Here is a 461,373-nt window from a genome sequence, read left to right on the forward strand (position 1 = left end):
AAGGATAACCCCGAACGGAGTATTTCCGCCAATCAATGCTACCGCGATTCCATCGAATCCATAGCCCGTATGCTGCGTCATAATCGCTTGATAGTGGAAAACGCCCAAAATCTCAGTAGCTCCACCAATTCCTGCAAACATACCACCAATGAACATGGCCTTTACAACATTACGATTCACGTTCATACCAGCATACTCAGAAGCATGCGGGTTCAAACCAACGGAACGCAATTCAAAACCAGACTTTGTTTTCCAAAGGATGATATAGAAGAAAATAGCTGCAAGTACAGCAATCAGTGTACCCCAGTGCAAACGAGCATTGTCAAACATTTCAGCGAGCCATCCAATGGTAATGATCGCAGAATCCTTTACCTCTTCAGATGTTTGCTTGCCCGCTGGAATAAAGAAAGCATTCATGATCCAGTTTGCAAAGTACAGTGCTACCCAGTTCAACATGATGCTGGTAATAACCTCATTGACACCACGTGCTGCTTTCAAATAACCAGCAATGGCACCCCACAAACCGCCTGCTAAAGCACCTGCAAGGATAGCAAGTGGAGCATGAATGATAGCTGGAAGGTCAAAAGAAACACCTACGACAGTAGAAGCAATCATCCCTACGATAAATTGACCCTCTGCCCCGATGTTAAAAAGACCAGTACGGAAAGCAAAAGCTACAGCCAAGCCTGTAAAGATCAAAGGGGTAATTTGGCGAATCGTTTCACCAAAGTTATACGCGCTTCCAAATACTTTTTTAATCAAAGCCGTATAGGCAGCGATTGGATCAAATCCACCTGCCAGCATTGCAATTGCTCCGGTCAAAAGACCAAGAATGATCGCAACGGCAGGAACGAGAAACGATTCTTTCGTGAAGACCGCAATAACTTTATTCATCGTTTCCCCCTCCTTGCATTACTTTTCCGCCGGACATCATCAAGCCGAGCTCTTGCTCCGTTGTTGATTTTGCATCGACAATCCCCACAATAGCTCCCTCATATATAACTGCAATCCGGTCGGACACATTGATAACCTCATCCAGCTCCAAGGAAAGCAAGAGAACCGCTTTTCCTTGATCGCGTTGATCAATTAACCTGCGATGAATAAATTCGATAGCCCCTACATCCAAGCCACGAGTAGGTTGAGCCGCAATCAGCAAATCCGGGTTCTTGTCCACTTCGCGGGCAATAATCGCCTTCTGTTGGTTTCCTCCGGAAAGCGCTCGTGCTGGCGTGTAAATACTCGGAGTCCGAACGTCGAATTCTTCGATAAGCTTAGCCGCATGCTTGTCAATAGCGCCATAATCAAGAAAACCGTTTTTGCAAAACGTTGGATGGAAGTACGTTTCCAATACCATATTTTCACTCATGGTGAAATCAAGAACCAATCCTCGTTTATGTCGGTCTTCAGGAATGTGCGACAATCCTGATTCTGAGATGTTGCGCGGATTTTGATTCGTAATTTCTTTGCCATTAAGAAGGACACGCCCACTTGTTGCCTTACGCAAGCCAGTTAATACTTCAATCAGTTCACTTTGGCCATTGCCGTCGACTCCAGCAATTCCGAGGATTTCTCCAGCGCGAACCTCTAGGCTGAGATTGTTCAGCGCATTCACACCACGGTTACCCATTGCAGTCACATTCTCTACGGCCAAGATGGTTTCTTTTGGTTTTGCTTCCGTTTTATCGACGCGGAAGTTCACTTCACGACCAACCATTTTCGCAGCCAAATCGTCTGGATTCGTATTTTTTACCAATACGGAGTCAATGACCTTTCCTCGACGAATAATCGTAACCGCGTCACATACAGCCATAATTTCTTTCAGCTTGTGTGTGATCAGAATAATCGTCTTACCTTCTTTTACCAAGTTATGCATGATCTCGATAAGTTCATGGATTTCCTGCGGCGTCAATACAGCCGTAGGCTCATCAAAAATCAAGATGTCGGCACCGCGATAAAGCGTTTTCAAAATCTCTACACGCTGCTGCATCCCAACTGAGATATCCTGAATTTTTGCTCTCGGATCAACTTTGAGCCCGTATTGATTCGACAGTTTTTCTACCGCTTTCTCAGCGCTTTGAATATCTATCTTCAACCCGTTTTTCGGTTCATTTCCTAGCACAATGTTTTCCGTGACTGTAAATGTTTCTACGAGCATAAAATGTTGGTGAACCATTCCGATACCAAGTTCGTTTGCAATCCTTGGACTTGTGATCTGTACAACTTTCTCGTTAATCAGAATTTCGCCTTCATCCGGCTGATATAGACCAAACAAGATATTCATGAGTGTGGACTTGCCCGCGCCATTCTCTCCGAGCAGCGCATGAATTTCACCTTTACCTACAGACAGCGTGATACTGTCATTCGCAACAATGCCTGGGAACCGTTTTGTGATCCCCCTCATTTCAACCACTTTTTTTACCGAGTTCATGCATGCTCACCCCATTTTTCGGGTCTAGTGTGAAGGTAAAGGACAAGGCCAGTAGCTCAAACCAGCCTTGTCCATTTGCAGCTTCCTTGGTTTTTACTTATCAGGAACTGTGATTTCGCCTTTAACGATTTTTTGCTTGTATTCTTCAACCAGCTTCAGTACGTCTTCAGGAACATTCTTCGTAGAAGTGTCAGCCAGACCTACACCGTTTTCAGCCAGTCCGAGCCATTGTACTCCGCCTTTGAATTTACCCTCAGAAAGCTCTTTCGATACACGAATAACTGCTTCGTCAACACGTTTTACCATGGAAGTCAATGTAACTTCGTCGCCGAAAGTCAGGGATTGGTCTTTGTCAACACCGATTACCCATACGTTCTCGCCTTTAGCTTTACGGTCTTTTGCTTCGTTGAACACACCGTCGCCTGTACCGCCGGAAGCGTGGAAGATGATGTCCACACCTTGACCGTACATGGAGGAAGCAGTAGATTTACCCATGTCTGGTTTGTCAAAAGCACCCGTGTAAACTTTCACTACTTGAATGCTTGGATCTACAGCTTTTACGCCCGCTTCGAAACCAAGGTCAAAACGTTTGATTACCGGGATGTCAACGCCACCCACGAATCCAACCTTTTTCGTTTTGGTCATCTTCGCTGCAACTACCCCAGCAAGGAAGGAGCCTTCATGCTCTTTAAAGAGTACAGATGCTACGTTAGGAGCATCTACTTCAGCGTCGATAATCGCCAATTTTGCGTTTTTGTTTTCATTTGCTACTTTTTTCAGGTGGTCACCCATCAAGAAGCCGATACCCCAAGTCAGATCCCAACCGTCTTTTACGAATTGAGTCAGGTTTGGTACATAGTCAGCATCTGATTTTGATTGCAGATAGTTTACGTTTTCTTTCGGGAGATTCATTTCGGTTTGGAGTTTTTGCAGCCCTTCCCAAGCACTCTGGTTAAAGGAGTTGTCGTTTACACCGCCAACGTCTGTAACCATACCTACTTTGATAGCACTAGCGGCTGGAGCGCCTCCATTGCTACCAGTTTGGCCTTGAGGCTGTGCTTCTTGTTTGCTTCCGCAGCCAGCGAGAACAAGCGACAGGCTGAGTGTTGCCACAGAAAGCACGGATAGAACTTTCTTCATCTGAGATTACCCCCTGTTTTTAGTTGATGAAATTGTTGAGTGAGGTTGCCCCCACAGTTACAACCGTCTCCGTACGACATGAAAGTGAATTTTGTCAGCTCTGAAGTAATTATGGGAGTATAGCACTGGCTTTTCACTTTCGTCGTAATGAATCTGTTTGAGCAAGAGCATGGGAGCAGATTTATCGCAATGCAGCAGGTTGGAAACCTTTTCATTGTAGCCCACGGGTTCAATATCAGCTACTGCGTATGCGATCCTTACCCCTGTTACGCTCTCCAGCCATTTGAAGATAGACTCTCCACTTGCCGCATAGCCCTCGGGCACCAGATGTGCAGGAATGCGGTCCACACAATAAACCACAGGCTCACCGTCAGCCGTTCGAATTCGTTCTACTATGAGAACGCCTTCACCCGGATTTAAGGCCAGCCGCTTCCTCTCTTCTTCAGCAGATTCGCCAAAGGATGTTTTCAGGATCAAGGTTCCTGCCGTATATCCTTGACGCTCGATTGCATCCGTCACACTAAAGAGTTCCCCAATCCCACCTGAAAAAACAGGCTTTGAATTAATAAAGGTACCTACACCGTGTCTACGAATGACAATCTTCTCTTCCTCAAGAAGTCGGAGTGCCTCGCGAAGCGTCGCCCTGCTTACACCAAGCTGTTTGGATAGTTCGGCTTCAGAAGGGAGGCGTTCACCAGGACGAAGAAGTCCGGTTTCGATATCACTCTTGATCTTGTCCATTACCAAGAGAAACAGTGATCGAACATTCCCTTTGATGCTCATCATCATTCACTCCTGCTGTCCTTCAGCCATCCCAACAGGTAGGACGTCAGACCTCTGATTCGTATGAGACTTAATAACAACAATTTCCGTCAATCTCTTAGAAATTTTACATGAGGGGCGAGTATCATGCAAGCCAAATATTTATGAATAATAATGCAAAATGATTAATTTAGACAGGGATTTTTCTACTAAAATAGGAAAAAAGACCCTGCCAGTACAAATGTTGGCAAGGTCTCTCTTTATGAAATATTACTTTCAATGGACGGGCGTGGAAGACGAACCTCACGAGGCTTGCTTCCCTCATAAGGACCGACTACTCCTTGGGCTTCCATCATATCAATCAATCGTGCCGCCCGCGTATAACCGACACGGAGACGACGCTGCAACAAGGATGCCGATGCCGTTTGGGCTTCTGAAACGATTTGGACGGCTTGATCGTACAGTTCATCATCCACAACTGGCTGTTGCTCCTCCTGCACGTCACCCGGGATCATCTCTTCATTGTAGCGAACCTCTTGCTGTTCTTTTACAAAACGAACGACCTCTTCTACTTCCTTGTCAGATACAAAAGCTCCTTGAACACGGGTCGGCTTGGATGCCCCCATCGGCAGTGATAGCATGTCCCCTCTACCGAGAAGCTTTTCTGCTCCACCCATATCGAGAATCGTTCTAGAGTCAGCCATGGAAGATACGCCAAAGGCAATGCGGGATGGGATATTTGCCTTGATCACACCCGTAATGACATCTACGGAAGGACGCTGGGTCGCGATGATGAGATGAATTCCGGAAGCACGAGCCATTTGCGCGAGTCGACAAATCGCATCCTCCACTTCTCCCGGAGCTACCATCATCAAGTCCGCAAGCTCATCGACGATGACGACGATATAGGGAAGTGGGGTGCCTTCCACTTGTGCATTGTACATTTCAATATTGCGGCTACCTGTTTTGGCAAACAAATTATAGCGCCGTTCCATCTCTGCCACGACTTTTTTCAATGCAACAGAAGCCCTTCTCGGGTCAGTCACAACTGGAGCCAACAAATGCGGAATTCCGTTGTACACATTCAGTTCCACCATTTTCGGGTCAACCATCATCAGCTTGACTTCTTCTGGTTTGGCCTTGAACAAAATACTCATGATTAATCCGTTAATACAGACTGATTTACCGCTTCCAGTCGCACCCGCTACGAGCAAATGGGGCATTTTGGTCAAATCGGCTACAATCGGCTCTCCGGAAATATCCCGGCCAAGAGCAACGGTAAGCTTTCCTGCTGCATCTTGATACTCGGGAGCTTCCAACACTTCTCGTAGTGATACGACCGCTACCTCCGAGTTCGGAACCTCGATACCGATAGCTGATTTCCCTGGGATTGGTGCCTCAATACGGATATCTTTTGCTGCCAGTGCCAATGCAAGATCATCCGTCAAGCTGACAATCCTGCTTACTTTTACCCCTGTAGCAGGCTGAACTTCGTAACGTGTAACAGCCGGTCCTCGATGTACCTCGGAAACAGTTGCATTGACGCCAAAGCTCTTCAGTGTCTGCACTAATTTTGCCGCATTTGAGGTATGATCAACGTCTTTACCTGTTGCACTCGCTTTGGGCCTTGCGAGCATTTGCAGACTTGGCAGCTCATACGGTATGGTATTCTTTTCTTCTCCGGTATCTATTGTACCGAAGATTTCTGCTTCTCCTTCAAGTGCAAACGTAATCTCCTGATTCGGTTTCGGTTGTGCAGCTCTCGCTTGATGACCAGGATTACTCGGTTCTTCATCCTCTTCCAGCGCAATGCGATCCGTAAAATCACGAATTAATGGGGCATTCAGTTGCTGGACTGCTTCCTCCTGATTAGCAGGTTGTGAATGAGGTTTTTGCTCTTTCAACGCCGTGACAGCAATGGCCTCGTTCTCTTCCGCCGATTGCTTTTGCTTGCGAGCCTCTTCGGCTTCCTTTGCTTCTTTCTTTCTCTTCTCGCTCTCTTCCTGCAAAAGCTGTACAGAGTCCTTCACTGTATGCTTGGCCTTTCCGTAAAACAAAGCGAGCTTGTCCTTGGCAAACATCAAAATGTTTACATAAGAAAGATTGAACAGAAACATCAGTCCCACGAGGAAAAGAAACACAATCACCAGACCAGTACCAATTGTTCCAACAAGACCGTTTGTCACCGCAAAAAACAGAGCACCGATCATTCCTCCACCTACCCCGGTGGTGGACACTTTCTGACCATGATCGAGCCAAATCCTGTCCCATGTAACCTTAATAATGCTTTGCTCTGCAAATTTTCCATCTGCGGTAATTTGTTTGTACAAAATCATGTGATCCCAGGTCAAAATCGCCACACCAATGAGCGCTATCCCTAAGACGCGGTAAGTAAGCTTCGGTGACTTTCTCGTAAACATCATATGTATGGCCATACCGATTAGCAGAACAGGAATGATAAAATCCCATGAGCCCGCAATAAACCGAAATAGAAGTGCCAGTACATTTTTGCCCAGCCATCCACTCTCCAATAGCCCGATCAAGGACAGCACAATGATGAGAAGTCCCAGCAGCTCTATTTTGACAACTGAGGCCAATGCCGCTTGTGAACGCTCTTTTTTTCTCCTACTCAATGGCATGCCTCCTCCTCGTTATGTACCTAATGGAAAAAAGGCAGCCGTCGCGTGTTCGGCTGCTGTTCGTACTTCTCTAGTATAACACAGGAAATTCATAGAAATACAGGACTTCTTAGGCGAGCCACTCAGGTTGAAACTGAATTTTTTGTCCGGGTGCGTATTGCTCCTTCAGGTAGTCTTGCGGATCTGGACTAATCAGCCTGACGATTTTTCCTTCAAACGGTCCGGTTAGCTCAATGAGCATCGTGGCATGACCCATCGTTATCTCTTTCAGCTCTTGCTTCTCCACTTGCTCCATGTTCTCAAAAACCGTTTCCATCGGAATGATGGAGTATAAGATCATTGGAGTACACTCTCCTCACCTTTTTGCGCTTTGATCAGTTCGTTCAGTTTTTTCAGCGCGCTACCAAGACCGCCAACTTCATCTATCAATCCATATTTCACCGCATCTACGCCAATCACATTGGTTCCAATATCTCGTGTCAATTCACCTGTTCGGGTCATTAGCTCACGGAACTTTTCTTCTGAAACTTTGGAGTGACGGGCAATAAAGCTTACTACACGATCCTGCATTTTGTCCAAGTACTCAAACGTTTGGGGCACACCAATTACAAGACCAGTCAAACGGATCGGGTGAATCGTCATCGTTGCTGTTTCTGCAATAAACGAGTACGAACCAGCAACGGCAATTGGCACACCAATGCTATGGCCACCGCCGAGTACAAGTGTGACTACCGGTTTGGACAAGGACGCTACCATCTCCGCAATTGCCAAGCCCGCTTCTACGTCCCCGCCAACTGTGTTCAAAATAACGAGAACGCCCTCTATTTTATTGTTTTGTTCTGCCGCAACCAATTGAGGAATGAGGTGCTCGTATTTTGTCGTCTTATTTTGTGGGGGCAACTGAATATGCCCTTCTACTTGTCCGATGATGGTCATACAATAAATATTGCTTTCGAGTTGTGGGACGTTTGTCTGACCCAGTTGCGTAATCGAATCGAGCAGTTTTTTCTTCGGATCTTCTTGCCCAGGTGCTTCTGATGGCGGCGAGGCAGCAGGCTCCTGATCATCAGTTGGTGATTGTGGCTGGGATTCCTTACTCGTTACCGCTGTGCTCGCAAACGGCGGCTTATTTAAAAAATCGCTAAAATGTTGATTCGACATGGATGATCCTCCCTCACTTTCCTCTGTAGTATGGATAAGGGGAGGAAAAATCATGCGCCCACAAAGGCAAAAAAAGCCAGAAACCCTTTTTCCAAAGGATTTCCAGCTCTTTATCGTGATCCTACACTTCCATGATAATCGGCAAGATCATCGGACGTCTGCGCGTTTGCTCGTACAGATAACGGCCTAATGACTCTTTTACGTTATTTTTCAGTGAAGACCATTCATTCACATTTTCTTCCATGCATTTGACAAGTGTTTGGGTCACTATGCGATTTGCCTCATCCAGCAGCTCTTCGGATTCACGCACGTAGACGAAACCGCGAGAAATGATGTCTGGACCTGACAAAATCGTGCCATTTTGTTTGCTGAGTGTAACGACAACTACCAGTATGCCATCTTGTGACAGTAATTTGCGATCTCTAAGGACGATATTTCCTACATCACCAACACCCAAGCCGTCAATCAAAACGTTGCCAGCATGGACTTTTCCACCGTAACGGGCCTTGCCCCCTGAGAATTCAACTGTATCGCCGTTATCCAGCAAGAACGTGTTTTCTTCAGGAATGCCAACCTGGTCAGCAAGTAAGGCATGTGTTTTCAGCATGCGATATTCACCGTGAACGGGAATAAAGTACTTCGGCTTCATTAGGTTAAGCATCAGGCGCAATTCCTCTTGGCTACCATGACCGGAGACGTGGACGGTTCCGTTAGGTCCATGGCCGCCATAGATGACATCTGCACCAATCCGCGATAATTGATCGATCGTACGAGCCACATATTTTTCATTCCCTGGAATGGGAGTGGCTGCAATGATAACGGTATCCCCTGGAAGGATGTCAATTTTCCGATGGGCGGATCGGGCCATCCGAGTGAGCGCGGACATAGGCTCTCCTTGGCTTCCAGTTGATAAAATAACGACTTGTTCAGCAGGCAATTTGTTGATTTCATCGATCTCAACAATCAAACCCTCTGGGACCAATAAGTACCCTAAGTCTCTGCTGATATTAATAACATTTTGCATGCTCCGGCCGACAACCGTCAATTTACGGTTGAACTGTGCTGCAGCGTCCACCACTTGTTGAATGCGGTGAACATTTGATGCAAACGTAGAAACAACAATACGTCCAGATGCTTTGCTGAACACATCCATGAGTGCTTTTCCCACTGAGCGTTCCGATCCGGTAAATCCAGGCCGTTCTGCATTCGTACTGTCAGAGAGCAAGCACAAAACGCCTCTGTCACCGATCATCGCCATTTTTGCCAGATCAGCTACCTGATTGTTAACAGGTGTTTGATCGAACTTGAAGTCTCCTGTATGAACGATGTAACCTTCCGGCGTATCCAAGCATACCCCTACACAATCCGGGATGCTGTGGTTTACACGGAAAAAGGTCGCCTTCATCTTTCCGAGAATGACTTCCGAGTCGCTGTTGATCAATACGCGTTTTGTTTCGTTTAGGATGCCCGCTTCTTTTAACTTTGCATCAATTAAACCAAGGGTAAGTTTTGTCGCATAAACCGGGACTTTCAAATGCTTCAGCACATAGCTGAGGCCGCCGATGTGGTCTTCATGTCCATGCGTAATAATAATACCCCGAACCTTGTCGCGATGTTCCTCCAAGTAGGTGATATCCGGAATAACCATATCAATCCCCAGCATTTCTTCTTCTGGGAACTTCAATCCGGCATCAATCACCACGATGTCGTCACCGCTTTGTACCACGTACATATTCTTCCCAATTTCGCCGACTCCGCCCAGGGCGAAAACGAGAACAGAGTGATTCGACTTTGCCAAAACGTGTAACCTCCTATATTTAGTTGTCATGTCCACTCAAAAAAACCGCCCCAAATCACTTGTTCTTATTATACCCGAAGTGAAATCATGAACACAAGGAAAAAGAGCCATCCCCGGAAGGAATGGCTCTTGAACTTCTATGGAGTTAAACAAGCAGAGAATGCACAAAATCTTTTTCCTGTTCGTTCAGCTCGACTAAAGGCAGCCGAACACCTCCAACTTGAACGCCGAGCTTTTCTAAAGCGACCTTGGTCGGTCCAGGGCTCGGGTACGCAAAGAGGCCTTCAAAAATCGGCAACAGCTTGCGATGGAGTCTTCCTGCCTCTGTATAGTTACCGGCAAAATAAGCGTCCATCATATCTGTCATTGGGCGGCCGACTACGTGACTCGCCACACTGACAATGCCCACTCCTCCGATTGACAAGATCGGCAAAGTTAAGCCATCATCGCCACTGTACAGCTCAAAGCCTTCCGGGGCATGCTCAATAATTTGCGCCATTTGTGACAAATTCCCGGAGGCTTCCTTGATGCATACCACATTAGGCAGCTCTGCCAAACGAAGTGTCGTTTCGGCAGTCATATTGACCACGGATCTTCCTGGCACATTATATAGCATCACGGGCAACTCCGTCGCTTCCGATAATGCCTTGAAATGTGCGTAAAGCCCCTCCTGCGATGGCTTGCTGTAATAAGGAGCAACGACCATGACAGCGTCTACGCCAATCGATTGTACAGCTTGGGTGAACTCAATACTTGAGGCTGTATCATTGCTGCCTGTTCCTGCAATGATGTGGCATCTTCCTTTTGCGTAGGAAACAACATGGCGGAAAAGATCGAGTTTCTCCGTACGGGATAAAGTCGGTGATTCACCCGTGGTACCACTCAATACGATTCCAGTTGTTCCATTTGCAATCAAATGGTCAATCAGTCGCTCTGTTTTATCGTAATCGACCTGTAGCTGCTCATTAAAAGGCGTTACCATTGCGGTAACCAGTCGACCAAAACGTGCCACTACCTCTCCAACTCCTCTTTATCGTGATCAGTAGGTATTTAAAGTCAGAATATGCTCTTACTTATGTTGAACATGCAGGTTGAACTGCTGATGAAGTGCGCGAACCGCCTTCACCATATCCATTTCATGCACGAGTACCCAGATGGTTGTATGAGAGTCTGCCGATTGAAGAATTTGAATATCTTCTTGTGTAAGTGCCTCCACGATTCTTGCCATCACGCCGGGCACTCCCGTCATCCCTGCACCAATCACGGACACTTTCGCGCAATGCGGCAAAAGCTGCGGCTCGTATCCCATTTCTGTTAACAAACGAGCAGCTTTTTCTCCCATTTCATCATGGACCGTGTAAGCGACACCCATTGGGTTCACATTGATGAAATCTACACTGATGTTATTGGTTGCCATCGTTTTGAAGACTTGCAGCTGTGTATCGTAAGACCCTTCTTTGTTCGCGACCTTAATTTGAGTAATGTTCGGTACATGAGCAATTCCCATAACGACTCTGTCGTTTACTGTGTAGCCCATTTTCCCAATCTCCAGCATAGTCGTAACAAGTGTACCGGGGTCGTCCGAAAACGTAGAGCGAACACGAATCGGCACGTTTGCGTGCATCGCGATCTCCACCGCTCTAGGATGAATAACTTTTGCACCCAGGTGAGCCATGTTGCAAATTTCCGTGTAGGTCACCATACCGAGCCGCTGCGCTTCCTCAACGATCCGCGGGTCTGCGGTCATGATGCCTTCCACGTCGGTGAAAATATCCACCGTTTCAGCCTTCAAGGCGACACCGAGAGCGGTTGCAGTCGTATCGCTTCCGCCCCGTCCCAGTGTCGTAATTTCCCACTCGGCTGTACGTCCCTGAAATCCTGGGACGATCACAACTTGACTTTCCTGCAAGTCCTGCAAAATGCGAGCTGGATCGATCGACATAATTTGTGCATTCGTAAAGTCGTCGCTCGTCACTATATTTGCCTGACCGCCTGTCAAAATTGTTGCTTTTATTCCCCGTGCATTTAGCATGCTGCACATGACTGTAGCAGAGATGATTTCTCCGGTATGCATCAGCATATCCATTTCTCTACTCGGCAGTTGGTTCCCATTCGCACGAACCAACTGCAAAAGTGTATCGGTCGCATATGGATCGCCCTTGCGCCCCATCGCCGATACGACAACGACGAGGGCATAACCCTCATCAATTGCTTTTTCCATATGGTAGATTGCCCGCATCCGGCAATCCTCCGTCGTCAAGGAAGAACCACCGAACTTCTGGACGAGAATCTTCACTAACCTCTCCCCTATACTCTTGCTTTTATGAGTTCTTCAGCGATTTGTACTGTATTCCATGCTGCACCCTTGAGAAGATTGTCAGAAACGATCCACATATGCAGTCCACGAGGATGATGGAGATCACGACGCACCCGGCCCACGAATACTTCCAGTTTGCCTGTTGCATCAGTAGCGAGTGGATACTGCTGTTCCTCCGGCGCATCTACTAACGCGATACCCGGAGCGTCTTTCAGCAGGGCCTTTACTTCTGCCAGATCGTAATCCTGTTTCAGCTCTACATATACCGACTCGCTGTGGCCGTAGACCACTGGAATACGTACGCAAGTAGCTGAAACAAGTACAGTGTCATCACCGAAGATTTTTTTGGTTTCATTAACCATTTTCATTTCTTCATAAGTAAAACCATTGTCGGTGAACACATCAATCTGCGGAATCGCGTTGTACGCAATCTGATGATGTACAGGCAATTTGCCTACGGGAAGTACGTTACACTGCGGTTCTTTACCATCCAAAATGTCTCGACTCTGGTCGAGCAATTCATTGATCGCAGATTGACCTGCACCAGATACTGCCTGGTAAGTAGAAACGATAATTCTGTCTATACCAAAACGATCATACAGGGGTTTTAGAGCGGCAACCATCTGAATCGTAGAGCAATTCGGATTCGCAATGATTCCATTATGAGCGAGCGCAGCATCCATGTTTACTTCTGGCACAACGAGAGGAACATCTGGGTCCATCCGGAATGCGCTGGTATTGTCAATGACAACTGCACCATGACGCACTGCGTGATGAGCCAGTTCCTTGCTGACCGATCCACCAGCACTAAACAGGGCAAAATCAACCCCTGCAAAACTGTCTGGAGTCGCCTCTTCCAGTACAATTTCTTGCCCCTTGAAGGTGACTGTTTTTCCTGCAGAACGTCCAGAAGCAAGCAGCTTAAGCTGTTTGATTGGGAAGTTGCGCTTTTCTAATAGTTGAATCATCTGCTGTCCGACTGCACCAGTCGCACCGACTACAGCAACATTGAAAGTCAGTTGGTTTGCCATCTCTTACTCTCCTCCTAATCGCGAAAAAGCAGGTTTATTGGTTTTTCTGTAGTCTTATTAGTAGTTAAATCTCTCGATGAGCAAGGGTTGCAATTGTCGACCTTCCAAAGCTGCTTCGCATGTTTCCAATAGGAGATCCATACGAGCTACAAGCGAATTCGGTTTTTTATCCGGGGCATCCTGCCCGAATGGCACGAAATACATATTCTTCGCAGCCAACAGCTTGGCAATATTGGCTGCATTTAATCCCAGACCATCATTGGTGGATATGGCAATCACAATGGGTCGCAAATTACGCATGGTCGCTTTAGCTGCCATCAGTACGGCACTATCTGTAATGGCATTCGCCAGTCGACTCGTCGTACTGCCTGTGCAAGGCGCAATCAGCATGACATCCAACAACTTGGAAGGTCCCAACGGCTCAGCCTGAGGAATCGTCGAAATAAGTTCCTCCCCTGTCAGTTCCTTGATTTGTTGCTGCCAGCTTTGCGAAGTACCGAAGCGTGTATCCGTGGTCATAATCGTATTCGATACAATCGGAACCACCCTTGCTCCAGCATCCACAAATCGCTTAATTTGCGGCATCGTTTCCTCAAAGGTACAATGCGATCCAGACAAACCAAATCCAATGGTCTTTCCCTGAAGCTTACTCATGTTGCATCCCCTCCTGGCGCTTTCCTTTGATCCGCAATCAGACGAGACAATGTTTGGGCCAAAATTTGTCCAGCGGTTTTAGGTGCAACGATTCCAGGTAAGCCGGGAGCAAGAAGAGCTTTGATCCCTCGTCTTTCAGCGTAACGAAAATCTGTTCCTCCTGGTTTGGAGGCAAGATCAAGAATAAACGCCGATTGAGGCATTTGAGCAATCACTTCTGCCGTGAGTAATAATTGCGGGATGGTATTAAAAATGAAATCAGCATTCGTAACCTGTTGCCTTACTTCGCTTATATGGAAGGGAGTCAATCCCATCTCATAAATGCGTGCCAAGTGTTCTTGACGTCTGGCCCCAACTCTTACGCGGGCCCCTAACGCATGCAATGCTCGAGCCATGGACAAACCTGTTCGGCCCAATCCCAAAACAATTGACTGTGATCCATGAATCGTAATATCCGTATGCTGAATCGCCATCATTAACGCTCCCTCTACAGTAGGGATAGAGTTATAGATAGCTACGTCATCACGATCCAAGAGCTCCACGAGAGGAAGCCGTGTGGAAGCCAATAGTTTTTTCAAATAAGGCTTTGCCATTCCCGTGTAAACCACGCAATGACTCGGCAGACTTGCCACATGTTCATCTAGCAACTGCAGTTGTTTGGAGCAGAAAATACTTTCCACGTATCCTTGATCATCGGTCCCTACGATGGGTAGGATGAGGGCGTCCACGTCTTTCAACACATCGCATGTTAATGGTTTCTTCGTTGCCCCTGTAAAATTACTTTCCAGGTTGTCGAAGCCAACTAACGTGACGCTAGCATCCAGTTGTATGCATCGCTTAATGACTTCCAACTGGCGAGCGTCTCCGCCGATGAAGGCAACATGTATGCCCGTTAGCATGCTGCGTTCCCCTTTCCACACATTTTACTGCATTAAATGATCGGAACGCAAAGGTTTTCCTTTTGGAAAAGTTGACGGAAATCCATGCGGTCTACCCCCATCCTATTCCGCTCCTGCTACTTCGGTGACAGTAGCGCCTACTTTTGAGAGGCTTGTGCCTCAGGCGCTTTAAGCTGGATGATGACCATATCTGGCCCAATTTTTACGATGGAGCTCCACGGGATCACGAGGTCCTCTCGTTTCTTTCCGAACCCAAAGAAACTACCTCCTGGCAAGATGATGGATTGAATCGTACCGTTTTCGGGATGGATGACTAAATCGGAATCACTGATAACCCCCATTTTCTCTCCGTTGTCCAGTCCGATAATCTCCTTCCCACCCAACTCGCTCAAGCGCATGGAGAAGCCCCCTTTGTCCTTTCATTTACTGTTGATATACGCAAAAAAATCCGGGCTATGCCGGATTTTTCCCTACAACAGAATATCGTTCTTCACATTTTCAGGGAAGCCATCGAGTGGACTCACCATCGCCATAGACATCTTGGAACGAAACAGCTGCTGCGCCACAGCCAGAACAGATTCATGGGAAACGCGGTCAATTTTGGCGATGATCTCATCTAGACTAAGGTGACGGCCCAGTAAGAGTTCATTTTTGCCAAGGCGACTCATACGGCTATTCGTGCTTTCCAAGCTGAGCATCAGGCTGCCTTTCAGCTGCTCTTTTCCTTTGTTCAGCTCTTTGTCCGTAATTCCATGATCAGCGACATCGCGCAGGACGCGCGAGACAATGTCAAATACCTGTCCTACTTGCTCTGGTGCCGTTCCTGTATACACGTGGAACGTACCCGCTTCTTTATAGGAAGAGTGATAAGAATAAACAGAGTATGCCAAGCCGCGTTCTTCTCGAATTTCTTGGAATAGACGCGAGCTCATGCTACCACCCAGCACGTTGTTCAGCAAAATCAAGGAGTATACTTCAGGATGTCCTACCTTAAACCCAGGTAAAGACAGGCACAAATGCGCTTGCTCTGTTGCCTTATGATGCGCGATCACATTTCCAGCAAAATCTGGGGTAGACAAGGTCGGCATAATGCCTGAACGCGAGAAAGCTTGAAAACGCTTTTGGATATCTTCAATCAAACTGTCTTCAAAATTACCCGCTACCGTAATCACCGTATTCGTCGGCAGATAGTGCTGATCAATATAAGCGAGCAAATCGTCACGCTTCAAGCTGCGCAGGACATCTTCCGTACCTAAAATCGAATAGCCTAGCGGGTGTGTGCTGTATGAAGCGCGTGCAATCAAATCATGCACCAAATCATCTGGCGTGTCTTCATACATGCTAATCTCTTCAATGACGACGTTCTTTTCCTTTTCCAACTCATCTGCATCAAATACCGAGTTGAAATACATATCGGAAAGAACATCGAGAGCAATAGGAGCATGTTGGTCGAGCACCCTTGCGTAATAGCAGGTATACTCCTTCGAAGTAAAGGCGTTCACGTTCCCGCCAATCTCATCAAAGGTTTCCGCAATTTCCTTTGCAGAACGAGTTTTTGTACCTTTAAAAAACATATGCTCGAGAAAATGGGAGATCCCGTTGTTTTTCTCATTTTCATATTTCGAACCAGTCCCTACCCAGATGCCTAAGGCAACGGAGCGAACGGACGGAATCCGTTCCGTCACGATTCGAAGACCGTTATCACACGTATGACGTTGTATCACGTAAATCCTCCTCGGTTGTTCATCTGTCTCTACCCGAAACCTCGGGGAATTTCTTGTAAACACGTCTAACTATAGCAAACTTCCTTTGTCTCCACAATAAATGAACATGTAATTACGGTGACGGGAGTCTACGACTCGATATAACCTCCGAAACAGTCGTCGGCTGTAGCCCCTTCTTTTTGGCGATCGTCAGAAGTTGATCTAAACTCGCCTCGGAGGTAGACGTAGGGTGCATGAGCACGAGGACACCGTTCTCCATTTTCCGGCTTATTTTATTGATCACATAAGCAGGTGATGGTTTCTGCCAGTCAATTGTATCTGCCGTCCATAGAATCGTCTTCATTTGAAAAGACGAGTCCGCGATTTGTACAACGCGTTGGTTAAAAGCACCAGATGGCGGAGCAAAAAGGGTAGGCTTCACTTCCAGCGTTTTAAAAATAACATCTTGCGTACGACTTATCTCTTGATGAATCCTCTGTGTTCCCAGTGTGTTCATATCGGGATGGGAATACGCATGATTACCAATCTCATGGCCACGTGCCATGATCTTTTTTGCTTCTTCGGGGTAACGTTTTACCCAAGAGCCATCCAGAAAGAACGTCGTCTTTACCTTATGTTTATCGAGTGTATTGAGCATCGAGTCGAGATACTCATTTCCCCAAGCCACGTTGATCATGAAAGAAATCGCTGGTTTATTTGGATTTCCTCGATAGATGGGTTGTGCTCCCAATTGCTCAAGCGAAATCGCTGGGGGTACTTCCTTGTATACGAGCAAATCCGGGCTGGATACACCCGCAGCCAGCATTTTATTGAGCGATTCTTCTACATCGACTACACGTCCATTATAACCGGGAATCGCCTTCCACGTCTGATCAACGACGGCATCGATCGGCTCTTCCTCTCGGCCCTCTCGCCACTTTTCAATCTGCGCCCGTAAACGCGCTTTTTCATTTTCGTTTCGATCCCCAGTCACTACGTGGACATTTTTGATCGTGCTAATGTAATGATGAATAGGCTGATAATTCAAGAGAACAATCAGCGCTGCTCCATATATAAATATGAACAAAAGTCTCCTGGTCCTATTCGTCATTAGGGCGTCGCCCTCCTCTATCGATCGTACGAGTCTCTCTTGTCCAATGTATGAGAGGATGGGACGACTTAGACATACGAAACGGGAGCATTCTGGCATAGAAAAGAAAAAAGCTTCCGTACACGAATTTCTTCGAGTGACGAAGCCTTTTGTTTTTCTTTATTCTGCTTTTGTTGGTGTTTCAGCAGCTTGTTCCGCAGCAGCTTGTTCTTTCAAAACTGCTTTGCGAGAGAGATTCACACGACCTTGGTCGTCGATCTCGGTCACTTTCACTTGTACTTTATCACCAACTGCGACAACATCTTCTGTTTTGGCTACACGCTCTTCAGCCAGTTGAGAGATGTGGCACAAGCCCTCTTTACCTGCGAACAACTCGATGAACGCACCGTACTTCTCTACGCGTTTTACTGTTCCCAGGTACACCTGACCAACAGCTACTTCACGAACCAGATCTTCAATGATTTGTTTCGCGCGCAGATTTGCTTCGTGGTTGATGGATGCGATGAAGACACGTCCATCTTGTTCGATGTCGATTTTTACGCCGGTTTCTTCGATAATCTTATTAATGACACGACCTTGTGGACCGATTACATCGCGAATTTTCTCCGGATTGATCGTCATGGTCATGATTTTTGGTGCATAAGGAGACAGTTCTTTACGCGGTTCGGAAATCGTGCTCATCATATGGTTCAGAATGTGCAAACGACCTACACGCGCTTGTTCCAAGGCCAACTCTAAAATCTCACGGTTGATACCGGAAATTTTGATGTCCATTTGGATAGCTGTTACACCAGCCTCTGTACCCGCTACTTTGAAATCCATATCTCCCAAATGATCTTCCATACCTTGAATATCAGTCAGGATCGAGAAAGATTTCTCATCTTTGCTCATGATCAAGCCCATCGCAATACCTGCTACCGGTGCTTTGATCGGTACACCTGCATCCATCAAGGCAAGTACGCTCGCGCAAATCGACGCTTGGGATGTGGAACCGTTGGATTCAATTACTTCTGAAACGAGACGAATGGTGTATGGGAACTCAACCTCAGATGGAATGATCGGCTCGATTGCACGCTCACCCAACGCACCGTGTCCGATTTCACGACGACCCGGAGGACGCAACGGACGTGCTTCACCCACGCTATACGGCGGGAAGTTGTAGTGGTGCATAAAGCGCTTCGATTCTTCCAGACCGAGTCCATCGAGAATTTGAACATCTCCCAGCGCGCCCAATGTACAAACGCTCAGTGCTTGCGTCTGACCGCGGGTAAACATAGCAGAACCATGTGTACGGGAAAGAATGGTTGTCTCACTGGACAGCGGACGGATTTCGTTCAGAGCTCGTCCATCAGGGCGAACTTTCTCGTCAGTAATCAGACGGCGAACCTCGTCCTTGACAATATTGCCAAGTACTTCGCTAATCATCTTTTCCTGCTCTGGATATGCCTCAGCATCCTTGGCTGCAAAATGCTCTTTGGTTTCTGCCTTGATATCGTCAATGGCATCGTAGCGTGCTTGTTTTTCTTCGATGCGAACAGCTTCTTTCAAGCGAGCTTCCGCATATGCACGTACAGCTTGATCGATTTCAGGATCAACCTCATGCAAGATGACTTCCATCTTTTGCTTGCCAATTTCGGACACGATCATGTTCTGGAATTCTACCAGTTGCTTAATCACGTCATGACCAGCCATGATCGCTTCGAGCATGATTGCTTCCGGTACTTGGTTCGCAGCTGCTTCCACCATGTTAATCGCTTTATGCGTACCTGCGACAGTCAGGTGAATATCGCTTTTCTCTGCTTGAGCTACTGTAGGGTTAATGACGAACTCTCCGTCAATTCGTCCTACGATTACTCCTGCAATCGGGCCTTCAAAAGGAATCTCCGAGACGCATAGCGCTGCGGAAGTACCGATCATCGCAGCGATTTCAGGTGAGCAGTCTTGATCCACAGACAGAACAGTATTTACGATTTGTACATCGTTACGGAATCCTTCTGCAAAAAGAGGGCGGACAGGGCGGTCAATCAAGCGGCTGGCCAAAATCGCCTTCTCGCTTGGGCGTCCTTCTCTTTTAATAAAGCCGCCAGGAATTTTCCCAACCGCGTAGAGACGCTCCTCATAGTTGACAGTCAATGGAAAGAAATCAAGTGGTTTTGGTTCCTTCGAGACTGTAACTGCGGACAGGATTGCTGTATCGCCGTAACGAACCAAGACCGAACCATGCGCCTGTTTAGCCATTTTGCCAAATTCCAGGGTCAGTTTTCGGCCTGCCAGTTCGAAGTCATATGTACGGTATTGTTGCTCCATGATGCTAGCAGTCCTCCTTCACAACAATGTGCGTTTACACACTTTGTTTTCTACCTATATGTATTATTTCCTGCCAAGATAAAAATTAAATGGCTACCTTTGGCAGTCTTTCTAGATAATAAAAAAAGCTTCTTTTGAAGCTAATTGAAACTAACAGATACGGCACAAGCCTTTTACTCGTTTCGGATGGGCTTAGCGTATTTCTACGCTAAGCCCTCCTACACGATAGAAAAAGCGGGTAGAACCCGCTTTTTACAAGACGCTGATTAACGGCGCAGACCCAGGCGGTCTACAACCGAACGATAGCGTTGAACATCTGCTTCACGCAGGTATGTCAACAGGTTACGACGTTGACCAACCATTTTCAAGAGACCACGACGGCTGTGGTGATCTTTCTTGTGCGTACGCAAGTGTCCGTTCAGATTGTTAATGTTTTCGGTCAAGATAGCGATTTGCACTTCCGGTGAACCGGTGTCGTTCTCATGAGTACGGAACTCTTGAATCAGTTGAGTTTTACGTTCTTGAGTCAATGCCATCATGACTCACCTCCTCATTTTTTATACCGTTCGCCGAGTCTGCCGTCGGTGAGAATCGGACAGCCAAGCTACGGTTATCTGTACAACGTTATGAATTATAGCATACCATTTTGTGAAAAGCAAAGAGAATCCTTTACGAGATTCCCTCCGCGAATTTTTGCTTCGCCGTTTGAACATCGCGTCCTATTTGCGCGATGAGTGCATCGACTCCAGCAAATTTCTGTTCTTCCCGGATGTAGAACAAGAACTCTACCTCTACTTCTTTGTCATAGATTTCACCAGAGAACTCAAAAATGTGCACTTCTAGTGACTTTTCTTTTTTCTCCAGTTCGAATGTTGGCTTGATCCCAACGTTCATCACGCCATAGTAGCTTTGTTCATCCACGGTAAAGCGAACGCCGTAGACCCCATTCTTTCCGATCAAGTACGGCTGATTCACTTGGACGTTCGCTGTAGGAAAGCCAATGGTTCGACCGCGTTTGTCACCATGCACGACTGTTCCGCGCACTTTGTAGGAGCGACCTAGCAAATGGCGAACCTGCTCGACATCCCCATGATGGAGGTATTCACGGATGATTGTACTGCTCACTTTTTCACCCAAGCGATTTACCGGACCCACGATGTCGAGCCCATAGCGACCTTTGCTCATTTCTTGCAAGGTATGGGCAGTCCCCATCCCACGATAACCAAAGGTGTAGTCGAAACCAACGACAATATGGCGGCATTCCAATGGAAGAAGGCACTCTGTGATGAAATCTTCTGGATAAATAGCCGCAAAGCTAATGTCGAACTTCATCACATATGTAGTGTCTACGCCCATCTTTTCGAACTGCTCGAGCTTGTCTGCAAGTGGTGTCAAATAGCGGGTATAACCGCTTTGCCCCAATACTTCTCGTGGATGCGGATCAAAGGTCACTACCGTACTTTGCCATCCGTTTGCTTTCGCTGTATCAATCGCCTTTTGGATTACACGGCGATGCCCAATATGTACACCATCAAAGTACCCCAGTGCAATCGCACAAGGATTCGCTTGCAGGTCAGACGGAAACGGGTATGTTAGGTAGATCGTTTTCACGGATTACACCTCGGCTGGAAAGACTTTTTCTGGTTTGGCGAAAAGTCCTTTGTCTCCGCGGCATACACGATGAATGCCAAGTAAATCTTCCCCCGCAAACAAACAAATCAAACTTCCTTCCTCCGCAGTGACGCCCGGAAGTGCAGTCGCAAGTCCATTACGTACTGCTTTGATCCGTTCTGGCTTGACCTGAAACGATGGTAAGAATGAGATTGCCTGGGGGATGGAGACCAAGTGACGGGAAATATCTTCCCCGCTTGCTGCCTGTTCCTCGATTTGCTGGAGGGGGATTGCCTCTTGCTCCTGGAACGGGCCACTTTTAATTCGCCGCAACAGCTTCATATGGGCAGGATAACCCAGAGCGCGTCCGAGGTCAACACATAAGGTGCGCATGTATGTGCCTTTGGAACACGTGCACGTAAATGCCACATCGACAGTGTCCCCATCCACGCTAATCTTATGAAGCGTCAGCTCATAGAGCGTCACTTTCCGTGCCTGCCGTTCGATTACCGTGCCTTCACGAGCTAGGTCATACAGCCGCTTGCCGTTTACCTTTACCGCAGAGAACATCGGAGGTACCTGCTCCATTTCACCCAAAAAGGATTCGAACAGCGCTTGAATACGCTCCGTCGTAATCCATGCTGCATCTACTCCAGCTTGCTCCACCACTTCTCCAGAAGCATCTTCCGTTGTGGTCGTAGAGCCTAGGCGCATGACTACATCATAACGCTTAGGCAGCTCTTGCAAATATTCAACCAGCCTGGTTGCGTGTCCCACACAAATGGGGAGTACACCTGTCACATCTGGATCAAGTGTACCCGTATGCCCCACTTTTTTCGTTCCATACAATCGACGAATACGTGCTACACAATCATGGGAAGTCATTCCAGCTGGTTTGTCGATAACCAGCACGCCGTTCACGTTACTCATCGAATTTCACTCCTACTGCATCGTCCAGCACAGTCCATACTTTTTTCTGTACTTCTGAAAGTAGTCCTTTGATCGTGCATCCTGCTGCTTTTGCGTGTCCACCGCCACCGAGTTGCTTCGCAATGACAGCTACGTCAACCCGATCGCGAGCGCGCATGCTCACCTTGACCACTCCTGGTTCCGCTTCCACAAAAGAAACGCCTACCTCGACTCCCTCAATGTTGCGGCAGTAATTCACCAATCCACCGGCATCTTCCCGCTCTGCACCCACTTCGGCAAAATCTGCGGCTGAAACAGTGATAGAGGCGACCAGATTTTGATGGGACAGTTGCAAGGTTTGCAGAGCGCGTCGCAGTACTTTCACATGGGCAAAAGTAATTTCCTCCAGACACCGTTCTGCTACGTCTCCTGGCTTCACACCGTAACCAAGTAATTGGGCAGCGATTTCCATGACGCGCGGTGATGTATTGGAATAGCGGAAACCACCTGTATCTGTCAGAAGGCCGGTATAGATGCACAGCGCAAGCTCTTCGTCGAAAGAAACCCCTGCTGCTTCTGCAACATCAAACAAAATTTCTGCTGTTGCGGCTGCATCCGGACGAATCAGATTGACCGTTCCAAAATGATCGTTGGTCGGGTGGTGATCGATATTTAGCAAAGCAGCGCCAGACGCAAATAAAGACCGTACATCGCCCATCCGCGACTCATCCGCGCAGTCTACAGCGATTACGGCCCCGAACGTCTCGTTCAGTGGTTGTTTGCGCAGGTTATAAAGACGGTCAAACCGCGGCAAGAAGTTAAACTTGATCGGTGTTTCCCCTTCGTTTACAACCACATACTCTTTTCCCAATTGCTCCAGCATGAGCACGACTCCCAAAGCAGATCCAGTAGCATCTCCATCAGGACTTACATGAGAAAGAACCAGGAAGCGGTCGTGCTCCTGCATAAACCGCGCCGCTTCCTGTACTGCTACTTGATTAGGATTCATCCTGTTTCTCTCCCTCTGTGGAGATTTCCCGCAGGATTGATTCAATTTTGCTGCCGTAGTCAATGGACTCGTCCAGCTTGAATACAAAATCAGGAATGTGACGCAGCTTTACGCGTTTCCCGATCTCCGTACGCAAATAACCTTTTGCTTTTGTCAAACCAGCAAGAGAAGCTTTACGCTCTTCCTCACTGCCAAAAATGCTGACAAAAACCTTCGCCAATTGCAGGTCACTGCTTACCTCTACATCCGTTACTGTTACAAAACCGACACGAGGATCTTTGAGTCCACGCTGCAATACGAGGCTCAGCTCTTTTTTGATTTCTTCGCCTACGCGGCTAATCCGTGTTTTATTCATCGATTTTTCACCTCCGCTGACTGTTCATTAATCGTAGTATTCCGTATCCACACGAATCAACTCTACATCTGGATGGTTCTCTACAAATCGAACGACAGTCTGCATTTCTTGTTGTAAAAAAGAGATCTCATTAGCAACGGCAGCGATACCCAACACGGTACGCTGCCATTGCTCGAGATAAGCCACCTCTGCTGCGGAGACGTTAAATCGGCTCCGCAGCTTGCCGATCAGACTTTTGACGATGGCTCGTTTTTCTTTCAGGTTTTGGCTAGCGGGCAGAAACAGTTCAATCTGCACACCTGCTATCATTATTGTTTCACTTCAACCATGACGAATGCTTCGATTACGTCGCCGATTTTGAGGTCATTGAAGCGTTCCAAAGTCAGACCACACTCATAGCCTGCTGCAACGTCTTTCGCATCATCTTTGAAGCGCTTGAGGGTATCGAGCTTACCTTCATAAATCACAATACCTTCACGGATCAAACGCGCACCAGCATCGCGGCTCAATTTACCTTCAGTCACATAGCAACCAGCAATGTTTCCGACTTTGGATACTTTGAACACTTCACGAATCTCAGCTTGGCCGATAATGTTTTCTTTGAAGACTGGATCAAGCATCCCTTTGAGAGCAGACTCGATCTCTTCGATTACAGTGTAGATGACACGGTGCAGGCGAATGTCGATCTTCTCTTGTTCAGCCATGCTGCGTGCATTCGGTTCAGGACGTACGTTGAAGCCAATGATGATCGCATTCGATGCATTTGCCAACGTAACATCAGATTCCGTAATCGCACCAGCACCTGTATGAATGATTTTCACACGTGTACCGTTGACATCGATTTTTTCCAAAGAACCGCGCAGAGCTTCTACAGAACCTTGTACGTCACCTTTTACAATCAGGTTCAGCTCTTTGATGTCGCCTTCTTGGATGTGCTGGAACAAGTCATCCAAAGAAACGCGGGAGCTTTCACGACGCTCGGATTCACGCTGCTTGGATGCACGTGCTTCCCCAATTGCGCGCGCCTTTTTCTCGTCTTCAAAGACACGGAATTGGTCACCAGCTTGTGGTACATCATTCAGACCAGTGATTTCTACTGGCGTAGATGGACCCGCTTCCTTCAGCCGACGTCCTTTGTCGTTCACCATTGCACGTACACGTCCGAATGCGGAACCTACTACAATCGGGTCACCAACGCGCAGGGTACCTTGTTGAACCAGAATGGTTGCAACCGGACCGCGTCCCTTGTCAAGCTCAGCCTCTACAACAGTACCGCGAGCGCGCTTGTCTGGGTTTGCTTTCAGTTCTTGAACCTCGGATACGAGCAAGATGTACTCGAGCAGTTCTTCGATACCTGTACGCTGTTTAGCGGACAATGGGGAGAAAATCGTCTCGCCGCCCCACTCTTCGGCAACCAGTTCGTACTCGGTCAGTTCTTGCTTGATACGATCCATATTGGCTTCTGGTTTATCAATCTTGTTTACCGCTACGATGATAGGAACATTTGCTGCTTTTGCATGGCTGATTGCCTCTACGGTTTGCGGCATAACACCATCATCTGCTGCAACTACCAGAATGGTAATGTCTGTAATTTGAGCACCACGAGCACGCATAGTTGTGAAGGCCGCGTGACCTGGAGTATCCAGGAAAGTAATTTTCTTTCCTTTGATCTCGACTTGGTAGGCACCAATGTGCTGGGTAATTCCACCTGCTTCTCCTGCTACCACGTTAGTAGAGCGGATCGCATCGAGCAATGTTGTTTTCCCGTGGTCAACGTGACCCATGATCGTAACAACTGGCGGGCGCTCCATCAGGCTTTCTGGTGCATCTACTTCTTCCAATGTTTCGAAGTTGGTTTCATCAATGATGATTTTTTCTTCGACTTCAATGCCATAATCTGCGCAAATGAGTTCGATGGCTTCACGGTCAAGGTACTGGTTAATCGTTGCCATGATTCCCAAATTAAACAGCTTTTTGATGACTTCTGCTGGTTCTTTGCGTAGTTTTACAGCCAATTCGTTTACGGTCAAAGACTCCGTAAAGGTAATTTTTGTAGGTGGGTCAAAAACTGGACGTGGAGCTTTTTGACCACCACGATTGTTATTGCCACGGCGATTATTTTGGTTATAGCGGTTATTACCACCGCCACGGAAAGGCTGACTCTTCTTGTTATCTTCAAAAGTCTTTTGAGTCTGTGGACCTTTTTTGATTTTCTCACGTTTTTCTGTACCAACATTGGATGGAAGAGTTACTTTATCTTCAAATTCTTGTCCCTCTGTTTGATTAGCAACAGGTTGTTGTGCAGGACGCTGTTGGTTTTGTGGTCGTTGCTGATTGTTCTGTGGTCTTTGTTGTCCTTGACCCTGTGGTCTTTGTTGTCCTTGACCCTGTGGTCTTTGTTGTCCTTGGCCTTGTGGTCTTTGTTGTCCTTGGCCTTGTGGTCGTTGCTGGTTACCTTGTGGCTTGCGGTCATTCGGCTTTGCGGGTTGACTTCTCATATTGTTTGGTTTTCTCTCCTGATTCTTCCCCTGATTTTTTCCATGCTGAGGACTTTGCTGATCGGAATTGGCACTCGCACTGTTGGTAGCTGGACGATTGATGTTTGATGTGCTTCCTCCACGATCGCTGTTTGGTCTGTCATTTCTAACCGTTTGAGTTTGCCCCGCTTGTTGCTGGGGCTTGTTCAGTTGTCCTCTGGAGTCGTTGGGGCGTTGTTGATCTTCCGTTTGCTTGGGTCTTGCATCACTTGGCGTATTATGCTGCTCCGGTTTGGCACCAGAACGCAATTTGGCCATGTGATCCTCGATCCGCTTGATCGTCCCTTCTTCCATGATACTCATATGATTTGCTACTTCTATATTCAATCGTTTTAGCAAATTGAGGATTTCCTTACTGCTCATGTTGTGCTGTTTGGCATACTCATACACACGTGTCTTCAAATATACTTCACCCTTTCTAAGTTAGGTGAGCAGACGCTGAATGCTTTCGGCCAATTTCCCATCGGTTACCGCCACGGTAACGCGCCCATCTTTTCCGATTGCGTGTCCCAATGAATGTCGGTCGCCAGTGGTTACACATGAGACACCGTAATAGGAACATTTATCCTTTACTTTCTTGGCGGTATTGTCTGATGCATCTGATGCGAGCAATACCAGGCGAGCCTGCCCATTACGAACAGCAGTAATGACCAGCCCCTCCCCACTAACGATCTTTCTCGCACGCATCGCTAATCCGAGTAATTGTGCTGCTTTTGGGGTCATTTTCCCACCATCTCCAGCCATTTCTCACGGAAAGCATCATACTTTTCTTGGGAGATGGACATATTGAGGGCACGTTCCAGCACTTTTTTCCATTTTCCCGATGCGAACGCATCCGGCTTCAGACAGCTTTCCTGCCGACACACATAGGTACCGCGTCCCGCCGCCCTTCCAGTAAGATCAATGACGATCTCTTCTTCTGGCGTCCGGACAACGCGGATTAATTCCTTTTTCGGAAACATTCCTTGGCAAACAATGCACTTACGCAACGGGATCTTTTTTTGCTTCATGATTATTCGTTGTCCGTCCCTTCATCGCTCTCTACTTCTTTTGGATAAGCGATGCCTTCTTGGTCGGCTTGGGACTCGCTCTTGATATCGATCTTCCAGCCAGTCAGCTTGGCTGCCAGGCGTGCGTTTTGACCGCGCTTACCAATCGCCAGAGACAATTGATAATCAGGAACGATCACACGTGTAACCTTCTCCGCTACGTTAACCTCTACATGCAGCACTTTTGCTGGGCTGAGTGCATTGGCTACGTACTCGGCCGGATCTTCAGACCAACGAACAATGTCGATCTTTTCGCCTTTCAGCTCTGTAACGATCGTTTGGACGCGCATGCCCTTTGGACCGACACAAGCCCCTACTGGATCAACATCTGCGTTGATGGAATGCACAGCGATCTTTGAGCGATCACCCGCTTCACGTGCAACAGATTTGATTTCAACCACACCGTCATATATTTCTGGCACTTCTAATTCAAAGAGGCGCTTCAAAAGCCCCGGGTGAGTACGGGAAACAACGATTTGCGGTCCTTTAGTGGTTTTCTCTACTTTGATGATGTATGCCTTCACGCGATCTTGTGATTTAAAATCTTCGGATGGCATTTTTTCGGTGATCGGCATAACGGCTTCCGCCTTACCCAGATCAATGTAATAATTGCGAGCGTCCATACGCTGAACGACACCTGTTACGATATCGTCTTCACGCTCGATAAACTCGCTGTAGATCAAACCGCGCTCCGCTTCGCGAATGCGCTGTGTAACCACTTGCTTCGCTGTCTGAGCAGCAATACGACCGAAATCACGAGGCGTTACCTCGATTTCGACGATGTCCTCCAGACGGAAGTTAGGATCGATTTCTTGTGCTGCTTCTTGAGAGATCTCTAGGCGCGGATCTAAAACCTCTTCGACTACGCTCTTCCGCGCATATACACGCACCATACCTGAATGACGATTTACATCCACCCGCACATTTTGGGCCGAGTTGAAGTTACGTTTGTATCCAGAGATAAGAGCCGCTTCGATGGCCTCAATCAGTACGTCTTTGGTGATGCCTTTCTCTCTCTCAATGGCTTCTAAAGCCTCGATAAAATCGCCGTTCATGACTTTCGTTGCCTCCTCCTTTACTAACCACGGGCTAACACAGACCGCAACAACTAAAAAATAATTGCCATTCTAGCCGTGTCAATTTGCTCTTGGGAAATTACATACGTTTTCTTTGCTTCTTTTACTGTCAGCTTGCCATCCTCATAGGATACCAGTTCGCCTTCGAACGTGGTTGCACCTTCTATTGGCTCTTTTGTTGTGATATGCACATTTCTGCCGACAGCTTTCGTGAAATCCTTATCCTTGCGTAATGGGCGCTCAGCACCCGGCGAAGATACTTCTAAAAAGTATGCCGTAGGGATGGGATCTACTTCGTCAAGTTTTTCGCTCAGCTTCTCGCTGACAAGGCGGCAGTCATCAATGTCGATGTTGCCAGTTTCATTGTCGATAAACACGCGCAGAAACCAGTTGCTGCCTTCCTTTTTGTACTCGATGTCAACTAGCTCCAGGCCCACTTCTTCAACAATGGGCGTGATGAGTTCAGTGACGATGCCTGTTACCTTGCTCAAGCAAGTACCTCCTTCTCATTTGAACCATGAGGTGTAGCCAGAAAGAAAGAGTGGGTTTCCCCACTCTCGATCAGCCATGCGTATAAAACCAGTATTTCCAAAAAAATTATAGCATAACAGCCCTTCGCTGACAACCTTTGGATGACTGTAAGCCTTGACTGCACGCCTTAGAACAAGGATAGCTGGTTGGATTCTGGCAATCCTTGCAACGCACCTTGCTCGTCCAAGAACTCCAAAATAGTCTTGGAGATGCGGGATCGGGATAGGAGGTCCTCCTTGGACAAAAACTCCCCTTGCTCTCTCGCTTGCACGATACTGATCGCTGCGTTCGTCCCTAAACCAGGCAGGGCGTTGAATGGAGCGATGAGGGAATCACCTTCGATCAAGAAGCGAGTAGCGTCCGATTTGTACAAATCAACATTGACAAAGCGGAAGCCCCGCTCTATCATTTCCAACGCCATCTCCAAAACAGTTAGCAATGCCTTTTCTTTTGGCTGTGCATCATGTCCCTTGCCCTCGATCTCTTCAATCTTTTGCTTGATCGCCGCTGAGCCTTTGACCATCAGTGGGATGTCAAAGTCATCCGCACGAACGGTGAAGTACGTCGCGTAAAACTCCAGTGGTCGATGAACCTTGAAATAGGCGATCCGTACAGCCATCATGACGTAGGCAGTCGCATGCGCCTTCGGGAACATGTACTTGATCCGCTGGCATGACTGTATATACCATTCCGGCACATTGTTATTACGCATTTCTTCCTGATCGTCCTCAGGAACCCCTTTACCTTTACGCACGGACTCCATGATCTTAAAGGCACGAGATGGCTCTAGCCCTTTATAGATCAAATACACCATGATATCGTCACGACAACCAATTACGTCTGGCAGCTTGCAAGTACCATTGCGGATCAAGTCCTGCGCATTGTTCAACCAAACGTCCGTACCGTGAGAGAGTCCAGAAATCTGAACGAGCTCGGCAAACGTAGTCGGTTTAGTGTCCTCTAGCATCTGTCGTACGAATTTGGTTCCGAACTCTGGAATTCCCAATGTTCCCATGTTCGTACCGATTTGCTCCGGTGAGACCCCCAAGGCTTCCGTCGAACTGAAGATGGACATTGTCTTTTTATCATCCAGTGGAATCGTCTTCGGGTCCATTCCTGTCAAGTCTTGCAGCATACGAATGACGGTTGGATCGTCGTGTCCCAGAATATCGAGTTTTAGCAAGTTGTCATGGATGGAGTGGAAGTCAAAATGGGTTGTGCGCCATTCAGACTCATTATCATCAGCCGGGAACTGAATCGGACAAAAGTCTTCGATTTCCATGTAGTCAGGAACTACGATAATACCGCCTGGATGCTGCCCTGTCGTCCTTTTTACACCTGTGCAGCCGTTTACGATTCGGGATATCTCCGCATTGCGCAACGTCATGCCTCGTTCGTCGGCATACTTGCGCACGTAGCCATACGCTGTTTTTTCCGCAACCGTACCAATCGTTCCTGCACGATATACGTAGTCTGCTCCGAACAGCTCTTGTGTGTACTTGTGTGCACGCGGCTGATAATCACCAGAGAAGTTCAAGTCAATATCTGGTACCTTGTCTCCTTTAAAGCCGAGGAACGTCTCGAACGGGATGTCCTGTCCATCCTTGGCATACATGGTTCCACATTGTGTACATGCTTTATCCTCCAAGTCAAAGCCAGAGGCGATTGAACCATCTGTAATAAACTCGCTGTGCTTGCAATTTGGGCAGCGGTAATGAGGAGGCAATGGGTTTACCTCTGTAATCTCAGACATCGTTGCAACAAAAGACGAGCCTACAGATCCACGTGAACCTACCAGATAACCATCATTCAACGATTTCGTTACCAAACGCTGTGAAATCAAATAAATCACACCGAAACCGTGCTTGATGATACTGTTCAATTCTTTTTCCAAGCGATGCTCGACCAGTTCGGGCAAGGGGTCACCATACAACAACCTTGCTTTGTCATAACACATTTGACGCAGCTCATCGTCTGCCCCTTCAATGATCGGCGTGTACAGCTTGTCTGGAATCGGACTGATATCCTCAATCATATCCGCGATGGCATTTGTGTTTGTCACGACAATTTCTTTTGCGATCTCTTCTCCCAAAAAGGAGAACGCCTCCAGCATCTCATCCGTTGTATGAAAGTACAGCGGCGGCTGATTGCCAGCGGTTGGATCCCCTTTTGATAGTAAGAAAACATCGCGGAAGATCTCATCCTGGGGATTCAGGAAGTGCACATCCCCTGTAGCTACGACCAGCTTACCGAGCTCTTTCCCCATTTGGACGATCTTTTCATGGTAGCCTTTCATCGTCTCCAGCGAAGGAATTTCTTCATTACGCAACAGTGGTGAGTAATGGGAGATCGGCTGTACTTCTATAAAGTCGTAAAAAGCCGCAACTTCCTTCAATTCTTCAGGTGACTTACCACGGAGAATCGATTGCATGAGTTCTCCGTCTTTGCACGCCGTACCAATTAACAAGCCTTCGCGGTATTTGGACAGCTGGCTTCGCTGAATTCGTGGCCAACGGAAGAATGTCTCCACATGGGAGCGACTTACGAGCTTGTACAGGTTTTTGAGACCTTCTTTATTTTGCACGAGAATGGTCGCATGGAATGGGCGTCCGCTTTTATAGTCGGCCTCTTCGTTACTTTTTTCATTCAGCTCTGCTAGCGATTTGATTTCCGCTTCTTTTATGTCCTTCAACATTTGCTGAAACACGTGAGCCAAGGCTACGGTATCGTCCAACGCACGGTGGGCATTGATGAGCTCGACGTTGAACTTTTTCGCTAATGATCCCAATCGATAATTGCGCATCCCTTTGTACATCAAGCGCGCCAAAGGTAGCGTATCTAAAAATGGATTGGTCCATGGCTCCATGCCAATCCGTTTGGCGCAGGCGTTAATAAACGCTTTGTCAAACTCTGCATTATGTGCAACCAGAATGGCGTCACCAGTAAAATCCTTGAACTTGCGAAGTACCACATCAAGTGTCTCTTGCCCGCGGAGCATTTCGTTGGTAATCCCCGTAATCTCGGTTGTCTTTGGCCCAATTTGCAATTGCGGGTCAATCAGCTCCGTCCATTGGTCGATAATTTCTGCGCCTTTCATTTTGACAGCAGCGATCTCGATGATGGTATGCTCTGACGCGTTTAAACCCGTCGTCTCCGTATCAAACACGACGTATTCCGTATTTTCATCAATGGAAATATTATTGTCTGCTTGCAGGTTGTAAACGATGTCGATACCATCCTCGACTACGTACGCTTCCATACCGAGAATGCATTTGATGTTGTTCTTTTTGGCGATGGAATACGCCTCTGGAAAAGCCTGTACGACACCATGGTCTGTGACAGCAATGGCTTTATGACCCCACTTGGCTGCCGTCGAGATCAATGATTTTACAGATGCAACAGCATCTAGCGCACTCATCGGCGTATGGCAATGAAGCTCGACACGTTTTTCTTCCGCTTGATCTTTCCGAATAACCTGCTCAATCTGATTCAAATCATTGGCATTCAGAACGAGATCGCGTACAAATGTGTCATGCTGTACACTTCCCCGCACTTTCACCCACATGCCGTCTTTCAGCAATTCGAGCATTTTCACATCTTCTTTATCGCGAGAGAACATCTTCACCGTGAGAGAATCCGTATAGTCAGAAATGTTGAACGTGAGCAAATGACGCCCACTACGGAGCTCTTTTACCTCTACGTTAAACACGGTTCCTTGGATGACAATACGGCGTTCCTCATCTTGAATCTCGCAAATCGGGATCGGCGCATCTTTGATTTCATAACCCATCATGAGCGTAGTGACAGCCTCAGCTTTATCAGACGATTTGCTCTCTTGTTGGGCAGCCGTCATCACAACTTCGACGAGAGCACGTTCTTCTTCTTTACGTTGCTCCTCGAAGGCTTTATACGCGTCATCGCTTTCTTCCCCATGGAAAGAAAAACGCATCGAACAATCGGTAGCTTTCTGGAAAGCAGCCAAAAGCTCATTATCCGCTCGTTTTCGCTTGGCAACCTCAACGGACATCTCCGTTGGCAAGTACACCTTGACTTCCTGTTGGTCGACTTGTTTACGCGCTTGACGCATCGTAACTGCCAAGGAGTTCAGCGTAGGCTCCAGCCCAGCCAGCAAGACATCCCAATACTCTTCAACTACGTGATCGAGAGAGGGCTTTTGGTGATAGCGAAATCGAGTATCTACTTTGGCCAGATGTGAAAATGTATGCGTTAATCGCTTGGTAAAAACAGCATAAACATCCGCTGGTATCATTCTCGGGAGGGCAAAGTGAAAAACCCATTCTTTGTTTTGCTTATACAGCTCTAGCTTTTCAATCTGAGCATCAAGAAAAAATCGCTCCACCCATTCGTCAGGAACTTCCATTTGCTTGACCAATAGGGAGAAGCGATGTTTTTGCTCTTGTAAACGGTCCACGGTTTTCCCACCTTCCCCATAAGTGAGCGTTCAAACAAGAAAAAGAGGCACTCCCCTTTAATCTAGGGGAGTACCCCGTAAAAATTCGACAAAATCCTTCTTATTCCTGCATGCAACTAGTTCCCGAACAACGCAGCTCCGGTTTGGTCAACACGAGATAGGATACCTTTCACTTCATCGACCAATTGATCCAGCTTCACATCATGTGTTTCACCGTTTTTGCGGATACGCACTTCCACTGTTCCTTCTTGTGCCGCTTTATCGGAAACCGTAATACGCAGAGGCAATCCGATCAAATCGGCGTCTTTAAACTTCACACCAGCGCGCTCAGGACGATCGTCAAACAATACTTCGATGCCAGCCTTACGCAGTGCTTCTGTAATTTGTTCACTAGCTTGACGTTGCTCTTCTACTTTAACATTGACCGGGATCACATGCACATGGAAAGGTGCAACAGACACTGGCCAAATGATACCATTTTCATCATTGTTCTGCTCGATCACTGCCGCAATTGTACGAGATACACCGATTCCGTAGCAACCCATGATCATCGGTTGACTGCGTCCGTTTTCATCCAAGTACGTAGCACCCATCGCTGTAGAGTATTTCGTACCCAGCTTGAATACGTGACCGACTTCAACACCACGTGCAAACTTGATAACACCACCTGTACGAGGGCACTCGTCACCTTCAGTAATGTTGCGCAAGTCAGCGTACTTCGAAACCGTGAAATCACGGCCAGCAACTACGTGAGTCAGATGATAGTCTGTTTCATTGGCACCGACAACACCATCATAAACATCTTGAACAAAATTGTCCGCGATGATATCCACTTTTTCAGGATCAATACCAACTGGGCCAACAAATCCTGCAGGCGCTCCTGTTACTGAAACGATATCCGCTTCAGAAGCCAGTCCAACGATCGTCGCATCATACAAGTTTTTCAGCTTCACTTCATTGATCTCATGATCACCGCGCACCAGTACCATAACCAGCTTGTCGTCTACGCGATAAATGAGACTCTTGATGATTTGCTTTGCTTCGATTTGCAGTGCTTGTACCAATTGATCGATCGTTTTAATGCCAGGTGTATGCAATTTTTCTCGAGCTGGCGCTTCTGTTGCTGGCTTCGCAGATGGCTTGTACACGACTTCTGCCTTTTCCAAGTTGGCCGCAAAATCGCCTTCTTCAGAATAAGCAATCGTGTCTTCCCCAATGTCGCACAACGCCATGAATTCGTAAGTGCCTTTTCCGCCGATTGCACCTGCATCCGCTTCTACTGCACGGAAGTTCAAGCCTACTCGGGTAAAGATGTTTGTGTACGCATCGTACATCGCCTGGAAGTTGCGATCCAGACCATCTTGTGACGTATCAAAAGAGTAAGCATCCTTCATAATAAACTCGCGGCAACGAATCAAACCGAAGCGTGGACGCACTTCATCACGGAACTTGGTTTGAATTTGATAAAGGTTGATCGGGAGTTTTTTGTAAGAGTTAATCTCATCGCGCACGAGACTCGTAATGACTTCTTCATGGGTTGGACCCAAGGCAAAAGGACGATCATGACGATCACGCAGGCGAACGAGCTCGGGACCGTATACATCCCAGCGACCAGTTTGATGCCACAGCTCAGCTGGTTGCATCGCTGGCATCAACAGCTCTTGTCCCCCAGCATTATTCATTTCTTCACGCACAATTGCTTGGATTTTGTGCAGGGAACGGAGCGCCAGGGGCAGGTACGTATAAATACCGGAAGCCAGTTGGCGGGCCATACCTGCGCGAAGCAGCAGCTTGTGGCTGGCAATCTCCGCGTCGGATGGCACTTCCCGCAGGGTAGGGATCAACATTTGACTTTGCTTCAACACGTGCGTGTCCTCCTTATGCCTTATCAGCAATCAACGTGCATTATCCTACAGTCGTAGGTTTTTGCTCGTTTACAATTTCGTTAATTTCTTTCATCAGTTCTTCAAACAACTCGGTTTCTTTTACTTTCCGAACAATTTCACCATTACGGAAAATCAAGCCCTCGCCATTTCCGCCGGCAACGCCGACATCTGCTTCACGCGCTTCACCAGGGCCATTTACCGCGCAGCCCATTACCGCCACTTTTAACGGTACTTTCAGCGTGGAAACGGCATCCTCGACTTTGGTTGCCAAGCCGATCAGGTCAATTGCGCATCGACCGCAAGATGGGCATGCAATCACCACTGGATCGTTGTTCACGATATCCAAGCTGCGAAGGATTTGTTTCGCTACTTTAATTTCTTCAACAGGATCAGCTGTCAAGGATACGCGAATCGTGTCACCGATGCCCATCGACAATACCGTTCCGATTCCAACTGAAGATTTAATGCTACCAGAGAACTGTGTACCTGCTTCTGTTACACCAACGTGCAGCGGATAGTTGCGTTTCTGTGCCATCAACGAATAAGTTTGAATCATCGTTGGAACATCGGAAGACTTCAAGGAAATGACAATGTTGTCGTAGTTCAGGTCTTCCAAAATTTGCACGTGGTCCATCGCGCTTTCTACGATTGCTTCCGGAGAAGGATAACCGTATTTATCCAAAAGCCTTTTCTCGACAGAACCGGAGTTGACCCCGATACGAATCGGAACATTGCGCTCACGGCACGCTTCCACTACGCGTTGCGTTTTTTCTTTCGAACCGATGTTTCCTGGGTTGATCCGAATTTTATCAATCCCGCTCTCCAGTGCAATCAATGCCAGCTTGTGGTCGAAATGAATGTCGGCAACAAGCGGCAATGGGGAGCGTTCTTTAATTTTTTTGATGGCACGTGCTGCATCTTCATTGATGACGGCCAAGCGAACAATTTGGCAACCGACATCGTGCAGTCTCTGAATCTCGGCCAGAGTTTTTTCTACATCACGCGTGTCTGCTGTCGTCATCGACTGGATGACTACGCTTTTTTGGCCCCCGATTTGCACTCCACCTACAAAAACCGGTTTCGTCTCCTCGCGCTTGAACATTTTGCACCATCCTTTAACGTATGTCTGTTTTTCTTTCTATCGTGTTAGTACGTGATTAGGAGAACAATCGTTGCAGATCATTCCAAGTCACTACCAAAATCAGCAACATCAAAAAGGCAAAGCCCAAGAAATGAACCATTCCTTCTTTATGCGGGTCAACAGGTCGACCGCGCAGCGCCTCTACTCCCAAGAATGCGAGACGACCGCCATCCAAGGCTGGCAGTGGCAACAGATTGAACAACCCAAGGTTAATGCTCAATACAGCAGCCCATTTCAACAGAATCGCCATACCTTGTTGCGCAACCTCTCCAGTCATCTTGAAAATACCGACTGGACCACTCAAGTCCTTCAATCCGTATTCCCCAGTTACGAGCATTCCCAAGCTTTTCAGGATCATCACCGTAAAATCGTACGTGGAGGTTGCACCGTATTTGAGAACTTCTCCTGGGGCAAACGTGGTTGCATTAGTTACCATGATCTTACCCACGTTGTTCTCGTCTTTCCCTACTTTAACTGGCACAGTCATACGCTGGCCATTGCGCTCGTACTCAAATGTTAATTGTTGGTCCGGCGCTTTGCTAATCTTCTCTACAACGTCTTTCCATGAGGATACAGGCTGACCTTGAATCGCGATCACCTTATCACCTGGCAATAATCCAGCTTGAGCAGCAGGTCCATCCGGGATCACATTCCCCAGATAGCTGCCATTCGGCACGCCGTACAAGAAGCCGATCACGATAAACAAGACAAATGCCAGCAAAAAGTTGGCTGCAGGTCCTGCAAAAATCGCCCAAAAACGTTGTGAAACTGTCTTGCCTTTGAACTGTCTGTTTAGAGGGGCAATCTGTACTTCTTGTCCATCCTTGACCAGCTGAGCCTGTGGATGAACAGCAAACGTCTTCTGCTCTCCGTCCAGTTCCAGTACGATATTTAAATTTTGCTCCAAATCGAATTGTACCACCGTACCAGTAATCGCACGAGCAGAACCAGAACTTGGCCCATCGAGCAAAATATGTGTGACCTTTCCTAACGCATCCCGCTCCACGGTAACTTCCATGTGCGGTTTTAACATATCCATCTCCGGGTCTTCTCCCGCCATACGAACGAGACCACCGATGGGTAACAGGCGTAAGGTGTATTCCGTTTCTCCCCGCTTCACGCGAAAAATTTTTGGCCCCATTCCCAGTGCAAATTCACGACATAAGATTCCTGCCTTCTTGGCCAGAAGGAAGTGTCCTAGTTCGTGCACAAAGACAAGTACCCCAAATACAACGACAATCGCGAGAATTGATTCAACGGAATCCAGGTTGGGCAAAGGCAAGTGAACAGCCACCTTTCTGTCAAGTATCTAACACTCATATTCCTTAGATGGAGACGAGCGCATAAGAGCGTGCCCATTCATCAGCTGCAAAAATATCTGCAAGCTCCGGACTCGCTACACCAGAATGAGCTTCGCATGTTTTTCGGACTACCTTTTCGATGTCTAAAAAACGGATCGCTCCCTTCAAGAACATATCAACTGCGACCTCATTGGCTGCATTCAGTACTGCAGTATGCGTACCTCCTGCCATGCCGCACTCATACGCTAATTTTAACAGAGGATAACGCTCATAATCCATGGCTGCAAAATGAAGCGTGGCGATCTTGACCAAATCAAGTGGTTCCGTCGGCAGTTTTTTTCTGATGGGATAGCTCATGGCGTACTGAATCGGAACCTTCATATCCGGTGTACCCAGTTGGGCCATGACCGCTCTGTCTTTGTATTCTACCATAGAGTGTATGATACTTTCATAATGCAATACGCATTCGATTTGCTCATAAGGTAGATCAAACAGCCAATGAGCCTCGATCACTTCGAAACCTTTGTTCATCATGGTCGCAGAATCGATGGTAATTTTTGCACCCATGCTCCAATTCGGATGAGCCAATGCCTGCTCTACCGTCACTTGCTCTAGATCCTCGCGTGAGAGGTGACGGAAGGAACCGCCTGATGCGGTCAAAATAATCTTTGCCACATCTTCCATACGTTCGCCTTGCAGACATTGGTAGACAGCTGAATGCTCGCTGTCTACTGGAATAATGGATACGCCTTTTTCTTTCGCTCGTTTCATGACGACAGGGCCAGCGCTCACCAGTGTCTCTTTGTTGGCCAGTCCAATTGTTTTTCCCGCCTCAATCGCGGCGAGTGTAGGTGCGACCCCTACACTGCCGACAACAGCGGTCATAACGAAATTGGCAGCTTCATGACGGGCAACCAGTTCCAATCCTTCCGCCCCGTAAACGATTTCTGGTTGAGACTTGCCCGCCAATCTATCGCGCAGTTCAACGGCAGCCTTCTCATTTCCTACAGAAACGAGCTCGGGCTTGAATGTTTCCACCTGGAGTGTCAATAGATCGATGTTTGTTCCAGCAGCCATAGCCACCACTGAAAAATCCTCAGGATGCTGGCCTACGACTTCAAGTGTGCTCGTTCCAACTGACCCCGTTGAACCTAAGAGCGCTATTTTTTTCACGGATTTCACCCTCTATATCTCTTTCTATATGCAAAAGGTTTTAGACAATACCTAATAGATGTAGAACCGGAAAGACGAGCAAAAAACTATCAAAGCGATCCAAAACGCCCCCATGACCTGGGATCAGCTGCCCTGAATCTTTTACATGGAAATGTCTCTTGAAAGCCGACTCAACCAAATCACCCAATTGCCCGATGATCCCCGCAACAAGTGCGATGGTCAAAGCCTGATCAATTGCAAAATGTCCAAAGCTTGCATTGATGGAAAGAACAATCAAGACAGAAGCGGCGAGACCGCCTAAGGCCCCTTCCACCGTCTTGTTTGGACTTATTTCTGGCCACAGTTTACGTTTACCTATTGCTTTTCCGACAAAATAGGCGCCCGAATCAGTCGACCAGATTCCCATAATGACCATGACCGTAAGCATGAATCCCTCAGGTAGGTTTCGGGTAGCGGCCATATAAGTAAAACCGTAGCCTATGTATAACGCCCCCACCAACGTAAGGGCGACGTGTTCAATGTGAAACTGATTTTTCCGTAAAACGGAGTAAATCAACAAGAGCAGGATGACGGGCAGCATCAGATCCGGCATGCTGATACTGAGCCAATCCGAAAATAATAGAGACGGCCACAAAATGCTTAACATCAATACATATCCGAGCAATCCTGCCAAATAAAATGACTGAATCCCAGCCATTCTCATAAATTCAAAATAGCCAATGACAGCCAGTAAAAACACCAATAGTGAGTACCAAACTCCACCAGCATACATTAATAATAGAAATGCAGCCCCACCAATCAGGCCTGTAATTATACGTTGCTTCAACTGATTCCACCTCTCGGCTATACCGCCCCGTAGCGACGAGCTCGGCCTTGGTATTCCACGATTGCTTGATAAAAATGTTCACGGGTAAAATCAGGCCATAGCACGTCCGTAAACCATAATTCTGTATATGCTAATTGCCACAGCATAAAGTTACTCAAGCGAATCTCTCCACTTGTACGAATCAAGAGGTCTGGATCGGGAATTTCGCTTGTGTACAGGTAACTCGATATCAATTCCTCAGTCAGTTGTTCTGGTTGAAGCTCGCCTGCTTTTACTTGTTCTGCCATCACTGAAAATGCTTTTGCAAGTTCATCTCGCCCGCCGTAATTCAGGGCAAAATTCAATTGCAAACCACTATTGTCCTTCGTTCTCTCTTCTGCTTCCAGTAGCGCTTTCAACGTATGAGAAGGCAGCTCGTTTTTACTGCCCAGCATGCGTATGCGGACACCTCGTTCAATTAATTCATCCAATTCTGTCGACAAAAATTCCTGCGGAAGTTTCATGAGAAAATCCACTTCATCGCGTGGACGCTTCCAGTTTTCGGTAGAGAATGCGTACATCGTCATATAACGCACGCCAATCTCGTCAGCAGCCTTGACGACCTCTTTTACTGCTTTCATTCCTGCACGGTGCCCGGCAACCCGGGGTAAACTGCGCTTATTGGCCCAACGACCGTTACCATCCATAATAATCGCCACATGTTCCGGAATCTTACCGGAACGATCCAACTCGGCTGGCTCCGATTGCTTTTCTTTGCGGCCCCATTTGCGCGCCAGATGTTCTAACATAAGTGTTCCCCCGTAATGAGAGATATAGACGTACATCCCCCTCAAACGAGGGGGATTACCATTACCTATACTTCCAAAATGTCTTTCTCTTTGTCCTTAACGATCTTGTCAACTTCGGCGATGAATTTATCCGTCGTTTTTTGAATGGTTTCTTGATGACGACGGGAATCGTCCTCAGAAATGGTAGCAGCTTTTTCCAGCTTTTTGATTTCATCGTTTGCATCACGACGGATGTTTCGAATCGCTACTTTTGCTTCTTCTCCACCTTTTCCTGCCAGCTTCACGAGCTCTTTCCGACGCTCTTCTGTGAGGGGAGGAATGATCAGGCGGATAATCACACCATCGTTGGATGGAGAAATTCCCAAATCCGATTGTTGCAGCGCACGGTCAATTTCTTTAAGCGCCGTTTTATCCCAAGGCTGGATTGTCAGCATACGTGGTTCTGGTACACTGATGTTTGCCAATTGGCTAATCGGCGTTGGAGTGCCGTAGTAGTCTACTGTAACACGATCCAGCATCGCTGGGTTCGCACGACCTGCACGCAGGCTGGACAGATCTCTTTTCAAAGCATTGATCGCTTTATTCATGCGATCTTCCATGTCATTTAGCACAGTTTGTGGCATAATTATTCCCCTTTCACTAGAGTACCGATTTTGTCGCCCATTACTGCCCGACGAATATTGCCTTCTTCAGAAATGTTAAAGACGATCAACGGAATACTGTTATCCATGCACAAGCTGGACGCTGTTGAATCCATGACACCTAAACCTTTATTCAGCACTTCCAGGAATGTCAGCTGGTCGTACTTCTTAGCGTTCGGGTCAAGGCTTGGGTCTGCAGAGTATACACCGTCTACCTTGTTTTTCGCCATCAGGATCACTTCAGCTTCAATCTCAGCTGCACGCAGAGCAGCAGTCGTATCCGTTGAAAAGTAAGGGTTACCAGTACCGGCAGCGAAGATGACCACACGCATTTTTTCCAAATGACGAATGGCACGGCGGCGTATGTATGGTTCTGCTACCTGTCTCATCTCAATCGAGGTTTGAACACGAGTCGGGACGTTCACTTTTTCTAACCCATCCTGCAAGGCGAGTGAGTTCATAATTGTGGCCAGCATCCCCATGTAATCGGCTGTTGCCCGATCCATTCCTTTTGAGCTGCCGGAAAGTCCGCGCCAGATGTTACCTCCTCCGACGACTACTGCGACTTGTACACCCAATTCTACGATTTCCTTGATCTGGTTAGCGACGGAGAAGATTACCTTTGGGTCAATTCCATACCCTAAGTCCCCCGCCAAAGCTTCCCCACTCAACTTTAACACAACCCGTTTATAGGCAGGAAGTGGCATGTGAAACGGCCTCCATTCATGAATCATTCTCTGTGCCCAGTCTTCATTCCTTCTAATTGGGAACAGGTACACACTTGCTATTTACATGCAGAAAGTTTCACACAAAGTGAAACTTTCGCTTTGAAAATAGGGAACACGAAGGTGTTCCCTATAACCTTTATTATTGCTTATTAACTTGAGCCATTACTTCAGCTGCGAAGTCTTCTTGTTTCTTCTCGATACCTTCGCCAACTTGGAAGCGAGCGAATCCTTTCAAGGTAGCACCTGCTTCTTTCAGAAGTACAGCTACTTTCTTGTCAGTATCTTTTACGAATGGTTGTTCAACCAGTACGTATTCTTCGAAGAATTTGGAGAGGCGGCCTTCTACCATTTTCTCAACGATGTTAGCAGGTTTACCTTCAGCCAGTGCTTGGTTTTTCAGAACCTCACGCTCACGCTCGATCTCATCAGCGGAAACTTCTTCACGGTTAGCAAAACGAGGGTTAGACGCTGCTGCGTGCATGCCCAGGTCGCGAGCGAGTGTTTCGTCTTGTGTACCTTCCAAAGTAACCAGAACGCCGATGCGGCCACCCATGTGCAGGTAAGCACCGAAAACGCCGTTGTCTGTTTTCTCGGAGAGTGCAAAACGACGGAAGGAGATGTTTTCTCCGATAGTCGCGATTTTCTCGTTGATTACATGACCCAAAGTCTCGCCAGCACCTTTGAAAGGTTGCTCCAGAGCTTCTTCAACAGATGCAGGACGTTGGGATACAACGTGCTCAGCGATGTCTTTCACGAGTGTTTGGAACTCAGGGTTTTTACCAACGAAGTCAGTTTCGCAGTTTACTTCTACAACTGCTGCTACGTTTCCAGCTACCGCTGTCGCAGTCAAACCTTCAGCTGCAATACGTCCGGATTTTTTCGCTGCTTTCGCTACACCGCGCTCACGGAGCAAGTCAATTGCTTTTTCCATGTCGCCTGCTGTTTCTTCCAGCGCGCGTTTGCAATCCATCATACCTGCGCCTGTACGCTCGCGCAGTTCTTTAACCGCTTGTGCACTAATTGCCATTGAGTGAAACCTCCTCGAAAAGTTACGATCCTATTATAATCGAAAAGCCAGTCACCTGTTAACCTCGGCGACGCTATTCAGCAAAAAAGGATGGACGGGGGTTCTGACACCCTCAGTCCACCCTTTAACACACATGCTTACGCAGTTGTTGTTGCTTGTTGCTCTGTACCTTGGTTTCCTTCCAGGAGAGCGTCTGCCATTTTAGCAGTGAGCAATTTCACAGCGCGAATTGCGTCATCGTTACCTGGGATCACATAATCGATTTCATCTGGATCGCAGTTAGTATCTACGATCGCTACGATTGGGATACCCAATTTACGAGCTTCTGCTACAGCGATGCGCTCTTTACGAGGATCGATGACAAACAGAGCGTCAGGCAGTTTATCCATGTGAGCGATACCGCCCAAGAATTTTTCCAGACGATCCATTTCTTTGCGCAGTACGATAACTTCTTTCTTAGGCAATACTGCGAAAGTACCATCGTTTTCCATACGCTTCAGCTCAGCCAAGCGAGCAGTACGTTTTTTGATGGTTGTGAAGTTTGTCAGAGTACCACCCAACCAACGTTGGTTGATGAAGTAGTGACCTGTGCGTTCTGCTTCTTCTTTAACGGATTCTTGTGCTTGTTTCTTCGTACCAACGAAGAGAATTTTTCCGCCGTCTTGAGCGAGTTCACGTACGAAGTTGTACGCTTCCTCTACTTTTTTAACGGTTTTTTGCAGGTCGATAATGTAGATTCCGTTACGTTCGGTGAAGATATAGCGAGCCATTTTCGGGTTCCAACGACGAGTTTGGTGACCGAAGTGTACACCAGCCTCGAGCAATTGTTTCATCGAAATTACTGCCATATTTCACACCTCCTTCAAAGATGGTTTTTGTGATGCGTACCTCCGCCTCACCGCATGTTCCAAGCAATTCTGCCATTGGCAGCACCGTTGCTGGAATTGGTGGACGTGCGATTTCAACACCGTAAATGAATATATCATATGGGAGTTTCAATTGCAACAAACGAATTCCATTTATTTCGTAAAAAAAGTTTTGTTCCTTCTTGGCTGACGACAAATGGACACATTTGGTTACATTGAAAAAAACCGCCTATTTTTTAGGCGGCGTTGTTATCAACTTGACGATATCTGCTTCCTTAGCTGCGGTCGACACTTCATAGGTACCAACACGAATACGATTTAGCTTGTCGCTCGCTCGTAGCTGGGACACAAATTGATTTTCGGCAGGAAGGATTCCTTCCTTTACGAGAATCTGCGCTACATCCTCTGCAGTTGCTTTGTAAGGAACGGTGAAAGATACCTTTTTATCTGCTACAGGTGCTTCCACTGTCGGAGGTTTAGGTGCCACCGTATTGGGAGACGTTGGTGTCTGCGTATTCGGTACGGTTGGAATAGCCTGGCCGTCCTTACTCACTGGATTTGTTGGCGGATTCACCTTTTGTTCCGATGTAGCTCCAGGAGTCGTTGGCTGTACAGTTGGCGTTTGTGGCTGCTTTGTCACGGGCGTCACTGTTTGGCCTACCTTTGGCGTAACTGGCGCCTTAGGCACTCCAGGAGCTGGCTGTACGTTTACTTTCTTTTCTTCCTGCCACTGTTTGTATTCTTCTGCTGTAAGTACGACCATTTTCAACTCTTGTGCAGCTACCTTCATTTGATCTACAGACATGGCTGGGGCTTGCGCAGTCTGCTTAGGCGCTATCAGTCCGATAATGGAGGTAGCCACAATTAGTCCTGCTCCAAATCCAAATAATAGCTCTTGTTTACGCATCGGCAAGACCTCGCTCATGCCTGTCAGCCAAGGAAAAGATCAAATCGATTTCCCCTCTGCCGGCACCGAGTCGTTTTGCGATCTCATCCCGAGACAAACCTTCCTTACTCAGTTCAAAGGCACGGCGATAACGTTCTCGCAAGGCCAGCATATCCACCTCTTGAACTTGAGGTGCTGGTTCTATCCTATTCGTATCCTTTGGAGCTTCTGGTTTGTGACTCGAACTCTTTTGCCATTGTTCTTCCATATTGTCTAAGCGTGTGCGCAAACCAGCGATATCCTCAAGAAGATCCGCTCTCATTTCCTGCCATTCTGCCGCAAGAAGATTGGTTTCTTGCTTTACCTGTTTTTGAAGACGCTGCACGCTTTTTTCGAGCTCGTCCTTGTCCGTCGTGCGTTGTGTCGGTAATGAGGAAAAGGAGTCAACAGGCTGCTTCTTATTAATAACAAAAGCAAGAAGCATGCTGATCATTCCTGCTCCAATCAGGATGGGATACACTACGTCCATGTTGTCCACCTTTATTTCTGGCTTGACTTCATTTATAAAGAAATATCTATAATCCGTCCACGCAACGGATCTCTCATGAGGTCAGCATTCGTAGATACACCTTCGCTCGATTCGGACAATTGGCTCCCAGTGGATTCTTTTTTGTCCTGATGTTCTTGCTGCCCCTGTTTTTTTTCTCGTTCGCGTATCTGGTTTTTTTGTGATTGCTCAAGATCGCTCGGACGCTGGCGCATATGTTCATCCAGGTCTCTTCGCTGATCAATCATTGATTGTTGTTCATGCATGGTTCGTTGTTGCTGATGCTCCTGAATTCGGCTGACTTCTAACGTGCGTGGTATTGCCACCTGCAATTCAACCGCTTTCAAACTCATATGGCCACAACTCCCTTGTTGTCACACTAAGTATGTACGCATCCTGGATTAGATAAGAGTTGCTGTGCTAATTTCACCGTCCAGCACGATAAATCGGGTTCTCGCATACTCGTGCTTGATAAAGTGCACCAGCTTTCCGAACGTCATTTTAATTCCTGGATACATCACATGATATGCCTCAATAGCTGCTGGGCCTTCCCCTTTTAGCTCGAGTTCAATATCATTTCTGCGCGCTTCCAATTCCTTGCTTTCTTTTTCCAGGACCAAACGAGTGTTGGTTAGCTTAATTTGCATGAGACGTTTGTCTGCTGGAAGCTCTTTGCTGACTTGAAGGATCTGATTCATAACACCAAGGCCTTGATCTGTTTTGCGTAAATTTTCATACACATTTTGTAGTTCTTTTTGAATGCTCGCCAGTTCTTGTCTTAATTCCGGTTTTACTCCTACTTCGAGTATCGTAGGAGTGGCGCTGCTGTTCCCGAATACTCTTGCCACAATCTTTTCCCCAGCCTGTAGCACGCCGCCAATAATAAAGCCTTTTGACCCTTTGCAAATGATTTGCTTTCCGGCTCGTACAGTTGAGAACATGATGCTTTGTGAAACAATCACTTGATTGCCAGCTGTTACATTGGCGTTTTGGATAAACGATGTCCGGACATCTTTCCCTGCAACAATGCAGCCTTTGTCCTGGGCAACAATTCCGCTTTTGATCTCGATGGAGCCTTCCGCGTACAACTCGGCGCCTTCTACACTGCCAAGTACGCGAATATCTCCTGATGACTTTACGCGAAAGCCATTCAATACGTTCCCGCGAATGACCACCGTTCCCACAAAATCAATATTGCCAACACCAAAATCAACATCGCCGTTTACTTCAAATACGGGAAACACGTTCATTTTTGACTGTTCCGTAAAGGAGACTTGTCCGTCAATAGCAGCGTATAGCATCGTCCGCTCTTGATTGAGCACAACATTTTTCCCAGGCTTCATGTTTATTTCCTTGCCGGCTTTGGGAGCGATGGGCTCTCCGGTAACTGCTGTGCCTGGTTCACCCTGGCTTGCTGGTATTTTACGTGCCAAGAGTTGTCCTTTTGCTACATTAGGGATTGTCGTCACATTATAAAAATCAACTCGGCCATCCTCTAGCTCTTTAGGACCTTCCCCTTCATTAATAGATGCTAAATAAGGGTACTCGATAGTCCCATCGGTTCCGGCCACAGGCGCAACCCCTTGAGCAACCTTTACTCTCGCGTTGGCATACTTCGCGGGTAAGGTGCATATGTCCCGAACTACATCATCAAGAATTCCATACTTCACATTGCTTGCTTGCAATGCTTTATATACATCTGTTTCCAAGATGACGATTTCATCGATATCTTGTTCGTCTACACGTAGAAGTACTTCAGCCTCCAATTTATCAGCGGAAACTTTTACGTCTATTTTATATTTCCCGATCCCTTCCATCATTCTACCCCTCTCAAGCTTGGGTAATGGCCCCTCACATCAATTGCGATTTCCATCTGGACAACGCAGAGCGAAGTCGGAAAAGAGCTTTGGAGTGCAACTGGGATATTCTTGAAGGTGACAAGCTCATGATTTCCGCAATTTCTGATAAGGTCATTTCTTCAAAATAAAACAAGGAGATAACCAGTCGTTCCTTTTCAGGCAACTTATCGATGACCGTTACAAGAACCTCTTTTAAGCTGGATACTTCCGCCACGTTATCAGGGCGAGGTGTGAGCTCGTCGATGATATACGAATGTCTTGCTGTTTTTTGTTCATCTTCATCCCCTACTGCCTCATCGATAGAAACCATGCTGGCAAGAGAGGTTTCCAAGAAAACCTGTTGAAGCTCCTTTTTGCTTATTCCCAGATAATCAGACACTTCTTGATCGGTTGGCATTCGCAGCATTTGCTGTTCCAAGGTGGTGTATGCTTCTTCGATTTTTTTGGCCTTGTCCCGAACAGTACGAGGGATCCAGTCGTTCTCGCGTAGTCCATCGATCATTGCACCACGAATCCTCCACATGGCGTACGTCTCAAATTGGAGACCCCGGGTATGATCGAATTTAGCCAAAGCGTCCAATAGCCCAAAGCGCCCATAACTAATCAAGTCATCCTTGTCCACATTGGCTGGCAGATTAATTGCCAACCGATTTGCCACCTTATCTACCAGTGGCAAAAAACGCGTGATCAAGTCAACCTCGGCCTCCCGACTTCCCTCTTGCTTCCACATGACCCATTTATCGAACTCTTTTGCTTTTTCTTGACTGGTTAGCCGTGCCACGAATAGTCACCAACCTTTACTCATCTGATAAGCGCCTAACGACCTCTGCAACGGTGGCTGGATCCTCAGTAGGATGAATCCTTTCCATCTTGTCGATTGAGGTTGGTGCAAATGTTTCATCTTCCTGTTCCAATTGTTGTCCAATTTCCAGAACAACCCCACCTTCTGCTAGAGGAGAGCTTGTCCCCTCTAGCGAATCCGTAACCATTGGTGGAGTAGATGCCTGTATGAACGTTGCGAGCAGCCAACGAATTGGAAATGCAGCGAGGAAAAATAGGACAAATGCAATACCTGCCCTCTCCAGAGATACGAGCCAGACATTACTAGCCACAGCCGTACCCAGCGTTACAAGAAATGCGAGCATCCCTAATCCAAAATTAATCCAAATGGTTCCTAACATTTGTTATACTTCCTTCACACCTTGATTTACGGTCCTGATTTGAAGAATGCCGTTTGTGGCATCTAACTCTATTGTCCGACCGCAGTTTCCCCCTGTATCTTCTGCCACGATCTTTATATGAGCATCCTTCAATGCAAGTTTGCACGCCTCTACATTCCGAGGCCCAATCCGCATGGTGTCATTATTCCCTAAAAATGCGAACATTTGTGCGCCACCAGCCAATTTCGCAACTGTGTGTCTGGTCTCCGCACCAGCCTTCACCATCAACTGAATCAGATGAGGGATTGCTGTATCCGCATATTTGCCTATCGTTAACTCCCCGCCTTTAGCCAAAGACGATTCAGGGAGCATAACATGTGCCATCCCTGCAATTTTATGGATATGATCGTAGAGCACTACCCCTACGCAAGAACCTAAACCGGTAGTACGTAGCTTGCTCGGCGGCTTTGCCACACCGAGATCAGCCATCCCTATCTTAATAATCTCCATCGAACGGAACCCCTAATGAACGAAATAGTATTGGGAGCGATTCAGGATCAGGAATTAAGAAAAAGTTCCCTTTTACTTGATCATTGCCTTCGAAAAAAGCGGTGTCAATCGTGAGGGCAAAGTCACCCGCTTGACCCAACGCTATTAATCCGTAACTTAGAATAGCTCCAGCCATATCCACAGCGAGTGCAGGTACGGACGGCTGTAAATTTAAGCGTGTAAAATCAGCTAACGATGATAAATAAGAACCTGTTAAGATGTTGCCAATCTCATGCAGCGCCGAGATCTCCAACTCTTCCCACTCGTACACATCTTTATTAATTCCTGTAATTTGTTCGAGCAGGTGCTTGGCAGACTCCAGATCAAGGATAAAAAACATGTTACCTGGACAATCGCCTTCAACCCGGAGGAAGACGGTCACTACTACAGTTTCCGCTCCTCCTACAAAATCTGCCACTTCGTCGAAGGAGATAATCTTGACTTGTGGAACTTTCATATCGATTTCTTTTTGTATGAGCTTGGAGAGAGCAGTGGCAGCGTGACCAGCACCGATGTTCCCGATTTCCCGTAAAACGTCAAATTGGAAATCCCCAAACTTCGTAAAATCGCCCATTTTACTTACCCCTCAATTGCGTCCAACTGCTTGATTTCCTCAGTACTCAATACTTTATCGAGGTTTAAGAGGATTAACAGTCGTTTATCCAGCTTAGCGACGCCTCGCAAATAAGCAGCTTCCACACCACCAACAACCTCTGGAGGCGGTTCAATCGCATCAACTGGTATATCGATAACATCGTTTGCAGCATCTACAATGAGACCCACTTCCAATTCACCTACAGCCACGATAATGATTCGCGTGGTTTCGGAATAGACGCTTTCTTCGAGACTAAAACGATTGCGCAGGTCAATAATCGGTGTCACAACGCCACGCAGATTAATAACCCCTTTGACGAAACTAGGCGTTCGAGGAACTCTTGTAATGTGCTCCAGCTTTTCAATAGATTTGACTTGATGAACCTCTACGCCATACTCTTCGTCCTTCAACCGAAAGACAATCACTTTGACTTCGCTAATGACTTCTTTTTGATCGAGCATGTGGCTGCCCCTCCTTCTACTTAATCAGCGAGTTACAATCTATGATGAGCGCGACCTGACCGTCTCCCAGAATCGTTGCACCTGAAATGGCAAATACATTAACCAGATATTTGCCGAGAGATTTTAGAACAATCTCTTGTTGACCGATGAACGAATCGACGACAAGGCCTGCCATTTTCTCACCTTTACGTACGATGACGACTGCCACTTCATCTTCCGTCGTTTCCCCATTATCAGGCACTTGGAAAATGTCCTGCAGCGAAACGAGCGGAACTACACGTCCCCGGAAGTCGATCACTTTTTGGCGGTGAGCCATCATGATTTGATCTTTTTTAAATACAGCCGTCTCAATGATGGAGCTGAGTGGGACAGCGTACTTCTCATCTTTCACTTGTACCAGCATCGCGGAAATGATAGAGAGAGTAAGTGGCAATTGAATGAGGAAAGTCGTGCCCTGACCGCGCACAGAATCTACGCCGACACTACCGCCCAACGATTCAATTTTGGACTTCACGACATCCAGTCCAACACCACGACCGGAAATATCAGAGACAACTTCCGCTGTACTAAAGCCTGCTGCAAAAAGCAATTCGTGGATTTGCTTGTCGCTCATGCTATCTGCAATAGCAGGATTGACAATGCCTCTCTCAAGCGCTTTTTTGAGGACTTTATCTTTATTGATTCCAGCACCGTCATCTTTAACTTCAATAAATACGTGGTTCCCACTGTGGAAAGCGCGAAGCTCGATTTTTCCTTCTTCTGGCTTACCCGCCTTTTTCCGATCTGCTGGAGACTCAATTCCGTGGTCAAGCGAGTTACGCAGCAAGTGATTGAGTGGGTCCCCGATTTCGTCGATGACGGTACGGTCCAATTCTGTCTCCGCACCGATGATCTCCAGATTCACTTTTTTATTCAGATCTTTTTGCAGATCACGAATCATACGTGGGAAACGATTGAATACTTGCTCCACCGGTACCATGCGCATGGTCAGAATGATGTTTTGCAAATCGCCACTAATCCGGCTCATGTGCTCCACGGTTTCCTGTAGTTCGTTCTTTCCGATCTCCCGCGCCAACTGCTCCAGACGACCGCGGTCAATAACTAATTCGCTAAACAGATTCATCAAGATATCCAAGCGTTCGATATCCACACGAATGGTTTTACCACCAGCCGTCGCCTTCTTCACGGGTGCTTGAGGAGCATCTGCTGCTCCTTTTTCAGCTGGTGCTGGTGTCTGTTGTACTACAGGAGCAGGTGGAGCTTCACTCTTCATTTGAATCGTTTCGATTGTCACATCTTGGATTTCCGAAATGTTAAGAATCGTAGTGCGAACTTTTTCAATCGATTGCTCCGTCACATAGGCGATTTCAAACGATTGTTCAAATCTCTCATTCTCGATATCTTCAACAGCTGGCTTCGTTTTGATCACTTCACCCATGGATTCCAATTGATCAAAAACCATGTAAGAGCGAGCGGCTTTAAGCAAGCAGTTTTCATTCAATGTCACTTTGATCCACAAAACATTGTTACCGAGCTCCTGAGACTGCTTCAAGACCATCATGGCATAGTCATCCAGCTCATGATCTTCAGCTGGTGTACTTTCCTCTTGCGGTGCTTCCACAGCCATCGTAGCAGCTGCTACTTCCTGCTCGGCTGAAAAGTCTCCCGCTACAATCGCTCGCAGCTTCTTTACAATAGCGGTTACATCCGCGGAACCGTCTCCGCCTTCTGTGATATCGATGACCATGCCTTCAATCAAATCTACACTCTGGAAAATAGCGTCCATAATGTCGCTGGTAATCGTTAACTTCTGATTGCGAATCAGGTCCAACACATTTTCCGCTTCGTGAGTCAAACTCGCCATGTCTTCATAGCCCATAGTTGCCGACATACCTTTCAATGTATGTGCGGAACGAAAAATCTCTTTGACGTGGCCAATGTTACCCGGATCACTTTCCAAGAGTAACAAGTTGGCGTTGATCGCCTGTAGGTGTTCCTTTGACTCCTCAATAAACATGTCCAAATACTGATTCATATCCATAGGTGATCCACCTCCCAAAAATCAGTGCAAGAGCTTGCACAACAGCTCTGGAATCTTTTCCAATGGGGCCACGTTGTCTGCCAAGCCTGCTTGAATGGCAGCTCGTGGCATTCCGTATACGACACAGCTCGACTCTTCTTCGATAATACTTGTGACATGGCCAAGCTCCTTCATGAGCTTTAGCCCTTTAGTCCCATCATTTCCCATACCTGTCATGATGATTGCCCATTTGTCTACATTTGTCAATTGACTGACTGATTCAAACAGGATATCGACAGATGGTCTGTGTCCGCCTCGTGGCTCCTCTTGATGCAAATAGGCCTGTAGTCTCCCATTCACTTGACGAACTTCGAAATGGAAGCCTCCTGGAGCGATGTACGCTGTCCCATTTTCCAAATACTCGCCATCGACAACTTCGGTTACTCGAATTTGGCATAACGAGTCTAGTCGATTTGCTAACGATTTTGTGAAACCTGCCGGCATATGCTGAACGATGGCAATTGGTGCCGGAAAATTCGCCGGAATTGCAGTTAGTACACTTTGCAATGCTTTAGGACCACCTGTTGAAGTACCTAATACCACCAGTCTTGCCTTTCCACCCACTTGTGACCGCATCACAGCAGGCGGGCTCGGTATTTTCGTACGTATTACTGGAGTTACCGGTGTAACAGGTGCTGCTTTTGATTCAGAAGATACCGGTTTGGCTACCCGAGTCATCTGCTGTTTCAAACGTACTTTCGATGCCGCCGCCGCCTTCACGCGCTCGATGAGACGATCGCCCACTTTGTGGATGTCGAGAGAAATTGGTCCAGAGGGCTTCGTTACAAAGTCAAACGCACCTAGTTCCAACGCATGAATCGTAGCTTCTGCCCCTTCTTTCGTCAGGCTGCTCAACATGACGATCGGAACTGGGCACTCATTCATCAGCTTTTCCAGAGCGTCCAAACCGTTCATGACTGGCATTTCAATGTCGAGTGTGAGAACATCCGGCGCCAGTTGCTTACATTTTTCTATACATTCGAGTCCATTTTTGGCTCGATCGATCACTTCAATCTCAGGATCCGTAGATAAAATGTCCGAAATCACTTTACGCATGAATGCAGAATCGTCCGTTACGAGAACGCGGATTTTGCTCATTCGAATGTCGCTCCCTTCCTACTTTTGTGTCTCATCGTATGAAGTGCCTCAACCTCGCAAGAAAACCTTTGAGACCACTGATAGAATCATCTGTAGTAACCGGACGATCCAAGTACCGCTCTACCAGATTTCGTATGCTTCTCGCAGCTTGCGATTGTGGATATGTAAGTAGAAAAGGACGCTGCAGTTTAACAGCTTTAGAAACATAAGGATCATCCGAAACATATCCAAGCGACTGAATATCCATATTCAAAAAACGTTTGGAAACCATCGCAAGCTTGTCTGCCGTCATTTTCCCTTCTCTCTCCGACGACGCCCTGTTTATCACCAATCGAATGGAAACAGCGGGGTTACGTGAGTGAAGCATCTTGATGACTGCATATGCATCCGTTATCGCTGGTGGTTCGGGAGTGGTAACAAGGATGACCTCGTCTGAGGAGAGCATGAATCTCATGGATTCTTTTGAAAAACCTGCTCCCGTATCAAAAATGATAGTGTCAGCATAGCCCTGCAATGGGTCTAGATGTGAGAATAAGCGATCAAGCTTCTCATCATCTAACTGCATGATCTGCGTAAAGCCAGAACCACCCGCGATGAATTCTAAGCCTCCAGGCCCGTGCTCGATAATGTCCCAAACAGTCGTATCTGGCTCTAACAAATGAAATAGATGCTTTTTTGGGGTAATTCCCATTAATACATCCAGATTTGCCAGACCCAGGTCCAAGTCAAACAAAACCGCCTTATGACCCTTCTCAATCAAACCAAGTCCAAAATTCAGGCTGAAATTGGACTTGCCGACACCACCTTTTCCACTCGTCACTGTCACCAGTCTAGTCGGCCGTGTCTTCTTGTTTTGTAGCATCCTCTCACGGAGTTGCTCTGCTTGGTCACGCATCTGTTTACTCTCCCATAATCATCGTTGAAACCAGCTCGGGTGTAGCTACAACGATATCATCTGGTACATTTTGACCTGTCGTTACATAGGAGAGCTGTAGATTCATCTCCTGACAAACATTCAACATCGTGCCAAAGCTGTTCGTTTCATCTGCTTTTGTAAAAATGACTTGCTTCACTTGAACTTCCGCAAAATTTTGGACGATTGCTTTCATATCGTTGAATTTGGAGCTCAAGCTAAGTACTAGGTAGTTCACGCTGTCTTTTCCATGCTCGAGCAATTCACGAATGCCTTCGACGTACTCATCGTTGCGAAAATTTCGTCCAGCCGTATCTACAAAAATGAGGTCACAATCACTTAAGCGCTCCATCGCCGCCGCCATTTCTCTCGGAGAAAAGACAACCTCCAGCGGGACATTCAGGATGTTTGCATACGTCTTCAGCTGTTCTACAGCCGCCATTCGATACGTATCCGCCGTGATAAAGCCGATTTTTCGCTTTTCCTTCAACATGCTGTTCGCCGCAAGCTTGGCAATCGTCGTTGTTTTTCCTACCCCTGTCGGACCGAAAAAGAAAGCATACCGTACGTTCTTACCCAGCCTTGGCGAAGATGCTGTATACGGCTCGATCATGGAAGTGATGATTGTTCGGCATACCGTAAACGCTTCTTCCTCCGTCCACTTTTCACCCGGTTGCGACTTTTCCATTATTTGGCGAATGATTTCCGCTGTCAGCTCTTCAGTCACTTCCTGCTTCAATAACTGTGCACGAATAGACTGTACCGCTGGAGGAAGTTGTTCACTTAAGTCATGCACCAGCAGCTTTTGAAACATTTGACGCATATCTCGCATTTCCGTAGCAATCGCGTCATGATTGCTTGCGGGTAAAGCTCTTTCTTGGGAGGTCGTGACAGGAGCATGCTGCTCAGTTGGCTCGCCTTGCTTTGGCATAGCTCTCGTATCTGTGATCTCTTCCTTTGGAAGCGTCGCAACCGCGGTTTGTGTCATCGCGGCTACGACCTGCTCCCTACCTGTTGATTCAGTTTGTTGATTCTCTGATGTTTTGGTCACAGTCGGTCTTCGATACGCTTGAGCAGCCGTGTACGTACCCGTCTGCGATTTGGGCAAAACGTTGTTGGTTCGATGTTCAGCTGCTACTGTGGAATTTTCTCGATCGGATGCCTTTTCATCGACAGCAGCGATTACTTCGATTCGTTGTTTGCCAAACATCCCGAACAATCCACCTGTTTTGATCGGCTTAGAATTCAGAATCACTGCATCCATTCCTAAGTCCGTCCTGATTTTTTCCATTGCTTCTGGCATCGAATCGACAATGTAACGTTTTACCCTCACGAAATGTTCACCATCCCTACGCTTTGCACTTCAACATGTGGTTCGAGCTCGCTGTACGACAAAACGGGAACGTCTGGCATCATGCGATCTACTAATTGACGCAAGTACATTCGAACTGCTGGTGATGATAGAATGATCGGCTGTTGACCCGAGTTGATCATTTTGCTCACTTCAGTCGACATGATTTGGAAAATTCGCTGAGACGTTTCCGGATCCATCGCCAGATAGCTTCCTTGCTCAGACTGTTCCACACGTTCGGAGATTGCTTTTTCCAATCCTGCTCCAGCTGTAAGCACGCGAAGTGGTTGTCCTGGCTCCGTAAATTGGAGTGTGATCTGTCTCGCCATCGCTTGTCTCACATATTCTGTCAGTACATCCGGATCTTTTGTATACAAGGCATGATCCGCAAGTGCCTCGAGAATGACGTGGAGATTTCGAACAGAGACTTTTTCACGCAACAGCTTTTGCAATACTTTTTGTACGTCCCCTATGGCGAGCATACTTGGAATCAGCTCGTCTACGAGAACTGGTGCTGTCTCCCGAACATTGTCGATCAGGGCCCTTGTCTCTTGGCGACCTAACAATTCGTGGGCATGTCGCTTGATGACCTCTGTCAGATGTGTAGCCACAACAGATGGCGGATCGACAACTGTATAGCCAGACAGCTCAGCAATCTCCTTATTCTCTTCTGTTACCCATAATGCGGGCAATCCAAACGCAGGTTCTACGGTTTCTATCCCAACAATGGAATCATCTTCAATCCCCGGGCTCATCGCTAGATAGTGATCCAGCATGATTTCCCCTTTAGCGACCTGGTTGCCTTTTATTTTGATCATGTATTCATTCGGTCGAAGCTGGATGTTGTCACGTATACGAATAACCGGTACAACGATCCCCATCTCGAGAGCGATTTGTCTTCGAATCATAATGACTCGATCTAGCAAATCTCCACCCTGCTTCACATCAGCAAGCGGGATTAAGCCATAACCGAATTCGAATTCGATCGGATCGACCTGCAGCAGGTTCACGACGCTTTCGGGACTGCGTACTTCTTCCATTTGCTGCTCTTCCACCTTGTCGGCGGATTCCTGTATTTGCATCTTTTGGTTCTTCTCCATTTTCCAAGCAGCAAATGCCATGATCCCGGAAACCGGAAGCACAGGCAGAATTCCAATCGGTGTAAAGAGTCCCAGTAATAGCATACATCCGGATACGATATAGAGAAGACGCGGAAAGCTGAACATTTGCTTGACAATGTCTTCTCCCAAACCTTCACCAGAAGTGGAACGCGTTACAATAATACCCGCAGCAGTCGAGATTAAGAGCGCTGGAATCTGACTCACCAATGCGTCACCGACAGACATGGTAGTGAAACGAGAGGCAGACTCAGCAAAGCTCATATCGTGAATGAGCATCCCGATGATAAAACCACCAATAATATTTACGATAAAAATGATAATACCCGCGATGGCGTCCCCTTTTACGAATTTGCTGGCACCATCCATTGCTCCATAAAAGTCTGCTTCGTTTTCAATCTTTTTTCTTCGGACACGTGCTTCAGCTTCTGTGATCATTCCTGCATTCAGATCCGCATCGATACTCATCTGCTTACCAGGCATCGCATCGAGCGTAAAGCGTGCTGCTACCTCAGCGACGCGCTCAGAACCTTTGGTGATTACGATAAATTGAATGATGATCAAGATCAGAAACACGACGAAACCGACGACTTGATTACCACCGACTACAAAGCTACCGAACGTTTCAATAACTTTACCGCCTTCACCGTGCGAGAGAATATTTCTAGTCGTCGACACGTTTAGGGCTAGTCGAAAAAGTGTTGTAATAAGCAAAACCGTCGGAAAGATCGAGAATTCCAAAGTCTCTTTTGTATACATCGACACAAGCAAGATGGTCAATGCAAGGGAGATATTCAAAATCAACAGCAAATCAAGAAGCGCTGAAGGAAGTGGGATTACCATCATGACAACAATGCTTATGACAAAAAGGATCGTACCAACTTCTTTAAATTTGAATCCCACTGGTTATCCTCCTTCCATTTATTTCACTTTCCCTTGCAGCTTGTAGACGTACGCGAGAACTTCCGCGACCGCTTTAAACATCTCTTCGGGAATTTGTTGCCCAACTTCAACTTGACTATAGAGAGCCCGGGCCAAGGGCTTGTTTTCCATGGTAACGATACGATGCTTTTTCGCTACTTCCCTTATTTTTAATGCCAGATAGTCTTGCCCTTTGGCGATTACCGTTGGTGCACTCATCGCACTTGCGTCATAGCGAACGGCAACGGCAAAGTGGGTCGGGTTCGTAATAATGACATCCGCTTTGGGAAGCTCCTGCATCATACGGCGAATGGCCATACTTCTTTGCCGTTCACGAATCTTCCCTTTGATGAGCGGATCACCTTCCGCTTGCTTATGCTCGTCCTTGAGATCCTGTTTGGACATCCGCAGATTCTTTTCATGCTCATAACGTTGATAGGCATAGTCCAGAACCGCGAGAATGAAAAGCAATAACCCGAGATAGATTCCCAGCTTTGTCACCTCTTCGGCAGTAAACGATAGGACTGCTCCGAGAGACAATAAGGAAAGTTGTACAACTTGTTCCTTTGCATTCCACAAAATGACGTACGCGACGTATATGCCTGCGCTTATTTTTAATAAAGACTTCAGTAGCTCTACGAGTGAGCGTAAGGAAAAAATTCTTTTTGCCCCTTTAATCGGATCAATCTTTTCCAACTTCATTTGAAGGGGCTCTGTACTAAAATGCCAGCCTACTTGCATGTAGTTCACCGCAAACGCGACAAGAAAACTCAAGCCTAAGATAGGTCCTACAATTTTTATCGCTTCAAATACGAGTTGCATCACCATGACTTTTAAATTTTCTTCATTTAATTGCCACGTGGTGTATGTAATCAATGACTCCCGCATCAAATCTTGAAAGGTGCCTAGCATGGTAGAGCCAAGCATCATTAACAGAAAGAAAAATGCTGTCAAAGATAGGGCTGGGGAAAGATCCTGACTTTTTGCAACTTGCCCTTTTTTTCGTGCGTCTTGTTTTTTCTTGGGCGTAGCTTTTTCCGTCTTTTCCCCATTAAAAAATTGAAGATCTACTTGATAAGAAAGCCTCAATTGATTCATGGTGATCCTCCGAGCGATTTCATCATTTCTGCAAGTGCCCGGAACATATTCCCAAACAATCCGTTCAGGGTCAGCAAGAACGCAGGCATCACTACGATAAGTAGTAAAAAGCCGGCAAGCAGTTTAATGGGCAAACCCACCACAAAGATATTAAACTGCGGGACAGATTTGGCGATAATACCAAGAGAGAGATCAACCAGAAACAATGCAACGACGATCGGTGCCGCAATCATAAACGCACTCGTAAACATCGTTAGAAATGTCTTTACTGCTGTCATCATGACGTTTTCGCTTCCGAAAGCCGCCCACATGATGTCCACCGGTATAACCTGGTAACTGCTTATCACACCTCGTATCAGCATGTGATGCCCGTCGATACTGAAAAAGTACAAGACAGCGAGAATGTTTTTGAAGTTACCTGTCACTGGGATATACGCACCCGTTTTCGGGTCAATCACGTTTGCCATGGCAAGACCCATCTGCATGTCCATCAGTCCGCCGGCAACCTGAATGGCAATAAACATCATTTCACATATGTAACCAAGAATGACACCAACAAGCGCTTCTTTTATGACATACATAACAAATGTCAAATCCATTGGAATCTCGCCTTGTACGGGCAAGGATTGAAAGCTGATGACGGCAATGATAAACGCGAGCGCGATTTTAAACTGATTCGGTACTCCACGAATGGAAAAGAACGGAGCCGTTACAAAAAAAGCACTCATTCGGACAAAAACAAGCATGAATATGGGTAAATACATCAGAAAAAGATTCATATGCTACCCAACAAAACGATGAAGGTTACCGAAGATCCCCATCGTAAAATCAAGCAGTACCCGAAGCATCCATGGACCAGCAGCCAAGATCACAACAAATACGGCCACGATCTTCGGAATGAAAGCGAGTGTCTGCTCCTGAATTTGTGTCGTTGCCTGAAAGACACTGACCATCAAACCGACCAGCAAGGCGACCCCAAGTGCGGGTGCCGAAATCAGCAGGATGGTATAAACAGAGCTTTGGGCAATCTGCATAAGTAATTCTTGTGTCATGCTCTACCTCCTGAGGCATTCGGAATGTCGCTAAAAACTGGTCAAAAGTGATTTCACAATGAGATACCAGCCGTCCACCATGATGAACAATAAAATCTTAAACGGCAATGAAATCATCACCGGCGGTAACATCATCATCCCCATCCCCATCAAAATACTGGAGATGATCATATCAATTACGAGAAAAGGAATGAATATCATAAAGCCGATCTGAAAAGCCGTCTTCAATTCGCTGATGGCATAAGCAGGTACCAGCGCATTCAAAGGAATATCTTGGATCGTTTTTGGTCGTTCGGCTTTTGTGTATTCCAGAAAAAGTGCTAAATCTTTTTCACGCGTCTGTTTTGCCATAAATTGCTTAAAGGGTATGACCGCCGCGTCAAATGCCTGCTGTTGCGTTAGCTTTCCTTGCATAAATGGCTGCACGGCTGTTTCGTTTACTTGTCCGAGTGTTGGGGCCATTATGAAAAATGTCATAAATAACGCAAGAGCAATCAATACCTGATTCGGTGGCATTTGCTGAGTTGCCAACGCATTTCTTACAAAAGACAAGACAATGATAATTCGCGCAAAACTAGTCATTAAAAGCAAAATCGCTGGAGCTACAGATAATACTGTCAAAATCAGTAACAGCTGAATGGCCGTTGATGTCTCCTGCGGTGTTCCTGTTCCGCCGCCTATCTTCAAATCAATGCTTGGAACAAGCGGTGTCCCCACTGGCGCCGCCATGGCCATATCAGGTACGGATAGCAACACTGCGACAAGCATCAGCACCTGCAAAAAATATTTCATTTTTGGTCCCCTCTGTCCTGAGCTTGCTCGTTCTTCCAATGTTCTGTTTGGTTTGGACGATTCTTCAAGTCGTTCCATTGACCTTGCAACAGATCTTGAAAGCTTTTCCCGTCCATTTCAGAAGAAAACAAGATTTCTTCTTCTGCCTGCTTTTTCTTACCGAACGGAAGCCATTCTAGCGAGAATGGGCTTTTCATCGGTTTGATCTCAGCGTCAGCCAAAATCAAATCTACCTCTTCACCCGGTTCGATTCTACGAAGCAATTGAACGTTTTCTCCTACTCCCACGATGTACAATGACTCACCGATCATAACAACCTGCAGTGTTTTGCCATTACCTAGCGCAGTTGCGCTAATCACTTTAATCGGTCCATGACTTTGAGCCCCTTGACGTCGACCAAGAAAACGGAGCAATAAAAAGATCAATACAGCAATAAAGCCAAGCGAAAAGATGACTTGAACCAGATACCCGATCATACTTCCTGTTCCGCTGCCCGGAATGGCCGCCGGCTGTTCACTGCCGGCGGGCGCATTGCTAGTTGGCACTTTTCCCTTGTTGTACGCATCCGCTACTGAACCTTCCGCAAAAGCGGTACTCGGCAGGGAGGAGACGAAAAGCAACAGGATCAGACTGAAGACTAAAATGAGTCTTGCCCCTGCATTCCGGATCATCATCATTAGCTCATTGTCTTTTTGATCGCTTCCAAAACGCGATCCGCTTGGAATGGTTTTACGATGAAGTCTTTTGCGCCCGCCTGGATCGCATCGATTACCATCGCTTGTTGTCCCATCGCAGAGCACATGATAACGCGCGCGTTAGGATCCAACTTTTTAATTTCTTTCAGTGCAGAAATTCCATCCATCTCTGGCATGGTAATATCCATGGTTACGAGATCAGGTCCCAATTCTTTGTATTTTTCAACTGCTTGTGCACCGTCACTTGCTTCCCCTACGACGCTGTACCCGTTTTTCGAAAGAATTTCCTTGATCATCATACGCATGAACGCTGCATCGTCGACGATTAAAACTTTGTTAGACATGAATAGCTCCTCCCTAATGCTTCCCACTTGATTGGTTTATTGTAATTTTTGAACACGATCTATCTGACTGATGATGTCTGTAACACGAACCCCAAAGTTCTCATCAATGACGACAACCTCGCCCTTGGCAATTAATTTGTTGTTCACCAATATGTCTACATGCTCACCTGCCAGCTTGTCCAACTGTATAATCGATCCAGCGGACAAGTCAAGGATTTCTCTAATGAGCTTTTTCGTACGTCCTAACTCAACTGTTACCTGTAATGGAATATCGTGAAGCAAGTTCAAATTCTGTATGTCTCCTGTATACATAGGAGCACCTCCAAGTGGAGCAAATTGTGCTGGTACTACATTCGCCTGATTAGCGGCAGGACCTCCGAAATGCTGTGGTGTTGGCGGAGCCATTGGAGGCTGCTGATACATTCCTGGGTACGGAGCGTAGCCAGGTGGCATCATTTGTTGTCCATACGCGTCAGGATACATCGGCGGCTGTCCTGGGTAGCCCATTGGCGGTGCGTAACCCGGCGGTTGCTGATACATTGGCTGTTGCTGTGCCTGTGACGGCTGCGCTACAGGCGGTACGTGGCTCTGTGGCTGCTCTTGCATACTTTGCTGGACAGAAGGAGCCGACAGACCCATAGCTGGCAGAGAAGGCATCTCTATCTCATCTATGAGGGCCGCTGCTGCTTCTTCATCCCCTGCACCTCCAACTAGTCGATCAATCATCTTTTTCGCAAAGGAAAGAGGGAGAAGCTGCATAATATTTGAATCGATAAGTTCACCATGTTCTCCTACCTTTAAGCGGAAAGATACCTTCACCAGAGGACTGTCATCATCAGAGAAGCTGTCTCCACCCTTGCCTTGCGCCAGATCCATTACATCGATGCCTGGTGGCGTAATATTAATGAACTGGTTGAAAATCGTCGACATGGACGTAGCAGCTGAGCCCATCATCTGATTCATTGCTTCCTGAACCGCGCTGATATGAAGCTCAGACATTTCAGTGCTCGCTGGTCTACCATCTCCGCCCATCATCAGATCCGCAATAACAGCAGCATCTTCCATGCGAATGACGAGCAGGTTTATTCCTTTGAATCCATCTGTATATTCCACATGGACAGCCACGTGAGGAATCGGAAATTCGCTTTCCAATTCATCAACATTGACTACGGAAACAGTAGGGGTTGTAATATCTACCTTTTGACTTAACAAAGTAGATAACGCAGTAGCTGCGCTCCCAAAGGAGATATTACCAATTTCTCCGAGTGCATCCTGTTCAAACGGGGACAGAAATTCGGCAACATCCTGGGTTACTGCCGATACAGCTTCCTCTTCGTCCTCAACCAAGTTGTTCGCACGTAACAGCGCGTCAATCTCGTCTTGAGAAAGCATATCTCTACTCATTTTGTTCCTCCCCCTCCTCTATGACTTCATCAATCTGTACGGCGACTCTTCCTTTATGCGTTCCTGGCTGACCCAAAAACTTTAAGTGGTTGCCAACTTTAATTTTCAACTTGTTGTCGATCGATTGATCTAATTGAATGACGTCGCCTTTTTGTAGCTGCAAGAAATCTCCTACTGTAATCGTAGCTGTTCCCATCTCAGCAACAATCGGTAATTTTGCAACTTTTACTCGCTCTTCTACACGCAGGCGCTCTTCTTCATCCCGCGTTTTCTTCTGTTTGGAGAACCAGTATTGTCCAGACAGCTTTGTCATGATTGGCTCCAGTACCACGTGAGGCAAACAGAGATTGATCATTCCTGTTGTATCGCCGATTTTGGTACTAAAAGAGATTACCACGACAATCTCATTAGGTGAGACGATCTGCATGAACTGTGGATTCATTTCCAAGCCTTCCTGATACGGGTCCAGTTCAATGATTTGCTTCCATGCCTCGTGGAAAGTATCCAGCGCTTTGCCGAATACGCGTTCCATCACCGTTGTTTCAATTTCCGTAAGGGCGCCCATTTTTTCCGGAATCGCCCCCTGTCCTCCCAGAAGTCGATCCAACATGGTATAGGCGATGTTTGGATTTACTTCCAAAACCATTCGTCCTTCCAGCGGAGGAGCTTCAAAGATGTTCAAGATGGTCATCTTGGGAATAGAACGTATAAATTCGTCATACGGCAATTGATCGACGGAGGCAACCGTAATTTGCACGAAGGTACGGAGCTGAGCTGAAAAATACGTAGTCAACAGCCTCGCGTAGTTTTCATGGATTCGCGTTAAACCACGGATCTGATCTTTCGAGAATCGCAGGGCGCGTTTGAAATCATATACTTTGACTTTACGCTCAGTTTCTTCCTTTTTCAGCTCGTTGGCATCCATTTCGCCCGAAGATAGGGCGGCCAACAGCGCATCAATCTCACTCTGTGAGAGAACCTCGGCCATATGTCGTCACCTCCTTGCTATGTATACCATAATCGCTTCCTATGACAAGACGCGTTTGGTTGTCACTACTTGAACAATCTTACCCTCTTGCATCAGGGAGCTGATTTCATTCATGATTTTTGCTTCCAGCTTGTTCACACCTTCAGTTCCTTTTATGTCTTCTGGTGTCAACCCCGCCAATGTTTTAATAATCACCTGATTGACTTGCGGCAAACGCTGTTCCAACTCTGTTTTGGCAGCAGAACTGTCAGCCGTAATGCTAAAGCGTACAATCATGTAATTATTCGTTAGCAAGTTCGTAGTAATTTCGCCAGTGTCAACGGAGAACTCTTTTATTTCCCCTGCCGTGAGCGGCTTCACTTCTTGCTCTTCCGTCGAAGCTGTTTGCGCAGCTGGAGAGAGATAGGTTTGCCAGAGAACAAACGAGATCACTCCCAGTAGCGATATCGCGATGATAATAATTAGAGCCATGTTAAACAATCGATTTTGAAACATCGCTAATGCCTCCCGCTATTCATTTGAATCACCCGGCATTTTCGGTACAGAAGTTGCCGGAGGAACATTATGATAAAAAGCCTGAACACGTTCAGCGATGGATTCCACCGAATCCTTCACGATGTACTTTCTGTCGTTGAACAGCGTAATTACGCTATCCGGAGTTCCTTCAACAGTTTCAATGTGAGTGATGTTCAGATAAAAAGTAGAACCGTTAAACCGCGTTAACTTAATCATTGGCTGCTCCTTTCCGGATCAAGCTGGGGAAGGCTTAGAACACTTCCCCGGCTTTTCCGTTAAACGAAATTATCGTTTCAGGTTCACCAGTTCTTCCAATACTGTGTCAGATGTCGTGATGATCCGTGAGTTTGCTTGGAAACCGCGTTGTGCCACGATCATTTCTGTAAATTCTTCAGAAAGGTCAACGTTGGACATTTCCAGTTGGCCTGCGATGATGCTTACTTTTGCATCAGCTGGCGTCACTGGTGTCATCGGGTCACCATCATTCGCACCAGCGTTTACTGTATTTTCGTAAAGATTGTTCCCAATTTTCTTCAAACCACCTGGGTTATTGAAAGTCATTACCCCAATGGTATTCGTAGAGTCTAGGGCACCAGTTTCATCCACTGTTGTGATAACCCCATCTTTTCCGATGGAGTAAGAAACAACCCCATCATTTTGGCTGATCTGAATCGCAGCTGGATCGGTGTTCATGAGCTTCATCCCTTGGGAGTTCACCAGGTATCCCTCTGCATCACGTGTAAAGTTACCTGCACGCGTATAATAGATCGTTGCCCCTTCATCCGGGCTTACCATAAAGAATCCGTCGCCCTCGATAGAAAGGTCTGTTGGCAGGTTGGTTGTCATCGGACTACCAGCAGAGAAGACGGTATCAATGGATGCGATTGAAGCTCCTAGTCCAATCTGAGTTGGGTTAGTTCCGCCCTTCCCACCTGCTGTAGGTGCCCCAGCCCCTTGAACGTTTTGGCTCAAAATATCTTGGAACATCACGCGTCCCTTTTTGAAACCAACGGTGTTTACGTTTGCGATATTATTACCAATAACGTCCAACTTAGTTTGAAATCCACGCAAGCCTGAAATACCTGAATACATAGATCGAAGCATACTAACTTCCTCCTTTACCTTCTCGTTTACAGCGGCTACCTCTGTCAGTCGGTAGCCGAATGGGCTTCCTCAAGAGGAGGTCCAGCCCAGTGAACAGCCACCTACACGAAAATGGCACTGTCAATGTTAGTAAATACGTTGTCCTTCATGCTGCCATCGTCTACGGCGGTAATAATTTTCCGATTTACGATGCTCACGACGTAGGCCACATTATCCATCATAACGAGAGACTCTCTGGCGCCTTTGGCGGCTGCTTTTTGCACAGCGGATTCCAAACGCTCCATCTGTTGTCGCTCTAGCGTAATGCCCCGCTCCTGCAAGCGATTGACGGCATGCTGGCTAAAACTGAGTGGTTCTGTCTTGGTTGCAGCGCCAATCGATTCCGTCAAATACTGCTGAAATAACGCGTTGTTTCCCGGAGCGGTTTGGGTAGTAGCTTTTGCGGCGTGATTCGTTTTCGGAGGAAAATAGGGTTGCCCCACACGAAAATGATTCATGGCGCTTCCTCCTTATAGCCAATCCTAGACGATGTCGTCAATGCCGCGAGCCGTGTCCCGCAATCGATTCCATAGCACTTCTGTTGATTCATTGCTGTCTACCAGGGCATCGAGAGCAAATTCTTGCTCGTCTTTATCTTGCTGTTGTCGATTCTCTTGTTGCTGTCGTGCTTGTTCACGCTGCTGTTGGAAGTTAAAAGCGGTATCCTGCTGCTGGTTTACCTCCAAACGATCAACCTGTAAGCCTTGTTGTGTCAAAGCAGCTCGAAGCTGTGGAAGCTGATTATCCAGCATATCCTTTCCAGCCTGTGTTTCAGCATGGAACTGTGCTGTAATCACGCCATTTTGGGAAGTAATCGTTACGTCTACTTGGCCCAAAGATTGTGGATTCAGAATCAGCTTTGCCTCATGTACGCCATTATGTTGGGTCAACTGCATCTTGGACACGAAAAGCTGTGTGACTTGCTGTGTCAGTTGATTGGCGTTTACATGGTGTGTTGGAACAGACTGTTGTTGAAAGGTCTGTACAGATTGTGTCTGTGTATTAGATGAAGCAATAATTGGTGTCTGACCATTTCCATTCAACATGCCGTCTTCTTGATTGCCCTCTTGATTCAAAAGGCCGCTTTGAAGGGTTGACTGTACTGTCTGGGACTGAATCCCTGCTTCTAGCTTGTAAGCCGAGAGACCTTGATTCAACCGCAATGGAGAAATTGTCTTAAACGTATCCTGTTGGGTTGTGTTCATGTTTGTCATCACATCGGATCGCAAGTTCAGTCCACTTCGTTTTGACTCCTCAGCATTTCCTTTTTGATTCTTCAGGGATTCGAGAAGAGCTGCCAGCTTGTCCAGTTCGTTTGGAGTTGCTTCCCCTTTTTTCAGGTTAGCTAGAATCTGCTTTAAATCCTCACTCACTTGACCAGCATTTCCTTGTGCTTTGCCCAAGAGTTGTTCCATTGCAGTTGCAAATTTTTCTTGGGAGTCAGACGGTAATTCGTCTTGCGTCGTTTGACCAGTGCCAAGCAGTTGGGCAAATAATGCCATGAGATCAGCTAATGCTAGCATATCCTCTTCGCTTAAATCCTCTGGAGCCACTGTTGTCTCTTCTGGGTTCTGATCCAACACCTGCATCAATTGCATAGAAAACATTTGACCTAAACCAGTTCCTTCTGCATTCGCTACAGGTGTCGCTGTAACAGATCCTGCTGATCCTACGGCAGGAGTCAAATTGGCTACATTCATCTCGTTCACCTCCTCTTTTTGATTTGTTGCTTATAGGAACGAAAACAGATGATTATTTCCATCTATTTTCGAAGCAACTCTGTCGTGATGCGAGCCGCCAGATTATCTGGTTCTTTCTGTTTCTTATCATCATTGGCTATCGCTGAGAGAGTTTGTGCCCGTTTATCCGCAGGCAAATCTTTCATTAAGGCAATGGCTTGACCACTGTTGGTAACCATGAGTGAGCGAATGATAGCTGCAGCATCCGCAGGAGGCAATTGAGTAAATGTTTTCATTAGATCCTCTGCAGATTCTGAACCTTCACGCGTATCGCTTAACGCCTTTGTCAGAACGTCAACACGTTGTTGCAGAGCAGCAATGTCATCATCTTTGTTCACTACTGAATCTTTTAACAAGATGGAAATATCAGCAGCTTTCTTTGGTTCCATCTTGGCCAAAATATCTGCCTGTTGTGCAGGCTTCATTTTTGTCATGACGGCAACTGACTCTTGCAGTTTTAGATTTTCAATGATGGCCGCCGCATTCTTTGGAGACATGGTTGTATACACTTTCGCCAAATCTGCAAACTGCTTCTGACGCTCTTCCTCAGTCGCACGTTTGTCCTCCATTGCCTTGTTTACATCATCGATTTGCTTTTCCAGTGCCGCAATGGTGGCATCTTTCTTTGCTGACTCTTCTTTTAAAGCGGTAATCTGCTGCTGGTTTTTTGCTTGATCTTGCTGTAGGGTTGCCACTTGTTTGTCCATGTCAGGTTTTTCTTCTGAGCCGGGAGTTGCTGCATAGTCGTCCGGGACTAATTTTTCCACGTACGGTATGGAGTTAGCCCAGTGGAGAACAGTCCCTAACACGTTTACTCCGAGCAAGCTCAGGAGCACACCGCCAAGGAGGCTGGCAAACAGTGCAGGAATGACAATCATATAAAAGAACCATTCCCACCTGCCGTATTCCCGTTCTTCTTGGATTTCTTCCATTTGGAACCTCCCTCAGTAGCTTCGGCGAAGATAGAGCTGCGTACCGATCTCATCCAACTCTTTTTGCTCTCTTTGCTTCTGGTCGTCCAGAAATTGGTGGAGCGACTTTTCCCGAAGGCGTTGCCATAGTTGGGACTCTTTCATACGTTCCGTCAATCGTGACTGACAGCGTTCCACATCCTGTTCGCAACCATGCAAGGTACGTTGCTGATTCTGAATGGATCTCGCAACAGATTGCTGATATTGCGTGATGGAAATGAGCTGCGAAGCACTGCATGTCTGCATCTGTACTTCCTGGAGCCTCATCGTCATCTCGTCATGATGCTCGGTTAGTTGAGAAAGCTTCCACTCTTCTTCGTTTTTACGCTGGATCGACTTTCCGAAAGCCCACTCTGCTTGTTCTTTTTCTTTTTCCTTTAAATCAAGAACCTTTTGGAGATGAAACTGAAACACACGCACATTAGTTCACTCCTCCGAAATGAGCTGTCAATGCTTGGATAGCGCCCTGCAAAGTAGACGGTTCATGCGTTCCTTGTGCCGTAAAACCAGAAATGATATCACGATAGCGGATGGCTGCATCGATTTCCCGATTGCTGCCTGGCTTATACGCCCCAATATTTATGAGGTCCTCCGCTTCACGAAACGTAGCCAAATGTTTTTTCAACTGACGAGCAGCATCCAAATGGTTACTATCGACGATTTCATTCATGACACGACTCACACTCGCCATCACATCAATGGCAGGAAAGTGACCTTTGTGAGCAATTTTCCGGTCAAGAACAATGTGACCATCCAAAATCCCCCGCACTGCATCCGCAATCGGATCGTTCATGTCATCAGAATCAACTAATACGGTATAAAAGGCCGTAATACTTCCCTTATCCGCTGTTCCTGCGCGCTCCATCAGCTTTGGTAGCATCGCAAACACCGATGGCGTATAACCACGCGTAGCCGGCGGTTCACCGATCGCCAAACCTACCTCACGTTGTGCCATGGCAAAGCGCGTGACAGAATCCATCATGAGCATGACATTCATTCCTCGGTCGCGGAAATATTCCGCTATGGAAGTCGCAATCATCGCGCCCTTGATTCGAATCATGGCAGGTTGATCGGAAGTAGCTACGACAACAACAGACCGCTTTAGTCCTTCTTCCCCAAGATCCCGCTCGATAAACTCCATGACTTCACGGCCGCGTTCTCCAATGAGACCAATCACATTGATATCTGCCGTAGTATTTCGGGCAATCATTCCCATCAATGTACTTTTTCCTACCCCTGATCCAGCGAAAATGCCGACCCGCTGACCTTTCCCGATGGTAAGAAGACCGTCTATCGCCCTCACTCCCACACTCAATGGTTCTTGAATGCGCGGTCGGAGGATAGGATTTGGTGGCATATTGTTGGTAGGATAGGACGTCAGCCCAAATGGCAGTGAGCCTTGATAGGGCCGCCCCAATCCATCGAGGATCGAACCCAATATTTCAGGTCCAACTTTTACATCTAGCGAACGTCCTGTCGCGACCACGTCACAACCTGGACCGATTTCGGTCAATTCGCCTAATGGCATTAGCAGCACTTTGTTTTCGCGAAAGCCAACCACTTCTGCGATGATCGGTTCCTTTGTGTTAGCCGGATATAGATGGCATATCTCGCCTAATTTCACTTCTGGGCCTTGCGACTCGATAGTGAGCCCAACAACCTGTGTCACTTTGCCATTCACGCGCATCGGATCTAATCCATGCAGCATGTGCTTGTACTTCGAGAGATCTAGGATGCTCATGGAGCCTCACTTCCTCTGGCAATCGTAAGCAGCGCCTGCTTAATCTCCTCCATTTGTGTATCGATGCGGGCATCTACACTCCCCAAAGCAGTACGGATGACACATCCACCATCTTGTACGGTATAGTCAGGATAAATGGATAGCTCTGCTTGTCCATCTAACAATTCCAGAAAACCAGCCCGATGCTCAAGCACATAATCGAAGTACTTATGGTTGACGCACACCGTAATCTCACCATGAACACGTGAGCGGCGAAGTGCTTTTTTCGTCATTTCCAGGACCTGCTCGGGATGCTGTTGCACTTCCTGTCCAATGATTTTTTTCGCAATTTCTATGCTGAGTTCCACTACAAAAGGCTCCGCCTCAGCGATAATTTGTTTTTTCTCTGCAAATGCTTGTTCCAAAATGGTTTTTGCTTGGACGAGTGAAGCTGTTTGCTCCTCGTATGCCTCACGTTTACCCGTTTCGAAACCTGCCTCTTGCCCTTCCGTCATAGCCTGCTCTTGCACTTGCTGAAACAGTTGCGCAGCTTCCTGACGTTTTTGTTCCCACCATTCTTCCATCTGAGCAAGCGTCTCTTGTCTTAGTTGCTCTGCTTGCTCCGCAGCTTGCTGCAAGATGTTTTGCGCGGTTTCTTCTGCATCTGAGATGATCGCTTTCGCCTCAATCTCAGCTTGATTAAAAATTTCTTGATTTTCTTGCAACCTTTCGGCAACTTCTTCCGTCTTAAGTGGTACAGGCGTTACCGAGAGGAGAAAAGATTCCTCAGAAGGCCGATAATTGGCGCTTTTGATGATCCTAGACAATGATATCATCTCCTCCACCGCGGGCGATGATGATCTCACCAGCCTCCTCTAAGCGACGGATAATTGCAACGATGCGAGATTGTGCCTCTTCGACGTCGCGAAGGCGAACTGGGCCCATAAACTCCATTTCTTCTTTGAAGGTATCCGCCATCCGTTTTGACATGTTCCGGAAAATAACTTCCCGAACTTCTTCGCTGGATACTTTGAGAGAAAGTTGCAGATCGGCATTTTCCACATCGCGGATAACACGCTGAATCGAACGGTTGTCGAGTGTAGCAATATCTTCGAAGACGAACATACGCTTCTTGATTTCTTCTGCCAGCTCTGGATCTTGAATTTCGAGGGAATCCAGAATCGTGCGTTCGGTTCCACGATCGACCCCGTTGAGTACAGCCACGATCGCTTCGATCCCGCCTGCCTGTGTGTAATCCTGGGTAACAGTGGCAGAGAGCTTTTGCTCCAATACTTGTTCTACTTGAGCGATTACTTCCGGTGAAGTACTATCCATAGTCGCAATTCGTTTCGCAACCTCTGCTTGACGTTCTTGCGGAAGAGCCGACAGGATCATGGCTGCTTGTTGAGCCTCCAGATAAGAAAGCACCAAGGCAATCGTTTGCGGATGCTCATTTTGGATAAAGTTCAGGATTTGACCTGGGTCAGCTTTTCTAGCAAAGTCAAACGGTCGAACTTGAAGGTTTGCCGTCAAGCGATTGATAATATCCATCGCTTTGGTCTCACCCAAAGCTTTTTGCAAGATTTCTTTGGCGTAAGTAATCCCGCCTTGTGCAATTACCTCTTTGGCAACCGCAATCTGGTGAAATTCAGATAAAATTTTATCTTTTTCATCCGTATCCACTTTTCGCACATTGGCGATTTCTAATGTCAGTTGCTCGATCTCATCCTCACGCAAATGCTTGAACACCTGGGCAGAAACTTCCGGCCCGAGTGAGATGAGGAGGATAGCTGCTTTTTGTCGTCCTGACAACTCTTTAGCGCCGCGAGCCATACCATTCACTCCTTAATCTTCTGCTAACCATGTACGAAGCAGAACAACAAACTCATCTGGTTTGCTTCGCGCCAATTTTTCAAGTTGCTTTCTGACCACTACCTGATCTCCATCTTCTTGGTAAATCAAGTCTGGTATTTCGCCCGCGTTTAACGGTGGCAGCAAATCTGGCAATTCCTCTTCTTCTTGTTGCTGCTTCGCTTGACTGCGTCTGCGATAAACGAGGAAGGCAACAGCAGCAAGTGCCAAGACTGCTATACCACCAACTGTCCAAAGAACAGCAGGACTTAGCGCACTGGAATCCTCAATCTCAGCTTTACCTGAGAACTGACGAGGGAGCACAGAAATATGCTTGTCCAACTCAGTATCCGATAAATCAGTAACCTGATCACTTAAAGTGACACGAACAACATTGCGCAACACTTGTTTAATGCTCTCGAGCGTAGCAGCATCCAACGTTCCACCAGCTGGCGGTTCTACGCCAACGTTGATTGTGATGTCTTCGATCTTGTAAGGACTTGATGTAACATTTCGTGTGATGCGATTTACTTCACGGTTAATTGTATCATTCAACTCTTCGTACTGACTGTTACTTCCTTGTGGGGTAGCTCCCGGGTAGTTCGTAACTGCATTGTTATTGGTTCCTGCAATTCCCCCTGGAGGTTGACCTTGTCCAGAGAAGGCTTTTGATAATTTTTGAGAAGAAATGATAAGTCCTTCGTTATTCTCTTTGTCAGGGGCCTCAACGATGTTCTCTACGCGATTTTCTTTGTCAAAGTTCATTTTGAGGAACGTATGGACGATGACTTTATCGCGTCCCATGATTGTACCCAACAAGTTGTACAGGTTTTGTTGAATTTTCTTTTCAACATCTGCTTTGATTGTTTCCTGTTGTTTAAAGCTACTCAATGTTCCTTCGCTTTCATTACCTTCGGAACGTTAGAGTGGATTGGAATACTGGTCTGTAATCGCGATCGCTTCCATTGGCAATTTCGGAACGCTTCGGGAGACAAGCAGATAAAGCGAGTTAATTTGCTTTTGATCAAGCGTTGTTCCAGGTTCAACATCCACGATAACAGAAGCTGTTGCTGTATCTGGAGTCTCCGTTACCCAAACGCTTTCCTGCGGCAAGGTAATCATCACTTGTGCTGATCGTACACCTTTTACGCGTTCCAGCATCTTGCGTAGCTCTTGTTGCAATGCCTCTTTCTTCATGACATCAAATTGGCGATCCGTCACTCCAAGGGTACTGGAGAAAATTTCTGCATTAATTCCTGCTTGACTCGGAATACCTTGTGCAGCCAAATCGACAATGACATCCTGTGCCATTTTTTCTGGAACCTCGATACTTGTACCATTCCCTGTGATCTGGTATGGGATTTGTGAAGCTTCCAGCTCTTGCTTGATCGTCCCGATTTCTTGTTCACTCAATTTTTGATTGTAAAGTGGTTTGTACACCGGCTGAGAAGCGATGTATATGTATAGGCCTAGAGAGATCAAGAGGAAAAGCGAAATACCGAGAATCATCCATTTTTGTTTCTTGGAGAATTGGTTCCATTTTGACGTAAACCGGTCTTTGTATACTGCTAAACGTTCGTTCATGTTTCACCTCTCAAAGGATACCAACAACGATCAAATCGACATGCGCATGATTTCTTGATAAGACTCAATCATCTTGTTCCTGACCTGCATAGTCATTTGTAACATCACGGAAGCTTTTTGACCTGCAACAGTCAATTGGTGCACGTCGGTAATTTCTCCCGCTGCAAACTTGTCGGCAAGATTCGACGATTCTACTTGCGCCTGATTCACCTTATCCATGGCATCCGATAGAAACGATGAGAATTCTTGGGAAACTTCAGCTGGGGTTGGCTTGTTCACGCTCGGTGTACGAATTGGCGTTAGTTGGGAGATTGCACTCATTTCCATTCCTTACTGTCACCCGCTTTACTTAATTTCCAATGCTTTTAGCATCATCGCTTTGGAAGCGTTCAGTGCTGTCACATTGGCTTCGTATGATCTTGATGCGGAGATCATGTCCACCATCTCTTTCATCGGGTCGACATTCGGCATCAAGAGATATCCGTCTTGATCTGCATCTGGATGAGATGGATCATATACTCGCTTAAACGGAGTATTGTCTTCTTGAATCGCTGTGACCTTCACACCTTGTCCACCCTGACTTCCTGAGACCGTCCCTACGGCTGCTTGCAGGAAGTTATCAAATGTTCCATTTGTTTGAGGTGACAACTCCACCATTTTCCTGCGATATGGCTGCCAGGCGCCATCTACGAAGTTTGCTCGAGTGACTTCCGCATTCGCAATATTGGAAGAAATCGTATCCAATCGCAAGCGGTTAGCTGTTAAGGCAGAAGCACTTGTGTTAATTCCCTGAAACAAGCTCATCTTTATTTACCTCCACCCTCAATTACACTGCGCAGTTTTTGAAAATGTCCTGCTGTTAATTGCGTTAAACCACTGTACCAAATTTGGTTTTTGGCCAATTCTGTTGTTTCTGCTTCCAAGTCAACATCATTGCCACTGTTCTGAATGAAGTTATTCGGATTGGACACTACCTGTGGTACTGCAACGCCTGCATTACCAAACGGAAGGTGTCTTTGATTGGTCCGATACGCTTCTAACTTGCCATTTCCCGCTCTTGCGTTCAACTCATCTTGCAAAAAGCTCTCGAAGATGACTTGCTGACTTTTGAATTGAGGGGTGTCTATGTTGGCAAGATTGTTTGCGATTGTTCTATGTCGCAATGTTGCAGCGTCGAGTGATCTCTCCAGGACCTGCAGATGGTAACTATCCAGCATTTTTCCTTCTCCCCCAATATGAGTCAATTCTTTTCCCTAAAACCACCTATATTTCCTGTATTTTCGACACCCTAATACGATTCAATCATAGCAAAATCAATTTGGACAAAAAAGCCCCTTTTCATGACGTTTTTCAAAATGATTCAATGGGACTAAATCCCTTATCCTTCCTGTTTTTTTACTGCATTTTACAAGGAAACCATATTCAAACCATTGCAGTTGTCGAAGCATGCATTAAAAATCAATATATATTTTATGGTAATAATGTGTCGTTTTTTACTTTTGTTAGGACTATAGTCCCATGAGAAAAGGTGCAGCAACCTGAGTTGCTACACCTTTTGTTTACTTTCTTGTAACTTTTCGCAAGGTATATTACGAGGTTTTGAGCTTCTCAAGCTCAGGCAACAGCTTTTCATTCAGCACCTTAATGAAGGTACCTTTCATTCCCAAAGAACGGGATTCGATAACACCCGCACTCTCCAGCTTGCGCAGTGCGTTTACAATGACGGAGCGGGTAATTCCTACGCGATCCGCGATTTTGGAGGCAACAAGCAAGCCTTCTTTGCCTTCGAGCTCTTCAAAAATATGTTCAACTGCTTCCAACTCACTATAAGAGAGGGAACCAATCGCCATTTGTACAACTGCTTTGCTACGCGCTTCTTCTTCGATTGCTTCAGAACGCTCACGCAAGATTTCCATGCCTACTACCGTTGCCCCTACTTCTGCAAGAATCAGGTCGTCATCGACAAATTGATCGTTAATACGACCCAAAATCAGCGTACCAAGACGATCTCCTCCACCCATGATTGGAACAAGCGTGGTCCAACCTGTGCGGAATACTTCTTTCATTTCAACAGGGAAAATCGTGTATGGGCTATCTACATCCAGATTCGCAGATGTTTCATCTACTTTCAGTAACCCCATGCTGTACTCTTCTGGAAAACGGCGATCTTCCAGCATTTTGCGCATACGGCTGTTATCCATCTCTTGGTGAATCGCAAAGCCGAGAAGTTTTCCTTTGCGGCTTACAACATAAGTATTTGCTTCAATAACGTCACTCAAAACTTGAGACATTTCATTGAAGTTCACGGCATGACCCGCGGATTTTTGCAACATGCGGTTAATTCTTCTTGTTTTTGACAGTAGATCCATCTGTATTTCCTCCTAATTATATGTGCTGCCTATCCAATTTTATAAAATATATTGACTCAAGTCTTTGTTCCCCACGATTGTTCCTAATTTCTGTTTAACATAATCGGGGGTAATCTGTACAACTTCCAGGTGGATTTCTGGGGCTTCAAAAGAGAGATCCTCCAGCAGCTTCTCCAATATAGTGTGCAATCGTCTAGCACCAATGTTATCTGTGCTTTGATTGACCTCAGCAGCGAGACGAGCGAGTTCCTGAATGGCTTCCGGTGTAAATTCAACTTGCACACCTTCCGTTTCCAAGAGGGCTACGTACTGCTTAAGCAACGCGTTTTTAGGCTCTGTCAAAATTCGGACAAAATCTTCAACGCGCAAGCTAGTCAGCTCCACCCGAATCGGAAAGCGACCTTGCAATTCCGGAATCAAATCTGATGGTTTTGCCATGTGAAAAGCACCAGCTGCAATAAACAGAACATAATCTGTTTTGACTGGACCATACTTGGTCATGACAGTTGAGCCTTCCACAATGGGTAAAATATCACGCTGGACTCCTTCACGGGATACATCCGGGCCACGCCCATCCTTACCCGCAATCTTGTCAATTTCGTCAATGAAGATAATCCCGTGTTGTTCAGCTCGACGAATTGACTCCTGCGTAACTTCGTCCATATCCACCAGTTTTTGCGCTTCCTGCTGAATTAATACCTTTCGCGCATCTTTTATTCGCAATTTTCGTTTCTTCATCCGCTTAGGCATCAGGCTACCGAGCATATCTTGCATTTGCATCCCCATTTGTTCTGTACCCGGAACCTGGAACATGTCAAACATCGAAGGTGATTGATCTTCGACTTCAATCTCAATCATTTGCTCTTCTAACTGGCCATTCGTCAATTGCCACATGACTTGTCTGCGTTGCTGCTCAATCGATACTTCTTCTTGATCAGTGGTATCCTGTTGCTGTTGCTGCTGTCCACCGAAGAACATCTCCAACGGATTTTTGAATGAGTTCGACTGCTTGCGAGATGGAACAAGTACGTTCACAATCGCTTCATTCGCAAGCTTTTCGGCTTTCTCTTTCACCGACTCTACTTTTTCCTGTTTGACCGTACGGATAGAAGCTTCCACCAGATCACGGACCATCGATTCCACATCTCGTCCTACATAACCGACTTCCGTAAACTTCGTTGCTTCTACCTTAATAAAAGGAGCACCTGTCAGTTTTGCAATCCGACGTGCAATTTCCGTTTTTCCAACACCAGTAGGTCCGATCATCAAGATGTTTTTTGGAACAACCTCGTCAATCATTTGCTCTGGCAAGCGACTGCGGCGGTAGCGGTTGCGAAGCGCAACAGCAATGGCTTTCTTGGCTTGTGCCTGCCCGACAATGTATTTATCCAAATGCTCTACGATCGTACGCGGGGTTAATTGCTCAAGATTCAGCACAGTAGGTTCCTCCCTTTCGCTCAATTCAACTCATCCACAACAAGATTGTTATTTGTGAACACGCAAATTTCAGCAGCGGTACGAAGCGATGCTTCCGCAATTTCACGTGCGCCGAGATGAGGCGCATATGTTTTCAGTGCACGACCTGCTGCAAGGGCAAAGCTACCGCCAGAACCAATTGCAAGAATCCCATCATCAGGCTCAATGATTTCGCCATTTCCGGAAATAAGCAGCAAATGCTCCTTATTGGCAACAATCATCATAGCTTCCAAACGACGCAAAATTTTATCCATGCGCCACTCTTTCGCCAGCTCTACAGCAGCTCGCTGCAGATTGCCGTGATACTCCTCCAGCTTTCCTTCAAACTTCTCAAAAAGCGTAATGGCATCAGCAACAGAGCCGGCGAATCCTGCTAAAACTTCGCCGCGGTATAGACGTCTTACTTTTTTGGCACCGTGCTTCATTACCATGCTGTTGCCAAAAGTAACCTGACCATCTCCGGCCATCGCTACAGACCCATTGTGCTGTACAGCAAATATGGTTGTTGCGTGAAACTGTTCCATCACTGATTCCTCCCGTTATGTCGTCCGATTGGCGGAACCTGTATTGCCCGGGTTTGCTCGTGGGTGAGCTGTGTCATATACATGCCGAAGTCGCTCTTTGGTCACATGCGTGTACACCTGTGTCGTCGAAACATTAACGTGCCCCAGTAATTCTTGCACGGTACGCAGATCCGCGCCACCATTCAACATATGGGTTGCAAACGTATGACGAAAGGTATGTGGTGAAACCCGCAATTGAAGAGCGTACGTATCTACGTATTTGTCTACAATCCGTCGAACACTACGGTCGGATAACGGTTCTCCCCGATAGTTAACCAGCAAATTGCCGTGTTCTACTTTTCCTGCCAACAGTTTTTCTCTTCCATGTTCTAGGTATTGCCGAAGAACGTCGCAGGCATAACTTCCAACCGGCACATATCGTTCTTTCGCTCCTTTTCCATAAACCAAGGCGACTCCCATGCTTGGATTCACATCACTCACAGATAAAGTGGTGAGCTCCGTAACACGCATGCCGCTTGCATACAACAGTTCAAAAATCAGCCGATCACGAATTCCTAATGGAGTGGTTGTATCAGGCAGATCGAAAAAAGCTTGAACTTCTTGCGGATATAAAAAGGAAGGAAGTTTCTTCTCCATTTTGGGAGTGGAGACTAGTTGAAATGGGTTCTGTTCCAGTTGACCTTCACGCAACAGAAATCGGTACAAGCTACGCAAACTAGATAGCTTGCGGGCAATACTTCGCCGGGAAAGCCCCCTACCAGCCAATTGCGCAAGAAAGGAGCGACCATGCAAATAAGAAACAGCAGCAAATACGGTGATTTGGTGCTGTTCCATAAAGGAGACAAATTCGCTGATATCTGCCACATACTGCTTCACCGTATGAGGAGAGGCGTTTTTTTCAACTCGCAAATAGCGGGTAAACATCTCAATATCCGCAGAATTTTGTTGCGAAAAGTCCATACGGGATGCACCCTCCTCGAAGCACCTATATAGTAACACAGACGAAAATCGGATATCAATGTTAATTGTGTCGTTCTTGTGTAAAATTCTGAATTGTATCTAGCGCCCGCTCAGCGAGCTTTTCATTTTTCAAACGCTTGTCTCGGATTCTTTCTGGCCATTCCGGTACAAGCCCGAAGTTTGCGTTCATCGGTTGAAAATGCTTTGGATCTGCCGTTGTAATATAACGAGCCATACTGCCCATAATTGTTTCTGGCGGAAGCTCGATCAATTCTTCCCCTTTTGCGAGTCGTGCTGCATTTATCCCCGCAAGCAAGCCAGATGCTGCTGACTCTACATATCCTTCTACACCAGTCATTTGACCAGCAAAGAAAAGTGTTTCCCGATCTTTATACTGATACGTAGGCTTCAAAAGCTTTGGCGAATTGATAAAGGTATTTCGGTGCATGACACCATAACGAACGATTTCACAGTTTTCCAACCCAGGAATGAGTGAAAAAACTCTTTTTTGATCCGGCCATTTCAGATGGGTCTGGAAGCCTACAATGTTATACAATGTCGCAGCACTGTTGTCCTGGCGAAGTTGAACAACCGCATAAGACTTTTTACCTGTCCGTGGATCAACCAGACCCACAGGCTTCATGGGACCAAATGTCATGGTTTTGTGCCCACGCTTTGCCAATACTTCAATCGGCATGCAGCCTTCGAAGAAGATCTCCTTTTCAAACTCCTTCAATGGAACAGTTTCCGCAGAGATCAACGCATCATAGAAGCGATTGAACTCCTCTTCTGTCATCGGGCAGTTCAGGTAGGCTGCTTCACCTTTATCATATCTGGAAGCAACGAATACCTTGTTCATATCGATCGAGTCTTTCTCGATAATGGGTGCTGCTGCATCATAGAAGTACAGATATTCTTCACCCGTCAGCTCTTTTAACTTTGTAGACAAAGCTGGAGAAGTAAGTGGCCCGGTGGCAATTACGACAATCCCATCAGGAATTTCGGTAATCTCTTCCGAAACGACCTCAACTAAGGGATGATTACGAACAGCATCTGTAACATGAGCAGCGAATTCGTGTCTGTCTACGGCAAGCGCGCCTCCAGCTGGAACCGCGCAACGATCTGCCGAATCGATAATGACAGAGTTCAGCCGACGCATTTCTTCCTTTAATACACCCACTGCATTCGTCAACGTGTTAGCACGCAATGAATTACTGCATACCAACTCTGCAAATTTATCGGTATGATGTGCAGGCGTTTGTGTCTTCGGTCTCATTTCATACAGCTTAACTTTTACACCCGCCTGCGCGATTTGCCATGCTGCCTCACTACCAGCGAGACCAGCGCCCACTACTGTAATTGTTGGTTGTGACATGCTGTTAATCCTCCAAACTACAAAATCGAATCAGGCTGCTTAGGAGTCTGCCTCTTCTTGATAATCACACTTGGTGCAAATTATGCTAACTCCTTGCTTCTTGCGCTTTTTCTCCACGAGCATGCTGGAGCATTTTGGACAAGGTCTGGCAATCGGTTTGTCCCACGATACAAAATCGCATTCCGGATATTGATTGCAACCGTAAAAAATACGGCTCTTTTTAGATTTACGTTCGATTATCTCTCCGGTTTCACACTGCGGACATTTTACGCCGATTTCTTTTACAATCGGCTTCGTATTACGGCAATCCGGGAATCCGGAACAAGCTAAAAACTTGCCAAATCGACCAAGCTTATAAACCATCACACTGCCACAAAGCTCACATGTTTCATCCGATTCTTCGACTTTCAGCTCTACTTCCTTCATTTCTTCTTCGGCAACAACTACGCGCTTCGCAAAGTCTTGATAAAAATCGTCCAGCACCTGCACCCAATTGGTGTTTCCTGCTTCGATGTTATCCAAGCCCGATTCCATATGAGCAGTGAATTCTACATTGAGAATCTCCGGGAAGAACTCCTCAACAAGTGTGATCACAATCTCGCCCAACTCGGTTGGGACGAATCGCTTCTCTTCTAATGCCACGTAGCCCCGCTTTTGAATGGTTTCTAATGTAGGCGCATAGGTAGATGGACGTCCAATCCCCATCTCTTCCATCGATTTGAGCATGCGCGCTTCGGAGAATCGTGGTGGTGGCTGTGTAAAGTGCTGACTCGGCTCGATTTCTTTCTGATCGAGGATTTGTCCTTCTTCAATGGGCGGAAGGAAGCTTTCTTCCTCTGTGCCATCATCGTTTCCTTCAATATATACCTTCATAAATCCAGGGAACTTCACTTTTGATCCCGTTGCTCTAAAGGTAACTCCACCTGCGTCAATATCTACGCTCATCGTATCAAGAACAGCAGATGACATTTGACTGGCAAGGAAACGCTCCCAGATTAATCGATACAAACGCAACTGATCTCTTGACAAGTATTCCTTTATTTCATCGGGTGTACGCATCACACCAGTTGGACGGATTGCTTCGTGAGCATCTTGAGCATTTTCGTTTTTCGCCTGATTGCGTGGCTCAGATAACACATAGTCTGGACCGTATTTCTCGAGTATGTATTCCTTTGCTTCGTTCTGTGCAGTTACAGACAGGCGAGTAGAGTCCGTACGCATATAGGTAATCAAACCAACTGCGCCTTCTTTATTGCCAACGTCGATCCCCTCATAGAGCTCTTGAGCAATTCGCATGGTCTTAGAAGTGCGGAAGTTCAGCTTACGCGCTGCCTCTTGCTGTAAAGAACTCGTGATAAAAGGAGGTGCAGGATTGCGCTTGCGCTCACGCTTGGTTACCTTTTGTACCACATATGGTTTGTTCTTCATTCGTTTCAATACCGCTGCTACATCATCTTCCGAATGAAGCTCCACCTTTTCATCGCCATAACCATAGAACTTCGCGTTAATTTCTTTTCCGTCGCTAATTAATGTACTTGCAATTGTCCAATACTCTTCAGGGATAAACTCTTGGATCTCCCGCTCACGATCCATGATAAGCTTTACCGCAACTGATTGAACACGTCCAGCACTCAAGCCTTTTCGAACCTTTTTCCATAGAATTGGACTAATATTGTAGCCAACGAGTCTGTCGAGAATACGACGTGCCTGTTGAGCATTTACCAAGTCCATGTTTATGTGTCGTGGATGCTTGAACGCTTCTTTGATGGCATCTTTGGTAATCTCATTAAATACCACACGAAGCGGCTGATTCATATCGAGACCCAAGTATTGCGCCAAATGCCAAGCAATTGCCTCCCCTTCGCGATCCGGGTCGGCTGCGAGATACACTTTTTTTACTTTTTTAGCGGCATCTTTTAAGCCCTTCAATACATCGCCTTTGCCGCGAATGGTTATGTATTTGGGTTCAAAATTATGTGTAACGTCTACACCCATTTGACTTTTCGGCAAATCGCGTACATGTCCGATAGACGCTTTCACGATATATTTACTACCCAGGTATTTTCCAATGGTTTTGGCCTTCGTAGGGGATTCTACGATTACTAGCGTATCAGCCATTTTTTTCCTCCCCTTTTAGTAAGGAATCTTCCCTATTATTAAATACCCTCATCCGGTTTGTCAAACACTTGTGCCTCTTGGCATTGCCAAAAAGCTAGCGGATATGCTATCTCCGCGCAAAATAACCACCAGGAAGTGCCAAAATGGCTCCTTTTGCTTCCAAACGAATGACCAGCTGATGTAGCATCTTGCGTTGGTCTTTTTCCAAGCAGCTCATTAACTCATCCAAATGAATCCCATCATAGGTTACAGCTTCCACAATCGCTTTTTCTTCATTAGATAAGGGAATAACATCGGTTGCATTGCTCTTTTTGACCTGCTGCATTTGCTTGGCTTCTGGAAGATGATGTTTGATTTCATCCCATATATCGTTACTGCACGTTACTAGCTTTGCACCTTGTTTGATCAAGTTATGCGGCCCGGCACTCATCAATGAAAAAATAGGACCAGGAATCGCAAAAACTTCTTTGCCCTGCTCAAGTGCACAGTCTGCCGTAATCAAGGATCCGCTTTTTTCTGCTGCTTCCACCACTAATACACCGATAGAAAGACCACTTATGATACGATTTCGCTCTGGAAACAATCCAGAAATAGGTGGAATATGAGGAGGATACTCGCTGAGGAGTAGGCCAAAAGATTCAATTTGGCGATAAAGTTCTCGATGTCGAGAAGGATAAACGTGTTTCATTCCGCAACCGAGCACGCCTATAGTCTTACCACCTACTTTCAAGGTAGCTTGGTGAGCCTCCGCATCAATTCCATACGCTACCCCTGAGACAATGACAAGACCTGCTTGTACCAGTTCTCGGACAAAAAAGCTACAGCTCGCTCTTCCATATGGTGTCGGTTTGCGCGAACCAACGACGCCAATCGACAATTTATCCAATAATGTGTGGTCGCCACGATAAAACAACGTCCATGGAAAATCGGGAATATTGCGGAGCGAAGCAGGATAAGCATCGTCAAAAGGACATAAGAAGCGTGTTCCCTCTTCTTCACGCTTTTCCAATAGTGCCATAGCAGGAGCTTCATTGCTTTGCTGGTCAACCTGCCCAGTGATCAAGGAAGTCAATCCGAGCTCACGTGCCAGTTCATGCCAGTTTTCGATGGCAATCTGAAAAGAACCTGTGATTTCAAATATCTCTCGGATTTTCTTTCTTCCCAAACCTGAGATCATCGTTAACACATACACCCAGTCTCTCTCGTCGAGTTTCGCCTTTTCCACTCCAAACTCCTCCTTCATCCCGATCACAATTGCTTCTGAAAGTTATTCTATCGAAAGAAAGAGGCTGCTTCAAAAATAAAAAAGTGGACAAGCCTAAAGCCTGTCCACTTCTGTCTTATCTGCTTACTTGCCCATTACTTTCTCGAGCATACCGCGCTCTTTCAGCAATTCAACAAGTGTTTCACCGATAACTGCAGGTGTTTTCGCTACGCGAATACCACATTCTTCGAGCTTCGCGATTTTTTCAGCAGCTGTACCTTTACCGCCAGAGATGATCGCACCAGCGTGGCCCATACGTTTTCCTTCAGGAGCAGTTTGTCCCCCGATGAAGCCTACAACTGGTTTTTTCATGTTAGCAGCGATCCACTCTGCTGCTTCTTCTTCCGCAGTACCACCGATTTCACCCAACATGATAACTGCTTCTGTGTCTGGATCTTCGTTGAACATTTTCAGTACGTCGATGAACTCCATACCTTTTACTGGGTCTCCACCGATACCTACAGCTGTGGATTGACCAAGACCGCGAGTAGAAGTTTGGTGAACTGCTTCATAAGTTAAGGTACCGGAGCGAGATACGATACCCACTTTACCTGGAACGTGGATGTAACCAGGCATGATACCGATTTTGCACTCACCTGGAGTGATTACGCCAGGGCAGTTAGGACCTACGAGAAGGGTTTTCTTGCCTTCCATGTAGCGCTTAACTTTCACCATGTCCAGAACTGGGATACCTTCAGTAATGCAGATTACCAGATCCAGCTCAGCGTCAACTGCTTCCATGATCGCATCAGCAGCGAAAGGAGGAGCAACGTAGATAACAGATGCAGTTGCACCAGTTGCTTCAACTGCTTCTTTTACTGTGTTGAAAATTGGAATACCGTCAACTTCGGTTCCACCTTTACCAGGTGTTACACCGCCCACCATTTGTGTACCGTATTCAACGGCTCCGCGAGTGTGGAACAGACCAGTTGCACCCGTAATCCCTTGCGTAATTACTTTTGTATTTTTATTAACGAGAATACTCATCGCGTAATTTTCCCACCTTTTTTAACGTATCTACTCGAAATAGCTTACTTCACCAAGGATACGATTTTCTCAGCGCCATCCGCCATAGATTCTGCAGCTACAATGTTCAAACCGGACTCATTAAGGATTTTCTTACCCAAATCTACGTTTGTACCTTCGAGACGTACAACGAGAGGTTTGTCCAATTTGATTTGTTTTGCTGCATTCACTACGCCGTTTGCGATAACGTCGCATTTCATGATGCCGCCAAAGATGTTGACGAAAATACCTTTTACTTTTTCGTCACGGAGAATAATTTTAAACGCTTCCGTTACTTTCTCTTCAGTAGCTCCGCCACCAACGTCAAGGAAGTTAGCTGGGTCTCCACCGTAGAATTTCACGATGTCCATTGTTGCCATCGCCAGACCTGCACCGTTTACCATGCAACCGATGTTACCATCAAGTGCGATGTAGGACAGATCGAACTTGGAAGCTTCGATTTCTTTCTCATCTTCTTCATCCAAATCGCGCAGAGCTACGATGTCAGGGTGACGATAGAGAGCGTTGCTGTCGAAGTTCAGTTTTGCATCCAGTGCCATTACTTCACCGTCGCCAGTTACAACCAGTGGGTTGATTTCAGCGATAGAAGCATCTTTATCAACGAAAGCTTGGTACAAGCTCATCATGAACTTGGCAGCTTTGTTAATCAATTCTTTTGGAATGTTGATTGCGTAAGCCAGGCGACGAGCTTGGAAGCCATTCAGACCTGTTACTGGATCAACTACTTCTTTGAAGATTTTTTCTGGATTGTTTGCTGCTACTTCCTCGATGTCCATGCCGCCTTCTTCGGAAGCCATCATTACAACACTTCCAGTAGCACGGTCAACAACTACACCAACGTAGTATTCTTTCTTGATGTCGCAGCCTTGCTCGATCAGAAGGCGCTTAACTTCTTTACCTTCTGGTCCTGTTTGATGAGTAACGAGTACTTTGCCAAGAATCTCGCTGGCATATGTACGAACTTCATCAAGATTTTTTGCAACCTTTACACCGCCAGCCTTACCACGGCCACCAGCGTGAATTTGCGCTTTTACTACGTTTACTTGGGTGCCCAGTTCTTTTGCTGCTTCAACAGCTTCTTCCACTGTGAAAGCTACGCGTCCTTCAGGAACTTTTACACCGTACTGCTTAAGTATCTCTTTACCTTGATACTCATGAATGTTCATTCTCCATCCTCCTATGGCAGATAAAGATCGGCAGGCTTTTAGACCGGTTCAAAGACGTCTGTCTTCTTCCGGTCATAACCTCCACTATCAGTGCAACGTAACTATTCTACGACAAAAACTGCAAAAGTGGTAGTAATATGTTCGTTTTATCGTGACCAGAAATGCGAAACTTCATGAGGAAATTCCTCATTTTCGTAGAGATTGAAACAATTTCCACACGTTTTCAGCGAGTTCATCGTGAATGTACCAAGTTTGTTCATACTTAAAATAACGTGGATATAGTTCAATTCTCTGCTCTTTATCATTCACCAAAAAATGAAGTTCATATTGTTTTTTGCCCGGTTCTTTTGGTGGAACAATGAGTGGATCTGCATTTTTTAAAAATCGGACAGATTGATGGGCAATTCCTTGCTCGATCGTTGTTTGGGTGACATCCAACTTTGTATCCTTGACGTTCATTTCGCCATTTGCAGTGATGCGAATCCGTGTAGATTTAAATAACGGGTCAATCCTGTCATCCTTACGATTGCTTGGCGGCATCCATTCCGTTAACCGCGAAAAGAGGATACCATCTACGTGAAAGAAAAACGTTTCTCTCCCAAAGGGAACTGCAATCAGCGTCGGCGTTAAAATGGCCACTTCGACCGGCTTATCAGCAAAATTCATTCTCATCCGATAGTTCGGGTAGAGTGGATACTGCTTGTTGCGACTGTCCACTTCTGGGACTGCCGATCCCATTACTTTCCTGATGTATTCTGCTTCTGATTCGTTCAACACGCGCGCCTGCCCAAGGTCCTCTGCAGCTAAACGCACGCTTTGAATTTTTTGTGAGAGCACTCCTTTGCCAGTTAACTTGTTTACCCACTGATAAAAATAGCTGGCACCCGCTCCACGATACGTGTGTCCCCCAAACTCACTTGCCGACTCACCCACCGTCACGACAAGTGGAGCCTGCTGTGTCCGATAAAGGACGAGCGTAAAACGTACATCTTCTTGCTTTAAAGGCTCGGATGATATTTGTAAATCTTGTCCCTGTCCGGACAGTTCTTGCAAAAACAAGCGCAAGTCCAATAATACTTCCTGACCATCCGTTGACATCACTGTTACTTTTTCAACCGTACCAAGCTCTGTCTCGATATGATCTTTCATGTCATCAGAAACCTTGCCAGACTGAGCACAGCCAGTGATGAACAAGCTGCTCACTATCATAACCAGTAGACACGTACGTAAAGACGATATCACGCAGTAACCCTCCTCGTGTATTCCTGTAAGATAACGCTACAGAAGTCCCAATCGACGGCTGATCTCACTGCCTAGCTTTCGTTTCACGTAAATTTCACCAATTTGGTGCGGATCTTTCACGATAACGGAGCGATTATTCGTACGAATTACCACATACTTTTCATTGTTTTTGTCCAAACCACAGATCAAATCAGATGAGGCTTCTACAAAGATAGCTACCACTGTTTTCCCATCTATTTTTTTCAATGAAATTTTTGGAAATGGGGTCACAAACGGTGACGTCTTATCTTGGATGTACTGGGTAATAGCTAGAATGTATTTGTCCGGGTCTCCGTACTGCTCGATCTCATGATCAATCCCGCACACTGTCCCTTCATCTGTAATGCCTAAAAATAAATTCCCATTGTTTGAATTCGCAAACGCCACAATAGACTTAATAATTCCCGTCTTCGAATAAAGAAAGTCGCGTTTGAATTCAATCATGTCGTTCTCACCAAGCTTTGTTGCTGTTACAGGATCATCAATTCGGCCTAAATAGCGAAAACGACTGATGGCGCCTAAGCGATAGACATACTCTTCAAATATATCAGCAGGTAGAGAAAGGTCTTCTATGCTTGCATCTGTGTTTTGCCACAATTTATATGTTTGCGGAGCAAAGCACATGTCAAACAATACGTTTCCACCGAGCGAGCGTATGTTCATACCAATGGAAGCAGGCATGGTCTTCCCCGGCTGATATGGGGCATCTGTTTCCACTTCCAATACTCCTGAATGAATTAAATAATCGAAATAATGACGCGGTAATCGTACATCATGCTTTAATATCTGACGTTCTGGCTTGCGTCGTCTGATTTCTTGGTAAAAATCAAAACGCACAGATTGTTCTTCCAGTTGGCTTACCATCGCAATCAATGAACAAATATGGCGCATGTTTCCCCTCGTTTTGTGTTAGAGTAGGTGTCATTGTTTGGTCATATTTTAACGCAACTTTTTAAGAATTGACTAGTTTTTTTGTTATTTCTGCAATTGATAGTGATGCAATATTGTTTGTAATTTAAACGAAAGTCCCATTTCTCCACTAATTTTTAGCTTGCCCATTACCAAAGCAACTGTGGGATTCAAGCGTCCCTCTACGAGCTTAATAAAATCTTTATCAGATAACTCCAGCGTGCAGCCCGCTTCCCTTGTCACCCCCATCGTATAGTCCGCTTGATTATCGGCAAATACCACCTCGTAGGTGCCCCCCTCTTCACCACTTAGGACAAAATGGTAAACCGCATGCAATCCAGCGATCCCTTGTGGCTGGGCGTTTATTCTATATGATAAATCCTGAAGAGTTTTTTGTACCTGCATGCTCATTTCTCCTTGCTTGCTATGTATAAGAATTCCTTTCGGTAAAAAAAGAAAGCCGGGTGTTTACCGGCTTACTTTACACGGACTGCTGTGCCTGTGGCAATAACCATCATCATACCTTCCCGCAATGTTTCGAAGTCGAGATCAACCCCAATCACTGCGTTTGCACCCAATGCTCGTGCTTTTTCTTTCATTTCACGCAAGGCCAGTTCACGACCTTCTGCGAGCTTACTCTCATACGAGCCACTTCTGCCTCCGATGATGTCCGTAATTCCTGCGAGAAAGTCACGGACTACGTTTGCACCCATGATTACCTCTCCGCTGACGATATCCAAATACTCTACCACTTCTTTTCCTTGGATCATGCTGGTAGTAGTTACGATCATGTCATTGCCTCCTCATGTTGCTCTATTCACCTATATATTACGTACCATAAAATAATCGGTTGCAAAGAAAGATCTAAACCTGTCCAAAAGTGTATGCGCATTACTTGCAAACTATACTTTTCCTATCCCATTGTGGAAGTAAGTGTTTTGGATAATTTGGCAGCTGAGGAGCCTAAACTTGCTTCAGCGATTAATTCCCGCCAGGACCTAGCGAAGAAGTCTGGTGTTTGGTACCCATTCACATGGCCAACAGCTGCAGATACAAAGACATCGAGAACGTTTGTTGGACGTGTAATAAGCGAAATGTATTCCTGAATCTGTTCATCCGAAATCGTAGAGATCAAAACAAACTCGTCCCCTGCATAACGACATAAGTAATCCCCCTGTTCTTCAGCCAAAGAAGAGAGAACCGATGAATAGGTGCGGATGACATCATCCCCGAATGGATGACCATGCAGCTTATTAATTCGGCCAAAGTCGTTCAAATCGATGAAAAGCAAATGGAAAGGTTTACGCTCCTTTAAAAAATTTTCCCCAATAAACTCGATGTAGGGAGCGCGATACAAACCCGATAATGGGTCTCGATACTCTGCTATTTTCATCTCTACGATTTCTTTTGTGATGAATCCGATCAGTTGATCCTCTTGCATGACCAAAGCCAGACCACCTTGTTCTTGATGAAGCGCGTGATAGGCCTCCCAAACATTGTGATTGGCAGACAGGTAGAACGGTTGACTGCTCATGGCATCGGCAACGATTCGGTTAGGATGAGCGGACAACACGTCTCTTGTCGTAACCATTCCCAGCACCTCTCCGTGATCCATGACAACTAACGAATCAACTTGAGATTCGTTCATTCGCTCCGCCGCATAAGAGACACTTTTGTCAGAGGTGATGGTACAAATCGTCGTCGTCATGATGTCGGAGATGTTCATAATAGATCCACCTCTCGTTGAACAGACAATGCTATTTTTAATTCAGATCGTAGAACCATTGAGTCGCTAATCATGCGCTCTGCCTCTTCCAAAATGATTTTCATTAATAATTTTTCATCGATCATTTGCAAAAGGGTATTTCTTAACAAGACTGCCTCAATCTTCGGATGATTCATCTTTATTAAAGTAAACTGCTCTGGGGAAAGCGCATCCGCCATTCTCCTTACAGCCTCAGGACCAATTGGTGCTTTCCGTCCGATGATCAACAGATCCTGCATCGGAGGGACTTCAAACTCGGATATTTTTAAGGAAAGCGTTGCTTTCCGGGAATATACGTTGTTATCACTAGCCATAAAAATTCCTCCAATTCTGCATTGCCCTCTTATTCGTTCGGCAAACTACCTGGTCTACCAAACAAGTATCCCTGGCCGATTGCAACGCCCAATAAAGAAGCACAAGCAAAATCCTCTTCTTCTTCAACTCCTTCGAGAATGAGTTGAGGTGCATCTTTGCAAAAATCGACAAACAATTTTACAGTCTTTTGCTTTTCTAATGAACTCGAGAGTTCTTGCGAAAAAAAGCGGTCAATCTTAATGTAATCAGGCGAGATATCTTCAATTTTACCGAATATGTTTGCGCCATCTCCTACATCATCCAACGCAATTAGGAACCCCAACTTTTTCAGTTCAGCTATACGTCGTGTAAAAATGGGTTCGCTCCAGCATTCTCCTTCCATAATCGATTCGTTGATCTCCAAAACGATTTGGGTTAAAAAGGGACGGAAGGAACGGGCAATCTTTTGAATGAAGCCAGGAAATGTGTCTTCTATTATGGTAGAAGGAAAAATATTCACGAATAAAAGCTCGTTTTTGTGTTCAATCGACGAATGAAAAAAAGTCAAGAGCGCATAATGCAGGGAATGGGCGTCGAGTTCTGGCAGCATTTTGTTTTCCTTCGCCGAAGTAAACAATGCCTCTGGATGGATCCCCGCTTTATTGCGAAGTAATACTTCATACCCTATCCTACTTTTCTCAGGAAGTTGACATATTGGCTGAAATGCGTGGTAGTACTCTTTTTTCTTAAATAATTCTGCAATGCTCTCCATCAATTTTCCTTTCCCTTTCCTAGCAAGTATGAATACAAAGAAAAAGCTTCTTCCATGCCAAGGTATTCTACGCCATGGAAGTGCTGGGAAATGTACCTACATGCACGAGCAAAAGAAATTCTACTCTCTGTGGATATTTCTAGTCATCACACCAACTAGGTAATAAAGATTACAAATATCAACAGACATTTCGACAATATATGTCTTTGTCCCTACTTATTCGCCAGCATCATGCATATTCCTTTCCAGATCATACTAATTGTTTCAAATTAATTAGGAACATTGTACGTATAATGGCTATTTTTTATCGTTATATTTTCGCAAAATGATAGATGTATCAAGTAATTCCACAACTTGTAAACGAACGGAATCACTTGAAATACATGCAAATAAATTTTTTCTGCTTGTTCCGTCGTGAGCAGCTATCGAGTCTTTTTCATATGGTATGGAAAATGGGTATCGTCTTCATTTAAAGGGAGGAAAGAAGGCCAGTGGTCAAGACCTCAACGTATACACTGCAAGTGCAGGAAGGCCACTTGTTCACGATTACGCTAGTGGCAAATCCCTCTACAGGCTACCAGTGGGACTTGTCTAATCCAGTGGATGCTCGCTTTTTATCGTTGCATGCCAATCATTTTGTTCCTCCATCATCGCCAGCTCGTATTGGGCAAGAGGGGCATCAAGTGATGTCCTTTCAGGCTTTGCGGCGAGGAATGACGTCGATTTCAGTGAAGTATTGTCGGCCTTGGGATAATGGGGAATGTGGGGAGTTTGTGTTTTATGTTGTTACGATTGTGTAGGATTAGGTTTCAAAAGTATTTACTGTTACTTTATTGGTAGTGAAGTGGTTAGTCTGTATGTGGTGTGTTCATTTACAGGCGCATGCAGACTAACCAATTTTTTACCTCGAAAACTTGACTATTTGACAATTTGGACTGGTGTTGACATCTTTGCAGATGTGACTATGCAGCTAAGAAAACAAACTTTGCATCGAAGCAGCAATAGTTGAGGAACCAAAATTGAGGGAACCAAGACTTTGTTGCTTAGGAAATGAGCAATTTTCTACTGAATGCCAATCGAATCACATCCGAATCATATCCGGATTCTACATATGGGAGCAATCGAACAGAAAGCCTATCACAAAGAAGTATTGAATCAAGATTCTTAGATGACGGAATACCTTCATTAACAACCCTCCAGGTAATTTATCAAAGACATTTCAGCAACATTTTGTCTCAAAAATGTTGTACTAGTAAATTTTATTACCACCTTGAATCTACTTTTATTCGTTTACTCTACTTGATTATTGAATACTGTCTCGCTTTATTATGTTATTAACTTTAGTTCCCTCTTTAAAGAATGGTTTACTTAACCCCCTACTTGTTTTATCCCTTTATCAGATACTGTGCTCTGCTTTGATCATGTCCCCGCTCCATTAAAAAAGTAGCCCTCGGTCCAAGGCTCTGTAACGAATTGCTTCTGCTACATGTGCAGCATCTACACGGGAAGCCCCATCTAGATCTGCAATTGTCCTCGCCACTTTCACAATTCTATCGTATGCTCTTGCACTTAAACCTAATGTCTCGAAGGCAAGCTGCAGCATCTCCTGCCCTTCTTTATCTAGTTGCGCAAATTGGCGTAGTTCTTCTCCATTCATCACACTGTTAAAAGGACATCCGGGACGATATTGGTATCTTTCGCATTGAACAGCTCTCGCTTGTTCTACTCGATGCTGAATGTCTTTTGAGGACTCCTCTGCTTTTCTGTTGTGAAGAAGTTGAACTGGTACTCTCGGCACCTCGATGTGCAGATCGATACGGTCTAACAAGGGACCTGAGAGCTTTGAGCGGTATTTGTAGATTTGTTGAGGGGAGCAAGAGCAGGTTTGCTTCTCTCGAGTACCAAAGAATCCACAAGGGCAAGGTTGAAGATAATACCCTTGGAATATCATTTAAAAAGGAAACACCCTTTTCCCCATTTATAGACATGATAGATGATAGTCCTGGTGGCCGTCTTAGAGCAGCACGTACAGCAAAGCAGATGTACTTGGTCGATCTTGCCGCTGCCACAGGTTTGTGTACAAGAACAATTGGATTAGCAGAAGCTAATAAATTGAAAGTTTCTCCTCCTAGCCTAAGACGACTTTCCAAAGTGCTTGGCGTCTCAGTTGCTTTTCTAGGTTGTTTTGAGAAACTGCCGGAATCAAGTTTAGGGGAACGTATTATTAAAGCTCGATTGTACTATGGGTACACAAAGAGAGAATTTGCTGCGCTTTTAGGAATAAGTGAACGCACTCTATACGAATGGGAACATGATCGCAAGATTCCACCCCCGACGCCCTTAAATGACCTATCGAAGTATTTGGCTATATTAATGAAGGAATAGAATAAAGCGGCCCTTCTGAAATTTTATTTTTGCCAGTAAATCTTTTTACCTTTCTGAACTAGAAAGGTACTAAACGAATAACCGGCTTAGTAATATCAACACGAGTTTCAGTAAACAATATTGCTCGAATGCGTAAACAATTTAGGAAAAATATATAGTACACTCCTACTTGGTACCCTTCGGTAATGACTTACCTAAGTTTCCATGGTAGAAATTAATTAATTGGTTATTCCTGTGCAAACGTTGGATTAAAAGTAGGAGGTTTAATTTTTGTCGGATGATTATACTAGATATCTATGCGAGTTGTACTTTAATGAATTTCCAAATCACAATGACATAAAAAAAGCAGTCATTGATGTATTGGGCGACAGCATGCCTATGTACGATGAAATAGATATGATGAAACTGAACGGGGAAAAGATTGGTTTTAAGTTGTATATAAGACTACCCCAAACTTCTTCCACTCTATTACGAGAAAAATTGAACAGTATTAACGTGATATTTGATGATATTTTTCATCGAGATTTACGACATTACCATCTGGAAATCGATCACAACGGAAAAGAGCATGTGGGAATCGCCATTGAATTGAAAGATAATTCATGGGATCTTTACTATGAGGAAGGTTCATTAGAAGAGAAGCTAAGGCAATCAGATGACTACCCTGATGTAGAGGGCTACGGATTCCTGCTTGGAAAAATTGAAGCATCCGAAATTAAGCAAGCCCCTGAAATTTTCAAAAAGATTGTACTTATGATTTCTGAATAATAAAGGTTACTTCAATAACCCGTCCCCTCAAAATAGGGACGGGTTATTTATTAGCCAGAAATAAAATAATATTGGTGATGGCATCATGCCACTCTTTGTCTAGTTCCGTATTTTGACGTTTGCTTTAATCTGTCTCTGAATGTAAACATACTCGCGACCCTCACTGGTGACAATTGATTATGATACGCCATAGAATGTCTCTCCAATGAGAAGGTTTAAATCTTACTTTTCACAAGCAACTCCGTCTTTGTCACGATCTAACTTCTCTCTGTACCCAGGCTCCCCTCTATAAAGAGGAGCTGCACCTGCTGCTTTTGCCTCACTACAGTTAGCATAATACACTTCCTGTACTGGTTGCTGAGGAGTTGGCTGGGGTTGGGGATTAGGCTGCGGCTTCGGTGAAGTTTGGGTAGCCACGGTGTTTTTACTGGGATCCGGTTCGTTCTTTTTTACAACATCCGAATGGTACCCATCCTCTTGGGCGTAGTTCTCAATTGACCAAATTCCAACTCCGGCTTTTTGTGCTTGTTCTTGAATTTTACGGTACTGTTCAACATATTTCACGTTAGGTACGTACACATACGCGACGCGTGCCAACCCCTTTTCCAGTAATTGCTCTTGAACCGATTTACCATCTACATAAATGTAATAGAGAAGTCGTCCATATTTGTCAGGACCATTATTTACATCCTGTTCAAGCTCCACAGTCTTTTCAGTAAGGAGTTGCTTCGTGAAGTCACTCGCTTCTTTACCGAATGGTTGTACCCCGTATTTAGGGTGCTTCGTTTCAGGAGTATCGACTAGAAGAAAACGTACAGTCTCTTCTTTGTCGTTTATTTTTACTTTGATAGTATCTCCATCCACCACTTCCAAGACCTTTGCTTGAATCCGTTGTGTATTCTGAGTAGTATTTACATCGGTAGCCGCCGAAACTCCCTGCTGATCTGTGGTTACAGTTCGAGAGGAACTAACGGCCTCTGTTTTCGGTGAATTTACTGCTGCAGATATTACATTGGCCGATTCAGTTGTATTACTTGGATTTGGTTTATTATTGGTATCTCTGCCAGCTATCCCAATGATTAATGCTAATATGGCCCATGTTGCCCCTACACGCTTACCAATTTTCCCCAGCCGTTTCCAATCAACAAATACCATTATGTAAGGTACAAAAATCCATCCTAATATCTTTATAAGTTTCAAAATAAGTCCCCCTAATATCCCGACGTATTAGATTTTACCGAGCTGCTTTAATATTTCTGCATTTCGGATATCCTTTACAGCCATAGAATTCACCTTTTGCCCCTTTTCTCAAGACCATCTGGCTACGACACTTGTCGCAGATATGTGTTTTCGATTGGAATTGTGCGATCACCTTTTTAGGGTCTGGTTTTGCTGTAGGGTTCATCAGGAGAATCATTTCAATGAGTGCTTCGCGATTGATCAATTTTACCCCGTTAGAGGCAGCCAGCTTATAAGCAGCATCTGTGAAGTCTCTATTAGTTACTACCCACGAACCCAATGCACCATAATGTTTCATTGCCCCAACGACTTGCTGAATTGCTTCGATCCCAACGTTTTTAGAGTAGCGCTTAGCTTGGACAACTGTTTTAGTGCCATTCTTTTGCAATATCAAATCAGCTCCGAAGTCTCCTGAAGCACGTGTTACTTCTACTTTATACCCTTGCGAACGAAAAAGCAGTCCAAGGTATTGTTCGAATTGTAGGCCATCCATTTTGTCTATTTCGCGTATTCCTGATTTCCTTAATCGCTCTTCTCTTTTTGCGCTCTGAGCAATAGAAATCCAAAGAGCAGCACCCATTACAGCAGCAAAAGCAATTCCACCGATGATAAATGAATTTGTATAGTAATACGCCCCGCCAAATGCAAATAAAGAAAGCAGTCCGACCAACTGGCTTATCGGGTCATCTCCCTTTTTCCTTCTTCGTGCCAAAAGTACAGTCCCCTTTCAAAAATAGTTCTTTCAGCATACTTAATTCCCTATTTTCTAACAAACGAAACAATTATACACAAATATACAAAATAACAAAAACCCACCCTTATTTTTGAATGGGTGGGGAGGTTCGCTGTTGTAATCCTTCGCTATTTACTATGCACGCCCATTCGCTTGCTGCTTGGCGTCGTATAAATAATTGTTAAGGCGAACTTGGCATTCAGCTTTTAAATGCGACACGTTATAGAGACATTCTTCTTGTCGGCCACGGACAGTCACAACTACAGAGTATAGAAAACTATCAGTTGTCCTTTGGATATGAATTTTCCCACCCATCCTCCCAAACTGACTTCGATATTCGTGGTGTTTCCTCTCCGCCCACATTGATATGGTATCCAACATGGGACGATATGACATTTTGAACTGGTCTTGATTAAAGCTTTCGGCATCGAGTGCGATAGCCTTAAACAGCATGCCATACAAGATCGTTTCATGAAGTATATCTCGCCATTGGTCAGGGTGAATCATTGTCTAATACACCCGCTCAACCTGCAGCATTTTTTCAATGGGCACCCACCATACACCATCAACGCGAACGAGCTTGATTTTGTTCTCAATTCGGTCGATGTCTTTAACCACGCCCCATTCCCTACGGATACAGTCCTCGTGCCAACTGACGTTGACCGCATAGTCTTTACGTACGGAGTCGTAAATAATGACATTCATTTCAGCCAAGGCTTCTGAATCAACCGGTGTTAAATGAGTCATAACTTCCTCATAGTGATGTTCATACAGTAGGGTCATTCGAAGTCTCCTCCACCAATCCAGCATCTATCAAATCTCGGAGAATGTCAGGGGCGCATCCAGGACTTGCCCCAGTACGGATTTTGCGTATTGCTTTTAGGTGTTTTTGGGTTAAAACGGGTATTGCTTGGAGTTGGCCATCAATCACTGCTTGGATTGTCTCCATGTTAATCACCCTTTTCACGAACATTTGTTCTTGCATTATATGAGGGCTTACGTTCTGTAATCAAGATAAAAATGTTCCAGCGCTCCATATTATTTACATTTCGTTAGTATTCGTTCCCGAAGTGAAACGAAGCGTGGAGGGAAAGACAAAACGGGTATTTAGTAGTTGGAAAGGTTGGACGTTTAGTGCGCTGGGAAGTCCCTGACGAATAAAAACACCCCTTCCTCTTTGAATACAAAAAAGCTCCCCCGAGTCGAGGAGCTTTTTTTGTATTTGTTTTTATACTTTATAACGGAGACCTATATCAACGGGTTTGCGTGCGTAAAATTCCCACTCTTGACTACCGGTGATTGAAACCTCAAAACCTGCTGCAGTTAGTGCTGATACGCTGAAAGCCCCCGTTGCACTTGCGGCGCTAGTGCTCTTATACGTAATTGTTGCACTTCCGCTGATTTCAACTTCTTGAGTTGGAAATTTATCAGAAGTTGAAATTGCCACTATATCTTTATCCTCTAACGTAGCAGAGTTAGAATTAGTAATCTTCATAGTTTTACTTTCAATAGAATTGATTTGTCTAAAAGAACTATTAGTGTAGATTTTCAACTTCGCGGCCAGTTCTGTAGTTACTGGGCCATCTTTTTTATTATTTTTCACAGTCACTGTAGTGTAATTTCCACTGGCAGCATTAATACCTTTCCCTTGCACAGATTTAACAGATTCGATTGTCTCCGAATATGTCTCCGTTGTTTCACCAGTTTTTCTGTCAATTAATTTAACTGTTGCGGTATCTCCGGTTTCAGTACGAACCATTTCTAGATTAGGCTTCAGTTGAATCTCAACAGAAGTTAACTTCAATTGTACTTCTTGTACACTTTTTGCTGCATGAGCAGTATTAGATAGTCCAGAAGCAGATAAAACTAACGCTCCGCAAAGCAAACTTGCAAAAAGCGACTTAAAATTAAAAAGTTTCACAAGTAACACCCTCCCATTATTTTACATTTTACATTCGTATGGTATAATATGGAAGAAGGTTACGTCAATACGAAGTATTTAAAATTTACTATAAAAGCAAAAAAAGGATGATGATTTCATTATGCAAAAGCCTGATTTTACAGAACTACACCAATATTTCAATGATTTTTCGGCAAGTATTCGAGAGGCAGGCAACAAAACAAGTAGTTCTTTACTCGAAGTTAAAGGAGAAATTGCTTCTCTTAATGCAAATCTAGCTACAACAAATTACCTGCTCATGGGATTATTAATTTTAAATGTTGTTTTACTTTTTGTTGTCTTCTTTAAAAAAAGTAAACAATAGAATTGATGGATAACACCCCCAAAGGAGGGATTACCTTTCAAACTCCAAAGAAAAGTCTCTCTCATTCCAACGTTTAATATGACCGAATGGTAAAATATAGAATGTCTAAACAAGTAATCATGAAAGGAGGAATGTCCGTGAGTACAGTCCCATGCGCAGGATGCGGTCGCCAGTTTGAATACTTGGTTGACTTGGGCTTTTGTGAAGAATGTTTCAAAGAACAACTCAACAAAGAGGAATAAAAATTAAAAAGCCCTCCCCGGATATTTCGAAGGAGGGCTGCACTCGTTAAAATAAGCTTTCAATGGCTTTCAGTATCTGCTGCTGTGCTTCTTCGCCGATCCCTGCATATGTTCCCGCGATCGCCAGCGTCCCAGCCAGAATAAGCAACATAGATTTCTTGTGCTTTTTCAGAAAGTCTTTCATGATTCTACACTCCTCCTCTCAGTCCCACCGTATTATTACTTCCATCCCACTCAACCTGTAGACAAAAGGCGGCAGCCAACTCACGAGCAGGAGCATAAGCTGATCCATCAATCACCCTTTCATTCAGATCCATCCCGTTCACGCGAACGTCCTTCGTCTGTTCAATCCACTCCACTTTTCCACCAGCGGCATTGGCAACCGCACGGACTGGTAGCATAGAAACGCCTTCCTGCAAAAAGCCCGTTGCTGCGAGTAAAGTACCATTCAGATTGATAGCAACCGGAATCTGCTTAGGCTTATCCACTTTCCCCACAGCTTTTTGCAAAAATTGTGAGTAATTTGTGCGGAACGTTCCCATCGGAAATGCAGGACAGTTTTTCCAAGCGTAGCCGGGGTACTCCTGGTGACCAAGCACCTGCTTCATTGTTGGAATCTGTACCTGCAAGTGCTGGATTAGGCGATTGGCGGCATCAAGTTGCTCAGGCGTCGGTTTCTGTGTCCGGAAGTCTCCGACAAGGCAAATGCCTAGCGCATGACGGTTACTGTTGCCAACATGGTAGGAAATTGCCTCTGGATCGTTGCACCAATAAATCACCCCATCCTTTTGAATCACAAAATGATAGGCAATGCCCGGCCAGCCGTTTGTGTTGACGTGATAGCGTGCGAACGCCTCTGGCGATCCGCTTTTTGTAGCTGAATGATGCATAGCTGCCGATCGGATGTCAGTCAGCTTACGTAGTCCATACCTTAATGTTTTGTGGCGTGGCAAAGAGGCGCGAACGTCAATCACACGCGCGCCTGGTATTGTCATATTCATTTTTATATTTGCTCCTTTCGTGCAGCACGCTCTGTCTTGGCTTTGATCTCCGAACCGACCAAATTTACGACCGACTTCGGTACAGGCCAACCTGCTCGGTGTGCATTCGCTGTGAGGCTATTCCATGTGTGATAGAGTAGACCGAATGTGACTCCATAAAACAGAAATCCGGGCGTGCCCATCACCCGATCCAGCAAATTTGCTACGGCAGGCAGTGCAAAAAGAAATAGCGACCGTGGGATTCGGGATAGGCCATAATCAGACGAGTAGGTATGGTCCTTTTTCGCCGCGGAAATACCGGTTATCCAATCGAGTGAAATCATAAGAAAAAGCACGATTAAAATATCGAACCGACCCGTTCCATAGAGGTACTGAAATATCGGGGTAAGAAACACTCCCACGGTTGCTGCTATCCCGTTTGCTGGCGTCACTACATTCTCTAAACTCTGTAAAAACTTCATTAGCTCATCTTCCTCCTCACCCCCTTGGGGCAATAAAAATAGCACCCAAACGCTGGGTGCCTTCTTCCTATTCCACTTTTCTGCTATACCATCATCTTTCTGTCGTAACGTTTGACCGATTATGCTTCTTTGCTACCTTCCGTAACCATTAAAATTTCGTTCCGTTCCTCTCGTGTGAGGATGCCTTTTTGATAGGCCGCTTCTATATCCGAAGCAGGCCGAAGCTTCCGGTCAAAAAGGTATTTCCATATATAGTGATTGAAACTCATTCTGGAGCACCCCCTATTTGAATTTGGGATATGGCAAGTGCCAACTGATCGGTCAGTGCTTGTTGTTCAGCAAGCCTCATTTGTGTATCTGTTAGAGCCAGCAATAGTAGTTCTTCTTGAGTAAGAGTTGGTGGTGTGCTGGCATTTTGGTCCAGCTCGGCAATCTCTTCTTTTGTCATGTCTAATTCTACTGTTTCACCAGTATCGCAGTCGAATGTGACCTTTTTCATGCAGACTCCCTCCTATTTAATACCATATAGTACAACTCGCGAATCCGCAGTAAATCCTCCACTTGTAGAAAACGTAATGGCCGTGACAGCATCAGTCTTATCGAAGGTTCCTCCAGTAAAGGATGAGCTTCCGGCTACAGCCTTTTGACGTTTCGAAATCTGAGACACTTGGACACTCTTTGCTATGTTTGTATTTGCGTAATCAAATACGAGTAATTCTCCTGTCGAGTAAAATCCAGCATCTGCGTTGGCAGCCGGGATCCTCGCAAAGGCAAACGAATTTTGAGGAGTCGTCGTGTTATACGCCCAATAATCACGGGATGTAACTCCATTAAATTGGATAGTAAAATACGAATCAACTTCGTTGGCCACACTTCGCGCAACGATATAAGCCTTCAGATGACAGTACGTTTGTGGGATGTTCGCAATAGTCGTTTGACCTAACATTTGGACATCAGCGATTTTTACTATGTCGGCCGATCCTTCTATAAGTTCAATTACCTCAGGCGACAGCTTCTCTTTTGTTACAGAGCCGTCTGGGTGGTCTAATGTATCTGCGAAACGATGTTTGTTCAACCCTGTATTAATGCTATCAAAAGCAGAATCTATCGCATCAAAGCTCCTATTAATTTTAGCAGCTCCCGATGACAAGCTATCTGGGAGATTCGGATCCGTCGATATTCGTGCATTTGTTACTGACATCTGAATCACCGTCCTTATGAGGTATGCACCATTAGAGCCCGCGACTTCGGCGTCAATGTTGCTACGGTTGTACTCTGTTTAATCCTGATACGTAGCTTTGTAGAAGTAGCTACCGTCCGCTCGAACTTCAATCGGGTAAACTCTTCATCGATTGGTGTTTGTTCGGTTGCTGATCCCATAGTTGCCCACGATTTACCACCATCGAGGGAATATTCAACAGTTTGTGATGTACCACTTGGTGTGCTCAGCTCTACATAAACAGTGACTTTCGTAAATGGCGCTGTTACTGAAATTTCACGACTCAAATAGATACCATTCTTTTTATACGCCATCGGAATAAGACTCACACTTGACTGGACCACTGGTGACGACCCGGTTGTCTTAAATAGAGCCCGGACATGTACTTTGTTTGTCGGCTGCGTTAACCAGGTCACATCTAGATCATCTAGTGCATACCAATTTCGCTCATCTATGGAATACTGCCATAACAATGCAGCATTTCGTGGTATAAGTTGGCTTGCAGAAAGGACAAGTTGAGTGACTTGATTGGCAGAAACAGGATTGAATTGGAGTTTTGCGTCACTCGTAAATTTGGCTCCGTAAAGCTTAAACTTCAAATCGGAGTCCTGGTGTGCTGTCCATGCCGACCCGTTGGAGCTCGAAAACAGGACACCAACGTCGTAAGGCTGGCGTGAAACGACTTTCTTAGACATCAGGTCCTTCTCACTCATTCGGGCTACATACGCTCTATACTGGCTTGAAGGTGTTAGAAGTACGATTGCATACTCAGTGTTGGCTTGGATCAGTACGGGTTCCGGGAATCTTACCCTCGTTGCTTTGCTGCCGTCGTTTGAAATATTCACTTGGGACTGGTTGATTGCCACAGAGGATAAGATTGTCATGGACGGATAGCCGTTTGCTACTGTACGGAGCTGTACCGTTAAGTCCGCTACCGGGTCTTTTGTTCCGAAGTAAAGCTCAACTGAAGTGACAAACCGTTCTTCCGTGAGCATAAAAGTTTGGGCAAGTGGGTCAGTTAGCCTCCAGGATGGGATCTGCCAGAACGTCTGCTCCACCACCTGCTTCCGACCAATCGCTGTATAAGAGGCTTTCGCTTCATTTTGTTTCGTGGCCATCATTACACCTCATTCCAGAAATAGACCTCGCGGGTTCCTGTGCGGACACCAGCTGGAATTGTAAACTTGCAGGTAAAGCGTCCTTGGGCGTTTGCCTTGATTGTGTTTGGTTGTGTACCTGAAGACGATCCGTTCAAGGGCGTAAGATCAACGGGCACTCCGTCAAATGTAGCTTTGATATTATCACTGTTCGGTTCAAAACCTTCACCGACTACTGTTACCTCCCGTTGCCGTATGAATGGAACTTGTTCATCCATTATGACCTTTGTTTCTGTCCGGGTTGTCCCCGTTGACCTCCAATCAGACCACCATCCCCAAACCGATTGTGTAACTGTAGACGTCTCCACCCAGGTATCATGAGAAGGGGTCAAACGAATTGTGGCAAGATTCCCGAATACTTGGTATGGATTCACGTTCATGGTCTCGGTTGCAAAAGGCTGATCGATCAGCACCTCTTCGGTGTAAGGCAACGTAATCAAACGCTCATGAAACCGAACAGTAGAAGCAGCTTGATTCACTTGCATTTCAATAAAACTATTCTCAACTGGCAATTGCACCGTCTTCTCACGAGGGTTAATCATTGCATTAAAGTCAGGATGGGTAACGTCGGAGCGTTCAAAATTGGTGAAGTTGTCCGTGAAAACACCTTTTTTCACTAGTGACGGATCAGAGTTTTGGGCCTGCCGGTCGAGGTCTGCCACCGCTTGGTTGTACTCTGCTCGTTCCAAACGATCCAGGAGAGAACGCAGCTCGAGCATCGTCAAACGTTTTGGCTTGCGATTGGTTACGACCACAGCATCACTGTTCGGTGGGAGATACAATTCTCCCAATTCCAATACATCCGGTGGAGATGACGGCGGGTAAGGATTCACGTCCGATTGACCGTGGATGATATGGACTTCACCTTGATAAGTGAGATAGTAGACATCTTTCCGTCCTAGATAAAACTCATAGGTCGTCTGGAAAGTTGAATTCGGCACGGGCTTATCACCACTTAGCCACTTTACTGCGTTGTTTTCCAATATCAGGTCTGTGCCAATTACCATTAGTTTTGTATAGCGGTACGTGACTGTATACGACACCCCGCCGGCAGGTTCTGCACCCGCCAATGACCAATCTACGGCATCGCCTGAGAGTTGGAAGTCTGTACCTTTGATATAAGTTGTGCCACCAGCCTGAATTGAAACAATATCGACAACAGGCGTCTTTGGTAAAAGGTCTGAGGTTCCTGCCACATTTCCACGGGTAATTGTCTCTGTCTTCTCAACTGTCGCTGTTACTGTCTGTAAAGCTTTCACAGGCTTTGAATTTAGCGGATAAAAGAATACATTAGACAGATATGTCTTCGTTTCGTTAACCACTACACGGCTATCTAATGCCTTGGGTATGGAAATTCGTAAGGGAACCAACTTATCAATTTGGTACCCAAGAACATAGGCTCTGCCAGCATCGATTACGAGTGTTACGTTTGCAGCATCCCTCGGCTCGATATAACCATCCATGCCTGAGACAAGAAATGAACCATTCGTATCATACGAACGTCTTGCGAGAATGGGCGTGAAACCTTCTAATTCAGGTGGTAGCTTGGATGTTATCAACTCGCCGTTTACCAGCCGATACATATGAGTCGCTTCAGGATCATCAACGACCCATATGGCATTCAATACTGTTCGCTGGGCGCCAGGCATGCCAAAATTAGAAAACCCAACCGCTGGATCAAACAGGGTTGGGTCGTCTTCGTATGTGATTGTTTGTGGATTGACCCGCAACCCAATACTTTCCTCTCCCGTTCCCCTTATCGTCAGTGTTGTTTCCGGTACATCGTGGATGATTCCCCCTAGATATACCCGTGCTGCTGATACGATGACGAGCGTTTTCTCCTTATTAATCAATAACTGCCCGCCCTCTAAGATGTGACCTGAGCCGAAAATTACGTCCCCTATTTGCTTATCCCGATAGAGTGACATCGCCTGCATTTCGTTTAGCTCAGCAGTTTGAACCCGGCGACCGCCGACAAAATCAACAGACTTCCATCTCTTCGATGGATCAAATCGATTGTATACTTCCTTTGCCATCGTTACCCTCCTTACAGCTCCAAGATATACTCAATGCTTTCGCGATGGGTGACTTCCCTTTGCAGAGGCGACTGATTTGTCACAGCTAACAGGAAACCCATATCCTTTACTTCATCCGGTTTGACTACCTGTTTATTAATTGGTAATCCATCTGCCAATGTCGTACCCGCATATACACCAGTTTGTCGGTACGTGCAAATGGGAAACTCATCGTATCTTAGCCAAGCTTGTACATATACCCATCTGCAATCGGCTACCCGCGCTTCGTCCTCATCAATGATACGCCACTTATGACCTTGCTGTTCGATCGTTCCATTTGTATCATCTGGCGTTACAAACCTTACTTGGTCAGCTCGCTTCAACGCCACAATCTCTGTAATCGTCTGCCCATAAGAGACATCTGGAACCTTTTCAGGGTTCTCGGTATTCCACGGAGACGTTTTCCCAACGGCAATAAAAACATTCCTGTCCTTGGCCAGATGAAATGTTTGATACGTTTTCATCCCTTTTACATCGCTTGTTTTTGAAGGCAATTCCTACACCCCCTATATTGTTTTTGTAACCTTTGATTGCTGAACATAAAATACTCCGTCAGCAAATGTTAAATCATCCGAAAAAAATACGTTTGGAGACCACCAACTCTTGCGTTCATGTTTTATGTTTTGCAATGAATGCTGTGTTATCGAAAGAGTTGTATCCTTTTCCTTTCCGCTCAGTTCATCGTCCCAATGGTCAACCGTAAGAATGGCTCCATACCTGTCCACACTAACACCTGCTGATCCTCGTTCATACTCGATCTTGTAAGATAAAGCAATTGAAAACAAGTATCGAAAGCCAGCAAGTCCCATTAACCTGACGATACCCTGTGCGATTCCAAGCGTTTCCGGCGTTGTATAGATGACGGAGGTTAATGGCGCGTATTCCCAGCCGTCAGCCATGCATCCAGATTCGGAAGCAATTAGCCCGTCTTCTGGCATCAGTCGATATGATTCTTGCAGCCCAAATCCTTGTGCAAGAATAGATTCAACCGTCAACCTGCCATTAGCTGCTCTCAGCTTTGCAAGTAGGTCCTCATCATCGGCAGCGTCTAGTTCACGCCTCCAAAGGTCTAATGATTCCTTGTGCATGAGATGAAGAAAAAACGCTTTCCATATGTCGCTATCTGCTGGCAAATAACCGGAAGCCGCACTCATAATCGCACGCATATGCCGGCTTTTTTTATAGTCACTAGATAGCTCCGCCATCAGTGCATTAACCTGATCTTCGTTCATGTAATCGTCACCACCGGATCGATTTGTGCATCTGGCCTTAGTGTAATACTGGATGTCGGCAAAAGGATTTCAGCATCTGTTGCCCCAGCTCCGACCAGCGCCGCAAAGATCTGTGCAAGAAATAAGGTACCTCCAACCCCAATCGAACTGGTATAAGCAAGTATTGCTTGACGTGCTTTTTCTTTGTCTAATCCCCTAACAGCAAACTCAATTTTCACTACTTGTTTACTAACAAGTCGAACAATTACATCCAGACCTGGTGGCTTGCGGCGGTCAATTATCTCTTGAACCTTCTCGAGTAAATCAGGGATTGTGCCACCAACAACTACGTCTACGGTGCCGATCCCTCTTATCAAGTTTAGTGCTGACGCATAGTTTACCCCTGGTATTGATCTAGCCCAGCGCTCATAGTCGGGTAACGCTCCACCGCGCTCAGGATTCCGTTTATGGCGTAATATACGATTGCGCAAATCCTCTGTTGGCTCGTCTTTATCCAGAGGCAATCCATAATCGATTGCCATCAGTTCAAGATATTTTCTCGTCGCAGTTACAGCAAAAGCTTGTTCAATGATCATGCCGCGTTCTTTATGATGTCTGAATAAGGCTAGTGCAATTGGCGCAAGTGCATCGTAAATAATTGAACCTTCACTTCTGTCCAGATCTTCTGGGACGGTAAGAAGCATTTCATATAAAATTTGCTGGAAGGTTGAGCTTTCCAGAAAGCTAAGATCAGTTTCAGACATTGATACTCATCTCCAAAACCCCTTCCTCAGTAATCATCAAAAAGGATATTTTCATGGTGTTACTTACCCACTCAAAAGAGAAACTCTCGCAACGTTCTATCCCATGCAAATATTCTAATGCCTCGCGGACTAATCGCTTAGCCTCTGCCTGCTTCCACGCTCTCGTTCCATCACTCCTAATCACTTCTTTCAGTTCATTCCCATAATCTGAGGAATAAATAGAAAACATATAGCGATCAGTTCGTAATGCTTTTGTGGCTTTTTGGAGTAGTGCCTCTTCTCCATCAATCATGATTGACTTGCCGTCAGGTCGCACGGGAAACTGTCCTGTTTCGAAATCAAACTTATAGGTTCTAAGTACATTTTTAATGGGGCGTAGTTCTTGTGCTGGACTATCATCTGTCACTGGGAAAACCGGAAAAATACTCATGGGCGTTTCACCCTATCTAGGATGTAATAGGCAGAGTCCACAGATAACACGTGTACTTTATCGTTCAATTTCAAAACGTCCTCAAATTGCAGTAACAAATAGTTATGTTTGAACGAAGTAAACGGCGCAGCCAAGTCATCCGTGTCTAAAAAATCTTCCTTTTTCATGTCACCCAGATCACGCTCTGCTTTTTCTTGATGCGTAATCGTGACAATTCGTGTATGTCTAGTCAGATGTTCTAAGACAGTAATAAACTCCTTCCCAATTGGTTCTGTCATACCATCTATCAAGATTTTCAAATCTGGTGGGGGCTTAATGACAGTTGCCAACTCTATCCGTACATCCTTTGGGGGTGGATTTGCCCCGCCAGCTCCTTGTGTTTGATTTGCACCTGAAAGAACTTGAGCAAGCTTTTGAAAGCCATTCACTTTCCATTCACCTCCATCTGCAAATCGAGTTTCATTTCATGGTAACCAGGTCGTATCGTATGGCTGTCGCCGAAAACAGTAAACACCCCTTGCAGTTTCGTGATTTCCTCGTAGACTTCTATTTTTGTCCCGGCAATGACATCATCAATTCCCAAGGATGTGACCAAAGCCTGCTCCTTGACCCGGTTTAGATTCTGTAATTCTTGCTTAGCCACCATGATTTTGTTTCCCCGGTCTTCATCTTGAATTTCTATAACCTTAACAAGATGTCCATACCGTTTAGCGTTGATAGAATCAACTTCATCATGCAGGACAGAAATATATTCACTGTCGCTCCCGACCACTCTTACAACTGTTCTCATGTCTGCAATTGATCGTTTACGTTCAGCGTTTAATAGATTGCTTCCCTGCTGGACTTTCCACTGAATCGTTTGCCCTCGCTGTGTTCCGACATAAATCTTTCCTTGGTCAACCCAGCACCAATACCGAACACCAGTAGAGCGAAATACTTGATTGAGGACGTCTACAACTGCATCCCATACACTCTTTCCACGAATGACTTGTTTTTCCACGGCAGGCATTGCTCCGATACCCCCAACGGGAATGCCATGTTGCGCGAAAATGCGCTTTAGAAGCTGATCGGCAGCTTCACCTGTTGAAACCATAACTACATCGTTATTTAGTAAATAAAAGCCGAAATCATATGCTACTGCATTGATATCTCCTTTTGCTGTCCTCCCTAAGTCAACAATCATCCCTGTGAAAAGTGAGCGAGGAGTGCCAGACAAAAAGGAAATCAACTGTATCAGGTCCCCTTCATCTACATTCACATCAGGCCAAAAGCGGTCCCGTCCATTATTGGTTTTAACAGCCAGAGTACGCTTTGCTTCCTGACGACTCCCAGACCATGTTGCTTCTGAGAAGGGAAGGCGAAGCGCTTGCTTACCCGGCTTTTGGAATCGAACCTCGTAATGAAATTTTGGCAGCATCAGTCTCCCACCTTTCCGCCCAAGATTTCATTGTGAATTATACTTGTCAACCAATGATTCTTTTTCTTCTTTTTTCTTGGTGGCTGACACCTTCGCTTTTCTTGTATCCGGCCGCTTCCCTTTACCTGTTGTTTGGAAAGGAATACTCACCTCAGTACTCTCAATGGTCACGAAACGATACTCTTTCAGTGCCAACTTGAAATCTATGTCAAACCCGTCCCATTCGTAGCTAAAATCACGTATGGTCACTGGAACATTGATAATATCTCGTTCACTTTCTGTTACTGTAAAGCGAATCGGGTAACCCGAATTTTTCCACCGTTTCAAAGTCTCCACAAATTCTTCTGGAGACGGAAAACCATCGTATTCACACAACCCCGGATCATATGTCTCAGGCCAAAACGTAGAAAAAGAATACTCTTCCAAGGTTGATTCCCCGATGATAGTAGATTCCCCAATGGCAACCAGTTCAATATCGATGTAACTATGCCCGATCTTTACTGCTATTTTAGGCGGGATGACAGGAAGACGAAGCTTTTCAACGTTATTGCTCCAGGTTAACCAGAACTCAAGATGTTTGTATTTCACTTATTTCTATATCTCTCCTCTCAACATAAAAAGCACACCCGTTTGAGTGTGCTTCTACTTTATAAATTTAGTAGCCTATTTAAGTGGAAACGTCCAATTTTGATTGACAATTGCTGTAATGGAAAAAATCCAGTAATATAAGTTATATAACTGGATTACACTAAAAATGACCGCAGGTGTTCCAGCACCTACGGCCTATACAACAGACGTTCCCTACATGGGGGCGGCTCAAGGATTAACTAGAGATAGACCTCTCCGGATTTGGACCCAAGGGAGGTCTATTTCTTTTTTGGGAAAGACAGGATCGCTACCACGAGCATTGCGAATGAAATCATCAACGTCAATGCTTGGAACACTGTCACAGGCGTCACCTCCCCCGTTTCCGACATGGGAGATGAGCCGACCACCCTTGAGGAGCCGATTCTGTTGTATATGGAAGATTATAACACGTGGAAGCTTCCGTATGAGAATACATTTCCTCTTATTCAAGTACGATAGAACCTGTACCTGCTAATACGTGTCCTATTTTTTGTGCAAGCAAATCTGCCATCTTCTCACATAGCCTCTCTAATTCTTCCTCAGAATTCTCCAGCGTTGATTGCACAGTCATTTGAAAAGTGGGACGGAAGTCAATATAAAAAGAAGTTGGCTGCTTATTTGGGCTTGTATACTGTGCCTGAGCTCCGCTTGTTATTGAAGGTGTATAACTTGGAACTTGACTAAAAGTGCTATCTAACGCTGCAGCTAATGAATCACCTGAAGCTTCAACACCGATTGCCATAGTTTCAGGAATAGCCATCCCACTAGCTGTTAAGCGAGAAAAAGGACCTAGCTCAGCATCCGAATGCGGTAGGAATTGATCAGCCCACTCAAAAACGCTTGAAAGAGCCTCAGCTACCTTGTCCTTTGCAGACAAAATACCGTCTACGATTGTGGTAATAATCTTTTGTCCACTCTCAAAAAGCCCGCTAATCCATCCGCCAAACCAACCGTCTATCGTAGTAAAAGCATTAAAGAATGTTTCTTTGATGGTATCCCATGCCCCTGACCAATCGCCAGTTAAAAACTGAATAAATGCAGTGAAAAGCCCTTTCCAAAAATCAATCACCATTCCAAAGTAAGCAGAGAGTCCTTCCCAGATTGCAATACCCGCTGATTTTACGCATTCCCACCCTGCTACCAAATAGGCGCTGACCATGTCCCAGTTTTCATAGAGCCACCAGCCAACAGCAATCAATGCAATGACTGCCGCGATTATCAGGAGAATGGGCCATAATGCAGTAATTGACGAGATACCAAAGACACTCATTGCTGCACTTGCCGCTTGTAATCCAACTGTAATTGGTGTCCAAAGTCCGGCCAGCAGTACGATTGGGCCAATTATCATGGCAAGAGCTGCAACCACCATCAAAAATGAAACAGCTACCTTCGTGATAAAAGGATGCTCTTGTGTAAAAGTCCCTATCCCTTTTGCAATCTTTGCAAGCAAGCTAACGATTGGTTTTGCGACATCTAATACGGAGCCTCCTATCGGATAAAGTGCCAACTTCATTTCATTTGCCATCGCTTGCCAGTCATTCGAAACTTGGCCAGCTATTTCTGATGTTTTTCCTGCGAAATCTTCGAGTGGCCCAGCGTTAAACATAGATTTGATAGCATCCCGTCCCGCATCTTCAAACTGTGTTCCAAAAACATTTCCTAAGACTTCGTCTTGCAACTTCTGATCTTTAATAGAAGCTATCCCAGCAGTAATAGCAAAAATTGCTTGCTCAGCCTCTTTGCCACCTGCCTTGATTTGGTCGAGCATTTTGAATAGCTTTTTCTCACCGAAAATTTCCTCAAGAGACCCCAGTGCGTTTTCATCCAGAGCCTTGTTCAATCGAATACCGAACGACTCTTTGAATGCATCACCTAGCTTATCAAAATTCAGAGCACCAGCCTCAGCTCCAGCTACAAACATGCCCATCATTTGCTCTGCACTTAACCCTGCTTCTTTAAATTGCGGCGAATATTCCCAAATGGTATCAAGCAGATCTTCAGCCTTGTCCCCTACCCGTTGATATGCTGCTGTAATCATATCCAACCCTTTAATCGGATCTGTTGCCCATTGTTCTTCCATCATATCCAGAGCTCTAGCAGTGCTTACTTGATCGAGACTACCAAAAGACGCCTTTTCAAGAGAGAGAGCTCCTTCAGCCACTTTCTCAATCTGTTCGTCCGTCCCTTCTAGTAACTGACGCAACCGTCCATAAGCCTCTGCTGCTTCCATTGGCGTCTCTACTAAACCAGTCGCGAAAAGTCCTTTTGCTGACTCGGATATGCTTATCATTTCGTCGTCAGTAGCACCTACATTCGCCTGAAGAATACCAAGAGCTTGATCCATGTCTTGTGCGGCAATAGCAGCGGCCGACAATCCCGCTGTAATTACTGCGCCGCCCGCTGTTGCCAGTCCGCCAATTTCCTCCAAATGTCCTGCCGCAGCTTCGACATGATCCAAAGACTCTGATGCCTGGTCCCCAGCTCTAGCAGCGTCACGTAAGGCGCGCTCTAATCGTGAAATGTCCTGGGTGTCAATATCATCTTCAGCTCGTTGAATACGCTCCAATTCCCGCCTGAGTCGTTCTGCCTCACGTTCAGCATCACTGATCGCATCGTCCAAATCTTCGATTGGTCCAGGGTCAAAATCGTCAAGCAGATCATCCAAGATATCTTCTACATCTTCAGCAGCATCTTCAATATCATCTAAGCCATTCAGAAGTGCTCGGATACTTCGGAGGAGATTGGCTAGCTGTCGAGTCATTTTATCTTGAAATTCTAAAGTGGTCGTCACTGCCATTCGCTATCTCCCCCTTCTCTTGCCGCGCCGTTTTGCTTCTTCCATTTTTCTCGCTTGTTCTGCCTTTTTCTCTATCTCCAAAGCTGTTGAAACAAGTACAAACTGTTTCTCTCGTTCCGGCAAGTTCAGGATTACAGATGGCACCATGCCTTTTTCCTGCCAAATATAAGAATAGAGAGCCAGATCAGGGCTCTCTTTTATGAGTTTTTTACTGCTTCCTCCGCCTCCTCATCTTCAGCGAAATCACTGATTTCAGCGATCGCCTCGAACAACGAGTCGATTTCGTTTGGACGGAAAATGCAAGGGACGACATCGATGGCGGCTATTTTTCCGAACTTCGCGAGCACCTGTTGCGAGTCGATACGGAAGTTGGTACGTTCCGTGTCAATTCCGGCAATTATGATTTCAGCCTTATAGCGAAGGTCATCAAAATCGACTTTACGTTCGGCCTTGCTCTTTTTTCCAGTAACTGATACTTTGATGGCATTCTTGCGAGTTTTGTAATACACATCGCCGGGTACAGAGCGAATCGGCAGCTTCACTTTATTGCGTTTCCAATCCCATTCCCCTTTTTCTTCGGCTTGAGTATTCATCGTCAAAAATTCTTCCATGGTCAAAAATTCACTCATTACACTGCCTCCTCTTTGGCGGTCGCCCCGCATATATTAGATGAATTCGTAATCGTCAACTGTTCCTTCGAGGGATGTATCTTCATCAAGTTCACCGTGGCTCCATTTTGCTAATGACAGTGAGTCAGGACAAAAACCAGTCACTGCAACTCGATACTTACCAGCAACTTTGTCGTCGAGTTCCCCAATGAAATTCACTTTCTTTTCGGGGTTTGCCGCGATTTCCATGATGAGTTGCTGGATATCCGATGTACGTTCAAACGTAGCTGTCATGCTAACGGATGATGCAAGCACACGATGTCTTTTACGTAGCTGCCCAGCCCTCTTACTTTCTCCCTTCTCAAATTCCTCAGAGAGCTCGAAGCCAATGCACTCGGGAAGTTCCCTTCCATTTTGGTCGTAAAAATGCCCATGGGTACCAGAATACGTTTCTTTCATGCTGTATCACCTCACTTCGCTTTGTTGTAGATATAAATTTTTTCGAGTGCATCTTGATGGCGGAAGCCAGCAATGAAATGACCAGCATTACGCGCAGGTGTGTAAATCGGGTCCTCCCCGTGATACTCCGGGTCTTCGATAAACTCATAATCATTCGCGATCACTTCCAGCGTGGCAAGGGGTCTGAAAACCTCTTGCTTCATCATCTGGCAAAAGGCAGCGCGGCGGGCAGGACTGTTGCTGTTTGGCTGCTGACGAATCCACTCCTTTCCTGCTTCCTCTTCTGCATGGAGAATCGTGTGAAAGGTGTCAGCCACCCTAATCTTGCCGTAGTCTTTTGACTGATCAGGCCCCGGAATAGTCAAGGTATTTACAGGCTCCTGGATGATAACCCGCCTATTGTCCATGTTTAGCATGAGTACACCCGCTTGCACCATTTCGATTAAGTCCGTATCCGGGTCCCACTCATGCGTTAAAGATTCGAATGGCGTAATGTACAATGCCATCGTGTAATTAAGGGGCAGCGAAGCCATCAGGGATGCAATGTAAATTGCCATTTTTGAACTCGCATAGGTGTTCCCTTTCCAACGTGCTCCACTTCCTACATTGACAACAGCCATGTGGTTCACATCGGTAGATGCCTTCATGATCGTTTGCTTGTTTTTATCCCTTGTTTCATCGCCACCGAAAACAAACTTGATGTAATTACCCACCACGTTTTGTTGTTTAGTCCAGTCTTCTGCTGCCGCATTTAGGGCAGGATCAGCAATCCCAAGAGTAAATACACTATACTTGCCTTTTTGAGTAGCCAGCGCGCTTTGATAAGCGGTGTATTTTGTCGCCTCTATGCTTGTTCCGCTGTTACCCCCAGTCAGGCTTACACCTGCCGTTGCTTCGGGAAGCGTATCAGCTATCTTTTTCAAGACCACGAACTCACTGTCTTTGAAAGCTAACACCAATTCATCCACCGTTTTCGCTGCCCGACTGTCCACCAGCTCCGCTCCCCGATAGATCAGCAACTCTGTTTTGGTAGCATCCAACAAGTTTGGCTGCACTACGACTTTCAAATTGTTGCCTGCCTCGCCTTTGTACTTGGCTTCCACAAGTAGTACGTCAGTTGCATTACTCTTCAAAGTAACACTTGCAACGGCCGCATTATCCCCTGCCACGCGGTACAGCAGTACCTCCGTTGGATAAGGGTTAGCTGCCCAAATCAAATTAAACGCTTCTGTGACTCCGAAGATTTTCTCAGCGGAGGCCTTGGTTCGGACTGTTACAAATTCCCCGATTGGGCCCCAATCCGCGACGATTGGTAATGCAAGCTTTCCGCGATTGCCGATTGTTGTTTGCTCTTTGATGAATGACTTCAAAAAGGAGTAGACACCGGATAAGACTTTGTTTTCCCCTAGTTGATATTGTCCTGCCATTTACTTCACCGTCCTTTCCTTGAATTTCTTCACGAATTCCTCTGCCTGATCAACTGTCATCTCGTCTGGGGCATCAAAAAAGGTAGCAATTGCTTCGGTTCGGTTTAACCCGAACTTTTGCTCTGCTACCTTCAAGATTTGCTCTTTTTTATAAGTTGGTTTTTCTTGCTCCTGTTTGCGAGACATGAGGTTTGCCTCCTTTCCTCAATGATTCATCGTAACGTCTATGAATCACTTCTAACGGGTCGTAAACCACCGGGGTATAAGGGATATAAACGGTGTATTTCAGCTCAAATGATCGATCTAGGTTATCGGGCTTGCTCATGGTCAAACGACATTCTCGTAAATACTCTACCTGTTGCCTGTTAGGGCCGTAGAGTGGAAGAGTCCATCGACGATCTGCAAGGTCTTGCCTGACAGCCAAAGATAACCTCGTAAGTTGCTCTATATCCTTTGCAATCAGAACAAAGTTCATCGTCCCTTTTTCTCGGTAGGCATCAGCACGCCGTGGCTCCGAAATACGAAATGGCTCTTCTACAAACCACATGGGCCGTTTAAAGTCCTTGGGTACAGACAGGTTCTCTGTTTGGATACCTGTCAGAGAAAATAGCCAGTGTCGTACAGACAGCATATCATCACCCATCAGGAAACAGCCTCCTTGCTAAATCATCTAGCTCTTCTTTTACCAACTCGTCCATGATTGACTCGACCTCTGCTACCGATCTTGCAAAATAGTGAACACCGGGAACGCGCTTCCCTTTCAATACCATGCCGTCTGGATGATCAGGGACATAGATAAATTTTTCTCGATCCCAGTATCCCGGCACAAATTGCCCTTCCCTCTGAGTAAACCCTTCTTCCACGTAGCGTGCATACGATAGGTTGGTACCTACAGTGATTTCAGCTCGTAATCCACCCAGCACCAAGTCAAAGATATTTTTCCTGTTACCAATAATCAGTGAGGCGCGAAGAATCCCGTCCCGTACAGGAACCCTATCTTGAGCTCCCCGCAACACCTGCATACCTGCCATTCGGGCAACCCGATCCATAGAAACCTGTACTTCGCGTTTGTGATGCTTTTTCAAGCGTTTATACATACGCTCCAGGTCTCTCTTATCTACCTTTGCCATCAGATTTCCGGTTCCTCTCCCGTGACAGGATCGATCATTGTAATCACTACTTCGTAATGATGCAAGCTTTCAGCGCCATAGACCGGATATGATAATCCCGTTTTATACAGGTTGCCAGCATATTCAGGCTGTTCTATTTGGATTCGCATACCCGCTTTTAAATTTGCGTACAAGGTGTGCATGAGAAAGTCCTGAGGCGTAGTCTGTCGCCCCGTAAGCTTCTGAATGCGACCGGGGGAACCGGACACCCTGCAAGGCACTTTCTGAACAACAGGAAGCCATTCTGTGCGGTCTTTTCCCCCAGTGAAAGGGTCAGGTTCCCCCCCGACATCCAGAAGGGTAAAAGAGTGGCACAGAAGCCGCTTATATTCGGTTAGATCATCCACAGCTTCTGCCCCCTGTTCTTCCGATATTTGTTGAGGATACCTTCGACTTTAGGGTCATTGCTCACATAGGAAAACGTCTCCTGATAATCCCCTTGCTTGGTACTGCTCAATCGTCGATCTTGGGCCATGTCTTTGACCACCATTGCAACGGCCAGTTTCAATTCGAGAGGAACAGGATCAGGTACCGTCACCTGTCCCTCTACATAAACATTCGCCCGTAGAATGACTGGACCAAGACGACTCGGTTCCCACGATGCAAATTCAGCATAAAAACCGATCAGCTCATTACTTGTCAGAATTGCCATCGGTATTCACCGGCGTCTCATCATCTGCAACAGGGTCATCTTCCAGCTTGTATCCCAATGGTTCGTACACTACTTCAAATGCTTTCCGCGTCACTTTAATTTTTTTCTTCTCCTTGCCACCAGTGATTGTCAGCATATCATTTGGTTTTTTCATGAACGATTGCTCCTTTCAATAATTAAGGTGTAGGTACAAATCCGGTAGGACGCAGGACAGCAAATGCCCCTTCTTTGATTACAAGGAACGCAACTTGGAACGTAGCTTTCAATGCAACCATGTCTTGCTCAGCAAGAGAAAGAGGCTTCCCATCTGCTCCAGTAATGGAGTGAAGAGTCGCCTCACGTAAGATTTCATACTCGATATTTTTCAGAATGCCTGTCTTGGCCTTTTTGAAGTCACCAGCAATCAGGTCAGCTTTTGTTTTGTCCCAAGCACCGTTTCTGCAGTACTCAATCGGCAGCGAATACAGTGAATCCTCAGCTACTCCTTCACGTACAGAAGAAAGGTAAAGAGGATCACCTTGGCTATTTTTCAATCCGCGCAAGGATGTCTTCAATCCGGTATGCCCAGTAAACGCTCGTGGCTCTTGGTCATCAGCTTCAATCAGTGCCATGACATTGTTTACATCATCGGCCAGATTTTGACCCGCGACAGAACCGCGAGTAAAGCTGTTCCCTACATTGATAGCTGCCCCCAAGATGTTAGAGGTAAACGGTGACTCCGTCCCCATGATCGTAGCTGCATCCAATTTAGTATGGAATGCTTCAACAATATACGGCTTTAGTTCTTCAAACACATCGATTCGTGAGCGATCCAGCGCTTCCTTTGTCATTGGAATGATGACAGCCAGCTTCTTAGCGGTCAATGTAACCTGTGTCCAGGAAGCTGTCGAGGTTTTGATACGTTCTCCCTCCCCTACCCAGTAAGCTCCAGGCTTATCCAGAAATACTGGAATCTTTTTTGTTGCTGTTGTCATTGGTTCCAGTTCAGAAAGCTTCAAAATAGCCGAACCGCGGACTACATCCTTGATGATCTCTTGTGATGTCTCTTCCGGAATCAATCCGCTAAGACTGCTGCTGAACGTTACTCCCTCATTGAATCTTTGCAAATCGAAATGAAGTGGTGCTTGCTTTACCAGTACCATGCTCTTCATGAATGATTGCCCCCTTTTAGATGCGCTGTAATTTGCGTAGGTCTGAGATATTTGGAATGGTAGACTTTTGATTGGCTGGTGGCTTTGCTCCAGGAGTAGTTCCCCGCGGTGTTTCATCTGCCTTCAACCATGGTTTAGAAGTGATTAACTCAGTAACATGTTTGTCGAGGTTTTTAACCTTGCCTGCATCCGTCACCTCGACCTTAGAAAGATCAGCCAGACGAATGGCATCGGTCAGTTTATCCGGGTCGACCCCTTGTTTGATTGCCTCCAAGGTGAAGGCATTTTCAATGCGGAGAGATTGGATGGTGCCATTGGCGTTTTTCAGGTCGGTTTCCCGCTCAGCCAGCTTTTGTTCCGCAGTTTTTTCAGCCTCTTGCTTTTGCTTATGGGAATCAACAATCCCTTTCAGATCGTCAGCTTTCTCAATGCCCAAGCCTTTGAGGAAATCACTGACTGCTCCTTGTATGGCGGAATCGTATTCCTCTTTTGAGGAGAAAGCTACTGCAGGTTTACTTTCCCCGCCCTTATCGCCTCCTGCAGGTGCTTGACCACCTCCCCCATTTGCACCTGAAGCTGCTCCGGTACCACCACCGTTATCCCCTGCCTGTCCACCTTGGCCACCTCCATTCCCTCCATCACCAGCAACACCGCCTCCGTCGTTAAATCGTTGCATCCTAAAGGTCCAGTTTGATTGGAGCTTTTTCATTTGGTTCCTTCCCCTTCCTCGTTTTGAATTTTAAGTGAAACATGTTCAGGATATTGCTGTGCTATTGCTTGAATCCCCAGCAACGCGGTTTGCATGATGGTAGAAACCCCGGCGCAAACAATGTCCTTTCCATGCTCGGCATAATTCGCATGACCAACGGCATGGATTTTCATTTCACCGTTGTCCAGAAATGCTTGAATCTTGATCACATCGATCTCGCCTCCTTTCAGGCAATAAAAAAACAACACGGTTTATCGTGCTGTTACGCTGCCAATCCTTTTTTGTCAGCCCACTCTTTAAAAGTGCGCGCAGAGGTGTATCCTCTCTCCTGATCAATACGATAAGCACGCTGTCGTTCCAATTTCTCCAAGACCTTAGATTTGAGTACAGGCCGCCAATACGATCGGCAATTTGGATGATTAGGTATGCGTTCACCCTCACGCCCTGGATTGTCGGCTGTATCATAATCAAGCGGATATCTTTTGCCGTCCAGCTTGCGGCACTCAGAAGAAGTCCGCTTGTCCAGCGTGGCACAAAATTCCTTTTCACTTACAATATCTGAATTGGCTTGATAAGCCATCGTTTGCCCTTGAGCAGCAGCCCGGTTTAGTTCTGTACGAGCAAGGCGTTGGGCGCTTGACCAACTCTCTGATGTCCTTTTCGTAATCTCCTTAGCTGTTCGGGTCACACCCCATCCCTGAGTTGCACCCTGAGTAATTACATCTTCCATGGCTGCCGCCAACAGGTCAGTACGCATGCGAATCCGTTTGGAAAAATGCCTGCCTTTCCATGGTCGCTCCAATGCAGCAATTACCATCCCGGTATTGATCTGTGGAAGTCGAACCTCGACTTGTGCATCCTGTTCAAGAAAATAGAGATGATGGAACAGGCTGAGCTTGTACTCTTCCGCCCATGTAATTCTTAGCTGCTGCTCTTCTTCCATGCGGAGAGTGTGCAAGATGGTCTTTATGCTTGTCATGATAAGGTCGAGGCGTGCAGCATTATAAATCAAGGACACTAGCTCTTCTCCGCTTTCAGCAAATCGGGCGTAGAGGTCAGTGATTTCTTGTACAATGCTTTTATTAGCTTTGGAGAACAGCTTTTTTAATTTAACTCCATGCTTTTCGATTCTCGTTTCAAGTTCCTCGTGGTAACGTTCCTCTCTGCTCATGCAGCGTCACCTTCTGAATTCTTTTCATCGCCTGGGGGCGTGTCATCATCTACCGGCTCCTTATCTTCCAATGCATCCGGGTCAAGTATCTTCATTCTGTGTTCGGCCTCTTCGTCTTGTTCTTTCAGCAGTTTTTCACGAGATGCCCGCGGATCATCCACAAACGGTAGCAGCGCCAGCCTTTCCTCATGGGACAACTGACCAACCAGTTTCGTCACGATCTCCACCATTTCCACCACATTCACTGGCATGTTCTTACTGAATTTCACATCGACAGCTTGGTAATCCCACTGCTTTCTATATTTCTGATTCAGCATCCCAGTAAGAATACGAATTCGATTACGAAACCCTTTTCCGTACTGGCGCATCTTTATACCCGCCTTAATGTCGGCATGATAAAATATGATCTTCAATGCAATTCCGGACGGAGCTGTCCCCACTTGGTCAGGTCGCAGGTGAGGTGTTCCGGTTTGATCAAGCAGCGTTTCAATCAACCGATTTATGGTATTTTCCTCATGAGTGTCCTGAAGATCCCAAGTAACTGGAACAGCTTTTTTCCCTACAAGAATTTGAGAAGTAGACCACATCTTAGCGAGATACTGTTTTTTCTTCTCTACATCTGTGATGAGTTCTCCCTCTGCGTCATACAGGAGTAGATCATCAAGGTCCAAATCTTCAAAAATGACTTTTGGATTCTTGAAATATTCCTGCACATCTACTTTACCAGTGACAGCCTTGTTAATCGCGTCCATAAGCTGCTTCAGGTCTGAAAGATCGCCCATCCCCTCAACCATCCCATCATCGCGGTTTTGCTGATGTTTTCGACGCCGATTGACGTAGTGCGTCCAAGGGACAACGGGCTTCTGCTGAAACTTACCATCTTGGTCCTTTACACGGACAGTGATGTTATGCGAGACGGGATTCTGTTCCCTGCTCATATCCAGAACAAAGTTAGTCCCTTCTTGTCGGAGGTAAGTAATCTCGCTTTCATCGTATACTTCAACCAACATAGTCTTGGTGTTTCTGCTAACATCCGTCATCGTATAGTACCGAATAACCGCAATCAGCTTGGCTTTAACTGTCGTGTCATATACAGCGATACACTCATCTGCTTTGAACTCAGTAATGCAAATCTGTCCATCCTCGTCAAAGTAGTAGTATTCGAATACCTCACCATCGATCGAACCGTCCTCGATAATATCGTAAGACAAGCTCTCTTCATCGTTATCCATCAGGACAGCCTGCAGCTTTTTAACGTAATCTTCCACGTCTGCTCCTGCCTCATTGGAAGAATAGCGAATTGGGTTACTAGCAATGTATGAAGTACCGAAGTCGATAATTTTCCGAGCAAAATTTAAGACGATTTTGTTATTCGGCTTGCCCTTTTCCTCTTGTTTGTGGAGAATGTCCTGGTCTCCATCGACATACCTTCGTATGAGCGAGTAGTCCTTCGTCTGATGCTTTTTTATCAGGTCTGATACCCACCGCCACGAATTGTTTGCTTTGTTCTCTTCATAAAACTGCTCCAAGAGCATTGTTTGCATGATTTTTCACCCCCTTCATTTTTCTCATGAGTCTTTTTCAGGTATTTTCCAAGGGATAACTTTGAAACGACTGATAAGAAACTGGCGGAACACTTTGCTGTTCCAAACCAGATATCGCAATGAATCCATTGCATGGTCATTTTCTTTTAATGGCACCTCAGCACTATCACCAGTAGTACCCTCTGGATAACGATAGTTGGTCAACTCTTGGATGACTTCCTTCAAGTGATCAGAAATGAAAATGTTTGGCCTGCCGTTGTCACTCTTCACTTTGAACAGAATGGAGACAGCCCGTATCCCTTCTTTCAAGTGCTTCTGTGCTGCCCTGGCTGGCAAACCATTGGTCAGGTACGTCTTTATGTTGCTGGCGTTCTCTGAGTCGCACCAAAACAACTTGATCTTCCATTTCTTCATGAGTTCCTTGTCTTGAGCCACCCAGCAATCTGAGCTGCCGGGAACAAGAATCTCCATCTGAGCCTTGTAGATGGCATCAACAATCCATAGCTCTCCGTTGGCTGTCATTGCCCCGACGAGAGTAACACCAGGGTTCGTAAAGCCCCAATCCTTGCCCGCCTCAATGTGAACAAAATGTCCGTCTTTGAACTTCTGCTCGCAAAGCGCGCGCGGTACAACATGTATCGAACGGTCAAATTCCTCATAGACCTGCCCAAAAAACACATCGAACCGGGCGAATATCTCCCGGTCAACATATCGTTTGGGCATGGTTTCAATCATACGCTGAATATTCTTTTGCAACTCTGGTAATGGATTGTCCTTACTCGTCCAGTAAAAATTGCACCATTCAGGGTCATTACGATATTCGTCCAGTTGACCGCCTGCCTGCGTGTGCTGCCCGTTCAATACGATGTCATGATAAAACCAGTTCATTCCCTCTGGCGTAGTCGTCCAAACGCTCCAGCCGCCTTTATCAGCGAGAGCATAAGAGAGATATCCGCTCCAAGTCTGCTCCTTCATCTTGGAAGCCTCATCAAGCCACACGCCGTCCAGTCCTTTACCGACTAACGTCTTCGGGTTGTCGGCAGATTTAAACTGAATGAGAATGTACCCTTTCAGCCACACCCGATTCTTGGATAAATCCCAACTCTCGATCATTTCCTCTGGAATGACCGCTCCCAGCTCTTCCTGCTGAATCTCTGACATGGAATAGGTCGGAGACACACACCAGTATTCAAGCCTTGGCTTAGGCTTCTTCATCACTTTCAGATTGCGAGGGGGCTTGTATGGCAAACCTTTGTCTGCCTCAATATCTGATAGGATTTTATCGAAAAACTTCCGCGCTCCCACGTTCGTTTTCCCACCGCGACGCCCGCAGTTCATGACTACGTTTCGGGCATCACATTCCATAACTTCAATTTGTTTTTCATGAGGTGTCCAATCCTCGAATGGATCGAGGTCAAGTTCCAGACTTGTCACGGGACCACCTCCGGACGGTGATCTGTTTCTCAGGACCGCCGCCATTGCTCAACAACTGAGCTTTGAGCTGTATTGCCTTCAATTTTTTGTCTTGGACTCTTGTCAGTGCTTCTTCAACCGCAAGGATATCTTCAATCGCTCGATACTCTGTCTCTTCAATTTCCGTTGTGACCAATTCGTTTCGAGAAAGCACTACCGTCTTCGATTGTCCAGATTTATCGTCATGAACCTGCACTGGTTCTTTTGTGGCGACTCTTTGTTGAAGGACACGCCGCTGCTTTTCTGTTAGCCCATCCTTCAGGTTACGAATGCTTAGCATCATTTCTCGCTCACGCCATGTAAACAAACGGATTTCTTCATCCGCCTGCTGCACTGGATCAAGGTTGATCCTATCAAGCACCTCTGCTTGCTCTGGAGTCAAGGCATCCATCCAAATCGACTGGAATTCGCCTGTCTTGACTGCATTGGTATTACGCTTGGGTGCGCCGCCTCCAGCACCGTGGAAACGGCACACATCCCAGCCGGGCTTTGCCCAGTTATTGCACTGTTGGTCCCTTTGCTTGCTCTTTGCCTTGCATCTTTGCTTTGCGGGATTTCTCGCCATCTACATGACCACCACCTCACCGCTTCATGGGGTTGTTTTTAAGGATAGAAAAAAGCACTCTTTATGAGTGCCCATTGTTTATCAGTCTGTAATATTTAACATTTCACTTACTACTCTTAAAAAATGACTACTTAAAAAAATAAAAGTCCAAATTGAAGCTAAAAATGGGATTATATTTACCCATGACAATACATATGAAAACGACCCCATATAAAGCCACAGACTCATTACAATAAAGTAGATGAACGCTGTTATCATGCCAAAAAGGTCCTTCTTATGTTGAGCAAACTTTCCGGCATGTTTAAGGGTTGCCGCTATTGCTGCAACAAAAGCAGCATACCCCAAGGCAATTGTGACATATATCTGAGACAGGCTTTTAGTTAGATCACTCCATTTACTTAATGTATATACGTCTTCACTTATAGCGTAAATCATGCCAGTTATCATTACTACGACCAATATAATCATTATAGATGTTGATAAGAACCTGTTCATTAATGTCCCCCTCCTGATATTCAGAAATTCTACATCAGAAGATTAACTCCTTTTGATTCTGCCTCAAAAGCAATCATGCTATCTACCTAACGAGTTTTTTCAAAAAGGAAAAGACACCCTATTCAGCGTCCCCTGAATTAACCACTACTCCTTCAGCTCTTAGCGCTGTGGAGCCTCTTAATTCAGCACTACCTTCTACAGTCATACTGAGGTGCTTTTGAATACCGGATAACTTATCTGGAAGATTGTAGACGTAGTCAAGAATAACATGTGTAAATTTGATCATCGAGCTGATTAAGTCGTCCGAGAATTCTCTTTCATCCCCGTGGGCCGCCTCATTTCCTAGTTCTCTAAGAACAGACGCCATTTCATTTACAATAGGTGGAAGAACCCCTTTATCTGACAAATCCTTTAATTTATGATAAAGGTCCTTACCACTTGCCTGTTTTTCTTTACACATCATTTCAAGGGTCCGACGAATACCAATTGCACATAATGTTGCCTCAACATTCTTAATTCGTAAAGCAGCTTCGAATGACTTCCTTACTTTTTCAGGTATTCCACTGTCATCAATAGACACGTTAGGATAAAGTATTGATTCTCTTGGAATTACACTATAATCTTGTGGATCCCGTTCTTCAGTATTTTTTGAAGTTTTAAGGAGCGTTACATTGTCACATACTGGACAGAGATATAAGTCCCAATCCGTATAAAATGTAATAGAATATAGCTCTTCAAACCCCAAAAAGTTTTCTGTCTCGTGTCTATCAAAATGGGCAATCTGCCTCATTTGTGTTTTGTTGCCACAATGGTAACAGACAAGAACATGGTAAACTTCTTCTTCGTTCACGTTCAACACATCCTCTCTGTTACATTTTTCGCTATTTATTTCATTTTTCCTACCTCTACCATTGTTATAATTCATCTTTCTGCAATTCGATATCAAGCTCTATCAGCTTCTTCAAATCATCAACCGTTTTAATTTCTATATCACCTGACTGAAAGTCTTTCACCCACTTTCCGATTGCTGCTTTTACGACTTTTCTATATTGGACTTTTGTATCCAGAATTCCCTCCATCACTTCGATCTCGTGCTGAAGAAGTAGGTTTTCCGAATCGGAATCAGAACATTTGTTTCTGTTTTTCATTGTGACACCCTCGGCTTTCCTGTAAAATGGAAGACGAGATAGCGAGTGATGATGACTACTGCGGCCGCAGGTATCGCTATCTCAGCCGGGGTGACTCGGGTGCTTAGGGGGACGTTGACGCGTCTCCCTTTTGCTATTTTAAGCAGCTTCTCCAAGTCTTCTTATGAGTACAGGTTCAATGCCTGTTGCTTCTAAGAACCTCCTCTTGATGACATCACAGAATTTTGGATCAAGTTCCATGGTTCTACAGATACGCCCCATTTGTTCGCAAGTCATGAGTGTTGAGCCGCTACCGCCGAAGAGATCTACAACGATGTCATTCTTCTGACTACTGTTACTTATCGGTATTGCCAACAATTCGAGTGGCTTTTGGGTAGGATGAACGTACTTGCTGACGTCACCACGTGAGACCTCCCAGACTGAATTTGGCTCTTGTTGCTCACCTAGTAGACCACCAGACCGCCACACAGTAGTCTGCTTGCGATCGCCGTACCATGCCGGAGCTTGTCCTTTCAAATGCGCATAGAATACTGGTTCATGTTTGAACTTGTACTGAGCAAATCCAAAGGTAGCTGCGTTCTTTACCCATACACATTGCGTACGTACCACAATGCCTGCTTCGTTCATTTTCGTTTCAAACTCACGTTGATAGCTGGACGGATGGAATACGTAAATAGCCGCTTTGTCATCCATTAGGTCCGAATAGTTTTGAAATGTGTACCCTAGAAACTCCTCAAATTGCTCCATTGGCATATCATCGTTCATGATGCTCGCCCTACCATCTGCAGCAAGCTCTGAAGAATCACTCTTGAATGCAACGTTATAGGGCGGGTCAGTTACAACGAGGGCTGCCTTTACTCCATCCATGAGAACTTGGACATCATGTCGACTGGTAGAATCTCCACACATCAGTAGATGCCTTCCTAGTCGCCATATATCTCCCTGCTTTGTCTCGGGCTCCTGGATCTCATCTAAAGCCTGCTGAACGTCGAAATCATCGTCAACGACCGGTTCCTCTACATGGATATCTAGGTATTCACTAAGTAGTTCCGTGACTTCTTCATTTTCAAAACCAGACAGTGAGATATCCAAATCACTTTCCTGTAGCTCAGCAAGTACATAGGCCAGTTTTTCCTCATCCCAGTCCCCCCTGATTTTGTTCAGCGCCAGATTGAGTGCTTTTTCCCGAGTATGATCCAGATCAACGACTGAGACCTCAACCTCTTTGGCCTGCTGTTCGTTTATAAGAATTTTAAAACGCTGATGGCCACCAACGAGGTTTCCTGTTCGTTCATTCCAGACAAGCGGCTCAACATAGCCAAATTCCTCGATGGACCGTTTCAGCTTTTCGTACTCAGGTTCACCCGGCTTCAGGTCGATCCGTGGATTATACTCTGCAGCTCTTATCATAGAGACTGGAATTTTCCGTATGTCCATGCTATTCAGTCCTTTCCTAAGACACAGTAAGAATGAAAAAACCAGCCTTAGCGAGTGACAGCTTTCTGAGCCGTCGCTTTGCCTTTTGGCTGGATTTGATCTTCACGAATTTTGAGCTGCAACCTATTGGACGAAATACTTTTTCAATCTCGTCCGACCGGCGAAGCACTTCCTCCGTGTAGTATATTTCTCCTGTCGCTGAGTCAACAAACTGGCGCACTACATTTCACCCACCTCCAAGAAAAAACCGCTTAGATCGTATTGATTTTGAACTTTTTTGATTTTGCAATTACTTCAGTAATAACAGTCTCTGGGGGAATAGTGCCAAAGGCTTCAAGACAATGTTTTCTTAGTATTTCTCTAAGTTCTTTAGTATTAATGAGTGGATCTTCTGAAAAATAAAGCTTAGCTATATTTAACAATTCACTCCTAATTAAATACATCCTACTTTCTTCGGCCCACTGAATAATAGGCGTATCGGTAATGATCTCTTGAATTTTTTCTTTTGATATAGGCCCATCTTGTTTTGATATCTGATTAATAACTTCTTCTCGCCACTTTTCATTTTTATCTATCATTTCCCTTAGACTTACTGACATCTCCGTTATATTTTTTATTTCAGTTTGATATTGCTGTATTACCGACTTTACTTCAGCAACAGAACTTTGAAGATCGTCAGCAGTTTCATTTAATTCAACTATATTTTTTCTTTGTCCAGCAACGTCAATTAAAGTAATAACAATTGCAACCACTGCTAAAACGATCGACACCATTGTAGAAGCGAAGCTTAAATTCTCTCCTGCTCTTTGTGAATCTCCTAATACCAAAGTAATGATAAAAACAACAAGCGCGATAAACATCGCGATTATCCAAAGCAAATTTGTTTTCACGAGACTCTTGAAGTATTTTAATTCTTTTTGACTGTCGTTCGATTCCATCGTATCTCCTCCTATTTCTACAGATTTCGTCAAAATGAAGTTTTTTCCTGTTACTTTTTAACTAAAAACCCACTTTCTCCGGCAGGGATCTCCGCCGCGAGTCAATCCTTACGCCTATTGCGGTCACAGACTTTCGGAGGCGGTGCAGAACAATCAGTAAGCATTTGCCCCTGCTTACCGGAAAAAAGCCTCTACAACTCTTGGGGCAGGATCGGCGTATTCGAATATGAGACATACTGGACAAGGTACTAGGCACTAAACCGTCGCTAATTGAGTTTGTTTTGCAAAAGAAAAAGCTACCCAGCCGAAGCCAAGTAGCTCATTCACAATTTTTCATGCTCTCATAATAACAGGGATTAAGCCTAGTTTTGGTATAAGAAAGGTTCAGATTTTGTACGAAAAATGCCCAATAGAATCTTACTTCGATAATTCTATACTTCCATTTCTCTTGTTAATGTGTTATAAGTATTTTCTCTTTCTTGATCTATTATCTCAAATTCAATTACATCGTAAAGACTAATCACAGGGTGGGTTTCAAAAAACTTTTTAATTTTTGCAAAACTCGTTTTTATTGGTCTCGAAAATACGACTAATATTGCTATCCACTCTTGTCGTTCACTTATTTTATGAACCTCAATAAACTGATTTGGATAAACATCACTTAAGTTATCTTTAAAGTCCTTCAAAGCAATATTGGTAAAAGTCTTGGATTTTAATTTAATTACTGCCCCATATTCCTTGGAATATTCAACTAATGAGGTTTGTTTTATTTCTCTCGGTTTAAAAGACCGTGAGTATTTATTTCTAATTTTCTCTACACTATCTTCTTCTAAAGCAATTATTTTCGATTTCTTAATGTCTTCAACTACTTGTTCAATATTTGTTTCACTCTTATCAATTTCAAGGTACTGATTAGCGAATTTTACGAATTGCTCACTGTTATACATGTAGAATTTCAATCCATTAGTTTTTCTTTTGAACTCATGGATTAATTCAGGTTGTGGACCAATAGTCTCTCCTTTGTGTTCTTGCCACCAGTCAATTTTATTGTCATCAGTTATTAAAATTACTGGTTTATTTATCTCTTTTGCCTTATCGATAATTTGATACCAAAATACTAAATCACCATATTGATCCTGATATAGAATTCCATCATGATATTTTGTATGATCCTTTTTCTTTTTAGCATCTTCATATCCAGGAGGAACCTTTAGATCGTACCTTTTTTCCCCATCCTTATAAATTTCCTCCAACTTTTCGCTATCGTATGCCTCACCAATTTTCCCTTCAAAAAGTGTTAATAATGCATTACTTAATTCTACTAAGTCAGGATGAGTTTCTTTTTGTTCTACCAAATCTTGGGATACCTCGTTGATACCCTTCTTTAATTTGTCTACCAATACTTCAACTTTTAAATTTGTATGTCTTGAATATTGATTCAATTTGTTTTCTATTTCACCCAATTTACTTCTTAATGATACTTGTAAATCTTCATATGCTCTATTTTGTTTTGAAATTTCCTCGTTAAGTCTGAAATGATATTCGAGCCCAATCTGGTGAGGAATCCAAGTCCGATCACTAACATGTTTAAAAATATTCATAAGGGCTTCTCTAGCTTGTTGTGGGTATCGATATACGTGCAACAGAACGTTTGTATCAAATACGAAGATACACTCTTTCCAAAGTTGATTAAACTCTTCATTAGTCGGTCGATAGAAACCAGAAAATCTACTTCTCATAATATCCACCTTTTTCAATTATCTTACTTGTATAATATACCAGTTGATAACAAAATTAAAGACGGCTCAGATAATTGCAGCCGCCTTTAGGATGAATGTCACTCTATCAATTGCTCTGTTCTTGTGAAAGTCATAGGTGCTCTTCGGCAAGCGTAACTCGAACTCATAGATATGCTTGTCCCGTTTTTGTTCGAAGAAGCATTTCTGGATGATCTCCCGTCCCTCTACCTGGAGTGCTCCAACTGCTCTTTCAATAGCCATACACTTTTGCTCATAGTTGCGGATCATCAACGGACGTTCTTCCCTGAGAATGATTGTGTTGCCAACAATATCACGTCGAGTACCACGCCCTTCAATATCCCCTCTCGTACCGTTCCCTTCGATATTTGCCATTTCTATTTCCGTGAAGTCATACTGCTCAGAGAAATACTTTTCAACAGTGAATATCTCCACGGCGGCTTTCATCGATGGGTAGGCTTTTAATAGCTCACGTGCTTTCTCTTTGTCTTCAGCATTAACGAACAAATCCAATTGTGCGCTCATCTTTCCAATTCCCCCTCGTGGCAGCCCGTGCTATAATGTTTTTGTCGAACATATATTCTGGCTCCCTATTGGGGGCTTTTCTTTTGGAAATCACTTGGATAAAATTAGAAAAAAACTAAAAGGTGATACGAATGAAAACGCTCTTCCTCTTGTTATCTTTAATTTTCACAAGTCTTTCTTCAGTCCAGCCCGACCAATCCACGAGTGTCTTTGTATCTGAGGGTGAGAGTATGGCCCCTACTTTGAACAGCAACGATCGATTTCTTGCTGATAAAACCTACTATGACTCCCATCCTATCCAACGTGGAGATATCGTTATTTTCCAAGCCGAGAAAGATCGACAATACGTTAAAAGGGTTATTGCGTTGCCGGGAGAAACGCTTGAATATAAAAGTGATATTCTCTACATCAATAACAAAGTGGTCGACGAACCATACTTGGCTTCAGCTAAAAATGTAGCCCAAAAAGAAAATCACTATCTGACTGAGGACTTCGGGCCTATAACTATCCCCGAAGATACAATATTTGTTTTAGGAGATAATCGTTTAAATAGTCTAGATAGCAGAGTGATCGGTCCAGTTCATGTCAGTAAAATATTAGGCAAGATGACAAACAAGTTACCCCCAAATTAATTATTCTTTATTTTCCACGCTCCTTAAACGGAGCGTGGATTTTTTTACTCCTGAAATATTATGTTAAATAATTCTTTAATGCGTTTAAATACATCTCCCGACATCTAGCAATGTTTTTCTGATTATCATCGTCATATACGCTTCTCAAACTTTCAGAAACGAATTGTTTACCATTTAACCAAGCGTTTTTTTCTGCTTTAACCATTAGGTCTAAGTAGTCATTAACGCTCTTTTCGGATTGATCGCAAATAGCTTTTTGTGCTACTGCCTGCAACTGCTCATTATTAGGTCTTAATGGATCGAAAGCATGTCCCAATTCATGACAAAAAACAAGCTCAGTTACCTCTTCCAATTCTAGATCTGGATATTCATTCATTTTATGATTTAGTACATTCATAGGATTGATAAATATTTTGTTACTAATAGGATCATACTTAGCGTTTTCTGATTGATTATCAATTACATCTACAACAATATTTACATTATGTGATAGCTTAATTAAATTTACTTTCTTTAAAACTCGTTCATGAATTACGAGTCTTGTTCCCACAATTAATCACTCTTTCTCTTATGTTAAATGAACCCCATTCGCTTTCAGAAATGCCCGTGTTACCGCATAAGGCGCTTCCTTCTCTGTAGCACTATCAACCACAAAGCCTGTATTAATCTTAGCTTCGCATGTATATCCATTTTCTTGCGGTATTAGATCAAGATACATAAACTGCTGTCGAGCTTCCTCAATCATTTCACCCATTCCGTTCCATGAGGTGGAGTAATGCGGCATTGTCTCTAAATATCCATCTTTATCAAAGTGGAATGGCCCGTACAATGCGCGGTTGTATCTTGGATCATTTTCTGGTGGAAGTAAAGCCTCAAAACCTCGGCCAGTATCTCCCCACTGCCACCCTAACTCCACAGCTACTTTCCCATCCAGTTTACGCCCTGCTTGCATCAGATTCACCGTCCCCAGCGTTATGACTTGCAATCATCCCTGTAATAGTTCCGTCCGTTCCTTCTGCTACCCATTCATCGCAGGAATCGTTTGGTCCGGTATCTCGCCAACCTGCTTCACTCATCTGACCGTTCTTCCAGCAGCCGCCTCCGATTAACCAATGCCCGCAACTCCAGCAGTTCTCGCCCTGGGCATTATCTTCTTCTGACCGAAATCCCCGGCGCGTTTCTTCGGTCACTTCAAGTCCTGCTTGCATCCCGTTCCCCTCCTCAGTCATCTTCTCCAAAAAATGTTTCCAATTTGGTGTTCATCACCATTTGAACCTTTCGTCTGTTTGTGAATTCCATCTTTTCGTAATTTACGTCAAACGAGTAACCACTATAGACAACTTGGTTTGCGACAGGCAGAATAGTTACCTTGTCCACGATGATCACCGCAACGCTGTCAGGGTCTTCAATCAAGAACCGTTGTTCTTTATTCAGGATTACCTCTACTTCAGTCATCGTCCCGTTCCCCTCCCCAATTCCAAAGTCCCTGCTGCCCTTTTGCTGGCACCGCATCAATTGGCTTGACGCTCAGAAGCTCCCAAGCATACCTACCACTCTCATAATTCCCGAAATGGTATTCCTGTGTGCCAATGTAGAATCGGTCTTTTGCAATCAGCGCATAGTTTCCAAAGTCCGCCATAACCTCGTGACACTCTCCAAGTTGGCAAATCGCTACAACTGCTCCTGTTGGCAGGTTGTCTTCCGTGTATCCGTGTTCAGCCAACACGCTACGAAAAGGCTCTTCCATGCAAATCTCCTTGTCCAATTTCTTTGCAGCGTGGATCGCTAACGGCCCACAATATTTTGTCGCCCAGCTGCGCGTTTCGAACTGCTTCTCCCCGAGGGCAATCAGCGACGCCCACGGCTGGTGAATAGTGATGGCTTTCAACGGTTATTCCTCCTTGGGGAAAACGTAGTGAAAAAAATGTTAATTATCCCATTCGATTTGATAATAATTTTATAAATTAAAAAGGAGGTAAAATTTTAATGTTACCAAAATGTTTTAATTGTAATAAACAAATTCCTTACATTATCGCTTCAGTCATCTTTGAACATCCTTGTTGTTCAGATTGCATACTGAAAGTAGATAGTGAGGATTTGGAAAAATTCACAGACAAACTAATGGGTATTAAAAACGATTGAGATTGAGGGTTTTTTACCCTCTTTCTCTTTTGTCTTAATCAAACGTAATGTTTTAATAAATTACAGAGCCGCCGATCTGAGACTGAGTTCTTTTTTCCACATTTCCATGGAGTGTTCACGCACCATCGTGTCAATCTGTTTGAGTACAGGAACTACTTCGTTTGACCAATCTCGGCCTTGTCCAAGCAAGGTATCAGCAAATTCAGATGTATCGAGTGTTTCAACTGAATTATCTTCGTGAATGGATACTTCGCCATTCTCAAATTTAGCTGTCGCGCGATACTGATATGGTCTTACGTTATACGTCATTCAGTTTCCCTCCTTATCACATCGATTGTTGTGTTAAAACGTGTACCGTGAACAAAGCTCGTCCCATTCTGCTCTGCACTCCTCGTCGCTCAATGCCGTGACTTCTTCAGCAGTATATCCGCTGCCCATCAGCATTTCTCTAATCTCATTCATGGGGGAGATCCCCTCCTGTTTTATAAATCGTGTGTTGTGATACCTTGTTCATATTCCCCTGAACTATCCCGTGTTGTATAATTTTGTAACACATTGATTTTTAAGGGGTATACTGCATGTTTCTGCCGATTATGAGTATTTTGATGAGTATCTGGTTGTTTAGAGAAGCAAAACTACGTAATGAAAACAAGTTCTTATGGGCAATTCTCGGGTTTTTATTCTCATTTTTAGCTATAGGATTTTTTCATTTAAAACATCGGAACCGAATTCAAGGCATTGTTGCCTTGATCTTTGGAGTGCTTATCTACTCGATTACTTTGAAAAATTACTTTTCTTAATTACCGTTGTGTTAAATACTAGATCGGATATAAGAATTTTGGAAATAACTTGAAACTAACGAGATGATGCAATACAATCTTGAAGATAACATTTAAGCTGAACCAATATCTTTTAAAAACTACCAATGAACAAAATGGTGAAATAATCCTGGAGGCTTTCCATGAATAAAATCCAACAAATAGCCTTAGTAATTGGTTTAATAATGTATCTTCTTACCCCGGTTTTTTCCTATATGAAAGATGCTTCATCTATGACCGCCTATGAAAGATTCAAACCCCAAAAATCTCAATCTAACGCTCAAGAGTTTCTCACCCACATTCTAGAGAATATCCATGAAGGAAATTTAGGCGGTGATATCGCTTTCCATATAACAAAAGAAGAACTGCAATCAAAATTCGGTATAAGAGAGGATGATTATGTTTCACCAAAATTGCATACCAGATATTTTGACCGAAACGGGTATAGATACATGTTTAATAAAATCAAAGGCGAGGAACGTCTAACTGTCATACAAACAAGATTTGAATCATTAACTAAAGAACAGATTTTTAAAATTTTCGGTGAAGAAACATACGGGAATCATAAATATAGATATGAGATTTGGTATAAAGTTGGGGATTTTATGGTAATGTTTTCGAATACTGACCCTGATAATCGGATTGACTACAATATCATCACGATTTCACCACGTACTTTCAAACAGTGATTGTACGTAATCAGCTTGAAGCATTTACTTCATGAGTAAATTTGTACACTGCATTACATCGTTCATACCTCTTTTCTTCACTAGCTAATTAGTAAAATCCTATGAACCTCAATCTAAGCTTTCCTTCACCCGATCCCTTGGATTGGGTTTTTATTTTCCCGTTCCATCTTATCTGTCTACACATTTTGTAAAACGATTCAGTTCGTTTTCTTTCCTCCTAATGTTTTGAATGGTAATATTTGGTCTATAAAGGAGGATTGATACGATGCATAAGAATTGGTTCTCCATTGGAGGTTTATTGATTGGCCTTAGTGGATCATTGATGTCACTAATTGTTTGCTATGACTATATTTTTGGTGAGTCCTTTAAAGGTCTCGACTTCTTGCTAATTTTGCTGATCATGCTTCCTGCCATTTGCGCTTTAGTTACGTCCTTTGTAGCCGCACCGATAATCTTGGTACCTTTTATTTGGTCGTTACCGTTCAGTACTTATCTGTGTATTGCATCAGATGTAAAATGGTTTGCTATTTCCTGCGTTACGTACCTTATTTCCGCATTTTTAAAATTTCAGGGAACCAAAAACCGTATCCATTTATCAAATTGAGCAAAGTATTAAATGCCTGGCAACGAGAAGATTGTCTGCTGCCCCACTTGATCAGCTGCCACTGGATTTATCCAAAGTACTTCTGTCCGCGCTTGCCCCGTTTCTATAATCTGCTGGCGTTCTTCCCGTTGCCAATCGCTCAGCAAATCGTCATAGAGTTCATTTGCATACCCAGATAGCAAAACTGGTCCGGGATGATCTTTCAATGTCTGCAACAGATCGGAATGATCTCTATCCGTCATTTCGCTCTCGTAAATCTCCCCGTTCCTAGTGCCCAAAATGTAAGGTGGATCAGCATAAATCAGGACATCTTCTCGTCGATACCTTCCAATGATCTGGAGTGCTGGCCTATTCTCAATTTGGATCTCCTTCAGGCGTTCAGCCACTACGCTAATTTTGTTCGGCAATTCATTCCACTGTTTTACTCGATAAGAATCATCTGCAGTACCACGGCATTTCCACCCAGATATTGATCCCGTCTTTACCCGGATCGCCTGCCAACACTTAACCAAGAAACGTCTAGCCCGATCGACGTCATCGTTTGGTAGGTCGTAAGCTGCCTTAAATTCTTCACGGGAGTAAGGTGTCCAGTGAACCACCTCAGCCAATTCATCTGGCCGTTCCCGAATCATTTTGAACAGATTAACCACATCTCCATCAATATCGTTTACTGTCTCGAGCCTTGCTGGACGTTTATTGAATAGCACTGCTCCAGATCCAAAGAACGGTTCAAGATAAATTGTGTGCTCCGGCATATGTTCTATTATCCAGTCAGCCAGGCTCCACTTGCTCCCCGGGTAATGTAGGATCCTCGGATATTTCAATTATGTTTCCTCCCTACCGCCTATCTCTCTAAGTAAGTTGTAAAAGACTTCCTTATCCTCCAATTAAAATTTATAATTATCGTTAACATTTCAATCAGTTTTGGAGGCATAAAATGAGACAGCAATTTATTGAGATTCTTAATTCATACAACAATCTTAGAACCACACCATATCAACCTACTGCGAGTGATGAAGCTAAATTATTGACAAATGTAGCTCCAACAACAATTAGAGCTGCACTCAACTTAGACAAAAGAAAATACAAAGTACAGGGTTCAGTTGGTGCTGGTAAATGGACTGACACTCCCTGGATAAGTGTTTTCGATAAGGAAATTACTGAAAGCGCACAACAAGGATTCTATATCGTTTACTTGTTTCGAAAAGATATGAGAGGGGTTTATCTGTCTCTAAATCAAGGTACCACTTATGTTGCTAGCAAATTCAAAGGTCTCAATCCTAAGAAAAAGATGAAACAAATTGCCGAAAATATCAGGCAGAGCCTAGATATTGATAGAACTATTTTCCCCAATGAAAGCATTGATTTGAAGGCAAGCACGACAAATGCAAAGAATTATACAGCTGCTCATATTTGTGGCAAGTATTATGATGCTTTAGCTCTTCCTGATGATGAGCAATTGAAAGTGGACCTGAAGAATCTGCTTAAAATCTATGAACAACTAAAAATACAAATGGCTGGTAGAGGTACGGAAGAAATGTTGGACTATTACCTTCAGAAAGAAGAGATTGAAGATACCCAATTTCAGTCCGATGTTCAAGTTGCTGAGCCTTCTAACACACCACTTGTTCCTCAACCGGTCCCCCCCCAAGTGGAAAGCAACGGAAAACAGCAATGGAAAAGGAACGCTAGCATTGCTAAAGAAGCATTACGCAATGAGGACTATCTATGTGAAGTTAACAATGGGCATTTGAGTTTCACTTCTGCCATTACCAATAAGAACTTTGTAGAAGCTCATCATTTAATTCCAATGAAGTTGCAAGCACTATTTTCGTGGAGTTTAGATGTGCCTGGTAATATCGTGTCACTGTGTCCAAACTGCCACAGAAAGATTCACCATGCATCTAAATCTGAAAGAAAGGAACTTATTGAAGTTTTGTACAGTAAGAAAATTAACAGGTTAAAGTCTTTTGGAATTGACATTCAGCTTAAGGATCTACTTAAAGCATACGCATGTTAATTTTGATACCAGTCAACTTCTGGTGGGGAATTAACTTTCTATTTCCCCACTCTCTTCTGCTATTTAACACTATTGAGTTCCCATCTTTTTTGTTCCAGTCTCCTCGTGGCATAATGATGACGAAGGAGTTGGTCACGTGGAAAAGTCGTTTTACTATTCAGTGTCTTGGTCCGAAGTGGGTTACTTGAAAGAAACATTACAATCTATGGAGATACCGTTTGCTATCGAGCAGCCGTCAGATAAGCTGAAGCTTACACCTGGAGACGTTGCTTTTGTTTTCCCTGATATGCATGTTAGGGTTTATCGCCATATTCATGAGCTATTTGGTAGCCATGGGCGAGCTTACCCCAGATAATTCATGCGGTGAAACGCCCAGTCTGTCGAAACATTCAGTGGTCTAGCTACCTGTTGTCCTTGACCGTCTCATGCGGTCTAGCATTCCCATTAGTTCCGGGTCATCACGTAATAAGCGCGGTGATTCCCGGGATTGGAACGCCCCTGCCCTTTCTTGCTCCATTTGCCACTGAACAGATGCTGGGAGATGGTCTACCCTTAGTTTGCTATCTCTGATGGGTACAACCTTATGCGATTGCTGTTGTTGGAACTCCAGGTTAGCTTTCTCCGCTTGTTCAGCAGTCCGCACCCCCTGAACGAACATCTTCTCAAGGGTTCCTTTTGCGTAATCCCACGCCTTACCTTTTTCGGCTGCATATCGCATTACCCAAGCTAACATGTCCATCTGTAACCCATCATCCAAATAGCTATGTAGTAACTGCATGATAGTTGGATTTGGGTCGAAGTTGAAATAATGCTTGTATTGATCAATTACGCTATTGAAAACCTGCAGGTCCCTTCCACCGACCACCACCACGCTTTTATGCTGTTCCTTGGAATCAGTAGTAGTGGTATCAGGAATCAGTTTAAGGGAATCAGGAATCAGAGAATCAGCACGGCTTTTAGTAGGCTCGTCACTACCTAGGCACGGAATTTCCGAGGAAAGCCCTAGGCTGTCCTGAGGCTGTGCCATACCTTGGTCGGTCACAGCCCTCGGCTTGTCCTTACCTATTTCGGGCTTTGGTATTTTGCTCGCTGCTTCTCTATGATGAGGATTTTGATGGTCCTTAAATTTTGGAATACTAATGAAACGCTCTCCATCCACTTCGTATCTGATGATAAAGCCAGCGTGATGTAATTCCTGCAAGCACTTGTCTACCTCGACATTCTCATATGGGAAAAGCTCACCCTTTATTCGTTTTGGTCTATCCTCTAAAAACCCCTCACGATCAGCTAAGCACCACAACCCGATGAACAATAATCTTGTGTGGGGACTGAGATCAGACAGGTCCTCGTTTTTAAAAAATCCTGGCTTGATGTTCCTTGCTCTAGCCACTTCCTTCAACTCCTCCCGGCTATGATGCTCCTCCCTGATAGAAAGGAAGGAGAGTCTTTTGTTGGTATTCAATAAACGCTAAGCGACCCGCTCGCGTGTTATGAGCCTTCCAGTGGCACGTACCTGACTGAGTAACTGGACCGCATGCCAGTGCAACGTTCCATGGTTCACCAGTTCCTCCTTGGCTTCGGAAGATGATGTGGTGCCCTTCTAATGTCCATACTTGCTTACTACTTTTCTTGCAAAGCACGCAGCAGCCCTTATCCCGTTCCCACACCTCAGCGAGAACTTTGGAAGTAATCTTCCCGCGATCCTTTTGTTTCTTAACTCTTCGCTTAAATGTAGGTTTAGGAACGGCTCGAACCTCATTGAACATGCTCATTTTTATTGCCTTCCTTTTGTGCAAGTACTCTGTACTGCTTTATCTTGATTGGAGTCCATTCCGGATAGTACCTCCTCATGAATGCCGCTGCGAATCGTTTTAGCGTCTCGGTATCTTCAAACACTCGATACATGTCGGGGAGTAGAAACCAACGCTCTATCATTACTCAGCTGCCTCTTCATCGGGTTCAGCTTGACCTTCTTCAACGATCTTATAATCCACATCGAAAATGTTGTCTGACTCAATTCCGTTATCTTTCCGAAGCTTCAGAACGGCTTCATCAGTCGAAAGCTTCTCCTGCACTTCGATGCTAATCGGCATGTATTTCGCCATTTCCTTGATGCAGGTTTTCTTGCACATACTCTCAAAGTGGTCTTTCCATGGACCTACCAACTTCCCGTCTTTCTTGGCAGCAGAATGCGTCATGGCATGCTTTTGGCATTGCTCGGCCGTCATGGTTACAAAATCAAAAGCTCCATCTTTTAGTCGATAAGCTGAATAGTAACGAACTGGCTTCCCTTGATCATTTGCTCCCCTAGATTTAATGGCCCCGATAGCTTGGGCCATCATAATGTCCATGAAATCATCCTTACTCGGAGTGAAGTTCTCTAGGTGGTGCAGCATATCGAAAGGAACATGGACTAGACGCTTGTCCTCACCTTTGATGTAAATGAACAAGTCGTTTTCGTAGACCGTCTCAGCGTAAATCTTAGATACATCACCAGTACGTCGAATCAAATCAATCTGTCCTTTATATCCAATCTGAAACTGGCATTCCATTTGCTTAGTACGGTTGTTTTTGAACGGAACTAAATAGGCGTGTCCAATTAAATTAGGCTCCAGTCCCAACGTCGCGCAGTTCATTACAGCTCCCACAATTGAAGCAGGTGTGCAATCAATAAGTGCTGGTGTCCTACTGATAGCTGTTAACGTGATTCGAGCTAAACGCTCAGGCGTCATGTGCTTTGGAACCAACGATTTAATAGCTTGAAAGTTGTCGGCAAGCTCTTTCTTGATCACTGCGTTAAAGTTTTCAGCCTTAGTCATCGTGCGCTGAGCTAACTGCCCGGCTAAGGCAGACTGATTTACCGTCTTGGCTTCAGACATTATTCATCGCCTCCAATTACCCGAAAAGTTCGGCCGCGCTTCCCGGTCTTCCAAGTAAAGCGAAGATCGCCTTGGAAATACGCTTTTTCACTTGTCTGCATGTAACCCTTAATTTGGTTCTTCGCTGCTTCCTCGCGCTGTTCTGCTTGGGCTTTATCTGCTCGTGCTCGGTGTAACTCTTGTATGATTCGATATGCTTCTTCGGGCAGCTCTATCGAAGAATCCGAAACAGATTCAGGAAATGCATCCTTGAAATACTCAGTATCTTGATGAGAAAAGACTGGCGGAACTTTTGCCATCACATGCTCTTCCCAGAATCCTTTTTCAATAGTGATTAGGTTCTTGATCAGCTCTTCATCCCGTTCGATCACGCGCCATTGAAAATCCCAGCCTCCAATCAGAACGGCGATAAACCATCTATCTGCCCCAGTAGCAGCCATGTAATGGTTGCATTGAAGAATGTATTCCGTTGGAGCCTGCGCACCAGACCAGTCATCCTTGCAATATTCCGATGTGTTCTTGCATTCCAAGCCTGCATTCTGTCCAGGCAACCAGCGATCAATATTAGCTAGCATGAAGGGATGCTCCAGATGTTGAAATATCGCATTTTGCCTCCATACTTTGTATCCGGTATCCTCTGCAAACCAATCAGCAATAACAGGTTCCAGCAGTCGTCCTGCCTTCATTTTTGGATTGTCTTCTACCGGAGGTAGCTCTCCCAGTTTCTCTAGATAAACTGCCATCGGTGATTTATAGCGACTTAACCCACAAATCGCAGCTGCATCGGAACCACCAATTCCAAGACGTCGATGTTCCAGCCAGTCTTGATGCTGCATGTTTAGTGTGTTCACTAAACGAATGGCTTTCATGCTTTGTCCCTCCCTCTTGTTTTTTAGAGGCGAACACGCTACGCTAGTAATATCGATTATTAGTAGCGTGCTTCACCTAAAGCCCCCGTTGCCGCGGGGGTCTTTTTCTTTGTCCTGGCTACGCGATGATGACCAAACGACCAGCATCAACTTCCTTATCCAAAGCTACATGTAGGTAGTCTTTGATGCTCTGCATCGCTTTCAACTTCCAAGCACCACCATCCGCTTCAAACAGCGCGCACTTCGGACCACTCTGCATGCGGAAGATAAATTCACTTGCTGGTTGTTCTACTTCTACAAAGGTACGATAAGGTGCCAGAACAACTGGATTAGGCACAACCACCTGTTCCATCGTTGCCACACCTGTTTTAGCGGTTACAGTCTGTGATACTCCGTCATCACCATAGGTCTTAACCGCATCTTCTTTTATGTTTCCGACTACTTTCAGCATGACTTCACGATCAAAGTTGGGTACGAAGCACGATTGGAGCTTGATGTTGAAACTTTCAGGATCAAGCCAACGTTCGAAAGAGAATTCCGGAAGCATGGCCTGCGCCTTGATCAACCTGTTCCTAGCGAAGTCTCGGTTGAAATTGCTGAAGCATTCCACTTCTGTAGGGGAATTTACATGGACCATCAAGCTATCTGGTCCATCAAACTCAGATTGGAGATACTCAACCAAACCAGACAAACTGTGTACAAGAATCGTTGCCGGTGTAGCCATTTTCACAGGATGTAAGGGCTGAGTTGCGAACTTCTGGTCCCCTATCGTTTCGATACGCGTATTGCCAAGACCAACTAAGTATTCAAATGCACTTTTAATCATGGATAAATCACCCTTTCGATTGGTTTCGGAAATCAACTACTTTGTTACCGCGATCGTCTGCAACATCGCCTTCATCCGTGATGTATGTTTGGCCAACTGCGCCAGATTTTAGTTCAGCAGCTTCAACCTTCCCTTGTCTGTCACGACCCATGATGATCTTCGTTTGCACCCCTTTCGCTGGGGCAAGTGATGACTTCGTATTGATGTCGACCATAGCTAGCTCACGGTCCTCATCGGCCTTGAGTGTCACCGTCATGGTGATGGTTCGTGCTTTCTTTGGATCTGTGTTTGGATCTGCGATGTTTTCCAATACGCGCTTCGCTTCGATGTTGAATTTTTCTGTTAGTGCCCCATTTGCAAAATCGTCCAATTTGAACATGTGTTTTTCCTCCCTTCTCGTTTTTCGCGAGGCTGCCGCGTCCCAACCTCTACGCGGCCGTTGCAGCTCCCTTGACTGCGCCACGCTCTTTCTCCCTCGCTATGTAACCTGTCTCATCAGTGCCGGTAGGTTATTCCCGGCAGACTGAGGCAATGTTGCCCCAGTTTCGACTATTTGAGTAAGCGCCTTGCCTGTTCTCTGATTCCATCTACGAAATCCTCAAAGTCCATTGTTGCTTTCCCATCAACTAATAGCTCTAGCTCCTCGATAACATCCCGTACTGTCCATTCAATTCCACTGTTATCAATATCAAATGCCAAAGTTTCTATCGAACGCTGCCTGCTCGGTTCCGTTTTCTCTACATATTCTTGAAAATCAAGCACTGGTGCGCTCATACTTAATCTCCTCCTCTAATGCTGCGATCTCGCGTACACGCCACTCTATTTCATGGGCTAAATCACGTTTATGAACATCTAGTTCCTCACGAAGACGTTTCATTTGAACGTATTGCACATCTACCGCTCGCCAATCATCATCAGCTTGTCGATATGCTTGTTCTGCGTTTTCAAGCTCACGCTGCAGTTCTGCTATTTGAGAAGCCACTGACTTTTTCAAAGGCTTGTCCTCCCTAACCAGGTATGGTACTCTTCGATTAGATGTGTTTTCTAAGCCGTCCGTTCGCCGCGGGCGGTTTTTTCATATTGTAGGTATGCAGCGACTTCTCTCGCTTTCAAAAGGACCGCTTTCCGCTTACCCTTCACCATTACATACGGTGCTTTAAGAAATCGCCTCTCCCGCTCTGCCTTTACCTCCCGTAAACGAGCAGCTAGCCATAGAGCCTGTGACGCCTTGTTTTGTACCACACCTCTACCGTTCTCAACCGCTCTTTCTAACGCTCCAGCAGCCTGTTCTAACTGTTCCTCATCCAAGTAACCGGGATTTCCACCATACATTTCGATAAGAGTATTTGCCGTGATGATAAGCCGTTTTGCTTGCCAGGCATTACCCGCTTGCTGAACCCTGACCTTCTCTTCCACTAATGCCCCGATCATAATCATGAGCTGGTCTTGATCAAACACCATGTACTGATTATTCATGTAGCCCTACCCCTTTCATCATTTTCATGAGTCCATTTTTCATCCACTTTGATTTGTGGATAGCCCATTGTTTAATCCATGACACCTTGTACTCCCTGCAAAGGATTGCTGCGAGGTTGGTACTTGCTGTGACGACATCCAATGTCTCTTGGATCAAGGTTTCGATTGCTTGCCTTTCCTGTGTTGTTAAGGATCGTGGCGGCGCACTGATAAGGCTTTCCTCTGCCTCTCGAATCACTTTCAATAGCTCGTTCATTTCGTGTTCCGTGCGATCCAGTACGGTGTGACGATTCACTTCGATTCGATCACCGCCTATGATTCCGGGACTTGTCCCAGCAGTTGACTCTTGAGCCGCCTCCATCGATAGGTATGGGTTATCGGTTAATAGCACCGATTTCGACTTAATATCTGGAGGCGTAATAGTCCTACCCGTTGTGTAGGAGGAGATCGCCTCTCTGCTGACGTTCGTTTCGAAGCTGAATGCCATTTGAGTCATCCCAGCCTCATGGAGTGACTGGCTCAATTGCCTGCCAAAGTCGCTCATGTGTTCGCACCATCCTTACCTTCGTTATTCGATTTTCGATGTACAATGAATCCAAGCTCACTTTCCAGACTCTCCCTCGGCATCCATATGAGCCGAGGGCTTTCTTTTTCTGATTAGCTCATACAGTCTTTCCTTGTAAGCCAGAAGTCTTGGGAGCCGACGTTGCCGTTTCTCTCGTGGCCATTTTGCTGATTGTTTGACTTTCTTGGTGTACCAGCCAATTCGTTTAACTAAATGATCGAGTTCATCCAAATTGATCACCTCACTTTCATCACACAACTGCATGCAGCGTCGAGTCTTGGCAGTGACCCCACCTTGACCTTGTTATCACCCTTACCTGGTGAAATGGTGGAATGTATTAAGGTGCGGCTCATATCTTCGCTCGCTCCCGCTCTTCGGCGCTCTATGCAGTTGTGTGAGTGTCGTCCAGTACTCCTTTAGGCTGTTTCCTCTTTCTTTACTGGTTGATCCGTCACAGTTGCTTCCTTTGGTTCTGCTGGCTTTGACTTAAGTAAAACCTCCAAAGCATGGACCATTCGTTTCATATCAGGTGCGAACTCACGATGGAATTCGATACCTTTAGGTGGTTTGATCATGATTAGTCTCCTTTCAAGCTGAAATCTCTTTGTCACACACGTGAGACACCTTGTCCAAAAAAAAGATATCTTCAAATGTACGATTTGGAAAAGCTGCTAGCACTTTGGCGATGAAATCCTTTCCTAGCGAAAAGCGTTTGTCAACAGCAGGAAGTTTCGCCCTCCATAGTTGGCTCCTTGATACTCCAATGAACTCGGAAAACTCTTGGTCATTCATCTTCATATCGTTCCGGAGATTATCAAGAACCCCCGGCTTTAGAATCACTGTCACTTCTTTACCCCCTTCCTTGTCTCACGCATGTTACAACTATAAATTACCATACGCGTAACATGTGTGCAACAACAAATTTCACGAATGATACAACTTTGTTTCATACATGATACATAGATTTGATATGATAAAGACGGTGATGTGACGATGAATCTAAAAGAATTCGGCGTGTTTTTTGCTCGTATTAGAGAAAAAAGTGGATACAGAAGCCAGCGGGAACTCGCGGATGTTTCAGGCGTGAGCCATTCGACAATTAATAGAATTGAAGCTGGTACCCATAAAACTAAACACGAGACCTTGAAAGTGCTTGCTACCTATCTAAAGGACGTTACATATGAGGAGCTTTTGGAGAAAGCCGGAATTTTAGAGGATACAGCTTCCCCTTCCTCCAAGAAAGACAAACCACTTTCCGAATATGAAAGCTTATTCTTCTACGAGTTAGAAAAGCTAAGCGAGGAAGATAAACAGAAGGCTTTAGAACATGTGAGGTACTTGAGATATCTTGCAGAGCAACAGAAATGACAACGAGACGAGCTACTTAATAGCCGTCTCGTTTTTATTAGAGATCAGGAGGCTTGATTTATGGGTAAATACGGTGAAACTGCACTACAGGCAGTTAAATTGATTGAATCAAATCAAGCTGCTACTCCCCAAGAAGCCTGGGAGAAGGCGTCAACCAAGCTATTTGGCGCAGGTACACATGGACAAAGAAAAGGATGTCCTAAAGGTGCATTCTTGGGGCTTTGTGAGGAAGGCTTTGTGAGGAAGGCTTTGTACGCGGAATAGAGGCTGGCAATTATACAAAGTCACTGGATAATAAAGCTTATGCTCTTAAAGGTGTTGAATTACTAATAAAAGACCCTGTCCTATCACAAAGTCCTTCAACCTTGTGGAAGGCAATCAATATACAAAAGAGTCATAACAGTCAGATGGATGTTTTGATATCCCTTTGGAACAATGACCTGATCGTGAGGTAGTCCACGATACTTACTAACATTCTAGTTATATAAGGCACTTGGCGGAGATTGAAAAAAGAAATGAATTAAGACACGTTGATAACCGAAGGTTGTTATTGCAAAATAATGTTCTGATTTTCCTTGTTTCTTGTAATTGGCGTCGTTGTTTACTCCTGGCAATGCGAGAGTTCGTAGAACATATAAATGGTTCTCGCCTTTAATATTATGACCTTAATTGTTGTAAGAACAAAGTCTGCCAGTGTAGCTCCGCTATCATTTAAAATTAAAAGCTGATAGTTATACCGTGTATTTTCAAGCCAGTTATCTGAATAATAATTGATGTTGGGAGGGTCATCACATGTATAAAAAGATTTTTCGGTTAGCATATAAGACTTATGGTTTCAGTAAGTCGATTAATGAGATTTTTTCAACACATATATCAAAATTTCATGATCGGATTGAGTATGCAATATGGATGCAACATTTAAAATCAATGAAGGCACCAAATGGGAAAGAACTCGACTATATCGAGTTTTACCTAAAGAATTTCTCGTTTACGCAAGAACACATGCAGACCCTAGAATTGGACCTTCCAGACCACGTTACCATTGAATTGTTGGACAGTATACTTACCTCTAAAATGGAACAATTCCTTTTGACTTCTCAAAGTTTCGAGGAGTTTGATAGAGAAGAGCAAAATACATCTACTGTTCCATCCATTTCGTTTGCGACATACCTAAAAGGTCCAAAAATCAAGAACGACTTGCCAGAATACTTGAAACAACTACAAGAATATCGAAACTTATCTCTGGAGAACGATAGGAAGCCGCTTTATTTTTATTTGTATCGTCTCCGAAACAATCTTCTTCACGGGATTAACTCTCGGTTTTATTCGATCAAGTATGTTCATAAATCATTGGAAATCTTGAAGGAATATTTCGAGAATCTCTTGATTGATCAATTACTATACAGTATTCCTTCCAATTTAACTTCTCAGTCCATCACTCAATTATCCAAACAGATTGAAGCGATGACTATCAGAGATTTTGCATCCGATTATAGACTTGGCAGGAATTTAGAAGAAGGCGATCAGTTGTATGGTAAGATCACTAGCAAAATAAGTAGTTCCTTACAGATTGAACAGTTGACAAACTTGCATAATAAAAATCTTGAGAACATACTCCGGCAAAATTTGAATGAAGAAACTTTGCACGAATGGTTCATTACTTATCAAGGTGATCTCTTTAAAACAGCCACAACAATATTAGATGATCTGCCTCAACCAGTCGAATCAATTAGATCCTCAAATCGCTCATTTGGCACACTACGCAAAATAATTGTTAGAAGGGTCTTAGATGAAGGGAACCCAGAAAAGCTTATCGAAGACGCTTATAATGGAGTCCGTCCTGAAGTGATTAAGCAGGTGTTTGAGCAGATGTATGAAGAACGCCTTACAGAGGCAATCTATACGGTAGCATTTCATGTAAAAGATATTAAAGCAGAAAATAGCTTTACGAGGCTGGAAATTGAGAATATCGAATTTTTATCCGGACCACTCTTTGAAGGTTGGCAACTAGGGCTTGCTCACCAAGAAAAGCGGGAACAACCACTCCTATTTGAGAGCCTACCGGAACAAAAAGACAATCACATATGGGTTCTGGTTCGACAGATTACTGCAGCCAAATTTGATTCTGAAATGGCAGCTCAACGAGCCAAGGATAAGCTTTTAGGTTGTCTTGGACTAATGTATTACTTTGTGGCTCGTGAGGATCAACATAACTTTACGATCGAACCTTCTTGCTATGCTTATAATCATGATAAAGAGATTTTTACGGTGTTGAACCAATTGAAAGAAAAGAGAGAGGAATTAAAAAGTGTCGACGAACTAGATCCTTCTCTGATTGAGCTTTTAGCTCGATTTTATCCAATTAATCACAATTGGAAGGCTTCCGTCCTGGCAGCTGCCAATCATTATCACGTATTTTGTAGTTCATTTGAATTATCGGAACAGATTAGAAGATTGAAGTTAATGCTTTCATGCATATTCCGAGAAATTCATAAACCAGAATTACTAGCAGCCGCATCTGCAGTGTTTATTGCCGGTATAAATTACGATGGACCGGGTGTAACATACAAAGACATGAGAAGATGGTTGTTTGAGGATTTTCGAGAGTTTCTTGAAATCGCGGACGCCCCCGGTAAGGAGGCGTTAAAAGAGCGAATTATTGAACGCTTTAAAGTTTTTTGCAAGAATATTTTTGTAACTACCCTCTTAAATTTTGATTCACTTCAAGATGACGTAGAAGATGCAACTGTTACGGATATCGTGGAGTGGTTGTTCTTTATATATCCCGACAGTCACTTGATCAGGGAGGAAAACTGATGGAGACTGTCCCTAAATATTCACTATCTAATACCATGGAGCAGTTGAATGGAGAGCGGTGCTACATTTTTGATCAAGTCGGTTCTAAGTTGTTGGCCCATGCAACATTTGCCGTGTCAGACGTATCTTATTTTACCAGTCAAATGCACGAGGCTAGATTACCCGTAAGGAGCGACTCGCCAACTTACAGATTGACTTTGAAACAGGTCACCTCTTCACTGCATAAGGGAAGTTATCAAGTGAAGGTGCTTGCTAAATTAGAAGGATTACATCACGTTGTGCTAAAGATTGATGATGTAAGTTGGGATGTATTTGGTGGGCATTTAACTGCTCAAGTGCCAAAGGACACTCTTTCCGTGGTGCCAATCACTGAAGAGGATTTCGAAGCACTTTCCAGAGCCGTTTTTGATTTTGACTGGTCAAAGTTAATCGTACCGGCAGAATGCTCAGGAACAAAGCAGTCAGATGCTTTTGAGGATCTGGTCTCTGAGTTACTACAAACAATGGCAATTGATAACTTTACTCGTATCGGCACTGGTGTTGACCGTGGGCGTGACGGGCAATTTCAAATAAACATGGCATCATGGATACACAGTGTTAATGTATCGACGAACTGGGTATTACAGTGTAAATATTCTATGAACAGAAGCAACCTATCCATAGATGAAATATACTCAGAGATGATTAAAGTGCTTATGCACAAGCCAGATTATTATTTGCTTGTTACGAACCGGAAGTTAACTAGCGATTTTGTTGACTGGTTTCAAAGTGATTTGATGCAGGATACTAATTACTATATTCCATTCAAAAAAGTTTTGATTCAACGAGAGGAATTGGAAGGAATGCTTTCTTTGCCTCAGTATCTATGGTTGAAAAAAAAGTACTTTGGGTAGTATACGGGGGGTTAACTATACCAATCTCACTACCTAGTCGTTTTTTAATTTACGGATACGATATTGGTTTTTCCCTCAAAAAAGACGAGCTTTAGTCAGAATGGTCTTTGTTCAATACTTGATGTTACTTAAAGTACTGGAGAACGTTATTAAACTATCCCGTTTAATTGTTCAAGGAAATCCCCTTTAAGCAAAAAGGCTTGAACATGTAAAGTCTTTAAGGTATCTTACGGAGCAACAGAAATGACAACGAGATTCGTAATAATTAACACGAGTCTTTTGTTATTGATAATTTTTTTGGAGGGTTTAAATGAAATCTTAACCTCTCTTATTTATGGCAAACGGCTTTTTAAAGCCAAGTATACGATATTGTAAGACTTCAATTTCATGACAGGATAATTCAAACTTCTATCCAAAAGTAACCTTAAGACTTGGCCAGGAAGCATAAAATGGATAAGGAAAAGAATATCTGCAGGCAATTTGAGGTATTTTACGGAAACTAGAGAATGAGTATAAAACAACAATAAGACACGCTGAAGTGTCTTATTGTTGTTTTATACTCAATAAACTTTCTTAAATCTATTAGATAAACGGTTTAAAAATTTCTCTTGATCAATACCTAACTTTTTTAATAATAGTTCATATGCTAAGATGTACTCTTGAATTACATGGTCTTCTAGTCCAATAATATTAACTCGTATACTTATTGCTTCTTCAAACTGCTTGTTCGCAACTTTTATGTTTCTCATGTTAAGATTACACAGAGAAGCGTTGAAAAGAGCATTGGAAGCAAAAATATTATTAACTCCAATTTTTTTTTCAAATATATTAATTGATTCATTCAAACATGATAAAGCTTCATCGATACTACCTTGTAGTATCAATAATTCTCCCATTTTCCCTAAATCTTTTGCTACTTCTAAGTGTTCTTCATCGTACAAATATTTATCAATTTTTAATACTTCTTTTAGCATCTCAATTGCTTTATCTACTTGACCTGAAGCACTTAAAATAGCTCCTAGGTTAAATAAGCACTGTGCTTTTGCAGGATGCAATGGATTATTAAACATTTCTAAATAACCCAATGCAGTTTCATAATAACCCTTTGCAACTTCTAAATCTTTTTGTGCTTCACTTACCATCCCTAAATTATTTGTTACTGATACTAAGTCTACATTTATCTCATTTTCATAAATGTTTTTATATATCCTATAGGCTCTTTTAAAATATTTTTTTGCAAGATCATATTTGTGTGAATAAAGATAAGCTAAACCCAAGTTATTATAATCCCTCGCTAAATCAGGATGTTCTTTATTCGGGTAGAACATTTCATTAATTGCTATAGCCTGTTGTGAATACCCAATAGCCTTCTCAGTTTCTTCTAGATCAATATACATTAAACATAGACTACTATATACACTTGCAATTGTCGTTTTCGCTTGAGGCACGTGATGTTCTGCGAATCGGCAAAAATCAATGATTTGATAATAATACTTTTCTGCAGATTTATAATCTCCATTCAATTTGAATTGCTTAGCGATGTTATTTACTACATCAAGAATATTAATTCCTTTCAAATCTTCAAGATCATTACTACTCTCTAATAGTTGCAATGTTTCAGTTAGATAGTAATTTGCAGCATCTAAACTACCTAACGCAACTAAATTAGTACATAACATACAATTTATTTGAGCCTTTAATCCAGTATTTAAATCTTTACACTCTAAAGCTTTACTTAAATAATCATGACTTAAATTGTACTTTCCAATTTCAGATAGTACTTGAGCATATGAGATATACTCTTTAACTAATCTGTTATCCTCTCCATCGTATATCCCTAAGCCAATTTTTAAAGCTCTTTCAAAAATTGTATGGGCTTCTCGAACAGCCCCCTTTTTATACTGGTGATGTCCAACAATATTAAGCGTTTCTAATATAACAGGTATAAAATTTAAATCAGATTCAAAATTGTCAACTAAGGTTAGAGAGTTATTTAATAAATCGGAATCTAATTGTTCATAGTCAGGATACAGAGACAGGTTGTAACTAATAACATCCCAACAAACTTCCGCGGTTACTCTTTTTTCTTCTTTCGATAAACCGTCTTGTATAACACCTTGGACTAAGCGATGCATTGTTATACGCTTTCCGTTAATTTCAATTATCGAATACCTTTTTAAAAGTGAAAGTATTTCATCAAGTATAAATTCATCTTTGATATAGAATGAGATTTTATTTGAAGATGAATCTAGACAATTATAAAAAAGTTTCTTTGGAATATTATCAGCTGAGAAAAAAGCACAAAAATTAATAAAGTTTATTGCGACAGGAAGCAAAGATCCTACTTTGTTTAGAGAAATTTCCCATGTAGTCGCAATAGTATATTCATAATCTAGAGGAATCCCTTTACTAGTAAGAATTGAACGGTGTTTAATAAAGCGATCTTGATACTCTTTAATGGTAAGTCCCGTTTGTTGAATGTATGCTCCTGCCTGATCTAATGCCAGTGGAATATCATTTAGTATATTTGCAAGTTCATCAAGGTGAACACATTCATTACTACTTACTTTTGTTTTCCTAATAAGAAAATCCATTGAATGCTCTCTGTTAAGTTTATCTATAGTTAAGGGATAATTGTACCCAGGCCAATTAGAATCCCTCGAAGTTATTAAAACGTGCCCGTTAAAAAGATTAGGTAAATAGTTGTCTATTTCCTCTTCAGAATTCGCATTATCAAATACTAACAACCAATTATTATTTTGTTCCATCCATCTTTTTAGTTGTTTTAATACAATTGAGTCGTTTTTTTCGTCTTTAATTGGAATCTTAAGTTCAATTAACAAACTTTCAATGTCAGCTAAAATTGAGTTTTGATTTTCGGCATGAATCCACCAAACAACTCGATAATTATCAATATTTCTATATGAGTACTCAACCGCGATCTGTGTTTTTCCCATTCCCCCTAAACCTGATACTATAAATGATTTGTGACCTATATCAGGCTCAATAAAATAATCTCTTATTTTCTTTAACTCTACTTCCCTACCTATAAAATTTATATTTCTCTTAAATGGTAAGTTGTTTATTAAAGGTAACTGTTTCGTTTGTTTCACTACAGTGGGTGTGTTAAAAAAAAAATCGGTTCCCCCTTTAGCTTCTAATCCTTGCAATAATTTTCTGATCTCTTTAACACGAGTTGAATCTTTAACGTTAATCGGAATAACTTCTAATCCACACTCCTCTTTCAATTCAAGAACTCTATCGGGAGATGGATTTGTCAAGATAATGTAATGCGTGTTATTAAAATGTGATTTGTAATCTTTAATCAATTGCTTAATGTATTGGTCCTCAAAAGAAAAACCGAGGAACAAAAATGTATTATTACCTAAAAGAGTCGAGAATAGATTTCTATACTTTTCTTGAGAGTAAACCTGCTCATATCCTTCCCTTGATAATACTATTGATCCAGTATTAGATAGGCTCCCGTGCAAGTGCCATATTCTTTTTTTTCTTTCAGTATTATGAAGTTCAGTTGACTTAACAGTTGCAATACTTAAATCTATTGGATGATATTTTTCCCCCTGAAGGTATTGATATAATAAGTCATCATAATTTGTGGTTAAAAATGTATTAAACTTCATTTCGCCAAGATCACTATAGTTATGATCTTCATAAGGTACCTCTGTTTTAACCATGTTTTCTATTATGTCTTTTACTTTTTCTTGAATTTCAAATTCCGAAAAATTCGTATACTTTTTAATGTTATCCACTGCACTCCAATAATCATGCATATCTAAGTCAAACTCGATAGAAGGTTGATATTTATCAGGTACCAAGCATAGTAACTTTTTTATTATGCCTTCCCAAGTTGGAATGTTGAATGGATATGATAAACCTGCACCAATGAACGGAATTAATTTACCTTCATTATAAAGTTTTTTCAGTTGTGCAATTTTATGATCTGACTGTGTTATTGTCATTTAAATGATCCCCTCTAATGAAATTTATGATATGAAATTCCAAAGATTTAGGTAGGTGAATATCTATATACATTCGATAAATAGCGCCAATTACCTACAATATTCCATCGTGCATATCCGACATAAAACGACAAAACCTCATATTTAAGTCGTAATCAATACATAGATTTGTCACTAGTAGGAAAAAAGTAGTAATGGTAAGATTATACACAGAACAAACGTTCCTACTAGAGGTGAATCAATGAAGCTATCTTACACTCCTACCCCTCTTGAAACTTGGATAAGCCACTTTTACAAACAACTTGGCATAAAAACACCTGAAGAACTAGATGAACATCGTATAGCAAGATCACTAGGCATCCATCTCTTTTACAAAGAGATTCCATCAATGGCATATGAATTCGGCCGCTTCAAAAGTATAACGATAGACAAACGACTCCCTTCTCTTGTGCAAAGGGAGCATTTTTATCATGAGCTTTGTCATATCCTTCGTCATTCAGGACGCCAGTTAATGATGCCTGCTGCCTTCCGTGAGTTACAGGAATGGGATGCAAGGAATTTCACAAGATACGCTGCCTTACCACTACATATGCTGAAGAACTATGATTATAAGCAGCCTGAAATATTAGATATCCTATCAGAGCAGTTTAAGGTTACACCGGAACTTTGTTCAGATAGATTGCTGAGAATCAAATCAAAATTGTCTTGCAACCCAATCCGATTCATCTCGTAACAAATCAAAAGGACAAATTAATATAGGAGGGAACCATGTTGCGGTTAGGAATTTATGCACGTGTTAGTTCAGACGATCAAGCAGAACGTGGTACGATCGAAAACCAGCTCGAGTTTGCTCGTAAGTATGCGGATCTCCATCAGTTAGAAATCGTTAAGTGGTACAAAGACGACGGCGTTACTGGAACAATACCACTAGAAGCTCGTCCAGCTGGTCGCGAACTGTTACAAGATGCTAAGAACGGAATTATCGATCTCCTTCTTATTTACCGGTTAGACCGACTTGGGCGATCCGCTAGAATTATCCTGAACTCTGTACACGAACTTGAAAGTGACGGTGTTAAAATTCGTTCTATGACGGAGCCGTTTGATACCGGAGATCCGTCTGGCCGTTTCCTTTTAACCATTCTAGCAGGGGTAGCTGACTTAGAGCGTGAGACCATCATAGAACGTTTGTGGTACGGTGCAAACCGCGCTGCACGGGCTGGTAAATGGCTTGGAGGTATTGTCCCCTATGGATACCGCGTAGACAGTGATGGCTATCTGCAGATTTGTGAAGACCTACTCCCTAACTCCGATATGACAGAGGCAGGTGTTGTCCGACTCATCTTTCACATGTTAGCTAACCAAGGTCATTCATGCATAAAAGTCTCTGACTATTTAAATGCATTAGGCGTCCCTACCGCTTACGCGAAGGATGAACGGAAGATTACTCGAGGGAAACGAAAAGAGAATACTGCGGGTATCTGGCGCCCCTCAAGAATACGTGGGATCATTACGAATACCTCGTACAAGGGAGTACATTTCTATGGTAAACGGAGCACACGAAAACGCGATGTAATTGAACGTGAAGTTCCAGCCATCGTTGATGTAGAAACGTGGGAAAAAGCGCAGAAAGTCCTTCGAGGTAACCAAATAGAAGCTATGCGTAACATCAAGAATCAGTATTTACTCCGTAGTTTACTAAAGTGTCAGTGCTGCGGATTAACTTACGTGGGGATTCATTATCCAGGAAGTAAACGAGCTCTAAAAGGGTACTACACTTGCACAGGTAAACAAGCATATAAGGGCCCAATGCAAGGTAAATGTACTTCGAAAAATTTACCCCAGGATTGGATTGAGGATCTTGTGTGGAGGGATTGCTTAGCCTTTATAAATCAGCCAGGGGAAGCCCTTCAGGAGATTGCTGCAGCTAGGGAAGTAAAGCAGACTGAGAAGGTCGATTTGGAGTCTGAAATAGCACTTATTCAAAAGAGCATTGATGATAAAGATGTAGAACGCCAGAGTATCCTGGACCTCTTTCGTAAAAGCATCATCACTTTTACCGATTTAGAGAAACAGATTCAAAAAATTAATCAAGAGAAAGAGATCCTCGAGCAACGTATAAAAGAAATACGGACCTCGCTGCAAGTTGACCGCGATTACTCTACTAAGGTAAAGAATGCTTTTCAATTACTCACATCACTCCGAAACAAACTAGATGACAATCCATCCTTTGAAACGAGACGTGAAATTGTGAAGACTCTGGTACACCGCATACAGGTGCATACAGCCCCTAGTGAAGGTTCAAAACGCCCTCGTGCTTCAGTCACCGTTCAATATTGTTTTTCCAAGGATATTATCTACACGGACAAGGATTGCACGAACCAATTAACAGAAACCGAGCGGGAAAAGTAAAAACCTGCTTAGATCGTCCAATTGTGACAACCCCTGATTCCAGAGGCTGACGCAGTACCTCTAATACATGACGAGAAAACTCGGGCATCTCATCTAGGAAGAGGATACCACCGTGAGACAAGCTACACTCTCCCGGACGTGGGATTTGGGCACCTCCGCCAATCAGTGCAGTAGCGGTAATCGTATGGTGCGGGGCACGAAACGGTCTTTCTTCGACAAGCCCACTCTCCCGCTTCAATTGACCAGCAATACTGTATATTTTCGTCACTTCGTACGACTCATGAATGGTCATATGGGGCATGATACCAGGCAGGCAAGTAGCTAAAAGGGTTTTCCCTGAACCTGGGGGCCCCACCAATATCACATTGTGAAATCCAGCTGCTGCTATCTCCAAGCCACGTTTTACAAATTGCTGTCCGTAAACATTGGCAAAGTCAGGAGGCAACTGGTTGGCATTTGTCTTGCCTACCTCCGATTCGGAAAGAATCAAGTCTATGTTCTTACTATGAAGTCCTTCTTTCCAATAGTTTACGGCCTCTTCCAGATTGCTTGCAGGCAATACAATAATGTCGACAAGCCGTGCTTCCGCTGCATTTTGTTCAGGGAGAATCACGTGGGTAAATCCTGCATTTTTAGCTTCTAGCAAAATAGGAAGCACACCTGTTACAGGGCGAAGAGAACCGTCTAATGCCAACTCTCCTAAAACGAGGATTCTCTCTGGTCTAGGGAGCATTTGCTTCGAGGCTAGTAAAATACCAAAGGCAATCGCAAGGTCGAAACCTGAGCCTTCCTTCCGTTGATCTGCAGGTGCCAGATTGACGGTGATCCGCTGCATTGGGTAATCGTAGCCTGCGTTACGCAAGGCAGCACGGACGCGATCTCTTGCTTCTTTTACTGCGGAACCGCCTAGTCCGACCAAATCGAATTGAGGCAAGCCATTAGCTATGTCTGTTTCTACAGTGACGACCATTCCGTCAATGCCAAGCACCGTGCCTGAATAGCTGCATGCGTACATATCCTCTCCCCCTCTGGTTATAGGGTAGGAAAAGATAGAGGGGGTGGGCAAGTATATTAGAGCTTATTCCAAAACGTTTATTTGTCTAAAGTCTTTTACTCTGGACTTCATAGAAGAGTAAAATTTGAGAGTTGAACATCGATTCAACTGTAACTTCTATGTTTTCGTGGCGAAATGGCTCTTTTCGTTTTTGTCAAAACAATAGACCTTATATGTTTGCCATTTACTGTCTTGGCTGTTTTCCAAAGAAATCATTTTGGCAGTGACCTCATCTTGACCTTGTTATCACGCTTATCTGATAAAATAGTGGAATGTATTAAGGAGCGCCCCCTATCTTCACTGGCTCCCGCATTCGGTGCCCTATGCAGTTGTATGTGTGCAGGCAGTGCTCCTTTAAGCTGTTTCCTCTTTCTTTACTGGTTGATTCGTCTCAGTGACTTCCTTTGGTTCTGCTGGCTTTGACTTAAGCAAAACCTCTAAAGCATGGACCATTCGTTTCATATCAGGTGCGAACTCGATCCCTTTAGGTGGTTTGATCATTGTGGGCCTCCTTTTAGGCTGGCTTTGGTTTATACAATTCTGAAATAACGTATTTCGTTAGTTTCTCATCAAAAAAATTGCTACATCAGACGTACATTGCCAAGTTCAATATGGCCGTACCCTTGTAACGAAATCCCTAGCATACTCGCCATGTTCGTTACTCCCTTTGCCTTCCTTAATTGGTAAACGTTTGTATGAACCACTTAATCACCTCCCTACTAACGATATCCGTTACCTGCATATTACTAACGAATTTCGTTAGTGTCAACCATTCTTTTAATCAAACTCTCAAATACCGTTAACTAACTACCTAAATCCGTTAGTTGTTGATAATATCGAATTAGGAGGTGATTTTGTTGGAAACGGTTGGGCAGAGAATAAGAAAACTCAGAAAAGCTAATAACTGGACCCAAGAACAATTTGCTAATCGTGTTAATGTTTCTCCGCAAAAAGTCTCTAATTGGGAGCGCGATTACACTTCTCCTAGTGTTGAAGATATAGCTAGAATTGCTCAAATCTGCAACACTGAATCAGACTATATATTAACTGGGCGGACTTCCCCCCTTACCTCTTCAGCTAAATCAGACAAGCACCTGTCAGAATTTGAAAACCTCTTCTTTTTCGAACTGGATAAGCTCAGCGAGGAAGATAAAAAGAAAGCTTTAGAGCATGTGAGATACTTGAGATATATTGCGGAGCAACAGAAATGACAACGAGACGAGCTACTTAATAGCCGTCTCGTTTTTTAGAGACTCGAAGAGCGATCTGTGGATAATTCCGGAAAATTTAATTAACTACACTTGGATTACTTTCTTGATTTTAGCAGAGTAATTAATATGTCATAATTTTTTTATGAAAGGAAGATTTAGAATCATGCTACCTAAAATTAAAAAATTTCGGATAAATAAACTTTTCGGCTACAAAAACGTAAATATTGATTTTGATTCAGGTGTAATGATTTTAGTGGGCGAAAATGGTGTAGGTAAAACAACAATTCTTAATGTCTTGTACTATACTCTATCTACAAAATTCGAGAAATTAATCGACATTGATTTCCATTCTATTGAATTGTTTTTTAACAGTGGAAACCATATTGTCATTAGTAAAGAAGATCTTGTTTCAGTAGAACCATTTAATAAATTAAACCCTAATGAGATTACTATTAATAATAACAAAATTGTATTTAGTGCAAATGAATATTCAAAGAATTATCTCACAGAGGTAAAAAATACTAAGAAAAGTACTCAGATCAGCTTTAATTTGGATAAACTCTTTGAGGATATAAACGAAAGAAATCAAAGAATAGAAAAACAAAAAAGTATGATATTATCAGAATTTAATATGAATATTATTTTCCTTCCTACATATCGACGAGTAGAAGAAGACCTTCATAAGCTTGGAATTGAGAATTATAAAAGTGAATTTATTCAATTTGGTATGGCTGATGTAGAAAAAGCCATCCTTACCATCACACAGCAAATTAAAGACTCAGCTATACAGTGGTACTCCAAAATTAATGGAGAAATGCTAGCAGAGTTAGTAACAGGCATTAAAGTAACTCCAGAAATGAGAAACAGCATTCAAACAGATACTCTTAAAATTGTCCTAGATAGAGTCGGAGATAATATAAGCGATGAGTTAAAACAAAGTATTGATATACTTTTAGAAAACGAGCGACTCTTTAACGGGGAATATGATCCTCTGATATATTTCCTATCAAATTTAATAAAAGTTTATCAAAAACAAAGAAAATACGACGAAAGAATTCAACAGTTTGTTAAGGTGTGCAATAATTATCTCCGAAATAAATTGACATATGATGAGAGCAAAGTAGAAATTTTATTTAAGCAACACGGGAAAGATATCAAATTAACGAATTTGTCTTCTGGTGAAAAACAGATAGTCTCTCTCTTCTCTAAAATTTATTTAGATTCAAACAAAGATTTCATTATTTTGTTTGATGAACCGGAGTTGTCGCTGTCAATTGACTGGCAGCAAAAGTTACTCCCAGATATCATCGGTTCAAGTAGATGTAAGTTCATGTTCGTAGTTACACATTCACCTTTTATTTTCGATAATGAACTCGATAATGACGCTAGATCGTTAAGTTCATACATCTCGGAGGAGTAAGATGGATCACCTTGAAAAATTGAGAGCTAGTCGTGATAAAGAATCAGTTTCCTATAAACGTTTTATGGAATTGCTTGAAAGAAATAAAGATGCAGTTTTTTGTTTTGTTGAGGGTGAAGACAGTAAATATTACGCAGCAAAGATTGAATCAATTGAACCATCATATAAATATCACTTCATTAATTCCAAGGGAAAAGAGGGAGTTTTAAAACTATTCCGCTTGATTACTGGAATTAGTGAATATGATCTAATTAAGACTCTGTATTTTGTAGATAGAGACTTTGATGAACTAATTGACAATCCCCATATTTATGAGACCCCTTGCTATTCAATAGAAAATCTTTATACTACTAAAAACACTATCTGTAGAGTATTACAGAGAGAGTTCCAACTTGATGAGACAGATGATGATTACTATACAGCATTACATGCATTTTCAACTCATCAATCAGAGTTTCATGATGCAATGGACCAGATAAATGCATGGATAGCTTGTCACAGAGATCTTTCGAAGCAAGGGATTACCACAAGGCTTAATTTGAGTGATTTAAACCCTTCTAATTTAGTCACTGTTAGTCTGACAGGAGTTACTCAAAAATATAGTTTCGACTCATTGATAGAAATGTTTCCTCATGCAGCTGAAATAGATCAAGAAACCTTAGAAAATAAACTGAGATCTTTTAGGTCCATTGATCGACAAAAGTGGTATAGAGGAAAGTTCGAACTTTTTTTCTTCAAAAAATTTATAGAAATTCTATCAGAAGATAGTAACAGAAGACACCCGTTTCTTTTCTCCACCAAAAGAAAAAACCAATTACAATTATCTGCTAATGTACTCTCAGAGCTTTCACAGTATGCCGAATTTCCTGAATGTCTTCGAACGTATGTGAAACGGATCATCTCACAAGATCAACTACAAGAAGCAATTATGTAATAAAGCCGTCTTTAATCAGAGATTTGGAATATACAGTTTATATTAGAAAAAACAAGACACGCAATAGCGTGTCTTGTTTCTTTATAGATTGGGTAAATAACTTCATGCCAAACCTATTTTTCCAGTACCAAATTAAGTCCTTTATAATATTTCTTCTGACAGCTTTTAAAAACAGTATCAAAATCATGAGAAATATCTTCTTCTAATTCAAGACGCCAGTCAAATTCAATATCATACTTCGTTAATAGCTTGGTAACTGATTCTGTCATCAGTTCATATAATTCACTTTTTATCATTTTCATTTTTTCATCAGACATTTTTCTTGAAACTGCAATAATTAAATAACCAAACCCAAGCCTCACACTTGTTAAATAGCTTTCTTCAAATAAATCGTCTATCAAGGCACACAGCATTAATTCTTCACTATAGTATTTTATCAAGTCGTCCTCACAATTTCTTCTAGCATAAACTTTATTGGTAATAGCTCGACTTTCCTGCGAAGAAAAACGCTGCATTCGTGTAATAAGCTTGAATGGGCTAAAACACCACGTATAAAATCTTTCTTCGAAATATTCTTCGTCAAGTGAAACTACGGCATGATAAATAATTCTCAAAAAAATCAAATCAGTTTCTCCTGTCGAAATAAATTTATCAACTTCATCAAATATGTAATCAACAAATTCAATATAACGGTCGTAATTATTTTTTCTGAGGATAGAAAAGCAATTCTCGAAAATTTCACTATCCTCTCCATAATGTGTAAATTCATCTAACAATTGCTCATTAGTCATTTCTTTTACTATTAAATTCGCATAAAAATATTCAAAAAATGATCTATGAAAAAATTTATAATGACTCTCATCACTTCCTTGGACATATAAGTCTGTTCGTTCAGCACAAAAATCTAGGAACTCTTCTATAGCATCCAACAATTTATTCTCGTCTAAATACCTTTTCTTGTATACTTCCGTTAATAACTCGACAATTTGAGTACGTCTGACCTCCTTATTATTTCGTTTTGAAAGTTCGGATAACTTCTCAAAAGTAGCATCATTATCAATGATGGTTCTAAACAAACTATAATTAAATCTAACTTTCTTATCCTTTAGTTCCCTTCTCCTAGCTATATACTCAGTACACTTTTCATATAATTGAATTTTGGTGTCTGGCAATTCTCTTTCTGCTTTATAAATACTCACCATTAATGCTACCATTAAAAAATTTGTTAAAAATTCACTTTTTATTAACCCCTCACATTGACTTGTAAATATAGGAACATCTTCTTTATGGAATTTACCAAGTGAGACCATTTTATTCAAATATGAATTTACTTGTCTTATAGTAACTGGACAAACACTAAACACAATTGGGGTATCAGGAATTAACCCCCTATCTCTCGTTGTTAGACAGACTTTGTTATGTTTATTTGAATACTTAAAAAAAGTTACAATTACATTTGATATTCTTTCTCTCTCCACTGTTTCTACTTCATCAAGAGCATCAAATAGGATCAAACATTTACCAGAAGCGAGATAATTTTTCAAAAAGTTTTTCGTTATTTTACTACAATCTATTCCAGTATTGCTTACCATACTATCAATTAAAAAATCTTCTATCGAATATGATCTCTCAACTAAAGATTTTTGGCTAAAGTCTTTCAAGTTACAATAAATAGGTAATAATGCTTCTGATCCATAAATGTTTAGCTTTGTATAATTTTGCGTGAGGTACTTTAAAAATAGAGTTTTGCCATATCCAGGTCCACCGATGACAGAAACCAAATTTGAAAAAGCAAACAAATTAGTCCAATTTACATTCTTTGCAATAGCTCTTAATGACGTTTTTTCTACTTCAACACGCAGTTCAGGAAGAATATAGAATTTTGCTAGATCTATTCTATCTATCCCATAAACGTGATTTTTTTTATGAACCTCCTTCAACATTTCTACATATTCTTTTAGCGTCTCTTCGTCCTCTTCTTTTATATCAATTGGTTTATTTTTTAAAGTATCAATTATTCTATCTTCAATATTTAATAATAGTTTATTTATTTGATGATGTAAGACCATTAGCTCAAATGGGAGATCATTAATGAGTTTTTTTTCTAGAATTTCAAGTATTGTTTTAAAGTATTTTTTAACATCAATTTTATTCAGTTTCTTGTCACTTATATCTTCAACATATTGAAGTGATGCATTCGAAATTTTGTCTAAAAATTTTTCTTTAGTTATCTTTTTATCTATAGACGCTACAGAGCTTTTAGTAAATGCATTATATTTTATATAATCTACGAATATTACTCTTGTTGAATATAAATTAAGAAATGTTGAGAAGGCCCCAGAATCAAGATTAAACAATTCCAGCTCTAGCCCTTCAAAGGAATGAGAAACCGTTTGCTCTATCGATTTTTTGTTTACTTTCTTAAAACTTTTAGCTAAATCATAAATAAAGTTCGAAGTAATACTCAATAGAATAGAACTTACTATTTCCATTTATATTCACCCTTAATGATAATTTTGTATTTTCGTTAACTTCGACAGATAATTCTATTTACCTACAACTTTTAATCGTATTATTCCGACATGAAACGACAAAACCTCCTGACCAATGATCAAGAGGCATTGTTAGAAGCTTGTAAATACTTCATCGATTACTGCGCACTATCTTTCCAAACATAGTTGGTCTATTGGTTTCAAACTGATGAATAAGTTCTTCTCCAAAAATGCTAATTGATTGTTCCCAGGGATGCCCTAAATATCCCCACTTAAACTCTTTATTCAAAAAGAAGTAATAGTCACCATCTGGGTAAAACCCTATCCTTCCACTTGTATTCTCTAGATACGGATTGTAGAGATAGCACTCGTGGTGCCAATCCAGTGCGTAGATATATTCGTCAGACCCAGTTACCGCTCTAAGGTTGGTAATACACTTCTCCTCCAGATCATCGATATCCTCATCTATATATTCAGTAATATCAAATGTAACAAAAGAAACTGGTATATGAAACGAAGGCCAATCACTGCTATGAATGCTTGGTTTGAAATCGAAATCCTTATAAAATTTATCCCAAATCAGGCGATATTGCTCATCCGACAATGGAATCCAATTATCCATTTTACATCTCCCCTAGATTAAGTCTTGATCCATTTCTTTGTTACTGAAAGTCCAAATAATTGCAAGAGTAGCTGATCTTCAAAATTACTACCTATTTTTCCTGAATCTTTTCTTCCAGTTTCCGCAGCATAAGTTCCACATTTGTTAGTTCGATTCGATATTCACTGTCTCTGAAGTCGTCGTACTCAAACATTCCAGTAATTCTGATCTTATCTACTTCTATAAACCTCAATAATCTCTTGGCTTCTTCCCTTAGTAATTCACGTACACCTTCATTGATAATCAACGTTCCATTAGAACCACCTAATAATGCAAAAGACAGACCCAAGAATCGCAAGAAACTATATCCATCACAATAGTTCTCGTAAATGTTATCTAATACTTTATCTATATCATTTGTATCACTAGCTACTAGTTCTAGTTCCTCTTTGATTATGCGGTACTCAAGCTCTCCAAAAGGCATTACCGGCGTTAACAATTGCTCTAGGTCTAGATCAATATATTTCCCCTTGAAATCTAAGCTGATAAGCTCCAGGTAAAGGGCGTGCCCATAATGCTCTGCAATCTCTGGAGTCACATAGACCCATTGCTCGAATTCCTCAATTGTTAGTTTCTTTTTTAAAACCTCATTGAATTTAATCTGTAAATCAAGAAGATTTATTAGCTGATCCCCCTCATGCTCCTTCTTTCCCGTGAGCTTCAGAATCTGGATATACTTCCAAAGATTATACACCGAATTGTCACTAGTAGGAATAAAGTAGGAATTGTAAGATTATATACAGAACAAACGTTCCTACTAGAGGTGAATCAATGAAGCTATCTTACACTCCTACCCCTCTTGAAACTTGGATAAGCCACTTTTACAAACAACTTGGCATAAAAACACCTGGCGAATTAGACGAACAGCGTATTGCAAAATTACTAGACATCCATCTCTTTTACAAAGAGATCCCATTCAATGGCATATGAATTCGGTCGTTTTAAGAGCATCACCATAGACAAAAGGCTCACCACATTAGTTCAAAGGGAGCGCTTCTATCATGAGCTATGCCATATCCTCCGTCATTCCGGACGTCAGCTAATGATGCCGGCTGCTTTTCGTGAGCTCCAAGAATGGGATGCAAGGAATTTCACAAGATACGCTGCCTTACCACTACATATGCTGAAGAACTATGATTACAAGCAGCCTGAAATATTAGATACCCTATCAGAGCAGTTTAAGGTTACACCCGAACTATATGCAGATAGATTGCAGAGAATCAAATTAAAATTGTCATGCAACCCAATTCGATTCATCTCGTAACAAATCAAAAGGACAATTTAATATAGGAGGGAGACCATGTTGCGGTTAGCTGTTTATGCACGTGTCAATTCAGACGATCAAGCAGAACGTGGTACGATCGAAAACCAACTTGAATTTGCTTGTAAGTATGCGGATCTTCATCAATTAGAAATCGTTAAGTGGTACAAGGATGACGGCGTTACTGGAACAATCCTACTAGAAGCTCGTCCAGCCGGCCGTGAGTTATTACAAGATGCTAAGAATGGAACGATTGATCTCCTTCTCATCTATCGCTTAGACCGACTTGGACGATCCGCCAGAATCATCCTGAATTCCGTTCACGATCTAGAAAGTGACGGTGTTAAAATTCGCTCTATGACGGAGCCGTTTGATACTGGTGACCCATCCGGACGCTTCCTCCTAACCATTCTGGCTGGAGTTGCTGACTTGGAACGGGAGACCATCCTGGAACGTCTATGGTACGGCGCAAACCGCGCTGCACGGTCCGGTAAATGGCTTGGAGGTATTGTCCCCGTATGGTTACCGCGTAGACAGTGATGGCTATCTGGAGATTTGTGAAGACCTACTCCCTAACTCCGATATGACAGAGGCAGGTGTTGTTCGACTGATCTTTCACATGTTAGCTAACCAAGGCCATTCATGTATAAAAGTCTCCAACTACTTAAATGCATTAGGTATCCCTACGTCATACGCAAAGGATGATCGAAAAATTACTCGTGGGAAACGTAAAGAGAATACGGCGGGTATCTGGCGCCCCTCAAGAATACGTGGGATCATTACGAATACCTCTTACAAGGGAGTACATTTCTACGGAAAACGCAGTACACGAAAACGCGATGTAATTGAACGTGAAGTCCCAGCCATCGTTGATGTAGAAACGTGGGAAAAAGCACAGAAAGTCCTTCGAAGTAACCAAATAGAAGCTATGCGTAACATCAAGAATCAGTATTTACTACGTAGCTTACTAAAGTGTCAGTGCTGCGGATTAACTTATGTGGGGATTCATTATCCAGGAAGCAAACGAGCTCTAAAAGGGTACTACACTTGCACAGGTAAACAAGCATATAATGGCCCAATGCAAGGTAAATGTACTTCGAAAAATTTGCCCCAGGATTGGATTGAGGATCTTGTGTGGAGGGATTGCTTAGCCTTTATAAATCAGCCAGGGGAAACCCTTCAGGAGATTGCTGCAGCTAGGGAAGTAATACAGACTGAGAAGGTCGATTTGGAATCAGAGATAGCACTTATTCAAAAGAGCATAGATGATAAAGACATAGAACGTCAGAGCATCCTGGACCTCTTTCGTAAAAGCATCATCACTTTTACCGATTTAGAGAAACAGATTCAAAAAATTAATCAAGAGAAAGAGATCCTCGAGCAACGAATAAAAGAAATACGGACCTCGCTGCAAGTTGACCGCGATTACTCTACTAAGGTAATGAATGCTTTTCAATTACTCACATCACTCCGAAACAAACTAGATGACAATCCCTCATTCGAAACTCGACGTGAAATTGTGAAGGCTTTAGTCCAACGCATACAGGTATATACAACACCTAGCGTAGGTTCAAAGCGCCCTCGCTCTTCAGTCACCGTCCAGTATTGTTTTGCCAAGGATATTATCTACACGGATAAGGATTGCACGAATCAATTAACATAAACCAAGCAGGAAGGTAAAAACCCGCTTAGATCGTCCAATCGTAACAACCCCTGATTCCAGCGGATGGAGCAGTACTATAACACATGCCAAGAAAACTCAGGCAACTCATCAAGGAAAGGTATGTTACCATGAGACAAGCTACACTCTCCGGGACACGGAATTTGCGCACCATCGCCAATCAGTACAGTAGCTGTAATCGTATGATGCGGGGCACGAAAAGTTCTCTCCTCTACAAGCTCACTCTCACTTCAATTGACCAGCATTGATAGTAGACCACATTGTTAAAGAAATCTCTTTATTACTTTTAAATTCTAGCGACTCTAAATCTAACTCTTTCCCAAAATTGCCGTTACTTTCTCCCCAACCACCCGCCACTCCCCCATACCATTCTGGAAAACTTCCACTCCAACAGGTATACTGCAAATAAACAGATAAGGAGTTGTTTCTATATTGATTTTTACTATTGATCCTCATCAAATTTCCATCCACTACGAGCATGCTGAACCTGTTCAGATCGACTGGGACGACGTTTACAGTGTCTCTTACTATAAAATCGATTGCATTGAGTACGAAATGGGTTACCTTGTTTTTGACTTTGTTTATGGCGAGTTCATCGAGATAAATGATAGTGATCACAATTGGGAAAAAATCGTAAATGATCTCGAAAAATACTTACCCTCGCAAACAAGCGATTGGAGGCACTCATTGCATAGTTGGTCGATCGACGACGGCATACTATATCTTTATGAAAAAGTGTGAAACGAAGGTGAACTGGATTGACCTGGAATTCATCACTTTATCCAACGATTTAGAACGTGTCTTATTGCTGAAACCATTTGAATACGATGGCGAAAACGATAATCGCTGGTCCTCAACATATGATCAAGGCCACATTCAGATTAATATATCTTGGCCCTATCTTTCTGAAAATCTTCAAGAATGGGACGTCACCGTGCCAGAAATATGTAGTCGTCTTACGAAACGTCGTTGGAGAAGTTTACTACCATTTTGGTAATCATCATGCGGCATTCGTAAAAAACAGCTCACCCTCCCTGCTTTTTCTTCAACTCATCCAGGAGTTCAATGATTCGTTGGTTTTGATCGACTTGCTTTACAATGTCTGGTTCATCTTCCGAATCGCGTCCTAGATTGCAAAAAGTCCTGCCAACAGTAGAAAAGCAAACATCCATTCCATGCGCTTTTTCCTCCTTATGATTATCATTGATACAAGAAAGACCCGCATTGCGAATGCGAGTCTTTTCTCATGCTGTGTTGTTTCTTCTTGAGCAAATCGAGCTACTTCTGATAGACAGAGATGTATTCTTTTTGCACGTGATCTGCCAACCAAACGAGCTCATTTCCATGGTAAAACTTCACACCATCTTGCCAAGCTTGCCTCGCATCGATTCGCAAAAGGACGGGATGATCGTCTCGTCTTTTCCCAACCTGCTGTGCTGTTTGGACGTCTTCAGACAGATGCACGTACTGTCTTCCTTTTGGAACAAGCCCGCTAGCCAAAATAGAATCGAGGAATCTTTGCGGCGTGCCATGAAAAAGATACGCAGGCGGTTCTTTTTCTTCCTTGTGAATCTTTTGCGGCACTGAATGTCCATACAGGGCGCGAATTTTGCCTTGATTGATCTCATGACGCTTTTTTTCTGATAACGCAATCATCTTATGTAAATCTTCTTCGGTAACCGCTCGCCACTTTCGCTGTTCATGAAGTGACAAAAGCAATTGCTTGATAGGTACCCATCCTTGTTCGTCTAACTCAAGCTCATATTCATGGGGGGCATGACGAAGCGCATAGGACAATTCTTTACTCAATTTTTGATAATCCATCCACTCATCTCCCCTTACAGGTCATGGCCACTTCTTTACGTAAAAAAGTAACCGAGACTCACGATTGTAGCAATAAATAGGTGTACGATGAAATTTCCTGTCAGTCGAACCCAGAGCTGTTGGCTTTTCATCGTCCAAAATCCATAAAGGAAAGCAACGATGAGATAAACCAGTACATAAACGAAAAACACAAGGCTGTTCTCCTTTTTAGGACATTTCTTTCTTTATGTTGGCAATTAGCTTGTCAGCATTGTTTTCATCGTTATCAAACATAACCAGGTCTTGCAAGGCAATCCCATCAACAGATTGAATGGCTGTGGACATAGAATCGGCCAGTTGCTGCATATCAGCTTTGTCTGCTACTTCAACATCTAGAACCAGTACAAGTTTTTTCTTCATGGTGAAAATCCTCGCTTTACGATAAGTATGGATAGTGCGATTGAGTCATATCATCCCCATTATACAATAATAATCCGGTATACTTCGACCATGTCCAATAACAGCTTAATGAGATCAGCCCAGCCGATAAGACCGTCAGTCACTTTGATTCGGGCCCCAGTTTCAGTACCTGCTGATCTTACATCATAGTCATTGATCCCATGAAAAATCTTTTCTGCCGTCAAGCTCCTCCATTTATTTCTGCTGCAAACGAATAGTAGCTTCATTCGTCCTCCTCATCCAAATCTTCAAACTGCCATTCCTCTGGTACCGGAAAATAAGCGTCATACTCTTTCCGGGCATCCACACTCATTTCCTCTAGCCATGGCCAGTAATGCATGAGATAGTCCTCACCAAATCCCATCCGCCAACACAAACTATACGGATGCTCTTCTGGAAACACAATCCATGGCGGCAAGTAGAAATGCGGTTGGTACCCATCTAGGCTTCCACGCACGCACTTCCATCCATAATTTTCCTAGCATGTCTGAATCGTTGCTCGTACAATCGATTAAGGTGGCATCCCCAGTAGAGAGCAGTATTTCACGAATGACAGGGTACTGTTCTACTTTTGCTTGTAATGCCTTGTGCATGATCTCTTTTTCTTGGGTAGTCCCTAAAAATTTCTTGGCTTGCAGATAGTGTTCCAAAGTTGTCCAAAGTTCCCCTTCCAACTCTATTGGGTGAGTAGAGAAATTGGAGAAGCAGCCGTAAGGTTTATCTGGTTGATCAAAGTGAATTTCGAGAGGTTGCTGTATACGTTTTCGAATATGATCCTTCATGAATATGTCCTCCCCCTCTATCATAACGAGCCCATCATGACTAACTGATTATCCACGCCTTCTGCAAATACTTCCGAAATATCTCATCCAGCTTTTCTGTTGGGTCCCCCAGATCATTTGTATATTGGCTAGCCAGTGCAGTCAGACGCTCAATTTGTTCCTCAATAAAATGGTGAAGCTCTCCGATTCTTGGCTCCAAGTTCAACTTATCCCCAGCTATTTTTCTTTGGAGCAGCTCAGAAATTTTACTTTTTAATGTAGAATCGGTTATCAGCTCTGCAACCAGCTGATCAAATCCAATGGGGGGATTCGTATGATACGTTTCGATCCAGATGCACGCGAGGATCGGGCGTAACACATAGAAATATTTTTTGATTTTGACTTGCTCACCTTGCAGATAGTCTCGAAAATTCCCTTTGGCCATACTGAGGTAATGATGCAAGGAAGCCTTTGGCGAAAATACTTCTTCTTGCAACCTTGCCAGCTCATCTCGAAAGCCTAGTGTATCGAGATAAACGATGTCCGACACAAGCCATTCTTGTAGGGGTGGATTCGACTTTCGAAATAGCTTGAGCGCTTTTCGAATATCCCAGCCGTTTATATCTAAGAGGTCATTGATTGGTTCTTCCACAACATCCCGTTTATCATCAATGGACAAATACCATTCCGGTTTCTTCACATAGACAAAACGCACATCATAATCGCTATCTTTGGACGGGAATCCCCATGCCCGGCTTCCCGATTCAACAGCGAACAGTACTTTTAATTCATGCGCTTGCTCGATGTCTTTTAACTTTTCCAAGATGATCTCTCTCAAGATTCATTCCTCCTCCACAACAAATGAAATGATTTCCTTCCACTTGGAAAAAAACTCGCTGAACCAGTTACGATTCAGCGAGTTTCTTATCAACCATTATTTTACCGTTACTTCGATTTCCACTTCATAGCCTTTGTATTCAGCTGTAATAGTGGCCTTACCTTTCTTTTTAGCTTTTACCACACCGCTGCTGGATACGGAAGCTACGGAAGTTTTATCGGACTTCCATTTAGCTTTCGTGCTGCTGATGTCATCGCCATCATAGGTGAGCGTAATCTTTTCGGAGTCACCCTTTTTCATGGAAATGCTTGTGTCATCTGCTTCCAGCTTGCCTGAGCTCTTGGAGCCAACTTTTACTTCAATTTCTACTTTTTCACCTTTATACGTAGCTGTAATCGTTGCCGTACCGTTACCTTTTGCTGTAATTGTACCACTGCTGCTAACAGTTGCTACGGAAGATTTAGAAGTTTTCCAGGTTGCTTTTGAATTGCTAATGGTGTCGCCATCATATCTCAGTTTTACAGTTTCTTTCTCGCCTTTTTTCAAGGTGATTTTCGTTTCGTCTGCTTCCAGATCTCCTGAGGAGGAGCCATCGACAGTCACTTCAATTTCTACTTTTTCGCCTTTGTATTGAGCAGTAATGGTAGCTTTACCTTTACCTGTTGCTGTAATCGTACCAGAGCTGCTTACTGTTGCAACTGAGGATTTGGATGTGGACCAAGATGCATTCGAGTTGCTAATGGTGGAACCATCATATTTCAATGTTAATGTTTCTCTTTCCCCTTTTTTCAAAGAGATCGAGCTGTCGTTTACTTCCAGTTTACCGGAGTTGTTGTAATCGACCTTTACACGAATTTCGACCTTATCGCCCTTGTATGATGCTGTAATGGTAGCTGTTCCTTGGCCTTTTGCCGTAACGACACCATCATCAACTGTTGCCACGCTGGAGTTGGATGTTTTCCAAGTTGCTTTTGATCCAGACAATTTATCATCATCATATCTTAGCTGAATCGTGTCTCTGTCGCCTTTTTTCAGGGAGATGCTGGTTTCATCTGCTTCCAGTTTACCAGAACTGTCTGTATCTACGTAAACCTCAATTTCTACTTCGTAGCCTTTGTATTTTGCAGTGATCGTTGCTGTACCTTTGCTTTTAGCAGTAACGACACCATCATCGTTTACGGTTGCTACAGAGGACTTTGAAGTTTTCCAGGTTGCTTTTGAACCAGAAAGTTTATCGTCGTCATATGTCAACTTAATGGTTTCTTTATCGCCTTTTTCCAATTTCAGTTTGGTAACATCTGCTTCCAGTTTACCGTCTGAATTTCCGCCGCCTTCAACATCAACGTGGATTTCTACCTCTTGGTCTTTGTAGCTCGCAGTAATAACTGTGCTTCCTTCGCCTACACCTTTAATGTCACCATCGTCAACAGTTGCTACAGTTTTATCCGCGGTTTTCCAAGTTGCTTTTGATCCAGGGATACTGCTGCCCGCAAATTTCAAACTAACGTTTGTCTTTTTACCTTTTTTAACAGAAACCTCTGTTTTCGTCGCTTCGAGAGTCTGCGCTCTGTCAACAGTCACTCTAACTGTAGCGCGATAACCGTTGTATTTAGCAGTAACAACAGTCGTTCCTACTTTCTTACCGTACACAATCCCATTGCTAACAGAAGCGATGCTGGAGCTGCCAATTTCCCAATCAACCAATGCGTTATCGATAGGGCTGCCATTATAAGTAAGGCGAATGGTTTCTGTGTCTCCAATCGTGACGTTCAAAGAGCCTACGCTTGCTTTCAACCCATTAGTACTTGCTACCATGCTATAAGCTTGAATAGATTGTGGTGTCGCAACTTGTGCAGAAGCAATGCCAGTAACTGAAAACTGAACAGTACAAATAGCTGCTACTGCTAAGGAGACGTTTTTCATTAGATTGTTCTTAATCTTTTTCATGTTTTTTACCTCCAAATTATTTCCTATACTTCTATTGACGAATGAGATGGAAAAATGTCACACCAAATCAGCTTTTTTTTTGAAAAATATTTGTTTTTCTTTTAAACAACTGTTTATATCCCGGATTCATAAGCAAAATTGACACGAGTTATGGGCTTGTCTGTACGAATCGATCCTTTTCATCAAAAAAAATGCTTCCCAGCTTTTGAGCCGGAAAGCGGATATTGATGCTTGGAGGAGTTTCATCGCGTCGAGTACAGTACATAGTACGCTGGCTCTGCGACTGATGCTGTAGACGTATCCCCAATATATCCGTGGTCAAGAGCCCGTTTTTCCTAGAAAGCACTCTCATAATGCTCAATGACAGGCTTCATGAAGTCTTCACCTTGCGTTGATGCACCGGTGTAAATTGCGATGACATCAAAACGAAAGGACGGGATTGGCTGTGCGCTTTTTTGCAAGTATTCGAGGGCAAGCTCACGCAGCTTCTGTTTCTTCTTCCAAGTAATGGACTCGCCTGCCGTTCCAAAAGATTGGCTTCTCCTCGTTCGAACCTCAATGAAAACCAAGCATTTTCCGTCTAGAGCAATCAAATCCATTTCCCCACGTTTTGTTCGAACATTTCGCTCGACAATGCGGAAACCCTTGTTCACTAAATATCCTTCTGCAAGCTGTTCTCCTCTTTGACCAAGAAGACGACGGCGATCACTCATTATTTGGTTCCTCCGCCTTTATCGATCCGATAGACAAAAGCAAGGATTTCTGCCACAACTTGATACAGCTCCGGCGGTATTTGTTGATCCAAATCCAGCTTGCCCAAAACCTCTACAAGTGATGGATCCTCCTGTACCGGTATATCATGCTCCTTCGCTGTCTTCAGTATATTGTCAGCTACGTATCCTTTTCCTTTTGCCACGACCTTTGGCGCTTCCATGGTACCCGCCTGATATTTTAGTGCAACTGCCTGTTTGCGTTTTTGCTCTGAAGGGGATGGCGGCATCATACGCGGAGGTCAACCCCTTTATAGTCAGCCAGGATGGGGCCTTTGGTTTGAATCGGACTTGTCGACTTCCCGCGCTCGGCCGGGACTGGCTGGACTCGCATAGCCGATAGATGGTAGCCAACGTCCTGTAATTGGTCAGCAAAACGATCCTTGGCCCCTTGAATGAGTGCTTCCACCCATGGCGTATCGTTAAAAATTTGCAGGTTAACGATTCGATTCACGATGCTTACATCAATCATCGTTGTCCCCATACCTTGGAGTTCCAAATGAAAGAAAAGACGACAGTTCTCCGGATCAAGCTGTCCAGAGCCTTTCTTTTTCGATTCGATTTGGACAAAAGCCGTCTCATCCCCTTCACCTTGGCGAATCGGAATTTGCATGACGATTTGAGACAAAGCTTGGTTAGAGGGCTGTACCATCATCAATTGTTGTCCGGTCACTTGTTGCAGCAGTTGATCTGCTGCTTCACGCAAGCCGGATGGCATTGCCTGAGCTGGCGCTTGACTGATTTGAAGCAAGAGGGATTTAACTGTATCCATCTGCTTTAATGAATGCGAATCGATCGCTCCCTGTGAAAATGCCTGGCCCATCAATTCTCTCTCGTGGGTTACGCCTAAATGACGAAACAATTCTGCAATCGGATTAGCAGCTGTGGCTCCATTCGCTGCACCAGCTGCTTGAGACATCATTTGTGGTACGACTTTTTGCCCCGCGTCGTTCACTACAGCCCTTTGCTCCGCCATCTGCTTGTTTTGGACGCGGTCCTGATTCATCTGTAATGACTGAGGAGTAGACAAGGACTCGTTTCGAGCAATCTTTGAATCGATGCTTGGACCACTGGTCTGGTTAGGCAGCAACTGATTACTCTTTCCGGTCATGGCGTTTTGTTGCGAGTCTACCTGTTTAGCGGCAGTGTTTGGTGTAGACACTGTCTCAGTAGGAACAGTTGATGAACCAAGTTGTGATGGCGTTGGTATGTTACTTGGAGCCACCATTGATGGTTGAGGCGATGTTTGAACTTGCGATGAAGGCTGACCGCTCTGCGTAGGCAGCGGCTGTGTCTGGTTTCCTCCAGTCGCATTCTGCGAAGCACCTTGATTGGGCTGATTTCCTTGTTGCATTTGTTTGACTGCCATTCCCTCATCTGCACCATCGTTGCCCGCGATAAGTATAGAGAGTCCCGTCAACTTTTCTTTTAACTGACTAACAAGCTGTTTGACATCTCCCGTTGCTGCATTAGCTTGTCCGGGGACCTGCTGTGATTGGCTTTGAGGCACCTGCCCTGTCATCTGTGAAGGTTGGCCCTCCCCTTCTAAAAAGAGCGAGGCTTGCTGAAGCAGGTTTTGTATGAGCTGCCCCATTGGCTTGTCCGATAAAAAAGCTTTGAGTCCTGCGATTGTATCAGGGGTCAGTGGCAAATTTCGTTTCATGGCAGTCATGAATGCCTCAATCGTGGCATTGTCTACGCCTAATCGCCCAGCAACGGCTGAAAAAGCTTGTATGGTCTCCTTATTCACAGGAAGATTGGCACCAAGCAGCGCTTGCATGATCGCTTTGTTCTCTTTTGTATCGGCAATCCCTAGTGATCGCATTAGCCCGTCTAGAGATGCGTCTTTGCCAGCTCCTTCACCGGCACTATCCAAAACCTTCAACGTGACGACACCTGTTGATGGCTGGACTTGCAGCCAAGCTTTTTGGCCCGGTTCCAGACTTGCCTCCATTTTAGCCTGAACCTGCATTCCCCCGACTTGTACGAGCGCCATATTGTCCGGGTAATTCTTGATTACCGTGCCTTTAAACACTTGTCCGGGAGTAAGCTCAACCGGCTTCGGAGCGGATATGGGTGCTTTTTGCACGAATGATTGAATAAGTTGCGACGGGGAAAACATGCAGATCCTCCTCCTGTAGCTTGTATGTAACTAGCACTTGTTAGGCGTGTTCTTTTACACCAGTAAAAGTCTTGCGATGAATCGGTGTAGGTCCAAATCGAGAGATTGCTGCCAGATGCTCTGGGGTGCCGTAGCCTGCGTGTTTGTCAAAGCCATAGGCTGGATACTCTTCGGCATACTGGGCCATCAATCGATCACGGGTGACCTTCGCTACAATCGATGCGGCTGCAATTGAAACGCTTTTGGCATCTCCCCCGATAATCGGAACCTGCTCGCAATTCATTCCGGTTAGCTGTACGGCGTCAATCAGTAATACGTCTGGAGCGATACTTGCCTGTTGGATCGCCAGCTTCATCGCCTCTTTTGTAGCAGCTAGTATATTGATCGCATCGATTCTTGCAGCATCGACAATGCCGATTCCCACAGCAAGTGCATCTCTTTGAATGATTTCGCAAAAAGCCTCCCGAGTAGATACGGGTATCTTCTTCGAGTCATTCAGGCCAGGCAAGTAAAAATCTTTTGGCAGACACACGGCACATGCAACAACTGGACCAGCCAATGGCCCCCTCCCAACCTCATCAATCCCGAATATGTATTGATGTCCCTTATCAAACATGGCTTTCTCATAGACGGTCATGTCAGTCCACATCTGTGCGAGCTTTTGTTGACGTGCAATCGCTGCCTCCGTCTGCTTCGCCAAAGCCTGTACACCTGCTCTTTTATCTTCTTTCAGCAATTGTAAAAAATCTTTGGGTACCTCGTCCAACTTTTCCATCGTCACTCGTATTTCTTTTATCGACATATCCGCTAGATTCATTGACTCATTTCTCCTTACCGATCCTCATAGTAAAAAACCTGCCTACCGTATAGGTCGATAGACAGGTTTTTGATGGCTGGAAAGTTTTATTCTGGAAAAGATACTGGCTTACCAATCGGTTCGTCCATTTCCCAGTCAATCGGGCGCTCGACAGAGACCGTTCCCAGCTTGCCGGAACGCAGCTCACGCAGGAAAATTTCCGCTGCCTTGTCGTAGTCGATATTTCCGCCAGAAACGAGGCATCCGCGCTTCTTCCCGATTTCTTCGAGCATTTCTACTCGATCCTCAGGCAATTCTTTTAGCTTGAAGCGTTCGATCAGGCGTTCCGGATAGTAGTGCATCATGTAGCTGATAACAAATAATGCTACCTCCGTAAAATCGATGAGCTCGTCTTTAATTGCCCCACTTGCCGCCAATCGCAGACCTACCATCTGATCTTCAAATTTCGGCCAAAGAATACCAGGCGTATCGAGAAGCTCCAGTGTATCGCCCATTTTCACCCATTGTTGCGCCTTGGTTACCGCCGGACGATCACCTGTTGCCGCTACTGAGCGCTTGGACAGGCGGTTAATGAGGGAAGACTTGCCGACATTGGGAATCCCCAAGATCATAATGCGAATGGCACGACCTTGCATCCCCCGCTCACTGCGCTTTGCCAGCATGTCAGCAGCTAGCTCCTTACACATTTCTGGCAGCTTGCTGACACCTTTTCCACTCAGGGCATCAATCGGCAATGTGCGAATGCCTTGCTTGCGAAAATAAGCGATCCACTCATCTGTTGCCCGTTCATCCGCCAAATCTGCTTTATTAAGTAATATCAAACGTGGTTTATCACTGACAATCTCGTCAATCATCGGATTGCGGCTGGAAAGCGGCAGACGTGCATCGAGAAGCTCGATGACTACATCAATTAATTTCAGCTTTTCCGTTACTTGACGACGTGCTTTAGCCATATGGCCAGGAAACCATTGGATCGTCATGATGTCTCACCTACCTTGAAGCTTTACGTTATCTTGTCAAGCGAATTCCCGCAACCGGCCAAAATGTAAATTCAGCTCTACCAACAACCGTACTGACGGCAACAGGACCGATGGCTCTGCTGTCATGACTGTTCAACCTGTTGTCGCCCATCACAAAGATATGGTCTGCTGGTATTTGGACCGGGGGAAAATCGTGGGTAAAGAACGGCTCTCCCTGCTGCTTCGCTTGTTCTTTTGATTGTGCAAGATACGGTTCCTCTACCACTTTGCCATTGACCAGCAGCTGGTCGTTTTTGACCTCTACTGTATCACCCTCAACAGCAATGACTCTTTTGATGTAATCTCGCTCCTTTTCCGCATGGAACACGATGATTTCACCAGGTGTCGGATCTTGCAAAAAATAAATAGCCTTGTTCACAACTAACTTTTCGCTGTTATGTAATGTACTTTCCATGGATTCGCCTTCTACAATAAACGGGGCGAACAAAAAGGTACGAATGAAAAACGCCAAGATTAAAGCGATCCCAAGTGCCTTTATCCATTCCCATAGTTCATTTTTCTTCTTATGACTGGAGGTAATTTCTTCGCTCATGACTTACGATCCTCCCATGAAAGCTCGTCCAACCTTAGCTGTAACATATGTCAAGATGAACTATTTTATTTCAAGATCGTTAAATGGAAAAAAGAGGCCTGGCAAGCAGGCCAGTCCTCTTTCTAAGCGTTACGCTTATCGACGAATTTCTTTAATACGAGCTGCTTTACCTACGCGATCGCGCAGATAGTACAGTTTCGCACGACGTACTTTACCATGACGCACGATTTCGATCTTGTCGATCTTAGGCGTGTGTACTGGGAATGTACGCTCAACACCTACGCCGTAAGAAATCTTACGAGCTGTAAATGTTTCGCTGATACCTGTACCGCGACGGCGAATGCATACGCCTTCGAACAGCTGGATACGCTCACGCTGACCCTCGATAACCTTAACGTGTACACGAACAGTGTCACCAGGTCGGAACGCAGGAATGTCCTGTTTCAATTGCGCTTTTTCCAGTTCACGGATAATTTGGTTCATTTGAATTTCCTCCTTCCGATAGACGTTCTTACTCGTCTAACCCGTAGGTCCAGCCGCTTTGGCTGCGTTACGAGTAGCGGACCGCCTTAGTCAGCGGGCAAAATTGCCACAAGAAATATATTAACACAGCGGGCACAAAACTACAAGACTCTTCTCCTATTGTTCCCTACTTTTTTTCCTGTTCCAATTCAGCCAATAGCTTTTTCATTTCATCTGTCAGCGCCAGCTTTTCTAACAAATCTGGACGCCGTGCTTTTGTTCGACGCAGTGATTCTTTTAACCGCCAGCTTTCAATATTGGCGTGATGCCCTGACAACAGTACATCTGGCACTTTCCAGCCGCGAAATTCTGCCGGTCTTGTGTAATGAGGGTACTCGAGCAGTCCTGTTGAAAAGGAATCCTCAACGGCTGATGTCTGGTTTCCCAACGCTCCTGGTTGCAAACGAACGACACTGTCAATGACGACCATCGCCGCAAGTTCTCCCCCAGTCAGAACGTAGTCACCAATCGAGATCTCATCCGTGACGAGATGCTCACGAATTCGCTCGTCGTACCCTTCATAATGACCGCAAATGAAGACAAGATGCTCCTCTTGCGCTAACTCTTCTGCCAACTTCTGATGATAAGGCACACCCTGTGGACACATCAAAATCACTCGCGGTTTTTTCTCTCCCGTCAAGCCTTCTACGGCCCGGAACAACGGCTCAGGCTTCAAGACCATTCCCCCGCCACCGCCATAAGGGGTGTCATCTACCGTACCGTGCTTGCTCTCGGAGAAATCACGAAAATTGGTGACATGAAAATCAACCAGTTCTTTTTCGCTTGCCTTTCCCAAAATGCTGCTGGACAAAACACCTGTAAACATTTCGGGAAAGAGCGTAAAAATATCGATCCGCATCTGAAGTTCCTCCTACAGCAAGCCTTCCATCAGATGGCAGACCACACGTTTGTTCGTGATGTCCACTTCCTTGATGCATTCATCGATATACGGCAACAAGATTTCTCCGCGTTTCCCCTTCACTACCCACACATCGTTTGCTCCTGGCTGCATGACATCCACGATTTTCCCCAGTTCTTCGCCCTCGTCGGTTACGACGACGCAGCCGACGAGCTGATGAATGTAGAACTCGTCCTCTTCTAATTCCATCAGCGCTTCCGCTGGAATCTTCAACTCTCCGCCCTTGTACTTTTCGATATCGTTAATATGCTCAAAGCCATGAAAGCTCACGATCTCAAAGTTTTTATGCGGGCGACGGGAAGCGATTTTCAATTTTAGCGGCTCACTGAGTGTCGGATGGAACAAGTACAGCTCATTTCCTTTGCGAAAGCGCTGATCTGGAAAGTCAGTCGTTGGTGTTACACGTACTTCACCACGCAGGCCATGCGTATTAACCAGTTTGCCTACCCCGTAAAAGCTATTTTGGCTCAACGTGTTCATTCCCCTTTTCTTTGATCCCATTTTTCGTTTGTAGCCGAATTTCATGTACCAGGCCATCTTTTATCATGATTTCCGTTCCGGACATCATTTCATCCCAGACATCGCCCTCTTGGATCGTGACAGGGCTTTGAACAGTCTGATAATCGATCTCGCTTCCCTCCGGGAGATTTTCTACCTGCTGGAGGGTATATGTCAGGTGATCTATCTTTTCCTTGCGTCGACGCTCTTCCTGCGCGATTTTTTCCTGCGCCAACGCATATGTATCCGCAGACTTTTTCTTCGCCTCGGTTAATAGCTTTTTCGATTGAAACTGCCACTGCTCCCACTCTTTACGCTGCAAACGAAGTCGTTGGCTATACTGATCAATGAGAGCAGCCCGTGATGCTTCCGTAATGATCAGTTTAACCTGTACCGTCCGAAATATAGTAAGCACCTTCGCCACTCCTTTCGGAAAAACCATCATGGTTTATGAGCATCTTGGATACTAGAAAAAAGACTGGGAAAGCTCCCAGCCTTTTCTCATACAATTTCAACCGTGACACGCTTGTCCGTTTCCACGGATGCGGCGATCACGACCGTGCGCAGGGCTTTCGCGATTCGACCTTGCTTGCCAATAATCTTCCCCATATCATCAGGGTGTACCGACAATTCAAAGACGAGAGTTCGCTCTTTGTCCACTGCGTTAACACGAACCTCATTCGGATGATCGACGAGAGCTTTAGCGATCGTTTCGACCAGCGCTTTCATCATCAAACCTCCAGATGACCGACTTACTTGCCGTATTTGGTTTCGTGCACTTTAGCCATAACGCCTTCTTTGGAGAGAAGGTTACGAACGGTATCAGTTGGAGCTGCACCATTCAGGATCCATTGTACCGCTTTGTCGGTATCAATTTTCACCACTGCCGGTTGAGCAACCGGATTGTAGTAACCGATTTCTTCAATGAAACGGCCATCGCGTGGGGAACGGGAGTCAGCTACTACTACACGGTAGAAAGGAGCTTTCTTGGAACCCATACGCTTCAGACGGATTTTTACTGCCATGTTGTGTCACCTCCTGTATTAATCAACGCGAGAAGAACATCTGCGTTGGTGCTACTATATCTGAACCATCGCGTCCAGCTGACAAGTCAGTGTCGCGAGAGATCATGCCTACTTACTTGAACGGTGGCTTGAAGTTAAAGGGTAAGTTCATCCCGCCCTGGTTGTTGCCTCCGCCTTTTCCCATGAAAGGTAATCCGAAGCCTTTTTTCTTCGACTTCTTGACCATCTTATCAGCAGCGCCTGAGAATTGCTTCATCATCTTTTTCATTTCCTCGAACTGCTTGAGGAATCGATTGACTTCTTGAATACTCGTTCCGCTTCCGCTTGCGATACGCTTGCGACGGCTGGCATTCAATAAATCAGGATTCGCGCGCTCTTGTTTGGTCATGGATTTGGCGATCGCTTCAACGCGGGCAATCTGCTTTTCATCCACGTTCATTTTGCCCTTCATCTTGTTCATTCCTGGCAGCATGCCGAGAATGTCTTCAAAAGGACCCAGGTTGCGAAGCTGCTGCATGGAATCCAAGAACATGTCGAAGGTAAACTCACCTTGACGCATTTGGCGTTCCATATCGCGTGCTTTGTCTTCATCCACGGATGCCTGTGCTTTTTCAATCAGGCTGAGTACGTCCCCCATACCCAAAATACGGGAAGCCATACGATCCGGATGGAACGGTTCGAGCGCATCTAGCTTTTCACCCATGGCCGCGAATTTAATCGGCTTGCCAGTGACAGCTTTGACGGATAGTGCCGCACCGCCTCGGGTATCACCGTCGAGCTTTGTGAGAACCACACCAGTCAGTTCGAGCTGGCTATTAAAGCTCTCTGCTACATTGACGGCATCTTGACCTGTCATCGCGTCCACGACGAGCAAAATCTCATCGGGCTTGGTTACCTCGCGAATCTGTTTCAACTCGTCCATCAGCGCTTCGTCAATATGCAGGCGACCTGCGGTATCGATGAGGACTACGTCGAGATGATTCGTCTTCGCGTGTTCAATCGCTTGGCGAGCGATTTCGACAGGACTGACTTGATCACCGAGAGTGAAGACGGGAACATTGAGTTGCTCCCCTAAAACCTGAAGCTGCTTGATCGCAGCAGGACGGTAAATGTCTCCCGCTACCAGAAGCGGCTTGCGGTTTTGCTTTTGCAAATACTTGGCCAGCTTACCGGTTGTGGTTGTTTTACCTGCCCCTTGCAGACCTGCCATCATGATGACGGTCGGCGGGCGGTGCGCCATCGTGAGCTGAGCGACGTTGCCACCCATCAGAGCGACCAGCTCTTCGTTCACGATCTTGATCACCATTTGACCAGGCGTCAGGCTTTTCATGACTTCCTGACCGACTGCGCGCTCCTTGACACGAGCAACGAAGTCTTTTACTACTTTAAAGTTAACGTCTGCTTCCAGCAGGGCCAGACGAACTTCACGCATCGCTTCATTCACGATGGTCTCGTCTATTTTCCCTCTGCCGCGCAGTTTGTCAAACGCGTTTTGCAGCCGATTGGCTAAGCTCTCAAACGCCATGCGAGCCCTCCTAATCCATCTCTGACAGTTGGTGGAGCAAAGTGTTCAGCTCGTCTCTTGTCTCGCTCTCCGAAAGCTCATTTACAAGTTCGTTCATGCGATTCAACACGTCCATGCGGTTTTCATGACGTTCAGCGAGGCGAAGCTTCTGATCATATTCAAACAGTTGCTTCTCTGCCCGCTTGATATGATCATAAACAGCTTGGCGGCTGACCTCATGCATCTCGGCAATTTCTCCGAGCGATAAATCGTCCAGATAATACAGCTCAAGATATTCTCGCTGCTTGCCCTTGAGTAGCGGCGCGTAAAAGTCAAACAAGAGATTGACTTGATTGGTCTTTTCTAACATGAAACCAATCCTTTGCTATGAGGTACTCGTTTCAAACTGTAAAGACTTTTTCTTTACAGCACGTAGATTATAGTACCTAATTCCACACCTAGTGTCAAGGTTTTTTATTGACATCATTTTTTTATCTTTGAAACACTATGTTTTTACGCATTTTCCTGCTCTTCTGTTTCATCTTTTTGAATCAATCCAGCGAATAACGCATGAACAAATTGCTCAGGATCAAACTGCTGCAAGTCATCCATTCTTTCACCCAACCCTACGTATTTCACCGGAATGTTCAGCTCGTTGCGAATCGCAATGACGATACCGCCCTTTGCTGTACCATCCAGCTTGGTCAGGACTAAACCTGTTACTCCAGCAGACTGACCAAACGTTTTCGCCTGCGAAAGCGCATTTTGCCCTGTGGTAGCGTCCAAAACTAGCAAAACCTCGTGCGGAGCTCCTGGCAATTCGCGTTGCAATACGCGATGTACCTTCGCCAGCTCTTCCATGAGATTGACTTTGTTTTGCAAGCGACCTGCGGTATCGCACAACAGCACATCGACCTGTCGGGATTTCGCTGCCTGAATCGCATCGTAGATCACGGCAGCCGGATCAGAGCCTTGTTGCTGCTTGATTACGTCAACTCCTACACGCTCTCCCCAAACCTCTAGCTGTTCAATCGCTGCTGCACGGAATGTGTCACCTGCTGCCAGCAGCACTTTTTTATCTTGCTGCTTGAACATATGCGCCATTTTACCGATTGTGGTTGTTTTCCCTACTCCATTGACCCCTACGAACAAAATGACGTTCAGACGACCGTCCTCTACGTTCAGAGCCGTATCCGCAGCATCATCATTTTTCAAAAGGGCAACCAGTTTTTCTGAGAGAATCGGCTGCAGGTCGATCGCATTCTCGATTTTTTGCTTGCGCACCTCTATCCGCAGGTCGTCTATGAGCTCCATTACGGTATTGACGCCCACATCGGATGTAATCAAAATTTCTTCTAATTCATCGAAAAAGTCATCGTCGATCTTTTTGTAGCGACGTACCAGATCCTCTACTTTTTCTACTAGCAGGTCTCTCGTTTTCGCCAAACCATCCGTAAACTTCTGGGTGACCTCTTCGGATTTTTGGACAATAGCATCACGAAGGCGCTTGAAAAAACTCATGTTCATCTTCCTTTGCGGGTAGTATCAATTGAATGGCAAATCCGTTTAAGAGGCTGATTCGATAAATTTGTCACTGTCCTCCAGTTTCACGGAGACGAGTTTGGACACGCCGCCCTCCTGCATCGTGATACCGTATAGCACGTCTGCGCTCTCCATTGTGCCTTTTCTGTGTGTGACGCAAATAAACTGCGTCTGGTTGCTGAAATGGTGCATATACTCGGCGAAACGATTAACGTTTGCCTCATCCAAAGCGGCTTCTACCTCATCCAATACACAGAATGGCACTGGCTTCACACGCAGGATGGCAAATAGCAAGGCCATCGCAGTCAAAGCACGTTCGCCCCCGGATAAGAGCGCAAGATTTTGCAGCTTCTTGCCAGGTGGCTGCGCCACGATATCGATGCCTGTCTCTAGCAGATTATCTGGATTGGAGAGCACAAGATCTGCGCGCCCTCCGCCAAACAGTTGGACAAACACGTCGCGGAACTGCTCCGAGATCGCATCAAATGTTTCTTTGAAGCGGCGGGACATCTCTGCGTCCATTTCTTGGATCACTTGATAGAGCATGTCTTTTGCTTCATTCAAATCAGCTTCCTGCGAGCTTAAGAACTGCTGACGCTCTGACAAGCGCTCATATTCCTCAATCGCACCAAGATTCACAGTGCCAAGTGCCCCAATCTGCTTTTTCAGACGATTGACCACTTGTGTCTCTTCCTGAATCTCGCCACGTGCCGGATATTTTTGCTTCGCCAGGTCGTAGCTCATTTCGTATTCTTCGGAGAGTTTATTCAACAGATGATCGAGCTCTACCTCGTTACGATTGACTTTTACTTCTTCCTGATGAAGCTTTTCCTCGAGCGATTTGACCTCGCGGCGGATTTCCTTGACCTGCTGTTCCACTTGCTCCTGTTTGTAAAAGAGAGTGGCCCGCTCACTTCGCCGCTCTTGAATCAAGCCAGCTACACGGTCTTTATCCTGACGCAATTCGCTAATGCGCTGATCCAGCTCAAGCCCGGACGATTCGTTCGTACGCTCCAGTTCATCAAGAGATGCCAAGTTCGCGTTTTGTTCTTCCCATTCGTGCTGCAATTGGGTTTTTTGCTCCAGCAAGCGTTCTGTTTGCTCCAAGCGTGATTGATACTCTTGCTTGACCTGCGCATTTAGCACTTTGAGACTTGTTATTTTTTGATTCATTTCTTCTTTGGATTCGAGCTGCTCTTGGCGTTTCGCCTCAGCTTCTGCGATCTGCTCACTGAGCTCTTTTTCCTCTTGCTCCATGGCAGTCAAAGAAGTTTGCAGCTGCTCTTGCTTTCGTTTAGCTTCTTCCATCTCGCGGCGATAGCTTTCAATATCTTGCTCAACTAGCTTTGCTCGCTCGCCCAAGGATCTGCCTTCCGATTCTTTTTGCTGCAAGAGCCCTTTTACTTCCTGTTCTTTCAGTCGCAAACTTTCGCCCTCTGTCCGCAGAGCTTCTTGCTCTTGCTGCATTTGCGCCAGTTCTTTCGTTAGCTGCTCCATAAGGGTAGTATGCCCAGAAATTGCCTGGTCGATTTCTACCAGCTGCGCTTCCAGCTCTTCTGATTGACGGTTGCGTCCAAGCAGGTTTGTGCTGTTCTTTTTCAAGGCACCCCCTGTCATGGAACCGCCAGCATTCACGATATCGCCTTCCAGCGTCACGACGCGGTAGCGGTAGCCAAGCGTACGGGCCACACGGTTTGCCTGCTCCAGCTTTTCCGTAATGATGACATTGCCCAATAAACTTTCGAGGATGGGTCGATACGCTTCCTCAAAGGTCACGAGCTCACTCGCGATTCCGACGACTCCACTCTCTTCCTCCAGCTGGCGCTTATCGCTTGCCTGCAAGGTGCGCGGACGGATGACATCGAGCGGTAGAAAGGTTGCCCTACCTGCATTATGCTGCTTCAAGTGAGCAATGGCTGCACGCCCAGATGCTTCGTTGTCCACGACGACGTTTTGCAGTGCGCCACCCAATGCGACTTCCATCGCTGTCTCGTATTGCTGTGGCACGACAACGAGCTCAGCGACTGCTCCATGGATCCCTTTGAAGCCCCGCTCGCGTGCTTTCAAAATTTCTTTTACCCCTTGCTGAAACCCTGCGAACTCCGACTGCATTTCTTTTAACAGGTCAAAACGGGACTTCGCTGCTTCCCGCTTTTGTTCCCAGTGGCGCAGCTCTCGACGGGCTGTTTCAAGGCGGGCTTGTCCTTCGCGCATGCCCTCGACTAGCTCTTTGTATCTAACGCCGGTTTCTTGAATGGTAGAAACGATCTTCTCCAGCTGATCCTGGAGTTGGCTCAACTGAGCTAGACGCTGCTCTTCTTCATCATCGAGCTGTTTTTTTCCAGACAATTGACGTTCGACTCTGGCCTCGCTTGTCTTGAGAAGCTGCTCTTGATGACGATTTTCGTTGCGCAGATTCGCCATTTCGTTGAGCTTTTCGAAGTAATCACTCTTCAAACGCTCCACGTCATCTGTCAGTGATTGCACCATGGAAAAAAATTGACCTTCTGCTTCTTGCAGTGAAGCGTGGGCTTCGGTCATGCGACGATCCGCTTCCTTGGCCCGCTCTTGTTCTTCTGCCAGTTCGGCCTCAAGACCGTGCTGCTTCTCAGTAATCCGATGCATCTGCTCCATCGTCTGCTGGCGATTGGCATTGAGATTACGCATACGCTCCCGCAATACCTCACGTTGTCCTTCGACTTTCTCGGTCTCTTCACTAACTGTCAAAAGCACTTGTTGCAGTTCTTCGATCGATTGGTCGATTTGGGTGACATGAAAACGCGCCTGCTCCAAATCAGCTTCTTGCTTGGATGCTTCGGTCGTTTGTCCGATTAACAGATGCTTGAGTTCCTCTACGCGTCCAGTGGCTGCTTCCCACTTCGTATGAGCTACTTCAATTTGCTGCACGTAAAGAGCTACTTCATGCTCAACCAGCTTGCGATGAAGCTCCTTGTACGTCTTGGCTGTTTCAGCTTGCTCTTGCAAAGGTCCGATTTGCTCCGTAATTTCACTGACGATATCGTGAATACGCACGAGATTTTGCTCGGTGTCATCGAGCTTTTTCTCCGCCTCGCGCTTGCGTGTTTTGTATTTGACGATTCCGGCTGCTTCTTCAAATATTCCGCGGCGATCCTCGGACTTGGTACTGAGAATTTCCTCAATTTTACCTTGGCCGATAATCGAATACGCTTCTTTCCCCAGCCCGGTATCCATGAACATCTCCATAATGTCTTTTAGACGGCAGGATCTGTTGTTTATGTAGTACTCACTATCACCAGAACGATACACTCTGCGGGTAACGGATACCTCCGAATATTCCACATCGAGCGAACGATCTGTATTGTCTAAGGTGAGTGTCACTTCTGCAAAATTCACTGGCTTGCGCTTGTCACTACCCGCGAAAATAATGTCTTCCATTTTCGCTCCACGCAACGACTTCGCGCTCTGTTCTCCCAGCACCCAGCGGATCGAATCAGAAACGTTACTTTTCCCACTTCCATTCGGTCCCACTACGGCTGTTACCCCTGGTACAAATTCCAATTCCGTGCGATCGGCAAAGGATTTGAATCCAGCCAGCTCCAGGCGTTTCAAATACATACGTACGGTCCTCCTTAAGAAACCATCCAAGACTGCCTGCCAAATGGACAGACTTACAAACATGCAAGGATCGGATGGTACCCGAAAAGAAGCCCCTGCATCGAACAGGAGCTACCTACTACGAGCCTACATGGTCATCTGTAGGTAAGTGTATCATAGATAGCGGTCATCTCGCAGTATTTTCCCTCTGTTTCCCACCGGAAAGAAAAAAGCTGCACCATCTTGTAGCAGATGATGCAGCCCTTCTCGCTGACGAGTGATTATTTATCCCCCAGCTTGACCAATGCTCGTGCAGCAGCTTGCTGTTCCGCTTCTTTTTTGGAGCGGCCAGAGCCGATGCCAAGCGAACGATTGTTCAATAGCACCTCAGATACGAACTCTCGATTATGAGCTGGTCCTTTTTCTTCTACAATTCGGTAATGGATGTCTCCCAGATTGTCTTGTTGAACAAATTCCTGCAACTGGCTCTTGAAGTCGGTTACCTGGGCAAACTCTCCTTTGTCAATGCGCGGGTAGACGTATTTTTCCATAAAGGAAAAGACTGCTTCCAACCCCTGATCCAAGTAAAGCGCACCTACAAACGCCTCAAAAACGTCCGCTAGCAAGGCTGGTCGCTGACGTCCACCTGTCAGCTCTTCCCCTTTTCCCAGCAATACGAGATCGCCAAAATTCAACAGTTCAGCAAACTTGACGAGAGAAGGCTCACAGACAATGGCTGCACGCAGCTTTGTCATTTCCCCTTCGCTCATCTTCGGAAAAGTTTTATACAAAAACTGGGAGACGGTCAACTCCAACACAGCATCCCCCAAAAACTCTAGCCGCTCATTGTCTGATATTCGTTTGCCGCGTTGCTCGTTCACGTAGGAAGAATGGGTGAATGCCTGCCGCAAAACACTTTCATCGCGAAAGCGAAAGCCTATCGTTTCTTGCAGCTGTGCAAAATTCATCACCCTCACCACCATTCCAGGAGACTGCCTACTTTTTCTATCAGTAGGGCTCATTTATGCTTCGTATCGCTTCAGGATTACCGTTGCGTTGTGACCGCCGAATCCAAATGTATTGGAAACAGCCACATTGACGGTCGCCTTACGCGCATGGTTCGGAACATAGTCCAGATCACATTCTGGATCCGGGTTTTCCAAGTTGATTGTTGGAGGCAGTATTTGATCACGTAGCGCATATGCCGTCGCGATTGCCTCGACGCCACCAGTAGCACCCAGCAAATGGCCTGTCATCGATTTGGTCGAGCTGACAGCCAATTTGTATGCGTGCTCGCCAAATACAGTCTTGATCGCTTGTGTTTCTGCGATATCTCCTTGGCCAGTAGAAGTACCATGTGCATTAATATATTGAACTTCTGTTGGGTCAACGCCAGCGTCTTTCAGTGCGCTTGCCATGCAACGCGCAGCTCCTTCGCCACCAGGAGATGGAGAAGTAATATGATGCGCATCTGCACTCATCCCGTAGCCAATGAGTTCCGCGATGATCGTTGCTCCACGTTTTTTCGCATGCTCGAGCTCTTCCAGAATCAGAACACCAGCACCTTCGCCCATTACAAAGCCATCGCGATCCTTATCAAACGGACGGCTTGCTTTTTGTGGCTCATCGTTTCTGGTGGACATCGCTTTCGCTGAGCAAAAGCCTGCAAATCCCATTGGACGCACGGTTGCTTCTGCTCCACCTGCGATCATGACATCTGCGTGATCGAACTGGATCAAACGCAGTGCTTCACCGATTGCGTTTGTACCTGTCGCACAAGCGGTAATCGCACTGGAGGTTGGTCCTTTTGCACCGTATTGAATGGATACTGCACCAGACGCCATGTTCGCAATTAGCATCGGAATAAAGAATGGACTCACACGACGTGGTCCTTTTTCCAACAAGACGGAATGCTGTTCTTCCCATGTAGTCAGACCACCGATTCCGGACCCGATGTATACACCCACTCGTTCCGCATTTTCTGGCGTGATCTCCAGTTTTGCATCTTCTACAGCCATTTTGGCAGCAGCTAATCCAAACTGAACGAATCGGTCTGTACGTCGGATTTCTTTCTTGTCCATATACTGCTCAGGATCGAAGTTTTTCACTTCGCCTGCAATTTGTGTTGGATAATCAGAAGCGTCAAAGGCAGCCACACGGTCAATGCCTGATTTTCCTTCCAGCAAGCTGTTCCAAAAAGTCTGTGCGTCATTCCCTACTGGAGAAACGACACCAACGCCAGTAATCACCACTCTGCGTTTCATTGCAATCACCTCTATATGAAAGTCAGCAGTCAGCTTCTAACATTCACTGCATGCAAAACGTGTATTTATTTGGATTATGTACAGGTGACTATTGAAGGAGAAGTCCCGTATGGTACGGGACTTCCAACAGATCAACCTACTTGTGAGATTCTATGTATTTAACAACCTCACCAACAGAAGTGATCTTTTCAGCATCTTCGTCGGAAATCTCTAAATCAAACTCATCTTCGAGTTCCATTACGAGTTCAACCACATCCAGGGAGTCAGCGCCCAGGTCTTCTTTGAAAGAAGCTTCCAAAGTAATTTTGGACTCATCTACACCCAGACGATCGACGATGATTTTCTTTACACGCTCCAAAGTATCTGCCATCTTGCTTCACCCCCTCTCCCGTATTATAGTGGATGAGCTTTCAAAAAACCAGTTCTCGTAAAAACGCTCGTTTGAGGTTTTCTTCCTACATGTACATTCCGCCGTCTACGTGCAGGGTCTGCCCTGTCATGTAGTTGGCTGCGTCGGATGCCAGGAACAGCACGACAGATGCGATATCATCTGTTTGTCCCAAACGGGCAAGCGGAATTTGGCTTGTGAGCCCTGCTTTGACATCTTCCGGCAATACAGCAGTCATTTCTGTATCGATAAATCCTGGCGCAACAGCATTCACCGTAATATTACGGCTAGCCAGCTCACGAGCAGCCGTCTTCGTCAAGCCGATAACCCCAGCTTTTGCCGCCACGTAGTTTGCTTGTCCTGCGTTCCCCAAAACACCTACCACAGAAGTGATGTTGATGATTTTGCCTGAACGCTGCTTCATCATCGGGCGAGTCGCTGCTTTTACGCAGTTGAATACACCCTTCAGATTCGTCGCAATCACATCATCCCACTCGTCTTCTTTCATACGCATGATCAGGTTGTCGCGAGTAATTCCCGCATTGTTCACGAGAATATCGATCACACCAAAATGTTCCAAAGCTGCTTTGAACATCTCGTTGACATCTTCTGTAGAAGAAACGTTCGCGCGAATCATAATGGCATCGCGGCCCATTTCTTTAATAAGGGCAACAGTTTCACTCGCTGCCGCTTCACTACCTGCGTAATTGACAACTACATTCGCGCCAGCTTCTGCCAGCTTCAATGCAATCGCACGCCCGATACCACGGGAAGCCCCTGTGACCAGTGCTGTTTTTCCAGTTAACATAGTACCCCTCCGTTCAAAAGCTCAGTAAGTGAATCCATGTCCTGCACAGAGATAATCGTCGTATCCGCTGGTGCGATTTTCTTGATTAAACCGGCCAAAACTTTTCCTGGACCGATTTCTACAAAAGTGGTCACACCTGCTTCGACCATCCATTGTACAGAATCCTCCCACAAAACTGGAGCGGAAACTTGTTGAACCAATTGATCTACAATGATTGTAGCCTCAGATACTGGCCTAGCTGTTACGTTTGCCACGACAGGCACTGCCGCTTCTTGTACCGTAACGCCAGCCAAAACAGCTTGCAGTTTATCTGCTGCCGGCTGCATCAAGCTCGAGTGGAACGGCCCGCTTACATTCAATGGAAGGACACGCTTTGCGCCAGCTTCCTTCGCTTTTTCACCGGCCAGCTTCACACCTTCAGCTGAACCAGAGATGACAATTTGGCCTGGGCAGTTCATGTTCGCTAATTGAACAGGATGTCCAGATGCCGTTACTTCTTCGCAAACCGCATGCAGTGCTGCGCGATCCATGTTCAAGACAGCAGCCATCGCACCTTGTCCCGCTGGCACTGCCTCTTCCATGAACTGACCACGAGCTCGCACAGTTTTGACTGCATCTGCAAAGGACAAGGCCCCAGCTGCAACCAAAGCGGAATACTCACCCAAGCTGTGACCTGCGACGAACGCAGGTTTATAGTCAGGCAACTTTTCGTTCAATGCTGCCATAACAGCGATGCTTGCTGTCAAAATAGCTGGCTGTGTGTTTGCGGTCAGCTTCAATTCCTCTTCTGGTCCTGCAAAACACAGTCCCGACAAGGAAAAGCCGAGCGCTTCATCAGCCTGCTCAAATATGTGACGGGCCGCTTCCGATTGTTCGGAGAGCGCTTGCCCCATTCCTACAAATTGTGAACCTTGCCCTGGAAAAACAAAGGCTACCTTTCCCATTCCTACTTGCTCCCTTCTGCCGGGGTTGTGCACCACTTCAAGAGCGTCGCTCCCCAAGTCAAGCCGCCACCAAACCCAACCAGAATCAGGTTATCGCCTTCTTTTACGCGACCAGCCTTTACTGCTTCATCCAGTGCTACAGGAATAGAAGCAGAGGACATGTTTCCATAGCGATCTAGATTGATCGCAACTTTATCCTCAGACAGACCAAAACGCTGTACAGCAGAGTCGATAATGCGTTTGTTTGCCTGATGCGGCACTAACAGGTCGATCTCATCCTTCGATACGCCCGCTTTGGACAAGACAGCCTCTGTTGCAGAATTCATCACGCGAACGGCGAATTTGAAAACTTCTCCGCCTGCCATGTAGAGATAATGCAGTCCTTGCTCCACAGACTCAACAGATGCAGGCGTTCTGGAGCCACCTGCCGGCATGCACAAGAGTGAACCGCCTGATCCATCTGCGCCGAGCTCAAAGGACTGGAAGCCGTAGCCCTCGGTAACTTCACCGATAACAGCCGCACCCGCGCCGTCTCCAAACAACACACATGTATTTCGATCTTTGTAATTCGTAATTTTGGACAAGGTCTCAACGCCTACGACCAACACTTTTTTATACAAACCGTTTTGGATGAACTGAGTCGCTGTCGTAATTCCGTACAAAAAGCCTGTGCAAGCCGCGGAAAGATCCATTGCAGCGGCGCGTGTAGCACCCAGTTTTTCTTGCAACAAGCAAGCAGTAGACGGGAACGACATGTCAGGTGTTACGGTAGCGACAATGATCATATCCAGCTGTTCCGCACTGATGTTTGCTTTTTCGAGAGCAGCTTTGGCAGCCTCGTAAGCCAAGTCGGAAGAAGCTTGCTCCGGTGAGCTAATGCGGCGTTCTCTGATTCCAGTACGGGAAACAATCCACTCATCAGAGGTTTCCACCATTTTCTCCAGATCAAAGTTCGTCAATACCCGCTCCGGTGTATAAGAGCCTGTAGACAAAATCCCTACTGAACGCTTTGCACTCATCTGCTTCACTCGCTTTCTCCCAAAGTATTTTTCTGTAATGATTGCTGGATAACCTCGTTCACGTCCTGCTGAACAAACCGCGTAGCACTGACGATCGCGTTTTTCATTGCACGCTCATTCGAGGAACCGTGAGCCTTGATCACAGGGGATTTCAATCCCAACAAGGGAGCTCCACCGTATTCCGCATAATCCATTTTCTTTTTAAAACGAACCAATCCAGGTTTCAGAATGGCCGCTCCTAGCTTATTAATCAGGCTGGAAGTAAACTCCTGCTTCAACTGCGAAAAGATTGTGGAGGCTGCACCCTCTACGGCTTTTAACAAAACATTTCCTACAAAGCCGTCGCATACGAGCACATCACAGGCTCCTTGCATAACATCGCGTGCTTCCACATTTCCTACAAAATTCAAGTCAGCTTCTTGAAGGAGAGGAAAAACAGCTTTCGTCAATTCGTTTCCTTTTCCTTCTTCCGTCCCGACATTGAGCAAGCCTACTGTCGGACGCTCAAAGCCCAACACTTTCTCAGCATACAAGCTCCCCATCACCGCGTATTGTACGAGCTGATGTGGCTTGGCATCCATATTGGCTCCGACGTCTAGCGTCAGTGTTACGCGGCCTTTTGAATTCGGGATATAGGCACAAAGCGCCGGGCGCTCGATTCCATCCATGCGTCCTGCGTAGAGCAAGCCCGCTGTCATTAAAGCGCCCGTATTTCCTGCCGAAATCATCGCGTCGACTTTTTTCTCGCGCGCCATCTCAACTGCTACGACCAGCGAAGAATTCTTCTTACGCCGAACAGCTCGAACCGGTTCATCATCTGGCAAAATCACTTCCGCTGCAGGAACGATTTCAATGTTTGCCGGAATATCCTGCGGCAAATGGTTCCGAATAGCCTGTTCATCTCCCACCAATACAACTGTAATGGCCGGGTTTTCCTTGATGGCAGCAAGCGCCCCTAATACGGTACTCTTCGGTGCGTGATCGCCGCCCATCGCATCCACTGCAATTCGCAACCGTGATTCCTCCTTACTCGTCATCCATGCTGTTATGGTAGCTCGACATTTCAACTACCCGGAAGGTTGCGGTAAAGACCAGTTCACCTTGGACCTTCGTCTCTACGCGCACCTTGCATTCGTCGCCGTTACGGCTTCTCACCACTGCTTTGGCAACCAGCTTTTCCCCTGTTCGTACAGGACGGACAAAGCGGATCCTCGCCGTAGCTGTCAACGCTACGTCTGCGTTAATTACTGCTACTGCCAACGAGTTGGCCTGAGCAAATATATAATGCCCTCTGGCAATTTGTGTTTTGGAGAAAACGTGTTCTTCTTTTATTTCCAATACGGAAATAGCCTGTGAATCAAGCTGCAAATCAACCATTTCACCTATGATTTCATCGATGCCCAATGATTTTACAGGATCAAGACTTTTCTCTGCGACTGTCTTGATACGTTCACGCAGCTCCGGTATCCCTAATTCCAGTCGGTCTAAACGTATGGTTTGAATACTGACATGAAATAACTCAGCCAGATCTTCGTCCGTCGCAAATGGGTTATCCGCCAGATACTGCACCAAGCGAGACTGGCGATCTTTTTTTGGCAAGCGGGCGATGCCGAACACCCCCTTAAGCAGGATTCAGTTGTACTATGTATGATTGCGATCTGTTTTTAATACCTGGTACCAAAACACAGTATAAGGGAGAAGATGTGGAATTACAAGTATGGATCGCGAAATTAGGTAGCCGTCCCTACCGATAAATGAGACGAATGATCTCCTCAATCCCCGGTTCTTTCATCTGGATGTCCAAAGGTTCACCCCACCCCGCCACTTCGGCAAGGATTCGCGGCGAAGAAATTTTTCCTTTGTCGAAGTAAATCGAAAGTACGTTCTCTGAAAGCTCCATCCGCTGGATTCCCTCTAGGTCGTAAAGCTTTTTGGGCGGTTGTCGAAATTCAATTCGTATGAGGCTTGGCAGCCCTATCTGTTGCCGCAATTCAGTCAAGCTCGTATCCATCATCTTTTTGCCATGATTAATCACGATAATCCGGTTGCAGAGTTGTTCAATATCGTCCATATCATGAGTCGTCAATAGAATGGTCTTCTTCTGGGTCTGATTCACTTCCTTCAAAAAAGCTCTGATGCGCGTCTTCGCAACCACATCCAACCCAATCGTAGGCTCGTCTAAAAACAGGACAGGAGGATCATGCAGCAGTGCCGCCGCTAAATCAGCTCTCATCCTTTGACCTAACGACAACTTGCGCACAGGCGTATCAAGGAATTCATGGAGGTCCAGCAGTTCCTGATACACCTCCATCGATCGCTGATATAATTTGTCGTCAATCTTGTACATCGCTTGCAAAATTTCGAAGGAATCTCTGACTGGCAAATCCCACCACAGCTGTGTTCGCTGCCCGAACACTACTCCGATCTGTGAGGCTACCTGAATTCTTTCCCGCTGTGGACTATATCCGCCTATTCGTATTTCCCCCTGACTGGGATGAAGAATTCCTGCCAGCATTTTGATTGTCGTCGATTTTCCTGCGCCATTCGGCCCGATATATCCTACGAACTCGCCTCTGTCAATGGAAAAGGAGATATCATGGACGGCTTTGACTTCCCTTCGTTCACGAGAAAAGAGTGTTCGTAGAGAAGCAAAGCGCCCCTCTTTGGCTTGATTCAGGAAAAATGATTTTTCGATGTGCTTTGCTTCAATCATGTTACCCCTCCTTAGCTCCCTGTACTATGGTAGTGTCGAATCCCGACATTCCACAGCATACGAGCGGAATAAAAAGCAAACGCTGCGGCTACCGGGGTGAGTATTGGATAAAACCATTCGCCCCCTTTGCCCAAAAGCGTCAACATTGGCAAATAATTCATGTACGCGATCGGTATCGCTGAGAAAAACAGCCATTTGAGCCAGTTTGGATAGAGCCCGATCGGATAATTGGAAGCATTGGCCGGCGCATAAATGGTAAAGGTCAGCATGTCTTTCATCTGATGCGTCCAAAAAGCGACCCCAGCCGTAGCAAGTCCAATCGAGAAATAAATCACGCCGCCAGACAAAATAGCAACCGGTGAGAATAGCACCAACCCTATAATCGATTTTCCGTCCGCCGCAAGACCCGACAAGGAGATGACCAAAACAGACACCCCTTGTACCAACCCTCCCACTCTCGACAAATCAAGATTGCGTGTCAATAGCAGAAGCAAAGGCGAAACAGGACGGATGAGCAATTGATCGAGCTCCCCTTGTACGATGTACTTCTCAAAGTCGTTAATTTCCGGGGCAAACAGCCGATACAAGGAGACAGATGCCGAGGAAATCCCGTAAAGCATCCCAACCTCGTAAATATTCCAGCCGACCACATCGTGAAATCGATACAAAATCGCAGAGAGAATAATAAAATCAAGCACCATAATCATTCCGGTCGTGGCAGCGCTCGTGACAAAATTTATCTTGTATTGCATTTGCGAGCGAATGCTGGCCGCAATCAGTTTGCGATAGAGGGCAAACATGTGGTTATCCTCCTTGAATTTCTAGCTTTCTTCTTGCCATATTCGTCACCAATAAAGCAACTGCCGTTAAAACGAGTGCCCAGCCGGCTTGTACAAGCATGCCATAAGGAGGTGCAAGCTCTAGCAAAGTCATGACCGGATAATAAATCATTGCCGAAAAGGGCAAATAAGGCGCTACCTTTCCAATGACCCCGGGCATCAAGTCTATCGGAATCATTTGTCCGCCTAACCCAAAGATCAATGACAAAAGGATGAGGTGTACCCAGCGAATTTCTGTCGTCCAGAAGGAAGAAATGCCCGCGAGATAAAAGAGCAGCATGCCTATGTACGTTCCTAGTAGAAGCGAGAGGATAAACCAGAAGTAAGTAAACGGCTGGGAGGGAAAAAAGAAGCCCACCGCTAATCCTAGCAGCAAGCCAATCGGAACACTTCGGTAACAAGCGTTGTACAGAAGTCGCCCAAACTCCTGGCTGAGCATGTACCAGAGATAGTGAACAGGCTTGATCATATCCAGACTGACAGCCCCGCTTCTAACCGCGATTTGCACATTCAGACCTGGGGACAAAAATGTTGTCATCCAGAGAACACTTTGGCAAATCGCGATGTAAAACCCCATTGTTTTGACATCATAGGGGCCGTAAACTTGTTTTCCAGAAAGGACCCCTGTCCAAATGGCAATAAAAACAAGCCCAAAAATCGAGCTTGCGACATTGTTGACGACATGTGATAAACGATACTGAAGATTTCGACGATAACTCTTGTGAATAATCCGCCAATAGACCATAAAACCCTCCTCTTGGAAAAGTCAGGATTACCAGAATAGCAGGGGCCGTACTCAAATGCAAGAAAAAAGAAAGAGCCCTTCCCTTTTGAAGGACTCTCCCTGATAAATCCATTTGCTGTCACGCTGGTCACCCATTCACGCCAGCCAAATGGAACTTATCCTCTTCTTTATGGATCAATAGCTTCATGTGGAAGCTACAATCACCTCTACATCGTTGGCGTGCAAGGCCTCAGCTATTTCCTTTTCAGGCAGCTTATCGGTCACGATAATATCGATCTGGTCAAAACCTGCAACGCGATACAGCATGCTTTTTCCAAACTTGGTATGGTCGGTGAGTATGATCACCTGATCGGCCCGCTTGATCATTTCTTTAATCAGAAAGCCGTGATCCTCCTGCGTGGACATGAGCCCTTCCTTTGTAAGACCGCATGCACCAACCAGTACTTTATCGACATGAAAATCAGCGAGGTTTTGAATCACACGTGTACCGAGCACACATTGATCTTCTGCATGTACGTCTCCGCCCAATAGCTTGACAAGAACGCCTACTTTTCGGGACATACTGGCGGCAGTCGCTAATGAATTCGTAATGATGACATGGTCGCGGGTCTGTAACGATTCCACTGCGAGCTGAACAGTTGTGGAAGCATCGAGTAGCATGTAATCGCCGTCTTTGATCAGACGAGCAGCCGCTGTCGCAATACTGCGCTTTCCTGTCAAATCAAGCTGCATTCGTTCCTGATGGGAGTAGTTCTTTTTGTTGAGGCTGGGCAGTACCGCTCCTCCCCTGGTCCGCAGGATTTGCCCCTGCTCCTCCAGCTTGACGATATCACGCCTCGCTGTGTCACGGGAAACACCAAACTGCTCAACTACCTCCTGCACACTGATACGCTGGTGCTCCTGCAAATATGCAAGAATTGCAGCGAGCCTCTCCTCTTGAAACACGAAGCCTCAACCCCATCCTTATCTTGCCTTCATTATAAGTCATTTAAGCAAAAGTTACAAGCGATAATAAGCATTTATAAGTAATCATAAGTAATAAGAAGGAACAAAAAAAGCAAGGCGATTTCTCACCTTGCTTTCTTAGCAGCGAATATTACTTCGCTACTTTCACGCCTTTGTAGTGACCGCAGCTTGGGCAAACACGATGCGCAAGCTTGTATTCGCTGCAATTATCGCATTTGATCATGCCTGGAATCTCTAATTTGAAGTGCGTACGACGCATTCTTTTACGGGTTTTGGAAGTTCTCCGTTGAGGTACTGCCATCTTCCTTACACCTCCTTCAACTGACAAATGCTAAGAAGCTCTATTGGGTGGACAGTATAGGCAAAATGCTTATGCCATCCTTCAAAAATGAGACGCTGCCACGAATGGTCGGCGAATCATCTTGAATACGGTAAGAATACTTATTTGCTGTCTTTGAAAAAGTCAGCCAACCCAGCCAATCGCGGGTCAACACGCTCATTCTTGCAGCTGCATGCCACTTCATTACGGTTTACACCGCAAGTCGGGCACAGACCTTTACAATCCTCCTCGCAAAGCGGGAAGGTCGGCATAGCCAGTAAGAAATCCTCTTGAAGCAGTGAGTCCAACTCGATTTCATCGCCTTCCAGAGGAAGGATATCGCTGTCCTCATCATCTTGCAGGATCGGATCATCCGAAAGCGCAAATGTCTCAGAGAAATCTACTGTTGCCTGATCGACAAAAGGATTCAAGCATCTCGCGCAGACAAAATTCACATCTGCCTTCATGCTTCCTTTTACGTAATAGAGATTGCCCAGCTGTACGGCTTCACCACTCGCAGTCACAGGAGTAATCCCACGAATCTCATGATGGCGCTTCTTCAGCTCATCTGCATCCAGAGTTACCTGGAATGGCAACGGCTCTCCTTTTCGGTGCTCTAACTCTGCTAACTTAATGTTCATAGCATTTCACCTCATGCACAACAAAGATGATTATAGACCCTGCCCAAAGCTTTGTCAACCATTTTTGCTTGACAGCTAGTTTGCTCAGGTAGATTTCGGTTTTTGAGCATTCAAGTAGGTAATCGCTTCTTCTACCGTCTTGATCGGAACCACTTTCATTGACGTTCCAATCCGCTTGGCAGTTGCTAACGCCTCCTCGTAATTGGAGCTCGTATCTGGCGTATCCTGTGGAGCAAAGAAGATCTCTGCACCCGCTTTGTCCGCTGCGATTACCTTTAAATTAATGCCACCGATCCTGCCTACTTTTCCGTCTAACGAAATCGTGCCTGTTCCTGCAATTTTATAGCCTTTTGTCAAATCCGTCTCCGTATTTAACTGGTCATAAATCTCCAGCGTCATCATCAACCCCGCAGAAGGACCACCAATCCCTTGAGAGGCAATGGTTACTTCTTTTGGAATGATGATTTCCTGTTTGTTGTCAGGGCGTACACCAATTCCAACTGACTTGGATTCAGGTAGTGGTTCCAAGGTTAACATCGTTTTGGCCTCTTGTCCATCTCTTGTGTACGTAATTTCGACTTGATCGCCTGCTTTTTTTGCAGAGAGGGCTGTCAGCAAATCTTTTGCCTCAGATGTGCGAACCCCGTCTACATACGTAATGACATCACCGATTCGCAATGTTTTATGGGCAGGGAAGCCTTCCAAGGTACCCATCACCCACACGCCCTGCTTTTCGATTTTCACTTCGAAACCAGCAAGACGGAATGCGACTGCCTCCGCAATTTTTTGTGAATTGTCCATGACTGCTTGTTCTCGACGGATAAAATCTTCGCTGTCCTCGCCCTTGCTGACAACCAGTTCCTTGGGCAACAGCTCAACATCCTGCGCCATTTTTGCATACCAATACCACGGCAAATTCGCTTCGCCCATTCGAACTGTCGTTAGCATGAAGGAGCCGGTCTCGTCCTTCTTCCCGCCCTCCACTTGGATCATCGGCCCCAACTCAATCGCTGAACCCGGACGACTCACGTAATAATTCGTCGGTACAAAAAAAGAAATACCCAACAAGACAAAAACCAAGGCAAGTATCCAGCTAAAGCCTCTGGTTCCTGAAGATCTTCGTCTGTTGGCATAAAGCTGTTCCTCACTCATTCTTGTGCCTCCCAATTTGCAATTCGTTCCTGAATGCGTTCGATATGTTCAGTACCCGCACGTTCGCCTAGCTCGATTATTTCTTCGACACCCGTGTATGCGATACTGCTATAGTGTCCAACATCCGGCCTGATTACGATGTCTGCCGCAATGATTCGATGTCGCAGAATTTCCCTTTCCATGACATCAATGGTTTGGGCGATAACATCAAAAATACTTTTGACCTCCACCCGCGTATCGAATTGGGCGACATCTACCGCAATCACGATATCGGCACCCATTTCACGCAGCACTGTCACCGGTACACGATCAATGACTCCTCCGTCGACTAAAAGCCGCCCCCCTACTTTTTCAGGGACGAAGATGCCTGGAATGGATATGCTCGCTCTCACTGCTTGATCAATTGGGCCTTCCCGAAATACCACTCGCTCCCCTGTTTCAATATCCGTCGCCACAATGGCAAGCGGCTTGTTCAGCTCTTCCAAGCGCTTCCCGTGCGTTAACAGGCGAATCAATTGCTTGATCTTTTCCCCCGTAACAAAGCCCATGCTGGGTACAGTTAAATCGAGCCAATGCTTACGTTTTAAATTCATGGCAAGCTTTCCCATCATGCTCGGTTCAATCCCGTTGGCATAGACGGCCCCAATCAGACTGCCCATACTGGAGCCAGCCAGCATGTCAATCTGGATACCATGTGCTTCTAACGCATTCAATACACCAATATGTGCAAAACCGCGAGCACCCCCAGAACCCAGGGCTACACCCACGATTGGTTTACGCTTTGTCTGCATGGAAAAACCCCTCCCTGTAACCAGCCTATGTGGTAAATCGCTGAACCTTTCACACTTAGGAGAGATTCGTCGACCAAGCTTACGCATAGTTCTCCCGCCTGCCACGTAGACATGTACTACTACTTTTCTTCGATTCAGGAGGAATCCATGTCACGCCACTCACCCGTCCTTACCTTGTTGCTCGCCATCTCGACCGTTTTCATTGTTATTGCGTTGATTGCTTACTCGCAGATATCTTTTGAAGCTGCCGTACGCGGTCTAAAGATATGGTGGGAGGTAGTTTTTCCCTCTACCCTTCCCTTTATTGTGCTATCTGAGGTGTTGATGGGTCTGGGCGTCGTCCATTTCGTCGGCGTGTTACTGGAGCCATTGATGCGCCCACTGTTTAACGTTCCGGGCACTGGCGGATTCGTACTGGCTATGGGCTTCTCGTCCGGCTATCCGGTAGCCGCAAAGCTGACTACACGCCTGCGTCTGCAAGGCAATGTGACGAAGGCTGAGGGTGAACGTCTCGTCTCTTTTACAACAACAGGAGACCCCTTATTCGTCATGGGAGCAGTGGCAATCGGCTTTTTCCACAGCGAGCAAATGGGCGTCATTTTAGCCCTGACTCATTACTTGTCAGCTGTACTCATGGGCGTAATCTATCGTTTTCATGCGCCTTTTGCGATTACTTCAGCCCCATTGGAGAAAAATTCACTTCCTCTTCCTTTACGGGCCTTGCAAGCGATGCATCGGGCACGTATCCGCGATCGTCGTCCGTTCGGAAAATTAATGGGAGAAGCCGTGCAATCCGCTCTGAATACACTGCTTATGATCGGTGGCTTCATCATTGTTTTCTCGGTATTAATCCAACTTTTCTCCACAATTCATCTGACGCAAATCATCAGTACGCTTCTCTCGATTTTTCTCGGTCCCTTTGGTTTTCCACCAGCCTTCTCCCAAGCAATCGTGGCTGGATTGTTCGAAGTAACCCTTGGCGCACAGGCAGCGAGCATTGTGCCTAATGATGTTTCCTTGGTCTGGAAAGCAGCCATTGCCAGTGCGATATTGTCCTGGGGCGGTCTGAGTGTTCACGCACAGGTCGCAAGTATCTTGAGTGAAACGGATATTCGTGTCGCCCCTTACTTGATTGCCAGATCCCTGCATGCTTTGCTAGCTGCGATTTTGACCTTTGTCCTTTGGGGGCCACTTGCCACAGTCAGTTCCTGGTTCGCCGAGAAAGCCGTCCCTGTATTTGTGCATGCGAAAGCTGAGATTCCTGCGACGAGTTGGTGGGAGACCTTCCTATTATCAGGGGGACTCGCCATCGGCGTCGGTGCGATTCTGTTGTGTACCAGCCTGACCCTTTCGCACATGAACCGCAGCAAGACGCGATAATCTACTCAGCCATTTTTCGCTTCAGTGCCTCTTCTACGATCGGCGGCACTAAATCGGCGACACTCGCCTTGTACTTCGCAACTTCCTTTACAATACTTGAGCTCAAGTATGAATATTGATTGTTCGTCATCATGAAAAACGTTTCAATATGTTCGTCGAGCTTTTTATTAATCGAGGCGACTTGCATCTCATATTCAAAATCAGAAACAGCACGAAGGCCACGAATGATCACCTGTGCGCCCTTTTTGTTCATATAGTCAATTAACAAGCCGTCAAAAGAGTCCACTTCAACATTTTTCATGTCAGCCGTTGCCTGACGAAGTAATTCGACACGCTCTTCTACGCTGAATAATGAATTTTTCTTTGAATTGATCAAGACGGCGACAATGACCTTATCAAAAACGTTGGCACCCCGCGCAATAATGTCGAGATGCCCATAAGTAACAGGGTCAAAGCTTCCTGAACATACGGCAATTGCCATAGCGGGTTATCCTCCCTTCGTGCTCTTTTCGCACCTTGATGTAAAAGTTAGGCGTGTGGCTCCAAATCGTAATAATACACGGTAACGGCCGTATCCCCATACTTTGCCGCTCGATCCTTCACACAATGACCAATCGCATCCGGAAAGGAGTCTGCGATATCATGCTCAGCCACGATCCACGCTCCGTCTGCCAACATTCCCAGCTCCTGCAACATCTCGATTTCTTCTACGATCTTTTGCTGGGCGTATGGCGGGTCCAAAAAGACGAGGTCAAATTTTTGATTGCGGGTACTCAGTGTGCGAATAGCTCGCTCCGCATCCATTCGATATAGCTCGGCATAATCGTCTAGCCTGCAAGTGCTGACGTTTTCCTTTACCACGGCAAATGCTTTTTGATCTCGCTCCACGAAAACAGCTCGATCCGCGCCCCTACTCAATGCCTCGATCCCGAGACCACCTGTTCCTGCGTATAGGTCCAATGCCCATCCGCCATCGAAATACGGGCCAATCATATTAAAAATCGATTCTTTGACTTTATCGGTTGTCGGTCTCGTTCCTTTTCCCGGAACAGCTGCCAACCGTCTTCCTCTGTGTTCTCCAGCGATGACTCGCATACTCATTTCACCTGTCTGCTTTCCTAATATGTATGTTTTAAGACGCGATTTTCTAAGACTGAGAATGATATCATACTATCACAACTGCATACACCCGTAAAATTAGCAACTGGAAAAATTTATCGCAAGAAAGGTATATAACCCCATTCAATTGGAAAAGATGTTGAATAGCGACGCAACGGTGTCGCTGACAACCGCGGAGAAGACTTACGTTTCCCCATAAGCTCTTCCTCCGGTTTCTCCTCTCCCATAATTGAAAGGCTGTTCACTTAGGCGCACGACGTGTCTGATAGGAGCATTTCGTGCCATCGCTCCCTTCACCGGGAGGAGTTGAACGGTCGCCCCTCGTCATTTGGCGATGGGGTATTTTTTTGTGTCCAGCACATACTACATATACCTGCAACACCTTCTTCATGTAGCTTGCCTGAAAGGAGTGAGTCATTCATGGCAGAAAAGCGACCGTCCGCACAAAAGCTGAAGGCGTCCAAAGCCCAGTCCATTGCAGACCGCACAGGCAAAGACGTCGAGCTGGCGCGTGACATGCAATCGCGTGCAGATCAATCGGACATCGTCAAACATGGACAGTAGCTGCATACAATAGCCAGCCGCATCGAATCGGCTGGCTTTTTACTTTTCCACCTTCAATTCCCTCGGCACTTCTTTTAAGCGGATACAGATACTAAACAAAATAACTGTGAAGGAGGTATCCGCATGCATACGGTGTGGAAGGGCTCAATCAGCTTCGGCCTCGTCAATATACCTGTTCGTATGTTTACTGCAACGGAAGAGCGCGATATTCGCTTTCGTCAACTGCATAAAGAGTGCAATACCCCGATCAAGTACACGAAAATGTGCCCGCACTGTCAACGCGAGGTCGATACGAGCGAAATCGTCCGTGGCTTCGAATACGAAAAAGGACATTTTGTCATGATCGACGATGACGATCTGGAAGCCATTACGCCAGAAACACGCAGAGCCATTGAAATTATCGACTTCGTAGACTTGTCGGAGGTCGATCCCGTTTATTTTCATAAGAGCTATTTCCTATCTCCACAGGACACTGGCGAAAAAGCATACGCCTTGCTGCGATCGGCTATGGAACAGACAGGAAAAATCGGCGTTGCACAGGTGACGATGCGCAATCGGCAAAGCCTGGCCGTTATCCGACTGTATGAACATTGCATCATGCTGGAGACGATCTTCTATCCAGATGAGGTACGTCCCGTCAGTCAAGTACCTGCCTTGCCTGAAGCCACTGTACAGTTGGCCGAAAACGAACTGAAGATGGCAACTGAGCTCATTAGCAATATGACGATCCCTTTTGATCCGGCAAAATATACGGATGAATATCGATCCGATCTGCAAAAACTGATTGAGAAAAAATTGGAGGGTCAGGAGATCGCCACTGCACCTACCGTGGCAAGAACCAATGTTATCGATCTCATGCAGGCCCTAAAAGAAAGCTTGGAATCTACAGCTGGTCAAGCCGCTATGCCCATCAAAATCGAGCCCGAACCAACTCCGTCAAAGCCTGCGCGAAAACGTACCACCGCTGCCTCCTCGTCCGAAAAAGAGCAGGCATCGAAAAAGGCGGCACCAGCCAGTCTGAAAAAGACTACGACTACTTCTACAACCAAAACACTCCGCAAAAAGAAGGCTACTTCTGGTTAGCTGCACACACAAAAAAACCTGCCCACACTGGACAGGTTTTTTTGTATTCCCATGACGAAATCTAGCTAGGCGCCATTTTTCTACACGGTTCAATATGGATATGAACGGCGTTAATGCGGTGAATCTTGCGCATCTGTTCTTCAATTTTTTCGGTGATGGTGTGACTCTCCACCACATTCAGACCGGGATCTACATGGATCACAACATCAACCAGCACGCTGCTCCCATGGTAGCGAGCTTTGATGTCACTGATATCCCTTACCCCTGAAATCGAGGAAATCGTAGCCCGCAGGTCCGCAAGGTCGCTCTCGTCAAACCCATCTGTCAAACGGTGGGTTGCTTCCCTGAAAATGTCCCACGCAGTCTTCAAAATGATGAGACCAACAACAAAAGCAGCTAACGGATCGAGCCAATGCAATTGAAACTGTGCGCCAGCCACCCCGATAAACGTCCCGATACTGACGAATGCGTCTGAACGGTTGTCAGCCGCTGCTGCATCTAGTGCTTGGCTGTTTGTTTTGATAGCGAGCTTTTTATTGTAGCGATAGACAAAAAGCATAATGACCGCAGTCGCAAGTGCTGTCCACCCTGCCAACAGGTCAGGAGCCGAATTTTTCGGGTCAAACAAGGATGGTACAGCATTCGTAATAACCTGAACTCCGACAAATAGCATAATAAATGATGCGACAAGTGCTGAAATCGTCTCCGCCCGGAAATGGCCATACGGGTGATCATTATCAGGTGGTTTCCTTGCAATACGCAGCCCGATCAAAACAGCAATCGATGCGACAACATCTGTTGAGTTGTTAAGACCGTCGGCCATTAAAGCTTCTGACGCAGTGACATACGCAACTCCTATTTTTAATACAGAGCAGAAAATGTAGGCGAAAATACTCACCCACGCTCCACGTTCTCCTTGTTTTAGATCCGAATAAACATCCATACCTCATCACCTCAAAATACTTCTCCATCCTGCTTCGACAGCGATGAATATCAAAGCGCTGGAAGCAGTTGCTTTTTTTCGAACTTCATCGTAACAGATCGGAATCATGTGGGTCTACAGAAACAGTTTTAGTCCGATTCACGAGAATAGGGGGGAGGAAAATGTGTTGCACACCTGCAATTTCCTGCTGGAAAATTTCCCTTGAATTTAAATGGACTTCCCGTTATCCTATTCTTGCAATCCAAAATAAAAAAGCACGGGAGCTTGGGATTCACCAGGCTGAGAGGATGGTACTGTGCCATCGACCGTTGAACCTGAACTGGGTAATGCCAGCGGAGGAATGTCATATACGACACGAAAAGACGCGCGTATCTTTAGGATACCCGTTTCTTCTCTACTCTCGCGTTGGCGTCGCATATTGTTTATGCGGCGCTTTTTCGCGGAAGTTTCTTTCGCCTCCCTAAACGGTTCTCACTTTCGTGCAGCCAAAACAAGGAGGTTTTTTTATGTCATTGGTGTCATCTTTTCCAGGCAGTCGCAAAGTATACGAAACAGGTAGTCGTGCGGACATCCGTGTCCCGATGCGCGAGATTTCCCTTCATCCTACCGAAGGATTGTCTGGCTCCACACCCAATCCTCCTCTTCGCGTGTACGATACGAGTGGCGAGTATACCGCAGCGGGTTACGTTCCTGACATTCAAGCCGGACTGCCCTCCATTCGCCATCAGTGGATCGATGAGCGAAATGATGCGGAAACGTATGTCGGTCGCGAACCACAACTAGTCGACGACGGAATCCGAAACGAAGAAAAGGCTGCCACCCTCCCCACTTTCCCTCGAGAGGACTACAAACCAAAACGGGCAAAGCCAGGCAAAAATGTTACCCAGCTTCATTATGCCCGAAAAAATATCATCACACCGGAAATGGAATACGTTGCCATTCGCGAGGGTGTCTCCCCTGAATTTGTACGGGCAGAAATCGCCGCTGGACGTGCGATCCTTCCTTCTAACGTCAATCATCCGGAAAGCGAGCCGATGATCATTGGCCGCAACTTTCATGTGAAAATCAATGCCAACATCGGAACGTCTGCCGTCAGCTCTTCGATGGAAGAAGAGGTCGAAAAAATGATTTGGTCTGTTCGTTGGGGTGCCGACACCATTATGGACCTCTCGACGGGAAAACATATACATACCACGCGGGAGTGGATTATCCGCAACAGCCCCGTTCCAGTCGGAACTGTCCCGATTTATCAAGCACTTGAAAAAGTAAATGGGAAAGCCGAGGATTTGACATGGGAGGTTTACCGAGACACCTTGATTGAGCAGGCGGAACAAGGCGTCGATTACTTCACGATTCATGCTGGCGTTCTTTTGCGCTACATCCCCATGACGGCTAAGCGTGTTACCGGTATCGTCTCTCGCGGCGGGTCCATTTTGGCCGCATGGTGCCTGGCCCATCATGAGGAAAACTTTTTGTATACGCATTTCGCTGAAATTTGTGAAATTCTGAAGGCCTATGACATTTGTGTATCCCTCGGGGATGGACTGCGTCCTGGCTCTATCGCGGATGCGAATGACGAGGCACAGTTCGCGGAGCTTGAAACATTGGGAGAACTCACAAAAATTGCGTGGGAACACGACGTACAGGTCATGATTGAAGGCCCCGGTCACGTCCCTATGCATCTTATTCGCGAAAATATGGATAAACAGTTATCTATTTGCCATGAAGCCCCTTTTTACACACTTGGACCACTCACGACAGACATTGCACCTGGCTATGACCACATTACTTCAGCGATTGGCGCTGCCATGATTGGATGGTTCGGAACAGCGATGCTCTGCTACGTAACGCCCAAGGAGCATCTCGGCCTTCCTAATAAAGAGGATGTTCGCAACGGTTTAATCGCATACAAAATCGCAGCGCATGCCGCTGATCTCGCAAAAGGACATCCGCGGGCAAAACAGCGAGACGACGCTTTATCCAAAGCTCGTTTTGATTTTCGCTGGAACGATCAATTCAATTTGTCCCTGGACCCAGAGCGCGCCCGCGAATATCACGATGAAACGTTGCCAGCAGAAGCCGCCAAATCCGCCCATTTTTGTTCCATGTGCGGGCCTAAATTTTGTAGCATTAAAATATCCCACGACATTCGTCACATTGCTAATGAACAAGGATCTGCCCAAGATCCCGCCATTCTTGCAGGGATGCAGGAAAAATCGCGTGAGTTCCGCGAACAAGGAAGCCGTTTGTACCAGTCGTAATCAAGGGGGATGCATATGGAGGAAGCCAGTCGTTTACGCGAAAAGATCATTCGACTAGAGGCTGAGCTAGAGCAATTTAAACAACAATTGCGACTCATTCAACAAGACTGCAGCCACGTCTATATCGAAACTCCACTTACGCGAACATGCTCCAAGTGCCTGCAATCCGAAAGCCTCTATTATTAATAGAAAAAGGTCGAAATCCTTTCCGGAGGATCTCGACCTTTTTTCTTGCTTATTTCGCTGTACCGACCTGCAACGGAAGTCCTTCCTTATAATAGAGAGTAGGCGATAGCAGGATGAAGAAAATATGGACATGCAAAAAGCCTTGCTTCTTCAAAATGCCGTGTACGGCGCTTGCAATCGCATCATGTTGCCTTTGTTCACGGGGAAACATCATGATCTCTACAGACAAAGGACTGTTTGTCAATTGCTCTACCTGAAGCAGCTCCAATTTCACCTTTTCCTGAGCTACTTCAGCATTTTTGGAAAACTCTTCTATAAGAATCTGGGAAATGGGCTCTATGTCTTGCTTCGCAAAGCCTTTAAACCGAAGAAACGGCAAGTCAATTCCTTCTTTCGTAAATAAGTTCGCACAGTCATTATAAACAAGTCTCTAATTGTATATCAATGAAAAAAGGATTAAAGAAAGTGAACAACAAACATTCGCAACTGGAGCAAGAGACGCTAAGAGGGCCATATCAGAGAGCAGCTCCCTTCCCATGAGGTGTGGTGGACGTACCACGGAAGGAGGAAGCAGCTCAACCAGATACAGCCCAAATCCGCTTAACCGATCAGTTCTTTATACAGAGTAGTATAGCTTGAATTCAATACTTAATCAATAAAAAAGTTTCGTAAAATTCCAACAAGAATCCATCCACTCACACCGAATGATCGCCCGGTGAATTTTCAACTTTCGGAATCAAAGGATGATTTCGTGGAAAAACATCCCACTATTTAAGATGAGGGATGTTTTTTATGTTCTATTTGTTGCACCATGAGAATCTACTCCAAGACACAGTAATCAACAGGTATATCAACAACTGCTTGAATACTCGGTTGCCGTAACGTATAGCCTTCTGTCCACTCCGCAAATTGTACCTTAACCGTGACACTTGGTCTCAGCCACACAGCACCCTTGAACCTTGCTGGGGTATTTGCAAAGGGCCTATCATTTTGTATCAAAGGTACAATCTTTTCCGTCAGAGTCACCCAGTCATTTCGAGTTAATTTACCTGTTCCTGCGTGGCCTATATAAAATAAGCGCCCTTGGGGATCATACAGCCCTAACAAGAGAGAATTCACAACGTTATCACGCAGCGTAACTCCCCCGACTACAGCTATGGTGTCACGATAGTATTTTTTCTTTTGCCACTGTTTCTCTTTCCCACCAATGACGTATTTACTGTTTAGATTCTTCATAACAATGCCTTCCATACCATGCTGTTTGATGACCTCATACATAGCGTTTCCATCATCATGACCTTCAACTAATTGTACATGGTCGTTGGGAATAATGATTTCTGATAATAAGTTGAGACGCTCTCTCAATGTAAGATCGATTACCCACTCATTATTTGTAAATAGGACATCAAATATCATGTAGGTAATGGGGACAGCCTTCTGTGCCTGGCTGACTTTCTCCAATCGTCTAATCCCATCCCGACGCATCACTTCATGAAAGGACGGTTTTCCGTCAGCTCCTAGTGCAATCACTTCTCCATCTAAGATCACCGAGCGAGCCTTACAATATGTCTGTATGTCAGCTAACTCTGGGTATTGGTGAGTCCGCTCATTTATTCTCCGATTGTATAAATGAGTCCTTTGACCATCAAAGTAAGTTAGGATTCGAACTCCATCCCATTTAACTTGGGCGATCCAGTCGTCCCCCTGGGGTATTACCTCACAGCTAATTGGCTCCATAGGTATAATTGGATTCATTTTTCACCTCAGAAAAGGGAAATGTAGTATTATCTTATACTCTTCTTTATGGGAGTTTTTGTTGTTATTCATACCATCCTGTCACCCACTATTTATTTGCTCTTTTCACATCATAAAAAAAATCTCCCACCCTTTCGAAAGGTGAGAGTTTACATTGAATATAATAGATACGTGTGGTGATACCCCTTTTAATAATTATCGTTAGCTGTATGCATCTCTATCCCATAGTTTCTAAAACCGCTCGCTAGATATCCCCCTTGAACCAGAAAGGTAGATGTGTAACTATAAAAACGATAACAAAATTTATCAGTTTTCCTTTTTGCCTACTTACTAAATTCAGCAAGTAAAATATTTTTAAAAGGATCAGGATTGTCAGCTTTTCCTAAGCTGTTCAAATTGACGGCTATCGTATGCTTACCTCCAAGTGTACCTCCAGCAAAAGTGCTAAACCCTGGAATGCCACCTGAGTGTCCCCATATCGAGACACCGTTTGGAAGCTTCGTTTCATAGATTCCAAGGCCATATCCGATGATTTCAGCACTTCCTGTAGGAACTGTCGTAAACATTTGTTTTAGTTGCTGTTCCTTCAGTAATTTGCCACTAAGTAAGGAAGAGAAGAATTTGTTTAAGTCGTCAGCAGTAGAAATCATATCTCCAGCCGAGCTACCTATACTTGGGTTATAATAAGTAACGTCTATTAGCTCAATTGCTCCGTTTGGTTGGAAATATCCACGGGCATGGTTGGTGCCTGGAATAACGCTTGAATTGCCAGGTAGAAATGTATTCGACAATTCAAGGGGTTCAATAATCCGATTTTCAATCTCTTCCGCATAGCTGTTTCCGGTTACTTTTTCAATAAGGATACCCAGTAATACGTATCCTGTGTTTGAATAAGACCAGCCCTTTCCTGGGGCAAAGTCTGGGGGCAGCGAAAGTCCCAACTTCACTAGTTCTTCAGCAGTAAACGATTTTTTTGTATTTTTAAAGAAATCAGCTTCTTCTGACCTTGAGTATTCGGCGATACCACTTGTATGATTCAATAACTGCCGGATAGTAATCTGTTTAGCATCATATCCGTTTCCTTGAATGACACCAGGCAACCAATTTTCGATGGAGTCGTCTAGATTCAGGCGGTTTTCTGCAGCTAATTGAAGTACAACCGTTGCGGTGAACGTCTTCGTCACGCTGGCAATACGAAAGCGAAAATCTGTTTTCATTGGTTTCTTGGTGCTCAGATTCGCTACCCCAGCAGCATAACCCCACGTTTTTCCACCCTCAGAAGCTTTAGCAAGTATCCCCGGGAATCCAAAATGCAATGTATCCCGCATTGCTTGTTTGACGGAATTACGATCTCGTTGAATACTTTTGTCTGCCGAACTAGATACATTTTCCGTGGACTCTGCTTTTACAATTGCGGTTGGTGTTGTGTATAACAGGGAACTTCCAGCTATTAAAAGGGCAAGACTTGCAAATGTAATTTGACTACGTGTTTTCATAAGGCATTCCTCTCCTCTATTCATATTGTATGAGTGGGTGGTTGCATGCTTGTTGTTTCGAACTAACTACACAGCTATCATCTTCACCAAAGACAAAAGGGCAACATGGAATTCGCAATTTGTTTTTCACATAAATATATCTTATCTAGCCCCCCTTTCACTCTTCTTTATATTTTTATCCTATACAATGAAAATTTCTTTTTTCTTATCCATACCTTACAAAATTCTTACGTTCAAAATAGGATAGTAGAATGGATACCGATAAAATTCGTTGAGGGGTTAAACTGATAATAAAAAAGACGCGTTTCTCGCGTCCGGTGCTTACTCTTCGTATGTGGGAATCCAGAATTCCTTCCCCTCATTTTCAATGATAATACACAAATCCCCGTTTAGTGTTTCTCTAATTTCCTTGATCTTTTCTAAAAAGCGGTCAATAGAATTACTCACTCTGCGCTCACACAGGATGTACTGTTCCTTACTCCCACCAATGTTGCATTCCACGGATTCCAACATCCCACAGCTTAGCGTTTCCGGAAACGATAATGGTAATTTCGTTTACCTCGTTAAAAGGCATCTCCCTTAAAGCTTCTGCCCCTTGATAGGATTGTTCGTTTAACTGAGCTATTTCTTGTCCATCTACGATGATTTTGGCTTCACCCTTTGAGCCCCCATTGTCGGGAATGCCGAAATAGAAAGAAAGCCAGACATTTTTTTGGTTCCCCAGAATATAGTGGTACGTTTTGGTTGATTCCCCTTCACTGCTATACACGTTCATTTTCGGCTCTATTTGCTCACCTGCTACCGAAAAGCTTGGGAGATTCTCAGTCATCGGTGTAGTTCCTGTCATTTCTTTGACAACCGTTAATGATTGAACGGGGCCTTCTCTTTTTTTGAGGATTTCAGAGACAACCATGACTCCAAATACAAGTACAACAATAGTTAGAGCCGAAGCCATGAGCTTTTTATAAGAAAGGTTTGAAGAAAATCCAACTCGATAGGCAACATAACCAATCGCTGCACCTATTGTATTGGATATCACATCATTTACATCAAAGCTACCTAGATAGGTTAGGGCCTGAACTGTTTCTAGAACAAAAATCGTTAAGACAAACAAGGATATGAACTTCCCAAATCTTACACGATACAACAGGGGAAATAATATTCCAAAAGGGATGAAAGCAGCAACGTTTCCGAAATCAACAATCCATGAATAAGTTAGTTCTGGAAATGTAAGTGGTACTCCCTCTGGAACAAGTATAAAGGTGTATCCATCTACACTAGTTGCACCGTCGAGCCTGTTAAACGCAAAGAACATAAAAAATAAAATTAAAATTGTATAGCATATGGTCCCAACTAAGATGATTTTCCGTGATTTCGTTTCCATCATTTCAATCTCCTTAAAGCTATTTTTTTCTGAATGATTTTACTTTGAATTGATACGTTTAACACAAAAAAGCGTTAGGTTTCTGTTGTAAATTGATCTATTTTTCGTTAAAAAAGAATAACACAGGATTTGCACTATTCTTCATCAACCTCAATCTCGTCTAATTCATCTAAGATTCCGGCAAGCATTTATTCTTCCGCTTCAAAAGGCTCCCCATTAATATCTAAAGTTTTTTCCTTATACTGTTCATTCCATGGGACACCACAGGCTGCTGCGTATCTTTTGGGATCGTAGGGGATACCAACTTTTAGGACACTGTGGATAATTTTTGCAACCTTACCACACATATGTCCAATGGCTTTCCTCTTGGGCATTTGGTCTTCTACAGTCTCTCGTAGTATGCCGTAAAGACATTATATGCAAAGAGAGTAGCTGAAGTTATGGTTCCTGTCAAAAAGCATACTTGTGTGTGTCACTAGATGTTAAATGACACAAATGCGTAACCTTCATGAAAGCATTCTAAACAAAGAGCATTCCTTTGACCGTATGTTTTCGATATTCAACTATAGCAGAGAGATTCCAGGTATGTCAGAGTCCAAATTACACCAATGTCTGTTGACATAAACTTTGTTTCTGTCCGTTGAACTAAAAATGATTGCTAACAATACCAGGCCTGATCATGATTATGGCAAACCTGGTACGATAATGACATTTAATTTTTGAACAGAATTTCGCCCGTCAGTGTGGAAATGTTGAGCGTTGCACTCTCGGATTGAGCCTCACCCACATATCCATGGAGTTCTTTGGAAACAACCGTTGTGGTATTTGTTGCTTTTTCAAGAGGAACCTGATTATCGATTTTTCCTAGTTTTGTTGATAGATTTACATATAGATGTGCCGATTGATCAGGTAGAGCGAATTCGACGTTACCAACGCTAGTAGATATGTTACTGCTTTCCATACCAATTACATCCGTTACAGTAACGTCACCGGCACTGCTGCTCACATTTAAGTGTTGGACCGACAATTCTGACTCAACGGATATGTTGCCTAATTTATTATCTATCTCAAGGGATTTGAATTCTTTATACGGAAGACGAATCGTTAAAGATGGCAATGGCCCCGTATTTATGATCTTTAGTTTATTTTTAAGTATAATCTGTAATGTTCCATCTTGGATCGACTTAGTCACGTTGGTATCCATTCCATGTGAATTGCCCTTGGATAATTCACATTCCGCTTGATTGATTTGTTTGTCTCCTATGACTGTAACTATAGCAGCGTCACTCTGAATTTTTAGGGAATGAATGTTAGTTACATCTATTTGAGAAATATCCCCTTTTGCTTCATTCGAGACATTTCTAATGTCTGAATTTACAGCGAGTCCGATACTGGCAGCGGCCAGGAGAATCATAGCTAACTTCATCTTGTTGTTCAAACGTTTATCTTCCTTTCTTCTGCATTAGTTGTGCTACCTATTCCCTAGCAACTCTTACCTTATTAGCTCTACGGCTTCAAATTTTTATCCAAAAACTTGATCATTGTATTGAAGAAATCGATCAAGTTCTCTTCGTTGGTGAAGCCATGTCCTTCATCATCCTTGACCATATACTCCACTTGCACGCCGCGTTTTTTGAGTGCTTCGACAATTTGGTCGGATTCTGCTTTGTTCACCCGCGGATCATTCGCCCCTTGAGCCACGAATAATGGAGTTACAATTTTATCGACGTGGAACACCGGCGAAACTTGCTTCAGCATTTCTTTGTCCTTTTCGACATCGCCGACACGTTCGTTTAAGAGATTTCTCATGTTCTCCCAATACGGTGGGATCGTTCCCAAGAACGAGAACATATTCGATATACCTACATAATCAACAGCAGCAGCATACAATTCCGGCGTTTTCGTAATGCCCGTCAAGGTTGCGTATCCGCCAAACGATCCGCCATAAATACCAACTCGCTTCGGATCAGCAATCCCTTGCTGAATCGCCCACTTCACACCGTCAGTAATATCATCTTGAATTTTCAATCCCCATTGTTTATTCCCTGCATCCCTAAAGGACTTCCCATACCCCATTGATGCACGGAAATTCATTTGAAGTACGGCATACCCGCGGTTTGCGAGCAATTGCGCTTCCGGGTTGAAGCCCCACATATCACGTGTCCACGGCCCACCATGCGGATTAACGATCATCGGCAGGTTTTGAGGCTTTTTATTTTTCGGTAATGTTAAGTAACCGTGAATCGTTAATCCGTCGCTGCTCTTGTAAGAGATCGGATACATATCAGCCATCTGATCTGGTTTAAGCCACGGACTCAGATTACTTAAGGTTTTTAACTCTCCGGATACGCTATCGTAAAAATAATACATCCCGTAAGTCTTGTCATTCGAAACACTAACGATCAGCTTCGTCATATCCTCGTTATAATCGTTTAGCCCGATTTCACTTTCACTGACGCCAAGTTTCTGCTGCAGCTTGCGGTACATAGCCTCGAATTTATCATCGAAAAACGCCAAATGCGTTTTATCTGTCACATAGACAGCCGCCAGCATTTTATCTTGATTTTTGTCGTAATATGCTCCTGTTACGTCAACTTCCGGATGCTGATACAGAACTTCTTCCTCACCCTTTAAATTCAACTTGACGAGCGCCGTCTTGTCCCGACCGTTATTGGAGACCGCATAGATCGATTTGCCGTCTGCCGAGAAACCAAGCGGATTCATTGCATCCCCGTAATTTAACGTAACCAGCGGTTTGAACGCCTCTTCCTCCGTATCGCGGTACAACATTGTACTTCCGATACCGTCGCTTTCAGAAGCGAGCCGAATTTTACCTTGGCGATCAGCTACCCATGACAAAATGTTCCCTGGGTTTTTGGCGATCAGCTTCGTTTCCCCTGTCTTTACATTCAATTTATATACATCGAAGATGGTAGCATCTTCTTTATTCATCGAAATCAAAATTTCGTCTTTCACACCAGATAAATCGCTCACGAGTTGAACACTGACCTTATCGTAAGGCGTCAAATCCACTTCCTTATTGCCATTAAAAGTGGACGAATACACATGGAAATTCTCGTCTCCGCCCTTATCTTTGCGATATAGAATGTTATCGCCTTTCCAGAAGAAGCCAGCGATATCGCGATCTCTCGAGCTCGTCACGCGAATAGGCTCGCTTTTCTCACCGATTTTCTCTACAAACACATTGGAACGGTTCTCCCAAGTACCCGCATAAGAAAGATACTTGCCATCTGGAGAAAGCTCATACCCAAAGCTGCCCGGACTCCGCATGAAATCCTCCACGGAAATTTGTGACACACCTCTCTCGTCCATCGTTAATAGCATTTTATTGCTGTAATTTTTAAGCACAACAGCCGCTTGAGCTACAGTCACTGGCTGATCTTCGTGCAAGCTTCCATCTGCATCCCCTTGAATGAGCCCAAGTGCCTTGGCGCTTGCCGCATATTCGGCTAAGCTCGTTTCTCCCTGTTCCTTGCCGAGTGCCCTCACCATCATGCGTGCCATCTCGCCGCGTTTGATCGGAGCGTCAACGGAAGTGAATTCTCCTTCCTTCAACCACCCCTTCTCGGAAGCAACCTTCATCGGATCGATGCCATGTTGATATGTAAGCGACATTACCGCATAGCGGATAAAGTCTTTAACAGAAATCTCTTGATTTTGTTTTACACCTTTGTCAACTATTCCCTTCGTTACGAGTGCCTGTACTCCATCTTGATACAATGGTGCTGCTTTTTTCGCTCCATCTTGTGCCATGACTGACACGGGAACGGATACGGCCATAATAGCCGCAATCGCTGCGGAGACTAGTCGTTTTCTTGCATTCATGCTTTAAGTTTCCCCTCTCTGCTGGAAGCGTTACCCTGAATTTTTGGGAATGAATGTTATTTACATCTATTTGAGAAATATCCCCTTTTACTGCATTCGAGACATTTCTAATCTCCGATGTTTCTGAATTTACATTTGTGTTCGTCGGTATAGAAAAGTTTTGCTGGAACGAACTTGGTGTACTAGTGACAGAGGATTCTTTCGTACATCCGGCGAGTACGATACTGGAAGCGAATAGGAGAATCATGGCTAGCTTCATGTTGTTATTCCAATGTTTATCTTCCTTTCTTTTGCATTAGATGCGCTGGTTAACTAGTTATTGGGAATAATCATTGGTATCGCGTAAAAATATCAAATATACTCTACCAAGTTAACGAATATCGATTTGATCAATTTTGCGAATCGCCATGTATCCGACCGCTATGCCAATCGCGGCTAGCAGAATTGGAACGATAATAACGTCATTCAAGCTGAATCCGCCACTGTCCGAGCAGGTCAGCAATACGATGATGATGGAGGATACAATCGTCGTCGGAACAGAATATTTGCGCATCCCGAAGTAGAGCGGAATCAGCGCAATGAAGCTTGCCGCCAGCGCATGAAAACCTAATTTCGCAGCGTGCTGCAACACGAGCGTCTGCGTCACTTCACCCGGTACGAAATGTGTGAATGAGTTGATGAAAAAATACAACGTACTCAATATAATCGTGGAAGCCACGATACATAGAAAGGTGAACGCGATCACGACCAGAAGCTTAGCCGCAATGATTTTATGACGTTTGATCGGGTACATGAACAAGACGGTAATCGTCTTATGATTGAACTCATCGATGACGAATCGCCCCAGTAAGACGGCCGCGAAAATAATAAATGTCCCTCTCACAAATACATCTATCATAGAAAGCACCCTGCTATAATTTTCAAATACGTTTATGCCGTGCAGCTCTGGCGAATAGCTCATTAACATCATGAATCCGAAAATGATCAGAGTAGCGATCGCAGCACTGCGAATATACCCCATGATCTTAAATTTTCTTAGCTCCAGCTTCATCAAATTAAGCATGTACTCCGCCTCCATTCAACACTTGCAAAAAATAATCCTCTAACGAGCCGCTTCGTTTATGAATCGAATCAATTACCACTTCATTCATGATCAAGGTTTTAGTAATTTCGCTTTGCGCCACATGCTGGTCATAGATTCGTATGAATTGATTGTCGATGACTCGGATATTACTCAATTGAAGTTTATCCGTTAAGACATAAGCAGCTCGACTGCAATCCGTCGTCATAATCTCGATGTAATTCGTCGTCTCGCCGCGAATTTCGTCCATCGCAATCTCTCGGAGTAACCGCCCGCCTTGAATGACGCCAATTGTATCCGCAATTTGCTCGATCTCGCCTAGAATGTGGCTGGAGATCAATAGCGTCGTGCCATATTCCTTGCACAATATGCGGAATACGTCTCTTAACTCTTTGATCCCTAGCGGATCGAGTCCGTTTGTCGGTTCGTCGAAAATAAGCAGCTCCGGTTTGGTCGTAATAGCGCGGGCGATCCCCAGGCGCTGTTTCATCCCGAGCGAGAAGGTCTTTACTTTCTTTTTGCCCGTATCGACCAGACTCACAAGTTCCAGCGCTTCATCAATCGCCTTCTTGTTGTAGTACCCCATATATTCGCAATGCAGTTCCAGATTCTCGCGGGCTGTCAGCTTATCATAGAACACCGGGTATTCAATAATGGTTCCCATGCGTCCCAGAAGATGATAGGAATTCGGCATGAGCTTCTCTCCAAATATCTCGATCTCCCCACTCGTGGGCTTGACGAGATTCGTAATCATCTTCATCACTGTCGTTTTTCCTGCGCCGTTGGGACCCAAGAATCCGTAGATTTCGCCTTTCTTCATATTCATATTTACATTCGAGACGACTTCCTGCCCTTGAAAAGCCTTGGTCAATCGATTCGTTCGTACTATATGCTCCATACTCTTTTCTCCTCTCGCTCTCTCATAACTGCATCTTACAGGACGTAATCTTCTTTTTTCTTACTTCACTCTTACGAAATTCTTAAGCTGACTCCAGATGCGATGATACTCATGAAAAAACTCATGAAATGAATTAACCTTCTTCCATTCATGAGCTAGTATTGTACTTTTTTCAATTGAACGGTAAACACCGTTAACTCATAAGGCTTGCTACGGAGGTGGATAGACCCGCCCATACTCTCCACCAACCGCTTCGTAATGGTAAGACCCAGTCCGCTGCCTTGGTAGAACTTATTCCGCGAATCTTCCAGCGTATACATCCGTTCAAACACATGATCGATATGCATCGCATCAATGCCCTTTCCCCGGTCCCATATATCCACATAGACAGAAGATTCATCTTCCCGGAGCGTCAAACCGAGTTGCTTGCCGTGATTGCCATATTGAATGCTGTTCGAGATCAGATTGTTCAGCACGCGGTGCAGCCCCTCATCATTACCGAAGCCATAAATCGGATGATCCGGGATCTCGATATGGACGAGGTAGTCTTGCTCCGCAAGAATGTCGTAATAAGCCAGAATCGTCGTGCCGCAACGTTCATTCATGAGAATTCGGGTCATCGGCATATCTTGATCCCCGGACTCCAGCTTAGCCAAATCGAAGAAATCATGAATGAACACCAACGTCTCTTGGGTTTTGACATACACTTTGCCTAGCATACGTTCGCGCTCCTCTGCATGCATCGCCGGATCGAGATGGAGCATCTCAATATAACCCAGTACGACGGTCAAGGGGGTCTTCAGATCGTGCGAAATATTCGATACCATCTTTTTTATCGATATTTCCATTTTGGCATAGTCTGAGTACACCTGATGTTGCGCCTCCAAGAGCCGATTAATCTCTATCAGTAGCGCTTTGAACTCCCGGTCGTTCGTCATGAGCAATAACTTCTCATGGGTAGCGAGGGATGATATGCGTTCGATCTCTGATCGCACCCGGCGCAATTGCTTGCGGTGGCCCACGCGATTAACAGCCTGATACATGACTAAACAGATAAGAATCGCGATTATCATCAATAGAATGAACGTCATCTTAGCCTTCCCACTTGTAGCCAATGCCCCATAGCGTCTTAATATACCGCGGCTCTGACGGGTTATCTTCTATCTTGTCCCGCAGCCTGCTCATATGAACATTAATGACGTTCTCGTCGCCGTAATAGTCATCGTTCCATACCTTCGCGTAAATTTGTGCTTTCGTAAAGACGCGATTGGGATGCGCTGCGAATAGTCGCAGAATCTCGAACTCTTTGGATGTCAATTTTATCGGCTCCTCTTGCTTGAAGACAGCAAAACTATCGAAATCGATCCGTAAATCGCCCATGTTCAGGGTGTTATGCTTCGTCTCAACGCTCGCGTATTGCGTCGCCCGCCGGATGATCGCCTTCAGTCTCGCAGACAATTCGATCATCGAGAAAGGTTTCTCAATGTAGTCGTCTGCACCGAACCCGAGGCCTAACGCCTTGTCGATGTCGCTGTCCTTCGCGGACATAATCAAGATCGGCACATGGCTGTAAGCCCGAATGCGGCGGATAACTTCCATTCCATCTATCTTGGGCATCATAAGATCGACGAGTAACAGATCAAATCGCCCCTGCGCCTGCTCGAATTTCCGAAGTCCCTCGTCGCCATCCCCGGCAACGGTCACCGCATATCCTTCTTTCGTTAAATAAGTCTCAACCATTTCTACAATGGCTTGATCATCTTCTATAATGAATATCGAATGATTAATAACAATCAATCCTCTCCACGCTTACTATGACTTTTCATTTCATTAGTATAACAAAAAAGAACCGTAAGATTATTATAATCCGATCATCCCAAATCGAGATAAGACACGCTATTAACAACCTAGGTAGAAATTACTTATGGAAAGAGTGATCGACAGGGCGAGAACAAAGACAATTGGATTTGAAGATAAAGAGAAGCGATTAGAAGAAGCTAGGATGCAATGAAAGCTATTGACGCAATCAGGTTATACGTGCGTTATCCGTGCATTTATTTATTTCTATCCGGGGTAGTACCAGCGTCGCTTTTAGCTCTTGTAGGTAAATATTAATGAATTGCTTATTTTAAACGAGATAGCTGCATAAATGCATCACGCTATTGGCCTCTAAGCTTTCGACCTTATTGTCGAAACGTTCCTGCCTGCTTTGCTCTCCCCAGCCTTTGCTTGCCATGATTAAGAGCCTGCATTTCCCCGTAGCTCGTCAACAGCGCTATCAGTAAGAAGGCAATGTACAAAACAGCTGTGGCAACCCCACCTACCGCTGATTTATCCTTAAAAAAGTCCCCAATCAATATCACGATCACACAACCGCTTAAACAGACTGTCGTGGTCCACACCATCGACCGGTAAAATCGATAAAGCTTCGTTCCTTCGGGAATGAGGCTTTGCTCTCTTCCTTTATTCTTTCTCCTCACATGAATAAGCAAAAAGAGCGCCAGCGGCAATTGAAACGCGAGCACGATCAACGGCAAGCTATAACTAATAAATTGATCGATATCTGCTATATTTGGAAACGCGAATATGGAGGATACAACGATAAACCATCCACACGGTGCATTGAGTGTATTGTAATGCCGCTGTCCCCCAAACGATCCAACCCCCACTAAAAATGCCAAGTAAGCGACAATGACTTTAATTGTGAAAGCGGGGAACCAAACACTAAAGAGGATCATTTCAACCCTGTCCAAAAAATCTGTGACGTGGATTTGCTGGACGAGAATATAGATGGGGAAATTCAGTCGACCGGCGATAATGAAGCCCATCACCCCGAGCAAGACGAGCAGCATAATCGTCGTTCCAAAGCCAACGATGATGATCCCGTGCTTCATCGCAGCATAAAATAGCCGCGGCTCCACAACAGCATGCAAGAATGCCCCAATGAGAAAAACATCACCATATACTCCCACTGGTAGAAAGTTGCTGACCACGATCCGATCCAATCTACTGGTTAAGATTGGTTCCAATCGCTCTACGTTGTATTCATTCATCAGCAGGAAATATAACGAAATGCACATGATGAAATAAACAGGAAAATAAAACTCATTTACCCGTGCTGCCACCTCAAGACTCGTTTTACCATAGTACATCATCAACAGGACGAAGACGAGTAAGATGATCTCCAATGGCGTGGTAGGCAATAAAGAGATATGCAAAAAATCAGCAGCCCCTTTAATATCGATCGCCAGGATGATCCAAATGTAGAACAAAATGAGTAGATTGACAGCACCACCAATCCACTTCCCACCGATAATAAACAAGATTTCAAAGATATTCTTCCCTGGGTAAGCCTCAACGAGCTCACTCAAAACGTACGCGATAAAAATCGCATAAAAAATGGGGAAAATTTGAGAGAACCAAGCATCCATCCTTGCTACTTGAACAACAGACCTCAAGAAACTGATCATCATTCCTGTCATCAAGACACTGCCGACGAGCCAGGCAATTTGTCGATGATTGACAACCTGCTTGTGAATCATACTTGGGCCTCCTTATACGAACTGATCCAGCCACCTCTTCACATGGGGAGAGAAAATGTTCATAATGCTACTCGTTGGAAGCATTTGATAATACTGGAATTGCAAGGCGATTAAACAAACAATAGTTAGGGTGTAGAAAATAACAATAACTCCCCGCTGTCTTCCATCCATGCCTTTTCGCTTCAGGATAAATTCCCCAATGGAAAGTATCAGCATGAAGATAAAAAAGACCAGAAATATTCTATTCATGATCATCTTCACCTTTGGTTATATTCTTCGTTGTCTGTCCGAAATTGGATATGCTCACTTTGGATCGGATTTCATATGTGATTTTCGGAAGTTCCTCATTCCACTTGTTCCGATATCGGTCTCGCCACTCTCGCGGATAATTCCTTGACAATGCAATTCCTAACCCAATGAAGTCTGATTGTTTCTTTTGGATCGTTTGCATCATATGGTTCACGCCGTTATTGATTTGCTCGACGAGCTTCGCTTGCAGCATTCTAATATTTTTCTCTTCCTCGAGATCGAGGTTTGACAGATTCTCCACCACAACGGCAGAAGCGTATAGGTCAATTTTGAAATGGATGTGGCCTTTCCTAATCACGGGCTTGATTTTCGCCCTTCCTTTCGACAGAGTTATCGTAAGCCGTTCGTGCTTGGTAAGGGGCAGCACAACAGAAAACGGTGTAAAATCGCGTTGGAACAATCGCAAGCCGAGCAGTTCTTTGGGCTTCACGATGGTTACGAGCTTGTCGTGTCGAAATAAACCTACCCCCGTTGCCTCTATTTCTTTTGACTTTCCTTTCGGATGGGACTCCACTGCTGCCAGAACGGGTAAGATGGCATCAACCCCTGGTGTTCCGAGCATCTGGGCCACATCCTTCAACGTTACCTTAATGCCCCCCATTTTAACCAACTCACGCATCGCTTCTCCTGAAAAACGTTCAAATTGCGGCTGTGCGGTTAGTAATTCGATTGCTTTGCCTTTTGTCATGACAATGTAAGCCGTCAGTCTGTTTTCCGGAAAGCGCGCGACAATATCAAGAACATCCGACATTCCGTCCTTCCCCAGTTCTTCGCCAATGACGATCATCCGGTGATGGGAGTAATAAATTTCTCGAGACATTCTTGACTGGATCAATCCATTCGCTTCCCGGATTGTCCTGCCTACTGCGGAATCAACGTAATAACTCTTATCACCACTCGTCCCCCCACCACCTCCAGACTGTGCACCCAGACTGCTGACGAGGGGAACCTGAATGGATAACCGATACCTACCGTCTGGTTCCTTATCCATCGCCATTGCTATGACAATAGCCATATCATTTACTTCACGCCGATCCCAACAACCAGAAACCAGGAACATACAGACCGCCACAATCAACAAGCGGGTCACAGTCTTCACGATTCGCCCTCCTCGTTTGGATGACGGTTGCCAGTCACCCCTGATTGCCCTCCCCTTTGCTGAATAGAATTCGCATAACCATCATTCATACGCCTTGCATTTTGTACACCCAAAAAGCTCGGGCGTTTTTCCATCATCGACCATGGAGCTCTTATCAGTACGTCTTTGAGATCGCCGATCGACATCGGTCCTAGCGGCGATAAATAAGGGACACCAAAAGAGCGCAGGTTGGCCATATGCCCGAGGATTAGCAATAACAATACCAGCATTCCATAGATGCCGAGGATTGAAGCGGCTATCATGATCGGAAAGCGCAGCATTCTGAGTGAAATCGATGCATTAAAATGCGGAACGGTAAATGAGGCTATCCCTGTGAGCGATACGACGATAACCATGGGGGCAGAAACAATCCCTGCCTGCACAGCTGCCTGACCAACGACCAACGCACCTAAAATACTGACGGCTTGCCCAACCGTTTTCGGGAGGCGAATCCCCGCTTCTCGCAAAGCCTCAAAAGAAACTTCCATGATTAAAGCCTCTACAATAGCCGGAAAAGGAATAGACTCGCGTGCCGCCGCAATACTTAAAAGGAGCGTGGTCGGTAGCATCTGTTGGTGATAGGTCGTAATGGCCACGTATAAAGCAGGGGTAATGAGCGAAATGATGAGAAAAACATAACGCAGCAGTCGAACAAGGGTAGCCATTTGAAATCGCTCGTAGTAATCCTCGCTGGCCTGCATCATCATCCAAAACGTAACGGGCACGATTAAAACCATCGGTGTCCCATCCACAAATATCGCGACACGTCCCTCCAGCAATGCCGCAGCAACCGTGTCTGGGCGCTCCGTATACATAACCTGAGGGAAAGGCGAGTATGTGTTATCCTGGATCATCTCTTCGATATATCCGCTTTCCAGCACAGCATCTAAATTGATCTTACTGATTCGAACAGTAACCTCCTGTACGATCTCTGGATCAGCTATCCCATCCAGAAAGGCAACCACCAGATTGGTGTTTGTCTCACGTCCAACTACCAAAGACTTCATTTTCAATCGAGGTGTTCGCAATTTGCGCCGCAGCATCGACGTGTTCGTGCGAATATTTTCGATAAAACCCTCACGCGGCCCCCGTACGACGGCTTCTCCTTCTGGTTCATTAACCGAGCGCTTTTCTGCTCCACGAATGCCGAGCGTAAGCGCTTCTGTATTTCCCTCTACAAGAATACCTGTATCACCTGAAAGCACAGCCTGTAGCAGCTTTTTATAATCGTCTACTCTTCCCATCTGGGAAACAGGCAAAAGTGACTCTTCTATCACTTTTATATCTTCATCGCCGTCTTCAAGCACCATTAACGATTTCAGTGCAGAATTGACTTCTTTGGTATCAATCAGCCCATCGACGAAGACAGCAATCGCACGGACACTGTTTTTTTGGCGGAAATCTCGTATGACAAAGTCGGAGCAATCAGCGAACATTTTTTTCAACAGTTCAATGTTCTCTCCCAATTGAGGAGAAATCGGTATACCCTCCAGCTCAATCAAGCTGCAGGCATTCATTGTCTCAATCAGTTCCTTCATTTTATCTTTCTTCTTGAATTTCATTTTCATCACCAACCGTTGGAAAGCTACCCGTATTATGGTTGATTGGCAGGAAATATATGCAAAGAGCTATTCTCATCACATAGAGAATCGTGGATGGGAGATAGTAGGAACACCTATACCGTTTCAAAAGAAGGTGAACATGTCATTGTGTCCTGCAACAAAAGAGTACGAGCTGACGATCGACAATCACACATTGTCCATCACAAACCCTGACAAGCCTCTTTGGCCAGAGGCCGAGGTAACCAAGCTAGATTACTTGCGCTATTTGCTGATTGTTGCAGCCCCACTACTCCGGTATAGCAAGGATCGGCTCTTAACCGTCATTCGCTACCCTCACGGAATCGGTGACAAGCACTTCTATCAAAAGAACGCCCCGGACTATGCACCCGACTGGATACAAACGCATATGTGGGAAAACGTACGTTACGTACTGTGCAATGATCGAGCGACACTCGTATGGATGGCGAATCAAGCTGCATTGGAATGGCACGTCTCCTTTCACCTCGCCAAGGATGAGACTCCGACAGAGCTCGTGTTTGACCTCGATCCTTCCACAGATGACTTTGCTGTTGTGATAGAGTCTGCCCTCTTATTGAAACAGCTGCTCAATGAATTACAGCTGCCTTCATGGGTCAAGACATCCGGTTCCAGTGGCTTGCAAATCTATGTTCCGATCGAGCTCCGCTATACGTTTGAACAGACGCGCCAAGTCGGACATTTCATCGCATCCTATTTAGTCAGCAAGCATCCCTCCCTTTTAACCATCGAGCGCTTAGTGAAGAATCGAGGTGATAAGCTGTACATTGACTATTTGCAGCACTGGCGCGGAAAGACATTACCAGCCCCTTATTCAACCCGTGCAAAAGAACAGGCAACCGTCTCAACGCCACTCCTGTGGGAAGAAGTTCCCCATTCTCATCCCACAGATTTCACCGTTTATACGGTACCCAAACGTCTGGAAACATTCGGAGATTTATTTTCCTCCATATCTGCCCCGACAAAACGGGCCTCTCTTGATGCCATCCTCGGCTTTTTGCAGTGTCAGTAAGCCGTTAGTTGGAATCATGCTGCCTATTTGTGCTATACTTGGCACAGATGTTTTGAGGCAAGGAGGCACATTCATGATTGATCCGATCGCAATTGCAATCGGCCCCTTAAAGATTCACTGGTATGGCATTATAATGGGGCTGGCGTTTTTCTTGGGTACTTATCTCGCTCGCTACAATTCCAAACGTTCTGGCATTGATCCCGATCACGTCTTGAACATGGTGGTTCTGATCATTCCAGCAGCCATCGTTTGTGCAAGATTGTATTATGTTACGTTTGAATGGCAGCAGTACAAAGACAACCCACTGGACATCTTCGCAGTTTGGCAAGGCGGCTTGGCTATTCACGGTGGTTTAATCGGTGGTGTTCTGGCAGGAGCCTGGTATATTCGAAAACATAAACTGCCGTTCCTTCGTTTGGCTGACATTTTTATGCCGAGTGTTATTTTGGGTCAAGCCATCGGACGTTGGGGAAACTTTATCAACCAGGAAGCTCATGGTGGTCCCGTCTCTGCTGAGTTTATGGAAAAGTTCCCTGCGTTCATCCGCGAACAAATGTTTATCGGTGGACAATATTACCACCCTACATTCTTGTATGAATCGATGTGGAACCTTGTTGTTTTCGCCATTCTCATGCTCATGCTGTACCGATTCAAAAAATTCGATGGACAGGTCTTGTTTAGCTACATGATCCTGTATTCGATTGGACGCTTCTTCATTGAGGGCATGCGTACAGACAGTTTGTTGATAGCCGATACCCTGCGTGTCGCTCAATTAGTCAGCCTGTGCTTAATTGCTGCCGGTGTCATCTTGTTGCTCGTGTTTGCACGGAAAAGCAAGCAGGCCGGACATTCCCAAAACTCGATCGAATAACGTCAATATGCCATATCTATTGCCACTCAGGTCAATCCGACCGGGTGGTTTTTTCTTTGCCTTGTCTGAATTGTCGCAATGCAGGCAATAACTAGGAGAAAGAATGAAAAAGGAGGGGAATAGGATGGATGACGGAATTTTGGAAGAGTATCTTGATCGCTACGTACGTATTCATTTTGCTCCTGATAGGATCGGCCAAGGATTATCCGCGTATGCAGAAGGCAAATTGTATGATTACAGCCCAAATGGCATATTAATTGAAGAACGGGATGGCTCGCTTGACTATATCCCATTCTCTGCCGTACGCCTCGTGCAAATTAAACCCAAGCCGGGCTTATGGGAGCGTTTAACGGGATCAAGTTAATGAAAAAGACACCTTCCCGCGTACTTTACAACGGAAAGGTGTCTGTTGTCTGTTGGATAAAGATGTAGCTCTACAGGAATACGTCAAACACGACGTAACATGCAGCAGCCAAAAGTCCGGTAATCGGAAGGGTAATGACCCATGTGACCAATATTCGGCCAGCCAGGCCCCATTTTACAGCGTTCAGCTTTTGCGATGCCCCAACCCCCAAGATGGCGGATGTGATCACATGCGTTGTGCTCACTGGCAGTTTCAAAGCTGTAAAGATTGTGATAATCAAGGCAGAAGACAGGTCTGCTGAAAAACCGGAAATTGGCTTGATTTTCATAATCTTACCACCCAAGGTCTTGATGATCCGCCATCCACCAAATGCCGTTCCTAATGCCATTGCAAGAGCAGCTGAAAGTTTTACCCATAGTGGAATAACGAATTCGCCCGGTGCTTGTACCAAGAATCCTCCAGAAATCAGAGCAAGGGTGATTACGCCCATTGTTTTTTGCGCATCGTTGGCTCCATGGCTGAAAGCCTGCCAAGAAGCTGACAATACTTGCATCGAACGGAAACCTTTATTGGTTTTGTGATACGCTGAGTTACGAACAAACCAAGACACAAGCTTGATCACCACAAAACCAATAGCAAAGGCAACAAGCGGTGATATGATCAACGCCTGAATAATGCTAATGAAACCTGACCAGTTAATGGCGCCACTTCCTGCGGCACCAAAAGCGGCACCTGCAACGCCTCCGATAATCGCGTGCGAGGACGAGCTAGGAATTCCGAACCACCAGGTGATTAGGTTCCACAAAATCGCAGATGTCAACGCCGCCAAAACGACGACCAATCCATTTTCCAGTTTGAATGGATCGGTAATGCTTCCCCCGATTGTCTTCGCTACCCCCGTATACGAGAGTGCACCAATCAAATTACACAGGGATGCAATAATAATCGCGGTTTTCGGACTTAATGCGCGTGTCGAAACAGAAGTAGCAATCGCGTTCGCCGTATCATGAAAACCATTGATAAAGTCAAATGCTAGCGCCATGATGACGACGAGTACGAGAATAATCACCTCTGGCGAAAGATCAGGCATTCTTTAACACGATCCCTTCTACCAGGTTGGAGACGTCCTCAGCGAAGTCAGCACAGTCTTCGAGCTTATCGTAAATCTCTTTGAGTTTGATCGCTTCCATTGGGTTGGTATCAGGAGAATTCAACAAATCAGATACCATTTTGCGGTAGTTGGAGTCAGATTCATGCTCCAAATCTTTGATTTCCCCAGCGATTTGTGTAACGACTTTATGATCCAGCTTGCGCAGTGTGCGAATCAGCTCGATCAGCTTAGCCGAGCATTTCACCAAAATGTTGGCTTGTGCCAATACACGTGGATCTGGTTGAGTCACTTGGTACAGATACATACGATCAGCGACACCGTCAATGTAGTCGATCATCGAGTCCATCGTATGAGCGAGCTGGTGAATGTCTTCACGCTCAAGCGGAGTGATAAAAGTAGAGTTCAACTCGTTCATGATGCGACGAACGATTTCGTCTCCTTCTTTCTCGACAGCCTTGATTGCCTTAACCTTTGTTTCTAGATCTTGATAGTTTCCTATCATTTCATAGAAAAGATGAGTTCCTTTGTGTACCGTGGCAATCTGCTGTTCGAACAGATCAAAGAAGATATACTTGTTTGATTTTAACATACGGGACTTCTTCACTCCTTTGAATAAATGGCACCTACAAGATTATATCGAATGTTATTGTTTCCGTAAATTTAAAATCAAGGTCAAATGTGTATATTTTTCTTTAAGGAATTATTAAGTTTTTGTAAATGCTCTTTACAATAAAAAAAAACACTCGTGTCAAGAGAGAGGACGAGTGTTAGCCTTGCCAATATTTATCATTTCATTCGAAGCGACCATCATGCAATCTTTCCTTTTTTTCGCTTCATACATAAGCATATCTGCTTTTTTCGCTAACTCTTCCGCTGTTGCGGCATGCTGTGGATACGAGGCTACTCCGATGCTGACAGTGACCCCTGAAAGTGCGTCTCGCACTTGATTTTGAATTCGTTCTCCGATTCCCAGTGCTCTTCTTGTGTCTGTCTGCGTTAACAAAACGACGAATTCTTCCCCGCCCCACCTTCCAACAATGTCTTGTTTCCGTACACTTGCTTGCAAGATTCTTGCAAATTGGCAAAGGAGTCTGTCGCCTTCCATATGGCCAAATGAATCGTTGAATATTTTGAAATTATCCAAATCAATAAACAATAACGTAACAGATTGATGATTGCTTTTTGCCAACTCTACTTCTGCGACCAACTTGTCCAGAAATCTGCGATTGACGAGAACGCCTGTGAGTGAATCGTGATAAGCCATCTGCCGCAGCTGATCTATATATTTCCCTATACGATAGGCAGCAAGCGTCTGAATGACAGCCACAAGAAAAAGAAAGACAACCATACTCTCATCCGATGGCAATCCGTATCCGATCAGCCAAACCGAAATGATTCCACAGGACACACCCAAGCTAATCCAGCGTGAGCCCAAAGTACACTACCCCCGATCTATCCGATGTTCCCCTCTTTTCATTCATACATTAGACCTATCTATCAAAATCTACAGTAGGTCTTTTTTCATATAATCAGGAATATTTTACCTATCTTTTTTTATAAGTTCAAGCAAATCCACGAAACTGCCACTTATTCATTCAAACGAATCATGGAAAAATCCTGACAATCAACCTGCGGCCTTCGCACATGGTGCTGCATGAATTGGAACCAATTGGAAGGGATAAGCTAAGGGCTAATCAAAATAGACGGGAGTGAATGAATGGGTGCCCCGTATAGAAGCAGTAGCTACAGCAGTACCTTCCCACGAGATTACACAAGAGGATTCCATGAAACTGGCACGCCTATTTTTTCAAGATGCTTTTCCCGATATAGACCGTTTGTTACACGTGTTTGCACATAGTCACATTCAGAAGCGATATTTTAGTATGCCAATGGATTGGTTTTTGGAAGACCGACCGTTTGCGGAGAAAAATCAATTGTATATCGAGCATGCGGAAGCCTTGGCAGAGGAAGCAGCTCGAAAGTGTTTGACAAAAGCTGGGGTCGAGCCGTCATCCATCGATTGTCTGATGTTTGTATCAAGCACTGGCATTGCGACCCCAAGCCTTGATTCCCGCTTGCTCCATCGTTTAGGACTCCGTTCCCAAGCAACCCGTGTCCCGTTGTGGGGCCTCGGCTGTGCTGGTGGAGCGATGGGATTGTCGCGTGCATGCGAGTACACCCAGGCTTATCCCTCCCGGCGAGTATTGCTTGTGAGCGTAGAGCTGTGTGGCTTGACCTTCATCCGACAGGATTTGTCCAAAAGCAATTTGGTCGCAACCTGCCTCTTTGGGGATGGAGCTGCAGCCGTTTTAATAGAAGGAGATCAAGTGTCGTCCTCTTCGGACACACCTAAGGTTCAATTCTGTGATGCGCGAACGACAACATGGCCGGACACGGTAGATGTCATGGGATGGGAATTAACCGATCCAGGATTAAAAGTCATTTTCTCTCGTGACATCCCTACTCTCATTCGTTCTTCCATGCGAGAAAACGTGGAGAGCTTTTTGTCACCGCATGGGATGTCTATTGACCATCTACGTCATTTCATTTTCCATCCAGGTGGCGCCAAGGTACTAACGGCTTATCAGCGGTCCTTGGGCATTGGCACAGAAGCCACTCGGTTTTCTGAAGATGTCCTAACCAATTTTGGAAACATGTCCTCCCCTACGGTTCTGTTCGTCCTGGAAAAAAGCATGGAGAAGGCGTGGGAGCCAGGAGATCGCGGATTGGTCGCTGCGCTTGGACCTGGATTTAGCTCCGAGCTCTTACTTCTGGAGGCGAGATAGTCATGTTGCTCTTTTTTGGATTTGTCATGGCTGGAGTCGTGTTACAACGGCTGGTCGAGCTTCTCATTGCCATGAGGAATGCTCACTATATCCGCTCAAAAGGGGGCTACGAAGTTGGGGCGAGTCATTACAAATACATCGTCCTTCTTCATTTTCTCTTTTTTCTCTCACTCCTTTTCGAAGTGGTGGGAAAAGGTAGCGCAATGGTTCTGCCCTCTTGGTGGGCCATTCCGTTCAGCCTGTTTTTAATCGCGCAAGGACTTCGTTATTGGTGTATTCGCAGCTTGGGCAAACGGTGGAATACCCGCATCTTCATCCTCCCGGGCGAGGCTCCAATCAAGCGAGGTCCTTATCGGTTCATTCGTCACCCCAACTACTTGGTCGTATCGCTTGAGCTGCTGCTACTCCCGCTGACATTTTCCGCTGTGGCAACTGCCCTGGCGTTTTCTCTCTTAAATGCCTGGTTGCTCCTGCGCATACGGATACCCATGGAAGAAGCAAGCATCTACGATGGTCATCGTGAGTCATAAAAACGAAAAGTCTTTGGCACACGCACATGCCAAAGACTTTTTATCAGACAAAAGGTTTATCACTTATCATTCAACGGGTAAAGAAAAGAAGCTGTTACTCTTTCCCGTGAGGTGGATCAAGTGAATCGTACAACCATAGTGGAGCCTCAGGAGACGAAGCGGATCATCATCCGAGACTTTTTCGCTTTGATTGAAGCGGTCCCCAACAAGGATGACCAGGCTAGTATTCAAACATTTCTCCGCTATTTGCAAAGCCTGCTAAGAATCAAGCAAGTCATTCCACCGGTTGTGGAAATCATGACGGTCGTCAAACAAAACAAGCCACTTCTCTACCACGCGGCACGCAGAATTACTCTTCCTTCAAGCAATCTGCACATGCTATTTCAGCTAGAAATGGATATTATGCTTGCGCACGAAAGGCTCCGACAGTACGACAAATGATGGGGTAGGCTATACCTTACCCTTTCAAGTTTTCTGGATTCAGACATTCAAGCTCTGCAATGACAAAACGACCATCTTTGCGAATCAGGACGTCATCAAACCAGATTTCCCCTCCGCCCCAGTCCGGACGCTGGATGGAAACCATGTCCCAGTGCACAGACGATTTGTTGCCATTGTAAGCTTCGTCATAGCATTGACCAGGCGTGAAGTGGAAGCTTCCGTCTATTTTTTCGTCAAACAAGATATCTTTCATCGGGTTGCGAATGTAAGGATTCACACCGATGGCGAATTCTCCAATGAAGCGCGCTCCCTCGTCTGTATCCAAAATTTGATTCAAGCGTTCGGTATCGTTCGCTGTTGCTTCCACAATTTTGCCGTCCTTGAAGGTCAGGCGAACATTTTCGAATGTGAAGCCGTGGTATGGTGTTGGCGCATTATGAGTGATCACACCATTTACGGAATTCTTCACAGGTGCTGTATACACTTCACCATCTGGAATATTGCGCAGGCCAGCACATTTCACAGCAGGGATGTCCTTGATTGAGAAGGTGAGATCTGTTTCAGGTCCTACCAAGCGTACCTTGTCTGTGCGATTCATCAAGTCAACCAGACTGTCCATTGCTTTGTCCATTTTCGCGTAATCCAGGTTACATACTTGGAAGTAAAAATCTTCAAAAGCTGCTGTAGACATGTTCGCAAGCTGCGCCATGGAAGGATTCGGATAACGAAGAACAACCCACTTCGTTTTTGGCACGCGCACGTTCATCACTGGCAGCTCATACAAGCGAGAATAGATACTCAGCTTGTCACTTGGAACATCAGCCATCTCATTGATGTTGCTCGCTGCACGAATCCCGATATAACCTTGCATTTTCTCCATGAGTTCAACTTCATGTTGAGCCATGGTCTTCAACTGCTCTTCATTGCAATTCATTGCGATTTCTCGGCTTACGGCAGGATCAATCAATTGAACATAAGGACTGCCGCCTGCTTTGTAAATCTCACGCACGAGGGCTTGCACCAAATCCGGTGTATCCCCTTTCGCGTTGATCAAAATGTTTTCCCCTGGCTGTACTCGTACAGAATAGTTAACCAGATTGTACGCTAATTGATCTAATCGTGAGTCTCTCATTCGTGGCACACCCTTTTTAAATTTTCTGATTCCTCTTGTATTCTTACCGATACAATCTACTAAGTCAATAAAAAATTTTTTATCAATGGAATAAAAAGCGGCCAGCCTCCTTGTATCCGGGCTGGCCTTGCTCTTTTCCTATGCTTTTACATCGTCTGTTCTCTGTCCTCAATGGTTCCCATCTTGTAGATGTCACTGACCTGCTCCTGCGTCGTAGCCAGACCAGCCGTATGTTCGTCTGCCTCTTGATAATAGACGGCTGTGCCATCATCTTCAGCCCCTAACTCTCTCGCCCTGGACTGAGCCTGATCCTTATCATAACCTGCCATTTTCGTTCCTCCTTCCTTTTGATTTCTATCCGCTTTAGTTTGTACGGGAATCTCCAGATTTAGCAAAAAAAGACGCCTTGCCCAATCAAGGGACAAAGCGCCTTTATATTCAGCTAGCTTATTTTTCGTTATCAGATTCTGGAGCGATCATTGCCCAACCAGCTGCTGGAGCACTCACAGGAGTTACGCCACCAGTGATAACATATTGATCTGCTCCTGGCATCATTGCCCAGCCAGCTACGTTAGAGATGACTGGAACATATTGACCACTCACCCATACATACTCATCTTTACCTGGCATGATGACCCAGCCACCTTGTTGAGTCAAACCTTGAATTGGAGTAACGGTTTGTGGAGTCGCAGGTTTTACTTCAGGTTTAGTTGCTGGTGCAGTTGTTGTAGCATCAGTTGCCGGCTTTTCTTCAGTAGCTGGCTTTTCATCTGTTGCAGCTTTGTCTTCTGTTGCCGTTGTTGTTGCTTCTTTTGCAGGAGTCGTTTCAGTAGCTTTTACTGCCTCTTCAGCAAATGCAGCTTGTGTGAAGAGAGCTGCTCCTAAGATACAAGAACTCATGATCAGTGTGCTTTTCTTTTTCATATGTGTACACTCCCATTCCGCGGTACACACTTTTGTCTTACACGAATGTCCCCAAACCCGAACTTGAAGGCATGCTATATGCACTGCTGCATTTTCCTGAGAAAATACGTAAACTGCTCTAACTCGTCGTCAGTCAGATTCTCCAGCAGCTTTCCTACTAGTGCTCTCCTGTGGCACAAAAGTCCTTCCAGAGTTGGAACGGCTTGTTGTGACAAAGTGACCCACACGACACGTCGATCCTGTTCATCTCGAACCCGGTCAATAAAACCGGCCTTGACCAACCGATTGAGTGCGATCGTGGTGGCACTATTGGATAACTTCAAAATAGTCGCCAGCTCAGAAACTGTGCTTCGTCCTTTTTGATGTAGCACACGTAGCAAGATAAACTGCTTCGGACTGATTGACTCTTCCTCTAGCCAATTGTTAATAAAGAAACGAGCAATCTCGACAAAAACTCGATCCAGTTCCTCAAGTTTACTGGCACGGGACATATTGCTCACGACATCACCTATTTTCGGAAAATTAATAATATAAGTACTTTTACTATAAAACTATATAGCCTAAGTACCGGAAGATCAATAGGACTCCCGAAATTATTTCTTTTCACGAAAGATATGTATGAGCCAGACAAAGTGTTTACCACTTAATATTTTTATTGTAAAACTTATTTCAAGAACATCTTAACTCAAACAGGAAAAACTGACAATAGGTAAGCTAGCAAAATAATATTTCGACTTTTTCCAGCTTCATCCACGAACCAATTATTTCCTTGAATCATCTTTCGTATCTATTCGTATAGCATGTATAATGGGAAGACAGCCTTACACACACGAGGCAATTGACTCAGGCATATTTGCCACAGAAATCACATACATAGGAGAATTTCAATGGAACAAACCAACCCTACACCAAAATGGAAAGTGGAATTGCTTGATTGGTTAAAATCGTTTGTCTTGATTGGTGGATTGACAGCCTTCATCTACGTATTTGTCATGGCTCCCTACGTCGTCCAAGGGCGCTCCATGGAAAGTACGTTGCATGACCGCGAGCGTGTCATCGTAAACAAAGCGATTTACTACCTCAAAGAACCGCAGCCAGGTGATATCGTCATCATTCATCCAGATGCAACTGGCGACAACTGGATCAAGCGCGTGGTCGCTGTTGCTGGTGACACCGTTGAAGCCAAAAATGATCAAGTGTACGTCAATGGCAAACCGCTCAGCGAAGAGTATTTGGTCGAAAACAAGCTAAAAACCTCTGCGGCAGGTGTGACGTTAACCGAAGATTTTGATCCTGTGAAGATTCCTGAGGGCAGTGTGTTTGTCATGGGGGATAATCGCAACAACAGTATGGACAGCCGCGTCATTGGCCCTGTTCAACTGGATCATGTAGTAGGACGTGCAGAAGCTGTATACTGGCCGCTGTCCCAGATTCGCCTTCCACGTTAACATGGATCCAGGCAGCAAAAAGCCGCTCCTTATCGGGGCGGCTCTTTTCGTTTTGATGATGTTATTTGCGGGCAATTGCCGCTTCAGAAAAATAATCCTCCAAAGTAAGGCCACCTGCCATAATTTCTTTTGCCATTTCCTTTCCTACATAACGCAAATGCCAAGGCTCATACGCATATCCAGTCGTATCTTCCTTACCCTTCAAATAACGAATGACGAACCCAGAGTCTGCACAGTTGGCTGCCAGCCATAACCCTTCAGGTGTCTCACCAAACGATTCTTCCAGGCGTGTACTAGCATCATGTCCGGATACATCCATAGCCAAGCCAGTCTGATGCTCGCTCTTTCCAGGCACGGCACTGTAGGCAGCGGCATGTTCTGCACCTTGCGTCCTTACATACGTTTCGTACAGCGATTTTTGAGTCTTATATGAGCGATAGCCAGAAACGGCATACAGTTCAATACCTTCTGTCTTTGCTTTGGCAAACAGTTCTTCTAATGCTTGTGCGGCTTCTGCTCGCAGCAATCGCTTCTCCACTTTTTCATCAAAAGGAAACGGAACATTCGGCTCTACCAAATCCGGTGGAATATAATCGCCTGGCAATGCCCGCTGTTTATTTACGACAACCGAGAGATCTGTTGCATTCGTAACGGTTGGCACTCCATCCACATCTTTTATCGTCTCTGCAAGCGTTGCCCGTTGGGGACGTGTCGTCTCCTCTTTATTCGGCTCAACTGTCGTTGCTTGCGTGCCCTCACCTGCGGGCTGTCCATTCGACTCGCTGGAAAGCAATCCACTTAATGAGGGAGGTTCACATCCACTGAGTAGTGCTACTGATAGCGCTGCGATGATCGCAAGGCTGCTGGTGCGATTTTTGTTCATGATCGATCCTCCTGGTTCCTTACAGACACATACGTTCTGCTCTACCTTACCACGGAGTAGTACGAAAAAAAAGGTAGATAGGTCACGCTTTTTCAGCGGTATATTTCTCGTTTAGCTGTTTGACAAGCGCTGGTAACCATTCATTTAGCACCCAAAATGGGAAGCCCGCAGCCTTAGCCTTTCCGTTATCCATGTACAAGGATGCTAAAAATCCAAAGGGAGACGCGTCAGAAGCATCTGTCGTTTGTTCGATCCGGGCAGGTTTTCCGACTGTTTGCGCAATGGTCTCCATTAGCTTAGCAAGCGAAACAGTCCCATCCGAGCACGCATTCACTGGCCCTGTGATGGACGTTGTCGTCAGCCATGCCAAAAATTGAGCTGCTTCCTGTGCATGTATGAAGCCCATCTGTGCAGCGGGATTCGTGATACCAATCGGCCGCTCCTCTTGGACATGCTCAATATGAAACCATAGCCGCTGTGTGTAATCGTCTTCCGCCAGAACGATTGGAAAACGAACGGCTACGACAGGAAAGGCCTTTTCTTGAAAAAAGACGGCTTCTGCTTGACGCTTTCCCTCTTGATAGGTTGTCTCGTCTCTTGTTTTCAGGTTGATTGCATACGTGTATGGATCAAAGGCTTCTTCCTGTAGTGGTTCCTCGGCATAATCGTAGACGGACAAGGTAGAGGTCAAAACGTACTTTCCCACTTTCCCCCGAAAAACCTTACACGCATCCAGTGCATTTTGAGAGGAATAACAGATGTTATCGTACACCACGTCCCACTGCTCTTCCCCTGCTGCCGCTAGCGAGTGGACGTTATCTCGGTCAAGCGTCATTCTTTTGACAGCGGCAGGCAACTCCAATTGGGTAAGCCCCCTCGTTGCCACGGTAACGTCTGCCCCCGCTTCAACGAGAAGCTGGACCAATCGCTTTCCAAAAAATCGCGTTCCGCCGAGTACAAGTACTTTCTTCATTTTTGCTACATCCTTTCCTTATCAGCCTACTTTTTGCTATTCAACTCGATGGATCGCTCTCCTTCCTTCCACATAACCGTATAGCCCAACTTCTCGCCAACTTTTTTGACAGGCAAGTAAGGAATTCCCTTCAACATGACCACATCAGACTGGAAGGACGTCACTTTTTGTCCCAGCCCTAACAGCAACTTGTTGGCGTGAACATACGCTACTCCATCTATCATCGCTTTTTGATCTGCCCTGTATGGATAGACATTGCCGTTTACTCGTAAATGAAAGGGCCCATCTTTTTCTTTTGGGGACTGGATTGGCTGAGCAGCCGTATACGCAATGGCATCGACCCCGAGTACAGTACCCTCGCGTGTGTTATCTGCTCCGCCGTACATTTTTCCCGTTTCAAAATCGTACACAATCGCTTGGACGTTGCCAATGTTTGTCGGTTCCTCAACAAAGACGTGACCTTTTGCCATCAATTGCAGGATGACATCTTGGTCAATGCCCGCTTCCCACGTTACATTCGGATAGCTGCTAGAAAAAATGCGTGGTGCACGGATGGCATCCTCAATTTCCATTCCATGATCGATCACATTGAGAATCGTCTGCGATACAGAGGCGATAATGGTTGAGCCACCAGGTGAGCCAATTGCTAAAAAGGGCTTCCCGTCTTTTAGCACCATGGTTGGCGTCATGCTCGAACGTGGACGCTTGCCGGGCTCGACCTGATTGACTCCGCCAGGAATCGCGTCAAAATCTGTCAGCTCATTATTGAGCATGAAGCCATAACCAGGCACCATCACACCGCTGCCAAAAATATCTTCGATCGTGGTCGTATACGCAACGATATTCCCCCATTTGTCCATCACAGAGAAATGCGTGGTCTGCTTGACCGGAGATTGATCTCTCAGTTTCATGGACACCACTGGCTTTTTGCCAGGATCGTACTTCCAAGGATCTCCTGCCCCTACATTGGCATTCGCTGTCTCTTCACGAATGAGCTGGCGCCGCTCCTTGATGTATTCGTCAGCAATCAGCCCCTTTTTCGGTACTGGATAAACATCCGCGTCCGCCATAAACGCCGCCCGATCTGCGTAGGCAAGGTGATTGGCTTCGATCAGATGATGCAAATAGGCTACCGACCCAATGCCGTCCTTTTGGTTATCGTAGCCTTCCATCAGCTTCAAAATCTGAATGAGTGTCAAGCCGCCAGAACTGGGGGGTGCCATCGAAATCACTTCATACCCGCGATACATGCCGTGGACCGGTTCACGCTCTTTTACTTGATACGCCTGCAAATCATCGAGAGTCATAGAGCCTCCCGTCCTTTGTACTTCTTCGACAAGTGCCTTGCCAATTTCCCCTTCATACAAGGCATCAGAGCCTTTGTCTCGAATGATCTTCAACGTTTTCGCCAATTGGGGCTGAACCAGCATCTCGCCTTCTTTGAGTGGAACGCCGTTTGGCGCAAACACCTGTGCAGCAGCCCCGTGCTTTTTCAGCTTTTCCATGGAATTGGCAATAAATTGAGCGGACACCCAGTTGACGCGAACTCCTTTTTCCGCCAATTCAATCGACGGTTCTATCACTTTTCCCAAATCCCATGTCCCATACGATTTCAACGCCTGCTCTACTCCCAGCAATGTGCCTGGGACACCTACGGCCTGACCACTCGTATGTCTCTCCTCAAATGGGATCGGGTTACCATCCGCCTGTAAAAACATATCGGGAGTCACCTTGGAAGGAGCCACCTCTCGACTATCTAGCACCGTCACTTTGTTTTGATCCTTCACATAAATCATCATAAAGCCACCGCCGCCGATACCGGACATATACGGTTCTGCTACATTTAGCGCAAATTGGATCCCAGCCGCAGCGTCAATCGCATTGCCGCCTTTTGCCAAGATATCTCTACCGACCTGTGCCGCTGCTGGATGAGAGACCGCGACAATTCCTTTTGTAGCTCCTTGCACGCCTGCTGGCACACCTGGGACTTTCCCCACAGCCAAATGAGGAAACGAAAGCACGGTAACAATCGAGAGGGTAACCAACATCCCTTTTTTCATGCGATCCCTCCTATTCCATTTCATTAACTCCTCCTATTATTATAATTTTCAGCATTTTTCAAGGTCAACCCACATTCACAGTTGCCTAGGCAAACTTTTCTCTACAGAAAAAAACACTCTTCTGTAACAAGACTTGTCGTCTTCGCAGAAGAGTGTTGCGATTTTTGCTTAAGGCATGACGACCAAATTGCTCACCACGCGTCGTTCTTTGCCGCCAGAAGGCTTGTTCAACAGCTTGCCGTTGTAATAAAACGCACTGGAGCCGCCGCCGTCGAGGTTATACGCATCCACGACATGCCACTCTTGCAGCTTTCTTTGCGCTTCCTCCAGCGTAACACCATTACTCCAGCCATCTCGTCTTCCATCAATGACAATCAGCAGCAAATCGCCGTTGTCGAAATGCCCGATCAGTGTTCGCGGTTGACGCGCATTCGCCCATTCACGCGGGATAGGCAATCGTTTTCCACCCTGCAAAAGACGCGGCAAGAAGCTCGCTCCCTGCAATATCCCTTGTTGCGTAATTTGCGCCTGCGTCTTGATGCTTGTTCCGACCAGATGACCTTTGTTATTGAAACCGACAAAGCTCAGCTTCGCATTATTGGAAAAGGTTCGAATCTTGCCGTCAACAACCGTAATGCCTAGCGGAGTCAGATTGCCCTGCTTGTCCGACATAAAGCCGCCTGCATTGATCGCAAGAATGGAGCCTGTACGCTTACCAGCTTGACTTGTTGTTTCTCCCTTACTTTTCACAGAGTTGTTGGCCAGCACCATTTTCAGCGCGTTTGGATCATTGAGGCGAACTTTGGCCATATAGCCGCGGTATCCGCCTTCTTGCAGGGAATATACTTTCACTGTCGAGTTTTTCCCGAAGTGTTGACCGATCGGCTTGCCAAGCATGTTGGACAAAATCGTGTCCAATACATCCGCAGATTTTTGTGTCTGGGATTTGCTCGCTTCCAATGCGCTGCTGATCTTCTTGTGTTGTTGCTCGTATTCTTTCTGTTCCTTTTTCGAGCGATCCTGAATGTCTTCGATGACGGTTTCTACGTTTCGAAGCTGCACCTTGGTATCGTTGAGCCGTTCCCCCAGCTCATCTGCTTGGCTCTTCGCTACGGCAGAAGAAAGCTTCAGTCCTTCTGTCTGGAGCTTGTCCACTGGATTGTCCAGCGCAAAAGCGACCAAAAAACCGAGCGCTGGCGCCAACAGAAAGAGAAAGAAACGGTTTATCTTACCAAGCACGGGCAGCATCCTCCAATTTTTTCAGAGATGCTTTCAAATCAACCAGCTGTTTGTTGAGTTGGTCAACCCGATCCTGCAGGGCTTCTTTGGTCTTGTTGGTGCCACCAATGGTTTCACCCGTCAAAGCCAAATCTTCTTCCAGATTTCCTAGACCCTTCTGGACATTTTGCATTTCTTCCTGCACGAGAGTCAATTGATCTCCCAATGCCTTCATCTGCTTTTGATTATTTTCCTGAATTTGATCAATTCGTTGGTTTACAAATTGTTGCTGCTTGTCCAACGTATAAACAGCAAAGGCATATCCAGCATAGGCAAGTCCTACCCAGACCAGAACGGCCAAAACGATCGGTAGTAAAGGGCGCTTACCTTCTGTCTGGGAGGGAATCAATGCCTGAAAAAGACTGCCTCTTCTGCGTCTTCCTTTCTGCTTCCCGTTTGCCGGGAGTGGCAGTGTGGGTGACGAAGTCGATGACGCTCCCATGTATTTGTCGTCCATCGGCTCCCTCCTCCTTTCTGTGGCATAGAGTGAGGTTTTATTATAACATAGAAAGTTTTTGAAGCAGCATTTTGCTGAATAATGGGAAAATACGTCGAGAAAAGAAAATACCGCCACTATTTTTTGGCGGTACTTCGCTTTATTTTCGGAGTTGAAATTCGTTTTGTAGCTGATTGTGCAGCCTTTGCAAAAACAGGATCGGGTCTTCCTTGTTGGTCTGTTCGTCAACAAGCTCTAATTTTTTGCGTAGGATGCTGGCTATTAGATTCCCAAGTTCATATTTTTTCGCTTGAGATAAAGAAGATAATCTGCTAATGAAGGAGGAAAGCAGCTGCCAATCCTCTCGGGTAATCGCCTGTTTTTGGCGCTCATCAAGCACGAGTAGCGCATGATTCAAATCAAAGCCGTTTGGCTGTTTGTCTTTCTTTTTCTGAAAAAGAGTCGATCGCTGTCCTGACTCCACTACGACAATTGTGCCCGCTACCATATCACCAATTCGCTTATCACGGGGGTGAAAAAAGCAGACGAGCGCCCCGAGAAAATAACCAGTCGGCATTGCGTCAATGATGCGAAACAGATTCCGGATCGTCGAGGAAACAAACGTCGCAGGCTGTCCGTTATCACGGATGACCCGGATTCCCACCAGCCTTTTGCCAACGGTCTGTCCACCCCAGAATGCTTCCTGTAACCAATAGTAGCCAAAATTTATTACGAAAGTCACCAGGAGAACGATGGCCAACGTGTAGTTGCCAGAATCCGGGGAAAAATCATCTTCATTTCCAAATAAAACTATACCAAACAATATAAATACAGTAAGATTAACCAGGAACAAAATTCCTGTATCAATCAGCATCGCAGTGGCGCGACTGCCTAAACCTGCCGTCTGAAATCGCAGCATAACATGCTCGGGTGTCACGACAGACGCTTCTCGATTTGACCCACTGACGTATGTCGGTTCATTCATGATGTTTTTCTTCCCCCCTCGAAACTATGAGTTTTTTACGAGTGATTACACACACGCTAATGAAGGAGGCATTATACATGGATATTACCTCGTTTTGGCACAAGCATAAGGCCTCTTGGGCCGAACTGGAACAATTAGTGGAGCGTTTTACCCGACAACCTCGGCACATCAGTGCTACCGATATTGATCGACTGACACAGCTATACAAGAAGACGTCTGCTCATTTGGCCTATGTACGCTCCTACCATCCTGCGGACGAGATCACCCTCTACTTAAACCAACTTGTCTTACGTGCACACAATTTGGCTTACAAGCAGCGAATAGGCAGCTGGCAGCAGCTCAAGCATTTCTTTGGCAGCTACTTGATGGGTCTCGTACATAAGCGAATGAGCTTCATTGGTGTGGCAGCGCTTCTTTTCATCATCGGTGGCATTTCTGGTTTTGCCGCCGTCATGGTCGATCCACTCAACCTGTATTATGTATTGCCACAAGGGATGGCGGAGCAGATCGATCCATCCAGGCTGGGAGAAGGGCACGAATCACTCGACAGTCCGGTCATCTCCACGATGATTATGACCAACAACATCAAAGTCGCGATGCTGGCCTTTGTCAGTGGAATTACGTTTGGAATCGTTCCCATCTACCTTCTCTTATTCAATGGCCTTCTGGTTGGAGCTTTGGCAGCCGTCTACTATCAGGCAGATAGCAGCTACGCGTTTTGGGCCTACATTTTGCCGCACGGCGTGATTGAGCTGACTGCCATCTTTATTGCGGGCGGAGCAGGTCTTCACATGGGATACCGCCTGCTTGTGCCCGGTCGTTACGCACGAAGACATCAATTTTTGGAGGCGGCAAAAGAGTCTGCACATCTGCTGTTGGCTACCATCCCGCTTTTGTTCATCGCGGGAATCATCGAGGGCTATATTACACCCTCGAGTCTCTCTCTCGAAGCCAAGTACATCGTAGCTGTTGGCACATTGCTTTTGCTGATTGCCTGGTACCTCCTCGGATACAAGTCCGATTCTCACAAAGCTTCTCTTGATTTGATGTCCAAATAGGTATTGATAACCGTTAGCGTCAATTGATCGGCCGGAACGTCCAGTACCTGGATACCCGCGCCGATCATTTTTTGTTGAAACGCCCTGCGATCGAGCTGGAACCGTTGAGCTACCGCCTTCGTAAACGCCAAGCTGCTGTTGCTCGTGTCTATATGACTCCATTCATGCAGCAGCGGATCTGCCAAAGACAGCAACAGGAGCAAATGCGAACGGCGCATCCGCCACAAATAATTGCTCAACTGATCTTCGACGAGGTAGTTTTCCATATCTGAAAAAAGAACGACCAAGCTCCTTCTCTTTTGCTGGCGATTCAAAAATTCAAGCGCCTTCGCTGGATCAGCCTCAACAAAATCACTCGTCAGGTTGTAGGTCGCCTCCAAAAGGGTGTGCAAGTGGCGCAGTCCTCTGCCTGGAGGTATGTACGTCTTGATTTCATGCGAATAGGCTAGTAGCGCTACCTGATCTCCTTGACGCAATGCCACTGCCGCTAACGTGAGAGCAGACTCCAGTGATCGATCCAGCCTCGTCTGATTATCCAGCTCGACGCCCATCAACCTGCCGCAATCGATCAGAATGGTAATCACCTTGCCATGCTCTGGTCGATATTGGTTCGTCATCAAACGTCGGGAGCGTGCAGAAGCGGACCAGTTAATCATCCGAGGATCATCGTCCGGCACGTAATCGCGGATCGCATGGAATTCCGTACCCGCTTTCTCCCTGCGCATGATTTTTTTCCCGTCGACGATCAAGCTCTCCTGCAATGAAGCCAAATAGCCACGAACGGCTGAAAGGTCGGGGTATACCTTGATCGTTTGTTCACACGCAAAGCGGCTTTGGCGATACCACAAACCGAGCTTGCCATGCCAGCGCATATACAGCCAGCGGAACACGTACTCTCCGCGTTCTTTTCCTCTTGTTTCAAAACGGATGTTGGTTAAGGGTTGCTCCATCACGCCTGTGATTGATCCGGTTTCTTCAAAAGTCAGCGGAAGATCTTCCACGATGGAGTACGAAACGGATTGCCCGCTATTATTGGCAAGCTCAAGCTCGATAGAAACCGATTGTCCAATATCCGTCTGCTCAGGCAAGATACGCCGGATCGACAAGTCTCGGCGTTTGGGGATGGTAACCCAATCCAAGATGCTAGCGATCAGGAGTAAACCGTTGTACAAAAAGAATGTCGAATAGCCAATCTCCAGCAAAAAACCGATGATCGCGATGGGCGTCCCTAGCAAAACTGCCACGAGTAGTCGCTTGGATGGCAAGACAAAACGGTCTGCCAAAAAATCAGCGAGGAACTGGAATAGCCGCCAGCGTCTCTTCGATGATGTGGTCACTGGTACCCCCCTCCAATTCTACCTGCGGTGACAGAATGAGTCGGTGCCGCAAAGCAGGGCGGGCTACCATCTTCACGTCATCAGGCGTCACGAACTTGCGATTGTCCAAAAGGGCCCAGGCCTTGCTCGCCATCAACACGGCGATTCCAGCACGAGAGCTTGCACCTAAGAGCAATCGTTTCGTTTCACGTGTATTGCGAATCAGTGTCGTAATGTACTCCAGAATCGAATCATCCACAACCACTTCTTCTAATTGGCGTCGCTTCTCCAAAATCGCCTCCCATGTAAAGAGCGGCTCTTGATTACACTCGTGGCTGCGCTTGTTGGGAATATGTTTTGCGAGGATTTGCTTTTCATTTTCATGGGAAGGATACGACATCGTTAGCTTGAACAAAAAGCGATCGAGCTGTGCCTCCGGCAACACATACGTTCCTTCATACTCCACCGGGTTTTGCGTAGCGACGACAAAAAACGGATCAGGCAAAGGATAGGTGACACCATGAATCGTCACTTGTCCCTCCTCCATTGCTTCTAAAAGGGCCGCCTGGGTTTTCGGAGGAGTCCGGTTAATCTCATCCGCCAGCAATAAGTTAGCGAAAACAGGACCTTTGATTGTCTCAAACTGGTTTTGCTGCATATTGAACACCACATGACCAATAATGTCCGATGGCATCATGTCAGGCGTAAACTGGACGCGCTTACTCTCGCCCCCCATCAACTCCGATAAGGTCTTTACCATTTTTGTCTTTCCGATACCGGGTACACCTTCTAGCAAAACGTGTCCGCCAGCAACCAAAGCGGTTAGCAGCAGCCGAATATTTTGTCGTTGACCAACCAGCTCTTTTTCCATTTGTTGCAACAATTGCTCCACCGTAGTTGTCACTCCTTCTCCAGACGCTTCGTAATCTCATCCAACAAGAGACTGTCTGCAAGCAAGCCCTTGGGCGAGTATCGCCCTTCGTTTTTTGCCTGCTCCAATCGTTCCAGTAGATGAGCGAATTTCTCTACCTCTTGATTTGTCCATCTTGTTTTGGCATATCGCACGATTTCTACACGATCAGCTCGTTGGTGCACTCCCCACCGATCGTACAACAGCTGCCGCATGTATGCTTCTCGATGTCGTAACGCATCCTTTGCCAGCCCTCTTCGCTCATACCAACTAGATACGGCGAGCAACGTCTCATCACCACGTCGTACTGTCCATTCCCTAAGCGTATAGACTGGTCCGAAACGTTTTCCTCTCCACCACACATACAGCAAAAGCAGGATACCGAGTTGCATGCAAGCGGCTATGAGCCATCCTGGATAGATCGCCAAAAAACCTGGTTTTTCTTGCAAGCCATGATGGTACTCGTCTACCCAAAGAACGGACCAATCTCCTTGTACATACGGCCAGATCGCTTCAAAGTGAGACAGTCGATCAATTTTTTGATTGGTTAGCCATTCCGGTACAAGAAAAAACGTGACACTGCCATCTCCTACCTCTGTTCTTCCCCCGAGTATCCCCTGGTCGTCATAGAGAAGTGGCTCCATGTCGTCATCTTCTAAAAATCGCAATGGGGTCTCTGCTTTGCCCATGAACCTGCCTAAAATGAGAGGTCCCTGAATGTTTCGCTCCTGATTTTCTTTACCCCGGATGTACTCCGTCTGAAAGGGAAGGTCTTCCCACTCTGGTCTCGATTGAAAGAGAATCAAGTCATTGCCTTCACTGACCCAATCCAGAATGTCTATCTGTTCCTCTGGAAGCAGTCTTTCTGGCTCTACTACAAGCATGGCCTGCCCTGTTGCTGTTGGTAAAAAACGCATAGGCTGGCGCCATTCCTTTACCTGCTTGCCTTTTTCCTCCAGTAGTACGAGCACAGCCTTGATTCCGCTCGACTGTGCAGACGAAGCCAAGTACGGCGGGAGAGGTTCAGCTGTAGGCTTGACGATCAGCCAGCCCACGATGACGAGCAACAAGCTAGTCACAATGATTCCGACACGATAGGTGCGCAAACTATCCATGCTGTCCCTCCTCGCGCCAGATGCCTTCCAGTTCGTTCACACGCTGCCAGAACGACCCTTCATCAACAAGCGCCTGCCCGTACCAAACAGCGTCGAATTCTCGTGCGAAGCTGCCAAACACATCGCGTAAGCTCGGCTGATTTGCCTCAATTTCTTCTGCGTATTCCCAATTCGTTTTCCATTTCTCTACACGAACCCATGACTTCATTTGCAAATAAACCAACAACGCCAAAAACAACGAGCGTTCTCCTTCCCGCCATTCTCCTCGCGCTGCTTTTTCTTTCGCATCACGCAAATAGTCTACATGAGAACGTATTTTTTCACCGTCCATAAACAGCGGTCGATGCTTCTTCTGTTCCCAAATCATTCTGCGGAACAACCAGTAAATGATGCCGACCAGTCCCAATACTGCCAGAATGAGCACGAGTGTAGATACGGTATTAGCCGCACCCGATGGAATGTGGGTCCACTGAAATAGCTCGGCGATCAACTCGATCACATACTCCACCGCTCTTTGAATCCAGTTCTCTCCACTTCCTTGGGGCAAATTGAACTCGTCTCTGGCTAGAATCTCTTGTAAATGCTCCTTGTCATCTACCCAAGGACTCGTGCTAATCATGTGTAACTCCCGTCTCTTGTGCAGGGGTAGGATTTGCTGGTTCTACTGGTGCGGATGTAGCAAGCTGACGGCTTACTAGCTCTTGTAAATCTGTCCCTTCTTTTCTCACACGCAGATCAAAGTAAGCCAAAGCGTAAACAATGGCCATCCAAGGGGTCAAGAGGCAGGTAAGTACAACTAGAATCAATTGCGTGAGGATCGATGTACCCAAGACGCCAGTGAGTACTAATTGGATGCCGCTAGAGAACATCGAGTAGATCACACTCAGAACAACAAAAATACCGAATAAGCGCCAAAAGTTTCCTTTTGTCATATTCCAGCTCTGACCAATTCCGACACCATCGCGTTCGAACAGAACGAGCGGCATATAAAAACCCCAACGAATTAAGAAAAAGCCTGGTACGAGCATCATCCCAGCAATTAAAAATAAATAGCCAAATAAAACCAGAATGATCATAAGCACAATGCTGCCTTCCTCTGACGGATTAAACATGGTTTCCAATGTCATTCCACCAGCGAAGGCGATCAGAAAGAAAATCAATCCATATACGATGACAAATGCTGTCGATACTGCAAATGCGATGACTCCATATAGGAAAGTACTACCTGCGAGCGGCCAAAATCGGCGAAGTGCCCCCTTCAACGCATCTTTTAAGCTCAAGATCTCTCCCTCGAGGGCAGCCTTCGTCAGTAAAATCGAACCGGAAATCATTTGCGGATAGGCGATAATCCAAAGGATCGGTGCGACAAGGAAGAAGAATATGAGCAACATAGGCAGGCTTTGTGTCATAAATTCTTCTTGTCCGGCAAATTTTGCGCCTAACGATTCTGCAAAGTCCAGACCTTCTGTATCTTGTGCAAGCAAAGGCACCCTGGTAAAGTCAACCAGAAGCAGTTGCTGCAGGAGTAATAATGGACCGAACCAAATTAAAGCCAACAAAAAGAATGCTCCAAAATGCTGGCGATACACTGAAAAGCTCTTGTCCAACAGCTTCCCCACTCCCATGGGGGCAATCGGCGTACGATTCATGAGAAACCTCCATCTTTCTTTTTGAGATTACCTGATAAGTATACACGATTTTCCTGTTTTTTTAAAAAAATCATCTAATTTTGCTAATGTTTCCCTGCCTGATTTTGTCAAATCAGGTGTTAGTCCAATGCGGTCATCCCCCTGTTGAATATGATATTGCATGCATAGTTAGGAGGGTGTTGCCTTTGAAAGCATTGAGAAAGAAGAAGCTAAAAGCAAAGCAAGCCCGTTGCCGCTGCAAGAAGCGATCTACCAAACGCAAAAACAATAGTCTGCTCAGGAAACTACGACGTTTTGTGCGTATCCACGTTCGCGCACCTCAAGTGAATGTGACCACCCCCACACCTCAAGTAGAAGCGCCTGTCGTGCAAGTAGAAGCACCTGTTGTACAGGTAGAATCGCCTGTTGTACAAGTAGAGGCACCTTATGTACAAGTAGAAGCTCCGAAGCCAATCGTCATCCCGGCACCATTCGTGAAGGTTGATGTCGAAAAGGAAGAATCAGCGGATCAAGCATCTATAGAGGGGCTTCGCCAAGAGCTCAGCAAATGCATGAGAAACGATCAACGTGTGGAGGTCTTACTGACGACAGAATGGGGACCCGAGAGTCGTTCTTACCGAGTCGGCAAGCTTCTTAGAGTGGAAGAAGGAATCATTGAATTACAGACATCTTCACGATCGATCGTTATTCCTATCACCCATATCGTCGCGATTATTCCAAATGCATAAATCCAATTGAACAAGCTGATATTCTGCGAGGCTTTAGGATGGCCTAAAGATGCGGGGAGTCTGTGCGTAATAGATTCCCCGCATCCCCCCATTTCGTTCAAACACATGCGGGACTAGCCCTTTTGTTCAGACAGGCCAGTCCACTCTGGCGGGACATTGCATGACTCTTCGTCCTTAAAGTATAAATAAACGCCCACTTCTCCGTTCTCTCTTTAGGGAAGTGGGCTGTAGCATTCACTTTTTGGTTTTACCTATCCCTGTTATTCCATACGTCAAGCACATCTCTTGCGACTCGATCCCATGTAAATCTCTGTTCGGCGAGCTGGCGTCCACTTCTCCCCATTTGACGTTGGAGGTCGCGGCTAGACAATAGTTGTTTCAGCTGTGCAGCAAACGCTAGAGGATCCTCCGGCTGCTCGACCAACAGTCCATTTCCTCCGATGATCACCTCAGCATTTCCACCCCGCTTTGTCGTGACAAAGGGCAGTCCGGCAGCCATCGCTTCATAATGAACACGTGCCAGTGGTTCCTCCCATTGCGATGGACAGACAAAAACGTCCCCCGCCCAGAACCAGTGGTGAATCTGATCTGCTGGAACAAATCCCGTTGTAATAACCGGAACAGGCGAACGATTCGCTAAAGAGCGTACATATGCTGCATAGTCACTGATTTTATTTTCTCCGTACCAGGACCCTCCAACCAAGACGAGGGCGATGTTGGAATGATAGGAGCGGAGTTCATTCATCGCACGAACCAGAATGTCTGCCCCTTTTTTCGGTGTCAGTCTTCCTACAAACAAGATCACTTGCTTGTTGCCAAGATTGTGTGTCGCCCGCAGTTCCTGCCGAATCTTTTGCGCCGTCTTGGACCCATCCACCGGAACGAACGTTTCCAAGTTCACACCTGAATAAATCGTGCGAAGTTTATTTGCGGCTTCTGGATACAACGAGGCAATGACCCGACCGACATAATCACTAATGGTGATGATCCGTTCTGTTTCAGCAACGGCTCTAGCAGCTTCTGCCTGCCCTATTTTTACTGGATCAAACATATCATTGTGCATACTTAGAATGATGCGTGCGTTCGGGCATACCTCACGAATGATGGGCACCATCCGCGGTCGGTTAAAAACATGGATGACATCATAGTTGTTCGCACTCAGAAAAGCGGCTACCTCGCGCGCATAGATCTCGAACACCCCTTGACCATCTACCCGGACATAACGCGCATTGCGAACCATTTCATCCTTCGGTAGCGTGGGATCCGACGTTCCCAGGATAGTCAGCTCATGATGCCTCCCTAGAATATCTGCAATCCCCGCAATATATGTCTGAATCGCTCCCCCTCGTATAGGAGGGACTGGCAATTTTTCTGTACAGACCATGATAACTTTCATCTGTATTCTCCTTTCCCGTACCGACCTCTTACATTAGTTGCCTTTCGATTTCTTTGATTTTTGACGCTGCTTCTTTATCTGCGTATTTCGGATTAGTTTCGCTGTCTTGGCAACCTTCTTGCTTTTATTGGAAGTGACGGTCCGGGACTGCTGTTTAGATGTCCACACAGTTTCTTTTTTGTTTTTTCCAGCTTGACTAGCGGGTTTTACTTTTGGTGATTTGCTCTTTACTCCAATAGAGACCCGAACTTTGCTTAGAGACTTGCTTGACTTTTTGCTGCTTTTTGAGACAGCAGAGCTCATTACCCGCTTCTTGCTTTGACGGCCGAGTTTTCGTACGTTACTTGGAGCAAATGGTGCTGATGGTGTGAACGGAGCACTTCCCGAAAATGAGATCGGACCTCTGCGGGTTGTGCTGCTATTTTCCGCACTTGCCCTTTCCTGCTGGCTTTCTTGCGGTTTATTTAGCGCTTTCTCGGAACGGGAACTGGCTACCTTGTCACTTACAGGCTTTTTGTCTTTGGACTCTTTGAGTTTGTACTCTTTGTCTTTGGATCCCTTGACCTTTGACTCTTTATCCTTAGACACTTTGATCTTCGTAGACTTTTTGTCTTTCGGCTCTTCTACTAAAGCCTCTGTTGTTGGTGGTGTGGACAACCCAACAGGTAACAATTCCTTGATACCGGATGCCAACCTTTGCGGTTCAACCACTTCTGTTATTTGATCATAGTTGCCCGGTTCGTACTTACTAATGTCTTTCGCGAGCTCTGCCAATGCCGCATCTTTTGTTTGATCCCCCGTCAGTACTCGTTGCAGGATGCCTTCCGCCTCAGTCGACAAGAAGGTGGCTGGATCATAAAACATCTCTTTGAGATGCTTATAAAATTCGTTTGGCACTGCCATGTCATTCAAGAGCACTTCGAACGATTCGCGATCTAGTGGATTTGCCTTATGGTAGGCTTCGATCATGCCTCGCATCCAGGTAACATCCCAGACGCCCATATCATCCATCGTACTGGTGATGAGCTTGCGCAAATCCCGAAATGGCAAATCGTACGACACGCCATCCAGGTCGATGACCCAAAGCCCTCCAGGTCCATTTTGACCATTTGACCAGCCGTAATCTTGGTGAACCAACCCCCAGTGCGCCTCTCCCATTTTGATCATTTTCGGATAGGCAGACGCTTTTAATTTCTCTAAGGCTGCCCATGCTCGCTGTTCATAGTGATCGACGACGGCCAAAATGGATTTACTTGTTGGGGTTTCACTGTAGGCTTTTGCTATTTCCCGCATCCACCCGATTTTTTTGGCAATCTTTTGATAATGATTGGGCCAACGATATAAACGGGAGGAGTTTTTGGCTCCTGCGGGCGGAACATAGCCTTTCGAATGGCGATGGAATTCACCAAGACCGTAGCAAAGCTCTTGCGCGCCTACCAAATCTACTTTTGTCGCAGGCTGCAAGGCAATCCAATCGGTAACAATCCATAGTTTCCCGCCTTTTTCCACATAAAGACTTCCATTTCGGGCTGGAATCAGTGCTGGGACCCTTGCCCCCTGTTTGACAACGTATTCTTGGAAAGCCACACTATAGAGACTCCGTTCAGGCGTACGGTGCAGTACCTTTAGGCTACGCGGACCTTTATCTGTCTCGATGCGCCAAATAGCCCCGCCTTTATCTGGCTTGGAAGTAATGAGCGTACGACTTTTTACCGACATGTCATACTCTTTGATCACTTGTTCTGCGATCGCATCTACTTCTGGTGGCACTGTCAAATCCCAGTTAGCCGGCGTTTCCACATTCCCTTCTCGGGTATCCCATGGCTTAATCACATATTGTTCCATTCCATTCCCCCCACACTTCTGTGGTGATGCCTTCGTCCTTCTCCATAAGCTATTCGCTATGTCCTTATCTCGAACCGGACAAATATCATTGGGAATCTGCCAATTCGTTATTCGCACAGGGATAAAGTCTCACAAAAAAACAGCTTGACCCCTCGCGTGGTAGCGACAGTCAAGCTGTTTGTTAAATCATCAGCAATTCGCGTATTTCTTGTTCGGTTAAAGAAGAGATTGCCTCTTGTCCCGGTGTAATGATTTCTTCGATCAAGTTTTTCTTTTTTTGTTGCAGCTCGTACATCTTTTCTTCGACCGTCCCCTCTGCAACAAGCCTAATCACTTGGACGACGTTCTTTTGTCCGATGCGATGGGCACGATCAGCTGCCTGTTGTTCGACGGCGGGATTCCACCACAGATCATACAGGATTACGGTGTCCGCACCCGTCACATTCAATCCTGTTCCCCCCGCTTTCAACGACATGAGGAACAAATCACGCTCCCCCTCGTTAAACCGGTTACACAAATCTAGCCTCTCTGCCACTGGTGTTTGTCCATCCAAATAGAAAAACGGGACACCATGATAGCCCAGCTCACGTCCGATCATCCCCAACATCTCTGTGAATTGAGAAAAGAGTAAAACGCGCTTTCCAGCGTTTTTGCATTCACCGAGGATCTCGAATAGCTGTTCGAGCTTGGCTGACCCTCCGTCATACTCTTTAACGAACAGCGCTGGGTGACAACATATCTGGCGCAGTCTGGTCAAGCCTGCGAGAATTTTGATCCGATTTTTTTGAAAGCCTTTATTGTACAGATGCTTCACTGTTTCCTGTTGGAGCTGTGCCAAATAGGCAACATACAGCTTTTTCTGCTCGGGCAACAGCTTTGCGCTTTGCAGTGTTTCAATTTTTGGTGGCAATTCCTTTAAAACTTCCGACTTGAGCCTACGCAATAAAAATGGACGCGTTCGCTTCGCAATCGTTTCTCTCGGCAAGTCGAGGAATTCCTTTCGTGCCGGAAAAAGCTCTGGGAAAACAGCATCGTAGATAGACCACAGCTCCTCTATCCTGTTTTCCACAGGTGTTCCCGTAAGCGCAAAGCGATGCTTGGCTTTTATCCGTTTGACTGTCTGAGCGGTTTGCGTGACATAGTTTTTGAAGGTCTGTGCTTCATCCAAGATCAAGGTGTGGAAGGAATGCTCCTCGAACTGGGCATGATCACGGCGCAAGAGTGGATACGAAGTAATAAGCACATCGATTTCTGACTGCTCGTTTACGATTTGAGTCCGCTCTTCCTTCGTGCCATCCACAATAACGCTACGGATCATTGGCGCGAACTTTTTGATTTCGTTGTGCCAATTGTATAAAAGAGAGGCAGGAGCCACAATAATCGCTGGTAGCTTTTGTTCTCGGATTTCGGGCAGAACAGAGAGGAGGAAGGTCACGCTTTGCAATGTCTTCCCTAGACCCATATCATCTGCGAGAATTCCCCCAAAGCCGTAGTGTGCCAGTGTTTTCATCCACTGATAGCCGTACTTCTGGTAATCGCGAAGTGTCCCCTGCAAAGATTCGGGTACAGGAAAGTCCAGATTATCAGGGTTTCGCATATTCTCCAAAAACTGACGCAACGATTTTCCTAACTGAACAGACTGTCCCTGCATGGGTATATCCATCAAACGCAATCCGTAAATAGCAGGCAGTTGAAAGCCACTTCCCATTTGATCTGCGTATTGCATGCCCATCTCGTCCAAGAAACGATTGATTTGCTCAAATTCTTTTGTTTCAAGCGGCAGAAGCGCTCCATTCGACAGCCGATGATATCTGCGCTTTTCTTCTACCGATTGGATGACGCCTCGAATCTCAGACTCGGGTATGCCATCCATATCAAAGCGAAAATCCAACCAATTTGTTCGCTCATTCACATCCACTTTGACTTTAGGGGGGATGTGGAGAGGCTGAATCCTGATTTTTACGGAGGTCGTCGCGTATACCTTTAACAGCTTTTCCAGCTTAGGAACGACATGATAAAGGAAGTCATACTCAGCCTCCTCATCATCTAGAAAATACCCCTCTTCCGTGCGGGTAAAGGCACTTTCCTCCATCAGCTCTAAAATCTGCCGCTCCTTCTCCCCGTCACGCATCAAAATCAGCTCACTGCCACGTTGCCCTCCCCCTTCATGGCCTTCGAGCGGATTGATGACGATATCACCGTATTGAAACTCCAGTCCCGCCAGCAGTCTGTCTCTTACTCGATCCAGATACAGCTTGGCTTTTAACTGGAATTGCACGACCCGTTCGGAGACAGCTTTTGCAATATGCACGTTCCCCAGTTTCATCAAGGCCGGGACAATCTGCACCATGAATGGTTCGATTTTTTCAGCGGGAATGTGAATCCTCTCACTGCTATGGGATTCCAACAAGTGCTTGAGCTCCGCCAAACTGTGGCATTGTTCCTTGGGCAGTCTGTGCCATTTTCCATCTACGAGCAGCAGGCCGTAAGCTTCCAAGACAGTAATGTGCTTGAAGCCCTGCACTTCCAGTTGATATTGATCTGTTTTTGTCTGATCAAATTCGAAGTGGAGTGGCGGTCGATCATCTAGACATACGAACGTTGGATATATTTGCTCATGATCCTGAATGTGAACAGACGGAGCACTGAGTAGCAAGGCAAAGAATCGCTCCCAGGTAAACGGCGGAACGAGAAGAATCCGTTCCCCACCCACATGCTTCTGTTCCTGATAACGATCGCTCGCTGTCTCCCGATACAGTTTCTCCGTTCGGTAAATTTGCAGGAGTTCGCGAAGGATAGCTTCGTGCTCTGGCAAAAAACGATGCAAATTCGGATCATAGGTAAATTGGCTGGAGAATTGATACACCTGCTGCTTATCCACCCGTTCTAAAAATGCGCGAATGTCCTTTACGATGTACAACCTCTTTGGCCCTAGCTTCAGCTCTATTCCGATCATGCTTTTGCGAAAGCCATACCGAACGATTTTACATATGATTTCCAAGGCAAGCGTTGTTCGTGAATCCAGCAACACACGATGATGGCTCGTCCGAAGCGGGCGGTCCACAAACAAACCGAATAATCCCTCTGTTAGCTGGGAATCAGGCTGATCTGTCATGCCTGCTTGTTTCGTTGTCATGGAAGTGGAAAAGCTGTCAGGATGCTCGTCTACTAGTAGATCGCGCATGGTTAACAACGAGGCTGCGATATGTTGGCAGTACTGATCGTACGACGCCAAAGTCGGGCAGCTGCACACTGCTGCCATACCAGACTCGTCCAGTTCAATAGTGACCTGATAATTATTTTTTCCGGCGTTCACTGTCGTTCTGATCCACGCAGGTTCCGGTTGAAAATGCTCCACAAGCACGTTCCCAGAACGGTAAAAAGTCTTTCCTCTCTCATATGAAAGGCGACCACACCATTCTTTTATCATTTGATGGCTCACTTGAAAGCTCATTTTCTGTTCCATCCTCATTTTGAAATATGTTTAATATTACAGAATGCAACTGAAAAAAGATACGCATGAAAGCGTATCTTTTTCCCCTTATAAAAATCAATTAGGCGTCATCGGAATCTTCGTCGTCAGAATCTTCTTCATCGGAATCCTCTGCATCAGAATCTTCTCCGGCATTGTCTTCTTCATCTTCTTCATCGTCATCGTCATCGTCGTCATTATTGCCGAAGTATAATTTTTTCGTAGTGCCATCTTCGTATTCGATTTTTACTTCCATTTCTTCTGCACCTTCACCAAGTGCCTCACGTAATTGCTCTAACCATTCGTTCATGTTAACTACACCTCCTGGTTATAGATGATCTCTTGGCAGCATTTGCCAACAGCTTTACTGTCGACATTGATACTATATGAAGAGTTCCTTTTTCATGTATGGACAGTTGTCCCCGTCCTCACAGTAGACTTTTACACAGCTTGCCTTTGCAAGTAACGCATGTACTTAACAAGCTTGTTGCATACGTACCGGTTACATATTTGGAAGTAGACTGGACAAACTTTTGATGGAATCGACTTCAATACATCACGACTTTACAACAGAAGGGAGAGCTTATTCTTGAGCAGACGATGGATCAAAAGCTTGTTGGTCGGGATTAGCTTGTTGCTTACAAGTGCCTTGCCAGTTGACTCGATTATGGCCTCACCAGATCACCCGTACCATTTTGGATTTAAAAAGAGCAAGAATGGTCAGTTACCCTCTATCAACGAGGAGGGCTTTAAAAGTATTGTGGATCGTCACGGTGCGGTTTTTTTAGGGGATACCACGAAAAAAGAGCTTTATTTGACTTTTGATAACGGTTATGAGAATGGCTTTACACCAAAGATTTTAGATACTCTTCTCGCCAAAAAAGTTCCTGCCATTTTCTTTGTGACAGGGCACTTTGTGAAGGAACAGCCCGAGTTGTTAAAGCGAATGGCAAAAGAAGGACATCTGATTGGTAATCATTCCTGGAGCCACCCCGATATGACAACCGTACCGAATCAGAAAATCAAAGACGAACTAACGAAAGTAAGTGATGCCGTCCAGCAAGTGATCGGGCAAGCGAACATGCGTTACTTGCGACCTCCCAGAGGAATTTTCAGCGATCGCACACTTGCTGTAACCAAAGATTTGGGCTATACCAATGTTTTTTGGTCGGTTGCCTATAGGGATTGGGATACCAAAGTCCAACGTGGGGCAAAATACGCTTATGATAATGTGATGGCCCAATTGCATCCCGGCGCTGTTATTCTGCTCCATTCTGTCTCCAAAGACAATGCAGAGGCTCTCGGGACGATAATCGATGAAGCACGCAAGCAAGGCTATGAATTCAAGAGCTTGGATCAGCTTCCGAAAAAGTAGGGCAAGCCTCCCTTTTGCAAGCAAAAACTCCCGCTGCTTCGCATGTGCAAAGCGCGGGAGTTTTTGGGTTTAGTCGCGATCCAGCAAGGATGCTCCAGCAATACCTGGATGCGTCATTTCAAATGGATCGAGAATCAGATCCAGTTCTTCTTCTGTCAGTACATTGTGTTGCAAGCACAGCTCACGTACAGACTTTCCTGTCAAAATAGCTTCGCGGGCAATGCGTGCAGCAGTCTCATAACCAAGATGAGGATTTACCGCTGTGATGACGCCTACGCTTTTTTCCACGTATTCTTTCATGCGCTCGCGGTTTGCCTCGATTCCTTCCAAGCAGTGACGCGTAAAGACATCGAATGCATTGTCCATAATGCTGATCGATTGCAGCAAGTTGAAGACAAGCACAGGCTCCATCACGTTCAGTTCTAGCTGACCTGCTTCAGATGCCAAACAAATCGTATGGTCATTTCCGATGACCTGAAACGCTACTTGGTTGATGAGTTCTGCCATGACCGGATTGACTTTTCCTGGCATGATCGAGGAGCCTGGCTGACGTGCTGGCAAGGAGATTTCCCCCAGTCCAGCTCGAGGTCCGGATGCCATCAAACGCAAGTCATTCGCGATTTTAGACATATTCATCATGCAAACTTTCAGTGCTGCTGATACTTCTGTATACGCATCCGTGTTTTGTGTAGCATCCACGAGATGCTCTGCACCTGTCAGTGGGAAGCCTGTGATATCGGCAAGATGCTTGACTACTGTTGTAATGTAACGAGGGTCAGCATTCAAACCCGTTCCTACCGCAGTCGCTCCCATATTTACTTCGTATAAATGCTGACGAGATTGCTTAATACGCTTGATGTCGCGTTCAAGCACTCGACGGTATGCTTCAAATTCTTGGCCCAAGCGAATCGGAACCGCATCCTGCAAATGCGTTCTGCCCATTTTAATGACATCATCGAATTCTTTTGCTTTTTGGCCAAATGCATCATGCATCTTATCCATCGTTACGAGCAACTTTTCCAACAGGGTGAGTGTTGCAATATGAATCGCTGTTGGGAACGCATCGTTGGTAGACTGAGACATGTTGACATGTGTATTTGGGCTTAAGTGGAAATAATCTCCTTTTTTCTCACCAAGCATCTCAAGACCACGGTTCGCGATCACTTCGTTGGCATTCATATTAATCGAAGTACCTGCTCCACCCTGGATCGGATCGACGATAAATTGATCATGCCATTTTCCTTGCATGATTTCTTCCGCCGCAGCAACAATCGCATTTCCTAACCGCGGATTCAATCTGGAAACTTCCATATTTGCCATTGCAGCTGCTTTTTTTACCATTGCCATTGCATTGATGAGGGAAAAATGAAGACGGTACCCGGTGATTGGGAAGTTTTCCGTTGCTCGCATCGTTTGCACGCCATAATAAGCATCTACTGGAATTTGCTTCTCGCCAAGAAAGTCTTTTTCCACTCGAAACGTCTGTTGTTCCATTGTTATCAGACCAGCCTTCTAGGAATAATGGTTGCTACTTCCCCTCCATTCTACCACAGTTTCATGCAGGAAGACTCATCCACCTGAAACTCTATTATTCGTTTTTACGTCTTACTATTTGTAGGTACCATTTCATACCAGACAGAATCGAGGGATACCATGAAAAAAATGCTTTTGCTGCTGTTGACGATCGGCTTGCTGCAAGGATGCTCGAGTGGCACAGATAGCCCTTCCACTCCAACAGAACAACAGAAGCCACCTGTTGCAACGAAGCCCGAGACACCTACTTCTGAGCCACCCGCAACCACCCAACCTACAACGCCTGAAAAGCCACCAACGAATCAAACAGGTCAACAGGAGACTGTCTATGGCAATGATATTTTCCGCAATGTCACTGTGAAGAAAACCGCCCAAGACACGTATGAAATCAAAGGACAGGCGAGCGTGTTCGAAGCTGTACTCAATTATGTCGTAGAAGATGGACACAACGAGCTGACGCAAGGTTCCGTGCAGGCTTCTACTGCTGCTCCTGACTGGGGAGATTTTACCCATACACTGAAAGTGAAAAAAGCGGAACCGAACAGCACACTGACACTCATCTTGTTTGAAACAAGCATGAAAGACGGCAGCCGAAGAATGGAACTGATCATTCCTCTCCCGGAATAAGGCCTGCAAAAAAATCAGACCCTCTCTATGAAAAGAGAGGGTCTGATTGAAAGGGTCTATTATTAGATAGCAGTAGACAGTCAGTTGCCGTATGCCTTGCTGTTACTTTTACTCGCCTTGTTCTTCCTTGAAGCATTCCATGCAGAGTGCACCATTGTTATCGATTTCATACTCGGTCAAGCGAGCTTGACAAGACTTGCATGTTTTTTCCGTGAGCACTAAGTTCAAGACTATATCTCCTCTCAATGATGTAAACTAGTCTATTTATATTATAACCAATGATTTATATCAGAAAAACTTCTATCTGTTAAAATTTCGTGAATTTTCAAATATAAAAAATAATAAACAAAGAGGAGCCCATCATGACCTCACCCTATTTTTCACTTTTCCTGACAGGAGAGCCGTTTCGGCTGTTTTCCTCTTCTCACGTTATTACCTTGATTCTTGTGCTCTGTCTGGTCATGCTCACCTATTTATTTCGGCAAAAGCTCAAAGCCCCGACACATCGACTCACTACCCGTTACGTACTTGCAGGTGTCTTGCTTTTATCAGAGGTTTGTTATCAGCTTTGGCATGTTTATACCGAGAGCTGGACGGCTGCTTACACATTACCCTTGCAGCTATGTAGCGTGACTCTCCTGCTTTCTGCCGTGATGCTGATGATGCGAAGCTACCGACTGTATGAGATTACGTTTTTTGCCGGGATTGGCGGCGCGATGCAGGCATTGCTTACCCCCGAGTTGTTTTATCCATTTCCGCATTTTCGCTTTGTGCATTTTTTTGTAGCCCACGCGGGAATCGTCCTTGCTTGCTTGTACATGACATGGGTAGAAGGCTACCGCCCGACTGTCCGTTCGATCTGGAAAACGATGGGCTTTTTAAACCTGCTTTTGCTCGTCGCACTTTTCGTCAACCAATGGACCGGTGGAAATTACTTATTTGTCTCTCGCAAACCGGACAATCCCAGTCTGATTGACTTTTTGGGCCCGTATCCGTGGTACATCGTTTCGTTGGAAGGAGTAGCCCTCGCGTTGTTTTTCTTGTTGTACCTGCCCTTTGTCCGAAAGCAGCCGCTGGCGAAGGAAGTCAAGAGCGATTTGTCTGTCTGAATCACGCTTGCTGCTCGTTCACCCAATCGGTTACACACTGCAAGAAGCGTTTGGCAGCCGGTGACTGCTTGGCAAAAGAGGTTGCTGCCACCCCCAGCGAGCGGTAATGCTCCCCTTCCAGCGGGATCATCCGAATATTGGCTGGCAAGCGAAACAAAATCATTTCCGGGAGAATGCTGATCCCAAGCCCATTTTGCACCATGGCAATAATTGCGTGATCATCCCCTACTTCATATTTGATTCGCGGCTCAATCTGATACTGCGCCAACAAACGCTGTATATCATTGTCACAGCCCGTCTTCGGCATGATAAATGTCTCTTCGGCCAGTCGGCTCACATGCACCCGCTCCTCTTTGTAGAGCGGGTGTTCCTCTGTCACCAGCAAATACATCTGATCCTTTTTTAAAGGAATCCATTCCAAATCCTCTGTTGTTGGTAAGGAGACGAAGCCAAAATCAATCTCTCCGGTTTGAATCCAACTTTCAATTCCATCGTAATACCCTTCCATCAGCTTAATCTCGATCGCCGGATACTGGTCTTGGAACCGCTTGAGGATTCCTGGAAGCCATTGTGTGGATACACTCGTGAAGGTTCCAATTCTCACCGTTCCGACCTCCAACCCATTGATCGCAAACACCTCTTGTTTCATCCGCTCATGACAGCGCAAGGTCTCACGCATGTACGGAAGCAGTCGCTCCCCATTACTCGTGAGGCTGATACCTGACCGTCCTCTGGTCAAAAGCGAAAACCCAAATTCCCGTTCCAGACTCGCAATCGCATGGCTGATCGCTGATTGTGTTAGACCTAGTATTTCTCCAGCTTTGGTTAAGCTCCCTGACTCAATAACGGTGATCACTACCTCAAACTTGTTTAAACTCACCCTTCTTCGTCCCCTTTACATGAATCGGATTCATGAAAATCATCACAAACATTCATTTTTCTTATTCAAACGATACTCGTATACTGTTTATGGCGCAACACTGATTAGGACCCGCTTTTTCCCGGGCAAGGAGGCTTATTTCATCATGAAACCGCAAGTGAAAGCCGATTTGGCAATGATTTTGGTCACCCTGTTTTGGGGAACCTCGTATGTGTTTATGCAAATGGGATTAAAGGATTTGGAGACTTTCAATCTGATTGGTATCCGCTTTGGCATTGCTTTTCTACTTGCAGCCGCCTTGTTTCATAAACGATTACGTGGCACGAATCGAAAAACAATGCTTCATGCATTCATACTCGGCGCGCTCCTTTTCGGGGTTTTTGCCACCATCACGAACGGAGTGAAATCAACGACAGCTTCCCAAGCAGGTTTTCTCGTTAGCTTGACCGTTATCTTTGTTCCGCTCTTATCTATTCTTTTGCGAAACCGTCCGGAAAAAAGAGTCTTTGTCGGCGCTGGACTGGCCATGATCGGTATTGGCCTGCTCACACTAAGCGCTGAATTTCGCATCAGCCAAGGAGACCTTTTGTGCATCGCTGGTGCCCTCTTTTACGCTACACATATTACCGTAACAGGCCGATGGGCCAATCAATCGGATACGATCCAGTTGGGAATTTACCAGCTTGGCTTTACGGCGCTGCTGGGCATTGTTTTTTCATTTACACTGGAGACCCCGACATTACCGCAGACTACAGAGGCTTGGATCGCCGTGCTCGCCCTTAGCGTACTGTGCAGCGCAATTGGCTTTGTCGTTCAAACGGTGGCCCAAAAATATACGACCGCTACGCACACGGGTGTTATTTTTTCCTTGGAGCCAGTCTTCGCTGCCTTGTTTGCCTTCCTGGTCACAGGCGAAACACTGTCTCTACGCGGGTACATAGGCGCAGGTCTCGTTTTGATCAGTGTGCTGATTGCAGAAATCGATGTGAAGAGCTTACTGCGCCCAAAGCAGCTGACAAAAAACCCGACTCACTTATCCTGAGTCGGGTTTTGCGTATGGGTCATGCAAGAGAGCAATCTGAAAGAAATCCATGCCAGATTTATTTGCTATGATGGAAAAAATGAGTGTATCCATGACGACACTACTTAGTATGGAGGGATGGACATGAATCAAAACAATGAAGCAAATAAAATCGCAACGCAAGTAGGCGAATGCGAGATTGTGATCACCCGCGTATTTGATACTCCACGCGATCTTGTGTTTGATGCTTGGACGAAAGAGGAGAACCTGTCGAAGTGGTGGGGGCCTCTGGGTTTTACGATGACTTCTGAGAAGTTTGATCTAAAACCGGGCGGTACATGGCAGTTTATCATGCACGGTCCTGATGGCGTTGATTTTCCCAACACCAACGTCTTTGTCGAGGTCGTTCAACTTGAGCGAATCGTTTTCAAGCATACTGTATTTCCTCATTTTCTAGCGACAGCCATCTTTGAGGATCTGGATGGCAAGACCAAACTTACTTATCGCACCGTTTTTGAAGAAACGACGGCTGTATTCGATAAGGTGAAAACATACGCCGTCCCAGGTGCCGAACAGACCATGGATCGTCTTGAGGAGCATCTAGCAAGTATGTCTTCACAGTAGATCGTTCCATAAAACAGCGACAGTCCAGGACTTTCCTTTCTTGTCCAGGGCTGCCGCTGCTCTGATTTTTCGGGTTATTTTTTCAAGACGTGTAGCACACTTTTCCACCAATGATGGTCATCATGACCTTTGTCGAAAGCAGCTCGTCTGGATCGATGGTAAACAGGTCTTTGGAATAGACGGTCAGATCCGCATATTTTCCTCGAGACAGCGTGCCTTTGATATGATCCTCGTTGGTCACCTGTGCACTGCCCAATGTAAACAGATGAATGGCTTCCTCCATCGTCAGTTTTTCTTGCGGGAAATATCCATCGTGCGTGTCTCCCGGTGCTTTGCGGGTGACGGCTGCGTGTATCCCCAACAGCGGATCGATTGGTTCTACCGGGGTATCCGAGCCCGCCGCGCAAATGATTCCGTACTCCATCATCGTTTTCCAGATGTACGAGTGTTGAATCCGTTCCTGTCCTACCCGATCCATTACCCACGGGAAGTCTCCTGCGAGAAAACGCGGTTGGATATCTGCGATCCGATGAGGATGCTTCAAGCGTTCCAGCAGGTCCGGCCGCAAGATTTGTGTGTGTATGAGGCGATCCCGATAGGCGACTGCCGGAAACTGATCCAAGCTGTCCAGCACCATTTCCAGTGCTTTGTCGCCAATGGTGTGTACAGCGATAGGCATCCCGAGTTCACGTGCTTGCCGAACCAGCTCTGTCAGCTCGCCTTGCTCATGCACAGGATAACCGCTGGTACTCGGATCATCAGCGTATGGGGCTGACAGGTAAGCCGTCCTACGTCCTAATGCTCCATCTGCAAAAATTTTCACCGCACCGATTTGCACATGAGCGTTGCCGTAACCTGCCGTCATTTTTAAGTCGCGCAGCTCATGCATATGCGGATAGTAGACAAGCAGGTTACTGCGCAGCGCAAGCTCTTCACCATTAATGAGCTCATCATAGAGCCGATACGTTTGCTCAAGTCCGCCCAATTCACGCAAATCCTCCGTATGTGCCCCTGTCAATCCATGCGCCATTGCATAGCGAATCGAGCTGCGCAGGCTTTGCTTCAACTGATCGTAGTCAGGTCTTGGAATATGCTTCGTAATCAGGTTGGAGGCCGTTTCCAACAACATGCCCGTTGGCTTTCCATTCACAGGATCATGTACTATGACTCCTCCCGCTGGCACCTCCATATCACGATGATAGCCACATAGCTCCAATGCCTTGCTGTTGACCAAATTCGCATGTCCACATATTCGTGCCAGAAGAATTGGGCAATGTGGAGCAACTTGATCAAGCTCGTCGATAGTAGGAATGCCACCACCATCCGCGAATAAATTCTCATCCCAGCCGTAGCCTTGTATCCACGCATTTTCTGGTGTGGCTTGTGCTTTTTCTTTCAAGAGAAGCAGCATCTCGTCCTTGGAACGAGCTTTACTTAAATCCAGCTGCAAAAAGGTGAGACCGAGCCATCCCAAGTGCAGATGGCTGTCAATCAATCCCGGAGTAGCAGTATATCCTTGCAGATCTATGACGGTTGCATCACTACCTCCGTATTGAAGAAGCATGTCCGCATCGCTGCCCAAGTCATGCACAATTCCATCTCGAACAACTAATGCTTGTACGAACAAATGCCGGGAATCTCCTGTGTAAATGCGTCCATTTCTGAAAATGGTTGTCGTCATCTCGTGACCTCTTTTCTGTTCGCTTCTGTTATTTTTCGTATGCCTATCCCCTCTTAATTTGTTTGCTGCTAGTCTTTTTCCTCCTTGAAATGAAATAACGTTCAAAAAATTGCGACCTTCGCTTTTCCATTTGGGAAAACATGGTGTTTCCTCACTTCCCTGTTGAAAGCAGCAATGGTAGGGCACGTTATGTTCATGTCCTATTTTTACGCGGAGGGAACGTATGCAACAAAAAACAAAAAAACGCCTTCCATCCTTCCTTCAAATGCAGGAGTCCCTTGGTCTAAAAATGTCGCGCCATAAGCCTTCTGTGCAAAAGCCATCCGGTCGGCTGGACACTCAAGCTAAGCTGCTGCTCCTGGTCAACGCCGTATTTATTGCCGCTGGCTCCCTTTCTGGCACGTTTGTAAACGTCTATTTGTGGAAGGTAAAAAGTCAATTTGCGCCGATCGCTTGGTTTACTTTTGCCGCTCATCTTGCGGGTGCTCTGACCTTCTGGCTTGCGGGCTGGTACGTGAAGCGTCTGAACAAAATGAATGTCCTGCGTGCCGGAATGGCCGTTTCTGCCCTTTTTTATTTGCTTGTTCTTCTGGCAGGTCCCAAAGCTGTCTCTTATGCCGTACCGCTTGGGCTCGTTCAGGGTATAGCGAGTGGGTTTTTCTGGCTTTCGTTTAATGTGGTGTACTTCGAAATCACGAATGCCGATAACCGCGACCTTTTCAACGGTTGGGCAGGGTTGCTTGCTTCCATTGGCGGCATGCTCGCTCCATGGATATCGGGCTTGCTCATTACGCGGCTTCCGGGCAACAGCGGCTACTCCCTTATTTTCGGGATCTCTCTTGCCCTATTTGTCGTCGGTGTGTTCATCAGCTTTTTTCTTAAAAAACGTCAATCGGAAGGGACGTATTCCTGGAGCTTTTCCTTACGTTGTTTGCGAGAGGAGCCCGAGTGGCGCTGGGCGGCAGGGGCTTTGGCTGGTCAAGGACTGCGTGAAGGTGTATTCGGCTTTGTGATCGGTCTACTCGTCTACATTTCCACGAGAAGCGAGATGACACTCGGCAACTACTGGTTGACTACATCTGCCGTCGGACTTGTGAGCTACTTTCTGATCGCCAAATGGTTCTCTCCTCGCTTTCGCAAGTGGGGAATGCTCACTGGCTCTGTCATCATGTGGGGGATTCTCTTCGTATTTTTTTGGCAGGTGAGCTTTACGACTCTGCTTATTTTCGGGATTGCCGTGTCCATCGCTTATCCGCTGTTTTCTGTGCCCATGCTCTCCACGATTTTTGATCTGATTGGCACGAACGAAGAGAGCGCACGCAACCGGGTCGAGTATGTCGTGCTCCGAGAGTTTGCTCTGGACGTTGGTCGGCTGGTGGGGATTTTGATCTTTCTGCTAGTAACGTCCTTGAGCGTCTCTCCTCTTACACTGAACTGGTTGATTCTGTGTATCGGAATTGGCCCACTCATCGCGTGGGTGTGCATGACTAAGCTATTCCGTCACGTCCCTGCGACTAAAAAAGCAGACAACTGAACGAAGTTTGCGCCCATACCTAAACAAAACCCGCTTCGGCTGACTTTCCTAGCGGGTTTTGTCACTGATACTGATGTCCACCTTTATGAAAAACGTCGAGGCGTTTTTCACACAAAAAAACCTTTCCGACTTGGAAGCTTGCTCCTACAGGAAAGGTTACGTTGTTTTTTTCGATTATGGTTGGACTACTTTTTCTTTCGCTTTCGTTACGATGTGGTGACCGAGCGGCAAGCCACGCTGCTCCAGCTCATTAGCTGTCACAATATGGAGCGTCTCACTTTTACACGGCATGGGCATCAATCCGCCCAATGGACTCATCACTCTTCCGATCGTGTCTGTCTCAATGAGCACGTACAGGCCTTTTTCCTCCAATTGTTGCATGAATTCTCCCCAACGCTTGGAAGTAATCTGATCGGCGTGCTTGGTGAATATGACACCCATTTCTTGTGCTAGCATGTTAAATCTCCTTTGTTCTATCCGTCAAATATATGCTTCAAAAGATAATCTAACAATACAGGGAAACCTCCCTTCTGGCAAAATCCGTGTAAGCCAAAAAAACACGAAAAACGGCTGTTTTTGACCGCTTTTCGTTTCAGGAATCTCACATCTTCCTCGCACACACCGTTTCAACGCGGCACGCTGTTTTTTGCCGCTTGCTTTTGAAAAAGGGGCCTATTTTTGCCGATTTCTTGAGTAATTCTCATGCCTTGCCCATCATGTACCTGTATTTCCTCGATTTAGAAGCTCGCTGCCAGCTCCACATGCAGCAGTCGGGCAAAAGGAACCCAGTGAATATCGGAGCCAGCCCGAAGCTTGAGGCGTCTCGCCGCTTGATCAATATGGATAATGTGGGCAGACAGGCGGCGCGGCTCTCGCCCGTCATAATAGGTCAACGTCAGGATGCTCTCTGTCTGGAACGCCTGCCATACCAGTTCGCTCAAGGCGCTGAGCTGCTCCTGATCCAGCTCGGGTGGTACATAGCGGCGCTCTTCTTCCTTGATGCGCAAATACATTTCCCGATGCTCCGGCAGCACAAACCGACTGGCCACGAATACATTTTCCTTTTTGGACACGCGTTTTTCCCTCATTGCTTGCTCTCTCCTCGCTGTTCATATCGGGTCCACAAATGGACGAGCTCCTGACACTCTGCCCGCAATACCTCAATCGTATAGATCGCTTCTCGCGCATACCCGCGTTGTCGATAGTGGACGACATACATATGTCCCTGACGTCGTGAACTGACGACCGTGCACCCTCTCTGCCGCAAGATGCGACGTAGCTGGTGATGCTGCCGCTCCGCCCACCGCGAGAGCTCATCGAACATCATCTGATAAGAAAACTTCAACGGCACAATCCGCATCTGCCCCAGATCGGCCATGACTGCCCGAAACAAAATGCCAAATAAAATATACTGGCGTATCAATTCCTGCTCGTCAGACACCATCGGCTCCGTCACTTGTAGTGTCCTCCGATCTTACGCGCGCGCTCTTTCGCCTGTCCCGCTTCCAACACAGAGGCGGCGCGCAGGATGGCGTCCTGACCGTATCGGCTCCGGATATCATCCATGGCTTGTGCCAACGAACGCCGCTTGTGATTGTCCGTAAACAGATTGAGTTGCACCACGTTGTCAGGGACAAGCTGCCCCAGATTGACCCCGATACTGCGGACGGGCGTTTCCTGCCAATGACGGTCAAACAGAAAGCAAGCCGCTTCGTACAAAGTCATGGCATCATTCGTCTGTTCCGTGAGCTTCATCTGCCGTCCAAAGCCCGTTCCAGCAGCCAAATCGGCCCCACGACAGCCCACAGACAGTACGGAGCCCATCAGCTCCTTTTTCCGCGCCCGACGACACACTTCTTCGCACAGCTCTAAAAGCACCACTTTGATTTCCGATGCTGTATGGTAATCCCGCGGCAACGTCATGTGATGACCGATCCCTTTTTGCGAATCATAGGAATCCAAAGCCACGGGTGAATCGTCGATTCCGTGAGCCGTGCGCCACAGCACTTCCCCGTTCACTCCCCAATGTCGGGTGAGGATGGCTGGCCTCATATCTGCAAGCTGTCCGATCTGATAGACGCCCATTCGATGAAAATGCCGCTTCATGCGTGAGCCTACTCCGAACAGCTTTTCAATCGGAAGCTTCCAGAGCGTATCCGCTAACGTTTCCCGCTTGAGCCAAAAAACGCCTTCTTCCCGTTTCTTGGCGAAATTATCGCAGGCCATCTTGGCCAGTACCTTGTTCTCTCCGATGCCTACCCGACAGTTGATTCCCGTCTCCATCCAAACGCGCTGCCGAATCTGTGCAGCCATCTGCAACGGATCACCAAACAGGTGGACGCTGCCTGTTACGTCGAGAAACTGCTCATCGATCGAGTACGGCTCCACCTTGTCAGTAAATGCCTCGAATATGCGAGTGATTTGCATGGAGATGCGAATGTACATCTCCATGCGCGGACGAACAACGACGAGCTGGCGACACTTCTGCTGCGCCTGCCACAGCGCTTCGGCAGCGACCACTCCGTATGACTTGGCAATCGGGCACGCTGCCAGCACGACTCCGCTACGCCGCTCTGGATCGCCCGCGACGACAATTGGTTTGTTTCGCAGCTCTGGATTGGCCCCTTTCTCGATACTGGCATAAAAGCTCTGCATGTCGATCAAAAACACGATCCGCTTGTTCGCATTGGACACACGATCATCCCCTAAATAAGAACTTATGTTCTCTTGTTGCTTTGTTCTTATTATAGCAAACAAACGTTCGCTTTTATGCCTGTCTCGCGCAAAAAAAAGTTGGTAATTATTTCTTTTCAGACAAGCACACGTCGGTAGGGGTTCCGCAAACAAGAGCGAATCCAATAAGGGATTACTTTTTCACGACAGGAATCCAAATTTCGCTTCGAAATGTTGGTGATGAAGTGTCTTTGCTTTCGTTCCACAAAATCTCAGGACCCTCAGCCTGCTCATAACCGGAGGATAAAAACCATTCCGAATAAATCCGGGCCCAGATATCTTGCAGCGTATCAGGAAAAGGACCCACTGCTTCGAAAACCGCCCAGGTGGACGCAGGAACTTCAAGTACTGCCCAATTGTCTGGATAACCTTTTGTAGTAGCTACGCCGATATAGTGATCGAGCTCGTCATATTCCAGCCGACCTTCTGAAAAGTTCGTGGACGCACTGATCAGTCCAAGTGGTTCGACATCGGATAGCGATTTTAGTTGCTGAATCATCTCCATATCTAATGAAGCCCACATGGCCGCAATCTCTGGATTGACTCCACGATAAATCAACGGAACTCTTTTTTTCAGACCCACAATGCGAAATGCCTCTTTTTCTTCCATACGGTAGTTCATGGCACTGCCTCCTTTAATGGATAGATGAAAGGTCATTCGCGGATAAGCCTTCAAGGAATGGCCGATGTGTCTGGCTTCTGTCGGAGTGACTCCATGCACATTCTGAAAAGCTCTGGCAAAGGAATCAGCCGATCCGTATCCGTATTTGATCGCAATGTCAATGACACGCTCGTTGCTGTCCGCAAGCTCAAAAGCTGCAAGCGTAATGCGTCGGCGCCGGATGTACTCGGATAGCGGAACACCAGCGAGAAAAGAAAACAGCCTTTTGAAGTGATACTCGGAGCAGCAAGCCACCTGGGCGATTTCTTTATAGTCAATCTCGCTTGTCAAATGGTCTTCGATATAGTCCAGAGCCTCATTCAGCTTCACAAGCAAATCCATGGTAATGACCTCCCTTTCTCCCTTAGAATAGCAGATGCAAAATCGGGCGATCCGACATTTCGTGCACGATTATGACGGGTCGATCTTGTAAAAACGACTATGGAAAGGAGCTTTATCCCAATGACAACAACTTCCCCTCTACTCCCCCAAATCGGAGCTATTTTTGTAGCCGTCAGCGACATCGAGCGCGCACGCGACTGGTACTGCCGTCTCTTGGGCATTCCCGCAGACGGTGAAATTATGTTCGGGCATATATACTGCATTCCTTTACAAAGCGGACTGACGCTCGTTCTAGATAGCAAAAACTTTCCGAATCGCATCACAGATGATACCCTCTTGTTTCATTTCAACACACAGGATATCGAAGCCTCTTATTCATTTCTCAAAGAGAGCGAAGTTGAAGTCGTCACTCCTATCCAGCATGGCCACTGGTTCAACTTCCGCGATCCCGACGGCAATCTGATCATGGTAAGCCAATGTTAAAGAAAAAGGAGATACACGCATGACCATCCACTTGCGCCGCACGACACCGGCAGACATTCCATTCGTATGCGAAGTAGAAAATGCACCAGAGAATACCCCGTTCATTATTCCGTGGAGCGAAGATCGGCACCACAACGCTCTTGGCGACCCGGACATCCTCCATATGATCGCCGAAAAAAAAGAAACAGGCCACCCCGTCGGCTACGTTATCATCGCCGGGCTGACCAATCCTCATCAAAGTATTGAGCTCATTCGTATTACAATCGCAGTGAAGGGAGAGGGCTACGGACGCAACATCCTGCGTCAGATCAAACATTGGGCATTCATCGGACAAAAAGCCCATCGACTCTGGCTCGATGTAAAAGAAACGAACGACCGCGCCCGCAGCCTTTACCTATCGGAAGGGTTTCACATAGAGGGAACCTTGCGCGATTGCCTGAAATCGGGCGATACTTACGAATCCCTGATCATTTTATCAATGCTGGCAACGGAATATGACGCGCCTAAGGGGCAAATGCGTCCGGAGTCGTGACATACAACCATTTGCCGTCGTTGCTCGCTCCCAAAATCGATACACTTGCTGGAAGTCCCTTCACCAGCACAGCTTGTTGCTTACGATCGGCATCGAACAGGAAGAGCGACGACACAGACTCTGTTCCTTGCTCAGCTTTTTCCCAATCGATATAAACCAAATGGTGAGTACCTGGAATCCATATCGCTTCTGGCTTCATTTCCATCAGTTTGACGTCGCCCTTAAACACCCCTGCATTCCAATACATTTGATAGGCGCCATCTGTCGACTGGATATAGCCAGACCAAGCTTCTTTGGGAACGGGTGGATTCCAGCTGATCACTTTGCCTGACTGCCAATCGTAGCGTTGACGAAGCTCTTCAAAGCTATCTTCCTCTGTTCTCATTTCAAACGTCGCGTAACGTCCATCATCCATAAAACGGACGGGCTGGACTTGCCCATTCATCTCATCTGTTGGAACCCATCCTTTGATAACCCCTGGGAGGCGCCGTTCTTTCCCAGTCGCCAAATCGTACACGACCAGATCGAGATCTTTTTTCTGTTCAGTCTTGCCTACTGCCATCAATACATGCTTGCGATCATGGCTAAAGCTGGCTCCATGTACGTATCCATCTACCTTGACACGAATGGCAAACTCACTTTTCGGTACGTCTGTCCCTTTCGGTGGATGAGCGAAAAAGAAGCCGCGACGATCTGCCATGAAGTCGCCTGCACCGCTATAATTGTCAGTGAGCTCCACTGGATAAGCCGTCAGTACTTTTGTCTGTGTGTCATAAATCGAGTACAGCATGGGGAAACGGGCATCGCACTCACAATATTCTGTAAATCGCTCCAGCAACACATACCGTTCCTCAGAGTCGATAAACTCCATGGGAGTCCTGACGGCAAAGTCCGTCATTTTTTCTTTCACCTTGCCATCGACTGAGACTCGCCATATCTGAGCCGGAGCAAACACCACCGCCGAGAAATTGTTCGTATCGTCAAACACGGTTCCCTTTACCGTCTTCGCTCCTGCTACGTTTACAACATACTCCGTCCAGCTTCTGTCTTTGGCAAGCGTATCAGAAAGGGTAGCCAGCAATTGCAGTTGGCGATCGTGCACCCAGTGAAACGTAAAAATCGGCTCCACGAATCCCAAGTTCTCTTTTTTGGTCTCTTCCTGAGCATTTTTGCGGATAGCTGCTTCGACCGTTCCACGGTTCACGGCTTCTTTAAAAAAGAGAGTGTACGCCTGTGGTGCAGGTCCCACGACCGTTCTTCGAGGAGAGCGGAGCTGTGGAGCATCGTTTAGCTGAATGACCACGTCTTCTTTCATCGCGGCGTAGTCGTAAGGCAGTTCCTTTTGCTTCCATTCCTTTGTCGTTTGGCTGGTCGTATGGGATGGGCCAGTCTGAGCAATCCGACTGTCCGTGGAAGTTGCTTGCGCGAAGTCGGATCCTGTCAAAATAATCAATGCGAACACAATGGACATACTCATTCCCCGAATTTTTCGCAAAGACAAAAAACTCGCCTCGCTTCCTAGAAAAATTTACCTTACAGAGGATAGACGTCGAATGCCAGCTTAAGGTTTCACCCCACAATAGAAAAAGCCTCCCCACACCTTGAAGTGGGAAGGCCTGTCTTTCTTAATCAAAGACGACACCGTCCAGTACGCCCTCATTCTTCAAATAGTCACGCAGCCAGTGATACTTTTCGTCCCGCCAGAAAGAATCCTCTGCTACCAGCTTGACAGTCTCCTGTCTCGCTACCTCCAGCGCTTTGTAATCACTTAATAAATCAGCGACTTTAAACTCTGGCAAGCCGCTCTGCTTGGTTCCAAAAAAATCACCCGGTCCGCGCAATTCCAAATCGCGCTGCGACAGCTCAAATCCATCCGTCGTCTCGCACATGACACGCATCCGCTCTTTTCCGATCTCGGATTTCGGGTCGGCGATCAACACGCAATACGACTGTTCGGAGCCACGTCCTACGCGCCCACGCAATTGGTGAAGCTGAGCAAGACCAAACCGCTCTGCATCATAAATCACCATATAGGTGGCATTCGGAACATTCACACCGACCTCTACGACCGTTGTACTGACCAGGACAGCGTGCTCTGCGGCAAGGAAGGCTTGCATGACGGCATCCTTTTCCTTCGCTGGCAGTCGTCCATGCATCAAGCCTACGCCGAATTCAGGGAAAATGTGTGTGAGCTGAGCATGTACATCAATTGCATTTTGCACGTCGAGCTTTTCAGATTCCTCAATAAGCGGACAAATAACGTAGGCCTGTCGTCCTTTGCGCAGCTCATCCCGCATTTGCTCCAGCACAGCCGGAAACTGATCATGCTTTTTCCATGTCGTCTCAATCGGTTTGCGCCCCGCAGGCATTTGATCAATCGTCGAGACGTCCATGTCGCCAAATGCCGTAATGGCCAGTGTTCTCGGAATTGGCGTTGCAGTCATAAACAAGACATCAGGCGACAAGCCTTTATTCCGTAAAATTCGCCGTTGCTCCACACCAAATCGGTGCTGCTCGTCCGTAATCACGAGGCCAAGACGGGAGAAAAACACATCCTCCTGAATGAGCGCATGGGTACCAACTACGACATCGATTAACCCCATTTGCAGAGAGCCGATGACTTCGCGTCTACGTTTCGCCGTCAGTGAGCCTGACAAGAGCGCGACCTGAATGCCGTAATCGGACAAGAGCTTCGTCAACGACTGAACATGCTGCTCGGCGAGAATCTCCGTCGGTACCATCAGCGCTCCCTGATAACCTGCTTTCACCGCAGCAATCAGCGCAATGGCAGCTACGACGGTTTTCCCCGAGCCTACGTCCCCTTGCAGCAAACGATTCATCGCATGAGGTGCCCGCATGTCATCCAATATTTCTTTTACGACTCGTTTCTGGGCATCTGTCAACGGAAACGGCAACCCTTTGACAAATTCCCGTACCTCTTCCATTGGAATCGCCAGTGCAACGCCTTCCGTTTGCTGCCGATTAATCTTGCGCAATGTTTGCATTTTCAATTGGAATAAGAAAAGTTCCTCGAACATAATCCGCCGCCGCGCTTGACGACCATCTTCCGCATTTTCAGGAAAATGAATCGAATGAAAGGCATGAATCCGCGGCATCAATCGGTAGCGCTCCACGATATCCGCAGGAAGGATTTCAGGAATTTCCTTTCCGTACTGGCGCAACGCCAGTTGAATGGTTTTGCGCAGCAGTGTATGCGTCACATCGCCGCCAAGTGGATAGACAGGGGCGAGCTCGCCTCGTTTTGTCGCACGTTCGGAGTCTACCTCTGTCATTTCGCTCACAGTTATCTGCAGCTTGTGCTTGTCCCATTTTCCTGTAACGAGTATTTCCTTGCCTGGCGACAGCCTGCTTTTGACAAACGTCTGATTGAACCAGACAGCCGTCACCACGACACGGTCCATGACAACCTTGACGGACAATCGTGATTTTCTTTTTCCATAAAAACGAACAGAGGGTTCGCCGTACACCGTACCTGCCAGCGTGACCCTCTCTCCGTCTTTTACTTCTGTCAAATCGCGCACACGGTAATCTTCATAGCGAGACGGGAAATACTCCAGCAAATCACCAATGCTGTTGATTCCCAGTCCTGCAAATGCCTTCGCCCGCTCTTCCCCTACCCCGTGCAAAAGGGAGACGGGCGATTGATATGCACCAGCCATCTTACTTCTCCATCCGTACGCCGAACACTTTGGCTTCGATCATGCGGCCCGTTTGCGTAGCAGCAAGACCACCCTGTGCGGTTTCCTTCAGCGTAGTCGGCATGGCGCAGCCGATTCGGTACATGGCCTCGATGACTTCATCTGTCGGGATCACGCTCTTTATGCCTGCCATTGCCATATCTGCGGCTACCGTCGCAATCGCTGCTCCCATCGCATTTCGTTTCACACATGGTACTTCAACCAGTCCGGCTACGGGGTCACAGACCAGACCGAGCATATTTTTCAATGCGATCGCCACTGCTTGAGCAGATTCCTCAGGCGTACCACCAGCCATTTCTACAATCGCCGCAGCAGCCATGGCTGTTGCAGAGCCTACCTCCGCCTGGCAACCACCCGCAGCACCCGAAATGAAAGCGTTATTGGCAATGCAATACCCAATAGCGCCTGCCGTGAACAAATAGTTGACCATTTCCTCACGGGTCGGCTGAAGCTTGTCAGATACGGCAAACAACGTCCCTGGTACAATGCCGCATGCTCCTGCTGTAGGTGTTGCGACAATCGTGCCCATTGCTGCGTTTACTTCGTTCACCGCCACGGACATCGAGACAGCATTCAAAAGTGTAGGACCGGACAAAAATGTCTTGGTCTCCATATATGTTTGCAGCTTCTTCGCATCGCCGCCCGTCAATCCGCTATGCGAGCGAATATCTTCGGTAAGCCCGCGACGCACTGCTTTTTCCATCACATCGAGGTTGGCGTACATATCTTGCATAATGGCATCCCGACTGCGCTGGGACACTTCCATTTCTGCTTCAATCATCACCTCGGAGATCTTCTTCCCCTGGGATTCGGCCAACTCAACTAGTTCAGCCACATTACGAAACATCTGGTTGTTCACTCCTCTTATCCTGCTCGTCCTTTTGCTTAGTTCAATGCGAGCAGGGATACGTCAAAGATATGGGGGATTTGACGAATTTCCTCCAGAACTTCCGGGGAGATCGTCGAATCTGTTTCGATTGCCATCAAAGCACGCGAACCTCGTGTGTGTCGAGACACTTCCATGAATCCCACATTAATGTTGTGCTGCGTCAGTACCTTTGCCACAGCCGCAATCATCCCAAAGCGATCTTCATGTAAAACCAAGAGCGTCGGTGTATCGAAGCCCAACTGAAAGGAAAACCCGTTCACTTCCAACACTTCGATCTTCCCGCCACCAATGGAAACACCCACGATTTCGATCTGATGCTCATCATCAGACAGCTTGATCCGCGCCGTGTTCGGGTGCTCTGTCAAAACATCAGAAGTGGACAACTCCACTTGCATGCCAGCTTTTTCTGCAATCACCAGCGAATTTTTCAGACGCAAATCCGACGTGTCAAAGTCAAGAATTCCTGCCACTGTCGCCACATCAGAACCATGTCCTTGATACGTTTTTGCAAATGAGCCGTAAAAAACAATTTCTGCTCGCAAAGGCATTCTGCCAAACAGCTTGCGAGCTACACGACCGATACGAGCTGCACCAGCCGTATGGGAGCTAGATGGCCCAACCATGATTGGACCGATAATATCAAATACGCTTTTGTACTTCAACCGGTTCTCCTCCTGAATCACAAGGGGTTCAACAAGATTCACTTTCATTGTATCCTACAGCCTTTGAAAGCGCTACAGAGGAAACTGTACGTAAGGCAATCAAAATCGATTTACGCAGACAACATGCGGACAAATCAGGATAAATGAAAAAACTCCCAGTGAAAAAAGGAAGCCCACGACCAGCATGTTTTATTTCTTTGGAAGTGAAGTTAGGAATACCTTTACTGGCTCTGGTTCTCGGACGAAATCTGCTTGAACATCATTTCCTTCGTTTGCAGCTTCTCCTATTGGAATTCCATCATGATAAGGGAAGTGAATAAACTCGTTAATGATTGGTTCAAGCTCATCAAGGATTTCAATTTTTCCGCTAAAAGGGAGTCTTTCATGAATCTGAGAGATAAGATTAAATCTTAGTTGTGAAGCCTGCCAATCGAACCAAACATATAACAGCATTCCATGATCACTATTTGATTTTAAAATTTGCTGTTGTCTATTCTCTATTACTTTACGAAAAAAGTTCATGAAATCAAAAACTGTGAACTGACTAGCTAACTGCATACTTAAAGAAATAGACCACCTATTAGCAGAAATTTCTTTATTCAAATCATCTTTATGGCCCCCAATAAATAGAGAGTCATACACAATATCCTCCAACTCAATAAGGAATTCATCCTTATTCACCAAAACCTCTCCCTTATTTTTCATGACTATGAAAAAAAGAAGCCCCCTGCCTCAGGGAAGCTCCTCTCCATATCATATATGCCTTACTGATTTTTTACCATGACGATCCCGAGTAGACCTGGACCTGTATGCGTACCGATCACGGGACCAATCTCTTCCAACCAAGAGTCCGTTACCGAAAACTCTTGCTTGAGTCGTTCCAAGAGCTCAGCCGCTTGATCTGGAACACTGCTGTGCAGTACAGCGATTTTCACAGGCTCGCCTTGCGCGTATTCCTGCAACGCTTCAAATACGCGATTCAGAGCTTTCTTCGTCCCTCGTACCTTGTCAAAAGCAGACACGTATCCGGCAGGATCCAGCGTCAAAATCGGCTTGATATTCAAGAGCGAACCGATGACGGCAGATGCTTTGCCGATCCGACCGCCTTTTTGCAGGAACTCCAGCGTATCCACAATAAAGTATACCTGCACCTCATCCAAATAACGATCAATCTGATCCAGAATTTGTTCCTTGTTTTTGCCTGCTTGAGCGGCTTTGGCAGCCTCCACACAGATCATTCCATGAACAAACGAAGCTTTGCGAGAATCGATCACCGTAATGTCGATATTTTCGTCCAACATCGACTTGGCGATCATCGCTGATTGATAGGTCCCCGATAAGGAACCAGATAAAAGTATGGCAATGATTTGCACGTCCTTGCCATATTTCTCATGGATCGCTTTGTACGCTTCGGCAAATTCAAGCGGAGACGGCTGCGAGGTCGTCGGCATCACGCTCGATTGCTTCAGCTTATCGAAAAACTCCGAAGACGAGATAGTGACTGCGTCCACATACGTTTCCGCCCCAAACATGATTTTCAACGGGACGGCCACGATCCCCAATGACTGCCTGACAGCTGCATCGATATCAGACGCACTGTCGGTAAGAATCACAATTGGCATTCTCGATCGCTCCTCTCCCTATTCATTCGTGTTCAAAAAATTGGCTTTTACTCGACAGAAAAAATGAATGGATACAACGGTTGACCGCCTGCCTGGATCTCAACTTCCACATCCGGGAATGGATCGGACAATGCTTTTTCCAAAGCATGAGCCTGATCTTCTGTCGCATCTTCTCCTAAGAATATCGTAATGATTTCGGAGTCTTCATCCACCATTCCCAAGAGCAGCGTCGTGGCGCAAGCTAACAAGTCAGGACCTGCTGTGACAATTTCTTTCTCAGCCATGCCGATAAAATCGCCTTCTTTGATTTGTACCTCACCCATTTGTGTGTCGCGAACCGCGTGGGTCACCATCCCTGTTTTCACCTGAGCAATCGCCTTCGTCATCGCTTGCACGTTCGCTTCTGGTTCAACATCCACGCGGAAGCTGATCAGTGCTGCCAATCCCTGCGGAATGCTCTTCGTCGGTATGACAGAAACAGGAACTTCAGCGAGCTCGGATGCCTGCTGTGCTGCCATGATGATATTGCTGTTGTTTGGCAGGATGATGATGTGCTGGGCATTTAGACCCGCGACGGCCTTCATGAAGTCCTCTGTGCTCGGGTTCATCGTTTGGCCGCCCTCTACTACCACATGCACACCCATGCTGCGCAGAATCGTAGCGATCCCCTCACCAGCAGCTACCGCGACCAATCCGTAAGGAAGCAGGTCTGCAACAGGTTGAGCAGCTGTTTCTGGCTTCGCCTGTCCTTTGCTCTCTTCCGCTTTGAGAATGTTCGCATGCTGCTCGCGCATGTTTTCTATCTTCAATCGATGCAGGCTACCGAATTGCTGAGCGTATTGCAGTACGCTTCCCGGATGCTCTGCATGAATATGTACCTTGACCACTTCATCATCAGAGACGACGAGCAGTGAATCGCCCATCGTATCCAGATGGTTGCGGAACAGCGCTTCTGAGAACGTTTTTTTGTTCGGCTCGGTGCTATGCGCGACATGAACCATAAACTCCGTACAGTACCCGTACGTGATGTCTTCCGTTTTCATGTGGATTTGCGCATTATGCTGCTCCGAAATGAGCTTGTCCAGCTCTTGCTGACCCATTTTAGGTACCGAACGCTCACGATCAGCAGATAGCTCCTCCCCGCGCAATGCTCGCAAAAACCCTTCATAAATAAACAAGAGACCTTGTCCACCTGAGTCGACTACGCCCACTTCTTTTAGAACAGGCAGCATTTCCGGCGTACGCAATAGCGTAGTTAGTGCCTGCTCGTATGTTTTTTCCATGACAGAGATAATATCATCTGACGTGCGCGCTGCACGCACAGCCATCTCCGCCGCTTCACGGGCAACAGTCAAAATCGTGCCTTCTACCGGCTTCATCACTGCTTGATACGCAGAGTCAACACCAGCTTTCAAGGCATCGGCAAACTGACGGGCGTTAACCTCATCTTTTCCATTGACTGATTTGCTGAAGCCACGGAATAACTGGGACAAAATCACGCCGGAGTTACCGCGCGCGCCCATTAACAGACCTTTTGCCAAAGCAGCTGCCGATTCAGTGATTCGGGGGGATTCTTTTCGAGTTAGCTCCTCCACACCGGAAGAGAAAGTCAAATTCATGTTTGTCCCCGTATCGCCATCCGGCACAGGAAAGACGTTTAATCCATCCACTACTCTGACGTTGTCGGATAAAAGGTTCGCCCCCAGGTAAACCATCCGGCTAAACAGCACGCCATCTAGACGCGTATGTACCAACTGATGTTCCTCCTTACATATCCCTGTCTGTACGAACTCCCTGCACAAAAATATTAACAGCAGTCACATCAATGCCTACCGTTTGCTCCAAGGTATATCGAACACGGCGTTGAACGTTGCCTGCCACCTCGGAAATTTTCACGCCATAGCTGACGATAATGTGCATGTCCAAAACTACTTCGCCATTTGTGTTATGAACGACGACACCTTTGCTCAGGTTGTCTCTTCCTAACAACTCAGCGATTCCATCTTTCAACGCTTTGCGAGAAGCCATGCCCACAAGTCCAAAAACTTCCATGGCCGCGCCTCCAGCAATCCGTGCGATCACGTCTTCGGTAACATCGATCTTTCCTAGCGATGTATTCATTTCCACTGTCATGCAAGGACTCCTCCTCTGTTAAAACAGCTTGACCGTCATAGGTAAGCGTAACCATGCTTCCTTACAATTCTACACTAACACTTAATAGAAATGAAGCGTTTTGTCGATCCTATCAACCCTACGAGAAAGACGGGGGAAATCATCTTGTCAAGTATTGCAATTGACAGCAATGGTGTGCTAATATAGTCGAGTATTTGTATTTCCCACAAAGGAAATCCCGTTTAGATGTAACAAGGGAGGTGGATCTTAATGGCACGTCGTTGCTTTGTAACAGGTAAATCTGCTAAAGCTGGAAACGCTCGCTCCCACTCCATGCGCGCAACTCGCCGCACCTGGGGTGTCAACGTACAAAAAGTGCGCATTCTCGTAAATGGAAAACCGAAGCGCGTTTATGTAAGTACTCGAGCACTGAAATCCGGTCTCGTAACTCGCGTATAGTTGATTTCAGCTATGCGAAAAAAAGCACCCTCGAGGTGCTTTTTTGCATTTCTCCCGTTTCTCCACTCTTCTCCCAAAGGGAGGCTCGGGGCCGAAGCTTCACTTTTTCTTGTTGAACGCCTCGATGATGCCCCGAATCATGCCACCCAGGAACTTCGGCAACTTGATGGTGTAAAACCGCATGCTACCCCTCCTCACCGAAATTACTACACACGATACAAATACACGCCGGCCCCTATGAGTGCTAATGCCAATAGGCTATACCAAACCCACGGAGGTGCCCAATACAGGAAGATGGTGATTCCCCCGACAGCCAACGCAACCCCGAGAACACGTCGCAAGGCGCCCCCCTGTCGCAGGCGATAGGAGCGCAATCCCATTTCGCTTAAGCACCTCCTTTAGGTGTTCTCAAAAACGTGCATATTACATCATATTCTGCTGTCGGATAAACATGTATCCTGCCACATGAAAAAAGTAGATGCCTAAGAAGTAAAAAATCAGGCAACGGTAACTCGCTGCCTGATTACATTATGTGGATAGTTTGTACATGATACCGATTTTTTCCTTTTTTATACAACTCGATCGCGTGCGGGGAGCAGCAGCTGTGATGCACTACTAAGCACAACTGTCAGAACGACTCCCGCGATAATCATTTCTGGCAGCAGATACGTGATGTTATAAATGAGGGAATATTGCCAGACTGGTACACCTTCTGGCGCATAGCTGCCAAACCAGATAATCCCCGATAGAAAATGGCAGACAAATCGCGCAATCACGCCGATGAACAAGCCGCTCCACAGTACCATGATTCGTTGCTTCGTTCCTTCGTAGCCAGACAGACGAAAAAGCCCAGCGAGACCCAGCGCACCAAAAGCAAGCGGATAATCCAGCAAAAGCTGAACCGGATGAACAACTGTACTGCCCAAGAGCAATTGAAGAAATCCGACAACAAGCCCTGTCACGACACCAGCAGCGAGTCCACGGCGAACAGCAATCAATGCGATTGGCACCATCACAAGGGACACAGAGCCACCCTGTGGCATTTCGAAAACCTTGATCTGACTAAACACAATTGCAAGAGCCGCCATCATCGCCATTTCCAACAAAATGACCAACCGTTGACGATCCAATATAGTCACTCCTCAAAATAGAATAAATAAAATTTCTTTTACACCGATAATGTTTCTGATTCTAGCCCAAGTCTATGCTCGTGTCAAAGAAAAAAGCCGCTGCCTCATCGGCACTGCGGCTAGTTGTATTACCGAACTTTCTCCAAAAACTGCTGGGCACGTTCACTTCTTGGCTTTTGGAAAAACTCTTCTGGTGGCGTATCCTCCAAGAGACGACCATCATCGAGGAATAAAATACGGTCTGACACCTCTTCGGCAAAGCGCATTTCATGCGTGACGATTGCCATAGTCATTCCGCTATCAGCCAGCCCCTTCATAACCTCCAAAACCTCCTTGACCATCTCAGGGTCAAGAGCAGAGGTCGGCTCGTCAAAGAGCATGATTTGCGGCTCCATCACAAGCGAACGGGCAATGGCTACACGCTGCTTTTGACCGCCTGACAAGCGCGAAGGAAAGGCATCCGCTTTATCTGCCAGCCCTACACGTGCCAATAGCTCGCGCGCCTTCTGTTCCGCTTCAGCCGCAGACATGCCTTTTACTTTCATCGGAGCATAGGTCAAGTTTTTCAACACCGTCATATGCGGAAACAGGTGAAAATGCTGGAAAACCATCCCGATTTGTTGGCGAATGCCCATCACGTCCGCTTTTGGCGCGGTGATTTCCTGGCCGTTGATCGTAATAGTACCTGTCGTTGGTGTCTCCATCAGGTTAATGCAGCGCAATAGCGTTGACTTCCCCGATCCAGATGGACCAATGATGGCGACAACCTCCCCTTTACCGATATTCGTCGTGATGCCCTTCAAAACATTCAGTTGTCCAAAAGACTTCGTAATGTTATCAATTTTAATCACTGAGTCTCATCCTCCGTTCCAGTACACGAGCTACCCAAGTCAGGATCATAACCATGACATAGTACAGGATACCGGCCATCATGTATGGCTCAAAATAGCGGAAGATGGTGCCTTTGACCACATTCGCGTTCTGCATGATGTCTGCAAGACCAATCGTGGAAACGAGTGCGGATTCCTTCAAGAGTGCAATCGTTTCATTGACAAGAGCAGGCAAGATATTTTTGACAGCCTGCGGCAAAATAATGTCGAGCATCATCCGGTGATAAGGTACTCCAAGCGCTTTGGCCGCTTCCCACTGCCCTTTATCCACCGCCAAAATTCCACCACGAATGGTCTCGGAAATGTATGCACCTGAGTTTAATGTAAACGTCAATACAGCTGCTTCCAGTTGTGAAATATTGTAACCAGTAAGCTGTGGCGTTGCAAAATATACAAAGGTCAGTTGCAAAATCAAAGGTGTCCCGCGGAAAACAGACGTGTAGGCAACCGCGAGCCAGTTTAGCAATTTCACATTCGAAATTTTAATGAGTGCGAGGATGGAGCCCCAGAAAAATCCTAATACGACCGAAATCAAAGTAACAAGTAACGTGCCCTTTATCCCTTCCAATATGAAAGGAATATAGGGCACGATTTGTGCAAAATCCAAATTCATGCCCATTCTCCCCTCTTGCTGCTTATACAGTTATTCGTCGTTGTCTGGAGAGATTATTGACCGAACCATTTTTGAATCAGCTTGTCCATTTCTCCGTTTTCTTGCATCTTTTTAATCACTTCATTAAATTTTTGTACGTGCGGCGATCCTTTTGGGAACGCAACAGCGGAGCCATTCTTTTCATTTTCTTCCATTGTAGTGAATTGCAGAGAATCATTGTTTGCCACGAAGCCTTTCGCTACGGTGTCCTCAATAATGGCAGCATCTACACGGCCTGCTTTTACTTCTTCAACAATCTCAGGCAACTTGTTCAGCGAAGTGATCTGCAAGCCGGAAACGGTCTTTGCAAGCTCCCTTGCTGCCCCTTCTTGAATAGAACCGAGCTGTACCGCCACTTTTTTGCCAGCCAATTGCTCAGGCTTGGTCAGATTGCTGTCTTTCTTTGCTACGATCGTATTTTTCGCATCGTAATAGATGGTGGAGAAATCAGCGTTCTTCTCGCGCTCAGGTGTTGCCGTCATGCCAGCCATAACGAAGTCCGCGCGATTCGTTTGCAGTGCGGGAATAAGTCCGTCAAAGTTCATATCGTTGATTTGCAGTTCGTAGCCAAGCTCTTTTGCAATGTATTTCGCGATATCAATGTCAAAGCCGACAATCTCGTCTTTTCCGCTGCTCAGATCGTGATATTCATACGGCTTATAGTCAGCAGAAGTAACCATGACCAATGTTTTCTTGTCGCCAGCGGAAGGTGCAGGTGCTTGTCCTGTTGCGGTTTGATTGCCTGTACCGCATCCAGCGATCACAACTGCCGCAAGCATAGAAGTAAGTGCCAGAGAAATAAATGATTTTGTGTTCTTCATGATGAACCCCCGTTGTTATGATTTTTACGCATAAAGCAGTCTATTCGTAGCATTAATTTGCATGAAAACTTATATTTATGCATCACAATGATTATTTTACTCATAATCTGAACAATTTCAATCATTTTTTACTTGTATTTTAAATACAGAATATACTGAATTTTATGCACAAACCTTTATTTTTGTGGCAGAAAAGCACACAAGGCCTTATAGTGCTAGTAAAAGGAATTACAGGAGGCTGACATGGAGAAAAACTGGACGTCCTATTTTCAGCAGCAGCTCCCAGAAATTATCGAGGAACTGCGTACATATGTAGAGATGGAAACACCCACCCATAACAAGCAAGCTGTCGATCGATTAGGCAGCCTGATTGCAGAACGCTTTCGCCAATTGGGGTGTCGGGTGGAAAGCTTGCCACAAGAGCAATACGGAAATCAGCTGCGAATGGAGTATGGAGACGGCGACGAACAAATCCTCATTCTCGGTCACTTCGATACCGTAAAAGAGGTTGGAACACTAGCAGTAGAGCCTTGTCGCGAGGAAAATGGCCGACTCTATGGACCTGGTACATACGACATGAAAGCGGGAATTGTGTTTAGCTATTTTGCCCTGCGCGCCATGATGGAACATAATCTTTCGCCCAAAAATAAGCTCGTCTTTTTTTGGAATACCGACGAAGAGATTGGCAGTGTTTCCTCCGAAATGCTCATTAGAGAGGAAGCAAAAAGGAGTAAATATGCATTGGTACTGGAGCCCGCCGCTGGAGATGGCTCTTTGAAAACAAGCCGTAAAGGCGGAGGAGACTTCATTTTAAAAGTAACGGGCCGCGCTGCTCATGCGGGCAATGATCACGCCAAGGGGGTCAATGCAATTGCTGAGCTGGCTCACCACGTCCTCGCTATTCAATCATTTACGAATTATGAAGCGGGCACAACCTTATCTGTCGGTACCATTACAGGCGGAAGTGCATCGAACGTCGTGCCTGACTTTGCCATGACGGAAATTGATGTGCGTATCCAAAGTCGCGAGGAAAGCGAGCGTATTACCCGATTGATGAGTCAGCTGACCCCTGTCCATCCGGAAGCCAAGCTGTTCGTGGAAGGCGGAATCACCAAGCCTCCTATGGAACGAACTGCTGGTACTGAGAAACTATTCTTGCATGCGCAGGAGCAAGCACGTCTGGAAAGTTTTGAATTGACGGAGCAAGGTGTCGGTGGAACTAGCGACGGAAACTTCGCCGCAGATGCAGGAACACCAACTCTTGACGGTTTGGGACCTGTTGGTGATGGAGCCCACGCTTCCCATGAGCATATCGTCATTGACGCCATACCTGGCAGGATTGCCGTCATGCTTCGGATGTTTTTAACCTTGTCATAATAAATTTACAGGTGTATAATTTTATGGAAATTTAAGGCTCCGTCTACTTAACGACGGAGCCTTATCTGCACTATTTTCGAATGGGCAGACATATATATACCTATTCGAATAACAAGGAGAGGGAACCATGGAATCAAACTTCACATCGCCAAGCAATCCTGTTGGATTTTGGCGCCGGCTCGGTGCCGGTCTGCTAGATGCAATCATTATTGGATTACCGCTACTACTGATCACCTATATCATTACAGGCAATACAGAAGACAATCTTGTTACCAATATCATTACTTCACTTTACAACCTTCTTGTACCTGTATTTTGGCACGGCTATACAGTGGGCAAACGAATTGCCGGTATTCGCATCGCCCGAATCGATGGAGATCCTGTAGGAATCGGAACCATGCTGCTACGCAATTTGGTCGGAGGGATCGTGTACGTCATTACACTCGGTATTGGTATAATCGTCAGTGCCATCATGGTTGCTGTTCGTCAGGATAAACGCTCGCTCCATGATTTGATCGCCGGTACGTATGTAACATCGGATCAGCCTTAAATTACTACTCATCTTACACAGAAAATAGCTGCTCTACGATGAGCCCCCTTAGATTTATTGGAAAAACCACCCGTTTTCCGACGAATCTAAGGGGGTATTTTTATCAGATTGGCGCCTACAACAGCATGTTCCGACTAAAGAAGACCGGATATAATCATCCGGTCTTCTTTACTTTATCCATTTAGCAGTTTATTGGAACAGCACTTTATCTGTTTTTGCATCCATAAACACCATTGTTGTGTATGGCGGCAGGCTTGCACGCACAATGATATAAGGTGTGTGCACCGCTGGCATTGTAATATCTTCTGGAGAAGGATTTGTCAGCTCTACATAAACCTTGAGCATTTCCCATCCTTGCTCTGTTCCAACAACCTTCAGACTATAACCAGAGGTAGGCATTTCACCACGAGAGACTACATACAAGTCGCCTTGACGGTGTACACCCTTCTTATCTTTTACTTTTCCTACGAATGTTCGTTCAGCCGCTGATAATGTACCTTCTTTTTCGATAGACAATTTTTTCGTTTGCACGTCTACCTGAGAAGCCGAGATCGACTCCGAATGTTTTTGTTCAGCCTGCACGGCAGTTTGTGAAAATGGGAGGATGGAGAGAATGGTGAGAACCGCTACACTGTTTTTCAATAACGATTTCATACTTTATCAACTCCTGATTTTTTTTAGAGGGCAACAACATTACTTGATACTGGCCAGTATCTCTCAGATAGGATTTTTACCACTATCTGGATAATTTGATTTAATCATTATATTTATTAAAAAGCAATATTTTCCAAAATGTTTTATTTTTGTTAATTAACTTTTACTCATATATCACCAAAAATCCTTATTAGAGTGGGAATAATTTGATTTCATCCTATTTGTAGCTTGAACGATAATTATACTTACATTTTTATTATTAATTGATTTATCACATAATTAGTTATAATATTCAGATGATTACGAATGGACTATTCACAGAAGAAAGCACAAAAAAGCTGACGCCGATTATATCGTCGTCAGCTTACAGCTTCTAAGCATTATTTTTACTGTCCACGAATCGCAGCAATCGCTTGACCGCGATTTTCCTGATTGAATACCGCGCTTCCTGCAACGAGGACTGTCGCTCCTGCTTCCTCGCACAAACGTGCTGTTTGTGCGTTGACACCACCATCGATTTCGATTTCCACATGCCCCAAGCCACGCTCGTTCAGCATTTGACGCAACTGGGCAACCTTTGGCACAACGCTGTGAATGAATTTTTGTCCACCAAAACCAGGGTTCACTGTCATGAGGAGAACCATATCCAAATCAGCAAGGACTGGCTCGATCGTGGAAATCGGTGTAGCCGGGTTCAATACCACTCCCGCTTTCACACCTTGCTCCTTGATCAAGTACAGCGTGCGATGCAGATGACGACATGCTTCCTGATGAACAGTAATCCAGTCTGCTCCACTTTTCGCGAATTGCGGAATGTAGCGATCTGGCTCCTCAATCATCAAGTGCACATCGAGTGGCAGCTTGGTCACTGGACGAATCGCTTCCACAATCAGAGGACCGATCGTAATGTTTGGAACGAAGTGTCCATCCATCACATCCACGTGAATCCAGTCTGCTCCTCCCTTCTCGACATCGAGAATTTCTTCACCCAGACGGGCAAAATCAGCAGATAGGATAGAAGGTGCGATTTTTACCATGGTTTGTTCCTCCGTTGGTATTCTTTTAGCTCTTCGCGGAATTGCTTGTAGTGCTCGTAGCGCTGTTCACTGATTTCTCCAGCCTCCAGCGCGGCCTGCACGGCACAAGCTGGCTCGCTTACGTGAAGACAGCCACGGAACTTGCATTCCGAGCTGCGATCGGCAAAGTCCAGGAAGGATTCCGCCAGGTCAAGCTCGGAGAAATCGATAAATTCCAATGAACTGAAGCCCGGTGTGTCTGCCACATAGCCGCCGCCCGCAAGCGGAATCAGCTCGACATGACGCGTTGTATGCTTTCCGCGTCCGAGCTTTTGGCTGACATCTCCTGTCTGCAAGCTGACACCCGGAAACAGCATGTTGATCAGGGAGGATTTACCCACACCTGACTGACCGGCGAAAACCGAAATACGGTCGCGCAAAATCTCACGCACGTCCTCTACACCGCGTTCATCCACCGTTGAGGTCGGAATCACGCGGTACCCGATCGCTTCATACTTCTTCACGATTTCGGTGACCTCTTCTTCCGACACTTGATCGGCTTTGGATAAGACAATCACGGAATCAATCCCTGCATGCTCCGTGTGCGTCAGGAACTTGTCCAGCAGCAACGGGCTAAACATCGGCTTGTACATCGAAAAGACGAGTACCGCCTGATCCACATTGGAAATGGGCGGACGAACCAACTCATTCGTCCGTTCGCCCACCTCCATGATATAGCCTTCTTCCTCATTGATCACATCGTAGACGACCCAATCCCCAACCAGTGGGTTTACTTTTGCATCTTTTTTCTTGAAGAGCCCTCGTGCACGGCAACTGTAGATTCGCCCTTCGTCGGCTACATAATAGAAACCGCTGAGCGCTTTCACAATCCGTCCTTCTGGCATTCATGTCCCTCCACTACACTATGGCAAGCTGTTATAGGAAACTGGAATCGTCTGGTATTCATTGAAGCCTTGATCAGTTGATCGTTTCACAAAGACCTTGACTACCGAGTCCTTCTGTGGCGCCAAGACGATTGGTACATCGTACTCTTTATTTTCGGTGATCGTCTCCGTCTGGAAAACTTTTGCCTCTCCACGAGCATCTGTCACTTCAATTTTCACTTCCAGTGGTTCACCAGGTACAACCTCTACATAAACCGGAACGTTTGCCAGCTTGGCGTCCTGCGGATATTGGCCATTGCTGACCTCAAGCGGAATCGCTACATCCTTTTGCACTTCCATTCCCGGATCGTAAGGGTGAGTGCTGAGAACAATACCTGGTTTGTCAGTCGTATAAGAAGGTACCTCGGTGATTTTCCCGACAGCCAGCCCTTTTTTGAACAATTCTACTTGCGCAACCTCTACGGATTTATTCCGGACATCCGGCATTTTCACGAAGGTTTTCCCTTTACTGATCGTGACCGTCACATTCGTTTTGGTCGGGAAGACCTTTTCATTTGCGGCTGGAGACTGCTTGATAACCGTCCCTACCTCAGCCTTGTCGTCCTCTTCCTCTACGAAAGTGACATTCTCCAGTTTAAAGCCATTGCTTTTCAATGCTTCCTCTGCTGTTGCTCGCGGCAACGTAACCAGATTTGGCATGTTGATCTCTTGTTGTCCTTTGCTTACAAACAAGGTCACAACGGAATTTTCCTTTAACCGCATGGGAGGTGCAGGGTCCTGGCGTATCACCATTCCCTTTTCTATCGTATCATTGGCTTCTTCGACGATACGGGCAACAAGTTTGGCATCCTGAATCTTTTTCTCAGCAAGCGTCACTTCGATCCCTTCCACATGAGGCACCTGTGCCTCTGGAACAGACGGGAACAGATTCAACAGTAAGTTAAATCCGAAGAATGCCAGTACGAAAAACAGTCCGATACCGCCTACCCAGAACAGGGCTTTGACCCACCATTGTTTCTTGGCTGGTTTGGCATCCTCTTCTTCTGCACGCTGCTCATAGCGGCTACGCCCCGCTCCTCCGGTTTTGCCATTGGTATGGCCTTCGAGCATGTCAGGTGTGATGATCGGCACCACACGCGTCATTTCTTCATCCACCGGGAACGTCAGCTTTTCTTCGTTTAATCGTTCTGGGAACAGGCAGGTCTCCAAATCTTCTAGCATTTCACTCGCGGATGCGTATCTGAGAAATGGATCCTTTACCAGCGCCTTCAAAATGACATTTTCCACACTCTGCGGGATAGCCGGATTGACTTGGCGCGGCTCTGGAAGCGGCTCCTGCAAATGCTTGAGCGCCACTGATATAGGCGAGTCCCCGGAAAACGGCAGTTCACCCGTCACCATTTCGTACAAGACGATCCCCAGCGAGTAAATATCGGATTTTTCCCCAGTAATCCCACCGCGCGCCTGCTCTGGCGAAAAATAATGGACAGAGCCAAGCATCGCATTCGTATGCGTAATCGTTGCTGAAGTAACGGCTCGCGCAATCCCGAAATCCGTAACCTTCACCCGACCATTTTTTCCAATCATAATGTTATGCGGCTTAATATCTCGATGAATGATCTGGTTTTGATGCGCATGATCGAGTGCATCGCAAATTTGCTCGGCGATCCGCACTGCCTCTTCTACCGGCAGCGCACCACGTTGAATGATGACCTCTTTCAACGTATAGCCTTCTATGTACTCCATCACCATGTAATGGGTATCGCCATCCTGACCGACATCATACACCCCAACCACATTGGGGTGAGATAAGCTCGCCACCGCCTGCGCTTCACGTCGAAAACGATTTACGAAATCTTCGTCCGTACCAAACTGTGAACGCAGTACTTTAACTGCCACTGGACGATTCAAAATTAAATCTTTGGCCTTATATACAATGGCCATACCGCCCCCACCGACGCGGGATTCTATTTGGTATCGTCCTCCCAGTCGTTGACCTTCCATCTCTCTCACCCCTCTTTCTGACCGGCATCAAGCGTATTTCGTACGGCAACCAGCGTTATGTTATCTTCCCCACCAGCATCCAGTGCTTCCTGCACCAAACCGTCCACCTTCGCTTGTAACGATATCTGTTTCTGCAACTTTTCTTCCAAGGAAGGATGACTGACCTTGTTGCTCAATCCATCTGAGCAAATCAAGACGATATCACCCTCTGACCATTCAAACTGCCCAAGATCAATGAGTACATCCGGTTCTGTCCCGAGTGAACGCATAATAACATTGCGGTGAGGGTGGACAGACGCCTCCTCGGCTGTAATCTGTCCACTTTTCATCAGCTCATTGACAAGGGAATGGTCTTCTGTTTTCATGACCAGTCCGTCTTGGTTGTAAAAATACAGACGGCTGTCACCGATATGCGCGGTAATCACGGAGGATTGGTCGAACAAGGCAGCAACTACGGTTGTGCCCATGCCACTGCACTCCGGATGTTCAAGCGCATATTCATAGACTTCTTTATTCGCAAGCAGAACGGCGTTCATCAATTGCTCACGCACATCCTCTGCTTCGAGGTCCCCATCTAGGTGACGCAGTTCTTTCACTATTCGCTCAACAGCTAGGCGACTGGCAATATCACCAGCCTGATGGCCACCCATACCATCTGCTACAATGGCGAGCACGCGTCCGTTTAAATCGGTCACACAGGCATAATAGTCCTCGTTAACCTGACGAACCCGACCAACATGGGATTTCATCGCGATTTCCATGGCATCACCCCACGGTTTCTTTAGCGTGTTGTGCCCTCAATTGTCCACAAGCAGCAGCAATGTCACTGCCTTGCTCGCGTCTGATGGTCACATTGATTCCTTTTTCCTCTAAAATGCGTTTGAACTGAAAAATCTCATTACGTGGCGTGCGTACATAATCACGCTCTGGCACGTAGTTTACCGGGATCAGATTCACGTGGCAAAGCATGTCGCCAATGAGTTCGGCCAGCTCCTCTGCATGCTCGGGCTGATCGTTTTTCCCGCCGAATAGACCGTACTCAAAGCTGATGCGACGCCCTGTCTTGTTAATGTAATGGTGACATGCCTCCATCAGCTTAGCAAGCGGAAAGCCACGGTTGATCGGCATCAGCTGGCTTCTCAGCTCTGTGTTTGGAGCGTGCAGGGAAATCGCCAGGTTCACTTGTCCGCCTCGTTCAGCAAACTCGTAAATCTTCGGTACAATTCCACTGGTGGAAACCGTAATGTGACGAGCACCGATATTCAATCCACGGTTATCGTTGATGACGGACAAGAACGCCATCAAGCTCTCGAAGTTCTCGAACGGCTCCCCGATCCCCATGACGACAACGTGACTGACACGCTCACCTTCCGCATCCAGTCTGCGTTGTGCCGTCAATACTTGAGAGACGATTTCACCTGCATCCAGGTTACGCTTCAGTCCACCTAATGTAGATGCACAAAACGTACAACCAATACGGCACCCCACCTGTGTCGTAACACAAATGCTGTTTCCGTAGTTATGACGCATAATCACTGTCTCAATCGCATGTCCATCGACAAGCTGGAACAAAAACTTGATCGTCCCATCCTGCGATTCCTGATGCGTGATTTCCTTGAGTGGCTCCATACGGAATGTATCAGCCAGCTTTTCGCGCAGCTCCTTGGACAAATTGCTCATCTCTTCAAAAGAAGAGACGCGTTTTACATATAGCCAGTCAAAAATTTGTTGCGCACGAAATGCTTTGTCGCCTGCACTAACCAGCCATTCTTTCATTTCATCTTGCGTTAAACTGTAAATAAGCGGCTTTGCGCCAGTAAATGTCGTTAACGGCATTCTATCTCCACATCCTCAAAATCATTGCTTGCCTAAATCCATTCTATCATTGTACCTCGTGGGGCGTCTCGCTTCAAACGGTTTTGACATCCAGATTCACAAATGCGTCGCTTTTCCTAGTGTAAACCAATCTAAGCGCGCGCAAACAAAGGCAAAGGAGTGGCATTTTCCACCTGTTGGTGCGCCACCCCTTGTTTGTACATCCGTTACCTTATCCTCTTCGTTTCAATCGCGCGATAAAGAATCCATCACTCTCGAAATGGTGAGGCAAAATTTGCACGCAGGCTCCGGTTTCATCGACATGCCCTCTGACAGCCTCAGGCAGGTCTTGTGCCAGTGTATCATCAAATACGAAATCAGGGTGTTCTTCAACAAAGCGGCGAACAATCTCCTGGTTTTCTGCTGGCTCAATCGTACATGTGCTGTAAACCATGACACCACCCTCTGCGAGTAGCGGCGCCAATGTTTTGAGCAGTTCGTACTGTAGCTGAGCAATCGCACGGACATCTTCCGGCGTTTTGTTCCACTTCAGATCAGGCTTGCGACGAATCACGCCAAATCCGGTGCATGGCGCATCCAGCAGGATTCGATCGAAAGTTCCCAGCGCTTTTTCGGGCAGGTCTAGTGCATCACTTACGATTGGCTGGATGATCGTAATCCCGAGTCTTTTCGCTGCATTTGCAATCAGATCGCGTTTGTGCGGATGCACGTCACTCGCTATGATTTCCCCGCGGTTTTCCATCATTTCGGCTATGTGCGTTGTTTTTCCACCAGGTGCCGCGCAAGCATCCAGTACACGCATACCTGGTTGGGCAGCAAGAGCTGGTGCTACGAGCATGGAACTCTCATCCTGGATCGTGAAGTAGCCTTCCTTGAACAAGCGAGAGCCTGCTACATGTCCGCCTTCCATCAGAATAGCATGAGGACTGACAGACGACGCTTGTCCTTCAAGCCCTTCTTCCGCCAGCTTGTCCAGCACTTGATCCTTCGTCGTTTTCCATGCATTGACCCGGATAGCGCTATGCGGGGTTCTGTTGTTGGCTTCGCAAATGGCAATCGTCGTCTCTTCGCCATATACGTTAAGCCACTGACGCACAAGCCATTCCGGATGCGAATAGGCTACGGCGATTTGCAAGGCACGGCTGCCTTTTGGCTGACGCTCCCACACATCCGGCTGGCGCAACACATTGCGCAAGACACCGTTGACCATCGAAGCAATCCCTTGGTGACCGCGTTTCTTGGCGATTTCAACCGCCTGGTGTACGGCAGCGCGCTCAGGAATACGGTCCAAAAAGTGAATTTGATACAAGCTGAGACGCAACAAATTACGGACCCAGGTCTGGACCTTTTTATTCCCGACAAAATGGGACAGGACATGATCCAGCGTCATCTTGCGCTGTATGGTACCGTACACAAGCTCTGTCACCAGCCCTGCATCTGCTGCACTTAGATTTTCCCGATCCAAGACATTGCGCAGTTCAAGATTGCTGTAGGACTTATGTTCTTCTACCCTGTTCAAAACATCGAGGGCGATATCGCGAGCTCCCTTTTTTGCCACGGACTATTCTCCTACCTTTGTGCCGATTTCAATGCTGCTGCCCGCTCCGCGCAAAAAGTCGAGTGCACTCATACGTTTTTTGCCTTCTGGCTGCAATTCGGTTATTTTCACAGCACCGCTACCGCAAGCGACAACGATACCGTCTTCCTCACAGGCGATGATGGTTCCCGGCTCTTTGCCTTCACCGGACGCAGGCATTTTTTCTACCCACCACAGCTTCCAAATCTTTCCTTCGCATGTGGTAAATGCGACAGGCCATGGATTCAAGCCGCGGACTTGGTTGTAAATCTGTTCCGCAGAACGGCTCCAGTCAATTTTTTCGTCTGTACGCTTGATATTCGGGGCAAAAGTCGCTTCCGAATGATCCTGTTGCTCTGCTACAAGCTCACCAGCCAACAGGGGCGGAACAGTAGCAATCAACAGCTCAGAGCCTGCCGCAGCCAATTTGTCATGTAAGGTCCCCACTGTATCGCGCTCTTCAATCGGCACGACTACCTTGGACAGCATATCCCCTGCATCGAGAGCTTCCACCATGTACATGATCGTTACGCCTGTTTCCGCTTCTCCCTCAACAATCGATTTATGAATCGGGGCACCCCCGCGATATTTCGGCAAAAGAGAGGCGTGCACATTAATGCAGCCATATTTCGGGGCATCGAGCAGTTTTTTAGGCAAAATCTGCCCATATGCCGCGGTAATGATCAGATCAGGCTTGAGGGCCAGCACTTCTTCAAGCGCTTCCTCTGCCTTGATTTTTTCCGGTTGCAATACCAAAAGTCCATGACGCAAAGCCGCCTCCTTCACGGGGGGCGGCGTCAATACTTGCTTGCGTCCAACGGGACGATCGGGTTGTGTTACGACTCCAATCACGTTGTAGCCTGCTTCGAGTACTGCCGTAAGACTCGATACAGCAAAGTCAGGCGTACCCATAAACAGGATGCGAGCATCTTTCAAATGGTTATTCCCCTTCCTGGTTCGGGTTTACTTTGTACACCTTGTCAGCTACATCGATAAAGAGGACACCGTTCAAATGATCGATTTCATGTTGAGCACAACGGGACAACAGGTCGTCTGCCTCGAGCTCAACCACATTCCCGTTACGGTCATGACCGCGCAGCTTGATCCACTTGTGGCGACGAACGTCTCCTTGCAGGCCAGGAATGCTCAAGCAACCTTCTGGATAATCGTATTGCTCCCCTTCATGCTCAATGATTTCCGGATTGATCATTTCAATCAGTCCATCACCGCAATCCATCACGATGACACGCTTGGAGATGCCCACTTGTGGAGCAGCCAAGCCTACACCGTCTGCATCGTACATCGTGTCTGCCATATCATCAAGCAGCTTGTGCAAGTTGGAATTAAATTTGGTTACGACCATTGCCTTTTCACGCAAAATCGGATCTGGATGTTTTACAATTGTGCGAATCGCCATGTGTTTCATATCCTCCCTAAAGCAGTACGTAAGGGTCGACGTCAATCGTCATCAATACTTTCTGCTGTTTGTTCCATTCTTCAAACGCAGCCGTCGCCTGAGCGAGCAGCTCTGACAGTTGCGGTTCATCACGATATTTTAGCATGATCTGAAAACGAAATCTATCCTTCACCCTTGCAATGGGCGAAGCCACAGGGCCCAAGAGGATCGTCGTCTGTGCCAAACGCTGCCGCAAATAGTCAGCCATCGTATGCGCACCACGGATCACAACAGGTACCTCCTCGTGGCTAAACGTAATTAATACGAGACGGAAATATGGCGGGTAGCCTGTTCGTCTGCGCTGCATCATTTCATCCTGATAAAATGCGGGATAATCATGTTTAGTCGCATGAACAATGCTATAGTGCTCCGGCGTATACGTCTGAATCACAACATCGCCGTCCAGCTCATGCCGTCCTGCCCGTCCACCTACCTGCGTCAAAAGCTGAAATGTCTTCTCCGCTGCACGGAAGTCGGGCAGATGCAAGGACGTATCCGCTGCAATGATGCCCGCCAGCGTCACTCGTGGAAAATCAAGTCCCTTGGCAATCATCTGCGTACCGAGCAGAACGTCGCCTTGACCTGAGCGGAATTTATTTAGCAGCTCTTCGTGAGAGCCTTTTCGCGAGGTCGTGTCCACATCCATTCGGATGACCCGAATTCCAGGGAAAAGTTTTGCCAGCTCGGCTTCCACCTTTTGCGTTCCCGTACCAAAAAAGCGGATATGCTCACTTTGACACTCCGGACAATGCTTAGGCTGTGCAATGGTGTATCCACAGTAATGGCAGCGCGCCGTATGATTCGATTTATGATAAGTAAGCGAGATGTCGCAATGAATGCAACGCATCGTATATCCGCAGGAGCGGCACATGACAAAGGTAGAAAAGCCTCTTCGATTAAGGAAAATGACCATCTGTTCTTCTTTTGCCAATCGATCCGCAATCATCTCATGCAGCTTCCGGCTGAACATCGAGCGATTCTGGGCCTGAAGCTCCTCGCGCATATCCACGACATGTACCTCTGGCATCGGGCGATTCCCGACACGCTCCGGCATACGCAACAGCTCGTATCGGCCTCGCGTAGCCAATGCATACGTCTCCAAGGCAGGAGTCGCGCTTCCCATGACAAGGACACCCTGATTCTCTTTCGCTCGCCACAGAGCTACTTCTCGTGCATGATATCGCGGGGTCTCTTCTTGCTTATACGAACTCTCATGCTCTTCATCGATCACAATCAAGCCAACATTCCGAAACGGAGCAAAGATGGCAGATCGGGCACCCACCACCACTTTCACTTGCTTGCGAATGATCTTGCGCCACTCGTCAAAACGCTCTCCTTGCGACAACGCACTGTGCAAGACAGCTACATCTGCGCCAAAACGAGCTTTGAAGCGCTCAACCATTTGCGGAGTCAGTGCGATTTCAGGAACGAGAAAGATCGCCTCGCGCCCTTTTTCCAACGTGCGTTCGATCGCTTCAAGATATACTTCTGTCTTACCGCTTCCGGTAACCCCGTGGAGCAAGTAAGAAGCATAGGTTCCCGATTCAATCGATTGCAAGATAGGTGTCAGTACCTCTTCCTGTAACGGGGTAAAGACAGGCTTCTGCTTATCCTGGAATCGTCGATTAGCGTACGGGTCCCGGTAAACCTCCACTTGCTCGATCGCGATCCAGCCTTTTGCTTCCAGGCTTTTCAGTGGAGAGCGCGTAATTCCGTATTCATCCCGCAGCATTTGTACAGATAAGGACTGCTCGTTGTGCATGAGCATCAGTTGAAGGACACGGCGCATCTGCTCTGCCCGTGCTGGCAACGAACCAATCGCTTCCTCCAGCTTCCCCTCATCCAATAAGCTTCGGACAAATGATTGCTGCTTGCGAGTTATTTTGTCTCTTACTTGATACTCCGTAGCAAGCAGACCGCTTTGTATCCAGCCCGGAACGAGTAAATACTCCTCTGCAAATTGTTTCTCCACTTCTGTCAGCAGTAGTTGCCGTTTGCGAAACAATTCCCACAGAAGCCCCGATCTCCCGCATGCCTCTTCATCCAATGCGTCTGTCGCTGTCAACCACTTCTCCGACTTCCCTTTGAGCACAGCCGGAAGCATCGCCTGTACAGCTGTTACCCACGGACACAAGTATTGCTTGGACATCCATTCGCTCATCTTTAGCAGCTCTGGCGTGAGAGGAGGAGTGTCGTCTTGTACCTGCACGACATCTTTTAGTCGCGAACGATCTGGTATGGCTTGGTCGTCCTCTACGATCCCGATAACATAGCCTTGCAATTGACGAGGGCCAAACGGGACAACCACGCGGCTACCAATGCGAATCAGTGGACGCAACCAAGGCGGAACATGGTAATCAAAAGGTCGATTCGTTCGATTGACCGGAACGTCCACGATAATTTGGGCAATCATGACAGGTCTTGGAGCGGCCTATGCTCTTGCACCGCAAGGACAGCATCAAACAGCTTGTCTGCCACAGCCCGCTTACTCAATTTATCCAATGCCAGTTGCTCTCCGCCACGGGTTAGCAAGGTCACGATATTCGTATCGCTCCCCATACCTGCTCCCTCAAGCAACACATTATTGGCTACGATCATATCGAGATTTTTTCGCTCCAGCTTGGACTGGGCATGCTGTAACACATTTTGGGTCTCTGCTGCAAAGCCTACGACGAATTGCTTCGTTTTGCGCTCACCGATCGTCTTTAAAATATCGGGTGCTTTTTCTAGCACGAGGTCGAGTGGACCATCACCCTTTTTCAGCTTATGTTCAGCTACATGCTTCGGTCGATAATCGGAAACGGCTGCTGATTTGACGACAATGTCACAGTGTGGCAACTGCTCCATGACGGCATCGAACATTTCTTGTACCGATTCCACCGCGATGAATTCTACTCCATCAGGACGTGCCAAGGTTGTCGGCCCACTGACCAACGTGACCTTTGCCCCTCTGTCTCGTGCCGCTTCCGCGATGGCGTAGCCCATTTTTCCTGAAGCATGATTGGTTATGTAACGAACGGGATCAATTTTTTCACGAGTCGGTCCCGCTGTGATCAGTACGTGCTTGTCCTGCAAATCTTTTTCTCGGATCGTTTGTCTGGTCTCATCGGAGGCAAACCACTGACGCACAGCTTCGACGATCTCCTCTGGCTCCGCCAAACGCCCTTTGCCAATCCAGCCACATGCCAAAAGCCCGACACCCGGTTCCACAAACCGATAACCATAAGCCGTAAGCTTATCCATATTGGCGATAACCGCGGGGTGATTGTACATATTGACGTTCATGGCAGGCGCGACCATGACAGGCGCTTTCGTAGCCAATACAGTCGTCGTCAGCATATCATCCGCAATGCCATTCGCCATTTTGCCAATCACGTTTGCCGTTGCTGGCGCAATCAAAATGAGATCAGCTCGATCAGCCAGTTCAATATGGCTAATCACATGTGGATCTGGCTCCGTAAATGTATCTGTATAAACAGGCAGGTGAGACAAGGCTTGAAACGTCAAAGGCTGAACAAACTGCAAGGCGCTCTCTGTCAAAATGACATGCACCAATGCACCTACTTGTGTCAACTTGCTGGTCAGTGCAGCAGCCTTATAAGCAGCAATGCCGCCAGATACTCCAAGAACAATTCGTTTTCCTGCAAGCGAATGCATCTGCACTCTCTCCTTTCTCCCCTATCCGAAATCCGAAAAAAACAACCTCGTGAGGTTGTTTTTAAAGGTGACTGCTTATTTGCGACCGTCCAAAAACTCGTGAACGAGCTCGTCGGAGATGAACTCCTCCAGTGCCAAACCTACAAACTTTTTGGATTTTGGTCTCACGACTTGAACTTCGCTGTTTTCGCGAAGCTGACGCGCACGCTTGGATGCGACTGTCACCAGGATGTACTTGCTCTCTGCCTTTTCGGTCAATTCGTCAATAGATGGATACAACATAATTCTATTCAACCTCCTGTAACCATTTGCGATATTTGTGAACCTGACGATCTTTTTTCAGATGCTCCGCTGTAATAATCGCTTGGATACGATCGCACGCCGATTCGATGACGTCATTGACGACTACATAATCGTAGTGGTCCATGAGCTCGATTTCAGCACGCGCCACTTCCATGCGTTTGCGAATGATCTCTTGTGATTCTGTCCCGCGTCCCACGATCCGGTTTTCCAGTTCGTTTAAATCAGGCGGAGCCAGGAACAGGAATGTACCTTGCGGGAAGCTCTCTTTTACTTGAAGAGCACCCTGAACTTCAATCTCAAGAATGACATCGCGCCCTTCATTGAGCATATCGTCCACGAACTGACGAGGGGTTCCGTAGTAATTCCCCACGTATTCTGCCCATTCCAGGAGAGCATCTTCTTCAATCATCCGCTTGAACTCTTCCTGGCTTTTAAAAAAGTAATTAACTCCTTCTACCTCTCCAGGACGCGGCTGGCGTGTGGTAGCGGAAACAGAATACACCAGACCAGGCATCACTTCACGAAGTGCCTTGCATACTGTTCCTTTTCCCACACCAGCTGGTCCGGAAAGAACCAAAAGGAGACCACGATCAACCATGCTCATTGTTTACACTCCTACTTTATTCGTCCGATTCGTCATCCTTCGTAGTCAAGCGTTGTGCCACTGTTTCTGGCTGTACCGCTGACAAAATCACGTGATCGCTGTCTGTAATAATGACCGCACGTGTACGTCTCCCATAGGTAGCGTCCACTAGCATGTTGCGATCGCGCGCTTCCTGGATGATCCGTTTGATAGGAGCGGACTCCGGACTTACAATTGAAATAATGCGGTTGGCATTGACGATGTTGCCAAAACCGATATTGATTAGCTTGATTGCCATGACGGCCCAGCCCATCCTTTCATGCTACTCGACATTCTGTATTTGCTCCCGCATCTTCTCCAGTTCTGTCTTGATCTCGACAGCTAAATGCTGAATGCGCAAATGATTCGCTTTGGAAGCAATCGTATTGGCTTCCCGATTCATTTCCTGGAGCAGAAAATCCAGTTTTCGACCAATTGCTTCTTCTTTGCCTAATTGATTGGCAAACTGTTGGCAATGACTATCTAAACGGGTCAACTCTTCACTAATATCACTTTTATCAGCGAAAAAGGCAACCTCTTGCGCTACACGAGCAGGGTCCAATTCAAAAGGCGTCAAACCGGCCCACTCACTTACGCGTTGCTCGAGTCGGCCCTTATAATCTTCCTTACAAAGTGGGGCCAACTGGGAGATCTCCCGCGTCCATGTGTTGACGGCAGTCAGGCGACTGGCTAGATCAGCGTGCAACAGTTTACCCTCGGTCTCTTTCATCGAAACGAGATCCAAGGCGGCGCCCCTGACTAGGTCTTGGAGCCACTCTGCCAGCTCCTCCACATTGTCGTCCTCTGACTCTTTGGTATGTATCACGCCAGGAAAGTGTAGCAGATCCTTGACGGTTAAAGGCGTCTCTAGCGCAAAACGCTGAGTCATCTCGCGGGAAATGGAGACTAGCTGTTCAGCTACATCCCAGTCAATGTCCATAACCGTAGCAGAAGAACTTTTCCCTTCCACTGAGACATTGACATCGACACGCCCTCTTTTGACATACTGTGCAACCAGCTTACGAATCGAATCCTCAAGCATATTCCACGCTTTGGGCAGGCGCACGACAATCTCAGAAAAGCGGTGATTCACTGCACGTATCTCGACTGTTGCTCGAATGGAGCCTTTGCTATCTTCTTTTCTACCGTAACCAGTCATGCTTCGAATCACAAGTTTTCACTTCCATAGACGCAAAATCGTTAATTTATTATAGGAGACAACTCTTGGCAGTGTCAACCGAAGCACCCCCACCACGATGAGATTCCTCCTTGCTCTGACTTATGCTACACTGTGACTGGCAGCTCTCTATCTATTATTCTAGCCATTTTTTTGATCTGAGGTGACTTTTGTGGCATTTGATGGCGTAGTAACCCGCTCTGTTGCGCGGGAATTACATAAACTGGTAGGAGGACGCATCTCAAAAATCCACCAGCCCCACCATAGCGATATTATTATGCAAGTACGGACACAAGGAGAAACGGTAAAATTCCTCCTGTCTGCAAACCCGACCTATCCCCGCTTACACATCACGACAGAAGAATTCACGAATCCGCTGGAAGCTCCGATGTTTTGCATGCTATTGCGCAAGCATTGTGAGGGCGGCGTAATTGAATCCGTCCGGCAAATCGGGATGGAGCGAATCATTCACATCGACGTACGCACCCGGGATGAGCTGGGTGACACGGCTGTCCGCCGCATTATTGTAGAGATCATGGGCAAGCACAGCAACATCATCCTCATCGATCCTGCAACCGGAATAATTTTGGATAGCGCCATGCACGTGACGCTCGCCATCAGCCAGTACAGACAAGTTACGCCCGGCAGACCTTACGTCACTCCTCCGAGCCAAGATAAACGCGACCCTCTCACTGTAACGGAGCAAGCGTTTATTTCTTCCCTCGATTGGAACGGCGGTCGTTTGGACAAGCAAATCGTAGATGGCTATACCGGGATCAGTCCCTTATTGGCAAAAGAAATTTTGCACAGAGCCGGCCTCGCGAATCGTGAATCACTGTGGGCTGCCTTTTCACAGGTGATGAAAGCAATCAGCGATCATGCGTATGTGCCATCCATTGTAGAGGCAAACGGCAAAGCGTATTTTCACGTCGTCGAGCTGACACATCTCTCAAATGGAGTTACAACCCCCTATCCTTCCGTCCAAGAATGCTTGCAGGCATTTTACGAAGGAAAGGCGCTCCGTGACACCGTCAAACAACGTGCGCACGATTTGATTCGCTTTGTCACTGTTGAGCGCAATAAAAATGTAAAGAAAATCGAGAAGCTCCAGCAAACGCTGAAAGATGCGCATGAAGCAGATCTGTTTCGTCTGTACGGTGAATTGATCACCGCCAATATGCACCAAATGAAGCGAGGGGATCGCGAGCTCGTCACAGTCAACTGGTATGACGAAGCGGGAGGTACCATCACCATTCCGCTCGACCCATTAAAGACCCCGTCGGAAAATTTGCAGTCGTATTACAAACGGTATAACAAGGCCAAAAACAGCCTTTCCATCGTGAGTGAGCAGATTGAGCAAGCGCAGGCTGAACTCTTGTATTTGGACGGCGTATTGGTCCAACTGGAACATGCCACCCTAAAAGATGCCGAAGAAATTCGCGAGGAGCTCGTTGAGCAAGGCTACATGCGAGATCGTAAAAAACGTGGCCCGCGCAAGAAAAAAGATACCCGACCAGAGCTGGATACGTACCTTTCTTCGGATGGCATTGAAATTTTGGTCGGCAAAAACAATAAACAAAATGAATACCTGACCAACAAGCTCGCATCGTCGCAAGAAACATGGCTGCACACCAAGGATATTCCTGGATCCCATGTGGTCATTCGCGCTCGGGAATTTTCGGATGAGACGTTGCTTGAAGCAGCCAATCTGGCGGCTTTCTTCAGTCGCGCCAAAGAAGGAAGTCAGATTCCCGTAGATTATACGCTCGTGAAGCATGTAAAAAAACCGAGCGGGGCCAAGCCTGGCTATGTGATCTACGAACAGCAACGAACGCTGTATGTGACACCGGATGAAGCACTGATCCGCCGTTTAAAATCAAACACCTCTTCTACGAATAGTGCGACTACCTAAGTTCATACTAAGGGCATGAAAGGTGGTGTTCGCTCTTTGAACATCGTTCTCAAGCTCTTGTTTAACGGAATCATTGCCATTCCAGGGCTTTGGTGGTCAGGGACGTCCCTTATGTTTGCCGTGCTCGCAAGCGTGATTGTTAGTTTACTGGGTTATGTATTGGATTTGACAATCCTCCCTCGTACAAACAATACGTTTGCAAGCACCGCTGATTTCTTGTTCGTGTATGCCTCCTTGTGGCTTGGCTGTTACTTGTTTGGTCAGACCATATCCTTATCAGGTTTGCTGTTGACGACATTTGCCATTACGGTGGTGGAATACTTTTTCCATGGTTACCTGCAACGGCACGGCGTCCACCATTCCAAACATCCGGGCTGAAGCATCATTTCTATTTTGGAAGGAGGATCAGGATGAACGTTATTGGCATCATCCAGACCGATCTGAACGAATTCAACGTGCTGTTTGAGCAGCAAGGTGGAAACGGACAAGGACAGCAATCACACGACGGCGGACAAAACCATCAACAAGACCAAGACAGCGACTCGATGTTTCTCAGCTTTCTCGATGAACAACCGAGTTCAAATGAACACAGCGGGCAAGGGAACAGTCAAGGCGGAGGCCAAGGCGGACAACAGCAAAATGGCCCGCAAGAGCTGACCGTCCGCATTAAAGGAATTCCTGAGGGACAAAAAGCGAATTTCCTGCAAATGTATCAAATTCTTCAAGATGCCCAAGACTCCCAAACCCTTGAAAAGGACCTGACCATTGTCGATCACGGGGATCAAGACCAGGGCGCCCAAAAACAAGGGCAGGGCCACGGCTCGGGCAAGCAAAACAAAACCACTCATTAGTTTGAAGACAAAAAACAAAAACCACCTGGAAGCAGATTCCAAGTGGTTTTTGTTTTTGCTATCGGTCATTCATTGCGTTCATAAACGGCCAAGTCCCCGCTCTGCCGTTGACCTCATGTTTCTATAACCTGCGCTCACACAGGTGGGCGACCCTTCTGTACTTCAACCTTCCCATGCATCCAAAAAGGAGGTGGGCCTGACATCCATCACAGTTTCCGTCTCCCGAAAAACACGTATAAGGTTAGAAACATTTACGGCCTATCGTACATCGCAGGATCTTGATATCCCTACTTTAACACAGAATGGTCCTTTGCTCAACGGATAAAGTTCCCTTTGGACTTTTCAATCTTATCAATCCCATGAGCTAAGCATTTCCCTGCCAAAAAATCGCTACGTCCGCTTTACCTTCGCTTGTACAAGCGTCTGAAATTCAGGACGTGCGATCAGGGATGGCTGCTGTTGCTTTTCCCAGTCTAGGGCATATTCTAGGCCCTCTATCTGGCAGCGTCCCAACCCTTCTTTGGTTACGGCATACGCTTGTTTCGGCAGGCGACGTACCGCAGTAACCAATTTTTCCAGCTCACTTTCGACTTGACTGGCTTCAACGGCTCGATAGATCAAGCCGATTTCCTCCGCCTTTTTCCCTGTAATCCTTTCTCCCAGCAATGCGAGCCGCTTCGCCCACGCCGTACCAACAAGCCTCGGCAAAAGGTATGTCCCGCCAAAATCCGTTGTCAGACCGATCTGGACAAAGGGCTCCTGCAACAGAGCATCTTCCGTCGCAATGACAAAATCAGCATGCAACGCAAGATTGAGTCCCGCTCCGACCGCTACTCCTTCGATGACTGCAATCACAGGCTTTGGCATTTGATGCAAATTAGCGATGAAATCATTAATGATCGTCAATGATTGATCAGCATCACTCTGATCCGTCAGCGCAGTCAACACGCCCAAATCCGCACCGGAGCAAAAGTTCCCTCCTGCTCCCCGCAAAAGAAGCACATCGACTTCCTCATCTGTTGAAGCTTTTGCAATCGCGTCCTGCAAAAGGGAAAACATTTCAACCGTCATCGCATTGAGGACGTGTGGCCTGTTTAGCGTCATCGTGCAGATTCCATCCGCTTTTGTTACGATCAATTGTGTTTGATGATCCTGTTCCATCCTTTTTCTCACCCTTTCCTATGAAGAAGCGGCAGGAATAACCCCCTGCCTTTGCAGCCGGCTCAAATCCTCTTCTGTGAGGTTCAGCTTGCGTTTTAGCAGCTCGTGCGTGTAATCGGTGTGCCATGGGGGTGACAACCTCTCCGCCCTATTGCGATGCGCGAAACTCCGCTCTTGATTGGGCGACTTCTTTTCCAAATAAGGAAGCGTATACGCTATCTCCCTGTTCGCAACGTACGGATTGTCTGCCCAGTTTTCCCAATCTTCAACGGCGGTCAGACAGCAATCCACCTCACTACCCAGCTCACTCCACTCGGCTTGGGTTCTGGACAGAAACAGTGCTTTCATATCGTCAAACATCTCTGGATGCAGAGCAACGCTAGCCCGGTGGCATAGCTCCCAGTCTGCTCTTCCTACCGCGCGGCAAAAATTGAGCCAGAACTTCTCTTCCAACGCAGCAAGTGCGACATACTGACCGTCTGCTGTCTCATAGACCTGATACGCCAGCAAACTCCCTCTCCCGGTCTCTCGTCCAATGGAGGAGCTGTATGACATAAACAGTGCGTGCAGCCCTGTCCAAGAGCTAAACAAGTCAGCCGATGAAACATCCAAATAAGCTCCCCGGCCTGTCCGCGTACGTTGCACAAGCGCCGCACATATTTGTTCACTGGCATACAGCCCGAGAGCGTAATCAGAAAGCGGAATATCTGCAACGACAGGCTTGCCTTCCAGATCGCGAACCAGTGAGAGAAATCCACTTACTGCCTGGACATTCAAGTCATGCCCCCCTATTTGGTATAGCTCGCCGCTTTGGCCATAGCCCGTCACAGAGCAATAAATGACCGCAGGGTGCATCTCCCACAGGTGATCGTAATCAAGTCCCAAATGTCGCATCACACCTGGTCGATAGCTTTCCACCACAACATCAGCCTGTCTGGCCAGAGCAAACGCGAGCGCTTTTCCCTCATTCGTCCGCAAATTTAAGGAAATACTTTTATGATTGCGATGTGAACGCAGGTAAAACGCTCCCGTCTCTCTAGCTTCCGAATGAGAAGGTCTGGTTAACGGTGAGTGAGCTTTGTCGTGAAACGGTTCCACCTCAATGACCTCTGCCCCCAAATCAGCCAGGCGCATCGTACAAAGCGGACCTGGAAGATGGCGAGAAAAATCAACTATTGTCACTCCCGTCAACATGATTTGACTCCCCCTTCACCGACTACACTCACTTGTAATTCGAGATGAACGACTGTTCACCCTCTTTTTTAATGGAAAATTCAAACAAATACAAAAAGCCGTCCCACAAGGAACGACTTTCCCAAGATCGGTTATTTGATAAACCGGAGAGTGAGCGGGTAACGGAATTCTTTTCCCTCATTCGCTTTCACCGCAGCGATGATAACGAAGATCGCCCAAAAAATAAAAAGGGCTCCCAATAATAGTGCGCCGATAAAAATGATAATCAATAAACTTGAAATGGCGGCATAAATCATTACCGAGATGCTAAAATTCAGGGCCTCTTTTCCATGCTGATAAAAAAAGGCTCCCTCTTCACGCTTGATCAACCATACGATTAAAGGTCCTAATACATTGCCGAACGGAACGACAAAACCAAGGAAGGCAGATAGATGTACGATCATCGCCCACATTCGCTCCTCTTTCCCATTCAGGAATTGCATACCCATACCTCCCTTAACCCTTTTCCACTATTGTACGACAAATTGCACGAAACTTGCGAAAAAACGAAAAAAGCGCCACCCCGGCGCCTTTCTCTATTAATACTTGCTCTCGTTACTTCCGCCGTGACTTCCACCGTAACCGCCGCCGTATCCGCCACCATAAGAGGAGCCGTAACCATCGAAGCCGCCATCGTAACCGCCGTAACCGCCGCCAAAGTGTTCAAAACCACCAAAGTGACCGTGACCGTGTCCACAACTACGACCGTATGGCTTACAATGGGTTCTGTAGTGTGGCTTGTAGAAGCAATGCTTTCTGTACACTTTCTTTTCGCAGCATTTAAAGCATCTGCGACGAGATCTTCTGCATCCGCAACTCATTAACCTCACTCCTTCCTTTTCGTTACATCTACAAGGTATGTAGGTGATGACATATCGGCATGGACAGAAGTCTAGATTCTAGTCAAAATCAGCGGATGTCTCGTAGGCTATTTTGCAGTAGGAGTGGTCAAATGCTGATTGGATCGCTGTTTTTCCGAGCAAGACAGCGGACCAGACGAAGCGAATTCAAAACTTATCGCCAATAAAAGGGAGGGCATTAAGCCTGTATACCGGGTCATACTAATGCAGATGACAAATCCTTAGGAAGAAGGTGCCTTCGTGGGAGAACACAGCCGTTTTCGTGAAGGAGAAAAGTCTCCGAAAAATGCCGTATACATGGAGATTGGTGAGTCCGGTGCAAGCGTGCAGGACCCGATGATCATCGAGCTTTCCAGAGGGGAAAAGTTCCCCGCTACACGAAATAAAAATCGCGTATGGACGCAAAAGTAAGGAATGCAAAAAACCAACCTGGCAGCATGCACAAGGTTGGTTTCTCTTTTTTACGAATGGTCGTCGTCTTCGTCGTCGTTTTCTTCCTCTTCGTCTTCTTCATCGCCGCTTACGTAAATAATGGTGACACCCAAGCTCTCCAATAACGAAAGGACTTCTTTGTTCAACTCCTGATCCATGAGCAATCCCAGGCTTTCCACAAGCTCGAGCTCTTCCAGCTCGCCCTGTTCAGCATCCTCGATCAGTTCTATAATTTCGGTCATTCGCTTTTTTTCCAATACGGCTACGAGTTCATCTCTTGTCATAAATCGTTTTACACCTCATTTTCTACTCTCTATGCTTTATAATAGTACATAAACGATCCATTGAAAACCAAGCAGTGAGGTGAAGATCACCATGTATCCGCAACCGTATCTGGATTATTTGATCCAGTTTCATGTAGAACGCGATTATTTTGAGTGTCATGAGATTCTCGAGGAGTATTGGAAAAGCGCTCCTCCCCATGAGCGACAGCCTGTGTGGGTTGGTTTGATTCAAATCTCCGTCGCTCTTTATCATCAGAGACGCGGGAATCAGGCAGGTGCAATCAAGATGCTCACGAGCGCCATTTCCCTTGTCAAAAAGCATCATCTAGACATCCAAAAGCTTGGGTTGGATAGTGATAGTCTGGCGAGCCTGCTTGAAGAGCGTCTGACAGAAATGCAAAATGGTCAGCCCTATCGAAGCATGTCTCTGCCCATGTCCGATGCTTTGAAACAGGCATATCAAGAGGCTTGTACGATGCAAAATCACCCTGAGCATAGGGATAGCGATATGCAAGACGCCTACTTGCTGAATAAGCATACCTTGAGGGATCGCAGCGAAGTTATGGCAGAACGCCAGCACCAGCTACAAAAGCGCGAAGCACGTCGGAACAACGAGTCAAACTAATCTGCGCACAGCTGTAAATAACTGGATGGGACAGCGTCGCTCAAGCAATAGTGCTCACCCACTCGGTAAAAGCAAATGCCGGCTTCATGGGCTTCCTTTGCATTCACAGTGACGAGGCGCAATGTGTCTGTCGGCTCTCCTATATGCTCCGGTCTATCCGCAAGCTGCACATACTCACTGGCGATCGGTAACAGGCCGCCAGTGAGTACTTGTTTCAATAACTTTCGATGTGTCCCGTAATAGAGAACATCAGGTGGCACGATCTCCATGAGCCTGCTTTTTGCAATCGAGGGCAAAAAGCCGTAGGTAACTCGAATGAGTGATCCTCCGTCCCATTCGATACTCCGCTCCGGATCGAATTCCACGACTTGATGAAGATCTTGCCTGGTTATGTATGCGCACCCTTTCAGTGTATGAAGATATTCCAGCAACGGCTCAACCGGGGTATACCCATACGTGTCATAGTAGAGTTGAAATGCTTCACTGTTTTGCCGAAGTATGCTAAGCAATCGCTTGCGAAGTCTCGTTTCCTTATGTATCGCCAGCATCATTTTCTCCCTCCTATCCGGTCAATAAATCCAAAGAACCACAGCTAGTGCGAGACCCAAATCCGCGAGTAAATGACTAATCCAGTTTGGATAAATCGAAGGAAACATTTCTTTCAGCCATCCCCATATCAGCCCTACACCAAAAACCAACGACGTTATGAACAAGCCGTTTCGCAAACCAAATAGGAGCGTAGAGATAATCAGGTGATACAAAGAATAAAAAAAGCCAGAAAGAAAAATGGATAGGAAGCGGGATAAGGATGCACGAAACCGCTGCAATACGAAGCCTCGCCAGAACAATTCTTCCAGCAGCGAGTTAATGAAAATAAGATAGACGGAAAAAACCCAAATCCAGCGGCGCTTAATCCCCCATGCTTCCATGCCTGCTCGAACAGCTTCAGGTCTTCCCGGTTCCTGCAAGAGCAACCAAAGTCCAGCAAGCACTCCTGTCAACATCAGAACGCCAAGTGCCAGTCCGTATAAAGTACCCTGCCATTCAAAACTTCCCCACGCGGACTGCCATTGCTTGCGCAAATCTCCTTCCCACCATCCGTGAATGACGGGAATACAGATGCATACGAGCACATGAAAAGAAAAAAACGTGATAATGACACTATGCTTTTCCACCAGTCCGTAAAAGATCGTGAGTGTCGCAGCAAACCCATACACAATCAACAGTAGCAACGTTCGTTTTCGCGCCATTTACGAATATCTCCTTTGGGCGTAATGGCCGCAGCATTGCGTTAGTTTGTCCGTTATGAATACGAAGAATACCCACAAAGACAATAAATATACAAGCGTTTGCATGAATGCTATACTAGAGAAATCGCTTTTTCTCAAATGAAAGGATCGGTTTAAATTTTTACCTATCTAACGAATGTTTGGAGTGGCTCTCATGTTATGGCGTAATCGTACCTTTCTGCTTTTAATGAGCGGAGAGATCGTCGCGGGAGCGGGCATGTGGATTTCGATTATTGCCAATCTTTCGTTCATGCAGAAACTTGTTCCTTCTGATACGGTGAAGGGCTTGATTCTGATGTGTGGATTGGTGGTCAGCATTCTCCTCGCCCCAAAAGCGGGTGTGGTGATTGACATGTACGACAAAGGCAAGATCATGCTGTTTGCCAGCCTGATCCGGACACTTAGCCCAGTCTTCATGTTCCCAGCTCTTGCAAATGATTCTCTTCTGTGGATGATCGTATCTTTGATCGTGATGCAATGCTCTGCTGCTTTTTATTTTCCGACCGTGCAGGCTTCCTTGCCAGCCATCCTTTCTCAGGACGAGTTACTCAAGGCGAACAGCGCATATTTGAATATCTCTACGCTCTCGCGCATTGGCGGAACAGCAATCGGCGGTATACTCGTTGCGTCCATGGACCTGTCCATGCTGTATGTATTCTCTATCATCGCGTATGCAGTACTCGCTGTGGTCACGCTCTTTCTCCGCATTCCTCCAGTCACTTCTCGGAAAATTCAGGAAAAAGTGGAGTTTCGCGAAGTACTGACGATCTCGCGACAAGACCCGGCTTTGTTTGTCGGACTGATTAATAATGGGTTGATCACCTTGTTCCTTGGTGGTGTGAACCTGATGATCTTGAACTTTAGTGAGCTGCAACAGGAACCTCAGCTCATGGGATGGATCTATGCGGCAGAAGGAATCAGCATTTTGATTGGGGGACTCTTGGCAAAACGTTGGATAGGTCACAGAAATCTCGTGGCAGCTTCCACCATCATGCTCTTTTTCTTCGCGCTGTCCCAGTTTGGCATGTCATTCGCCGATAACAAATTCATGGTCCTTGCTTCCTTCTCCGTGTTCGGCTTTGTCGTTGCTTTCTTCTTCCCGGTCACCGCAACGATTTTCCAGAAGCGCCTGCCACCACACCAGCAAGGGCGATTCTTTTCTTTCAAGAGCATGCTAGATCGTGGATTTTTCTTGTTGGCTCTTGCGATTACAGGAGTTGGGCTGGACCTTCTCGGCATTAGCGGCTACCTCCTTTTCATAGGCTCGCTAACACTGCTCTTTGGCTTGTTAACTTTTATTTACAGTAAAAAGCATAAGCTGGATGTTCGCTCTCATGATGAAGCTGCTGCCTAATATCGGAATGGAACGTACCAAGACAACCGCTTTCCTATCGACCATGCTTTGGTGTACACTAGTGAATGTACGTTGAACACGAATGGAGGCGTTTTTCCATGCAGATCCTTTCCTCTCCCGTTTTGGGAATCCTGCTGCCTCTCGTGATGGCTATTGCAGTGATCTTTTTGAGAATGCGTCGGCAAAAAAAGCCAGCTTCTGCAAAAAGCATTATTTTGCCACCATTCTTTATGGCGACAGGGTTTGCGATGTTCTTGTTCCCGGAGGCGCAATTACCGCCCAAGTTTGATATTGCAGCCTTTGTGGTTGGGGTAATCTTTTCGATTCCGTTGATTATGACGTCACGTTTCGAAATCATTGGGCAAGATGTGTATTTGAAACGGTCCCGTGCGTTTTTCTTCATTTTGTCCGGTCTGTTGGTCATCCGGCTGATTATTAAACTGTTGATCAATGATAGCTTTACACCGATTCAAACAGGTGGACTGTTCTTCTTGCTCGCATTTGGTATGCTCGTGCCTTGGCGTATCGCGATGCTGGTGATGTACCGGAATTTAACTAAAAAAACGTTTGGTACCTAGTAAAAAAACCACCTCCATTGCGAGGTGGTTTCTTTCAGTGCGCCCAGCATGGGCGATAACTCTAGGGTGTAAGTCCCGAACGGGGGTTGGCTGTACCAACCGTTAGCTCAAGGCAAGGGTGTCTACCGTGAGGTGGAATCTGGAGGAAGCCGGCGGCAAAGTCCCGACCTGAGGTACACGAATCCAATTTGAGGCTGTTGTATTCGGGCGAGTCTGCTGAACAAGACGAAGCCCTATACAGCCAAGGAATACAGCAGTAAACTTGGGCAGGTACATGGGATGAAAGTTATCGCTCTTACCTGGGGAGGTCTGCATGAAGTGCCTTCAAATGTTGGTAACCGTCTCCGTAAGGAGTCGCTGAACATGCAGAAGTCAGCAGAAGCCATAGTACCCAAATAAAGGACGCTTGAACGGGGAAGGGCTGAACATTAAGTCAACACATCCGCTAATCACTTTCGTGATCATACTGTGAAGCAGAATTCCGTAAGGAACTACTCTTGGAGAATAAGGGTGAAGCCCTGAGGGTACAAGAGAGGGCTGAGTATTGACCGACAAGACTAGAAGGATGCGTGCGAAGGAAAGGGTATCGTCATGGAGTTGTTGGAGAAAGTCCTATCACGGGAAAATCTATTAGTGGCGCTCGAAAGAGTGGAGAGAAACAAAGGATCGGCGGGAATCGACAGTGTTTCAACCGAACAACTGCGCGATTATATCCGTGAACACTGGTTAACCATTAAAGAACAGATTATGAAAGGAACCTATAAACCTTCCCCTGTCCGCAGAGTCGAAATCCCGAAAACTGACGGAGGGGTAAGGTTATTAGGTATTCCTACCGTGATAGATCGCTTAATCCAACAAGCCATTCTCCAAGTTCTTACTCCCATATTCGATCCCCACTTTTCAGAATCGAGTTTCGGATTCCGACCGAATCGCAGTGCGCATGACGCTATGAGACAGGCACAATCTTATATTTCCGAAGGATATCGCTTTGTCGTAGATATGGACTTAGAGAAATTCTTCGACCGGGTAAATCACGATATTTTAATGAGTCGGGTTGCCCGAAAAGTAAAAGACAAAGCTTTGTTGAAACTTATTCGCGCATACTTACAAGCAGGCATCATGATCAATGGAGTCTGCCTCTCGGCAGTAGAAGGCACACCACAAGGTGGCCCGCTTAGTCCGTTATTGGCGAACATCCTGCTTGACGACTTGGATAAAGAGCTGGAAAAGAGAGGACATCGCTTTTGTAGATATGCAGACGATAGCAACATCTACGTGAAAACAAAGCGGGCGGGAGAACGGGTAAAAGAGAGTATCCAAAACTACTTGGAGAAGGTACTTAAGCTAAAAGTAAATGAGCAGAAAAGTGCAGTGGATCGACCTTGGAAACGTAAGTTCCTCGGTTTCAGTTTCACTAACGCAAAGCAAGCAAGGATTCGGCTTCATCCAAAATCACTTCTGAAGTTGAAAGAGAAAATCCGCTTCATCACAAATCCGGTATGGAGCATCTCTATGGATGAAAGGATTGGGAAGCTAAACCAGTATCTCATGGGATGGGTTGGATATTTCGCCCTTGCAGATGCAAAGAAAATTCTACAATCCATCGAAGAATGGATACGGCGCAGACTCCGACTTTGCTTGTGGTCTCAGTGGAAGCGAATAAAAACCCGATATCGAGAACTTCGTTCTCTGGGTTTATCACACGTCCAAGCAATAGAAATTGCAAACACCCGAAAGGGTGCGTGGCGTTCCACAAAGACTCCTCAAATACACAAAGCCCTCGGAGTTGCATACTGGCAACAACAAGGGCTGAAAAGTTTAGTACAACGATATTCTGTTCTTCGTCAAGCTTGATGAACCGCCGTATACCGGACGGTACGTACGGTGGTGTGAGAGGACGGGAGTTAGTCACTCCCTCCTACTCGATTTTATTCAATCATCAAAAAAGAAATCTGCATTCGCTTCACATCTATTTGATAATCCAGAACCAGTCGGTAATTCGTAAGGCTCCCCTTTCCCGCAAACAGTGATGGGGTACCCTTCCGTCGGAAGTTGATCATTGGTAATGGTTTTGATTTCTTTCCCCTGGATCACATATTTTTGCTGATACTCGTCAGCATTCTTTATCCGTTCTCCATCGAATCTGAGGGTATACCCTACAAATGGCTGTTCCAGAGAAAGGTTTCGAACCTGGACCTCATCCAACACTTCAAAAAATCTCGAAGCCTCTACAAATTCCCCATATTCGACCCCTTTAGCACCGATTTTCTCAGCGCGGATTGTATATCGATTTGTGTCAGCAGAAAAATGGATATCATAATAAATGGAGTCCTTTTCTGAAACGCTGACTACATAATAGTACAAGCGATCAATCAGACCATTTTTTTGATAATGCGACTTGAAATATACCAGCCGTGCATGCTCGTCGATTTTGAGTTGATCTCGAATCGTCCTCCAATCATTCGTGAATTTGATTTGAAACATATTGTTGCTGGCAGCTACTACATCTCGTGGACGTTCAAACAGTTCCCTCTCCACTGCTGGCGAAATCAAATACAGGATGAGGAAACATGCTAAACCGAGATAAGCGGAACGTTTTTTTGTTTTCACATTCGTCATTGGACGGAAAATCAAAAGAAATAGCAAAAAGCCCAAAGGTAACGGCATCTCGTTTACCTTAAAAGCAAATGCCCCTAACCAAAAATATCCGACAATTTTCCATCCTAGGTTTGACTCGGTTTCTTCACGTTTTTTGTAAATAAAGACTAACAGAACAATTAGGATGATGGCTAACAAGATACTCATTATGGGCATCTCGATCACCTCTACTTTCTTCTGTTATATTATATCTTTACTTTTATGCTTTTTCACCCAAATTTAACTATTTTTACAAATTCGAATTTTTCGTTCCGTTCCTCTGCCGGTGTCTCTTCGTTGCTTGCCACTCTATCTTCCCCTTCCGTAACGAGATATAATGGTTAAATTATAACTGAACTTAGTATTGGGCAACGCCGCTATGACGAACGACTTCTTGGAGGACTGAGCTGTAAATATCTTACATGGTCAGAATCCTTGGAGAAGATTGAAAATACAAGGTCGTGTTAGGAAGGGGAAGTGCAAGAGGTGATTTCAAGAGAAGAATTGGAAAAGAATCAAGTATGGCTCTATGCTTTCGTACTACTTATTGCCGCTGGAGTAGGCTTGTTATGGCCAGAATCCAGTGAGAGCTTAGATAGCATGATTTCATTGATACTTGCCATCTTACTGTATGGGATGTTTGCCCAAATACCGTTTTTTCGTTTGAAAGAGGCACTATCGAATCGAAAGTTCATTTATGCACTACTTGTTACGAATTACATAGCTGTACCTATCCTTGTTTGGGGGTTGACTTATTTTCTTCCAAACGATCCAGCAATACGATTAGGTGTACTTCTTGTTTTGCTTACTCCCTGCATTGATTATGTTATCGTCTTTACACAACTTGGGAGAGGGAACGAAAAGCTTGTTTTGGTTTCAACCCCTATACTCTTTGTCACCCAAATGCTTTTATTACCTATTTATTTAGGGCTTTTTATGGGCAAGACATCGGCAGAAATTGTGAGTGTCGGACCGTTTTTCGAAGCATTTTTTGGTCTTATTGTCGCTCCACTGGTACTTGCTCTCCTTACTCAATGGTGGTCTAGACGCCAACCATACGGAGAACGTTTTCTTGATGCTACAGCATGGCTTCCTGTGCCTTTTATGGCACTAACCCTTTTTATTGTTGTTGCCTCTCAAATCTCTAAACTATATACCTCTTTTCATTTTATTAGCCTAGTGATTCCCGTTTATGTAGCCTATATGGCCATAGCACCGATTCTTGCACGTATCGTTTCTCGAATATTCCGTTTAGATACTAGAGCAGGGCGGGCTCTTATCTTTAGTGCAGGAACCCGAAACTCTCTTGTCGTTCTTCCTTTTGCACTGGCGCTACCTGAACCTCTAAACGGGGTAGTGTCTGCTGTCATCGTAACGCAAACCATTGTAGAGCTGATTGGGGAACTAGTATATATTCGTCTTGTTCCACATGTACTTTTACGAGAGACGAAGGGAAATGCTGGTTAAACTATCTACCAGGGGTGGTGTCAACTTCATTGGTACCACCCCTTGTTCTAAATAACTATTCCAGCTCTGCTAGAAAGTAATATCCTCCACCAATCTTATACTCACTATTCGTCCCTCCTCCTGCCAACCTCGCAAAAAACGGTCTTTGCCCGCGTTTTTTCCATGCAGTCTGCGCCATTCCCTCCTCAGTCGGTTGGCAAAGTACTACATTTCCACCCGGAAGTTCAAATGCTTGGCAGATGGCCCCCAATTCTTTATCGTGGAATACTTCGCTCTTCTCCCACCCAAACCAGCTTTGCCAACGTGCTGTTGCTTCTTCCAAATCCGTCACGGCATACCCTACAGACTTGAGATCGGCAGCACCGTTCGGATGTGCGTTAATGATGCCGCGATTAGTCAAATCTTCTCTTCTCTCTGCATCCGTTTGCGACCATTCAATGAGAAAGGGCGGGAGAAGAGTACTATCTGCATCTTCGAGGAACAACATCCGCCATCGAAGCGTCGTGCCATCATCACGCGTACGACTTCCCGCAACAGGTCCAGTAACTTGCAAGCCTTGGCTTCGCAAGCGCTCTGCCCACGCATCCATCTCGTTGGTCCGAAGGGCAATCTGGTCAAATCCTTCTCCCTTTGCCTCATCCTCAATGCATTGACGTATTAGTGGATTCTCTGATTGTCGAGCAAGCTCCTGATGTTCAACCGCCAAAAACTCAACATAGGAAAGCCCGAAATAACTAAGGCTATTCCATGTCCCCCAAGACGCATGACGCCCTCCAGCAACCGCATGAAAACCCGCTTGGCAAAATTGCTCCGCTGCTTCCTGAGGAGTCCGATGTACAAAATGAACCAAATGATCAAAAGTTAATCGCACCTTTTTTCTCCCCTTTTTCGTATTACTTATAGGATATCAAAATTCATTTATGTAAGGATAGAAAGACAAGGGGGAAAAATGAACGAGAACAGATCAAGCCGGATACATGCTCGGCGCAAACGCTCACGCAGAAAATGGGCACGTGTGGGAAAGAGCACGCTCCTCTTTAGCCTGTTGGCCATCTTCGTCGTCGGAACCTACTACTTATTTCAAACTGCCATGGATGGAGAACATGCCAACCCGAACACCCAGCCTGCTCCTGATGATACCGCGAACCAAAAGTCTTCCGTGCAGCTCACCTTTGTCGGTGACATCATGATGTCAGGAAACGTTGAGAAAACCTTACTTGCAAACAGCTATGACTACCCATACAAACATGTAAGCTCGCTCTTTTTGCAAGATGATATCACCATTGCCAATTTGGAGACGCCGATCACCGACACAGGTGTTGCTGCTCAAAACAAGGAGTATGTTTACAAGTCATCGCCACTTGCTGTTCCTGCCATGAAAAACGCTGGGATTGATGTGGTGAATCTGGCCAATAACCACTCCATGGACCAAGGCGTTCCGGGATTGCTGGATACCTTTGAAGCTTTGGACGAAAACCGTATAGAATACGTCGGTGCCGGTAAGGATGCAAGCCGTGCCTATTCACCTGTTTTCCTAGAAAAGAACGGCATCAAGATCGCGATTCTCGGCTTCAGCAGGGTCATTCCCGAAACGAGCTGGTTTGCAGGGAATTCCCAGCCAGGTATGGCCGCTTCCTATGATCCTACACTGGCAGTGAAAGCGATCCAGGATGCGAACAGCCAAGCGGATCTCGTGGTGGTGATTGCACACTGGGGCAAAGAACGCTCCGATTATCCTGTCGATCATCAAAAGGAGCTGTCTCGTGCCTACATCGATGCTGGTGCAGATTTGATTGTCGGCGGTCATCCCCACGTACTGCAAGGCTTTGAACGTTACAACGACAAATGGATTGCGTACAGTCTTGGCAATTTCATTTTCACACGTGCAAACGAACCCAAGACTTGGGAAACGATGGTCCTACAAGCAAACTGCTCCAAAAGTGGTGATTGTGAGCTAACGATGCTTCCATTTCATGCAGAATTAGGACAAGCTGTACCCATGAATGAAAGCAACGGCGCTGCCCTGTTAAAACGCATTGAATCCATTTCTGAGCAAGTCGACATACAAAGTGACGGACGTGTGCAGCCACATGCAAAGGCGGTGGAGACTGCCCCCTGATAAAAGAAGCCGTATTTCCAGATTCCTAGAAATACGGCTTTTCTTCTTATGATTCCTCTTACTTACGCAGATTCAAGAATAGGGAAGCAGCGCACTTCTAAGCCAAAATCATTTTTCAATAAGGACACTTGCTGTTCACTGATTCCCGTCACGATCAACCCTGCGCGCAAGACGCCTCCCAAATCGAATTGGACTTTTAGTTTATGCACGTTCACCCCGGCCTGCTGAAGGAAATACAAGACCCGATCTGGCGTCGCAGTATGACATGAGCCCTCCAGATAACATAGGACGTGTTCTGTCGAGTCCAACGTGCCTCCAGCTTTGTCAGCCGTTTTTTCTTTCCAGGTAGGATGCGGTGTGAATGGCTGTGTCAATAAATAGGCCAAATCTTCCACGACTGCACTTGCTGTAGGGAGCTCTCCTGCCCCTCTTCCTGTAAACAACAAGTCTCCCACGATGTTGCCGGATAGCTGGACAGCATTAAACGCATCGTGGATTTGCGCCAACGGATGGCTCAGCGGAAGCATGGTTGGTTCAACAGATAGGCGAATGCCTTTTTCGGCTTGATAAGCCTGCGCGATCAGCTTGATCCGGTACCCTAAGTCGCTTGCAATCCGAATGTGGCCTGCTGACAAATCTGCAATTCCTTTGCGAACAACATCCGCTAAAGGCAGCGATTCTCCATAAACAAGCTGTGCCAGGATATACAATTTATACATAGCATCAAAGCCTTCTACATCCGAACGAGGGTCTGCTTCCGCATAGCCCAGCTCCTGTGCTTGCTTGAGCACCTCCTGGTAGGAGAGCTGCTCTGCTTCCATTTTCGTCAAAATGAAGTTCGTTGTTCCGTTGAGAATACCACGAACGCCTTGGATATCGTTCGTACGTAGGAACTGCCGGAGCACACTCAAGATCGGGATACCCCCAGCCACACTCGCTTCATAGGCAAGATGCACTTGATGCTGATTTGCCAAATCGACTAGCTCTGTTCCTTTTTTCGCCAGGAGCTCTTTGTTGGCGGTTACCACATGGCAGCCCTTTTCGATCAAAGCACGTACGTAGTCATAGGTAGGTTCTACACCGCCCATGACCTCCACCACGATATCCACATCGCTTCTCAATACATCCTCAAAATCTGTCGTCAGTAAAGCCGGGTCGACATGAACCGCCCGCTCTTTTTCCGAGTCACGCACCAATGCCTTGACGATCTCAATTCGTTTTCCCAGACGAGAAGCCAGCTTCTCCTGTTGTGAACGGATCGTTTTGATTACGCCCCCACCCACTGTCCCCAATCCCAATAATCCCACGCGTACCACTTCTGCACTCATCCTGACCACCCCATACCCCGAATTTTAGATAAAAAGAAAAGCCATCTTCGATAAGAAGAAGGCTTGATAGCAGCTAATGCTCCCCCTCCTTATCTCCCAGGACACGTAAATGTCCTGCAGGAATTGGCACCTTGTCACAAAATATACGTGACGGTTGCCGGGCTTCATCGGGCCAGTCCCTCCACCTCTCTGGATAAAGAAAATATGAAATTAAAAAAACCTTCTTCGCTAAGAAGAAGGTTCATCTACTAATAGAGTAACCCGCTTCTTATCTTTCGAGACGAAACGTCTCGCAGGAATTGGCACCTTGTTGCAATATGCAACGGTTGCCGGGCTTCATCGGGCCAGACCCTCCACCTCTCTGGATAAGAACCATTTATGCTGTTAGGCTTTATTCTAAGAAATTCCAAGGCAAGCGTCAACAAAATTCTTTCTTTTCTGATTGCAAGCTGATTTGGCAAGGATTTCAGTTGTGGGTGAACAGGCTTTCTACCTCTTCCATACTGCAGCAAGCACAATGAAACACGCCCTCCTGGCATTCCTCAGGCTGCTCTTTTTCCTCAACATATCCGCACCATTGGCAAATAAAAAGTTGTATCATTGCTCGCCCTCCTCTTCTATTATTCTGCCCAAAATAAAAAGAGCATTTTCCGTTCGACCGTGACGATCGTTAGAAAATGCCAGAAAAGGAGGGGCATACTTGTCCACTCGCTGTTTTTTTCGCAAGCCATCTCTAACACCTCCCTATCTCCCGTAGGTCTATCAGTGTTGTCGAAACAGGCAGGTCTCCTGACTATGGGTTCATCGCCTAGCGTCGCCTTCCCCGTCTATTTTGATAGACCAGTGGCTTTTTGGACGCTGACTCCCCTCTTACAGTGGCGGGACCGTGTCGGATTTGCACCGAGCTTCCCTATTATCCTTGTGGCGAGTTGGTTACGCTCTAAGGAACCTGTTTCCACCTATGAAATTGTCTATTTTCACTGCTACCTTCAGATTTTACCTTACCCCAAATACCGCTCTTTCAAAATGCGAGTGTGATGAGCTTCATGTCCAACAATCACATAGGCCAATGTCCTTGCAGATAGCTTGTTTCCGTTGGCAAGTCCTGTACGCAACCACGCTTCTGGAGAGATTCCTCGCACCAAAGCGATGGTGGAAGCACGGACAGCCTTATACTCTTCCAGTAAATCAGACAGGTCTCTTAGCTGAAAACACCCGTGTTCAACAAAAGCATTCTCATCAAAACCGACGAGGGGTGTCTGATCTCCTCTCGCGATTCTCAGCAAGCGATAGCTCATGATGCGTTCTGCATCGATGAGATGACCCAACACCTCTTTAACCGTCCATTTGCCTGGCGCATACCGATAATCAATTTGCTCGGGGGCAAGGGACGAAAATAATGCGACGATCCTCTCTCCTTGCTGCGTGAGGATCGTTTGGAGCTCCCCCTCCGGTACAAGACCCATGTAATAGTCAAAATAAGCAGCGTATTCATCGCGCTCTGGTCGTCTGAGCATATGTTTCCCACTCCTCGTCATTCAGTTTCAATAGACAAGTTACTATGTAAACCTTCAAACAATAGGACCCTTGCCGGGGCTGCATCCGTGCCGACCAGCTTGAGTGGTGCAGCTACCAGAAAATACTCGCCTGGCGGGACCTCTGCTAGCCGCAAGCCTTCCACGACAATGACTCCCGCTGCAAACAATTTTTTATGGGTGGGGTGACCTTCCTGGCTGCGTTCGATTCCAAGTGCATCGGTACCAATGCCACGCACCCCTAGCTCACTTACATATTCCGCACCCTCTTCAGACAGAAAGATAAATTCAAAGGAGAACGCCTCTTCAAAAGAGTTTTTCGTTTTAAACAGGACAAAATCTCCTCGCTCAAGATCGAAGCTCTCCAAGTCAGCGCGAGTGATCCTGTCCTCGACCGCTGTGAGATCAAGAACTTTACACTTGCCCACTAGCTTCTCCAAGGAAATACTCTCAAATGTATCACCAGCATTCACCATATGCAGGGGAGCATCCACATGGGTACCTGTGTGGAGGTCCATGTCGATTCTCGATTCTGTTACATAACCGTTGGTAGCGGTACGTATTTTCGGCTGCTTTTCCGGCTTGTTTTTATACACCGTCATTCCTTCGTACACGATGGCGGTTACATCATACATTTTCATCCCAAACGCCCTCCCTTTTGCCTACTGGTTTTTTCGATCCGCTGGAAAAACAATCCCCATCTGCCTTCTCGCTTCATCCATGACCTGCATGGCCATTTTGGAAACTTCATGCGAATTCGTTGCAGATTGTCTGGCCCCGATCTTCGCCAAGTGTAGAAATTCTCTTATTTCATAATGCATGGTCTTCGGGGTCTGCGGCCTTGCTACTTGCTCGATTCGTCCGTCCCTGTAGCGAATGTCCACTTCTTTGAGATGGTTGATTCGATCGATCACCATCGTAGCGTCCTCCCCTTGAATTTCTGCTGGCTGATAGGAGGTCGTAATTTTCGAGAAGCTAATGATGGCATCCATCTCTCGATACTTCAACAACATACTGCCTTCTCCGTCCACTCCAGAATCAAGCACGATTCCTTCTGCTTTGATCACGTCTGGTCTGCCAAAAAGGATGAGTAACGGATAAAGACAATAAATACCGATGTCCATCAAGGCTCCGTTTGAAAAAGCAGGATCAAAAGCACGTAAAACCTTCCCTTCGCGGTAGGCGTCATAGCGGGAAGAATATTGGCAATTGCTAGCAATAAAACGTCGTACTTTTCCCAGCTTGTGCAGGTTGTCTTGTATCGCAAAAAAATTCGGCAACAGTGTAGATTTGACAGCCTCCATGAGCAGCACGTCATTTCTTTTCGCTGCCTGGATCATTTCTTCTACCTCAATCGCATTAGAAGCCAGTGGCTTTTCACACAATACGTGCAGCCCCGCTTCCATGCACTGGATCGCTTGTTCCGCGTGGCAGGAGTTGGGGCTCGCAATATAGACCGCGTCCAAATTTTTGCTTGTAACCATTTCTTCTAGGCTGCTATAGGCGAATGGAGCATGGTACTTGTCAGCGATTTCCTTGGCGCGTTCGATCGTACGTGAATAAACAGCCTGAAGAGAAAATCCTTCTACTTCTTGACCAGCCTGGATAAATTCCTCGGTGATCCAGTTCGTTCCGATTACGCCAAATCGCATCTCATCCGCTCCCTTTTCTTTTTCTATCTGGTTGCAGTAACTGGCAGTCGTTCTTCGGCCTTATCCAGCCACCACACGAATCCGTCTGCTGCAAGCAATTGCTCTGCGGCCTTCGGTCCGAATGAGCCTGCTTCGTACGTAAAGAGCGGCACCAAATTTTCAGCGAAGGCTTCCAAAATCGGTGTCACCCACTCCCACGACAGCCGGACCTCATCCCAATGCGCAAAGTAAGTGGAATCCCCCCGGAGTGCATCGAACAAGAGCAGCTCGTACGCTTCTGGCACGTCTTTTGTCCCTGAACTGAAATCTACCGTCACCGGCTCAATCTTACCGCTATTTGTCGGATTCTTACTATTTACCTGCAAAGCAATACCTTCATTTGGATTCACACTGATGATCAACAAATTAGGCGATGGCGTTTCATTTTGCTCCTGATATAGCTTTTCGTGCGGATTTTTGAACTCAATGACGATCCTGGTTGATTTCTCTTGCAGTCTTTTTCCCGTGCGAATATAAAAAGGTACCCCTTCCCAAAACGGGTCATCAATCCAGACACGCGTGGCAATATACGTTTCTGTCAGGGAAACGGGATCGACACCAGGCTCGTCCCTGTAGCCAGCTACAGGCGTTCCTTGAATATGACCTGCGCTATACTGACCGCGAATCACGTGGGTCCCGACTTCTTCTTTCTTCATCGGGCGCACGGCTGCCATCACCTTGCGTTTTTCTTCGCGGATATGAGCAGATGTGATTCGCTTCGGAAGCTGCATGGCGATAATCATCAGCATTTGCAGCATGTGATTTTGGAGCATGTCCCGCAGTGCTCCGGCTGGCTCGTAATATCCAGCCCGGTCCTCGACGCCGACCGTTTCATTCGCCGTAATTTGTACGTTGGCGATGTATTGATTGTTCCAGAGAGCCTGGAAAACCGGGTTCGCGAATTCGAGAGCTTCGAGGTTTTGCACCATCGGTTTCCCCAAGTAATGATCAATGCGATATATCTCTTCTTCTGAAAATGCTTTTCCCAGCTTTTCATTCAATTCTTTCGCGGATTGCAAATCATGCCCAAACGGTTTTTCGATGATCAGACGCTTCCAGCCTGTCGTTGAACCCAGTCCGCTGTCTTTGACATTGGTTGCAATTCCCTCGAAAAATTGAGGGGCCACTGACAAGTAAAACATCCGGTTTTGCGGAATCTGCAACTCTTGCTCTCTTTGCAGGACCAAATCATGTAACGTTACATAAGCACGCGGTTCCATGACATCTACTTCCGCATAGCGACAAGCAGACAAGAAAACATCTAGCTCGCGGGAATCAATCTGGGCGCGACGGGAAAATTCATGGACAGACTGGCGAACAGATTCCTGAAATTCGTCATCAGACCAGGCCCTTCTCCCCACACCAATAATCGAAAAGGCAGCAGGCAACTTTTGATCTACAAATAAGGTAAAGAGCGCAGGGAAAATTTTGCGTTTGGCTAAATCTCCTGTCGCACCAAAAAGGACAAAGGTCATCGCTTCCATCTACTTTTTCATTCCCTTCATACGTACGCCGTGATGATGGTTTTTGTGGTTACCCTGTTATTATTCGAGAAAATCACTGCTTTATCAATATGCAGCGTTACGAACGTCGCAAGATTGCACGTACCGGACTTCCATCTGCTTCTACTAAAGGAAGCGGCAGTGCGATCAATTCATAATCACCCGGTTCCACATGATCGAGGAGAAGCCCCTCCAAAATATGAATATCATGCTGGTGAAGTCCATGATGAGCAGCCAGTTCCTTGCTGTCCAACGGATCGACAGATGGGACATCTACTCCGATCAGCCGAATGCCCTTTTTGGCAAAGAACGCTGGCAAGTCCGCTCGCAGATGACAGATCGTTGACGGAAACTGATTGGGGTCGCTCCATGATAATGTTTTGAGCAGCAAGCGTTCCACCCCCTCCAGATCAATCTGGGCAAAATCTTCTGGACCAATGCTGGAGTGTCCAGTAAGCTCTACCACTCTCGCCTCTCCGATGTACAAGTCTAGAGGTAATTCAGCTATTTTGCGGCCATCATCATCGAAGTGAAATGGAGCATCCACATGAGTACCTGTGTGAATACTCATGGTTACTTTGCCGACATTGACTGAGCCACTCTCCGCTTTGGGCCAGTTTACGACATAGTGAAAGGGAGTGTCCCCTGGCCAGGTCGGCATACCTGCCATGAACGGACGGGATATATCTATTATTTTCATCGCGTAACCTCCACCTTCCAGCAACTGTTCAAGCCTATACTCAGCGTACAAAAAAGACTGTATTGAGTCAATATTCTAACATTTGTACCAAAAAAAGACTGCAGCTTGATAGCGTGCCGACAGTCTTTTCGTTGATTTCAGATTCTACTGTGGAGAGACAGGTAATCCCACACTTCATCATAAATTCCGTTATCATCCACTTGTTTCAAATGTTCTTTCAAAGTCCTCAACCACTCAATGGTTGTTGGATACGTAGCTGCAATGGCCTCCCGTAGATCGCTCATTTGAATGGGGCGGTCGACCCCTTTTGTTACGACATCATGCCATACCTGCTCCGTCGCGAGCTCCACTACATACTCGATGTCTGCCCCCGAATAAAACTCCGTCCATCCTGCTAACTGCTCATAATTTAGTATCTCAGTGGGACGGCCCTCCAGTTTTAGGCGAAAAATATCCTCCCGTGCTTGCCGATCTGGCGGTCCGACAAAAATCCAGTGATCAAAGCCGGCCGCTCGGAGCATGGATGGCTCCAATTCCCACGGGACGTTGGTTGCACCCATCAGGACGAATCGTTCGTTGTACTCGCCTACCTCCGCTATCTGCTGAAGCCATTTGGAATCGATCCCCTGTCTAGGATAGGAGTTCGCATGCTCTTCGTAATGGCTGGAAGCCTCCAGTTCATCTAAAAAAAACAGAAAAGGTTTATTGGCAGGGGCTGTTGCCAGTAAGTCATGGATGTTGAACTGCCTGTTCGACGGCGTATACATACTTCGACCGCCTGTGTTCGCCATGGAGAAAAAATGAGCCTGGCATTCTTCTGAGGTTGCTTTTGCCAGCAAAGATTTTCCACACCCCGATGGGCCGTAAAGTAAGATGGTACTTTTCTTTTGAGGCAACCGTTGCGAAATAGGCTGTAGGAGTCTTTGAAAGATTGCCTCTTTTACTCGTCCAAGCCCGCCGACCATTCCAAAGCCCGCCGTTTTCTCAACGAGTTGTACCGATTTCGTGGTGGTCTTCCCTTTTCCCCCTTCAATGACGCGTATCTTAGGTGAAAACATCGTAGTGTATGTAGAGGAATCCTTCTGATTGATCCCTTTTAACGTCCGCGAATAGGGGGATTCTTTTTGTAGCTTGTTGAGCTCGATCACAATTTTTTCCTTCATCGCTTCATTACCATAGGCAAGGGCCTGCGTAAATGCCTGTAAAGCCTCCGTACGATCCCCCTGCTCAGCATGCTCTAACCCTAACAACAGCCATACTGGTGCATTGCGTTGATCGCTCGTCAACATGCTTTTCAGTATTTCTATCTTCGTCATCTGCTTCATCCTCTGCGATCGTTTAAGCTTCAAGCGATCGTTTAGTATCACGGACATATCCATTATAATGCATACGTCTCGCAAGAAGAATACGAAAAATAGGAAAAGATGGAAGAAGGGCTGTGACCGTCACACGAAAAAGACGCCTCCAGCTGCACAGCATTGGGCGTCCAAAATTCAGTCTCTATCCTTTCGCCGGATAAACTCCGCCTTCCACACAAATGATGAACGAGAGTCCGAGATAAGGTTGCATATTATTATGAGGCTGAGTCCCGCCTGTGGTTCCAATTGCTTGCGGGCTAAGCTGTGTCCCATCACTCGTGTTGGAGTAAGGAATGATACCTCCCCGGCCACCAGTGGATGACCATTTTGCCCCTGTTGGCGTATCCCCTGTAGGAGTTGAGCACGCATTGGGAACATGCGTATGCGCCGGAATTTCGTTTTGTAGCAGTGTTATCTTGGCTGCGCCATCTGTCTGACCTGCCGTACGCGGTGTCAATCCAGGTCCTTCCCCCTGGTTCATCGGGGCTGTGCCTCTTAAATTGGGAAGCGCAAATGTGGTCTTGCCATCTCCGCCATACTTTGTTCCCAATATCGAATACAAAGCAGGATTGGAAGAGACTGCAATCAATTGTCCATCACAAAAAGCCCAGTCCTTCGGCGGGAAGCTGCCAGCGAAGATACGAATTTCTCCAATATACGGATCCATATGATAGTGCCTCCTCTAGTTTCTTGGCGGGTAAATCCCTTGAATCGCGATGCAAAAATTCCCGACCAAATACGGCTGCATATTCGTATGAGGTGCACTGTTTCCTACTGTTTGCAACGCACTCTCACTCATCGTCGTATCAGGGGTTGTCCCATAGGTTGTGGTGGATGCTTGTGCCCAGTAGTTCCCAGCGCTAATTTTTTCACTGGCAGTTGCATTCGAGCCGGTCGCCGAATGGGTATGGGCGGGTATCTCGCTTGTCGTAAGTATATGACTTTCTTCACCGGCTGACAGACCACGCGTAACGATGGGGCGATCCTGTTGATTGTTTACATGAACGGGGACACGCCCTCTTAAATCTGGCAAAACAAACGTGGTTTTCCCATCCCCACCATAAGCAGTTCCTAACAAGGAATACAGTGCCTGATTTGTATTGATAGGCAACACCGCTCCATTACACAAAGCCCAACCCTTTGGCGCAAATGGAAAGGGAAAAAATCGAATTTCTCCAAGAAATGGTTCCACGTAAAATCCTCCTGTTCGATTGGAATGTTAATTTTGTTGAGGATAGATCCCATACAGGGCAATGATGAAATTAATAACCGTAAACGGCATCAGGTTACTGTGTGGTTGATTTCCACCTACAGTACTCAAGCTGGACGCGTTCATCAATCCATCAGGTGCATTTGTTGAATATAGCTGCGAATTCTTTGCCCATACAGCATTGGTGGGGCTATTCTGCGTTCCTGGCTGCGATGATGCATGGACCGTATGTGTATGCGCGGGCAATTGTGGGGCGTTTAAGGTGACTGATTCTACACCATTTTTTTCACCTATCACGAAGGTAGTTCCTGTGCTCGGATTTTTCCCTTGATGGAGCGGGATACGCCCTCGTAAATCAGGCAACGCAAAAGTCGTTTGTCCATCCCCGCCATATGTGAATCCAATCAAACTAAACAGCGTGTCGTTTTCAGAAATAGATAAGATCTGTCCATTGCATAATGCCCATCCTTGTGGTGCATAATCTCCTCCAAACATCCTAATTTCTCCAAGAAATGGCTCTGCCATGTTGCTTCCTCCTTATGTAAAGTGGTTATTTCCTTTGTCAAACGAACTGTTTGGTCATTTTTGCAGAAGTGGCTGCCATTCCATTTGGATATACAGCCCCCTTGAATCTGTCACGATGAAATGAAGTCGTTCATATAATCGAAAGGCAGGATTCCCCTGTAAAACATGTAAACGGATCGGTAATTGGACAGCTTCAGCCTCTTTTTGCAAATCGCCAATAATGCCAGAACCAACACCCTGTCCCCGATAAGCAGGTAGCAAAGAAATATCAACAAGATGCAGTGCTTCCCCGCTCGCATCCGTGATCAAACGACCGATAGGCTGCCCGGATCGCAGAATGATTTGATGATTTTGAGCGGGAAATTGCATTTGGTAAGATTTCTGCTGCATGATAAACTGCGACTGTAAAAAAGCAAGCTTGTCCGACTCACTCCAACCCCAAAGTGCCATTTCTTCGGTTCTCGTAGAACAGTACAATTCCCAAATAAATGATTCGTCTTGCTCATATTCAAAAGGTCTGGTATGTACCATAATCCTCCTTGTAGTAATCGTTGTACTTTTCTGAAATCCTTCCTGATTAAATAGCAATCATCAATCATGATATCATTATCCAAATTCTTTCTAACACTAACTAAAGTTAGCTCTTTTACATGAAAAACGCTTCGTCCCGAAAAAGAGAAGAAGCGTTTTTATCGCTTGCAAAAATAAGGAAGAACTCATATACTTTGGTTTAAATGATTAAGTTTATTAACGGAGTGTGCAATGACGAATCCAACCTGCAATGAAAAAGCGACGCAAATATTTATGGAGTTAAGTCCATACTTCCAAGGCTTGGGTGATCCGATTCGGCAGCAAATCGTAGCTCTTCTCATCGACAAGGAAAGCATGAACGTAACACAAATTGCCGAACATATTCCCATGTCTAGACCTACGGTGTCTCATCACTTGAAAATATTAAAACAAGCGGGCCTAGTAAACGTTCAAAAGAAGGGAACGGAGATGTTTTATCGGCTTGAATTTACAGAGGCGATCCGTCTTTTTAAGCAATTGGTGACTTTCGTCGAAGAAGAGTGCAACTGAATAGGACGTCACGAGAAGGGACAGTGTGTCCCTGTTTTTCACAGCTATCCGTTAATAAACTTAAACGAATAAACATTTAATCAAAGGAGAAATCGTCATGAATCCCACCAAAGTTTTAATTGTCGGCGGCTACGGAACGGTTGGGAGCCAAATTGCCAAGATCCTGCACGATCGCCACCCTACTCTCGAATTATTGCTGGGAGGAAGGTCTGCCGGAAAACCTTTGCCTTTTGCGTCCACGAGGCTAAAGCCTTTTCTCTTGGACATCTCCAAATCTGATCCTCTCGCCCATGCTCCAGATGATTTGGCCTTGATTATCAGTGCAGTAAATGATCCAGATGACAAACTGTTGCTTGCTGCGGTTCGCCGACAGATCCCTTTGATTGACGTCACGCGTTGGACAGAGCGATTTACACGGTCAATCGACCGATTGAAGAAGGAGAACATGGGCTCTCCAGTTATACTCGCCTCAGGATGGATGGGGGGAACTGTAGCCCTTCTTGCAAGCATACATACCTCTTCCCTGCAAGATGTCCGGATTCATCTTCACGCACTTTATTCTCTTCAAGACAAAGCAGGTCCAGATTCCACCGACTATATGGATCGTATGACGATCCCTTTTACTGTCACCACCCCCACTGGCGTAAAAGAAGTGACACCCATGTCAGATCCGGTACCCGTGACCTTTCCGAATGGGTTTCATACGAAATGCTATCGTCTTGACACACCGGATCACATGACGCTCGTGAAAGCCCCAAACGTAACTGCCGCTGATTTTCGGATCGCCTTTGACAATAAACTGTCTACTTTTGCCCTCGTTTTATTGGTAAAAAGCCGGATATGGGACATGCTTGGCAAAAGCACACGTCAAAAAATACTGTACAATCCGGGTGCAGGGTCACCTCACCATGTTGTCATCCAAATAAATGGGCGCAATGAGCATGGCATGAACGTGAAACGCCAAGTCGAGATCACTGATCCGAAAGGGCAGACTCACCTGACCGCTTTGGGAGCTGCCATTTTTGCACAACCAGTCCTTCGGCAAAGCGAAAACGAAACGGTTACGCCCGGTGTTCTTTTTCCAGAGGATTTGAGGCATCTCGAAATGTCTGCCGAGGATATCCTCCAGTTCTATCGATCCGAAGGGGTCCAGATTACGATCCATGACGAAACAAAAAAGAGTAGGACGGTTTGACCCCGCCCTACTCTTCATCATGTCTCCCTTATTCAAAAAAAGTACGCGGGGATTTCAGCCATTCGCCCAATACTTTTTCCTGTTCGCTAGTAATAACCCCTTGCTCTGAAGCTACTTCCAAAAGCGCTATATAATTCGAAATGGTGGAGCAAGGAATGCCTGCTTCCTCAAACAAGGCTTGGGCATCCGGGAATTGATAGCTGAAAATGGCTACGACCCCCAGTACCTCTCCACCCTCTGCCTGTACCGCTTGCGCCGCTTTCAAGGAGCTGCCTCCTGTGGAAATCAGGTCTTCAATCACGACGACCTTTTGACCAGCCGCCAATGCGCCCTCAATCTGATTTTGGCGACCGTGGCCTTTTGCCTTGTCCCGTACGTAGATCATAGGCAGATCAAGCAGCTCTGCTACCCATGCAGCATGTGGAATACCAGCAGTCGCTGTCCCCGCCACGACTTGCGCATCTGGGTACTGCTCCTTGATCAAATCGGCAAATGCTTTCGCAACGGCACGACGCACATGCGGATAAGACATCGTGATCCGATTGTCGCAGTAGATTGGGGATTTAATCCCGGACGTCCATGTAAAAGGTTGCTCCGGACGCAGATGAACTGCCCCGATTTCGAGAAGATTCGCTGCAATTTGTTTAGCGGTTGTCATTGTCGTCATTTCACTTATTCCCTCCAGCTGGCTACTTTACGAACGATCTTTTTCCACTGCTGCGACGATACTTTGCCATACCCCTACCGGATCTTTAGCACCCGTAATGGCGCGTCCGATCACGAGGTAATCACTACCCAAGCGGAATGCCTGTTCTGGCGTCGTGATACGCGTCTGATCACCTTGATCTGCTCCCAGTGGGCGAATTCCTGGCGTTACGGTTACAAAGGCGTCTCCGGCAGCTTTTTTGATCATCGGTACTTCTAGTGGAGAAGCAACGACCCCATCCAAACCTGCTTGCTTGGTCATCCGTGCATAGTGCACGACAACATCTTCTACCGCACCTGGTATTGCCAATTCTTGATTCATCGTTTGCAAACCAGTGGATGTCAGCATCGTTACACCGATCAGGAGGGGACGAGCAGCACCTGCCGCTGTCCCTTGCTCCAAGCCTTCTCTCGCTGCCGCCATCATAGCTACGCCGCCTGCCGCATGAACGTTTACCATGTCTGCTCCCAGTCGCGCTAGGCTTCTCATCGCGCCTTTTGCTGTATTGGGAATATCATGAACCTTCAAGTCGAGGAACACGTTGAGTCCTTTTTCCTTCAAGAAGGAAACGATCGCTGGCCCTTCTGCGTAAGCGAGCTCCATCCCTACTTTTACATAACGGATATGCCCCTGTAGCGGCTCGATGCACTTCTTGACTTCATCCAGTGTGGAAAAGTCGAGCGCAACAATCATGCGTTCGCGAATATCGGTTAGTTGTTGTTGCACGCTGCTCTCCCCTTTTTATACGGTTACTGCCACTTTGGCACCAGCACGCTGGGCTGGCATTGCTTCTGTAGAGAATGTGATCGTCTCCAGTACGTGCAGGAGAGCGGAAGCTGTATCGAGTGAAGTCAAGCATACGGCGCCGTTCTCGACCGCTTCCCGACGAATGCGGAAGCCGTCGCGTTGTGGCGTTTTGCCTTTTGTCAGTGTATTGAGTACGATGTTCGCTTCGCCTGTATGGATGACATCCAACAGATTTGGCGTGCCTTCTGACAATTTGCTTACGCGTGTGACTTGCAGTCCCGCTTGCTCCAAATAATCGGCTGTGCCTGCGGTTGCCATCAGCTTGAAGCCGAGGTGGCGGAAGCGTTTCACGATGTCCAGCGCTTCTTCCTTGTCTTTGTCAGCAACAGTCACGAGCAAGGTGCCTTGTGTCGGGATATTCATGCCTGCTGCGACCAAGCCTTTGTACAACGCTTTTGCCAAAGTGCTCTCGCGTCCCATGACTTCTCCGGTCGATTTCATTTCAGGGCCGAGCGTAATATCAACGCGGCGCAGCTTTGCGAAGGAGAAGACTGGTACTTTGACAGAAACCATCGACTCCTCTGGATGGTAGCCCGGTGTAAAGCCTTGTTCCATGATAGAGTGACCAAGGATCGCTTTCGTCGCGATGTTCGCCATTGGAATCCCCGTTACTTTGGAAAGGAATGGCACTGTACGGGACGAACGCGGATTGACCTCGATTACGTATGGGCGATCTTTATAGATGACGAACTGGATGTTGAGCAAGCCTTTGATTTGCAGGGCACGCGCCAGCTTCGTCGTCATGTCGATCAGCTCATCCTTAATCGCTTGGGACAAGGATTGCGGAGGATATACGGCGATAGAGTCGCCGGAGTGCACCCCTGCTCGTTCGATATGCTCCATGATGCCTGGGATCAGAACGTTTTCGCCGTCGCAGATCGCATCGACTTCCGCTTCTATTCCGACCATGTAACGGTCTACCAGTACAGGGTGATCAGGGTTTACCTTCACCGCTTTTTCCATGTACTCCAACAGTTCGGGCTGGTTGTAGACGATTTCCATCGCACGTCCGCCAAGTACGTAGGATGGGCGAACCAGGACCGGGAAGCCAAGACCCTCTGCCGCCACTACTGCCTGATCGACTGACGTAACCGTTTTGCCCGGTGGTTGGGCGATTTCCAGCTCGCGCAGCAGCGCTTCGAACTTCTCACGGTTTTCCGCCGCGTCGATGTTTTCCAGACTCGTACCCAAGATTTTGATTCCGCGTGCAGTCAGCTTGTCAGCCAGGTTGATCGCGGTTTGTCCGCCGAATTGTACGATGACACCCTCTGGTTTTTCTACATCGAGAATGTTCATGACGTCTTCGATGTACAGCGGCTCGAAGTACAGGCGATCAGAGGTGTTGAAGTCTGTGGAAACTGTCTCCGGGTTGTTATTGATGATCACTGCCTCATAGCCCGCTTCTCTCAATGCCCAGACGGCGTGAACCGTTGCGTAGTCAAACTCGATTCCTTGACCGATGCGGATTGGTCCGGAGCCCAGTACCACCACGCGTTTTTTGCCTGTCTCGATGCGCTCGTCTTCTACTTCATAAGCGGAGTAGTAGTACGGTGTTTGCGCCTCGAATTCTGCCGCGCAAGTATCTACCATTTTATATACAGGTACAAAGCCTTTTTCTTTGCGCATGGCGTGTACCGCTTCTTCTGTCTCACCGCACAGCTCAGCAATTTTGCGGTCAGTGAAGCCCATGCGTTTTGCTTCGTATAGCTTCTCGCTCGTCAAGCCTTTTGCCAGTTGTGCTTCAAAGGCAATCATTTTATGGATCTTGTGCAGGAAGAACAGATCGATCTTGGTCAGGCTGTGCAGTTGTTCGATCGTCCAGCCACGGCGCAGTGCTTCTGCCAGCAGGAAGAGGCGTTCGTCATCTGCGTGCACCAGACGTGCTTTCAGGTCGTCCTCGCTGATTTCGCCTGCTCCCTTAATCTCAATGTGATAGCTGCCGATTTCCAAGGAGCGGATGGCCTTCATGATCGATTCTTCAAAAGTCCGACCGATTGCCATTACTTCTCCAGTCGCTTTCATTTGCGTACCCAGCTTGCGATTGGCGGATTGGAACTTGTCAAACGGCCAACGTGGGATTTTGCTGACGATGTAGTCCAGTGTTGGCTCGAAGCATGCATATGTTTGCCCTGTCACCGGGTTTTTCAGTTCGTCCAACGTGTAGCCGATTGCGATTTTGGCTGCCATCTTTGCAATTGGGTAGCCTGTTGCCTTGGAAGCCAGTGCAGAAGAGCGGCTCACACGCGGGTTCACTTCGATCACGTAGTACTGGAAGCTGTGCGGGTCGAGTGCGTATTGTACGTTGCAGCCACCCTCGATACCGAGCGCCCGGATGATGTTTAGTGCCGATGTGCGCAGCATTTGATACTCGCGGTCAGCCAGTGTTTGGCTAGGCGCTACTACGATGGAGTCACCAGTATGCACACCGACTGGGTCGATGTTTTCCATGTTGCACACGACGATGCAGTTGTCGTTGGCATCGCGCATCACTTCGTACTCGATTTCTTTCATGCCGGCAATGCTTTTCTCGATCAAGCATTGTGTAATCGGGGAGTATTTCAATCCGCTTGCGACGATCTCGCGGAGGGTTTCTTCATCATCACAAATTCCGCCGCCTGTACCACCCAAGGTGTAGGCAGGACGAACGATGATGGGATAACCGATTTCGTTTGCAAAATCAACCGCTTCTTCTATCGTGCTCACGATGACTGATTCAGGTACTGGCTCGCCCAGTTCATTCATGAGGGAGCGGAACAGGTCGCGGTCTTCTGCTTGCTTGATCGATTCCAGCTTGGTTCCGAGCAGCTTTACATTTTCTTGCTCGAGAACGCCTGCTTCGGAGAGGGCAACAGCCATGTTCAAGCCTGTTTGACCGCCAAGTGTAGGAAGCAGTCCATCCGGCTTCTCTTGACGAATGACGCGCGCTACGAATTCAGGTGTGATTGGCTCGATATATACTTTGTCCGCCATGTTTGTATCAGTCATGATGGTCGCCGGGTTGGAGTTAATCAGAACTACCTCCATACCCTCTTCTTTTAACGCTTCGCATGCTTGCGTGCCTGCATAGTCAAATTCTGCAGCCTGCCCGATGACGATTGGTCCAGAGCCTATTACGAGGATTTTTTTCAGATTATCTTGTTTTGGCATGAGTTTTTTCCTCCTTAGCTGTTTCCATCATCGCAAGAAACTGGTCGAACAGGTAGCCGGAATCATACGGTCCTGGAGCTGCTTCTGGATGGTACTGTACTGAGAATGCATTCTTCGCGGCATGACGTACACCTTCGATGGTGCCATCATTCAGGGCGATATGTGTAACTTCCAGCTCCGTGCCTGCGAGCGAGTCTTCTTTTACTGCATAGCTGTGGTTCTGGGATGTGATATAGGTGCGTCCGGTTGGCAGCTCTTTTACTGGATGGTTGCCGCCACGGTGTCCGAATTTCATTTTCGTCGTGTCAGCGCCAGATGCCAGCGCGAACAGTTGGTGACCGAGGCAAATTCCGAACAGAGGATATTCACCCAAGATTTCGCGAATCATCTCTACAGCTTGCGGTACGTCCTTCGGGTCCCCAGGGCCATTGGATAAAAGTATCCCGTCCGGTTGAATGAGGCGAATCTCTTCTGCTGTTACATTGTAAGGTACAACGACTACGTCACAGTTGCGCTTGGTCAGCTCGCGCAAAATCCCGTGCTTGGCCCCGAAGTCTACCAGTACTACCCGATGCCCTGTACCTGGGCAGCTGAAGACGCTTTTCGTAGAAACGCGTGGTACTTGGTCTGTCATCAATGTCGTGCCGTTCAGGGCAGCAACCAATTCAGCCAACGGGGCTTCACTGGTGGTAATCATGCCCTTCATCGTGCCGTGGTAACGAATTTTTCTCGTCAGCATCCGGGTGTCGATTCCAGCAATGCCCGGAATTTCGTATGTTTTCAGCAGTTCATCGAGTGTGTTCGTATTGCGCCAGTTGCTCGGTGCCTCACAATGCTCGCGAACAACGAAGCCGTGAATGTATGGACGAACAGCTTCAAAGTCGTCTCGATTGATCCCGTAATTTCCGATTAGCGGGTATGTCATGGTGACGATCTGTCCGCAGTAGGATGGGTCGGACAAAACCTCCTGATAGCCAGTCAGCCCTGTATTGAAAACCACTTCCCCGTAAGACTCCTTTGTCGCTCCAAATGCCGTCCCGATAAATTCTGTTCCATCTTCCAAGATCAATCTTGCACGCATTTATGCTCCTCCTCCATTGTCGTGTAAAAACTTTTGTCTCGTCTGTCAGTCGTTTTTACACGTTTTGATATACGATCTTTCCATCTACCAGCGTCAGCGTCGGCCAGCCTTTGCATACCCAACCAGCAAATGGTGTGTTGATTCCTTTACTTGCGAATGTGCTTGGGTCAATTGTTTTTTCCGTTTCCAGATCCATCACAGTCAGGTCTGCTGGTGCGCCTACTTCCAGACGTCCATATGGCAGTTTGAATGCTTCTGCTGGCTTCACGGTCAACAGCTCAACCAGCTTCTTCAAGGTCAGCTCTCCCGTTTGTACGAGATTTGTGTACAACAGTGGGAAAGCTGTCTCCAGTCCGACGATTCCGAATGGTGCGCGGTTGATCCCGTTGGCTTTTTCCTCTTGGGTGTGTGGTGCATGGTCGGTTGCGATCATATCAATGGTGCCGTCTTTCAATCCCGCAATCAGTGCAGCGCGATCTTCACGAGAGCGCAGGGGCGGGTTCATTTTCCAATTTGTATCCAGATTGTCCGGGATATCCTCGTCGCACAGCAAGAGATGATGTGGACTGACTTCACACGTTACATTCACGCCAGCGCGTTTTCCGTCGCGTACCAGACGAACCGATTCTTTTGCACTGATGTGACATACGTGGTAGTGCACACCTGTCTGTTCTGCCAGCAAAATATCGCGGCCAACGTGGATGGACTCTGACTCAGAAGGAATTCCTGGGAGTCCGTGTCGAGCTGCAACCACCCCGTCATGCAAAGCTGCTCCCGGGATCAACAGGTCTTCGTCCTCACAGTGAGCGACGATTGCGATACCGAGCTCTGCTGCTTTTTGCATAGCTTTTTTCATCATGGCGGTTGATTGGACACCCACACCGTCATCTGTCAGCGCGAAGATCCCTGCTTCTTTTAACCCAGCGAAATCCGTCAGCTCTTTTCCCAATTGGCGAACAGTAATTGCACCATACGGGATGACGCGCGCCATACCTGCCTCGCTCGCTTTGTCCAAAATGTAGGTCACAGTCTCGACACTATCGATGGATGGTCGTGTGTTTGGCATGCATGCTACCGTTGTAAATCCGCCTTGTACGGCTGCTTTTGCCCCTGTTTCGATCGTTTCTTTATGTTCAAAGCCTGGTTCACGCAGATGTACGTGGGCATCGATGAGACCCGCGCTAATCATACCCCCGTGGCAATCGATCCAATCATGCCCACAGCGATCGAGTGTTTCTCCCATCGCTGTGATTCTTCCCTTTTCCACCAATATTTCCATCGGGGTGAGTTCCCCCGCCTGATTTAGTACGTTGCCGTTGCCAAGGATGATTCCCATGTCATTTCGCTCCCTTTCAAAAGAGTTTCTAGAACTGCCATTCTTGCTGCGACTCCGTTGGTCACTTGGGTTTGGATCAAGGACGTTTCACATTCTACCAAATCGGTATGAATCTCAACCCCGCGATTGACGGGTGCCGGATGCATGATAACTGCGCCGGACTTCATCATTTTGGCTCTATCCAGTGTGAGCCCATGTGCCTTGTGATACTCTTCCTTCGATAGATAGAGGGATTCCGCATGGCGCTCCAGCTGCACGCGTAGCATCATGACCACATCTGCGGTTTGAACCGCTTCTTCCATTTCCACGATTTTCACACCTTGCGGGATATGCGCTGGCATCATCGTAGCGGGACCTGAGAGCAGCAGATTTACACCGAGCTTCGGCAGCGCATGCAGGTGAGAACCGAGCACGCGGCTGTGGCGCAGGTCTCCAATGATCGCAACCGTGAGACCAGAAAGCTTGCCAAACTGCCTTTTCATGGTCAGAAGATCGAGCAGGCATTGGGTCGGGTGCTCATTCGTTCCATCTCCTGCGTTGATCAGCTTCAGGTCTACGCTTTCAGCCAGCTCTTGCAGCAGGCCTTCCTTCTTGGTGCGGATCACGGCTGCTTCCACACCCATTGCTTCCAAGGTGCGGATTGTGTCATAGACCGTCTCGCCCTTTACAGTAGAGGAGGTTTCCGGAATGAAGTTCAAAACATGTGCGCCCAGTCGCTTTTGTGCTACTTCAAAAGAAAAGCGGGTTCTGGTGCTGGCCTCGAAGAACAGATTCGCGACAAACCGTCCGCGCAGGATATCCGCTTGCTCAGTTGGTCTGGCAGCCCAATACTCTGCTCGCTCGAGGAGCTGGATGATCTGTTCTTTCGATAAGTCTTTGAGGCCGATCAAATGCGCTACATTTTTCATCATGAATCCCTCCGATTCTTTAATGTTCAAAAGGAACGGTCAAGCCCGTTCTTTTGCAGACCGCAAGCGGTCAAATCCTGTTTTATGAAAAACGTCGAGACGTTTTTCACAAAGAAAAAACTTCTTGGCATCGCTTTGCATCTGGAGGCAAGCGAGACAAGAAGCTGGTTGAGTGCCTTTTTGGGCAGCCGAAACAGCGTTCTTTGCCTTGCCAGCCTCTCTGGACTGGATTTAAAGGATTGGGAACGTATAGGCTATTTATTTTTGTTCTTCAAGATGCGCTTCTCCCATCGCGGACGCTTTTCCTGGAAGGATCAGGTGCAGAATAATTCCCAGGAAGGTAGAGAGTGCGATATTATCGATGGTCAGGTCGCTCAGGAAAGCGATACCTGTACTTGCAAAACTGATTTTGTATCCGCCGATTCCCGTGACGAGGATGACGGCTGCGAGAATCATGTTGCGCTTGTCTGCAAAATTCACTTTGTGCTCGACGTACATCCGCAAGCCTTGTGCCGCGATGATACCGAACAGGATGATGGAGACACCGCCAAGTACCGGCGTTGGGATTGTCATTAAAATGGCGCTAACCTTACCAGCGAAGGCGAACATGATTGCCAGTACAGCCGCCAGACCGATGACCACTCGACTGTATACCTTAGTCATTGCAAGGACACCGATGTTTTCTCCATATGTCGTTGCTGGCGGACCTCCCAAGATAGCTGCCAGTGAGGTTGCCACCCCGTCTCCGAGCAAGCTGCGGTGCAGACCCGGATTTTTCATCAGATCGCGATCCATGACCTTGCTCGTTACCAGCAAGTGACCCAAATGCTCTGCCAGCGTGACGAAAGCGACTGGTGCGATGACCAGTGCTGCGATCCATGCAGAGCCGTCACCGATCACACTCATCACTTCGGTAAATTTGAAGTGCTCCGCAAACATTTTTTGTGGCGTGATAAACCAGTCTGCTTCTACTACTTTTTGAAAGTTAATCAGTTCAGGGTGACGCAGCAGTGTGTATACATAACCTGTAACCATACCGATCAAGATGGGGATAAGACCAAGGAAACCGCGCAGCATAACTGCTGCAAGCACTGTTATGACCACTGTTACCAGCGAGATTTCAATCGATGTCAATGACATTTGCGATTGACCATCTACAGTGACTTTCGTTGCCATGTCTACTGCTACGCCAGCCAGGCTCAGACCGATCACGACGATGACAGAGGCGATGACAACTGGTGGCAGTACCCGATCAAGCCATTTGACCCCTGCCTTCTTGACGATTCCGGCGACGATGATGTACACAATCCCGGAGAGGAAGCAGCCTAAGAGTGCGGTCCCTACTCCATGTGATTGACTCACGACGATAATCGGACCGATGAAAGCGAACGAAGAACCGAGGTAGTTCGGCAGCTTTCCTTTGGTGATCCACAGGAACAACAGGGTTCCAATCCCACTTGCCATGAGCGCCGTTGCAACATCCAGCCCCGTTAAGATCGGCACCAATACAGTCGAGCCGAACATCGCGAACAAGTGTTGAATACTAAGTGGCAACAATCGCGAAATATGTGGTGTTTCGTCTACATCGATGTAATTTTTCTGGCTCATGCCTGTATGCCCCCTGTGTTGTTTCATTCAAAACTTCTTTTATACAAAAAGCTTCTTTTTATACAAAAAACCTCTTTGTGCGGGCACAAAGAGGCTAGCTTCGCCATAGTCATGGGAAGTATCTTGCCTCTTGCCGACCTCACAGGATCGTTTTTAAAGAGGAATCCTATTCTTTTTACAGTAGCTGTCGGATGGAGACAATGTCCATAACGTCCACTTCTGCCAATTGTACATCGACAATTTCCGTTCTAGCAGTTGGGAGGTTCTTTCCGACGAAATCAGGGCGGATTGGCAGCTCGCGATGACCGCGATCAACCAGCACAGCCAGTTGAATCATCCGTGGGCGACCGTTATCAATCAGTGCATCCAATGCGGCACGCACCGTTCTTCCCGTGTAGAGAACATCATCGACCAGAATCACCGTCTTGCCTGTGATTTGATCCGGTAGCTTGGAGCCTTGCAAAATGGCATCTTCGGACTTGTGCTGAAGATCGTCGCGATAAAACGTAATGTCCAGCTCACCGACTGGGACTTTCACATTTTCAATCATTTCGATTCTTTCCACAAGGCGCTGCGCGAGGTAGATCCCTCTGGTCTTAATCCCCACGATAATGAGATCCTCGACGCCTTTATTTCGCTCAATAATTTCATGTGCGATTCGCGTGAGCGCGCGGCGGATCGCCGCTTCATCCATAATAACGCTTTTGTTGATCATCTCAATATCCCCCTTTTCGACGGGAACAGTGGACCTTACGAAAAAAGGCTCCTTGTCAGGAGACAAGAAGCCTTCGGACAAACTGACCGGACTTTTAAGCGTCCCGCCTGTTTGTCATTCCGTGCCCTTGCCAGCCTCACTGGACTGGATTAAAAGGTTCCATTCGTCATGTAGAATTATGTCACGATTCTGGACGGGTGTCAATGCAGCCCGGAAAAGTCTAACTATTCCCAATAGACGCTGACCCACGGTGGCAAATAGTTCGCATAATACCCAATGTCCCCTGTCATGTTTTTGATCAGCTCGACTTGTTTGTCCGCATTCTCACCAATTCCTTGGATAAACAAGGAGCCGTGCTCCGCTCGATCCAGCCGCAAGAAAAGAAGCTGTTTTCCATCTGGAGACGGCGCAGGATAGTAGTCCGCTGTATTCGCTTCCCCTTTTGTCACCTGCTGCTCCGCTCCATCTGCAGATCGCCGCCAGATGCCTTGTTCCGGTACCATGACCTTCTTCGGATCATACGAATACTCTGTAGCCAAGCCTCTGGTGAAAAGCAGCGTGTACGGAGCTTTTGGAATCCATACCGGATAAGTGTCTACCACCACTGGACCAGGGCTGACTGTTTTGACCTTTCCTGCTCGATCCGCTAGCTTTAACTGCTTGTTAGTCGTGGCGGTCCGGTCAGTACCATCGACAAAAGCCAGCTGTTCGCCATTTGGTGTCCAGGCAAGCCAATCAGGATAAGCCAATCCTGTTCCGAGGTCTATTGGCTTTTTGGCAGGCTGTGTCAAATCAAACCATTGAATCGGTACGCCATCAGCAGACAAGGAGCCTGAGTTATACCTGACAAAGTAGGCCACAGCCTTCCCATCCGGCGATACTTTTAAGCCTGTCGCTGCCCATGGGTAGATGCCTTCCTCCACTCTTGGCGGTTCTGCAATCGGGTAGGCAGCCAACGGTTTACCTGCAAGTGTGCGCAAGGCCAGCGTCATCGGCTTATTTTTTTCGGCTGGTAGTGAAACAAGCATGTTTTCCCCATCCGGCATCCAGGCAAAATCTTCGAAGTCAGCCCTCGTCGTACTTTGCAAAGCTAATTCTCCATGCTCTTGAACGTCTTTTACGATCAGCAATAGTCTCGGGGCTTCATTACGGCCTACATTCACGGTGTAAGCGAGCTTGTTCGCTTTCGGAGACCATTTTGGTGTTTCAAAAACCGCTCGCTCGTCTACCTGCACAGTTTTGCTGCCGTCAGCTCTGACGATCCACACATAGCCTGGTGTCGAGTAATTATCGTTGCCTTTGTATTTCACGAACAGGAGCCACTTGCCATCTGGCGACCAGCCCACGATCTGTGCATAGCCATCCTTGGTGATTTGCTTGATCTTTCCCGTCGCATCCCGTCCATCTACCAAAAACAAATGCTGGTTGCTCGTAAATGCCATTTTTGCCGGAACGCTTACTTCCTTGTTCACACGCTCCGGCCCTTGGCTTTGGGCTACCACCTTTGCTTCACCGTTTGCTGTGACAAGTACAACCAAAAGGACAAAAAGACCGAACAGCTTCCCCCATTTTCCGATCACAGGCATTCACTCCTTACACTCTCTATTGAATGATGAAAAAAACGCCAGAAGAAAGTAATAAGCTCTCTACTAGCGTTTTCCAATCCAACTGCCATTATGTAAGGGTCATAGGAAGACTTGCTGCAACAACAAGAAACGATTGCCATACAGATCCTTGAAAATAACCTCTATGCCATACATTACTTCGTTTGGTTCACTCACAAACTCCACGCCGCGTTGACGCAGTGTTTCGTATGTGGACCAAAAATCATCCGTATGCCAAACCCACATTGGATTTTTGCCGACCTGACGAAGCATTTCCTGCGCAACTTCTTCCCGATGCCAATGGGTAGGGTCATGCAATACAATCTCTAGCTCCTGCCCTGGAAGACCGACGGTGAGCCAACGAGAACCATCATCCATCCGAGAATCCATGCGTTTTTCGAAACCGAGTTTTTCCGTGTAAAACCGCAATGCATCTTCACAGTCGTGAACGTACAGTGTCACATGCGCTAATCTTTTTAGCACGGCTATTCCCCCTGTTCTCTACGCTTGTCTGAGAACTTCGATGACGTCAAGCATTTCCTTCGGCATTGGCGCTTCGAACTCGAGCTGCTCTCCTGTACGGGGATGGATGAATCCCAGCGTTTTCGCATGCAAAGCTTGTCCATCGAGCTCCAATGTATTTTTCGGACCGTATTTCGGGTCGCCCGCCAGTGGATAGTCAATGTACTTCATGTGTACGCGAATTTGATGGGTACGCCCTGTTTCGAGTTTCAATTCCACCATCGTGTACTCTTTGAAGCGCTCCAGCACGATAAAATGCGTAACAGCCGGCTTGCTGTTTTCAAAAACGACCGCCATTTGCTGGCGATTTTTCGGATCGCGCCCGATCGGTGCTTCAATCGTTCCCATTTCATGCGGGATGACCCCATGAACAAGCGCGACATACTTCCGATTGACCGTATGTGCTTTCAACTGTTCAGCCAACCCCATGTGTGCCTTGTCGTTTTTGGCTACCATCAACAGGCCGGACGTATCCTTGTCAATGCGATGGACAATTCCCGGACGCAAAACGCCATTAATTCCGGACAAATCCTTGCAATGTGCCAAAAGCCCATTGACGAGTGTCCCACTGTAATGACCAGGAGCAGGATGCACGACGAGACCACGTGGTTTATTCACGACCACGACATCGCTATCCTCGTATACAATATCAAGCGACATCTCTTCTGGCTGGATCGCCATTTCCTTTGGCGGCGGAACACGGAGGGTCACTTCGTCCTCTGCCTGTAGCTTGTAGTTGTTTTTGATCGGTTCACCATTTACAGTAACACGACCTTCCTTCACCCAAGCCTGTACCTGTGAACGGGACCAATCTTCATTTTGCAGCGTGATAAACTTGTCAATGCGCTCGTTCTTATCTGCTGGGTCTACTGTCCAATCGTAACGTTCAAACAATTGCGTGTCATTCATGTATGTTCTCCACCTATCCGAGCTTTCCCACTATTATTCTCATGACTATCTGTTTTTCTTCCCATCCAGAAAAACATCGAGAAGCAAAATCCCCACACCAATCGTGATGGCCATATCCGCCACATTAAAGATCGGGAAGTGAATCAACGTAAAATCGAGAAAATCTACGACTTGACCGGACATCGCGCGATCAATGAAATTCCCGACGGCTCCACCCAAGACAAATGACAGCGCCAACGATGCACGAGGTTGTTTTTTTCCCAAGCGAATCAAGGAAATGACAATCCCAATCACAACGACAGCGGTAATGGCGATAAAAAACCAACGTCGATTTTGCAGGATACCAAACGCCGCTCCCATGTTTCGATGGGAAGTTAGATGAAAGACGTCCGCGATCAAAGGAATGGATTCTCCCAGTTCCATATACTTCACGATTAAATACTTTGTAAACTGATCAAGCGCAATAATTACTGCCGCAATGAGATAGTACCACAATGGAATGTCCTCCTTATTCTGCTTCGACCAGCAACTGTACAAACACAATGTCAAATGATCATTTTACCAGAGACCGCCTACGTGAACAAGCGCTTTCCTTTTTTGAACAGTCGATAGCCTTTGCGTACGACTTCCAGCATCCACAATGGAATTTTCCATCCGCGATCCTTGATAAATGGCAGATACACCTTGTAATACGCCTTGCGTAAATCTCGCCATTTCGTGTCTGTATCATTGACATAGTAATCCGATACGTCAATCAGATAACCTCGTCCCTGATCCATTAATACATTTTTTCCATGGACATCATGCGGAAACAAGCCCTTCCTGCGGGCCTCTTCTAACGCTTCCTCCACGTCTTCAATCACCTGCGGAGGAATCGGAATACCAAAGCGGACACAGTCAAACAAGGGGATACCGTTCATCCGCGAAATGACCAAGTATCCTTCCCCATAATCATAACAGATGGGGAAGGAACGAGTCTCCCCTAGCTTGCGATAGACTTCGATTTCCTGTTCGGCTCCTGGTCGTCCAGGTGCGTATAGCTTGATTACTACCTTTGGATAGTCCGGGTGGGCAAATACGGCAGCATAATTGCCAGTACCGACCAGTTCCCACGGGTATGGCGTGTGGTGTACAACGACTGGATCATCTGGCGACAGACTCTCCACTTGAACTTCCTGTAAAAAAGCTTGTAATATATGCTGATCGATCCGCATCGTTTCTCATCATCTCTCATCAGTTACCGACTTCGAACTACGTTTAAAACAAAATTAATGAAGGTTCATCTACTACGATCATTCAGACATTTCCTATAAGGGGCAAAAAATCCTTTGCACTGGTTGGGGCCAGGAAGTCCTGTCCGATTCCAATGAAAGGATTGCATATGGACAAGAATACCTCATTTTTTTGATTTGGTAAATGGGAGTCTTGTACGTTGCTGTTGTGGTGGGGAGGAAACAGGAGAAAACGCTCAGATTCTAGGGCCACCTCCTGTGGGATTGACTGCACGACTCCATGCAAAAAGCGAAACCGCGTCCAAAGTGGTCTCTTCAGGATGTGTTTCAGAGGTGGACGCTAAATGCGTGTTTCGCTTTTTGCATTGCGTCTCGGTCGGTGTCCCTAAGATCTTCGCTTTTTTCTCCTGTTTCCTCTACGAGCTTTCTATTTAATCCCGATTTTTTAATACCTGAAAAGAATTGAAGAACCTCATCTGTTTCGGCAGAGAAGAATCCTTAAGTAACTGTCGTGGTGGGGAGGAAACAGGAGAAAACGCTCAGATTCTAGGGCCACCCCCTGTGGGATTGACTGCACGACTCCATGCAAAAAGCGAAACCGCGTCCAAAGTGGTTCTTTCAGGATGTGTTTCAGAGGTGGACGCTTAACGGCGTGTTTCGCTTTTTGCATGGAGTCTCGGTCGGTGTCCCTAAGATCTTCGCTTTTTTCTCCTGTTTCCTCTACGAGCTTTACGAGTTTCCCCCGCTTTTTAAAGCTTTGAAAGAATGAAGAACCTCATCAGTTACGCCAGAGAAGAATATTTCCAGACGTAGCGACTTGTGGAGTCCTACCCAGCGGAGAAGGGATTTGCGGGCAAAAGAAACGCAACCGTGCCCATACGACGAAGCGGCTACCACTTTTGCGTTTCCCCGCGAATCCCTTCGGAGCGGACAGTCCCAACCCAAACCAGGACGGAGCCTGGAGCCTAGACTGGAAATATTCTTCTCTTCTCCGCAGCCGCATAGAAGGACCCCACGCAAAAAGAAGAACCTGGCACATTCATGCAGGCTCTCCCTTCTGAATCTACACATTAATCTCCAAAAACCATTCGTGAATCGCATCTTGCAGCTTCTGCAAGGCTGTCGCATTCGTTGCTTCACAATAGATGCGTACCAACGGCTCTGTTCCAGACGGACGGATTAAGACCCAATGTCCTTCCTCGAGCAACAGCTTGACCCCATCCACTCGTTGAATCTCCAAAACCTGATAAGGACCAATGAGTGCAGGTGGCTTGGCGATCATTTGCTGTACCCATTGATCTTTTTCCGGCAATTTCATATCAAGCCGCGTGTGGAACAGCTCGCCGAATTGCTCGTAGACGTCTCGCAGTATTTGATCGATTCCTTTGTTTTCATACGCGCACATCTCGGCGAGCAGCAAATTGATGAGTACGCCATCCTTTTCCGGGATGTGACCGAGAATACTCGCCCCGCCACTTTCTTCTCCACCAATGAGCACGTCGCCTTTGCGCATTTCCTCACCGATGTACTTGAAACCAACCGGCGTCTCTACGAGCTCCAGACCATAATGCGTAGCCATCCGATCCAGTAGATGCGTGGTTGCTACTGTCCTGACAATCCGTCCGGTCAAGCCTCGATTTTTTCGCAAATGATAGGTGAGCAGGACCAGTGCTTCATTTGGCGTGATATACTGTCCGAAGCGGTCGACGACTCCGAAGCGATCTGCATCCCCGTCATTGGCAAGACCAAGAGATGCCTGGCGTTCTACGACTTCTTTTTTTAATAACTGCAAATGCTTATCGTTTGGCTCTGGCAAATCCCCTCCAAAAGCCGCGTCCGGGACTTCTCTGATTCCGACGTTTTTTACCCCCGCTTCTGACAAAAAACTGCTCACATAGCCCATACCCGCACCATGCATGGCATCGACAACAACGGACAAGGAAGAGTTTTGCAAAACGTCCATGTTTATCATCCGTCTCAGATGCGCCTCGTAATGAGGACGCAGCACAATGACTTGCAGAAGCTTGCGGGCCTTTGCTTCCGCGAGGGAAATCGCACGCACCGATTTGGTCTCGCAGGTTTCGGTGATCCATTCTTCCAATCTTTGCGTGATCGCAGGCGTTGCAGGTCCAGCGTACTCCGGAATGTATTTAATGCCGTTGTATTCGGGTGGATTGTGGCTGGCCGTGATCATGATTGCACCACTCGCTGCAAAATGCTTCACTCCAAAGGCTACGGCAGGCGTTGGCGCTGCTTCGTTCACCAAATAGGTTCGAATGTCATTGGCGGTCAGGACAGCTGCAACCTCCTTTGCAAAGCGTCTCCCCAGAAATCGCGTGTCATGCCCGACCAAAACAGGCTGCTCCTGTTGTCCGATTTCTTTGGTATAGCTGGCGATGGCTTGTGCGACAATACGGACATTCTCGACGGTAAAGCCATCTGCGATTATGTCGCGCCAACCGTCCGTACCGAAACGGATCGTTGTCATCTCCTCATTCTCCCTTCGTTACCGCAACTCATTCACCTTCTCCAAATAACGCAAAACAGTGGCGACATAAGTAGCATGCGACCACGTCAGGGGTGCAACGGATACGGGAGCACCTGTATACGGATCGAGCTGTTCGGATAACACGCCGCTTTGTAGGCCATGCCGTACGACCCAGACCAGTCTGTTCTTTGGCTCTTGGAGTTCATCGAGTGATTTTGCCTTGGCAATTTCCCAATCAGCCACCCATAAGGTGCAAATGATCCATGGATTTCCCGGGACCTTCACCGTGTCATGTGATTTTTTGAAATAGTAATCCCCTTGATAGCGAGCGATTCCACCGATCGCCGTGTCTACGTGCAAACTCTTTTTGACAGCTTCCATTGTCTGCGCAACTCTCGGATCGTCTACAGAAAACACATCAAGCGCAAACAGAGCGAACAAGCTGCTCTCCACCGTGAAATCTTTTTCGACACTCCCATCTGCTCTTACATAAATCCCACGCAGAAAACGCCCGATTTCAGGGTCGTACAGATGTTTTTCCATTGCCTCGCGAATGCGCTCTGCCCCTTCTGCGTAGCGTTTGTAGCGTCGATCATCCCCGAACAACTGGGCGAAACGAGCCGCAGCCATCAAGCCTGCGAAAACCGTAGCACTGGTAAACGTAAAAATTCCTCGTCGCTCTTCCCATAAGTCGTAGCTTGGTTTTGGAAGTTGCAGCTCTGGATGGACATACTCCAGCAAAAAGCGAGCAGCCGGACGAACCAGCGTAGGATAGAGCGCCTGGCAATCTTCAATTTGCTTGCCGCTCTTGAATTGCTCCCAGAGCGCGTACAGCACGAGTGCCGTCTCATCCTCCTGAATCGGAAGCTGAACCTCTCCGTCAACAATATACGGATGCCAACTGGAGCCAACAGACCCGTCTGGATTGTACTTGTGCTGCAAATACCCGTCCTTGTTCAAGGCGTCCGCGCAAAATCGGAAAAATGGTGCGACCACTCCCGTGTAGCCCGCTTTCGCCATCGCACTCGCAATCAACGCCCCGTCTCTTGGCCACATGTAACTGTAATGATCGCGATTAAATTGGAGAATATCCGAGTCATTCGCAGCGAGAATCGCTCCGTTCTGATCGATTTGCGTGCGAACGAGAAGCAAGCTGGTCTTGTACAGATTGACAACCTCTGCCGGAAGATCAGCAAAGTCCCGCTCTTCCTTATTGACCCAACGCTGCCAATACACAGCGACCCGACTGAGCAAACTCTCTGGATCACTTTCGAGTACATATTGGTTCAATCCTTTGACATCCTCATACGATTCACCAATGCACATCCAGTAAAAGAGCTCCTTCTCTTCTTGAGGTTGAAGGATGAGCGAAAAAGAAATCGTACTATCTACGGAGCCTTGTGCAATCGGATTGCCGGACAAAAGACCATCCTCCGCGTCTCTCCAAGTCCCCTCCGCATAGTTGAACCGCTTGATCCCGACGCTATATTGATCGATCCCACCCGTATCCGTTTTTCCATTCGCCATGATATACACATTGCGCTTGTAGTGATAAATCGTACGCAGAACGGGATCAAAAACAGCAGTATCCCCTACCTCTGTCTCATTCAAGCTGAAATCGTGATTAAAAAACAGCCTGACCTCCCGAACCTCGCTCGTCAAATTCCGAACGCACACCTTTTTCAAATAAATCGGGTCACGCTGATGCACCCCATCTGCGATTTGCAAGGAGATGCCCAGATGTTCATGATGCGCATGAACATCTGTCACCAACGACTCCTGTCCGTATCCGAGCTTCCGCGTCCAGCCGTCTTCATCCAGCCAGGAAAAGCGACCTTGCACCCAAATCCCCAGCTTGCTAAAGTGTCCCCCAACATGATTCAGCTGACCAACATACGGAAAATACAGATCTCGCATGTGCAGCTTGTCATCAAAATTAATCAGCAGTTTTCCGTTCCCGACGACGAGCGGTCTCGGCATGCCTTCACGTCCTTTTCGTTATAGGCTGTCGATCTCTCTCTTTTCGTGAAACTGATATTCGGCAATTCGTCTCGCGTAGGAAGAAGCAAGTGTAGCCGCGGTCTCTGCGGTAGCCCCTTGCGAAATTACCTTTACGTGCGAATCCTCTGAATCGGGTAAAATCAGTACCCAGCCATTCGAATCGTATACCTTGATTCCATCGACGAGCTCGAGCAGCTTGCCTTTGTTTTCTTCCATCACTCTGCGCATGACCTTCCCTTTTGCTGCCCATGGGCAAAAAACAGTCTTTTTCTCCATATGGCACGCTGGCAACAATTCCAGCAAAACGCTAAGCGGCTTTTCCTCAGAAGCCAGATAAGAAAGAATTCTCATGAGGCTGTACACAGCGTCAAACATCGGATGAAAACGCTGTTCGCTCGATACCTCCATCATGGATCGCGGCGAAACCTTGGTGCGTACAACCTCCATTTGCAACAGCTGGGCCATATGCTCCAATTCAATCGGTGCACTCACAGGAAGGCCAATTCGCCGATGTTGACCACTGCACGCCAATAGCTGCAGCGCCGTGATCTGTTCAGTTGCGAGCTTCTCTCCATGCTCGGTAAACAAGACAAATTGCTCGCCATTTTTATCGAGACGAACGCCCAAATCCGCTCCCTTTTTACGAATACCTTCTTGTATCGAGCTGTAATCGACAGTAACTCCCAGTGCATGCAAAAGAGGCGCAAGAAAAGTCGGAAAAAAACGCTGTTCACAATCGATCAGCAGGTGGAAGCGCTGACGCTGGATGGACGATACATTCAACTGTTGGACCAAAGCATGGAGATAAGCTTCTTGTACGTGATGCTCGACTTGCAGTGCTCCCAACCGATTCAGGTTGCGAATATAAGTCTCTTGCCAGTAGGCATTCTCAATTTTGCGCTCCAGATCACGAGAAATCGGCAAGCCCGCGTGATCGATGAATTGGATGACAATCTCTTTATCATCCACTGGCTCGGCCATATAAATATGTATGCCGCCTTTGCAAGCCAGAGAGCGCACGCCATACCGGATCAAGGGTGAATTCCCAATTCCGAGATCGACCGTATCAATTCCGGAAGAGCACAAGCTCGTCATGATGCTATGCTTCAATAACTGAGCAAAAGGGTGTGCGCATGCCGAGAGCGCAATTTTGTCCCCCGCTTGTAGTAAATACGCATAGGCAGCCGCAAGTCTTGTAACAAATTCGGGCGTGATGTCAACATTGCCAATGCCCTTGATTCCGTGCGTTCCAAACAAATTTTTGGTTTGCTTGGCACCGTAGATAAGCGAGGTGGTGACAGTCGCATTTTCCCCGACTTCCTTATTCGGCCAAATTTTGATTCCTGCCTTTACCACTGACTTCGCCCCAATGAGGCACTGGTCTCCAATGACCGCCCCTTCCCCGAGTTGTACACAATCTGCAATTCGGGTGTTGCGGCAGAGAGTCGTTCCTGTGATCTCTGCTTTTTTCCCAATGACACTGTTTTCCCAAATGATCGTTCTGGAAAGCTTCGTACCGGAAGAAATCACTGTATTTTTCCCCAGAATGGAATAAGCACCAACGGCAACTCCAGCTTGCAGGTGTACATTTTCACCGATATAGACAGGGCCTTCCAAACGGACCGATGAATCGATGCGAACATCATTTTCCAAGAAAATACGCGGTGCGATTTCCTGTGCTTTTATTTCGAGATGTACGCGTCCATCCAGCAAATCAAACTGGGCTTGCTGGTATACCTCTAAAGAACCAATATCAGACCAATAGCCGCTTGCCTCATAGCCATATAGAGGCTTTGCTGCTTGTAAAAACGACGGGAAAATTTCCTTGCTGAAATCCACTTCCCGCTCCTCTTCTATATAAGACAAGACCTCTGGCTCGCAGACGTATATCCCGGTATTCACCGTATCGCTAAAAACCTCCGCCCAGCTCGGCTTTTCTAAAAAACGGGTAATGCGTCCGCCCTCGTCTGTCATGACAACGCCAAATTCCAGCGGTGTTTCAACCCGCGTCAAAATCAACGTAGCCAGTGCATTATTTTGCTCATGAAAACGTATGGCTGCCGACAAATCGATGTCTGTCAACGTATCTCCACTGATCACGACAAAACGCTCATCGAGAAAATCCGCGCAGTTTTTCACGCTGCCTGCCGTGCCCAAAGGAATGGCTTCTTCAAAATAGACAAGCGAAACACCGTAGCGAGATCCATCACCAAACGTATCGCGGATGACGTCAGGCAGATACTGGAGTGTCACTGCTATCTCTGTAATCCCATGCTTTTTCAATAGATCAATCGTGTACTCCATGCAAGGCCGGTTTAAGAGTGGCACCATTGGTTTTGGCGTGTGGCATGTTAACGGACGTAGTCGTGTACCTTTTCCCCCAGCCATGATTACTGCCTTCATCTTCTTTTCTTCCTCCTTCATCGTTGCAATCTAGGTTGTCATGCCGATTTCCGCAGGTACGCTAAGTGAACGGTATAGATCGATGGTTTGACTAGCCAGAAGTGTCCAGTTATAAAACTGTTTAACATCTTGCATGGCCGTTTGGGCCAGTTGATGCCGCTGATCAGGGTCGCGCAGTAGCCAGCGGAGTTGATTCGTCAAGGATTCAGGGTCGCCTGTGTACATCATGGCGCCGTTTTCGCCGTGGCGAACGATCTCTCGCAGCCCTCCCGTATCCGCAACCAGAACAGGAGTCCCTAGAGCCATCGCTTCCAGCGCAACAATTCCAAAAGGCTCATACAAGCTCGGGAATACTGCCACATCAGCCAGGGCGAACAGCTCATCTCGCCTTCCATCGTCTACGAAGCCCAAGAAGCGGACCTGTTCAGAAAGTCCCATCTGATGAACCAATAGCTTCCACTCGTCTTGCATCGGTCCTCTGCCAGCTATGAGCAACCTCGCATGCGGAAACTCAGCGCGTAGCCTTGCCATAGCTTCTAACAAGAGGTGAACACCTTTTTCCTGAACCAAGCGCCCTACAAAAAAGAGAACAGGACCATCCCCTATCGCCAATTCCTGTCGAAGCTGTTCACGATTTACCTCCGTTAGGGGAATGAGATCGACACCATTGTGAATGACACGTAAATGGGAGGAGGGTGTTCCGAACAGGCGCTTGACTTCCGACTCCATATACTTGCTGCAAACGATTATTGCGTCAGAGCTTTGTGTTAGCGTACGTTCACACTCATGGATCCTTTGCTGCAACGGTGTATGAATACCTTGATGCCGACCATGTTCCAAAGCATGAATCGTGCTGACGAGCGGAAGAGAGTACCTCTGTTTCAGTTCGATTGCAGCCCAGCTAACTAGCCAATCGTGAGCGTGGATGACATCTGGTCGCACCCCGAGTGACCAGAGCTGATAGATAGCATCGACCATCGCCAAATTCAGTTGAAACACCCATGCCAGAAAGTCGGCTTGTTCAGAAGGAATGTACGTAGGCAAACGGTGTACGTGAACCCCTTCCATCATCTCCTCTACGGCGCATGAATCTGTCGCACGTGTCAGCACATGCACCACGATTCCTTGCTGGGCAAGATGCCTGGCGAGATCGTAGACAGCCCGACCTAGCCCCCCTACTACATGAGGGGGAAATTCCCATGCAAGCATTAAAACTGTTTTTGTCGAAGACTGATCTTGCGCAGCCGCTACCAATTGACGCGATACGTTCACTCTATGCGTTTGTTTAGGCAAATAGAACGTGATATCCACGTCAGGAAAGATCGGAAAGTCAGCTTCTGCTTGTGTAATTGCCTCTTCATCCAGTCGATGCTCCCGATACATCGCCAAGAGAGCCCGCATGCGAACCAAATGGTCATGAACGCGTTGCACCGCATACCGAGTGACCGTTTGACCGTCTAAAATAAACGCCCAATCACTGCTTTGGGCCAGCATCAATTCCCGTGCAGCCTGCTTGAGGCACCGTAACGCAAGCTGATCTCCTTTCTTTTCAGAATAGGTAATAATCGCTGTGATCAATTCCCGCTCCGCTTGATGCAGATGCCTGTATATCCAGCCATTGTTCTCGTTCAGCCAGACTTCTCCGTAGCCATTTCTCCCCCATGTTGACATCGGCAAGTGACCGCGATCCTGCTCTGGATACTCCTCCAAATATTCAGATGGTGTCATTAATTTCACTTCTTTTGAATCACACACCGTTTTGCGCATGAGAAAATCCAAAAACTGCGGACCCTCGAACCACCAATGACCAAACAGCTCCGCATCATAAGTGGCGACGACCAATGGCTTGCGGTCCATCCATTGACTGGCTTCCTCCACTTGACGCTCTCGGTGATACAAGAAATGTCCCGCATGTGACGCTGCTTTTTCGCGCGCCCAGCTTGGCTCATACCAGTCTTTATCCCCTTGTTTTCCGGTGATCCGATAATATTTCAAACCGGTATGCACGCGAATGCCTTCAGGATGGATGTACGGCTCGATGTAGCTCATCTCCCTGTCAAATCCGATATCCCGGTAGTATTCACGGTAGTCATAGTCCCCTGGATAACCATCGATCGAGCTCCATACCTGGCGGGAGGCCACTTCATCACGAGCAAAGGCAGCCACATCATGCGGCGTGAACAAGGGAGCCAGCAACCCTCTGCGAGGTAAAGGCGTCGCATGCTCTATCGTGTGACTGTCTACAAAGAAATACCGAAGCCCTGCCTCTTTCAGCAAGCGATCCAGTCCAGGTGTATACCCGCACTCTGGCAACCAAATTCCCTTCGGACGTCTTCCCAGAATCCGCTCATGCGTATCGATCCCTACCAGAAGCTGTGCCCGAATCGCCTCTTCTGTTTCCACATAGGGCAAAAAAGAGTGCGTGGCTGCGCAAGTGATGAGTTCGAGGCATCCACTGTCCGCGATATGCCTAAAGGCCTTGATCAGTTGAAAATCCCACTTGCGGCAGTAGGCAATGATCGTTCGAAAACGCTCCACATACATTTTGGCGATACGGTTTTCTTGAGGTTGACCTGTGGTTCGTTTGACTTCCTTCCCAGCCAATTCCACGGTTTTCGCTAGGTGTGTGCGAAAACGCGTCACGATCAGATCATCATCCAGCATGGAAAGTAATGTCGGTGAAATAGCAAGGGTCATGCGAAAAGCGATGCCGTCTGAGAGGAGCTTGTCGAAAACCATGAGCAAAGGAAGATAGCATTCCAGCATGGCTTCATACACCCAGCGCTCTTCCAGGCGATCGTCCCGATCCCCGTGTCGAACATAAGGCAGATGGGCATGCAACACGAGGGAGAGATAACCTTTGTGCACAAATGACACCTCACTTATTTGATGTTTTGGTATACAACGAGTAGGAGGAAAAGTTCTCAAACCAGGAAGGTGTAGCTGGATCGTGGGCGGGCTCCACTAACGGTTCCCCCCAGCTAGCTTTTGAATGGCGTGGAGTAACTACCGTTTCCGAGCGTAATATCGGACAAAACCGATTGTGTTCATATAAACCAAAATCAACCATATATGTACGTCCTGGCTCTACATCATTCACGTACCAGGAATAAGCCTCTTCGTGTACAAACACATCTCGGACGGAATGCGCATTTTTTCCATCAAATAAACGTTCAGTCACATCATACAGCCGCAATCCCTTCTGAATGTGACGATAATCGGCTTGCAGGTACGAAGCGACCATTCTCATGCGTGGCCAAGTGATTTCCCAATAGATGAATAACACAGTCGGTCCTTGTGCCATGACTTTGACAAGATCCCGACCATAAAACGCAGGTAATTGCCATTCCAATTCCGTTCTAGCGGAAGGTGGTGCCTCTGGCTTCGCACGGTCTTTTTGCAGGCGATACTTCACTTGACCGATCGTTAAGCCGATCTCTTTGGCAATTTGTGCAATGGACATGGATCGTGAACGCAGTTCGAGAATTTTTTCCAGCATCTTCTAGCACTCCCCTCCGCCAACTTCGCCTATCTGTGCTTTCCCAATGTCAATCATAGCCAATGCTACTAACAAAGACTGTCGAATGCTGAATGCACATCCCTTCTTCTTTTGTCGATCAACAATCATGTTTTCGTCACAGGCATACAAAAGTCGCTCTCCTTCCATTCTTACAAAGCGACTTCTCGAGACATTCTTTTCTTTTTACCAAATAGGAATAAAGTTCTATATTCCATCATCTTTTGTTTTATTTGTAAGTATTTTCATGTTGGATACCGATACTATAAAATATTCACTTATACTTCCAAAATGAATGAAAAAGGAGTCAACAAAAGCTATGAATCGTTCATGGATTAGCATGGTAACAGCAGGATCAATTGCCATTTCAACGGTAGCCGCAGGCTTGCCACTAGCAGCTCAAGCTAAAAGCACGCAGCAAACCCCATCCCAAGAGCCCATTGATTCGCAGATTGGTCATACACCCGTTCAGGAAAACATGTCGAAAGCACAGTTACGCCAAGCAGCCAAACAGGAGAAGTACAGCATCTCGCATCTCAAAACATTGGACAATTCAGAGCTTGTTGAATTGTTGAAGGAAATCAGTTGGACGCAAATCCCTGAGCTGTTTACTTACAACGACGACACTCAGGAATTTTATGAGGATCGGGAGCGGGTTCAGGCCATCATCGATGCGTTGCAAGAGAGTGGCAAGAACTTCACCAAGGATGACGAGCAGGGCATCCATACCTATGTAGAGGTTTTGCGTTCGGGGTATTACTTGGGGTACTACCATGATGAATTAAAGTATTTGATGGAGCCAAAGTATAAGCAAAAGATTATTCCAGCACTTCAAGCCATTACTGCCAATCAAAATTTCGCCTTCGGGACAAAGACTCAAAATGAAATTATTAGTTCAACGGGAAAGTTAATTAGCAACACGACTGTTGATTCTGAAACAATCGGTACTCTGTCAAAAGTAATGGAAGACTTTAACGACAATCGGGATAAATGGTCAGATGATCGCGTAGCAAGCGAGGCCTTTTACAGCGTCCTTCAAGGTATTGGCTATGTTCTGATTTGGGGAGTAGATGATTCAGGAAGAGATGAGCTGAAAGGTAACATCGACGCATTTCTCGACCCCATTTTTGACATGGCAGAAAATGGGGAGACTTCCGCTGATCACGTATGGTTGACGAACAATGCCCTGTATTACACAGGGAAATTAGGTAGCTACTACAGTGATCCAGACAAAGCCAATGACATATTGACGAATGCGATGAAAACGTATAAAAAGATGAGCGAGCCGTACTTCACTGCGGCGCAACAAATCGCAGAAGCATATGGCGAGGATGCCAATGGCAAAAAAATCGATCTCGAGGAAATGGTAAAAGAAGGCAAAAAGCATTATCTTCCGCAGCAATTCACCTTTGATGACGGAGCCGTTGTGTTCAAAACGGGAGATAAACTCACAGAAGAACAGGTTGAGCGCTTGTATTGGGCATCCAAGGAAGTGAAGGCACAATTTCATCGTGTCATCGGTAATGACAAAGAGCTAGAGAGCGGCAATCCGGATGATGTACTGACCATTGTCATCTACAATACGCCTGATGAATATAAAATAAATCGCTTCTTGTACGGATACGACACCGATAATGGTGGTATCTACATCGAGGGTACTGGCACTTTCTTCACCTACGATCGGACAAAAGAACAAAGCATCTACAGTCTGGAAGAGCTGTTCCGTCATGAATTCGTCCACTATTTGCAAGGCAGATATGAAGTGCCGGGCATGTGGGGACAAGGAAAGATATATGAAAACAGTCGCTTGCCTTGGTATGAAGAAGGCGGAGCTGAGTTTTTCGCAGGTTCTACCCGAACAGAAGGAATCAAGCCTCGCCAGTCAGTTGTAGGCAATATTCGAAATGCAGCGCCTTATCTCGATTACACTGCGGCCGATATGATGCATGCCAAATACGGAACCCTTGCATTCTATGACTACTCCTTCGCGCTTCAGTACCATCTATTCAAGAATGATTTTGCTCGTCTGGATAAAATCAATGATACGATCCGTTCCAATGATGTATCTGCTTATGATGACTTAATCGAAGAATTCAGCCGTGACCGCGCTCTTGAACGTGGCTATCAAGAGACATTAGAGGATTTGATCGACCAGTATGAAGAATTGGATGTTCCTCTCGTTTCAGATGATTACCTACAAAAAGCAGACGTGACGAACAAAGAAGAGGTTTATCGTCAAATCGCAAAGGTTGCTTCTCTGGTCGATGTGAAAACAGATGAGAAAGACTCTGGAGATTTCCGCAGCTTCACGTTGCGTGGGGTTTATACGGGTGGAGCTTCTCAAGGGGAATATCAAGATTGGCAAGAAATGAACCGCCTCACAGATGGATTCCTCAAGGAGTTATCGGATCTTTCCTGGAATGGCTATGACACGGTTACGAGCTACTTCACCAATTATCGTACGACAAAAGATGGACGCTTTGCCTATGATGTCGTGTTCCACGGGAAGCTGGCTCAAGAAGATGGCTCCGAAACGGAACAGCCAAACCCAAATCCTGAAGAGTCTTCCCTTTCATTAGGTAAGCCGATCACGGGTATCATTCATCCACAAAAACCGAGTCAGGAGTTCCGTCTCGATGTGAAATCAGCCCAACAGCTTCAAGTAGAGATGGAAACGAAGCAAGGAGATGGCGTGGCATGGCTTGTATTCCACGAAGCCGATAGAGAGAACTACATCTCCTATCCCACCAAGCGTGAAGGCAACAAGCTGATCGGATCATTCGATGCGAAACCAGGGACTTACTATGTGACTGCTTATACGTATCGTACAGAACAAGAGGACCAACCGTTTCGCTTATTGGTTACGGGGGAAGATCGCCCACAAGAGCAGCTCTATCAAGAAAACGAGAGCAATGATTCTACCGAGCAAGCAAATGGTCCATTAAAGATTGGCACGACTGTTTCAGGGGACATGAAAGGAAACGATTGGCAAGATATCTTTGCCTTCCAAGTAGATAAACCTGAAGAAATACGTATTTCTTTAAACCCTCAAGAGGGACAAGGTGTGACTTGGATGCTATTCCATGAAGGAAATCTGGATCAGCCTGTAACGTACCCGCAAGAGCGGGAGGGAAATCTGCAAAGTGCCCATTATCAAGTAAAGCCAGGCCGTTACTTCTTGTATGTGTACAAATATCAAAATGAAGATATTGTGTATACGGTAGAGACCAAGCAGCGTTAATCAGCAAAACAAAAGCACCCCCAAACGAGCTATCAAACTCGTTTGGGGGTGTTCGTTTCTCTCTTGTTTTTACAGTTATCGTCGTTTTGTAATCCGCCCAGAGCCCCCCACCTTCGTTCGTGGGGGCGATTTACTTTTCGGTGGGGAAAAGCTCGAACGTTTGGAAGAGAAAGAGTCACTCGAATTCGACGATTGACTGCTGGAAGAACGAATAATTTTGCCTGAACTACCGCTGGAAGATGAATCCGCCTTCTTCTTAAAAATGCTGCCGTCAGAACCTACCGTACCATCCGCGTTCTTCGCATTACCCCGTTTGAAAATACTGCCCGTACCCTCTTTGGTAATCGGCGGCGCTACTTTTTTGTCCTCGATTGTAGGCACGTGATACGTACCGGAAGGCTTGTATATGTCCTTGCTAGAGTAACCACGATAGCTGCCCTTTGTACTTTTCTTAAGTCCGTCGAACAAATCATCCAGTACGCTGGCTACAATATATCCCTGCAAAAACGAAGAATCGTAGTTTTGCCGGACGTACTCTTTGCTGTCGACCTCGATCAACGTATCTGTCGGCTTGGCAGCGTCTTGCTGCAAATGGTAGATCTCGTCCGGATAAATGAGGAACATATGCTGCGGATCTTCTTTGGAGATTTCATCTGGCGTATTCTGTTCCGCCAGATCCGAGGCTACTTCCGGTACAGTCTTGTCTTCCGCACGGTAGATGCGTGACGACTGTCCATTGTCCTTGGTGGAGACAGATTCAAGCGGATATGTCTCGCCAACCCCAGGGCTGCCACAACCCGCTAGCGTAAGGAGGAACAACGCCGGAATCAGTAGGAGCTTGATTGATTTCATCCATGGATTTGGCATGTACTTGTCCCTCCTCTCTATGTGCCGCGCAATACCTGCACGTCCGCTGGTAGAACACTTTCTCCCTCATAGAGCATGAAACGGCCATCCTGCCACTCGATCCGCAGCAATTGGCGTTGATCTGATTGGAATTGCCAGATGTACTGCTCCCCTGATGTGTGAAACGGCGCTTTTCCCACAGTCTGGACGGCGCCATTATATTGCTCCTCCAAATGGTAGGTGACATCATCCATCTCGATTGTGGTCGGTACCTCGTCTATTGAATCCAGTCGTCCATCAATAACGCTATATAGCTGATAGACGATCTTCTCCCGTTCTTCGATATACAGGTAGCGAATGGTCGTTCCATCCTGCAAGGTAAGCATCGTGGCTTTGCGACTCGCATTGCTCGCCTTCCCGATTACTTGATACGTAACGAGCGATACATCGACCACATCACCTGGTCCCACCGTCAGGATGCTCTTCTCCGGTGCAGGAGGCTCATGCTTGGCAAAAATGTTTTGGATTCGCTTCATCAAACTCATGCTGTACTCCCTTCCCTTTCACGTCTTACAGACATGCAGCCAAAATCAAGGCACCCACGAGATGGAATGAACCAGCCATCATGGCATGTGCTACCTTTCCTTCCTGCGTCCCTTTTTCCAGATCCAGTCCGGTTACTTGCTTTAACAGCCATTCCACGATTCTTTCCAAAAGGAATAAAATAATAAAGGAGACCACAGAAAAGAGCAGAGCTGTCCACAATGAGTTGGAGGTAATGATAGATTGCGATAAGATGTATCCTTGCGCAAACAGCTTCATAACAAAACGCGTCGTGACCGCAATGTTCCCATTTTTGATTTCCGTGATGTCCTTGTATTTCGTAAACAACGAATCGATCCACATCAAAACAAAAAGCAAAATGCCGCCGGCTCCTGTCCAAACCAGCATCCCTAGTATTTCTGTCCACGTCAAAGCGAATCACTCCACTTTCATCAAAGTGTATAAGGTCTGAAAAAAAGGGAAACCGCCTGAAGCGGTTTACCCCTCATATTTTTTCAACAGAGCAGCCAGTTCGTCCTCAACGGCTTGATCCTTATTCAACTTCGCAATTTCATCATCTAAAGAGCTCTGCTTTTTGTAAATCTCGCCGCTGGCTTCTGCTTCTGCTTCCATTTGCAGTGCTTTTTCTTCCATGCGTTTCAAGCCAGACATAGCCGAGTTCGTGTCGAAGCTACCCATCGCCTGATTAATCGTCTTTTGCGCTTTGGCTGCATTGACGCGGGCAACCAATGTCTCGCGCTTGTTTTTCAGTTCGGTAATCTGTTTTTTCATCTCAGCCAGCTTCTCACGCAATCCATCGGCTGCCAGCTTGTTTTTCTCGTAGCTGTCCTTGTATTCGTTCATTTTTTGCTCGGCAGCTTTCTTTTCTTCCAGAGCCCGTCGAGCCAGATCAATGTTCTGTGCTTGTGCTGCAATGTGAGCTTGCTCATCACGCTTTTTCACCAAGGCTTCCTGTTCTTCATACAGCACCTTGAATTTCTTTTCCAAAGCAATTTGAGCGGCAACCGCTTTCTCTGCTTCACTCAAGTCTTCTTGCATATCACGCAAATACTGGTCTGTCATTTTGATTGGATCTTCTGCTTTCTCAATCAAAGCGTACAAATTGGACATGGTCAAATCACGCAGTCTTTTAAAAATGGACATGGATTATTCCTCCTTAAGTACGTGCTAGGTAGTTCGGCCTGAATTTGCCGTCCCCGTTATACATGTATTTACGATGGTTACGCAAGTAAGTTTCAACAATTTATTTTTTTATTGGCTCACCTTTACTTTTCGTACAGCGCGACCTGTATTTCGTTTCAAAAACGCATCTACAATAATACCTATTCGAAAGTAAGTTCGCCCGATTCTACACTTTTCCAAATAAGTTTTGCTTGAAATTGTGTTCCAGCCTGATGCTCAAGCTTCATTCTACCCGTTTTGCCTTTTTCAATGTACCCGTCCGATAGTACGAGCTGTTGCTATATTGACCTATATACCCTTGACTACCACTAATTGTAAATGTTACTTTCTAGTAATACCCATTTTATGGGTCACTTTTTAAGGAGTGCTCGGCATGAAGTTACCTTTACATGATCGATTCATTGAGCAAGCGATTGAGTATGTAAGCCAAGATCAACGACTTATAGGTCTCCTCGCAGGCGGATCTATGATGTACGGAGAAATGGATGAGTTTAGTGATCTGGATTTAATAATCGTCTACAATTATGCTTTTCAAAATGAGATCATGGAACAACGCTTCCAAATTGCCGAAAGACTCGGTCATTTACTTTCTGCATTCACAGGCGAGCATGTCGGGGAACCGAGATTGCTTATTTGTTTATATGGCCCAGCCCCTCTTCATGTCGACCTTAAATTTGTACAACTGGAAGAGCTCGAATCCCGAGTCGAGAACCCACTGATTCTTTGGGAGAGTGGTTCTGATATTGCAACGATACTTAGTAAAACAAGTCCCTCTCTCCCTTTCCCTCAATCTCAGTGGATTGAAGATCGCTTCTGGGTATGGGTGCATTACTGCGCCACAAAATTAGGGAGAGGCGAATTATTCGAATTAATCGATACACTAACTTTTATGCGCAATGCAGTATTAGGGCCGTTGGTACTCATCCGCAACGGTCATTCCCCTCGAGGGGTTCGAAAGCTCGAGAAATACGCTCTCAAGGAACTGGAGGAACTAAAAGGAACGATTCCCATCCACAGCTTTGAAAGTTGCTACCACGCGCTAAAAAATACCATCAAGATGTACCAACGACTACGACAAGGATCTGAAATTGTACCTAGGAAGGAAGCAGAGCGCGTCTCAATCGCGTTTCTTGACGGTATATATTCAGGACAATCCCACTCGTAACTTGTTCAACGAACTGGTTCGAAATATGAATTAACCCCTCCCTAACATAGTGAAGCTAATAGTAATTAGCCTTGGGAGGGGTTATTTTTATGAAAATGACTGATCTCTGGCTTCCATTCACCTGTTCAACGACAGCACGGATTTGGAGAAATTTATTGAACTACTCCCGGATCGTCCATCTCAGATGTAGAAGAAAATGGCTATCCATGCTAGGTCAGTTTTTTACCAGCCGCGGCATCGGATAGCCATTTTTTGTGGGGCTCTTCAAAGGCATGCTTAGATCATAGCGTAGCCGTATCCTTTTCTTTGCGTAAGAAAACCAAAGGTAGAACGATTAGAACGACAGAGATCAGTGTACATAGAATAGGGTAGCCAACATCTTCTGCGAGCTTTCCGAAAAAAGGAACCAGAACCGCCAAGATGATCGTCTTGATCATGGATGAATAAGAAAGTAGCGTACTGCGTGAATTCCCCGAGATTCGCTGATTCGTCATATTGATTAAGACAGGCTCGATGATGGAGTAAAAGAAGCTGATGAGAATCATACAGATGATCCCGGATAGTTCAGGCAACAACGGAAGCATGAAAATACTCAAAGCCATCATGACGGTGAACAAGATAACCGTTGCTGTCCCTCCCAATCGTTTCTCCATGTGATAGGAGACGACGGAACCAAGAATACTTGTGCTTTGTATGAAAATAAATACAATGCCAAGCCATTCGATAGTCATTCCTTTCTCATGTAGGAAAGGTGAAACAAATAAAAACGTAAAGCAAAAAGCGGGAACAGCCAGAATAGCAGAATAGAGCAGTACATTGCGCAAGCTCTTTCTCTTCCATACCTTTCTTGAGGTACTGAAAATGAAGTGGATGAGAGGTTCGTGCTCTTTGTTTGTTCCCACCCCCGATTGTTTCGGTTCTTTGATGAAAGAGGCAACACACCCGGCAACAAAGGAGAGAATCCCACAAATAATAAACGGTAAACCAAGCGAGTAGGTAGCTAACCACCCGCCAATGATTCCGGCAAATGCAGTGGCAATACGCATCATTGCCAATTGATAGCTCACCGCTTTGGAAAATAGATTTTCTTTACCTTTCTCGTGTAGATAATCGTAGAGGAGTGCCTGGTCAGCTCCAGAAATAAAGCTCCCTCCCACGCTCCATACGATTTGCAGCAAGCAAAGAATCGGGAACCAGCCTGTGTATGCGTAGAGGATCATGGCAGGAGCCATTAATAAGGCTCCCATCACAAGAGAACGGGTGCGACCGAAACGATCTGCAACGATTCCAGCCGGTATCTCAGCCAAAGCGGCAGCTACCCAACCAAATCCCTCTACTATTCCGATTGTGGCCAGACTTAGGCCTCGTACCTGCTGTAAATACAGCACATAGATGGGAAGCCACAAATGAAATTTCGTAAAAAAGGAATAGATGAAAATCATAAGCATATTGGAATCTAGCAAAGCATGATTTTTCATTCAGTCATGCCTCACCCGACATAATAGTCGTAGACTGAGACGACTTCAAATCCTGTAGATTGATAGAGTGACAAGGCGTTTTGATTATCGACAGCCACTTCTAGGCTAATTCCTCCTATGTGTTCTCTTTGATTCAAGATTTCCACTGTCTGAGAGAGGATTTTTCTACCCAGCCCTTTTCCTTGGAGCCCTTTTTTTACGCAAAATCCTGAGATGAAAAACTCGTTATCCTCTTCGCTTACGGTAATCATCCCGACTGGTTCAGACTCGTACTGAGCCAGATACGTTTGAAAGGATGGCTCTGACAAATTGCGTGTAACTAGCGCAGTCATGAGCTCAGCTGTATCCTCAAAACCGCTTACGCCAATCTCTACCAGTGTCTGAAAATCATTCGTGGTGGCTGGGAAAAGCTGTAGACGGTTATCCGATTCCACAGCAGTTACGTGCGCTGTAGCGGAGTAATCCAGCTTGTATTCAGAGAATTGATAAGTGGTCGCTACGCCTTCTGCAAAAGAACTGGCTTCCTTGGACTTGCGATTGCTGACGAGTAAAATTTGCGTTACCTCACGCTTTTCACATTCAGCTTTTGCTTGTTCATACAGAGCGCGGAAGATTCCTTTGCGTCGATAGTCTGGATGAACCATTCCGCTGATCTCCACTTCTTTCGGACTGACGATCGCATACATACCGAGGAATCCAACCAGTTGCCCATCTTGGACGTACAGAAAATCATTCGTTTGTTCAGGTTGGCGGTTTTGGAGCATCGATACGTTCAGGTTGACGGATAAATCAAATTCATCGTATGCCTCGCATATTTTTGCCAAATGGACAATCTGTTTCAACCACTCTTCCGAAAGCCCTTTTGCTATTACAAGTCCTGCACCGTTGTTAATTGTACTCATCGTCTCAACCTCCCATTAGTATGTGAATAGAAAAAAGCCGTGGAGCTTTCAATCCCCACGGCAGTAGATAGCAAAAAAAACGTGGGGATATTCGATCCCCACGGCGGCAAACATAAACAAACTTGGCTACACCAAGCCTTTGACGCGTACATGGTTGCCATACAAAAAAACACGGGTAATCCCCGTGTTTTAGGCACAGCTAGGAGAACCTGCTAGATAAACTAGGAGGATTTCACGTACGCCAGATGGGGAAATGGAATATGATTGCATACTGAAATAGAACTCATGTATGTCATTGTCATGTTCCCCACCTCCATTATTGTTGCAAAATCAATAACTACCTTCAACTATACGTGAAGTACCGAAGTCTGACAATTGTTTTTTTCAACGTGTAAGAAAGTTTAAGTCCTTCACCATGTTAAGGCAATCTTGCTTGAACTTTTTGGATCGCACAAACCTTCTGCTAAAACGCGGTCGTTCCTCGTTGAAAAGTCCTCGATAAAGTTTTTTACCCTTGCTTTCAAGATCCCTAGTTCCCGCATTCTTCGCCGTTAGCCATTGATCTGCCCACAGACCTGATCAATTGTGTTTCTATTTGATGCAGGTTTGGATAAGCCCTACTTATTCATAGTATCCTTCCGTTGATTTGCGGAATTGTTTGAATTGATTCGCATCATGCCCGAACCACACTTGGGAATTCGTTCGGACAGCGAGCGTGCGGATTTTCTCAACCGTGTTCCGATAGCCGATCGAATCGTATATGATGCCTGGCAGCTTGACGGGTGGACCGTAACTCTCTGCCGTATAGATGGCATCGGAAGCGAGGATGATCCCGCCAGTTTCCGGCATTTCAATGTGCAAGCCTAACATGCCCCAAGCATGGCCGCTGCCAAAGTTCATAATCTTGATTCCTTCAGCCAGCTCCAGGTTATCTTCATGGCGTTTGACGGTCCGCCACTGTAAGTGGTTTTTGATCCAAGCATCGATGTCCGCCCAAACGTAGGCTCCTTCTTTTTCGTTGCGGGCATAGCTTTGCAACGTGCCGTTCAGCTCATCTTCATGGACAATAATTGTAGCGTTCGTGAACATCTCCAAGCACCCGGCATGGTCCAAATGCAAATGAGACGCAACGACGTACTTGATTTCCTCAGGTCTTACATGGATCTGCTCCAGCCGGTTATGCAGGTAACATTCCTCGCTCGCCACCCAAGGGGACGCCAGCTGAGTTGATGCGGCCCAGCGTCCTTCGATGCCCATCGAGTTCGGGTTGCAGGCTGTATCGAACAAAATTTTTCCTTCTGGATGATCGATCAATACCGTATAAATCGGAAATTCCACGAACTGTGTAGCTGCGTTCGGATTTTTGATCGTAGCAGGATTATGCATGGCGATTATCCAGTTTTTATCCATGCTCATTCGACCGTTATCCATCACATACAGCTTAGGGCGAGCTTTACTAATATTCGGCACGTTCATTTCCTCCCATGTAAGTAACGTTTTTGTCTGATTGCTACTGATGTTCAACTTTGTCGGCTTATAATGCATTGTTGCCATGCATCGCCGCTCCTCCGTTGGTGTAGACATATAATAATTCACGTACTAAACTTATGTAAGTAGGCACTTTAAGGTGGCCTGGGAACTTTGAAGTGCATAGGAGGGAAATCATTTGACATCTTCGGCTAAAGGAAAACAATCTGATATCTCATTGGCGGTGTGCGGATACAGCAGAGTTCTTGAAATTATTTCCAATAAGTGGACAGCGCTCGTCATTTATGCATTGGAAAACGGAAGCATTCGATACGGAGAAATGGAAAGAAGAATCGAGGGCATTTCAAAAAAAATGCTCACGCAAACGGTACGAAAACTGGAATGGAATGGGCTGGTCCAACGGCATATTACACCAACTGTGCCCCCAACAGTTGAATATACGCTCACTCCTTTAGGGGAAAGCTTGCTTCAGCCGATGAGAGAGCTAAGACAGTGGGGAAGGGAAAATTACTGGCATGTCGAGGCGGCAAGAGCCAATTATGATCTAACTTACTGTAAGGAGTCTCAGTCCTTGACAAATTGAAAATTAGGGTCTGTAAAATAAATTGTGAAACCTGGAAGTGATTGATCGGTAGAACACTAATCAGTCTACAACTTATTTTTCTGAGGTAATTGTTATGTAAGGGTGAAAACCGCGTCATTTCAACAAACTCAATCTAGAACTTTATTTTTCCTGAACAATTTCAGTTATTGAACTAACGGGTTCGTTAGTTTTAAAAAAAAGCGGCCAGCCTAAGACTTATTTTCAGGTCTTAGGTTGCCGCTGTATTATATATTGTGGTCAGTATATAACTTATTTTTCTAAGGCTAGAGATTTTTTATCCAAGAATTGCGTAGGATCAACAACTCCAGTCTAGAACATTATTTTGAATGAACAAATTGGTGATTTACGTGTCACAAAAAATTACTGTTCGAAAGTAAGCTCGCCCGATTCTACACTTTTCAAAATAAGTTTAGCTTGAAATGGTGTTCCATCCTGACGCTCAAGCTTCATTTTACCCGTTTTGCCTTTTTCAATGAGTGCTTTAATCTGCGTATCCGTCAGCATACGCCCGTAATTCTCTTTCCATATAACGAATTTACAGCCCACGTTGTAATTCGAACATCCGTAACCTTTGCGTCCCATGAAAATGGAGCCTCCGCAACCCGGTCGTGGACATTTGGTGATGATACTCGAAGTTGTAGTAGCGGTCTTTGCTGCGCTTCGAGTTGAAGCCCTTGTTGTGGCAGTACTGCCACCTGATTTACCTGTACTGCGCCCACCAGCTCGTCCTCTTGTTTTCGAAGATCCTTTTTGCGTGGTACTCTCACTCTCAAACAAGGTTTTTTCAGCACGAGATTGTACGCGAACCTTTTCTACGATCATCGTAGCGAATTTCTTCACATTCTCCATAAATTGCCCGTCGGCGGCGGTTCCTCGGGAGATCTCATTTAAGCGACGCTCCCAATGCCCCGTCATTTCAGGAGAGGTTAAAAGTTCGATACCTGCTCCCCTAATCAATTCGATAACGGTACGGCCTTTTAGCGTAAGTTGAACCTTTTTCCCCTGCATCTCAACGTATCCGACCTTTTTCAGCCGTTCGATGGTAGCGGCACGAGTTGCCGGAGTTCCCAGTCCAGATTCCTTCATCGCATCACGCAATTCCTCGTCCTCGATTTGCTTGCCTGCGCTTTCCATGGCCTTTAGAAGCGTTCCTTCCGTAAAATGCTTGGGCGGCTGTGTTTCTTTTTCCTTTACCATCGCATCCGAGCATACTACGCTGGCATCGGATTGAATGATAAAAGGCTCGTTCACTTCAATCTCTTCTTTATCCTCTTCTTCTTTGGCCGTACCTTTTCCATTCTTGGGCTTTTCCTTCTGCTGGTCGGCATAAATAATCTTCCAACCGAGACTTTTCTGTTCTTTCACCGACGTTCTGAAAAACTCATTTTCCACATCGGTTATGACCGTATGCATCTTATATTCTGCTGGCGGATAAAACTGCGACAGAAAACGGCGAACGATCAAATCATATAACTTCTGCTCATCTGGCGTAAGCCCTGAAGCCTTACGATTGGTCGGCAGGATTGCATGGTGGTCGTCTACCTTTGCCGGATTACATATAAATTTGTTGCCTTTATGAACCAAACTACGGTTTGCACCCTTTACCAGAGCGTCATATCCAGTGCCTTGCAAGGACGACAGGGTGTTGTGCATTTCAGGAATATTTTGCTCTGTCACATAGTTGGAATTCGTTCTCGGATAAGAAATCACCTTGTGTTTTTCATACAGCGCCTGTGCTATATCCAAGGTTTTCTTGGCGGAAAAACCGTACTTGCCATTGGCCTCACGTTGCAGCAATGTCAGGTCATACAGCTTGAATGGATACTCCTTGGTATCCTTTACTTCGTAGGAGGCGATCCGCCCTTGTTTTCCTTTCACTTTACGAGCCAACATTTCTGCTTTAGCCGGATCGGTTAAGCGATCACCTTGCCAAAGACCCTTGTACATCCTCTCCCCCTGCGAAAAATGCCCTTCGACTTGAAAAAACGTAACCGATGAGAAAGCCTCAATCTGCTTCTGTCGATCATAAATGAGCGCAAGGACAGGGGTCTGTACTCGTCCGACAGAAAGAAGCACGTTATGTTTGGTCGTAAATGCACGTGAGCCATTCATCCCGATTAGCCAATCGGCTTCACTTCGTGCTTTTGCTGCCCTCGTTAAGTTTTCATAGGCAGCGGCATCCTTCATCTCTGCGAATCCTTTCCTGATCGTTTCAGGGGTCAAGTCCGAGATCCACAGTCTTTTAACGGGTTGCGTCAATTTTAGATGTCGCTGAATGAGGGAAAAGATGTGTTGACCTTCCCGCCCGGCATCGCATGCATTAACCAGCAGATTGCTTCGTTTGGCCAACTGCCCGATTATTTTTAGCTGGTCGATTGTTTTCCGATTGGGTACTAGCTTAAACGGCTCGGGAATGATAGGAAGATCATTGATATTCCACTTTTTATATTTTTGGTCGTACGCCTCCGGTTCTGCCAGTTCAATTAAATGCCCGATTGCCCACGTAATCATGTATTTTTCACCTTCTAAATAGGTGCGGTGATTTTTCGCTTTAGGATCTATTGCGGCGGCAATATTTCGTCCCATATCAGGTTTCTCCGCAATAATTAATATCTTCAAATGGTTATCGCTCCTTCTAAAACTCTCAAGCCTGTCGAGATTCAGTCTATCGTTCTGGATTCCTCTCTATTTTACTACAAGTTAGCCAAGTAATCTCGTCCTGGCTGCGACAGCCCACTCGATTTTTGCCAACGCCTGGCAATACACCTCATTCATCTCTGCTGCAAATGCTGTCTCCTCCATTCGTGTCAGCACATGCCATACATCGCCCTTGTTTTTGTACCAATCTAACGCCTTTGGCGGCTCATGGTGGATAGGTCTCCAAACTTGACGCAGCGTTGGGGAAAACAGCCGCTTTGCCCCTTGGCGCAACTGACAGTTCATTAGTTTTACCTGATAAGACTTGCCAGGAACTGTATCATTCACATCGTGAAAAAGATGCGGCCAATAATCTTTTCGCGAACCTGTGTGTGGCTGTTCCATTGCCCAAGCGTACGCTGCCTCCTGCCTATTCGCCCCCCCGAACAGCAGACTGTACAGCCTTTTTCCCAAACGGATTCTCTCTGGTAAGGAGGCAAAATGAAACACTCGCTCCCCCACGAGCTGCAAGAAGCTTCCCTGCTCATCGACCACTTTCCGCTGGGGAAACAAGATCAAATTCAGTTGCAAAAGCTCCTGGAGGGCAAACGGGATGGTGCGGACAACTGAATTTTGATAGCTTGAGTCTTTCATAAGCTGCTCTTCCAAATAGTTTTGTTCATTGATGATCAAAGCAATGGCGAGCAGCTCTTTATCTGTGGTCTTCCAAAAATGATTCCAGATCGCCTGCATGAACGTAGAGACGCCCAGATGGGGCAGTAAATAAAAAAGGTTGGTCTGTCGCCTGACACTCTCTTCATACAGTAACAATTGAGGGTACGCATCGTGAAAAATCAGCCAGTTCCCCCGCTCCAAAAACGAAAAATAATCCTGCTGCTCTTTTGTTCGAAGCAAGCGAGGCAATAATTCTCCCCGCAAATCAGTCATACTCCATCCCGCATTGCGCGATACGAGATGTGCCAATAGCGCCCAGTGAACCTGTGGATGCTTTTGATAAAACGACAAATAGGCGCGCGTTCTGTCTATGTTGTCACGGTTGTGGGCGTGTGTCTCCTGTTTGATCTGCTCTACCGTTTTTTGATCTTGTGCTGGCAATGGTGCTGTCGCCGTACGGACTTTCCCCAGATTCATGGCAAGCGGCAGACGTGATGCGTATTGGTACCACGACAAACCCATCGATGCCCTTCCCCCTCTCTTCCTCAGGCGCCGTATTTTATCGGGAGGTGAATGAGTTGCGTGAAGTCCAGCAAGAAATCAACCGTATTCAAGCCTTTTTGTTACAGCGCCAACAAGAGGATGGCACATGGCGCTTTTGTCTGGAAAGCTCACCGATGACAGACTCTCACATGATCATCCTATTGCGCACGCTGGGTATTCATGATGAGCGTTTGATGGAGAAGCTCACGGCTCACATCACGGCTCTCCAACACGATAATGGAGCATGGAAGCTGTATCCCGACGAGCAGGAAGGCCATCTGTCTACGACGATTGATTCGTATTACGCTCTGCTGTTATCAGGCAAATATACGAAGAACGAACCGAGAATGGCTCTGGCTCGCTCGTTTATTTTGGAAAAGGGTGGGCTGACACAAGCAAACATGCTGACCAAATTTGCTACAGCCTTGACAGGCCAATACCAGTGGCCCTCGCATTTTCTCGTTCCCGTCGAGATTGCTCTCTTGCCCCCGAGCTTCCCTGTCAGCTTTTACGATTTTGTCGGGTACGCACGTGTCCATCTTGCCCCCATGATGATTGTGGCTGATCGCAACTATGTAAAAAAGCCTGACAATGCACCAGACTTGTCCGATCTATACGCAGATACACCGATCTCTCGCGGTCTATATCCGCATCGATTCCTAGAGAATTTTCTCAAAGAGGGACAATCGTTTCTCGCCACCATCCACGATTCCTTGCAGCAGCTCCCCTTTTTACCCGGACAACTACACAAGCTCGCTCTACGTCGCCTGGAACAATACATCCTGGCGCGAATCGAGCCGGACGGTACGCTGTACAATTATTCGACCTCTACCTTTTTCATGATATTTGCGCTACTTGCACGGGGGTTTTCTCCGAAAGACCCACTGATCCAAAAAGCGATGCAAGGGCTTACCGGTAGTGTCTATGATTATGAAAACGGTGCACACTTGCAGCTAGCTACTTCAGCCGTCTGGGACACGGCGCTCTTGACTTTTTCGCTGCAAAAAAGCGGACTTTCTCCCACGCATCCCGCGATTCAAAAAGCAAACCGCTACCTTCTCCGAAAACAGCAGCATACGTACGGTGACTGGAAAATTCGCAATCCAAATGGAAAGCCTGGCGGTTGGGGATTTTCTGATTACAACACCATGAACCCCGATATTGATGATACGACAGCTGCTCTGCGCTCTCTACGCCTGCTGGCCCGTACGGATGTGACAGCAGCAACCGCATGGAAACGGGGGCTCGAATGGCTATTATCCATGCAAAACGACGATGGAGGCTGGCCTGCTTTTGAACGAAATACAGATGCTGATTTCATTCGCCACTTGCCTATCGAAGGAGCTGATACCGTCAGTACAGATCCGTCCTCTGCCGATTTGACAGGGAGGACCTTAGAATTCCTCGGAAACTATGCCGGACGAACATTGACTGACCTGCACGTAGAAAAAGGAGTCCGCTGGCTTCTCAAGCATCAAGAGTCAGACGGCTCCTGGTATGGACGTTGGGGAATTGCTTATCTATACGGTACTTGGGCTGCCATTACCGGGCTGATGGCGGTTGGCTTCTCCCCTACTGAACCCGCCATCCAAAAAGCGGTGGCGTGGCTGGTTGCCAACCAAAATCCCGACGGCGGCTGGGGGGAATCTTGCCAAAGTGACCTAAAGAAAACGTACGTCCCCCTCGGAGCAAGCACTCCCTCGCAGACAGCATGGGCAATCGATGCACTGATAGCCGTGTCATCCAAGCCGACGGCAGAGCTGCAACGAGGAATTCGCTATTTGCTCACTCACAATCAAGCAAATGACTGGACGACACGCTACCCGACTGGCGGGGGACGCCCTGGCGGCACTTACTTTGCTTATCACAGCTATCGCTGGATTTGGCCGTTGCTGGCTCTCAGCCACTATCAGGTCAAATACGCGAACACGTAAAAACCACCGCTATCCTCTTCGCAAACCAAGGTCTAACGGCCGAATAGGAACCTGGGGTGAATAAATCACGGCGTGTAGCGGCGTATCAAAAATAGTGTAGCAGGACAGGACATCGGTGTCCCCAATCAGCACAATTGACGACTGAGAAACCCCACCAAAACTGAAATCACCGACGTCTATTTTTTTATTCGTCACCTTCATATTCATGGAACTTTTTCTCCTTTTCCTAAAACTCGCCTATGCATACAGCGTATGCTGCTCGCACTGGTTCGGTCGCAAAAACAGGTATGAACACCCAATGGCCTACAACATACAATACAGAGAGGATCTCTCCCAAAAGGATGTGCCGAACATGCCAGCATTCGTTGGAGTCATCAATGTAAACAACGTGAGCGGCGTTTTCAATGTCGGAGACGTCCGTAAAATCGCACCTACCAGCTACACAAAAACCTTCGCGGGTGGAGGATCATTTAATTCCGGTACGAATTTGTCCTTCAAAATTCCACGTAGCGTCGTCTACGTCAATGATCAATCGGATAATGACATTCCTCTTTTTGTAGAAGAAACGAATGATTACCGGGCAAAGGGACGAGATTTCGCATGAACTTTTTTGTCACGCAGCATATCGTAATCAACTCACTTAAGATCGATGGCATTACCAACTCCTCTGTGTGCCAGATCGGAAGTGCAGGTATTATTAAGCCATTATCCAAGCTTTACAATACAGGGGGATTTACAGAACCAGCACCACCAGCAGGACCTCTTCCACAAGCTGTTTCGGAGGAGTTCGTTCCACTTGTCCCGTTGGTAGAGCCTTCACGCATTACCCCGCGTATGTCCCTACGGCGTCGCTAAATACGCTTTATGCTGGCTGAAGAAGGATGGTCGTCATGTACATGGAACACGAAATGATGCAATATATTCAACAGTTACATGACTATATACAATCGCAAAACAAAAAGATCGAACATATGAGACAGATGCTTGAACAACTGCAACAAGATGTCAATGACCTCAAGGAAAGGCAGATCCCTTCCGTCATTAAAAATGAATACAAATTCGACTTGCTCAAGGTTGAACGTCTCGAAGGGACTCTCAATATCGGATTAAATCCAAAAGGAAATGATTCTGGGATCGGTGATTTCTCCATCAATCAGTCAATGGACATCCCTGATCCTCCCCAAACCAGCGCTCCTCTTTTTGACCGTGTACAAAATGAGATTTATCAATATTTGGAGGGCGATGCCTACCTCGTTTTAGAAAAAATTGAAACGGAGTGCAATTACCCACTTGACCAAAATTATCGAGCGTTTATTTTAGATGATATTAAAAAGCAGATTGATCAACGCATCAAGCATTACCTAAACGATCTTCCTACTGATGAGCTGGAACCGGAGCAGCACGACATTTTCGTGCAAACGATCGTTCAAAAAGTGAAACGCGATATTGATAAAACATGCGAAACGTTTGTAAAAAATTTGCCGCGTGAGGTGAACGAACCTTGATCATGTATCAGGTGATTAACGAAGCCATTTGCGTGAAGCGAGTCACCATTGAAGCTCTCTCCTCTGCCGCCTCTTTATTTATCGGAGACACCCAGACGGTGAACCTCCGATCGATTTATGAAACGCCGCCTGAAAAAATGATTGTAGGTGCCACTATTCCCGTTGATACGGCAATTCCTGCTCCGTAAGGACGTTGGTCACCATGTGCCGAAGAACCAGTCATATCCACAAGGTAGATGTCCTCTCAGTAGATGCCTCATCGGTTCTGCAAGTAGGTGATTCCCAGTGCCTTGATGCTGTTTCCAATATTTTGGCGGTCCAGCGTGAAAAGGCCATCTTTTACGAAAACGAATTTATGTTCGAGGATTACTCTGCCTTCTCCATTCCTTTAGTCGCACCCAGCCCGACTGAACCGATTTGCATCGATACGTTCCATGACTGTCCTTACATTTTTGTTCGAAATGTGCGGGTCCCTTTCTTAGCTGCTGCCTCTGTTGTCCACATCGGTTCAAACGAGTCTATTTCATTAGAAACACGTGTGGTAAACATTCGCCACCTGTTCCGTGAAGAACCACATTCTGGGGGGAGGAGATAGCCTTTGCCTTCTGTCATTGGAGCTGTCAATATCAATAACAATTCAGGTACCGTTAACTTCGGAGATACCCTCAACATATCGCCAAAAACAGCCGCCAAGACATTCTCCGGTTCAGGAGGCGGCAACACAGGTAACGTCGTAAATACGCTCAATGGCGTCAACGCAACCAATACTGTGGACTCCAATCTCGTCGATCAGCCATTGTTTGGGAACATCTAATCCTTGCAGTGTTAATGTTTTTTCATTGACACTGTTTTTATTTTGGCTAAAAAACGAAACAAAAAAGGAGGCACGAGGCCCCCTGACTACAATATTTCAATATACCCTTCTGTTCCATGCACGCGAATTCGTTGTCCGTCTTTTATCAGTGTTGTAGCCTTTTCCACGCCGACAACGGCTGGTAAGCCATATTCACGCGCGATAACTGCTCCATGTGTCATTAGTCCACCGACTTCGGTGACTAGACCTTTTATCGATACAAACAAAGGAGTCCAGCCAGGATCAGTAAAGGCGGTGACTAATATATCGCCATCTTCTAAATCAGCATCTTCCATATTTAAGATGACGCGTGCTCGCCCCTCTATGACTCCGGTTGAAACAGGTATACCTACAAGCGCATTAGCTGGCAGATTTTCTCGCTTGTACTGACCAACAATAATTTCACCATCAGACGTGATTACACGTGGGGGAGTCAGTTTTTCAAAAAACTTGTACTCGTCTTTTCGTTTGTTGATGATCTGATCATCCAATTTGTCTGTGCGTACGACCTCATGAAGTTCTTCAAAAGTGAGATAGTATATATCGTCTTTTTCATGAATGACCTTTGTTTGTACGAGTTGTTCAGCTTCTTTCAGTAAAGCCTGCTTATAAACGAAGTAGCGATTCATCATGCTGTACTTTGGATATTCTCGATAGCCGATGAAATTCCGGATGAGGTCGATCATTTGTTTGGTTTTTTTTGCTTTTTGTTCACCATCCGGTAATTGCATGAGTCGCGCTAATAGCTCTTGTTCTTTTTCCAAAGCTTCCTGTTGTCCTTGCTCGAATTTCCGCTTGCCAGCATTCGGTTCAAAGTTTTTGATGTTACCTAGAATCATGGGGACAAGCATGATTGGTTTTTCACTCCAACGGGTTTTCGTTATATCGATTTCTCCGGAACATCGCATCCCGTATCTCGTAAGATACGCATAGATTGCGTCTTGCGTCTCCTGTCCACCTTCAAACTGAACCATTTCATTTAAAAAGTTATCATCTTTTACATGCTGTAAAAAATCAATGACTTCTGGATAAGGACGAACGATATCCGCAACATCCATGAGCGCCAGACCCATTTCCGAAGTAATATTGTTTGCCACAGATTGAGTAAGCGTGTCTGCTACGTTTTTTTCCCCCAACCACATGTTCATGTTTTCATTGATCCATTTTGAAGCATTCATAGCAGCCGTAATCACACCAATGTTTTGTGGATCAAATATAATCTTCTTTAATTGCTGGATGTCTTCTCGAATAAAATCAAATAAATCCGACCCTGATTTCGTTTGGATGTTATACTTTACCTCTTCAATCGATTTTTGACTGCGCTTAATCAAATCAGAAACAATGGTCGGATCGTTTTCGAATTGTTCTTGAAAACCCCAAAACGACATGCCTTTATTGCTTTTATCGGGATTCTGTTCTATTTTGAACGATTGTATAAAATCGCCTCGCTCTATGACGGTCAAGAGTGCGTCTTTGATAAGCGGATCGGATTGTCCCAGGGTATCTAGTATGGTTTGTCTGCTGTCAGGTGAAGCCAACATTTTTGTAACATCAACAAACAACCTTCCCCCCGCTTTACTCATGGGTGCAGAAGTCGTTAACAGGAAAAGAGACAGTCCTAATGGTTTCATAGGGTCGGTCATCATTTGTTGATGGCCAACAGATACATAGACGTGATTTTCTTGATCATTCGCTTCAGGGATCGGGTATAAAGTCGTGATCGGCCGACTCTGGACAATATAAAAGGTGTCATCACCCAAACACCATTCGATATCTTGCGGGGACCCAAAATAAGCTTCGATCTGTCTTCCAATGCGTGCCAGTTGTAAAATTTGTTCATCGGCTAGTGTTTGCGTCTTTTGCTGATCAGGATCGATCTGCTGTGTCTCTGTTCCGCCTTCTTTTCGTCCATAGATAGCCAATTTTTTGGTTGCTATCCGCTTATCAACGATTTCTGCTTCCTGCACTTTATAACAATCAGCAGATACCAGGCCAGAGACCAGTGCCTCTCCAAGTCCAAAACTGGCATCGATGGATAGCAACTTCCGGTTGGATGTAATGGGATCAGCGGTAAATAAAATCCCCGAAGCCTGTGGAAAAACCATCTTTTGAACGATAACCGATAAATAAACGTGACTGTGGTCAAATCCATTTTGCATACGGTAGATGACTGCGCGATCCGTAAAGAGAGAAGCCCAGCATTTGCTGATGTGCCGCAAGATTGCTTCTTTGCCAATGATATTTAAATAAGTGTCTTGTTGACCGGCAAAAGAGGCATGTGGTAAATCTTCAGCTGTCGCACTAGAACGCACTGCATAAGCATGCTCCTCTCCAAATTGGGAGAGATAGTGAGTAACGGCTTTCACAACATCGGAAGGAATCTCTGCTTCCATAATACTCTCTCGAATCTTCCTGCTGATTTCTCCAACTTGTTCTCGGTCTTGTACTTTTAACGTGGTTAGTTGATCCAACAATGCATGATACATGTCGTTTGATTCGACCATCTTTTGATATCCCACTGTTGTCACGCAAAATCCCTCTGGTACTTGTATTCCTTGAATTTTTGATAATTCCCCTAAATGTAACCCTTTTCCGCCAACGAGCAAAAGCTGCGTCTTTTTCATTTCCTGAAAACCGAGAACCAAAGAACTCATTCAATATCTCCCCTAACCATTCAAATGAGAAAAAGCATTTGACAAGAGTTCAGCAGCATGATACGATGATGATATAAGATGCAATAACTATGATCTCATATACAATAACAGTCGTGAACTGATTATATCATCGCGTCTGTTTATGTGCAATAAAAAGAACCTGGCGGAAAAATCCAGGTTCTTTTTTGATGTTTCGACTACACCTGCTGTTACAAGCTCGCCTTAAATGTTGTTTTTCCTTCGTTCGCAGCCCTACCACGCATCAAATAGATTTCTAACAATCCGTCCTGATATTGGGCCCTCATCCCTTTTGAACTGACGGAAACCGGAAGAGCCAGCTTTCGATAAAAGGGGCCGTAGCTTCTTTCCCCTTGTGTACGAAGCCCCTGATGCTCATTCCCCTTGATGATCCCCTTGACCTCCAACCACCGTTGCTCGGAGAGAGTAATCTCCAGACTATCGCGATCGAAGCCCGGCAGTTCACAGGAAACAATGACCATTTGCTCTGATTGGAAGATATCCGAGACTGGGGAAAAATGCGAATCGTCAGCCTGCACGAATCGCATCGGTTTTTCCTTCGTCTTTTTTTTTCTCTTTTTCACGGGTGGTACAGTTGGCGCGGCGTCGGCGGCCGTTTTTTGTGCAGCTTGTTTATTAAGCGTCGCGATATTCTCCCAAAAGTTTGTATCCAGCACCTGTCCCATCTGGCTCAATGCTTTCCACGGGTGATCTGGGTTAAAACCGAGCTTGGACAAACTTTCGGATGCTTTTTGCAACTGCTTCATGGTCTCTTGCAGATTTTTCATCACGTACACACTCCCCTTCCCAGCAGAGGCAAGACAGTCTATGTATGATAGAATATGTGCTTTTGCCTGGGGGGTGTGCTCAAGATCATCCAGTTTGCCCAATGTCAGCACTATCTGTTGCCGGTGCAGGCGGGGCCAAAATATCTGGGGGTGGCATATTACTATCCGTCGGCGCAGGATTGAGTTCGCCATTGCCATCTGGAACAGTCGGTTGTGTTACAGGCTCCTGTTTCGGTTCTGGATTAGTTTTTGGTGTTGTCGCTGGTTTTTGTGTTTTTGGCTGTTCTTTTGTCCCTATTGTAGACTTAGAATTTGGAGCTGGTGTTCTCTTCTCCGCTTTCATTTCGACCTTTGCTACTTCTGCTACAGCTGCATCACTGAGCTGTTCGCCCGGTCCGGTTACACCCACTTCTGTTTGCAGGGCAGTTCGGACCGCTTGCATGTTCTCCCTCGGCCACAAGGAATAAGGAGAACTCCAGATCGCCCCATTATTCAAAGTAACCATATTGCTTGACGAAAAGCTGGCAAAATCGAGTGCCAATCCTTTTATTTGGTCTTTCGAGAGATCGGTTTTGATATGCTGACCAACGGTATCCAGTACAACTGTCAAACTCGATAATCCATCCATCGACATGCTCTTTTCTGCCACGGCACGAATAACCTGCTGCTGTCTGCGGTTGCGATCGAAGTCGCTGGAGTTGTAAGCGTCTCCACGTCTGTCGATGCGATGACGGACGAAGCCGAGTGCCTGCTCGCCGTTCAATACTTGTTTCCCTTTTTTCAAATTGCGGTATACACCTTGCTTCGGCAATTCGTATACGAGATCGCGATCTACGTCAACCGTAATGCCACCTAGCTTGTCAATGACCGCTGTGAAGCCTTCGAAATCAAGCTGTACATAATGCTCAACCGAGATCCCCAGCATGTGATTCAACGTTTTTTTGAGCATCGTCATGCCATTTTCTGTGACAGGCTTCCCTTTGATTTCCGCATCTTTCCTGATATTTTCCCCTAATGCAAATACTTCATTGACCTTGTGATAGCCTGGATAGCCTGGGATTTGAACACGGGTATCACGTGGCAACGAAACCATGCTCAGCTTTTGCGTAACCGGATTGGCGACTGCAACGATAAGGACATCTGTGTTCAACATGCCGATGTTTTTGCGCGTATCCACCCCGACGATGACAAAAGCAATTGATTTCTTTTGCTCGTACGGCTTCTCTACAGCGGGTTGATCCGGCAGCTTGTAAGGGTCTACCGTTACGACGTCCAGGGTCTTGTCTAACTTGTTGAGGGTGAGGCCTGCTCCTACGGCCAACAAACAGAGGAATAAGCAACCCGCCAAGAGCAGATACATCCGCTTGCTTCGCTGGCCACGCTTCATCCGTTTACCCGGCTGTTTTGCAGGAGCTTGAGGCTTGTCATTCTTGGCTTGCACGTTCGGTTCACTCCTTTTTCGTATCACGGGGTCCATAGTGCTTTTGGCTTTTTATTTTTCAATATATTCTGGAAAACTTCCGTCTCATTTTACCACAATCTTCCGTTAAAATGTAGAATCCTGCCGATTCAACTCGAGCGGTTTTCCCTCTGAGTTCTTGCACTTGCGAATCGAAACAGGTAGTCTAAAACTGAGGAAAATCGGATAGATGAATAAGGGAATCGGAGGGACTTGAGAGTGGAACACATACAGGTGCTGATCGCAGGTGGCGGCATCGCAGGGTTGTCCGCAGCAATATGGTGCCAACGATTAGGTCTTTCTTGTCTTCTTATCGAAAAAACGGATAGACTCGGCGGCCAACTGCATCACATTTACAACGAGATTACCGACTTTCCGCCCCTTGTATATGACCAGGGAGCTGCCCTTGTAAAGGTACTGATCGAACATCCTTTCATTCAGCAGCAAAACATACGATTCAACGAGACCATTCTTTCCATTGATCAGGAAACGAAACAGGTGACCACTTCGAAATCCGTTTATCGTGTCGACTATTTACTCATTGCTACAGGCGTTGGTTGGAATGAAATCCCTGCCCTAGCTGGTTGTCCGAGCGTCCTGTCGCCTTGGTTTTCTACAACTGCCCAAGCGCACACCATCGCCGGGCAAGATATCGCCGTAATTGGCGGAGGAGATCGCGCATTAGAGAGTGCTGCGAATTTGAGTTTGCATGCCCGACAGGTCTATCTGTTGGTTCGGAGCAAGAAGTGGCGTGCTCGGCCGGAGTGGCAAAAGAAAATCACAGGCCTCCCCAACATCCAAGTCCTGTGGGAAACACAAGTTAGCGACTATCAGGACGAAGAGGCACGGACTGTTTTGTCACTCACCTCTACGCGAGAAGGTAATCCGGAGACGATCGTAGTCGATTGGATTTTGCCACGAATTGGCGTTCATGGAAACACAACTGGTCTCAACGGCTTGGACACGTTTGGCGATGAGTATTTGCAAACCGATTCGTATCACCGAGTCAACTCTCCATGGATATACGCAGTCGGAGACGTGAGCAATGGTGCCGCTTATGCGAGTTTGTCTCTAGCAGTTGGTCAAGCGATGAAGGCGGTCAAACATCTTTCCTTGCAAATCCAAAACACCAAATCAATGAGCCTGTAGAAGGAGAGCATTGCATGTACGCTTTTAACGACGATTTCGGCTTACCTGTCAAGCTAACCTTTTCCCCAGAAGAATATCGTAACCACCAAGCCGGTCACGTGCTGATCTTTGCTTTTTATCAAGGTAAGCTGTTATTTACGCGCCATCGTAAACGCGGTGTGGAGCTACCAGGGGGAAAAGTAGAACCGGGTGAAAGCAGCCTGGCAGCAGCAGTGCGTGAGGTCTATGAAGAAACTGGCGCTATTCTGGAAGGGATTGAGCGCATCGGACAGTACACCATCGACGACTCGATGCGAAAAGACATTTATATCGCCAAGGTAGCGCATTATACAAACCAGCCAAGTGGCTCCGATGTGCTTGCCACCATTGTGTTTCCGGATATCCCGCGGGATGTAAAAGGCAATCAGGAGTTTAGTCGAATTTTGCAAGATGATGTGTATCCGCTCGCACTCGAACGAGCTTTGCGTCATCCATTCGCTGAGTCCTAGCCATCATAAACAGGCTTGTCCCTACCGCTCTCCGACATTGTATTCGGTGAGACTGACCGGCAGAGACAGCCTGTTTATTGTTTTTCCTTTTCCTTCTTTCCCGACAACACACGCTTGACGAGCTCATTTGGATCAAAACCATACCTTTCGATGGCTCTCTCACGTTGTTCCTCATGTACCGTTTCCGGTTCAATTCCCAATACCTCTGATAGTTGCCGCCACGCTTTCGTCTCGCTGTCTTTTGTCCCCTGTCCTTGCTGCTCGACCTGCTTGGGTTTCAAGAAAAAGATCGCAACTACTGCGAAAACGAGCGATAAACCTGCGATTGATAGAAACATGACCGTTCGGGAAATTCCGAGCAACCAGGTAAAAATAGGTGGACCAATCGCAACACCGATAAAACGGACACCGCTATACAAAGAAGTAATCATGCCCCGCTCTGTTTTTTGTACGGCCCCAACGATCATGGAGTTCAAGCACGGTAAAATCATCCCTGTCCCTACGCTGCCAATGACCAAAATGCCAATCAGGATATAAGCCCCTTGGACAAAGCTGGCCAGAACGTAAGACGTAGCCAACAAAAACATGCCGATTATCACAAACAGACGCATCAGCTTCAGCTTCTTTTTAATGATGATTCCTGTCACGTATGCCGCTATACTCATTACGAGTAAGGGAATCGCCAAAAAGAAGCCTTTGATGACACCATCAATCTTGTATTTTTCCTCCAATAAATCAGAGAGGTAAAACAGTACACCAAACAACGTGAACAAGCAGATGCTCCCTATAAAAAACGCGGGGACAAGCCATTTTCCATGCTGCTTGAACACTTGCGCGATCGAATGCATGTACTGCTTGACGGGGAGCGGCTTCTTCTCCTGTTTCTTTTCCTTGGTCAAAAATAAAAACATCAGGAGGACGACCCCACAAATCATCGGAAAAGCTAAAAAGACCATGTACCAAGAAATGAGAGCTAGCAAGGAGCCAATAATCGGACTTAATACTTTTCCCATCCCATTGGATGTCTCCAAGAGCCCCAATGCCCTACTCTCCGATGCGCCATCGAACAAATCCCCTACCAATGCCATCGCGATGGGGGCTGTTCCGGCGGCACCAATCCCCTGCAGGACACGCCCTCCCATGATGGCCATATAAGGTTGATCGATCCACAACGCGGCAAGCCCTGCGACCAAACCACCCAAACCATACAGGGCAAGGGAGAGGATAATGACAATTTTTCTCCCAAATCGATCCGACAAATAGCCGGCAAAAGGGATAACAATACCTGCTGCAATCGAAAAAGCGGTGATCAACAAGCTCGACTGTAAGGAAGTGAGCTTCATTTCCGTTTTCATTGTAGGCAGTACAGGGATCAGCATCGAGTTGCCCAGCACCATAACTAATGGAACCCCGACTAGCCCAATTAGGTTTTTCGCATTTTGTGCCATACGAAACTCCTTGTCTTACGCATAAGCGCTACCGTCCCAGCGCAACGCGTTAATAATCTCCCAGTCAGGTTCAATGCCTATTCCCACGCCACTGGGTAGCGTCACTTCGCCATTTATGGGGCGCAGCGGAAACAATTGTGTAAAGGGGTTCTCCATCACGTCCCATTCGACAGGCTCAATGGGATGGCTATCCATTTTGGTCCATGCTAACAAGCAAGCTTGTGCAAATAACGTATACAATCGTGCCAGCGAGCCATCAAAGGAATGCGGAGACACGCGATAACCAAACTGACGGGCCATTTGCAAATGTGTTCGATAATCGTCAATGCCCCCTGTATGCATCAGGTCAGGCTGTGCAATATCGATGGCCCCCTCCTTAAACAAGGGCAAAAACTGTGTGCAACGGATCAAGTTTTCTCCGCCAGCAAGCGGAATGGATAAAGACGAGCGAAGCTTGACATATTCGTTTGTACGATCCATAGGCATCGGCTCCTCCAGCCAAAGCCAATTGCCATAACGGGAAAAAAGCCCTGCCCACTTCCTTGCAGTCGCACAGTCGTAGCTCTGATTGGCATCTATTGCTACTTGAACTTTTTCGGGAAGCATATTCATCAGTTTTTCAATGTGCGTCTGATCCTCTTGAACAGAGCGCCCGCCAATTTTTACTTTCACCATCTTGAAGCCATCGTCTACTTGCTGGCTGACTTGCTTCCATGACTGTTGCATCCAGTCTTCTGTTTCACGGTAGGATTGGAGGGAGGCATATACCGGGATACCAGAATGAATCTGCCCTCCCCACAGTTGGCACACAGATAACCCGGCCGCTTTCGCCAAAATTTCCGTAAAGGCCATACTGACACCTGAAGCCGATCGCTGATGCCACTTTCCTATGACATCGACAATGGCTACTCTGTCATCCACCTGCTTCCCCAGCAAGTACGGAATAATGCGCTCACTAAAGCCCTTGTGGATCGTCGGTAGCCAATCGATAATTTCTCCCCAGCCATCTATTCCAGCCCGTGTGATAATCCGAATGAGATAGCTCGTTCGATAACGCTTATACCCATTCGCATCACCGTAAGCTTGCGATAGACGATGAAGAAGCGGATACGTCTCCACGCGCTCAATTTGCAGGTCTGCGCTCGCTACCTGATCACGAATAGTCATCCATGCCCTCTCGCTCTGCTTGCTCTCCCTCATAATCGTCATAGGAGAGGAAGTTTCCTTTCCCTTCTCCTTTTCTCATGTACTCCTCATATGTCCCGCTTCTCATAAAATGCACACTGTCCGGTCCGTGATAGCCCTCAATATCGGTATAACCGATCTCCTCTACGGCTTCTACAAAACCATCCGGCTCATTGCTCTCGATATACATTTCGTCGTAATCCGTTTTGTCGGGTCCCTGGTACGAAAAAGGCGTACTGGATGTCCCCCATGACTCGACAATTTGCCAAGCATCCTCACCGTCGAATCCGTTTTGTCCTTCTTTTTCATCTAAAGACGTACGTCCGAATGGTGGCTGCAAAAACTCCTCTTCAATCGGACGCGACTCATTGACTATTGGCGCTGGTGCGTGCTCCTTGCACGTTTGTGACTGTGGCAATGCTTCCAGTCGCTCCACAGGTATTTGCTCTCCACAGACGGTACACAGGCCGTAGGTGCCTTCCTCCATACGCTGTAGCGCTTGATCAATCTCTTTTAACGTCTCACGATCGAGACTGTCTAGAGCCAAATCTTTTTCCCGTTCAAACATCTCGCTGCCGATATCTGCCGGATGATTATCGTACATGGAGAACTCCTGCAAAGAGGTTGTCATCGGTTCTCTCATGCCATAATGGTCCTGTACGCGGTCTTCCAGTTCTTTTTTCTGTTCCAGCAGCTTTTCCCGGAAGCTGGCCACCATCTTTTGGTCCACGCTGTACACCACCTTTGTTTGGTTTCCTCAACAGGTAGTATGTCTTGGTCCCGAAGGAAATATGACCAACAAAACGGCCATGCCTTTTTGTTGGTCCGCATGCGCCATATCTACCTTTATGAAAAACATCGAGATGTTTTTCACCGCAAAAAACCTGCCACCCCCAAAGGGAATGACAGGTTGATCAACCGATTTTATTCTGTTACATGTGCGTAATGTTGTTCGACGACATCAGCACAACGTACGCAGAGCGACGCGTGCGACTCGCGAGTGCCAACATCAGGTTTTACTACGCGGCAACGCTCGCATTTTCCACCGTCTGCGGCAGAGACCACAGCAGCAATTCCTTCGAGTTGTACCGCTTCTGCCGGAGCAGACCCACTGTGTACATCCACGTGAGCCACGATAAACAGGTCAGCTAGATCGTCCATTGCTGCCAATGTTTTCGCAACTTCTTCCGTTTGTGGGTACAGAGCCAGCTTCGCATCAACGGAGTTACCGAACACCTTGTTGCGGCGCGCTTCTTCCATGGCTTTGAGAACCTCGTCACGGATCGCCAGGAACGCATCCCATTTGCTCTCTGCTTCTGCTGCAAAGCTGAGATGTTGTTCGTCGCCTTCTGGCATATCTGTCAACTGCACACTCTTCTCTTCCACGCCTGGAATGAACGCCCACACCTCATCTGCTGTATGCGGCAAGAGTGGAGCAACCAGCTTCACCAGACTGAGCAAGCAATCGTACATCACTGTCTGTGCAGCACGTCGTTTCAGACTGTCTGGTGCTTCTACATACAGGCGATCCTTGCAAATATCCAGATAGAATGCGGACAAATCAATCACGCAGAAGTTGTGAACCGCATGGAAAACGGTATGGAACTGATATTCATCGTATGCTTTGCGTGTACGCTTCGCGACTTTTGCCGCTTTCGCCAGAACATAACGATCCAGCTCTCCCAGCTCTTCGTACGCTACGCGGTCTGTTGCTGGATTAAATCCATCCAGGTTACCCAACAGGAAGCGGAACGTATTGCGGATTTTGCGGTACACCTCAGCGATCTGGTTCAGAATCGCATCGGAAATGCGCACATCAGCTTGATAATCAACAGAAGCTACCCACAGACGCAAGATATCTGCGCCCATCTTGTCAATAACTTGTTGAGGCACGATGACGTTACCAAGAGATTTGGACATTTTGCGTCCTTCTCCATCCAATGCAAAGCCATGGCTCAGGACGGATTTGTAAGGAGCTGTGCCATACACGGCAACCCCTGTCGAGAGAGAAGAGTTAAACCAGCCACGATACTGGTCAGAGCCTTCCAGATACATGTCAGCTGGCCAAGCAATGCCTCTTTCGCGCAAAACAGCCTGGTGGCTGGAACCGGAGTCGAACCAAACGTCCATAATATCCGTTTCTTTGCGGAAATCGTTGCAATCGCATTTGGTGCAAGAAAGCCCTTCTGGAACGAGCTCATTTGCTTCACGGGAGAACCATACTTTCGATCCTTCTTTGCGGAACAGATCAGCAACATGGTTGATCGTCGTGTCGTTAATGATCGGTTCGTTACATGCTTTGCAATAGAAGATTGGAATCGGTACACCCCAGACACGCTGACGGGAAATGCACCAGTCGCCACGATCCGCAATCATGTTAGCCAGACGAGTTTCTCCCCAATGCGGAATCCATTTTACATTTTTAATCGCTTCGAGCATTTGCGTACGGAATCCGTCGATCGATGCGAACCATTGCTCTGTCGCGCGATAAATAACCGGTTTTTTCGTACGCCAGTCATGTGGGTAAGAGTGCGTGAAGAAACTGAGCTTCAAGAGTGCTCCGTTTTCTTTCAGCTTTTCGGTAATCACTTTGTTGGCATCTTCATAGAATAGACCTTCAAAGCCTGGTGCTTCATTGGTCATTTTACCTTCGTGATCTACCGGGCAAAGGACACCCAAATTGTATTTTTGACCAACGTTAAAGTCATCTTCCCCGTGTCCTGGAGCAGTATGAACGCAACCAGTACCTGCATCCAGGGTTACGTGCTCGCCCAGGATGAGTGGAGACTTGCGATCATAGAACGGATGCTGCGTTTCTACACCTTCCAGCTCTTGACCTTTAAAGGTTGCAAGAATCTCTACGCCTTCCCAGCCAATTTCTTTGCTCGCAGCTTCAATCAGACCGTTGGCTACCAGGAATTTGCGGCCATCTACCTTCACGACGTTGTACTCGAGTTCAGGGTGCAAGCTGATTGCGAGGTTTGCTGGCAATGTCCACGGAGTCGTTGTCCAGATCACAACACCTGTCTCTATGTCCAGCTTGCCTTTTCCATCTGCTACTTGGAAGCTGACGTAAATAGAAGGAGAACGCTTGTCTTTGTATTCGATTTCTGCGTCAGCCAGAGCCGTCTCAGAAGACGGAGACCAGTATACGCAGCGCAGACCTTTGTAAATATAACCCTTCTTCGCCATTTCACCGAATACGCGAATTTGGTTGGCTTCATACTCAGGCAGGAGTGTTACATAAGGGTTTTCCCAATCTCCGCGAACGCCCAGACGCTTGAATTGGTCGCGTTGCTTATCGATATAGGACCAAGCATATTCTTCACAGCGCTGGCGGAAATCGTTCACTTCGATGCTACGACGATCCAGCCCTTGTGCATTGATAATCGCTTGCTCAATCGGCAAACCATGTGTATCCCAGCCTGGGATGTACGGCGCATAAAAGCCTGCCATGGATTTATAGCGAACGATGAAGTCCTTAAGGATTTTGTTCAGTGCGTGACCAATATGAATGTCTCCATTCGCATATGGAGGGCCATCATGCAAGACAAAAGACGGGCGGTCTTTTGTACGATCCAACACTTGTTGGTAAATATTTTGCTCTTCCCATACCGCTTGCATCTGTGGCTCGCGGCTTGGCAAATTTCCACGCATAGGGAACTCGGTTTTTGGTAGCGCTAAAGTTTTGCTGTAATCCATGGCCTGATTCACTCCTTAAATAAATAAAAGCCTTCACTCATCCCCTAAAAGGGACGAGAGAAAGCTCCCGTGGTACCACCCTGATTGAACAAACCCGTACGACAAAAAAGCCTGCATCGGATTCGTTCCACTTCACTCATTCGTAACGGGAATGACGCGCTCACTTACTCACCTGTTCAACCATCAAGGTTCACCGGTTTTCGGATATTGAACTCCCGGGTGATTTTCTGCGAAAGCAACTGGCCGGGTTTTCACCTTTTCCCGACTCTCTAGGCAGTGCTGGCTCACGTACTCTTCCCGTTCATCGTCAATGATTTGTGATTTATTTCAAAAAAGTTGTCTTTCATTATAATACCATCATTGCTCGAACGTCAATGATTTATTCAACTGTTACAGGAGAATCAACCTGTGGCTGTTCGATGCTGTCCCAGTCGCCATTCTCCAGCATTTCCAGTTGCGCTTCCAAAAGCGTCCGAAAGCGCATACGGTAAACAGAAGCACGTTTTTTTAATTCTTCGATTTCGATTGCGATTTTGCGCGACTTCGCCAATGCTTCATTGACGATTCGGTCTGCATTTTTCTCCGCTTCTTTTAGGATGAGCTGCGCTTCCTTGCGGGCATTGGACTTCACATCCTCTGCTGTCTCCTGCGCCACCAGAATCGACTTGCTCAAATTTTCTTCCAAACTCTTATAGTAATCTACGCGCTCATTTAGAATGGCTACGCGCTCTTCCTGTTCTTTTTTCTCTTTTATCAAGAGCTCAAAATCTTTGATCACCTGATCGAGAAATTCGTTCACTTCGTCAATGTTATACCCACGAAAGCCTGTGCTGAATTCCTTATTGTGTATATCCAACGGCGTTAATGGCACATGAACCCCCCACTTTTCCCGATAATTCGTCTCTAATCATTTCGACAGGATTAGCAGTGTTTCCTGCCGTATTTTACAATTTTTTGCGCCTTGGTCCATCTTATGTAACCAGTCCGACAATCATTCGAATTCGTCCGCTACGCGTTGGACCTGCTACCTCAAGAATTTTGAACCGACCATAGCCTGCAAGAGATACCATATCCCCCATCTGGAGTTGATAAGACGGGTCTTCGATTACTTTCCAGTTGATTTTTACTTTTCCCGCTCGAATTGGCACCAGGGCTTTTGCGCGAGACATATTGTGTACTTCTCCGATGATCGCGTCAATTCGACCTGATGGCACGGTGATTGTTTTTTCTACAAACTTGGGTGCAGGCGGTGTGAACGCCTCCCATGCTACCCGTTCAAACTGAACAGATGTCCGGTGAATTTGTGTCACCTGCGCACAGACAAAATCAGCAACTTCCTCTGCTACAATCGCATAGCTGCCCGCTGAATCTGTCAGCATATCTCCGAATTTCTCCCGCTTCATCCCGACACCCAGCATCGCCCCCATCACATCTCGATGCTCCAGCACATGAAAGCGCTGATCTGCCTTGATTGCCAATAAGGTAAGGCGATAATCATCAGGTTCGACCGGGAGGTACTCCGGATGGATGATAATACGAACTCGCTCGGCACCTTCGTATCCTCCATATGGAGAAACCTTCACATCTGTTACTTGTGAGGATAGACTCTGAAAAATCAGCAACTGCCTCGGGTCTACAAAATCAGTAAGGCGCATGGCCTGCTTCCGCTCTACTTGCGTCAGCATTTCCAGCGCCCGTTCAACAAAGGGACGTTCTTCTTTTGAAAAATGGTCAAATATGCTCATCGTTTCACTCGCCTAGAACATGATTTGTTCCAAAATGGCGTACAGGCCAGATTGGGCAAGACGCAGGGCAATCAATGCGACAATCGGGGAGATATCGATGAAGCCGAGCGGTGGGATAAACCGGCGAAATGGCGCCAAATAAGGCTCAACCAGTTTTTCCAGTAACTGACCGATCCCTGTACCTCTCATTTGAGGAACCCATGACATTAAAATGTAAGCAATAATCATGTATTGATATACCGTAAAGGCAAAATTTAAAATCGAAATGACAGCAGTCATTAGCTCACCCTTTTACATTCGTCTTAAATGGCTACTCTTCCAGCACACTGGAGATCGTACCCTGAATATCTACATGGTCAGGTGTGCACACGAAGATCGTGTCTCCGACCTTTTGGATATCACCGTTTAATGCATATACCGTCCCGCTCAAAAAGTCGATAATTCTCTTGGCTTGGTCTTTTTCCACGCGATGAAGATTGACCACAACAGGTCTACGATGACGTAGGTTGTCAGCGATATCCTGTGCGTCGCTGTAATGACGGGGTTCACAGAGAATCAAACGGATTCCCTCCTTTTCCCGTGCTTGAAACGGTACTACGTTGTTAGTTCGACTGATCGCTGGCTGGCGTTTGTGCGAGGACTCTTGCTCTTCTCTTTCCTCTTCCACCGTTGTTGTCTCTTCGATGTATTCCTCGTTTTCTAACCCCAGAAACCCCATCAATTTATTCATAACACCCATACTCTTCCTCCTCTCTTACTCCGTGGTTTGGTCTGCTTTCCTTTACTCCGGCTTGACCAATACCGATCCTAAACGAATATATGTAGCTCCCTCTTCAATGGCCACTTCAAAATCACTAGACATGCCCATGGACAGTTCTTCCACCTGTGCGTGCGGGAATGCCATTTCGTTAATCCGTTGCTTCCACTCATAGAGACCACGGAACACCTGTCTGGCTTCCTCTTGGTTTTCGACAACAGGCGCCATTGTCATCAATCCAACGATACTTATATGTTTCATATTACTGGTTTCGCGCAAAAAAGCCAATACGTCATTGGGACTAAGCCCAAATTTTGTCTCTTCACCGGATATATTGATCTGTAAAAAGCATTTTACGACATGATCCAGCGCTTCACCGCGTCGATTCAACTCTTGTGCCAAAGAAAGTCGATCCAGAGAATGGATGTACGGGAATTTCCCTACGACTTCTTTTGCCTTGTTCGTCTGGAGGTGCCCGATAAAATGCCAGATTCCTTTATTGCCGTGTAGTTCATGCTTGGGCAGGGCATCCTGCACGCGATTTTCCCCGATATTCTCAACTCCTACAGCGAGCAAGTCGCCAATAGCATCTGCGTCGACATACTTGGTTACGGCAATAATTTTTACTTCCTCACGCTTGCGGTTCGCCCGATCGCAAGCAGCCTGAATTCTTGCCTCGATGGATTGCAGTCGTTCTTTTAACAATTCTTGTTCCTTAGTCATAACGAACCCTTCCCTTTCTTCTACAGGTTTTCCTTCCAGCCGATATAGGAAGCCATCCGTCCGGTAGTTCCTTGTATCCCAGCTTCCTTGCGATGAGAGAAAAACAAGTCTGTTCTGCAGCTTGTACACCAATTCGTGGAGAAAATATTCCCGGAAGAAATTCCAACTTCGAGCAATATCGCTGTGTTCAACTGACGGAGGTCCAGCATATATCGATCCCCAGTGGAAGAGATCACTGCTTTTTCCCAATCGCCTGCACAAGTGCGAACCTGCGTCATGATTCGCTCATCGACTTCATAGCAACAGCCGCCAATGGATGGGCCAATTGCGACGAAAATGTCCGCTGGCTTGGCCTGATAGTGCTTCGTCATTGCCTTCACCATTTCCTCGGCAATACGGCCTACTGTTCCCTTCCAGCCTGCGTGGGCAAGTCCGATTGCACCTGATTGAGGGTGTAGAAAATAGAGAGGCACACAATCTGCATAAAACGAGGTCAGCATGACTCCTTTTTCAAGGGTAAACAAACCATCTGTTGAAGAAATGACGTCCTCCAGACTTTCTTTTCCCGCCCCGCCTGCTGTAACCTGGCATACCTGATTCCCGTGCACTTGATCGGCGCATGTCCACGCCGAAAATGACATCCCGACTTGTTCTGCCAGCTTGCGTCTATTGGCTACTACGTTCGCAGATTCATCACCCACATGCAGCCCCATATTAAAAGACCCGTACGGTTGTTCACTTTCCCCGCCTGAGCGAATGGTAAACCCCGCCACTAATCCAGGAAATTGTTGCTCCCACTCTGTTAACGATAAGATTGACTTATCCTCCACCCTGACAAATGGTTCTCTCATGTTGTCACCTTCCTCATATGGCTAATCATACCATAGCCGAAAAGAAAAGAAAGGCTATCCGTGCCTTTCTCCCTTTCACGTTAGTATTCATCTCCGCCAGAAGTTTTTACTTCAACTTTAAGTGCTTCTTCCATCCGAACAAGAACCACATCTTTCCCGATCTTCACAATATTGCGCCAAGGAATGACATAATCGTTCCCGGCAGAAAAGAACCCGAGAAATTTTCCTGGTCCCGGTACGACGATAGCCTCTACGCGCCCGTGCCGCAGATCGATCTCCAAATCTGAAATTTGCCCAAGCCGTTTCCCATCGAGAATATTTACCACTTCTTTGGTCTGGAAGTCAGAGATTTTTACCATTCTTCCTCACCTTCTTTTCTCCGTTACTTTCAGTATATGAGTCCAAATAGGAATATGTCCGCTTCTTTGCCAAAAAGTAAGGCGATTGAAATCTAACGTTTCCGCTCGTACAAAAAACCCGAACGGTACAAGACCGCCGGGTCACCTATGTCGTTTCTCATTACGATTGAACGTGCTTTTGCATATGGGCAATTGCGGCTTTTTCTAATCGGGAGACCTGTGCCTGTGAGATACCGATTTCCTCTGCTACTTCCATCTGCGTTTTTCCTTCGTAAAAGCGCATGGATAATATCATTTTTTCTCGGTCACCTAGCCGCTGCATTCCCTCACGAAGTGCAATTTCCTCTACCCACGTGACATCTTTGTTCTTCTCGTCACTAATCTGATCCATGACGTAAATCGGATCGCCACCATCCTGATAAATCGGTTCAAACAATGAAACCGGATCTTGGATCGCATCGAGTGCAAACACGACATCTTCTTTGGCTACGTTCAATTCCTGAGAAATCTCGATAATGGTAGGCTCTCGCGAATGTTTGTTGGTCAAATTGTCACGCACCTGCAAGGCCTTGTACGCGATGTCTCGCAAAGAGCGGGAAACACGAATCGGATTGTTATCCCGTAAATAGCGGCGAATTTCTCCGATGATCATCGGTACGGCATACGTGGAAAACTTCACATTTTGCCCGAGATCAAAGTTGTCGATCGCTTTCATCAACCCGATGCAGCCCACTTGAAACAAGTCATCCACGAACTCTCCGCGATTGTTGAACCGTTGGATTACGCTAAGTACCAATCGCAAGTTGCCGTTGACCAGCTTCTCGCGGGCCGCCAGCTCCCCACTTTGCAGGCGCTCAAACAAATCCCGCATCTCTTTGTTTGTCAACACCGGAAGCTTGGAGGTATCTACCCCGCATATCTCTACCTTATTGCGCGTCACGTCTTTCCCTCCTCGAAGCAAGAAAAAAGTCCCTAACCCGGTTGTCTTGAAAGGCCGCGTAACTGACGCGTAGCCGACCAAGAAGGTGGCAAAAACCACCATCTGTTTCGGTTTAGGAACAGTATCCCCCCAAGCTGGGAAAATATGCGTTAGACCATCTTGTTGAATTCTTTTCGCAACCGTTTTATAATTCGCTTTTCCAAACGCGAAATATACGACTGTGAGATTCCCAATAAATCGGCTACATCCTTTTGTGTCTTTTCCTCTTCTCCCGCCAAACCGAAGCGCAGCTCCATGATAATTCTCTCGCGGTCAGACAGTTTATCCAGTGCTTTTTTCAGAAGCTTTCGATCTACTTGGTCCTCGATGTTTTTATAAATCGTGTCATTCTCCGTACCCAGAACATCTGAGAGCAGCAGCTCATTGCCATCCCAGTCAATGTTAAGCGGTTCATCAAAAGATACCTCTGAACGAATTTTATTATTTCGGCGAAGATACATGAGGATTTCGTTTTCGATACAACGAGAAGCATACGTTGCCAGCTTGATGTTCTTGTCTGGATCAAAGGTATTCACTGCCTTGATCAAGCCGATGGTGCCTATGCTAACCAAGTCCTCAATGTTAATTCCCGTATTCTCAAACTTGCGGGCGATGTAAACGACCAGACGAAGATTGCGTTCAATCAACATACCGCGGACAGCCGGATCACCAGACGGCAGTCGTCCGAGCAGCAGCTCCTCTTCTTCTCTGGTCAATGGTGGAGGCAATGCTTCACTCCCGCCAATATAATAGACTTCTTCGGCGCGTACACCAAGCCAGAGCAAGATTCGGTACCAGGTCAATTGGAGTTGTAGGCGAAGTTTTACATACATGATTAGCCCTCCTGTTTGAGAATAAAGGTTGATTCCTCTGTATAAGTTTCCATCAGCGCTGGGTGCACGATAGCCTGATACTTGCCGTCAGCAGCCAATGGGATCGGGTTAAGCCCGATTAGCACCCGTTCTGTTTCAAAACGAATCCCGTCTTGCACGACCATGACACGGTCTGGCTTGATTGCGAGCAAAAAATCCATTCCTCTTGACACGCTGCGATACGGGATCAGGCGTACCCGAGACTGCCATTCCAGCGGCAAATGATCCCAAGATCCGTCCAGCTTCTCCCACACTCCACCGTTTTCATCGGCTTGTCGGAGAAGCGACGGCGGAAGCAAATGTGCGAACATGCGATTTTCTATAATCATGACGGGTATGCGTGTAATCGGCTCGTGGAGCTGGTTTCCTGTGTCCACAAGTCCACGGCAAATGACTTTTTCCCCTGCTAGCGTGACGACGACATCGACAAGAAAGGTTTCGATTCTTCGTGGCTCCTGGATTGCACGGTAGCTCCTTTTCCCGATGAAAAAGATCAGGATAAAACCGATCAGGACGATCCCCAAAGTAGGCTTGAATCCGACGCCAAACCCATCATTATGCGTGACAACCAGTCCATTGACAATTTCACTCTGCGGTGCCAAAAAATACTGTAGCCCAAACACTCCCCCTCCGAACACAAATGCGACGAAGTAAAAAATGATCAAGTTTTGCGCAAAGGACAACAACCTCCTGTTCCCAAAAGCAATCCACAGCATGATGACAGAAAAGAGCAGTTTGACCCACCATTGGTACATGGAAGAAAACACAGGAAAAAAGAAAAAGACCAGATACGCGGAGCCAAACAGAGAGGCGAGTATCATTCTCCACCACACCATGCGCTCTTTGCGAAAATAAGCAGTAAACCAGAGTAACAAGGTATCAATAGCCACATTCAGGAGTAGAATGATATCAAGATACACAACCACTTGCTTTCCCCCTCATCTTTTGACCGATTTGGCAGCAAGCATGTGTCCTAGCAAAAATGGTAAATAGTAGGACGACTTCTATCAGTAAAAGCAGTATATATCAATGTGTATGTAAAGTCTGTCAATTCTTGACGGTGTTTTTTTGGTTTTTTTGTCTAACATTTTTCATCCAATCAACGAAAAAAAGCCTTGTCCCCACTGACGGGAACAAGGCTTTTGACAGTCATTTATCACTTTAGTTTTTGTTGCGGCGGCGATTGCGCAGGAATGCTGGAATATCCAGATTATCCAGGTTACCCATGGAGAAGAAGGACTTGTCTTCCTCTTCTTCCTTCGCACGGCTGTTATTCGTATTGGAAACTGGTGTCGGACGATTGCCAGGCGTGTTGATCGGCTGTTGTTGACGGCGCGGAGCTTCCGCCGCGCGTTGACTATGCTCGAAGCCTGTAGCAATTACGGTCACTACCAATTCATTTTTCAGATCCTCGTTAATCACCGCACCGAAAATCATGTTAACATCTGGGTCAGATGCAGAAGATACGATGTCGGCTGCTTCGTTTACTTCGTACAAGCTCAGGTTAGTCCCGCCAGTGATGTTCATGAGAACACCGCGTGCACCATCAATCGCAGTCTCGAGAAGTGGGCTGGAAATAGCCCGACGTGCAGCTTCAGCCGCACGATTTTCGCCACTGCTTACACCGATACCCATGAGAGCAGAACCGCGCTCAGTCATGATCGTCTTCACGTCAGCGAAGTCCAAGTTGATCAGTCCAGGTACCGCAATCAGGTCGGAAATACCTTGAACCCCTTGTCGCAGTACGTTGTCAACTTCGCGGAATGCTTCGAGCATTGGCGTATTTTTATCAACGATTTCCAAAAGACGGTCGTTAGGAATCACGATCAGTGTGTCTACTTTTTCTTTCAGAGCAGCGATACCGATCTCACCGTGCTGGGAACGTCTGCGACCCTCGAAAGAGAACGGACGAGTTACTACACCAACTGTAAGAGCACCCATTTCTTTGGCGATTTCTGCAACAACAGGTGCTGCACCTGTACCCGTACCTCCACCCATACCGGCAGTTACGAATACCATGTCAGCTCCACGCAAAGCGTTCTCAATCAAATCACGGCTTTCTTCCGCCGCTTTTTTACCGATCTCAGGATTCGCACCTGCTCCCAGTCCACGTGTCAATTTTTCCCCGATTTGCAGCTTGATATCTGCACTGGAGAGCTGAAGTGCTTGCGCGTCGGTGTTCAAGGTGATGAATTCTACACCCTTTACTCCACCGGCGATCATGCGGTTTACTGCGTTGCTACCTCCGCCCCCGCAACCAATAACTTTAATTCGTGCAAAGGATTCCAAGTCCATATCAAATTCCAGCATATTGCTAGTCCTCCCCAACTTCAACATAAGAAAACTTCGTGGCTACAGAAGCCTGTCAACTAAACACAATGGAACGAATCGATACCCGTCTTCGTCCTTGTAGTTAAGCTCGATAAAGCGAACTCCATTAAATAAATTCGCTAAACCAGTTTTTCACTTTTTCCATCAAACCGCCGCCTTCTTTTGGCTTAGACGAGACGGTTTGCTTCTGAGTGCCCTTGAATGAGGGGGTGACGCGAATGCTGCGGCGCTCCATCAACTGCAAGGCATATTGAATCAAACCTACCCCGGTGGTGTAGGCAGGATCTCGCACTCCGATGTAATCAGGAATCGCAATTCGAACAGGTGCGTCCAATTCTTCTTTTGCCAATTCCAACATGCCCGGCATAGCTACGGTACCACCCGTAAGAACATAGCCACCTGCAATTTCGTCGCGATAGCCCAATTTGTATACAGCATCCTCGACTAATTGGAATATTTCCGCAGCGCGCGGCTCGATAATATTGGCCAAATCCACTTGCGTAAATTGCTTTTCAACTTCACTGCCAATCCGGTTCACCTTGAACTTCACATCTTCGGATGCTTCGTCAATAAGGGCACAGCCGTTTTTGGTTTTCACACGATCTGCCACATCTGTATGCGTTCGCAGTCCGAGTGAAATATCGCTCGTAATGTGGTCGCCACCGATGCCGATCACGGTGGTCGCTGCCAGTTTCCCTTGCTCGAATACACCGATCGTGGTAGAACCCGCACCGATGTCGACAAGAACGACACCCATATTTTTGTCATCTTTGGATAGAGCAACAGTGCTAGCCGCAAGCGGTTGCAAGAATATTCCAGCTACACGCAGATTAGTTCGTTGAGCACAGCGAACGATGTTATGTACGACCGTTTTCAACCCGGTCACAATGGTCCCTTCCATTTCCAGTCGGACACCAATCATCCCACGAGGGTCCTTAATGCTCCCTTGTCCATCAACGATGTACTCCTTTGGGACTACCTCGATGATTTCACGGTCTGGAGGAATAGCCACGACCTTCGCTGCCTGAATTACGCGTTGAATATCTTCTTCTCGTATCTCACGGTCTTCGCTGGATACAGCGACAACCCCTTGGGTTTCATGCAGATCGATATGGTTTCCAGTGATCCCCACATACACTTCTTCGATTGAAACGCCAACCATGCGTTCCGCATGATCAACCGCTTCCCGGATGGCATGCACGGTTTGGTCGATGTCTACAATCACGCCCTTCTTGATTCCTTCTGAGTGTGATTGTCCGACGCCGATGATGTTGATGGAACCATTGTTGATCTCGCCGATCATGACGCGTACTTTGGATGTTCCAATGTCTAGGCTGACTATGAGTTCATTGCTTACCAAACCTGTGACACCTCCCCTGCTACGTCTTTTTTCTTGCTAAAGTGAGAACACCTGCATAAATTATTCCACACAGGACAACCATTCCCTTTTTTTCTTATTGATTTTTTGCAAAAAAATGACCATCTTCCCATTTTTCTTCGCGTTATTCTTGCTGATTGATCCATTTGGATAGAACAATTCTCCTAATGACAGCGAGATTGTTGAACAAACGGACCCCGAAAGCCACGATCGCAGCCAAATACAGATCAATCCCCAAGTACCCTCCAATGAAGGCCAAGCCTGCTGCAAAAAGTGTGTTGAAAAAGAATCCAGACATGAAAATACGAACGTTAAAAGTACGCTCTAAAAACGAACGAATCCCCCCAAAGATCGTATCCAATCCAGCCAAGAGGGCTATTGATAGATAGCTGCTATACTCCTGGGGCACACGCCAATCCAGTAGGAAGCCGACAACAAGACCGACAATCAGTCCGATAAGCGGGAGCCACATGGTTACGAATCTCCTTTTTGTTTTACAGGTTTCATAAATTGAATGACACGTGTTTCATTATTCGCTGAAATCATCAGCTTGTCCCGTTTTTCTGCCAGCACCTTTTTATTCGCCAGCTGGAAGTTTTCCTCTACGCCCTCCAGCTTCAATGCGGACAACAATACTTCAGGCTCCCCCAATGCTTTTATCTCATACGGAGCCCTGATCGTCCTGGTATCGATTTGGATGACATCTCCCACATTGCGGATCGCAGTGGTAGCAATCAGTCGATGGCCATTAATAGAAACAGCTTGTGCTCCGTTTGCAAACAGGATATTTACCAACCAGCGCAAATCTTCATCGTCAATCGTATAGTCTCCTACAACAGGCACAGGCATATGTCCATCCCCAACTGGCTCTGCAGGTGTATGGGCATCGACAACATCAATAACGATGCCTTCTCCCTCCATCCCTACCATTCCAGCCATTCGGCGAGTCCGTGCCAACTCCTCTTTCATAACGGAGATACTTTCATCTTCACTGAGTGAGGTTTCGTATTGGTAGTACAGCTGATTATACTTTGAAATGTCTGCGAGCAGGTTTTTGTGTTTCTCCAGTTCTTTTTGCAACGTGGTCCGAAGTTCCGCGATGCTGCGAGACTCTTTATGAACAGGATGAAGACTGCTTCGTAATTGCACAGTCAACATCACACCTATGATAGCACTAATGATGGCAAGAATAAATGTGATTTTACGGCTTTTTTGTAACATAGGTAAACGCATCCTTTTATTTAGGAGTGTTTCGTTTTCGCGTCACCAACAAAGGCAGGTAGTTCGACCCGCTCTTTTTTGGCTATGCTTATTTGTACAAAATCTTGCAAGGAGTGTAAAACACCTCCCGGCAAATTCAAAGCACTGTCTAGTGTGTCGGGATTCCCTATCGCTGTTACCACGAATGGAGCGGCCGATTTGATGCCGTTTACGATAATCGTTGGTCCAATGCAACGAATTTCGGAATTGCTTACCACACGCTGCCCGTTAATGCTGATGGCCTCTGCTCCTGCTGCACGCAGTTCATTGACGACCAGGCGCACGTCCTGCTCGTGCACGATGTAGTTTGCGATATCTGTGCTGTTCGCTGCATTCTGGCTATCCTGCATCGTTATGACAATACCTGGCCCTTCCACAGCGACTACCCCTGCTAGCATCCGCGCTGCATCCAGTTGACTGAGTGTATCAGCAGCCTCCGATTTACGCTCCGCCATCGCCTCTTCCACTTTTCCCACCTGACGTTGCAAATCGAGCAGTTGATTTTCCAGATGCCGATTTTGCTCCTTTTCAGCCAAAATCCGGTCATTCAATTGCGTTTCCTGTTGGAACAGCTGATCATTCATCCGTTCTTTGCGGGTAAGCTTGTTCGTTTCGAAGGAAGTGGCCACTAGAAAGCCGGTAGATAACGTCACGATGGTTAAATACAAATGAAATTTGCGACGACGACTCATGTCTACTTTCCCCTTTTTCATTTACTGCTGTGGCTGCTGTGGCTGCTCTTGCCCTTCCTGTATAGGAATAGCCCCTTGAGCCCCGTACGGAATAAACCACGGTTGCTCAAACAAAGAGAGCACCCCTTTTGTATCCGGCGGCAATTGTTTCATGATCGCCGGGTACCAGTTCATCATCTTGTCCAGCTTGTAGATGACGCTTCTTACTTCATTCCCGTCGCGCATGTACAGCGTTATGCGTTGCTTGTCGTAAACCGTCGGCGTCAATGTAATATCTGAAATCTCCGCGAGTACATTTGGCGATAATTTCGATAGCGACTTGGCGAGATGGGGAAGGAGCTCCGGTGAGGCCCACGAGCTAATCAATGGCCTGTCCACTACACGCTTGGCAAAATTAACCTGTTTGAGCACATAGCCATTGTCCAGTAAGGCATAGCGGCTTCCGTCCTGCCCACTCCAAAAAGCGACGCGCTTTTGTTCGGTTATATGTAGCGTGATCAACCCGGGGAAAGAGCGGCTCACCGTCACATCTTTAATGGCCTCTAATGGTTTCAAGTTATTTCGCACACTGTTCTCCCATACGTTTAGAAACTGCATGTCCTTCATTAGGCCAGATTCTGTAATGACTTGCTCTGTCGTATAAATATCATTACCAGTCACTCGAATCTCTTGCACCTTACTGTAAGGGGAACGGATAAAAACGATGATGAGAATGGTAAGAAAAAACAATACCAGCAGAAAGACCAGTTTGCGGTTGCCCCTTCTTCTGGGGCGTTGTTGCTTGACTTGCGGAATGCGTTCCTCATATACCGCCATGGCCGTACCCTTCCTCTTGTTTTTTAGGCTCATTGCCCAGAGCAAAGTAAATTACTGGATGTCTTTCGAATAAATGTCATTGAACAAAACAGGGAAAGCGGCATAACATTATGCCGCCCACTCTCCCTCGGTTACATCGATACTCGTGATATATCGGCTCCTAATTGACGCAACTGCTCTTCCAGCCGATCGTATCCACGATCAATATGATGGATCTGGTTCACCGTGGTAATACCTTCTGCAGCAAGCCCCGCGAGGACTAAGGCAGCACCTGCTCGAAGATCAGTAGCTTCGACATTCGTAGCGGTCAATTTATTGACACCCCGAATAATTGCGGAGCCAAGATCAACGTATATAGAGGCGCCCATTCGCGCCAATTCATTCACATGTTTGAATCTTCCTTCAAAAATGGTCTCTTTAATGACACTCGTTCCCCTAGCCTGTGACAGAAACACCATCAGCTGCGCCTGCAAATCGGTCGGAAACCCGGGATATGGCGAGGTGATGATCCGGTCGTAGGCACGTGGACGGGAGGTGCTTTTGATTTCCATTATATCATGGCGGGTCTTGATTTCAACACCGCAGCTACGGGCGACCTCAATCAATGCCATCAATTGCTCAGGCAGTGTATTGGTCAATTCGATATGTCCCTGTGAAATACCGACAGCCAGCAGATAAGTTCCTGTCACAATCCTGTCCGGTATGATCCGGTAACTGACGGAACGCAAACGAGGTACACCACTGATCTCAATCGTATCGGTGCCCGCCCCTCTGATCCTTGCTCCCATTGCATTCAGGAAATTCTGGAGGTCGATGATTTCCGGCTCACGTGCTGCATTACAAATTCGGGTCGTGCCTTTTGCCAGCACAGCCGCCATCATGATATTTTCCGTCGCGCCCACACTGGGGAAGGAAAGAAAGATATTGGACCCACGCAATTGTTTGGCCCGAAATGTAATGTAACCTTCCGATTCTTCAATTTTGGCTCCTAGCGCTGTCAATCCAGCCAAATGCAAGTCAATCCTGCGCTCTCCAATGTCACATCCACCTGGCCTGGAAATCGTGACCTCACCCAGACGTGCCAGGAGTGGTCCCGCCAAAAAAATCGAAGATCGCATTTGGCTCATTAAATCATCCGGCACCTGCGGGACACAGACAGACGTTGTATCCAGATCGACACATCCGTCCTCATGCTTCGTATTCGCCCCAAGCAACGTCAAGATTTCGAGCATGACCTTAATGTCTTTTAGATGGGGGACGTCATAGATATAGAATTGCCCTTCCGCGAGCACAGCAGCGGCAAGAATGGGAAGAGCAGCGTTCTTAGCACCTTGGATCCGAAGCGAACCGGACAGAGGTCTTCCGCCTTCGATCGCAAAAGTCTCCAAACTTTCACCTCCGTGTTACCCCTCGCCCACCACCAGGACTTCCGGATGCAGGTCAATCCCATTTTTCTCGAGAATCGTGCTCCGAACGTGATTAATCAAGGTGAGGACGTCGGTAGCCGTTGCTCCTCCGCAATTCACGATGAAGTTGGAGTGTTTTTCTGAAACCTGAGCTCCTCCGATCTGATAGCCCTTCAGCCCAGCTGCTTCAATCAGGCGACCTGCGTGGTCATTAGGCGGATTTCGGAACACACTGCCAGCACACGGCATCTGCAATGGCTGCGTATTGCGCCGTCGTTCCTTATTGACAGCGAGTGTGGCCGCAATCTCTTTGCGGTCGCCCGTCCTCAATTGAAAACGGGCCTCTAGCACGATCCCTTTTTGCTTTTGCAAAAGAGAAGTCCGGTAGCTAAAGCTCAGTTCCTCGTTACTCAACACTTTACTTTCGCCGTTTTCGAAAAGGATCTCGGCCTCAATAAGAATACGTGAAAGATCAGATCCGTGTGCCCCCGCATTCATATAGACGGCGCCGCCTACCGTACCAGGAATCCCTCCTGCAAACTCCATACCTGTTAATCCCATCTTGCCTGTCTCCACCGCCAGGCGGATCATGGAATATCCGGCACCCACACACACCTCTTCGCCCCTGAACTCACAGTGGCTTAAGCCCTCGGCCACTTTAAGCACGGCTCCACGTATCCCTCTGTCCCTCACCAGAAGGTTTGAACCGCGCCCGATTACACTCCAAGGAATTTCATGACGATGGATGATCTGCAAGGCCTTTTGCAAGGATGCTTTATCCTTGGGTTGGATTAACAAATCAGCAGGACCCCCGATCCGCCACGTTGTATGATTAGCAAGGGGTTCATCGGTCCACACTTTTTCGATTCCTGCTTGCATGAGCTCATCTGCGATTTTTTTCATTTGTGAACCTCCTGATACGTTTGCTAGGTCGGACCTAGTCTTCTCACGTGTTTGCTCCATACTATGCTTTCGCCCAGATCGGCGTGACAATCGCCTATCTGATCATTTTTTTCGTGTCATCGCCTCTAATTGACGAACGATCTCTGTCGCTGCTTGCGGCATCCCCAAGGAAAGTGAACTATTTTTCATCTCTTCCCATTTCGCTGGATTGGTAAGGATATTTTCCAAGGAAAGTAGCAAGCTCTCTCCGGTAAGGTCACGCTCAACGATAACATGAGCGGCCCCTTCGCGCTCCAATCCCCTTGCATTTTTCTCTTGATGGTTGTTCGTGACGTACGGGGACGGAATCAAGATTGAAGGCACACCTAGTGCCGTTATTTCTGCCAAGGTAGATGCTCCTGCGCGACCAACCAATACATGCGTCGCTGCTAAAACATCCGGCATATTATGGACGAACGGAAGCACAGAAATGTTACTTGGAAGTGTTCCTCGTTCACCAAGCTGTGCCGAAATCGCCTCAAAATGAACATCGCCCGTCACATATACAAAATGAGTATCGGTGTATTTACCTAACTGCGTAACAACCGAAAGCACTGCCTCATTGATTGCACGCGCTCCCCTGCTGCCACCAAAGATCAGCACGATTTTTTTGCTATTGTCCACACCCAAAAAGCTTCGACCCGCCTCGGCATTACCGTGCATAACTTCCGTTGCACGTGGATTTCCGGTCAGTACCGTTTTAGACGGGGGAAAATGGGCGAGCGATTCTTTGAACGAAACGGCCACCCGAGTAACTGAGCGAGAAAGGAACTTGTTGGTCAAGCCCGGCACTACGTTTTGCTCATGGATCAACGTTGGAATCCCCAAGCGCGAAGCTGCATATACGACTGGACCACATACGTAGCCACCCGTACCAATTACGACATCCGGTTTGAACTCGCGCAGCATTTTCTTGGCATCCCCAACAGCCCGGACGAATTTCCACAAGGTCTTCAAGTTGTCCAACGACAGCTTGCGTTTCAATCCGCTAATTTCTACGGATTGGAAAGGAATATTGGATCGCGGTACCAAACCTGCTTCCAAGCCTTTTTTACTACCAATATACAAAAAGGCAGCCTGCGGATATTGACGAGAAACTTCCCTCGCCACCGCAAGCGCCGGATAAATATGTCCACCTGTGCCACCGCCTGTTAAGACGACACGCATTACGTTCACACCCTTTTTTGAGAAGGAGTAGCAATAGGCTGCTTTACATTCTTATTGCGTACTCCTGTTGAGGTTTCTGTTATCGAGAAAAACGAGAGATGTTCAACAAGACACCTACACCTGTGAGCATCAGTGTCAGCGAAGAACCACCGTAGCTTAGGAACGGCAACGTGATTCCAGTCACCGGAAACATCCCTGTCACAACACCAATATTGATGACAACCTGGATGGCAATCATGCCAATGATCCCTAGGGCAAGCAGGCTTCCGAACAAATCTGGAGCCGTAATTGCCGTTCGCATTCCCCTCCACAACAAGAGAAGGAATAGCAAGAGAATGAGCGTGCCTCCGATGAAGCCCAGCTCCTCCGCGACAATCGAGAAAATAAAATCATTGTAAGGCTCAGGCAAGTACAGATGCTTCTGTCTGCTTTGTCCAAGGCCAAGACCCAACAAACCGCCGGGACCTATTGCGTAAAGAGATTGGATGATTTGATAGCCCGTATTGAGCGGATCCGACCACGGATCGAGGAAGGACGTAATCCTTTTGATTCGATAAGGTGCTGACAAAACCAAGCCGATGAAGCCAACAACTCCGATCATTCCCAAACCGACAAAATGACTAATCCGCGCACCTGACGCAAAAATCATAACGACGGCGGTTCCCATCAAAACCGTCCCGGTTCCCAAATCCGGTTGCAGCATGATCAAGCCAAAACACAGAACGGGAATTCCTAAGGCAGGCAGAAGACCTTTTCGGAACAAGACAATTTGCTTCTGATTATCTGAGAGCCACTTCGCCAGGAATGCAACGACGCCCAGTTTCGCAAATTCCCCTGGTTGAATTCCAAAAGCGCCGAAACCAAGCCAGCTTTTCGAGCCATTTACTTCGATCCCGATGATCAAAACCAAAATCAACAGACCGATGCTTACCAAATACCCTGGCTTGGCCCATTGCTTCCACACCCAGTAATCGATATTCATCGTAATGTACATGGATGTAATCCCTAACAGAGCGAAGATCAGTTGCCGCTTGGCGAAAAAATACGGATCGGAAAACGGCGGCTTTTGCGCCACGATCGCGCTGGCGCTATACACCATCACGATGCCAATTCCCAATAAAAAAAGTGTTGCAAAAATAATTACGAAGTCGGGGGCAGAGCGTACCTTGCTCATTGTGCCAGGTCATCCTTTCTCATGCCGTCCCGCTTTTGTCATATTCGTGATGATACCAGTGGGACGTTATGCTAGGCTTGTTTTAAGTCTATGCACGCCGTCCTTAAACATGCTCCCCCTTGTCTCAAACGAAGGAAACATGTCCCAACTCGCACAAGCAGGGCTCAGTAAGACCACATCACCTGATTCGGCCAACTGGGAAGCAGCAAGAACGGCTTTTTCCACAGTATCGACATGGATCCGCTCATTAATCCCTGCTTCCTGCGCACGTTCCAGTAAAATCGGAGCCGTTTGCCCGAGAGCGATGACTGCTTTTACCCGACCTTGGATCACAGGCAGCAGTTCCCGAAAATCAACACCACGATCCAGCCCACCGCAAATCCATACGACTGGCTCCTTGCACGCTTGCAAAGCGCGGGATGCCGCTTCCGGGTTAGTCGCTTTTGAATCATTGAAGTATTTGACACCGCGAATCGAATCCACGAACTCCATCCGGTGCTCTACCCCTGGGAAGGTAGTAAGAACTTGTATAATCGATTGCTTGTCCGCGCCTGCGAGCTTCGCAACCAGAATCGCTGCCAGTGCGTTGTCCAAATGAGGAACGGTAATATCCGCGATCGCAACGATTGGCTCTGTATTCCCATTCCCATCCGCAAACAGGATCAAACCATCCTTGACAAAAGCTCCTTTTGGCACCTCTTGACTCTTGCTAAAGTAGTAGATGGATGCAGGGAGGTCTTTGCATTTTTCTACGATCTCTGGTTGGTCATATGGCAAAATAGCTGCGTCATCTGCCGTTTGGTTGGCAAACATTTTCAGTTTGGCTGCCAAATACTCTTCCATGGTGTGATGGTAATCCAAATGAGCAGGATACAGATTGAGCAAAACACCGATATGTGGCCGGAACTTCCGCGTCCCCATCAGTTGGAAGCTACTCAATTCAGCAACGAGCCATTCGTCGGGACCAGCTTCCTCCGCTAGGCCGCACAATACGGTCCCAATGTTGCCTCCTACCTTCGCATCCAGACCCGCTTCTTTGAAAATCAGTCCGACGAGCGTCGTAGTCGTGGTCTTGCCATTGGAGCCTGTAATGCCGATAATCGGTGCCTTGGCAATCTGGGAGGCCAGCTCCACCTCCGTCACAACAGGAATGCCGAGTGCCTGCGCCTGCTTGACGGGTGCTGCTTCATACGGAATCCCCGGATTTTTGACCACAAGGGATACGCCTTCATGAATGAGATCATCGGGATGATAACCACAAATGACCGGAATCCCCAACGATTCCAGCTCTTCTACCCCGACCGCTTCTTCACGTGGCTTTTTATCATTTACGACGACATGAGCACCAAAGCGGTGTAGCAGTTTTGCCACTGCGACACCGCTCTTTGCCATACCAATAACGACGACATGCTTATTATGAAAACGCATCATCTGATTGTCACCACCTCAAGGTATACACCCAATCCAGCAAAGAACATACCGACGAGCCAAAACGTGACAACCACGCGCCACTCTGACCAGCCTGTTAATTCAAAATGATGATGCAGGGGACTCATACGGAAAATACGCTTTCCACGTGTCTTAAAGGAGACTACCTGCATAATAACAGAGAGCGTCTCGACAACGAATACCCCACCGATAATAGCCAAAAGTAATTCCGTCTTGGTCATGATTGCAATTCCCGCGAGCGCTCCACCAAGTCCGAGTGAACCCGTATCACCCATGAACACGCGTGCCGGATGCGCATTGAAGACGAGGAAGCCAAGTACCGCCCCTACAACAGCCGCACTAAAAATAGCAGTGTCATAATCTTGACCAAACCATGCGATGATCGCATAAGCACCAAAAGCAATCGCTCCCGTCCCTGCCAATAGTCCATCCAATCCATCTGTGATGTTAACGGCATTCGTTGTACCTACCAAGAGGAACAACAGGAATGGGAAGTAAAAATAGCCGAGCTCGAGCTTCCACGGTGTACCTGGCAGATGGATGGACGTGTCATGCCCCATCATAAGCAGCAAAATATAAGCGCCGATTGCCAAGACAATCTGACCAGCAAACTTCTGTTTGGCAGTCAACCCGAGGTTGCGTTTTTTCTTGATTTTGATGAAATCATCTAAAAACCCGATTAAACCGTATCCGAGGGTCACCAATAACAGGAAGTAAATTTCCATTTTCGCATTGGCAAACTTCAACACGGTAAATATGAGTGCCAAAAGAATGATGGTGCCTCCCATGGTGGGAGTTCCAGCCTTCTTAAAATGGGATTGCGGTCCTTCCTCACGAATTGCCTGCCCAAATTTCAGGCGGCGAAGGAAGGGAATAAACAATGGGCCAATGAGTACGGCGATGAGAAACGCAGCGACGATCGTGACGATTAGGACGTTGTCAACGAACATGCCCGAGCCTCCTTTCTTTCGATGCAGTGTGTGGCATCTGTTCTATTCTTGGTTGTACCGGGCAATCGCTTCGCGCGCAACTTCACGGTCATCGAAGGGCAACACCTGGTCTTTAATAATTTGATACGTTTCGTGTCCTTTTCCGGCGATCAAGATCACATCGTCCGGCTTTGCAAGCGAAACTGCATGGGCAATGGCTTCGCGTCGGTCTGTCAGTGCCGTATAACGATCAGGTGCCACTTCTGACAAACCAGCCAGCATGTCATCGAGAATCGCCTGCGGCTCCTCCGAGCGTGGATTATCTGATGTTAAGACGGTCAGATCAGCATATTTCGTTGCAATTTGCGCCATGATTGGGCGTTTGGTTCGATCCCTGTCGCCTCCGCAGCCCACAATGCAAAATACGTTGCCACGGGCAAATTCCTTGACAGTCATTAATGCATTTTCCAAGCTGTCTGGTGTGTGGGAGTAGTCGACGAGCACCGCAAACGGCTGACCAGCATCTACTGCTTCAAATCGCCCATTTACCCCCGCTACCTCTTCCAGGCTCGCTTTGATCGCTTCGAGTGGAATACCTTCTGCGAGTGTAACCGCGATGGCTGCCAAAGCGTTATACACATTGAACTTTCCCATCAGCCTCAAGTTCAGACGCGCACTGCCAGCGAAGCTTTCGACTGTAAAAGAAGTTCCTTTACTTGTGATTTCGATTTGTTTTGCCCTTACATCTGCTGGTTGATCGATGCCGTATGTAATGACTCGCGCCGGTGTAACGGTGGCATATAATTCGGACGCCTCATCATCGGCATTCAGTACAGCTGTTTTTAGACGGTCTGTGTCATAGCCGTTACCGAGCTGGGAAAACAATAATGATTTGGCGTAGCGATAGTTTTCCATCGTTTTATGGTAGTCGAGGTGATCCTGCGTCAGGTTGGTAAAAACCGCTGTATGAATTTCGCAACCGCGGACTCTTCCCAGCTCCAATGCATGAGAGGAAACCTCAATAATCGCATAGTCTGTGTTTACATCGCACATGCGACGAAAGCTTCTTTGCAAATCTATGGCATCTGGAGTCGTATTTTTGACTTCCTCCGTAACGTCTCCAATTCTCATATGGATCGTTCCGATTAAGCCTGTTTGCTTGCTTTGATCGCGCAAAATCTTGTCGATCAGATGCGTAGTGGTCGTCTTGCCATTTGTCCCGGTAACGCCAATGACTTTTACTTCTTTCGTGGGAGATCCGAAAATACGATCAGCCAGCATAGCCATTGCCCGCCGGGTATCCGGTACTTTGACAATAGTCGCTGGCACGTCCAGATCTTGTTCGGATAACACGGCGACGGCACCATTCTTCACCGCCTGGGCCGCGAACGTATGTCCATCCACGGTATATCCAGTTAGACAGACAAACAAGTAGCCGGGCTTTACCTGGCGCGAGTCTGCCGTCAAACCCGTAATCTCCATGCTGTCATCCCCCGAAACCGTTACTGGCAACAAAGGCATGAGCAGATCCCGTAGAAACATGAAACAGGCACCCCATTCTCCAACTAGTATAGACAGAAATTTGAACATTTGTACTTGGCTACGCCGATCATTTAGGCGCAGTCTTGATGAACAAAGGCAGAGCGAACGTAGACAAGCCTACTCCCCTCCGCCTTCGAAATCTCATTTTATAGCTAATTGGTCGATTTGTCACCAAGGTATATGCGAATTTTTCCGCCCTCATCAATTTTTACTCCAGGTGCTGGGGACTGCTGGATGACGTACTGACCTTTACCTGAAACGACTAGCGGCAGAGTATCATACGTTGTCACTACGTCTCTCATGGATTGTCCGACCATGTTTGGTACTTCGATTGGCGCCCGTTCTCCCAGTGCTTTGTTAATTTCCTTGGGGATGCCATCTTTTCGTTTGGGTACATTCAAATGCTGAAGGGAGGATTCCATGATACTTTTTACACTCGGGGCAGCAATCAATCCACCAAACGCCAGTGCTTTCGGATTATCTACAGCGAAATATACGACGAGCTGTGGATCATCAGCCGGCGCAAAGCCGATAAACGAAACGATGTATTCGCCATCGACGTAACGGCCATTCTTTACTTTTTGCGCGGTTCCCGTCTTACCTCCTACCCGATACCCTTCAATAAATGCCTTATTTCCCGTTCCTTGCGCGACCACACTTTCCAGCGCATGCCGAACTTTGGCCGAGGTCTCCTCGGTAATCACCTGTCGAACCTCTGTCGGCAAAGTCCTCGCTACCACATCGTGTGTCACACTATCCCGCCATTCTTTGGCGACAAACGGCTTCATAAGTTTACCACCATTGATAGCGGCTGAGACCGCAGCCATTTGTTGGATCGGCGTTACCGAAACCCCTTGACCGAAAGAAGTCGTCCCCAGCTCTACGGGTCCCACTTTTTTCAAGTTAAATAACAGCCCGTTTTCTTCGCCGATCAAATCGATCCCTGTCTTTTGTCCGAAGCCAAATTTTTTGATGTAGTCAAAAAGTCGTTCTTTTTGCAGTCGCTGGCCCATCGTCACGAAGCCAGGGTTACAAGAATTCTCTACCACTTCCAGCATCGTTTCCTGTCCATGCCCCTGACGCTTCCAGCAACGCAATCGCTTCCCTGCCACGTTTATGAATCCCGGATCGTAGAAGCCTTCGTTCAGATTGATAACGCCTTCGTTTAAAGCAGCGGCCAGTGTCACAATCTTGAATGTGGAACCAGGCTCGTATGTTTTCCAGATAGGGAGATTTCTATTGTACACCTCAGAAGGATAGTCTCTGTACGCATCCGGTTGAAAAGTCGGGCGACTCCCCATCCCCAATATTTCCCCTGTCTTTGGATTCATCGCGATCGCCAGAACATCATCTGGCTGATAAGCGACTACTGCCTGATCCAGCTCGCGTTCGATAAACGATTGGATGGCACTGTCGAGTGTTAAATACATGTCCATCCCATTCACGGGTGCTACGTAGTCTTCGGTTCCACCTGGCAGTACGCGCCCTTTGGCATCTGACGGAAATGAGATATGTCCCTCGGTCCCCATCAAGAAGGGATCATAAATTTTTTCAAGACCTGTCAACCCTTGATTGTCAATGCCTGTGAAACCAAGTATATGGGCTGCCATCGTTCCGTTCGGGTAAAAACGCTTCGTATCCCCTGCCAAGTATATCCCTGGCAAATTCAATTCTTGTATTTTCCTCGCCTTTTCAACAGACAGTTTTCTTCCACCCGGAATCTGGTTGTTGCTCATTGCTTTTTTCGTAATGGCACGAAATACATCTTCTTCTTTTTGCTCCAAAATGACGGCGAGCTGTCTCGCTGTTTCTTTCGGGTCTTTGATTTGCGCCCCTACCGATACCAGTGTAGGTACGGTCATATTCGTCACGAGCTCATTTCCGCTTCTGTCTAAAATGCGACCACGATTGGGCTGAAATTTAATCTCCCGTTTGAGAAGTTCATCTGACATCTGCGAGAGTTTCGGTCCTTCTATCAATTGAACATAACCCAAACGGGTGACAAGTGCCGAATACAAAACGACTCCTACAATCAAGATGATAAAAATGCGACGGCGTACAGTAGCATTGGATACCCGCAAAGCGAGTCCCCCCTCAAATAGGTTGTCTCTTCTTAACCTTATTCGCAGGGGGGACTAGTTAGAACTATGGAGTTGTCGGTGTTTGCGGTGATTGGCCTCCTGGTTTGTCAGGAGGTGTTGCCTGTCCAGAAGCTGGCGGCTGTGCTGCTCCACCTTGCCCGGTTTGCTGACCAGAAGATGGTGGAGCCGGATTATTTCCTCCTGCTGGATTTGTAGGAGGACTCGCTCCTGTATTGTTTGGCGTTGTTGTAGCAGGCACTGTGCTGCCCTCCTGACTAGAAGGAGGTGTTGCCGGTACAGGTGGTTCCGACACGGATTGCAGCGTCACCTGAAGCAGCTCTGTACCCTGGAGCACCGTTCCCGGAGGAATACTTTGTTGGCTGACGAAGCCAGTTCCACTCGATTTCACTGCGAGATTGATCAAAGAGGTGAACTCCATGACGTCCCGCAATGATTTTCCTTTGAAGTCAGGCATCTTCGTTCCGTTTACCCTGTCCGTTACAAGGATGATCTGTTCACCTGGAACGACCTGATTATAAGCTTCGGGATACTGTTTGACGATTTTCGTACCTGTTCCGGCTACCGTGACCGTCAAATTGTCCTGCTTCGCCCGCAATTGTGCGGCTGTCGTGGACATCCCTTCAAACTTAGGCAATGTCTTCTGTGTAGCTGGTGAGGATGCCAGCGCTGCCTGTACTTCTTTTTTCGGCGTCGGTTTTTTAGTACTATTAACTACCGACAGATCAGGCTGCTGCTGCAAATATTGCAGGCTGCGCTCCATGATAGTTGTAAACATCGGCGCAAGCATCATTTGGCCCCACAATGCATACCATGCATCTGTTTTCGGATCGTCAATGACAACATAAACTAACAACTTCGGATTGTCTTTTGGCGCAAAACCGATGAAGGAAACCACGTAACGACCATCCAAAATTTTCCCATTGTTAGGATTATATTTTTGTGCAGTTCCCGTCTTTCCTGCGACTTGATACCCTTCGATCTGATATAGTGTACCAGTTCCAGGTTTTTCTGAGACAACCTTGCCCAAAATGTCGCGTGTCTGTTTTGCAGTCGCTTCGCTTACGACCCGATCCACAACCTCACGTTGCGTGCGTTCGACAACGGCTCCTGTGTGAGGATCACGCATTTCTTTTAAAATATGAGGTTTTAGAAGCTCTCCTCCATTCGCGATCGCCCCCACAGCGGCAACCTGCTGGATCGCCGTAACCGTCGCTGCTTGACCATACGTTGTTGCAGCCCAGTCACGCGGTGACTGAGGTTTATACAGGTTGATTAAATTTCCTTCTTTTTCGTAAGGAAGCTCAATTCCGGTTTTTTGACCCATCCCGAATTTTTTGAAGTATTTCTTTAGACCCTCCAGCTTCAACCGTTCATAACCCAACTTAACGAACAATACGTTACTCGATCGCTGAACCCCTTCTAAAAAGCTGATGGTTCCCCAACCGGCACCATTGTTGTGGTCGCGGATCGGAATCTGCCCCTTGATGGTGTAAGCACCTGATTGATAGGTTTCATTCTGATTAAACATTTTTTCTTCAATCGCTGCCGCCAGCGTAATAATCTTAAACGTAGAGCCCGGCTCAAACATTGTGGTGACCGCATGGTTGTTGTAGTTTTCAATCCCGTTGTAGTACGTATTCGGATTAAACGTCGAGCGGTTGCCCATCGCCAATATCTCGCCCGTTTGCGGGTCGGCTACAACGACCGTCATGCCCTGCGGCTTGTACTGCTGCTCCACCTTATCAAGGGCTTGTTCTACATAATCCTGTATCTGGCGATCAATCGTAAGATATACATCTACGCCGTCTATTGCCGGAGTGTACTCTCCTTCTCCGTCCGGCAGCTGGTAGCCTGCACGATCCTTTTGGTAGGCAATATGTCCCTTTTGGCCAGCCAATTTATCGTTAAATTGCAGCTCGATCCCCATTTTCGGTTCATCATACAAATCAAGATAACCGATCACATGGGAAGCGAAGGCATTATTCGGATAAACCCGGCGAGTCGTTTCAGTCAAATAGATTCCTGGGAGCTGATTCTTTTTGAGCTTCTCACCACTTGGCAGTGTCGGATATTGCAAATTTAGAATTCGGTTCTTTTGCTCTTCACTGATCTTTAGCCCGAAGCGTCCCAATTCCACGACTTTGTTCGGCTTAGTCAAATTCTTCACTAATTCAGGAACCGGCGCATTCAAAATAGGAGCCAGCATATTCGCTGTGTAGTACGGATCTTTCACAAAATCTTCGTCTTTATCATTGCGTGGCTTCAGTTTTGCGTTTACCGTGTATGCCTTACCGTTATACGCCAAAATCTCGCCGTTTCGATCATAGATCGCCCCGCGCTTCGGCTTCAAGACTTGCTCCCTGTCCCACTGCTCTTGAGCCGTCCCCATGATTTCGGTAGCTTTGACAGTCTGAAGCCAGTAGATTCGAAAACTCAACGTCGAAAAAATCAAAATCGTACATAAGGCTACCATGAGAATTCGCCAATTTACTTTTCGCTTCCATTCCATCTCCGTTCATCTCCATCGCATCAAAGATCGCCCGCTCCCTAAGCCAACTGGCCCAGCTAAGAAAAAATGTTACCGCACATAAGGCGCAGTAACATTTAAGGTTTTTTGGGTTGTGGTTTTGGCAGATTCGCCTGTACTTCTGGGTTCCCGATCGTATGTACAGCTGCTGGATTGTATACCATCCCCTGCTTCTCTGCTTCTTTTTGCAGGCGATCCCGGTTGGTCATTTGTTCAATTTGCAATTTCAACGTTGCATTTTTTTCTGCCGTCACACGGTTTTCATGTTTGGTGGTCTGGATTTCGTAATTCAACTGGGAAATTTGCGAGTAGCGGACACCCACTAGACCCAAGCCGACGACGGTTAACGAGATAAATAAGAGATACAGCAATTTTTCTCCGGTCGGAATCGTTGGCTTGATTCGGACCGTGCGCTTTGTTGTTTTCGTTACAGAGCGGGATTGTTGTTCCAGCTCCATAGCTAAATTCCCTCGGTAGTAATAACTCATCGCTTCTCCCTCCCCTTTCTCGTCGATCCCGGTCTACAGCTTCTCCGCTACCCGTAGTTTAGCTGATCGTGCACGTTTGTTTGCTTCTAATTCTTCTTCTGATGGCAAAATCGGCTTTCTTGTAATGACTTTTACTACTGCTTTATTTCCGCATGTACAAATCGGAAAGGCTGGCGGGCACGTGCACCCTTTTGAAAAGTCTTGATAAATTTGCTTGCAGATTCTGTCCTCTAAGGAATGAAACGTAATGACACTTACGCGACCTTCTGGATTCAAAACCTCAATTGCATCGACGACGGCCTCTTTGAATGCATCCAATTCATCATTGACAGCGATCCGAATTGCCTGAAAGGTACGCTTCGCCGGATGGGGTCCGGTACGGCGCGCAGCGGCAGGAATTCCTTCCTTAATCAACTCAACGAGTTCACCTGTTGTTTGAATCGGCTGCTTCTTCCGTTGTTGAACGATTTGCCGGGCAATTCGGCGGGAAAATTTCTCTTCTCCGTACAGCCAAATGATCTTGGCAATCTCTTCTTCATCCCACTCATTGATAATGTCATAGGCGGACAATGGTGCTTGCTGATCCATTCTCATATCCAAGGGCGCATCGGCGTTGTAGCTGAAGCCGCGCTCTCCCTCGTCCAATTGTGGAGAGGATACCCCGAGGTCAAATAACACCCCGTCTACACCAGACAAGCCTAAATCTTTCACAATGTCTTTGATATGGCGGAAGTTGCTCTTTACCAGCGTGACTCTGTCCATATAGGAAGCGAGTCTTTCGCGGGCATTATCCAGTGCCCAGTCGTCCTGATCGATGGCGATAAGACGACCGCCCTCCGTCAGCTTGGAAGCAATCAAACTGCTATGCCCAGCTCCGCCGAGTGTACAGTCTACATAAATGCCCCCAGGACGAATGTTTAGCCCTTGGACAGCCTCATCCATCAAAACGGTTACGTGATGAAACGACAATGTCGTCACTCCTGTTCTTCTCGCTGCTACAAATTAAAATCAACCAGTTTTTCGGCAATTTCTCCAAAAGAGCCTTCTGACTGGGCAAAATAATCTTCCCAGCGTTCCTTGCTCCATACCTCTACACGGTTTGATACCCCGATGATCACACATTCTTTTTGCATGCCTGCATGCTCACGTAAATTGGGTGGTATGTTTACCCTTCCCTGCTTGTCCCACTCACATTCGGTGGCACCTGAAAAGAAAAATCGTGTAAATGCGCGAGCATCTGCTTTTGTAAATGGGAGAGACTTAAGTCTTTCCTCTAGTTGTTTCCACTCATCTTGCGGATAAGCAAACAAACATTGGTCCAGACCGCGGGTAATCACAAAGGAAGTACCGAGCCCTTCACGGAATTTGGCTGGGATCGTCAGGCGGCCTTTTTCGTCGATGCTGTGCTGATATTCCCCCATGAACACGCCCTGGTCCCCCACTTTCCTGTCGGTTGGCTCCACTTTCCCCCACTTTTCCCCACCTAGTACCTATTTGTTATTATAAAAAAAAATCCTGCGTTTGTATGCAGGATTTTTTCGCATATTTTTTTGCCGGGAAAAGACGGGATTCGAGGGACTATTCGACCCAGCTTTCCAAGTAGGATTTTTGCGCATCTGTCAATTTGTCGATTCCGATGTTCAGAGCTTCTAATTTGTACTGAGCCACCATTTGATCCAACTCGAATGGTACGTTCAGCACTTTTTTGCCAATGTTTTTGTACTGTTCATTGACATAAGCCAAGGATACCGCTTGCAAAGCAAAGGTCATATCCATGATTTCAGCCGGATGTCCGTCACCAGCAGCCAGGTTCACGAGGCGGCCTTCTGCGAGCAGATACACTTTTCGACCATCAGTCAAGACAAATTCTTCAATATCTTTACGCACAATACGGGAAGAAGTCGACATGGCATTCAGGTCAACCTTGTTTACTTCGACATCGAAGTGACCTGCGTTGGACAAGATTGCGCCATCTTTCATCACAGCAAAATGCTCTTTGCTGATGATATCGCGGTTACCTGTCACTGTTACGAAGTAGTCACCATGCTTCGCAGCTTCGAGCATTGGCATTACTTCAAATCCATCCATGTAAGCTTCTACCGCTTTGATTGGGTCGATTTCGGTTACGATTACTTTTGCGCCCAAACCTTTTGCACGCATTGCTACACCTTTACCGCACCAGCCATAGCCAGCTACCACAACTGTTTTACCAGCAACAACGAGGTTTGTTGTACGGTTGATACCATCCCATACGGATTGACCAGTACCATAGCGGTTGTCGAACAAGTATTTGCAGAATGCATCGTTTACGGCAACCATTGGGAACTCCAGCTTGCCTTCTTTCTCCAACGCTTTCAGGCGCAAAATACCTGTTGTCGTTTCTTCTGCACCACCGCGCACTTGAGACAGCAGATCACGGCGCTCGCTATGCAAAATAGTAATCAGGTCGCCACCGTCATCAATGATCAGGTCAGGACGAGTTTCCAGCGTTTTGATCAGATGCTCTTTGTATTCAGCAGGATCTGGATTGTATTTCGCAAATACGCGGATACCGTCTTCCACCAATGCTGCACAAATATCATCTTGCGTGGACAGCGGGTTGGAACCGGTAATGGTTACTTCAGCGCCACCAGCTTGAACTACTTTTGCCAGATAAGCTGTTTTTGCTTCCAAGTGCAAGGAGATCGCAACTTTCAGGCCTGCAAACGGCTGCTCTTTTTCAAAGCGCTCACGAATGCGGTTTAAGACAGGCATGTGTTCTTTTACCCAATCAATTTTCAGATGGCCGTTGTGCGCCAACGCCATATCTTTTACGATGCTTTCAGATACTGTGTTCATGTACGGATGGACCTCCTTTTATCTCATAAAGCAACCTTGTCTATCATATCATACGCAAGTTCAACCATCATCAGTTTTTCCAATTATTTTCCTATTAGCGGTAGTTTACGCTCCGCGGTTTCTACCGTAAGTAGCTCCAAAAAGCGCAACAAAGCCTGCGGCATCCATTTCTTTTTATGGTAGACCAACTGTCGGAAAACACGGATATCCGGATGGGAAAACGAGAGTATTACTAGTGTACCATTTTTTACTTCTTCTTGTACGACAATTTTCGGAAGTAACGCAATTCCTAAATCATAGGCAACGCATTGTTTAATCGCTTCCAGACTGCCAAATTCAAAAGAAGATTCCACGGTGGCGCCGGCTTCACGTAACACCGATTCCATCATCCCGCGGTAACTGCATCCCTTTTCTGTAAAAATCCAGGTTTCTCCGGTAAAATCATGGGTTTCTACCTTCTCTTTTTTCACAAGCGGATGGGTAGGGGCAGCAACAACAACTAGTTTTTCCTCACCTAAAACGACATTTTCCAGCTCAGATTGATCTTGTAGCCAATCGAGCACAAAAGCGAAATCGAACTTTCCTTCCTTTACTCCCTGCCTCAAGTCTTGGCAGATACCCGGTGCAAGCATGATCCGCATACGCGGCTGCTCCAAGCGGAATTTTTGCAAATAAGGAGGTAAATAAAAGGCTGCCAATGACTCCACTGTTCCGATACGCAACGTTCCTGCCAGTTGCGCTTGCTCTGACAGATTCGCTTTTGCCTCATCTAATACAGCTTGTAGCTGTTCGCTGTAGCCTAGAAGCACTTCGCCTGCATGGGTAAGCCTGATCTTTTTGCCCCAACGCTCGAATAGGCTGACACCGAACTCCGACTCCAGATTTTGAATTTGGGTCGTCACACTCGACTGCGCGTAACCCAGCACTTCTGCTGCACGAGTAAAGCTTTGGCATTTTGCTACTTCACGGAAGGTTTGCAAATAACGAGTATCCAGATTCCCCCCTCATTTCATCGAAAAAATCGATTTGAATCATCTAATATTATAGATAACTCCGATAATTATGTCTATGCTACACTTCAGTTATCAACGACAAGGTAAGTAAAAAAAGTGAGGGATCTACCTATGGGGAAATTATCCACGCAAGCCCCCGGTCTAGCTAAAACTCTGCGACTTCCACAGATCGTCGCCTTATACATCGGGGCTGTGATCGGTTCCGGCGTATTGCTCATCCCTGGACTCGCAGCTGAGAAGGCTGGCCCTGCTTCCATTTTAGCTTGGCTCGTCATGTCTATTCTCGTCCTGCCCATGGCCATTACGATGGGGCTGTTATCTGCTCGTTATCCGAGCTCAGGCGGAGTCTCTACATTTGTACGGACAGCGTACGGAGATCGATTCGGAAACATGGTTGGCTGGTTCTTTCTCTTATCTGTCCCGATTGGCGCACCGATTCTGAGTGTGACAGGGGCCAACTACATTGCCATCCTGCTGAACTGGAGTGAGTCGCAAGTATATGTGGCGGCTGGTCTGCTTCTTCTCGCTGTCCTTATGATGAATGTTGTAGGCTTGCATGTAGCTGCACGTGTCCAAACCGTTGTTGTCTCGCTGATTATCACGATTTTGATTTTGGCCGTTGTCGCCAGCATTCCACATGCCTCCGTCACTCACTTTACCCCTTTTTTGCCAAACGGTTGGCTAAGTGTCGTGCAAGCAGCAGGTCTAATGTTCTGGTGCTTCATTGGGTGGGAAGCCGTGACGCATCTCTCAGAGGAATTCGTCGATCCTGCAAAAAACGCGATTCGCGGTGTTTTGTGGAGTGCGGGAATCGTCGCTCTCTTGTATTTTGCCGTAGCCTTTATGACTGTGGCTACGCATAGCTACGGAGGCGGTATCTCGGCTGCCTCGCTCAGTGTCATGGTTCAACTCTCCTTAGGACCGATCGGCGGGTGGATTGTAGCTGTAACCGCCTTGTTCATTTGTATCGCAACAGCCAACGCTTACATTGGAGCTGCGTCGCGCATCGCCTATTCGTTGGCCCAAGAAAAGATCGCTCCTCGCTGGTTTGGCACTCTCCACGCAAAATACCGGACACCAACCGGCGGACTTCTGTTTCTCTCCCTTTGTTTTGTCGTCGTTCTTGGCGTACTCTATTTCGACGTGATCGACTTGTCGAGACTCATCGAGCTGCCCAATGCTACCTTTTTTGCGACTTACATCGGCGGGTGTCTAGCTGGAGTCCGGCTCTTGCACAATAGTCGCGTAGGCAGAATCGCTTCCTGGACTTCTCTCGTGTGTACAGTAGGACTCTATCCTTTTTTGGGGTGGTCCGCTCTCTATCCGCTTTTGATTGCACTCGTGCTTTTTATCTGCCAAAAACGTCATACCTGAAAGAAAAAAAGGCTGGGGTCGTGTCCCAGCCTTCTTTTCTTATTCATCTTTTCCAATCAGCCGAAACGTTTTGCCATCACTGGAGGTGAGGTAAAACGTACGATCAACACTTCCGCCCAAATCTCCTGCGTAATATTGAATCGTCATTCTATATTTATTCATTCCGATTTTGGCAAAGTACATCAGCTCATTAAACTGCGGAAACCGGACATAATCATACACTTCATACTGCATAAACGAAAAATGCTCGCGTAAAAATGATTCGCTCACAGCGAGATTGTTTTTCTTTACATACGCGACCAAGTCATCATAGCGACGAATCTTTTGCTTATCCATCACGTCACCTACAAATGACGAGACTGCTTGTGTCATTGCCTTTTTCTCGCTCTCCGATACGTTGCCAGGGTACAGCTCATCGATTTTTGTTTCCAAACGATTTAACAGGACGACTGCCTGTGCTCTGTTGATTTTGTCATCAGGACGAAAGCTTCCATCTGGAAAGCCTGCCAAAATCCCCATTTTGTAGGCAGGGTAGACCGTCATCACCTGTGTTTCATTTTCGACCGAAAGATCCGTGAAAAATTTTGCAGTCGTTCCCCGATATTTTTCCCCTTCTGATTGATGCCCGATGGCCGCCAGCAAGGTTCTTGCCGCTTCCAACCGTGTCATGCTTTCCGTCGGTTTCCCGGATGGCATAATACCCGCTGAAGCTAAATGGTGATAGGTTTTTTCCGACCAACGTCCCGCAGCAGCCTGCAAGTAGGTCTCTTTGATATAGCTTTCAGGCTCATGGCCTGTGAAGGAAGGTATGACGCGTTCAATCAGGGATAAAAACTGTTCTTGCGTCACCGTTTGCTCTGGCTTAAAGGTTCCGTCGGGAAAACCTTTGATCAATCCTTTTTTGGTAGCAATCCCTATTTCCTTTGCCGCCCAATGTCCATTTGTGTCGATAAATGCAGGGGAATTGGCCACGTATTCTTCCCGTGCGTCGGCCTTTTTCATTCCTACGGTTGCTATGCCCGTCAATAAAACCGACAAGCTAACAACTAGTAGAGTGGCTTTTTTCCCGATTTGTTGTAATGTAATCTGCATCCCGAGTACCACCTTTCCCCAAAAACAATCCATTACTACTAATACGCAGAATTTGTCGGAAAAGTTTCGGCATAATTGGAAGAAAAGTTTTCCATCTCCTTAAACAACAAAAAAATAGTCGGGTCCACTTCTAGGACGATCCGACTATTTTGCGCTGCAATTTACAGGTAATAAAGTTGATGAGTACCATCATGCGCGAATGGCGCATCTACTAATCGGTCAATCAAACCAAGACCATACTTATTTGCAAACGGGAAAAACGAATGCTTTCTTTCTTGCAGCCCACCTTCGGGCAACAAAGCGGTCTCAATTCGTTGGACGCGCACGTGCTCTACGTCATCCTTTTGCTGTAGCGAACGAATCAGACGCTCTTCCAAAAAGGAGACTTGCTCTAACAGCAGCTTACTATTTTTCTCAGCCAGACCACGCAATCCGCCATCCAGAGAAACGACTTCCTCTACCAACGGACGATAGATCGACATCATCGACTCCCGTGCCGAAGCGAATTGCTGCTCCAGTGGATGTGGCGCCTGGTTTTTGGACCACTCGGTTTTCCAAGCGGCGAAATCAGTCAAGACTCGTTCAACAGAAAGCCCCAAGCTATCCAGCAGTCTCAGTTGAGCACCTTCCACAAGGGTAATGGACATACGAGGCAATACGATCGGCATCTGCATCCCGAATAGCTCGAATACCTCCCGATAAAACGCCCAGTACGAAATCTCGCCCGGACCTCCAATGAAGGCAAGCGTAGGAAACAGATGCTCCTGCATCAACCCACGGGTTACAACATTTGTACTAAAACGCTCCGGGGAATCTGCGACCTGCTTGAGCAATTCATCGCGACTGTAAGCACGTCTCCGATTGATGAAGCGCTCTCCGTGACGTTCCAGCAGCAATCGATCATCGCCCTCATAGACGAACAGATTGGCCTGATGCTCTTCCACTTGCAATTGAAGCGGATAGCCAGCAGTTGAAATCCGATCCGCTGCCCGCAGCAACACCTTCGTCAATTGCTCATTGTTTTCAATGATCTGTGAAAAAATGGGTTGCTGTAGTTCACGAACGAACGGCAACGAGGATTCAACCAGAACGAGACCGTGCTTGCCAAACATTTTTGCCATCAAGCGGGCAAACCACTCTGCGACTGTGCGCGAATCTGCCGCAGTCTGCGTCAGCAACTCACGAATCTGTTTGGTTTCGGCAGTCTCTGTTTGTCCCTGGAAAAACTTCTCCAGGAACTGCGTACACAGCTCAGGGTCCAAGGGTAGCGTACTTACCGATTGGCGGCCCTTTTTGTTCAGAGCCAGTCGCTCTTTATGCAGGCGCTTTCCATCGTCCGCTCCCCAGTACACATGATCGATCTCATCGATGTCATGGTCTTCGCCAGCAATCCAGAACACCGGAATGACGTTCGCCTGAAGCTCGGCAGACAACCTCTTCGCTGCCTGGATCAGATGAACAGCTTTGTTGACCGTATAGAGTGGTCCACCCAGAACTCCTGCTTGCTGACCGCCGATGACCACATAGGTGTCCGGCCGTTTGAGCAACTCGATATTTTTCAGTGCTTCAGGGTGAGAGCCCATCTCTTTATTAAAACGATATAAACCTTCCACGAGCTGGTTCCGGTGAGGATAGGATTGACTTTGGAGCCATTCCACGCGTTCTCGGTAGGACTGTTCACGGTAGGGATTATGCGCAAAAAACTGTAATGCAGAGGCATTTTGCTGCTGGTACTCCTGTGCCAGCGGATTCGCCAATGGAAGCGCAAGACATTCAACATTCATGCAAGCTCACCTTTCTTCGGGCCATGGTCAACCAAAATTATAACATGCTCCACAGCCACAAAAAACAAGACAACCCACTTTAATGGGTTGTCAAAGTGTAATACAAGCTTGTTTGCGCTTGCATTAAAATTGCGGTGGGTTGACGGACCAGATTAACAAAGCTTCCGTTTCTCCTGTATTTTCGATTGAGTGCGTTTTACTGCTGTCAAATGAAATACTGTCTCCTGCTTCCAATACATGCTCTTCATCGTTGAAGCGTGCTGTCACACTTCCAGTGATGACCGTGAAGCACTCTTCTCCCTCTGACTGCACGAACTTGTCAACAGCCATTTCTCCAGGCATCAGTCGCACTTCCAGCATCCCCAGCTTGGCACTACCTCCCATCGAGAGTAGCGAATAAGTGCCCGTCGATTCAGGAAAGACCAGTTGTCTGCGTTTTTGCAAGCGAGTCACATGCACCTGCTTTTGATCAATATCTTCGAAAAAATGAATGATGGGTGACTCCAGAGCTTTGGTGATTTTCCACAGCGAATCCAGTGACGGCTGCGAAATTCCACGCTCTACTTGGCTCAGCAAACCTTTGCTCAACCCTGTCTTTCCTGCCATAATTTCCAAGGTAAAGCCGCGTTCTTTCCGAATCATTCGAATCTTATGACCGATGGTCTCGATGGGAAGTCGCATAGTTCCAACCTTCTTTCTTATCGGAATAAATACGATATGTATCAACAGTGCTTTACACGACACCCATCGTTTTGATAATTCCGGTCGTAAACAGCACTATGTAGACGATTCCAAACCAGAGAAACGACAATCGCCAGGCTGAAAATCCTACCTTTTTGAGGGAGAGCCGCCCCTTCAACTTCATCTGTACCCACCCAAGGAGCATGATTACCACCAGGTAAAAACAGATTACCCACCACCAAGCGGAAAATGCCTCGGGCCAAATCAGTTCGTAAGTGGAAACGGCAGAGCGAATCACCAAAAGATTCGTGATATTTATCGCGAAGCGGCCTGCCAATTTCTTGTTCCGCGTCATTCCATACAAGATGAAATAAACGATCGGAAATCCGAGAAACGGCACAACCGTCAGCGTCCCCCACAAATAGGCCCAGACATTCGCCAAAAAGGTCATCTACTGTCGCCTCCCTCCTTCCGTATTCCCATGTCTGACTTAAGAAGGATAACGCGAAGCAAGGTTTCGTGCAGCGGTGTCGGAATACCGGCCTTTTGTCCTACTTGGACGAGATAGCCGTTGATAGACTGCACTTCCGTCGGTCTGCGCTTCTTAATATCCTGCAGCATGGAGGAAAGATTACGGGAAGTATTTCGGCAAATGGAGACAATTTCCTGCAAGTCTGCATCCTCGATTTTTTGTCCGGCATACGCAGCCACTGTAGCTGCTTCCACAAATAAAGCACGCATGAGCTGTTGCGTATGTGAATTTTCGAGGAGAGCACCATTTGGGATTTCAAAAAGCGCGGTTAACGGATTGATCAGCGCATTTGCGATGAGCTTGCGCCAAGCGAAGGGCTGTATTGCCTTTTCATAGACAGCCTCCATGCCTGTTGATATTGCCCACTCAACAAATGTGCGAATCAGTGGATCATTGCAATCAGACGTCTCCCAAGAGCCTACGCGCAAAGTACCTGTACCGGTATGCACGACTTCTGTAGGCGACAATCTCCTTGCCCCTTCCGTATTAATCGCAAAGAAGCACTGTGTCTCCGTTAAAACGGTTCGAAGCAATTCGTAATGACCCATGCCATTTTGCAAAGCGATCACTCTTGCCTTGAGGTCTAACCCTCGTAAGGCTGGAAGCACGCTATGCAAATCTGGCTGCTTTACAGTTAACAGATACAGATTCCCTTCAGGCAATCCTTCTTCAATGGGGCTCGCGGTGACGGAAACAGTGACTGTCTCGCTATTCAGCTTTTGAAAGCTGAGCCCGCGTTCATTTAGCTGATTCGCCTGGAGTGAACTGCGTGTGACAATCGTGACAGGTTGTCCAGCAAGTGCGAGCCTCGCTGCATACAGCAACCCGACAGACCCGCCACCTACCACTACCACCTGACACATCATTGGTTCTAGCAGCATTTGTTCACCCACATTAATCAATGCTTATTTTTCAAGAATAACAGAGTTTTCGGGATTGTTCAATTGATTGCCACAAAAAAAGATCGAAATTATCGAAATATTCCTAGGCCCTTTCACATTTTTTGTAAAAAAATAAGGCTATCGCCCTTTGACGATAGCCTGACCCCTGATTTATACGGGATAAACAGCATGCTTTCTGTCCGAAAAAACGTGGCGCTTTTCCTTGTAAACCTCGTAGCGTTGGATTAATTCGCGTCTCAGTTCGCTTGGAGGTATAACAGCATCTACAATCAAGTTCGATGCCAGCAAGTACAGATCGATGTCTTCCTGATATTCTCTACGTTTTTCCTGAATAAACGCTTGACGCTCTGCCGGGTCCTCAATCGCCTGTATTTTGTTACTGTAGACGGCATTAACGGCTGCTTCTGGTCCCATTACGGCGATTTGGGCACCGGGCAGTGCGAGGCAAGCATCTGGTTCAAATGCAGAGCTGGCCATTGCATACAAGCCGGCACCATACGCTTTGCGTACAATGACGGATATTTTCGGTACCGTGGCTTCCGCCATGGCGGAGATCATTTTTGCCCCGTGTCTGATAATGCCTGCCCGCTCTACGGCTGTCCCAATCATAAAGCCAGGAACATCCGCCAAGAACAACAGTGGAATGGAAAACGCATCGCACAGTGTGATGAATCGAGCCGCCTTGTCAGCCGAATCGACAAACAAAACGCCTCCCTTCACACGCGGCTGGTTGGCAATGATTCCGACAGGCTTGCCATCCAGACGTGCCAATCCGGTAATCAGCTCTTGAGCAAATAATTTTTTGATCTCAAAGAACGAATCCTCGTCGACCAATGCTGTAATGACATCATGCATATTGAAAGCTGCATTTTGGTTCTCGGGCACGATGCTCGTGATTTCTTTCGCTGTTGACACAGGGGCCTTTGCCAGTGCAGTCGGTGGCGTCGATGTATAGTTCGCCGGGAAGAAACGCAGATAGCTACGCGCTGCTTGAATCGCTTCTTCTTCATTGGCCGCTAGTACGTCGCCACATCCGCTGACGGAGCAATGCATGCGTGCACCGCCCAACTCTTCCAAGCTCACTTTTTCTCCGATCACCATTTCCGCCATACGCGGAGAGCCCAAGTACATGCTCGCGTTTTTGTCGACCATGATGACAATGTCACAAAAAGCTGGGATATAAGCGCCACCAGCAGCAGAAGGTCCAAACAAAATGCACACTTGTGGAATTTTGCCGGATAGCTTCACTTGGTTGTAAAAAATTCGCCCAGCCCCCCGTCGGCCTGGGAACATCTCCAATTGGTCCGTGATACGCGCTCCTGCTGAATCGACCAGGTAGAGAAGTGGAACACGCATTTTTTCGGCTGTCTCTTGAATGCGAATAATTTTTTCGACGGTCCGCGATCCCCAGGACCCGGCTTTCACTGTTGAATCGTTGGCCATCACGCAGACAGTTTGACCATTTACCTTGCCAATTGCGGTCACAACTCCATCCGCCGGCAGATCTCCTGCCATGACATTCGCGAACAACCCATCCTCAACCATGAACTCGTCATCGAACAATAGCTTGAGGCGATCGCGAACGAACAGCTTGTTTTGCTCCTTGAGCTTGTCATGATACTTGGCATCGCCCCCTTGCACTACTTGGGCGATTTTTTCGTGCAATGTGTCTTCCAAATGTTTGGTCATCAGCGTAATCCCCCTCGTCACTCTCCGCGGTATATCGGTTTTCGTTTTTCTTGAAAAGCTGTGAGTCCTTCTAGGCGGTCTTTCGTTGGGACGAGCAGCTTGTACGCGTTGCTTTCAATCTGAAGTCCGCTTGCTAGCTCGACCTCTCCTCCACAATCAATGGCAAACTTGGCTTGGGCTTGGGCAAGTGGAGCATTCGCTGAAATTTGCTCGGCCAAAGAAATGGCTGTCGCCATGAGTTGATCAGCGGGAACTATCCGATTAACTAACCCGATGGACAGTGCCTCCTCTGGAAATACACGCCGCGCCGTAAAAATCAGTTCCTTGGCGACGCCTTTTCCAACTAGCCGAGGTAAACGTTGTGTTCCGCCAGCACCCGGGATGATCCCGAGCGAGGTCTCCGTTAATCCCATCTGGGCCTGCTCACTCATGATTCGCAGATCGCACGCCAGCGCCAATTCTGTACCGCCTCCCAGCGCCAGCCCGTTAATCGCCGCGATGACTGGTTTCGGTAGCTTTTCCAGCTCTGTGAACGTATCTCGAATCGTTTGGATATAGACATCGACCTGCTGTGGTGACATGGAGCGCCGCTCTCTCAAATCTGCACCGGAGCAAAACGCCTTGTCACCAGCACCTGTCACAATGACTGTCCGGATGTCACGATCATGGCTGATTTCACTGATCAAGCCGCGCAGAGTCACAAGTGTTTCAAGATTGAGGCAGTTAAAAACTTCTGGCCGTTGCAGCGTTAGTACGCCGATCGCGCCCTCTCTTTGCAGGGAAACCGTCATCTTTTATCCCCTCTTTGCGAATGTGTGGAAAATACAGATCATCCAGCTGGTTTGCTTGCGAGGGATGCCCGCAGGACTTTTGAGGGGAGCTCTTTGCCCAACTGCTGCCCAATATACGCGCCAGCCTCAATCAACTTCTCGAGATCGACGCCCGTTTCATAGTCCATTCCATGCAACATGTAGACCAAATCTTCAGTCGAAATGTTGCCGGCAGCTCCTGGCGCATACGGGCATCCGCCGAGGCCACCGATTGAGCTGTCAAAGATGCGGATTCCTTCCTCTAGCGCTGCTGCTACGTTCGCCAATCCCGTTCCTCTCGTATCATGGAAATGGGCGGCTAAGCGCTCGTTCGTAACATCTTTCACAAGCTCTCCAAAGACCTCATGAACCTGCTTCGGTGTTGCAACCCCGATCGTATCCCCGAGAGAAATCTCGTACACTCCCATTTTCAACAGAGCCTCTGTCACCCTGCGGCTATTGTCTAGCGGAACGTTTCCCTCGTATGGACAACCGAATACCGTTGAGATATATCCGCGAACTTTCATCCCGATAGCCAGCGCTTCCTGGGCAACCTCCCGCAGGATCGGATACGTGTCTGCTATCGGTTTATTGATATTTTTTTGATTATGCGTTTCAGAGGCAGACATGAACAGGGCAATCTCTGTCAGTCCGCTTTGGCGCGCCCGCTCCAGGCCGCGAATATTGGGTACCAATGCACTGAGCATTACCCCTTGGCTGCGATTGATTCCCTGCAAGACCTCGTCAGCATCCGCTAATTGCGGTATCCATTTCGGATTCACAAACGAACTTACTTCTATCCGCTTCAAGCCTGCTGCCATCAGCTTATGAATCAGTGCGATTTTTGCCGCTGCCGGAACGATCGCGCTCTCATTTTGCAGCCCATCACGAGGACCGACCTCCACGATTTGTACACGCACAACAAGTCACCCCCTCGCCTAGCGGCCGCTCAGTTTAGAAGCATTTTAATCCTATTCCAAAACGACGATGATATCGCCATCGTTGACAAAATCGCCAATATTCGCTTTTACTTCCACAACCTTGCCTGAGGCTTGAGCCTGTACAGGAACTTCCATTTTCATCGATTCCAGTACAAGAACGTCTTGTCCTTCATTAATCTCGTCACCTGGCTGCACCAGGACGTTTATAACGGTTCCTGCCATATTGGCTGCTACTTGTTTCATAGATGGTTCTCTCCCTTACATATCGTTTTTGTTAGCTTAACGTTTTTCCGAGCTTGACGCGGCTCCACGCTCAGTAACGAACCATGTCGTATAGTTACCTGCTCGGAATTGTTCGTCCTGTAATACTTCTTGCAAAAACGGAATGTTCGTTTTAATGCCAGTAATCAGAAAATGATCCATAGCCTTCTGCGCCTGTTGCACAGCCTCTTCTCTTGTCACCCCAGATACAATGACCTTTGCAATCATCGGGTCGTAAAAAGGAGTCACCTGTGTACCTGTCTCTACCCCATCATCAATTCGTACATCCTCAAATGCTGGTGGCTGGTACAACGTAATCGTCCCTGGTGAGGGCAGGAAGGTGACAGGGTCTTCCGCATAGACACGCAGCTCAATCGCGTGACGCAGAGCCTTGACGTCCTCTTGCTTGATCGACAGCGGGTGACCATCAGCAATGTCCAGTTGGAGCGACACGAGGTCAATGCCCGTCATTTCTTCCGTCACGGGATGCTCCACTTGTAAGCGTGTATTCATTTCCAAGAAGTAAAAGTTTTTCTGCTCATCTACGATAAATTCGACTGTTCCTACACCCGAGTAGCCCACTGCTTTCGCTGCTGTAACCGCTGCATCGCACAGAAGCTCTCGAGTTGCTGTGCTCAAAAAGGGCGAAGGGCTTTCCTCGAGCACCTTTTGATGTCTGCGCTGTATGGAGCATTCCCGTTCTAATAAGTGGATGACGTTTCCATCCTGATCGGCGACCACCTGCACTTCGATGTGGTGCGGGCGTTCTACGTATTTCTCCAAGTACATCGCATCGTTTCCGAAATACGCTTTTGCGCGACCTTTCGCCGATTGGTACGCTTGACGCAGCTCTGCCTCGTCTCGACAAATGTGCATCCCGATTCCTCCGCCGCCAGCACTGGCCTTGAGCATCACGGGATATCCGATGGACACCGCGATGACAGCTGCTTCATCTGGAGAATCGATAGCCTGTTCGCACCCTGGAACGACTGGTACTCCCGCAGCCTCCATCATACGTCGGGCAGTCAGCTTGTCACCCATTTGACCGATAACCTCGGGGGTAGGCCCAATGAATAGGAGACCTGCCTCCAGAACGCGGCGGGCAAAAGCTTCGTTTTCTGACAAAAGACCGTAGCCTGGATGAATGGCATCGGCACCGGTGCTTTTCGCTGCTGCAAGAATGGCCTCTACGTTCAGGTAACTGTGTGGAACGGGCGGTGGACCAATATGGACGGACTCATCTGCTTCACGTACAAACGGCAGATCCTTGTCTGCATCCGAATAGACAGCAACCGTAGCCACTCCTCTTGCCTTGCATGTACGGATAATTCGTCTGGCAATCTCACCACGGTTTGCGATTAATACCTTATTCATGGCAACGCTCCCCTCCTTGACAAACCGACTACAACCGTAAGCGCTTCCAAATTGTTTGCCTGGTTTGTATCATGTGATGCTACTTTCTATTGTGCCACGAGAACGATCATAGTTCTAGAATGAAATTTTAAATTTTTCCAAGATAGCGAAATCATTTCCTGCCAATCCCTCCAATAAAAAAAGAAAAACACTTCGGAAAAGCCAATCATCGTGTATAATAAAGGGGCGGGGCCAAAAGGTGGCCAAGGCAAAGAGCTGTGAGAGGAGTGGCTAACCATGTTTGAAGTAAGACGTTTGCAAATCAACTATAAGACACTGGAGGAATTCCAGAAGTTTCGCGAATTTGGCCTGGAGGAGCTTTCTATGAAGGAAGACCTGGAGGCGAACATCGTGGAAAACGATTCGGAATCTCCATTTTACGGTATTTATGACAACGATCTTCTGGTAGCACGTATGAGCCTCTACAAAATTGACGGGAAATACGACCGTTACTTCCAACCTGCGCAAGACTATTACGAGCTATGGAAGCTCGAGGTCCTGCCTGATTACCGCTCCAAAGATTACGGAACTGCTTTGGTTAACCACGCGAAGAGCTTTGGAGCTCCTATTAAAACCAACTCCCGCTGTCGTGCAGACGATTTTTGGTTGAAAATGGGCTTCACGCCTGTGAAGTACAACCTCATGCGTGACCGTGGCGAAAACCCGTACGTATGGTTGCCAGAGAGCGTAGAGCTGCAAGACTAGCTCCCTCTTTATCAATGAATGCGTAAACAAAAAGAAGCGGATCAACACCGCTTCTTTTTTCATGCCTCGCGCTTATTTTTCAACGCGCTCTAAATTTCCGTTTTCATCCATTTTGAAGATCGCTTTGTTGGAATCCTCTTCTTGTAAAAAAGCAAGCTTGCGTGCACGTTCCATGATCTGTACCAATGCACGGTAGTCATCATTGACACCCTGAACCTGATCCAGCTCTTTTCTAGCGCGTTCGTGGGCTTCTTTCAATTCTTTTAACTCCAACTCTTTTCCTTCCAACTCTTGTTCCAATTGTCGCAAGCGACGAGTCAATTCTTTTTGATTGACGAGCATGCGAATGACTGCTTCAATCTGCTGCTCCTCTACATCGGTGTACATTTGTACCTCTGCTACTGGTGTCTCAGCACGTTTTGTATGCAACGTGACGACCTCGACCTCAGCAACCACAGGGGGTGGTGCTTGAATCCTCCCGAGCTTTTTCAACTGTTGCCTTTGGCTTTTCGCAATCGAAATGGCCGCATCGTACCGTTTGCGCACGCAACTGTTCCAGCGGAAGCCGCACGCAGCTGCTGTCCTTCCCAACCTTTGACCCACTTCTTCAAATGCAGCAAGCTGTGTGCCGCCTTCGCGTATGTGGCGCAAGGTGACTTCCGCCAACACTAGATCGTCATCTTCGGTCCATGCGTCTTGTCTGGAAGCTACCATATGAGTCCCTCCCGTTACCTTTAAAAAGGATGATGTAATTCATCCTATGCTTTTCCCTACTCTTGTAGAATCGCTTTCTACTAGAAAAAGTATGTCCAAGCAAATAAATGTTTAAACGAAAAGGACTATATCGATCAGGATGTTGGGCGCTTTGTCAGGAAGCTTTCCACTACAGCGACGTGTTCGGGGCTGCCCCATAGATGCGCACATTGACTCACTTCGCGCCGGATTCGTTCTTCTTGCGGAAGACCCATACGCTTCCACTTCAGGATCTGCATGTACGCCTCAATGCCAGCTAGCGGCTGGGCAGCGATTTTTCGAGCGAAACGATATACTTCCTCATGCAGCGCCTCTTCCGGATATACCTCGTCAACAAAACCGTAGGACTTGGCTTCCTCTGCCCGCAATCTGTCTCCAGTCAGCAGGAGAGCGAGTGCTTTTGATTCTGGCAGCAAGTCCAACAGCCGACTTCCTCCACCCCAGCCTGTCGTAATATGCATGCTGATTTGTACAAACCCGAAGGTGGCCCGGTCACTGACAAAACGAAAATGACACGCGCCCGCAAACTCACAGCCACCTCCGACCGCAGCACCGTTTATCATGGCTATCACCGGTTTGGAATATTGATCAATGGTCGACAAAAGCCCCGTCACTTTGCTGAGCAAAGGATGCGCCTGTTCAAAGCCGCGCGCTGCAATAAACTGATTCAAATCGCCTCCGGAAACAAAGCTTCTGCCCGTCCCCGTCACAATCAGAACCTTCACCCGAGGATCGGCTTGGCAATCTTGCAGAACCTGATGCAGCTCGTCAACCAGCTCCACGCTGATGGCATTATGTACATGCGGCCGATTTAATGTGATTGTGGCAATACCGTCCTGTTTTTGCAAAAGCAAGGTCTCCATATGAACTCCCACCTTTTTATCAGCTAGTGGCTTTATTTTACCTTTCGATGGACAAACAAAAAAGAGGAGGCCTTTACCCCCTCTTCATTAAGACAACAAATTTTGCATGGCGGAAGAATTGAATCCGACGATCAGGTTTTCACCGTCAGTCAGGATCGGACGTTTCAAAAGCTGAGGCTCTTCGCTAAGCATTTCGAGCAATTCCTTCACCGACATATCATTAATATCGACATCCAGGTTTTTAAAACGCTGACTTCTCGTGGACAAGATTTCATCCAAGCCATTTGAAGTCATTTTAATAATATCCAGCAGTTCTTCTGCTGTCGGTGGATTTTTGAACAAGTGACGCTCTTCATAGTTCACTCCGTTTTCTGCCAGCCATGCCTTCGCTTTGCGACAGGATGTGCAGCTCGGATAAGTAAAAAACGTTAATTTTTGTGTTTGTGTACGTTCAGCAACGGCCATTGGTTACCCCTCCATCTCAACTATCACGAATGATTTCATCTATAAAAGTCTTGCGATTTGCAGTTCATGATGTTTCGTTCGTTCTCTTACGAAAGGTTAGTCAATTAACTTTCCTTCCTTACTTTGGATTTTACTGCTTCATTAACACTATGTCAATAGTAGTTAATTTAAAAACTAGATGAAAATTCGTGTGATATGCTGTTGTAGCACACTGCTACCTTAACAAGTAACACAAAATGGGATACACTTATGAAGATCTTCAAAAAGTCGTCTTTTGATCACGAAGGAGCCCTGAAAGCTTGGGCAACATCGAAAGAGGCGTTCACCTTCAAAGGCCGGTGCTCATGTAGGTCCCCTACACTCCGCTCCTCCTTTTTCAGGTTCTCACCACTTTCTCGGTGCTGAAAAGACGACTTTTTGAATTTGATCTTTATGAAGATTGTTTTGAGAAAGGGGTATCGGCATGGACCACGATGCGCAAAAGTTAACCAGTGCTTTAGCTGACCCCACCCGTTTTTCCATTTACCAATTTGTCGCCTACAGTAAAGATCCCATTACGGTTCAGGATATAGCTGATCACTTCTCTATCCACCCAAATGTGGCACGCTTGCACTTGACGAAGTTAGAGGACGTAAATTTACTCACTGCTGTTACAGACAAAAGCGGTAAGGGAGGACGTCCCAGTCGGTTGTACTCACTATCTGAACAGGTTGTGAGTCTGCAATTCCCACCTCGTGACTATCAGCTATTGGCCGATATCGCGATTGAAAGCCTGCTATCGCTCGGCGAAGCTGGCGAAGCCGCTCTCATTAAAATGGGACATCGCATTGGAACAGAAATGGCAAAACGGGCGGTTGTCCGAAGCGGAATCAATTTACAAACAGCCTCTATGGAAGAAAAATTGGACCTGGTCCATCGGATTGTCGTGGCTCAGGGATTGAAACCAGACATCGAAGCAATGGCTGAAGGAAAGCTGCGTTTTCGCGTGAATAATTGCACCTTCTCTGACAGCGCAAAAAAATACCCGAATGCCGTATGCCAGATGCACAACGCTCTTTTGATGGGAATATTCGAAACGTACTTGGGGAACATTGAATTACGTGAGGATGATTCCAAAATTCGCGGTTGCCAATCTTGCAACTATACGGTGATTCAGTATTAGCACCGCAAGTCCTATCTCTCCTGCTCGGGTGACAATAATCCGTCATACCTTTATCGTTTACACGTGTTCACCTCTCCTATATAATGGGGGAGGAATCTTGTAAATCTTACCGTTGGAGGCAAAAAGGGGGGACAAAAATGGATCGTATGTATCGCGTTCTTGGTTTCTGGACCATTGTGATCGCGTTGATGGCGTTTTGGGGGGAATTGTACCCGATGGCGCTCATCTTCTTCAGTTTGACTGCTTTCTTCGTAGCTTTGAGCTACATGAACCTGACTGAACGAGTATACTTAAACATTTTCTTCGGCTTCATGTTCCTGTCTTTTGTTGGATTCACGTATTACACGTTCTTCGTGATGCCTGTTGGCCCACAAGAACACGCTTTGCTACAATTGATTATGTAAAAAAAGATGCTCGCCTTGAGCATCTTTTTTTGTGTTCACTTTTTCTTTTACTCCCGAATGCCTTTTCCTTGGACCATAACCCAAAAACGCCCACCCAAGCCAGCAGGATCGATCAACTGCTGAATAGCCCGATTCCGTTTCATCGCAACGCTCGTGAAAGGGTCTCTGTCCATATGCGCGACCGCTTTATGAAGCAAGCCATTCCGCATTAAAAACCGATCCTGCCTCATATAGCCTATTTCCTGTAAACCAGCCTTTTCTCCATACTCTTTCCACGCAGAAAAATTCACATGTGTCGTCAAGTCTTGTTCACCTATGTTGAGATACGGATTCGTATGAGCCTGATGGCGATGATAGCACATCAGTGTTCCGTTTTTTCGACTGGGATGGTAGAGCTCCTCTTGCAGGTCACCGTAATCAATCGTGATGACGAATCCTTTTTTCAATAGGCAAGAAACATCTTGTGCCGCTTGCTCCATCGCCAAATTTATCTCGATCCGCATGCCGATTGGCAGCTTCAAGTTCAGCCCACGCAAATATTCTCCTAGCGCTGGTGTCATCTCCCCCAGACACTCTTCCAACCCGTCCTCGCCAACACGCACCCACACTTCCTGCCAGCCGGATTTGTTTTTTTCCACAATATGTACCGGAAATGCGTCCAGCCATTCATTCGAGAAAATAACCCCTTCTATTTTTTCTTGTTTGGCAGCTTCATTCACGGAAGAATACCAACGCTTCGGACCCTCGTGCCACTGGAGCGCCTCCTGCTGCATTTTCCGGTGATACGGACTCGCCTCTATCAAAATGACCGTCAATTCTTTGTATATCTCTGGCTTGCACGCACGGATGCGCTCCAGCATGTGACGGCAGACAGCCCCGGTTCCACCACCAATCTCCACAAGAACAGGCGAAGTGATATCCGCCTCCTCCCATAATGCCAAGACAGCATCTGCGATTGTTTCCGCAAAGACGGGATGCACCGATGCACTCGTATAAAAATCTCCCGCTTTTCCTACTTTGGGTTGTTCGACCATATAATATCCATGCGTGTCATGGTAGAGGGCCAACTCCATAAAGCGCGCGAACGTAATGGCTTTTCCTGGTTGGCTTTCTATTTCCTCGCGAATCAGTTCGATCATCGTCATCAGCTCTTCTCCTGCTATCCAAATTCAACTAGATAAGGCTATAATACGAAAAGAAGCATACAATATGGAAAGGCAAAAGCAAAAGGTGAAATCATGCGCAAAATTCTACTCGTCTTATTCCTGCTTGTATGTCCATTGACGGTGTTCGCCCAGGAAGAGCCCGCTACCTCTTTGGAAGAGCTCATCCTGCAGCAGCATTTTACACAAAAAGAGCTGGAGCGAACCCTCACCTTACTTAAGGAAGAAGAGACGCGGACATACGGGGAAATCGCTCAAATGGATCTCGACTTGCAACGGCAAAAGCTGGTGATGGAAGCGACACAACGTCGTGCCGGTGAAGTAGCGCGGGCCTATTACATGGGCGAGCGTACTAATCTTCTGACGTTACTATTAAATGCGGAAAATTTCAATCAGTTCTTATTGATGTACGATTTCTACGAGATCTTGTACGAGCGTGACATGTCTCGACTAGAAACCTATCATACTGAGCGCACGAAGCTCACCGCGATGCAAACTGACAAAAAGAATCGATTGGAACAACTTCAAGCACTGCGAAAAAAATACGAGCTTCAATTGTCAGAGATGCTCGCTATTGCCGCTGAAAAAGAAAAGAATGTACAAAAACTGGATGACCCGACAGTTGTGGAATCCATGATGAATCACTTGATTTTAGACTGGGAAAAACGTGGTTTGCCCGCTTTCCAGACCTTCTTTGGAATGCTCGCGCAGGTCATGGTTCAAGTTCCCGAGTTGGCGACACCGGATCGAATTTCGTCGGAAGGTCTCCTCAAGCATACGCTAACCATCAACCAGACTGACTTCAACAATTTTTTGATAGAGAAAGACGCCTTGTTTAAACAATCCCATTTCTCCTTTGAGGATAACAAGCTGACCGTGGAAGGCACGTATGATCAGATGGAGCTCAAGCTCGTTGGTAACTATGAGCTCGTCTCTCCCACCCATCTCAAATTCCACATTACCGAGCTGTACTTTGACGGCTTTGCCTTGCCTCCTTCAACCGTGGAAGAAATGGAGAAAGCGTACGATCTCGGATTTTATCCGGAGCTGATCTCCCCCAATATCCAAGTGCAGGGCATCACGCTGATGGACGAAGAATTAAAGCTCCAGCTACAATTTAATCTCCCATTTGGATTTGGAAAGAAGTAAAGCCAGCTATTCGTTAGCTGGCTTTTTTCTGGGAGACAACCTTATTGATATGAGCTGGCATTTCGTGCTGCAATTGTGTCATGTACTGGATCGCTTCTTTCGTCAGCGTCGGGTATTTTTGCCCTTGCTTTAGCTTCTCCAATGTTTCTGACACTGGGTAAATGACATAGTTGCGCTTGTTATTTTTCCGATAAAAATGAACGTAGGTCGGAATCATTTCAGCACTTTCGATGCTGGCCTCTCCTGACTCATTCTTGTACAGCACAAGCTTCAGAATTGCCCCAACATCCTTGTAGTCCCATCGCTGCGCGGAGATGAAATTGCCTAACGAGTAGGTGATTAGCCCTTTGTGTTGACGTCCATCTTCGAGGGTAACCGTCTTCCATTCGTAAGGTTGTACCACATGTGGATGCGCGCCCAGTATGATATCCGCTCCAAATGTCAGAGCTTGCTCGGCAGTCTTGATTTGTTCAGGACTGGGCATCCGTTGATACTCATTTCCGAAATGAAGCGCCACTGCAACCAGATCGGCTCCTTTTTCTCTTGCCCGTGCGATGTCTTTCTTCATCAGCTCAGGTGAAATCAGATTGATCAGATACGGCTTACCCTCTGGAATCGCGATTCCATTCGTTCCGTACGTATACGACAGCAAGGCTAGTGTGAATCCGTCCTTGCTCAACAACAAGGGTTCATCTCGATCCTCGGGATTTGCAAACGTTCCCGTGTGCGGTAGACCGGCTTCATCGAGATATTTGATGGTTTGCAGAACCCCTCGTTCTTTGCGGTCCATCGAATGGTTATTCGCTGTCGTTACCGCAGTAAATCCAATTTCCTTCAACGTATGCGCAAGCGACTCAGGAGAATTAAACATCGGATAGCCTGAGTATTTGGCCTCGCTGCCGCTCATCGTTGTCTCAAGATTGCCGATGACCCAGTCTGCCTCCCGGAACATCGGGATGACATTCGGGAAGAAACGTTTAAAATCATAGCTTTTCGTCGCTGGGTCCCAGACGGCATCCAACTGCTCCTGATGCATCATGATATCCCCAACAGCGAGAAGGGAGATACGCTGTTCCGGAAATCTTGATGGCAAAGTCGGAGGTTGTGTCTCCTGTTGATTGGTTGCTGTCTGCGGTGGTGTTTCGGGATCAGGCACTTTCACGTTGGGAGCTTGGCTCGTCTTATCTGCTTGGGCGACGGGTGCCGCACACCCAACCAGACTCGTGCAGGCGATAACGAGAAGGAGTGCCCATTTCCATGTTCGCTTCATAATGAATAGCTCCTTTGGTAAATGGTGACCCCCTTCCTTTTCTCCACCACCTGACAAAATCCTCTCCCAGACTTATAAAGAATGATGAAATGACTAACGAAGCATGCCTGTGACAAACGGATTGTACGTTTTCTCGTAGTCGATTGTCGTCTTCGGTCCATGCCCTGGATAAACAATCGTTTCATCATCGAGCTCAAACAGTTTGTCCTGGATACTGATCATCAGAGTCTCAAAATCTCCTCCGAAGAGATCTGTACGCCCGATGCTCTGGTTAAACAGAACGTCCCCACCGAAGCAGTGTTGGCCAATTACGAATGAACAACTGCCTGGTGAATGACCTGGCGTATGCAGCACCTGAATATGAAAACCTGCCAGTTCCAGAGTCTGACCATCCTCCAGTTCGTGCTCGGCCCGCTCACATATGATGAGCTCCGGCAGATTCCAGCGTCGCGATCCGTTGAGATCAGGGTTTGTGAGCCATTCCTGCTCCAGTGGATGAATGTAAACGGGTGCTTTTGTTAATTCTCTTACTTGGTTGAGTCCACCAATATGATCCAAGTGGGCATGCGTCAAAAGAATGGCGACGACGTTTTTATTTGCGAGGGCGCGGAGCAACTGATCTGGCTCCATGCCCGGGTCAATCACAATGGTTTGGTTGGTAGCGGTGTTTGTCACCACATATGCATTGGTTTGAAATGCTCCCAACGCATAGGATTCAATGGCAAGATTTTGATTCATCACAGGAAACCTCCTTGATTTTTTGATACGATAGAAAAAACACGTTTGCAAACATGGGGGTATGACATGCGCCATATGTACGGAATTGAACTGAATGTACCAGCTGGGAAGCTCCCTGGCTTCTATGCTCAAGTCATACATAAAATCGGAGATCATGTCAATGTCTTTGATCGGGACAAACTGCTTTTTATTGTCGAGAATCAAGCCGAACAGGAGAAGCTGGAAACCATTTTGGAGAAGTCCAACATGTTAGGCGATGCCTTTTCTCTATTGCTTCTGCCGTCAGCAACCACAATCGAGCCACTCGATGATATCGGTTTTGTCTCCCAAAATGAACATTTGTATGTATATGCAGATCAAGTTGCCATCGTAACGCTGATGGCTCCATCCCAATCAGAGGATCAGTGGGCTGCCATAGAACAACTCCGCGAGCATGTTCTAGGCGTGATACCCGAAAATACAGACCAACCCGAAGCCTACCTGATCGATCAAAACTTGATTCCACTGGCAGAGGGAATCGCGAAGGCTTATCAAGTGAAGCTCGTTTGGCTCCATCCGACTAAATAAATCCTTTCCATGTAAAAAAGGGAGCGCCTGATAAGCGAACTCCCTTTTCCTTATGACGACGATTTACGATCAAACCGGAACCATGCCACTTGATTATTCACAAGACCAAAATCGGCGGTGTATTTGCTGCCTTCGTACACCACTTCTTGCTCGCCTCTTCCTTTGCCGTACAGCTTCTCTAGCTGCCGAGCACTGTCAAACATAGCGAGTCCTCGATATGTTTTGAATTTTTGCGCGTCCTCACGAGGAACTCCTCCCAGCATAATCGATGTCAATTCACCTTTGTGAACTTTGATCATCATCTGGGTCTGATCAACCAGCAGCATCCCCATCACTGCATCTCCCGCACCCTGCGCCATCTGCTCTACCGTGTAGCTTTGCCTTGTCACCATATCCATAAAATCAGCTTTTGTCGGCTTTAAAATATCCATTGCTTCTTTTACGTTCTGCCCGAGATAAATTCCGTTTACTCCGTATTCCTTTTGATTTTCGGGGTCAAATGTAGCAGTTGGTTCCGACTGGGCCGAACATGCCACCAAGACAACTACTGTCAACACCCAAATCACAGTCATTCGCAAGCATTTCCCTATCATCCACCTGTGCCCACCTTTGCTACCGCTCTTTTGGTTATCTTAGCGTATCCAGCAAGCATCGGGCAACTATGGAGAGACGAGCTTATTCTCGTGTTCCGCTGACTTTGCGGCGCGGTCGATTAGGAGGCAGATTGTTGTCTACCGATTGTTTGAAGCTCTCTAGTATTTTCAGGAGTGATGCAAAAAAAGGAGAGCCAAACACTGCAACAATCCCCCACATCCATGTTCCTAACTGCCACGAATTTTTTACATAAGCTGATTCCGCCCCCGTTAAAATAAGGGCTGGGTCCAGACCTAGCATGCCAAAAATGACACCAGCAGCCAATACGGAAATGACCAAATTGAAAAATCGCTTGTAGTGCATCAATCGAGCGGCGTGATACTGATCCTCCCAGCAATTTTCTTTCGCCTCATAATCCGTCGCCAAAAAGGGAATGACTGATTTAAAAGCTTCTGTAACCCCTGCTGCCGCGCTGGACACTGCTGTTATATAAATCAAGAAAGAAATCGATGAATCCAACGTAACCATCATGCTTCCCTCCTTTTTACATATGTATGGGATTGGAGGGACAACTTGCAAATTTTTTTGCAGTTTGTATATTTCCCCTTTGATGTTTATGCGGTAAGATGTGAAGTGCATGTAAATATAAGGAAGGGCAGGGATTGCAATGCAGGACTTTTCATTTGTATGGAATCAGTTCGACTTGATTCGCGGAATGTTTTTGGCGAGATTGACGGAAATAACCGAGGAAGAAGCAGATGTGGTTCCAGTTGGCTTTAAAAACAACATTCGCTGGAATATTGGTCATATTCTTCTGACACAAGATTTCTTGCTCTTCGGACCAGAAGGAATGAAATGTCCTCCGCATTACGCTGCCATGTTCGCTCCAGGAACCAAACCCGCTGATTGGGAAAAAGAAGGTCCTTCCCTCGAAGCCTTGGCTGCCGAGCTAAAGGAACAACATGTACGTATCAAAGAAGAATTGCATTCCCGCTTGAATGATCCATTGCCAAAGCCGTTTGAACTAGGAGACAAAGGCACGATGCATACTTATGGGGAAATGATGGTCTTCACTCTTTTCCATGAAGGAATGCACATCGGATGTATTTCGTCATTGCGAAAAGCAATCGCAGCTGCTAAATAAGGAAATCGGACAAAAACGCGGGGTTGTTTATCCGCGTTTTTCTTTTTGCCTGCCAAATGCTCCAAAAATGAAAACCGCTCCAATGAGGAGCGGTCCTTGTCGAGCCCGAATTGCTTATGGGGTTCTACCGGTTATTCTCTTTGGCTCTTCAACCTCCATCGTAGAGAAAAGTAGCTAAAGGAATCGGTGTATTTCCATACGACTTTCGTCGATTGCTTGATCATGATTATCCACGGATCTTCGCCTCCTGCAAGGCATTTCGCCGTTTATTCACATGAATCATCGGGCTCGACAAATATAGTATGACCTCCTCGTCGTTTTTCATACATCCTCTTTACAATAAATCTGCGGCCAGCTGTGCAAGCACACTCCGTTCGCCTTTTTCCAACTGGATATGTCCAGCCAGCTTTTGGTCTTTAAATACCTCTACCACGTAGGTTAAACCGTTGTTGCTCTCATCCAGATACGGATGATCGATCTGCTCAGGATCACCCATTAGCACAATTTTCGAGCCGTCCCCCACCCTCGTCAGGATCGTCTTTACTTCATGCTTTGTCAAATTCTGTGCTTCATCAATGATAATAAATTGTTCAGGGATGGAGCGCCCCCGAATATACGTCAAAGCTTCCACCTGCAAACTCCCCATGCCTGCCAAAATTTTATCCAGATCACCTGGGCGCTTCGTGTTAAATAAATATTCCAAATTATCATAAATCGGTTGCATCCACGGTCGAAGCTTTTCTTCTTTTTCGCCGGGCAAATAACCGATGTCTTTTCCAAGTGGAACGATAGGTCTTGCCACTAACAGTTTTTTGTATTTTTGCTGGTCTTCGATTTGCAGCAGGCCCGCTGCTAATGCCAGCAAGGTTTTTCCTGTACCGGCCTTACCGGTCATGGTTACTAAAGGAATATCATCTCGTAGCAGCAATTCGGTTGCCATCCGTTGCTGCACGTTACGGGCTCGGATGCCCCAAATCGGATCATCATCTGATACAAGCATTTCTAACATCTTTCCGTCTGGGTCGACCTTTCCAATCGCTGAAATGGATGGGTTGCACTCGTCCTTCAGCACTAAAAATTGATGAGGGTAAAAGCGATAGCGCGGAAAACAGGAGGCCAGCTGCAGTTTTTTTGTTGCGTAGTAGTTCTTGATGATATCGGACGCTACCATCATCTTCTGATACCCCGGGTAAATACTGGAGAACTCCCCCACAACTCGATCCGAAAGAAAATCCTCTGCGGAAATATTCAATGCATCAGCCTTGACTCTCATGAGCGCATCCTTACTTACCAGAATGACTGGTCTTGGCTGTGGTTTTCCGTTTTCCTCCTCTTGTAAGTTTAGTGCAACCGCTAAAATCCGGTTGTCATTACTCATTTCCGTGAATTGTTTTTGAAGGCGGTGGAAAGAGGAATGATTCAGTTCCACTCGAAACAATCCACCTGTTTCAAGGGTAATGCCAGTGTGTAATTGCCCCAGCTCACGAAAACTGTCAAAGAGCCGAGATACGTACCGAGCATTGCGGCCAATTTCATCCATGTACCGCTTTTTGGAATCGATTTCTTCCAATACGACAGCTGGTATGACGATTTCGTTGTCAGCGAAAGAAAACATCGCCCTTGGATCTTGCAGGAGTACGTTGGTGTCCAGTACGTAGATTTTCTTCAAAATCTCGCCTCCTATTACCCTTCTTATATACCCTATGCAATTTTTGGAGGGATGCTCAAGTGCGGCGACGTGATGTACTACAGTCTATGTTCAGGTAGACAGAGATAGACGACCCATTGGCAGAATGAAAATGGACAGCCCAGAACAAAATACTTGTAACCCTGCTCTCCTAACGAAGGAAGGCAATACTGGGAAAGGGAGAATGCCTGTGAAACGGATCATGATCTACTGTCTCGGTTTTAGCTTGTTGCTTACAGCATGTACGTCAGGCAATAAAACCCCGACGAATCAGGCTGCACAACAGCCGAAGCATGCCACTCATACTCAGCGTGTTCAGCAAACAGCTCCTCAGCCTGCTTATAATCAATCTTCCCAAGCCACCGCTGATCGTCTCGCCCAACTAGTAACACGTGTGAAAAGGGTGCACAGCGCCACGGCTGTGGTCTTGGGCAAATATGCGGTAGTCGGTATTACTGTGGATCCAAATCTGGATCGCCCAGAAGTTGGCGTCATTAAGTATACAGTTGCGGAAGCTCTGAAAGAAGACCCTCAAGGAGCGAATGCTGTCGTTACGGCAGACCCTGCCATCGTCCAGCGTTTACGGGAAATGAGAGATGATATTCGTCGTGGCCATCCTGTTGCCGGAATCACCGAAGAGTTGGCGGATATGGTAGGTCGGATCATCCCCCAACTACCACGCAGTGTGCAGCCTCGTGAAGAAACCCCTTCCCAAGTAAAAGAAAAACGCATGCACAAAGAGCCACAAGGACAAAACAAAATCAACGCAAATCGTACAACAACACCTTAAAGAAAAAGAGGTATCCCCCGGATTAAGCCCGGGAGAATACCTCTTTTTCTTTATAGGCTGGTGCTTCAGATGGCAAATGATCCAGTGCTTGCTTCAAATCTGCCACCAAGTCATCGAAATCCTCTAAACCAGCAGACAATCTGATCAAACCATCTGTGATTCCCCTTGCAGCTCTTTCTTCAGCGGGCATCGCTGCATGTGACATCGTAGCTGGATACGAGAGAATCGTTTCGACTGCCCCGAGGCTGACTGCCACAATCGGCAATTTTACGCGATCAAACAGCGCTTTTGCACGCTCACGACTCCCTACATCAAAGGAAAGAACAGCCCCATGACCGGTCGCTTGTTGTGTTTGAATCAGGTGACTGGGGTGATCGGCCAGTCCCGTATAGTAAACGCGACTTACTTGTGGATGCGAAGACAACCACTCAGCCAAGCCCGCGGCTGTCTTCGTGCTCACATCCAGTCGGGCTTTCAATGTTTTGAGCCCACGCATCACGAGCCAGCAGTCCTGCACACCCAAAATCGCTCCCATGCCATTCTGGATAAAGTAGAGCTGCTCCCCTAACCCAGCTTCTCTGGTCACAGCCAGACCAGCCACGACGTCGCTATGCCCTCCGATAAACTTTGTTGCACTATGAATGACCACATCTGCGCCAAGTTCCAATGGACGCTGGTAATACGGGGTAAGGAACGTATTATCGACGATGACGAGCAAGCCGTGCTCTTTCGCGATACGAGAAACCGCTGCAATATCTGTGACCTTTAAGGTGGGATTGGAGGGGGTCTCCAGGTAAACCCCTTTCGTTGCCGGTGTAATGGCCGCACGAACGGCTTCTGTCTCTGTTGCATCCACGAACGTTACAGAGATGCCCATTCTCGACAATACCTTGGTCAAAAACCGAAACGTGCCACCGTATACATCTTCCGCCACTACAACATGATCTCCGGCTGAAAACAGCATGAACACGCTGGAAATGGCAGCCATGCCAGATGAGAACGCGAAACCGCGTGCGCCTCCCTCCAGAGACGCAATGGCTTCTTCCAAAGCCTGCCTGGTCGGATTTCCTGATCTGGCATAATCAAATGCACCTGGCTGATCGATATCAGCCTGATGAAACGTAGAAGCTTGATAAATCGGAACCGACGACGCACCTGTGAACGGGTCAATGCAAGTGGAACCGTGGAGGATCTTGGTGGCAAAATTCATCGTACACTCCCCCCTACGACCAAACTAGCATTCAAGGCCTGAAACAAATCGGCTACGACATCATCTGGATGCTCGATGCCAACCGACAGCCGCAACAATCGATAACAAACACCGACATGCTCTCTGACTTCTTGCGGGATATCCGCGTGAGTCTGCGTCGCCGGATACGTACACAATGACTCAACACCACCCAGGCTTTCAGCAAAGGACACGATTTGCAGATTTTGCAGGAACAATCCCACCTGCTCCACATCGCGTACGCGGAACGAAACCATCCCACTATGCCCTGTCGCTTGATTCACCTGGATCTCATGTCCCGGATGCTCTGGCAGACCCGGATAAAATACCTCCGCTACTGCCGGATGCTCACGCAGCTTTTCCGCTACAATCAAGGCATTGGATTGATGGCGCTCCATCCGCAATGCCAATGTTTTCATCCCGCGAATGAGAAGCCAGCAATCTTGAGGTCCGAGTACAGCACCGATTGAATTGTGCAAAAACCGGATTTTTTCCGACAACTCTTCTCCTTTTGTTACGATGAGTCCAGCCAACACATCGTTGTGTCCTGCCAAATACTTGGTCGCACTATGTAAGACGATATCTGCACCAAGCTCTAGTGGGCGTTGACAATACGGGGTTAAGAATGTGTTGTCTACAATCGTCAGGAGACTGTGCTGCTTCGCCAATTGTGCTACTGCTCGAATATCGGTAATCTGCATGAGCGGATTGGTTGGTGTCTCGACGAAAATAGCCTTTGTGTCTGGGCAAATCGCATTTTTCAGTGCAACAATGTCACGCAAATCCACGTACGAAAACGTCAGACCGTAACGAGAGAGCACTTGCTCGAACAATCGATAGGTTCCCCCGTACAGATCGAGCGAAACAATCAGATGATCTCCTTGGGAAAACAAACCCATGACGGTATGAACAGCAGCCATTCCCGAGGCGCAAGCGAATCCTGCATCTCCTGATTCCGCTATAGCGATGGTCTCCTCCAAAATGGTACGAGTAGGATTAGCTGTGCGCGTATAATCATATCCAGTGCTCTGGCCCAAGGCAGGATGACGATAAGCCGTTGCATAGTAAACAGGAAAGCTCACCGCCCCTGTTTTTTCGTCTTTGCCTACTCCCGCCTGAATCAACTTTGTTTCCAATTTCATGTCTGTTTCTCTCCCTCCAATAGTGTACGAGGGCATCAAAAAAGCCCTCTTTCCTCTGAAAGAAGGCTTTGTTTACGTCACCGTAAGCAAATCCTTCTCATCTTTCAGAGTTTGATAACTCTGCAGGAATTAGCACCATTATCTCCCTGTTAAAATACAGGTGATTGGTTGCCGGGCATCATCGGGCCAGTCCCTCCGCCGCTCTGGATAAGAAGATTGCTATTCAATTCGATTGACCCTAATACTAATGGATCGGCAGGATTCTTGTCAACAATTTATTTCCACCCGTTAATTTGCATCTTTCAGGGCGGTCATCACTTGATTGTCCAGCTTCGCTGCTGCGTTTTTGTCATACGTCTTTTCATATTGTGGTTCTGCGGAAATACGGGAACCGTAAAACATAATATCACGAACAGCCTCAATTTTGATCTCTACCATGGCCAGCTTGAGCGGAACACCTTCCAGGCGGTCTGTTTTAACGACAGCACGACCATTAATGGCGAAAGACGAGCCGGCACCGATCAAATGCAGGACAACCTGCGGTTCCTTCGCAATATTAGCCAAAATACGTGAGCGATTATCCACGGCAAAACGAATCGTATCGGCGCTGACAGCAAACGTCCAGGACAAGGAACTGAGCGATGGTGCTCCTGACTCATGGTCTACTGTGCCCAAGGTAACAAAACGCTCTTTTTGCAAGAGCTTGAATAAATCTTCGGAAAGAGTTTGGGAAACAGTTTCAGCCATTTCAAAGCCTCCTATCAAACGTTTAGTACGTTCATTTTACCCTTCGTATTGCTGATAGGCAAACGTTTCCTCTCCACCTTGATTCTGGTTGTCTTTTTCCCTAGACTGGTAGGTAACAATACCGAATGATGGAAGGGGTTGAACAGCTTGTCGCCTACAGATCGCCTCATGCAGCAAATTGACCAAGTACTTGAAGAGCTTCAGGAAGTTCGGAAGGTAAATGAGCGGATGCACAAAATTGCGATGTTCTTAGAAGATATCCGACTAGCAGATGTGATCCAAAATTACACAGCCCCGCGCAAGCTGCTCTGGATCAATTTCCTCGCAGGTCTTGCCCGGGGTCTGGGATTGACGATTGGTACTGCTATCGTTTTGGCTTTCCTCGGCTCCCTCTTGACGCAATTTCTTTCGATCCCCATTTTGGGGGATTACATCAGACAATTGGTGGAGTACGTCGAGACTTACAAGCAACGGCCTTAATGATAGAGACTAGTCTCTGTCCTCGTCATGATCGTCATCATCGTGATCTTCATTCCATTCCTTACCGTGCTTTTTCCAATAGCCATACGCATTGCCGTTGGGATGCTTATCTTTCTGCTTCCCTTTTTCTTTTTTCTTTTTGTCATCATGATCGTCTTCATCGCCGTCTGTTGGCTTCACAGGCTCGACAATGACCTTTGTGCTGAGTGCAACGTCAGCTTTCTTAATCAGCTTATCGTCTTCATACAATGCGAATTGAATCGATTTGGCACTAAAGGAATGATTCTTGTAAGACAACGTCAAAGAGAACTCGCCTTTGTCATTCGGTTTAATCTCTTTTTTCTTCCCGTCAGGAGCGATCACAACCAGCTTAGCATCGTCCTTTTTGTTCCAGCCGCTTACTGTCCCCTTCACCTGGATGGACTTGGCGGCAGGATTGTTTACAGCAGTCGCCTTGATGACATATGCGGTCGCCTGATCCTTGTCAGGAGCGTTAACGATTTCTACCTGAACAGATTCGGAATCAACCTTCTTGCCATCCTCGTAAACCTCGATCAAGGCTTTTTGATCTTTTGCGGCTTGTACATCCTTTACTGAAACCGTAAAGCTGCCTACGCCATCCCACAGCTTCTTCACGTTTGCGTCTTTTTTCACGCCATTATAGGTGACAGTTACTTTGTCTGCCCCCTGCTTGACAATTCCTTTTACTTTTAATTCCTTTTTCTTCGCATCCAATACAGACATGGTATGGATGATCATTTCCTGATCTTCTTCTGCTTTTGGAACGATCTTTACCTGTTCGCTATCGACCAGCTTGCTGCCTGCATAGGCGCTTACGGTTACATACGGCTCATAGGATGCATCCGGAGCTTCAAAGCTGACCGTAAAAGAATGCTCGTTGGTCGGAACGACTTCAATGATGTCGGAATTTGGCTTTTTCACTACCACCTTGGTGACATCCGAAGTCACAATCCCCTTTATGTACACCTTGTTATTTTCAGTCTTGGCATTTACGCTCACGATTTCTTCAGCATTCTCTGTCAGGCGCACTTCCAGCCAGATGTCGCTGTAGTACTCGTTGTAGATACGCTCCCACTCCGCTTTGTTTTCTTCCATATACGTTTGGAGCTTCGTATTCAAGTTGATTTCATCTACAATGATGTACAAGTGATCCGCTTGATTTTTCAAGAGCATGTTCAACGTGGTTGGATCATTTTGGGCCAGTTCTTTTAAATTGTAGCGCGTGACTTGCTTCCCCTCGTCATTCATGACTACCTTTGTGGCACTTGGACTAGCAATCGAGCTTGCATTGGCAAAAATTGGCGTTAAACAGCCAAGAATACCTGCCGCTGTCACAACTGCTAATACGGGCTTGGTCATGTACTTCTTCAATGGTAGTTCCCCCTTCTAGTCTGCCAAAATCCCCCTGCTTGCTTGGGTCTTTCATATTGACGGGAAATCATTTTCAAAAGTTGCAGCATCCAGGAAACCGCGTCTTATTACCTATGAAAACCACTTGAAACAAAAAAACTCCCCCCAACTTCCGAATCATTTCGGCAAGTGGAGAGGAGTCTTTGTCCCGTTAGTTGCAGTTGTACTTGGGCTCACTTTCAATCGCGACCAATAAAGCTTCGACTGATTCAGCAGGGTATCGCACTTCCACGGACTGTGAATCAGCGTTCCCCGATAGCACATACCAGCTACCTTCCTGACGATACCCGATATCGCTCATTTGATGATCCTCATGTAGCAATTGCAAGAAAAAAGCAGCTGTATCCAAAGCAGAGCGGTCCTCTGGTCGCGCATCGGCAACCAATTGAATTTGGAGCCAATTAAAAAGTGCATCTTCACGCTTCACGCGATTCTCCTCACTTTCGCCCAGTTTGCTCCGGTTTGATCCGTACCTTTACAATCACGAGAATCGCGATCGCCACCAGCATTGCACTTTTCACAGGAAGCTGCACATCCAAAATAGCGAAAATGAGAGCTCCAACAAATAAAAGGATGTACAAGAGCACATTTTTCAAAATAGGCATACGGATACGGGTAGCAAAGCCAAGATAATAGACAATAATTAATTCCGCAAACAAAATCCAAGCGCGATATTTATCAGCCCACATGCGAAAGCTGTCAAATGCTGTGAGCTGATCTGGATTCGTTGGCACATAGGTTGATGCGATTTGTATCCAGTCCATCACTTATCTCTCCTGTCTTCAAGCGGTGAAACCCCTACTGCTTCACATGCCACCTCATAGGCGGAATGAAACGAATAGTCACTCCTTTTTTCTTAGGAAAACGCTATCTTTCTTACTTTATCAGGTGGTGGATTCTGTGTCAAAAAACGGTAGGCCCTTCCATGTGGCTGGCATGATTTTCGCCGTACATGCTATGATGAGGATATGTCAGTAGAAAAAGGTGGGAATAAGATGAGCTTGTATGATATTGCCGTCAAAACGATTTCCGGTGAAGAAAAGACTTTGGCCGCCTTCAAAGGCCACGTACTGCTAATCGTGAACGTCGCCAGCCAATGCGGACTTACCCCTCAATACAAAGGGCTACAGGAGCTGTATGAGCGTTATCAAGATAAGGGTCTCGTCGTTCTCGGCTTTCCTTGCAACCAGTTCGCTGGGCAAGAGCCTGGAACAGAAGAAGAAATCGCAACGTTCTGCGATCGCAATTACGGCGTGACGTTCCCGCTTTTTGCGAAGATCGATGTCAATGGTCCTGGTACCCACCCGTTGTATCAGTACTTGAAGGAACATGCTCCAAGCGAAGAAAATCCAGATATCGAATGGAACTTCGCCAAATTCCTCGTGGATAAAGACGGTCGTGTCGTGAAACGCATCAGTGCTCGTACTCAACCCGAAGAAATCTGCTCAGATATCGAGAGTCTGTTGTAAGGACAAGCCCAAACAAAAACGCCACTTCATCCCCAACAGGATCAAGTGGCGTTCTTTTCTAATCAATCTTACGCTTGCGGTTGTGCTTCATAGCGTCTTTGCTTCTCATAGCGCTCACGATCTGATTTGTTCAGATATTTTTTGCGCAGACGAACGGATTGAGGTGTGACTTCGCACAGCTCATCGTCGTTCAGATATTCCAGTGCCTCTTCCAAAGACAACATGCGAGGAGCCTTCATTTTGACAGTCTCATCCTTGGTCGCAGAACGTACGTTGGTCGCATGCTTTTCTTTACATACGTTTACAACAAGATCGTTGTCACGGTTGTGCTCGCCCACGATCATGCCTTCGTATACTTCTGTACCTGGGTGAATGAACATCGTTCCGCGATCTTCTACGGACATCAAGCCGTACGTGGTAGCTGTTCCTGTCTCGTGGGAAATAAGTACCCCTGCGTGACGTCCTCCTACCGCTCCTGGTACAAGTGGACGATAGCTGTCAAAGGAGTGGTTGAGAATACCGTAACCGCGTGTAATCGTCAAGAACTCTGTACGATATCCGATCAAACCGCGGGATGGAATAATGAATTCCAGACGAACTTGTCCGAAGCCGTTGTTGATCATGTTAACCATCTCGGCTTTACGTTGACCCAATGTCTCCATAACCGGCCCTGTGTATTCCTCAGGCACATCAATGATCAACAGCTCAGCCGGTTCCATTTTTTGTCCATCGATCATACGAATGATAACCTCAGGCTTGGACACACCCAGCTCAAAGCCTTCACGACGCATGTTCTCTACCAAGATGGACAAGTGCAATTCACCGCGTCCAGAAACCACATACGCATCTGGCGAATCTGTTTCATCTACACGCAGAGATACATCTGTCTCCAGCTCAGACATCAGACGATCACGCAGCTTGCGGGAAGTCACGTGCTTACCTTCGCGACCAGCAAACGGGCTGTTATTCACAAGAAACGTCATTTGCAGAGTTGGCTCGTCAATTTTCAAGAGTGGCAATGCCTCTGGATGATCAACGTGGCAAACCGTTTCCCCTACGTTGATATCGTCAATACCAGAAATCGCTACGATATCTCCTGCTCTTGCTGTTTTTTGCTCAACACGTTGCAATCCGGAGAAACCGAACAGCTTTTGAATCCGTGCTTTTTTCACTTCGCCGTCGCGTGTAGTGACAGATACCATTTCATTCAGGTTCATGGTTCCGCGATAGATGCGGCCAATCCCGATACGACCCAAAAAGTCGTTGTAATCCAGCATGGTTACTTGCATTTGGAGCGGAGCAGATTCGTCTGCGTCAGGAGCAGGCATATGCTCTACGATGGTGTCAAACAGTGGGCGAAGGTCGCCTTCCAGTTTATCTGGCTCAAGTCCTGCAATCCCTTGCAGACCGGAAGCATATACGATTGGGAATTCCAGTTGGTCTTCCGTCGCATCCAGATCAATGAACAGGTCGTACACTTCGTTGATAACTTCTTGAGGACGTGCATTGTCGCGGTCTACTTTGTTCACGACAACGATAGGGGTAACTTTTGCTTCCAGCGCTTTTTTCAATACAAAGCGCGTTTGTGGCATACAGCCTTCGAAGGCGTCGACGATCAACAGAACGCCATCCACCATGCTCATGATACGCTCAACCTCGCCACCGAAGTCAGCATGGCCTGGTGTATCCAAGATGTTAATCGTGAAATCATTGTATTTGACAGAAGTAGTTTTCGCCAGGATCGTGATTCCACGCTCGCGCTCCAGGTCGTTAGAGTCCATCATTCTCTCTTCTACCTGTTGGTTCGAGCGGAATGTGCCCGATTGGATCAAAAGTTTGTCAACCAGCGTGGTTTTTCCGTGGTCAACGTGGGCAATAATTGCAATGTTGCGTATGTCAAGACGCTTCATGTGAACCTCCTCTATTATGCATACCTTCCATATTAACAGGTAGTGAAACGCGGCACAATGGGCAGTTTTTTACGGGAGCCACTTCCAGAGTAGGGAACTTTATTTTCGTCATACTAAGGAAAATGGAGGTGGCATACGTATGAATCGGTACGGCCCGAAATATTTGGTTGGCTTGCTAACGATTGCAACCATGTTGACCGGATGCGCAAGCTCGAGCAGCCATCCAAAAAATCAAGCGCACACACAAAGTACCACCTATCAGCAAGCCCCGGGTGCCAGGACAAGCCTTGCTCATGATTATCATGCCTACACTGGCGGAATCAATGCCCGCAATTATCACAAAGGCTATACGGTCAATGGTTTCAATCAGGATTTGGCTGAACAGCTCACCTTGGTCGCAGATGAAGTACCTGGTGTGGAGCGGGCTACTGTTCTCGTGAGTGGAACAGATGCTGTCATCGGAATTCGTGTTCGAAAAAATTTTGGCCCTGAGCAAACGCGCATAATCGAACAGCAAGTCCACTCAGCCGTTCGTTCACGTGTTCCCCACTTCTCCATCCAAGTAGCCTCCGACGCAGCCACATTTGATCGGATTCGTGCCATCCATGCAGATATTTATGAAGAAGCGACGCATCGGACCAATCAAGTTGATGTGAGACCCGACATGAACAATCAAATCACCAATACATCCACGGAATTTCGTTCTCTGCTCCACGATATGGGTCTCAGAATTCCTACTGTCACTCCATGATGACAAATAGGAATCGAAGCTCCATATAAAAGAGGTGCGGATTTAGTCCGCACCTCTTGAAAACTTTTCCATTTGTTACTTACTTTGCCGCTTCAACCAGTTTCATTTCTGGCTCAACAACTTGCAGTTCACCCAAACCACGAACTAATTTCTTCGCGTAAGTTTTTTCCGGCTTCAGCACGGATACCAAGTAGTCGATGGCGATTTGCGGATCAACGGTTTCCCCACACGTGTAGCAATCCAGAGCAGCAAAGCCGCGCTCAGGATACGTATGAATGGACAGGTGGCTTTCCGAGAGAAGAACCAGTACGGTAGCACCCTGAGGAGAAAACTGCTTCGCTTGCACACTCAGTACCGTAGCACCGCATGCCTCAGCAGCCTCTATCATTTCCTTTTTCAAAAATTCTGCGTCGTTCAACAAATCAAACTGAACTCCCCATGTGTCAACAGCAACGTGTCTTCCGAAAGTCGAATATTCCATCTTTCGGTTCCCCCTTCCTAACGAGTGTAATGTTAAACATCGCTAGGACCTGCGTCATTCACTAACGGGGGCGGTTTCCGTTGTTATCCACCCTTTAAAGTGAATCCTGGTTCCTAATCCTGTTTCCAACGAAAACAACAATACCATGCATCGGCCTAGTTTGACAATACCCTTTTTCAATAATCTATAAGAACATTACAAATAGGCATGACGGCTGTCTCTACAGAATGGAGAGCTGACGCCTGCTACAAGTGGCTTTCACCTATTATGATATATGCTAAACTTTTAGAAAGGAACCTGAATGGAGAGGATCACAACACATGATTACTATCCGTAATGCCAAACCAGAAGATTTGCCAGCACTAATCGCTATCGAGCACCTTTGCTTCTCACCAGAAGAGGCTGCAACACAGGAAGCATTTGAGAAGCGTATTCGTTTGATTCCTGACAGTTTTTTTGTAGCGGAAGCGGATGGGAGCATTGCGGGATTGATCAATGGACCCGTCATCGAATCCCCCTTCATTACTGATGATCTTTTTCAAACGATTAAAGAAAATCCGGCATCTGGCGGTCATCAAACGATTTTAGGCTTAGCGGTTTCTCCCACTTTTCAAAATCGCGGCATTGCCTCTATGCTCCTAGCACATCTGGAAGCATCCGCAAAAGTGTCCGGTCGCGAGACGATCACTCTTACGTGTAAAGATAATTTGATTGGCTACTATGAAAGACATGGATACCTCAACAACGGTGTTTCCAGCTCAGATCACGCCGGAGAAATTTGGTACAATATGAGCAAGCCATTACCATTGCGCTAAATGTGAAGGACAAATAGTAAAAGCGGGCACCTCTTGTTAGGAGGAAACCCGCTTTTTCTTACTCGCTACCTGATCACATAAATAAAAAAGGGCGCCCCGGGCACCCTTCTTTCACTAAACTTCTAATTCAAATAGACGTCGCGATAACGTTACCAGTCGAACATCAATTGCTGGAAGTTTTTCTGGGGCAGTTCTCTTTGCCCAATTACGCAAATCCAGCCATCGGTCCGTTTCTTGACGTAAGGACTCAATCTCCTGCTCGCTACCATCCTGCTGGAACAAAGCCTCCAGCTCATTGGCCATGTGCAGAGAGTTATTTTCAAAGATGGACACTTCTTCGTCTCCGGTTAGCTCCTGAATGCTCACAACCGATCCTTGATCGTAGTGATACACCATTGTGAAGCCGTCGTAAATCCGGTGGACAATTCCATAGCCTCGGAACGCTTTCATTGCTTTTCTCATAGCATTTGCCAGTTGCCGATCTTGGATCAGATACGAGCTGTCGCATGAGTAGCGGCTGCCAACCCGACAGAAACTCAATTGAATTTCGCCGGTCTTGTCATTCAAGATTACGTCACGATCGCCATTGTCACACACTTTGACTTGGACTGAAATGTGTTCATTGGTGAAAAGCGAAACGAACTGGTTCAGCTCTTCTTCATTCACCGTAAAATAGGCCTTGGCGTAATTAGTTGCTAAACGCTGTGCCATAAATATCTCCTCAATTCTTTTGGTTTGCATGGGTCGAGTATGACCGAACAGTTATCCAAAACAGAGGAGATACGCTAAGTATCAACAAAAGAACGCTGTAGAACCTGGCCTTGCCCTCCGCATCGAAAATCGATTTGGGTAATGAAGGCGGATCACCTACTTTTTGTTTTTCGCAAAAAAGCCATTTCTGACATCTTTATTATACCTCAGGTGCCCTCAAAAGTCTTGAGCAAAATGACGATGAATTTTAGCAAAAAACCGGAATATCCGCAATCAGAAGCAGGGAAATGAAAAGAACTCCCTGATTCACTCAAATGCTTGCTGTTTCATTGAAATTCAAAGCGACTTATATCCCTGCGGTTGAGGTCATCGCTTTTTTGATTGCTGCCTGTTCTTCTTCAGACAAATGGTAGGTCGATGTACCCTGCTCAAGCGGCTTGGCGTACACGCGAGATTCTTCTCGTCCAAAAATGCTGGTGATCACGACGCCGTTCCCAGCGTCATCTGTTACCGCCAGCGAAAAGCTAAGATCACTGCCGACATCCCCGAAGGCATTGTAACGGATAATCGCTACTTTGCCGCATTGCGCTGCCATTCGTTGTGACAGACGATTGATGGCAAACTGCTGATCGCTATGCTGCTTTTTCATTTCCTCTACCTGATCCAGCAGTTTATGCAAGCCTTCCTCGAGATTGGCTCCTCCCGTCCCTGTCATAATCCGGTTGATCGATTTCCTCAATCGACTGGTCCGAACTGACTGCATAATCACGATCCATAATAGGATCAGTGTCAATGCGATGACGGCTAAAAGCAGGATCGCTACAGTGGGGATTTGTGATAGGAATGCTTCCAAAACTTTTCTTCCTTTCCGGCGCGTACGTAAATATGCTGTTAAAAACCTTCTTTATTGTACAACCGTCGGGCCTCCCATTCAAACAAGTCTTTTATAAAAACAACAATTACTAAATGAGCGACTTTTCCACCAAAAAAAGCGACACCCTCATTTGTTTGAGATGTCGCTTTTTCATTCCGTATTGGTTTGTGTCAAACTCATCGTCCTTTGGCTATCCTCCAGTCTGCCTACGCTTCCAAAAGCAACATTTCCCGACGGAGCTGTTTTAATCGCTCTGTGGAGTGTTTCATCTGACTTTGGTCTTTGGCTTGCATCGCGTCATACAACGTCGCCAGTTCATAATCCAACTCCAGACGCAGTACCGGGATGCGTTCTTCCGAGTCACGTCGTTTCATCGCGGCAATTACCTGATCCATCGTTACATTGCAAAATTTTTCATAGATCACTTTTTTCTCAGCTCCTTTTAATTCCACTATTCTGATAACTTCTCCGTACTGGATTTGCTTCAGCAAGACGCACTCCTCAAAAGTGACCTTGATCATGGCATGCCCTTTTGCCCGCTCTACGAAGTGGTACAGTACGAGTGCCACCCGAGAATCATTGACAGGAATGCCTGCAATGTGCAGCTTATAGGACCCATTTAAACGCTGCATTTTCCAGTCGGATCGGCCATCTGTGGTGTTCACGAGGAGGTGAAACTGCTCGGGAGATTCTTTCCACGTGACGCTCACCCCTGCTTCCACCAGGGCCTGCACCATCGCGTACAATGTTTTGCGGTCAAACCAAACTGCCAAATGGAAATACTCCAACTCCATGCCGAGATTCATCTTCTACAGGCCCCTCCCGTTGACAGAATACTCAGATATCGTTTTCGCCGTAAGGGAGTGAGTGGTATATCATATTATTCAGGCTTTGGTTTTGCTATTCATAAACTCGGCATGTATTTTTTTCCTGGATGGTATGATATCATATGGAGGATTCCAAGCTCCCTTGACGGGGACGATCGCCCTTTTCTTTCCAGTAGGGTTTGATGATGCTTAAAAGAGGTGTTTGTTACATGCCAACGTTTCCAGGTTTTCGTCAAGAAGATTTTGATGTTTTTGCCATTGATGGACTGGATGCTCGGATGGACGCGATCAAAACCAATATCCGTCCCAAATTCGAAGTACTCAGCCAACACTTTGCGCCTTTTCTCTCCGTAGCAACCGGGGATGAAATGTTTACGCACATAGCAAAACATGCACGCCGCACGGTGAACCCACCAGCTGATACGTGGGTTGCCTGGGCTAATGATAAACGCGGTTACAAAAAACATCCGCACTTTCAAATCGGCTTGTGGGGAACACATTTGTTCGTTTGGTACGCGGTAATTTACGAGTCTCCTTCCAAAGAGATCATCAGCCATGCGTTTAACAAGCATCTGGATGAGGTTCTTGCGATGGTTCCGGAGCACTTTCACTGGTCCCCGGATCATATGCAACCAGCAAGTACGTCTCAAAAAGAATTGGGCAAGGCTGGCGTGAAAAAGCTGGTGGACAGGCTGGCACAGGTAAAAAAAGCGGAGTTGCTCTGCGGAATTACCATTGATCGTCATGATCCGATTCTTTCAGACGGAGAAGCTTTGGTGAGTCGACTCGAAGAAACATTTGGCGTGTTGAGTAAGCTCTATACATTAGGAAATTCTCGTGGATAGAACGCTTACTGCTTTCTTTAATTAAGTTATATGCAAAAGAACAGGTCCGCTTTCATTTGAAAAACGCAGGCCTGTTCTTTTGTTTTAGGAAAAAGACCGCAGTCGATCCAAAGACTTGTTCACATCGCCAAACATGCGGTCAAACAATTGTTGGACACTAGGTACATCATCAATTAATCCAATAACCTGACCAGCCCACCCAAAGCCTCGCTGGCTGTTGCCCTCATAAATAAAGGTGCAATTGCTCTCTCCACTGATGAAGCTCTTTAACTGCTCGTAGCCTGCCCCTTCTTTTTCCAATTGGAGAATATGATCAGAGCCTGGTGTACGAACGACCCTCGCAGGTGCCCCCAGTGTGCGCTTGATAACTGCGGTATCGTGCTCGGTTCCAGTAACTAACGCCTCTTTATAAGCAGAATGGGCATGGACACATTCTTTCGTCGCAATAAATCGCGTTCCCATCTCCACACCTTCTGCACCAAGTGCAAGCGCTGCCAAAATTCCCCGACCATCACCGATACCACCGCTAGCCAATACCGGGATATTCACGGAATCCACCACACGCGGAATCAGAACAAACGTCCCGATATCATCTCTTCCCAGGTGACCCCCACCTTCTTGACCGACAGCCATCACAGCATCCGCGCCGATCGATTCAGCTTTTTGTGCTTGGCGGGCAGATGCAACCAAGACAAGCTTTTTGATGGGATGACCATCGAGTCTGCGCAGCAGTGGTTCTGGATTTCCTCCTGTTACCGAAACAACTGTCACTCCTTCTTCAATCGCCACATCCAGCATTTCTTCATACGGCCGACCGTGTTGACCAATTGCGTAATTCACACCAAATGGCTTATCGGTCAATGCACGAACCTTGCGAATCTCCTCTCGCAGCGCTTTAGCCGATGGCAAGGACATCGCCGTAATTTGACCGAGTCCCCCCGCATTTGACACAGCCGCAGCCAAGTCTGCGTAAGCTAAATAAGCCAAGCCACCTTGAACGACTGGGTATGCTATTTGAAGTAGCTCCGTTACTCTCGTTTTCATCCTTTTATCACCTCGTGTAAATGACCTTCTCGGCTTACAGGCTAAACTCCTGCCACCACACGTAAACCTGAATAAAAATTCGCTTGCTTTCCCCCCCTATTTTGCTATACTCAATTTGTTTGTTTTTCCCCTTATTATTCTTGATTAGTAAAGTGAGGCGATCGTAGTGAGACAAATGAAAACTCCTTTGTTCAGCGGGTTGTTGGAGCACGCCAACCGGAACCCGATTCAATTTCACATTCCGGGCCATAAGAAGGGTATGGGTATGCATCCGGCATTTCGCGAGTTCATCGGGGACAACGCTCTTTCGATAGACCTCATCAACATTGCGCCATTGGATGATTTGCATCACCCGAAGGCAATGATTAAAGAAGCACAAGATTTGGCAGCCGAGGCATTCGGCGCTGACCATACATTCTTTTCCGTACAAGGTACAAGCGGTGCCATCATGGCGATGATTATGGCGACCTGCAGTCCTGGCGACAAAATTATCGTACCGCGTAACGTGCACAAATCGATTATGTCGGCGATTATTTTCGCTGGAGCAATCCCCATCTTTATTCACCCTGCCATGGACGAGCGCCTGGGTATTTCTCACGGAATCACAGTGAAGGCCGTGCAAAAAGCACTGGAAGCTCACCCTGATGCTGCTGCTCTGTTGGTGATTAACCCAACGTACTTCGGTATTGCAGGTGACCTGCGTGAGATCGTGCGGGCGGCGCATAACTATGAAATTCCTGTATTGGTCGACGAAGCTCACGGTGTGCATATTCATTTTCACGAGGAGCTCCCGATTTCAGCCATGCAAGCAGGTGCCGACATGGCTGCAACCAGCGTACACAAGCTGGGTGGCTCTTTGACCCAAACGTCGATCTTGAATGTACGGGAAGGGCTCGTCGATGTGGATCGGGTGAAAACGGTCATGAGTATGCTCACAACGACCTCGACGTCTTACATCTTCCTCGCGTCGTTGGACATGGCGCGTCAGCACTTGGCCCTCAACGGGAAAATGCTCGCGGATCAAGCGATGGAGCTGGCAACAAAAGCACGCGATATGATTAACGAAATCCCGCGTATTTACTGCGTTGGCAAGGAGATTCTTGGAAAGCCTGCGACTTTTGCGATGGACCCAACCAAGCTCCTCATCCATGTACGCGATCTCGGAATCACTGGATGGGAAGTCGAGAACTGGCTGCGTGACAAGTATAACATTGAGGTAGAGATGAGCGATCTGTATAACATCCTCTGCTTCGTTACTGCCGGAGATACGGAAGAATCCATCCGTGCGCTTGTAAATGGCTTGCGTGATCTGTCCGTTGAATTTTCGCACGTACAAGCAGAAGACAAGCCGACCATCTCCCTGCCGAATATCCCTATGCTGTCCACCACCCCTCGAGATGCTTTCTATGCAGAAACAGAGACGATTCCATTAGTGGAAGCAGCAGGTCGAGTCATCACTGAGTTCATCATGGTGTATCCTCCAGGCATCCCGATCTTCCTACCTGGGGAGGTAATCACCGAGGAAAATATCGCATACATCCAGGAGAACATTCGAGTCGGATTACCCGTACAAGGTCCTGAAGATGAGACACTGAGAACGATCAAAGTCGTAAAAAGACAAACCGCCATTTCTGGCTAAGCGATCCGAACCGAAAAACGGCTGCCTCTTTCACGAGAGAGCAGCTTTTTTATTTTTTATGCAAGCATTTTGAGATAAGATGAAATGGGGAAAAATCAGGAAAGGTGTGCGATGCTGCCATGCCAGACTGGTCGTATCAAACGATATTTCGGCCACTTCTCTTTCTCATGCCACCCGAACGGGCCAGATCGATTACCTTGAAATCAATCGGTACTTTGGCCAAAATTCCGGGTGGTCCGTCCATCATCGAATGGATGGGACATATGGAGCCACCCTCGCAGCTCTCCAAAACAATGGGCCCAGTCACGTTCCCTACCCCAGTCGGGTTGGGTGCAGGATTGGACACAGAATGCATCGCCATTCAGGCGCTGTCCAAATTCGGCTTCGGGTTTCTAGAGCTAGGACCTGTGTCCAAAGAACCGATCGTTTCTCATGGCACCGTTCAACGCGACATTACCGCCATGAATATCCACTATTCCGGTCATTTGGTAAATAATGGTATATATAGCCTTCTGAGGCGCCTGACGGGGTCTGCTGGCATCAAAATTCCGATCGGAGTCAGATTGGCCTGCCAACCAGAAACCAGCCTGAGAGAAGCCACAGAAGAGCTTCAGGAGCTGATCGGCAAATTAGAGCACATCTGTTCGTTTTTCACAATTGATACGCGCGCGAATTTGGGACAGCCAGAATGGAGCCATACAGCGTGGAAGGAACATTTTTCCTGTTTGCGCAGCCAAACGGATCTACCTCTCTTGCTGGCGATTCCTCCGAGCCTTTCAGAAACGGAAGCACTCCCGATTCTCACCTCGGCAAAAGAAGCAGGACTCAACGGTCTAGTTGTCGCTGGCGGCATCATTCAGGAAGATTCATCATGCGCGAACACCTTTGTTTACACCACGGGGAGGAGTTCACACAAACAAGCGGTTAAATTTGTCTCCTGGACACGAGAACAGTGGCCAGATGCTCTTATCATTGGATCAGGTGGGGTTCTGGAGCCACAAGATGCTCTGACCTTTCTGGCAGCGGGTGCCGACTTTGTGCAGTTGCACAGTGGCTTGGTCTATTCTGGACCTGGCTTGCCAAAACGAATTAATGAAGCCATCTTGCAAACACAACCAGCCACAAACCCTCCACAAGAAAAGCGACCTGCTTTTTTATTTCCTTCTTGGGTATGGGGCATCTTGTTGGGCTTGGGCATGATGATCGGCGGGGCACTTGCCTTGCTGGTCGCCGCAACAACCGTCGTCCTCCCCTACGACGAACGCTTTCTCGGGATGTCAGCCAACCAGCTTGCATTTTTAAATGCGCAAATCCTCTCTTTTATGTCGCACGATCGGGTAAGTCTGGCAGGAACGATGATATCCATAGGAATTTTGTATAGCCAACTGGCTTACCATGGCCTACGTAAAGAGCTTCACTGGACGCGGACCATCTTGCTCGTCTCCGGAGCCGTTGGATTTTCCAGCATCTTTTTATTTATTGGATATGGGTACTTCGATTACTTGCACGCGATTTTAGCGCTCGTATTGTTCCCCATGTTTTTGCTCGCATTACGGACACCAGCGAAGGTTCATTTGACTCGCCTACCTCCTCAGCTTCACAATGATCGAGATTGGCGAATGGCACTATGGGGACAGTTGCTCTTTGTCATCATCGGATTTGGTTTAACAGGGGCTGGTATCATCATTTCGATCATCGGCGTCACTGGTGTCTTCGTTCCTTCCGACCTCGTCTTTCTCTGCGTGTCAGCTGATACCTTGCAGTCTTACAACGAGCGATTAATTCCGGTCATTGCTCATGACCGTGCTGGCTTTGGCGGGGCATTAGTTTCGAATGGCCTAGCCGTCTTGCTGATCAGTCTTTGGGGGATCAGGCGAGGAGAAGCGTGGATTTGGTGGACATTGTTTTTAGCAGGCATTCCAGGCTTTGTTTCTGGCATAGGCATACATTTTACCGTTGGCTATGTTGATTTTATTCATCTCTTGCCTGCTTATGTGGCCGTCCTTATATTTCTCATAGCACTTGTCCTTTTGAAGCCATATTTATGCCGGACAATCGAGTAGGAGGGAGTGACTAACTCCCGTCCTCTCACACCACCGTACGTACCGTCCGGTATACGGCGGTTCATCAAGCTTGACGAAGAACAGAATATCGTTGTACTAAACTTTTCAGCCCTTGTTGTTGCCAGTATGCAACTCCGAGGGCTTTGTGTATTTGAGGAGTCTTTGTGGAACGCCACGCACCCTTTCGGGTGTTTGCAATTTCTATTGCTTGGACGTGTGATAAACCCAGAGAACGAAGTTCTCGATATCGGGTTTTTATTCGCTTCCACTGAGACCACAAGCAAAGTCGGAGTCTGCGCCGTATCCATTCTTCGATGGATTGTAGAATTTTCTTTGCATCTGCAAGGGCGAAATATCCAACCCATCCCATGAGATACTGGTTTAGCTTCCCAATCCTTTCATCCATAGAGATGCTCCATACCGGATTTGTGATGAAGCGGATTTTCTCTTTCAACTTCAGAAGTGATTTTGGATGAAGCCGAATCCTTGCTTGCTTTGCGTTAGTGAAACTGAAACCGAGGAACTTACGTTTCCAAGGTCGATCCACTGCACTTTTCTGCTCATTTACTTTTAGCTTAAGTACCTTCTCCAAGTAGTTTTGGATACTCTCTTTTTTTTTTTTTTTTTTTTTTTTTTTTTTACCCGTTCTCCCGCCCGCTTTGTTTTCACGTAGATGTTGCTATCGTCTGCATATCTACAAAAGCGATGTCCTCTCTTTTCCAGCTCTTTATCCAAGTCGTCAAGCAGGATGTTCGCCAATAACGGACTAAGCGGGCCACCTTGTGGTGTGCCTTCTACTGCCGAGAGGCAGACTCCATTGATCATGATGCCTGCTTGTAAGTATGCGCGAATAAGTTTCAACAAAGCTTTGTCTTTTACTTTTCGGGCAACCCGACTCATTAAAATATCGTGATTTACCCGGTCGAAGAATTTCTCTAAGTCCATATCTACGACAAAGCGATATCCTTCGGAAATATAAGATTGTGCCTGTCTCATAGCGTCATGCGCACTGCGATTCGGTCGGAATCCGAAACTCGATTCTGAAAAGTGGGGATCGAATATGGGAGTAAGAACTTGGAGAATGGCTTGTTGGATTAAGCGATCTATCACGGTAGGAATACCTAATAACCTTACCCCTCCGTCAGTTTTCGGGATTTCGACTCTGCGGACAGGGGAAGGTTTATAGGTTCCTTTCATAATCTGTTCTTTAATGGTTAACCAGTGTTCACGGATATAATCGCGCAGTTGTTCGGTTGAAACACTGTCGATTCCCGCCGATCCTTTGTTTCTCTCCACTCTTTCGAGCGCCACTAATAGATTTTCCCGTGATAGGACTTTCTCCAACAACTCCATGACGATACCCTTTCCTTCGCACGCATCCTTCTAGTCTTGTCGGTCAATACTCAGCCCTCTCTTGTACCCTCAGGGCTTCACCCTTATTCTCCAAGAGTAGTTCCTTACGGAATTCTGCTTCACAGTATGATCACGAAAGTGATTAGCGGATGTGTTGACTTAATGTTCAGCCCTTCCCCGTTCAAGCGTCCTTTATTTGGGTACTATGGCTTCTGCTGACTTCTGCATGTTCAGCGACTCCTTACGGAGACGGTTACCAACATTTGAAGGCACTTCATGCAGACCTCCCCAGGTAAGAGCGATAACTTTCATCCCATGTACCTGCCCAAGTTTACTGCTGTATTCCTTGGCTGTATAGGGCTTCGTCTTGTTCAGCAGACTCGCCCGAATACAACAGCCTCAAATTGGATTCGTGTACCTCAGGTCGGGACTTTGCCGCCGGCTTCCTCCAGATTCCACCTCACGGTAGACACCCTTGCCTTGAGCTAACGGTTGGTACAGCCAACCCCCGTTCGGGACTTACACCCTAGAGTTATCGCCCATGCTGGGCGCACTAAAAGAAAACAGACGAAAGAAATCCTTTCGTCTGTTTTTCTCTCAGAGAGCCTGACTCGATTTATTCAGAATCAGTCCTCGTCTTTTTCATCATCATCGTCGTCTTCGTCGTCATCGTCAGCACCCGAAGCGAACGCCAACGTGTAAACGTAAGGAGTTTTGTCGCGATCATCTACCCAGACAATGCGATTCCCACCCATGCGCGGGCTTTTCAATTCCGCATCATCATCCCACT

At 46.4% G+C, this 461,373-nt stretch carries 479 protein-coding genes, 1 other RNA gene, 8 pseudogenes, 5 riboswitches and 1 other annotated feature (2 of these 494 cut by a window edge); of the genes and pseudogenes, 87 read left to right on the forward strand and 401 right to left on the reverse strand.

Annotation, left to right across the window (positions count from 1 at the left end; translation table 11 throughout):
- The 91 genes and pseudogenes from BBR47_RS17130 to BBR47_RS17580 all read right to left on the reverse strand — a co-directional run.
- A protein-coding gene (locus BBR47_RS17130) for an ABC transporter permease (RefSeq protein WP_015891691.1) crosses the window boundary here: on the reverse strand, positions 1-894 show its 5' portion. 180 nt of this gene lie to the left of the window's left edge; only the first 894 of its 1,074 coding nucleotides appear in the window; its start codon is at positions 892-894; its stop codon lies beyond the left edge, outside the window.
- Positions 887-2,428 (reverse strand): ABC transporter ATP-binding protein, encoded by a 1,542-nt coding sequence (locus tag BBR47_RS17135; RefSeq protein ID WP_015891692.1) that lies wholly within the window; start codon positions 2,426-2,428, stop codon positions 887-889. Before BBR47_RS17135 ends, BBR47_RS17130 begins: the two co-directional genes overlap by 8 nt.
- Positions 2,429-2,521: 93 nt before the next feature.
- A complete protein-coding gene (locus BBR47_RS17140; protein ID WP_015891693.1) occupies positions 2,522-3,568 on the reverse strand; it encodes a BMP family lipoprotein in 1,047 nt (348 codons plus the stop codon).
- A 57-nt stretch (positions 3,569-3,625) separates the two neighbouring features.
- On the reverse strand, positions 3,626-4,351 hold the full coding sequence (locus BBR47_RS17145; RefSeq protein WP_015891694.1) for a GntR family transcriptional regulator: 726 nt from the start codon (positions 4,349-4,351) through the stop codon (positions 3,626-3,628).
- 239 nt (positions 4,352-4,590) lie between these two features.
- A complete protein-coding gene (locus BBR47_RS17150) occupies positions 4,591-6,969 on the reverse strand; it encodes an FtsK/SpoIIIE family DNA translocase (protein ID WP_015891695.1) in 2,379 nt (792 codons plus the stop codon).
- Positions 6,970-7,078: 109 nt separating this feature from the next.
- Positions 7,079-7,309, reverse strand: a complete 231-nt coding sequence (locus tag BBR47_RS17155) for a YlzJ-like family protein (protein ID WP_015891696.1) — start codon at positions 7,307-7,309, stop codon at positions 7,079-7,081.
- Positions 7,306-8,130 carry a ClpP family protease gene (locus BBR47_RS17160; protein ID WP_015891697.1) on the reverse strand — a complete coding sequence of 275 codons (825 nt, stop codon included), beginning with the start codon at positions 8,128-8,130 and terminating at the stop codon, positions 7,306-7,308. The genes BBR47_RS17155 and BBR47_RS17160 overlap by 4 nt, the downstream gene beginning before the upstream one ends.
- A gap of 121 nt (positions 8,131-8,251) precedes the next feature.
- The gene (locus BBR47_RS17165; RefSeq protein ID WP_015891698.1) at positions 8,252-9,928 is read right to left on the reverse strand and encodes a ribonuclease J; all 1,677 of its coding nucleotides are present in this window, start codon (positions 9,926-9,928) and stop codon (positions 8,252-8,254) included.
- A 145-nt stretch (positions 9,929-10,073) separates the two neighbouring features.
- Entirely contained in the window at positions 10,074-10,940 is an 867-nt protein-coding gene (gene dapA, locus BBR47_RS17170; protein ID WP_015891699.1) for a 4-hydroxy-tetrahydrodipicolinate synthase, read from the reverse strand.
- Between the two features lie 57 nt (positions 10,941-10,997).
- On the reverse strand, positions 10,998-12,224 hold the full coding sequence (dapG, locus tag BBR47_RS17175) for an aspartate kinase (RefSeq protein ID WP_015891700.1): 1,227 nt from the start codon (positions 12,222-12,224) through the stop codon (positions 10,998-11,000).
- 11 nt (positions 12,225-12,235) lie between these two features.
- Complete coding sequence (locus BBR47_RS17180; RefSeq protein WP_015891701.1) at positions 12,236-13,276, reverse strand: aspartate-semialdehyde dehydrogenase; 1,041 nt, start codon at positions 13,274-13,276, stop codon at positions 12,236-12,238.
- A 57-nt stretch (positions 13,277-13,333) separates the two neighbouring features.
- On the reverse strand, positions 13,334-13,930 hold the full coding sequence (locus tag BBR47_RS17185; protein WP_007719213.1) for a dipicolinate synthase subunit B: 597 nt from the start codon (positions 13,928-13,930) through the stop codon (positions 13,334-13,336).
- Positions 13,927-14,829, reverse strand: a complete 903-nt coding sequence (gene dpsA, locus BBR47_RS17190) for a dipicolinate synthase subunit DpsA (RefSeq protein ID WP_015891702.1) — start codon at positions 14,827-14,829, stop codon at positions 13,927-13,929. The genes BBR47_RS17185 and dpsA overlap by 4 nt, the downstream gene beginning before the upstream one ends.
- 137 nt (positions 14,830-14,966) lie before the next feature.
- Entirely contained in the window at positions 14,967-15,227 is a 261-nt protein-coding gene (locus tag BBR47_RS17195) for a YlmC/YmxH family sporulation protein (protein WP_015891703.1), read from the reverse strand.
- A 72-nt stretch (positions 15,228-15,299) separates the two neighbouring features.
- Positions 15,300-16,553, reverse strand: coding sequence for a M16 family metallopeptidase (locus BBR47_RS17200; RefSeq protein ID WP_015891704.1), 1,254 nt, complete (start codon positions 16,551-16,553; stop codon positions 15,300-15,302).
- Positions 16,554-16,665: 112 nt separating this feature from the next.
- A complete protein-coding gene (locus BBR47_RS17205) occupies positions 16,666-17,643 on the reverse strand; it encodes a polysaccharide deacetylase family protein (protein ID WP_015891705.1) in 978 nt (325 codons plus the stop codon).
- 159 nt (positions 17,644-17,802) lie between these two features.
- Positions 17,803-19,950, reverse strand: a complete 2,148-nt coding sequence (gene pnp / locus BBR47_RS17210; RefSeq protein WP_015891706.1) for a polyribonucleotide nucleotidyltransferase — start codon at positions 19,948-19,950, stop codon at positions 17,803-17,805.
- A gap of 266 nt (positions 19,951-20,216) precedes the next feature.
- Positions 20,217-20,486, reverse strand: a complete 270-nt coding sequence (gene rpsO / locus BBR47_RS17215) for a 30S ribosomal protein S15 (protein ID WP_015891708.1) — start codon at positions 20,484-20,486, stop codon at positions 20,217-20,219.
- Between the two features lie 133 nt (positions 20,487-20,619).
- Complete coding sequence (locus BBR47_RS17220; RefSeq protein WP_015891709.1) at positions 20,620-21,561, reverse strand: bifunctional riboflavin kinase/FAD synthetase; 942 nt, start codon at positions 21,559-21,561, stop codon at positions 20,620-20,622.
- A 3-nt stretch (positions 21,562-21,564) separates the two neighbouring features.
- On the reverse strand, positions 21,565-22,491 hold the full coding sequence (gene truB / locus BBR47_RS17225; protein ID WP_015891710.1) for a tRNA pseudouridine(55) synthase TruB: 927 nt from the start codon (positions 22,489-22,491) through the stop codon (positions 21,565-21,567).
- Positions 22,484-23,479 (reverse strand): DHH family phosphoesterase, encoded by a 996-nt coding sequence (locus BBR47_RS17230; RefSeq protein WP_015891711.1) that lies wholly within the window; start codon positions 23,477-23,479, stop codon positions 22,484-22,486. The genes truB and BBR47_RS17230 overlap by 8 nt, the downstream gene beginning before the upstream one ends.
- Positions 23,469-23,834 (reverse strand): 30S ribosome-binding factor RbfA, encoded by a 366-nt coding sequence (rbfA, locus tag BBR47_RS17235; protein ID WP_007719226.1) that lies wholly within the window; start codon positions 23,832-23,834, stop codon positions 23,469-23,471. The genes BBR47_RS17230 and rbfA overlap by 11 nt, the downstream gene beginning before the upstream one ends.
- Before the next feature lie 27 nt (positions 23,835-23,861).
- The gene (locus tag BBR47_RS17240; RefSeq protein WP_007719228.1) at positions 23,862-24,143 is read right to left on the reverse strand and encodes a DUF503 domain-containing protein; all 282 of its coding nucleotides are present in this window, start codon (positions 24,141-24,143) and stop codon (positions 23,862-23,864) included.
- The gene (gene infB / locus BBR47_RS17245; protein ID WP_015891712.1) at positions 24,143-26,773 is read right to left on the reverse strand and encodes a translation initiation factor IF-2; all 2,631 of its coding nucleotides are present in this window, start codon (positions 26,771-26,773) and stop codon (positions 24,143-24,145) included. The genes BBR47_RS17240 and infB overlap by 1 nt, the downstream gene beginning before the upstream one ends.
- A gap of 21 nt (positions 26,774-26,794) precedes the next feature.
- Positions 26,795-27,094, reverse strand: a complete 300-nt coding sequence (locus tag BBR47_RS17250; protein ID WP_015891713.1) for a YlxQ family RNA-binding protein — start codon at positions 27,092-27,094, stop codon at positions 26,795-26,797.
- The gene (rnpM, locus tag BBR47_RS17255) at positions 27,091-27,381 is read right to left on the reverse strand and encodes an RNase P modulator RnpM (RefSeq protein ID WP_015891714.1); all 291 of its coding nucleotides are present in this window, start codon (positions 27,379-27,381) and stop codon (positions 27,091-27,093) included. Before rnpM ends, BBR47_RS17250 begins: the two co-directional genes overlap by 4 nt.
- Positions 27,382-27,383: 2 nt before the next feature.
- On the reverse strand, positions 27,384-28,475 hold the full coding sequence (nusA, locus tag BBR47_RS17260) for a transcription termination factor NusA (RefSeq protein WP_015891715.1): 1,092 nt from the start codon (positions 28,473-28,475) through the stop codon (positions 27,384-27,386).
- A gap of 53 nt (positions 28,476-28,528) precedes the next feature.
- Positions 28,529-28,987, reverse strand: a complete 459-nt coding sequence (gene rimP / locus BBR47_RS17265; protein ID WP_015891716.1) for a ribosome maturation factor RimP — start codon at positions 28,985-28,987, stop codon at positions 28,529-28,531.
- 167 nt (positions 28,988-29,154) lie between these two features.
- Entirely contained in the window at positions 29,155-33,459 is a 4,305-nt protein-coding gene (locus tag BBR47_RS17270; protein WP_015891717.1) for a PolC-type DNA polymerase III, read from the reverse strand.
- A gap of 116 nt (positions 33,460-33,575) precedes the next feature.
- Complete coding sequence (locus tag BBR47_RS17275) at positions 33,576-35,321, reverse strand: proline--tRNA ligase (protein WP_015891718.1); 1,746 nt, start codon at positions 35,319-35,321, stop codon at positions 33,576-33,578.
- A gap of 43 nt (positions 35,322-35,364) precedes the next feature.
- On the reverse strand, positions 35,365-36,447 hold the full coding sequence (gene ispG / locus BBR47_RS17280) for a flavodoxin-dependent (E)-4-hydroxy-3-methylbut-2-enyl-diphosphate synthase (RefSeq protein WP_015891719.1): 1,083 nt from the start codon (positions 36,445-36,447) through the stop codon (positions 35,365-35,367).
- A gap of 55 nt (positions 36,448-36,502) precedes the next feature.
- On the reverse strand, positions 36,503-37,768 hold the full coding sequence (gene rseP, locus BBR47_RS17285; protein ID WP_041749487.1) for an RIP metalloprotease RseP: 1,266 nt from the start codon (positions 37,766-37,768) through the stop codon (positions 36,503-36,505).
- 43 nt (positions 37,769-37,811) lie between these two features.
- The gene (locus BBR47_RS17290; protein ID WP_015891721.1) at positions 37,812-38,960 is read right to left on the reverse strand and encodes a 1-deoxy-D-xylulose-5-phosphate reductoisomerase; all 1,149 of its coding nucleotides are present in this window, start codon (positions 38,958-38,960) and stop codon (positions 37,812-37,814) included.
- Positions 38,961-39,000: 40 nt separating this feature from the next.
- A complete protein-coding gene (locus BBR47_RS17295) occupies positions 39,001-39,786 on the reverse strand; it encodes a phosphatidate cytidylyltransferase (RefSeq protein ID WP_015891722.1) in 786 nt (261 codons plus the stop codon).
- A 17-nt stretch (positions 39,787-39,803) separates the two neighbouring features.
- The gene (locus tag BBR47_RS17300; RefSeq protein ID WP_041749488.1) at positions 39,804-40,574 is read right to left on the reverse strand and encodes an isoprenyl transferase; all 771 of its coding nucleotides are present in this window, start codon (positions 40,572-40,574) and stop codon (positions 39,804-39,806) included.
- Between the two features lie 65 nt (positions 40,575-40,639).
- The gene (frr, locus tag BBR47_RS17305) at positions 40,640-41,197 is read right to left on the reverse strand and encodes a ribosome recycling factor (RefSeq protein ID WP_015891724.1); all 558 of its coding nucleotides are present in this window, start codon (positions 41,195-41,197) and stop codon (positions 40,640-40,642) included.
- Positions 41,198-41,199: 2 nt separating this feature from the next.
- The gene (gene pyrH / locus BBR47_RS17310) at positions 41,200-41,922 is read right to left on the reverse strand and encodes a UMP kinase (RefSeq protein WP_007719254.1); all 723 of its coding nucleotides are present in this window, start codon (positions 41,920-41,922) and stop codon (positions 41,200-41,202) included.
- 160 nt (positions 41,923-42,082) lie between these two features.
- Entirely contained in the window at positions 42,083-42,970 is an 888-nt protein-coding gene (tsf, locus tag BBR47_RS17315) for a translation elongation factor Ts (RefSeq protein WP_015891725.1), read from the reverse strand.
- A gap of 137 nt (positions 42,971-43,107) precedes the next feature.
- Positions 43,108-43,818, reverse strand: coding sequence for a 30S ribosomal protein S2 (rpsB, locus tag BBR47_RS17320; RefSeq protein WP_015891726.1), 711 nt, complete (start codon positions 43,816-43,818; stop codon positions 43,108-43,110).
- Positions 43,819-44,065: 247 nt separating this feature from the next.
- Positions 44,066-44,761: a DNA polymerase III subunit gamma/tau gene (locus BBR47_RS17325; RefSeq protein WP_015891728.1), complete on the reverse strand. Its 696-nt coding sequence runs from the start codon at positions 44,759-44,761 to the stop codon at positions 44,066-44,068.
- The gene (locus BBR47_RS17330; protein ID WP_015891729.1) at positions 44,736-45,260 is read right to left on the reverse strand and encodes a DUF6115 domain-containing protein; all 525 of its coding nucleotides are present in this window, start codon (positions 45,258-45,260) and stop codon (positions 44,736-44,738) included. Before BBR47_RS17330 ends, BBR47_RS17325 begins: the two co-directional genes overlap by 26 nt.
- A gap of 23 nt (positions 45,261-45,283) precedes the next feature.
- Positions 45,284-45,622 (reverse strand): hypothetical protein, encoded by a 339-nt coding sequence (locus BBR47_RS17335; protein ID WP_015891730.1) that lies wholly within the window; start codon positions 45,620-45,622, stop codon positions 45,284-45,286.
- A gap of 48 nt (positions 45,623-45,670) precedes the next feature.
- Complete coding sequence (locus BBR47_RS17340) at positions 45,671-47,089, reverse strand: DUF342 domain-containing protein (protein WP_081437248.1); 1,419 nt, start codon at positions 47,087-47,089, stop codon at positions 45,671-45,673.
- A gap of 31 nt (positions 47,090-47,120) precedes the next feature.
- Complete coding sequence (locus BBR47_RS17345) at positions 47,121-47,909, reverse strand: FliA/WhiG family RNA polymerase sigma factor (protein WP_015891732.1); 789 nt, start codon at positions 47,907-47,909, stop codon at positions 47,121-47,123.
- 16 nt (positions 47,910-47,925) lie between these two features.
- Complete coding sequence (locus tag BBR47_RS17350; protein ID WP_015891733.1) at positions 47,926-48,309, reverse strand: hypothetical protein; 384 nt, start codon at positions 48,307-48,309, stop codon at positions 47,926-47,928.
- Between the two features lie 3 nt (positions 48,310-48,312).
- Positions 48,313-48,798 (reverse strand): chemotaxis protein CheD, encoded by a 486-nt coding sequence (locus BBR47_RS17355; protein WP_015891734.1) that lies wholly within the window; start codon positions 48,796-48,798, stop codon positions 48,313-48,315.
- Positions 48,785-49,411: a chemotaxis protein CheC gene (locus BBR47_RS17360; RefSeq protein ID WP_015891735.1), complete on the reverse strand. Its 627-nt coding sequence runs from the start codon at positions 49,409-49,411 to the stop codon at positions 48,785-48,787. The genes BBR47_RS17355 and BBR47_RS17360 overlap by 14 nt, the downstream gene beginning before the upstream one ends.
- A gap of 5 nt (positions 49,412-49,416) precedes the next feature.
- Complete coding sequence (locus tag BBR47_RS17365) at positions 49,417-49,893, reverse strand: chemotaxis protein CheW (protein WP_015891736.1); 477 nt, start codon at positions 49,891-49,893, stop codon at positions 49,417-49,419.
- A 16-nt stretch (positions 49,894-49,909) separates the two neighbouring features.
- A complete protein-coding gene (locus BBR47_RS17370) occupies positions 49,910-51,934 on the reverse strand; it encodes a chemotaxis protein CheA (RefSeq protein ID WP_015891737.1) in 2,025 nt (674 codons plus the stop codon).
- A gap of 21 nt (positions 51,935-51,955) precedes the next feature.
- A complete protein-coding gene (locus BBR47_RS17375; RefSeq protein WP_015891738.1) occupies positions 51,956-53,071 on the reverse strand; it encodes a protein-glutamate methylesterase/protein-glutamine glutaminase in 1,116 nt (371 codons plus the stop codon).
- Positions 53,072-53,102: 31 nt separating this feature from the next.
- Positions 53,103-53,966 (reverse strand): MinD/ParA family protein, encoded by an 864-nt coding sequence (locus BBR47_RS17380; RefSeq protein WP_015891739.1) that lies wholly within the window; start codon positions 53,964-53,966, stop codon positions 53,103-53,105.
- A 4-nt stretch (positions 53,967-53,970) separates the two neighbouring features.
- A complete protein-coding gene (flhF, locus tag BBR47_RS17385) occupies positions 53,971-55,317 on the reverse strand; it encodes a flagellar biosynthesis protein FlhF (protein WP_015891740.1) in 1,347 nt (448 codons plus the stop codon).
- Positions 55,314-57,356, reverse strand: coding sequence for a flagellar biosynthesis protein FlhA (gene flhA / locus BBR47_RS17390; RefSeq protein WP_015891741.1), 2,043 nt, complete (start codon positions 57,354-57,356; stop codon positions 55,314-55,316). The genes flhF and flhA overlap by 4 nt, the downstream gene beginning before the upstream one ends.
- 18 nt (positions 57,357-57,374) lie before the next feature.
- Positions 57,375-58,472, reverse strand: a complete 1,098-nt coding sequence (gene flhB / locus BBR47_RS17395) for a flagellar biosynthesis protein FlhB (protein ID WP_015891742.1) — start codon at positions 58,470-58,472, stop codon at positions 57,375-57,377.
- Positions 58,469-59,251, reverse strand: a complete 783-nt coding sequence (gene fliR, locus BBR47_RS17400) for a flagellar biosynthetic protein FliR (protein ID WP_015891743.1) — start codon at positions 59,249-59,251, stop codon at positions 58,469-58,471. Before fliR ends, flhB begins: the two co-directional genes overlap by 4 nt.
- Positions 59,252-59,254: 3 nt before the next feature.
- Positions 59,255-59,524: a flagellar biosynthesis protein FliQ gene (gene fliQ / locus BBR47_RS17405; RefSeq protein WP_007719290.1), complete on the reverse strand. Its 270-nt coding sequence runs from the start codon at positions 59,522-59,524 to the stop codon at positions 59,255-59,257.
- A 30-nt stretch (positions 59,525-59,554) separates the two neighbouring features.
- A complete protein-coding gene (gene fliP, locus BBR47_RS17410; protein ID WP_015891744.1) occupies positions 59,555-60,316 on the reverse strand; it encodes a flagellar type III secretion system pore protein FliP in 762 nt (253 codons plus the stop codon).
- Positions 60,313-60,993 (reverse strand): flagellar biosynthetic protein FliO, encoded by a 681-nt coding sequence (locus BBR47_RS17415; RefSeq protein WP_041749490.1) that lies wholly within the window; start codon positions 60,991-60,993, stop codon positions 60,313-60,315. Before BBR47_RS17415 ends, fliP begins: the two co-directional genes overlap by 4 nt.
- Positions 60,993-61,355: a response regulator gene (locus tag BBR47_RS17420; protein WP_007719294.1), complete on the reverse strand. Its 363-nt coding sequence runs from the start codon at positions 61,353-61,355 to the stop codon at positions 60,993-60,995. The genes BBR47_RS17415 and BBR47_RS17420 overlap by 1 nt, the downstream gene beginning before the upstream one ends.
- Positions 61,356-61,391: 36 nt before the next feature.
- Positions 61,392-62,759: a flagellar motor switch phosphatase FliY gene (gene fliY / locus BBR47_RS17425; RefSeq protein WP_015891746.1), complete on the reverse strand. Its 1,368-nt coding sequence runs from the start codon at positions 62,757-62,759 to the stop codon at positions 61,392-61,394.
- On the reverse strand, positions 62,752-63,747 hold the full coding sequence (fliM, locus tag BBR47_RS17430) for a flagellar motor switch protein FliM (RefSeq protein ID WP_015891747.1): 996 nt from the start codon (positions 63,745-63,747) through the stop codon (positions 62,752-62,754). Before fliM ends, fliY begins: the two co-directional genes overlap by 8 nt.
- 39 nt (positions 63,748-63,786) lie before the next feature.
- Entirely contained in the window at positions 63,787-64,242 is a 456-nt protein-coding gene (locus BBR47_RS17435; RefSeq protein ID WP_015891748.1) for a flagellar basal body-associated FliL family protein, read from the reverse strand.
- A 15-nt stretch (positions 64,243-64,257) separates the two neighbouring features.
- Positions 64,258-64,479: a flagellar FlbD family protein gene (locus BBR47_RS17440; protein ID WP_015891749.1), complete on the reverse strand. Its 222-nt coding sequence runs from the start codon at positions 64,477-64,479 to the stop codon at positions 64,258-64,260.
- A 69-nt stretch (positions 64,480-64,548) separates the two neighbouring features.
- Positions 64,549-65,367, reverse strand: a complete 819-nt coding sequence (gene flgG / locus BBR47_RS17445; RefSeq protein WP_015891750.1) for a flagellar basal body rod protein FlgG — start codon at positions 65,365-65,367, stop codon at positions 64,549-64,551.
- 101 nt (positions 65,368-65,468) lie between these two features.
- Positions 65,469-65,864, reverse strand: coding sequence for a TIGR02530 family flagellar biosynthesis protein (locus tag BBR47_RS17450; RefSeq protein ID WP_015891751.1), 396 nt, complete (start codon positions 65,862-65,864; stop codon positions 65,469-65,471).
- 24 nt (positions 65,865-65,888) lie between these two features.
- Entirely contained in the window at positions 65,889-67,106 is a 1,218-nt protein-coding gene (locus BBR47_RS17455) for a flagellar hook-length control protein FliK (protein ID WP_015891752.1), read from the reverse strand.
- 62 nt (positions 67,107-67,168) lie between these two features.
- A complete protein-coding gene (locus BBR47_RS17460; protein ID WP_015891753.1) occupies positions 67,169-68,077 on the reverse strand; it encodes a magnesium transporter MgtE N-terminal domain-containing protein in 909 nt (302 codons plus the stop codon).
- A gap of 12 nt (positions 68,078-68,089) precedes the next feature.
- Positions 68,090-68,536, reverse strand: a complete 447-nt coding sequence (fliJ, locus tag BBR47_RS17465) for a flagellar export protein FliJ (RefSeq protein WP_015891754.1) — start codon at positions 68,534-68,536, stop codon at positions 68,090-68,092.
- Position 68,537: 1 nt separating this feature from the next.
- Complete coding sequence (gene fliI / locus BBR47_RS17470; RefSeq protein ID WP_015891755.1) at positions 68,538-69,857, reverse strand: flagellar protein export ATPase FliI; 1,320 nt, start codon at positions 69,855-69,857, stop codon at positions 68,538-68,540.
- The gene (locus tag BBR47_RS17475; protein ID WP_015891756.1) at positions 69,854-70,672 is read right to left on the reverse strand and encodes a FliH/SctL family protein; all 819 of its coding nucleotides are present in this window, start codon (positions 70,670-70,672) and stop codon (positions 69,854-69,856) included. The genes fliI and BBR47_RS17475 overlap by 4 nt, the downstream gene beginning before the upstream one ends.
- Positions 70,656-71,669: a flagellar motor switch protein FliG gene (gene fliG / locus BBR47_RS17480; RefSeq protein ID WP_007719331.1), complete on the reverse strand. Its 1,014-nt coding sequence runs from the start codon at positions 71,667-71,669 to the stop codon at positions 70,656-70,658. The genes BBR47_RS17475 and fliG overlap by 17 nt, the downstream gene beginning before the upstream one ends.
- A gap of 12 nt (positions 71,670-71,681) precedes the next feature.
- Positions 71,682-73,271: pseudogene (gene fliF / locus BBR47_RS17485) on the reverse strand (flagellar basal-body MS-ring/collar protein FliF).
- A gap of 30 nt (positions 73,272-73,301) precedes the next feature.
- A complete protein-coding gene (fliE, locus tag BBR47_RS17490; RefSeq protein ID WP_015891759.1) occupies positions 73,302-73,598 on the reverse strand; it encodes a flagellar hook-basal body complex protein FliE in 297 nt (98 codons plus the stop codon).
- 18 nt (positions 73,599-73,616) lie between these two features.
- Entirely contained in the window at positions 73,617-74,075 is a 459-nt protein-coding gene (flgC, locus tag BBR47_RS17495; protein ID WP_015891760.1) for a flagellar basal body rod protein FlgC, read from the reverse strand.
- A gap of 2 nt (positions 74,076-74,077) precedes the next feature.
- Positions 74,078-74,488: a flagellar basal body rod protein FlgB gene (gene flgB, locus BBR47_RS17500; protein WP_015891761.1), complete on the reverse strand. Its 411-nt coding sequence runs from the start codon at positions 74,486-74,488 to the stop codon at positions 74,078-74,080.
- A 372-nt stretch (positions 74,489-74,860) separates the two neighbouring features.
- Positions 74,861-75,640, reverse strand: a complete 780-nt coding sequence (gene codY, locus BBR47_RS17505; RefSeq protein WP_015891762.1) for a GTP-sensing pleiotropic transcriptional regulator CodY — start codon at positions 75,638-75,640, stop codon at positions 74,861-74,863.
- A gap of 39 nt (positions 75,641-75,679) precedes the next feature.
- Positions 75,680-77,077: an ATP-dependent protease ATPase subunit HslU gene (hslU, locus tag BBR47_RS17510; protein ID WP_269446203.1), complete on the reverse strand. Its 1,398-nt coding sequence runs from the start codon at positions 77,075-77,077 to the stop codon at positions 75,680-75,682.
- 20 nt (positions 77,078-77,097) lie between these two features.
- The gene (hslV, locus tag BBR47_RS17515) at positions 77,098-77,640 is read right to left on the reverse strand and encodes an ATP-dependent protease subunit HslV (protein WP_015891764.1); all 543 of its coding nucleotides are present in this window, start codon (positions 77,638-77,640) and stop codon (positions 77,098-77,100) included.
- A 15-nt stretch (positions 77,641-77,655) separates the two neighbouring features.
- Positions 77,656-78,600, reverse strand: coding sequence for a tyrosine recombinase XerC (gene xerC / locus BBR47_RS17520; protein ID WP_015891765.1), 945 nt, complete (start codon positions 78,598-78,600; stop codon positions 77,656-77,658).
- Between the two features lie 61 nt (positions 78,601-78,661).
- Positions 78,662-79,975, reverse strand: coding sequence for an FADH(2)-oxidizing methylenetetrahydrofolate--tRNA-(uracil(54)-C(5))-methyltransferase TrmFO (trmFO, locus tag BBR47_RS17525; RefSeq protein WP_015891766.1), 1,314 nt, complete (start codon positions 79,973-79,975; stop codon positions 78,662-78,664).
- Between the two features lie 39 nt (positions 79,976-80,014).
- On the reverse strand, positions 80,015-82,093 hold the full coding sequence (gene topA, locus BBR47_RS17530) for a type I DNA topoisomerase (RefSeq protein WP_015891767.1): 2,079 nt from the start codon (positions 82,091-82,093) through the stop codon (positions 80,015-80,017).
- Positions 82,094-82,199: 106 nt separating this feature from the next.
- Complete coding sequence (gene dprA / locus BBR47_RS17535; RefSeq protein WP_041749491.1) at positions 82,200-83,318, reverse strand: DNA-processing protein DprA; 1,119 nt, start codon at positions 83,316-83,318, stop codon at positions 82,200-82,202.
- A gap of 123 nt (positions 83,319-83,441) precedes the next feature.
- Entirely contained in the window at positions 83,442-84,344 is a 903-nt protein-coding gene (sucD, locus tag BBR47_RS17540; RefSeq protein ID WP_015891769.1) for a succinate--CoA ligase subunit alpha, read from the reverse strand.
- Positions 84,345-84,388: 44 nt separating this feature from the next.
- Positions 84,389-85,549, reverse strand: coding sequence for an ADP-forming succinate--CoA ligase subunit beta (sucC, locus tag BBR47_RS17545; protein WP_007719385.1), 1,161 nt, complete (start codon positions 85,547-85,549; stop codon positions 84,389-84,391).
- Positions 85,550-85,735: 186 nt separating this feature from the next.
- Positions 85,736-86,791 (reverse strand): hypothetical protein, encoded by a 1,056-nt coding sequence (locus BBR47_RS17550; RefSeq protein WP_041749492.1) that lies wholly within the window; start codon positions 86,789-86,791, stop codon positions 85,736-85,738.
- Between the two features lie 36 nt (positions 86,792-86,827).
- Entirely contained in the window at positions 86,828-87,721 is an 894-nt protein-coding gene (locus BBR47_RS17555) for an AlbA family DNA-binding domain-containing protein (protein ID WP_015891771.1), read from the reverse strand.
- 84 nt (positions 87,722-87,805) lie between these two features.
- Positions 87,806-88,144, reverse strand: coding sequence for an SCP2 sterol-binding domain-containing protein (locus BBR47_RS17560; protein ID WP_015891772.1), 339 nt, complete (start codon positions 88,142-88,144; stop codon positions 87,806-87,808).
- A 71-nt stretch (positions 88,145-88,215) separates the two neighbouring features.
- Complete coding sequence (locus BBR47_RS17565; protein ID WP_015891773.1) at positions 88,216-88,530, reverse strand: YbjQ family protein; 315 nt, start codon at positions 88,528-88,530, stop codon at positions 88,216-88,218.
- Positions 88,531-88,652: 122 nt separating this feature from the next.
- Entirely contained in the window at positions 88,653-89,465 is an 813-nt protein-coding gene (locus BBR47_RS17570; protein ID WP_015891774.1) for a CBS domain-containing protein, read from the reverse strand.
- On the reverse strand, positions 89,462-89,818 hold the full coding sequence (locus BBR47_RS17575; protein WP_015891775.1) for a hypothetical protein: 357 nt from the start codon (positions 89,816-89,818) through the stop codon (positions 89,462-89,464). Before BBR47_RS17575 ends, BBR47_RS17570 begins: the two co-directional genes overlap by 4 nt.
- A gap of 29 nt (positions 89,819-89,847) precedes the next feature.
- Entirely contained in the window at positions 89,848-90,570 is a 723-nt protein-coding gene (locus BBR47_RS17580) for an EAL domain-containing protein (protein ID WP_015891776.1), read from the reverse strand.
- 491 nt (positions 90,571-91,061) lie between these two features.
- Here BBR47_RS17580 and BBR47_RS17585 point away from each other — a divergent pair, with 491 nt between their 5' ends.
- Entirely contained in the window at positions 91,062-91,370 is a 309-nt protein-coding gene (locus BBR47_RS17585) for a protease inhibitor I42 family protein (RefSeq protein WP_015891778.1), read from the forward strand.
- A 635-nt stretch (positions 91,371-92,005) separates the two neighbouring features.
- On the opposite strand, the gene BBR47_RS30415 is transcribed toward BBR47_RS17585, so the two are convergent.
- Both BBR47_RS30415 and BBR47_RS31640 read right to left on the reverse strand, forming a co-directional pair.
- Entirely contained in the window at positions 92,006-92,398 is a 393-nt protein-coding gene (locus BBR47_RS30415; RefSeq protein ID WP_231850623.1) for an ATP-binding protein, read from the reverse strand.
- A gap of 12 nt (positions 92,399-92,410) precedes the next feature.
- Positions 92,411-92,521 (reverse strand): annotated as a pseudogene (locus BBR47_RS31640) (hypothetical protein); the annotation flags it as partial.
- Between the two features lie 89 nt (positions 92,522-92,610).
- Between BBR47_RS31640 and BBR47_RS17595 the strand changes: the two are divergent.
- Both BBR47_RS17595 and BBR47_RS17600 read left to right on the forward strand, forming a co-directional pair.
- Positions 92,611-92,955: a helix-turn-helix domain-containing protein gene (locus BBR47_RS17595; protein WP_041749881.1), complete on the forward strand. Its 345-nt coding sequence runs from the start codon at positions 92,611-92,613 to the stop codon at positions 92,953-92,955.
- 270 nt (positions 92,956-93,225) lie between these two features.
- On the forward strand, positions 93,226-93,723 hold the full coding sequence (locus BBR47_RS17600) for a hypothetical protein (protein ID WP_015891782.1): 498 nt from the start codon (positions 93,226-93,228) through the stop codon (positions 93,721-93,723).
- Between the two features lie 222 nt (positions 93,724-93,945).
- Here BBR47_RS17600 and BBR47_RS17605 read toward each other — a convergent pair whose 3' ends face one another.
- From BBR47_RS17605 to BBR47_RS17630, 4 genes are all read right to left on the reverse strand, one after another.
- Entirely contained in the window at positions 93,946-94,923 is a 978-nt protein-coding gene (locus tag BBR47_RS17605; RefSeq protein ID WP_041749493.1) for a thermonuclease family protein, read from the reverse strand.
- Positions 94,924-94,957: 34 nt separating this feature from the next.
- Complete coding sequence (locus BBR47_RS17610) at positions 94,958-95,674, reverse strand: restriction endonuclease (protein WP_015891784.1); 717 nt, start codon at positions 95,672-95,674, stop codon at positions 94,958-94,960.
- A 531-nt stretch (positions 95,675-96,205) separates the two neighbouring features.
- Complete coding sequence (locus tag BBR47_RS17620; protein WP_015891785.1) at positions 96,206-96,478, reverse strand: YolD-like family protein; 273 nt, start codon at positions 96,476-96,478, stop codon at positions 96,206-96,208.
- Between the two features lie 445 nt (positions 96,479-96,923).
- On the reverse strand, positions 96,924-97,616 hold the full coding sequence (locus BBR47_RS17630; RefSeq protein WP_015891786.1) for a hypothetical protein: 693 nt from the start codon (positions 97,614-97,616) through the stop codon (positions 96,924-96,926).
- 121 nt (positions 97,617-97,737) lie between these two features.
- Here BBR47_RS17630 and BBR47_RS17635 point away from each other — a divergent pair, with 121 nt between their 5' ends.
- On the forward strand, positions 97,738-97,959 hold the full coding sequence (locus BBR47_RS17635) for a hypothetical protein (protein ID WP_041749496.1): 222 nt from the start codon (positions 97,738-97,740) through the stop codon (positions 97,957-97,959).
- Between the two features lie 137 nt (positions 97,960-98,096).
- Complete coding sequence (locus BBR47_RS31645; RefSeq protein ID WP_162023124.1) at positions 98,097-98,201, forward strand: DUF2797 domain-containing protein; 105 nt, start codon at positions 98,097-98,099, stop codon at positions 98,199-98,201.
- Positions 98,202-98,247: 46 nt separating this feature from the next.
- Here BBR47_RS31645 and BBR47_RS31290 read toward each other — a convergent pair whose 3' ends face one another.
- From BBR47_RS31290 to BBR47_RS17825, 41 genes are all read right to left on the reverse strand, one after another.
- Entirely contained in the window at positions 98,248-98,385 is a 138-nt protein-coding gene (locus BBR47_RS31290; RefSeq protein WP_015891787.1) for a hypothetical protein, read from the reverse strand.
- Positions 98,386-98,389: 4 nt separating this feature from the next.
- Positions 98,390-99,202: an N-acetylmuramoyl-L-alanine amidase gene (locus tag BBR47_RS17640; RefSeq protein ID WP_015891788.1), complete on the reverse strand. Its 813-nt coding sequence runs from the start codon at positions 99,200-99,202 to the stop codon at positions 98,390-98,392.
- Positions 99,203-99,204: 2 nt separating this feature from the next.
- Positions 99,205-99,663: a phage holin family protein gene (locus BBR47_RS17645; RefSeq protein WP_015891789.1), complete on the reverse strand. Its 459-nt coding sequence runs from the start codon at positions 99,661-99,663 to the stop codon at positions 99,205-99,207.
- 119 nt (positions 99,664-99,782) lie between these two features.
- Positions 99,783-99,932: a hypothetical protein gene (locus tag BBR47_RS31295; RefSeq protein ID WP_015891790.1), complete on the reverse strand. Its 150-nt coding sequence runs from the start codon at positions 99,930-99,932 to the stop codon at positions 99,783-99,785.
- On the reverse strand, positions 99,929-100,162 hold the full coding sequence (locus BBR47_RS17650; RefSeq protein WP_015891791.1) for a hypothetical protein: 234 nt from the start codon (positions 100,160-100,162) through the stop codon (positions 99,929-99,931). Before BBR47_RS17650 ends, BBR47_RS31295 begins: the two co-directional genes overlap by 4 nt.
- A 12-nt stretch (positions 100,163-100,174) precedes the next feature.
- Positions 100,175-100,864: a hypothetical protein gene (locus BBR47_RS17655; protein ID WP_015891792.1), complete on the reverse strand. Its 690-nt coding sequence runs from the start codon at positions 100,862-100,864 to the stop codon at positions 100,175-100,177.
- 14 nt (positions 100,865-100,878) lie between these two features.
- Positions 100,879-102,003, reverse strand: a complete 1,125-nt coding sequence (locus BBR47_RS17660) for a hypothetical protein (RefSeq protein ID WP_231850491.1) — start codon at positions 102,001-102,003, stop codon at positions 100,879-100,881.
- Positions 102,003-104,075, reverse strand: coding sequence for a DUF4815 domain-containing protein (locus tag BBR47_RS17665; protein ID WP_015891794.1), 2,073 nt, complete (start codon positions 104,073-104,075; stop codon positions 102,003-102,005). The genes BBR47_RS17660 and BBR47_RS17665 overlap by 1 nt, the downstream gene beginning before the upstream one ends.
- A gap of 11 nt (positions 104,076-104,086) precedes the next feature.
- The gene (locus BBR47_RS17670; RefSeq protein WP_155801099.1) at positions 104,087-104,608 is read right to left on the reverse strand and encodes a hypothetical protein; all 522 of its coding nucleotides are present in this window, start codon (positions 104,606-104,608) and stop codon (positions 104,087-104,089) included.
- A 12-nt stretch (positions 104,609-104,620) separates the two neighbouring features.
- Positions 104,621-105,346, reverse strand: coding sequence for a hypothetical protein (locus tag BBR47_RS17675; protein ID WP_015891796.1), 726 nt, complete (start codon positions 105,344-105,346; stop codon positions 104,621-104,623).
- A complete protein-coding gene (locus BBR47_RS17680) occupies positions 105,343-106,089 on the reverse strand; it encodes a baseplate J/gp47 family protein (RefSeq protein WP_015891797.1) in 747 nt (248 codons plus the stop codon). The genes BBR47_RS17675 and BBR47_RS17680 overlap by 4 nt, the downstream gene beginning before the upstream one ends.
- The gene (locus tag BBR47_RS17685) at positions 106,082-106,519 is read right to left on the reverse strand and encodes a DUF2634 domain-containing protein (protein ID WP_015891798.1); all 438 of its coding nucleotides are present in this window, start codon (positions 106,517-106,519) and stop codon (positions 106,082-106,084) included. Before BBR47_RS17685 ends, BBR47_RS17680 begins: the two co-directional genes overlap by 8 nt.
- The gene (locus BBR47_RS17690) at positions 106,516-106,947 is read right to left on the reverse strand and encodes a DUF2577 domain-containing protein (protein ID WP_015891799.1); all 432 of its coding nucleotides are present in this window, start codon (positions 106,945-106,947) and stop codon (positions 106,516-106,518) included. The genes BBR47_RS17685 and BBR47_RS17690 overlap by 4 nt, the downstream gene beginning before the upstream one ends.
- On the reverse strand, positions 106,944-107,936 hold the full coding sequence (locus BBR47_RS17695) for an XkdQ/YqbQ family protein (protein ID WP_015891800.1): 993 nt from the start codon (positions 107,934-107,936) through the stop codon (positions 106,944-106,946). The genes BBR47_RS17690 and BBR47_RS17695 overlap by 4 nt, the downstream gene beginning before the upstream one ends.
- A 27-nt stretch (positions 107,937-107,963) precedes the next feature.
- Entirely contained in the window at positions 107,964-108,524 is a 561-nt protein-coding gene (locus BBR47_RS17700; RefSeq protein ID WP_015891801.1) for a hypothetical protein, read from the reverse strand.
- A gap of 278 nt (positions 108,525-108,802) precedes the next feature.
- Complete coding sequence (locus tag BBR47_RS32010) at positions 108,803-108,913, reverse strand: putative holin-like toxin (protein WP_412678992.1); 111 nt, start codon at positions 108,911-108,913, stop codon at positions 108,803-108,805.
- Positions 108,914-109,005: 92 nt separating this feature from the next.
- A complete protein-coding gene (locus BBR47_RS17710) occupies positions 109,006-111,360 on the reverse strand; it encodes a phage tail tape measure protein (protein ID WP_015891802.1) in 2,355 nt (784 codons plus the stop codon).
- A 3-nt stretch (positions 111,361-111,363) separates the two neighbouring features.
- On the reverse strand, positions 111,364-111,507 hold the full coding sequence (locus BBR47_RS30950; RefSeq protein ID WP_015891803.1) for a hypothetical protein: 144 nt from the start codon (positions 111,505-111,507) through the stop codon (positions 111,364-111,366).
- A 50-nt stretch (positions 111,508-111,557) separates the two neighbouring features.
- Positions 111,558-111,989, reverse strand: coding sequence for a phage tail assembly chaperone (locus tag BBR47_RS17715; protein ID WP_015891804.1), 432 nt, complete (start codon positions 111,987-111,989; stop codon positions 111,558-111,560).
- A 36-nt stretch (positions 111,990-112,025) separates the two neighbouring features.
- On the reverse strand, positions 112,026-112,427 hold the full coding sequence (locus BBR47_RS17720; protein ID WP_015891805.1) for a phage tail tube protein: 402 nt from the start codon (positions 112,425-112,427) through the stop codon (positions 112,026-112,028).
- 11 nt (positions 112,428-112,438) lie between these two features.
- Positions 112,439-113,854 (reverse strand): phage tail sheath N-terminal beta-sandwich domain-containing protein, encoded by a 1,416-nt coding sequence (locus tag BBR47_RS17725; protein WP_015891806.1) that lies wholly within the window; start codon positions 113,852-113,854, stop codon positions 112,439-112,441.
- On the reverse strand, positions 113,855-114,040 hold the full coding sequence (locus BBR47_RS17730; RefSeq protein WP_015891807.1) for a hypothetical protein: 186 nt from the start codon (positions 114,038-114,040) through the stop codon (positions 113,855-113,857).
- Positions 114,003-114,497, reverse strand: a complete 495-nt coding sequence (locus tag BBR47_RS17735; RefSeq protein ID WP_041749498.1) for a hypothetical protein — start codon at positions 114,495-114,497, stop codon at positions 114,003-114,005. Before BBR47_RS17735 ends, BBR47_RS17730 begins: the two co-directional genes overlap by 38 nt.
- Positions 114,490-114,984 carry an HK97 gp10 family phage protein gene (locus BBR47_RS17740; protein ID WP_015891808.1) on the reverse strand — a complete coding sequence of 165 codons (495 nt, stop codon included), beginning with the start codon at positions 114,982-114,984 and terminating at the stop codon, positions 114,490-114,492. Before BBR47_RS17740 ends, BBR47_RS17735 begins: the two co-directional genes overlap by 8 nt.
- On the reverse strand, positions 114,984-115,370 hold the full coding sequence (locus BBR47_RS17745) for a hypothetical protein (RefSeq protein ID WP_015891809.1): 387 nt from the start codon (positions 115,368-115,370) through the stop codon (positions 114,984-114,986). Before BBR47_RS17745 ends, BBR47_RS17740 begins: the two co-directional genes overlap by 1 nt.
- On the reverse strand, positions 115,358-115,675 hold the full coding sequence (locus tag BBR47_RS17750; protein WP_015891810.1) for a DNA-packaging protein: 318 nt from the start codon (positions 115,673-115,675) through the stop codon (positions 115,358-115,360). Before BBR47_RS17750 ends, BBR47_RS17745 begins: the two co-directional genes overlap by 13 nt.
- Entirely contained in the window at positions 115,656-115,829 is a 174-nt protein-coding gene (locus BBR47_RS31300) for a hypothetical protein (RefSeq protein WP_015891811.1), read from the reverse strand. The genes BBR47_RS17750 and BBR47_RS31300 overlap by 20 nt, the downstream gene beginning before the upstream one ends.
- A 22-nt stretch (positions 115,830-115,851) precedes the next feature.
- Positions 115,852-116,826, reverse strand: coding sequence for a phage major capsid protein (locus BBR47_RS17755; RefSeq protein ID WP_015891812.1), 975 nt, complete (start codon positions 116,824-116,826; stop codon positions 115,852-115,854).
- Positions 116,827-116,842: 16 nt separating this feature from the next.
- Positions 116,843-117,535: a hypothetical protein gene (locus tag BBR47_RS30955; protein WP_015891813.1), complete on the reverse strand. Its 693-nt coding sequence runs from the start codon at positions 117,533-117,535 to the stop codon at positions 116,843-116,845.
- On the reverse strand, positions 117,532-117,744 hold the full coding sequence (locus tag BBR47_RS17765) for a ribosomal-processing cysteine protease Prp (RefSeq protein WP_015891814.1): 213 nt from the start codon (positions 117,742-117,744) through the stop codon (positions 117,532-117,534). Before BBR47_RS17765 ends, BBR47_RS30955 begins: the two co-directional genes overlap by 4 nt.
- 53 nt (positions 117,745-117,797) lie before the next feature.
- Positions 117,798-118,706 (reverse strand): minor capsid protein, encoded by a 909-nt coding sequence (locus BBR47_RS17770; protein ID WP_015891815.1) that lies wholly within the window; start codon positions 118,704-118,706, stop codon positions 117,798-117,800.
- Positions 118,703-120,250 (reverse strand): phage portal protein, encoded by a 1,548-nt coding sequence (locus BBR47_RS17775; protein WP_015891816.1) that lies wholly within the window; start codon positions 120,248-120,250, stop codon positions 118,703-118,705. The genes BBR47_RS17770 and BBR47_RS17775 overlap by 4 nt, the downstream gene beginning before the upstream one ends.
- 24 nt (positions 120,251-120,274) lie before the next feature.
- Entirely contained in the window at positions 120,275-121,684 is a 1,410-nt protein-coding gene (locus BBR47_RS17780; RefSeq protein WP_015891817.1) for a terminase large subunit domain-containing protein, read from the reverse strand.
- Positions 121,665-122,288, reverse strand: coding sequence for a hypothetical protein (locus BBR47_RS17785; protein ID WP_015891818.1), 624 nt, complete (start codon positions 122,286-122,288; stop codon positions 121,665-121,667). Before BBR47_RS17785 ends, BBR47_RS17780 begins: the two co-directional genes overlap by 20 nt.
- Positions 122,289-122,369: 81 nt before the next feature.
- A complete protein-coding gene (locus tag BBR47_RS17790) occupies positions 122,370-122,783 on the reverse strand; it encodes a hypothetical protein (RefSeq protein ID WP_015891819.1) in 414 nt (137 codons plus the stop codon).
- A 118-nt stretch (positions 122,784-122,901) separates the two neighbouring features.
- Positions 122,902-123,633 (reverse strand): DUF4145 domain-containing protein, encoded by a 732-nt coding sequence (locus BBR47_RS17795; RefSeq protein WP_015891820.1) that lies wholly within the window; start codon positions 123,631-123,633, stop codon positions 122,902-122,904.
- Positions 123,634-123,697: 64 nt separating this feature from the next.
- Positions 123,698-123,931 (reverse strand): hypothetical protein, encoded by a 234-nt coding sequence (locus BBR47_RS17800; protein ID WP_015891821.1) that lies wholly within the window; start codon positions 123,929-123,931, stop codon positions 123,698-123,700.
- Positions 123,932-124,069: 138 nt separating this feature from the next.
- Complete coding sequence (locus BBR47_RS17805; RefSeq protein WP_015891822.1) at positions 124,070-125,368, reverse strand: site-specific DNA-methyltransferase; 1,299 nt, start codon at positions 125,366-125,368, stop codon at positions 124,070-124,072.
- A gap of 251 nt (positions 125,369-125,619) precedes the next feature.
- Complete coding sequence (locus BBR47_RS17815; RefSeq protein ID WP_015891824.1) at positions 125,620-126,306, reverse strand: hypothetical protein; 687 nt, start codon at positions 126,304-126,306, stop codon at positions 125,620-125,622.
- A gap of 431 nt (positions 126,307-126,737) precedes the next feature.
- Complete coding sequence (locus tag BBR47_RS17820) at positions 126,738-128,045, reverse strand: PIN-like domain-containing protein (RefSeq protein WP_015891825.1); 1,308 nt, start codon at positions 128,043-128,045, stop codon at positions 126,738-126,740.
- Between the two features lie 66 nt (positions 128,046-128,111).
- Positions 128,112-128,588 (reverse strand): hypothetical protein, encoded by a 477-nt coding sequence (locus BBR47_RS17825; protein ID WP_015891826.1) that lies wholly within the window; start codon positions 128,586-128,588, stop codon positions 128,112-128,114.
- Positions 128,589-128,719: 131 nt separating this feature from the next.
- Between BBR47_RS17825 and lepB (BBR47_RS17830) the strand changes: the two genes are divergently transcribed.
- Complete coding sequence (lepB, locus tag BBR47_RS17830; protein WP_015891827.1) at positions 128,720-129,220, forward strand: signal peptidase I; 501 nt, start codon at positions 128,720-128,722, stop codon at positions 129,218-129,220.
- Positions 129,221-129,278: 58 nt separating this feature from the next.
- On the opposite strand, the gene BBR47_RS17835 is transcribed toward lepB (BBR47_RS17830), so the two are convergent.
- The 6 genes from BBR47_RS17835 to BBR47_RS17860 form a co-directional block, all read right to left on the reverse strand.
- The gene (locus tag BBR47_RS17835; RefSeq protein WP_015891828.1) at positions 129,279-129,770 is read right to left on the reverse strand and encodes a hypothetical protein; all 492 of its coding nucleotides are present in this window, start codon (positions 129,768-129,770) and stop codon (positions 129,279-129,281) included.
- An 18-nt stretch (positions 129,771-129,788) separates the two neighbouring features.
- Positions 129,789-130,172, reverse strand: a complete 384-nt coding sequence (locus BBR47_RS17840) for a hypothetical protein (RefSeq protein ID WP_015891829.1) — start codon at positions 130,170-130,172, stop codon at positions 129,789-129,791.
- Positions 130,156-130,428 (reverse strand): hypothetical protein, encoded by a 273-nt coding sequence (locus BBR47_RS17845; protein WP_015891830.1) that lies wholly within the window; start codon positions 130,426-130,428, stop codon positions 130,156-130,158. Before BBR47_RS17845 ends, BBR47_RS17840 begins: the two co-directional genes overlap by 17 nt.
- A 13-nt stretch (positions 130,429-130,441) precedes the next feature.
- Complete coding sequence (locus tag BBR47_RS17850) at positions 130,442-130,675, reverse strand: hypothetical protein (RefSeq protein ID WP_015891831.1); 234 nt, start codon at positions 130,673-130,675, stop codon at positions 130,442-130,444.
- Positions 130,668-131,108 (reverse strand): ASCH domain-containing protein, encoded by a 441-nt coding sequence (locus tag BBR47_RS17855; RefSeq protein WP_015891832.1) that lies wholly within the window; start codon positions 131,106-131,108, stop codon positions 130,668-130,670. Before BBR47_RS17855 ends, BBR47_RS17850 begins: the two co-directional genes overlap by 8 nt.
- 314 nt (positions 131,109-131,422) lie before the next feature.
- Entirely contained in the window at positions 131,423-131,671 is a 249-nt protein-coding gene (locus tag BBR47_RS17860; RefSeq protein ID WP_015891833.1) for a hypothetical protein, read from the reverse strand.
- Between the two features lie 652 nt (positions 131,672-132,323).
- Here BBR47_RS17860 and BBR47_RS17870 point away from each other — a divergent pair.
- Positions 132,324-132,869, forward strand: coding sequence for a hypothetical protein (locus BBR47_RS17870; protein ID WP_015891836.1), 546 nt, complete (start codon positions 132,324-132,326; stop codon positions 132,867-132,869).
- Between the two features lie 265 nt (positions 132,870-133,134).
- Positions 133,135-133,473: a hypothetical protein gene (locus tag BBR47_RS17875; RefSeq protein ID WP_041749501.1), complete on the forward strand. Its 339-nt coding sequence runs from the start codon at positions 133,135-133,137 to the stop codon at positions 133,471-133,473.
- 8 nt (positions 133,474-133,481) lie between these two features.
- On the opposite strand, the gene BBR47_RS17880 is transcribed toward BBR47_RS17875, so the two are convergent.
- On the reverse strand, positions 133,482-134,297 hold the full coding sequence (locus BBR47_RS17880) for a DNA adenine methylase (protein WP_015891837.1): 816 nt from the start codon (positions 134,295-134,297) through the stop codon (positions 133,482-133,484).
- Positions 134,298-134,410: 113 nt separating this feature from the next.
- Here BBR47_RS17880 and BBR47_RS17885 point away from each other — a divergent pair, with 113 nt between their 5' ends.
- Together BBR47_RS17885 and BBR47_RS17890 are read left to right on the forward strand one after the other, a co-directional pair.
- Positions 134,411-135,493: an MrcB family domain-containing protein gene (locus BBR47_RS17885; RefSeq protein ID WP_015891838.1), complete on the forward strand. Its 1,083-nt coding sequence runs from the start codon at positions 134,411-134,413 to the stop codon at positions 135,491-135,493.
- Positions 135,494-135,629: 136 nt separating this feature from the next.
- A complete protein-coding gene (locus BBR47_RS17890; RefSeq protein ID WP_041749502.1) occupies positions 135,630-135,848 on the forward strand; it encodes a hypothetical protein in 219 nt (72 codons plus the stop codon).
- 42 nt (positions 135,849-135,890) lie between these two features.
- On the opposite strand, the gene BBR47_RS29790 is transcribed toward BBR47_RS17890, so the two are convergent.
- From BBR47_RS29790 to BBR47_RS31305, 11 genes are all read right to left on the reverse strand, one after another.
- A complete protein-coding gene (locus BBR47_RS29790; protein WP_015891839.1) occupies positions 135,891-136,883 on the reverse strand; it encodes a DnaD domain protein in 993 nt (330 codons plus the stop codon).
- A 19-nt stretch (positions 136,884-136,902) separates the two neighbouring features.
- Positions 136,903-137,265, reverse strand: a complete 363-nt coding sequence (locus tag BBR47_RS17900) for an HNH endonuclease (RefSeq protein WP_015891840.1) — start codon at positions 137,263-137,265, stop codon at positions 136,903-136,905.
- Positions 137,266-137,427: 162 nt separating this feature from the next.
- Entirely contained in the window at positions 137,428-138,372 is a 945-nt protein-coding gene (locus BBR47_RS17910; protein ID WP_015891841.1) for a recombinase RecT, read from the reverse strand.
- Positions 138,372-139,241 carry a YqaJ viral recombinase family protein gene (locus BBR47_RS17915; protein WP_015891842.1) on the reverse strand — a complete coding sequence of 290 codons (870 nt, stop codon included), beginning with the start codon at positions 139,239-139,241 and terminating at the stop codon, positions 138,372-138,374. Before BBR47_RS17915 ends, BBR47_RS17910 begins: the two co-directional genes overlap by 1 nt.
- Before the next feature lie 118 nt (positions 139,242-139,359).
- Positions 139,360-140,067 (reverse strand): hypothetical protein, encoded by a 708-nt coding sequence (locus tag BBR47_RS17920; protein WP_015891843.1) that lies wholly within the window; start codon positions 140,065-140,067, stop codon positions 139,360-139,362.
- A 7-nt stretch (positions 140,068-140,074) separates the two neighbouring features.
- Positions 140,075-140,446, reverse strand: a complete 372-nt coding sequence (locus BBR47_RS17925; protein WP_015891844.1) for a hypothetical protein — start codon at positions 140,444-140,446, stop codon at positions 140,075-140,077.
- 170 nt (positions 140,447-140,616) lie between these two features.
- The gene (locus BBR47_RS17930; protein WP_015891845.1) at positions 140,617-140,841 is read right to left on the reverse strand and encodes a hypothetical protein; all 225 of its coding nucleotides are present in this window, start codon (positions 140,839-140,841) and stop codon (positions 140,617-140,619) included.
- On the reverse strand, positions 140,822-141,061 hold the full coding sequence (locus tag BBR47_RS17935) for a hypothetical protein (RefSeq protein ID WP_041749504.1): 240 nt from the start codon (positions 141,059-141,061) through the stop codon (positions 140,822-140,824). The genes BBR47_RS17930 and BBR47_RS17935 overlap by 20 nt, the downstream gene beginning before the upstream one ends.
- Positions 141,062-141,111: 50 nt before the next feature.
- Entirely contained in the window at positions 141,112-141,543 is a 432-nt protein-coding gene (locus BBR47_RS17940; protein ID WP_015891847.1) for a hypothetical protein, read from the reverse strand.
- On the reverse strand, positions 141,536-142,087 hold the full coding sequence (locus tag BBR47_RS17945) for a hypothetical protein (protein WP_007719620.1): 552 nt from the start codon (positions 142,085-142,087) through the stop codon (positions 141,536-141,538). Before BBR47_RS17945 ends, BBR47_RS17940 begins: the two co-directional genes overlap by 8 nt.
- A 437-nt stretch (positions 142,088-142,524) precedes the next feature.
- Complete coding sequence (locus BBR47_RS31305; RefSeq protein WP_015891850.1) at positions 142,525-142,683, reverse strand: hypothetical protein; 159 nt, start codon at positions 142,681-142,683, stop codon at positions 142,525-142,527.
- Between the two features lie 418 nt (positions 142,684-143,101).
- On the opposite strand from BBR47_RS31305, the gene BBR47_RS17960 reads away from it, so the two are divergent.
- The 5 genes from BBR47_RS17960 to BBR47_RS17975 all read left to right on the forward strand — a co-directional run bounded on the left by BBR47_RS17960 (position 143,102) and on the right by BBR47_RS17975 (position 147,186).
- Entirely contained in the window at positions 143,102-143,476 is a 375-nt protein-coding gene (locus BBR47_RS17960; protein ID WP_015891852.1) for a helix-turn-helix domain-containing protein, read from the forward strand.
- A 60-nt stretch (positions 143,477-143,536) separates the two neighbouring features.
- Positions 143,537-143,740: a DUF6979 family protein gene (locus tag BBR47_RS30430; protein ID WP_015891853.1), complete on the forward strand. Its 204-nt coding sequence runs from the start codon at positions 143,537-143,539 to the stop codon at positions 143,738-143,740.
- A 23-nt stretch (positions 143,741-143,763) separates the two neighbouring features.
- Positions 143,764-143,931: a DUF6979 family protein gene (locus BBR47_RS32015; protein ID WP_419761091.1), complete on the forward strand. Its 168-nt coding sequence runs from the start codon at positions 143,764-143,766 to the stop codon at positions 143,929-143,931.
- A gap of 337 nt (positions 143,932-144,268) precedes the next feature.
- Positions 144,269-146,293, forward strand: coding sequence for a hypothetical protein (locus BBR47_RS17970; RefSeq protein WP_015891854.1), 2,025 nt, complete (start codon positions 144,269-144,271; stop codon positions 146,291-146,293).
- Positions 146,293-147,186, forward strand: coding sequence for a restriction endonuclease (locus tag BBR47_RS17975; protein ID WP_015891855.1), 894 nt, complete (start codon positions 146,293-146,295; stop codon positions 147,184-147,186). Before BBR47_RS17970 ends, BBR47_RS17975 begins: the two co-directional genes overlap by 1 nt.
- Positions 147,187-147,746: 560 nt before the next feature.
- Here BBR47_RS17975 and fxsT read toward each other — a convergent pair.
- Complete coding sequence (gene fxsT / locus BBR47_RS29800; protein ID WP_015891856.1) at positions 147,747-151,166, reverse strand: FxSxx-COOH system tetratricopeptide repeat protein; 3,420 nt, start codon at positions 151,164-151,166, stop codon at positions 147,747-147,749.
- Positions 151,167-151,407: 241 nt separating this feature from the next.
- On the opposite strand from fxsT, the gene BBR47_RS17985 reads away from it, so the two are divergent.
- On the forward strand, positions 151,408-151,899 hold the full coding sequence (locus BBR47_RS17985) for an ImmA/IrrE family metallo-endopeptidase (RefSeq protein ID WP_015891857.1): 492 nt from the start codon (positions 151,408-151,410) through the stop codon (positions 151,897-151,899).
- Between the two features lie 35 nt (positions 151,900-151,934).
- Positions 151,935-153,575 (forward strand): recombinase family protein, encoded by a 1,641-nt coding sequence (locus BBR47_RS17990; protein ID WP_015891858.1) that lies wholly within the window; start codon positions 151,935-151,937, stop codon positions 153,573-153,575.
- Here BBR47_RS17990 and BBR47_RS17995 read toward each other — a convergent pair.
- The 3 genes and pseudogenes from BBR47_RS17995 to BBR47_RS31825 all read right to left on the reverse strand — a co-directional run.
- Positions 153,523-154,590, reverse strand: a pseudogene (locus tag BBR47_RS17995) (YifB family Mg chelatase-like AAA ATPase); the annotation flags it as partial. The gene BBR47_RS17990 and the pseudogene BBR47_RS17995 sit on opposite strands and share 53 nt — an antisense overlap.
- A 393-nt stretch (positions 154,591-154,983) precedes the next feature.
- The gene (locus BBR47_RS31310) at positions 154,984-155,130 is read right to left on the reverse strand and encodes a hypothetical protein (RefSeq protein WP_015891860.1); all 147 of its coding nucleotides are present in this window, start codon (positions 155,128-155,130) and stop codon (positions 154,984-154,986) included.
- Positions 155,131-155,210: 80 nt separating this feature from the next.
- Positions 155,211-155,333, reverse strand: coding sequence for a hypothetical protein (locus BBR47_RS31825; RefSeq protein WP_269446204.1), 123 nt, complete (start codon positions 155,331-155,333; stop codon positions 155,211-155,213).
- Between the two features lie 144 nt (positions 155,334-155,477).
- Here BBR47_RS31825 and BBR47_RS18000 point away from each other — a divergent pair, with 144 nt between their 5' ends.
- The 3 genes from BBR47_RS18000 to BBR47_RS18010 all read left to right on the forward strand — a co-directional run bounded on the left by BBR47_RS18000 (position 155,478) and on the right by BBR47_RS18010 (position 158,194).
- Complete coding sequence (locus BBR47_RS18000) at positions 155,478-155,840, forward strand: helix-turn-helix domain-containing protein (RefSeq protein ID WP_015891861.1); 363 nt, start codon at positions 155,478-155,480, stop codon at positions 155,838-155,840.
- A 163-nt stretch (positions 155,841-156,003) separates the two neighbouring features.
- Positions 156,004-157,260 (forward strand): AAA family ATPase, encoded by a 1,257-nt coding sequence (locus BBR47_RS18005; RefSeq protein WP_015891862.1) that lies wholly within the window; start codon positions 156,004-156,006, stop codon positions 157,258-157,260.
- Between the two features lies 1 nt (position 157,261).
- A complete protein-coding gene (locus BBR47_RS18010) occupies positions 157,262-158,194 on the forward strand; it encodes a DUF4435 domain-containing protein (protein WP_015891863.1) in 933 nt (310 codons plus the stop codon).
- Positions 158,195-158,307: 113 nt separating this feature from the next.
- On the opposite strand, the gene BBR47_RS18015 is transcribed toward BBR47_RS18010, so the two are convergent.
- From BBR47_RS18015 to BBR47_RS18025, 3 genes are all read right to left on the reverse strand, one after another.
- Positions 158,308-160,686, reverse strand: coding sequence for an NACHT domain-containing protein (locus tag BBR47_RS18015; protein WP_015891864.1), 2,379 nt, complete (start codon positions 160,684-160,686; stop codon positions 158,308-158,310).
- Between the two features lie 151 nt (positions 160,687-160,837).
- Positions 160,838-161,308, reverse strand: coding sequence for a DUF2716 domain-containing protein (locus tag BBR47_RS18020; RefSeq protein WP_015891865.1), 471 nt, complete (start codon positions 161,306-161,308; stop codon positions 160,838-160,840).
- 91 nt (positions 161,309-161,399) lie between these two features.
- Positions 161,400-162,041: a hypothetical protein gene (locus BBR47_RS18025; RefSeq protein ID WP_015891866.1), complete on the reverse strand. Its 642-nt coding sequence runs from the start codon at positions 162,039-162,041 to the stop codon at positions 161,400-161,402.
- Between the two features lie 225 nt (positions 162,042-162,266).
- Between BBR47_RS18025 and BBR47_RS18030 the strand changes: the two genes are divergently transcribed.
- Genes BBR47_RS18030 through BBR47_RS18035 form a run of 3 tightly spaced genes read left to right on the forward strand, consistent with a single transcriptional unit; the run spans position 162,267 to position 164,271 of the window.
- Positions 162,267-162,611, forward strand: coding sequence for an ImmA/IrrE family metallo-endopeptidase (locus BBR47_RS18030; RefSeq protein WP_015891867.1), 345 nt, complete (start codon positions 162,267-162,269; stop codon positions 162,609-162,611).
- A 36-nt stretch (positions 162,612-162,647) separates the two neighbouring features.
- A complete protein-coding gene (locus BBR47_RS31655) occupies positions 162,648-163,148 on the forward strand; it encodes a recombinase family protein (protein ID WP_015891868.1) in 501 nt (166 codons plus the stop codon).
- Positions 163,117-164,271 carry a recombinase family protein gene (locus BBR47_RS18035; protein ID WP_015891869.1) on the forward strand — a complete coding sequence of 385 codons (1,155 nt, stop codon included), beginning with the start codon at positions 163,117-163,119 and terminating at the stop codon, positions 164,269-164,271. Before BBR47_RS31655 ends, BBR47_RS18035 begins: the two co-directional genes overlap by 32 nt.
- Here the strand turns inward: BBR47_RS18035 and BBR47_RS30960 are convergent.
- From BBR47_RS30960 to BBR47_RS18230, 41 genes and pseudogenes are all read right to left on the reverse strand, one after another.
- Positions 164,231-164,532 (reverse strand): annotated as a pseudogene (locus BBR47_RS30960) (ATP-binding protein); the annotation flags it as partial. The gene BBR47_RS18035 and the pseudogene BBR47_RS30960 sit on opposite strands and share 41 nt — an antisense overlap.
- A 782-nt stretch (positions 164,533-165,314) precedes the next feature.
- The gene (locus BBR47_RS31100) at positions 165,315-165,461 is read right to left on the reverse strand and encodes a hypothetical protein (protein WP_162023097.1); all 147 of its coding nucleotides are present in this window, start codon (positions 165,459-165,461) and stop codon (positions 165,315-165,317) included.
- A gap of 106 nt (positions 165,462-165,567) precedes the next feature.
- Positions 165,568-166,113 (reverse strand): RNA 2'-phosphotransferase, encoded by a 546-nt coding sequence (locus tag BBR47_RS18045; protein ID WP_015891872.1) that lies wholly within the window; start codon positions 166,111-166,113, stop codon positions 165,568-165,570.
- 35 nt (positions 166,114-166,148) lie between these two features.
- Positions 166,149-166,304, reverse strand: a complete 156-nt coding sequence (locus tag BBR47_RS31315; RefSeq protein WP_015891873.1) for a hypothetical protein — start codon at positions 166,302-166,304, stop codon at positions 166,149-166,151.
- A gap of 16 nt (positions 166,305-166,320) precedes the next feature.
- The gene (locus BBR47_RS18050) at positions 166,321-166,512 is read right to left on the reverse strand and encodes a hypothetical protein (RefSeq protein WP_015891874.1); all 192 of its coding nucleotides are present in this window, start codon (positions 166,510-166,512) and stop codon (positions 166,321-166,323) included.
- Positions 166,513-166,619: 107 nt separating this feature from the next.
- A pseudogene (locus BBR47_RS18055) lies at positions 166,620-166,778 on the reverse strand (protein tyrosine phosphatase); the annotation flags it as partial.
- A gap of 150 nt (positions 166,779-166,928) precedes the next feature.
- A complete protein-coding gene (locus BBR47_RS18060; RefSeq protein WP_015891877.1) occupies positions 166,929-167,333 on the reverse strand; it encodes an NADAR family protein in 405 nt (134 codons plus the stop codon).
- A gap of 40 nt (positions 167,334-167,373) precedes the next feature.
- Positions 167,374-168,150 carry a nucleotidyltransferase domain-containing protein gene (locus BBR47_RS18065; protein WP_015891878.1) on the reverse strand — a complete coding sequence of 259 codons (777 nt, stop codon included), beginning with the start codon at positions 168,148-168,150 and terminating at the stop codon, positions 167,374-167,376.
- A 96-nt stretch (positions 168,151-168,246) separates the two neighbouring features.
- Complete coding sequence (locus BBR47_RS18070; RefSeq protein WP_015891879.1) at positions 168,247-170,097, reverse strand: Ig-like domain-containing protein; 1,851 nt, start codon at positions 170,095-170,097, stop codon at positions 168,247-168,249.
- Positions 170,098-170,432: 335 nt separating this feature from the next.
- Positions 170,433-170,810: a YraN family protein gene (locus tag BBR47_RS18075; protein WP_015891880.1), complete on the reverse strand. Its 378-nt coding sequence runs from the start codon at positions 170,808-170,810 to the stop codon at positions 170,433-170,435.
- Positions 170,810-171,100 (reverse strand): EscU/YscU/HrcU family type III secretion system export apparatus switch protein, encoded by a 291-nt coding sequence (locus tag BBR47_RS18080; protein WP_015891881.1) that lies wholly within the window; start codon positions 171,098-171,100, stop codon positions 170,810-170,812. Before BBR47_RS18080 ends, BBR47_RS18075 begins: the two co-directional genes overlap by 1 nt.
- Positions 171,097-172,989, reverse strand: a complete 1,893-nt coding sequence (locus BBR47_RS18085) for a hypothetical protein (RefSeq protein WP_015891882.1) — start codon at positions 172,987-172,989, stop codon at positions 171,097-171,099. Before BBR47_RS18085 ends, BBR47_RS18080 begins: the two co-directional genes overlap by 4 nt.
- Before the next feature lie 40 nt (positions 172,990-173,029).
- The gene (locus BBR47_RS18090) at positions 173,030-173,806 is read right to left on the reverse strand and encodes a ribonuclease HII (RefSeq protein ID WP_015891883.1); all 777 of its coding nucleotides are present in this window, start codon (positions 173,804-173,806) and stop codon (positions 173,030-173,032) included.
- Positions 173,807-173,892: 86 nt separating this feature from the next.
- The gene (gene ylqF / locus BBR47_RS18095; protein ID WP_015891884.1) at positions 173,893-174,786 is read right to left on the reverse strand and encodes a ribosome biogenesis GTPase YlqF; all 894 of its coding nucleotides are present in this window, start codon (positions 174,784-174,786) and stop codon (positions 173,893-173,895) included.
- A gap of 28 nt (positions 174,787-174,814) precedes the next feature.
- Complete coding sequence (gene lepB / locus BBR47_RS18100; protein WP_015891885.1) at positions 174,815-175,378, reverse strand: signal peptidase I; 564 nt, start codon at positions 175,376-175,378, stop codon at positions 174,815-174,817.
- Positions 175,379-175,513: 135 nt separating this feature from the next.
- Complete coding sequence (gene rplS, locus BBR47_RS18105; RefSeq protein WP_015891886.1) at positions 175,514-175,861, reverse strand: 50S ribosomal protein L19; 348 nt, start codon at positions 175,859-175,861, stop codon at positions 175,514-175,516.
- Between the two features lie 166 nt (positions 175,862-176,027).
- Positions 176,028-176,759, reverse strand: a complete 732-nt coding sequence (gene trmD / locus BBR47_RS18110) for a tRNA (guanosine(37)-N1)-methyltransferase TrmD (RefSeq protein ID WP_015891887.1) — start codon at positions 176,757-176,759, stop codon at positions 176,028-176,030.
- A 12-nt stretch (positions 176,760-176,771) separates the two neighbouring features.
- The gene (rimM, locus tag BBR47_RS18115) at positions 176,772-177,299 is read right to left on the reverse strand and encodes a ribosome maturation factor RimM (protein WP_015891888.1); all 528 of its coding nucleotides are present in this window, start codon (positions 177,297-177,299) and stop codon (positions 176,772-176,774) included.
- Positions 177,277-177,732: a YlqD family protein gene (locus tag BBR47_RS18120; RefSeq protein WP_015891889.1), complete on the reverse strand. Its 456-nt coding sequence runs from the start codon at positions 177,730-177,732 to the stop codon at positions 177,277-177,279. The genes rimM and BBR47_RS18120 overlap by 23 nt, the downstream gene beginning before the upstream one ends.
- Positions 177,733-177,818: 86 nt before the next feature.
- Entirely contained in the window at positions 177,819-178,046 is a 228-nt protein-coding gene (locus BBR47_RS18125; protein WP_007719711.1) for a KH domain-containing protein, read from the reverse strand.
- A gap of 23 nt (positions 178,047-178,069) precedes the next feature.
- Positions 178,070-178,342, reverse strand: a complete 273-nt coding sequence (rpsP, locus tag BBR47_RS18130; RefSeq protein ID WP_007719713.1) for a 30S ribosomal protein S16 — start codon at positions 178,340-178,342, stop codon at positions 178,070-178,072.
- A 112-nt stretch (positions 178,343-178,454) separates the two neighbouring features.
- The gene (ffh, locus tag BBR47_RS18135; protein ID WP_015891890.1) at positions 178,455-179,867 is read right to left on the reverse strand and encodes a signal recognition particle protein; all 1,413 of its coding nucleotides are present in this window, start codon (positions 179,865-179,867) and stop codon (positions 178,455-178,457) included.
- Between the two features lie 10 nt (positions 179,868-179,877).
- Entirely contained in the window at positions 179,878-180,216 is a 339-nt protein-coding gene (locus BBR47_RS18140; RefSeq protein ID WP_015891891.1) for a putative DNA-binding protein, read from the reverse strand.
- A gap of 143 nt (positions 180,217-180,359) precedes the next feature.
- On the reverse strand, positions 180,360-181,367 hold the full coding sequence (gene ftsY, locus BBR47_RS18145) for a signal recognition particle-docking protein FtsY (RefSeq protein WP_015891892.1): 1,008 nt from the start codon (positions 181,365-181,367) through the stop codon (positions 180,360-180,362).
- Between the two features lie 45 nt (positions 181,368-181,412).
- The gene (gene smc, locus BBR47_RS18150; protein ID WP_015891893.1) at positions 181,413-184,985 is read right to left on the reverse strand and encodes a chromosome segregation protein SMC; all 3,573 of its coding nucleotides are present in this window, start codon (positions 184,983-184,985) and stop codon (positions 181,413-181,415) included.
- A 260-nt stretch (positions 184,986-185,245) separates the two neighbouring features.
- A complete protein-coding gene (gene rnc / locus BBR47_RS18155) occupies positions 185,246-185,932 on the reverse strand; it encodes a ribonuclease III (protein WP_269446205.1) in 687 nt (228 codons plus the stop codon).
- Between the two features lie 54 nt (positions 185,933-185,986).
- Entirely contained in the window at positions 185,987-187,228 is a 1,242-nt protein-coding gene (gene fabF / locus BBR47_RS18160; RefSeq protein WP_015891895.1) for a beta-ketoacyl-ACP synthase II, read from the reverse strand.
- 136 nt (positions 187,229-187,364) lie between these two features.
- Positions 187,365-187,598 (reverse strand): acyl carrier protein, encoded by a 234-nt coding sequence (acpP, locus tag BBR47_RS18165; protein ID WP_005834336.1) that lies wholly within the window; start codon positions 187,596-187,598, stop codon positions 187,365-187,367.
- An 85-nt stretch (positions 187,599-187,683) separates the two neighbouring features.
- Positions 187,684-188,424 carry a 3-oxoacyl-[acyl-carrier-protein] reductase gene (fabG, locus tag BBR47_RS18170; RefSeq protein WP_015891896.1) on the reverse strand — a complete coding sequence of 247 codons (741 nt, stop codon included), beginning with the start codon at positions 188,422-188,424 and terminating at the stop codon, positions 187,684-187,686.
- Complete coding sequence (gene fabD / locus BBR47_RS18175; RefSeq protein WP_015891897.1) at positions 188,418-189,368, reverse strand: ACP S-malonyltransferase; 951 nt, start codon at positions 189,366-189,368, stop codon at positions 188,418-188,420. The genes fabG and fabD overlap by 7 nt, the downstream gene beginning before the upstream one ends.
- A gap of 2 nt (positions 189,369-189,370) precedes the next feature.
- On the reverse strand, positions 189,371-190,387 hold the full coding sequence (locus BBR47_RS18180) for a beta-ketoacyl-ACP synthase III (RefSeq protein ID WP_015891898.1): 1,017 nt from the start codon (positions 190,385-190,387) through the stop codon (positions 189,371-189,373).
- A gap of 5 nt (positions 190,388-190,392) precedes the next feature.
- Positions 190,393-191,400 (reverse strand): phosphate acyltransferase PlsX, encoded by a 1,008-nt coding sequence (plsX, locus tag BBR47_RS18185; protein ID WP_015891899.1) that lies wholly within the window; start codon positions 191,398-191,400, stop codon positions 190,393-190,395.
- A gap of 13 nt (positions 191,401-191,413) precedes the next feature.
- Positions 191,414-192,004 (reverse strand): transcription factor FapR, encoded by a 591-nt coding sequence (gene fapR / locus BBR47_RS18190; RefSeq protein ID WP_015891900.1) that lies wholly within the window; start codon positions 192,002-192,004, stop codon positions 191,414-191,416.
- A gap of 127 nt (positions 192,005-192,131) precedes the next feature.
- Positions 192,132-193,100, reverse strand: a complete 969-nt coding sequence (locus BBR47_RS18195; protein WP_015891901.1) for an ABC transporter ATP-binding protein — start codon at positions 193,098-193,100, stop codon at positions 192,132-192,134.
- An 11-nt stretch (positions 193,101-193,111) separates the two neighbouring features.
- Positions 193,112-193,900, reverse strand: coding sequence for an ABC transporter permease (locus BBR47_RS18200; protein ID WP_015891902.1), 789 nt, complete (start codon positions 193,898-193,900; stop codon positions 193,112-193,114).
- Between the two features lie 4 nt (positions 193,901-193,904).
- Entirely contained in the window at positions 193,905-194,684 is a 780-nt protein-coding gene (locus tag BBR47_RS18205) for an ABC transporter permease (protein WP_015891903.1), read from the reverse strand.
- A 183-nt stretch (positions 194,685-194,867) separates the two neighbouring features.
- The gene (locus BBR47_RS18210) at positions 194,868-195,629 is read right to left on the reverse strand and encodes a DeoR/GlpR family DNA-binding transcription regulator (protein WP_015891904.1); all 762 of its coding nucleotides are present in this window, start codon (positions 195,627-195,629) and stop codon (positions 194,868-194,870) included.
- 151 nt (positions 195,630-195,780) lie between these two features.
- A complete protein-coding gene (gene rpmF, locus BBR47_RS18215; protein WP_005834357.1) occupies positions 195,781-195,951 on the reverse strand; it encodes a 50S ribosomal protein L32 in 171 nt (56 codons plus the stop codon).
- Between the two features lie 140 nt (positions 195,952-196,091).
- Complete coding sequence (locus BBR47_RS18220; protein WP_015891905.1) at positions 196,092-196,610, reverse strand: YceD family protein; 519 nt, start codon at positions 196,608-196,610, stop codon at positions 196,092-196,094.
- Positions 196,611-196,694: 84 nt separating this feature from the next.
- Positions 196,695-197,762, reverse strand: coding sequence for a SepM family pheromone-processing serine protease (locus BBR47_RS18225; RefSeq protein ID WP_015891906.1), 1,068 nt, complete (start codon positions 197,760-197,762; stop codon positions 196,695-196,697).
- Complete coding sequence (locus BBR47_RS18230) at positions 197,759-198,553, reverse strand: patatin-like phospholipase family protein (protein WP_015891907.1); 795 nt, start codon at positions 198,551-198,553, stop codon at positions 197,759-197,761. Before BBR47_RS18230 ends, BBR47_RS18225 begins: the two co-directional genes overlap by 4 nt.
- Before the next feature lie 147 nt (positions 198,554-198,700).
- On the opposite strand from BBR47_RS18230, the gene ylbJ reads away from it, so the two are divergent.
- A complete protein-coding gene (gene ylbJ / locus BBR47_RS18235) occupies positions 198,701-199,933 on the forward strand; it encodes a sporulation integral membrane protein YlbJ (protein ID WP_015891908.1) in 1,233 nt (410 codons plus the stop codon).
- Between the two features lies 1 nt (position 199,934).
- Here ylbJ and coaD read toward each other — a convergent pair whose 3' ends face one another.
- Both coaD and rsmD read right to left on the reverse strand, forming a co-directional pair.
- Entirely contained in the window at positions 199,935-200,414 is a 480-nt protein-coding gene (gene coaD, locus BBR47_RS18240) for a pantetheine-phosphate adenylyltransferase (RefSeq protein WP_015891909.1), read from the reverse strand.
- A 47-nt stretch (positions 200,415-200,461) separates the two neighbouring features.
- Positions 200,462-201,028, reverse strand: coding sequence for a 16S rRNA (guanine(966)-N(2))-methyltransferase RsmD (gene rsmD, locus BBR47_RS18245; RefSeq protein WP_015891910.1), 567 nt, complete (start codon positions 201,026-201,028; stop codon positions 200,462-200,464).
- A gap of 444 nt (positions 201,029-201,472) precedes the next feature.
- Between rsmD and BBR47_RS31320 the strand changes: the two genes are divergently transcribed.
- A complete protein-coding gene (locus BBR47_RS31320) occupies positions 201,473-201,616 on the forward strand; it encodes a hypothetical protein (protein ID WP_016743266.1) in 144 nt (47 codons plus the stop codon).
- Between the two features lie 123 nt (positions 201,617-201,739).
- Positions 201,740-202,699, forward strand: coding sequence for a Ku protein (locus tag BBR47_RS18250; RefSeq protein ID WP_015891911.1), 960 nt, complete (start codon positions 201,740-201,742; stop codon positions 202,697-202,699).
- 61 nt (positions 202,700-202,760) lie between these two features.
- Here the strand turns inward: BBR47_RS18250 and BBR47_RS18255 are convergent, their stop codons facing one another.
- The gene (locus BBR47_RS18255) at positions 202,761-203,642 is read right to left on the reverse strand and encodes a cation diffusion facilitator family transporter (RefSeq protein ID WP_015891912.1); all 882 of its coding nucleotides are present in this window, start codon (positions 203,640-203,642) and stop codon (positions 202,761-202,763) included.
- Between the two features lie 246 nt (positions 203,643-203,888).
- Positions 203,889-204,001: riboswitch (TPP riboswitch) on the forward strand.
- Between the two features lie 147 nt (positions 204,002-204,148).
- Here BBR47_RS18255 and thiC point away from each other — a divergent pair.
- Both thiC and BBR47_RS31325 read left to right on the forward strand, forming a co-directional pair.
- Positions 204,149-205,903 (forward strand): phosphomethylpyrimidine synthase ThiC, encoded by a 1,755-nt coding sequence (gene thiC / locus BBR47_RS18260; protein ID WP_041749507.1) that lies wholly within the window; start codon positions 204,149-204,151, stop codon positions 205,901-205,903.
- Between the two features lie 15 nt (positions 205,904-205,918).
- Positions 205,919-206,089, forward strand: a complete 171-nt coding sequence (locus BBR47_RS31325) for a hypothetical protein (protein ID WP_173362204.1) — start codon at positions 205,919-205,921, stop codon at positions 206,087-206,089.
- A gap of 49 nt (positions 206,090-206,138) precedes the next feature.
- Here BBR47_RS31325 and BBR47_RS18265 read toward each other — a convergent pair whose 3' ends face one another.
- From BBR47_RS18265 to BBR47_RS18335, 15 genes and pseudogenes are all read right to left on the reverse strand, one after another.
- Positions 206,139-206,468 carry a DUF1904 family protein gene (locus BBR47_RS18265; RefSeq protein WP_015891915.1) on the reverse strand — a complete coding sequence of 110 codons (330 nt, stop codon included), beginning with the start codon at positions 206,466-206,468 and terminating at the stop codon, positions 206,139-206,141.
- 440 nt (positions 206,469-206,908) lie between these two features.
- Positions 206,909-207,844, reverse strand: a complete 936-nt coding sequence (locus BBR47_RS18270; protein ID WP_015891916.1) for an RNA ligase family protein — start codon at positions 207,842-207,844, stop codon at positions 206,909-206,911.
- Positions 207,845-208,167: 323 nt separating this feature from the next.
- On the reverse strand, positions 208,168-209,340 hold the full coding sequence (locus tag BBR47_RS18275) for a serine hydrolase domain-containing protein (RefSeq protein WP_015891917.1): 1,173 nt from the start codon (positions 209,338-209,340) through the stop codon (positions 208,168-208,170).
- 475 nt (positions 209,341-209,815) lie between these two features.
- A complete protein-coding gene (locus BBR47_RS18280) occupies positions 209,816-210,727 on the reverse strand; it encodes a VanZ family protein (protein ID WP_070105180.1) in 912 nt (303 codons plus the stop codon).
- A gap of 709 nt (positions 210,728-211,436) precedes the next feature.
- Positions 211,437-212,162, reverse strand: coding sequence for a DUF4097 family beta strand repeat-containing protein (locus tag BBR47_RS18290; RefSeq protein WP_015891920.1), 726 nt, complete (start codon positions 212,160-212,162; stop codon positions 211,437-211,439).
- A gap of 68 nt (positions 212,163-212,230) precedes the next feature.
- Complete coding sequence (locus tag BBR47_RS18295; RefSeq protein WP_015891921.1) at positions 212,231-214,570, reverse strand: S9 family peptidase; 2,340 nt, start codon at positions 214,568-214,570, stop codon at positions 212,231-212,233.
- Positions 214,571-214,604: 34 nt separating this feature from the next.
- Positions 214,605-214,829 (reverse strand): annotated as a pseudogene (locus tag BBR47_RS32020) (hypothetical protein); the annotation flags it as partial.
- Positions 214,830-214,940: 111 nt separating this feature from the next.
- Entirely contained in the window at positions 214,941-215,633 is a 693-nt protein-coding gene (locus tag BBR47_RS18300; RefSeq protein ID WP_015891922.1) for an ABC transporter permease, read from the reverse strand.
- Positions 215,626-216,549 carry an ABC transporter ATP-binding protein gene (locus BBR47_RS18305; RefSeq protein ID WP_015891923.1) on the reverse strand — a complete coding sequence of 308 codons (924 nt, stop codon included), beginning with the start codon at positions 216,547-216,549 and terminating at the stop codon, positions 215,626-215,628. Before BBR47_RS18305 ends, BBR47_RS18300 begins: the two co-directional genes overlap by 8 nt.
- A 155-nt stretch (positions 216,550-216,704) precedes the next feature.
- Positions 216,705-217,640, reverse strand: a complete 936-nt coding sequence (locus BBR47_RS18310) for a sensor histidine kinase (RefSeq protein ID WP_041749509.1) — start codon at positions 217,638-217,640, stop codon at positions 216,705-216,707.
- Between the two features lies 1 nt (position 217,641).
- A complete protein-coding gene (locus tag BBR47_RS18315) occupies positions 217,642-218,346 on the reverse strand; it encodes a response regulator transcription factor (RefSeq protein WP_015891925.1) in 705 nt (234 codons plus the stop codon).
- A 386-nt stretch (positions 218,347-218,732) separates the two neighbouring features.
- On the reverse strand, positions 218,733-220,091 hold the full coding sequence (locus BBR47_RS18320) for a GerAB/ArcD/ProY family transporter (protein WP_015891926.1): 1,359 nt from the start codon (positions 220,089-220,091) through the stop codon (positions 218,733-218,735).
- A gap of 12 nt (positions 220,092-220,103) precedes the next feature.
- The gene (locus BBR47_RS18325) at positions 220,104-220,340 is read right to left on the reverse strand and encodes a hypothetical protein (protein WP_041749510.1); all 237 of its coding nucleotides are present in this window, start codon (positions 220,338-220,340) and stop codon (positions 220,104-220,106) included.
- Positions 220,333-221,499: a Ger(x)C family spore germination protein gene (locus BBR47_RS18330; protein ID WP_015891927.1), complete on the reverse strand. Its 1,167-nt coding sequence runs from the start codon at positions 221,497-221,499 to the stop codon at positions 220,333-220,335. The genes BBR47_RS18325 and BBR47_RS18330 overlap by 8 nt, the downstream gene beginning before the upstream one ends.
- Entirely contained in the window at positions 221,496-223,100 is a 1,605-nt protein-coding gene (locus BBR47_RS18335; RefSeq protein WP_173362205.1) for a spore germination protein, read from the reverse strand. Before BBR47_RS18335 ends, BBR47_RS18330 begins: the two co-directional genes overlap by 4 nt.
- Positions 223,101-223,245: 145 nt before the next feature.
- On the opposite strand from BBR47_RS18335, the gene ligD reads away from it, so the two are divergent.
- The 3 genes from ligD to BBR47_RS18350 all read left to right on the forward strand — a co-directional run bounded on the left by ligD (position 223,246) and on the right by BBR47_RS18350 (position 225,383).
- Positions 223,246-224,148, forward strand: coding sequence for a non-homologous end-joining DNA ligase (gene ligD / locus BBR47_RS18340; protein ID WP_015891929.1), 903 nt, complete (start codon positions 223,246-223,248; stop codon positions 224,146-224,148).
- Between the two features lie 73 nt (positions 224,149-224,221).
- Positions 224,222-225,019: a prolipoprotein diacylglyceryl transferase gene (gene lgt / locus BBR47_RS18345; RefSeq protein WP_015891930.1), complete on the forward strand. Its 798-nt coding sequence runs from the start codon at positions 224,222-224,224 to the stop codon at positions 225,017-225,019.
- A gap of 124 nt (positions 225,020-225,143) precedes the next feature.
- Positions 225,144-225,383, forward strand: a complete 240-nt coding sequence (locus BBR47_RS18350; protein WP_015891931.1) for a hypothetical protein — start codon at positions 225,144-225,146, stop codon at positions 225,381-225,383.
- A gap of 70 nt (positions 225,384-225,453) precedes the next feature.
- Here BBR47_RS18350 and BBR47_RS18355 read toward each other — a convergent pair whose 3' ends face one another.
- The 3 genes from BBR47_RS18355 to BBR47_RS18365 all read right to left on the reverse strand — a co-directional run bounded on the left by BBR47_RS18355 (position 225,454) and on the right by BBR47_RS18365 (position 227,929).
- Positions 225,454-226,473, reverse strand: a complete 1,020-nt coding sequence (locus BBR47_RS18355) for an inorganic phosphate transporter (protein ID WP_015891932.1) — start codon at positions 226,471-226,473, stop codon at positions 225,454-225,456.
- A complete protein-coding gene (locus BBR47_RS18360; protein ID WP_007728239.1) occupies positions 226,466-227,083 on the reverse strand; it encodes a DUF47 domain-containing protein in 618 nt (205 codons plus the stop codon). Before BBR47_RS18360 ends, BBR47_RS18355 begins: the two co-directional genes overlap by 8 nt.
- 159 nt (positions 227,084-227,242) lie before the next feature.
- Positions 227,243-227,929 carry a GGDEF domain-containing protein gene (locus BBR47_RS18365; RefSeq protein WP_041749512.1) on the reverse strand — a complete coding sequence of 229 codons (687 nt, stop codon included), beginning with the start codon at positions 227,927-227,929 and terminating at the stop codon, positions 227,243-227,245.
- 274 nt (positions 227,930-228,203) lie between these two features.
- Here BBR47_RS18365 and BBR47_RS18370 point away from each other — a divergent pair, with 274 nt between their 5' ends.
- From BBR47_RS18370 to BBR47_RS18380, 3 genes are all read left to right on the forward strand, one after another.
- A complete protein-coding gene (locus tag BBR47_RS18370) occupies positions 228,204-229,280 on the forward strand; it encodes a type III polyketide synthase (RefSeq protein WP_015891934.1) in 1,077 nt (358 codons plus the stop codon).
- A 2-nt stretch (positions 229,281-229,282) separates the two neighbouring features.
- On the forward strand, positions 229,283-229,810 hold the full coding sequence (locus BBR47_RS18375; protein ID WP_015891935.1) for an isoprenylcysteine carboxyl methyltransferase family protein: 528 nt from the start codon (positions 229,283-229,285) through the stop codon (positions 229,808-229,810).
- A gap of 120 nt (positions 229,811-229,930) precedes the next feature.
- Positions 229,931-230,251: a hypothetical protein gene (locus BBR47_RS18380; RefSeq protein WP_015891936.1), complete on the forward strand. Its 321-nt coding sequence runs from the start codon at positions 229,931-229,933 to the stop codon at positions 230,249-230,251.
- A gap of 16 nt (positions 230,252-230,267) precedes the next feature.
- On the opposite strand, the gene BBR47_RS18385 is transcribed toward BBR47_RS18380, so the two are convergent.
- The 4 genes from BBR47_RS18385 to BBR47_RS18400 form a co-directional block, all read right to left on the reverse strand.
- A complete protein-coding gene (locus BBR47_RS18385; protein ID WP_015891937.1) occupies positions 230,268-231,383 on the reverse strand; it encodes an aminopeptidase in 1,116 nt (371 codons plus the stop codon).
- 146 nt (positions 231,384-231,529) lie between these two features.
- On the reverse strand, positions 231,530-231,712 hold the full coding sequence (locus tag BBR47_RS18390) for a YozQ family protein (RefSeq protein ID WP_041749513.1): 183 nt from the start codon (positions 231,710-231,712) through the stop codon (positions 231,530-231,532).
- 118 nt (positions 231,713-231,830) lie between these two features.
- On the reverse strand, positions 231,831-232,307 hold the full coding sequence (locus BBR47_RS18395) for a hypothetical protein (RefSeq protein WP_015891939.1): 477 nt from the start codon (positions 232,305-232,307) through the stop codon (positions 231,831-231,833).
- Between the two features lie 74 nt (positions 232,308-232,381).
- Positions 232,382-232,807, reverse strand: a complete 426-nt coding sequence (locus BBR47_RS18400; protein ID WP_015891940.1) for a MarR family winged helix-turn-helix transcriptional regulator — start codon at positions 232,805-232,807, stop codon at positions 232,382-232,384.
- 387 nt (positions 232,808-233,194) lie between these two features.
- Between BBR47_RS18400 and lepB (BBR47_RS18405) the strand changes: the two genes are divergently transcribed.
- Complete coding sequence (lepB, locus tag BBR47_RS18405) at positions 233,195-233,755, forward strand: signal peptidase I (protein ID WP_015891941.1); 561 nt, start codon at positions 233,195-233,197, stop codon at positions 233,753-233,755.
- A gap of 61 nt (positions 233,756-233,816) precedes the next feature.
- On the opposite strand, the gene BBR47_RS18410 is transcribed toward lepB (BBR47_RS18405), so the two are convergent.
- The 6 genes from BBR47_RS18410 to BBR47_RS18435 form a co-directional block, all read right to left on the reverse strand.
- Entirely contained in the window at positions 233,817-234,638 is an 822-nt protein-coding gene (locus BBR47_RS18410; RefSeq protein WP_015891942.1) for a M15 family metallopeptidase, read from the reverse strand.
- An 82-nt stretch (positions 234,639-234,720) separates the two neighbouring features.
- Complete coding sequence (locus BBR47_RS18415) at positions 234,721-235,611, reverse strand: NAD-dependent epimerase/dehydratase family protein (protein ID WP_015891943.1); 891 nt, start codon at positions 235,609-235,611, stop codon at positions 234,721-234,723.
- A gap of 26 nt (positions 235,612-235,637) precedes the next feature.
- Complete coding sequence (gene ggt, locus BBR47_RS18420; RefSeq protein WP_015891944.1) at positions 235,638-237,671, reverse strand: gamma-glutamyltransferase; 2,034 nt, start codon at positions 237,669-237,671, stop codon at positions 235,638-235,640.
- Positions 237,672-237,839: 168 nt separating this feature from the next.
- Complete coding sequence (locus BBR47_RS18425; protein WP_015891945.1) at positions 237,840-238,919, reverse strand: phosphodiester glycosidase family protein; 1,080 nt, start codon at positions 238,917-238,919, stop codon at positions 237,840-237,842.
- Positions 238,900-239,406: a hypothetical protein gene (locus BBR47_RS18430; protein ID WP_015891946.1), complete on the reverse strand. Its 507-nt coding sequence runs from the start codon at positions 239,404-239,406 to the stop codon at positions 238,900-238,902. Before BBR47_RS18430 ends, BBR47_RS18425 begins: the two co-directional genes overlap by 20 nt.
- A 139-nt stretch (positions 239,407-239,545) precedes the next feature.
- Entirely contained in the window at positions 239,546-240,370 is an 825-nt protein-coding gene (locus BBR47_RS18435) for an RDD family protein (protein ID WP_015891947.1), read from the reverse strand.
- A 77-nt stretch (positions 240,371-240,447) separates the two neighbouring features.
- Here BBR47_RS18435 and BBR47_RS18440 point away from each other — a divergent pair, with 77 nt between their 5' ends.
- Positions 240,448-241,428 (forward strand): stage II sporulation protein M, encoded by a 981-nt coding sequence (locus BBR47_RS18440; protein WP_015891948.1) that lies wholly within the window; start codon positions 240,448-240,450, stop codon positions 241,426-241,428.
- Here BBR47_RS18440 and BBR47_RS18445 read toward each other — a convergent pair.
- From BBR47_RS18445 to BBR47_RS18465, 5 genes are read right to left on the reverse strand one after another with little or no spacing between them, the layout of a single operon-like run.
- Positions 241,395-242,765, reverse strand: coding sequence for a DUF58 domain-containing protein (locus BBR47_RS18445; RefSeq protein WP_015891949.1), 1,371 nt, complete (start codon positions 242,763-242,765; stop codon positions 241,395-241,397). The genes BBR47_RS18440 and BBR47_RS18445 overlap by 34 nt on opposite strands.
- The gene (locus tag BBR47_RS18450) at positions 242,716-243,636 is read right to left on the reverse strand and encodes an AAA family ATPase (protein WP_041749515.1); all 921 of its coding nucleotides are present in this window, start codon (positions 243,634-243,636) and stop codon (positions 242,716-242,718) included. The genes BBR47_RS18445 and BBR47_RS18450 overlap by 50 nt, the downstream gene beginning before the upstream one ends.
- 8 nt (positions 243,637-243,644) lie before the next feature.
- Positions 243,645-244,769 (reverse strand): DUF4350 domain-containing protein, encoded by a 1,125-nt coding sequence (locus tag BBR47_RS18455; RefSeq protein ID WP_015891951.1) that lies wholly within the window; start codon positions 244,767-244,769, stop codon positions 243,645-243,647.
- Positions 244,762-245,388 carry a DUF4129 domain-containing protein gene (locus tag BBR47_RS18460; protein WP_015891952.1) on the reverse strand — a complete coding sequence of 209 codons (627 nt, stop codon included), beginning with the start codon at positions 245,386-245,388 and terminating at the stop codon, positions 244,762-244,764. The genes BBR47_RS18455 and BBR47_RS18460 overlap by 8 nt, the downstream gene beginning before the upstream one ends.
- Entirely contained in the window at positions 245,381-246,418 is a 1,038-nt protein-coding gene (locus tag BBR47_RS18465; RefSeq protein ID WP_015891953.1) for a hypothetical protein, read from the reverse strand. Before BBR47_RS18465 ends, BBR47_RS18460 begins: the two co-directional genes overlap by 8 nt.
- A gap of 176 nt (positions 246,419-246,594) precedes the next feature.
- On the opposite strand from BBR47_RS18465, the gene BBR47_RS18470 reads away from it, so the two are divergent.
- Entirely contained in the window at positions 246,595-247,146 is a 552-nt protein-coding gene (locus BBR47_RS18470; protein ID WP_015891954.1) for a hypothetical protein, read from the forward strand.
- Between the two features lie 247 nt (positions 247,147-247,393).
- On the opposite strand, the gene BBR47_RS18475 is transcribed toward BBR47_RS18470, so the two are convergent.
- The 4 genes from BBR47_RS18475 to BBR47_RS18490 all read right to left on the reverse strand — a co-directional run bounded on the left by BBR47_RS18475 (position 247,394) and on the right by BBR47_RS18490 (position 254,169).
- The gene (locus BBR47_RS18475) at positions 247,394-248,542 is read right to left on the reverse strand and encodes a glycosyltransferase family 4 protein (protein ID WP_015891955.1); all 1,149 of its coding nucleotides are present in this window, start codon (positions 248,540-248,542) and stop codon (positions 247,394-247,396) included.
- Positions 248,543-248,575: 33 nt separating this feature from the next.
- Positions 248,576-250,387 (reverse strand): CotS family spore coat protein, encoded by a 1,812-nt coding sequence (locus BBR47_RS18480; RefSeq protein WP_015891956.1) that lies wholly within the window; start codon positions 250,385-250,387, stop codon positions 248,576-248,578.
- A 181-nt stretch (positions 250,388-250,568) separates the two neighbouring features.
- Positions 250,569-253,841, reverse strand: a complete 3,273-nt coding sequence (locus BBR47_RS18485) for a DEAD/DEAH box helicase (protein WP_015891957.1) — start codon at positions 253,839-253,841, stop codon at positions 250,569-250,571.
- 100 nt (positions 253,842-253,941) lie between these two features.
- Entirely contained in the window at positions 253,942-254,169 is a 228-nt protein-coding gene (locus tag BBR47_RS18490; RefSeq protein WP_015891958.1) for a hypothetical protein, read from the reverse strand.
- Positions 254,170-254,448: 279 nt separating this feature from the next.
- On the opposite strand from BBR47_RS18490, the gene pdaA reads away from it, so the two are divergent.
- Entirely contained in the window at positions 254,449-255,234 is a 786-nt protein-coding gene (gene pdaA / locus BBR47_RS18495) for a delta-lactam-biosynthetic de-N-acetylase (protein ID WP_015891959.1), read from the forward strand.
- A 69-nt stretch (positions 255,235-255,303) separates the two neighbouring features.
- Here pdaA and aspA read toward each other — a convergent pair whose 3' ends face one another.
- Positions 255,304-256,728, reverse strand: coding sequence for an aspartate ammonia-lyase (gene aspA / locus BBR47_RS18500; protein WP_015891960.1), 1,425 nt, complete (start codon positions 256,726-256,728; stop codon positions 255,304-255,306).
- A gap of 159 nt (positions 256,729-256,887) precedes the next feature.
- Here aspA and BBR47_RS18505 point away from each other — a divergent pair, with 159 nt between their 5' ends.
- Both BBR47_RS18505 and BBR47_RS18510 read left to right on the forward strand, forming a co-directional pair.
- Positions 256,888-257,394 carry a Gmad2 immunoglobulin-like domain-containing protein gene (locus tag BBR47_RS18505; RefSeq protein ID WP_015891961.1) on the forward strand — a complete coding sequence of 169 codons (507 nt, stop codon included), beginning with the start codon at positions 256,888-256,890 and terminating at the stop codon, positions 257,392-257,394.
- A gap of 362 nt (positions 257,395-257,756) precedes the next feature.
- Entirely contained in the window at positions 257,757-258,503 is a 747-nt protein-coding gene (locus tag BBR47_RS18510) for a YwaF family protein (protein ID WP_015891963.1), read from the forward strand.
- Position 258,504: 1 nt separating this feature from the next.
- Here BBR47_RS18510 and BBR47_RS18515 read toward each other — a convergent pair whose 3' ends face one another.
- A complete protein-coding gene (locus BBR47_RS18515) occupies positions 258,505-259,383 on the reverse strand; it encodes a LysR family transcriptional regulator (protein ID WP_015891964.1) in 879 nt (292 codons plus the stop codon).
- A 145-nt stretch (positions 259,384-259,528) separates the two neighbouring features.
- On the opposite strand from BBR47_RS18515, the gene BBR47_RS18520 reads away from it, so the two are divergent.
- Positions 259,529-260,425 (forward strand): DMT family transporter, encoded by an 897-nt coding sequence (locus BBR47_RS18520; RefSeq protein WP_015891965.1) that lies wholly within the window; start codon positions 259,529-259,531, stop codon positions 260,423-260,425.
- 123 nt (positions 260,426-260,548) lie between these two features.
- Positions 260,549-261,028 (forward strand): SRPBCC family protein, encoded by a 480-nt coding sequence (locus BBR47_RS18525; RefSeq protein WP_015891966.1) that lies wholly within the window; start codon positions 260,549-260,551, stop codon positions 261,026-261,028.
- An 82-nt stretch (positions 261,029-261,110) separates the two neighbouring features.
- On the opposite strand, the gene BBR47_RS18530 is transcribed toward BBR47_RS18525, so the two are convergent.
- The gene (locus tag BBR47_RS18530; protein ID WP_015891967.1) at positions 261,111-262,709 is read right to left on the reverse strand and encodes an amidohydrolase; all 1,599 of its coding nucleotides are present in this window, start codon (positions 262,707-262,709) and stop codon (positions 261,111-261,113) included.
- A 223-nt stretch (positions 262,710-262,932) separates the two neighbouring features.
- On the opposite strand from BBR47_RS18530, the gene BBR47_RS18535 reads away from it, so the two are divergent.
- The gene (locus tag BBR47_RS18535) at positions 262,933-264,243 is read left to right on the forward strand and encodes an MFS transporter (protein WP_041749517.1); all 1,311 of its coding nucleotides are present in this window, start codon (positions 262,933-262,935) and stop codon (positions 264,241-264,243) included.
- A gap of 174 nt (positions 264,244-264,417) precedes the next feature.
- Here the strand turns inward: BBR47_RS18535 and BBR47_RS18540 are convergent, their stop codons facing one another.
- The 5 genes from BBR47_RS18540 to BBR47_RS18560 all read right to left on the reverse strand — a co-directional run bounded on the left by BBR47_RS18540 (position 264,418) and on the right by BBR47_RS18560 (position 267,979).
- Positions 264,418-264,699, reverse strand: a complete 282-nt coding sequence (locus BBR47_RS18540; RefSeq protein ID WP_015891969.1) for a hypothetical protein — start codon at positions 264,697-264,699, stop codon at positions 264,418-264,420.
- 281 nt (positions 264,700-264,980) lie between these two features.
- Positions 264,981-265,331: a YolD-like family protein gene (locus BBR47_RS18545; protein WP_015891970.1), complete on the reverse strand. Its 351-nt coding sequence runs from the start codon at positions 265,329-265,331 to the stop codon at positions 264,981-264,983.
- Positions 265,328-265,699 carry a hypothetical protein gene (locus BBR47_RS18550; RefSeq protein WP_041749518.1) on the reverse strand — a complete coding sequence of 124 codons (372 nt, stop codon included), beginning with the start codon at positions 265,697-265,699 and terminating at the stop codon, positions 265,328-265,330. The genes BBR47_RS18545 and BBR47_RS18550 overlap by 4 nt, the downstream gene beginning before the upstream one ends.
- Positions 265,696-266,937: a DNA polymerase IV gene (locus tag BBR47_RS18555; protein WP_015891971.1), complete on the reverse strand. Its 1,242-nt coding sequence runs from the start codon at positions 266,935-266,937 to the stop codon at positions 265,696-265,698. The genes BBR47_RS18550 and BBR47_RS18555 overlap by 4 nt, the downstream gene beginning before the upstream one ends.
- 172 nt (positions 266,938-267,109) lie before the next feature.
- Positions 267,110-267,979 (reverse strand): AraC family transcriptional regulator, encoded by an 870-nt coding sequence (locus tag BBR47_RS18560; RefSeq protein ID WP_015891972.1) that lies wholly within the window; start codon positions 267,977-267,979, stop codon positions 267,110-267,112.
- Between the two features lie 120 nt (positions 267,980-268,099).
- Between BBR47_RS18560 and BBR47_RS18565 the strand changes: the two genes are divergently transcribed.
- Both BBR47_RS18565 and BBR47_RS18570 read left to right on the forward strand, forming a co-directional pair.
- Positions 268,100-268,462 carry a VOC family protein gene (locus BBR47_RS18565; RefSeq protein WP_015891973.1) on the forward strand — a complete coding sequence of 121 codons (363 nt, stop codon included), beginning with the start codon at positions 268,100-268,102 and terminating at the stop codon, positions 268,460-268,462.
- A 19-nt stretch (positions 268,463-268,481) separates the two neighbouring features.
- Positions 268,482-268,994, forward strand: a complete 513-nt coding sequence (locus BBR47_RS18570; RefSeq protein WP_015891974.1) for a GNAT family N-acetyltransferase — start codon at positions 268,482-268,484, stop codon at positions 268,992-268,994.
- On the opposite strand, the gene BBR47_RS18575 is transcribed toward BBR47_RS18570, so the two are convergent.
- The 8 genes from BBR47_RS18575 to BBR47_RS18610 all read right to left on the reverse strand — a co-directional run bounded on the left by BBR47_RS18575 (position 268,966) and on the right by BBR47_RS18610 (position 278,019).
- Positions 268,966-270,465 carry a hypothetical protein gene (locus BBR47_RS18575; RefSeq protein WP_015891975.1) on the reverse strand — a complete coding sequence of 500 codons (1,500 nt, stop codon included), beginning with the start codon at positions 270,463-270,465 and terminating at the stop codon, positions 268,966-268,968. The two genes, BBR47_RS18570 and BBR47_RS18575, sit on opposite strands and share 29 nt — an antisense overlap.
- Positions 270,466-270,619: 154 nt before the next feature.
- Entirely contained in the window at positions 270,620-272,674 is a 2,055-nt protein-coding gene (recG, locus tag BBR47_RS18580) for an ATP-dependent DNA helicase RecG (protein WP_015891976.1), read from the reverse strand.
- Between the two features lies 1 nt (position 272,675).
- A complete protein-coding gene (gene sdaAA, locus BBR47_RS18585; protein WP_007728344.1) occupies positions 272,676-273,560 on the reverse strand; it encodes an L-serine ammonia-lyase, iron-sulfur-dependent, subunit alpha in 885 nt (294 codons plus the stop codon).
- Positions 273,561-273,598: 38 nt separating this feature from the next.
- Positions 273,599-274,264 (reverse strand): L-serine ammonia-lyase, iron-sulfur-dependent subunit beta, encoded by a 666-nt coding sequence (gene sdaAB, locus BBR47_RS18590; protein WP_015891977.1) that lies wholly within the window; start codon positions 274,262-274,264, stop codon positions 273,599-273,601.
- Between the two features lie 189 nt (positions 274,265-274,453).
- Positions 274,454-274,945 carry a hypothetical protein gene (locus BBR47_RS18595; RefSeq protein ID WP_231850495.1) on the reverse strand — a complete coding sequence of 164 codons (492 nt, stop codon included), beginning with the start codon at positions 274,943-274,945 and terminating at the stop codon, positions 274,454-274,456.
- A gap of 83 nt (positions 274,946-275,028) precedes the next feature.
- Positions 275,029-275,886 carry a DegV family protein gene (locus BBR47_RS18600; protein ID WP_015891979.1) on the reverse strand — a complete coding sequence of 286 codons (858 nt, stop codon included), beginning with the start codon at positions 275,884-275,886 and terminating at the stop codon, positions 275,029-275,031.
- Positions 275,887-275,933: 47 nt separating this feature from the next.
- Positions 275,934-277,640, reverse strand: a complete 1,707-nt coding sequence (locus BBR47_RS18605; RefSeq protein WP_015891980.1) for a DAK2 domain-containing protein — start codon at positions 277,638-277,640, stop codon at positions 275,934-275,936.
- A gap of 13 nt (positions 277,641-277,653) precedes the next feature.
- The gene (locus BBR47_RS18610; protein WP_007728362.1) at positions 277,654-278,019 is read right to left on the reverse strand and encodes an Asp23/Gls24 family envelope stress response protein; all 366 of its coding nucleotides are present in this window, start codon (positions 278,017-278,019) and stop codon (positions 277,654-277,656) included.
- Positions 278,020-278,268: 249 nt separating this feature from the next.
- Here BBR47_RS18610 and rpmB point away from each other — a divergent pair, with 249 nt between their 5' ends.
- Complete coding sequence (gene rpmB, locus BBR47_RS18615) at positions 278,269-278,457, forward strand: 50S ribosomal protein L28 (RefSeq protein WP_005831020.1); 189 nt, start codon at positions 278,269-278,271, stop codon at positions 278,455-278,457.
- A 99-nt stretch (positions 278,458-278,556) separates the two neighbouring features.
- Here rpmB and spoVM read toward each other — a convergent pair whose 3' ends face one another.
- From spoVM to BBR47_RS18645, 6 genes are all read right to left on the reverse strand, one after another.
- Positions 278,557-278,640 carry a stage V sporulation protein SpoVM gene (gene spoVM / locus BBR47_RS18620; RefSeq protein WP_005831022.1) on the reverse strand — a complete coding sequence of 28 codons (84 nt, stop codon included), beginning with the start codon at positions 278,638-278,640 and terminating at the stop codon, positions 278,557-278,559.
- Positions 278,641-278,663: 23 nt separating this feature from the next.
- The gene (locus BBR47_RS31330; RefSeq protein ID WP_007728365.1) at positions 278,664-278,837 is read right to left on the reverse strand and encodes a hypothetical protein; all 174 of its coding nucleotides are present in this window, start codon (positions 278,835-278,837) and stop codon (positions 278,664-278,666) included.
- A 189-nt stretch (positions 278,838-279,026) separates the two neighbouring features.
- The gene (thiT, locus tag BBR47_RS18630; protein WP_015891981.1) at positions 279,027-279,587 is read right to left on the reverse strand and encodes an energy-coupled thiamine transporter ThiT; all 561 of its coding nucleotides are present in this window, start codon (positions 279,585-279,587) and stop codon (positions 279,027-279,029) included.
- A gap of 128 nt (positions 279,588-279,715) precedes the next feature.
- Positions 279,716-280,438, reverse strand: coding sequence for an amino acid ABC transporter ATP-binding protein (locus BBR47_RS18635; RefSeq protein ID WP_015891982.1), 723 nt, complete (start codon positions 280,436-280,438; stop codon positions 279,716-279,718).
- On the reverse strand, positions 280,431-281,090 hold the full coding sequence (locus tag BBR47_RS18640; RefSeq protein ID WP_015891983.1) for an amino acid ABC transporter permease: 660 nt from the start codon (positions 281,088-281,090) through the stop codon (positions 280,431-280,433). Before BBR47_RS18640 ends, BBR47_RS18635 begins: the two co-directional genes overlap by 8 nt.
- A gap of 53 nt (positions 281,091-281,143) precedes the next feature.
- Complete coding sequence (locus tag BBR47_RS18645) at positions 281,144-281,950, reverse strand: transporter substrate-binding domain-containing protein (protein WP_015891984.1); 807 nt, start codon at positions 281,948-281,950, stop codon at positions 281,144-281,146.
- Positions 281,951-282,193: 243 nt separating this feature from the next.
- Here BBR47_RS18645 and BBR47_RS18650 point away from each other — a divergent pair, with 243 nt between their 5' ends.
- Together BBR47_RS18650 and BBR47_RS18655 are read left to right on the forward strand one after the other, a co-directional pair.
- Positions 282,194-283,327 carry a M20 family metallopeptidase gene (locus BBR47_RS18650; protein ID WP_015891985.1) on the forward strand — a complete coding sequence of 378 codons (1,134 nt, stop codon included), beginning with the start codon at positions 282,194-282,196 and terminating at the stop codon, positions 283,325-283,327.
- Positions 283,328-283,454: 127 nt separating this feature from the next.
- Positions 283,455-283,877: an RDD family protein gene (locus BBR47_RS18655; protein ID WP_015891986.1), complete on the forward strand. Its 423-nt coding sequence runs from the start codon at positions 283,455-283,457 to the stop codon at positions 283,875-283,877.
- Positions 283,878-284,066: 189 nt separating this feature from the next.
- Here BBR47_RS18655 and BBR47_RS18660 read toward each other — a convergent pair whose 3' ends face one another.
- From BBR47_RS18660 to BBR47_RS18730, 15 genes are all read right to left on the reverse strand, one after another.
- Positions 284,067-284,531 (reverse strand): protease complex subunit PrcB family protein, encoded by a 465-nt coding sequence (locus tag BBR47_RS18660; RefSeq protein WP_015891987.1) that lies wholly within the window; start codon positions 284,529-284,531, stop codon positions 284,067-284,069.
- A gap of 386 nt (positions 284,532-284,917) precedes the next feature.
- Positions 284,918-285,568: a ribulose-phosphate 3-epimerase gene (rpe, locus tag BBR47_RS18665; RefSeq protein ID WP_015891988.1), complete on the reverse strand. Its 651-nt coding sequence runs from the start codon at positions 285,566-285,568 to the stop codon at positions 284,918-284,920.
- The gene (gene rsgA, locus BBR47_RS18670; RefSeq protein ID WP_015891989.1) at positions 285,562-286,452 is read right to left on the reverse strand and encodes a ribosome small subunit-dependent GTPase A; all 891 of its coding nucleotides are present in this window, start codon (positions 286,450-286,452) and stop codon (positions 285,562-285,564) included. The genes rpe and rsgA overlap by 7 nt, the downstream gene beginning before the upstream one ends.
- A gap of 18 nt (positions 286,453-286,470) precedes the next feature.
- Positions 286,471-288,456, reverse strand: coding sequence for a Stk1 family PASTA domain-containing Ser/Thr kinase (pknB, locus tag BBR47_RS18675; protein ID WP_015891990.1), 1,986 nt, complete (start codon positions 288,454-288,456; stop codon positions 286,471-286,473).
- Between the two features lie 5 nt (positions 288,457-288,461).
- A complete protein-coding gene (locus tag BBR47_RS18680; protein WP_015891991.1) occupies positions 288,462-289,217 on the reverse strand; it encodes a Stp1/IreP family PP2C-type Ser/Thr phosphatase in 756 nt (251 codons plus the stop codon).
- Between the two features lie 4 nt (positions 289,218-289,221).
- Complete coding sequence (rlmN, locus tag BBR47_RS18685) at positions 289,222-290,292, reverse strand: 23S rRNA (adenine(2503)-C(2))-methyltransferase RlmN (RefSeq protein ID WP_015891992.1); 1,071 nt, start codon at positions 290,290-290,292, stop codon at positions 289,222-289,224.
- Positions 290,293-290,503: 211 nt separating this feature from the next.
- The gene (gene rsmB, locus BBR47_RS18690; RefSeq protein ID WP_015891993.1) at positions 290,504-291,850 is read right to left on the reverse strand and encodes a 16S rRNA (cytosine(967)-C(5))-methyltransferase RsmB; all 1,347 of its coding nucleotides are present in this window, start codon (positions 291,848-291,850) and stop codon (positions 290,504-290,506) included.
- A gap of 3 nt (positions 291,851-291,853) precedes the next feature.
- Positions 291,854-292,804, reverse strand: a complete 951-nt coding sequence (gene fmt / locus BBR47_RS18695) for a methionyl-tRNA formyltransferase (protein WP_015891994.1) — start codon at positions 292,802-292,804, stop codon at positions 291,854-291,856.
- Between the two features lie 4 nt (positions 292,805-292,808).
- Complete coding sequence (gene def / locus BBR47_RS18700; protein WP_015891995.1) at positions 292,809-293,285, reverse strand: peptide deformylase; 477 nt, start codon at positions 293,283-293,285, stop codon at positions 292,809-292,811.
- Positions 293,286-293,301: 16 nt separating this feature from the next.
- Complete coding sequence (priA, locus tag BBR47_RS18705; protein ID WP_015891996.1) at positions 293,302-295,737, reverse strand: primosomal protein N'; 2,436 nt, start codon at positions 295,735-295,737, stop codon at positions 293,302-293,304.
- Positions 295,734-296,981 carry a bifunctional phosphopantothenoylcysteine decarboxylase/phosphopantothenate--cysteine ligase CoaBC gene (gene coaBC, locus BBR47_RS18710; protein ID WP_015891997.1) on the reverse strand — a complete coding sequence of 416 codons (1,248 nt, stop codon included), beginning with the start codon at positions 296,979-296,981 and terminating at the stop codon, positions 295,734-295,736. Before coaBC ends, priA begins: the two co-directional genes overlap by 4 nt.
- A gap of 75 nt (positions 296,982-297,056) precedes the next feature.
- Complete coding sequence (rpoZ, locus tag BBR47_RS18715; protein WP_007728388.1) at positions 297,057-297,263, reverse strand: DNA-directed RNA polymerase subunit omega; 207 nt, start codon at positions 297,261-297,263, stop codon at positions 297,057-297,059.
- 4 nt (positions 297,264-297,267) lie between these two features.
- Complete coding sequence (gene gmk, locus BBR47_RS18720) at positions 297,268-297,888, reverse strand: guanylate kinase (RefSeq protein WP_015891998.1); 621 nt, start codon at positions 297,886-297,888, stop codon at positions 297,268-297,270.
- Between the two features lie 16 nt (positions 297,889-297,904).
- The gene (remA, locus tag BBR47_RS18725; RefSeq protein WP_015891999.1) at positions 297,905-298,165 is read right to left on the reverse strand and encodes an extracellular matrix/biofilm regulator RemA; all 261 of its coding nucleotides are present in this window, start codon (positions 298,163-298,165) and stop codon (positions 297,905-297,907) included.
- A gap of 24 nt (positions 298,166-298,189) precedes the next feature.
- Positions 298,190-299,077, reverse strand: a complete 888-nt coding sequence (locus BBR47_RS18730) for a YicC/YloC family endoribonuclease (RefSeq protein ID WP_015892000.1) — start codon at positions 299,075-299,077, stop codon at positions 298,190-298,192.
- Between the two features lie 178 nt (positions 299,078-299,255).
- Between BBR47_RS18730 and BBR47_RS18735 the strand changes: the two genes are divergently transcribed.
- Genes BBR47_RS18735 through BBR47_RS18745 form a run of 3 tightly spaced genes read left to right on the forward strand, consistent with a single transcriptional unit; the run spans position 299,256 to position 301,846 of the window.
- Complete coding sequence (locus BBR47_RS18735; RefSeq protein ID WP_015892001.1) at positions 299,256-300,995, forward strand: Rqc2 family fibronectin-binding protein; 1,740 nt, start codon at positions 299,256-299,258, stop codon at positions 300,993-300,995.
- A gap of 36 nt (positions 300,996-301,031) precedes the next feature.
- Positions 301,032-301,373: a DUF2512 family protein gene (locus BBR47_RS18740; RefSeq protein WP_015892002.1), complete on the forward strand. Its 342-nt coding sequence runs from the start codon at positions 301,032-301,034 to the stop codon at positions 301,371-301,373.
- 32 nt (positions 301,374-301,405) lie between these two features.
- On the forward strand, positions 301,406-301,846 hold the full coding sequence (locus BBR47_RS18745; RefSeq protein ID WP_015892003.1) for a hypothetical protein: 441 nt from the start codon (positions 301,406-301,408) through the stop codon (positions 301,844-301,846).
- An 89-nt stretch (positions 301,847-301,935) separates the two neighbouring features.
- Here the strand turns inward: BBR47_RS18745 and ssrS are convergent.
- The 5 genes from ssrS to BBR47_RS30970 all read right to left on the reverse strand — a co-directional run bounded on the left by ssrS (position 301,936) and on the right by BBR47_RS30970 (position 305,061).
- Positions 301,936-302,126: non-coding RNA, 6S RNA (gene ssrS, locus BBR47_RS29935), on the reverse strand.
- Positions 302,127-302,236: 110 nt separating this feature from the next.
- Positions 302,237-303,007, reverse strand: a complete 771-nt coding sequence (locus tag BBR47_RS18750) for an enoyl-CoA hydratase/isomerase family protein (protein WP_015892004.1) — start codon at positions 303,005-303,007, stop codon at positions 302,237-302,239.
- An 18-nt stretch (positions 303,008-303,025) separates the two neighbouring features.
- A complete protein-coding gene (locus tag BBR47_RS18755) occupies positions 303,026-304,201 on the reverse strand; it encodes a CaiB/BaiF CoA transferase family protein (protein WP_015892005.1) in 1,176 nt (391 codons plus the stop codon).
- 131 nt (positions 304,202-304,332) lie between these two features.
- Positions 304,333-304,683: a DUF4870 domain-containing protein gene (locus BBR47_RS18760; RefSeq protein ID WP_015892006.1), complete on the reverse strand. Its 351-nt coding sequence runs from the start codon at positions 304,681-304,683 to the stop codon at positions 304,333-304,335.
- A 96-nt stretch (positions 304,684-304,779) separates the two neighbouring features.
- Positions 304,780-305,061 (reverse strand): hypothetical protein, encoded by a 282-nt coding sequence (locus BBR47_RS30970; RefSeq protein WP_155801101.1) that lies wholly within the window; start codon positions 305,059-305,061, stop codon positions 304,780-304,782.
- Between the two features lie 279 nt (positions 305,062-305,340).
- Here BBR47_RS30970 and BBR47_RS29940 point away from each other — a divergent pair, with 279 nt between their 5' ends.
- A complete protein-coding gene (locus BBR47_RS29940; RefSeq protein ID WP_007728413.1) occupies positions 305,341-305,511 on the forward strand; it encodes a YjzC family protein in 171 nt (56 codons plus the stop codon).
- A gap of 50 nt (positions 305,512-305,561) precedes the next feature.
- Here BBR47_RS29940 and BBR47_RS18770 read toward each other — a convergent pair whose 3' ends face one another.
- Positions 305,562-305,816, reverse strand: a complete 255-nt coding sequence (locus BBR47_RS18770; RefSeq protein ID WP_015892007.1) for a hypothetical protein — start codon at positions 305,814-305,816, stop codon at positions 305,562-305,564.
- Between the two features lie 91 nt (positions 305,817-305,907).
- On the opposite strand from BBR47_RS18770, the gene BBR47_RS18775 reads away from it, so the two are divergent.
- Positions 305,908-306,441, forward strand: a complete 534-nt coding sequence (locus BBR47_RS18775; RefSeq protein WP_015892008.1) for a DUF309 domain-containing protein — start codon at positions 305,908-305,910, stop codon at positions 306,439-306,441.
- Here BBR47_RS18775 and BBR47_RS18780 read toward each other — a convergent pair.
- A complete protein-coding gene (locus tag BBR47_RS18780) occupies positions 306,438-306,992 on the reverse strand; it encodes an RNA 2'-phosphotransferase (protein WP_231850496.1) in 555 nt (184 codons plus the stop codon). The genes BBR47_RS18775 and BBR47_RS18780 overlap by 4 nt on opposite strands.
- 18 nt (positions 306,993-307,010) lie before the next feature.
- Entirely contained in the window at positions 307,011-307,691 is a 681-nt protein-coding gene (locus BBR47_RS18785) for a CPBP family intramembrane glutamic endopeptidase (RefSeq protein WP_015892010.1), read from the reverse strand.
- A gap of 193 nt (positions 307,692-307,884) precedes the next feature.
- Between BBR47_RS18785 and BBR47_RS18790 the strand changes: the two genes are divergently transcribed.
- The 3 genes from BBR47_RS18790 to ltrA (BBR47_RS18800) all read left to right on the forward strand — a co-directional run bounded on the left by BBR47_RS18790 (position 307,885) and on the right by ltrA (BBR47_RS18800) (position 311,516).
- Positions 307,885-309,084, forward strand: a complete 1,200-nt coding sequence (locus BBR47_RS18790; RefSeq protein WP_015892011.1) for an MFS transporter — start codon at positions 307,885-307,887, stop codon at positions 309,082-309,084.
- A gap of 98 nt (positions 309,085-309,182) precedes the next feature.
- Positions 309,183-309,662: a CcdC family protein gene (locus BBR47_RS18795; RefSeq protein ID WP_015892012.1), complete on the forward strand. Its 480-nt coding sequence runs from the start codon at positions 309,183-309,185 to the stop codon at positions 309,660-309,662.
- Between the two features lie 591 nt (positions 309,663-310,253).
- The gene (ltrA, locus tag BBR47_RS18800) at positions 310,254-311,516 is read left to right on the forward strand and encodes a group II intron reverse transcriptase/maturase (protein ID WP_012684507.1); all 1,263 of its coding nucleotides are present in this window, start codon (positions 310,254-310,256) and stop codon (positions 311,514-311,516) included.
- Between the two features lie 78 nt (positions 311,517-311,594).
- Here ltrA (BBR47_RS18800) and BBR47_RS18805 read toward each other — a convergent pair whose 3' ends face one another.
- Positions 311,595-312,476: a hypothetical protein gene (locus BBR47_RS18805; protein WP_015892013.1), complete on the reverse strand. Its 882-nt coding sequence runs from the start codon at positions 312,474-312,476 to the stop codon at positions 311,595-311,597.
- Between the two features lie 309 nt (positions 312,477-312,785).
- Between BBR47_RS18805 and BBR47_RS18810 the strand changes: the two genes are divergently transcribed.
- On the forward strand, positions 312,786-313,766 hold the full coding sequence (locus tag BBR47_RS18810) for an arsenic resistance protein (RefSeq protein WP_015892014.1): 981 nt from the start codon (positions 312,786-312,788) through the stop codon (positions 313,764-313,766).
- 55 nt (positions 313,767-313,821) lie between these two features.
- On the opposite strand, the gene BBR47_RS18815 is transcribed toward BBR47_RS18810, so the two are convergent.
- The gene (locus BBR47_RS18815) at positions 313,822-314,637 is read right to left on the reverse strand and encodes a VOC family protein (protein WP_015892015.1); all 816 of its coding nucleotides are present in this window, start codon (positions 314,635-314,637) and stop codon (positions 313,822-313,824) included.
- Positions 314,638-314,715: 78 nt separating this feature from the next.
- Between BBR47_RS18815 and BBR47_RS18820 the strand changes: the two genes are divergently transcribed.
- The gene (locus BBR47_RS18820; RefSeq protein ID WP_015892016.1) at positions 314,716-315,885 is read left to right on the forward strand and encodes a CapA family protein; all 1,170 of its coding nucleotides are present in this window, start codon (positions 314,716-314,718) and stop codon (positions 315,883-315,885) included.
- 62 nt (positions 315,886-315,947) lie between these two features.
- Here BBR47_RS18820 and BBR47_RS18825 read toward each other — a convergent pair whose 3' ends face one another.
- From BBR47_RS18825 to BBR47_RS18875, 12 genes are all read right to left on the reverse strand, one after another.
- Positions 315,948-317,213 (reverse strand): homoserine dehydrogenase, encoded by a 1,266-nt coding sequence (locus BBR47_RS18825; protein ID WP_015892017.1) that lies wholly within the window; start codon positions 317,211-317,213, stop codon positions 315,948-315,950.
- An 86-nt stretch (positions 317,214-317,299) separates the two neighbouring features.
- Positions 317,300-317,413: riboswitch (SAM riboswitch) on the reverse strand.
- 65 nt (positions 317,414-317,478) lie between these two features.
- A riboswitch (SAM riboswitch) is annotated at positions 317,479-317,585 on the reverse strand.
- 94 nt (positions 317,586-317,679) lie between these two features.
- On the reverse strand, positions 317,680-317,814 hold the full coding sequence (locus tag BBR47_RS31830) for a hypothetical protein (protein ID WP_256436197.1): 135 nt from the start codon (positions 317,812-317,814) through the stop codon (positions 317,680-317,682).
- A gap of 160 nt (positions 317,815-317,974) precedes the next feature.
- A riboswitch (cobalamin riboswitch) is annotated at positions 317,975-318,181 on the reverse strand.
- A gap of 33 nt (positions 318,182-318,214) precedes the next feature.
- The gene (locus tag BBR47_RS18830) at positions 318,215-318,730 is read right to left on the reverse strand and encodes a DinB family protein (protein ID WP_015892019.1); all 516 of its coding nucleotides are present in this window, start codon (positions 318,728-318,730) and stop codon (positions 318,215-318,217) included.
- Between the two features lie 17 nt (positions 318,731-318,747).
- Entirely contained in the window at positions 318,748-319,389 is a 642-nt protein-coding gene (locus BBR47_RS18835) for a cyclase family protein (protein ID WP_015892020.1), read from the reverse strand.
- A 21-nt stretch (positions 319,390-319,410) separates the two neighbouring features.
- On the reverse strand, positions 319,411-320,400 hold the full coding sequence (locus BBR47_RS18840) for a Gfo/Idh/MocA family protein (protein WP_015892021.1): 990 nt from the start codon (positions 320,398-320,400) through the stop codon (positions 319,411-319,413).
- A gap of 23 nt (positions 320,401-320,423) precedes the next feature.
- The gene (zwf, locus tag BBR47_RS18845) at positions 320,424-321,923 is read right to left on the reverse strand and encodes a glucose-6-phosphate dehydrogenase (RefSeq protein WP_015892022.1); all 1,500 of its coding nucleotides are present in this window, start codon (positions 321,921-321,923) and stop codon (positions 320,424-320,426) included.
- A gap of 97 nt (positions 321,924-322,020) precedes the next feature.
- Positions 322,021-322,641, reverse strand: coding sequence for an arylformamidase (gene kynB / locus BBR47_RS18850; RefSeq protein WP_015892023.1), 621 nt, complete (start codon positions 322,639-322,641; stop codon positions 322,021-322,023).
- Between the two features lie 137 nt (positions 322,642-322,778).
- Positions 322,779-323,957 (reverse strand): ATP-binding protein, encoded by a 1,179-nt coding sequence (locus BBR47_RS18855; protein ID WP_015892024.1) that lies wholly within the window; start codon positions 323,955-323,957, stop codon positions 322,779-322,781.
- 184 nt (positions 323,958-324,141) lie between these two features.
- On the reverse strand, positions 324,142-324,666 hold the full coding sequence (locus BBR47_RS18860; protein WP_015892025.1) for a phage tail protein: 525 nt from the start codon (positions 324,664-324,666) through the stop codon (positions 324,142-324,144).
- A 15-nt stretch (positions 324,667-324,681) separates the two neighbouring features.
- The gene (locus BBR47_RS18865) at positions 324,682-325,191 is read right to left on the reverse strand and encodes a phage tail protein (RefSeq protein ID WP_015892026.1); all 510 of its coding nucleotides are present in this window, start codon (positions 325,189-325,191) and stop codon (positions 324,682-324,684) included.
- A gap of 27 nt (positions 325,192-325,218) precedes the next feature.
- Positions 325,219-325,734, reverse strand: a complete 516-nt coding sequence (locus BBR47_RS18870; protein ID WP_015892027.1) for a phage tail protein — start codon at positions 325,732-325,734, stop codon at positions 325,219-325,221.
- A 54-nt stretch (positions 325,735-325,788) separates the two neighbouring features.
- Positions 325,789-326,265: a GNAT family N-acetyltransferase gene (locus tag BBR47_RS18875; protein ID WP_015892028.1), complete on the reverse strand. Its 477-nt coding sequence runs from the start codon at positions 326,263-326,265 to the stop codon at positions 325,789-325,791.
- A gap of 231 nt (positions 326,266-326,496) precedes the next feature.
- On the opposite strand from BBR47_RS18875, the gene BBR47_RS18880 reads away from it, so the two are divergent.
- Complete coding sequence (locus BBR47_RS18880) at positions 326,497-326,814, forward strand: ArsR/SmtB family transcription factor (protein WP_015892029.1); 318 nt, start codon at positions 326,497-326,499, stop codon at positions 326,812-326,814.
- A gap of 97 nt (positions 326,815-326,911) precedes the next feature.
- Positions 326,912-328,009, forward strand: coding sequence for a saccharopine dehydrogenase (locus BBR47_RS18885; RefSeq protein ID WP_015892030.1), 1,098 nt, complete (start codon positions 326,912-326,914; stop codon positions 328,007-328,009).
- A gap of 28 nt (positions 328,010-328,037) precedes the next feature.
- On the opposite strand, the gene pyrE is transcribed toward BBR47_RS18885, so the two are convergent.
- The 18 genes from pyrE to BBR47_RS18975 form a co-directional block, all read right to left on the reverse strand.
- On the reverse strand, positions 328,038-328,676 hold the full coding sequence (pyrE, locus tag BBR47_RS18890) for an orotate phosphoribosyltransferase (RefSeq protein WP_041749519.1): 639 nt from the start codon (positions 328,674-328,676) through the stop codon (positions 328,038-328,040).
- A 27-nt stretch (positions 328,677-328,703) separates the two neighbouring features.
- Positions 328,704-329,441, reverse strand: a complete 738-nt coding sequence (gene pyrF / locus BBR47_RS18895) for an orotidine-5'-phosphate decarboxylase (protein ID WP_015892032.1) — start codon at positions 329,439-329,441, stop codon at positions 328,704-328,706.
- A gap of 15 nt (positions 329,442-329,456) precedes the next feature.
- Entirely contained in the window at positions 329,457-332,669 is a 3,213-nt protein-coding gene (gene carB, locus BBR47_RS18900) for a carbamoyl-phosphate synthase large subunit (RefSeq protein ID WP_015892033.1), read from the reverse strand.
- Positions 332,653-333,750, reverse strand: a complete 1,098-nt coding sequence (locus BBR47_RS18905) for a carbamoyl phosphate synthase small subunit (protein ID WP_015892034.1) — start codon at positions 333,748-333,750, stop codon at positions 332,653-332,655. The genes carB and BBR47_RS18905 overlap by 17 nt, the downstream gene beginning before the upstream one ends.
- A 55-nt stretch (positions 333,751-333,805) precedes the next feature.
- On the reverse strand, positions 333,806-335,086 hold the full coding sequence (locus BBR47_RS18910) for a dihydroorotase (protein WP_015892035.1): 1,281 nt from the start codon (positions 335,084-335,086) through the stop codon (positions 333,806-333,808).
- A complete protein-coding gene (locus BBR47_RS18915) occupies positions 335,053-335,994 on the reverse strand; it encodes an aspartate carbamoyltransferase catalytic subunit (protein ID WP_015892036.1) in 942 nt (313 codons plus the stop codon). Before BBR47_RS18915 ends, BBR47_RS18910 begins: the two co-directional genes overlap by 34 nt.
- A gap of 258 nt (positions 335,995-336,252) precedes the next feature.
- On the reverse strand, positions 336,253-337,602 hold the full coding sequence (locus BBR47_RS18920) for a solute carrier family 23 protein (RefSeq protein WP_015892038.1): 1,350 nt from the start codon (positions 337,600-337,602) through the stop codon (positions 336,253-336,255).
- A 175-nt stretch (positions 337,603-337,777) separates the two neighbouring features.
- Positions 337,778-338,317: a bifunctional pyr operon transcriptional regulator/uracil phosphoribosyltransferase PyrR gene (gene pyrR / locus BBR47_RS18925; RefSeq protein ID WP_007728461.1), complete on the reverse strand. Its 540-nt coding sequence runs from the start codon at positions 338,315-338,317 to the stop codon at positions 337,778-337,780.
- Between the two features lie 224 nt (positions 338,318-338,541).
- Positions 338,542-339,903 carry a PD40 domain-containing protein gene (locus BBR47_RS18930; protein WP_015892039.1) on the reverse strand — a complete coding sequence of 454 codons (1,362 nt, stop codon included), beginning with the start codon at positions 339,901-339,903 and terminating at the stop codon, positions 338,542-338,544.
- A gap of 99 nt (positions 339,904-340,002) precedes the next feature.
- The gene (locus BBR47_RS18935) at positions 340,003-340,404 is read right to left on the reverse strand and encodes a VOC family protein (protein ID WP_015892040.1); all 402 of its coding nucleotides are present in this window, start codon (positions 340,402-340,404) and stop codon (positions 340,003-340,005) included.
- A gap of 18 nt (positions 340,405-340,422) precedes the next feature.
- Positions 340,423-341,352 carry an RluA family pseudouridine synthase gene (locus tag BBR47_RS18940; protein ID WP_015892041.1) on the reverse strand — a complete coding sequence of 310 codons (930 nt, stop codon included), beginning with the start codon at positions 341,350-341,352 and terminating at the stop codon, positions 340,423-340,425.
- A 45-nt stretch (positions 341,353-341,397) separates the two neighbouring features.
- Positions 341,398-341,847: a signal peptidase II gene (lspA, locus tag BBR47_RS18945; RefSeq protein WP_015892042.1), complete on the reverse strand. Its 450-nt coding sequence runs from the start codon at positions 341,845-341,847 to the stop codon at positions 341,398-341,400.
- 77 nt (positions 341,848-341,924) lie between these two features.
- Positions 341,925-342,566, reverse strand: coding sequence for a serine/threonine-protein kinase (locus BBR47_RS18950; RefSeq protein ID WP_015892043.1), 642 nt, complete (start codon positions 342,564-342,566; stop codon positions 341,925-341,927).
- A 1,081-nt stretch (positions 342,567-343,647) separates the two neighbouring features.
- On the reverse strand, positions 343,648-345,072 hold the full coding sequence (locus tag BBR47_RS18955) for a phosphoglucomutase/phosphomannomutase family protein (RefSeq protein WP_015892044.1): 1,425 nt from the start codon (positions 345,070-345,072) through the stop codon (positions 343,648-343,650).
- An 18-nt stretch (positions 345,073-345,090) separates the two neighbouring features.
- Positions 345,091-347,052, reverse strand: coding sequence for a glycoside hydrolase family 15 protein (locus BBR47_RS18960; RefSeq protein WP_015892045.1), 1,962 nt, complete (start codon positions 347,050-347,052; stop codon positions 345,091-345,093).
- A gap of 18 nt (positions 347,053-347,070) precedes the next feature.
- Positions 347,071-349,476 (reverse strand): sugar phosphate nucleotidyltransferase, encoded by a 2,406-nt coding sequence (locus tag BBR47_RS18965; protein ID WP_015892046.1) that lies wholly within the window; start codon positions 349,474-349,476, stop codon positions 347,071-347,073.
- A gap of 30 nt (positions 349,477-349,506) precedes the next feature.
- Entirely contained in the window at positions 349,507-352,344 is a 2,838-nt protein-coding gene (locus BBR47_RS18970; RefSeq protein ID WP_015892047.1) for a 1,4-alpha-glucan branching protein domain-containing protein, read from the reverse strand.
- A gap of 10 nt (positions 352,345-352,354) precedes the next feature.
- Positions 352,355-352,975 (reverse strand): DUF4912 domain-containing protein, encoded by a 621-nt coding sequence (locus tag BBR47_RS18975; RefSeq protein WP_015892048.1) that lies wholly within the window; start codon positions 352,973-352,975, stop codon positions 352,355-352,357.
- A gap of 337 nt (positions 352,976-353,312) precedes the next feature.
- Here BBR47_RS18975 and BBR47_RS18980 point away from each other — a divergent pair, with 337 nt between their 5' ends.
- Positions 353,313-356,234 (forward strand): collagenase, encoded by a 2,922-nt coding sequence (locus BBR47_RS18980; protein ID WP_041749520.1) that lies wholly within the window; start codon positions 353,313-353,315, stop codon positions 356,232-356,234.
- Between the two features lie 75 nt (positions 356,235-356,309).
- On the opposite strand, the gene BBR47_RS18985 is transcribed toward BBR47_RS18980, so the two are convergent.
- The 4 genes from BBR47_RS18985 to BBR47_RS19000 form a co-directional block, all read right to left on the reverse strand.
- The gene (locus BBR47_RS18985) at positions 356,310-357,101 is read right to left on the reverse strand and encodes a DUF4247 domain-containing protein (RefSeq protein WP_015892051.1); all 792 of its coding nucleotides are present in this window, start codon (positions 357,099-357,101) and stop codon (positions 356,310-356,312) included.
- A 17-nt stretch (positions 357,102-357,118) separates the two neighbouring features.
- Positions 357,119-357,625: a DUF4178 domain-containing protein gene (locus tag BBR47_RS18990; RefSeq protein WP_015892052.1), complete on the reverse strand. Its 507-nt coding sequence runs from the start codon at positions 357,623-357,625 to the stop codon at positions 357,119-357,121.
- A 25-nt stretch (positions 357,626-357,650) separates the two neighbouring features.
- Entirely contained in the window at positions 357,651-358,055 is a 405-nt protein-coding gene (locus tag BBR47_RS18995) for a DUF350 domain-containing protein (protein ID WP_015892053.1), read from the reverse strand.
- Positions 358,056-358,121: 66 nt separating this feature from the next.
- A complete protein-coding gene (locus BBR47_RS19000; RefSeq protein ID WP_015892054.1) occupies positions 358,122-358,787 on the reverse strand; it encodes a PspA/IM30 family protein in 666 nt (221 codons plus the stop codon).
- A gap of 412 nt (positions 358,788-359,199) precedes the next feature.
- Here BBR47_RS19000 and BBR47_RS19005 point away from each other — a divergent pair, with 412 nt between their 5' ends.
- A complete protein-coding gene (locus BBR47_RS19005) occupies positions 359,200-359,991 on the forward strand; it encodes a nucleotidyltransferase domain-containing protein (RefSeq protein ID WP_015892055.1) in 792 nt (263 codons plus the stop codon).
- A 281-nt stretch (positions 359,992-360,272) separates the two neighbouring features.
- On the opposite strand, the gene BBR47_RS19010 is transcribed toward BBR47_RS19005, so the two are convergent.
- From BBR47_RS19010 to ahlS, 3 genes are all read right to left on the reverse strand, one after another.
- The gene (locus tag BBR47_RS19010) at positions 360,273-361,469 is read right to left on the reverse strand and encodes an MFS transporter (protein WP_015892056.1); all 1,197 of its coding nucleotides are present in this window, start codon (positions 361,467-361,469) and stop codon (positions 360,273-360,275) included.
- Between the two features lie 11 nt (positions 361,470-361,480).
- Positions 361,481-362,371 carry a GNAT family N-acetyltransferase gene (locus BBR47_RS19015; protein ID WP_015892057.1) on the reverse strand — a complete coding sequence of 297 codons (891 nt, stop codon included), beginning with the start codon at positions 362,369-362,371 and terminating at the stop codon, positions 361,481-361,483.
- 621 nt (positions 362,372-362,992) lie between these two features.
- The gene (gene ahlS, locus BBR47_RS19020) at positions 362,993-363,841 is read right to left on the reverse strand and encodes an AhlS family quorum-quenching N-acyl homoserine lactonase (protein ID WP_041749891.1); all 849 of its coding nucleotides are present in this window, start codon (positions 363,839-363,841) and stop codon (positions 362,993-362,995) included.
- Between the two features lie 196 nt (positions 363,842-364,037).
- Between ahlS and BBR47_RS19025 the strand changes: the two genes are divergently transcribed.
- Positions 364,038-364,442 carry a winged helix-turn-helix transcriptional regulator gene (locus BBR47_RS19025; RefSeq protein ID WP_015892059.1) on the forward strand — a complete coding sequence of 135 codons (405 nt, stop codon included), beginning with the start codon at positions 364,038-364,040 and terminating at the stop codon, positions 364,440-364,442.
- 381 nt (positions 364,443-364,823) lie between these two features.
- Here the strand turns inward: BBR47_RS19025 and BBR47_RS19030 are convergent, their stop codons facing one another.
- Together BBR47_RS19030 and BBR47_RS19035 are read right to left on the reverse strand one after the other, a co-directional pair.
- On the reverse strand, positions 364,824-367,082 hold the full coding sequence (locus tag BBR47_RS19030) for a type IA DNA topoisomerase (RefSeq protein WP_015892060.1): 2,259 nt from the start codon (positions 367,080-367,082) through the stop codon (positions 364,824-364,826).
- An 81-nt stretch (positions 367,083-367,163) separates the two neighbouring features.
- Positions 367,164-368,297: a DUF2515 domain-containing protein gene (locus BBR47_RS19035; protein ID WP_015892061.1), complete on the reverse strand. Its 1,134-nt coding sequence runs from the start codon at positions 368,295-368,297 to the stop codon at positions 367,164-367,166.
- Here BBR47_RS19035 and shc point away from each other — a divergent pair.
- Positions 368,270-370,252 carry a squalene--hopene cyclase gene (gene shc, locus BBR47_RS19040; protein WP_015892062.1) on the forward strand — a complete coding sequence of 661 codons (1,983 nt, stop codon included), beginning with the start codon at positions 368,270-368,272 and terminating at the stop codon, positions 370,250-370,252. The two genes, BBR47_RS19035 and shc, sit on opposite strands and share 28 nt — an antisense overlap.
- A 9-nt stretch (positions 370,253-370,261) precedes the next feature.
- Here the strand turns inward: shc and BBR47_RS19045 are convergent, their stop codons facing one another.
- Positions 370,262-370,459, reverse strand: coding sequence for a hypothetical protein (locus BBR47_RS19045; RefSeq protein ID WP_015892063.1), 198 nt, complete (start codon positions 370,457-370,459; stop codon positions 370,262-370,264).
- A 145-nt stretch (positions 370,460-370,604) separates the two neighbouring features.
- Between BBR47_RS19045 and BBR47_RS19050 the strand changes: the two genes are divergently transcribed.
- From BBR47_RS19050 to BBR47_RS19075, 6 genes are read left to right on the forward strand one after another with little or no spacing between them, the layout of a single operon-like run.
- Positions 370,605-370,856, forward strand: coding sequence for a spore germination protein (locus BBR47_RS19050; protein WP_015892064.1), 252 nt, complete (start codon positions 370,605-370,607; stop codon positions 370,854-370,856).
- On the forward strand, positions 370,853-371,107 hold the full coding sequence (locus tag BBR47_RS19055) for a spore germination protein GerPB (protein ID WP_015892065.1): 255 nt from the start codon (positions 370,853-370,855) through the stop codon (positions 371,105-371,107). Before BBR47_RS19050 ends, BBR47_RS19055 begins: the two co-directional genes overlap by 4 nt.
- 35 nt (positions 371,108-371,142) lie before the next feature.
- Positions 371,143-371,757, forward strand: coding sequence for a spore germination protein GerPC (locus BBR47_RS19060; RefSeq protein WP_041749521.1), 615 nt, complete (start codon positions 371,143-371,145; stop codon positions 371,755-371,757).
- Positions 371,758-371,759: 2 nt separating this feature from the next.
- Positions 371,760-371,945, forward strand: a complete 186-nt coding sequence (locus BBR47_RS19065; RefSeq protein ID WP_015892067.1) for a hypothetical protein — start codon at positions 371,760-371,762, stop codon at positions 371,943-371,945.
- 14 nt (positions 371,946-371,959) lie between these two features.
- Positions 371,960-372,352 carry a spore germination protein GerPE gene (locus BBR47_RS19070; RefSeq protein ID WP_015892068.1) on the forward strand — a complete coding sequence of 131 codons (393 nt, stop codon included), beginning with the start codon at positions 371,960-371,962 and terminating at the stop codon, positions 372,350-372,352.
- A 3-nt stretch (positions 372,353-372,355) separates the two neighbouring features.
- On the forward strand, positions 372,356-372,571 hold the full coding sequence (locus BBR47_RS19075) for a spore germination protein (protein ID WP_015892069.1): 216 nt from the start codon (positions 372,356-372,358) through the stop codon (positions 372,569-372,571).
- 86 nt (positions 372,572-372,657) lie between these two features.
- On the opposite strand, the gene ppsA is transcribed toward BBR47_RS19075, so the two are convergent.
- From ppsA to BBR47_RS19090, 3 genes are all read right to left on the reverse strand, one after another.
- On the reverse strand, positions 372,658-375,264 hold the full coding sequence (gene ppsA, locus BBR47_RS19080) for a phosphoenolpyruvate synthase (protein WP_015892070.1): 2,607 nt from the start codon (positions 375,262-375,264) through the stop codon (positions 372,658-372,660).
- 209 nt (positions 375,265-375,473) lie between these two features.
- Positions 375,474-376,070 (reverse strand): Hsp20/alpha crystallin family protein, encoded by a 597-nt coding sequence (locus BBR47_RS19085; protein ID WP_041749522.1) that lies wholly within the window; start codon positions 376,068-376,070, stop codon positions 375,474-375,476.
- A gap of 85 nt (positions 376,071-376,155) precedes the next feature.
- The gene (locus BBR47_RS19090; RefSeq protein WP_015892072.1) at positions 376,156-377,511 is read right to left on the reverse strand and encodes an LCP family protein; all 1,356 of its coding nucleotides are present in this window, start codon (positions 377,509-377,511) and stop codon (positions 376,156-376,158) included.
- A 237-nt stretch (positions 377,512-377,748) separates the two neighbouring features.
- On the opposite strand from BBR47_RS19090, the gene BBR47_RS19095 reads away from it, so the two are divergent.
- Both BBR47_RS19095 and BBR47_RS19100 read left to right on the forward strand, forming a co-directional pair.
- On the forward strand, positions 377,749-378,678 hold the full coding sequence (locus BBR47_RS19095; RefSeq protein WP_015892073.1) for an NAD(P)/FAD-dependent oxidoreductase: 930 nt from the start codon (positions 377,749-377,751) through the stop codon (positions 378,676-378,678).
- A 14-nt stretch (positions 378,679-378,692) separates the two neighbouring features.
- Complete coding sequence (locus BBR47_RS19100) at positions 378,693-379,166, forward strand: NUDIX domain-containing protein (protein WP_015892074.1); 474 nt, start codon at positions 378,693-378,695, stop codon at positions 379,164-379,166.
- 74 nt (positions 379,167-379,240) lie between these two features.
- On the opposite strand, the gene BBR47_RS19105 is transcribed toward BBR47_RS19100, so the two are convergent.
- The 34 genes from BBR47_RS19105 to BBR47_RS19270 form a co-directional block, all read right to left on the reverse strand.
- Positions 379,241-380,614: an MFS transporter gene (locus tag BBR47_RS19105; RefSeq protein ID WP_015892075.1), complete on the reverse strand. Its 1,374-nt coding sequence runs from the start codon at positions 380,612-380,614 to the stop codon at positions 379,241-379,243.
- A 15-nt stretch (positions 380,615-380,629) separates the two neighbouring features.
- A complete protein-coding gene (locus tag BBR47_RS19110; RefSeq protein ID WP_015892076.1) occupies positions 380,630-381,781 on the reverse strand; it encodes a mandelate racemase/muconate lactonizing enzyme family protein in 1,152 nt (383 codons plus the stop codon).
- The gene (locus BBR47_RS19115) at positions 381,768-382,541 is read right to left on the reverse strand and encodes a TraR/DksA C4-type zinc finger protein (RefSeq protein WP_015892077.1); all 774 of its coding nucleotides are present in this window, start codon (positions 382,539-382,541) and stop codon (positions 381,768-381,770) included. The genes BBR47_RS19110 and BBR47_RS19115 overlap by 14 nt, the downstream gene beginning before the upstream one ends.
- Positions 382,542-382,723: 182 nt before the next feature.
- A complete protein-coding gene (gene ileS, locus BBR47_RS19120; RefSeq protein ID WP_015892079.1) occupies positions 382,724-385,501 on the reverse strand; it encodes an isoleucine--tRNA ligase in 2,778 nt (925 codons plus the stop codon).
- 46 nt (positions 385,502-385,547) lie between these two features.
- Positions 385,548-385,815 (reverse strand) — a binding site (T-box leader).
- A 65-nt stretch (positions 385,816-385,880) separates the two neighbouring features.
- A complete protein-coding gene (locus tag BBR47_RS19125; RefSeq protein ID WP_007717747.1) occupies positions 385,881-386,372 on the reverse strand; it encodes a DivIVA domain-containing protein in 492 nt (163 codons plus the stop codon).
- A gap of 100 nt (positions 386,373-386,472) precedes the next feature.
- Positions 386,473-387,246 carry an RNA-binding protein gene (locus tag BBR47_RS19130; RefSeq protein WP_015892080.1) on the reverse strand — a complete coding sequence of 258 codons (774 nt, stop codon included), beginning with the start codon at positions 387,244-387,246 and terminating at the stop codon, positions 386,473-386,475.
- A gap of 12 nt (positions 387,247-387,258) precedes the next feature.
- Positions 387,259-387,525, reverse strand: a complete 267-nt coding sequence (locus BBR47_RS19135; RefSeq protein ID WP_015892081.1) for a YggT family protein — start codon at positions 387,523-387,525, stop codon at positions 387,259-387,261.
- A 31-nt stretch (positions 387,526-387,556) separates the two neighbouring features.
- The gene (locus tag BBR47_RS19140; RefSeq protein WP_015892082.1) at positions 387,557-387,985 is read right to left on the reverse strand and encodes a cell division protein SepF; all 429 of its coding nucleotides are present in this window, start codon (positions 387,983-387,985) and stop codon (positions 387,557-387,559) included.
- A 42-nt stretch (positions 387,986-388,027) separates the two neighbouring features.
- On the reverse strand, positions 388,028-388,726 hold the full coding sequence (locus BBR47_RS19145) for a YggS family pyridoxal phosphate-dependent enzyme (protein WP_015892083.1): 699 nt from the start codon (positions 388,724-388,726) through the stop codon (positions 388,028-388,030).
- A gap of 20 nt (positions 388,727-388,746) precedes the next feature.
- Positions 388,747-389,577, reverse strand: a complete 831-nt coding sequence (pgeF, locus tag BBR47_RS19150) for a peptidoglycan editing factor PgeF (protein ID WP_015892084.1) — start codon at positions 389,575-389,577, stop codon at positions 388,747-388,749.
- 80 nt (positions 389,578-389,657) lie between these two features.
- A complete protein-coding gene (locus tag BBR47_RS19155; RefSeq protein WP_015892085.1) occupies positions 389,658-389,936 on the reverse strand; it encodes a YlmC/YmxH family sporulation protein in 279 nt (92 codons plus the stop codon).
- Between the two features lie 160 nt (positions 389,937-390,096).
- Positions 390,097-390,876 (reverse strand): RNA polymerase sporulation sigma factor SigG, encoded by a 780-nt coding sequence (sigG, locus tag BBR47_RS19160; protein ID WP_015892086.1) that lies wholly within the window; start codon positions 390,874-390,876, stop codon positions 390,097-390,099.
- A 149-nt stretch (positions 390,877-391,025) separates the two neighbouring features.
- Positions 391,026-391,748 (reverse strand): RNA polymerase sporulation sigma factor SigE, encoded by a 723-nt coding sequence (gene sigE, locus BBR47_RS19165; protein ID WP_007717727.1) that lies wholly within the window; start codon positions 391,746-391,748, stop codon positions 391,026-391,028.
- Between the two features lie 2 nt (positions 391,749-391,750).
- The gene (gene spoIIGA, locus BBR47_RS19170; protein WP_015892087.1) at positions 391,751-392,713 is read right to left on the reverse strand and encodes a sigma-E processing peptidase SpoIIGA; all 963 of its coding nucleotides are present in this window, start codon (positions 392,711-392,713) and stop codon (positions 391,751-391,753) included.
- A 235-nt stretch (positions 392,714-392,948) separates the two neighbouring features.
- Entirely contained in the window at positions 392,949-394,097 is a 1,149-nt protein-coding gene (ftsZ, locus tag BBR47_RS19175) for a cell division protein FtsZ (RefSeq protein ID WP_015892088.1), read from the reverse strand.
- A gap of 127 nt (positions 394,098-394,224) precedes the next feature.
- Positions 394,225-395,478, reverse strand: coding sequence for a cell division protein FtsA (gene ftsA / locus BBR47_RS19180; protein WP_015892089.1), 1,254 nt, complete (start codon positions 395,476-395,478; stop codon positions 394,225-394,227).
- 142 nt (positions 395,479-395,620) lie between these two features.
- Positions 395,621-395,968 (reverse strand): small basic family protein, encoded by a 348-nt coding sequence (locus BBR47_RS19185; protein ID WP_015892090.1) that lies wholly within the window; start codon positions 395,966-395,968, stop codon positions 395,621-395,623.
- A 2-nt stretch (positions 395,969-395,970) separates the two neighbouring features.
- Positions 395,971-396,717 (reverse strand): DUF881 domain-containing protein, encoded by a 747-nt coding sequence (locus BBR47_RS19190; protein ID WP_015892091.1) that lies wholly within the window; start codon positions 396,715-396,717, stop codon positions 395,971-395,973.
- Positions 396,718-396,737: 20 nt separating this feature from the next.
- Positions 396,738-397,448 (reverse strand): DUF881 domain-containing protein, encoded by a 711-nt coding sequence (locus BBR47_RS19195; RefSeq protein ID WP_015892092.1) that lies wholly within the window; start codon positions 397,446-397,448, stop codon positions 396,738-396,740.
- 21 nt (positions 397,449-397,469) lie between these two features.
- Positions 397,470-398,264 carry a cell division protein FtsQ/DivIB gene (locus BBR47_RS19200; RefSeq protein ID WP_015892093.1) on the reverse strand — a complete coding sequence of 265 codons (795 nt, stop codon included), beginning with the start codon at positions 398,262-398,264 and terminating at the stop codon, positions 397,470-397,472.
- 131 nt (positions 398,265-398,395) lie between these two features.
- Entirely contained in the window at positions 398,396-399,652 is a 1,257-nt protein-coding gene (gene murA / locus BBR47_RS19205) for a UDP-N-acetylglucosamine 1-carboxyvinyltransferase (RefSeq protein WP_015892094.1), read from the reverse strand.
- 15 nt (positions 399,653-399,667) lie between these two features.
- Positions 399,668-400,573: a UDP-N-acetylmuramate dehydrogenase gene (gene murB, locus BBR47_RS19210; protein ID WP_015892095.1), complete on the reverse strand. Its 906-nt coding sequence runs from the start codon at positions 400,571-400,573 to the stop codon at positions 399,668-399,670.
- Positions 400,574-400,675: 102 nt separating this feature from the next.
- Positions 400,676-401,779: an undecaprenyldiphospho-muramoylpentapeptide beta-N-acetylglucosaminyltransferase gene (gene murG / locus BBR47_RS19215; protein WP_041749523.1), complete on the reverse strand. Its 1,104-nt coding sequence runs from the start codon at positions 401,777-401,779 to the stop codon at positions 400,676-400,678.
- A 79-nt stretch (positions 401,780-401,858) separates the two neighbouring features.
- Entirely contained in the window at positions 401,859-402,953 is a 1,095-nt protein-coding gene (gene spoVE, locus BBR47_RS19220) for a stage V sporulation protein E (protein ID WP_015892097.1), read from the reverse strand.
- A 66-nt stretch (positions 402,954-403,019) separates the two neighbouring features.
- Positions 403,020-404,384 (reverse strand): UDP-N-acetylmuramoyl-L-alanine--D-glutamate ligase, encoded by a 1,365-nt coding sequence (gene murD / locus BBR47_RS19225; protein WP_015892098.1) that lies wholly within the window; start codon positions 404,382-404,384, stop codon positions 403,020-403,022.
- Positions 404,381-405,352, reverse strand: coding sequence for a phospho-N-acetylmuramoyl-pentapeptide-transferase (mraY, locus tag BBR47_RS19230; protein WP_015892099.1), 972 nt, complete (start codon positions 405,350-405,352; stop codon positions 404,381-404,383). The genes murD and mraY overlap by 4 nt, the downstream gene beginning before the upstream one ends.
- Before the next feature lie 42 nt (positions 405,353-405,394).
- Positions 405,395-406,873: a UDP-N-acetylmuramoyl-L-alanyl-D-glutamate--2,6-diaminopimelate ligase gene (locus BBR47_RS19235; RefSeq protein WP_015892100.1), complete on the reverse strand. Its 1,479-nt coding sequence runs from the start codon at positions 406,871-406,873 to the stop codon at positions 405,395-405,397.
- 152 nt (positions 406,874-407,025) lie between these two features.
- Complete coding sequence (locus BBR47_RS19240) at positions 407,026-408,954, reverse strand: stage V sporulation protein D (protein ID WP_015892101.1); 1,929 nt, start codon at positions 408,952-408,954, stop codon at positions 407,026-407,028.
- A 64-nt stretch (positions 408,955-409,018) separates the two neighbouring features.
- Positions 409,019-411,484 (reverse strand): penicillin-binding protein, encoded by a 2,466-nt coding sequence (locus BBR47_RS19245; protein WP_015892102.1) that lies wholly within the window; start codon positions 411,482-411,484, stop codon positions 409,019-409,021.
- A 95-nt stretch (positions 411,485-411,579) separates the two neighbouring features.
- Positions 411,580-411,990: a cell division protein FtsL gene (ftsL, locus tag BBR47_RS19250; protein WP_015892103.1), complete on the reverse strand. Its 411-nt coding sequence runs from the start codon at positions 411,988-411,990 to the stop codon at positions 411,580-411,582.
- 33 nt (positions 411,991-412,023) lie between these two features.
- Complete coding sequence (gene rsmH / locus BBR47_RS19255) at positions 412,024-412,968, reverse strand: 16S rRNA (cytosine(1402)-N(4))-methyltransferase RsmH (protein WP_015892104.1); 945 nt, start codon at positions 412,966-412,968, stop codon at positions 412,024-412,026.
- Positions 412,969-412,985: 17 nt separating this feature from the next.
- On the reverse strand, positions 412,986-413,417 hold the full coding sequence (gene mraZ, locus BBR47_RS19260) for a division/cell wall cluster transcriptional repressor MraZ (RefSeq protein ID WP_007717680.1): 432 nt from the start codon (positions 413,415-413,417) through the stop codon (positions 412,986-412,988).
- Positions 413,418-413,568: 151 nt separating this feature from the next.
- Entirely contained in the window at positions 413,569-414,828 is a 1,260-nt protein-coding gene (locus BBR47_RS19265) for an adenosylhomocysteinase (RefSeq protein ID WP_015892105.1), read from the reverse strand.
- An 83-nt stretch (positions 414,829-414,911) separates the two neighbouring features.
- The gene (locus BBR47_RS19270; protein WP_015892106.1) at positions 414,912-415,808 is read right to left on the reverse strand and encodes a LysR family transcriptional regulator; all 897 of its coding nucleotides are present in this window, start codon (positions 415,806-415,808) and stop codon (positions 414,912-414,914) included.
- A 144-nt stretch (positions 415,809-415,952) separates the two neighbouring features.
- Between BBR47_RS19270 and BBR47_RS19275 the strand changes: the two genes are divergently transcribed.
- Positions 415,953-417,215: an APC family permease gene (locus BBR47_RS19275; RefSeq protein WP_015892107.1), complete on the forward strand. Its 1,263-nt coding sequence runs from the start codon at positions 415,953-415,955 to the stop codon at positions 417,213-417,215.
- A gap of 39 nt (positions 417,216-417,254) precedes the next feature.
- Here BBR47_RS19275 and BBR47_RS19280 read toward each other — a convergent pair whose 3' ends face one another.
- From BBR47_RS19280 to BBR47_RS19325, 10 genes are all read right to left on the reverse strand, one after another.
- On the reverse strand, positions 417,255-418,307 hold the full coding sequence (locus BBR47_RS19280) for an S-layer homology domain-containing protein (protein WP_015892108.1): 1,053 nt from the start codon (positions 418,305-418,307) through the stop codon (positions 417,255-417,257).
- Positions 418,308-418,468: 161 nt separating this feature from the next.
- Entirely contained in the window at positions 418,469-420,091 is a 1,623-nt protein-coding gene (bshC, locus tag BBR47_RS19285) for a bacillithiol biosynthesis cysteine-adding enzyme BshC (RefSeq protein WP_015892109.1), read from the reverse strand.
- Between the two features lie 123 nt (positions 420,092-420,214).
- The gene (locus tag BBR47_RS19290) at positions 420,215-420,772 is read right to left on the reverse strand and encodes a helix-turn-helix domain-containing protein (RefSeq protein ID WP_015892110.1); all 558 of its coding nucleotides are present in this window, start codon (positions 420,770-420,772) and stop codon (positions 420,215-420,217) included.
- Between the two features lie 52 nt (positions 420,773-420,824).
- Positions 420,825-421,223 (reverse strand): DUF3397 domain-containing protein, encoded by a 399-nt coding sequence (locus BBR47_RS19295; protein ID WP_015892111.1) that lies wholly within the window; start codon positions 421,221-421,223, stop codon positions 420,825-420,827.
- Entirely contained in the window at positions 421,220-422,185 is a 966-nt protein-coding gene (locus tag BBR47_RS19300; RefSeq protein WP_041749524.1) for a ketopantoate reductase family protein, read from the reverse strand. Before BBR47_RS19300 ends, BBR47_RS19295 begins: the two co-directional genes overlap by 4 nt.
- 171 nt (positions 422,186-422,356) lie before the next feature.
- A complete protein-coding gene (locus BBR47_RS19305) occupies positions 422,357-423,895 on the reverse strand; it encodes an acyl-CoA carboxylase subunit beta (RefSeq protein WP_015892113.1) in 1,539 nt (512 codons plus the stop codon).
- A 17-nt stretch (positions 423,896-423,912) separates the two neighbouring features.
- The gene (locus BBR47_RS19310) at positions 423,913-424,686 is read right to left on the reverse strand and encodes an enoyl-CoA hydratase-related protein (protein WP_015892114.1); all 774 of its coding nucleotides are present in this window, start codon (positions 424,684-424,686) and stop codon (positions 423,913-423,915) included.
- A 38-nt stretch (positions 424,687-424,724) separates the two neighbouring features.
- The gene (locus BBR47_RS19315; protein ID WP_015892115.1) at positions 424,725-425,624 is read right to left on the reverse strand and encodes a hydroxymethylglutaryl-CoA lyase; all 900 of its coding nucleotides are present in this window, start codon (positions 425,622-425,624) and stop codon (positions 424,725-424,727) included.
- A 51-nt stretch (positions 425,625-425,675) separates the two neighbouring features.
- Positions 425,676-425,888 (reverse strand): biotin/lipoyl-containing protein, encoded by a 213-nt coding sequence (locus BBR47_RS19320; RefSeq protein ID WP_015892116.1) that lies wholly within the window; start codon positions 425,886-425,888, stop codon positions 425,676-425,678.
- Positions 425,889-425,924: 36 nt separating this feature from the next.
- Positions 425,925-427,280, reverse strand: coding sequence for an acetyl-CoA carboxylase biotin carboxylase subunit (locus BBR47_RS19325; protein ID WP_015892117.1), 1,356 nt, complete (start codon positions 427,278-427,280; stop codon positions 425,925-425,927).
- 276 nt (positions 427,281-427,556) lie between these two features.
- Here BBR47_RS19325 and BBR47_RS19330 point away from each other — a divergent pair, with 276 nt between their 5' ends.
- On the forward strand, positions 427,557-428,024 hold the full coding sequence (locus BBR47_RS19330; protein WP_015892118.1) for an N-acetyltransferase: 468 nt from the start codon (positions 427,557-427,559) through the stop codon (positions 428,022-428,024).
- A 72-nt stretch (positions 428,025-428,096) separates the two neighbouring features.
- Here the strand turns inward: BBR47_RS19330 and BBR47_RS19335 are convergent, their stop codons facing one another.
- The 3 genes from BBR47_RS19335 to BBR47_RS19345 all read right to left on the reverse strand — a co-directional run bounded on the left by BBR47_RS19335 (position 428,097) and on the right by BBR47_RS19345 (position 430,105).
- Complete coding sequence (locus BBR47_RS19335) at positions 428,097-428,738, reverse strand: RsfA family transcriptional regulator (protein ID WP_015892119.1); 642 nt, start codon at positions 428,736-428,738, stop codon at positions 428,097-428,099.
- Positions 428,739-428,872: 134 nt separating this feature from the next.
- Complete coding sequence (locus BBR47_RS19340; protein ID WP_015892120.1) at positions 428,873-429,640, reverse strand: enoyl-CoA hydratase/isomerase family protein; 768 nt, start codon at positions 429,638-429,640, stop codon at positions 428,873-428,875.
- A gap of 87 nt (positions 429,641-429,727) precedes the next feature.
- Positions 429,728-430,105, reverse strand: coding sequence for a Spx/MgsR family RNA polymerase-binding regulatory protein (locus BBR47_RS19345; RefSeq protein ID WP_015892121.1), 378 nt, complete (start codon positions 430,103-430,105; stop codon positions 429,728-429,730).
- A 463-nt stretch (positions 430,106-430,568) separates the two neighbouring features.
- Between BBR47_RS19345 and BBR47_RS19350 the strand changes: the two genes are divergently transcribed.
- A complete protein-coding gene (locus tag BBR47_RS19350; RefSeq protein ID WP_015892122.1) occupies positions 430,569-431,267 on the forward strand; it encodes a helix-turn-helix transcriptional regulator in 699 nt (232 codons plus the stop codon).
- A gap of 137 nt (positions 431,268-431,404) precedes the next feature.
- Positions 431,405-431,671, forward strand: a complete 267-nt coding sequence (locus BBR47_RS19355; protein ID WP_015892123.1) for a DUF2626 domain-containing protein — start codon at positions 431,405-431,407, stop codon at positions 431,669-431,671.
- Positions 431,672-431,718: 47 nt separating this feature from the next.
- Here BBR47_RS19355 and BBR47_RS19360 read toward each other — a convergent pair whose 3' ends face one another.
- The gene (locus tag BBR47_RS19360; protein ID WP_041749525.1) at positions 431,719-432,816 is read right to left on the reverse strand and encodes a class I SAM-dependent methyltransferase; all 1,098 of its coding nucleotides are present in this window, start codon (positions 432,814-432,816) and stop codon (positions 431,719-431,721) included.
- A 93-nt stretch (positions 432,817-432,909) separates the two neighbouring features.
- Between BBR47_RS19360 and BBR47_RS19365 the strand changes: the two genes are divergently transcribed.
- The gene (locus tag BBR47_RS19365) at positions 432,910-433,983 is read left to right on the forward strand and encodes a hypothetical protein (RefSeq protein WP_015892125.1); all 1,074 of its coding nucleotides are present in this window, start codon (positions 432,910-432,912) and stop codon (positions 433,981-433,983) included.
- 13 nt (positions 433,984-433,996) lie between these two features.
- Here BBR47_RS19365 and BBR47_RS19370 read toward each other — a convergent pair whose 3' ends face one another.
- Positions 433,997-435,253 (reverse strand): CapA family protein, encoded by a 1,257-nt coding sequence (locus BBR47_RS19370; RefSeq protein WP_015892126.1) that lies wholly within the window; start codon positions 435,251-435,253, stop codon positions 433,997-433,999.
- A 93-nt stretch (positions 435,254-435,346) separates the two neighbouring features.
- A complete protein-coding gene (locus BBR47_RS19375; protein ID WP_015892127.1) occupies positions 435,347-435,991 on the reverse strand; it encodes an MBL fold metallo-hydrolase in 645 nt (214 codons plus the stop codon).
- 66 nt (positions 435,992-436,057) lie between these two features.
- Between BBR47_RS19375 and BBR47_RS19380 the strand changes: the two genes are divergently transcribed.
- Complete coding sequence (locus tag BBR47_RS19380) at positions 436,058-436,558, forward strand: hypothetical protein (protein ID WP_015892128.1); 501 nt, start codon at positions 436,058-436,060, stop codon at positions 436,556-436,558.
- 50 nt (positions 436,559-436,608) lie between these two features.
- Here BBR47_RS19380 and BBR47_RS19385 read toward each other — a convergent pair whose 3' ends face one another.
- Complete coding sequence (locus BBR47_RS19385) at positions 436,609-437,151, reverse strand: hypothetical protein (protein ID WP_015892129.1); 543 nt, start codon at positions 437,149-437,151, stop codon at positions 436,609-436,611.
- Between the two features lie 82 nt (positions 437,152-437,233).
- Positions 437,234-437,680 (reverse strand): hypothetical protein, encoded by a 447-nt coding sequence (locus BBR47_RS19390; RefSeq protein WP_015892130.1) that lies wholly within the window; start codon positions 437,678-437,680, stop codon positions 437,234-437,236.
- 139 nt (positions 437,681-437,819) lie between these two features.
- Between BBR47_RS19390 and BBR47_RS19395 the strand changes: the two genes are divergently transcribed.
- Complete coding sequence (locus BBR47_RS19395) at positions 437,820-438,296, forward strand: DinB family protein (RefSeq protein WP_015892131.1); 477 nt, start codon at positions 437,820-437,822, stop codon at positions 438,294-438,296.
- 334 nt (positions 438,297-438,630) lie between these two features.
- Here the strand turns inward: BBR47_RS19395 and BBR47_RS19400 are convergent, their stop codons facing one another.
- Positions 438,631-439,965: a PhoH family protein gene (locus BBR47_RS19400; RefSeq protein WP_015892133.1), complete on the reverse strand. Its 1,335-nt coding sequence runs from the start codon at positions 439,963-439,965 to the stop codon at positions 438,631-438,633.
- Positions 439,966-440,167: 202 nt separating this feature from the next.
- Between BBR47_RS19400 and BBR47_RS19405 the strand changes: the two genes are divergently transcribed.
- Positions 440,168-440,773 (forward strand): YhcN/YlaJ family sporulation lipoprotein, encoded by a 606-nt coding sequence (locus BBR47_RS19405; protein WP_015892134.1) that lies wholly within the window; start codon positions 440,168-440,170, stop codon positions 440,771-440,773.
- Positions 440,774-440,795: 22 nt separating this feature from the next.
- Here BBR47_RS19405 and BBR47_RS19410 read toward each other — a convergent pair whose 3' ends face one another.
- The 3 genes from BBR47_RS19410 to BBR47_RS19420 all read right to left on the reverse strand — a co-directional run bounded on the left by BBR47_RS19410 (position 440,796) and on the right by BBR47_RS19420 (position 443,890).
- Entirely contained in the window at positions 440,796-441,983 is a 1,188-nt protein-coding gene (locus BBR47_RS19410; protein WP_015892135.1) for a trans-sulfuration enzyme family protein, read from the reverse strand.
- Positions 441,980-443,143: an aminotransferase class I/II-fold pyridoxal phosphate-dependent enzyme gene (locus BBR47_RS19415; protein ID WP_015892136.1), complete on the reverse strand. Its 1,164-nt coding sequence runs from the start codon at positions 443,141-443,143 to the stop codon at positions 441,980-441,982. The genes BBR47_RS19410 and BBR47_RS19415 overlap by 4 nt, the downstream gene beginning before the upstream one ends.
- Before the next feature lie 94 nt (positions 443,144-443,237).
- Positions 443,238-443,357, reverse strand: a riboswitch (SAM riboswitch).
- Positions 443,358-443,431: 74 nt separating this feature from the next.
- The gene (locus BBR47_RS19420; RefSeq protein ID WP_015892137.1) at positions 443,432-443,890 is read right to left on the reverse strand and encodes a pyridoxamine 5'-phosphate oxidase family protein; all 459 of its coding nucleotides are present in this window, start codon (positions 443,888-443,890) and stop codon (positions 443,432-443,434) included.
- A 168-nt stretch (positions 443,891-444,058) separates the two neighbouring features.
- Between BBR47_RS19420 and BBR47_RS19425 the strand changes: the two genes are divergently transcribed.
- A complete protein-coding gene (locus BBR47_RS19425; RefSeq protein WP_015892138.1) occupies positions 444,059-444,370 on the forward strand; it encodes a DUF5665 domain-containing protein in 312 nt (103 codons plus the stop codon).
- A 9-nt stretch (positions 444,371-444,379) separates the two neighbouring features.
- On the opposite strand, the gene BBR47_RS19430 is transcribed toward BBR47_RS19425, so the two are convergent.
- The 3 genes from BBR47_RS19430 to BBR47_RS19440 form a co-directional block, all read right to left on the reverse strand.
- Positions 444,380-445,762 carry a hypothetical protein gene (locus BBR47_RS19430; protein ID WP_041749526.1) on the reverse strand — a complete coding sequence of 461 codons (1,383 nt, stop codon included), beginning with the start codon at positions 445,760-445,762 and terminating at the stop codon, positions 444,380-444,382.
- A 190-nt stretch (positions 445,763-445,952) separates the two neighbouring features.
- Positions 445,953-446,228, reverse strand: coding sequence for a hypothetical protein (locus BBR47_RS19435; RefSeq protein ID WP_015892140.1), 276 nt, complete (start codon positions 446,226-446,228; stop codon positions 445,953-445,955).
- Positions 446,229-446,238: 10 nt separating this feature from the next.
- Complete coding sequence (locus BBR47_RS19440) at positions 446,239-446,565, reverse strand: YlaH-like family protein (protein ID WP_015892141.1); 327 nt, start codon at positions 446,563-446,565, stop codon at positions 446,239-446,241.
- 231 nt (positions 446,566-446,796) lie between these two features.
- On the opposite strand from BBR47_RS19440, the gene BBR47_RS19445 reads away from it, so the two are divergent.
- On the forward strand, positions 446,797-447,270 hold the full coding sequence (locus BBR47_RS19445; protein WP_015892142.1) for a glutathione peroxidase: 474 nt from the start codon (positions 446,797-446,799) through the stop codon (positions 447,268-447,270).
- Positions 447,271-447,338: 68 nt separating this feature from the next.
- Here the strand turns inward: BBR47_RS19445 and typA are convergent, their stop codons facing one another.
- A complete protein-coding gene (gene typA, locus BBR47_RS19450) occupies positions 447,339-449,180 on the reverse strand; it encodes a translational GTPase TypA (RefSeq protein WP_015892143.1) in 1,842 nt (613 codons plus the stop codon).
- Between the two features lie 139 nt (positions 449,181-449,319).
- Between typA and BBR47_RS19455 the strand changes: the two genes are divergently transcribed.
- On the forward strand, positions 449,320-449,931 hold the full coding sequence (locus tag BBR47_RS19455) for a YhcN/YlaJ family sporulation lipoprotein (RefSeq protein WP_015892144.1): 612 nt from the start codon (positions 449,320-449,322) through the stop codon (positions 449,929-449,931).
- A gap of 79 nt (positions 449,932-450,010) precedes the next feature.
- On the opposite strand, the gene speD is transcribed toward BBR47_RS19455, so the two are convergent.
- The gene (speD, locus tag BBR47_RS19460; protein ID WP_007723244.1) at positions 450,011-450,412 is read right to left on the reverse strand and encodes an adenosylmethionine decarboxylase; all 402 of its coding nucleotides are present in this window, start codon (positions 450,410-450,412) and stop codon (positions 450,011-450,013) included.
- 320 nt (positions 450,413-450,732) lie between these two features.
- Between speD and BBR47_RS19465 the strand changes: the two genes are divergently transcribed.
- A complete protein-coding gene (locus tag BBR47_RS19465; protein ID WP_015892145.1) occupies positions 450,733-451,227 on the forward strand; it encodes a GNAT family N-acetyltransferase in 495 nt (164 codons plus the stop codon).
- A 114-nt stretch (positions 451,228-451,341) separates the two neighbouring features.
- Here BBR47_RS19465 and BBR47_RS19470 read toward each other — a convergent pair whose 3' ends face one another.
- The 3 genes from BBR47_RS19470 to BBR47_RS19480 form a co-directional block, all read right to left on the reverse strand.
- Positions 451,342-451,938: a hypothetical protein gene (locus tag BBR47_RS19470; RefSeq protein WP_015892146.1), complete on the reverse strand. Its 597-nt coding sequence runs from the start codon at positions 451,936-451,938 to the stop codon at positions 451,342-451,344.
- Between the two features lie 346 nt (positions 451,939-452,284).
- Positions 452,285-452,791 carry a DUF4446 family protein gene (locus tag BBR47_RS19475; RefSeq protein WP_015892148.1) on the reverse strand — a complete coding sequence of 169 codons (507 nt, stop codon included), beginning with the start codon at positions 452,789-452,791 and terminating at the stop codon, positions 452,285-452,287.
- A 227-nt stretch (positions 452,792-453,018) separates the two neighbouring features.
- Entirely contained in the window at positions 453,019-453,618 is a 600-nt protein-coding gene (locus BBR47_RS19480; protein WP_041749527.1) for a hypothetical protein, read from the reverse strand.
- Positions 453,619-453,848: 230 nt separating this feature from the next.
- Here BBR47_RS19480 and BBR47_RS19485 point away from each other — a divergent pair, with 230 nt between their 5' ends.
- The gene (locus tag BBR47_RS19485; protein ID WP_015892150.1) at positions 453,849-454,484 is read left to right on the forward strand and encodes a YktB family protein; all 636 of its coding nucleotides are present in this window, start codon (positions 453,849-453,851) and stop codon (positions 454,482-454,484) included.
- An 84-nt stretch (positions 454,485-454,568) separates the two neighbouring features.
- On the opposite strand, the pseudogene BBR47_RS19490 reads toward BBR47_RS19485, so the two are convergent.
- Positions 454,569-455,531 (reverse strand): annotated as a pseudogene (locus BBR47_RS19490) (NAD(P)H-dependent flavin oxidoreductase); the annotation flags it as partial.
- Positions 455,532-455,694: 163 nt separating this feature from the next.
- On the opposite strand from BBR47_RS19490, the gene BBR47_RS19495 reads away from it, so the two are divergent.
- Together BBR47_RS19495 and BBR47_RS19500 are read left to right on the forward strand one after the other, a co-directional pair.
- Complete coding sequence (locus tag BBR47_RS19495) at positions 455,695-457,167, forward strand: aminotransferase class I/II-fold pyridoxal phosphate-dependent enzyme (protein WP_015892152.1); 1,473 nt, start codon at positions 455,695-455,697, stop codon at positions 457,165-457,167.
- A 119-nt stretch (positions 457,168-457,286) separates the two neighbouring features.
- Positions 457,287-459,230, forward strand: coding sequence for a dihydroorotate dehydrogenase (locus tag BBR47_RS19500; protein ID WP_041749528.1), 1,944 nt, complete (start codon positions 457,287-457,289; stop codon positions 459,228-459,230).
- A 64-nt stretch (positions 459,231-459,294) separates the two neighbouring features.
- Here BBR47_RS19500 and ltrA (BBR47_RS19505) read toward each other — a convergent pair.
- Both ltrA (BBR47_RS19505) and BBR47_RS19510 read right to left on the reverse strand, forming a co-directional pair.
- Positions 459,295-460,583, reverse strand: a pseudogene (gene ltrA / locus BBR47_RS19505) (group II intron reverse transcriptase/maturase).
- Between the two features lie 626 nt (positions 460,584-461,209).
- Positions 461,210-461,373 carry the end of a hypothetical protein gene (locus BBR47_RS19510; RefSeq protein ID WP_015892157.1) on the reverse strand. Its footprint extends 1,744 nt past the window's final position, so the window shows 164 of its 1,908 coding nt (coding positions 1,745-1,908); the start codon falls outside the window, past its right edge; the stop codon is at positions 461,210-461,212.

Source organism: Brevibacillus brevis NBRC 100599 (assembly GCF_000010165.1).
In the GTDB taxonomy this organism is placed as follows: Bacteria; Bacillota; Bacilli; order Brevibacillales; family Brevibacillaceae; genus Brevibacillus; species Brevibacillus brevis_D.

Excerpts from the sequence above, each read along its gene's own strand:
- BBR47_RS18915 (WP_015892036.1), bottom strand. The coding sequence starts at position 335,994 with ATGAAAAATGTAGCGCATTTGATCGGCCTCAAAGACTTATCGAAAGAA.
- BBR47_RS19295 (WP_015892111.1), bottom strand. The coding sequence starts at position 421,223 with ATGACCTTTTTGGCGAATGTCTGGGCCTATTTGTGGGGGACGCTGACG.
- BBR47_RS18085 (WP_015891882.1), bottom strand. The coding sequence starts at position 172,989 with ATGTTTTCCCCGTCGCAACTTATTCAATCATTCGTGCAAAAAGCACCC.
- BBR47_RS18465 (WP_015891953.1), bottom strand. The coding sequence starts at position 246,418 with ATGAATCGTACGCCGATTGCCCCCATGGGAGTGGGGAAGCTGTTGGAC.
- BBR47_RS17805 (WP_015891822.1), bottom strand. The coding sequence starts at position 125,368 with ATGGACATACGGAAAATTCCAGTCTCTATGATAAGAGCTGCAGAGTAT.
- BBR47_RS18230 (WP_015891907.1), bottom strand. The coding sequence starts at position 198,553 with ATGCAGACAAAGCGTAAACCAATCGTGGGTGTAGCCCTGGGTTCTGGG.
- BBR47_RS18505 (WP_015891961.1), top strand. The coding sequence starts at position 256,888 with ATGAAAAAAATGCTTTTGCTGCTGTTGACGATCGGCTTGCTGCAAGGA.
- BBR47_RS17160 (WP_015891697.1), bottom strand. The coding sequence starts at position 8,130 with ATGTCGAATCAACATTTTAGCGATTTTTTAAATAAGCCGCCGTTTGCG.
- BBR47_RS17415 (WP_041749490.1), bottom strand. The coding sequence starts at position 60,993 with ATGATGATGATCCGGAATGCAGGGGCAAGACTCATTTTAGTCTTCAGT.
- BBR47_RS31300 (WP_015891811.1), bottom strand. The coding sequence starts at position 115,829 with ATGAAAAAACCAAATGATATGCTGACAATCACTGGTGGCAAGGAGAAG.
- BBR47_RS19380 (WP_015892128.1), top strand. The coding sequence starts at position 436,058 with ATGCGCCATATGTACGGAATTGAACTGAATGTACCAGCTGGGAAGCTC.
- BBR47_RS19500 (WP_041749528.1), top strand. The coding sequence starts at position 457,287 with ATGCCAGACTGGTCGTATCAAACGATATTTCGGCCACTTCTCTTTCTC.
- BBR47_RS19130 (WP_015892080.1), bottom strand. The coding sequence starts at position 387,246 with ATGAGCATATTTGACCATTTTTCAAAAGAAGAACGTCCCTTTGTTGAA.
- BBR47_RS18295 (WP_015891921.1), bottom strand. The coding sequence starts at position 214,570 with ATGAATGCAAGAAAACGACTAGTCTCCGCAGCGATTGCGGCTATTATG.
- BBR47_RS18310 (WP_041749509.1), bottom strand. The coding sequence starts at position 217,640 with ATGACGTTCATTCTATTGATGATAATCGCGATTCTTATCTGTTTAGTC.
- BBR47_RS18205 (WP_015891903.1), bottom strand. The coding sequence starts at position 194,684 with ATGGTCTATTGGCGGATTATTCACAAGAGTTATCGTCGAAATCTTCAG.
- BBR47_RS31100 (WP_162023097.1), bottom strand. The coding sequence starts at position 165,461 with ATGGATGTTTGCTTTTCTACTGTTGGCAGGACTTTTTGCAATCTAGGA.
- BBR47_RS17375 (WP_015891738.1), bottom strand. The coding sequence starts at position 53,071 with ATGAGCAAAATCCGCGTTCTCGTAACGGACGATTCTGCATTCATGCGT.
- BBR47_RS19140 (WP_015892082.1), bottom strand. The coding sequence starts at position 387,985 with ATGGGTGTTATGAATAAATTGATGGGGTTTCTGGGGTTAGAAAACGAG.
- BBR47_RS18385 (WP_015891937.1), bottom strand. The coding sequence starts at position 231,383 with ATGAGAGACTCACGATTAGATCAATTAGCGTACAATCTGGTTAACTAT.
- lepB (WP_015891941.1), top strand. The coding sequence starts at position 233,195 with ATGGAACAAACCAACCCTACACCAAAATGGAAAGTGGAATTGCTTGAT.
- spoVE (WP_015892097.1), bottom strand. The coding sequence starts at position 402,953 with ATGAGCAAGGTACGCTCTGCCCCCGACTTCGTAATTATTTTTGCAACA.
- BBR47_RS19330 (WP_015892118.1), top strand. The coding sequence starts at position 427,557 with ATGTTTGAAGTAAGACGTTTGCAAATCAACTATAAGACACTGGAGGAA.
- BBR47_RS18830 (WP_015892019.1), bottom strand. The coding sequence starts at position 318,730 with ATGCTCAGACGACCAGAGCGCGATGAATACGCTGCTTATTTTGACTAT.
- BBR47_RS18575 (WP_015891975.1), bottom strand. The coding sequence starts at position 270,465 with ATGTCCATTGTGTTCGCATTGATTATTTTGACAGGATCCGACTTCGCG.
- BBR47_RS19015 (WP_015892057.1), bottom strand. The coding sequence starts at position 362,371 with ATGAGTACAATTAACAACGGTGCAGGACTTGTAATAGCAAAAGGGCTT.
- murB (WP_015892095.1), bottom strand. The coding sequence starts at position 400,573 with ATGAAAAAAATCGCAGATGAGCTCATGCAAGCAGGAATCGAAAAAGTG.
- BBR47_RS19385 (WP_015892129.1), bottom strand. The coding sequence starts at position 437,151 with ATGATAGGGAAATGCTTGCGAATGACTGTGATTTGGGTGTTGACAGTA.
- BBR47_RS17645 (WP_015891789.1), bottom strand. The coding sequence starts at position 99,663 with ATGAAGTTTTTACAGAGTTTAGAGAATGTAGTGACGCCAGCAAACGGG.
- ltrA (WP_012684507.1), top strand. The coding sequence starts at position 310,254 with ATGGAGTTGTTGGAGAAAGTCCTATCACGGGAAAATCTATTAGTGGCG.
- BBR47_RS18655 (WP_015891986.1), top strand. The coding sequence starts at position 283,455 with ATGGAATCAAACTTCACATCGCCAAGCAATCCTGTTGGATTTTGGCGC.
- BBR47_RS19335 (WP_015892119.1), bottom strand. The coding sequence starts at position 428,738 with ATGGTAGCTTCCAGACAAGACGCATGGACCGAAGATGACGATCTAGTG.
- BBR47_RS17825 (WP_015891826.1), bottom strand. The coding sequence starts at position 128,588 with ATGAGCGCACAATTGGATTTGTTCGTTAATGCTGAAGACAAAGAGAAA.
- rpsO (WP_015891708.1), bottom strand. The coding sequence starts at position 20,486 with ATGGCATTGACTCAAGAACGTAAAACTCAACTGATTCAAGAGTTCCGT.
- BBR47_RS18280 (WP_070105180.1), bottom strand. The coding sequence starts at position 210,727 with ATGATGGAAACGAAATCACGGAAAATCATCTTAGTTGGGACCATATGC.
- frr (WP_015891724.1), bottom strand. The coding sequence starts at position 41,197 with ATGCCACAAACTGTGCTAAATGACATGGAAGATCGCATGAATAAAGCG.
- coaD (WP_015891909.1), bottom strand. The coding sequence starts at position 200,414 with ATGGCAATTGCCGTATGTTCAGGAAGCTTTGACCCTGTTACTTATGGG.
- BBR47_RS19065 (WP_015892067.1), top strand. The coding sequence starts at position 371,760 with ATGTATCAGGTGATTAACGAAGCCATTTGCGTGAAGCGAGTCACCATT.
- ispG (WP_015891719.1), bottom strand. The coding sequence starts at position 36,447 with ATGTTCAAGCGCGAGGAGACGAAACCGGTTTTTGTAGGTGGAGTGCAA.
- BBR47_RS18395 (WP_015891939.1), bottom strand. The coding sequence starts at position 232,307 with ATGAAAAAGAAAAGCACACTGATCATGAGTTCTTGTATCTTAGGAGCA.
- BBR47_RS17635 (WP_041749496.1), top strand. The coding sequence starts at position 97,738 with ATGCAAAAGCCTGATTTTACAGAACTACACCAATATTTCAATGATTTT.
- zwf (WP_015892022.1), bottom strand. The coding sequence starts at position 321,923 with ATGGAAGCGATGACCTTTGTCCTTTTTGGTGCGACAGGAGATTTAGCC.
- pyrR (WP_007728461.1), bottom strand. The coding sequence starts at position 338,317 with ATGATCAACAAAAGCGTTATTATGGATGAAGCGGCGATCCGCCGCGCG.
- BBR47_RS19275 (WP_015892107.1), top strand. The coding sequence starts at position 415,953 with ATGGGGAAATTATCCACGCAAGCCCCCGGTCTAGCTAAAACTCTGCGA.
- BBR47_RS31325 (WP_173362204.1), top strand. The coding sequence starts at position 205,919 with ATGGAGGAAGCCAGTCGTTTACGCGAAAAGATCATTCGACTAGAGGCT.
- BBR47_RS17860 (WP_015891833.1), bottom strand. The coding sequence starts at position 131,671 with ATGACGTATAACGTAAGACCATATCAGTATCGCGCGACAGCTAAATTT.
- BBR47_RS19350 (WP_015892122.1), top strand. The coding sequence starts at position 430,569 with ATGGACCACGATGCGCAAAAGTTAACCAGTGCTTTAGCTGACCCCACC.
- BBR47_RS19190 (WP_015892091.1), bottom strand. The coding sequence starts at position 396,717 with ATGTTACAAAAAAGCCGTAAAATCACATTTATTCTTGCCATCATTAGT.
- BBR47_RS17920 (WP_015891843.1), bottom strand. The coding sequence starts at position 140,067 with ATGATTAAAAGTGCATTTGAATACTTAGTTGGTCTTGGCAATACGCGT.
- BBR47_RS18920 (WP_015892038.1), bottom strand. The coding sequence starts at position 337,602 with ATGAGCCAGAAAAATTACATCGATGTAGACGAAACACCACATATTTCG.
- BBR47_RS17350 (WP_015891733.1), bottom strand. The coding sequence starts at position 48,309 with ATGTTAGGAACCATTTGGATTAATTTTGGATTAGGGATGCTCGCATTT.
- flgB (WP_015891761.1), bottom strand. The coding sequence starts at position 74,488 with ATGCTGGATAGTTACCATCTGCAGGTCCTGGAGAGATCACTCGACGCT.
- BBR47_RS17560 (WP_015891772.1), bottom strand. The coding sequence starts at position 88,144 with ATGCAGGTACAAAAAACTCTTCAGGATTTATCATATAGAATAAACGCC.
- BBR47_RS19345 (WP_015892121.1), bottom strand. The coding sequence starts at position 430,105 with ATGGCCGTTGCTGAACGTACACAAACACAAAAATTAACGTTTTTTACT.
- BBR47_RS18990 (WP_015892052.1), bottom strand. The coding sequence starts at position 357,625 with ATGAGTTTGATGAAGCGAATCCAAAACATTTTTGCCAAGCATGAGCCT.
- BBR47_RS18475 (WP_015891955.1), bottom strand. The coding sequence starts at position 248,542 with ATGAAAGTTATCATGGTCTGTACAGAAAAATTGCCAGTCCCTCCTATA.
- BBR47_RS17340 (WP_081437248.1), bottom strand. The coding sequence starts at position 47,089 with ATGATGGAAGGGATCGGGAAATATAAAATAGACGTAAAAGTTTCCGCT.
- BBR47_RS19410 (WP_015892135.1), bottom strand. The coding sequence starts at position 441,983 with ATGAATTTTGCCACCAAGATCCTCCACGGTTCCACTTGCATTGACCCG.
- murD (WP_015892098.1), bottom strand. The coding sequence starts at position 404,384 with ATGATGCGTTTTCATAATAAGCATGTCGTCGTTATTGGTATGGCAAAG.
- BBR47_RS19375 (WP_015892127.1), bottom strand. The coding sequence starts at position 435,991 with ATGAATCAAAATCTTGCCATTGAATCCTATGCGTTGGGAGCATTTCAA.
- BBR47_RS17460 (WP_015891753.1), bottom strand. The coding sequence starts at position 68,077 with ATGGAAGAAATCCAAGAAGAACGGGAATACGGCAGGTGGGAATGGTTC.
- fabD (WP_015891897.1), bottom strand. The coding sequence starts at position 189,368 with ATGGGAAAGGTAGCCTTTGTTTTTCCAGGGCAAGGTTCACAATTTGTA.
- rimM (WP_015891888.1), bottom strand. The coding sequence starts at position 177,299 with ATGAACACGTTGAGCCAAAATAGCTTTTACGGGGTAGGCAAACTGGTT.
- BBR47_RS17915 (WP_015891842.1), bottom strand. The coding sequence starts at position 139,241 with ATGAAAGCCATTCGTTTAGTGAACACACTAAACATGCAGCATCAAGAC.
- flhB (WP_015891742.1), bottom strand. The coding sequence starts at position 58,472 with ATGAATCAATTGAGGCTTTCTTATCAAGTAGATCTTCAATTTTTTAAT.
- BBR47_RS17655 (WP_015891792.1), bottom strand. The coding sequence starts at position 100,864 with ATGTCAGTAACAAATGCACGAATATCGACGGATCCGAATCTCCCAGAT.
- BBR47_RS17945 (WP_007719620.1), bottom strand. The coding sequence starts at position 142,087 with ATGAGCGACTTTGGCAGGCAATTGAGCCAGTCACTCCATGAGGCTGGG.
- BBR47_RS18300 (WP_015891922.1), bottom strand. The coding sequence starts at position 215,633 with ATGCTTAATTTGATGAAGCTGGAGCTAAGAAAATTTAAGATCATGGGG.
- acpP (WP_005834336.1), bottom strand. The coding sequence starts at position 187,598 with ATGGCAGATACTTTGGAGCGTGTAAAGAAAATCATCGTCGATCGTCTG.
- trmD (WP_015891887.1), bottom strand. The coding sequence starts at position 176,759 with ATGCGGATCGATATTTTTACGCTCTTTCCCGAAATGTTTACAGGTGTT.
- BBR47_RS18805 (WP_015892013.1), bottom strand. The coding sequence starts at position 312,476 with ATGCCCATAATGAGTATCTTGTTAGCCATCATCCTAATTGTTCTGTTA.
- BBR47_RS17325 (WP_015891728.1), bottom strand. The coding sequence starts at position 44,761 with ATGAGCGAGGTCTTGCCGATGCGTAAACAAGAGCTATTATTTGGATTT.
- BBR47_RS18785 (WP_015892010.1), bottom strand. The coding sequence starts at position 307,691 with ATGGCGCGAAAACGAACGTTGCTACTGTTGATTGTGTATGGGTTTGCT.
- BBR47_RS18440 (WP_015891948.1), top strand. The coding sequence starts at position 240,448 with ATGGATATTACCTCGTTTTGGCACAAGCATAAGGCCTCTTGGGCCGAA.
- BBR47_RS19390 (WP_015892130.1), bottom strand. The coding sequence starts at position 437,680 with ATGGTTACGTTGGATTCATCGATTTCTTTCTTGATTTATATAACAGCA.
- BBR47_RS17940 (WP_015891847.1), bottom strand. The coding sequence starts at position 141,543 with ATGAATAATCAGTACATGGTGTTTGATCAAGACCAGCTCATGATTATG.
- BBR47_RS18375 (WP_015891935.1), top strand. The coding sequence starts at position 229,283 with ATGTTGCTCTTTTTTGGATTTGTCATGGCTGGAGTCGTGTTACAACGG.
- BBR47_RS19145 (WP_015892083.1), bottom strand. The coding sequence starts at position 388,726 with ATGACTAAGGAACAAGAATTGTTAAAAGAACGACTGCAATCCATCGAG.
- BBR47_RS17380 (WP_015891739.1), bottom strand. The coding sequence starts at position 53,966 with ATGCGTGACCAAGCAGAGCAACTCCGTGAGAGGATGCTACAAAACAAG.
- BBR47_RS17800 (WP_015891821.1), bottom strand. The coding sequence starts at position 123,931 with ATGAAAAACAGAAACAAATGTTCTGATTCCGATTCGGAAAACCTACTT.
- dpsA (WP_015891702.1), bottom strand. The coding sequence starts at position 14,829 with ATGCTAACGGGCATACATGTTGCCTTCATCGGCGGAGACGCTCGCCAG.
- BBR47_RS18905 (WP_015892034.1), bottom strand. The coding sequence starts at position 333,750 with ATGCGTGCAAGATTGATCTTGGAAGATGGAACAGAATTTATCGGGACG.
- BBR47_RS18600 (WP_015891979.1), bottom strand. The coding sequence starts at position 275,886 with ATGCCAATTGTGATTCTTACCGACAGTGCGTCTGATATCGATGCAGCT.
- BBR47_RS17455 (WP_015891752.1), bottom strand. The coding sequence starts at position 67,106 with ATGAATGTAGCCAATTTGACTCCTGCCGTAGGATCAGCAGGATCTGTT.
- rsmD (WP_015891910.1), bottom strand. The coding sequence starts at position 201,028 with ATGCGAGTCATCGCTGGAGAACACAGAGGAAGACGGTTGGCAGCTGTT.
- BBR47_RS19480 (WP_041749527.1), bottom strand. The coding sequence starts at position 453,618 with ATGAATCTCGGCATGGAGTTGGAGTATTTCCATTTGGCAGTTTGGTTT.
- BBR47_RS18255 (WP_015891912.1), bottom strand. The coding sequence starts at position 203,642 with ATGGATGTTTATTCGGATCTAAAACAAGGAGAACGTGGAGCGTGGGTG.
- rnc (WP_269446205.1), bottom strand. The coding sequence starts at position 185,932 with ATGAATTTTGCACAGCTGCAAGAAACGATAGGCTTTCGCTTTCGCGAT.
- BBR47_RS19195 (WP_015892092.1), bottom strand. The coding sequence starts at position 397,448 with ATGAGTCGTCGTCGCAAATTTCATTTGTATTTAACCATCGTGACGTTA.
- BBR47_RS17575 (WP_015891775.1), bottom strand. The coding sequence starts at position 89,818 with ATGGCTAGTGATAACAACGTATATTCCCGGAAAGCAACGCTTTCCTTA.
- BBR47_RS17420 (WP_007719294.1), bottom strand. The coding sequence starts at position 61,355 with ATGTCTAACAAAGTTTTAATCGTCGACGATGCAGCGTTCATGCGTATG.
- BBR47_RS18530 (WP_015891967.1), bottom strand. The coding sequence starts at position 262,709 with ATGACGACAACCATTTTCAGAAATGGACGCATTTACACAGGAGATTCC.
- topA (WP_015891767.1), bottom strand. The coding sequence starts at position 82,093 with ATGGCTGATACGCTAGTAATCGTAGAATCCCCTACGAAGGCCAAAACC.
- BBR47_RS18125 (WP_007719711.1), bottom strand. The coding sequence starts at position 178,046 with ATGAAAGCGCTGGTCGAAACGATCGCTAAAGCTCTCGTCGATCATCCG.
- BBR47_RS19105 (WP_015892075.1), bottom strand. The coding sequence starts at position 380,614 with ATGGCACAAAATGCGAAAAACCTAATTGGGCTAGTCGGGGTTCCATTA.
- truB (WP_015891710.1), bottom strand. The coding sequence starts at position 22,491 with ATGAGTAACGTGAACGGCGTGCTGGTTATCGACAAACCAGCTGGAATG.
- BBR47_RS18660 (WP_015891987.1), bottom strand. The coding sequence starts at position 284,531 with ATGAAATCGTTATTGAAAAACAGTGTAGCGGTTCTCACCATTCTCTCC.
- BBR47_RS17475 (WP_015891756.1), bottom strand. The coding sequence starts at position 70,672 with ATGATATCATTGTCTAGGATCATCAAAAGCGCCAATTATCGGCCTTCT.
- BBR47_RS18790 (WP_015892011.1), top strand. The coding sequence starts at position 307,885 with ATGTTATGGCGTAATCGTACCTTTCTGCTTTTAATGAGCGGAGAGATC.
- BBR47_RS17930 (WP_015891845.1), bottom strand. The coding sequence starts at position 140,841 with ATGAGCGCACCAGTGCTTGATTTTCAAGAATATGTAGAGAAAACGGAA.
- BBR47_RS17570 (WP_015891774.1), bottom strand. The coding sequence starts at position 89,465 with ATGAACATCTCCGACATCATGACGACGACGATTTGTACCATCACCTCT.
- BBR47_RS19405 (WP_015892134.1), top strand. The coding sequence starts at position 440,168 with ATGCCTGTGAAACGGATCATGATCTACTGTCTCGGTTTTAGCTTGTTG.
- BBR47_RS17145 (WP_015891694.1), bottom strand. The coding sequence starts at position 4,351 with ATGAGCATCAAAGGGAATGTTCGATCACTGTTTCTCTTGGTAATGGAC.
- BBR47_RS18195 (WP_015891901.1), bottom strand. The coding sequence starts at position 193,100 with ATGATTGAAGCAAAGCACATCGAAAAATCATTTTTCCTGAATCAAGCC.
- BBR47_RS18350 (WP_015891931.1), top strand. The coding sequence starts at position 225,144 with ATGGATGACGGAATTTTGGAAGAGTATCTTGATCGCTACGTACGTATT.
- BBR47_RS18015 (WP_015891864.1), bottom strand. The coding sequence starts at position 160,686 with ATGGAAATAGTAAGTTCTATTCTATTGAGTATTACTTCGAACTTTATT.
- BBR47_RS19420 (WP_015892137.1), bottom strand. The coding sequence starts at position 443,890 with ATGGCTGAAACTGTTTCCCAAACTCTTTCCGAAGATTTATTCAAGCTC.
- BBR47_RS18565 (WP_015891973.1), top strand. The coding sequence starts at position 268,100 with ATGACAACAACTTCCCCTCTACTCCCCCAAATCGGAGCTATTTTTGTA.
- gmk (WP_015891998.1), bottom strand. The coding sequence starts at position 297,888 with ATGAGCATGGTTGATCGTGGTCTCCTTTTGGTTCTTTCCGGACCAGCT.
- BBR47_RS18745 (WP_015892003.1), top strand. The coding sequence starts at position 301,406 with ATGAACGTTATTGGCATCATCCAGACCGATCTGAACGAATTCAACGTG.
- pknB (WP_015891990.1), bottom strand. The coding sequence starts at position 288,456 with ATGGAAGGTCAACGACTGGGAGGACGATACCAAATAGAATCCCGCGTC.
- BBR47_RS18200 (WP_015891902.1), bottom strand. The coding sequence starts at position 193,900 with ATGTTTGCCCTCTATCGCAAACTGATTGCGGCCAGCATTCGCTCGCAA.
- BBR47_RS18950 (WP_015892043.1), bottom strand. The coding sequence starts at position 342,566 with ATGCGGATCGATCAGCATATATTACAAGCTTTTTTACAGGAAGTTCAA.
- sucC (WP_007719385.1), bottom strand. The coding sequence starts at position 85,549 with ATGAACATTCATGAGTATCAAGGTAAAGAGATACTTAAGCAGTACGGT.
- BBR47_RS18435 (WP_015891947.1), bottom strand. The coding sequence starts at position 240,370 with ATGAATGAACCGACATACGTCAGTGGGTCAAATCGAGAAGCGTCTGTC.
- BBR47_RS17870 (WP_015891836.1), top strand. The coding sequence starts at position 132,324 with ATGAATAAAATCCAACAAATAGCCTTAGTAATTGGTTTAATAATGTAT.
- BBR47_RS19310 (WP_015892114.1), bottom strand. The coding sequence starts at position 424,686 with ATGACGGTTTCCCTGCAAAGAGAGGGCGCGATCGGCGTACTAACGCTG.
- BBR47_RS19135 (WP_015892081.1), bottom strand. The coding sequence starts at position 387,525 with ATGACTGCTGTCATTTCGATTTTAAATTTTGCCTTTACGGTATATCAA.
- BBR47_RS30970 (WP_155801101.1), bottom strand. The coding sequence starts at position 305,061 with ATGAGTTGCGGATGCAGAAGATCTCGTCGCAGATGCTTTAAATGCTGC.
- BBR47_RS17910 (WP_015891841.1), bottom strand. The coding sequence starts at position 138,372 with ATGTCTGAAGCCAAGACGGTAAATCAGTCTGCCTTAGCCGGGCAGTTA.
- BBR47_RS18410 (WP_015891942.1), bottom strand. The coding sequence starts at position 234,638 with ATGAACAAAAATCGCACCAGCAGCCTTGCGATCATCGCAGCGCTATCA.
- BBR47_RS18825 (WP_015892017.1), bottom strand. The coding sequence starts at position 317,213 with ATGAGTGCAGAAGTGGTACGCGTGGGATTATTGGGATTGGGGACAGTG.
- BBR47_RS18355 (WP_015891932.1), bottom strand. The coding sequence starts at position 226,473 with ATGCCTGATCTTTCGCCAGAGGTGATTATTCTCGTACTCGTCGTCATC.
- rlmN (WP_015891992.1), bottom strand. The coding sequence starts at position 290,292 with ATGCCGTTAACGACATTTACTGGCGCAAAGCCGCTTATTTACAGTTTA.
- BBR47_RS17450 (WP_015891751.1), bottom strand. The coding sequence starts at position 65,864 with ATGAATCATTTTCGTGTGGGGCAACCCTATTTTCCTCCGAAAACGAAT.
- BBR47_RS18750 (WP_015892004.1), bottom strand. The coding sequence starts at position 303,007 with ATGGAACAGGATCATCAAACACAATTGATCGTAACAAAAGCGGATGGA.
- pyrH (WP_007719254.1), bottom strand. The coding sequence starts at position 41,922 with ATGCCACTTCCTGCCTATAAACGGGTTGTGTTAAAGTTGAGTGGGGAA.
- BBR47_RS18960 (WP_015892045.1), bottom strand. The coding sequence starts at position 347,052 with ATGCCGAGACCGCTCGTCGTCGGGAACGGAAAACTGCTGATTAATTTT.
- rpsB (WP_015891726.1), bottom strand. The coding sequence starts at position 43,818 with ATGGCAGTAATTTCGATGAAACAATTGCTCGAGGCTGGTGTACACTTC.
- BBR47_RS18985 (WP_015892051.1), bottom strand. The coding sequence starts at position 357,101 with ATGCCAAATCCATGGATGAAATCAATCAAGCTCCTACTGATTCCGGCG.
- BBR47_RS17555 (WP_015891771.1), bottom strand. The coding sequence starts at position 87,721 with ATGCGCCATATTTGTTCATTGATTGCGATGGTAAGCCAACTGGAAGAA.
- BBR47_RS17355 (WP_015891734.1), bottom strand. The coding sequence starts at position 48,798 with ATGGAGATTATTAAGATAGGGATGGCTGATCTCGGTGTGGCAAAGCCG.
- fliR (WP_015891743.1), bottom strand. The coding sequence starts at position 59,251 with ATGAATCTTTTTCTGATGTATTTACCCATATTCATGCTTGTTTTTGTC.
- rpe (WP_015891988.1), bottom strand. The coding sequence starts at position 285,568 with ATGGTAAAAATCGCACCTTCTATCCTATCTGCTGATTTTGCCCGTCTG.
- BBR47_RS17770 (WP_015891815.1), bottom strand. The coding sequence starts at position 118,706 with ATGAGCAGAGAGGAACGTTACCACGAGGAACTTGAAACGAGAATCGAA.
- BBR47_RS19355 (WP_015892123.1), top strand. The coding sequence starts at position 431,405 with ATGGATCGTATGTATCGCGTTCTTGGTTTCTGGACCATTGTGATCGCG.
- BBR47_RS18680 (WP_015891991.1), bottom strand. The coding sequence starts at position 289,217 with ATGGAAATCGCGATGAAATCCCATGTTGGTCGGGTTCGTCAGGTTAAC.
- BBR47_RS18875 (WP_015892028.1), bottom strand. The coding sequence starts at position 326,265 with ATGGTACATACCAGACCTTTTGAATATGAGCAAGACGAATCATTTATT.
- hslV (WP_015891764.1), bottom strand. The coding sequence starts at position 77,640 with ATGGAACAGTTTCACGCAACAACCATATTTGCTGTACAGCACAATGGG.
- BBR47_RS18840 (WP_015892021.1), bottom strand. The coding sequence starts at position 320,400 with ATGCGATTTGGCGTAATCGGAACGAACTGGATCACCGAGGAATTTATC.
- BBR47_RS18490 (WP_015891958.1), bottom strand. The coding sequence starts at position 254,169 with ATGAACGAATGGTTAGAGCAATTACGTGAGGCACTTGGTGAAGGTGCA.
- BBR47_RS17660 (WP_231850491.1), bottom strand. The coding sequence starts at position 102,003 with ATGATGGCCACGAAACAAAATGAAGCGAAAGCCTCTTATACAGCGATT.
- BBR47_RS17595 (WP_041749881.1), top strand. The coding sequence starts at position 92,611 with ATGTACTTGGTCGATCTTGCCGCTGCCACAGGTTTGTGTACAAGAACA.
- BBR47_RS19280 (WP_015892108.1), bottom strand. The coding sequence starts at position 418,307 with ATGCAGATTACATTACAACAAATCGGGAAAAAAGCCACTCTACTAGTT.
- BBR47_RS18980 (WP_041749520.1), top strand. The coding sequence starts at position 353,313 with ATGAATCGTTCATGGATTAGCATGGTAACAGCAGGATCAATTGCCATT.
- BBR47_RS18855 (WP_015892024.1), bottom strand. The coding sequence starts at position 323,957 with ATGACGAAGATAGAAATACTGAAAAGCATGTTGACGAGCGATCAACGC.
- BBR47_RS18030 (WP_015891867.1), top strand. The coding sequence starts at position 162,267 with ATGGCATATGAATTCGGTCGTTTTAAGAGCATCACCATAGACAAAAGG.
- BBR47_RS31310 (WP_015891860.1), bottom strand. The coding sequence starts at position 155,130 with ATGATCAAACCACCTAAAGGGATCGAGTTCGCACCTGATATGAAACGA.
- typA (WP_015892143.1), bottom strand. The coding sequence starts at position 449,180 with ATGAAGCGTCTTGACATACGCAACATTGCAATTATTGCCCACGTTGAC.
- thiC (WP_041749507.1), top strand. The coding sequence starts at position 204,149 with ATGTCATTGGTGTCATCTTTTCCAGGCAGTCGCAAAGTATACGAAACA.
- sdaAA (WP_007728344.1), bottom strand. The coding sequence starts at position 273,560 with ATGTTTCGTAATGTGGCTGAACTAGTTGAGTTGGCCGAATCCCAGGGG.
- BBR47_RS31655 (WP_015891868.1), top strand. The coding sequence starts at position 162,648 with ATGTTGCGGTTAGCTGTTTATGCACGTGTCAATTCAGACGATCAAGCA.
- BBR47_RS18270 (WP_015891916.1), bottom strand. The coding sequence starts at position 207,844 with ATGAATCCAATTATACCTATGGAGCCAATTAGCTGTGAGGTAATACCC.
- ppsA (WP_015892070.1), bottom strand. The coding sequence starts at position 375,264 with ATGAGTTCTTTGGTTCTCGGTTTTCAGGAAATGAAAAAGACGCAGCTT.
- BBR47_RS19415 (WP_015892136.1), bottom strand. The coding sequence starts at position 443,143 with ATGAAATTGGAAACAAAGTTGATTCAGGCGGGAGTAGGCAAAGACGAA.
- BBR47_RS17840 (WP_015891829.1), bottom strand. The coding sequence starts at position 130,172 with ATGCAAGCAGGGCGTAAACTGGATGGGAAAGTAGCTGTGGAGTTAGGG.
- BBR47_RS19060 (WP_041749521.1), top strand. The coding sequence starts at position 371,143 with ATGTACATGGAACACGAAATGATGCAATATATTCAACAGTTACATGAC.
- BBR47_RS17695 (WP_015891800.1), bottom strand. The coding sequence starts at position 107,936 with ATGCTGCCAAAATTTCATTACGAGGTTCGATTCCAAAAGCCGGGTAAG.
- BBR47_RS18140 (WP_015891891.1), bottom strand. The coding sequence starts at position 180,216 with ATGTTAGAAAAGACCAATCAAGTCAATCTCTTGTTTGACTTTTACGCG.
- BBR47_RS17970 (WP_015891854.1), top strand. The coding sequence starts at position 144,269 with ATGTATAAAAAGATTTTTCGGTTAGCATATAAGACTTATGGTTTCAGT.
- BBR47_RS17640 (WP_015891788.1), bottom strand. The coding sequence starts at position 99,202 with ATGAATATGACAATACCAGGCGCGCGTGTGATTGACGTTCGCGCCTCT.
- BBR47_RS30955 (WP_015891813.1), bottom strand. The coding sequence starts at position 117,535 with ATGAAAAAGCTCCAATCAAACTGGACCTTTAGGATGCAACGATTTAAC.
- BBR47_RS17885 (WP_015891838.1), top strand. The coding sequence starts at position 134,411 with ATGAGACAGCAATTTATTGAGATTCTTAATTCATACAACAATCTTAGA.
- BBR47_RS18545 (WP_015891970.1), bottom strand. The coding sequence starts at position 265,331 with ATGAGGGAAAAACGCGTGTCCAAAAAGGAAAATGTATTCGTGGCCAGT.
- BBR47_RS18090 (WP_015891883.1), bottom strand. The coding sequence starts at position 173,806 with ATGAATCTAGCGGATATGTCGATAAAAGAAATACGAGTGACGATGGAA.
- fabG (WP_015891896.1), bottom strand. The coding sequence starts at position 188,424 with ATGTTAACTGGAAAAACAGCACTGGTCACAGGGGCTTCCCGTGGTATC.
- rplS (WP_015891886.1), bottom strand. The coding sequence starts at position 175,861 with ATGAACCAAATTATCCGTGAACTGGAAAAAGCGCAATTGAAACAGGAC.
- codY (WP_015891762.1), bottom strand. The coding sequence starts at position 75,640 with ATGGATCTACTGTCAAAAACAAGAAGAATTAACCGCATGTTGCAAAAA.
- BBR47_RS18820 (WP_015892016.1), top strand. The coding sequence starts at position 314,716 with ATGAACGAGAACAGATCAAGCCGGATACATGCTCGGCGCAAACGCTCA.
- BBR47_RS17720 (WP_015891805.1), bottom strand. The coding sequence starts at position 112,427 with ATGAAAGAAACGTATTCTGGTACCCATGGGCATTTTTACGACCAAAAT.
- trmFO (WP_015891766.1), bottom strand. The coding sequence starts at position 79,975 with ATGTCACAACCAACAATTACAGTAGTGGGCGCTGGTCTCGCTGGTAGT.
- BBR47_RS18305 (WP_015891923.1), bottom strand. The coding sequence starts at position 216,549 with ATGGAGCATATAGTACGAACGAATCGATTGACCAAGGCTTTTCAAGGG.
- BBR47_RS18860 (WP_015892025.1), bottom strand. The coding sequence starts at position 324,666 with ATGGATCCGTATATTGGAGAAATTCGTATCTTCGCTGGCAGCTTCCCG.
- BBR47_RS18510 (WP_015891963.1), top strand. The coding sequence starts at position 257,757 with ATGACCTCACCCTATTTTTCACTTTTCCTGACAGGAGAGCCGTTTCGG.
- BBR47_RS18220 (WP_015891905.1), bottom strand. The coding sequence starts at position 196,610 with ATGAACATTAAGTTAGCAGAGTTAGAGCACCGAAAAGGAGAGCCGTTG.
- BBR47_RS18955 (WP_015892044.1), bottom strand. The coding sequence starts at position 345,072 with ATGACAACGATCCGTTTCGGTACGGACGGTTGGCGCGACATAATCGCA.
- BBR47_RS19425 (WP_015892138.1), top strand. The coding sequence starts at position 444,059 with ATGCAGCAAATTGACCAAGTACTTGAAGAGCTTCAGGAAGTTCGGAAG.
- BBR47_RS31330 (WP_007728365.1), bottom strand. The coding sequence starts at position 278,837 with ATGGGATTGCGCTCCTATCGCCTGCGACAGGGGGGCGCCTTGCGACGT.
- BBR47_RS17335 (WP_015891730.1), bottom strand. The coding sequence starts at position 45,622 with ATGAGTTTGAAAGCGGTTGAATTGCAGGTGGCAATACCACGCACGTTA.
- BBR47_RS18005 (WP_015891862.1), top strand. The coding sequence starts at position 156,004 with ATGCTACCTAAAATTAAAAAATTTCGGATAAATAAACTTTTCGGCTAC.
- BBR47_RS18910 (WP_015892035.1), bottom strand. The coding sequence starts at position 335,086 with ATGGGAATCATCCTTGGCAACGGCAACGTACTAAATCAGGCGGGGGAA.
- priA (WP_015891996.1), bottom strand. The coding sequence starts at position 295,737 with ATGATTGCCCAAATTATCGTGGACGTTCCGGTCAATCGAACGAATCGA.
- ftsY (WP_015891892.1), bottom strand. The coding sequence starts at position 181,367 with ATGAGTTTTTTCAAGCGCCTTCGTGATGCTATTGTCCAAAAATCCGAA.
- BBR47_RS18180 (WP_015891898.1), bottom strand. The coding sequence starts at position 190,387 with ATGAGTGCAAAGCGTTCAGTAGGGATTTTGTCTACAGGCTCTTATACA.
- BBR47_RS17715 (WP_015891804.1), bottom strand. The coding sequence starts at position 111,989 with ATGAGTGAATTTTTGACCATGGAAGAATTTTTGACGATGAATACTCAA.
- BBR47_RS19185 (WP_015892090.1), bottom strand. The coding sequence starts at position 395,968 with ATGTGGCTCCCGCTTATCGGACTGATTGTCGGTCTTGTTGTCGGCTTC.
- BBR47_RS17680 (WP_015891797.1), bottom strand. The coding sequence starts at position 106,089 with ATGTCTGAAACTGATCTTAGCTTTCTGGAAAGCTCAACCTTCCAGCAA.
- shc (WP_015892062.1), top strand. The coding sequence starts at position 368,270 with ATGCGTATTGGTACCACGACAAACCCATCGATGCCCTTCCCCCTCTCT.
- BBR47_RS18480 (WP_015891956.1), bottom strand. The coding sequence starts at position 250,387 with ATGGAACAATATGTGATTAAGCCATGGGATACCCGAGAAGGGAATGTG.
- BBR47_RS19340 (WP_015892120.1), bottom strand. The coding sequence starts at position 429,640 with ATGGAGACCTTGCTTTTGCAAAAACAGGACGGTATTGCCACAATCACA.
- BBR47_RS19440 (WP_015892141.1), bottom strand. The coding sequence starts at position 446,565 with ATGGACTGGATACAAATCGCATCAACCTATGTGCCAACGAATCCAGAT.
- def (WP_015891995.1), bottom strand. The coding sequence starts at position 293,285 with ATGGCGATTCGCACAATTGTAAAACATCCAGATCCGATTTTGCGTGAA.
- BBR47_RS17775 (WP_015891816.1), bottom strand. The coding sequence starts at position 120,250 with ATGCAAACAATGCTCTTGGAGCAGTTTTATGAAGAGAACAAAGCAAAC.
- BBR47_RS19050 (WP_015892064.1), top strand. The coding sequence starts at position 370,605 with ATGCCAGCATTCGTTGGAGTCATCAATGTAAACAACGTGAGCGGCGTT.
- BBR47_RS19455 (WP_015892144.1), top strand. The coding sequence starts at position 449,320 with ATGAATCGGTACGGCCCGAAATATTTGGTTGGCTTGCTAACGATTGCA.
- BBR47_RS18520 (WP_015891965.1), top strand. The coding sequence starts at position 259,529 with ATGAAACCGCAAGTGAAAGCCGATTTGGCAATGATTTTGGTCACCCTG.
- BBR47_RS17230 (WP_015891711.1), bottom strand. The coding sequence starts at position 23,479 with ATGAATCCTAATCAAGTAGCAGTACAGGAAGCGGCGCGGTTTATGCAG.
- BBR47_RS19265 (WP_015892105.1), bottom strand. The coding sequence starts at position 414,828 with ATGAACACAGTATCTGAAAGCATCGTAAAAGATATGGCGTTGGCGCAC.
- BBR47_RS17665 (WP_015891794.1), bottom strand. The coding sequence starts at position 104,075 with ATGGCAAAGGAAGTATACAATCGATTTGATCCATCGAAGAGATGGAAG.
- BBR47_RS18045 (WP_015891872.1), bottom strand. The coding sequence starts at position 166,113 with ATGGATTATCAAAAATTGAGTAAAGAATTGTCCTATGCGCTTCGTCAT.
- remA (WP_015891999.1), bottom strand. The coding sequence starts at position 298,165 with ATGGCAATCAAGCTAATCAATATCGGTTTTGGCAACATCGTCAATGCC.
- BBR47_RS18075 (WP_015891880.1), bottom strand. The coding sequence starts at position 170,810 with ATGAGTGATCGCCGTCGTCTTCTTGGTCAAAGAGGAGAACAGCTTGCA.
- BBR47_RS19320 (WP_015892116.1), bottom strand. The coding sequence starts at position 425,888 with ATGAAACAAGTAGCAGCCAATATGGCAGGAACCGTTATAAACGTCCTG.
- BBR47_RS17195 (WP_015891703.1), bottom strand. The coding sequence starts at position 15,227 with ATGCGCTTGAGCGAGTTGGGTGGGAAGGAGATTATCGGACTGGACAAC.
- BBR47_RS18080 (WP_015891881.1), bottom strand. The coding sequence starts at position 171,100 with ATGATGCCGCCATCCCCTTCAGAGCAAAAACGCAAACAGGCAGTTGCA.
- BBR47_RS30430 (WP_015891853.1), top strand. The coding sequence starts at position 143,537 with ATGGGTAAATACGGTGAAACTGCACTACAGGCAGTTAAATTGATTGAA.
- BBR47_RS18455 (WP_015891951.1), bottom strand. The coding sequence starts at position 244,769 with ATGGATAGTTTGCGCACCTATCGTGTCGGAATCATTGTGACTAGCTTG.
- BBR47_RS17360 (WP_015891735.1), bottom strand. The coding sequence starts at position 49,411 with ATGGGCGATTTTACGAAGTTTGGGGATTTCCAATTTGACGTTTTACGG.
- BBR47_RS17755 (WP_015891812.1), bottom strand. The coding sequence starts at position 116,826 with ATGAAGAGCATGGTACTGGTAAAGCAAGCACCACTTCATTTCGATTTG.
- BBR47_RS17440 (WP_015891749.1), bottom strand. The coding sequence starts at position 64,479 with ATGATTAAGTTAACGCGGTTTAACGGTTCTACTTTTTATCTGAACATC.
- BBR47_RS17185 (WP_007719213.1), bottom strand. The coding sequence starts at position 13,930 with ATGAGTAAGCTTCAGGGAAAGACCATTGGATTTGGTTTGTCTGGATCG.
- BBR47_RS18010 (WP_015891863.1), top strand. The coding sequence starts at position 157,262 with ATGGATCACCTTGAAAAATTGAGAGCTAGTCGTGATAAAGAATCAGTT.
- bshC (WP_015892109.1), bottom strand. The coding sequence starts at position 420,091 with ATGAATGTTGAATGTCTTGCGCTTCCATTGGCGAATCCGCTGGCACAG.
- BBR47_RS17300 (WP_041749488.1), bottom strand. The coding sequence starts at position 40,574 with ATGTTAGAACATCTGGCGCGCAAATGGGGCCGCAAAGAAAAGCAATCG.
- BBR47_RS18610 (WP_007728362.1), bottom strand. The coding sequence starts at position 278,019 with ATGACAGTGGAAATGAATACATCGCTAGGAAAGATCGATGTTACCGAA.
- rpsP (WP_007719713.1), bottom strand. The coding sequence starts at position 178,342 with ATGGCAGTAAAAATCCGTCTGAAGCGTATGGGTTCCAAGAAAGCTCCT.
- BBR47_RS17820 (WP_015891825.1), bottom strand. The coding sequence starts at position 128,045 with ATGAGAAGTAGATTTTCTGGTTTCTATCGACCGACTAATGAAGAGTTT.
- BBR47_RS19305 (WP_015892113.1), bottom strand. The coding sequence starts at position 423,895 with ATGACCAAACATTTGGAAGACACATTGCACGAAAAAATCGCCCAAGTA.
- BBR47_RS31320 (WP_016743266.1), top strand. The coding sequence starts at position 201,473 with ATGGCAGAAAAGCGACCGTCCGCACAAAAGCTGAAGGCGTCCAAAGCC.
- BBR47_RS18050 (WP_015891874.1), bottom strand. The coding sequence starts at position 166,512 with ATGAAGAAAAAACTTGTACTGGTTCTAGATGTTGAAGTAGCAGACAAA.
- BBR47_RS19360 (WP_041749525.1), bottom strand. The coding sequence starts at position 432,816 with ATGACGATGATCGAACTGATTCGCGAGGAAATAGAAAGCCAACCAGGA.
- BBR47_RS18535 (WP_041749517.1), top strand. The coding sequence starts at position 262,933 with ATGCAACAAAAAACAAAAAAACGCCTTCCATCCTTCCTTCAAATGCAG.
- BBR47_RS18070 (WP_015891879.1), bottom strand. The coding sequence starts at position 170,097 with ATGAAAAAGATTAAGAACAATCTAATGAAAAACGTCTCCTTAGCAGTA.
- BBR47_RS17735 (WP_041749498.1), bottom strand. The coding sequence starts at position 114,497 with ATGGGTGATGATATGCTGTCTGTACGACACTGGCTATTTTCTCTGACA.
- BBR47_RS17875 (WP_041749501.1), top strand. The coding sequence starts at position 133,135 with ATGCATAAGAATTGGTTCTCCATTGGAGGTTTATTGATTGGCCTTAGT.
- BBR47_RS31305 (WP_015891850.1), bottom strand. The coding sequence starts at position 142,683 with ATGATCAAACCACCTAAAGGTATCGAATTCCATCGTGAGTTCGCACCT.
- lgt (WP_015891930.1), top strand. The coding sequence starts at position 224,222 with ATGATTGATCCGATCGCAATTGCAATCGGCCCCTTAAAGATTCACTGG.
- BBR47_RS17725 (WP_015891806.1), bottom strand. The coding sequence starts at position 113,854 with ATGGCAGGACAATATCAACTAGGGGAAAACAAAGTCTTATCCGGTGTC.
- BBR47_RS19155 (WP_015892085.1), bottom strand. The coding sequence starts at position 389,936 with ATGGTAAAAATCTCTGACTTCCAGACCAAAGAAGTGGTAAATATTCTC.
- BBR47_RS17650 (WP_015891791.1), bottom strand. The coding sequence starts at position 100,162 with ATGAAAAAGGTCACATTCGACTGCGATACTGGTGAAACAGTAGAATTA.
- lepB (WP_015891885.1), bottom strand. The coding sequence starts at position 175,378 with ATGAGCGAAGAAATTACCTCCAGTCATAAGAAGAAAAATGAACTATGG.
- BBR47_RS17975 (WP_015891855.1), top strand. The coding sequence starts at position 146,293 with ATGGAGACTGTCCCTAAATATTCACTATCTAATACCATGGAGCAGTTG.
- BBR47_RS18560 (WP_015891972.1), bottom strand. The coding sequence starts at position 267,979 with ATGGATTTGCTTGTGAAGCTGAATGAGGCTCTGGACTATATCGAAGAC.
- BBR47_RS18225 (WP_015891906.1), bottom strand. The coding sequence starts at position 197,762 with ATGAGTGAGGAACAGCTTTATGCCAACAGACGAAGATCTTCAGGAACC.
- BBR47_RS18415 (WP_015891943.1), bottom strand. The coding sequence starts at position 235,611 with ATGAAGAAAGTACTTGTACTCGGCGGAACGCGATTTTTTGGAAAGCGA.
- BBR47_RS19085 (WP_041749522.1), bottom strand. The coding sequence starts at position 376,070 with ATGAAAAATCTGCAAGAGACCATGAAGCAGTTGCAAAAAGCATCCGAA.
- BBR47_RS19370 (WP_015892126.1), bottom strand. The coding sequence starts at position 435,253 with ATGAAGCGAACATGGAAATGGGCACTCCTTCTCGTTATCGCCTGCACG.
- BBR47_RS17180 (WP_015891701.1), bottom strand. The coding sequence starts at position 13,276 with ATGGCAAACCAACTGACTTTCAATGTTGCTGTAGTCGGTGCGACTGGT.
- flgC (WP_015891760.1), bottom strand. The coding sequence starts at position 74,075 with ATGAGCTTGTTTCAGGGAATTAACACAAGTGCTTCTGCCTTAACAGCT.
- BBR47_RS17845 (WP_015891830.1), bottom strand. The coding sequence starts at position 130,428 with ATGCAAGCAGGACTTGAAGTGACCGAAGAAACGCGCCGGGGATTTCGG.
- BBR47_RS18755 (WP_015892005.1), bottom strand. The coding sequence starts at position 304,201 with ATGTTGACGGGAGTGACAATAGTTGATTTTTCTCGCCATCTTCCAGGT.
- BBR47_RS17140 (WP_015891693.1), bottom strand. The coding sequence starts at position 3,568 with ATGAAGAAAGTTCTATCCGTGCTTTCTGTGGCAACACTCAGCCTGTCG.
- BBR47_RS17785 (WP_015891818.1), bottom strand. The coding sequence starts at position 122,288 with ATGGCGAGAAATCCCGCAAAGCAAAGATGCAAGGCAAAGAGCAAGCAA.
- BBR47_RS19470 (WP_015892146.1), bottom strand. The coding sequence starts at position 451,938 with ATGGCACAGCGTTTAGCAACTAATTACGCCAAGGCCTATTTTACGGTG.
- BBR47_RS18930 (WP_015892039.1), bottom strand. The coding sequence starts at position 339,903 with ATGCCTGTGATCGGAAAATGGGGGAAGCTGTTCGGTCTTTTTGTCCTT.
- BBR47_RS19000 (WP_015892054.1), bottom strand. The coding sequence starts at position 358,787 with ATGTCCATTTTTAAAAGACTGCGTGATTTGACCATGTCCAATTTGTAC.
- fliG (WP_007719331.1), bottom strand. The coding sequence starts at position 71,669 with ATGGCTCGCGGCGCTAAAGAGTTGTCAGGACGACAAAAAGCAGCTATC.
- BBR47_RS18325 (WP_041749510.1), bottom strand. The coding sequence starts at position 220,340 with ATGAATAGAATATTTCTGGTCTTTTTTATCTTCATGCTGATACTTTCC.
- BBR47_RS17135 (WP_015891692.1), bottom strand. The coding sequence starts at position 2,428 with ATGAACTCGGTAAAAAAAGTGGTTGAAATGAGGGGGATCACAAAACGG.
- BBR47_RS17750 (WP_015891810.1), bottom strand. The coding sequence starts at position 115,675 with ATGGCAATTCTGACAAGTAATGAGCTGATCGGTTTTTATGCTGAATTT.
- BBR47_RS18430 (WP_015891946.1), bottom strand. The coding sequence starts at position 239,406 with ATGGACGACAAATACATGGGAGCGTCATCGACTTCGTCACCCACACTG.
- BBR47_RS18645 (WP_015891984.1), bottom strand. The coding sequence starts at position 281,950 with ATGAAGAACACAAAATCATTTATTTCTCTGGCACTTACTTCTATGCTT.
- ylbJ (WP_015891908.1), top strand. The coding sequence starts at position 198,701 with ATGTCACGCCACTCACCCGTCCTTACCTTGTTGCTCGCCATCTCGACC.
- BBR47_RS17730 (WP_015891807.1), bottom strand. The coding sequence starts at position 114,040 with ATGTCTCGCAAACAGGAGCAAGAAAAACCAACTTATAAAAAAGAGCAA.
- coaBC (WP_015891997.1), bottom strand. The coding sequence starts at position 296,981 with ATGCATTCGCTTGCAGGAAAACGAATTGTTCTTGGAGTATCTGGCGGC.
- ftsZ (WP_015892088.1), bottom strand. The coding sequence starts at position 394,097 with ATGCTGGAATTTGATATGGACTTGGAATCCTTTGCACGAATTAAAGTT.
- BBR47_RS17675 (WP_015891796.1), bottom strand. The coding sequence starts at position 105,346 with ATGAACGAAGATCAGGTTAATGCACTGATGGCGGAGCTATCTAGTGAC.
- BBR47_RS17740 (WP_015891808.1), bottom strand. The coding sequence starts at position 114,984 with ATGGCAAAGGTAGATAAGAGAGACCTGGAGCGTATGTATAAACGCTTG.
- BBR47_RS18770 (WP_015892007.1), bottom strand. The coding sequence starts at position 305,816 with ATGACAAGAGATGAACTCGTAGCCGTATTGGAAAAAAAGCGAATGACC.
- BBR47_RS31295 (WP_015891790.1), bottom strand. The coding sequence starts at position 99,932 with ATGAGTTTCAATCACTATATATGGAAATACCTTTTTGACCGGAAGCTT.
- BBR47_RS17435 (WP_015891748.1), bottom strand. The coding sequence starts at position 64,242 with ATGTTTCAAAATCGATTGTTTAACATGGCTCTAATTATTATCATCGCG.
- BBR47_RS17250 (WP_015891713.1), bottom strand. The coding sequence starts at position 27,094 with ATGACCCCAAAAGCAGCACAATTACTCGGATTAGCGATGCGTGCGAGA.
- BBR47_RS18335 (WP_173362205.1), bottom strand. The coding sequence starts at position 223,100 with ATGAAATTCAAGAAGAAAGATAAAATGAAGGAACTGATTGAGACAATG.
- BBR47_RS19245 (WP_015892102.1), bottom strand. The coding sequence starts at position 411,484 with ATGGAATGGAAGCGAAAAGTAAATTGGCGAATTCTCATGGTAGCCTTA.
- BBR47_RS18250 (WP_015891911.1), top strand. The coding sequence starts at position 201,740 with ATGCATACGGTGTGGAAGGGCTCAATCAGCTTCGGCCTCGTCAATATA.
- BBR47_RS19200 (WP_015892093.1), bottom strand. The coding sequence starts at position 398,264 with ATGGCGGTATATGAGGAACGCATTCCGCAAGTCAAGCAACAACGCCCC.
- BBR47_RS19045 (WP_015892063.1), bottom strand. The coding sequence starts at position 370,459 with ATGAATATGAAGGTGACGAATAAAAAAATAGACGTCGGTGATTTCAGT.
- BBR47_RS19010 (WP_015892056.1), bottom strand. The coding sequence starts at position 361,469 with ATGAAAAATCATGCTTTGCTAGATTCCAATATGCTTATGATTTTCATC.
- BBR47_RS17155 (WP_015891696.1), bottom strand. The coding sequence starts at position 7,309 with ATGATCTTATACTCCATCATTCCGATGGAAACGGTTTTTGAGAACATG.
- lepB (WP_015891827.1), top strand. The coding sequence starts at position 128,720 with ATGAAAACGCTCTTCCTCTTGTTATCTTTAATTTTCACAAGTCTTTCT.
- rpmF (WP_005834357.1), bottom strand. The coding sequence starts at position 195,951 with ATGGCAGTACCTCAACGGAGAACTTCCAAAACCCGTAAAAGAATGCGT.
- BBR47_RS18460 (WP_015891952.1), bottom strand. The coding sequence starts at position 245,388 with ATGATTAGCACGAGTCCTTGGGTAGATGACAAGGAGCATTTACAAGAG.
- pyrE (WP_041749519.1), bottom strand. The coding sequence starts at position 328,676 with ATGACGACAATGACAACCGCTAAACAAATTGCAGCGAATCTTCTCGAA.
- BBR47_RS31290 (WP_015891787.1), bottom strand. The coding sequence starts at position 98,385 with ATGAAAGACTTTCTGAAAAAGCACAAGAAATCTATGTTGCTTATTCTG.
- pgeF (WP_015892084.1), bottom strand. The coding sequence starts at position 389,577 with ATGAGAGAACCATTTGTCAGGGTGGAGGATAAGTCAATCTTATCGTTA.
- BBR47_RS18880 (WP_015892029.1), top strand. The coding sequence starts at position 326,497 with ATGACGAATCCAACCTGCAATGAAAAAGCGACGCAAATATTTATGGAG.
- BBR47_RS19325 (WP_015892117.1), bottom strand. The coding sequence starts at position 427,280 with ATGAATAAGGTATTAATCGCAAACCGTGGTGAGATTGCCAGACGAATT.
- kynB (WP_015892023.1), bottom strand. The coding sequence starts at position 322,641 with ATGAAAATAATAGATATATCCCGTCCGTTCATGGCAGGTATGCCGACC.
- BBR47_RS17985 (WP_015891857.1), top strand. The coding sequence starts at position 151,408 with ATGAAGCTATCTTACACTCCTACCCCTCTTGAAACTTGGATAAGCCAC.
- BBR47_RS17150 (WP_015891695.1), bottom strand. The coding sequence starts at position 6,969 with ATGCCATTGAGTAGGAGAAAAAAAGAGCGTTCACAAGCGGCATTGGCC.
- BBR47_RS17620 (WP_015891785.1), bottom strand. The coding sequence starts at position 96,478 with ATGACCCTACTGTATGAACATCACTATGAGGAAGTTATGACTCATTTA.
- BBR47_RS18975 (WP_015892048.1), bottom strand. The coding sequence starts at position 352,975 with ATGCTGGAAAAAATTCTCGAACTGCGTTCACGATCCATGTCCATTGCA.
- BBR47_RS18390 (WP_041749513.1), bottom strand. The coding sequence starts at position 231,712 with ATGGCAGGTTATGATAAGGATCAGGCTCAGTCCAGGGCGAGAGAGTTA.
- BBR47_RS17710 (WP_015891802.1), bottom strand. The coding sequence starts at position 111,360 with ATGGCAGTGACGACCACTTTAGAATTTCAAGATAAAATGACTCGACAG.
- spoVM (WP_005831022.1), bottom strand. The coding sequence starts at position 278,640 with ATGCGGTTTTACACCATCAAGTTGCCGAAGTTCCTGGGTGGCATGATT.
- mraY (WP_015892099.1), bottom strand. The coding sequence starts at position 405,352 with ATGTTCGTTGACAACGTCCTAATCGTCACGATCGTCGCTGCGTTTCTC.
- rpmB (WP_005831020.1), top strand. The coding sequence starts at position 278,269 with ATGGCACGTCGTTGCTTTGTAACAGGTAAATCTGCTAAAGCTGGAAAC.
- BBR47_RS19365 (WP_015892125.1), top strand. The coding sequence starts at position 432,910 with ATGCGCAAAATTCTACTCGTCTTATTCCTGCTTGTATGTCCATTGACG.
- BBR47_RS30950 (WP_015891803.1), bottom strand. The coding sequence starts at position 111,507 with ATGGTGCCATCTGTAATCCTGAACTTGCCGGAACGAGAGAAACAGTTT.
- BBR47_RS18965 (WP_015892046.1), bottom strand. The coding sequence starts at position 349,476 with ATGAAGGCAGTAATCATGGCTGGGGGAAAAGGTACACGACTACGTCCG.
- BBR47_RS17850 (WP_015891831.1), bottom strand. The coding sequence starts at position 130,675 with ATGACTGAAGTAGAGGTAATCCTGAATAAAGAACAACGGTTCTTGATT.
- ffh (WP_015891890.1), bottom strand. The coding sequence starts at position 179,867 with ATGGCGTTTGAGAGCTTAGCCAATCGGCTGCAAAACGCGTTTGACAAA.
- BBR47_RS17370 (WP_015891737.1), bottom strand. The coding sequence starts at position 51,934 with ATGGATATGAATCAGTATTTGGACATGTTTATTGAGGAGTCAAAGGAA.
- BBR47_RS18835 (WP_015892020.1), bottom strand. The coding sequence starts at position 319,389 with ATGAAAATGTATGATGTAACCGCCATCGTGTACGAAGGAATGACGGTG.
- rsgA (WP_015891989.1), bottom strand. The coding sequence starts at position 286,452 with ATGCCAGAAGGACGGATTGTGAAAGCGCTCAGCGGTTTCTATTATGTA.
- BBR47_RS19110 (WP_015892076.1), bottom strand. The coding sequence starts at position 381,781 with ATGACTATTCGTGATCAGGTAGCGAGCGCAGACCTGCAAATTGAGCGC.
- BBR47_RS32010 (WP_412678992.1), bottom strand. The coding sequence starts at position 108,913 with ATGTCGGAAACGGGGGAGGTGACGCCTGTGACAGTGTTCCAAGCATTG.
- tsf (WP_015891725.1), bottom strand. The coding sequence starts at position 42,970 with ATGGCAATTAGTGCACAAGCGGTTAAAGAACTGCGCGAGCGTACAGGC.
- BBR47_RS19465 (WP_015892145.1), top strand. The coding sequence starts at position 450,733 with ATGATTACTATCCGTAATGCCAAACCAGAAGATTTGCCAGCACTAATC.
- BBR47_RS18425 (WP_015891945.1), bottom strand. The coding sequence starts at position 238,919 with ATGCTGCCCGTGCTTGGTAAGATAAACCGTTTCTTTCTCTTTCTGTTG.
- pnp (WP_015891706.1), bottom strand. The coding sequence starts at position 19,950 with ATGGAGCAACAATACCGTACATATGACTTCGAACTGGCAGGCCGAAAA.
- xerC (WP_015891765.1), bottom strand. The coding sequence starts at position 78,600 with ATGGACTTTTCGCAACAAAATTCTGCGGATATTGAGATGTTTACCCGC.
- BBR47_RS18885 (WP_015892030.1), top strand. The coding sequence starts at position 326,912 with ATGAATCCCACCAAAGTTTTAATTGTCGGCGGCTACGGAACGGTTGGG.
- BBR47_RS17815 (WP_015891824.1), bottom strand. The coding sequence starts at position 126,306 with ATGGAATCGAACGACAGTCAAAAAGAATTAAAATACTTCAAGAGTCTC.
- BBR47_RS18525 (WP_015891966.1), top strand. The coding sequence starts at position 260,549 with ATGAATCAAAACAATGAAGCAAATAAAATCGCAACGCAAGTAGGCGAA.
- BBR47_RS18020 (WP_015891865.1), bottom strand. The coding sequence starts at position 161,308 with ATGGATAATTGGATTCCATTGTCGGATGAGCAATATCGCCTGATTTGG.
- BBR47_RS18275 (WP_015891917.1), bottom strand. The coding sequence starts at position 209,340 with ATGAAAACACGTAGTCAAATTACATTTGCAAGTCTTGCCCTTTTAATA.
- BBR47_RS19035 (WP_015892061.1), bottom strand. The coding sequence starts at position 368,297 with ATGGGTTTGTCGTGGTACCAATACGCATCACGTCTGCCGCTTGCCATG.
- BBR47_RS19005 (WP_015892055.1), top strand. The coding sequence starts at position 359,200 with ATGAAGTTACCTTTACATGATCGATTCATTGAGCAAGCGATTGAGTAT.
- BBR47_RS19445 (WP_015892142.1), top strand. The coding sequence starts at position 446,797 with ATGAGCTTGTATGATATTGCCGTCAAAACGATTTCCGGTGAAGAAAAG.
- BBR47_RS18650 (WP_015891985.1), top strand. The coding sequence starts at position 282,194 with ATGGAGAAAAACTGGACGTCCTATTTTCAGCAGCAGCTCCCAGAAATT.
- rpoZ (WP_007728388.1), bottom strand. The coding sequence starts at position 297,263 with ATGTTGTATCCATCTATTGACGAATTGACCGAAAAGGCAGAGAGCAAG.
- rnpM (WP_015891714.1), bottom strand. The coding sequence starts at position 27,381 with ATGAAGCAAAAAAAGATCCCGTTGCGTAAGTGCATTGTTTGCCAAGGA.
- rbfA (WP_007719226.1), bottom strand. The coding sequence starts at position 23,834 with ATGAATAAAACACGGATTAGCCGCGTAGGCGAAGAAATCAAAAAAGAG.
- flgG (WP_015891750.1), bottom strand. The coding sequence starts at position 65,367 with ATGCTTCGATCTATGTATTCAGGTATTTCAGGCTTGCGTGGATTTCAA.
- fliP (WP_015891744.1), bottom strand. The coding sequence starts at position 60,316 with ATGAAATATTTTTTGCAGGTGCTGATGCTTGTCGCAGTGTTGCTATCC.
- aspA (WP_015891960.1), bottom strand. The coding sequence starts at position 256,728 with ATGGAACAACAGACGTTTCGAGTGGAAAAAGACTTTCTTGGCGAGAAG.
- fliY (WP_015891746.1), bottom strand. The coding sequence starts at position 62,759 with ATGAGTAGAGATATGCTTTCTCAAGACGAGATTGACGCGCTGTTACGT.
- BBR47_RS19100 (WP_015892074.1), top strand. The coding sequence starts at position 378,693 with ATGTACGCTTTTAACGACGATTTCGGCTTACCTGTCAAGCTAACCTTT.
- BBR47_RS18775 (WP_015892008.1), top strand. The coding sequence starts at position 305,908 with ATGTATCCGCAACCGTATCTGGATTATTTGATCCAGTTTCATGTAGAA.
- sigE (WP_007717727.1), bottom strand. The coding sequence starts at position 391,748 with ATGTATGTAAAACTTCGCCTACAACTCCAATTGACCTGGTACCGAATC.
- nusA (WP_015891715.1), bottom strand. The coding sequence starts at position 28,475 with ATGAACGGCGATTTTATCGAGGCTTTAGAAGCCATTGAGAGAGAGAAA.
- fabF (WP_015891895.1), bottom strand. The coding sequence starts at position 187,228 with ATGAAACGCAGAGTGGTGATTACTGGCGTTGGTGTCGTTTCTCCAGTA.
- ftsL (WP_015892103.1), bottom strand. The coding sequence starts at position 411,990 with ATGAGTTATTACTACCGAGGGAATTTAGCTATGGAGCTGGAACAACAA.
- BBR47_RS17365 (WP_015891736.1), bottom strand. The coding sequence starts at position 49,893 with ATGCTCGATCAAAAAGAAGTCATTAGCGAAGTCAAAGTGATTGTCTTT.
- fliM (WP_015891747.1), bottom strand. The coding sequence starts at position 63,747 with ATGGCCGAGGTTCTCTCACAGAGTGAGATTGATGCGCTGTTGGCCGCC.
- ylqF (WP_015891884.1), bottom strand. The coding sequence starts at position 174,786 with ATGACGATCCAATGGTTTCCTGGCCATATGGCTAAAGCACGTCGTCAA.
- BBR47_RS18795 (WP_015892012.1), top strand. The coding sequence starts at position 309,183 with ATGCAGATCCTTTCCTCTCCCGTTTTGGGAATCCTGCTGCCTCTCGTG.
- BBR47_RS18360 (WP_007728239.1), bottom strand. The coding sequence starts at position 227,083 with ATGTTAAAATCAAACAAGTATATCTTCTTTGATCTGTTCGAACAGCAG.
- BBR47_RS17790 (WP_015891819.1), bottom strand. The coding sequence starts at position 122,783 with ATGAACAGGTTCTTATCAACATCTATAATGATTATATTGGTCGTAGTA.
- BBR47_RS19235 (WP_015892100.1), bottom strand. The coding sequence starts at position 406,873 with ATGTTTCTACGGGATCTGCTCATGCCTTTGTTGCCAGTAACGGTTTCG.
- fliE (WP_015891759.1), bottom strand. The coding sequence starts at position 73,598 with ATGGAAATGAGTGCAATCTCCCAACTAACGCCAATTCGTACACCGAGC.
- smc (WP_015891893.1), bottom strand. The coding sequence starts at position 184,985 with ATGTATTTGAAACGCCTGGAGCTGGCTGGATTCAAATCCTTTGCCGAT.
- BBR47_RS18485 (WP_015891957.1), bottom strand. The coding sequence starts at position 253,841 with ATGAGCTTTCAAGTGAGCCATCAAATGATAAAAGAATGGTGTGGTCGC.
- BBR47_RS17960 (WP_015891852.1), top strand. The coding sequence starts at position 143,102 with ATGAATCTAAAAGAATTCGGCGTGTTTTTTGCTCGTATTAGAGAAAAA.
- fliQ (WP_007719290.1), bottom strand. The coding sequence starts at position 59,524 with ATGACACAAGAATTACTTATGCAGATTGCCCAAAGCTCTGTTTATACC.
- BBR47_RS18780 (WP_231850496.1), bottom strand. The coding sequence starts at position 306,992 with ATGATGCTGGCGATACATAAGGAAACGAGACTTCGCAAGCGATTGCTT.
- fliI (WP_015891755.1), bottom strand. The coding sequence starts at position 69,857 with ATGAGCATCCTAGATCTCTCGAAGTACAAGCACATGCTGCATGGATTA.
- BBR47_RS17580 (WP_015891776.1), bottom strand. The coding sequence starts at position 90,570 with ATGGAGAGCATTGCAGAATTATTTAAGAAAAAAGAGTACTACCACGCA.
- BBR47_RS17205 (WP_015891705.1), bottom strand. The coding sequence starts at position 17,643 with ATGACGAATAGGACCAGGAGACTTTTGTTCATATTTATATATGGAGCA.
- ileS (WP_015892079.1), bottom strand. The coding sequence starts at position 385,501 with ATGGATTACAGCAAAACTTTAGCGCTACCAAAAACCGAGTTCCCTATG.
- BBR47_RS18320 (WP_015891926.1), bottom strand. The coding sequence starts at position 220,091 with ATGATTCACAAGCAGGTTGTCAATCATCGACAAATTGCCTGGCTCGTC.
- murG (WP_041749523.1), bottom strand. The coding sequence starts at position 401,779 with ATGCGTGTCGTCTTAACAGGCGGTGGCACAGGTGGACATATTTATCCG.
- BBR47_RS17685 (WP_015891798.1), bottom strand. The coding sequence starts at position 106,519 with ATGAGTATTTTTCCGGTTTTCCCAGTGACAGATGATAGTCCAGCACAA.
- fxsT (WP_015891856.1), bottom strand. The coding sequence starts at position 151,166 with ATGACAATAACACAGTCAGATCATAAAATTGCACAACTGAAAAAACTT.
- BBR47_RS19290 (WP_015892110.1), bottom strand. The coding sequence starts at position 420,772 with ATGCGACTTCCCATCGAGACCATCGGTCATAAGATTCGAATGATTCGG.
- ggt (WP_015891944.1), bottom strand. The coding sequence starts at position 237,671 with ATGAAAAAAGGGATGTTGGTTACCCTCTCGATTGTTACCGTGCTTTCG.
- recG (WP_015891976.1), bottom strand. The coding sequence starts at position 272,674 with ATGGCTGGTGCATATCAATCGCCCGTCTCCCTTTTGCACGGGGTAGGG.
- BBR47_RS18870 (WP_015892027.1), bottom strand. The coding sequence starts at position 325,734 with ATGGCAGAGCCATTTCTTGGAGAAATTAGGATGTTTGGAGGAGATTAT.
- BBR47_RS19070 (WP_015892068.1), top strand. The coding sequence starts at position 371,960 with ATGTGCCGAAGAACCAGTCATATCCACAAGGTAGATGTCCTCTCAGTA.
- carB (WP_015892033.1), bottom strand. The coding sequence starts at position 332,669 with ATGCCAAAACAAGATAATCTGAAAAAAATCCTCGTAATAGGCTCTGGA.
- BBR47_RS17990 (WP_015891858.1), top strand. The coding sequence starts at position 151,935 with ATGTTGCGGTTAGGAATTTATGCACGTGTTAGTTCAGACGATCAAGCA.
- BBR47_RS31830 (WP_256436197.1), bottom strand. The coding sequence starts at position 317,814 with ATGATACAACTTTTTATTTGCCAATGGTGCGGATATGTTGAGGAAAAA.
- sucD (WP_015891769.1), bottom strand. The coding sequence starts at position 84,344 with ATGAGTATTCTCGTTAATAAAAATACAAAAGTAATTACGCAAGGGATT.
- BBR47_RS18570 (WP_015891974.1), top strand. The coding sequence starts at position 268,482 with ATGACCATCCACTTGCGCCGCACGACACCGGCAGACATTCCATTCGTA.
- speD (WP_007723244.1), bottom strand. The coding sequence starts at position 450,412 with ATGGAATATTCGACTTTCGGAAGACACGTTGCTGTTGACACATGGGGA.
- BBR47_RS19395 (WP_015892131.1), top strand. The coding sequence starts at position 437,820 with ATGCAGGACTTTTCATTTGTATGGAATCAGTTCGACTTGATTCGCGGA.
- BBR47_RS17565 (WP_015891773.1), bottom strand. The coding sequence starts at position 88,530 with ATGATCGTAACTACTACCAGCATGATCCAAGGAAAAGAAGTGGTAGAG.
- BBR47_RS18060 (WP_015891877.1), bottom strand. The coding sequence starts at position 167,333 with ATGAAGGATCATATTCGAAAACGTATACAGCAACCTCTCGAAATTCAC.
- BBR47_RS18640 (WP_015891983.1), bottom strand. The coding sequence starts at position 281,090 with ATGAATTTGGATTTTGCACAAATCGTGCCCTATATTCCTTTCATATTG.
- BBR47_RS19485 (WP_015892150.1), top strand. The coding sequence starts at position 453,849 with ATGCCAACGTTTCCAGGTTTTCGTCAAGAAGATTTTGATGTTTTTGCC.
- BBR47_RS18940 (WP_015892041.1), bottom strand. The coding sequence starts at position 341,352 with ATGAATGACACGCAATTGTTTGAACGTTACGATTGGACAGTAGACCCA.
- BBR47_RS17925 (WP_015891844.1), bottom strand. The coding sequence starts at position 140,446 with ATGTTCAAATTGGACGATTTTGCAAATGGGGCACTAACAGAAAAATTC.
- BBR47_RS18760 (WP_015892006.1), bottom strand. The coding sequence starts at position 304,683 with ATGCAATTCCTGAATGGGAAAGAGGAGCGAATGTGGGCGATGATCGTA.
- BBR47_RS17240 (WP_007719228.1), bottom strand. The coding sequence starts at position 24,143 with ATGATAGCAGGTGTGCAGATTGAACTGTTTCTGCCCGCTAGCCAAAAC.
- BBR47_RS17900 (WP_015891840.1), bottom strand. The coding sequence starts at position 137,265 with ATGAGCATGTTCAATGAGGTTCGAGCCGTTCCTAAACCTACATTTAAG.
- BBR47_RS19300 (WP_041749524.1), bottom strand. The coding sequence starts at position 422,185 with ATGCTGCTAGAACCAATGATGTGTCAGGTGGTAGTGGTAGGTGGCGGG.
- BBR47_RS19055 (WP_015892065.1), top strand. The coding sequence starts at position 370,853 with ATGAACTTTTTTGTCACGCAGCATATCGTAATCAACTCACTTAAGATC.
- BBR47_RS18540 (WP_015891969.1), bottom strand. The coding sequence starts at position 264,699 with ATGCTAGCACAAGAAATGGGTGTCATATTCACCAAGCACGCCGATCAG.